General features: G+C 44.2%; 384 protein-coding genes, 1 tRNA gene, 1 CRISPR repeat array and 1 riboswitch (2 of these 387 running past the window's edge). Of the genes, 217 read left to right on the top strand and 168 right to left on the bottom strand.

The window, feature by feature from the left end:
• A protein-coding gene (gene ung / locus BFP72_RS08780; protein WP_099598780.1) for a uracil-DNA glycosylase crosses the window boundary here: on the bottom strand, window positions 1-487 show its 5' portion. It extends 176 nt beyond the left edge of the window; 487 of the gene's 663 nt are visible here — the first part of the coding sequence; its start codon is at window positions 485-487; its stop codon lies off the left edge, out of view.
• A 79-nt stretch (window positions 488-566) separates the two neighbouring features.
• On the opposite strand from ung, the gene apaG reads away from it, so the two are divergent.
• The 3 genes from apaG (at window position 567) to BFP72_RS08765 (ending at window position 2,789) form a co-directional block, all read left to right on the top strand.
• The gene (gene apaG, locus BFP72_RS08775) at window positions 567-953 is read left to right on the top strand and encodes a Co2+/Mg2+ efflux protein ApaG (RefSeq protein WP_099600734.1); all 387 of its coding nucleotides are present in this window, start codon (window positions 567-569) and stop codon (window positions 951-953) included.
• 21 nt (window positions 954-974) lie between these two features.
• Window positions 975-1,766: an O-methyltransferase gene (locus BFP72_RS08770; RefSeq protein ID WP_099598779.1), complete on the top strand. Its 792-nt coding sequence runs from the start codon at window positions 975-977 to the stop codon at window positions 1,764-1,766.
• A gap of 99 nt (window positions 1,767-1,865) precedes the next feature.
• Window positions 1,866-2,789 carry a chromosome segregation protein SMC gene (locus tag BFP72_RS08765; RefSeq protein WP_099598778.1) on the top strand — a complete coding sequence of 308 codons (924 nt, stop codon included), beginning with the start codon at window positions 1,866-1,868 and terminating at the stop codon, window positions 2,787-2,789.
• Window positions 2,790-2,793: 4 nt separating this feature from the next.
• Here BFP72_RS08765 and BFP72_RS08760 read toward each other — a convergent pair whose 3' ends face one another.
• Window positions 2,794-3,213, bottom strand: coding sequence for a DoxX-like family protein (locus BFP72_RS08760; protein ID WP_099598777.1), 420 nt, complete (start codon window positions 3,211-3,213; stop codon window positions 2,794-2,796).
• Between the two features lie 96 nt (window positions 3,214-3,309).
• Between BFP72_RS08760 and BFP72_RS08755 the strand changes: the two genes are divergently transcribed.
• The gene (locus BFP72_RS08755) at window positions 3,310-3,774 is read left to right on the top strand and encodes a MarR family winged helix-turn-helix transcriptional regulator (RefSeq protein ID WP_099598776.1); all 465 of its coding nucleotides are present in this window, start codon (window positions 3,310-3,312) and stop codon (window positions 3,772-3,774) included.
• Here BFP72_RS08755 and BFP72_RS08750 read toward each other — a convergent pair.
• The 3 genes from BFP72_RS08750 to serA form a co-directional block, all read right to left on the bottom strand.
• Window positions 3,771-4,691, bottom strand: a complete 921-nt coding sequence (locus tag BFP72_RS08750; RefSeq protein ID WP_099598775.1) for a universal stress protein — start codon at window positions 4,689-4,691, stop codon at window positions 3,771-3,773. The genes BFP72_RS08755 and BFP72_RS08750 overlap by 4 nt on opposite strands.
• A gap of 51 nt (window positions 4,692-4,742) precedes the next feature.
• Window positions 4,743-5,825, bottom strand: a complete 1,083-nt coding sequence (locus tag BFP72_RS08745) for an aminotransferase class V-fold PLP-dependent enzyme (RefSeq protein ID WP_099598774.1) — start codon at window positions 5,823-5,825, stop codon at window positions 4,743-4,745.
• A gap of 293 nt (window positions 5,826-6,118) precedes the next feature.
• Window positions 6,119-8,017 carry a phosphoglycerate dehydrogenase gene (gene serA / locus BFP72_RS08740; RefSeq protein ID WP_099598773.1) on the bottom strand — a complete coding sequence of 633 codons (1,899 nt, stop codon included), beginning with the start codon at window positions 8,015-8,017 and terminating at the stop codon, window positions 6,119-6,121.
• Between the two features lie 443 nt (window positions 8,018-8,460).
• On the opposite strand from serA, the gene BFP72_RS08735 reads away from it, so the two are divergent.
• Window positions 8,461-9,708: a sodium:proton antiporter gene (locus tag BFP72_RS08735; RefSeq protein WP_099598772.1), complete on the top strand. Its 1,248-nt coding sequence runs from the start codon at window positions 8,461-8,463 to the stop codon at window positions 9,706-9,708.
• A 51-nt stretch (window positions 9,709-9,759) separates the two neighbouring features.
• Complete coding sequence (locus BFP72_RS08730; RefSeq protein ID WP_099598771.1) at window positions 9,760-10,395, top strand: GPP34 family phosphoprotein; 636 nt, start codon at window positions 9,760-9,762, stop codon at window positions 10,393-10,395.
• A 55-nt stretch (window positions 10,396-10,450) separates the two neighbouring features.
• Here the strand turns inward: BFP72_RS08730 and BFP72_RS08725 are convergent, their stop codons facing one another.
• The 3 genes from BFP72_RS08725 to BFP72_RS08715 all read right to left on the bottom strand — a co-directional run bounded on the left by BFP72_RS08725 (window position 10,451) and on the right by BFP72_RS08715 (window position 15,016).
• On the bottom strand, window positions 10,451-10,888 hold the full coding sequence (locus tag BFP72_RS08725; RefSeq protein ID WP_143519999.1) for a hypothetical protein: 438 nt from the start codon (window positions 10,886-10,888) through the stop codon (window positions 10,451-10,453).
• Between the two features lies 1 nt (window position 10,889).
• Window positions 10,890-11,969 carry a TrkA family potassium uptake protein gene (locus BFP72_RS08720; protein ID WP_099598769.1) on the bottom strand — a complete coding sequence of 360 codons (1,080 nt, stop codon included), beginning with the start codon at window positions 11,967-11,969 and terminating at the stop codon, window positions 10,890-10,892.
• Window positions 11,970-12,103: 134 nt separating this feature from the next.
• A complete protein-coding gene (locus tag BFP72_RS08715) occupies window positions 12,104-15,016 on the bottom strand; it encodes a response regulator (RefSeq protein ID WP_099598768.1) in 2,913 nt (970 codons plus the stop codon).
• 336 nt (window positions 15,017-15,352) lie between these two features.
• On the opposite strand from BFP72_RS08715, the gene BFP72_RS08710 reads away from it, so the two are divergent.
• The 3 genes from BFP72_RS08710 to BFP72_RS08700 all read left to right on the top strand — a co-directional run bounded on the left by BFP72_RS08710 (window position 15,353) and on the right by BFP72_RS08700 (window position 17,940).
• Window positions 15,353-16,747 carry a TlpA family protein disulfide reductase gene (locus tag BFP72_RS08710; RefSeq protein ID WP_099598767.1) on the top strand — a complete coding sequence of 465 codons (1,395 nt, stop codon included), beginning with the start codon at window positions 15,353-15,355 and terminating at the stop codon, window positions 16,745-16,747.
• Window positions 16,748-16,836: 89 nt separating this feature from the next.
• On the top strand, window positions 16,837-17,310 hold the full coding sequence (locus BFP72_RS08705) for a hypothetical protein (RefSeq protein WP_099598766.1): 474 nt from the start codon (window positions 16,837-16,839) through the stop codon (window positions 17,308-17,310).
• A gap of 69 nt (window positions 17,311-17,379) precedes the next feature.
• The gene (locus tag BFP72_RS08700; RefSeq protein WP_255397180.1) at window positions 17,380-17,940 is read left to right on the top strand and encodes a rhomboid family intramembrane serine protease; all 561 of its coding nucleotides are present in this window, start codon (window positions 17,380-17,382) and stop codon (window positions 17,938-17,940) included.
• Between the two features lie 48 nt (window positions 17,941-17,988).
• Here the strand turns inward: BFP72_RS08700 and BFP72_RS08695 are convergent, their stop codons facing one another.
• The 6 genes from BFP72_RS08695 to BFP72_RS08675 all read right to left on the bottom strand — a co-directional run bounded on the left by BFP72_RS08695 (window position 17,989) and on the right by BFP72_RS08675 (window position 27,006).
• Window positions 17,989-19,197, bottom strand: a complete 1,209-nt coding sequence (locus BFP72_RS08695; protein ID WP_099598765.1) for an efflux RND transporter periplasmic adaptor subunit — start codon at window positions 19,195-19,197, stop codon at window positions 17,989-17,991.
• A gap of 11 nt (window positions 19,198-19,208) precedes the next feature.
• Window positions 19,209-20,489 (bottom strand): TolC family protein, encoded by a 1,281-nt coding sequence (locus BFP72_RS19450; RefSeq protein WP_221406495.1) that lies wholly within the window; start codon window positions 20,487-20,489, stop codon window positions 19,209-19,211.
• 19 nt (window positions 20,490-20,508) lie between these two features.
• A complete protein-coding gene (locus BFP72_RS08690) occupies window positions 20,509-23,652 on the bottom strand; it encodes an efflux RND transporter permease subunit (RefSeq protein WP_369824022.1) in 3,144 nt (1,047 codons plus the stop codon).
• A gap of 336 nt (window positions 23,653-23,988) precedes the next feature.
• Window positions 23,989-24,378 carry a hypothetical protein gene (locus BFP72_RS08685; protein ID WP_099598764.1) on the bottom strand — a complete coding sequence of 130 codons (390 nt, stop codon included), beginning with the start codon at window positions 24,376-24,378 and terminating at the stop codon, window positions 23,989-23,991.
• A 149-nt stretch (window positions 24,379-24,527) separates the two neighbouring features.
• A complete protein-coding gene (locus tag BFP72_RS08680; protein WP_099598763.1) occupies window positions 24,528-25,217 on the bottom strand; it encodes a TrkA family potassium uptake protein in 690 nt (229 codons plus the stop codon).
• Window positions 25,218-25,230: 13 nt separating this feature from the next.
• Window positions 25,231-27,006 carry a TrkH family potassium uptake protein gene (locus tag BFP72_RS08675; RefSeq protein ID WP_255397179.1) on the bottom strand — a complete coding sequence of 592 codons (1,776 nt, stop codon included), beginning with the start codon at window positions 27,004-27,006 and terminating at the stop codon, window positions 25,231-25,233.
• 205 nt (window positions 27,007-27,211) lie between these two features.
• Between BFP72_RS08675 and BFP72_RS08670 the strand changes: the two genes are divergently transcribed.
• The 3 genes from BFP72_RS08670 (at window position 27,212) to BFP72_RS08660 (ending at window position 30,593) form a co-directional block, all read left to right on the top strand.
• The gene (locus BFP72_RS08670) at window positions 27,212-28,435 is read left to right on the top strand and encodes an oxygenase MpaB family protein (RefSeq protein WP_099598762.1); all 1,224 of its coding nucleotides are present in this window, start codon (window positions 27,212-27,214) and stop codon (window positions 28,433-28,435) included.
• Window positions 28,436-28,454: 19 nt separating this feature from the next.
• Complete coding sequence (locus tag BFP72_RS08665; RefSeq protein ID WP_143519998.1) at window positions 28,455-29,162, top strand: hypothetical protein; 708 nt, start codon at window positions 28,455-28,457, stop codon at window positions 29,160-29,162.
• Between the two features lie 312 nt (window positions 29,163-29,474).
• Window positions 29,475-30,593 carry a sensor histidine kinase KdpD gene (locus BFP72_RS08660; RefSeq protein ID WP_255397178.1) on the top strand — a complete coding sequence of 373 codons (1,119 nt, stop codon included), beginning with the start codon at window positions 29,475-29,477 and terminating at the stop codon, window positions 30,591-30,593.
• 66 nt (window positions 30,594-30,659) lie between these two features.
• Here the strand turns inward: BFP72_RS08660 and BFP72_RS08655 are convergent, their stop codons facing one another.
• From BFP72_RS08655 to BFP72_RS08640, 4 genes are all read right to left on the bottom strand, one after another.
• Entirely contained in the window at window positions 30,660-32,198 is a 1,539-nt protein-coding gene (locus tag BFP72_RS08655) for a GAF domain-containing protein (protein WP_099598759.1), read from the bottom strand.
• A 432-nt stretch (window positions 32,199-32,630) separates the two neighbouring features.
• Complete coding sequence (locus BFP72_RS08650) at window positions 32,631-33,410, bottom strand: redoxin domain-containing protein (protein WP_099598758.1); 780 nt, start codon at window positions 33,408-33,410, stop codon at window positions 32,631-32,633.
• 11 nt (window positions 33,411-33,421) lie between these two features.
• The gene (locus tag BFP72_RS08645; RefSeq protein ID WP_143519997.1) at window positions 33,422-34,843 is read right to left on the bottom strand and encodes a DUF6029 family protein; all 1,422 of its coding nucleotides are present in this window, start codon (window positions 34,841-34,843) and stop codon (window positions 33,422-33,424) included.
• Window positions 34,844-34,931: 88 nt separating this feature from the next.
• Window positions 34,932-35,438 carry a TlpA disulfide reductase family protein gene (locus tag BFP72_RS08640; RefSeq protein ID WP_099598756.1) on the bottom strand — a complete coding sequence of 169 codons (507 nt, stop codon included), beginning with the start codon at window positions 35,436-35,438 and terminating at the stop codon, window positions 34,932-34,934.
• Between the two features lie 171 nt (window positions 35,439-35,609).
• Here BFP72_RS08640 and BFP72_RS08635 point away from each other — a divergent pair, with 171 nt between their 5' ends.
• Together BFP72_RS08635 and BFP72_RS08630 are read left to right on the top strand one after the other, a co-directional pair.
• Window positions 35,610-36,275 (top strand): class I SAM-dependent methyltransferase, encoded by a 666-nt coding sequence (locus BFP72_RS08635; protein ID WP_099598755.1) that lies wholly within the window; start codon window positions 35,610-35,612, stop codon window positions 36,273-36,275.
• A 463-nt stretch (window positions 36,276-36,738) separates the two neighbouring features.
• The gene (locus BFP72_RS08630; protein ID WP_099600731.1) at window positions 36,739-38,013 is read left to right on the top strand and encodes an MATE family efflux transporter; all 1,275 of its coding nucleotides are present in this window, start codon (window positions 36,739-36,741) and stop codon (window positions 38,011-38,013) included.
• Window positions 38,014-38,028: 15 nt separating this feature from the next.
• Here the strand turns inward: BFP72_RS08630 and BFP72_RS08625 are convergent, their stop codons facing one another.
• Both BFP72_RS08625 and BFP72_RS08620 read right to left on the bottom strand, forming a co-directional pair.
• Window positions 38,029-39,528 carry a S41 family peptidase gene (locus tag BFP72_RS08625; protein ID WP_158233349.1) on the bottom strand — a complete coding sequence of 500 codons (1,500 nt, stop codon included), beginning with the start codon at window positions 39,526-39,528 and terminating at the stop codon, window positions 38,029-38,031.
• Window positions 39,529-39,782: 254 nt separating this feature from the next.
• The gene (locus BFP72_RS08620) at window positions 39,783-40,484 is read right to left on the bottom strand and encodes an META domain-containing protein (RefSeq protein ID WP_099598753.1); all 702 of its coding nucleotides are present in this window, start codon (window positions 40,482-40,484) and stop codon (window positions 39,783-39,785) included.
• Between the two features lie 166 nt (window positions 40,485-40,650).
• Here BFP72_RS08620 and BFP72_RS08615 point away from each other — a divergent pair, with 166 nt between their 5' ends.
• Genes BFP72_RS08615 through BFP72_RS08595 form a run of 5 tightly spaced genes read left to right on the top strand, consistent with a single transcriptional unit; the run spans window position 40,651 to window position 48,285 of the window.
• Window positions 40,651-41,187 (top strand): hypothetical protein, encoded by a 537-nt coding sequence (locus BFP72_RS08615; RefSeq protein WP_099598752.1) that lies wholly within the window; start codon window positions 40,651-40,653, stop codon window positions 41,185-41,187.
• Between the two features lie 55 nt (window positions 41,188-41,242).
• Window positions 41,243-44,524 (top strand): SusC/RagA family TonB-linked outer membrane protein, encoded by a 3,282-nt coding sequence (locus BFP72_RS08610; RefSeq protein WP_099598751.1) that lies wholly within the window; start codon window positions 41,243-41,245, stop codon window positions 44,522-44,524.
• Window positions 44,525-46,018: a RagB/SusD family nutrient uptake outer membrane protein gene (locus BFP72_RS08605; RefSeq protein ID WP_099598750.1), complete on the top strand. Its 1,494-nt coding sequence runs from the start codon at window positions 44,525-44,527 to the stop codon at window positions 46,016-46,018.
• 2 nt (window positions 46,019-46,020) lie between these two features.
• Window positions 46,021-46,893 carry a substrate import-associated zinc metallohydrolase lipoprotein gene (locus BFP72_RS08600; RefSeq protein WP_158233347.1) on the top strand — a complete coding sequence of 291 codons (873 nt, stop codon included), beginning with the start codon at window positions 46,021-46,023 and terminating at the stop codon, window positions 46,891-46,893.
• Between the two features lie 3 nt (window positions 46,894-46,896).
• On the top strand, window positions 46,897-48,285 hold the full coding sequence (locus tag BFP72_RS08595) for a DUF4302 domain-containing protein (RefSeq protein ID WP_099598748.1): 1,389 nt from the start codon (window positions 46,897-46,899) through the stop codon (window positions 48,283-48,285).
• Between the two features lie 39 nt (window positions 48,286-48,324).
• Here the strand turns inward: BFP72_RS08595 and BFP72_RS08590 are convergent, their stop codons facing one another.
• The gene (locus tag BFP72_RS08590) at window positions 48,325-50,253 is read right to left on the bottom strand and encodes an ATP-binding protein (protein WP_099598747.1); all 1,929 of its coding nucleotides are present in this window, start codon (window positions 50,251-50,253) and stop codon (window positions 48,325-48,327) included.
• 203 nt (window positions 50,254-50,456) lie between these two features.
• Between BFP72_RS08590 and BFP72_RS08585 the strand changes: the two genes are divergently transcribed.
• From BFP72_RS08585 to BFP72_RS08560, 6 genes are all read left to right on the top strand, one after another.
• Window positions 50,457-51,875, top strand: a complete 1,419-nt coding sequence (locus BFP72_RS08585) for an aminotransferase class V-fold PLP-dependent enzyme (RefSeq protein WP_099598746.1) — start codon at window positions 50,457-50,459, stop codon at window positions 51,873-51,875.
• Between the two features lie 406 nt (window positions 51,876-52,281).
• On the top strand, window positions 52,282-53,559 hold the full coding sequence (locus BFP72_RS08580) for a BamA/TamA family outer membrane protein (RefSeq protein ID WP_143519996.1): 1,278 nt from the start codon (window positions 52,282-52,284) through the stop codon (window positions 53,557-53,559).
• 61 nt (window positions 53,560-53,620) lie between these two features.
• Entirely contained in the window at window positions 53,621-54,685 is a 1,065-nt protein-coding gene (locus tag BFP72_RS08575) for a DUF1254 domain-containing protein (protein ID WP_221406494.1), read from the top strand.
• Window positions 54,686-54,691: 6 nt separating this feature from the next.
• A complete protein-coding gene (locus BFP72_RS08570) occupies window positions 54,692-56,239 on the top strand; it encodes a DUF1254 domain-containing protein (protein ID WP_099598744.1) in 1,548 nt (515 codons plus the stop codon).
• A 122-nt stretch (window positions 56,240-56,361) separates the two neighbouring features.
• Complete coding sequence (locus BFP72_RS08565) at window positions 56,362-57,816, top strand: arylsulfatase (RefSeq protein WP_099598743.1); 1,455 nt, start codon at window positions 56,362-56,364, stop codon at window positions 57,814-57,816.
• Window positions 57,817-57,978: 162 nt separating this feature from the next.
• Window positions 57,979-58,464 carry a hypothetical protein gene (locus BFP72_RS08560; protein WP_143519995.1) on the top strand — a complete coding sequence of 162 codons (486 nt, stop codon included), beginning with the start codon at window positions 57,979-57,981 and terminating at the stop codon, window positions 58,462-58,464.
• A gap of 218 nt (window positions 58,465-58,682) precedes the next feature.
• Here the strand turns inward: BFP72_RS08560 and BFP72_RS08555 are convergent, their stop codons facing one another.
• Both BFP72_RS08555 and BFP72_RS08550 read right to left on the bottom strand, forming a co-directional pair.
• On the bottom strand, window positions 58,683-60,707 hold the full coding sequence (locus BFP72_RS08555) for a caspase family protein (protein WP_099598741.1): 2,025 nt from the start codon (window positions 60,705-60,707) through the stop codon (window positions 58,683-58,685).
• A gap of 176 nt (window positions 60,708-60,883) precedes the next feature.
• A complete protein-coding gene (locus BFP72_RS08550; RefSeq protein ID WP_099598740.1) occupies window positions 60,884-61,615 on the bottom strand; it encodes a hypothetical protein in 732 nt (243 codons plus the stop codon).
• A gap of 600 nt (window positions 61,616-62,215) precedes the next feature.
• Between BFP72_RS08550 and BFP72_RS19185 the strand changes: the two genes are divergently transcribed.
• The 16 genes from BFP72_RS19185 (at window position 62,216) to BFP72_RS08475 (ending at window position 75,337) form a co-directional block, all read left to right on the top strand.
• Window positions 62,216-62,425, top strand: a complete 210-nt coding sequence (locus tag BFP72_RS19185) for a hypothetical protein (protein ID WP_158233346.1) — start codon at window positions 62,216-62,218, stop codon at window positions 62,423-62,425.
• 3 nt (window positions 62,426-62,428) lie between these two features.
• Complete coding sequence (locus BFP72_RS19180) at window positions 62,429-62,758, top strand: hypothetical protein (RefSeq protein WP_158233345.1); 330 nt, start codon at window positions 62,429-62,431, stop codon at window positions 62,756-62,758.
• 137 nt (window positions 62,759-62,895) lie between these two features.
• Window positions 62,896-63,744, top strand: coding sequence for a hypothetical protein (locus BFP72_RS08535; protein ID WP_099598738.1), 849 nt, complete (start codon window positions 62,896-62,898; stop codon window positions 63,742-63,744).
• A 51-nt stretch (window positions 63,745-63,795) separates the two neighbouring features.
• The gene (locus BFP72_RS08530; protein ID WP_185123747.1) at window positions 63,796-64,569 is read left to right on the top strand and encodes a hypothetical protein; all 774 of its coding nucleotides are present in this window, start codon (window positions 63,796-63,798) and stop codon (window positions 64,567-64,569) included.
• A 208-nt stretch (window positions 64,570-64,777) separates the two neighbouring features.
• Entirely contained in the window at window positions 64,778-66,331 is a 1,554-nt protein-coding gene (locus tag BFP72_RS08525; RefSeq protein WP_099598736.1) for an arylsulfatase, read from the top strand.
• A gap of 156 nt (window positions 66,332-66,487) precedes the next feature.
• A complete protein-coding gene (locus BFP72_RS08520) occupies window positions 66,488-67,642 on the top strand; it encodes a glyceraldehyde-3-phosphate dehydrogenase (protein WP_099598735.1) in 1,155 nt (384 codons plus the stop codon).
• 54 nt (window positions 67,643-67,696) lie between these two features.
• The gene (locus tag BFP72_RS08515) at window positions 67,697-68,746 is read left to right on the top strand and encodes an HAD family phosphatase (protein WP_221406492.1); all 1,050 of its coding nucleotides are present in this window, start codon (window positions 67,697-67,699) and stop codon (window positions 68,744-68,746) included.
• Between the two features lie 6 nt (window positions 68,747-68,752).
• The gene (locus tag BFP72_RS08510) at window positions 68,753-69,589 is read left to right on the top strand and encodes a hypothetical protein (RefSeq protein WP_099598733.1); all 837 of its coding nucleotides are present in this window, start codon (window positions 68,753-68,755) and stop codon (window positions 69,587-69,589) included.
• Window positions 69,590-69,626: 37 nt separating this feature from the next.
• Window positions 69,627-69,998, top strand: a complete 372-nt coding sequence (locus BFP72_RS08505; RefSeq protein WP_099598732.1) for a hypothetical protein — start codon at window positions 69,627-69,629, stop codon at window positions 69,996-69,998.
• A 90-nt stretch (window positions 69,999-70,088) separates the two neighbouring features.
• Window positions 70,089-71,249 carry a BamA/TamA family outer membrane protein gene (locus BFP72_RS08500; protein WP_099598731.1) on the top strand — a complete coding sequence of 387 codons (1,161 nt, stop codon included), beginning with the start codon at window positions 70,089-70,091 and terminating at the stop codon, window positions 71,247-71,249.
• Window positions 71,250-71,300: 51 nt separating this feature from the next.
• Window positions 71,301-71,540 (top strand): DUF6515 family protein, encoded by a 240-nt coding sequence (locus BFP72_RS19330; protein ID WP_221406555.1) that lies wholly within the window; start codon window positions 71,301-71,303, stop codon window positions 71,538-71,540.
• Window positions 71,541-71,665: 125 nt separating this feature from the next.
• Window positions 71,666-72,217, top strand: coding sequence for a DUF4136 domain-containing protein (locus BFP72_RS08495; RefSeq protein ID WP_255397177.1), 552 nt, complete (start codon window positions 71,666-71,668; stop codon window positions 72,215-72,217).
• A gap of 36 nt (window positions 72,218-72,253) precedes the next feature.
• The gene (locus tag BFP72_RS08490) at window positions 72,254-72,865 is read left to right on the top strand and encodes a DUF4136 domain-containing protein (protein ID WP_099598729.1); all 612 of its coding nucleotides are present in this window, start codon (window positions 72,254-72,256) and stop codon (window positions 72,863-72,865) included.
• A gap of 10 nt (window positions 72,866-72,875) precedes the next feature.
• Window positions 72,876-73,469, top strand: a complete 594-nt coding sequence (locus tag BFP72_RS08485; protein ID WP_099598728.1) for an outer membrane beta-barrel protein — start codon at window positions 72,876-72,878, stop codon at window positions 73,467-73,469.
• Between the two features lie 131 nt (window positions 73,470-73,600).
• Window positions 73,601-74,749, top strand: coding sequence for a glyceraldehyde-3-phosphate dehydrogenase (locus BFP72_RS08480; protein ID WP_099598727.1), 1,149 nt, complete (start codon window positions 73,601-73,603; stop codon window positions 74,747-74,749).
• Window positions 74,750-74,842: 93 nt separating this feature from the next.
• Window positions 74,843-75,337 (top strand): hypothetical protein, encoded by a 495-nt coding sequence (locus BFP72_RS08475; protein WP_143519993.1) that lies wholly within the window; start codon window positions 74,843-74,845, stop codon window positions 75,335-75,337.
• Between the two features lie 101 nt (window positions 75,338-75,438).
• Here BFP72_RS08475 and BFP72_RS08470 read toward each other — a convergent pair whose 3' ends face one another.
• From BFP72_RS08470 to BFP72_RS08410, 12 genes are all read right to left on the bottom strand, one after another.
• Window positions 75,439-76,338 carry a hypothetical protein gene (locus BFP72_RS08470; RefSeq protein WP_143519992.1) on the bottom strand — a complete coding sequence of 300 codons (900 nt, stop codon included), beginning with the start codon at window positions 76,336-76,338 and terminating at the stop codon, window positions 75,439-75,441.
• Between the two features lie 9 nt (window positions 76,339-76,347).
• Complete coding sequence (locus BFP72_RS08465; RefSeq protein WP_143519991.1) at window positions 76,348-76,827, bottom strand: hypothetical protein; 480 nt, start codon at window positions 76,825-76,827, stop codon at window positions 76,348-76,350.
• Between the two features lie 170 nt (window positions 76,828-76,997).
• Window positions 76,998-77,702: a sulfite exporter TauE/SafE family protein gene (locus BFP72_RS08460; RefSeq protein WP_158233343.1), complete on the bottom strand. Its 705-nt coding sequence runs from the start codon at window positions 77,700-77,702 to the stop codon at window positions 76,998-77,000.
• Window positions 77,702-78,130: a FixH family protein gene (locus tag BFP72_RS08455; protein WP_099598722.1), complete on the bottom strand. Its 429-nt coding sequence runs from the start codon at window positions 78,128-78,130 to the stop codon at window positions 77,702-77,704. The genes BFP72_RS08460 and BFP72_RS08455 overlap by 1 nt, the downstream gene beginning before the upstream one ends.
• A gap of 3 nt (window positions 78,131-78,133) precedes the next feature.
• Window positions 78,134-79,552, bottom strand: coding sequence for a cytochrome c oxidase accessory protein CcoG (ccoG, locus tag BFP72_RS08450; RefSeq protein WP_099598721.1), 1,419 nt, complete (start codon window positions 79,550-79,552; stop codon window positions 78,134-78,136).
• Between the two features lie 4 nt (window positions 79,553-79,556).
• On the bottom strand, window positions 79,557-80,465 hold the full coding sequence (locus BFP72_RS08445) for a cbb3-type cytochrome c oxidase N-terminal domain-containing protein (protein ID WP_099598720.1): 909 nt from the start codon (window positions 80,463-80,465) through the stop codon (window positions 79,557-79,559).
• A 184-nt stretch (window positions 80,466-80,649) separates the two neighbouring features.
• Entirely contained in the window at window positions 80,650-82,767 is a 2,118-nt protein-coding gene (gene ccoN / locus BFP72_RS08435; RefSeq protein ID WP_099598718.1) for a cytochrome-c oxidase, cbb3-type subunit I, read from the bottom strand.
• 321 nt (window positions 82,768-83,088) lie between these two features.
• Entirely contained in the window at window positions 83,089-83,937 is an 849-nt protein-coding gene (locus BFP72_RS08430; RefSeq protein WP_099598717.1) for a universal stress protein, read from the bottom strand.
• A gap of 119 nt (window positions 83,938-84,056) precedes the next feature.
• The gene (gene hemN / locus BFP72_RS08425) at window positions 84,057-85,430 is read right to left on the bottom strand and encodes an oxygen-independent coproporphyrinogen III oxidase (protein WP_099598716.1); all 1,374 of its coding nucleotides are present in this window, start codon (window positions 85,428-85,430) and stop codon (window positions 84,057-84,059) included.
• Between the two features lie 66 nt (window positions 85,431-85,496).
• Window positions 85,497-85,652, bottom strand: a complete 156-nt coding sequence (gene ccoS, locus BFP72_RS08420) for a cbb3-type cytochrome oxidase assembly protein CcoS (protein WP_099598715.1) — start codon at window positions 85,650-85,652, stop codon at window positions 85,497-85,499.
• Entirely contained in the window at window positions 85,649-88,024 is a 2,376-nt protein-coding gene (locus BFP72_RS08415) for a heavy metal translocating P-type ATPase metal-binding domain-containing protein (RefSeq protein ID WP_099598714.1), read from the bottom strand. The genes ccoS and BFP72_RS08415 overlap by 4 nt, the downstream gene beginning before the upstream one ends.
• A 21-nt stretch (window positions 88,025-88,045) precedes the next feature.
• Window positions 88,046-88,681 (bottom strand): hypothetical protein, encoded by a 636-nt coding sequence (locus BFP72_RS08410; protein WP_099598713.1) that lies wholly within the window; start codon window positions 88,679-88,681, stop codon window positions 88,046-88,048.
• Between the two features lie 261 nt (window positions 88,682-88,942).
• Between BFP72_RS08410 and BFP72_RS08405 the strand changes: the two genes are divergently transcribed.
• From BFP72_RS08405 to bcp, 3 genes are read left to right on the top strand one after another with little or no spacing between them, the layout of a single operon-like run.
• A complete protein-coding gene (locus BFP72_RS08405) occupies window positions 88,943-90,211 on the top strand; it encodes a PAS domain-containing sensor histidine kinase (RefSeq protein ID WP_158233342.1) in 1,269 nt (422 codons plus the stop codon).
• A 5-nt stretch (window positions 90,212-90,216) separates the two neighbouring features.
• A complete protein-coding gene (locus BFP72_RS08400; protein WP_099598711.1) occupies window positions 90,217-91,275 on the top strand; it encodes a response regulator in 1,059 nt (352 codons plus the stop codon).
• Between the two features lie 2 nt (window positions 91,276-91,277).
• Window positions 91,278-91,730 carry a thioredoxin-dependent thiol peroxidase gene (bcp, locus tag BFP72_RS08395; protein WP_099598710.1) on the top strand — a complete coding sequence of 151 codons (453 nt, stop codon included), beginning with the start codon at window positions 91,278-91,280 and terminating at the stop codon, window positions 91,728-91,730.
• Window positions 91,731-91,792: 62 nt separating this feature from the next.
• On the opposite strand, the gene BFP72_RS08390 is transcribed toward bcp, so the two are convergent.
• Window positions 91,793-92,401, bottom strand: a complete 609-nt coding sequence (locus tag BFP72_RS08390) for a DUF4136 domain-containing protein (protein ID WP_099598709.1) — start codon at window positions 92,399-92,401, stop codon at window positions 91,793-91,795.
• A gap of 159 nt (window positions 92,402-92,560) precedes the next feature.
• Here BFP72_RS08390 and BFP72_RS08385 point away from each other — a divergent pair, with 159 nt between their 5' ends.
• Both BFP72_RS08385 and nspC read left to right on the top strand, forming a co-directional pair.
• A complete protein-coding gene (locus tag BFP72_RS08385) occupies window positions 92,561-93,766 on the top strand; it encodes a saccharopine dehydrogenase family protein (protein ID WP_099598708.1) in 1,206 nt (401 codons plus the stop codon).
• Window positions 93,767-93,768: 2 nt separating this feature from the next.
• Window positions 93,769-94,899: a carboxynorspermidine decarboxylase gene (gene nspC / locus BFP72_RS08380; RefSeq protein WP_099598707.1), complete on the top strand. Its 1,131-nt coding sequence runs from the start codon at window positions 93,769-93,771 to the stop codon at window positions 94,897-94,899.
• On the opposite strand, the gene BFP72_RS08375 is transcribed toward nspC, so the two are convergent.
• Both BFP72_RS08375 and BFP72_RS08370 read right to left on the bottom strand, forming a co-directional pair.
• The gene (locus tag BFP72_RS08375) at window positions 94,896-96,725 is read right to left on the bottom strand and encodes a T9SS type A sorting domain-containing protein (protein WP_099598706.1); all 1,830 of its coding nucleotides are present in this window, start codon (window positions 96,723-96,725) and stop codon (window positions 94,896-94,898) included. The genes nspC and BFP72_RS08375 overlap by 4 nt on opposite strands.
• 15 nt (window positions 96,726-96,740) lie before the next feature.
• On the bottom strand, window positions 96,741-97,604 hold the full coding sequence (locus BFP72_RS08370) for a PASTA domain-containing protein (RefSeq protein WP_099598705.1): 864 nt from the start codon (window positions 97,602-97,604) through the stop codon (window positions 96,741-96,743).
• Between the two features lie 116 nt (window positions 97,605-97,720).
• Here BFP72_RS08370 and ddlA point away from each other — a divergent pair, with 116 nt between their 5' ends.
• Entirely contained in the window at window positions 97,721-98,809 is a 1,089-nt protein-coding gene (gene ddlA / locus BFP72_RS08365; RefSeq protein ID WP_099598704.1) for a D-alanine--D-alanine ligase, read from the top strand.
• 4 nt (window positions 98,810-98,813) lie between these two features.
• Here the strand turns inward: ddlA and BFP72_RS08360 are convergent, their stop codons facing one another.
• The 3 genes from BFP72_RS08360 to BFP72_RS08350 all read right to left on the bottom strand — a co-directional run bounded on the left by BFP72_RS08360 (window position 98,814) and on the right by BFP72_RS08350 (window position 103,258).
• The gene (locus tag BFP72_RS08360) at window positions 98,814-101,810 is read right to left on the bottom strand and encodes a T9SS-dependent choice-of-anchor J family protein (RefSeq protein WP_143519990.1); all 2,997 of its coding nucleotides are present in this window, start codon (window positions 101,808-101,810) and stop codon (window positions 98,814-98,816) included.
• Between the two features lie 74 nt (window positions 101,811-101,884).
• The gene (locus tag BFP72_RS08355) at window positions 101,885-102,148 is read right to left on the bottom strand and encodes a NifU family protein (RefSeq protein ID WP_099598702.1); all 264 of its coding nucleotides are present in this window, start codon (window positions 102,146-102,148) and stop codon (window positions 101,885-101,887) included.
• A gap of 21 nt (window positions 102,149-102,169) precedes the next feature.
• Complete coding sequence (locus BFP72_RS08350; protein WP_099598701.1) at window positions 102,170-103,258, bottom strand: Mrp/NBP35 family ATP-binding protein; 1,089 nt, start codon at window positions 103,256-103,258, stop codon at window positions 102,170-102,172.
• A 126-nt stretch (window positions 103,259-103,384) separates the two neighbouring features.
• On the opposite strand from BFP72_RS08350, the gene dnaG reads away from it, so the two are divergent.
• The 4 genes from dnaG to BFP72_RS08330 all read left to right on the top strand — a co-directional run bounded on the left by dnaG (window position 103,385) and on the right by BFP72_RS08330 (window position 107,934).
• Complete coding sequence (gene dnaG / locus BFP72_RS08345) at window positions 103,385-105,373, top strand: DNA primase (RefSeq protein WP_099598700.1); 1,989 nt, start codon at window positions 103,385-103,387, stop codon at window positions 105,371-105,373.
• A 2-nt stretch (window positions 105,374-105,375) separates the two neighbouring features.
• Window positions 105,376-106,578 carry a bifunctional 3,4-dihydroxy-2-butanone-4-phosphate synthase/GTP cyclohydrolase II gene (locus tag BFP72_RS08340; RefSeq protein WP_099598699.1) on the top strand — a complete coding sequence of 401 codons (1,203 nt, stop codon included), beginning with the start codon at window positions 105,376-105,378 and terminating at the stop codon, window positions 106,576-106,578.
• A 5-nt stretch (window positions 106,579-106,583) separates the two neighbouring features.
• Window positions 106,584-107,186, top strand: a complete 603-nt coding sequence (locus BFP72_RS08335) for a hypothetical protein (RefSeq protein WP_143519989.1) — start codon at window positions 106,584-106,586, stop codon at window positions 107,184-107,186.
• A 136-nt stretch (window positions 107,187-107,322) separates the two neighbouring features.
• Window positions 107,323-107,934 (top strand): DUF2911 domain-containing protein, encoded by a 612-nt coding sequence (locus BFP72_RS08330; RefSeq protein WP_099598697.1) that lies wholly within the window; start codon window positions 107,323-107,325, stop codon window positions 107,932-107,934.
• 13 nt (window positions 107,935-107,947) lie between these two features.
• Here BFP72_RS08330 and mtaB read toward each other — a convergent pair whose 3' ends face one another.
• Window positions 107,948-109,261, bottom strand: a complete 1,314-nt coding sequence (gene mtaB / locus BFP72_RS08325; protein ID WP_099598696.1) for a tRNA (N(6)-L-threonylcarbamoyladenosine(37)-C(2))-methylthiotransferase MtaB — start codon at window positions 109,259-109,261, stop codon at window positions 107,948-107,950.
• Window positions 109,262-109,373: 112 nt separating this feature from the next.
• Between mtaB and BFP72_RS08320 the strand changes: the two genes are divergently transcribed.
• The 17 genes from BFP72_RS08320 (at window position 109,374) to BFP72_RS08240 (ending at window position 124,403) form a co-directional block, all read left to right on the top strand.
• Window positions 109,374-110,060: a head GIN domain-containing protein gene (locus tag BFP72_RS08320; RefSeq protein WP_099598695.1), complete on the top strand. Its 687-nt coding sequence runs from the start codon at window positions 109,374-109,376 to the stop codon at window positions 110,058-110,060.
• Window positions 110,061-110,211: 151 nt separating this feature from the next.
• Complete coding sequence (gene surE, locus BFP72_RS08315) at window positions 110,212-110,982, top strand: 5'/3'-nucleotidase SurE (protein WP_099598694.1); 771 nt, start codon at window positions 110,212-110,214, stop codon at window positions 110,980-110,982.
• A 274-nt stretch (window positions 110,983-111,256) separates the two neighbouring features.
• Window positions 111,257-112,063, top strand: coding sequence for a hypothetical protein (locus BFP72_RS08310; protein WP_143519988.1), 807 nt, complete (start codon window positions 111,257-111,259; stop codon window positions 112,061-112,063).
• A gap of 219 nt (window positions 112,064-112,282) precedes the next feature.
• Window positions 112,283-112,639 carry a 30S ribosomal protein S6 gene (gene rpsF / locus BFP72_RS08305; RefSeq protein WP_099598692.1) on the top strand — a complete coding sequence of 119 codons (357 nt, stop codon included), beginning with the start codon at window positions 112,283-112,285 and terminating at the stop codon, window positions 112,637-112,639.
• Complete coding sequence (rpsR, locus tag BFP72_RS08300; RefSeq protein ID WP_073123153.1) at window positions 112,636-112,887, top strand: 30S ribosomal protein S18; 252 nt, start codon at window positions 112,636-112,638, stop codon at window positions 112,885-112,887. Before rpsF ends, rpsR begins: the two co-directional genes overlap by 4 nt.
• Window positions 112,888-112,896: 9 nt before the next feature.
• On the top strand, window positions 112,897-113,340 hold the full coding sequence (gene rplI / locus BFP72_RS08295) for a 50S ribosomal protein L9 (protein WP_099598691.1): 444 nt from the start codon (window positions 112,897-112,899) through the stop codon (window positions 113,338-113,340).
• A 71-nt stretch (window positions 113,341-113,411) separates the two neighbouring features.
• On the top strand, window positions 113,412-114,371 hold the full coding sequence (locus tag BFP72_RS08290) for a GSCFA domain-containing protein (protein WP_099598690.1): 960 nt from the start codon (window positions 113,412-113,414) through the stop codon (window positions 114,369-114,371).
• A gap of 344 nt (window positions 114,372-114,715) precedes the next feature.
• Complete coding sequence (locus tag BFP72_RS08285; protein ID WP_099598689.1) at window positions 114,716-115,339, top strand: GNAT family N-acetyltransferase; 624 nt, start codon at window positions 114,716-114,718, stop codon at window positions 115,337-115,339.
• Window positions 115,336-116,523: an argininosuccinate synthase gene (gene argG, locus BFP72_RS08280; RefSeq protein ID WP_099598688.1), complete on the top strand. Its 1,188-nt coding sequence runs from the start codon at window positions 115,336-115,338 to the stop codon at window positions 116,521-116,523. Before BFP72_RS08285 ends, argG begins: the two co-directional genes overlap by 4 nt.
• Window positions 116,516-117,481, top strand: a complete 966-nt coding sequence (argC, locus tag BFP72_RS08275; protein ID WP_073123143.1) for an N-acetyl-gamma-glutamyl-phosphate reductase — start codon at window positions 116,516-116,518, stop codon at window positions 117,479-117,481. The genes argG and argC overlap by 8 nt, the downstream gene beginning before the upstream one ends.
• 43 nt (window positions 117,482-117,524) lie before the next feature.
• Entirely contained in the window at window positions 117,525-118,331 is an 807-nt protein-coding gene (gene proC, locus BFP72_RS08270; protein WP_099598687.1) for a pyrroline-5-carboxylate reductase, read from the top strand.
• A gap of 2 nt (window positions 118,332-118,333) precedes the next feature.
• On the top strand, window positions 118,334-119,458 hold the full coding sequence (locus tag BFP72_RS08265) for an aspartate aminotransferase family protein (protein ID WP_099598686.1): 1,125 nt from the start codon (window positions 118,334-118,336) through the stop codon (window positions 119,456-119,458).
• A complete protein-coding gene (locus tag BFP72_RS08260) occupies window positions 119,455-120,411 on the top strand; it encodes an N-acetylornithine carbamoyltransferase (protein ID WP_099598685.1) in 957 nt (318 codons plus the stop codon). Before BFP72_RS08265 ends, BFP72_RS08260 begins: the two co-directional genes overlap by 4 nt.
• An 11-nt stretch (window positions 120,412-120,422) precedes the next feature.
• Window positions 120,423-121,205: an acetylglutamate kinase gene (argB, locus tag BFP72_RS08255; protein WP_099598684.1), complete on the top strand. Its 783-nt coding sequence runs from the start codon at window positions 120,423-120,425 to the stop codon at window positions 121,203-121,205.
• Window positions 121,193-122,272: a M20 family metallo-hydrolase gene (locus tag BFP72_RS08250; RefSeq protein WP_099598683.1), complete on the top strand. Its 1,080-nt coding sequence runs from the start codon at window positions 121,193-121,195 to the stop codon at window positions 122,270-122,272. The genes argB and BFP72_RS08250 overlap by 13 nt, the downstream gene beginning before the upstream one ends.
• Window positions 122,273-122,424: 152 nt before the next feature.
• Window positions 122,425-123,759, top strand: a complete 1,335-nt coding sequence (argH, locus tag BFP72_RS08245; RefSeq protein WP_099598682.1) for an argininosuccinate lyase — start codon at window positions 122,425-122,427, stop codon at window positions 123,757-123,759.
• A gap of 176 nt (window positions 123,760-123,935) precedes the next feature.
• Window positions 123,936-124,403 (top strand): CBS domain-containing protein, encoded by a 468-nt coding sequence (locus BFP72_RS08240; protein ID WP_099598681.1) that lies wholly within the window; start codon window positions 123,936-123,938, stop codon window positions 124,401-124,403.
• Between the two features lie 10 nt (window positions 124,404-124,413).
• Here BFP72_RS08240 and BFP72_RS19175 read toward each other — a convergent pair whose 3' ends face one another.
• Window positions 124,414-124,578, bottom strand: a complete 165-nt coding sequence (locus BFP72_RS19175) for a hypothetical protein (protein ID WP_158233341.1) — start codon at window positions 124,576-124,578, stop codon at window positions 124,414-124,416.
• 170 nt (window positions 124,579-124,748) lie between these two features.
• Here BFP72_RS19175 and BFP72_RS08235 point away from each other — a divergent pair, with 170 nt between their 5' ends.
• The gene (locus tag BFP72_RS08235) at window positions 124,749-125,237 is read left to right on the top strand and encodes a hypothetical protein (protein ID WP_099598680.1); all 489 of its coding nucleotides are present in this window, start codon (window positions 124,749-124,751) and stop codon (window positions 125,235-125,237) included.
• A 100-nt stretch (window positions 125,238-125,337) separates the two neighbouring features.
• Here BFP72_RS08235 and BFP72_RS08230 read toward each other — a convergent pair whose 3' ends face one another.
• The 6 genes from BFP72_RS08230 to nirB all read right to left on the bottom strand — a co-directional run bounded on the left by BFP72_RS08230 (window position 125,338) and on the right by nirB (window position 135,629).
• Window positions 125,338-126,768, bottom strand: a complete 1,431-nt coding sequence (locus tag BFP72_RS08230) for a rubredoxin domain-containing protein (RefSeq protein WP_099598679.1) — start codon at window positions 126,766-126,768, stop codon at window positions 125,338-125,340.
• A 127-nt stretch (window positions 126,769-126,895) separates the two neighbouring features.
• Window positions 126,896-130,438, bottom strand: coding sequence for a nitrate reductase (locus BFP72_RS08225; protein WP_099598678.1), 3,543 nt, complete (start codon window positions 130,436-130,438; stop codon window positions 126,896-126,898).
• 207 nt (window positions 130,439-130,645) lie between these two features.
• A complete protein-coding gene (locus BFP72_RS08220) occupies window positions 130,646-131,320 on the bottom strand; it encodes a response regulator transcription factor (RefSeq protein ID WP_099598677.1) in 675 nt (224 codons plus the stop codon).
• 7 nt (window positions 131,321-131,327) lie between these two features.
• Window positions 131,328-132,704: a sensor histidine kinase gene (locus BFP72_RS08215; RefSeq protein ID WP_099598676.1), complete on the bottom strand. Its 1,377-nt coding sequence runs from the start codon at window positions 132,702-132,704 to the stop codon at window positions 131,328-131,330.
• A gap of 43 nt (window positions 132,705-132,747) precedes the next feature.
• Complete coding sequence (gene nirD / locus BFP72_RS08210) at window positions 132,748-133,125, bottom strand: nitrite reductase small subunit NirD (RefSeq protein WP_099600729.1); 378 nt, start codon at window positions 133,123-133,125, stop codon at window positions 132,748-132,750.
• 11 nt (window positions 133,126-133,136) lie between these two features.
• Window positions 133,137-135,629, bottom strand: coding sequence for a nitrite reductase large subunit NirB (gene nirB / locus BFP72_RS08205; protein ID WP_099598675.1), 2,493 nt, complete (start codon window positions 135,627-135,629; stop codon window positions 133,137-133,139).
• Window positions 135,630-135,966: 337 nt separating this feature from the next.
• Here nirB and BFP72_RS08200 point away from each other — a divergent pair, with 337 nt between their 5' ends.
• The 5 genes from BFP72_RS08200 to BFP72_RS08180 all read left to right on the top strand — a co-directional run bounded on the left by BFP72_RS08200 (window position 135,967) and on the right by BFP72_RS08180 (window position 139,076).
• Window positions 135,967-136,548 carry a DUF4202 domain-containing protein gene (locus BFP72_RS08200; RefSeq protein ID WP_099598674.1) on the top strand — a complete coding sequence of 194 codons (582 nt, stop codon included), beginning with the start codon at window positions 135,967-135,969 and terminating at the stop codon, window positions 136,546-136,548.
• Window positions 136,549-136,652: 104 nt separating this feature from the next.
• Window positions 136,653-137,207 carry a biopolymer transporter ExbD gene (locus BFP72_RS08195; protein ID WP_099598673.1) on the top strand — a complete coding sequence of 185 codons (555 nt, stop codon included), beginning with the start codon at window positions 136,653-136,655 and terminating at the stop codon, window positions 137,205-137,207.
• Window positions 137,208-137,233: 26 nt separating this feature from the next.
• Window positions 137,234-137,695, top strand: coding sequence for a biopolymer transporter ExbD (locus tag BFP72_RS08190; protein ID WP_099598672.1), 462 nt, complete (start codon window positions 137,234-137,236; stop codon window positions 137,693-137,695).
• A 63-nt stretch (window positions 137,696-137,758) separates the two neighbouring features.
• On the top strand, window positions 137,759-138,484 hold the full coding sequence (locus BFP72_RS08185; RefSeq protein WP_099598671.1) for a carboxypeptidase-like regulatory domain-containing protein: 726 nt from the start codon (window positions 137,759-137,761) through the stop codon (window positions 138,482-138,484).
• Between the two features lie 91 nt (window positions 138,485-138,575).
• Window positions 138,576-139,076, top strand: a complete 501-nt coding sequence (locus BFP72_RS08180) for a hypothetical protein (protein WP_099598670.1) — start codon at window positions 138,576-138,578, stop codon at window positions 139,074-139,076.
• Window positions 139,077-139,259: 183 nt separating this feature from the next.
• Here BFP72_RS08180 and BFP72_RS08175 read toward each other — a convergent pair whose 3' ends face one another.
• From BFP72_RS08175 to BFP72_RS08155, 5 genes are read right to left on the bottom strand one after another with little or no spacing between them, the layout of a single operon-like run.
• The gene (locus tag BFP72_RS08175) at window positions 139,260-139,817 is read right to left on the bottom strand and encodes a DUF4136 domain-containing protein (protein ID WP_099598669.1); all 558 of its coding nucleotides are present in this window, start codon (window positions 139,815-139,817) and stop codon (window positions 139,260-139,262) included.
• Window positions 139,814-140,635, bottom strand: coding sequence for a 1,4-dihydroxy-2-naphthoyl-CoA synthase (gene menB, locus BFP72_RS08170; RefSeq protein WP_099598668.1), 822 nt, complete (start codon window positions 140,633-140,635; stop codon window positions 139,814-139,816). The genes BFP72_RS08175 and menB overlap by 4 nt, the downstream gene beginning before the upstream one ends.
• A 25-nt stretch (window positions 140,636-140,660) precedes the next feature.
• Window positions 140,661-142,343, bottom strand: a complete 1,683-nt coding sequence (menD, locus tag BFP72_RS08165; protein ID WP_099598667.1) for a 2-succinyl-5-enolpyruvyl-6-hydroxy-3-cyclohexene-1-carboxylic-acid synthase — start codon at window positions 142,341-142,343, stop codon at window positions 140,661-140,663.
• On the bottom strand, window positions 142,340-143,560 hold the full coding sequence (locus BFP72_RS08160) for a chorismate-binding protein (protein WP_099598666.1): 1,221 nt from the start codon (window positions 143,558-143,560) through the stop codon (window positions 142,340-142,342). Before BFP72_RS08160 ends, menD begins: the two co-directional genes overlap by 4 nt.
• Window positions 143,560-143,982 carry a hotdog fold thioesterase gene (locus BFP72_RS08155; RefSeq protein ID WP_099598665.1) on the bottom strand — a complete coding sequence of 141 codons (423 nt, stop codon included), beginning with the start codon at window positions 143,980-143,982 and terminating at the stop codon, window positions 143,560-143,562. Before BFP72_RS08155 ends, BFP72_RS08160 begins: the two co-directional genes overlap by 1 nt.
• 256 nt (window positions 143,983-144,238) lie before the next feature.
• Here BFP72_RS08155 and BFP72_RS08150 point away from each other — a divergent pair, with 256 nt between their 5' ends.
• From BFP72_RS08150 to BFP72_RS08095, 12 genes are all read left to right on the top strand, one after another.
• Complete coding sequence (locus BFP72_RS08150; protein ID WP_099600728.1) at window positions 144,239-144,862, top strand: histidine phosphatase family protein; 624 nt, start codon at window positions 144,239-144,241, stop codon at window positions 144,860-144,862.
• Window positions 144,863-145,275: 413 nt separating this feature from the next.
• Window positions 145,276-147,408: an adenylate/guanylate cyclase domain-containing protein gene (locus BFP72_RS08145; RefSeq protein ID WP_099598664.1), complete on the top strand. Its 2,133-nt coding sequence runs from the start codon at window positions 145,276-145,278 to the stop codon at window positions 147,406-147,408.
• Window positions 147,408-148,856, top strand: a complete 1,449-nt coding sequence (locus tag BFP72_RS08140; RefSeq protein ID WP_099598663.1) for a mechanosensitive ion channel family protein — start codon at window positions 147,408-147,410, stop codon at window positions 148,854-148,856. The genes BFP72_RS08145 and BFP72_RS08140 overlap by 1 nt, the downstream gene beginning before the upstream one ends.
• A gap of 71 nt (window positions 148,857-148,927) precedes the next feature.
• Window positions 148,928-150,283, top strand: coding sequence for a DEAD/DEAH box helicase (locus BFP72_RS08135; protein WP_099598662.1), 1,356 nt, complete (start codon window positions 148,928-148,930; stop codon window positions 150,281-150,283).
• 10 nt (window positions 150,284-150,293) lie between these two features.
• A complete protein-coding gene (locus BFP72_RS08130; protein ID WP_099598661.1) occupies window positions 150,294-151,595 on the top strand; it encodes a DEAD/DEAH box helicase in 1,302 nt (433 codons plus the stop codon).
• A gap of 78 nt (window positions 151,596-151,673) precedes the next feature.
• The gene (locus BFP72_RS08125) at window positions 151,674-152,615 is read left to right on the top strand and encodes an App1 family protein (RefSeq protein WP_099598660.1); all 942 of its coding nucleotides are present in this window, start codon (window positions 151,674-151,676) and stop codon (window positions 152,613-152,615) included.
• Window positions 152,612-153,508 carry a diacylglycerol kinase family protein gene (locus BFP72_RS08120; RefSeq protein WP_099598659.1) on the top strand — a complete coding sequence of 299 codons (897 nt, stop codon included), beginning with the start codon at window positions 152,612-152,614 and terminating at the stop codon, window positions 153,506-153,508. The genes BFP72_RS08125 and BFP72_RS08120 overlap by 4 nt, the downstream gene beginning before the upstream one ends.
• A 26-nt stretch (window positions 153,509-153,534) precedes the next feature.
• A complete protein-coding gene (locus tag BFP72_RS08115) occupies window positions 153,535-153,957 on the top strand; it encodes a VOC family protein (protein ID WP_099598658.1) in 423 nt (140 codons plus the stop codon).
• 319 nt (window positions 153,958-154,276) lie between these two features.
• Complete coding sequence (locus BFP72_RS19325; RefSeq protein ID WP_099598657.1) at window positions 154,277-159,706, top strand: T9SS type A sorting domain-containing protein; 5,430 nt, start codon at window positions 154,277-154,279, stop codon at window positions 159,704-159,706.
• Between the two features lie 240 nt (window positions 159,707-159,946).
• The gene (locus BFP72_RS08105; protein WP_099598656.1) at window positions 159,947-160,585 is read left to right on the top strand and encodes a superoxide dismutase family protein; all 639 of its coding nucleotides are present in this window, start codon (window positions 159,947-159,949) and stop codon (window positions 160,583-160,585) included.
• 117 nt (window positions 160,586-160,702) lie between these two features.
• Window positions 160,703-161,332: a YceI family protein gene (locus tag BFP72_RS08100; protein ID WP_099598655.1), complete on the top strand. Its 630-nt coding sequence runs from the start codon at window positions 160,703-160,705 to the stop codon at window positions 161,330-161,332.
• 179 nt (window positions 161,333-161,511) lie between these two features.
• Entirely contained in the window at window positions 161,512-162,681 is a 1,170-nt protein-coding gene (locus BFP72_RS08095; protein ID WP_099598654.1) for an MFS transporter, read from the top strand.
• A gap of 545 nt (window positions 162,682-163,226) precedes the next feature.
• Window positions 163,227-165,566: direct repeats of the CRISPR family, unit length 36 nt; unit sequence GTTGTGATTGGCTAACGAATTGGTATTTTTAACAGC.
• 225 nt (window positions 165,567-165,791) lie between these two features.
• Here the strand turns inward: BFP72_RS08095 and cas2 are convergent.
• From cas2 to cas9, 5 genes are all read right to left on the bottom strand, one after another.
• Complete coding sequence (gene cas2, locus BFP72_RS08090) at window positions 165,792-166,130, bottom strand: CRISPR-associated endonuclease Cas2 (RefSeq protein ID WP_099598653.1); 339 nt, start codon at window positions 166,128-166,130, stop codon at window positions 165,792-165,794.
• On the bottom strand, window positions 166,112-167,071 hold the full coding sequence (gene cas1 / locus BFP72_RS08085; protein WP_255397175.1) for a type II CRISPR-associated endonuclease Cas1: 960 nt from the start codon (window positions 167,069-167,071) through the stop codon (window positions 166,112-166,114). The genes cas2 and cas1 overlap by 19 nt, the downstream gene beginning before the upstream one ends.
• Before the next feature lie 36 nt (window positions 167,072-167,107).
• Entirely contained in the window at window positions 167,108-167,461 is a 354-nt protein-coding gene (locus BFP72_RS19445; RefSeq protein WP_369824021.1) for a transposase, read from the bottom strand.
• A gap of 299 nt (window positions 167,462-167,760) precedes the next feature.
• Window positions 167,761-168,402, bottom strand: a complete 642-nt coding sequence (locus BFP72_RS08075) for a hypothetical protein (RefSeq protein WP_099598651.1) — start codon at window positions 168,400-168,402, stop codon at window positions 167,761-167,763.
• Window positions 168,403-168,806: 404 nt separating this feature from the next.
• Entirely contained in the window at window positions 168,807-172,928 is a 4,122-nt protein-coding gene (gene cas9 / locus BFP72_RS08070; protein ID WP_099598650.1) for a type II CRISPR RNA-guided endonuclease Cas9, read from the bottom strand.
• 325 nt (window positions 172,929-173,253) lie between these two features.
• Between cas9 and BFP72_RS08065 the strand changes: the two genes are divergently transcribed.
• The 6 genes from BFP72_RS08065 to BFP72_RS08040 all read left to right on the top strand — a co-directional run bounded on the left by BFP72_RS08065 (window position 173,254) and on the right by BFP72_RS08040 (window position 179,146).
• The gene (locus BFP72_RS08065; protein WP_099598649.1) at window positions 173,254-174,807 is read left to right on the top strand and encodes an RNA-binding domain-containing protein; all 1,554 of its coding nucleotides are present in this window, start codon (window positions 173,254-173,256) and stop codon (window positions 174,805-174,807) included.
• 70 nt (window positions 174,808-174,877) lie between these two features.
• Entirely contained in the window at window positions 174,878-175,261 is a 384-nt protein-coding gene (locus BFP72_RS08060) for a hypothetical protein (RefSeq protein WP_099598648.1), read from the top strand.
• Between the two features lie 244 nt (window positions 175,262-175,505).
• Window positions 175,506-176,360, top strand: coding sequence for an MbnP family protein (locus tag BFP72_RS08055; RefSeq protein WP_099598647.1), 855 nt, complete (start codon window positions 175,506-175,508; stop codon window positions 176,358-176,360).
• A 10-nt stretch (window positions 176,361-176,370) separates the two neighbouring features.
• The gene (locus BFP72_RS08050) at window positions 176,371-177,183 is read left to right on the top strand and encodes an MbnP family protein (protein ID WP_099598646.1); all 813 of its coding nucleotides are present in this window, start codon (window positions 176,371-176,373) and stop codon (window positions 177,181-177,183) included.
• Window positions 177,183-178,205 (top strand): cytochrome-c peroxidase, encoded by a 1,023-nt coding sequence (locus tag BFP72_RS08045; protein ID WP_099598645.1) that lies wholly within the window; start codon window positions 177,183-177,185, stop codon window positions 178,203-178,205. Before BFP72_RS08050 ends, BFP72_RS08045 begins: the two co-directional genes overlap by 1 nt.
• The gene (locus tag BFP72_RS08040; RefSeq protein WP_099598644.1) at window positions 178,202-179,146 is read left to right on the top strand and encodes a hypothetical protein; all 945 of its coding nucleotides are present in this window, start codon (window positions 178,202-178,204) and stop codon (window positions 179,144-179,146) included. The genes BFP72_RS08045 and BFP72_RS08040 overlap by 4 nt, the downstream gene beginning before the upstream one ends.
• Before the next feature lie 13 nt (window positions 179,147-179,159).
• Here BFP72_RS08040 and BFP72_RS08035 read toward each other — a convergent pair whose 3' ends face one another.
• Entirely contained in the window at window positions 179,160-179,966 is an 807-nt protein-coding gene (locus tag BFP72_RS08035) for a DUF3108 domain-containing protein (protein ID WP_099598643.1), read from the bottom strand.
• Between the two features lie 134 nt (window positions 179,967-180,100).
• On the opposite strand from BFP72_RS08035, the gene BFP72_RS08030 reads away from it, so the two are divergent.
• Complete coding sequence (locus tag BFP72_RS08030; RefSeq protein ID WP_099598642.1) at window positions 180,101-181,252, top strand: twitch domain-containing radical SAM protein; 1,152 nt, start codon at window positions 180,101-180,103, stop codon at window positions 181,250-181,252.
• Window positions 181,253-181,310: 58 nt separating this feature from the next.
• On the top strand, window positions 181,311-182,327 hold the full coding sequence (locus BFP72_RS08025) for a pirin family protein (RefSeq protein ID WP_099598641.1): 1,017 nt from the start codon (window positions 181,311-181,313) through the stop codon (window positions 182,325-182,327).
• An 83-nt stretch (window positions 182,328-182,410) separates the two neighbouring features.
• Here BFP72_RS08025 and yaaA read toward each other — a convergent pair whose 3' ends face one another.
• Entirely contained in the window at window positions 182,411-183,175 is a 765-nt protein-coding gene (gene yaaA / locus BFP72_RS08020; RefSeq protein WP_099600726.1) for a peroxide stress protein YaaA, read from the bottom strand.
• A 95-nt stretch (window positions 183,176-183,270) separates the two neighbouring features.
• Between yaaA and BFP72_RS08015 the strand changes: the two genes are divergently transcribed.
• The 6 genes from BFP72_RS08015 to BFP72_RS07990 all read left to right on the top strand — a co-directional run bounded on the left by BFP72_RS08015 (window position 183,271) and on the right by BFP72_RS07990 (window position 187,385).
• Complete coding sequence (locus BFP72_RS08015; RefSeq protein WP_369824020.1) at window positions 183,271-184,317, top strand: histone deacetylase; 1,047 nt, start codon at window positions 183,271-183,273, stop codon at window positions 184,315-184,317.
• 124 nt (window positions 184,318-184,441) lie between these two features.
• The gene (locus tag BFP72_RS08010) at window positions 184,442-184,804 is read left to right on the top strand and encodes a TerB family tellurite resistance protein (protein WP_143519987.1); all 363 of its coding nucleotides are present in this window, start codon (window positions 184,442-184,444) and stop codon (window positions 184,802-184,804) included.
• A complete protein-coding gene (locus BFP72_RS08005) occupies window positions 184,801-185,388 on the top strand; it encodes a Crp/Fnr family transcriptional regulator (RefSeq protein WP_099598639.1) in 588 nt (195 codons plus the stop codon). Before BFP72_RS08010 ends, BFP72_RS08005 begins: the two co-directional genes overlap by 4 nt.
• Window positions 185,389-185,439: 51 nt before the next feature.
• Window positions 185,440-186,012, top strand: coding sequence for an NAD(P)H-dependent oxidoreductase (locus BFP72_RS08000; RefSeq protein ID WP_099598638.1), 573 nt, complete (start codon window positions 185,440-185,442; stop codon window positions 186,010-186,012).
• Between the two features lie 146 nt (window positions 186,013-186,158).
• Window positions 186,159-186,419, top strand: coding sequence for a hypothetical protein (locus tag BFP72_RS07995; protein WP_099598637.1), 261 nt, complete (start codon window positions 186,159-186,161; stop codon window positions 186,417-186,419).
• A 150-nt stretch (window positions 186,420-186,569) separates the two neighbouring features.
• Entirely contained in the window at window positions 186,570-187,385 is an 816-nt protein-coding gene (locus BFP72_RS07990; protein WP_255397174.1) for a carcinine hydrolase/isopenicillin-N N-acyltransferase family protein, read from the top strand.
• 21 nt (window positions 187,386-187,406) lie between these two features.
• Here BFP72_RS07990 and BFP72_RS07985 read toward each other — a convergent pair whose 3' ends face one another.
• The 6 genes from BFP72_RS07985 to BFP72_RS07960 all read right to left on the bottom strand — a co-directional run bounded on the left by BFP72_RS07985 (window position 187,407) and on the right by BFP72_RS07960 (window position 192,876).
• Window positions 187,407-188,246: an alpha/beta hydrolase gene (locus BFP72_RS07985; protein WP_158233340.1), complete on the bottom strand. Its 840-nt coding sequence runs from the start codon at window positions 188,244-188,246 to the stop codon at window positions 187,407-187,409.
• Window positions 188,247-188,319: 73 nt separating this feature from the next.
• On the bottom strand, window positions 188,320-189,207 hold the full coding sequence (locus BFP72_RS07980) for a metal ABC transporter permease (protein WP_099598635.1): 888 nt from the start codon (window positions 189,205-189,207) through the stop codon (window positions 188,320-188,322).
• Window positions 189,207-190,508, bottom strand: coding sequence for an iron chelate uptake ABC transporter family permease subunit (locus BFP72_RS07975; RefSeq protein ID WP_099598634.1), 1,302 nt, complete (start codon window positions 190,506-190,508; stop codon window positions 189,207-189,209). The genes BFP72_RS07980 and BFP72_RS07975 overlap by 1 nt, the downstream gene beginning before the upstream one ends.
• Window positions 190,508-191,299, bottom strand: coding sequence for a metal ABC transporter ATP-binding protein (locus tag BFP72_RS07970; protein ID WP_099598633.1), 792 nt, complete (start codon window positions 191,297-191,299; stop codon window positions 190,508-190,510). The genes BFP72_RS07975 and BFP72_RS07970 overlap by 1 nt, the downstream gene beginning before the upstream one ends.
• Window positions 191,296-192,192, bottom strand: a complete 897-nt coding sequence (locus tag BFP72_RS07965) for a metal ABC transporter solute-binding protein, Zn/Mn family (RefSeq protein ID WP_255397173.1) — start codon at window positions 192,190-192,192, stop codon at window positions 191,296-191,298. Before BFP72_RS07965 ends, BFP72_RS07970 begins: the two co-directional genes overlap by 4 nt.
• 27 nt (window positions 192,193-192,219) lie before the next feature.
• Window positions 192,220-192,876, bottom strand: a complete 657-nt coding sequence (locus tag BFP72_RS07960) for a metal-dependent transcriptional regulator (RefSeq protein ID WP_099598631.1) — start codon at window positions 192,874-192,876, stop codon at window positions 192,220-192,222.
• A gap of 198 nt (window positions 192,877-193,074) precedes the next feature.
• Here BFP72_RS07960 and BFP72_RS07955 point away from each other — a divergent pair, with 198 nt between their 5' ends.
• The 4 genes from BFP72_RS07955 to BFP72_RS07940 all read left to right on the top strand — a co-directional run bounded on the left by BFP72_RS07955 (window position 193,075) and on the right by BFP72_RS07940 (window position 199,254).
• Entirely contained in the window at window positions 193,075-194,271 is a 1,197-nt protein-coding gene (locus tag BFP72_RS07955; protein WP_099598630.1) for a DUF4856 domain-containing protein, read from the top strand.
• A gap of 66 nt (window positions 194,272-194,337) precedes the next feature.
• On the top strand, window positions 194,338-195,441 hold the full coding sequence (locus tag BFP72_RS07950) for an imelysin family protein (protein WP_158233339.1): 1,104 nt from the start codon (window positions 194,338-194,340) through the stop codon (window positions 195,439-195,441).
• A gap of 23 nt (window positions 195,442-195,464) precedes the next feature.
• Complete coding sequence (locus BFP72_RS07945; protein WP_255397172.1) at window positions 195,465-196,808, top strand: HTTM domain-containing protein; 1,344 nt, start codon at window positions 195,465-195,467, stop codon at window positions 196,806-196,808.
• Complete coding sequence (locus BFP72_RS07940) at window positions 196,789-199,254, top strand: TonB-dependent receptor (protein WP_099598627.1); 2,466 nt, start codon at window positions 196,789-196,791, stop codon at window positions 199,252-199,254. The genes BFP72_RS07945 and BFP72_RS07940 overlap by 20 nt, the downstream gene beginning before the upstream one ends.
• Before the next feature lie 178 nt (window positions 199,255-199,432).
• On the opposite strand, the gene BFP72_RS07935 is transcribed toward BFP72_RS07940, so the two are convergent.
• Complete coding sequence (locus BFP72_RS07935) at window positions 199,433-200,272, bottom strand: mechanosensitive ion channel family protein (RefSeq protein WP_158233338.1); 840 nt, start codon at window positions 200,270-200,272, stop codon at window positions 199,433-199,435.
• Window positions 200,273-200,349: 77 nt separating this feature from the next.
• Between BFP72_RS07935 and BFP72_RS07930 the strand changes: the two genes are divergently transcribed.
• From BFP72_RS07930 to BFP72_RS07900, 7 genes are all read left to right on the top strand, one after another.
• Complete coding sequence (locus BFP72_RS07930) at window positions 200,350-201,177, top strand: DUF4197 domain-containing protein (protein ID WP_099598625.1); 828 nt, start codon at window positions 200,350-200,352, stop codon at window positions 201,175-201,177.
• A gap of 131 nt (window positions 201,178-201,308) precedes the next feature.
• On the top strand, window positions 201,309-201,695 hold the full coding sequence (locus tag BFP72_RS07925; RefSeq protein ID WP_099598624.1) for a hypothetical protein: 387 nt from the start codon (window positions 201,309-201,311) through the stop codon (window positions 201,693-201,695).
• Window positions 201,696-201,884: 189 nt separating this feature from the next.
• On the top strand, window positions 201,885-203,747 hold the full coding sequence (locus tag BFP72_RS07920; protein ID WP_099600723.1) for a DNA topoisomerase IV subunit B: 1,863 nt from the start codon (window positions 201,885-201,887) through the stop codon (window positions 203,745-203,747).
• Between the two features lie 3 nt (window positions 203,748-203,750).
• On the top strand, window positions 203,751-206,435 hold the full coding sequence (locus tag BFP72_RS07915; protein WP_099598623.1) for a DNA gyrase/topoisomerase IV subunit A: 2,685 nt from the start codon (window positions 203,751-203,753) through the stop codon (window positions 206,433-206,435).
• Window positions 206,407-207,117 (top strand): RNA methyltransferase, encoded by a 711-nt coding sequence (locus BFP72_RS07910; RefSeq protein WP_158233337.1) that lies wholly within the window; start codon window positions 206,407-206,409, stop codon window positions 207,115-207,117. Before BFP72_RS07915 ends, BFP72_RS07910 begins: the two co-directional genes overlap by 29 nt.
• The gene (locus BFP72_RS07905) at window positions 207,114-207,719 is read left to right on the top strand and encodes a vancomycin high temperature exclusion protein (RefSeq protein ID WP_099598621.1); all 606 of its coding nucleotides are present in this window, start codon (window positions 207,114-207,116) and stop codon (window positions 207,717-207,719) included. Before BFP72_RS07910 ends, BFP72_RS07905 begins: the two co-directional genes overlap by 4 nt.
• A 104-nt stretch (window positions 207,720-207,823) precedes the next feature.
• The gene (locus BFP72_RS07900; RefSeq protein ID WP_099598620.1) at window positions 207,824-209,074 is read left to right on the top strand and encodes a hypothetical protein; all 1,251 of its coding nucleotides are present in this window, start codon (window positions 207,824-207,826) and stop codon (window positions 209,072-209,074) included.
• A gap of 62 nt (window positions 209,075-209,136) precedes the next feature.
• Here BFP72_RS07900 and BFP72_RS07895 read toward each other — a convergent pair whose 3' ends face one another.
• The 9 genes from BFP72_RS07895 to BFP72_RS07855 all read right to left on the bottom strand — a co-directional run bounded on the left by BFP72_RS07895 (window position 209,137) and on the right by BFP72_RS07855 (window position 219,381).
• Window positions 209,137-209,493, bottom strand: a complete 357-nt coding sequence (locus BFP72_RS07895) for a DoxX family protein (RefSeq protein WP_099598619.1) — start codon at window positions 209,491-209,493, stop codon at window positions 209,137-209,139.
• Window positions 209,494-209,578: 85 nt separating this feature from the next.
• On the bottom strand, window positions 209,579-211,141 hold the full coding sequence (locus BFP72_RS07890; protein WP_099598618.1) for an NFACT RNA binding domain-containing protein: 1,563 nt from the start codon (window positions 211,139-211,141) through the stop codon (window positions 209,579-209,581).
• Window positions 211,141-211,902 carry an MBL fold metallo-hydrolase gene (locus BFP72_RS07885; RefSeq protein WP_099598617.1) on the bottom strand — a complete coding sequence of 254 codons (762 nt, stop codon included), beginning with the start codon at window positions 211,900-211,902 and terminating at the stop codon, window positions 211,141-211,143. The genes BFP72_RS07890 and BFP72_RS07885 overlap by 1 nt, the downstream gene beginning before the upstream one ends.
• Entirely contained in the window at window positions 211,899-212,171 is a 273-nt protein-coding gene (locus tag BFP72_RS07880) for a hypothetical protein (RefSeq protein ID WP_099598616.1), read from the bottom strand. The genes BFP72_RS07885 and BFP72_RS07880 overlap by 4 nt, the downstream gene beginning before the upstream one ends.
• A complete protein-coding gene (locus BFP72_RS07875; protein WP_099598615.1) occupies window positions 212,164-212,541 on the bottom strand; it encodes a response regulator in 378 nt (125 codons plus the stop codon). Before BFP72_RS07875 ends, BFP72_RS07880 begins: the two co-directional genes overlap by 8 nt.
• 99 nt (window positions 212,542-212,640) lie before the next feature.
• Window positions 212,641-216,990, bottom strand: coding sequence for a PAS domain S-box protein (locus tag BFP72_RS07870; protein ID WP_099598614.1), 4,350 nt, complete (start codon window positions 216,988-216,990; stop codon window positions 212,641-212,643).
• Window positions 216,991-217,080: 90 nt separating this feature from the next.
• Window positions 217,081-217,593, bottom strand: a complete 513-nt coding sequence (locus BFP72_RS07865) for a hypothetical protein (RefSeq protein WP_099598613.1) — start codon at window positions 217,591-217,593, stop codon at window positions 217,081-217,083.
• Window positions 217,594-217,597: 4 nt separating this feature from the next.
• Window positions 217,598-218,755, bottom strand: a complete 1,158-nt coding sequence (locus tag BFP72_RS07860) for a DUF3667 domain-containing protein (RefSeq protein ID WP_158233336.1) — start codon at window positions 218,753-218,755, stop codon at window positions 217,598-217,600.
• Window positions 218,756-218,766: 11 nt separating this feature from the next.
• Entirely contained in the window at window positions 218,767-219,381 is a 615-nt protein-coding gene (locus BFP72_RS07855) for a hypothetical protein (RefSeq protein ID WP_099598611.1), read from the bottom strand.
• A gap of 115 nt (window positions 219,382-219,496) precedes the next feature.
• On the opposite strand from BFP72_RS07855, the gene BFP72_RS07850 reads away from it, so the two are divergent.
• Both BFP72_RS07850 and BFP72_RS07845 read left to right on the top strand, forming a co-directional pair.
• The gene (locus tag BFP72_RS07850; RefSeq protein WP_099598610.1) at window positions 219,497-219,814 is read left to right on the top strand and encodes a co-chaperone YbbN; all 318 of its coding nucleotides are present in this window, start codon (window positions 219,497-219,499) and stop codon (window positions 219,812-219,814) included.
• Window positions 219,815-219,817: 3 nt separating this feature from the next.
• Window positions 219,818-220,063, top strand: a complete 246-nt coding sequence (locus tag BFP72_RS07845; protein WP_099598609.1) for a hypothetical protein — start codon at window positions 219,818-219,820, stop codon at window positions 220,061-220,063.
• A gap of 113 nt (window positions 220,064-220,176) precedes the next feature.
• Here the strand turns inward: BFP72_RS07845 and BFP72_RS07840 are convergent, their stop codons facing one another.
• On the bottom strand, window positions 220,177-221,562 hold the full coding sequence (locus BFP72_RS07840) for an exonuclease domain-containing protein (RefSeq protein ID WP_099598608.1): 1,386 nt from the start codon (window positions 221,560-221,562) through the stop codon (window positions 220,177-220,179).
• A 234-nt stretch (window positions 221,563-221,796) separates the two neighbouring features.
• Here BFP72_RS07840 and BFP72_RS07835 point away from each other — a divergent pair, with 234 nt between their 5' ends.
• The 3 genes from BFP72_RS07835 (at window position 221,797) to rlmF (ending at window position 224,891) form a co-directional block, all read left to right on the top strand.
• Window positions 221,797-222,183 carry an STAS/SEC14 domain-containing protein gene (locus tag BFP72_RS07835; protein WP_099598607.1) on the top strand — a complete coding sequence of 129 codons (387 nt, stop codon included), beginning with the start codon at window positions 221,797-221,799 and terminating at the stop codon, window positions 222,181-222,183.
• 170 nt (window positions 222,184-222,353) lie between these two features.
• On the top strand, window positions 222,354-223,781 hold the full coding sequence (locus tag BFP72_RS07830) for an NAD(P)/FAD-dependent oxidoreductase (RefSeq protein ID WP_099598606.1): 1,428 nt from the start codon (window positions 222,354-222,356) through the stop codon (window positions 223,779-223,781).
• 105 nt (window positions 223,782-223,886) lie between these two features.
• Window positions 223,887-224,891 carry a 23S rRNA (adenine(1618)-N(6))-methyltransferase RlmF gene (gene rlmF, locus BFP72_RS07825; protein WP_099598605.1) on the top strand — a complete coding sequence of 335 codons (1,005 nt, stop codon included), beginning with the start codon at window positions 223,887-223,889 and terminating at the stop codon, window positions 224,889-224,891.
• A gap of 10 nt (window positions 224,892-224,901) precedes the next feature.
• Here the strand turns inward: rlmF and BFP72_RS07820 are convergent, their stop codons facing one another.
• Entirely contained in the window at window positions 224,902-225,804 is a 903-nt protein-coding gene (locus BFP72_RS07820) for a prolyl oligopeptidase family serine peptidase (protein WP_158233335.1), read from the bottom strand.
• A gap of 192 nt (window positions 225,805-225,996) precedes the next feature.
• Between BFP72_RS07820 and BFP72_RS07815 the strand changes: the two genes are divergently transcribed.
• From BFP72_RS07815 to BFP72_RS07785, 7 genes are all read left to right on the top strand, one after another.
• Window positions 225,997-226,983 carry an aldo/keto reductase gene (locus BFP72_RS07815; protein WP_099598603.1) on the top strand — a complete coding sequence of 329 codons (987 nt, stop codon included), beginning with the start codon at window positions 225,997-225,999 and terminating at the stop codon, window positions 226,981-226,983.
• A 34-nt stretch (window positions 226,984-227,017) separates the two neighbouring features.
• Entirely contained in the window at window positions 227,018-227,404 is a 387-nt protein-coding gene (locus BFP72_RS07810; RefSeq protein ID WP_099598602.1) for a DUF3703 domain-containing protein, read from the top strand.
• Window positions 227,405-227,415: 11 nt separating this feature from the next.
• On the top strand, window positions 227,416-227,853 hold the full coding sequence (locus BFP72_RS07805; protein ID WP_099598601.1) for a VOC family protein: 438 nt from the start codon (window positions 227,416-227,418) through the stop codon (window positions 227,851-227,853).
• 175 nt (window positions 227,854-228,028) lie between these two features.
• Window positions 228,029-229,726: an RluA family pseudouridine synthase gene (locus BFP72_RS07800; RefSeq protein ID WP_099598600.1), complete on the top strand. Its 1,698-nt coding sequence runs from the start codon at window positions 228,029-228,031 to the stop codon at window positions 229,724-229,726.
• 106 nt (window positions 229,727-229,832) lie between these two features.
• Window positions 229,833-232,052, top strand: a complete 2,220-nt coding sequence (locus tag BFP72_RS07795) for a TonB-dependent receptor domain-containing protein (protein ID WP_099600722.1) — start codon at window positions 229,833-229,835, stop codon at window positions 232,050-232,052.
• Window positions 232,053-232,224: 172 nt separating this feature from the next.
• Window positions 232,225-233,805, top strand: a complete 1,581-nt coding sequence (locus BFP72_RS07790) for a choice-of-anchor I family protein (protein ID WP_099598599.1) — start codon at window positions 232,225-232,227, stop codon at window positions 233,803-233,805.
• Window positions 233,806-233,975: 170 nt separating this feature from the next.
• Window positions 233,976-234,236 (top strand): hypothetical protein, encoded by a 261-nt coding sequence (locus BFP72_RS07785; protein WP_099598598.1) that lies wholly within the window; start codon window positions 233,976-233,978, stop codon window positions 234,234-234,236.
• Between the two features lie 100 nt (window positions 234,237-234,336).
• Here BFP72_RS07785 and BFP72_RS07780 read toward each other — a convergent pair whose 3' ends face one another.
• From BFP72_RS07780 to BFP72_RS07760, 5 genes are all read right to left on the bottom strand, one after another.
• Window positions 234,337-235,422: a tyrosine-protein phosphatase gene (locus BFP72_RS07780; protein WP_099598597.1), complete on the bottom strand. Its 1,086-nt coding sequence runs from the start codon at window positions 235,420-235,422 to the stop codon at window positions 234,337-234,339.
• Between the two features lie 72 nt (window positions 235,423-235,494).
• A complete protein-coding gene (locus tag BFP72_RS07775; protein WP_099598596.1) occupies window positions 235,495-238,401 on the bottom strand; it encodes a TonB-dependent receptor in 2,907 nt (968 codons plus the stop codon).
• A 203-nt stretch (window positions 238,402-238,604) separates the two neighbouring features.
• Complete coding sequence (locus BFP72_RS07770; protein ID WP_099598595.1) at window positions 238,605-239,678, bottom strand: helix-turn-helix domain-containing protein; 1,074 nt, start codon at window positions 239,676-239,678, stop codon at window positions 238,605-238,607.
• 82 nt (window positions 239,679-239,760) lie between these two features.
• Window positions 239,761-240,309, bottom strand: a complete 549-nt coding sequence (locus BFP72_RS07765) for a hypothetical protein (RefSeq protein WP_099598594.1) — start codon at window positions 240,307-240,309, stop codon at window positions 239,761-239,763.
• 152 nt (window positions 240,310-240,461) lie between these two features.
• Window positions 240,462-241,475, bottom strand: a complete 1,014-nt coding sequence (locus BFP72_RS07760) for a zinc-binding alcohol dehydrogenase family protein (protein ID WP_099598593.1) — start codon at window positions 241,473-241,475, stop codon at window positions 240,462-240,464.
• 193 nt (window positions 241,476-241,668) lie between these two features.
• Here BFP72_RS07760 and BFP72_RS07755 point away from each other — a divergent pair, with 193 nt between their 5' ends.
• Together BFP72_RS07755 and BFP72_RS07750 are read left to right on the top strand one after the other, a co-directional pair.
• Window positions 241,669-243,312 carry a tetratricopeptide repeat protein gene (locus BFP72_RS07755; protein WP_099598592.1) on the top strand — a complete coding sequence of 548 codons (1,644 nt, stop codon included), beginning with the start codon at window positions 241,669-241,671 and terminating at the stop codon, window positions 243,310-243,312.
• Window positions 243,313-243,898: 586 nt separating this feature from the next.
• Entirely contained in the window at window positions 243,899-253,483 is a 9,585-nt protein-coding gene (locus tag BFP72_RS07750; protein WP_099598591.1) for a S8 family serine peptidase, read from the top strand.
• Window positions 253,484-253,598: 115 nt separating this feature from the next.
• Here BFP72_RS07750 and BFP72_RS07745 read toward each other — a convergent pair whose 3' ends face one another.
• Window positions 253,599-253,943 (bottom strand): HopJ type III effector protein, encoded by a 345-nt coding sequence (locus tag BFP72_RS07745; protein WP_099598590.1) that lies wholly within the window; start codon window positions 253,941-253,943, stop codon window positions 253,599-253,601.
• Between the two features lie 183 nt (window positions 253,944-254,126).
• On the opposite strand from BFP72_RS07745, the gene BFP72_RS07740 reads away from it, so the two are divergent.
• Both BFP72_RS07740 and BFP72_RS07735 read left to right on the top strand, forming a co-directional pair.
• The gene (locus BFP72_RS07740; protein WP_099598589.1) at window positions 254,127-254,690 is read left to right on the top strand and encodes a TetR/AcrR family transcriptional regulator; all 564 of its coding nucleotides are present in this window, start codon (window positions 254,127-254,129) and stop codon (window positions 254,688-254,690) included.
• 73 nt (window positions 254,691-254,763) lie between these two features.
• Window positions 254,764-255,321: a carboxymuconolactone decarboxylase family protein gene (locus BFP72_RS07735; protein ID WP_099598588.1), complete on the top strand. Its 558-nt coding sequence runs from the start codon at window positions 254,764-254,766 to the stop codon at window positions 255,319-255,321.
• Window positions 255,322-255,466: 145 nt separating this feature from the next.
• Here the strand turns inward: BFP72_RS07735 and BFP72_RS07730 are convergent, their stop codons facing one another.
• Genes BFP72_RS07730 through BFP72_RS07720 form a run of 3 tightly spaced genes read right to left on the bottom strand, consistent with a single transcriptional unit; the run spans window position 255,467 to window position 258,558 of the window.
• Window positions 255,467-256,231 carry a LytTR family DNA-binding domain-containing protein gene (locus tag BFP72_RS07730; protein ID WP_099598587.1) on the bottom strand — a complete coding sequence of 255 codons (765 nt, stop codon included), beginning with the start codon at window positions 256,229-256,231 and terminating at the stop codon, window positions 255,467-255,469.
• Window positions 256,228-258,024: a histidine kinase dimerization/phosphoacceptor domain -containing protein gene (locus BFP72_RS07725; RefSeq protein ID WP_099598586.1), complete on the bottom strand. Its 1,797-nt coding sequence runs from the start codon at window positions 258,022-258,024 to the stop codon at window positions 256,228-256,230. Before BFP72_RS07725 ends, BFP72_RS07730 begins: the two co-directional genes overlap by 4 nt.
• A 3-nt stretch (window positions 258,025-258,027) precedes the next feature.
• Complete coding sequence (locus BFP72_RS07720; RefSeq protein ID WP_143519984.1) at window positions 258,028-258,558, bottom strand: hypothetical protein; 531 nt, start codon at window positions 258,556-258,558, stop codon at window positions 258,028-258,030.
• A gap of 488 nt (window positions 258,559-259,046) precedes the next feature.
• On the opposite strand from BFP72_RS07720, the gene BFP72_RS07715 reads away from it, so the two are divergent.
• From BFP72_RS07715 to BFP72_RS07680, 8 genes are all read left to right on the top strand, one after another.
• Window positions 259,047-259,637, top strand: a complete 591-nt coding sequence (locus BFP72_RS07715; RefSeq protein ID WP_099600721.1) for a hypothetical protein — start codon at window positions 259,047-259,049, stop codon at window positions 259,635-259,637.
• A 28-nt stretch (window positions 259,638-259,665) separates the two neighbouring features.
• Window positions 259,666-260,382 (top strand): DUF2589 domain-containing protein, encoded by a 717-nt coding sequence (locus BFP72_RS07710; RefSeq protein WP_221406491.1) that lies wholly within the window; start codon window positions 259,666-259,668, stop codon window positions 260,380-260,382.
• A 3-nt stretch (window positions 260,383-260,385) separates the two neighbouring features.
• Window positions 260,386-260,673, top strand: a complete 288-nt coding sequence (locus tag BFP72_RS07705; RefSeq protein WP_099598584.1) for a hypothetical protein — start codon at window positions 260,386-260,388, stop codon at window positions 260,671-260,673.
• Window positions 260,674-260,683: 10 nt separating this feature from the next.
• Entirely contained in the window at window positions 260,684-261,148 is a 465-nt protein-coding gene (locus BFP72_RS07700; protein ID WP_099598583.1) for a DUF2589 domain-containing protein, read from the top strand.
• A 68-nt stretch (window positions 261,149-261,216) separates the two neighbouring features.
• The gene (locus BFP72_RS07695; protein WP_143519983.1) at window positions 261,217-261,789 is read left to right on the top strand and encodes a hypothetical protein; all 573 of its coding nucleotides are present in this window, start codon (window positions 261,217-261,219) and stop codon (window positions 261,787-261,789) included.
• 67 nt (window positions 261,790-261,856) lie between these two features.
• The gene (locus BFP72_RS07690) at window positions 261,857-262,381 is read left to right on the top strand and encodes a M35 family metallo-endopeptidase (protein ID WP_099598581.1); all 525 of its coding nucleotides are present in this window, start codon (window positions 261,857-261,859) and stop codon (window positions 262,379-262,381) included.
• 96 nt (window positions 262,382-262,477) lie between these two features.
• Entirely contained in the window at window positions 262,478-263,173 is a 696-nt protein-coding gene (locus tag BFP72_RS07685; RefSeq protein WP_099598580.1) for a hypothetical protein, read from the top strand.
• Between the two features lie 25 nt (window positions 263,174-263,198).
• A complete protein-coding gene (locus tag BFP72_RS07680; protein ID WP_099598579.1) occupies window positions 263,199-264,128 on the top strand; it encodes a hypothetical protein in 930 nt (309 codons plus the stop codon).
• 177 nt (window positions 264,129-264,305) lie between these two features.
• Here the strand turns inward: BFP72_RS07680 and BFP72_RS07675 are convergent, their stop codons facing one another.
• The 7 genes from BFP72_RS07675 to BFP72_RS07645 form a co-directional block, all read right to left on the bottom strand.
• Entirely contained in the window at window positions 264,306-268,946 is a 4,641-nt protein-coding gene (locus BFP72_RS07675) for an SMP-30/gluconolactonase/LRE family protein (RefSeq protein ID WP_099598578.1), read from the bottom strand.
• A 116-nt stretch (window positions 268,947-269,062) separates the two neighbouring features.
• Complete coding sequence (locus BFP72_RS07670) at window positions 269,063-270,454, bottom strand: LuxR C-terminal-related transcriptional regulator (protein WP_099598577.1); 1,392 nt, start codon at window positions 270,452-270,454, stop codon at window positions 269,063-269,065.
• 213 nt (window positions 270,455-270,667) lie between these two features.
• Window positions 270,668-271,099 carry a VanZ family protein gene (locus tag BFP72_RS07665; RefSeq protein WP_099598576.1) on the bottom strand — a complete coding sequence of 144 codons (432 nt, stop codon included), beginning with the start codon at window positions 271,097-271,099 and terminating at the stop codon, window positions 270,668-270,670.
• Window positions 271,096-272,436 (bottom strand): exosortase N, encoded by a 1,341-nt coding sequence (gene xrtN, locus BFP72_RS07660; protein ID WP_099598575.1) that lies wholly within the window; start codon window positions 272,434-272,436, stop codon window positions 271,096-271,098. The genes BFP72_RS07665 and xrtN overlap by 4 nt, the downstream gene beginning before the upstream one ends.
• Window positions 272,433-274,955, bottom strand: a complete 2,523-nt coding sequence (locus tag BFP72_RS07655; protein ID WP_143519982.1) for an XrtN system VIT domain-containing protein — start codon at window positions 274,953-274,955, stop codon at window positions 272,433-272,435. Before BFP72_RS07655 ends, xrtN begins: the two co-directional genes overlap by 4 nt.
• Before the next feature lie 48 nt (window positions 274,956-275,003).
• On the bottom strand, window positions 275,004-275,297 hold the full coding sequence (locus BFP72_RS07650; RefSeq protein WP_099598573.1) for a transcriptional regulator: 294 nt from the start codon (window positions 275,295-275,297) through the stop codon (window positions 275,004-275,006).
• Window positions 275,294-275,911 carry a hypothetical protein gene (locus BFP72_RS07645; protein ID WP_099598572.1) on the bottom strand — a complete coding sequence of 206 codons (618 nt, stop codon included), beginning with the start codon at window positions 275,909-275,911 and terminating at the stop codon, window positions 275,294-275,296. The genes BFP72_RS07650 and BFP72_RS07645 overlap by 4 nt, the downstream gene beginning before the upstream one ends.
• A gap of 184 nt (window positions 275,912-276,095) precedes the next feature.
• Here BFP72_RS07645 and BFP72_RS07640 point away from each other — a divergent pair, with 184 nt between their 5' ends.
• The 4 genes from BFP72_RS07640 (at window position 276,096) to BFP72_RS07625 (ending at window position 278,562) form a co-directional block, all read left to right on the top strand.
• Window positions 276,096-276,590: a GbsR/MarR family transcriptional regulator gene (locus BFP72_RS07640; RefSeq protein WP_099598571.1), complete on the top strand. Its 495-nt coding sequence runs from the start codon at window positions 276,096-276,098 to the stop codon at window positions 276,588-276,590.
• Between the two features lie 75 nt (window positions 276,591-276,665).
• Complete coding sequence (locus tag BFP72_RS07635) at window positions 276,666-277,031, top strand: hypothetical protein (RefSeq protein WP_099598570.1); 366 nt, start codon at window positions 276,666-276,668, stop codon at window positions 277,029-277,031.
• Between the two features lie 139 nt (window positions 277,032-277,170).
• On the top strand, window positions 277,171-278,079 hold the full coding sequence (locus BFP72_RS07630; protein WP_099598569.1) for a TIGR01777 family oxidoreductase: 909 nt from the start codon (window positions 277,171-277,173) through the stop codon (window positions 278,077-278,079).
• 12 nt (window positions 278,080-278,091) lie between these two features.
• Window positions 278,092-278,562, top strand: a complete 471-nt coding sequence (locus BFP72_RS07625) for an SRPBCC family protein (protein WP_099598568.1) — start codon at window positions 278,092-278,094, stop codon at window positions 278,560-278,562.
• A 42-nt stretch (window positions 278,563-278,604) separates the two neighbouring features.
• Here BFP72_RS07625 and BFP72_RS07620 read toward each other — a convergent pair whose 3' ends face one another.
• The gene (locus tag BFP72_RS07620) at window positions 278,605-279,333 is read right to left on the bottom strand and encodes a metallophosphoesterase (protein WP_099598567.1); all 729 of its coding nucleotides are present in this window, start codon (window positions 279,331-279,333) and stop codon (window positions 278,605-278,607) included.
• Between the two features lie 799 nt (window positions 279,334-280,132).
• Here BFP72_RS07620 and mnmA point away from each other — a divergent pair.
• The 4 genes from mnmA to BFP72_RS07600 are packed head-to-tail and all read left to right on the top strand — an operon-like array spanning window position 280,133 to window position 285,961.
• Entirely contained in the window at window positions 280,133-281,248 is a 1,116-nt protein-coding gene (mnmA, locus tag BFP72_RS07615) for a tRNA 2-thiouridine(34) synthase MnmA (protein WP_099598566.1), read from the top strand.
• Entirely contained in the window at window positions 281,238-281,930 is a 693-nt protein-coding gene (locus BFP72_RS07610; RefSeq protein ID WP_143519981.1) for a hypothetical protein, read from the top strand. The genes mnmA and BFP72_RS07610 overlap by 11 nt, the downstream gene beginning before the upstream one ends.
• Window positions 281,911-283,560 (top strand): S8 family peptidase, encoded by a 1,650-nt coding sequence (locus BFP72_RS07605; RefSeq protein ID WP_099598564.1) that lies wholly within the window; start codon window positions 281,911-281,913, stop codon window positions 283,558-283,560. The genes BFP72_RS07610 and BFP72_RS07605 overlap by 20 nt, the downstream gene beginning before the upstream one ends.
• A gap of 10 nt (window positions 283,561-283,570) precedes the next feature.
• Window positions 283,571-285,961 (top strand): TonB-dependent receptor, encoded by a 2,391-nt coding sequence (locus BFP72_RS07600; protein ID WP_099598563.1) that lies wholly within the window; start codon window positions 283,571-283,573, stop codon window positions 285,959-285,961.
• Here the strand turns inward: BFP72_RS07600 and BFP72_RS07595 are convergent.
• The gene (locus BFP72_RS07595; RefSeq protein WP_099598562.1) at window positions 285,958-286,314 is read right to left on the bottom strand and encodes an arsenate reductase family protein; all 357 of its coding nucleotides are present in this window, start codon (window positions 286,312-286,314) and stop codon (window positions 285,958-285,960) included. The two genes, BFP72_RS07600 and BFP72_RS07595, sit on opposite strands and share 4 nt — an antisense overlap.
• A 287-nt stretch (window positions 286,315-286,601) precedes the next feature.
• Between BFP72_RS07595 and BFP72_RS07590 the strand changes: the two genes are divergently transcribed.
• The 15 genes from BFP72_RS07590 to BFP72_RS07520 all read left to right on the top strand — a co-directional run bounded on the left by BFP72_RS07590 (window position 286,602) and on the right by BFP72_RS07520 (window position 306,698).
• On the top strand, window positions 286,602-287,084 hold the full coding sequence (locus tag BFP72_RS07590; RefSeq protein WP_099598561.1) for a DUF4168 domain-containing protein: 483 nt from the start codon (window positions 286,602-286,604) through the stop codon (window positions 287,082-287,084).
• Between the two features lie 169 nt (window positions 287,085-287,253).
• Window positions 287,254-287,865, top strand: coding sequence for a hypothetical protein (locus BFP72_RS07585; protein WP_099598560.1), 612 nt, complete (start codon window positions 287,254-287,256; stop codon window positions 287,863-287,865).
• 90 nt (window positions 287,866-287,955) lie between these two features.
• Entirely contained in the window at window positions 287,956-288,975 is a 1,020-nt protein-coding gene (locus BFP72_RS07580) for an FKBP-type peptidyl-prolyl cis-trans isomerase (RefSeq protein WP_099598559.1), read from the top strand.
• Window positions 288,972-290,048, top strand: coding sequence for a hypothetical protein (locus tag BFP72_RS07575; protein ID WP_099598558.1), 1,077 nt, complete (start codon window positions 288,972-288,974; stop codon window positions 290,046-290,048). The genes BFP72_RS07580 and BFP72_RS07575 overlap by 4 nt, the downstream gene beginning before the upstream one ends.
• 147 nt (window positions 290,049-290,195) lie before the next feature.
• On the top strand, window positions 290,196-292,769 hold the full coding sequence (gyrA, locus tag BFP72_RS07570) for a DNA gyrase subunit A (RefSeq protein ID WP_099598557.1): 2,574 nt from the start codon (window positions 290,196-290,198) through the stop codon (window positions 292,767-292,769).
• Between the two features lie 41 nt (window positions 292,770-292,810).
• Window positions 292,811-294,007 carry a tetratricopeptide repeat protein gene (locus BFP72_RS07565; protein ID WP_099598556.1) on the top strand — a complete coding sequence of 399 codons (1,197 nt, stop codon included), beginning with the start codon at window positions 292,811-292,813 and terminating at the stop codon, window positions 294,005-294,007.
• 66 nt (window positions 294,008-294,073) lie between these two features.
• Window positions 294,074-296,434 (top strand): penicillin-binding protein 1A, encoded by a 2,361-nt coding sequence (locus tag BFP72_RS07560; RefSeq protein ID WP_099598555.1) that lies wholly within the window; start codon window positions 294,074-294,076, stop codon window positions 296,432-296,434.
• 157 nt (window positions 296,435-296,591) lie between these two features.
• On the top strand, window positions 296,592-297,008 hold the full coding sequence (locus tag BFP72_RS07555; RefSeq protein ID WP_143519980.1) for a hypothetical protein: 417 nt from the start codon (window positions 296,592-296,594) through the stop codon (window positions 297,006-297,008).
• The gene (locus tag BFP72_RS07550; RefSeq protein ID WP_099598553.1) at window positions 297,005-298,177 is read left to right on the top strand and encodes a hypothetical protein; all 1,173 of its coding nucleotides are present in this window, start codon (window positions 297,005-297,007) and stop codon (window positions 298,175-298,177) included. The genes BFP72_RS07555 and BFP72_RS07550 overlap by 4 nt, the downstream gene beginning before the upstream one ends.
• 109 nt (window positions 298,178-298,286) lie before the next feature.
• Window positions 298,287-299,297, top strand: coding sequence for a hypothetical protein (locus BFP72_RS07545; RefSeq protein ID WP_099598552.1), 1,011 nt, complete (start codon window positions 298,287-298,289; stop codon window positions 299,295-299,297).
• Between the two features lie 110 nt (window positions 299,298-299,407).
• Window positions 299,408-303,850 carry a cache domain-containing protein gene (locus tag BFP72_RS07540; protein ID WP_099598551.1) on the top strand — a complete coding sequence of 1,481 codons (4,443 nt, stop codon included), beginning with the start codon at window positions 299,408-299,410 and terminating at the stop codon, window positions 303,848-303,850.
• A 57-nt stretch (window positions 303,851-303,907) separates the two neighbouring features.
• On the top strand, window positions 303,908-304,396 hold the full coding sequence (locus BFP72_RS07535; protein WP_099598550.1) for an N-acetylmuramoyl-L-alanine amidase: 489 nt from the start codon (window positions 303,908-303,910) through the stop codon (window positions 304,394-304,396).
• A 794-nt stretch (window positions 304,397-305,190) separates the two neighbouring features.
• Window positions 305,191-305,604 carry a DNA-binding protein gene (locus BFP72_RS07530; protein WP_099598549.1) on the top strand — a complete coding sequence of 138 codons (414 nt, stop codon included), beginning with the start codon at window positions 305,191-305,193 and terminating at the stop codon, window positions 305,602-305,604.
• A 174-nt stretch (window positions 305,605-305,778) separates the two neighbouring features.
• The gene (locus BFP72_RS07525) at window positions 305,779-306,147 is read left to right on the top strand and encodes a hypothetical protein (protein ID WP_099598548.1); all 369 of its coding nucleotides are present in this window, start codon (window positions 305,779-305,781) and stop codon (window positions 306,145-306,147) included.
• Window positions 306,144-306,698, top strand: a complete 555-nt coding sequence (locus BFP72_RS07520; protein WP_099598547.1) for a hypothetical protein — start codon at window positions 306,144-306,146, stop codon at window positions 306,696-306,698. The genes BFP72_RS07525 and BFP72_RS07520 overlap by 4 nt, the downstream gene beginning before the upstream one ends.
• 39 nt (window positions 306,699-306,737) lie before the next feature.
• Here the strand turns inward: BFP72_RS07520 and BFP72_RS07515 are convergent, their stop codons facing one another.
• The 3 genes from BFP72_RS07515 to BFP72_RS07505 all read right to left on the bottom strand — a co-directional run bounded on the left by BFP72_RS07515 (window position 306,738) and on the right by BFP72_RS07505 (window position 309,514).
• Window positions 306,738-307,712, bottom strand: a complete 975-nt coding sequence (locus tag BFP72_RS07515) for a GTP-binding protein (RefSeq protein ID WP_099598546.1) — start codon at window positions 307,710-307,712, stop codon at window positions 306,738-306,740.
• A gap of 161 nt (window positions 307,713-307,873) precedes the next feature.
• Entirely contained in the window at window positions 307,874-309,088 is a 1,215-nt protein-coding gene (locus tag BFP72_RS07510; protein WP_099600719.1) for a GTP-binding protein, read from the bottom strand.
• Window positions 309,089-309,130: 42 nt separating this feature from the next.
• Window positions 309,131-309,514: a MerC domain-containing protein gene (locus BFP72_RS07505; protein ID WP_099598545.1), complete on the bottom strand. Its 384-nt coding sequence runs from the start codon at window positions 309,512-309,514 to the stop codon at window positions 309,131-309,133.
• A 365-nt stretch (window positions 309,515-309,879) separates the two neighbouring features.
• Here BFP72_RS07505 and BFP72_RS07500 point away from each other — a divergent pair, with 365 nt between their 5' ends.
• On the top strand, window positions 309,880-310,098 hold the full coding sequence (locus BFP72_RS07500) for a hypothetical protein (protein ID WP_099598544.1): 219 nt from the start codon (window positions 309,880-309,882) through the stop codon (window positions 310,096-310,098).
• Window positions 310,099-310,154: 56 nt separating this feature from the next.
• Here the strand turns inward: BFP72_RS07500 and greB are convergent, their stop codons facing one another.
• Window positions 310,155-310,670 (bottom strand): transcription elongation factor GreB, encoded by a 516-nt coding sequence (gene greB, locus BFP72_RS07495; RefSeq protein WP_099598543.1) that lies wholly within the window; start codon window positions 310,668-310,670, stop codon window positions 310,155-310,157.
• Window positions 310,671-311,343: 673 nt separating this feature from the next.
• Between greB and BFP72_RS07485 the strand changes: the two genes are divergently transcribed.
• The 5 genes from BFP72_RS07485 (at window position 311,344) to BFP72_RS07465 (ending at window position 320,266) form a co-directional block, all read left to right on the top strand.
• Window positions 311,344-314,205 (top strand): ATP-binding protein, encoded by a 2,862-nt coding sequence (locus tag BFP72_RS07485; protein ID WP_099598541.1) that lies wholly within the window; start codon window positions 311,344-311,346, stop codon window positions 314,203-314,205.
• 242 nt (window positions 314,206-314,447) lie between these two features.
• Window positions 314,448-317,297: a tail fiber domain-containing protein gene (locus BFP72_RS07480; protein ID WP_099598540.1), complete on the top strand. Its 2,850-nt coding sequence runs from the start codon at window positions 314,448-314,450 to the stop codon at window positions 317,295-317,297.
• Between the two features lie 39 nt (window positions 317,298-317,336).
• A complete protein-coding gene (locus tag BFP72_RS07475; protein WP_099598539.1) occupies window positions 317,337-318,569 on the top strand; it encodes a T9SS type A sorting domain-containing protein in 1,233 nt (410 codons plus the stop codon).
• A 199-nt stretch (window positions 318,570-318,768) separates the two neighbouring features.
• Complete coding sequence (locus BFP72_RS07470; RefSeq protein WP_099598538.1) at window positions 318,769-319,584, top strand: hypothetical protein; 816 nt, start codon at window positions 318,769-318,771, stop codon at window positions 319,582-319,584.
• Window positions 319,568-320,266 carry a hypothetical protein gene (locus BFP72_RS07465; RefSeq protein WP_099598537.1) on the top strand — a complete coding sequence of 233 codons (699 nt, stop codon included), beginning with the start codon at window positions 319,568-319,570 and terminating at the stop codon, window positions 320,264-320,266. The genes BFP72_RS07470 and BFP72_RS07465 overlap by 17 nt, the downstream gene beginning before the upstream one ends.
• 152 nt (window positions 320,267-320,418) lie before the next feature.
• On the opposite strand, the gene BFP72_RS07460 is transcribed toward BFP72_RS07465, so the two are convergent.
• A complete protein-coding gene (locus BFP72_RS07460) occupies window positions 320,419-321,306 on the bottom strand; it encodes an inositol monophosphatase family protein (RefSeq protein ID WP_099598536.1) in 888 nt (295 codons plus the stop codon).
• Window positions 321,307-321,340: 34 nt separating this feature from the next.
• Window positions 321,341-322,324: an oxidoreductase family protein gene (locus BFP72_RS07455; protein WP_099598535.1), complete on the bottom strand. Its 984-nt coding sequence runs from the start codon at window positions 322,322-322,324 to the stop codon at window positions 321,341-321,343.
• A 524-nt stretch (window positions 322,325-322,848) separates the two neighbouring features.
• Here BFP72_RS07455 and BFP72_RS07450 point away from each other — a divergent pair.
• On the top strand, window positions 322,849-324,489 hold the full coding sequence (locus BFP72_RS07450) for an ABC-F family ATP-binding cassette domain-containing protein (RefSeq protein WP_099598534.1): 1,641 nt from the start codon (window positions 322,849-322,851) through the stop codon (window positions 324,487-324,489).
• Between the two features lie 98 nt (window positions 324,490-324,587).
• Here BFP72_RS07450 and BFP72_RS07445 read toward each other — a convergent pair whose 3' ends face one another.
• The 3 genes from BFP72_RS07445 to BFP72_RS07435 form a co-directional block, all read right to left on the bottom strand.
• Window positions 324,588-325,118, bottom strand: a complete 531-nt coding sequence (locus BFP72_RS07445) for a HEAT repeat domain-containing protein (protein ID WP_099598533.1) — start codon at window positions 325,116-325,118, stop codon at window positions 324,588-324,590.
• A 103-nt stretch (window positions 325,119-325,221) separates the two neighbouring features.
• Window positions 325,222-325,899 carry a hypothetical protein gene (locus tag BFP72_RS07440; RefSeq protein ID WP_143519979.1) on the bottom strand — a complete coding sequence of 226 codons (678 nt, stop codon included), beginning with the start codon at window positions 325,897-325,899 and terminating at the stop codon, window positions 325,222-325,224.
• 17 nt (window positions 325,900-325,916) lie between these two features.
• Entirely contained in the window at window positions 325,917-327,485 is a 1,569-nt protein-coding gene (locus BFP72_RS07435; RefSeq protein WP_099598531.1) for a YdiU family protein, read from the bottom strand.
• Between the two features lie 151 nt (window positions 327,486-327,636).
• On the opposite strand from BFP72_RS07435, the gene BFP72_RS07430 reads away from it, so the two are divergent.
• The gene (locus tag BFP72_RS07430; RefSeq protein WP_099598530.1) at window positions 327,637-328,287 is read left to right on the top strand and encodes a 2OG-Fe(II) oxygenase; all 651 of its coding nucleotides are present in this window, start codon (window positions 327,637-327,639) and stop codon (window positions 328,285-328,287) included.
• Between the two features lie 153 nt (window positions 328,288-328,440).
• Here the strand turns inward: BFP72_RS07430 and BFP72_RS19170 are convergent, their stop codons facing one another.
• Entirely contained in the window at window positions 328,441-328,578 is a 138-nt protein-coding gene (locus BFP72_RS19170; RefSeq protein ID WP_158233334.1) for a hypothetical protein, read from the bottom strand.
• A 274-nt stretch (window positions 328,579-328,852) separates the two neighbouring features.
• Here BFP72_RS19170 and BFP72_RS07425 point away from each other — a divergent pair, with 274 nt between their 5' ends.
• Both BFP72_RS07425 and BFP72_RS07420 read left to right on the top strand, forming a co-directional pair.
• On the top strand, window positions 328,853-329,065 hold the full coding sequence (locus BFP72_RS07425; RefSeq protein ID WP_099598529.1) for a hypothetical protein: 213 nt from the start codon (window positions 328,853-328,855) through the stop codon (window positions 329,063-329,065).
• A gap of 122 nt (window positions 329,066-329,187) precedes the next feature.
• Window positions 329,188-332,523 carry a CHAT domain-containing protein gene (locus tag BFP72_RS07420; protein WP_099598528.1) on the top strand — a complete coding sequence of 1,112 codons (3,336 nt, stop codon included), beginning with the start codon at window positions 329,188-329,190 and terminating at the stop codon, window positions 332,521-332,523.
• Window positions 332,524-332,556: 33 nt separating this feature from the next.
• On the opposite strand, the gene BFP72_RS07415 is transcribed toward BFP72_RS07420, so the two are convergent.
• From BFP72_RS07415 to BFP72_RS07395, 5 genes are all read right to left on the bottom strand, one after another.
• On the bottom strand, window positions 332,557-332,985 hold the full coding sequence (locus BFP72_RS07415) for a hypothetical protein (RefSeq protein ID WP_099598527.1): 429 nt from the start codon (window positions 332,983-332,985) through the stop codon (window positions 332,557-332,559).
• A 529-nt stretch (window positions 332,986-333,514) separates the two neighbouring features.
• A complete protein-coding gene (locus BFP72_RS07410) occupies window positions 333,515-333,772 on the bottom strand; it encodes a Txe/YoeB family addiction module toxin (RefSeq protein ID WP_099598526.1) in 258 nt (85 codons plus the stop codon).
• Between the two features lies 1 nt (window position 333,773).
• Window positions 333,774-334,025 (bottom strand): type II toxin-antitoxin system Phd/YefM family antitoxin, encoded by a 252-nt coding sequence (locus BFP72_RS07405; protein ID WP_099600718.1) that lies wholly within the window; start codon window positions 334,023-334,025, stop codon window positions 333,774-333,776.
• 67 nt (window positions 334,026-334,092) lie between these two features.
• Window positions 334,093-335,553: a carbohydrate porin gene (locus tag BFP72_RS07400; RefSeq protein WP_099598525.1), complete on the bottom strand. Its 1,461-nt coding sequence runs from the start codon at window positions 335,551-335,553 to the stop codon at window positions 334,093-334,095.
• A 41-nt stretch (window positions 335,554-335,594) separates the two neighbouring features.
• Window positions 335,595-335,978 carry a response regulator gene (locus tag BFP72_RS07395; protein WP_099598524.1) on the bottom strand — a complete coding sequence of 128 codons (384 nt, stop codon included), beginning with the start codon at window positions 335,976-335,978 and terminating at the stop codon, window positions 335,595-335,597.
• 136 nt (window positions 335,979-336,114) lie between these two features.
• On the opposite strand from BFP72_RS07395, the gene BFP72_RS07390 reads away from it, so the two are divergent.
• The 11 genes from BFP72_RS07390 to BFP72_RS07340 all read left to right on the top strand — a co-directional run bounded on the left by BFP72_RS07390 (window position 336,115) and on the right by BFP72_RS07340 (window position 345,360).
• On the top strand, window positions 336,115-336,552 hold the full coding sequence (locus tag BFP72_RS07390) for a heme-binding protein (RefSeq protein WP_099598523.1): 438 nt from the start codon (window positions 336,115-336,117) through the stop codon (window positions 336,550-336,552).
• Window positions 336,553-336,583: 31 nt separating this feature from the next.
• A complete protein-coding gene (locus tag BFP72_RS07385) occupies window positions 336,584-337,411 on the top strand; it encodes a S1 RNA-binding domain-containing protein (RefSeq protein WP_099598522.1) in 828 nt (275 codons plus the stop codon).
• Window positions 337,412-337,644: 233 nt separating this feature from the next.
• Entirely contained in the window at window positions 337,645-338,271 is a 627-nt protein-coding gene (locus BFP72_RS07380) for a response regulator transcription factor (protein WP_158233333.1), read from the top strand.
• 55 nt (window positions 338,272-338,326) lie between these two features.
• Window positions 338,327-338,425, top strand: a riboswitch (TPP riboswitch).
• Between the two features lie 29 nt (window positions 338,426-338,454).
• Window positions 338,455-338,661: a sulfur carrier protein ThiS gene (gene thiS / locus BFP72_RS07375; protein ID WP_099598520.1), complete on the top strand. Its 207-nt coding sequence runs from the start codon at window positions 338,455-338,457 to the stop codon at window positions 338,659-338,661.
• A 10-nt stretch (window positions 338,662-338,671) separates the two neighbouring features.
• Window positions 338,672-340,543, top strand: a complete 1,872-nt coding sequence (gene thiC / locus BFP72_RS07370; RefSeq protein ID WP_099598519.1) for a phosphomethylpyrimidine synthase ThiC — start codon at window positions 338,672-338,674, stop codon at window positions 340,541-340,543.
• 4 nt (window positions 340,544-340,547) lie between these two features.
• On the top strand, window positions 340,548-341,111 hold the full coding sequence (locus BFP72_RS07365) for a thiamine phosphate synthase (protein WP_099598518.1): 564 nt from the start codon (window positions 340,548-340,550) through the stop codon (window positions 341,109-341,111).
• A gap of 3 nt (window positions 341,112-341,114) precedes the next feature.
• Window positions 341,115-341,864, top strand: a complete 750-nt coding sequence (locus BFP72_RS07360; RefSeq protein WP_099598517.1) for a hydroxymethylpyrimidine/phosphomethylpyrimidine kinase — start codon at window positions 341,115-341,117, stop codon at window positions 341,862-341,864.
• A complete protein-coding gene (locus tag BFP72_RS07355; protein ID WP_099598516.1) occupies window positions 341,861-342,496 on the top strand; it encodes a thiamine phosphate synthase in 636 nt (211 codons plus the stop codon). Before BFP72_RS07360 ends, BFP72_RS07355 begins: the two co-directional genes overlap by 4 nt.
• A complete protein-coding gene (locus BFP72_RS07350) occupies window positions 342,483-343,256 on the top strand; it encodes a thiazole synthase (protein WP_099598515.1) in 774 nt (257 codons plus the stop codon). The genes BFP72_RS07355 and BFP72_RS07350 overlap by 14 nt, the downstream gene beginning before the upstream one ends.
• Window positions 343,246-344,361, top strand: coding sequence for a 2-iminoacetate synthase ThiH (gene thiH / locus BFP72_RS07345; protein ID WP_099598514.1), 1,116 nt, complete (start codon window positions 343,246-343,248; stop codon window positions 344,359-344,361). The genes BFP72_RS07350 and thiH overlap by 11 nt, the downstream gene beginning before the upstream one ends.
• A gap of 9 nt (window positions 344,362-344,370) precedes the next feature.
• On the top strand, window positions 344,371-345,360 hold the full coding sequence (locus BFP72_RS07340; RefSeq protein WP_099598513.1) for a glycosyltransferase family 2 protein: 990 nt from the start codon (window positions 344,371-344,373) through the stop codon (window positions 345,358-345,360).
• On the opposite strand, the gene BFP72_RS07335 is transcribed toward BFP72_RS07340, so the two are convergent.
• The 3 genes from BFP72_RS07335 to BFP72_RS07325 all read right to left on the bottom strand — a co-directional run bounded on the left by BFP72_RS07335 (window position 345,357) and on the right by BFP72_RS07325 (window position 350,081).
• Window positions 345,357-346,163 (bottom strand): hypothetical protein, encoded by an 807-nt coding sequence (locus BFP72_RS07335; RefSeq protein ID WP_158233332.1) that lies wholly within the window; start codon window positions 346,161-346,163, stop codon window positions 345,357-345,359. The two genes, BFP72_RS07340 and BFP72_RS07335, sit on opposite strands and share 4 nt — an antisense overlap.
• Before the next feature lie 71 nt (window positions 346,164-346,234).
• The gene (locus BFP72_RS07330) at window positions 346,235-347,377 is read right to left on the bottom strand and encodes a response regulator (protein WP_099598511.1); all 1,143 of its coding nucleotides are present in this window, start codon (window positions 347,375-347,377) and stop codon (window positions 346,235-346,237) included.
• A gap of 19 nt (window positions 347,378-347,396) precedes the next feature.
• Window positions 347,397-350,081 carry an ATP-binding protein gene (locus BFP72_RS07325; RefSeq protein WP_099598510.1) on the bottom strand — a complete coding sequence of 895 codons (2,685 nt, stop codon included), beginning with the start codon at window positions 350,079-350,081 and terminating at the stop codon, window positions 347,397-347,399.
• Between the two features lie 506 nt (window positions 350,082-350,587).
• On the opposite strand from BFP72_RS07325, the gene BFP72_RS19165 reads away from it, so the two are divergent.
• Entirely contained in the window at window positions 350,588-350,746 is a 159-nt protein-coding gene (locus tag BFP72_RS19165; RefSeq protein ID WP_158233331.1) for a hypothetical protein, read from the top strand.
• A 57-nt stretch (window positions 350,747-350,803) separates the two neighbouring features.
• Here BFP72_RS19165 and BFP72_RS07320 read toward each other — a convergent pair whose 3' ends face one another.
• Window positions 350,804-353,575: a phosphoenolpyruvate carboxylase gene (locus BFP72_RS07320; protein WP_099598509.1), complete on the bottom strand. Its 2,772-nt coding sequence runs from the start codon at window positions 353,573-353,575 to the stop codon at window positions 350,804-350,806.
• A gap of 236 nt (window positions 353,576-353,811) precedes the next feature.
• On the opposite strand from BFP72_RS07320, the gene BFP72_RS07315 reads away from it, so the two are divergent.
• Window positions 353,812-354,171 (top strand): LytTR family DNA-binding domain-containing protein, encoded by a 360-nt coding sequence (locus BFP72_RS07315; protein WP_099598508.1) that lies wholly within the window; start codon window positions 353,812-353,814, stop codon window positions 354,169-354,171.
• 63 nt (window positions 354,172-354,234) lie between these two features.
• On the opposite strand, the gene BFP72_RS07310 is transcribed toward BFP72_RS07315, so the two are convergent.
• Window positions 354,235-355,041 carry a DUF481 domain-containing protein gene (locus BFP72_RS07310; RefSeq protein ID WP_158233330.1) on the bottom strand — a complete coding sequence of 269 codons (807 nt, stop codon included), beginning with the start codon at window positions 355,039-355,041 and terminating at the stop codon, window positions 354,235-354,237.
• 114 nt (window positions 355,042-355,155) lie between these two features.
• On the opposite strand from BFP72_RS07310, the gene BFP72_RS07305 reads away from it, so the two are divergent.
• Entirely contained in the window at window positions 355,156-355,854 is a 699-nt protein-coding gene (locus BFP72_RS07305; protein ID WP_255397170.1) for a pseudouridine synthase, read from the top strand.
• 187 nt (window positions 355,855-356,041) lie between these two features.
• Window positions 356,042-357,391, top strand: a complete 1,350-nt coding sequence (locus BFP72_RS07300) for a tetratricopeptide repeat protein (RefSeq protein WP_099598506.1) — start codon at window positions 356,042-356,044, stop codon at window positions 357,389-357,391.
• A 79-nt stretch (window positions 357,392-357,470) separates the two neighbouring features.
• Here the strand turns inward: BFP72_RS07300 and BFP72_RS07295 are convergent, their stop codons facing one another.
• Window positions 357,471-358,679 (bottom strand): NAD(P)/FAD-dependent oxidoreductase, encoded by a 1,209-nt coding sequence (locus tag BFP72_RS07295; RefSeq protein WP_099598505.1) that lies wholly within the window; start codon window positions 358,677-358,679, stop codon window positions 357,471-357,473.
• A 186-nt stretch (window positions 358,680-358,865) separates the two neighbouring features.
• On the opposite strand from BFP72_RS07295, the gene BFP72_RS07290 reads away from it, so the two are divergent.
• The 5 genes from BFP72_RS07290 (at window position 358,866) to BFP72_RS07270 (ending at window position 365,974) form a co-directional block, all read left to right on the top strand.
• On the top strand, window positions 358,866-360,458 hold the full coding sequence (locus BFP72_RS07290) for an ABC-F family ATP-binding cassette domain-containing protein (RefSeq protein ID WP_099598504.1): 1,593 nt from the start codon (window positions 358,866-358,868) through the stop codon (window positions 360,456-360,458).
• 218 nt (window positions 360,459-360,676) lie between these two features.
• The gene (locus BFP72_RS07285; RefSeq protein WP_099598503.1) at window positions 360,677-362,641 is read left to right on the top strand and encodes an OmpA family protein; all 1,965 of its coding nucleotides are present in this window, start codon (window positions 360,677-360,679) and stop codon (window positions 362,639-362,641) included.
• A gap of 151 nt (window positions 362,642-362,792) precedes the next feature.
• Complete coding sequence (locus BFP72_RS07280) at window positions 362,793-363,743, top strand: DUF481 domain-containing protein (RefSeq protein ID WP_143519978.1); 951 nt, start codon at window positions 362,793-362,795, stop codon at window positions 363,741-363,743.
• A gap of 77 nt (window positions 363,744-363,820) precedes the next feature.
• Window positions 363,821-364,846 (top strand): DUF481 domain-containing protein, encoded by a 1,026-nt coding sequence (locus BFP72_RS07275; RefSeq protein ID WP_099598501.1) that lies wholly within the window; start codon window positions 363,821-363,823, stop codon window positions 364,844-364,846.
• A gap of 243 nt (window positions 364,847-365,089) precedes the next feature.
• Entirely contained in the window at window positions 365,090-365,974 is an 885-nt protein-coding gene (locus tag BFP72_RS07270) for a hypothetical protein (RefSeq protein ID WP_143519977.1), read from the top strand.
• A 117-nt stretch (window positions 365,975-366,091) separates the two neighbouring features.
• On the opposite strand, the gene BFP72_RS07265 is transcribed toward BFP72_RS07270, so the two are convergent.
• The 4 genes from BFP72_RS07265 to BFP72_RS07255 all read right to left on the bottom strand — a co-directional run bounded on the left by BFP72_RS07265 (window position 366,092) and on the right by BFP72_RS07255 (window position 372,274).
• On the bottom strand, window positions 366,092-368,245 hold the full coding sequence (locus BFP72_RS07265; RefSeq protein WP_158233329.1) for an ATP-binding protein: 2,154 nt from the start codon (window positions 368,243-368,245) through the stop codon (window positions 366,092-366,094).
• A 156-nt stretch (window positions 368,246-368,401) separates the two neighbouring features.
• Window positions 368,402-368,572: a hypothetical protein gene (locus BFP72_RS19160; RefSeq protein ID WP_158233328.1), complete on the bottom strand. Its 171-nt coding sequence runs from the start codon at window positions 368,570-368,572 to the stop codon at window positions 368,402-368,404.
• Between the two features lie 10 nt (window positions 368,573-368,582).
• On the bottom strand, window positions 368,583-370,301 hold the full coding sequence (locus BFP72_RS07260; protein ID WP_158233327.1) for an ATP-binding protein: 1,719 nt from the start codon (window positions 370,299-370,301) through the stop codon (window positions 368,583-368,585).
• Window positions 370,302-370,537: 236 nt separating this feature from the next.
• Window positions 370,538-372,274, bottom strand: coding sequence for a DEAD/DEAH box helicase (locus BFP72_RS07255; RefSeq protein WP_099598497.1), 1,737 nt, complete (start codon window positions 372,272-372,274; stop codon window positions 370,538-370,540).
• A 268-nt stretch (window positions 372,275-372,542) separates the two neighbouring features.
• Here BFP72_RS07255 and BFP72_RS07250 point away from each other — a divergent pair, with 268 nt between their 5' ends.
• Complete coding sequence (locus BFP72_RS07250; protein ID WP_143519976.1) at window positions 372,543-374,819, top strand: patatin-like phospholipase family protein; 2,277 nt, start codon at window positions 372,543-372,545, stop codon at window positions 374,817-374,819.
• A gap of 13 nt (window positions 374,820-374,832) precedes the next feature.
• Here BFP72_RS07250 and BFP72_RS07245 read toward each other — a convergent pair whose 3' ends face one another.
• The 7 genes from BFP72_RS07245 to BFP72_RS07215 all read right to left on the bottom strand — a co-directional run bounded on the left by BFP72_RS07245 (window position 374,833) and on the right by BFP72_RS07215 (window position 380,999).
• Window positions 374,833-375,354, bottom strand: a complete 522-nt coding sequence (locus BFP72_RS07245; protein WP_099598495.1) for a hypothetical protein — start codon at window positions 375,352-375,354, stop codon at window positions 374,833-374,835.
• A gap of 70 nt (window positions 375,355-375,424) precedes the next feature.
• Window positions 375,425-376,186 (bottom strand): acyl-[acyl-carrier-protein] thioesterase, encoded by a 762-nt coding sequence (locus BFP72_RS07240; protein ID WP_099598494.1) that lies wholly within the window; start codon window positions 376,184-376,186, stop codon window positions 375,425-375,427.
• Between the two features lie 293 nt (window positions 376,187-376,479).
• On the bottom strand, window positions 376,480-376,845 hold the full coding sequence (locus BFP72_RS07235) for a hypothetical protein (RefSeq protein ID WP_099598493.1): 366 nt from the start codon (window positions 376,843-376,845) through the stop codon (window positions 376,480-376,482).
• 154 nt (window positions 376,846-376,999) lie between these two features.
• Window positions 377,000-378,085 carry a chorismate mutase gene (locus tag BFP72_RS07230; RefSeq protein ID WP_369824019.1) on the bottom strand — a complete coding sequence of 362 codons (1,086 nt, stop codon included), beginning with the start codon at window positions 378,083-378,085 and terminating at the stop codon, window positions 377,000-377,002.
• A 45-nt stretch (window positions 378,086-378,130) separates the two neighbouring features.
• Window positions 378,131-379,018, bottom strand: a complete 888-nt coding sequence (locus BFP72_RS07225) for a prephenate dehydrogenase (protein ID WP_099598491.1) — start codon at window positions 379,016-379,018, stop codon at window positions 378,131-378,133.
• Entirely contained in the window at window positions 379,015-380,172 is a 1,158-nt protein-coding gene (locus tag BFP72_RS07220; protein WP_099598490.1) for a pyridoxal phosphate-dependent aminotransferase, read from the bottom strand. The genes BFP72_RS07225 and BFP72_RS07220 overlap by 4 nt, the downstream gene beginning before the upstream one ends.
• Window positions 380,173-380,174: 2 nt before the next feature.
• Window positions 380,175-380,999, bottom strand: coding sequence for a prephenate dehydratase (locus BFP72_RS07215; protein ID WP_099598489.1), 825 nt, complete (start codon window positions 380,997-380,999; stop codon window positions 380,175-380,177).
• Between the two features lie 331 nt (window positions 381,000-381,330).
• On the opposite strand from BFP72_RS07215, the gene BFP72_RS07210 reads away from it, so the two are divergent.
• Window positions 381,331-381,921 carry a tol-pal system YbgF family protein gene (locus BFP72_RS07210; protein ID WP_143519975.1) on the top strand — a complete coding sequence of 197 codons (591 nt, stop codon included), beginning with the start codon at window positions 381,331-381,333 and terminating at the stop codon, window positions 381,919-381,921.
• Window positions 381,922-381,977: 56 nt separating this feature from the next.
• Here BFP72_RS07210 and BFP72_RS07205 read toward each other — a convergent pair whose 3' ends face one another.
• A complete protein-coding gene (locus tag BFP72_RS07205; protein ID WP_143519974.1) occupies window positions 381,978-383,270 on the bottom strand; it encodes a glycosyltransferase family 2 protein in 1,293 nt (430 codons plus the stop codon).
• Complete coding sequence (pdxH, locus tag BFP72_RS07200; protein ID WP_099600716.1) at window positions 383,243-383,887, bottom strand: pyridoxamine 5'-phosphate oxidase; 645 nt, start codon at window positions 383,885-383,887, stop codon at window positions 383,243-383,245. Before pdxH ends, BFP72_RS07205 begins: the two co-directional genes overlap by 28 nt.
• Window positions 383,888-383,992: 105 nt before the next feature.
• Between pdxH and BFP72_RS07195 the strand changes: the two genes are divergently transcribed.
• From BFP72_RS07195 to BFP72_RS07180, 4 genes are all read left to right on the top strand, one after another.
• Window positions 383,993-384,577 (top strand): tRNA-(ms[2]io[6]A)-hydroxylase, encoded by a 585-nt coding sequence (locus BFP72_RS07195; RefSeq protein ID WP_099598486.1) that lies wholly within the window; start codon window positions 383,993-383,995, stop codon window positions 384,575-384,577.
• 1 nt (window position 384,578) lies between these two features.
• A complete protein-coding gene (locus BFP72_RS07190) occupies window positions 384,579-385,157 on the top strand; it encodes a YqgE/AlgH family protein (protein ID WP_099598485.1) in 579 nt (192 codons plus the stop codon).
• Between the two features lie 42 nt (window positions 385,158-385,199).
• Entirely contained in the window at window positions 385,200-387,212 is a 2,013-nt protein-coding gene (locus BFP72_RS07185; RefSeq protein ID WP_099598484.1) for a DUF349 domain-containing protein, read from the top strand.
• 144 nt (window positions 387,213-387,356) lie between these two features.
• Window positions 387,357-387,429, top strand: a tRNA-Thr gene (locus tag BFP72_RS07180).
• A gap of 632 nt (window positions 387,430-388,061) precedes the next feature.
• Here the strand turns inward: BFP72_RS07180 and BFP72_RS07170 are convergent.
• The 4 genes from BFP72_RS07170 to BFP72_RS07155 form a co-directional block, all read right to left on the bottom strand.
• Window positions 388,062-388,361 carry a transposase gene (locus BFP72_RS07170; protein WP_099598483.1) on the bottom strand — a complete coding sequence of 100 codons (300 nt, stop codon included), beginning with the start codon at window positions 388,359-388,361 and terminating at the stop codon, window positions 388,062-388,064.
• 178 nt (window positions 388,362-388,539) lie between these two features.
• On the bottom strand, window positions 388,540-388,809 hold the full coding sequence (locus BFP72_RS07165; RefSeq protein WP_099598482.1) for a hypothetical protein: 270 nt from the start codon (window positions 388,807-388,809) through the stop codon (window positions 388,540-388,542).
• Window positions 388,810-389,331: 522 nt separating this feature from the next.
• Window positions 389,332-393,054: a DUF5689 domain-containing protein gene (locus tag BFP72_RS07160; protein WP_143519973.1), complete on the bottom strand. Its 3,723-nt coding sequence runs from the start codon at window positions 393,052-393,054 to the stop codon at window positions 389,332-389,334.
• A 184-nt stretch (window positions 393,055-393,238) separates the two neighbouring features.
• Entirely contained in the window at window positions 393,239-394,414 is a 1,176-nt protein-coding gene (locus tag BFP72_RS07155; RefSeq protein WP_099598480.1) for a C40 family peptidase, read from the bottom strand.
• A gap of 117 nt (window positions 394,415-394,531) precedes the next feature.
• Here BFP72_RS07155 and hisS point away from each other — a divergent pair, with 117 nt between their 5' ends.
• From hisS to BFP72_RS07135, 4 genes are read left to right on the top strand one after another with little or no spacing between them, the layout of a single operon-like run.
• A complete protein-coding gene (hisS, locus tag BFP72_RS07150) occupies window positions 394,532-395,902 on the top strand; it encodes a histidine--tRNA ligase (RefSeq protein WP_099598479.1) in 1,371 nt (456 codons plus the stop codon).
• Between the two features lie 30 nt (window positions 395,903-395,932).
• The gene (locus BFP72_RS07145; protein WP_099598478.1) at window positions 395,933-397,870 is read left to right on the top strand and encodes a gliding motility-associated C-terminal domain-containing protein; all 1,938 of its coding nucleotides are present in this window, start codon (window positions 395,933-395,935) and stop codon (window positions 397,868-397,870) included.
• Between the two features lie 14 nt (window positions 397,871-397,884).
• A complete protein-coding gene (locus BFP72_RS07140) occupies window positions 397,885-398,223 on the top strand; it encodes a YbaB/EbfC family nucleoid-associated protein (RefSeq protein WP_099598477.1) in 339 nt (112 codons plus the stop codon).
• Window positions 398,216-399,226 (top strand): glycosyltransferase family 2 protein, encoded by a 1,011-nt coding sequence (locus BFP72_RS07135; protein WP_099598476.1) that lies wholly within the window; start codon window positions 398,216-398,218, stop codon window positions 399,224-399,226. Before BFP72_RS07140 ends, BFP72_RS07135 begins: the two co-directional genes overlap by 8 nt.
• Before the next feature lie 65 nt (window positions 399,227-399,291).
• Here BFP72_RS07135 and BFP72_RS07130 read toward each other — a convergent pair whose 3' ends face one another.
• Complete coding sequence (locus tag BFP72_RS07130) at window positions 399,292-400,350, bottom strand: hypothetical protein (protein ID WP_099598475.1); 1,059 nt, start codon at window positions 400,348-400,350, stop codon at window positions 399,292-399,294.
• 179 nt (window positions 400,351-400,529) lie between these two features.
• On the opposite strand from BFP72_RS07130, the gene fbaA reads away from it, so the two are divergent.
• The 3 genes from fbaA (at window position 400,530) to BFP72_RS07115 (ending at window position 403,689) form a co-directional block, all read left to right on the top strand.
• Window positions 400,530-401,594 carry a class II fructose-bisphosphate aldolase gene (gene fbaA, locus BFP72_RS07125; protein WP_099598474.1) on the top strand — a complete coding sequence of 355 codons (1,065 nt, stop codon included), beginning with the start codon at window positions 400,530-400,532 and terminating at the stop codon, window positions 401,592-401,594.
• A gap of 150 nt (window positions 401,595-401,744) precedes the next feature.
• Window positions 401,745-402,635 carry a 3-hydroxybutyryl-CoA dehydrogenase gene (locus BFP72_RS07120; RefSeq protein ID WP_099598473.1) on the top strand — a complete coding sequence of 297 codons (891 nt, stop codon included), beginning with the start codon at window positions 401,745-401,747 and terminating at the stop codon, window positions 402,633-402,635.
• Window position 402,636: 1 nt separating this feature from the next.
• Entirely contained in the window at window positions 402,637-403,689 is a 1,053-nt protein-coding gene (locus BFP72_RS07115; RefSeq protein WP_221406488.1) for a DNA/RNA non-specific endonuclease, read from the top strand.
• 9 nt (window positions 403,690-403,698) lie between these two features.
• On the opposite strand, the gene BFP72_RS07110 is transcribed toward BFP72_RS07115, so the two are convergent.
• Both BFP72_RS07110 and BFP72_RS07105 read right to left on the bottom strand, forming a co-directional pair.
• Window positions 403,699-404,292 carry a tetratricopeptide repeat protein gene (locus tag BFP72_RS07110; protein WP_099598472.1) on the bottom strand — a complete coding sequence of 198 codons (594 nt, stop codon included), beginning with the start codon at window positions 404,290-404,292 and terminating at the stop codon, window positions 403,699-403,701.
• 71 nt (window positions 404,293-404,363) lie between these two features.
• Window positions 404,364-405,461, bottom strand: a complete 1,098-nt coding sequence (locus BFP72_RS07105) for a DUF1573 domain-containing protein (RefSeq protein ID WP_099598471.1) — start codon at window positions 405,459-405,461, stop codon at window positions 404,364-404,366.
• A 148-nt stretch (window positions 405,462-405,609) separates the two neighbouring features.
• Here BFP72_RS07105 and trpS point away from each other — a divergent pair, with 148 nt between their 5' ends.
• From trpS to BFP72_RS07080, 5 genes are all read left to right on the top strand, one after another.
• Window positions 405,610-406,578: a tryptophan--tRNA ligase gene (gene trpS, locus BFP72_RS07100; protein WP_099598470.1), complete on the top strand. Its 969-nt coding sequence runs from the start codon at window positions 405,610-405,612 to the stop codon at window positions 406,576-406,578.
• Window positions 406,579-406,588: 10 nt separating this feature from the next.
• Entirely contained in the window at window positions 406,589-408,319 is a 1,731-nt protein-coding gene (locus tag BFP72_RS07095; protein ID WP_099598469.1) for a phospho-sugar mutase, read from the top strand.
• Window positions 408,320-408,556: 237 nt separating this feature from the next.
• Window positions 408,557-409,531, top strand: coding sequence for a calcium/sodium antiporter (locus BFP72_RS07090; protein ID WP_099598468.1), 975 nt, complete (start codon window positions 408,557-408,559; stop codon window positions 409,529-409,531).
• A 105-nt stretch (window positions 409,532-409,636) separates the two neighbouring features.
• The gene (locus BFP72_RS07085) at window positions 409,637-410,218 is read left to right on the top strand and encodes an RNA polymerase sigma factor (protein ID WP_255397169.1); all 582 of its coding nucleotides are present in this window, start codon (window positions 409,637-409,639) and stop codon (window positions 410,216-410,218) included.
• 14 nt (window positions 410,219-410,232) lie between these two features.
• Window positions 410,233-411,150, top strand: a complete 918-nt coding sequence (locus BFP72_RS07080; protein WP_099598467.1) for a hypothetical protein — start codon at window positions 410,233-410,235, stop codon at window positions 411,148-411,150.
• Here BFP72_RS07080 and trmB read toward each other — a convergent pair.
• From trmB to BFP72_RS07020, 11 genes are all read right to left on the bottom strand, one after another.
• Window positions 411,147-411,809 carry a tRNA (guanosine(46)-N7)-methyltransferase TrmB gene (gene trmB, locus BFP72_RS07075; protein WP_099598466.1) on the bottom strand — a complete coding sequence of 221 codons (663 nt, stop codon included), beginning with the start codon at window positions 411,807-411,809 and terminating at the stop codon, window positions 411,147-411,149. The genes BFP72_RS07080 and trmB overlap by 4 nt on opposite strands.
• A gap of 1 nt (window position 411,810) precedes the next feature.
• Complete coding sequence (locus BFP72_RS07070; protein WP_099598465.1) at window positions 411,811-413,085, bottom strand: folylpolyglutamate synthase/dihydrofolate synthase family protein; 1,275 nt, start codon at window positions 413,083-413,085, stop codon at window positions 411,811-411,813.
• Window positions 413,086-413,092: 7 nt separating this feature from the next.
• The gene (locus tag BFP72_RS07065) at window positions 413,093-413,914 is read right to left on the bottom strand and encodes a hypothetical protein (RefSeq protein WP_099598464.1); all 822 of its coding nucleotides are present in this window, start codon (window positions 413,912-413,914) and stop codon (window positions 413,093-413,095) included.
• A 1-nt stretch (window position 413,915) separates the two neighbouring features.
• Complete coding sequence (locus BFP72_RS07060; protein ID WP_099598463.1) at window positions 413,916-414,305, bottom strand: biopolymer transporter ExbD; 390 nt, start codon at window positions 414,303-414,305, stop codon at window positions 413,916-413,918.
• Between the two features lie 6 nt (window positions 414,306-414,311).
• Entirely contained in the window at window positions 414,312-414,983 is a 672-nt protein-coding gene (locus BFP72_RS07055) for a MotA/TolQ/ExbB proton channel family protein (protein ID WP_255397270.1), read from the bottom strand.
• Between the two features lie 86 nt (window positions 414,984-415,069).
• The gene (locus tag BFP72_RS07050) at window positions 415,070-416,365 is read right to left on the bottom strand and encodes an SPOR domain-containing protein (protein ID WP_099598461.1); all 1,296 of its coding nucleotides are present in this window, start codon (window positions 416,363-416,365) and stop codon (window positions 415,070-415,072) included.
• Window positions 416,366-417,157: 792 nt separating this feature from the next.
• Window positions 417,158-417,976 carry a DUF4249 domain-containing protein gene (locus BFP72_RS07040; protein WP_158233326.1) on the bottom strand — a complete coding sequence of 273 codons (819 nt, stop codon included), beginning with the start codon at window positions 417,974-417,976 and terminating at the stop codon, window positions 417,158-417,160.
• 45 nt (window positions 417,977-418,021) lie between these two features.
• On the bottom strand, window positions 418,022-420,490 hold the full coding sequence (locus tag BFP72_RS07035; protein WP_143519971.1) for a TonB-dependent receptor: 2,469 nt from the start codon (window positions 420,488-420,490) through the stop codon (window positions 418,022-418,024).
• Window positions 420,491-420,789: 299 nt separating this feature from the next.
• Window positions 420,790-421,752, bottom strand: coding sequence for a FecR family protein (locus tag BFP72_RS07030; protein WP_099598457.1), 963 nt, complete (start codon window positions 421,750-421,752; stop codon window positions 420,790-420,792).
• A gap of 65 nt (window positions 421,753-421,817) precedes the next feature.
• Complete coding sequence (locus BFP72_RS07025) at window positions 421,818-422,402, bottom strand: RNA polymerase sigma-70 factor (protein ID WP_158233325.1); 585 nt, start codon at window positions 422,400-422,402, stop codon at window positions 421,818-421,820.
• A gap of 51 nt (window positions 422,403-422,453) precedes the next feature.
• On the bottom strand, window positions 422,454-423,671 hold the full coding sequence (locus BFP72_RS07020; RefSeq protein ID WP_099598455.1) for an ABC transporter permease: 1,218 nt from the start codon (window positions 423,669-423,671) through the stop codon (window positions 422,454-422,456).
• A gap of 70 nt (window positions 423,672-423,741) precedes the next feature.
• Here BFP72_RS07020 and BFP72_RS07015 point away from each other — a divergent pair, with 70 nt between their 5' ends.
• Entirely contained in the window at window positions 423,742-424,908 is a 1,167-nt protein-coding gene (locus BFP72_RS07015) for an exo-beta-N-acetylmuramidase NamZ domain-containing protein (RefSeq protein WP_099598454.1), read from the top strand.
• Here the strand turns inward: BFP72_RS07015 and BFP72_RS07010 are convergent.
• The gene (locus tag BFP72_RS07010; protein ID WP_099598453.1) at window positions 424,895-425,287 is read right to left on the bottom strand and encodes a rhodanese-like domain-containing protein; all 393 of its coding nucleotides are present in this window, start codon (window positions 425,285-425,287) and stop codon (window positions 424,895-424,897) included. The two genes, BFP72_RS07015 and BFP72_RS07010, sit on opposite strands and share 14 nt — an antisense overlap.
• Window positions 425,288-425,446: 159 nt before the next feature.
• On the opposite strand from BFP72_RS07010, the gene BFP72_RS07005 reads away from it, so the two are divergent.
• The 3 genes from BFP72_RS07005 to BFP72_RS06995 all read left to right on the top strand — a co-directional run bounded on the left by BFP72_RS07005 (window position 425,447) and on the right by BFP72_RS06995 (window position 428,475).
• Window positions 425,447-426,043, top strand: a complete 597-nt coding sequence (locus tag BFP72_RS07005; protein ID WP_099598452.1) for a DUF4136 domain-containing protein — start codon at window positions 425,447-425,449, stop codon at window positions 426,041-426,043.
• Window positions 426,044-426,052: 9 nt separating this feature from the next.
• Window positions 426,053-426,643, top strand: coding sequence for a hypothetical protein (locus tag BFP72_RS07000; protein WP_099598451.1), 591 nt, complete (start codon window positions 426,053-426,055; stop codon window positions 426,641-426,643).
• Window positions 426,644-426,738: 95 nt separating this feature from the next.
• Complete coding sequence (locus BFP72_RS06995; RefSeq protein WP_099598450.1) at window positions 426,739-428,475, top strand: ABC transporter ATP-binding protein; 1,737 nt, start codon at window positions 426,739-426,741, stop codon at window positions 428,473-428,475.
• On the opposite strand, the gene BFP72_RS06990 is transcribed toward BFP72_RS06995, so the two are convergent.
• From BFP72_RS06990 to BFP72_RS06955, 8 genes are all read right to left on the bottom strand, one after another.
• Window positions 428,472-431,060, bottom strand: coding sequence for a M1 family aminopeptidase (locus BFP72_RS06990; protein WP_099598449.1), 2,589 nt, complete (start codon window positions 431,058-431,060; stop codon window positions 428,472-428,474). The two genes, BFP72_RS06995 and BFP72_RS06990, sit on opposite strands and share 4 nt — an antisense overlap.
• A 49-nt stretch (window positions 431,061-431,109) precedes the next feature.
• Window positions 431,110-431,667: a hypothetical protein gene (locus tag BFP72_RS06985; protein WP_099598448.1), complete on the bottom strand. Its 558-nt coding sequence runs from the start codon at window positions 431,665-431,667 to the stop codon at window positions 431,110-431,112.
• 115 nt (window positions 431,668-431,782) lie between these two features.
• Window positions 431,783-432,328 (bottom strand): hypothetical protein, encoded by a 546-nt coding sequence (locus tag BFP72_RS06980; protein WP_099598447.1) that lies wholly within the window; start codon window positions 432,326-432,328, stop codon window positions 431,783-431,785.
• An 87-nt stretch (window positions 432,329-432,415) separates the two neighbouring features.
• Window positions 432,416-434,062, bottom strand: a complete 1,647-nt coding sequence (locus BFP72_RS06975; protein WP_143519970.1) for a hypothetical protein — start codon at window positions 434,060-434,062, stop codon at window positions 432,416-432,418.
• Between the two features lie 7 nt (window positions 434,063-434,069).
• Window positions 434,070-437,039 (bottom strand): tetratricopeptide repeat protein, encoded by a 2,970-nt coding sequence (locus tag BFP72_RS06970; RefSeq protein WP_143519969.1) that lies wholly within the window; start codon window positions 437,037-437,039, stop codon window positions 434,070-434,072.
• Window positions 437,040-437,102: 63 nt separating this feature from the next.
• Window positions 437,103-438,122: a DNA polymerase III subunit delta gene (holA, locus tag BFP72_RS06965; RefSeq protein ID WP_185123722.1), complete on the bottom strand. Its 1,020-nt coding sequence runs from the start codon at window positions 438,120-438,122 to the stop codon at window positions 437,103-437,105.
• Window positions 438,123-438,235: 113 nt separating this feature from the next.
• Complete coding sequence (locus BFP72_RS06960) at window positions 438,236-438,661, bottom strand: DUF302 domain-containing protein (RefSeq protein ID WP_143519968.1); 426 nt, start codon at window positions 438,659-438,661, stop codon at window positions 438,236-438,238.
• A gap of 216 nt (window positions 438,662-438,877) precedes the next feature.
• Window positions 438,878-440,941 carry a carboxy terminal-processing peptidase gene (locus BFP72_RS06955; RefSeq protein WP_255397168.1) on the bottom strand — a complete coding sequence of 688 codons (2,064 nt, stop codon included), beginning with the start codon at window positions 440,939-440,941 and terminating at the stop codon, window positions 438,878-438,880.
• 120 nt (window positions 440,942-441,061) lie between these two features.
• Here BFP72_RS06955 and BFP72_RS06950 point away from each other — a divergent pair, with 120 nt between their 5' ends.
• Window positions 441,062-442,246 (top strand): aspartate aminotransferase family protein, encoded by a 1,185-nt coding sequence (locus BFP72_RS06950; protein WP_099598443.1) that lies wholly within the window; start codon window positions 441,062-441,064, stop codon window positions 442,244-442,246.
• 10 nt (window positions 442,247-442,256) lie between these two features.
• On the opposite strand, the gene BFP72_RS06945 is transcribed toward BFP72_RS06950, so the two are convergent.
• From BFP72_RS06945 to BFP72_RS06905, 9 genes are all read right to left on the bottom strand, one after another.
• Window positions 442,257-443,423: an aspartyl protease family protein gene (locus tag BFP72_RS06945; protein ID WP_099598442.1), complete on the bottom strand. Its 1,167-nt coding sequence runs from the start codon at window positions 443,421-443,423 to the stop codon at window positions 442,257-442,259.
• A 94-nt stretch (window positions 443,424-443,517) separates the two neighbouring features.
• Entirely contained in the window at window positions 443,518-445,281 is a 1,764-nt protein-coding gene (locus BFP72_RS06940; protein ID WP_099598441.1) for a M23 family metallopeptidase, read from the bottom strand.
• 115 nt (window positions 445,282-445,396) lie between these two features.
• On the bottom strand, window positions 445,397-446,005 hold the full coding sequence (locus tag BFP72_RS06935; protein WP_099598440.1) for a fumarylacetoacetate hydrolase family protein: 609 nt from the start codon (window positions 446,003-446,005) through the stop codon (window positions 445,397-445,399).
• Between the two features lie 97 nt (window positions 446,006-446,102).
• Complete coding sequence (locus BFP72_RS06930; RefSeq protein ID WP_099598439.1) at window positions 446,103-447,068, bottom strand: mechanosensitive ion channel family protein; 966 nt, start codon at window positions 447,066-447,068, stop codon at window positions 446,103-446,105.
• Window positions 447,068-450,019 (bottom strand): hypothetical protein, encoded by a 2,952-nt coding sequence (locus BFP72_RS06925; protein WP_099598438.1) that lies wholly within the window; start codon window positions 450,017-450,019, stop codon window positions 447,068-447,070. Before BFP72_RS06925 ends, BFP72_RS06930 begins: the two co-directional genes overlap by 1 nt.
• 242 nt (window positions 450,020-450,261) lie before the next feature.
• The gene (locus BFP72_RS06920; RefSeq protein ID WP_099598437.1) at window positions 450,262-450,795 is read right to left on the bottom strand and encodes a thioesterase family protein; all 534 of its coding nucleotides are present in this window, start codon (window positions 450,793-450,795) and stop codon (window positions 450,262-450,264) included.
• On the bottom strand, window positions 450,795-451,313 hold the full coding sequence (locus tag BFP72_RS06915) for a DinB family protein (RefSeq protein WP_099598436.1): 519 nt from the start codon (window positions 451,311-451,313) through the stop codon (window positions 450,795-450,797). Before BFP72_RS06915 ends, BFP72_RS06920 begins: the two co-directional genes overlap by 1 nt.
• Before the next feature lie 160 nt (window positions 451,314-451,473).
• The gene (locus BFP72_RS06910) at window positions 451,474-451,983 is read right to left on the bottom strand and encodes a gamma carbonic anhydrase family protein (RefSeq protein WP_099600712.1); all 510 of its coding nucleotides are present in this window, start codon (window positions 451,981-451,983) and stop codon (window positions 451,474-451,476) included.
• 55 nt (window positions 451,984-452,038) lie between these two features.
• The gene (locus tag BFP72_RS06905) at window positions 452,039-452,701 is read right to left on the bottom strand and encodes a pyridoxamine 5'-phosphate oxidase family protein (RefSeq protein ID WP_099598435.1); all 663 of its coding nucleotides are present in this window, start codon (window positions 452,699-452,701) and stop codon (window positions 452,039-452,041) included.
• Window positions 452,702-452,785: 84 nt separating this feature from the next.
• On the opposite strand from BFP72_RS06905, the gene BFP72_RS06900 reads away from it, so the two are divergent.
• The 3 genes from BFP72_RS06900 (at window position 452,786) to BFP72_RS06890 (ending at window position 456,316) form a co-directional block, all read left to right on the top strand.
• Window positions 452,786-454,201: a PLP-dependent aminotransferase family protein gene (locus BFP72_RS06900; RefSeq protein ID WP_099598434.1), complete on the top strand. Its 1,416-nt coding sequence runs from the start codon at window positions 452,786-452,788 to the stop codon at window positions 454,199-454,201.
• A 94-nt stretch (window positions 454,202-454,295) separates the two neighbouring features.
• Window positions 454,296-455,435: an FIST signal transduction protein gene (locus tag BFP72_RS06895; protein WP_099598433.1), complete on the top strand. Its 1,140-nt coding sequence runs from the start codon at window positions 454,296-454,298 to the stop codon at window positions 455,433-455,435.
• Window positions 455,435-456,316 carry an ATP-binding protein gene (locus BFP72_RS06890; RefSeq protein WP_099598432.1) on the top strand — a complete coding sequence of 294 codons (882 nt, stop codon included), beginning with the start codon at window positions 455,435-455,437 and terminating at the stop codon, window positions 456,314-456,316. The genes BFP72_RS06895 and BFP72_RS06890 overlap by 1 nt, the downstream gene beginning before the upstream one ends.
• Window positions 456,317-456,345: 29 nt before the next feature.
• Here the strand turns inward: BFP72_RS06890 and BFP72_RS06885 are convergent, their stop codons facing one another.
• Window positions 456,346-458,904, bottom strand: a complete 2,559-nt coding sequence (locus BFP72_RS06885) for a DUF5686 and carboxypeptidase-like regulatory domain-containing protein (protein WP_158233324.1) — start codon at window positions 458,902-458,904, stop codon at window positions 456,346-456,348.
• 333 nt (window positions 458,905-459,237) lie between these two features.
• Between BFP72_RS06885 and BFP72_RS06880 the strand changes: the two genes are divergently transcribed.
• The 3 genes in view from BFP72_RS06880 to BFP72_RS06870 are tightly spaced (at most 33 nt apart) and all read left to right on the top strand, a layout consistent with a single transcriptional unit that may run on beyond the window.
• On the top strand, window positions 459,238-459,810 hold the full coding sequence (locus tag BFP72_RS06880; protein WP_099598430.1) for an RNA polymerase sigma-70 factor: 573 nt from the start codon (window positions 459,238-459,240) through the stop codon (window positions 459,808-459,810).
• A 33-nt stretch (window positions 459,811-459,843) separates the two neighbouring features.
• Window positions 459,844-460,839, top strand: coding sequence for a FecR family protein (locus tag BFP72_RS06875; RefSeq protein WP_099598429.1), 996 nt, complete (start codon window positions 459,844-459,846; stop codon window positions 460,837-460,839).
• A protein-coding gene (locus BFP72_RS06870) for an STN and carboxypeptidase regulatory-like domain-containing protein (protein WP_099598428.1) crosses the window boundary here: on the top strand, window positions 460,826-461,373 show its beginning. 1,228 nt of this gene lie beyond the right edge of the window; 548 of the gene's 1,776 nt are visible here — the first part of the coding sequence; its start codon is at window positions 460,826-460,828; its stop codon lies beyond the right edge, outside the window. Before BFP72_RS06875 ends, BFP72_RS06870 begins: the two co-directional genes overlap by 14 nt.

Raw genomic sequence — 461,373 nt, 5'->3', positions numbered from 1 at the left:
GTAAAAATACCAGATGCTCTTTTTGGTCAGACAATTGAGAGATTACTGCGTCTGTAAATTCTTCCCACCCTTTGTTTTGATGTGATCCTGGTGTTTGGGCACGTACGGTCAAAGTAGCGTTGAGCAGCAATACGCCTTGCTCGGCCCATCGATCAAGGTTGCCAGATGAAGGGATTGGATGTCCTAAATCTTCTTTGATCTCTTTGAAGATGTTTTGAAGAGAAGGAGGAGGTTTGACCCCTTCGTTGACTGAAAAACAGAGACCATGTGCTTGTCCCTCACCATGGTAGGGATCTTGTCCGATGATGACTACACGCGTGCTGTCAAAAGGAGAGCAATCGAAGGCATGAAAGATTTCTGTACCTCTTGGGTAAATTTTGTAATGAGCATACTCTGTCTTGATGAATGAGGTAAGTGATTGAAAGTAAGGCTTTTGAAATTCTTTGTAAAGCTTGTTTTTCCAGCTTTCGTGAATTTTTACATCCATTTTTTTTGTATGTAAAATAAATTGATTTACTTGTATTCTCAAGAATTAGGCAATGCAATTACCCGATGACGATCCAATGATGGTTACTCAAAAGACAAAAGGAATAAAAGTGAGTGTCGAGACAGAATATCAACCCAAGTATTCTAGCCCGAGACAATTTCATTATGTCTTTACCTACAAAGTCATCATCACCAATGAAAGTGAGAATACCATTCAGTTGAAACGTAGACACTGGTACATTAAGGATGCAGCGTATTCGGATCGTGAGGTAGAGGGTGAAGGAGTAGTAGGGCAACAACCTACTATTGAGCCGGGAGAGGAGCATGTGTATGTATCTGGTTGTAACCTAAGAAGTGGTATTGGTAAGATGTATGGCACTTACCTTATGGAACGTATCATTGATGGCAAGATGATTGAAGTTTTGATCCCTGAATTTGTCATGGTCGTACCCGAACGAAACAATTAGTCACCTCTCAGTATTTACGTATTGGAAATCAACGTAGCGCTTTTTCGTATCAAGCGGTTTTTTATCTATTGGTTGACGAAAATGGACGAACATTCGTTGCAACCCCCCTTTGTTTTTTCCTTGTATTGTACGGTGCTCAAACCTGCCTCCAAAATGGATGATACACATCCTGCGTTGTGCTTGTGGGTTGAGCTGACTAAGGATACCAATTTGGTAGATAGTACTGCGGGAGCAGGGACATCTCTAGGCGCTTCGCAAACAATAGGTCAGATTGCTAAGTATGGGACAACTCCTATGCGGTACTCTTGGATGATCAAGCGTATGCTGGAACACATTGAAGCCAAGTCTGTCTTGGAGTTGGGGACTTCTTTGGGACTCAATGTATCGGTGTTGGCAGAGGCTCAGACAGTTCAATCAGTGGTCACTGTCGAGCGAAATGTTATGTTAGCACAGAAGGCCCAAACACATTTTTCTCTTTTGGGGGTAGATACTAAGGTTCGTTTGTTGGAGCAAGATATTGATGACGTATTGCCAAATATGTTGGATTGTGGAGAGTCTTTTGATTTGATCTACTTGGATGCCAACCATACCTATGAAGCGACCATGAGGTATTGGGGTATGCTCAGGGGGCTTGTCAATCCTCAATTGGGAGTTGTTATTTTCGATGATATCAATTGGTCCTCAGGTATGCGCCGAGCATGGGAAGAAATCTCTGGGGCATTTGGGCAGGGGATTGTTATTGAGAATTTCCAAATGGGTATTCTAGTCTTTAAGAGAGAGCTTTCTAAGAAATCTTACGTGTTGGATTTTTGACTTTGGTCTGGTCTTTGATTTGTATTTTATTCTTAAGTCATCTAGGTCTTGATTAAGAATGATATTGGCCTATTTTTACAATTTGGAATTAAAGAGAATATGGAAATTAATCAGAAACAACAGCCGAAAAAGCAAGAAGCACAAAGCAGAAAGAGGATCGTTATCGTATTAGCGAGTATCTTGATGTTGGCACTGGCTATTGGCTTTGTATACAAGTTAGTCGAATCAATAGAGTTGGAACGTCAAAATGGAATCACCCAACAACAACTTGACTTAGCCTACAATGACTTGGACTCTATGAGTAATGAACTAGACAGCAGAATTCTAAAGATTGCGCAACTGGGAGGAGAAATAGATACATTGTTGCAAATCAAGAATCAGCTGGAAGAAGAGAAGAAGGCATTTAGAAAAAGAGCATACAGACAAATAAACGATCTACAAGGAAAGGTAGATGGCTACAAACAGCTATTGTTGGCTCAAGATGAAGAGATCGAGCGACTCAAGGTACTCAATCAGGAATTACTTGAGGAGAATACTGAGTTGAAGGATGAAGCCAATGCGCTCAACGAATCTTTGCGTGATTTGAATACAGATCGTAGTGCTCTTGAGCAAAAAGTAGCAATTGCATCTCAGCTTAAAATCGAAGGAATGAAGGTCATAGCTGTCAATAGCAATGACAAGGAAAAAGAAGGTGTTTTCAAAAATAGACATATCAGCCATCTCAAGATTGAGTTTGATGTTTTGGAGAATAAAGTAGCTCCAATTGAAGGAATGGATATCTTATTGAAGATTACAGGTCCCGATGGCAAAGTGATATTTGATGTGGCTACTGGTTCGGGTACGTTTGTATTTGAAGGACGTGAAAACTTCTTTACAGTGAAAAAGGAAATTCTTTATGATAGAAACACACAATCGCTTACGTTTCTGTATGACAAGGGATCAGAGTATGACTTGGGTGAGCACAAGGTAGAAGTATATACAGATGACTACAAAATGGGAGAAGGGAGTTTTGTAGTGAAGTAAGAAGTTAGTTTAAGAAAGGGATTCGCTTTCTTTCGTCAAAGACTATTTTGATGCAACAAAGCAATACGATGGCGGCCAGCGAGACAAGCAGGCCGCCATCGTTGTTTGTAGTTAGGCCGAGCCAAAGAAGGTGTGAAGCGATCGCGCTGAGCATGACGAAGCTACCCAACAGTGCGCCCACGCCAGAGAGCGGGGTGAATAGGAGGATTGCGATGGTCAATTCCAATAAACCAGTCCCAATGCGTAGTAGTGGTTCGTACGCTTTGTCATCGAATAGCCCTTGAGATACATTCTCAAAAATCTGCTTGGATTCGTTGAGGGCTGCCTCTCCGCCAATGCCAAATTTGAACCATAGTGTTTGGATCAAAATGGCCGAAACTATGATTTTTGGCAGGTATTTGATTCGAGTAGATTGTGTTTTCATGGCTCCTTCACTTTTGTTTCAAGATAATCAACAAGCATTGTTTAATTTTAGTGCGCGAGTTATATATTTAATGTTGTAACATATTATACAAATGTCATGGGACTGAATCAAGACATAAAGCAGGAGAAGTTCAAATCCGAATTTGACAAAGTAATAGTGAACTTGATGTTTACGAGTAATTGGCTCAATCAACAAGAGTTTTATTTGTTCAAACCCTATGGGTTGACAATTCAGCAATACAATGCATTGAGGATTTTGAGAGGTCAGTATCCTAAAGTAGCTACGATCAGTTTGATTATAGACCGCATGTTGGATCGTATGTCCAATGCTTCTAGGATTATTGATAAACTAGTATCCAAAGGCTTAGCCACTCGTCAAATTAATTCCAAAGATCGCCGAGCGGTGGATGTAAAGATCAATGAAAAGGGTTTAGCACTGCTGGATGAGTTAGATACCAAGTTGGATAATTTGACCCAACGAATCAATCATTTTACCGAAGAAGAGTGTAAGCAATTCAACGATTTGTTGGACAAGTTCCGAGGAACCCAACCGGATCATTAGAGTTTGAGCAGGTAATCAATGATTCCTTTTTGTTTGCCTTTGACACGCATGACGAATAGTGGGATTTCTGAATCCATCTGAATCAATTTTTCTGCACTACTCCCTAAAAATAGTGCCGATGCGCTAGTGACCCCTTTTGCTCCGATGACAATGGCATTGGCACGGATTTTCTTGGCTGTCTTGTAGATGGTAGAAATGACATCTTCGTCTCTGTCAAGAGTAAAGATCGGTTTGATGTCCAGTTTCGTTTTTTTGATTTTAGACTCAAATGCTTTGTACTCTTTCCCACTATTTTCCTCCATGATTTGCGCAAACTCCTGATAACTCTTGCCAGCGTAGTGATACCCTGAAGGTACTTGGTATACATTCTGAGGTACAATTTTCACCTTGGGCATGTTCTTTTCAGAAATGTCAATGATGTGATTGAGTGAGTCCAACGAGTGGTTGGAGTAGTCAATAGGGACAAGGATTTTATTGACCTTCTTTTTGAAGCCTTTGGGGATGATCAAAAGTGAACAGGCAGCTCTACGGGCCACTCGGTGAATGATGACACCACCACCTGGTTTTTCATTTTTTCTTCCCATGATGATGAGGTCGATCTCTTCGCTCGCACTATTTTTCAAGATAGATTTGGTAGGTTGACCTGCTTTGATCTCTATGACCGCTTTTGTTTCTTGGTTTTCAAAGTAGCGATCTACACTCAATTGGATGTCCTCTTTACGTTCTTTTAGTGCGTCCTGCATTAAGTTTGGAAACTCTTTCTTGATATGATCTGGGACTTGAATATTTTTGATCACGTTGATAAACAAAACTTCTTCACTTTTGGCTAAAGAAGAGATGAAGGATGCTGCACGAATCAACTCCTTGTCCATATCTGTATGATCTAGGGCAACCAGTATTCTTTTGAATCTATTCATGAGTATTCGGTGGATTAAACGAGGGAATTAAAATGTAATATATCAAAAAGGTTAGAACTCAATGGTATTGATCGTGTCTACGAGTAGTTCCATTTGTTCTTTGGAATGCGTAGGGAAGTTGGCAATGCGTATATGTTTGCCTTTGAACTGGCTGTATCCACTTCCGACGAGCAAACCCTTGTCTGCCAAAGCTGACATGAGCGGCTCGGCACCTCCTTGTACTTCTGCCACACCGATGGTGGTAGATCTAAATTTCTTTTCCGTTACGAAAGCATTTAGCCTTTCATGGTTCTCAAACAAGTTGTATATCAAAGCACTCTTGTATGCCGACTCTTGTCGGATTTGGTCTATACCTTTGCTGAGCATGTCTTGCACGACTTTGCCCAATAAGTAGATGTTCATTACGTTGGGAGTGCAACTGGTTTGGTTTTTTTGAGCAAACTTGTCAATGCTCAATAGGCTGTTGTAGGTTTCGTGGTATTTACCCACTTCCTTGAGCCTACGAGCGGTCTCCAGACATCTTTCGTTGTAGATCCAGACACCTAGTCCTGATGGCAAGCCAAAGCATTTCTGAACAGAGAAATACAGAGTGTCCAATTTGCTAAAGTCGTAACGTGTCACAGGTAAGGAACTAACGGAATCAATAGCCAAAAGCTTTTCAGGGTATTTGGCACGTAGACCTTCGATGTCTGCTACAGGTAGCATGGCACCAGTGCTGGTCTCGTTTTGTGCGAGACCAATCAACTCTACTTCCTCAGGAATCTCCACATTTTTCAAATCATGGTTAGATCCATAAGCGGCTTTATTCAATATTGCATTTTTGCCTAAGTCATGGGCTGCCTGGTAGAATTTTTCGGAGAAGGATCCATTGACAAAGTGGTAGGAAGTTTGGTCGATGAGGTTTTCAGAGATTCTTTCCCAGACTTCAGTAGCCGAAGAAGTGAATCCAATGCTGTAACCTTCAGGCAAATCCAAGAGCTCTTTGAGTGCATTGACGGTCTCTTCATGAATGCTGATATATTGCTTGCTTCTGTGACTGATAGATGCCACGTTGTTTTTCAAGGCGTTTTTGATATGCTGTTCTGCAGTGAAATACAAAGCAGAAGGACCGGGGGTAAAGAATATTTTATTCATTTATATAGCTTGAGACATTTGGCGGTAATGAGCGCAAAATTATGGTAAAAGAAGTTAAAGTAGATATATTTGTACCCTCTTTGGATCTGCAAGTTTATTAAGCTTTAGATCATAACAAAAACGAGTGACTCTGGTGGCTAAATCAGGCCTCATCTCGGTTTAGATCGGGACTCTTCGGAGATAACAGTGGAAGATTGAATCATTCGGATAGCTTAAATCTTTTCTTAAGAGGTTTAACTAAACCATGAGATCCTTAGTAATAAACCCCGTCCAATTGGACGGGGTTTTTGGTTTTAGTACAATACTCTGAATCGAATAGTTCCTTCAATTTTCTTCATGACCTTGATGACTTCTTTGTCGTACTTCTTGTCAATATCAGTGATGACATACCCCATGATCTCATTGGTCTTGAGGTATTGTCCCATGACATTGATGTCGTGACTCGCTAGGATATTGTTGATCTCAGCGATGATGCCTGGTTTGTTTTTGTGAATATGAATGAACCGATGCGCATTTTCCAATTTTGGTAAGGTCAAATTGGGAAAATTGACACTGTTGGTCGTCGATCCTGTGTTGATGTAGCTGATGATTTTGTTCGGAACGAATTCAGCAATGTTTTCTTGAGCTTCGAGTGTGCTGCCACCGATGTGAGGAGTCAAGATGACATTTGGCAAACCTCTCAATTCTGAGACAAATTCGTGGTTATTGCTCAAGGGTTCTTCTGGGAATACATCCACCGCTGTTCCAACAATTTTTCCTGATTCGATCGCTTTTTTCAGCTCAGGGATATCTACGACATGACCTCTAGAGAGATTCATGAAGATCATGCCTTCTTTCATTGCATCGAATTGTTCTTTGCCGATGATGTTCTCATTGCTCTTGCGTCCATCTACATGTAGCGATACGATATCCACTTGGGCGAGCATTTCATTGAGTGTATTGCATTTGGTGATATTGCCGATAGGCAGTTTCTCATCAATGTCGTAGTAGAATACTTGGAGTCCCATCGCCTCTGCCAATACAGAGAGTTGTTTGCCGATGTTGCCATAGCCTACGATACCTAGTTTCTTACCTCTCACCTCAAAACTGTTTTTGGCAGATTTGTCCCATTTGCCTTCATGCATTTTGGCGATTTTGTCTGGTAAGTTGCGGATGAGCATGATCATCTCGCCGATGGCGAGCTCTACTACGGATCGGGTATTGCTATATGGAGCATTGAATACGGTGATGCCTCTTTTGGTACACTCAGTCAGATCGATTTGATTGGTTCCGATACAAAATGCACCAATAGACATCAAGCGCTTGGCATTGTCAAGTACTCTTTTGGTTACGATTGTTTTGGATCTAATGCCCAAAATAGATACATCTTTGATCTTTTCAACCAATTCGTCTTCTGTCAGTCCTGCGGGGTGGACTTCTACTTGATAACCTTCATTTTCTACGATTTGCACCCCTTTGCTGTGGATGTTTTCGAGTAGCAAAATTTTGATTCTGTTTTTAGGGTATGAGAGTGCTCCTTCCATATTGTTATGATATAATATTTCGTCTAATGATGGAGCGATATGGTCTGCATAGTCCATCACGTTTTGTCTTTTTACATTTTCTGTGAAGGCATAAAAGCGGTTGGCTTGTCCTTCTTTTCGTATTTCATAGTCATTGTATCCATCACCGATGACATACACTTCACCATCGAGACTGAGTGATTCGATGAGCGCAGGCTTTCCTTTGCTTCGAGAGAGGATGTTTTCTTTGTCAAATCCTGTGATGAAACCCTTGTTGTCAAACTCAAATGTGTTGGCATAAACATGGTCTGCTTTGATGCCATATTCCTCCACGATAGGACTAATGAACTCCTTGAATCCATTGGATAGAATGTAAATGTGTTCTGAGTTATTCTCTAAAAATTCTTTGTTTCTTATGAAAGAGGGAGAGACCAATGATTTTAATTCCTCAATTAATAGAGGAATATGATCCTTGTGTGCCCTCAGTATTTTCAACCTACTCTCGAGGGACTCTCTAAACGACAGGTCTCCCCCCATGGCAAGATTGGTGATTCTTTCGATTTCGGCCAATGCAACCTTCTTTTCCTCTTCGTCTTGAAAGGCCAAGGTACACAAGATGTCCAATGCTTCTACTTGTGTGAAAGTACTGTCAAAGTCTATTACAAAATTGGCGACCTTAGATTCCGTCATTCAATGATTACTTTAGTTTTTGATCGTGTGGAGTCTATTGTGTAACTGCCACAGTTAGTGCCGCAAAATTATTCTTATTGCAATAAAAGAGAGTCATAATTATTTGAATTAAATCGACTACTCATGATTATTGCAAAAATGACAATCTTTATATGATAATTTGTTATTTGAATAATTTTTATCGCGGTTATAGATTATTTCTTTGGTTTTAACGCTCCTTTTGGAAATGAGTTTTGAAAAATTGAGTCGGTATTTATACGGATAATAGGACCGATTTGAACCGAAAAAGGCTCTTGGATTTTAATCAAAAAAGTTCGGAATCACGCTTGAAATGTTCGTATCTTGGCAGCTTTAATGCTGTTTTCTGATGTAGAAAGGATTGAAGAAAACGCTTGAGAAGTATATTTATTCATACAATTGATTACATAATTTATTAAGGAACAATGGGGATACTTGATCTGATCACATTACTGATATTTTTAGCAGCCGTTTTTACACTTGTCAACATCACTGTTTTGAAATTACCGTCTACCATTGGACTGATGGCAATCGCTTTGGCTTCTTCGGTGGGGATTGTTTTGTTGGGATTTGTCATGCCGTCTATACTGAATGGTGCAGAGCATATCGTACAAGAGTTTGATTTCAAAGAGGTATTGTTGAATGTGATGCTTAACTTCTTGTTGTTTGCAGGTGCCTTGTCTGTGGACTTGAGTCGATTGCTCAATGAAAAGTTGCCTGTGGTGATCCTCGCTACGGTAGGGACATTGATGTCTACATTTATAGTGGGGTATTTGATGTTTTTTGCTTTCCCATTTATGGGGGTAGAAGTAGAGTTAATCTATTGCTTGTTGTTTGGGGCATTGATTTCTCCTACAGATCCTATTGCCGTATTGTCATTGGTGAAGAAAGTCGGCCTGGCGAAGCGTTTGGAAATCAAAATTGCGGGTGAATCCTTGTTCAACGATGGGGTAGGAGTAGTTATCTTTTTGACAATTCTTGGTATTGCACAAGGAGGTGGAGAGCATGGCGAAGTAAGTGCCATGAGTGTTGCTGGTTTGTTTGTGACGGAAGTGTTTGGGGGCTTGCTGCTAGGAGCATTGTTTGGTTTCATGGGCTTCAAATTGCTCAACTATATTGACAATGACCATGTCGAGCTGGAAGTGTTGGTCACCTTGACGCTAGTGATGGTAGGAGGACGATTGGCCGAATTGATTCATGTGTCGGCTCCATTGGGTATGGTGGTGATGGGCTTGTTTATTGGTAATCAAGGACGAAGTGAGCATCTCGCCAATGCTACCGGTGAATATGTATATAAGTTTTGGCACTTGCTTGACGAGGCTCTCAATGCTATTTTGTTCATCCTGATTGGGTTAGAATTTATTGTGATTACGCAGACATTTCAAAATCACTACCTGCTAATTATGCCTGTAGCTATTGTTGTTGTGCTGTTTGCTCGATTTTTGGGTGTTTCTATTCCAATCACCATTTTGCAAGCTTTTGGGAAAAAGTTTGAAAAAAAGACCATTATGATATTAACTTGGGGGGGCTTGAGAGGTGGTATCTCTGTGGCTTTGGCTTTGTCCTTGTCTGACAGCATTCCTGCCAAGGATGTGATAGTGACCGCTACATACGCTGTGGTTGTCTTTTCTATCTTAGTACAGGGGCTCACCATTGAAAAAATTATGAAATAATAAAAAGGTTTTATCATATTTGCACCTAGTTTAGAACAAACAAGAATTTAAATGAAGTTAAGTTTAGCAGAAGGATTAATGCTGATCGCCCTAGATGACGAAGAAGGAAGACTCTTGGCAGCAGCAGAACATTCGATAGATCACGGTTTATTAGCCATTGTTATTTTAGAGCTTTCATTGATCAAAAGAGTTTCTTTTGACAATGGTAAAATAATTATCAAAGACACGACGGGTACGGGTAATAAGGTGCTTGATAGTGTATTGAAAGCACTAGGGGGTGGTGGTGATACAGTTTCTGCTACGATCAAAAAACTTGCAGGTGGCTTTGAGCATATTCAAGATGATGTTATAGAGCTTTTGGTACAGAGAGGTATTTTGAAGGTAGAGTCTACCAAATTGCTTTGGATACCTGTATCGGAGCGAATGGATAATGCTAATTATGCTTTCGAACAAGAAATTAGAGACACGCTAAAAGCTGTTGTGCAAAAAGGTAAAAAACCTACGCCAGCGATAGTGATCTTGATGTCTATGATTCACAACTGTGGGATTCTAGAGGAGGTGTTCTCAGACCGAGATGAATTGATAGATGCTGTCAAGTCGGCCAAGGATATTGCGTCAACGGACAATATTGATGAAAACACTAAATTAGTATTGAACGATTTGAAAACGCACTTTAGTGCAAATTAAGGGAAGTACAGTTTGTTTGACAGACTATAATAATGATATACTAAAGAGCTGAGGATTATTCTTCAGCTCTTTTTTCTTTAGCATTGGAGTGAAGAGGTGTCTGGGATTTTTTTAGGTAAAAATCGAACAGCTCTTGTGCATACTTCTCCATCTCTACGTTTTCTATTTTTTGCTGCTGTGCAGCCGTGACAATTTGTAGTTCGAGAATTGTCTTGAGATAAGCTTTGATGGAGTCTTGGTTTTTTCGAATATCCACTCCGTTTAGAGCCATGAAACCAAAACCTTCGTGGGGATTGTTTCTGTCACGCTCGAGAATGTGGTACTTGACTCCATCGATAACCGTCTCATCAAAATGGTAATGTATGTCTTCGTGAATTTCACTGAAATTGGGGCCTGACCCATGGTTGACATCCCTGTTTTCACAACTCATTGTCCCAAGCACAAGTAGTAGGAGGTAAAGTAGGGCTAGAGGTATTGATTTTACTTTCATCATGTTATTTTTCTTTGAAGTACCCCTCTTGTACATTGAATGCTTTTTGGATGGTCTCAAATGAGCTTCCGTTGACTATGATGATCAAATAGTCTCCCAGTTCGATCTTGTATTCCTTTTGAGGGTTTTTGATGAGATGTCTTTTGCCTCCACCTCGTTTGACCATCCCAATTAGTACGCCATTGAATTTTGTTTTGAGGTCGCTGAACGCTTGTGTGTACGTGTGGTTCAAGTATGGATTGTCATAAGTAACCAAGAACTGTTTGATGTCATAGTCGGTCGGTGTGTGGGCAAAGGACATGATGTCCTCTGTGTACGAGGCTACATCCGGCTCAAACATATAACTCGCTAAAATTTTGGATGAAATCTCATGTGGAGAGATGGCGTTGGTGACACCCGCATTGAGAAAAGTATTTTTAAGGTTGGCATTTTCGAGTGTGACTACAAACTCTAGATTATCAAATATCTTTTTGATGTTGAGGATGAATACGAGTTTTTCTGTGTCATCTTTTAGGTTGACAAATACGACGAGTGATTTTTCTATATTGACTTTTTTGAGGGATTCGAAGTTTTCAAAATCAGCATACAAAGTGAAGACATTTTTCTTGTTGTATTTCTCATGAATGAGCTCGATATCTGATCGTTGGTTGGTGACAATAGCCACCTGCTTGCTCGCTCCGATGAGCTGTTCTGTGACCAGTTGACCAAAATCACTCCAGCCTATGATGACGACATGATCTTCAAAAACGGTTCCGTTGTAGCCTAGCATTTTATTCTGTTTAATAGTAGAAACAAGATTTGTGATTTCACCAATGAGTAACCCATAGATTCCCACACTTAATAGCACGAATATATAACCAACCACCCGTCCGTATATGGTGATAGGGGTAATATCTCCATAGCCTACAGTAGTCAATGTCACGATGGTGTACCACACGGCTTGGTGGTAATTGGTGATGGATGATTGGCTGCTGTCTTGCTCAAAACGAACCAGTAAAGTGATCAGAACTACATACAAAATAATGCCAAGCAATATGGCTAGGATGAACCTGTTGACCTTTTGTTTCTCAGACGAATTGAGCATGTATTGTAGCTATCAAGTTAGGTGATTTTTAAAGAGTCAAGTTATCAAAATTGCCGATAATTTAAAATTAACATTGGCAAAACAAACAGGGGTTTGTTCGAGAGGGGAGCGGGATGTCGAATAATAAGTTTGAATTAGGTTTCGGGCATCAAGTCTGATGGCTTTTTGCCAAAGCGCTTTTTGAATTGATTATTGAAATTACTCACATTCTTCATGCCAATCATTCGCGCGACTTCTGAAGTGCTTGTGAGTTTTTTTTCTAGAATGATTCGATTGGCATACTGTAACCTTACTTCTTTCAAATATTCGTAGGGGGTTGTTCCTGTTAGCTTCTTGATCAATCTATAGAACTTTCGTTCGCTTACGTAAACCTTTTCTGCTAGAAAATTAATACTCAAGTTTGGATCATGAATATTGGCTAAAATCAATTGCTCTACATTTTTGAGTAATGAAGATTCGACTTCATCAACTGTCTCAGCGTTGTTTATGAAGAGTGCCTCTTCGTTGTTGTTGTTCCATTCACTTCGATTGAGTAGGTTCTCAATTCTTTTGAGGAGTTCTTTGGGTTTGAAGGGTTTGCAGAGGAAATCATTGACTCCCTTGGATAGTACACGCTCTTTGTCTTCGTCAGAGGTACGGGCAGAGAGTACTAAAGCGGGTATCCGCTTGAGTCTGTCGTTTTGCTTGAGTTGTTCGAGAAGTTCAAAGCCATCAAACCAAGGCATCATCAGATCCGTAATGATCAGGTCAACTTTATCCTTTTCTAAAACTCTAAGCGCGCGTTTCCCATTGGCAGCAGTCAATACAGTATAATGCTCGGCTATGATGTCGTAGATATAGTCTCTCACCTCGGGGTGATCCTCGACGATCAATATGGTCTTTTTCTTGGTAGAATGACGGGCATCATTTTGTATGCTTTCAATATGTACAAGTGGCTTGTCTGAAGAAAGGGAATCATCAATGTCTCTAAATAAATCTCGTTTTTCGTAGCTGTACTCTAGGTTGGAGAGGTTGGCTACTTTGTTTGGACTGACGTTTTCCTGGTGTATGGAGATTTTGAACTCCGTGCCAATACCCAATTTACTATTTACTTCAATCTTAGCTTGGTGTTTGTCGATGATTTCCTTGACAAGAGCAAGACCGATACCAAAACCTTCTTGTGTTTTGAAGGTCGTATCGGGAGCCTGATAATACCGATCAAAAATATAGGGGACGTTTTGCTCAGGGATCCCTTCGCCTGTATCTACGATTGAGATGACGAGATTGCCATTGTCTTGGCTGAGGCTAACAGTCAGCGAGTCTTTCTCTTTGGTGTGTTTTAGACCATTGGTAATCAAATTAAACAATACTTTTTCGAAGTGATGTGGGTCTGCATGAATGATAGTACTGCCTTTGAAGATAGTGCGTGAGTAGGCCAAATGTACTCCTTTCATTTCAGCCATGGAGCTAAACATCTGCACAAATAGATTGAGCATCTCGTCAATGTCAATGTATCGGGGGGATATGGCCAATTTACTGTCCTCCAACTTGATGAGCTCATTGATTTCATTGGTGAGATGGAGTATTCGTTCTCCATTTTTGAGGCCTATTTTTAGCTGACGTGCGGCTTTGTCAGTAAGGAAGACATCATTGTTTTCCAGTACTTGTTCTATGCCCCCCATGATGAGTGTCATGGGAGTGCGTAGGTCATGAGAAATATTGGCAAAGAATCTCGACTTGGCAGCATCCAGTTGGATCAAGCGATCAGCTTGTTGTTGGTTTTGTTTAGAGAGTCGTTTGTTGGTGACAGAGGCTCGGTAGATTATGATGGCGATCACGATGACCAATACCAATACGAGTAGGGAAGAGATGAGTAAGGTGTTTTGTGCACGAATTGTTTGTTGATTGAGCTCGTCTTGTTTTTTGAGTAGTTCATTTTCTGTAGCCTGCTTTGCTGCTTGCGAGCGGATTTCGGCCTGTTTCATCTGATTGTAGAGTTCCAACGTACTCATAGAGTCACGTAAGTAGGTGAACTCTTCATGCAAGATGATCGCTTCTTTGTATTGGTGCGTTTCGACGTAGGCTTCATAGAGCCTCGCTTCGAGCTGAGTCAACCGGGTCTGGTAGCTTTGAATATCTCGCTGTTTGTTGATGAAGTGTTCCAAAAGAGCGATCGTTTCTGAATATCGTTTGTTTTCATTGTAGAGAAAACTCAGTGTGTTTAAAGCTTCAATGGATTGGTTGATGTTGTCTCGTTCCTCTGCTAGCTCAATCGCTTTATACAAAAACTCCTCAGCTGCCAATATGTTCTTTTTTTGTGCAAAGAGCCTGCCGTACGTTATATATAGGTTAAAGGGATTGATTTTCAAGTCAGACTGCTCCAGTAGAATGGAGGCACTATCTAGAATGGATTCTGCTTTCGTTAGTTTGTTTGCTTTGATCAGTACGTTGGCCAATTGAGCATACCAAGTCACAATTCGATTTTCTTTCTGAGGCTGTGACTTGAGCTCTTGTATGGCTTGGGAAAGGTAAGCAATCGACTTTTCGTAGTCTTTAAGGTCTGCATAGGTTTTTCCGACATTGTAATAGCTCAAAGCTACGCCAAACCTGTCTTGACTTTTTTTGTAGATCGCTAGTGCTTCCAAATAAGCATCTATTGATAACCCTAGTTCGTCAATAAAGTAGTAACTGAGACCTAAATAGACCTGTATATTAGCCTTGTCTTTTTCATTGTCCAGCTTGCTGCTATTTATAAGATCTATATAGTTTTTGGCATACTCGATCGAGTGTATGAATTGACCCACGGAGTACTTGAGGTCTGTCATGATATACAGAAACTCCAGTTGCTGTTCTGTGGTAAACTGATCATAATCTACTTTCAACAACTCTAAGATGTACTCACATGAATCTGTCTGACCTGTGCTAGAATAGGCTTTTGCTGCTAGAAAAGCTTCTTCTAGTTTGAGGCTTTGTTGAGAGTCATCGTTTTGTGCCAATACTGCCGTACAACCAATGACCATGAACAAGCAAGAAAAAAATACTGCTGCTAAATGGATTGCTTTGTTCAATTGGTGGGGATTAAATAATAATTAATTTCTCTCTAAATACTACGAATTACTATCTCTCTGGCTTCTCTTCACCGGCGCCTTTGTCATTTTCTTCACCTTCTGGTCTGCGAGTTGCCAATTGTGTCATGTTTAAAATGTTCATCTGTTTGTGTGTTTATGATTAAAAATAAATTTGGGTTCAAAATAGCGAGTTTCATCTAGATATCATAATGACACCAAGATATGCGTAGACAAAGTGTTAATTATTGTTAGGAATGAAAAGAAAGCCCATGCCAATTGAGAAAATGGTATCAAAATTACTTTTTTTGCGTTGGTCAGAAAAGAAATGAACCCACTATGAGTTATAAAAAATATCTTCTTCTATTATTGGTTTTGATGAGCTTTTATGCCCAGGCTCAGGAGCAAGGGTACAAAATTAAAGTGACAGTCAAGGGGACTCAAGACTCAGTACTCTATTTGGGGTATAATTTTGGGACAAAAAAGTACTTACAGGATACTGCTAAGGTTAAGGGGGAAACTGTGGTGTTCGAAGGGAATACCGTCCTCAAACCAGGAGTGTATTTTTTGTACAGTCCCACATACTATATGGAGCTCATAGTGGACGAACAGCGTTTTGAGATTGAGACGGATCTCATAGATACCTATGGCGATATGAGAGTCAAGGGGTCTTTGGCGAATGAACAATTTCGTGATTTTCAAAGGCTCATGATTAGGCATCAACAGCAAATCAGAGACTTGACCAAGAGCATAGATTCTACAGCAACAAAACTCGACTCGGCTACAGTACTCGCTGAAATGCATGAAATCAATGAGCTGAACGAAGCGGTACGTGATAGTTTGCAACAAGTAGATCAGGGGACTTTTGTAGGGGAGCTATTGACATTGATGAATCTAAAGGCTCAGTTTGCCTTTGAGGGAGACTCTCTAACTAGTGACGAGAAACAACGACAGTACAATGACTTCAAAGATCATTATTTTGATGCAGTGAATTTCGATTCGGAGGGTTTGCTGCGTACTCCTATATTCGAAGCGAAAATCAATGAGTACGTAGACAAAGTGACGATTCAGAATCCGGATTCGATCATTTCGTCGATCAACTATCTATTGACCAAGTCGGCGAACAATGAAGAGATGTATCGTTATTTTTTAGTTACATTTTTTCAAAAGTATCAGAACCACAAAATCATGGGAATGGATAAGGTTTTTGTGTATTTGGCCGATGAATATTACCTCAACGGAAAGGCTCCATGGGCGAATGAGGCTATGTTACAAGAATTGAGAGACGAGATGGTCTTTCATCGTGACAATCAGATCGGGGAGTTTGCCCCGCAGATTTATTTGCAAGATACCCTTGGGCGCCCAGTCAACTTATATGAGGTCAAGTATGACTATGTGATCTTATATTTTTATTCTCCTACATGTGGACATTGCAAAAAGAAAACACCTGTATTGAAAGAAGTGTATGATAGATTGGATGAAAAAGTACAAGTGGTAGCAGTAGATACTGATACGGATGAGGATAAGTGGAAGGCATTCATCAAGGAGTTGGATTTGACGTGGCTCAATTATGCGGATTTGGGTTACAAGAGCAATTTTCGTGTACAATACAACGTGAGAAGTACGCCTGTCCTCTATATCTTGGACAAGGACAAACGCATCATAGCCAAAAAACTGGATGTGGAACAGGTCGAAGGTTTTATCAATGAACAAATTAGAAGAGCGTCATTATAGCTTATTTACTGGATTCATGGATTTAATCTTTTGAATTAAAGTAAATACTCTTATTTTCGGAACTCAATTGAATACATTAAAAAAAGCAGATGGTTGAAGAATTCAAAACACTGAGAGACGATGAAATAGAGGTATTGTTGAATGCCCCAGTTCTCGTGTCAGTCATGATAGCAGGAGCTGATGACAAAATCGATAAGTCTGAAATCGCACAAGCTGTAGAGATCGCAAACAGTAAGCAAGCGAGAGCTAGAGAGCAGTTGATCGAATATTATAGAGAAGTAGGCCAGAGTTTTCAAGAGAAGTTTGAAAAGTATGTCGAGGAACTTCCAGACAATGCGGATGCTCGTACGGAGTATATCACACAGGAACTTCGAAAACTGAACCATATACTGCCTAAAATCGATCATAACTTTGCAGTGAAGTTGCATGCATCACTTAAGGAAATGGCCAAAAAGGTAGCCGAAGCTTCTGGTGGAGTGCTTGGATATATGTCCGTGAGCTATGAAGAGGCAAAATTGATGGAGTTGAGGATGATTGATGATCCAGAAAATTTCGATCACTAAGTATAATTCAATACGAAATTTTAAAGAGCGCTAACCGGACAAGGTTAGCGCTCTTTTGTTTACTGCCATATGATCTCTCAATATCGAAAAAGTGCTACCATTCCTCTTCGTTTGACTTTTGTCATGTGGTTGATGTTTTCGTGTCAGTTTTATTTGGAGATTGATTTGGGGGTATACTTTGGCGTCTACCCGAGGCATTGGGTTGGGTTGATTGGAGTGCTGTTGGCACCTTTGATCCACGGAGATATCAATCATTTACTTTCTAATACCCTGCCGTTTCTATTGTTAGGAGTTATTCTTTTCTATTTTTATTCACGCATTGCTCGTCCTGTTTTTTGCGTTTCCTATTTTCTGCCAAGTCTCTTGGTGTGGATCTTTGGCCGTGATTTTTACCACATCGGTGCGAGCGGAGTGATCTATAGCTTGGCTTTCTTTTTGATGCTGTTTGGTTTGTTTCGTAAGGATACAAAGTCACTGACCATTTCTATCCTTGTTGTATTGCTATATGGCGGACTCTTTTATGGTTTACACTCCAATGACCCTAGGGTATCTTGGGAGTCTCATGCATTCGGTGCTGGTGTCGGTACGGTGCTGGCTTTTGTATACCGCAACAAGAGGAAGGTAGATTGAGGCCTCTACCCGACAAGGTGGAGGGATGCTTGTCGGGTAGAGGTAGGCTCAATGATGATGTCCGGATTCTGTGTTTTTGGCCTTGGCCAAAAGAGTGAATGCTCCTTGCGTGACAATCTCCATTTCTTGAAGATTGAGCTGAGAGTCTACCGGTCGTATCTCCGTGTAATTGTCTTCGTTGCTTCCTTGTTCGATTTCTATCATTTGGTACTGGTGCATGGTCTGATCGTCCTCTACCTTTGTTCCGAGCGCAGCAAATACAAAGTACTTGCCTCCAAAGCGAACGATGGCGTCCTCAGCAATTGAAGGAACGGTAGATATAGCGGTTTCTATGCGCGCAGTGATGTACATGCCTGGCACGAGACCTGATTGATCCACAGAGTCTGTATCGTGATGCTGGAGATGACCGTGTACGGTCACAGATCGGTTTTCGCGTACACTCGTTCCAACCAAGAAGACCTCGGCTTCTCGCCAAATGTCGGGTTCATTGCTGAGAGCAAAACGAATACGCTGACCTTTCTTGATCTTGGGGATGTCATTTTCGTAGACGGTCAGTTCGACGTGTAGATCATCAGAATTGGTCAAGTCCATGATTACATCTTGTGGATTGATGTATTTGCCGACATTGGTGTAGACCTCACGCACAGATCCATTGACAGGTGCGTAGAGATTGACAGTAGAGGTTATGTTTCCATGTTGTACCTTTTTGGGACTGATACCAATCACACGCAGACGCGCTTCCATGGATTTGAGCCGAGCTTCATTGGCGAGGTATGTGCTCTTGGCTTGTTGGTAGTTTTTGGCAGAGGCGACTTTTTCTTCGTGCAACTGCTCTTGACGCTTGTATTCTGCATGTAGATATTCGCGGTTGGCCAGGCTCTCTAGGTACTCTTGCTGGAACTGGATGAACTCAGGGTTCTCAATCGAGACGAGAAATTGCCCTTTTTTCACCGGTGTTCCTGGTAGCATCTCTGTATACTTGACGAATCCTCCGTAGGGCATGTTGATGGAGATGTTGCTTTGTGGAGGGACATCGATGACACCATTGACTTTTAGTTCCATCCCAATATTGCGTGATTCGATCTTGGCTAGACTGATGTGTGCTCGTTGATACTGCGCATCGTTGAGTTCGACGATGCCTTCCTCGTCATGATGTTCATGGTCTTCATGGTTGGCAGAGGGATTCTCACAACTCGACCCTGATAGAACTAAAGTCAAAGAGAGAATCAGAGTTTGGATATGATGTATATATTTCATGGTGTGTCGTTTTATTGTATGCCTGTGATGTACTCAATTTGAATCAATGTCTGATTATACATGTTGAGTGTTTCGAGGTAGTTGAATTTGATATTGAGAGCCATGGTTAGCCCCAGTGTATATTCGTTGTAGTTGATACTGCCGCTATCGAATCCTTTTTGGGCTTGAGCCAAAATAAGGTCCGATTGTGGGAGTGCATTTTCGTTGTAGTATTTGAGACTCGATTGGTGTTTAGAGTATTGTTCTACCAGTGCTTTCAGTTTTCCTTGCAACTGAATAGTTGTAGCTTCCAATTGGGCCTCGGTCGTTTGTCTGCGGTATTCTGCCGCTTGAATTTGCGAAATGTGAGCTTTGGACCCAAAGAGTGGAATTGCCAAGCCGACTTGAAATCCATCGAAGCGATCACTGGAGGTGTATCGAGTTGGCGTACCCTCAGTATCCAGGCCTGTGCCATTCAAGGACTGATTAAAGTAGCCCAATGTGATGTCTGGCATCAATTGCGCTTTTTCGATTGATTTTTCTTTGTCGGCGATATGCATCATCTGTCTAAACCACTCTAGAGTAGGATTTTGACTGATGTCTAAAGAGTCTGTTTCAAGTATACCTTTTCGTTTGACCATGGGGCCTGGTTTCATCTGGACAGGTTCGTCTACATGTAGCAGTGTCATGAGTTCCGTTTGGAGGATGGAGATGTCTGCTTCGTTTTGTGCGATTGATAATTCGATCTGAGCGACTTGCGATTCAGCGGTAGCTTTTTCGAGCATGTTGCTCTCTCCGGTCTGATACCGAAGTGCCGCGGCACTTCGGTAGCGGCGGTAGATACTGTCTTGTGTGAGGAGAAGAAGGTGTTTGCTCTGAGCAAGCCAGAGTGCATACCACGTCGATTTTACTTCACGTATCAGTTCGTTTTGTGTCGCGATCCGCTGTTGCTCACTGCCTTCAATGCGGGCCTTTGCCAATTGCTTTTGATGGGAGTAGACCGTTGGGAATTCCAACCGCTGACTAATGTTGAACTGATTGTCATCGTTGCGTACACTGTTGTATTGTCCATGCACCCAAGACACTTCTGTTTTGGGTAGGTTCCAACTGCTCCCTCTGAGGGCACGCTGCTGCTCAACCTCAAGACTGGCTGCTTTGAGTGTTGGGTTGTTGGCTAGGGCAATTTCAATCACTTCATCCAATGTGCGGATTTCTCTAGAGAGGGATTGTGCCTGAGCCAAGAAGCCCATTTCCAACCACACCAATGGGAGAAGCCACAATACTTTGAAGAGATCTTTTCTTTTCCTTTTCATGTTTTCTTTATTTGTCATTTTACAATGAATCTTTTTTGGATGAGGGTCGGTCAAAGTAGTAGTATAAGATGGGGAGTATGATCAATGTGAGCAATGTCGCAGTGAACAAACCTCCAATTACTACGGTAGCAAGTGGTTTTTGTACTTCAGCCCCTGAAGAGTGAGAGAGCGCCATGGGCAAAAAGCCCAAAGAAGCCACTGCGGCTGTCATAAGCACTGGTCTTAGACGAACTTTAGTGCCTTGGTAGATTCGCTCGTAGAGGTCAGTGACTCCATCTTTTTTCAACCTGTTGAATTCTGCTATCAGTACAATTCCATTGAGTACGGCTACTCCAAAGAGGGCAATGAAGCCCACGCCAGCAGAGATGCTAAAGGGCATGCCACGCAGATGGAGGGCAAAGATGCCTCCGATCGCGGATAATGGGATGGCGGTGAAAATCAAAAGGCCTTGCTTGATGGACTGAAAGGTGAAGTAGAGCAAGACAAAGATGAGTAACAAGGCCAAAGGGACGGCTATCATGAGGCGTTGGCGTGCTTGAACTAGGTTTTCGAATTGTCCTCCATACGTGACGGAGTAGCCTGGGGCAAAGGCCACTTGCTTTTCGATCTTCTGACGGATTTCAGTGACGATGCTTTCAATGTCTCTGTTTCGGACATTGAAAGCTACGATGATTCTGCGTCGAGTATTGTCTCGTTGGATCTGATAGGGGCCGTCTTTGATGACTACATCTGCGACTTGATACAACGGGACCTGATGCCCATCGGGTCGTGTCAGATAGAGGTTTCGAATGTCTTCAATATTGCTTCTATTGGTCTTATTCAAGCGTACAACTAGGTCAAAGCGCTTTTCTCCTTCATAGACCAACCCCGCAGATACACCTGCGAAAGCAGTCTGGATGTTTCGGTTGACCTCTTGAATCGTCAAGCCGTATTTGGCCAGTTGGTTGCGCTTGTAATCAATGACAATCTGAGGGACACCAGTGATCTCTTCTAGGTACAAATCCACAGCACCTTCCACCGTGTTGGCGATTTGCCCAATTTGTAAGGCATAGTCAGAAAGCTGGTCCAAGTCTTCTCCGTATATTTTGATGGCTACATCTTGACGTACGCCAGTCATGAGTTCATTGAAGCGCATCTGAATCGGCTGCTGAAAACCAAAATTGACCCCAGGTATATCTTCCAATGCCTCGGACATTAAGTTGGCGAGATCCTCTCTGTTGTTTGCACTGACCCATTCGTCTTTGTCTTTGAGTATGATCATGAGGTCTGCTGCTTCGATAGGCATAGGATCTGTAGGGATTTCTCCTGCTCCAATTTTGGATACAACCTGCTCTACCTCTGGAAATCTCTCCAGTAGTATTTGTTCGGCTTGGGTAGTTCCTTGGATGGTGTTTTCGAGTGAACTGCCTGTGATGACACGTGTCTCTACAGCAAAATCACCTTCTTCGAGTGTGGGTATAAACTCACCCCCCATACGATTGAATACCCATAGAGAAATAAGAAACAGTCCAGTTGTACAACCGAGTATGGCCCCACGCTGATGCATCGCCCAACGTATGGTAGGGTCATAGATACGATGCACATAGGTCATGATCTTGTCAGAGATGTTGGGCTTGGTCTGTGTGTCCTTGCTCAAAAAAAGTGCAGATGCCATTGGTATGTAGGTGAGCGAGAGGATAAAGGCCCCAAGAATGGCAAAGCTCACAGTCTGCGCCATAGGACCAAACATCTTGCCTTCGGTACCAACGAGAGCTAGTATGGGTAAATAGACGATCAAGATGATGATCTCGCCAAAGGCAGCTGAGTTGCGGATTTTACTGGCGGATTGATAGACTTCTTCGTCCATTTCCTTTTGCGTCAAGCGACGACTCAATCTAAGCAGACCTAGATGGTGCATGGTCGCTTCGACGATGATCACTGCACCGTCTACAATCAGCCCGAAATCAATCGCTCCGAGACTCATCAGGTTGCCAGATACACCAAAGAAATTCATCATACCAAAAGCGAATAGTAGCGCTAAAGGAATAACTGATGCGACGATGAGGCCTGCACGGAGATTGCCTAGTAAGAGGAGTAGGACGAAAATGACAATCAGTGCTCCTTCGGTTAGGTTTTTGGAAACCGTATGGATGGCATTGTCTACGAGTTTGCTACGATCCAGGAATGGCTCGATAGTGATGCCTTCCGGTAGTGTTTTTCGGATTTGGTTGATGCGCGCTTTGATATTTTTGATAACTTCTGCAGAGTTTTCACCTTTGAGCATCATGACGATCGCACTGACTACTTCGCCTTCACCGTTTCGTGTGGTTGCACCATAGCGTACGGCATTGCCAAGTTGGACCGTACCGACATCTTTTATCAAAATTGGTATTCCTTCGCTGTTGTTGCGGATGACGATGGAGTTAATGTCGTCGATGCTACTGACGAGCCCAATACTACGAATAAAGAGTGCTCGCTTGTCTTTCTCAATGTAGGCTCCACCGGTGTTCTCGTTGTTGGACTCGAGTGCTGCGAATATCTCAGAGATCGAGACTTGCATGGCGTTGAGCTGATTGGGATCTAGGGCGATCTCGTATTGTTTGAGGTAGCCTCCGAAGCTGCTGACATCTGCTACACCAGGGGTACCAATCAATTGTCGGCGTACAATCCAATCTTGGATGCTGCGGAGTTCTCTTGCATCGTATTTGTCTTCGTATCCCTTTTCGGTACCGATGACATATTGATAGATTTCGCCGAGTCCAGTAGTGATGGGGCCTAGCCTAGGCTGTCCCACACCAGGGGGGATTTGTGCCTGGACGGTAGACATGCGCTCGTTGACCTGCTGCCGTGCCCAGTAGATGTCTATATCTTCCTTGAAGACAATGGTCACTACAGAGAGTCCAAAACGGGAGAAGGAACGGATTTCTTCTAGGTCTGGAATGGTTGCCATTGTGATTTCAATAGGGAAGGTAATGAGCCGTTCTACTTCCTCAGCGGCCAAAGATGGTGACGCTGTGATGACCTGTACTTGGTTGTTGGTAATGTCGGGAACAGCATCTATGGGTAGCTGAATCAGTGAGTAGCTACCCCATAGGATCAGACCGAGAGTCAAGAGCCCCACGATCAGTTTATTGTTGATGGAAAATCGAATGATTTTATCAAGCATATTGATTTGTTTATTCATGATAGAAGTAATTGAATAGAGTAGCTCATGAGCTTATTCTTCATTTTATGGTGATAGCCACCGATCTGAATTTGAAATGGAGGACACGGCATGAATCCGCTCATTGAAGTGCGACAGGGCACGGTGTTTTTCTTTCGATGTATCTCATGGAAGATCTATTGTGATCTCAGATACCGCACCATTCGCTGATCCTTACGAAAGGAAATGGAGGGTGGTGTGCTTTTTGAATCTGATCAAGAAAGCCATGAGTCATGTTTGAGGAAATAGTGTTGTGCAAATGATTGTGATTGATCCGTCTCATGGATCTATCTGCAATCAGAGTGCCTGTCCTGTATATTAGACTTTGGGAGGTTGGAAGGGAGCCTCGGCATAAGCAGATACCATCGAAAAGGAGTACATGCTATATTGGGAGATTTCTAAAGCATCTACTTGTGTCAGTGCAAAGTACTGCTCGACGGTACAAAACAAAGGAGCGTGTGGACATTGATGTTGCCCATGAAAGGGTAATTCACTGTCTTGAGAATCGTCATGATGTCCTTCTTCCTCGTCACTCAAATAGTCTTCTACTAGAAATTCTATGAAGGAATCACCATCGTAGGCTTTATGCTCTTCGTAGTGTTGCATGAGTGTAGGCAATTTTTCCAATTCACAGCAGATGTCCATGTTGGGAACAAGGCCCTGAATGATGAAAATCGTAGTGAGTGATATGCCAATGATGAATCTCATGAGGGGTAAAAGTAGTGAAAATTAATTCGAAAGAAGATATCTGCATTTAGGAAAGTGTCTAAATCTCATGAAATGGGAGTGACTTTTGTATCAGAGGAGTTGTACACTGATGCTTTTATGGGTGTTTTGGGAGATGTACAGTGGGAGGGCTACTCACCATTGTCGAGGAGTTTGCGGATGTCATTGATATAGCCATAGAGTACCAGTATATCGTGCTTGTGTAGTACTGTGTTTGCATTGGCGACTTTAGAGATTTTGCCAGTCTTTCGTGGGGTGCCCAGTTCGGTATCTTCTTGCTTGACTGTCATAGTAGTCATGACTACTACATCGTATTTTTCTTGCAGCCCCAGTTCTTGCAAACTTTTGCCGATATATTTGGTAGGGACATTTGCCTCGATGATGTTGTAGTCGCCTGATAGCTGAAACGAATCCACGACTCCAGTGATGTTGAGTTTGCGTGACCAACGATTGGCAGTTTCTTCTTCGGGGTGTACGATTTCGTCAACTCCCATGGCTTCTAGTACGGTTTCATGCAACATCGATACAGCTCGGCTAATCAGTCGTTTGACTTTTAGCTTCTTCATCAATGCAGTAGTCATGATGTTGGCTCCTTCGTTTTCGCCGATACATACGATGACTACATCCGTGTCTGCCAGGGGGAGGTTGGTCACGGCTTGCGGGTCGGTGCTATCAAGACATATGGTGTGAGTGATGGTCTCACGCAATGCATCTACTTTGTTCATGACATTGTCCACTCCGATCACCTCATTGCCAGATTGGGTCAGTTTTTCGGCCAGTGATGAGCCAAACACTCCGAGTCCTATGATTACGTACTTCATTTTGTTTTGTGGATTAATTGATTAAAATTTCTTCGGTTGGGTAGCGATAGTTGAGATGCTTCATTTTTCTCAACAAGGCAATCAAAATTGTGAGCATGCTGACGCGACCGACAAACATCGTGGCGATCAGGACAAACTTGCTTGCTGTAGAGAGGCTAGCGGTGATGCCAAGGCTCAGTCCGACAGTGCTGTATGCTGAGAAACACTCGAACCCTAGAGGTAATAAATGTTGGTCCTCGTCAAACCAGGCCATCAATATGATGGATATGACAATGACGACTAAGGATAGCGACATCAGCGCAAAAGCCCTTCGGACAGTGATTTCGGCTACTTCACGGTGAAATACCTCGATGCGATTTTTGCCTTTGGCAATGCTCAAGTAATTGAGTGTAGCGATGGCGATCGTACTGGTCTTGATGCCTCCACCGGTAGAGCCTGGTGATGCCCCGATCCACATCAGCATAAACGTGAAGAGAATGGTGGAGAAATGCATGGCTGACATGTCTACGGTATTGAAGCCTGCCGTACGAGGCGTGACAGCTCCAAAAAAAGCGGTAACGAGTTTGCCCATGCCTTGGTGATTGGCTAGAGTGTTGTCGTATTCAAAGACAAAGAAAAACAAGGTGCCAATGAAAATCAACAAGGCAGTAGTCACGATCACAATCCGTGTATTGACGTTGATCATCCACGGGCTGTAGATGATTTTTTCTTTGTCTCCTAGCTGCATGAGGCGATGCAGGATGGTATGTTTGATGTATTTGAAGAGGTTGAAAATAATAGGGAAGCCAATTCCGCCTAAGATGAAGAGCATGGCGATGTAAAAGTGCATGGAGTAGTTGTACCGATAGTTGACATCATACAGACTGTCAGCTAGTGTGGAGAACCCAGCGTTGCAAAAAGCAGAGATTGAGTGAAAAATGGAGAAGAAAACTTGATCTGAGAACCCAGGAATGATTTTGCTATCCAAACTTATATAAATCAATACAGCCCCTATCGATTCGATGATGATAGTGATGAGTATGATTTTTTTGAGTGTGTCGAATACTTCTGCGATTTTTTCAGAGTTGGTCATGTCTCGGAGTAGGAGTTGTGTCTCGTAGCTGGAGCTCCCTCGAAAGAAATAGCTGAAGTAACTGGTGAAGGTCATGATACCTAGCCCACCGATTTGGATGAGCCCAATAATGATCCATTGGCCAAAATGTGTAAAGTAGCTGCCAGTATCTACAACGATCAATCCTGTGACACAGACGGCACTGGTGGAAGTGAACAAGGCGTCTATGACTGAGATGCCATCGTAGGTGGCATTGGGGAGCATGAGCATGCACATGCCAAGTAGGACAATGATTATAAAACTGAAGATAAAGAGCTGCGCGGGATTGAAATACTGAATCTGAAAGTCGATTTTGAGAGCAGAGAACTCTCGGATCAACGCAAACAACACTGACAACACAAACCACTCTACAGTATCCAAACCTAGCATGCGGTGACCAAAGAGGAAGTTGAGTAGAATCAAGGAGATGAATGCTCCCAGTATCGCATCGAAGAGCCATACTTTTTGAGGTGGGCAGTCGAGCTTTGAAAAGTAGCGCCGGGACATAGATGCCAAGGTGATGATGAGTGACACGGTATAAACCCACAGTAGCTCCTTGGCTATGGTAGAGGATTGGTCAAAGCCAAAATCGAAAACCAAAAGGGCAACAGCTATCAAATTTAGAATAAAAGGTAATCGCTTGAGTATACCGATGATTCGGATTTTAGAAGATACGAATTTCTGGTTTGCAGGTCTCAATCTTGTGTTTTGAAAAATGAAATTAAATATCCATTAAAAACCGCAATACTGAAAGAACTAGGACTAAAATGATGTGGGCTAGCAGAGAATCTACCATTGCTCTCTGGGGGCTAGGGAGAGGATTTTTCTCAAACGTAATTTTAAACTTGTTTGGTAAGGGGTTTCGAGATTATCTTCACGGGTTGAGAAAAAGGAAGAATACCACATGCATACATCATTTGATTTAACTCTGTTGACAGAGGCTGATTTAGAACAATTTCGACTACAGACGGACCCCTTGGCAGATGATACCGTTCGTAAAATCATAGATTTGGGGTATGAAGCGCAGATCAATCAGGTTTTTGCGACTTTGGTTCAAAATGACAGCTTTGATCAGGATACGTTCAATGCTTTGGAGGGGGGACTGGCAGATACACTCACGCATTATTTTGAGCACAGTGGACATTTGCCCGAATGGGCTGATTCGCGTCAAATCCTGAAAGGAGAGGAGTTGTTTGCTCTTTTCGGTCCAGAGATTTTCATGTTGCTCAATGTCAGCTCACTTCCCCTCTGCTATACTTGTGCTCACGGGGCGCAGGTGCTCTATGATACGGGGCGCTTGCTGAGTCACAATGGCAAAGTAGATCCTTTGGCGCGTAGACTGATGGAGACGGCTCAGATGGTCGTCAATGTCTTGGCTCCTGGCGGACTGCAGCCCAATGGGAAGGGCCTAGTGACCATCCAAAAGGTGCGACTGATACACGCTTCGATTCGTTATTTTCTCAAAAAGCGTACAGGCGATTTGACTTGGAAGACGGAGGTGTATGGAGAACCCATCAATCAAGAAGATCTTGCAGGTACGTTGATGTCGTTTGGACCAGTGATCCTATCAGGGTTGAAGCATCTCAAGGTAGAACTGACTGATGAGCAAAGTCGCGCCTACATGCATGTATGGAAAGTCGTCGGGTATCTGATGGGGATACAAGAACCGCTGCTACCAGATACCTATGAAGAAGGATTCGGATTGGCGACTAAGATACTTAAGCATCAAGCAGCACCATCTGTAGCAGGCAAGGCTCTCAACGATTCCTGTATTCAATTTCTCAACCATATGGTTCCTGGGAGTGCATTTGACGAGGTACCTGCTTACTTGATGGAGTATTTTTTGCAAGATTTTTCGAAAGCTTCTGGTGTTGATCTCGGTGAGTGTATCGGTGTCTCCAATCAACATGATCTCAAGGATCGTTTGGTGCTGTCAATGGCCAAGTTTGTGGTGGGGCATCTGAGTGAGATAGCACATTGGGACGTGATTCAGAAGATATCCTCTCCATTCAATAGAGTATTGCTTGAGGGAATCATCAAACACTACAATGATGGGAAGAAGGTGCACTTTTTTATCCCTCCGAGTCTGAAAAAAAATTGGAACCTTGTCTCTCATAATGAAGCCTGAAGCCATTAAAAATAACACCATGACATCACCTAACTCTAAATTTGCGATGAAAAACGATCATTTTCCAGGGCTTGATCGCCCAACTACTATTGTTGTATTGTCTTCAGCTTTTCTTCTTATCCTATGGTCAATAGGTAGTTCGGTATTAGATGCTGGCCCCATTTCTGCCAGTATTATCACTTATGGCCTATACCTTTTTTATTGGATGTATGCTTTGATTCGCAAGAACCCGTTGATGCAACGTTTGATGATATTTGGAACAGTGGCAGGACTGCTTGAGTTGATCACAGACCATTATTTGGTGGATACGATACATAGTTTGGTATACCCTGAGGGGGAGTGGATGATCTGGAGTTCTCCTGCATACATGCCTTTTGCATGGTCCAATGTGCTGCTTCAATTGAGTTTTATTGGTGTGCTATTAATGAAAAAGTACAATTTATTATGGGCATCAGTCATTCTTTGTATTGCAGGCGGTATGTATATCCCGTTGTACGAGCATCTCGCGAGTGAGGCCGGATGGTGGTGGTACAATGACAATACAGCCATGATTTTCAATGCACCCATTTATGTGATTCTTTGCGAAGCTTTGATTTCACTGTCTCTTCCCTTGATTGTGAGTTTTTCAGAATACCATTCTTTGCGAAAAACCCTGTATATGGGATTGGGAGAAGGGCTCTGGATATTCATCAGTGCGGTACTAGCCTACACAGTGGCGCATGGATGACTGAGAAATGTCCGAGTGGCCAATCTTTAAAAAGTACTACATTTGAGGTATGGGTAGAATATATTGAATATATTCGAGTTGATAAATGAAAACATACTAATGACGATAGGAGCGGCCATTGACTTCTTCATCCATCCTGAACTTTTTAGCGACACAAATTTACTACGGCGTGCACGACTTTTGATTCGTGCGTGTTGGTTGACGAGCTTGTTTTCTACAAGCTATTTGGCCATGAGTTTTGTGTTTTCCTACGATAAGGGCATTTATTTGATGCTCTTTAATATCATCAGTTTTTTATTGATTCCATTTTTAATGAAGACTAAGATCCCAATCTCTTTTGTTGGGAATCTGTATGTGTTTGTGGGAGCTTTTGCCATTATTTTATTGGTGGCATTTTCGGGGGGAGTATGGTCGGCCATCTATCCCTGGATTATCTCCATTCCAGTTCTCGCTCTTTTGGTAGTCAATCGACAAGCAGGGATATTTTGGGGAGTTGTGTCGTTTTTGGGAATGAATATTTTTGGATACTTGGCACTCGAAGGCATAGAATTGCCCGAAGAGTATGATACTTCTTTGAGAGTGCAATGGTATGTGTCGGTGATTCCGGGACTCTTGCCGATGATTCTTTTCATTGCCTTTGTCTTTGAGTCGATTCAAGCCAAGGCTTTGGATATATTGGAGAAAAAGAATGAGGTGCTCAATGCTCAAAAGAAAACTATCGAGAAGCAGTCTGGTGAAATGCAGAAGTTGATCGATGAAAAGGAATATATCATACGTATCATGGCTCATGATCTCAAAAACCCTTTGTACAATATTTCTAGTTTGTCCAAGATTATTTTGGGTACTTCTGACCAAGAACAAAAGGCCAAGTTTGTGGGTATGATAGATATCTCAGCGGAGAATGCCCAAAATTTGATCAACAAAGTATTGGAAATGGAGAAGTCTGGCTTGGGTGACTTGAATATGAATTTGGAAAAGTTTGACATCACGTCAGCTCTACAGGATATGGTCAACCTCATGCATGAGACGGCTCGAAGTAAGCAGATCAAAATAGAATACGATAATCGGGCAGGGTATTGTGAGATTGAAGCGGACAAGATTTATATCTCATTGATTTTTGAGAACCTACTTTCCAACGCCATCAAGTTTTCGAAGGAGGGAACCAAAGTGGTGATCAGAACGGAAAAAGTAGAAGAGGCAGTGGTTGTTCGAATAATCGATCAAGGCCAAGGCATCAAAAAAGAAGAAGAAGCCAAGTTGTTTTTGAAATTTTCAAAACTAAGTGCTCGGCCTACGGGTGGGGAGAGTTCTGCAGGTTTAGGGTTGTCTTTGGTCAAGCGCTATGTCGAACTCCTACACGGGGAGGTATGGTATGAGTCTACTCCTGGTGGTGGGGCTACATTTGCCGTCGCTATCCGAGCACATCGGTAGCACTCGCAGTCTGAGAGTGAAATGTATGACGTAGGGGAGTACCTGATACAGATGCACTATATAGTGTTATTTGTTTTCTTTCGAGTGGAATTGTTTGTTGATTAAATAATCAATGTCCTTTCGAGTGAGTGTACTCCCATCTTCGAGTGTTGAGCTGATTTTTCTAGCAATTTTATCGAGGTTTTTGGCAGATTGTGAGAGTGCAATAGTGATATCCTTGTTGTCGGTATTACTTTGTTTGTTTTCTAATAAATTGACCAAACCAAGAATGTTGGAGATAGGAGCACGCAGCATGTGGGAGTTGACAAAAGCATACTCTTTGAGTTGTTTGTTTTGATTTTGTAGTTCTTTGGTTCGCTCTGCTACGGTAGATTCCAAAGAACCGTTGTTCTCTATCAATTTTTGGTTCAATGCGTGAAGTTCTTGATTCATGTGTGCGATTTCTTCCCCTTGTTCTAGCAGTTCGTTGTTTTGCAGCTGCAATTGATCCATCAAATCTTTGATTTTTTCATTTTTGAAGTGGGAGGCGATGTAATCCGCCATGGATTGTACTGTTAGCGCCTCTTCGGTACTCCAGTTTCTTACATATTTTTTGTTTTCGCAGCAGATGACACCCATTCGTACGTTGTCCTTGAGGATCGGACAATCCAGCATGGACCGAATATCAAATGGGGTCAGGTAGTCTTGTTGAAATTCCATCGTATCGGGATGGGTACTGGCGATGGGAGCCATGATGAATGGTTTGGTTTCCAATGCCTCAAAGTATCGAGGGTAGTCTTGTTGGGTGAGAGTGGTAGGTTCGGTGGATACTACACCATCGTCTAGCAAGTATTGTTTGGTCAATTTGCTTCGGTCCTCATTGAACATCCAAATGCTGATTCGGTTGACATTTAGCACGACACTAATGATACGACCGATGTTTTCGATCAGTTGCGACAACTCCTGAGCCTGATCATTTCGAGTGAGGTTGATCATCGCTGCATTGTATTCGTGGAGAATACTTTGTTTGCGTTCAGCGTTGTTTTTCAATGCGGTCAATTCTGCATTGCGATCCATGGATTGTTGGTATGCACTGCCGAGTAGACCATACAGCAAATACAAACAAGCAAGAAGGGCAACCATAAAGATAATACCTGCAATAAACGTGGGTTGGCGAAAGACAATCAGTGTGTAATTTTCTCCCAATGTGATTTTTACATAATAGGAGTTGATCATGTATACGAACACTACGAAAAGTGCCCACAATTGAGAAGCGCGTAATCCCTGAGTGATTAGTGCTACTGTAGGGATAAACGGCAACCAAAAGACCATGGTTTTGAAAGAGTCCGGTTGGACAAAAAAGGCATACTCGATCATGCCAAGTATGATCAAGGGCAGAAGAAATCGGCTTAATTTTGATTCGTAGTTGGTGAAGCTCTCTAGTGTGACCCCTAGACTTACCACGAAATAGGTCAAATACAACCAAAGTGGGGCGACTTTTAGATCAACAAACCATTCGGTGACCAACAGTGCTGCCGCAACGGCTAAGTTTCCAAACAACACGGCACGATAAATCCTTTTGGATTGAATTTTATAGTCCGTATTGTAAAAGCCGATTTTACTCATTGATCTTGCTAATCTAAACTTAATTGTAAATTATTCATGAAACCTGTGGGTAAAAAATGAGGCTTTTATTTACAACGGTAAATAAGATGTGAATATGGGGCGCGTCGGACAATTTATCCAAATATTGAGCTGTTTTTAGTCGATTATTGTTCAAGCTCATTTTCATGGAAACTGGTTTGTTGCCACGAGAGAAGTACTACTGTATAAGTGATTCTAGTCCATAGGCTCTCATTGAAGCGTAGATTTGGTTGTAGGTTTTTTCTTGACCTCTTAATACAATAAAGAAAATAATCCTCTCTAGCATGCGCCACCAGCGCATGCTAGAGAGGATGAGTACTTGCGAGTGTAACCCTTAGCGGCTGAATTTTATTTCGTGCAGTTGGAAGTACGTGGACGACTGGTGATTCACCGTTTGTTCATCGTTAGTGTCACTTAGTTTTTGACAAAGCGTCTTCGTACTGTGGTCTGGTCGTCATAGGTAACTTCTAGGATGTTGACTCCCTTTGGCAGGTTTACTAAAGATACTTGTTGTTTTCCTTGGGTATTTTGGCGAACGTGATACGCTGCGTATTGACGCCCTGTGAGGTCAAGTACTCGTACTGTGGCATTCATTGACATGAGCTGTTCGCTAGCAAGTGTCAATTGATTGGAGCTTGGGATAGGGTAGAGCTGTAGTCCGTTTGAAGGGAGAGAGGTGGAGGTAATTGGATCTCCGTCATTCTCACTTTTGAGGTAGGAACTGATGACATCACTGGCTTCTTGGACGACACTGCTCGTGGCATTGGCTGTGGATTTGTACCGTAGGATGCCGAGGGTATCTATTACCAGTATGCGATCATAAGTAGTGTTGTATTTGGATTCCATGTCACTGGCATTCAAGCAAAGAGGGTAGGTGATGCCTGTGTTCTTTTGGAAAACCTGCATGGCGCTGTTGTTTCCATCCCAGGTATCTACTCCCACCGCTGCAAACTTGGGGTGGTCTTTGTATTTTTGGTAGATCCCAGATTCAGTGTTGGATCCGTTTGAATTGCAGTGCGGGCACCCACTACCAAAGACGAAGACAAAGACAACTTTGCCTTGGTGATGGGAGAGGTTGAAAGTCCCTCCACCATATATATCATAACTGAAGTCAGGGGCTTTGTCGCCCACATTTTGCGCATGCAAGGGGTGCAATCCTAAAATGATAGCGAATATGAGTAAGAAGTTTTTCATAGTGATGTGGTTTAAAAACGTGTATTCAATCGTAGTTCTATTCCTTCAAAATCAAGGACGTTGTAGCAGACGCCAGAGTTGCATGCTGGTCCTCCGCGCCGTTTTCCTGCAAACAATGTGAGGATGTTTTTGGCGTTGGGACGATAGCTGCCAACGAAGGCCGGGTAGTAGTTGAATGGATCCGAATCACTGGCAAGTTGTATGGGGTCTGCCGTCCACTCGATGAGGAGGGAAGCACTGTATTTCGAAGGTTTAGCCAGAGTATAGGCTAGATAGAGGTTGGAAAATTGATCGTTGAGTCGTTCGATATATTGCCACTCAAACTCCAAGGTAGATGCCATCTTTTCGTGTGCCAAATCCAAGTTAGTACCTGCTGCATAGCGGTGATCTTCATTGTCAAATGGGTCAATCGCATAATCTACAAAGATTTTGGAGGAGAGTTGGTCTCCTACGCTGAATTGATACTCTCCAAAGTACTCTTGGAAAACCGGTTCATCGTCTGGGGAAATCTGATTTTCAGCCCTTGAGGTATTGAAGGTCCAGATGTTACCATTCTCTTGGGTGTAGTAGATCTCTAGTTGATAGCCACTTTCGTCTGTCAGTATGGGGATGTGGGTGCTTCTGTTGAGCAGGCGGTATGATTGCTCCTTGACGAGCGTAGGAGGGTCGTTGATTCCTGTGCCGAGAGAGAAGTTGTGGTAGTTTTTATACTCTAGGCTTACACCAAAATTTCCCAAATAGAAGTTGATACCTAGATACCCTGCATAGGCTGAGGATTCTGAGAAGTCGGTCATATCCGTTCCATCACCGACTTTTTTTGCCATTTCACCATAGATCGATACTTTGTCTAGCACCATGCCATCATAGTATATTGATAGATATTTGGCTGGATCAGCATCAGGATTGCTTTGACTTTCGGTATGGTGTCTCATGTAGATCAGGCCCAAATTTTGCTGCCCCATACGATAGCTAGCTTGTACTCCTTCGATCAGGTCTGGCCGTCGGTTGACATCATCTGCAATCGTCGGAGGTAAGGTCACGTCGAGTACTTCACCTCGGATGAGTTTGAGTTCAGCATTTTTGTATTTCAGCTTGACTGCCCCTCCCAATAGATCCTTGTAAAAACCATAGCGTACGCGGTACCCACGTGTCTCCCAGATTGATCCAGGAATCTCATATGTTCGCATCAATAGCCCTCGGCCAAATGAAGCGTACACATTGCCTAGTTCTACGTCTAGTATGTCAGACCGGTAAGAAAACTTGAATTGGCTCACACGTGTATAGCTGATGTCCTCCCCAAACGACGGGTAATATTGTTCTATGCGCGTGTCCAACCCAAACGACTTGTACCGATAGGATAGATCAAGCATGTCATAGAGTGAACTTTGATAAGCTGGCTTTTGCTCAGGGATGTTGCCGAGTTGGTATTCCATGAGATTGGATCCACGTATATGACCTTGCCCTTGCGCTGTCCTAGGGGTAAACCCTAAATAAGCACAAAGAGCAAATAGAAGTAGAAGTCTATTCATTGCTATGCAGGAATTCTTGAATTTTAGCTTTGAATACCTTCTCATCCCCTGTGGAGTACCCTTCATGGGTGTAGAGTACTTTTCCTTCCGAATCAAGAATGAATAACGTAGGGAGGACGGATACGAGCAATTCGCTGAATAGTTCTTGATCAGAATCAAGAAGTACTGGGTAGTCAATCTGCCTAGATTTGGCAAATGGTCGTACTTTGGAGGTGTTTCGAGGACTGTCGACGTTGATGCCAACGAAAGCCACTTCATTGCCTTCGTACTGGTGAGAGAGTTCGACGAGTTTAGGGATAGATTTGACACAGGGCTTGCACCAAGTAGCCCAAAAGTCCACTACGGTGAGTTGAGTGCCTTTCAAGTCATTGATTGTCATGTAGTCCCCATTGATTTCTTTGAGCGATATCTGAAAACTGGATTGGGCTTGAAGAGACGGGCTGAGCAACAAGAATAATGGACTCAGACAGAGTGCCAAATGGAGGTGTAGTTTAGTCATTGATTAGCGTTTTTGATGAATATACATACATCTACTTAGAGAAGCATGGTTCTACAACAAAACAAAATTCAGAATAGTTCATGGAAAACGAAATGGCTTCAAGAAATAGTTTGTCATGATATCTTAATCAAGGCTATATTAGCTCTATAGAAGAGTAAGACCACCAAACAGATGAAACAAGAATTGAGCAAGGAGCAGTTATTGGCAATCGAGCGTCAACTACATTGCCCGACGGGAGATGAAGGTGTAGAAATGGCACTCAATATGAACGTAACAAATGAGGGAATGATCGCTTCTGCAATAGAAGCGCTTGGTGTAGTAGATGATGAAGTAATACTAGAACTTGGGCATGGCAATGGAGCACATTTGTCAATGTTGTTGTCTCAGGGACAAGGCGTCAGATATCACGGGTTGGAAATCTCCCCAACGATGCAAATAGAAGCTCAACGAATACATCAAGGGGAGCAAAGGGCTGAGTTTCACTTGTACGATGGCAATACAATACCTTTTGACTCACAGACTTTCGATAAAGTCATATCTGTGAACACGCTTTATTTTTGGAACGAACCTGTACAATTGCTATCAAATATTAGCAGAGTGATGAAGCCAGGGGGCTTGCTTGTGTTGGCTTTCGCCCAAAAGGAGTTTATGAAGACGCTCCCATTTGTCAAGAGCAAGTTTAGACTCTATGATCATCAAGACTTTCGTGCCTTGGTGCATACATCTGATTTGCGATTGCAAGCACTCGTGGATCACACCGAAGAGGTCAAAAGTAAGGGAGGGGAACGGGTCGTACGGCCGTTTTCTGTGGCGATCATGGTCAAGGAGAATGAGTAAACAGGATATAGATAACCCGTGATGGATAGATTTGAGATTTTCATTATTGGGTTGCTCATTCCACATTTGGTGCTAGCCACACTTACACAGTTCAGAATTTTATGCAGCGGTGTGCTTAGTCCTCGTCAGAAAGTATGGAATTCCATTTTGAATTGGCTGATTCCATATCTTTGGGGTTTTTTGACAAGAGCTATCCTCAATTCACCCAAAACAGAAGTAATCACCAAAAAGCATCGAAAGAGAAATTCCCACGCAAACAGAGATGATTGGCAGGGGCTGACTGGGTACGGTGGGGACTTGACATAGGCGGTGGAGAGAGAGCTCGCTCGGATTGCAGCAATTTAATACTGTATTGTTGGGGGATCACGGGTGAGGGCTGTATTTTTAGCGCGTGCAAAACAACAACAAACACACCGAAGGTAGCATTCTCAAATCATTGATGCGCTTATCTTTTCCTATTATCATGGCCAATATACTCCAGACGATGTATCAGATGATTGATACATTTTGGTTGGGGAGGTTGGGAGCCAATGCCGTCGCAAGTGTTAGTTTGAGTTTTCCTATCTTATTTTTGGTGTTGTCACTGGGAGGAGGGCTGACTCTGGCTGGTACAGTGATCGTGTCTCAGTACAAAGGGGCGGGAGACCAACGTATGGTTAACTATAGTTCGTCTCAGACCGTGATGGTGATTTTTCTTATCTCTATTGTACTGGCTATCGTGGGGTATCATTTGGCAGGGCCGTTGATGCACCTGGTGGGTGCAGGGCCAGAGGTGTTTGAGGACTCGGTGACCTATTTTCAAGTTTCCTCGTGGGGGTTTATTTTCCTGTTTATGTTCTTTGTGTTTCAATCATTGATGCGAGGCATTGGGGAGGTAATTATGCCCATGTACATCGTACTAGGCACAGTTTTGCTCAACCTCTTATTGGACCCCTTATTCATCTTTGGTTATGGACCTATTCCTGCTTATGGGGTGGCAGGAGCGGCGATTGCAAGCATAGCTACTCAAGGGTTGTCGGCAGTTATTGGGCTATTGATTTTGTTTCGTGGCAGATGGGGTATTACCATTCATTTTTCTCAAATGAAATTTGATTTGGCATGGACCAAAAGGCTTTTTGGGATGGGGATTCCGTCCAGCTTGGATCAGTCGAGCCGTGCCGCGGGGATGACTGTGATGGTGATGCTAGTGACCAGTTATGGCAACAGTATCGTGGCAGCTTACGGTGTAGGCGCACGTATCCTTAGTCTTGTGATTGTTCCCGCCCTGGGGTTTTCTATTGCTACGACAAGCTTGGTGGGGCAAAATTTTGGAGCAGGTAAGGTTGATCGTGCTGAGCGGGTGGGTAATCTCAGTGCATTGATCGCTGGAGTAGGCTTGACGATTGTAGGTGTATTGTTGTTCTTGTTTGCCGAGCCACTTACAGCCTTTTTTATCCCCAATGACCCTGAGGTGATACGTGATGGAGCGGTGTTTATCAAGATCATGGCGCCAAGTTTTGGGTGTCTCGCTGTACAGCAAGTACTCAATGGTGTGTACAATGGCGTAGGTCTGACCAAAGTATCCATGTTGATTTCGGTTTTTACTTTGTGGATTGTTCGGTTTCCAGTGGCCTTTATATTGTCCCACAAGACAGATTTGAGCTACGAAGGGATATGGTGGGCTTTCCCTGTATCCAACTTGCTAGCAGCAGTCGTAGCGTGGATTTACTACAAGACTGGCGAATGGAAAAAGGGCTAGTGATTTCTTTTGGCTCTATTGGGCAAGTGTAGTTCTCGTTTCGATCATTCCTTTGAATCCGTGATTAGGGGTCAAGTGGTTGAGTTCAATATAATTCTGGTGTTGGCGAGCGATAGGAGTGTTTGATCCCGTTTGTAGCGCTATAGCCGTCGCAATACAGGATTCTTCACTGTCACCAAAATCATGAGTGACATCATCTGTTACTTCATAGTCTGGTTGGAACCCATCGAAGTAGCTTCCTTCTCCGTTGGCATTGAGCGTTTCGAAGTTAGGCATGTAGAATGTGTATTCGTCGACATCTATTCCAAAAAAACCAACGGGTTTGCCGTAGGAAGATGATCCGATCAATGTCACGTTGAGATAGGGCTTGAGTACATTGATCACGAGTTCGCTGGCAGATGCTGTCGCAGCACTGATGATTACATATACGTTTTCGATGCTTTCGATTGGGCCCGTTTTGTCAAAATCATAACTGTTGTTGTCCTCGGAATAATCAATGTCGTTGTAGTTTGCATAACGGCCCCTGTACTCGATGAGCTCTCCGTCTGTGTTCTTCAAGAGTTGATTTTCGAGGATGGTTGCTTGGCCAGATTGCATCAAATCATTGTATAGTTCTGTATACATGGGGCGTCCATCATAGCTTGAGGAGATGAGGTTGTTGATGAGGTAATCGGCCGACTCGAGGTATCCTCCACCGTTGTAGCGTAGATCCAAGATTACGGAGTTTACATTGGCATTTGCAAATGTTTCAAAAGCCTCGTCAAGTACATTCTGAGAATTGCTAAGTGACGAAAACATGTTGTAGGCCAAGTAGCCCATCGCACCTGTTGTGGTTTGAAGTACCGTGTCTTTGAATACCGGGTTGATGGCATAGTTGGATTTGTATAGTGTAGCACTCAAGGAATCTCCATTGGGTTTTCTTACCATGAGAGCAAATGCATTTTCATCGAAGGATCCATTGATAAGTTCAATATCGGCGTAAGAGTCCGCACGTACTTCCTGGCCATCTATTTGGAGCAATTGGTCTCCACGTCTGAGCCCTGCCTGATAGGCAGTAGAGCCAGTGGTCACATAGCGTACACGTATGTCATCAGCCTCTACAGAGGTGAGTCTGAAGCCATAGTCGTCATCTGTGCCATTGAGGTAGTTGACGGCTAGTGCAGCGAGGTTGGCAGTGGTAGAGGATTCTTCTACAAAAGAATACTTTGGATACGAGGCGTTGTCTGATACGAATTCATAGGATTGACCCGTGTTGGGGTTGATTGCATACTGTGTCAGTGCAAATATTTCATTTTCAAGATTACTCAAGTCTTCTGTTTCGGTTCCATAGCTGCGCGGATCAAACTCTTCATAACTAGGCAAATCTTCGTTCCAATAATAAATTTGTTCTGCATAGAGGAAAATGGAGTCTAGCGTCATTTCAAATCGAGTGCCGTCTTCCAATTCAAAATCTGATCCTCCACTGAGAGCATCATCGTCTCTACAAGAACAGAGAAGCGTAATACATAAAAACAATAAAAAAGGGAGAGTGGTATTCGTCTTTGTGTTTGTTGCAATCATTGGATTTGTCTACGGTATTTTTATCCTGTTTGGGTCAAAAATATGCTCTTTTTTTTCGCTGCTCCAATCTTTACAACCAACGAGTTGTTTTTTTCAATGAACAGGTGCCGAGGATCGATATGGATTGATGAAGTAAGTGAACTTATTTATGACCATGTGATCACCTCTGTTTGCGTTGATCAGTAGCTTTTGGAGAGGTGCTATGTAGATTATTTTATCGGGAGCAAGGTCATGAGGCTTTTGCCATTGGAGTTGCGCAAACGCAGCGTGTCACCATGGATGCTATATTCTGATACTTCGGGAAAGTTGCTAAGTATGGCGTTATCATGCGCCATATCGGGACACATCTTTCGTGTAGCGACTACTGGCCCTATTTTGATTTTATTGATATAGGTAGGTCTGAAGGTGCCGCTAAAGTTATTGCAGCCTGTGGTGCCAGATATGACATAGTCAGTAGAGTTGAATTGTAGGGTGGGAATATCTTCCTCTTGATTCATGGCGATGTTGTCGCTATCGATGGTTACAAAACGCCATTTTTGGTCCAGCCAGAGGCTGTAATCTTTGGATTTAGAGACTTCCTCCATGAGGGTGTATTTGTAGAAATTTCCGTTAGCTGCTATGGAGTCTTTGAAGTCTATTCGGACTTTGAGCAAGTAAAGGTAGCCGGGTGTGAAGTCAAAATTATTGATATCATTGTAAAACGGTCTCCATTGTTCTGAAGGAGTGTTCATCTCGGAGACTTGTGTCAAGAAGCAATCGCTTTTGCCTACACTGGCGCAAGGAATTTTGTAGCTATTGACCCATATCAAATCAGTTCTGTATTCAAAACTTTCGTTGTTTTCGTTGCGAAGTGCTGTACAGCTGCATAGATAAACTAAAGTCATGATGATGGAGCTAATCCTGCCGTTCATAGAGTTTTTCCGTTTAAAAATTGAAAAAATATTTGAATAAGTAGCTTTTGGATATATTTTACAAGACGATAAAGCTATATAATTCGAATGATTGTAGAGGAGAAACTGCGATGGAATTTTAGCGAGTCATGATTGGGTCACATTAGAAATATTTACTTGTTCGTTTATGAAAAATCAATGGAATAAATTTTTACTGCTTGGAGTGATTGCTGTATTGGTGTCGTGTAGTGAAGAAGAAAAGGAGCCAGACCCAATTATTGGGGCATGGGTACTTGATGATGTAGAATATACCAACGCCCCAGCTGGCTATCAGTACAATGAAGGCGAATCCTCTACACTGTACGGTGAGACGGAATATGCGATTAGATTTTTCGAAGATTTGACTTTTGAAAGAGAGCTAGACGGAATTGTCTTGACCAATGGCGGTGATGTAGAAGATGAAGGAGCCTATGAACTGACGGAGGATGAGTTGATCTTGGACCCAGATGATGCAATTGGTTTGGATACAGATTTCGATGTGGTGGAGCCCATCACCGAACGAGATATGATTCTCAAAACAACGGCTACCTTTAGTTCTATATCTGACGCAGAGTTGGATGCAGCATTGGATACCATTACTACACAAGCTGAATACCAAGCGATTGTGGATGAATACGGTGTTCAGATTACTTTGGATGTGACTTTGTATTTCGATAAGGAATAGTATAACTGTTGAGTGATTGAAGGGGGATAGGTTGATTTTAAAGTATGTTGGGTTCATGCTGTTTTTATTGAGCAGCATGTTTTCTTTTGCACAGACTCCAGTGACAGTTCAAGGTCAAGTACTGGATGAGAAGGGGCAGCCACTTTTGGGCGTGTCTGTTCAAGTGCAAAACTCTTCCATTGGAGCCATATCAGATTTGGAGGGTAACTTCCGCTTTCGGGCTGAGGAGGGAGATGTCATTGTCGTGCGTATGCTTGGGATGCAGACTCAGCAGTTTGTGGCGAGCAATGCGACACTTGTGATCAAGATGCTCGAAGATTCGGAGGTGCTCGACGAAGTAGTTGTCAATGGATTTCAGGTTGTGGATCGTAAGCTCTTTACTGGAGCTGCTGCACGCGTGGAGATGTCCGATATCAAAATGACTGGAGTTTCAGATGCGAGTCGAATGCTCGAGGGACGTGTTGCCGGCGTGACTGTAGACAATGTTTCGGGGACTTTTGGTACTTCTCCCAAAATTCGAATTCGTGGCAATTCATCAATCAATGGCAACAACCAGCCTCTCTATGTGGTAGATGGCGTCATTCTCGAGGACTTATCCGAGGTGAGCACCGATGATTTTATTTCTGGTAACGCCAACACGCTGATTAGTTCGTCGATAGCCAATATCAACCCCAACGATATTCAATCTTATCAGATACTCAAAGACGCCTCAGCTACAGCGATATATGGGGCTCGTGCAGCCAATGGAGTGGTAGTGATCACTACCAAAAAGGGACAAGAAGGAGCTCTGAAAGTAAATTATTCGGGTAATTTTTCAGTGAAGATTCGTCCGACCTATAGTCAGTTTAATTTGCTCAATTCTGCCGAGGAAATGTCTGTGTATCGAGAGATGCAAAACAAAGGACTAATAGATATCACTACGGCAGCCAAAGCTCAGAGCTATGGTGCAATGGGCAAGATGTATGTGCTCATCAATCAAAAGAAAATCCCCTGGGGTGATGGAGGAGGACTCAACGAAAGCTTTTTGAATCAGTATGAGAATGCAAACACAGATTGGTTTGATGAACTCTTCAATGATTTTGGGTTGCAACAGCAGCACTCTTTGAGTTTTACGACTGGGACAGATAAGTCGACCAGTTACTATTCGCTGAGTTATCTCAATGATCAAGGGCAGACAATTGCCGACAATGTCAATCGACTCACCGCAACCGCTCGCAACAATTACTATGTCACGCCAAAATTGAATATTGGGTTCAAATTCACTGGGAGTTACAGAGATCAGCACGCACCTGGGACGAGAAATCGCGAGTTTGACCCGATTACGGGTACCTATAGTCGTGACTTTGATATCAACCCGTTGAGTTTTGCACTGAACACAAGCCGGTCCATGAGACCTCACGATGAGAATGGTGATTTGGAGTATTTTCGAAGAAATTATGCCCCATTCAATATACTCGAAGAACTCAAGTACAATTATATGGACATCAATGTGATTGATGTGTCTACCCAAGCCAATTTTGACTATAAGCCTTTGGACAACCTTTCGGTCAATGGCGTGGTGCAACTCCGCTATGCCAATACGACACGAGATCATACGGTACATGAGCGGTCCAACCAAGCCGAAGCATACCGTGCAGATGGGACGCAGTTTTTTCAGGATGCCAACAATTTGCTCTACCGTGATCCTGACAACCCCGGCCTGAATCCAGTAGTTGTGTTGCCGCAGGGAGGGTTCAACTATCTTGATCAGAGTGATTTACTGAGCTTTTTTGGACGATTCAGTGCCAACTGGTCCAAGAAGATTGGTCTCGATCACAATATCAACGTCCTGACTGGAGCAGAAGTGAGGTATTCTGATCGAGTGGAACGCAGTTCGACAGCCATGGGGATCATTTATGAGAGTGGAGGAGTGGTCGTGACAGATCCCAATATTGTGGAGTTCTTTAACCTCCAAAACATAGACATGAATACCTTAGACGAATCTCATGATCGATTTGTGGGGGCATTTCTCAATGGTGGGTATTCATACAAAGGCAAGTATGTCGCTAATTTTACGGTGAGATATGATGGGTCCAATCAGCTGGGGAAGAGCCAGTCGTCACGTTATTTGCCTACATGGAATGTGAGTGGTGCTTGGAACGTAGATCAAGAGGGATTCATGCAAGGGATGGATTTTTTGAGTGAGCTCAAATTTAGAGCAACGTATGGCTTGTCAGGGAATCTTCCTCCAGATGCTAGCGCCATCCTCAATCTGCAATCGGACGTCACAATTCGACCGACAGATGTCGAACCGTACTTGTACATAGCGGATTTGACCAATGAGGATTTGACCTGGGAAAAATTGCATGAGTTCAACATAGGAATGGATATGGGTCTTTGGAATCATCGGGTTTCTATGTCTGCAGATTATTTTCATAGGGAGTCGTTTGATCTGATAGGGCAAGTGCTCACTAGTGGGATAGGAGGAGAGTCTCTCAAGTTTGGCAACTTTGCGGATATGGAGTCCAATGGTATTGAGTTTACGCTCAATACCGTAAATGTAGACTACAATAATTTCATTTGGAGTACTAACTTCAATATTGGCTATACGCGTGATCGCATCACCAATATGGACTATGGCCCTCGGTTGGCAGATGCATTGGATCAGAATGGTGCTGCAGTACTCGGAGGCCCTCGACGGGGATTGTTTTCGGCTAGATTTGCTGGGTTATCTTCTAGTGGAGTACCGACCTTCTACGGAGAGAATGACGAGATTGTCACAGAGATCGATCTACAGGAACGAGACAATTTGACAAACATTTTGCAGTACGAGGGTCCGAGTGAGCCGAGAGGTGGGGGAGGATTCTCAAATACTTTCACTTACAAAGGTCTCAGTCTAGGTATATTGGTGACCTACAAGTTTGACTATAAAATCCGTCTCAATGATGGGTTTAGGGCTTCTTACAACGACTTTGTCGCCTTGCCAGGAGAACTTAAAGATCGCTGGGTGACACCAGGAGATGAGAATGTGACCAATGTACCGACGATTTTGACCTACGCCCAAGTGCAGGTTGGATCAGATGTGCAGGCCTATTCGCTGTACAATCAGAGTGACGTACGGGTGGTCAACGGTGATTATGTGCGGTTGAAGAGTGTGAGGTTGTCCTATCGCATCCCTCAACCGTGGATTGAGAAGGTGAAATTGAGAAATGCCAGTGTCAGCATCGAAGGACAGAACTTGGCCTTGCTGTACTCTGATTCGAAACTCAATGGACAAGATCCTGAGTTTTTTAGTAGTGGAGGGGTGGCCTTGCCTCAGCCCAAAATGGTTACTTTTTCATTAAACGTAGGATTGTAGATGGAGAAGACGATGAAGAGATATGGTTGGATGGTTCTACTGGGGTTAGTGACGTTAGGCTGCAATGATTTTTTGGATGAAAATCCAGACAATCGTGTCGAACTCAATGATTTGGATAAAGCGGCTCAATTGTTGACCAATGCGTACTCGGTGGCTAGTCCAGCGTTTACAGATTGGATGACAGATGATTTTACCTATACGATAGGGACAGTCATACGCCCTGCGCACGAGCAGATGTATGCGTGGGAAGATGTGACAGCAGGTCAGGACGAGCAAGATACACCGGACTTTTACTGGTATGAGACTTACAAGGCTATTGCTCATGCCAACGAGGTGTTGGCTGTGTTGGATGACTTGCCCATGGAGTCAGAAGAAGATGAAGCCAAGCGTGATGCAGTGGAAGCAGAAGCACTGCTGACGAGAGCGTATGGTCATTTTATGTTGGTCAATCTATTTGGGCAACATTACAATGGGAGTTCGGCATCTTCAGATGAAGGGATACCTTATGTCAAGACACCAGAGACAACATTTTTGGCAGAATACTCCAGGGTGTCCGTTTCTCGCGTGTACAAGGAAGTAGAAGATGATTTGTTAGAAGGCTTGGAAAAGCTCGATGAGTCGTTTTTCAACAATTCAGGAAAATACCATTTCAATCGCAACGCTGCTTTGGCTTTTGCCAGTCGATATTACTTGTACAAGGGAGATATGATACGCTGCTTGCAGTATAGCAATGAATTGCTAGGGAGTTCGCCAGAAGCTTATGTGAGGGATTTTACTTCGGACGAGTACAGTGCTTCCAAGTCGTCGATCACAGGGTACCCGCAGTTGTATTCCTCTCCAGATGAGTCGGCAAACCTACTGCTGATGCGTAAAATTTCGTTGATGCAGCGCAACGACTATGCCTTTGGTATTGAGTCCAATTTTTACGGGAGTCTCTATGCATCTAATCCTTTTGGAGCGACAGACGAACGTGAAAATCCTGCTTTTGTGAAGGGACAAAATGCTTTGTTTCCAGTGCGTTATGAAAGTTTATTTGAGAGAAGTAGTTTGAACTCTAACACAGGGACCCCTTACCATATAGGGGTGATGTTCAAGGGGGAAGAAGTATTGTTCAATCGGATTGAAGCCAATATTTACAATGGAAAATTGGACGCTGCTTTGGCGGATTTGCAGATCTTGACTGATCGCAGGTATACTGGGGTTGCAGATGTGACGTTGACTTTGGATTTGCTGCGGCAATTCTATGGCGCAGAAAACGAACCGAGTTTTACGGATCAAGACATTCTGTTGAATTACATGCTGCTGGAGCGACGCAAGGAATTTGTCGGACTGGGCATGCGATGGTTTGACATCAAGCGCTATAGTATGACGGTCCAGCATGCCTATGGTGATTCTGGACAGGTGGCGACCCTGTCTGCTGACGATGATCGCAAAGTACTGCAGATCCCCCAGTCTGCACAAGATGTAGGAGGTTTAGAAGATAATCCACGATGAGAATGAAAAGAAATATCACCTGGTGGAGTTACTGCTTTTGTTTCTTAGGAGTGGTGTTGCTCAGTTCGTGCCTCAAGGAAGAGGAGCTCAACGAGTCAGTCAAAGAGGAAGATGTACCTGTATCTGCCTTGGACATATACATCGATGAGCAATTCACGGAAGAATATAACATGGCTGTGCGCTACAAGTATGTCGACAACTATGTGGATCCGAATCAAAACGTAACACCACCGAAGCTAGAGTTGGTGCGTCCAATGTTGGATTTTGTTGAGTACTATTGGATTGAGCCCTATTTGGCCATAGAGAATGGCGAGATTTTTTTTAGGCGTTATGTACCTGCCGAACTGATTTTTTTGGGTGGTTTGATATACAACAACGACGGAACCGTGACTTTGGGTACAGCGGATGCAGGGGCCCGTATTACCTACACCAACGTCAATGGCTATGACTTGGCAGATCCGGAGTGGCTCAAGCTGCAATTGCAAGTGACCTACCATGAGTTTGCACATATTGTGCACCAAGAGTTTAAGTTGCCGACGGGCTTTGAAAAAATCACCCCGACAGGTTATTCAAGCGCAGGCTCATGGTTTAACGTGACCGAAGAGGAAGCCTTGCAACGTGGGTTTGTTTCTCCCTATGGGACTAGCTCGGTCAACGAGGATTTTGCAGAGATTGTAGCGTTCTATGTTTTTGATGCCAATTTTTTTGAGACCTACATTCAGATGGAAGAGAATTGTGTGCTCGCAGATTGCGAAAGCAGAAATCAAGGACGTGAATGGATATTGGAAAAGTTGACAGCCATCAAAGACCATTACCTCAAAGTGACAGGGGTGGATTTGGATGACTTGCGGGCAGAATTGCAGTCGAGATTATAAAGGATGAAAAAACTAGCATACATATCGATTTGGTTGTTGCTGCTATGGGGCTGTGGCTCGGATGATGGAGGCAAACTGGACTCTGCTGATGTACGTCGGCAATCTGCTATTGATGAACTTCGGGACAAACTCATGGCGCCAGAGCACGGATGGATGTTGCAATATCAGCCTGTGCCAGGTTCGGGAGCTTATTATATTCTTTTGGATTTTGACGAGGAAGAAGTGCGTATTCAGTCTGACTTAGCTTCCGAAGAGGGGACGTTGTATGATCAAACGATTCCTTACCGTGTAGATGTCCAGTTGGCAGTGCAATTGACATTCGAAACCTACGCTGTCTTTCACTATCTCTTTGAACAAGATCAATCGACATTTGGAGCAGAGTTTGAATTTTTCTACTTAGAAGAAGACGGGGAGAATCTCATCTTGTACAGCAAGACGGATGCAGTCAATAAAACCAGTATAGTTTTGGTACCGGCACCTGCAAACGCTGAACAGGGATTTTCGCGCGAGGAAGCAGCCAATCTTGATATGTTTGAATTGTACTCTCAACCCCTAGGTACACAGACGATGCAGCAGTTGTACTTGATGGGAGATGACTTATCGGTCTACTGGTCGATAGACTTGACCAAGCGTGTGCTGACGGTCGATGGAGCGGCACCTGGGTTGGATAGTCGGGCAATTACGAGTTGGGTAGCAATAAATCAAGAGCATTCGTTTACGCTTTTCGGCGGGAGTATGGTACTGGAGGAGCCGATTACGTTTGGTCATGGAGGCAAGGAGTATAGCATCCAAGAAGTGGAATTGAATACACTCAATCACACAGGGGAGGTCTATTGTAGTGCAGAGATACAGGATGCACCAGTGTATACAGGGAGTGTTGCTGGATTAGGAGCTGTAGAACTACGACACACCCTTTTTGAATCTTCGGGGCTGGATTTTGTGACACAAAGCGACGTGCCTTATTCGATCAATATTTTCTACGTGGCAGATAGTACGGGATTTTCGATGACTGACGATGATCAGATTATTGGGCAATTGTATCCAGATGCTTCTGGTTTTATTTTCAATTATGGTCGCGATTCTATGGAGATTGACTACTCCGTAGGGATTAGCTATCTGGATGAAAATGACGTACGTCAGACACACTTGCGAGGGTTTGAAAGCGTGGCAGTGTTGGGTAACTATCTAGAAGTAGTGCTCAATGAAGAGTTCAGTTATACCAATGCCGATGAGGTGACTGCCGAAGACGAACAAAATCTACGAGATGTCACTGACGAGATATTTGGCACAGGGCAACTCTACATATCTAATTGGCCCATTGTAGAAGATCTCGTGGTGTTCAGGTTGTATAACCCGTGCAATGGCAATGAGTTTGCCTTGGTGCAGCCATAAGGATATATCAACCTACTGGTGGTTGATTAGTGCTTGGTTTCACGTCGCGCTCAAGAACTCCATGTAGAACGTGGACCCCTTGCCAATCACACTATCTACCCATACTGATCCGTCCATTTGTTCGACATATTGCTTGACGATGGACAGGCCGAGACCTGTGGATTGCTCGTCACCCGTAGGCTTGGCACTGAGCGTCTGAAATTTTTTGAAGATTTTGGTTTTGTCTTCGTCTGTCAGTCCAGGGCCTTGATCCGTAAAGGAGATTTGAACCCTACCGCTCGGTTTGGTTTTGGTGACTTTGATCTGTATTTCTGTATTTCTTTCAGAAAATTTGATGGCATTGGACAGGAGGTTTTCCATAACCTGGTGTAGGTGCATTTGATCTCCCAATATGAATAAAGGGGTAGTGCCTAGTCTAGGGACAATGCGGATGTTTTTGGCCTTGGCAGCCGAGGCATAGTTGTCGAGTACTTGTTCTGCGACGTAGTTGACGTTGACTTTGTCTGTTGTATAACTTTTGGTTTCTTCTTCAAGCGCTTCAACATTGAGGATTTTGGTAATCATCCCTAGCAAGCGATCTGATTCGCTTACGATATGGTTGAGAGTATCTACATCGTCTTCGTCAAAACTCTCCTCGTGGCTATCTAGATGTACTTGAGTCAATCCTTTGATGTTGTTGATTGGTGCCCTGAGATCATGGGATAGGATACGGATGAGGTTGTTTTTTTCGTGATTGAGATCAATGAGGTTGTTGTTGTGCTTGAATGCCTCTTCTTTTTGCTTCTCTATCTCTAGTGTCATTTTCTTTCGGTCATTGGCAGCTTTGAAGGAGATGACCGCCAAAGCGAAAAACATGATTGCAGCAATGACAGTGAGCCAGATGATGGTTTTTTGTCGGTTGATGATAATGAGATTGAGTTCAGACTGTTGCTTGAGGTAGCGGGTTTCGGCTTCCTTTTTTTCTGCAGCATATGTCGCATGTAGAGATTCGATTTTGCGTGTGTTTTCCTCGCTGAAGATAGAATCTTTGGTGATCAGGTGTTGCTGATGGTATTGGAGTGCTTTGGCGTACTGGTGAGAAGATTCATAGATAGAGGAGAGCAACTTGAGTATTTCACTAGCGACAGTTTTAATGTGGTTGCTTTGACTGATGGCAAGGCTTTGTTTGGCGTAGTGCTCTGCTTTGTTCAAATTCCCTTTTTTTAGATAGACCTTGGCGATGTTGAGGTAGTTGTAGCCTAGAGTCGTCTTGTGCCCCAAAGCTTGTACTTCGGGTAAGTTGGTCATGAGTATATCGAGTGCTTCATCCAGTCGGTCACTGAGGATGTAGAGGTTGGCCAAATCAACTCTGGAGATGACTTTTCCTTCTCGGTCTTGTTGCTGATCTCGCAAATTGATCGCAGCGAGTAAGTGATTTTCTGCTTCTTTGTAGCGGTGTAGTCCTGTATATGACCTTCCGAGATTGACGTGACAATAGGCTCTTAGATCTAAATCCTCTAGTTTTTCGGCATTGATGAGTGCTTTTTCAAAGTATTCGATGGCTCCTTCGTAGTTCGTTTGGAAGATGTAGATATTGCCAATATTGATCAATGAGTAACTGATTTGTATGAGGTTTCTGCTTTGCTCGGCATGCTTTAGTGCTTCAAAGAAGTGCTCCAATGCTCCCAAAAAGTCACTGTGGTTTCTTTTGGCAATGCCAATGAAATTCAAGCTTTTGCTCAGCCCCAAAGAGTAATCCAATTTGCGGGATAGTGTATTGGCTTTTTGGGCATAGTACAAGGATGAATCTATGGTGATGTTGCGGTAGTTCCAGCTGATGGCATTGTAGAGGTCTACTAGTGGCTCCTCCTGTACCTCGGTCAGGATGGATTTCAAGCTGTCGATGTTTTGTATCGGCGATTTTTGTTGGGCTAGCAACAAGCTGACTTGAAACAGCAGAAGGAAAGTAAAGAGTAGGTGTTTGATCAATGTTCTTCGTTTTCATGAATCACTGCAAAGAGTGATGTCCTAGAGTCGTAAAAATACCCAAGTAGAGACATATTAAAAATAATTCCATGTCAAATCCTGGTAAATAATAAAGCAGGTGGGGGATTGCTGAAATGAAAAATCAGAAATGATAGTGATCTTTTTTACAGCTTGTCCAAATTTGCAAGCAAACAACAAGACTACAAATGATATTCGATGAAGTGAGAGAAAATATCGTCGGCTGGGACCAATGTTTCGAGACGCGTTTTGGTACACAACAGATGATTTATGCAGATTGGGTTGCTGGAGGCCGCTTGTATCGACCCATTGAGCGCATCATGACTGATCAAATAGGGCCGTGGTTGGCCAATACCCATTCGTATTCCAACAAGACGGGGAGTCAGATGACGGCAGCTTACCTACAGGCCCGTGAGATTATCAAAGTACATGTGGGAGCGACCGACCAGGATGTGTTGGTCACGACAGGTAGCGGAATGACTGGAGCAATGCACCGGTTTATCGAAATACTCAATTTGCAACAATACGATGAGAAACCTGTGGTACTGCTGTCACATATGGAGCACCACTCTCATCAGGTGGCCTGGATTGACGCGGGAGCCGAAGTGATAGTCGTTCCACCAAATCAGCATGCCGAAATAGACTTGGAACAGTGGGATAGACTGCTGGCTCAGTATGCAAACCGTCAGACCCTCATAGGGGCGTTTACTTCTGGGTCCAATGTGACGGGTATACTTACGCCAGTACACGAGCTAGCCAAGATGATCCATCAATACGGGGGGAAGTGTTTCGTTGATTATGCTGCGACTGCTCCATATGTGACAATTCAGATGCACCCACAAGACATATCAAAACAGTTGGATGCGATATACTTTTCTCCGCACAAATTTCTAGGAGGACCTGGGTCAAGCGGAGTTTTGGTTTTTGACCAAAGGCTATACGGAGGACACTCCACCATCCCAGGTGGAGGCAATGTCACTTGGACTAAGCCCAAGGGAGATTATGGTATACATGCCAATATCGAGACAAAAGAAGACGGTGGTACGCCAGCTTTCTTGCAAACGATCCGTGCCGCATTGGCTATTCGCCTCAAAGAAAAAATGGGAGTCGAACAAATGGAAAAGAGGGAAAAGGTACTACTTGATCAGGCGATCCAAGGACTACAAGCCATCGATGGACTAGAGATAGTAGGAGAGTTGACGGCCGATAGGATAGGAGTGGTTTCCTTCAATATCCAAGGCATACATTACAATGCGGTAGTGCGCATGCTCAATGATCGCTTTGGAGTACAAGTACGTGGAGGATGGGCATGTGCGAGTACTTATGTGCACTATTTGTTTGGGATAGACGAGGAACAATCGCAGAGCATGACGGATCAGATTGATCAAAAAAACCTGACGCACAAACCTGGATTTGTACGTCTGTCACTGCACCCTACCATGTCTGACGAAGAGTTGAAGCGGGTATTGAAAGGAGTCGAAGAGATTGCGAAAAATAATAAGGAATGGGTCAAAGACTACCGATACAATCCTGCAACGAATGATTATGAGCTAGTTGGGAGTGAAACAGTAGCAACGGATGAAATCCAAAGCGTGTTTGAGGTATAGGGATAACCATATACTTGTTTGTTTCATTTGAATTTGTGCCGCTTTGTTAGCAACTTTGATAAGTCTACTAGTTGTATGATTCGATGTTAGAATTGAATCTTTAGGAGACTTTTATTGAAGAACCATCTAAACCATGAAGCTAACCATTGGACGGTCATATGCGGGTCTATTATTGAATGGGGGTGGACGTGTGTCTGCCTTACATGTGTCTGGAGTGTTATGCTCCTGTGACTCTAGGTTGTACGTATCCATTCGTCTTTCTTTTTCTTGGATTGAGCAGGCCATAGTTTGCGGGCTATTCAATATATGGGATATTCTATCAATGGAAAAAGTCCAACCATTGAATGAGGAGGAGTCTCATTTCCATTGTTGCCAACTTTACTGCCTGAGTCATTCTGAATAGATTATGAAAAAACTAAGCCTAAACTTTCTGTTCCTCTTTCTATGTACTTTGGTAACGGCCAACCCTGTCTGTGCGCAGCGTGTGAATAGCGCCAAGGTAGACAAGAAAGCCGAGAAACAAGCCAAGAAGAACAAGCCACCCGAAAAGGGAGATGTGTACATCACACCGGTTCCAGTCATTGGAGCCAATCCGGCGTTTGGGTTTATTTATGGCGCAGGTGCTGCGGCCAGTGCCTTTCTAGGAGAACCAGCTACGACGAAGTTGTCTTCGGCCCTTTTAGGCATAGCATTTACCACCAAAAAGCAGACCATCACTACCCTAAAGTCTACGGTATACACCAGTAATAATGAATGGATATTGATGGGGGACTGGCGATATCTGGATTCTTCACAACCCACCTGGGGCTTGGGTACAGGACCACAATCAGCAAGGTTGGCAGATAGTGGTTTTGAGTTCAATGACAAGCGCTATGACGGTACGTCGGAAGCGGATATGATGCAATTTCAGTTTTTTCGATTTTATGAAACGGCTTTGCGAAAAATCAATGACAAGGGCTTTTATGCGGGTATTGGTTTGCATCTGGATTTGTTCAGCAACATCAATGATCAACTGTTGAGTTTGGCGCCTAGCGATACGGTGATTACTCCTTACTATGCCTACAATGTAGCCAAAGGCTTTGATCAGGAGGAAAGTACGTTGGTAGGACTTTCGCTCAACGGCATGCTCGATACCCGTGACAATATCAACAACCCCTATAGTGGTCGGTATGCCTTGCTTTCATTTAAAATAAATCCAGAATTCATGGGCAGTGACCAAAGTTCGACTCAGCTATGGATGGAATACCGAGATTACTTCAGTTTCGACGGTGATAGTAACAATATCTTGGCGCTTTGGGCATTCGGGAATTTTACAACTTCAGGTAATTTGCCTTACATGAACCTCCCAGCCTCTGCATGGGATCAATATGCCAAATCCTCTGAACCCTACGCACAGGGGCGTTTCCGAGGCTATGATCTAGTCTTTGCTGGAATTGAATTCAGAAGGCACTTACTGGCGACTGCCAAAAATCCTAAATTCTTTGGTGCCGTGGCATATGCCAATATTACTACGGCCAATGGTGGAGACAATGGCATTAGCTTGTTCGAATACATCGAGCCGGGATATGGCGTAGGGCTCAGACTCAACATTAGCAAAAAGGCTCGGACCAACCTCGGGATAGATTACGGCTGGGGCAACTATGGCACCACTGGATTCTTTTTGCGACTAAATGAAAATTTTTAACACCTACCTTATCCTTACACAACAATAATATTTTCAACCTGTAATTGTTAATTTCAATATTATGAAAAACCACATCTTAAATCTATCTATGGCTGCTGCTGTGCTATTTACAGCCTGTCAGCCACAAAAAAAGAATGAAACAACAGAAACTAAGCAAGCTTCCACTGTCAGCGTGACCAAAGATAATTTTGCTTTAGCGATGGCGGATCTCGCCATGCAGAAGGAGTTTGTACAAGGTGCCAACAACACTTGGAACCATCACCGCAAGCCCATGCCCCTAGATGAGCAGCCTGCACCATTGATGAATCGCGACACGGATTATTCTTTTGCCATCTTGGACGGTGGAGGAGATGTAGCGATCACCTTGCCGGAAAACGACGGACGATACATGTCCCTGCACATAGTCAATCACAACCATATCACTGCGGATGTATTCTATGGCCCGGGTCGATATGTGATCCCTGCACCCAAAACTACGGATTTCTTTTGGGCTAATGTACGTATGCAAGTCAACCCAAATGATACTGCTGACATCAAGAAAGTAAATGAGTATCAGGATCAGTTGCAATTGGAATATCTGAATGGCTACCAACCTCAATCATTCCAGGTGACCAATTGGAACATGGCAGAGTTTAAACAAGTACTGGCCACCTATGTGGATGTAGCTAAGAAAGAAGGAGTGCAAGGTACTATGGGGACAATCGATGCGCCCGTTTCGCTCGAAGATCGCAACCGCGGCGTGTCTATCGCCACTGGACTACTGCCAGACAAAGATGCACAGTACCTGACCGCACAGTATGATCTAGAAGAAGGCAAAGTATACAAAGCCACATACAAGATTCCTGAAATGAAAGACGCCAATCTTGGCTTTTACTCCATCACCATCTATGGGGCTGATCAATACCTGAAAACGGACGAAGGCTCTACCATCAGCAACACAGAAATACAGTTGAACCCGGACGGCAAAAGCTTTGACATGTATTACGTGCCCAAAGACCAATTTGAAAAAGCAGAATACACTAATAAACTCCTTACACCATCCAAGCCCTTTTGGATTTGTTTCAGGGTGTATATGCCTGGCGAGTCCGTGATCAACGGAGATTATGTTTTACCAGATTTGAAATAAATAGACATGAAAAACCATATCTTAAACTTATCCCTGGCTGGAGCAGTGCTGTTCACTGCTTGTCAGCCACAAGAAAAGCAGCAAAGTGCTGCTACCGAGTCGAACCGCTATGAAACCCTGGCCAGTCTGCCGCTTGAGGGAGGTTACCCTACAGCTGAGGTGTCTCGTACACTGGACGAAGAACTTTATTTCCAACGCGCCACGCAGACCTATCTGTGGGCATTGCCAGCCGTGAATATGTTCGCGATGAAAGAAGGCCTCGGCAAGACCTTTGGCGAAGGCTACAACGTCATCTCGGTCTTTGAGAAAAGGCTAAAACCCCAAACCATCATCACCACGCCCAACTCGGATGTGATCTATGCACTGGGCTTTGCCGATCTGAGCAAAACAGGTCCTTTGGTGCTGGATGTACCTCCGATGCTACAGGGATTGTTGGATGACTTTTGGCACAGACCACTCGAAGGGCCAGAGCGCCCCGATGGTACCCGCTTCTTGGGCGACATTGGCTTCCCTGGACCAGATCGCGGCAAAGGAGGCAAGTACCTGATCGTACCCGAGGGGTATGACGGAGAGGTGCCTGAGGGATATTACCTATACACCAGCAAAACCAACGGCGTGTTTATCTTCCAACGTGGTTTTTTCCAATCTGTGGACAACCTACAGCCCGGCGTAGACGCAGTACAGGGGATCAAGATTTACCCGCTAGAGGGTGAGGCTAAGCCGATGGATTTTCAGCATGCCTCTGATACCCCATCAGATGCCTTGTTTGCGCATGACTTCTCTTATTTCGAAATGCTCAACCGTTTCATCCAAAGCGATCGTGTGGACAACATCGATCCATACATGCACGGCATGTTGACAGCTATCGGTATCAAAAAAGGTACAGCATTCAATCCAACAACTCGCCAAAAGGAGCTACTCGGTCAGGCTGCTGAGACGGCCTGGCGCATGGCCAAAAACATCGCGGCTAATTTTGACGGAGAGCCTGACGGCCTGTGGTGGAACGACCGCAAATGGGTCGCTCATGCACATACAGAGCTTGATGATTTTATGCATACTTTGATAGACGAGGAATTTAGAGACAGAGTGACCAAGCATACAGATGTCAATGCCAAAGCGCACATGTACATCAACCACTACTCGATCAGTACAGGTATGATGTCGTCTATCGTCGGCTTGGGAGCCAAGTATGGCAATGCTTACAAAGACAGCGAGGGCAACTACCTCATGGGTGAAAACAGCTATGAAATTACCTTCCCTGCTGATATGCCAGCCAAGCTGTTTACCTCACTCACTTTGTATGACGCAGAGACCGCAGCGGGTGTAGATGCCGAGGGGCAAGTTTATCCTTCGCTCAATACCATGAACGAGTTGGCAGCAAACGAAGACGGTTCAGTGACCTTCTTCATAGGACCGGACAATCCAGACAACAAGTCCAACTTCATCAAAACCGTACCTGGCAGAGGCTGGTTTAGCTTGTTCCGCTTCTATGGACCAGAGCAGGCTTTCTTCGACCGTACGTACAAGCCCGGTGATTTCGTGAAGGTGAAATAACATAGAACAATACCCCTCCAAGGGTTTAAAACCTTGGAGTTTTTTTTAACTTCTTTAAAGATTTTCATTTAAACCAAAAACCATGAGAACAAACAAATCAATTTGGACACTCATAGTCGCATGTGTTTTTTGCATGCCACTGGTCCACGCCCAGAAAAAAAAACAAAAAGCCCAACATCCTAGTGATCATGGGTGACGACATAGGCTGGTTCAATACCAGTGCCTACAATAATGGGATGATGGGCTATACCACCCCCAACATTGACCGCATAGCCAAAGAGGGTATGCGTTTTACCGATGCATATGCACAGCAAAGTTGCACAGCCGGAAGAGCTGCATTTATTACAGGGCAATCTCCCAAAAGAACAGGACTGCTCAAAATCGGAATGCCTGGAGATCCTATAGGATTACAAAAGGAAGACCCAACTATCGCTGAGATGCTGAAGCCACTTGGATACTCCAGTGGACAGTTTGGAAAAAACCACTTGGGTGACTTAGATAAGTTTCTTCCAACCAACCATGGCTTTGATGTTTTCTTTGGGAATTTGTACCATTTGAATGCAGAAGAAGAGCCAGAAAACCCTGATTATCCTAAAGACCCCAAGTTTAGAAAGGAATATGGCCCAAGAGGTGTGATCAAAGCAACTGCAGATGGTAAAGTTCAGGATACGGGACCTTTGACGAAGAAGCGTATGGAGACCATCGACCAGGAATTTTTGAATGGAACGATGGATTTTATAGAAGAGCAGAGCAAAGCAGACAAACCTTTCTTCTGTTGGTTCAATACTACCAGAATGCACATTTTTACGCATCTACCTGATGAGTATGAAGGAAAAACTGGTCTAGGTATCAATGCAGATGGTTATGCTCAGCATGACCAACAAGTTGGCCAGTTGCTGGATAAGCTTGAGGAACTTGGGATTGCGGACAACACTATCGTCATTTACACCACAGATAATGGAGCTGAAAAATTTTCATGGCCCGATGGTGGCACCAATCCATTTAGAGGTGAAAAAGCCACTACTTGGGAAGGTGGTCTGAGAGTGCCTTTTATGATCAAGTGGCCTGGTAAAATTGAAGCTGGAAAAGTTTCAAATGAGATCATTTCTTTAGAAGACTGTTTGCCAACATTGGTGGCTGCTGCTGGTGAGGACAATGTCAAAGGCAAATTATTGAGTGGATATCAAGGATACAAGGTGCACTTGGATGGTTACAACTTTTTGCCTTACCTCACAGGAAAAGAGGAAAATGGTCCTCGCAATGAGTTCTTTGCCTTTGTAGATGATGGCACTTTGGGAGCAGTTCGTATTGGACGTTGGAAGTTTCACTTCTCTACACAAGACCATGAAGGACTTGGCGCCTGGACTGAAATGCAAACCCCACATAAAGCACCTCTATTGGTTGATTTATATGCAGACCCATTTGAATCTGCCATGGAAAGCTCTTCTTACTATGACGACTGGTTGGTCAAGCGCATGTTTGCTTTTGAGCCATTGAAAGATGTGGTAGCGAATTTCATGGCTACTTTTAAAGAATACCCCGTAAGACAAGAGTCTGGAAGTTTTACTCCTAAATAATGATTTGGAATTCGTGAAGTAATATTAAGCTAGTAAAACCCTCCAAGGGGTTCAAACCGTTGGAGGGTTCTTCATTCACGACAGGCCTGACAGTTTTCAAAAACCTGCTAGGTCTGTATTTTCCTACTGTATGAAACTTCTACTGACCTGTATTTTTATTACTTGCCTAAGTATATCGGTTACCGCACAACTGACAGCACACCTACCATGACTGTAGAGGAAATGGCCAAAAAGCGTCAGGACCCTGTAGCAGGCCTGCGCAGTGTTTATCTGCAGGAAGTCCTTTTGCCCGTGGGTGATGGCTTGGCGCAATCCTTTTCAGTGCAGCCCGTATGGCCAGTCCGTTTGGGAAAGAACCTCAAGCTGATCACGTATACCATTATCCCTTTTCAGAGAATGCCCGCAACGGGAGGTGTGTCACATGTGCCCTTACAAACGATCTCCTCATCGGGATATCCCACACAGCGCGTCTCTGGTCTCGGCAACATCCTTTTCAACGGGTACTTTTCCTCGATCGAGAAAAAGGGCAAGGTAAGCTGGGGCGTTGGCCCAGCCGTGCAGCTACTCACGAGGACCAATGAAGCCCTTGCATGGGACCGTCTTTCTTATTCAACCACGGCGGTGACAAGTTTTCCGGTGGTTTTGTAGTGCAAAACTATTGGTCGCTCGGAGGCGAGGGAGCAAATAAGGTCAACAGCTTGAATTTGGAGACGCAAGGTTACAGTTGATTTTTACTTCTTTACAAATGGAGGCAAGTCTAAACGGGGATTCCGCTTTTAAATGAAAATGCCCCTCGTTTCCTTCGAAACTTCGAGTTAAATAAGGGCGATTTTGGAAATGGAACCCCAAATGGAGTAAACGAGCGATCACTTCGTATAAAAAATAAACTCACCACCTTCATCCCCAAGTGATTTCAGTGGGTTACCCAATGGTACCTGACGTACGTCGTTGGCCACTTTGACCTTGACATATTGGACTACCTCAGATACTGGGAAGTGGTCTTGATCAGCATTTTGATTTAGAAATTCTATAAACCGAGTAGCGAAAGGGCTATTCGCGCCATAAGCTCCGTCGGATACAGTTTCGAGTCGCCCAGAGGCCAATGCCCATCGAGATTTGTATTGCTCTGCTTTTTGGATAAATCCTTCTGATGATTTGGTAAAACCTCTTGACCCACTTGCAAACAGCGATCCTGAGAAGCATGCATCCACGACTAAGAACGTATGTTGATTTTCCATTGCGCCAAGTACCTTCATCAGATCGCCGTTAGAGACGTATTCTGATTCAGACTTCTTGGCATTGTAGGGCACCCAATAGCCTTCGTTCAATAGATCGTCATAGTGACCATGACCTGAGTAATAGACGAGTAGGTTGTCATTAGCAGTCAATTTTGGAATTAGACCCTTCAGTTGAGAGTAGATATTGTCTCTCGTCGCCTCTTCGTCGTAGATCGTGATAGTTTCGTCTGGCGTGAACTGATACTTTTCGGTCAGGATACTCACTACGTCTTTGGCATCCTTGACAGCATTGGATAGCTGTGGCCAAAAGGTATATCTGTCGATTCCGATGACGAATAGATAATTCTTAGCTTTCTCACGGCTGTAGCCATTGGCGACTAGGTCTCTTCTATTGATTACAAATCGCTTAAGTGCCGTATTACCATTGATGTCCTCAGCCTCCATGGTGAAGTAGTTTTGCCCCATCTTGAGGGCCGTGTAGTAGGCAAATTGCCCTGATGACTTCATGGGCGCATGCTCACCATTGATGAGGAGGGATTTCACACCTGCATCGTCAGTGACGATACCTTTCAGCACAATATTGTCCTGTGATAGATTGACTTGACCTTCATCTGTGCGAGGTGGATTCGAGACGAAAAGCTGAGGTGGTACCTTGTCGGTCTTATCAAGTAGGCTATAGGTAGGAGTGATGTCAAGTTCTGTGATGTCCCAGATATTGACAGTCTTGACAGTTCTATAGGTTCCTGCTATGTATTTTCCGTTAGGGTTGATGGCGATCGCACTGAGAATTTTTCCATCGTCCATATTTTCTTGTTTTTTGACGACTCTATCCTCTACGATCCAAGTGATGAGATCATTTCTGGATGAGGCAGAGATCAAATACTTCGAATCACCACTAAAAGCAATGTCTTTGATCATGCCTTTGTGCTCGTCTTTGGTGGTGCGATAAGTAGTCTCCTCTCCAAAGTCCGTAAAGAAGATCAGACCATCCTCGGTTCCTGCGGCTAGGGTTTTGCCATCCGGACTGATATCTACAGTCAGCACCCACTTTTTAGAAATATTGATGGACTCTATCAGCTCTCCCGATCCGATTTTATAGATAGCCACATCGCCTGTTGACAATGCTACTGCTAGCTCGTCTTCGTCTGGGTGAATAGCAAGATCCATGGGTACGCCTTTCGCAGAGATTTCTTTTTCCAGCGAGCCTGTTGCTACGTCATAGATATGAATTTTCTGATCTTGGGATGCGCTGATGATCTTTTGGCCTTTGCTAAATCCTTTGATACATAGGACTTGCTCCTTGTGATCACCAAACGATTTGATAGCCGACAACCTGTCAATATTCCAAACTTGGATGTCGTGCGACTTGCCTTTGTTTTCACCTGCTGTAAATAGCGTTTCATTGTCAGGGGCTAGCCAAACAGACCTGACCAGTTTGTGATTAGTCTCTATGCTACCTTTCTCAGTCTCACTCTCAGAGTACCAGATGTTGACTGTTTCATTGCCTGAGGCAATCAAGAACTTGTAATCATACGTGTACGTCAATGCCAGCCCGTCTAGTCCTGAAGTTTTGTAGGACATGTATTTGTTTTGGGCGATCATAGTTTGAGCGATCAAACTATTCACCAAAAGGAGTAATATTTTAATTTTCATATGGCGAGCGTATTCAACAATTTTAAAAAGTAATTGGGTTGATCTGATTTATCGTCTTCATGTCTTGTCTCTTGACAAGACATATATCTACATCCAATATCATCATGATATGTTATGGAACAGATCATGAGAGGGGAGATTGTGGAATTTATAAGCTTGATCTGATTTGGTAAAAATCAAATTTTGGAAGTCCCGAATCGGTACATTATCCCAAGACTCATATATCCCCACATTGGATCCATGTTTTGATTTTTATTCCAATCGACCATGTCGTAGGTGCCATTATCTACATGATCCGTGACATCTGTAATGCCATCCTGAAAATCGTAATGGGTAGGAATGTTTTTGAAAGGGTGTAAAAACATAACATCCCCTACTATAAATATCCCTTTGAATACTTTCACTCCAAAACCTACTCCAAAACCTAACGCAAACGACCCTTCTCCAGTGGGCATTTCTTCTATCCAATTTTCGATTTTCTCACGGTACGAATCATCAACGTGCTCATTTTCACCCTCGTGTAGAGAATGCTTGGTAGAAAGGTTGAAGTACCCTGGTAATAATGAAAACTTCATAAAGACGCCATCTCCAAACCTTAGATTGTATGAAACGCTCGCTGAAACACCGTATTCTTTCTTGTCGGTATCCACCTTAAAAGTCGAATAGTACGAGTCGAGAGGGGTGCCGTACGATAAAGCGTCATGACCGCCCCATCCTCTTTCAGGCATGAAATATCCAATCAATCCCACAGAGAATTTGCGGTTGAGGTTTCTCTCCATGCCAACCTTCAAACCAAACTCTGGAGTAGCTTCATTTAATGCGCCAACATAAACTTCGTACTTATGACTCTGAGAATAGGTAGATAGCCCAAGGCACAGCAATGCCCCTAGTAATAATGCTTTTTTCATTTCTTTCTTTCTTTCAATAGGAATGCTATGACTCCCAACTAGCTAACCAGCAAAACTACTCAATTGATAACATGAGTGCAACAACCCCAAAGGCCGCTAGTCTATTGCTGAAGCAATGCCATTTAGTTATTAAATAGGCGACAATTATTCGGGGTTTTATTACTTGCCAAAGCATTAATAGGCTATGTCATTCCCTGATATAGTTTGACCATTTAAAGTAAAGAAAAATGAAAAAAACGGAAAATCGCATTATTTCTCACCGAAAATCTTCAGAGAAACTTAAGCTAGTTGACGACCCTGAGAAGGGTACTTGTCTGTACCTCAAGTGGAGCGTCACTATGGGATTGGTAATCAGTTATTTATTATTGGGTTTAGTCAAGTGTTCTACCTACAATTTAAAAAAACATTAGGATCGTCGAGATGAAGATAGTCAAACAGCTCAAAGAAAAAATCAAGGATCTGGAGCGGGTAATTGGTTAAATGCAATACAGGTTGATTATCTGGAAAAGGTGATTGAGCTAGCTAAGGAGGCCTATTCGATCGATATTAAAAAAACTCCAACACCCCACACTTTGGTGGTTCCAAGACAACCGAGAAGTCATGAGCTATTCACTCAATGCGCTTTATCGAAACGAGGAAGTCAGCAAACAATCCGTACAGCAGGCCAGAAGACGTCAAGAGGATTTTTATCGTAAATTGCAGCTCGTGGGAGAATCCAAGTTTACTTTCAATATGAACTTGATTGGAGAATATGGAGCCTTGCTAAGACCTAATAGTCAACTATTTTTGGCTCAGAAGATAAATCGTTAATCAATGGCTTTATTAAGGACTTTGAAAGGAAAGGATTTAATCAATCAAACCGAAAAAATGGCTGTCAGGGAGTACAGTAAGGTACTGATGCAAGAGGCCGACAACTTGAATAAGAGCCTTGGTGTTGACATCAAACAGCCAGAGATCAAGGAGGTTGAGCTTCCAGAAAGAGAAGTTATATTCAAAAAATCCAGTAGTTTTAGCAATTATGGAAAAGGTAAAAGAGGAGCTTCCTACGATGCAGTCACTCACATACGAAGAGATGTTGGTCCAACAAGTGCGAAAAAGCAAGCCCAACTTCATCAAAACGGTACCCGGCAGAGGCTGGTTTAGTCTGTTTCGCTTCTATGGCCCGGAGAAGCCTTTCTTCGACCGCACGTACAAGCCCGGGCGATTTTGTAAAGGTGAAATAATTTTGATGATTAGCCCTTCAAGGGTTCAAAACCCTTGAAGGGCTCTTTTAACTACGAATGAAACCTCTTCAATCATACCTTTTTGTACTCTGTCTGAGTATTTCTTTCAGCACACTCGCCCAAACCGACAGCCTACAGACCCTTTCCGTAGAAGAAATGGCCAAAAAGCGACAAGACCCCGTCGCAGGTTTGCGGAGTGTTTATTTGCAGGAAGTCCTACTGCCCGTCGGTGAAGGCGTGGCACAGTCTTTCTCGGTCCAGCCTGTTTGGCCATTCAAAATCGCTAAAAATATCAAGCTGATCACCTATACCATTATTCCATTTCAGGGGATACCTGCTGTAGGGGGGGTGTCGCATGTGCCTTTAGTGTCAGTTTCTTCTTCTGGAGATGCTACGGCGAGAGCCAGTGGTCTGGGCAACATCCTTTTCAATGGCTACTTTTCTTCGATAGAGAAAAAGGGACAGGTAAGCTGGGGCATCGGCCCGGCGATACAGCTGCCCACCCGCACCAATGCAGCATTGGGTAGCAACCGCGTGAGCATGGGGCCCTCTTTCTTGTTGAATCACGGTGGCGACAAGTTTTCGGGTGGTTTTGTAGTGCAAAACTATTGGTCGCTCGGAGGTGAGGGAGTCAATCAGGTCAACAGCTTCAACTTCCAATACTTCACTTACTACAACCTGCCCAAGGGCTGGTTTATTGAGAGCAACGCCACGGTGATCAACAACTGGCGAGCCGACGAGGGCGAGCAACTGCTACTGCCGGTGGGCGGAGGAGGAGGCAAAACTTTTCAGATCGGAAAGTCCGGTCTGTTTTACTGCGCTACAGCGCAACTATTTTACAATGCAGTAAGACCTTCCATTGTTGGAAATTGGGAAGCAATTGTGCAATTTCAAGTAATATTCTAAACAGACACAAAAACATTCACCATGAAAAAGACATTATTAACTCTTTGTATCATGATCCTTTCACTTGGGATGAGTTATGCCCAAGAGGAGCAAAAGGAAGCAGCGCCAAGCGCTGCACAGGCCAACAATCCACTGGCAAACATGACAGCACTTAATTTTCACAACTACTACATGCCTAAGCTGACAGACGCACCTGACGATGCATACCTTAATACCTCGTGGGTGAGATTTGCCAAGCCGTTCTCGTCTGGCAAGCTGTTGCTGAGGGTGTCTGCACCACTCAGTACAGTTGCTATGCCAGATGGTACAGGGATCGTCAACGCTGAAAATGGCTTGGGTGATATCAATGCCTTCATGTCGTACAATTTCATCTCCAAGGCTAATGCTACGGTAGGTGTCGGCCCGATGATTTCCGCACCGACCGCTTCGGAGGATGCACTAGGCACGGGCAAGTGGCAGGCAGGCTTTGCTATTGTAGCTTTTGTGGTCAAGTCTCCACAGTTTCAACTTGGGGGATTGATTACTTGGCAGACCTCTATCGCGGGAGATGATGATCGTGCGGATACCAACAACTCCGCGATCCAGCCCTTCTATTTCTGGCAGTTGGGCAAAGGACTCTACCTGAGAGGTGCACCAATCTGGTACTTTGATTTTGAAAACGAGTCTTATGCCGTGCCTATGGCCTTAGGGATCGGCAAGGTGGTCAAAGTGGGCAATACGGTATTCAACTGTTTCATAGAACCTCAGTATTCCATGCTGCACAAAGGCACACAGCCACAGTTGCAAGTCTTCACAGGGATCAACTTGCAGTTCATCAAACCATAGTTGTTGTTGAACTTTTGTAGTTCATGAGTGCCTAATGAGACTTTGTATGTACTACGATGAGTTGTATTTGTTTGTCAGTCAAGTGATTAACTGATGTAGGGGGGTGAGGGTAGCTAATATGATCATCAAAAAAGCAAAAAAATCAAAGCTTGTTTATTGTAGCATGTACTAACTTTAGACAATTGTATATAAACTTAATGATTATCCTATGAAACGAAAATCAGCCTTACTTCTGCTGGTAGCCGCCGTGTTGTGCGCGCCCCTAGCGGAAGCTCAGAAAAAGAAAAAGCCAAATATCTTGGTGATATTTGGTGATGATATTGGGCAAACCAATATTTCGGCCTATTCTATGGGTCTGGTGGGGTACCGTACCCCCAACATTGATCAGATTGCCAAAGATGGTATGATTTTTACAGATTACTATTCGGAGCAATCTTGTACAGCGGGTCGTTCGACTTTTATCACCGGGCAGTGTACATATCGTACAGGTCTTGCCAAAGTAGGAATGCCAGGAGCTGATCTGGGTCTACAAGCCGAAGATCCGACGATAGCCGAGTTGCTCAAGCCTTTGGGATATGCGACTGGCCAGTTTGGGAAAAACCACTTGGGCGACAAAGATAAATTTTTGCCTACGGCCCATGGCTTTGATGAGTTTTTTGGGAACCTCTACCACCTCAACGCGGAAGAGGAGCCAGAAAGACACAACTACCCACAAGGAGATGATTTCAGAAAGAAGTTTGGACCAAGAGGTGTGATTCATAGTACTGCCGATGGCAAAATCGAAGATACGGGACCATTGACCAAGAAGAGAATGGAAACCATCGATGATGAGACGTCTGCTGCAGCTATGGATTTTATGGAACGTCAAGTGAACGATGATAAGCCATTTTTCGTGTGGTGGAACGCTACTAGAATGCATCTCTATACCCACGTGAAAGAAGAGAACCGTAGCCCTGCAGGACTCACTGCACCGACCGAATATGCGGACGGTATGATGGAGCACGACAGGCATGTTGGTACAATCTTGGATAAGCTCAAGGAGCTAGGAGTGGATGACAATACCATCGTGATCTATTCTACAGACAATGGTCCACACAAGAACTCTTGGCCTGATGCAGGTTTGAGCCCGTTTAGAAGTGAGAAAGTGACCAACTGGGAAGGAGCCTATCGTGTACCTGCTATGATCAGATGGCCAGGTCAGATTGAGCCAGGCAGTATCTCCAATGAGATCGTCAGTGGCTTGGATTGGTTGCCGACTTTGCTGGCAGCAGCCGGTGAACCTAAAATCAGTGACAAACTGTTGAAAGGACATAAGGCAGATGGAAAGACTTTCAAAGTGCATTTGGATGGATACAATATCTTGCCATACCTTACAGGCAAGGAAGAAAGATCTCCTCGTGAATCTTTCTTTTACTTCAATGACGATGGACAGTTGGTAGGCTTGCGTTACGAAAATTGGAAGTTGGTATTTATGGAACAGCGATCGAAAGGTACTTTGGATGTTTGGGCAGAGCCTTTCGTTCCTTTGAGGTTGCCTAAGTTGTTTGATCTCAGAGCAGATCCTTACGAGACAGCGGACTTTATTTCCAATACTTATTGGGATTGGGTGTTGTCCAATGCCTATGTGTTTGTACCTGCACAGGCTTATGTGGGGCAGTTTCTACAGACATTTGTGGATTATCCACCAAGACAAAAACCTGCTTCTTTCAATTTGGATGAGGTGATGAGAAAACTACAAGACTCGGCTCATGCCGGCCATTAGGTGCAAGTAAATCTTTGAACAAAGGCTGTTCTAGTTTGATCCGTAATCTGGAGAGACTGGGACAGCCTTTTTTATCAAATGTATGGTCTCATAAGGCGTTGTTGTTGATACTGTTTATCTTCACTTGTCTATTGTTGTGTTTTTGATTCAACCTGTATGAAATATAAGATTTTACTTTTGTTTTGGCTCACTCAAAACTTGGTGTCTGTTGCACAAGATGATCACGCTGAGACCAAAGAAAAAATGAGTTTGAAAGTGCTCAAGGATTCGCTAGATGGCAAAATAGATATGAGTGATTTCTTGATAGATTATCATGGCTTCATTCCAGTACCACAAATTATTACCGAACCAGCTCTAGGCAACATTGGAGTGATGTTTACACCGATATTTATCGCACCCAACAAACACCAAGTCGAAGGGAAATACACTCCGCCCAATATCACTGCAGCCTTTGTGGGGTATTCTGCCAACAAGTCTTGGGCTTTTGGTGGGATGAGGGTCGCTTCTTTGCCTCAGCATCATCTCAAGTACCGTGTGGGAGCGATGTACGGAGATGTCAATATGGATTTTTACCGAAACCTACCGGTATTGGGTGACAGAGAGTTCTCATTCAATATGGACATGCTCGGTGCATATGGTGCACTACTGAGACAAGTAGCAGAGACGGATCTATACATGGGAGTGGAGTATTTTTATTTGCACAATGATGTGCATCCTGAGTTTAACCAAACGCCGGATTTTATCAAAAATGCCATTGACCCCCATTCTATAAGCAACGTAGGGATTACGTTGGACTTTGACAAACGAGACAATGTCTTTACGCCAGACAAGGGGTTGTACGTGACATCGGATTACCGTGTGAGTGAGCCTTGGACAGGTAGTGATTTTAGTTTTCAAAATTTTCATATCGGTATTTTTGAATTCATCCAGCCTACAAAAAACTGGGTGAGTGGCTTTCGTTTTGAAGGTGCGATGCAGTTTGGGGACGCACCTTTTTATATGAAACCAAGTATCAATTTGCGAGGAGTACCTAAGGCACGCTACCAGGGTGATCAAACGTACGTGCTTGAAACAGAGCAACGCTATGATCTGACTTTGAGATGGAGTGTAGTCGCATTTGGCGGATTAGCCAAAGCACCCACCAAGGAAGAATCTTTTGCCGATGTGGAACTAGTGCACAATTATGGAACGGGGTTTCGTTACCTGATGGCGCGTAAATTCAAGTTGCGTGCTGGGGTAGATATCGCCAAGTCCAATGATGACATAGGCTGGTATATTGTGATAGGCTCTTTCTGGAATGATAGAAATTAGTTTGTGTCTCAAGGGACATTTGTACATATGTAAAACCAATAACTGATCATAAAAATGAATAAAATTCGCTTTATATCCCATGTAAAAACGATGCTGTATGCTTTCGTATGTATAGGTGGGTTTGCCTGCAGTTCTCTTACAGAAAAGCAAACTGAGGCTCAGTCAGAGATAACAGAATCCAAGGATCCCTTGCCTTCGTGGAACGATGGTCCAACTAAAAAGGCCATCCTCAGTTATGTCCATGAAGTGACTGATCGAAATAGTGCCAGTTTCATACCCAAAGCAGACCGTATTGCGACCTTGGACAATGACGGTACGCTGTGGACCGAAAAACCAATGTATGTACAGTTATATTTTGCACTGGATAGAGTGAAAGCTATGGCGGTGGATCACCCGGAGTGGAAAAATCAGCAGCCCTTTCAAGCAGTTCTCGAAGGCGACATGCAGGCTTTGATGGCACAAGGTGAAAAGGGGTTGGTGGAGCTTATCATGACGACTCATGCAGGGATCACTACCGATCAATTTGAGACTTTGGTAAAAGATTGGATCGCTACAGCCAAGCACCCGACTAAAAATAAGGTTTTTACAGAATTGGTGTATCAACCGATGCTGGAATTGCTCGTGTATTTGAGAGCCAACGGATTCAAAACCTTCATTGTATCAGGCGGTGGGATTGATTTCATGAGACCATGGGCAGAAGGTGTGTATGGTATCCCGCGCAATCAAGTGGTAGGGAGTAGTTTCAAGATCGAATATGATTATAATGATGGCAAACCAGTCATCAACCGACTCCCGGAGCTGGATCTCAATGACGACAAAGAAGGAAAACCTGTAGGGATTCATAGATACATCGGTAGTAAGCCAGTGTTTGCTGTGGGCAACTCTGATGGAGATTTGCAGATGCTTAGGTGGGCAGATTCTAATAAATTGAAATCGTTTCAGCTGTATATCCATCATACAGACTCGGTCAGAGAATGGGCATATGATAGAAAATCGGCGGTGGGGCATTTTGACAAAGGTCTCGATGAAGCCACAGAAAAAGGATGGACCGTGGCTAGCATGAAGGACGACTGGAAAGTAATCTATCCTTTTGAATTGAAATAGTGACTGATGAGTAGCATCATGTATCGTGGTTTTATCAAGATCAGCAGTTGTGCACTGCTGATCTTGATTTTGTTGGGCTCGTGGGAGGGTCGTGCACAAGAAGAGCAATCGGGAGACAAGACCTCAGTAGCTCTTTCTCAAGAAGTGATTAATCCTACGACGCTCGCTTGGCAGTTGCAACTCGAGGAGTTCATCATTACCCATACTGAGAACCAAAGTGGAGTGGCTCAGAATTTTCGTGTGCGGGGGATCATCCCCGTCCAAAAGGGACTCGTTTTGCCATTTTCGCAGTTGATCCGAATCATTGGGTTTGTCAATACCGCTCCAGGAGGAAAGCCCACAGGGCTTGGCGATCTGACCTTGAATCAATTTTTTATTTTGGCCAAAAAGGATTGGGGTCAGTTTGGGGCTGGATGGAATTTGACAATTCCTACGGCATCAAAAAATGAACTCGGTTCGCCACAGTGGCAAGTCGGACCTGCTTTTACAGTGACCTTTACAGATATTGGAAATTGGCAAATGTATTGGATCTGGGAAAATTTTTTTAGTGTCAGCAAAAATGATGAATATGGAGAGTCCATGTATGCTGTGCTACAACCCAACATTTTCTATACTTGGGCCAATGGAGTCTATGCTGGAATCGAACCCGAATGGCAAATTGACTATGAGACGGGCAAAGTGGCTCTCCCCATGGATTTTCGCATCGGGTATGTGTGGGCCGGCAAACTGAAGTACAACGCGTACATAGAGCCTGAGTTTATGGCTTATCGATCAAAGGGCTACTCACGAAATCTCAATAATTTTGGTGTTCGGTTGGGTTTTCGATGGTATTTGCCCATGTGATGGTTGATGATTTGCAGTGCTTTAGTTATTGAATCCTATGTCAACACTACTAGAACAGGCACAGCGGAGGGAGATGTGGGTCGTCTTGTCACAGTTGTACCTTGATACCCAGCTAGGAGAAGCTGAATTGAAATATATCGCTGGAAAGATCAAGGATAGCCCATATTCGCTGAAAGAAGTAAGGTCCATTGATCGTCTCGAGGTGTTTCCTGTTTTGCAAAAGAATTTGTATAGCATAGCAGGGGAGTGGACAGGTTTTGATGAGAAGTGGTTGGTAGATGAAATCATGAACGCTAGGACTGAGAGAACCCTCTGGAGCAACGTAGTGAATGCAGTGAGCTATTGGATGAGCGGGAAGGGCAGGGAGCAGTATTGGCCTACAATTGAGCAGTGGTACCATGTATTATGATCAAAATCACGGGATGTCAAACATGTAGATGCCTTTTATTCTAAGTATAAAATTATAACTTCATACGTATTCGTTTCAATTCTCTCTAACATGCCTGTTGTTTTGCCTTTTTTCACTCGGTTCAAATTTCTCATTGTGCGATGGATGCTGTCGCTGTGTTTAGTATTACCATGGGCAAGTACACCAGTGCAGGCTCAAGTCAAACGAGCTCCTAAGGACTCTACCAAGAAAGTTACCTTTGCAGCCATCCCAATGCCCAACTACAACCGGTCTTTTGGCTTCATGCTGGGGGTGATGGGGTCCATGTATTACAAAGTCAGCCCAAAGGATACGCTATCTCCTTCATCATCGACGATGCTCATGGGGATGTATTCGACAAGCAAAACCTACATGGCTTTGGGTGTTCAGCAATTCTATCTGAGAGAGGATCGATGGCGGCTGAAACTGGTAGGGGGGACGGGAGAGATTTTCTTTCAGTATTTTCAAGGCTTGCCCAATTTGCCTCCACCTGTTGGCGAAGTATATGACGGTGGCATATGGGTGGACTTTACTACCAATACACAGTTTTTGGTCTTGGATGCCAGGCGTAGAGTACTACCCAAACTCTATGTGGGAGGATTGTTCAATGCACAATGGGCTACTACTGTCTATGATATAGAAAATCCGCTCACAGGTGAACTGCCTTCGAAAAGTGCGAATATGATGAGTGTAGGCTACAGTATGCTCTACGACAGTAGAGACAACGTCAATTACCCCACGAATGGCTATTTTATTCAGTTCAAAAATTCCTTTATTCGAGAAGCTTTGGGAGCGACCAGTGATTACAATCAATATGAAATTGCAGCCAATAATTTTTGGGACATCAAGAAGAACAGCAATACCATCTTGGTCTCTCGTATCTATGCGAATATTGCGGATGGTGATGTGCCTTTTCAAGGGCAAAACTTCATTGGGAGGGATGATCTCCGTGGGTATTCTCAAGGGAAGTACAGAGGTGATCAAGTGTATGCCATTCAGGCAGAGTTACGTCAGCATCTTTACAAAAGGTTTGGAATGGTAGCCTTTCTTGGAGTAGGTACGGCTGTGGATCAATTGCAAGACTTGTCTGAGGCTCCGGTACTTCCTAGTGTTGGAGCAGGTCTTCGGTACAGGATGATTCCTTCGGAAAAGATCAATATCGGACTGGATGTAGGAGTAGGCAGAGAGGATTGGAGCTTGACATTTCGAATCGGAGAGACCTTTGGTAGATAAAAAGTCAAAACTGAGAGCAAATGAATTTATGTTTTCAATAACAGTGATTAAATTAGAAATGCAAAACCTAAACATATTTGCCACTATTATGCGGGAACTTTTTATACCAAATCGAGCGACGGGTTTACAGTAATCGTCGCGCCAGATGGTGCAATCGTGCAAAACATCCCTGACGGTGGAGAGGAAGTGGAAATAGAGGGACAAAAGTATGTCAAGTACAATGATACTTGCTTTCAGTCTTTGACACAGGAGGGGAAGAATGTCTACCAGGTCGTCAAATGGTGCCAATAGATGACAATGAAAGTATCTCTAACTAGTCCTTATAGGCTTGTGGATGATCAGCAGATGGGGAGCAAATTATATGAATTGAATTTTTACTTAATTAATTATAATCTATCATGAAAACACTTTTTAAAATGAATGTATTACTCATAGGACTGATGTTCGTCGTGAGTTTAGGGTATGCTCAAGTCAAGAGCGACTATGACAAGAATGCTGATTTTACAAAATACAAGACCTATTCGTTTGAGGGTTGGCAAAAAGACAGTGACAAGCAGCTCAATGATTTTGATAAAAAAAGGCTTTTGGATGCGCTCAAAGCGGAGTTTGAAAAAAGAGACATGAAACTGGTAACTGATGGGGAAGCAGATGCAGGCATAGCATTATACATCGTATTGGACAAAAAAACGAGTACAACAGCTTATACAGATTATATGGGAGGCATGGGGTATGGTCCGCGATGGGGCTGGGGCATGGGTGCTGGAGGCACCGCCACGACTACCTATAGTGAGGACGACTACATTCAAGGGACCCTTGTGGTGGACATGTATGATGGTGAGTCCAAAGCATTGGTATGGCAAGGTATCTTGACCACCGATGTACAAGAGAAACCAGAGAAACGAGACAAGACAATCCCTAAGAAGATCAAGAAACTAATGTCAAAATACCCGATTGCTGCGAAGAAGTAATACGAAGAGTAATCATTCACTGTAAAGAATTATCCTATGAAGAAGAACCTAATGGTTTTGGTAGCATTTGCCATGCTGCTTCTTGGAGGGTGCTATCCTGAAGGCCCCAATCATGCCGAGGAGTTGGATGTAGTCTACACCACCTATGACGAATCGTTTGATTTTGCATCGCAAAGTACTTATGCAATGCCTGATAAAATTGTCATTGATATTGAAATCGAAAGGAATGGAGATACAACGCTTGTCTACATGAAAGACAAGTATGCTCAAGACATATTCACGGAGATTGAGGACAATATGCAGGATTATGGCTGGACCAAAGTCGCATCAAACGAAAGTCCTGACATGATCATCATGCCAGCAGGGATGTCAAACACCAATTATTTCTACAATTATTGGTATGACTGGTGGTATCCGTATGATTGGTGGGGATGGTACTATCCTCCGTACTATAGCGTGAGCAGTTATACTGTGGGTACGTTGGTATTGGTGATGGCACACCCGGATGAGGACAGCCCCATTGGACAATCTCAAGCTCCTTGGGTATCCGTGAGCAACGGTATATTGAATTACAACTATGATGTCAGCCGTGTGACTCATGCGATTGATCAGAGTTTTGAGCAGTCCCCATATTTGAAAATCAACTAAACGATCGAAAATGATGAAGAAGATATTTTTTCTATTGACAATGATTTTTGCCATGGCGACATCCACGCAGGCACAAGAACGTGAAATAGCTTTGTCCTATTCGGTGGCAATACCTTTGGGTGATGTAGGGGACTATATTTCCAATGTCAGCCCTAGAGGGGTATATTTCAACTACAATCATTATTTCTATGACAACATCGCTGTAGGTCTGAGTGCTGGCTTGACGACTTTTTACGAAGAAAAGGCAGACGATACTTATGTAACGAGTAATGGATCTATATCAGGAAAGCAGTTTAGGTACAGCAACCATGTACCGCTAATGGTGACAGGGTCGTATTATCTGAGTACAGATGGCCAGCTGAAACCCTTTGTGCAACTGGGCTTGGGTACTATGTATACCCGTCGAGACACAGACATGGGATTGTATAGCATAGAAGAGGAGGCTTGGGCATTTGCATTGTCTCCTGAGGTAGGTTTGAAATATGAGATCCTATCTGGCAAGTCAATTCTACTCTCAGCCAAGTACTTGAATGGGTTCAAGGCTGGGGATGAGTTAGATGCTTCGCAATCCTTTTTGGCATTCAGCATAGGAATTACTCTTTGATAGATTACAGAATTTAGGGCCCATGCTACAGATGTAGTATGGGCTTTTTTTGGTACTGATAATAGGATGCTTGTATTGTGCAACTGATTATCTTTGGTATCAAGCCATTGTCAACCTATAAACACCTAAACATGCCCTTTCAGCGACTTGTCTTGGTTGTACTCTTCCTTATTGTATGCAGTACGTCAAGTTTTGCTCAGTCCAAAGAAAAGAAATTTGCACTTAAAGATTCACTGGATGGAAAACTTGATGCGAGTGATTTTCTGATAGATGCAAATGGGTTTATACCCATGCCTCAGATTATTACGGAACCCTCCCTTGGTTATTTCGGGTTGGTGTTTGCTCCTATATTCATTCATCCAAACAAATACGCCAAGAAGACTGATGGCTATGTGCCGCCCAATATTACGGTTGGTTTTGCAGGGGTGACTGCCAACAAGACTTGGATTGTCGGAGGTATGCGTATTGCTCATTTGCCTCAGTATGGATTAAAGTACCGCTTTGGGACGGCTTATACTTCTGCCAATGTTGATTTTTATCGTGATGTCCCCTTAGTAGGAGAAAAGAGCTTTTCTTTCAATTTTAAAGCTATACCGGTCTTTGGTTCGTTGACCAAGAAGATTGGCAATACCCAGTGGTATGCGGGGGTAGAGTATTTGTTTTTGGTCAATGAGGTGAGACCAGAGTTTGATATGACCGATCCACCTGATTTTTTGGAAAAATATGATCCTGAGCACATGATGAGTAGTCCTGGGATACTCGTAGAGTATGATGGGAGAGACAATATTTTTACCCCAAATACAGGGACTTTGTTTAGCAATGATTATCGAATCAATGCCAGCTGGACGGGGAGTGATTATAATTTTCAGAACTACTCGTTCAACCTGCAGCAGTATTTTCAGATGAATGACAGGTGGGTCAATGCTTTTCATCTCGATGGTAAGGTGATTTGGGGTGATGCGCCGTTTTATGTGCTTCCGATGATCAACATGAGAGGCGTGCCGCGTTCGAGATATCAGGGTAGACAGGCTTATTTATTAGAGACCGAACAGCGATACGATTTTACGATGAGATGGAGTGCTGTGGTTTTTGGAGGAGTTGCCAAGGCATTTGGTGGTACTTATTCGTTTGAAGAGGCTCCATGGGTGTATAGTTATGGTTCGGGATTCAGGTATTTGATAGCGAGGAAGTTTGGTTTGCGTATGGGGATTGACTTGGCCTTATCCAATGATGATTTTGGATACTACATTACGTTTGGCTCTGCATGGCCCAAATCATAGAGGCAGGTGTGATTGTTGAATTTATTAATTAGTGAATGATATGAACAGATAACAACGATGAGAAAAGAGATTGTAATTTTAATGTTGCTTGCGATGACTTCCGTTTTGTATGCCCAAGAGAAGGAGGAGAAACAGTCAGAGGGCGCCAAGCGTCACAAGCTGATGCTCGTGATGGGCAATGTACATGTGCCTGCAGGGATCAATATAGATGGAGACAAGGCATGGACTGTTGTGCCAAGCTGGGGGTTGGATTATGATTATGCACTGACTGAGCAGTGGGCTATTGGCATGCATACCGATATGGCCATAGAGAGCTATGAGTATGAAGAAGATATCATATACAAGCGGACACGTCCTTTCTCAATGATATTGACGGGTAGTAGAAAATTTGGAGAGCACCTTACCGTCATGGCTGGTGGAGGCGTTGAACTGGCTAAGGAAGAGGACCTGACTATCGTGCGAGTGGGCATAGACTATGGATGGGAGCTCCAAAATGATTGGGAGCTCTCTGCGAGCTTGATGTCAGATTTCAAAATTGATGCTTACAATTCTTGGATTCTGGGCTTAGGTGTTGGCAAGCGATTTTGACAACCATCAAAATCTAACCACATCAAATAAAAACACCAAGGATTACCTTGGTGTTTTTATTTGATGTTTCAGCCATGTATGAGCTGTCTGTCTTGTGTCTTCTAGAAGTAGAAATTCAGAGAGACTTGGCCTCCCATATTTCCAATGCCTGCATTGAGGTCGTACCCATTGTCCGACGCAACGGTATATTCTTCCACTTTACTTGCTTGCGCATCCCATGCTTCCTCGCTGACATACTCCGGACCTTGGTTGGTGTATGTGACGGCCCATGTGAACATGCCGCCCAATGAGATCTTTGGGAATACAAAGACTTCTACACCGATGAAACCTTGAACTCCAGCTCCCCAATTGGAAGAGTACTTCAATTCAGAGTTTCTGTATCCTTGCGAAGGAGTATTTGTGCCTGTAGAATATTGCGGCGCAGAATAGGATGGTGTTTGGTTGGTCTCCGTGATGGCATTTCCATATTCATAGCTATACTTCGTGCTTGATGCAAAAGAAAAGTATACATCCGCACCGTACACTCCTTGTACACGTCCAGACCCTTTTCTTTTTTCTATACCTACTAGGATGGTAGCTCCACCTCGTGACGCTTTCAATACATCCTCCACGTAGGCATCAGGAGACGTAGCATTGTCGTCCACTACTTGGTAGTAGTCTGTTGAGGAGTGAAAGTTCAAGTTAAGTCCCAATCGGTATGCAGTGGTTCCTGATACAAAGTACTTGCCCTGAATCACCAAAGGTGCTACAGAGCCTTTGTATTGCCACCAGGCTGAGTTGTTGTTGCTAGTACTGGTAAATATGTTACCTACATAGTTCAATGCAGTAGTTGCGTTGATTCCCACTGACCAGTCTCCGGCTTGCGGTAGTACTTCGACCCCATTTTTATTCTTGAATGACGGTTCGTCAGACGTATACGAGGACGGGCTACTCTCAGTAGTGTCCTGTGCAAAAGCACTCATAGGGAGCGCAAGTGCTAAGATTAGTAAATACTTTGTCATAGCTCTTGATTAAAAATCTGCTCCAAATCCATATTGTATAGTGATGTACTTCACTTCACCTTCGGTCATACTCACTGTTCTGTCACCTGCTGTAAAGTATCCTTGTTTGTTGGTAGTAGTTGAGCCATCGTATCCTTTATAGTCTGTCAAGTAGTCCAACGGCTTGACAGTATAGGTGACATTGTTGGAGATCGCAGGGACTTCTGCAGTGAATCTGCCATCAGCGTCTACTTCAAGATCAATTACTTTGGTGACAGAGACGCCATTGCTTCCAGTGTAGGACAGGTCATCCGATTCGTAAGTAACCTTTATTTTGGCGCCTACAGCAGGGGAGTATTCTGTTGTTCCATCTGTTTGATCTTCGTCAAATTCTACTTTTCCTTCGATAGTGGCGGTACCTGTAGTGGTTTCGAACAGGTTTTCTTCTTTGTCGCAAGCGACCATTGCACAGAGTGCAAAGCTTAAACATACGTATGTTAGCTTTTTCATAGGTGAATTATTTAATTGGTTTAAAATTGGAACAATATTATATTATTTATGATTAATAAAAGATACAGATGAATATTTTTCGACGAGTGATTGTTCTGTCTCGACTTCTTTGTTGTATTGATACGTGCGATTTTTGGACACGTGATATGGGTGCGGAGAGGAAAGAGGGGCTATTGACAGACAGGGATGCCTGCATCTATCGGGTAGAAAAAACCAATCACTGGACTGAGGTAGGGGATACTCAGTTCTAATCCTCGGACAATCAGTAGGATGCCAAGTAACATGACAAAACTGGCGGATATTTTGTGGATTTGAATAGTGATACGCTGACTGATGAGCGTACCTGTGAGAGAGACGACGAGCATGGCAGGGAACGTACCTAAGCCAAAAGCCACCATGTACCAAACTCCCTCAGGGAGTCCTCCAGTGGCTAATGCTCCTAGAAGCGCGGCGTAGACGAGTCCACAGGGTAAGCAGCCATTGATGAGTCCTGTAAGGAAACTCCTAAGCAAACCTGGGCTTTTGAGAACTGATCCGAAGAGTTTTCTTAGCCTTTGCGTCAAGCGACTCAGTATTCCTCCTAGTCTGGTAGTGTCTAGACGATTGTATAGGGCGATAGCCAAGAAGATCATGATAAGGCCCAAAAGAATGGAAAGCCCCTGCTGGTAGTTGGCTAGGAGTAGTCCTTGACCTAGAGTACCAAAAATCACTCCGAACATTGCATAGGTGGTGATTCTACCTGCATTGTAGAGAAGTCGGGATCCTACAAATCGATTGAGTGAGGATTGGCTTTTGAGAGTGAGTGCAATAGGTCCACACATGACTACACAGTGCATGCTACCCAAGAAGCCCAATATAATAGCGCTCCAGTACATCAGAGAATGATGGTCTGTTCGACGAAATAATCTTGGTTTTGATCCTGCCAACTGAGTTTGGTTTTCCATAGCCCCTTTTGGAAGTCACTTTGTACAAATGTTTGTTGATTGTGTTCGTCCAATCGAAGAAGGAATTTTTGGTCCATACCTGAATGGGAGGGGCGAAAGAATAAGATTTCCCCCTGAGTGATATTTAGTGAATCTGGGAATGTCAGAATGAGGCGTCCGTTATCCTTGACGAGACTGGGTTTGTTGGGCAATGCATTGTAATGATGCATTCGATCAATTTGATCTTGATATGCGAGTTCTTCTTCGTAATAGTCTGGTGCGACAAGATGTATTTCTTGGCGCACACTGATGGTCACCATCGTGATGATCAGGATGGCAAAAAGGATAAAGGTGATGGTTATCTTATGTCCCCAGTTCATGGTTTATTTTTTTAGTACGACAGGTCCCAAAAAACTCACCTTAAAATCAGAAATTAAATCTCCTTCAGAGTAGACTCCTAAATCTATTTTTGATTTGGTCGATGGGAGGTCACTTTTGGGTATTTTGATGAAAAAGGTTCCAGAAAATTTTTCATTCGAGTCCAATTCGATCTTATTGAACCCTACCTGTTGGATTACAGCATGGTCAAAATTCAGCACCTTGAGGTGTAGTTCTTTGGTGTCAAAGGTCTTGTTGATCAATTGGATGTTGTACAAGTTGCTGATGGTGTCTCCTTCAAGCTTTTCATAGAGTGTGCCAGGTACCTTGAGTGCATTGATATCTATGTCGGAGCGTGAGATCAGCATGAATGACAAAAAGCCCACAAGTGCCACCAGGATGACGGAATACCCTGCCACACGCGCGTTGAAGAGTTTGGACTGCCCCGTTTCTATAGCGGTATGGGAGCTGTACCGGATGAGACCTTCTGGCCGGTCTATTTTGTGCATGACCTCATCGCAGGCATCCATACATGCGGTACAGTTGACGCATTCGAGCTGCGTGCCGTTGCGGATATCTATTCCTGTGGGACATGCGTGTACGCATAGCTTGCAATCGATACAGTCACCGGCATCAGATTTTTGCTCTGTCTTTTTCTTGATTTTGTCCCGAGGTTCTCCTCTGATCCAATCATACATCACTACGATGGATTCTTTGACGAGTAAGACACTCTGCAATCGACCATAGGGGCAGACAGCTACGCATGCTTGTTCCCTGAAATAAGCGAAGACCCAATAGAAGATGCCCGTGAAAGCGAGTAGCCCTAGGAATCCAGATAGATTTTGAGTTGGTGGCTGAGTCACTATATCTAAGACCTGATCAATGCCAATGAGGTAGGCCATGACCGTGTGTGCTATCAACAAGGAGATCAGTAAGAAGATCAGTTGTTTCGATCCCTTTTTGATGATTTTTTCCTTGTTCCAAGGGGCTTGGTTGAGCTTGCGCTGCTTGTTGGCGTCTCCCTCGATTAGGTATTCGATTTTGCGAAAGACCATCTCCATGAACAACGTTTGAGGACATGCCCAGCCACACCATACCCTCCCAAAAGCAACGGTGAAGAGGATGACGAATACAAAGAAGGTGACCAATAGGATAGCCAAAAGGAAGAAGTCTTGTGGCCAAAAAGCTTGGCCAAAGACGATGAACTTCCGCTCAAATATATTGAGGAGCAAGAGCGGCTGTCCCCCGATTTTGAGGAAGGGTCCACTGAACAGCAAAGACAACAGTGCCACCGTGACGATGATTCTGTAGTTGTGATAACGACCCTTCGGTTTTTTGGGATAAACCCAAACCCGTTTGCCAGATTCATCTACGGTCGCAATGGTGTCTCGATACTCTTCTTCGTATTCGTAGTGGTTTTCCATAGTCTTATTGCATCACTGCGGTGCTATCGGTAGCTACTGGAGCTGTTGCGGTTTCTTCCTGGTACAGTTCACCCTGTTTTGCTTTAGCATTTGGAGGGTTGGTGCCTCTGAGTGTATAGATGTAGGAGTTGACGGCATTCATGTTGGCAGGAGACAGTACTTCTTTCCAAGCGATCATACCTTTCTCTACGACACCATTGGAGATTGTGTGGTAAGTGTCTTGCACTGAGCCACCATGCAACCAGTAATCATCAGTCAAGTTTGGACCAATACCACCTTCTCCACCAGCTTTATGACAAGCGACACAGTTACGTTCATAAATGGTCTTGCCAGTAGCGAGTAGTTGGGGATCATCAGAGAAGGTGATGTTGGATTCATCAATGGCCTCTTCAGTATCGTCTTGGTTCGCTGATTTCATGGCTTCTGCTCTGGCTATAGATTGGGTGTATTCCTCATGCTGTAGTGGTGTGATTTTGAGTACGTGGTAGTTGAGTAAGTAAATCACTGCAAATACAATCGTCAAATAAAACAACCATTTCCACCAAGGCGGTAGGTGATTGTCCAATTCTTTGATACCGTCGTAATCATGATCAAGCTCTATGGCATCTTCTTCCTCTAGTGGTACGGCACCTGTGAGTTGGTCATTGAGGCGCTTCCATACACTGGTTTCCTCGATGACGATACCTTTGGCTTCTAGTTCTGCATTGAGCATCATTTTGAGAAGGTTGAGAAGCACGATGGCCACTACGAGTACCAGCATCACGACGAACAACACTAGTATCATCGAGAGCAGTGTCATGTCTGTAGCACTGAGTCCCATGGAGTTGGGTTGTGCTTGAGCACTGAGTGATCCGCAGACGATGAGTAGCAGGGATAGCAATAGTTTAATATAGGTATGATTGAATAGTTTCATCTCTGTAGTTTTTCAAAGTTCGTCAATAGGTAAGTTTTTCATTTTGTCTATATAGGAGCGATCCACTTTGAATACCCACCACAAGAGTCCTATGAAGAAAACGAAAAAGATCGCAAGGGAAATTATGGGCCAAATTTCCACATTATGTATTTGTTCGAAATAATATTTAAACATGGCTTTTCCTTTATTGTGTTACAGTGATGTCAGTTCCCAATCGTTGCAAGTAGGCGATCAGCGCAATGATTTCTTCTTCACCAGTGGCATCTATTCCATCGGCTTTTAGGTTAGCAGCGATGGTTTGAGCTTGTATTTTCAGAACTGCATTGGCTGTTTCTTCGAAACCTTCCTCGTAGGGTACACCTACTGATCGGAGCGCAGCTATTTTGTCAGCGGTACTTTCCATATCTATGGCTTGTTCGAACAACCAAGGGTAGGCTGGCATGATAGACCCTGCAGATACAGCGTCTGGAGCCAAGAGGTGGTTGTAGTGCCAGGTATCAGACTTTTTGAGTTTGCCGACCCCTTCGCGTGCTAGATCTGGACCGGTACGTTTGGATCCCCACAAGAATGGGTGATCGTAGACGAACTCACCCGCCTTGGAGTACTCTCCGTAGCGCTCGGTATCAAATCGTAGCGGTCTGACCATCTGAGAGTGGCAGTTGTTGCATCCCTCACGGATGTAGATGTCACGGCCTTGCAGCTCCAATGGGGTGTAAGGTTTGACAGAAGAGATTGTAGGGATGTTGGACTTGATCAAGAATGTGGGTACCATTTCAATCACTCCACCAATCAGGATAGCAATCAAAGTCAATACAGTAAAGAAAACGGGTTTTCTTTCCCACGCAGAGTGCCAGTGTCCTCCGGTGATTTTTTTCTTGACGAGTGCAGGGGCTTCTGCTTCTTCTTCGGCGATGAATTCACCGCTGCTTGACGTTTTGATCAAATTAAAAATCATCACAAAAACTCCCGACAAGTAGAGGATGCCTCCAATGGCTCTTAACATGTAGAGAGGTACGATCTGGATGACGGTTTCTAGGAAGTTTTTGTAAACCAAGAAACCGTCTGCATCAAATTGTTGCCACATCAAGCTCTGTACAATCCCTGCGACATACATCGGTAGGGCATAGAAGATGATTCCAAGTGTCCCCAACCAAAAATGAACGTTGGCGAGTTTGACAGAGTGTAGATTGGTGTTCCACATTTTTGGCACGAGCCAATAGAACATTCCGAAGATCATGAAACCGTTCCATCCTAAAGCTCCGACGTGTACGTGTGCTACAATCCAGTCAGTGAAGTGACCAATGGCATTGACTTCTTTGAGTGAGAGCATGGGACCTTCGAAAGTTGCCATACCGTAGCAAGTGATAGCTACCACCATGAACTTCAAGATAGGGTCTTCACGCACGCGATCCCAAGCTCCTCTCAGTGTCAATAGGCCGTTGAGCATTCCACCCCAAGAGGGGGCGATGAGCATGATAGAAAAGGCGGTGCCTAGCGATTGTGCCCAGTCTGGCAATGAAGTGTAAAGCAAATGATGAGGTCCCGCCCAGATATAAATGAAAATCAGGGACCAAAAATGAATGATGGAGAGTTTGTAGGAATATACAGGTCGTTTAGCGGCTTTCGGAAGATAGTAATACATCAATCCCAAAAATGGAGTAGTCAGGAAGAATGCCACGGCATTGTGTCCATACCACCACTGTACGAGTGCATCTTGTACACCCGCGTACCATGAGTAGCTTTTGAAAAAGCTGACAGGGATGGCAAATGAATTGACAATATGCAGTACAGCTACGGTCACAAAAGTCGCAATGTAAAACCAGATCGCTACATACATGTGTCGTTCGCGGCGTTTGATGATCGTACCAATCAAGTTGATACCAAAAACTACCCAAATGAGGGTGATGGCAATGTCAATGGGCCATTCGAGCTCGGCGTACTCTTTGCTACTGGTGAAACCTAACGGTAGGGTAATCGCAGCTGCAACCAAGATGGCCTGCCAACCCCAAAAATTGATCCAAGACAAAGTGTCGTTGAACATCCGGGCTTTCAATAGTCGCTGGAGTGAGTAGTAGATGCCAGCAAACATGGCATTGCCTATGAAGCCAAAGATGACGGCATTGGTATGCAAAGGCCTGACTCGTCCAAAGGTCGTGTACTGCAAGTCAAAGTTGAATGCGGGATGAAACAATTGGATGGCTGCAGTCAGTCCTGCAAGCATGGCGATGACACCAAAGATAATAGACGCAATGGTGAAATACTTTACGACTTTGTTGTCGTAACTGAATTTTTCAAGTTCCATGTGTTAGAATAGTGTTATTGATCGGTTGCTAAATTATGTTAGTTTGGAATGGAGACCCACCTCACATGCCTGGTAATTTTCATGATTAAAATCATGCTGTATGGTCATGATCGAATCACTACAATTAGGCATTAATTTAAATATTTTTTTGCAGTAATTTCCCTCCAATCAAAGAGACCTTGTGCGAATACAGAGTGTGTACTAGACAAATGTTGGATTTTGATCGATTTAGGAAGCAGATTGCTTTATTCATAATCAGTATAAAGTAAAAGGAGAACGATCTACGCAGTATTAGCTTGGATCAATCGCTCTCCTCTGTACTTACTTCTTTTGACTCATCGTCCATACTGGGACGATACTGTGATTGACGAGGTCTTCGGCTATACTGCCTACAAACAAATGCAAAAGACCACGATGGCTATGTGTTGCCAAGGCAATCATGTCTGCATTGATGTCTTTGGTGAAATTCATGATCGCTTCGTCAGGCTGAAACCCTTTGGCGATGTGTGTGTCGTAGTTTGTCAACTCATTGTTTTCTGCAAACTTGTTGAGTGCATTGCGTGCAATCTCATCATCCATGACGCTGTGTGGTGTGTCGACATAGACGAGATGGATCTTTGCTCCAAAGAAGGCTTGATATTCTTTGAACTTGGCCAACACGTGACTAGCGTCTGTATCCAAGTCTGTGGGATAGACGATGTTTTTGATTTTGCTCATGGCCCGTGCTTCGTGTACGGTTAAGACGGGACATTTAGCTGTGCGAACCACTTTTTCGGTATTGGACCCGATAAGCAATTCTTGTAGCCCCGTAGCTCCTTTGGTCCCCATGACAATCAAGTCTGGATTGGCTGCCTCAATCTCGGCACTGATCCCTGTGTAGGTGTTGCCCATCATCGTGCGGTAGGTCAGGTTGTGTTGACTATGCTCTGGTTGGTCGAGTACTGCTTGTAGTTGCTCTTTCGTCCTATTGATCAGTTGCATGGTAAATAACTTGTCCATGGGACTGTCATAGGATATCTCTCCCGAAACGTTGAACGTCGTTGTGGTAGGGTATTCGATGATATGGAGTAGGGTGACTTCCCCTTGGGAAGCATCACTTATTTCTAAAGCGAGTGCCAGTGCAGCTTTTGCATACTCACTGAAATCATAAGGGACCAATATCTTTTTCATGGTAATAAAGTTTGTAATTGAAAGGGGACTCCACAGTTTGTGAGGTCGGATTTAAAGTTCATACTAACTTGACAAAATACGAAAGCTTTGACACAATAATTGTCGAATGCTGCTATCTGTTAAATCGTCTGGCTGTAAACAGCATGTGTATCGTTTTTTTTCCATAGTTGTTGATCAAATGCCATGCTGATGTTGCGGACAAAGGGTCTTCCGGATTCTTTGATGCGGATTTTGTACCCATCCAGATTGATCAATTCGTCACGGACAAGTTCATCAAGTTTGGGGATTGCCAATTCAAACAATTGCTGGTCAAACGTGACTTCCGCTTTTGTTTCAAATCGACACATCAGGTTGGTGATATGTTTGCGGATGCTGTGTTGCTCTGGACTAAGGAGGTGTCCTCTGTATACCGGGAGGTGGCCAGCTGCTACGGTACGCATGTAGGCTTCTACTCCTTTGATGTTTTGGCCGTAGGCTTCTCCGGTGTCCCCTATAGAAGAGGCTCCTAGGCCAAGTAGTAGGTCACTCGTATGCGTGGTGTAGCCCATGAAGTTTCGATGGAGTTTTCCTGTTTGAGCAGCGATATATAGCTCATCTGTCGCTCGTGCAAAATGGTCCATACCGATCTCGTGATATCCTAGTTCGGAAAGTCTCACTTTGCCCAGTTCATAAAGGTCGCGTTTGTCTTGTGGGGAAGGAAGGTCTGCCTCGGAGAAACTACGTTGGCCTGGTTTGACCCAAGGTACATGAGCGTAACTATAGAATGCGATCCTGTCGGGTACTAATTGGGCGACTTTTTCAAAGGTCATGCGGACAGATTCCAAGGTCTGTTTGGGTAACCCATAGATCAAGTCAAAATTGATGGAGTTATAACCGATGTTTCTTGCATTTTCAACCACTTCGGATACTGTTTCGAAGGTTTGAATTCTATGTACTATTTTTTGTACTTCTATATCAAAGTCTTGAATTCCAAGACTTATTCTACGGAACCCAAGATCATATAGGGTTTGAAGGTGTGTGGCAGTGGTATTGTTAGGGTGGGCTTCAAAACTCAAGGAAGCATGGGGGGTGAGGTCTGCTTGTGCGAGTAATCCGTCGATGAGTCTCTGAAGATTGTCTGGACTGAAAAAGGTTGGGGTACCGCCACCTAGGTGGATTTGGGCCAAGTGAGGACGTTGGTCGAATAGTGCCAAGTAGAGCTGCCATTCTTGCAACAATGCGTCTATATATGGCTCTTCGACAGCATGGTTGACTGTGATACGCGTGTTGCATCCGCAGTAGGTACACAGACTCTCGCAATAGGGCAGGTGAATATAGAGACTCAATCCATTATTTGCGTGATGCATCCGAAAGCTCTCAGCCACACGATGTGCCCAGTCAGTAGGTTGTAGCGTTTTTTCGGTCCAATCAGGTATCGGAGGGTAGCTGGTGTATCGTGGACCTGGGATGTTGTATTTTCGAATCAGTTCGGGTGGTGTCAGTGCTTTGTTCATGAAACAAAAGAACACCTGTGTAGTCACAATGTATAAGTCACAGATCAGTCAAGTATATGATTTGCATCACTTTTTCTTCTTTTTGGAGTCATCCATAAGTATACGGACGGCTGGAGAGTCCGTGTCGTCGTACTGCCCAGAGCGTACTGACCAGACGAAAAGCCAAAGGAAGATCAGTGCAACGATAAGACTGATACATATGAGTAGAAGGATGATTTTCATAGAAGACGGCTTCCGAGCCATTTGATGGTGAGTGTGACGAATGCAACGACAGTGATACTACTGATAGGCATAAGTAGTGCAGCAAAAACTGGAGTAACCCAGCCCAATACAGCAAAACTCAGACCGACGATATTGTATGCGAAAGATAGGAGAATTGCTAGGATGATGACGGTACGAGATTGTGTGATGAAGTGTAAGTAACCTGCCAATTGAGGCAGATGATTGCCTAGTAAGATCCCGTCACTTGCAGGGGTGAAGGAGGAGAGGTTGTCAGATATCGAGATTCCAACACTGCTGGCTTTGAGCGCTCCTGCATCGTTGAGCCCATCGCCGATCATCATACAAGGATGCGTGCTTTCGATAGACTTGATTTTTTCTAGTTTATCGAGCGGGTTTTGACCGAAATGTATTTGGGTACCTTTTGGAAAAAGATCTTCTAACGATTCTCGTTCCGCACTGTTGTCACCAGACAGGATGGTGAACTGGAAACTGTCTTTCAGTTGGTCTATGGCTGACTGGAGCCCTTTGCGGTATGCGCCCTGGATAGAAAAATATCCACGCAGTATGCCGTCGATACCTAGGTATACCCGAGACTGGGTGGGGATATGCTTTGTCTTGATGCCGAGAAGATCTGCAGAGCCAATCTGTATGAGATGGTTGCTGACTTTGCCTTCTAGTCCCTTGCCTTTTCGTTCAGCAAAATCCCTCACATCGTGCCTTGAGTTATCTGACAGTAGCTGACAGATACTTTGGCTCAAGGGATGAGTGGAATGTGTCACGAGGCTGAGCACCCAAGATTTTTCTTCGTGGCTTAGAGGCAAGCCCTCGAAGGAGATATTGGATTGATGGTTGTTGGTGATTGTACCTGTCTTATCAAAGACGAGGTGTTTGATATGCCATATTTTCTCCAGCGCCTGTGTGTTTTTGATGTAGAACTTATGACGGGAGAGGACGTTGAGGACGGTGCCAAGTGCAAAAGGACTAGCAAGTGCCAAAGCGCAGGGACAGGCGATGATGAGTACTGAGGAGAAGACATTGAGAGCTTTAGAACTATCGATGAACATCCAGAAGATGCCAGCGCTGATCGCTAACAGGAGTATGGCAGGTGTGAAATATCGACTGACACGGTTGATAAGTAGGCGTTCTTCTTTCACATGGGGTTTGGAGAATACATCGTTGTTCCAAAGCTGAGTGAGGTAGCTATGAGAGACGGCTTGCAAGATGTTCATTTGGACGGCTGGACCCTTGATGCGACCTCCTGCATAGATTTTTTCACCTTCCGAAACGGCAATTGGCAAGGATTCACCCGTTACAAAACTGTAGTCAATTTGTGTGCTTGCAGCGTTGAGTATGGCGTCACAGGGTACAATTTCTTCGTTTCGTATTTCGATTTTGTCTCCAGCTTGGAGTTCTTCTACAAGGACACTCTTTTTTTGGCCTTGTTCGATACGGTATACGGCGAGCGGAAAGTAGGATTTGTAGTTGCGGTCAAAGGAGAGTTGGCGGTAGGTTTGTCCTTGAAACCACCGACCAATTAATAGCAGAAGGACTAAGGCTGCCATAGAGTCGAAGTAGCCCGCTCCACTCTGACTTAAGATTTCGTAGCTACTCCGCACGAACAAGGCTAGGATACCAATGGCTATAGGTAGGTCGATGTTGAGTATTCTCTTTTGCAGACCGCGGTAGGCCGAAACGAAAAATTCCTGCGCACAGTATAGCACAGGGAGTGAGAGTAGGAGGTTGAGGTAGCCAAAGTAGTGTACGAAATCCGAACTGATAGCCATTCCGAAATATTCGGGAAAGGAGAACAACATGATGTTGCCGAAGGTAAACCCTGCAATGCCTAGTTTGATCAAGTTGTTTTTTGACGTACTTGGTTTTTTGTCCTTGTCTCGCGTCTCTAGTGTGATTTCGGGTTCGTACCCAAGTTGGCAGAGAAGTTCGACGATGGCTTTGAGTGTTGTGCCAGTAGGGTGATAGTCGATGGTGAGTTGCTTGGTACTAAATTGTATGCGAGAGTGGATGATGTGTTCATCAAATCGACGGAGGTTTTCGAGTAGCCATATACATGAGCTGCAGTGAATCGTCGGGATGTCTAGAGTGATTTTGTGGTAGTCGTTTGATTTGAAATCTAGTAGTTGGTCGACGATGATCTCGTTCTCGAGAAAATTGTATTTGTTGGCAAAGAAGTCCTTGAGTGGGTTGCCTGGATTGTGCTCGAGCTCGTAGTATTCGCAGAGATCGTTTTCTTCGAGGAGTTGGAAAACCGTCTGACATCCTAGACAGCAGAAATGCTTCTCAGCCAGGTGCAGTGTAGAATCTTTACAGTCCTCACCGCAGTGAAAGCACTTTACATTGTCAGTTATTTGCATGTACGGTTATTCTACAATTGATTAGTTAAAATTAGCCATATTTGGAGAGATAGAATCCAAAAAATCTATGAATTGTTTTGAGGCTTTGTCTTGATCGTAGACCATCGCCAAGGTGTGAGGTTTTTGTATCAATTGGACGATGAAATCCTGTGGGAAGCAATCTTGTTGGCGGAGGGGATTGATGCATTGGGTATGGGGGGCTTTTGGTGCGAAAGCCGAATCATACTCTTCATGGATCATCAAGATAGGGATGTCAGTGGAGTAGATAAGTGATTCAATAGTCTCGGTATCCCCATCGGCATGTTGCATACGGATGGGATAGAGGAGTACACTGTGTTCGCTTGAGGGTATAGTCATGTGTCCAATGATGTGTTGCAAAAAACCGGGTTCCAATTTGAGCTCCCAGGCATGTGGAATGGTAAAGTCGAGTTGAGCTTCTAGTTTTCCAAATTTTTTGAAACAGTCTGATTCAATTTGGCTTTTGATTTCCTGACCAGTAGTATGCTGTCCTTGTATGCTCGAGATCAATCGATAGGGGTGGATCATGCTCACTTGGAGTGGGTAGGCGAGGGACCACTGGTGGGCTAGGCGCAGGGCGGTAACTGTCGCGGTGCTAAAATCAATTGGGATGATAAGGTGAAGCGGTGGTGAGTCCATTGTAATTAGGAAGATGTGGTGAGTTGATGTATTGCTTTTTTGGAGTGTTGTACAATGGGGTGTAGTGGGCTATGTTCGTTGTACCGAGTTATGAAGAGGCGATCTTGTGCCCCATGTTCTTCTATAATCAAGTCTTGGTCTAGATGGTTTTAGTTTATGTTTTCAAAAGTAGCAGAGACGATGGAGGCAAGTAAGGGAGTCTGTCATCTCGAAATATGATTAAAGTCATTTCTCTGAGTAGCGTGATTGACTAGATTTGTCGTGAAAAACAAAATCATATTTGTGCAAAACTCAAATGTCTATAGAGAAATCTACTATTCCTGTGTGGAGGGGATTTTCATTGTAAAAGGTGGGGTGATTATCAAGGCCAATCCGCAGTTTGGGGAGTTGTTTGGCTATGAAGCCAATGAAATCATTGGGTTGAAAGTCGAAGAGTTGGTACCTTCAAACCTGCGGGGAAATCATGTGCATCTACGGGAAGAATACACAAGAGCTCCCGTGAGCAAGCAAATGGGAGTAGGACGTGACTTGTTGGCTTTGCGCAAAGACGGGAGTACATTTCCCATAGAGATCAGCTTGAACCCAGCCAACATCGATGGCGAAGACGTGGTGATTGCACAAGTGATTGACATCACGGTACGAAAGAAGGTCGAATTGGATCTGAAGAACAGCGAGGAGCAGTTGATTCGCTATGCTGCTGAGCTTGAGAGACGGGTAGAAGAACGCACCAAAGAGCTAGCCGATGTAGTCACGGACCTCAAGAAAACCAACATTCATCTTGAAGCAGAGATACGGGAGCGAGTCAAAGCTGAAGAAGAGGCTAAAAAGGCATTGCACAAAGAAAAGGAACTCAACGAGATGAAGAGTCGCTTTGTATCGATGGCTTCTCACGAGTTCCGTACACCTCTGAGCACAATATTGTCCTCTGCTGCTTTGATTGCCAAATATGCTACGACGGATACACAGGATAAACGCGACAAACATATCAGTAGAATCAAGTCCAATGTGTCCGAATTGACAAGTATTTTGAATGAGTTTCTCTCTTTGGAGAAAATCGATGCAGGAAAGATGCGAATTGAATTGATAGCAGTAGAAATCAATGCATTGTTGTCTGGATTGATCTCAGATTTGAGTACTGTTACCAAAGTTAATCAGACGATCGATTGGGTCGAGACTGGGGGAGAATGTATACTCAAGACCGACCCTCAAATGCTGCGGCAGGTGGTGACCAATTTGGTCTCCAATGCCATCAAATATTCTGAGGAGGATTCAATAATTCGTGTTGCTTTGACACAGGATGATACGACAGTGTGTATCACTGTGACGGATCAAGGAATGGGAATTCCCCTCAATGATCAGAAGCATTTGTTTGAAAAATTCTTTCGTGCGCACAATTCACACCACATTCAAGGGACAGGTTTAGGCCTGAATATCGTGCGCAAATATGTAGACCTCTTGGAGGGCGAGATTGCTTTTGAAAGTGTAGAGGGGGAAGGAGCCAAGTTTGAAGTAATACTGAAAAAAAACTAATACCCATGGTACGAATACTACTGATAGAAGACAATGCGAGTGTAAGAGAAAATACTGCTGAGATCTTAGAACTTGCAGATTATGAGGTGCTCACTGCTGCTGATGGCAAGGAAGGCGTGAAGATGCTGCGTGAACACTCTGTGGATCTCATTATTTGTGATATCATGATGCCTGGGTTGGATGGTTATGGAGTGTTGCACATTGTCATGCGCAACCCAGAAACTTCACATATCCCGTTTATTTTCTTGACTGCCAAAGCCGAACGGTCAGATATGCGCAAAGGAATGAATTTGGGGGCGGATGATTACCTGACCAAACCTTATGATGACGTAGAACTATTGGATGCAGTAGAGGCTAGGATAGAACGTACACGTCAGATGCAGAAGGATTATGAGACGAGTGTGTCAGGGTTGGATGATTTTTTTCATGATGTCAAAGAGGTTGAGAGCTTGAAGGAACTTTCTCGTGAAAAGAAGCTGCGTAGTTTCAAAAAAAAGACAGTACTCTATCATCAGGGTGATTACCCCAACCACTTGATCTATATCAAATCAGGAAAAATCAAAACGTACAAAACCAATTCGGATGGCAAAGAGCTCATTACAGGCATCCATGGTGCTGAAGATTTTTTGGGGTTCAATGATCTGATCACTCTCTCCGATCATAGCGAGGGAGCCATGTCGATTGAGGAGGTCGAAGCATACTTCATCCCCAAAGAGGATTTCATTCAGTTGATATACAAGGATCGAGGCGTAGCAAGTAGTTTCATCAAGATCCTATCCAAGAGTATCTTGGATATAGAGGAGAAGATGCTGCACTTGGCATACAACACTGTGCGCCAGCGGGTCGCGGAGGCCTTGTTGTCTGTACAGAAAAATTACGGTAAGGAAAGCGAAGCATTCTCGATCTCGCGCGAAGATTTGTCTAATATTGTGGGTACATCTCCTGAGTCTGTGATTCGGACATTGTCCGATTTCAAGACGGAGGGGTTGATCGCCATCGAATCCAACAAAATCAAGCTGCTGGATGTCGAGGAATTAGCTATTATTATATCTAGAGGTTATTGAATATGGAATTGAAAATAGGAGATGTCGCTCCGGCATTCGAAGGTGTGAACCAAAAAGGAGAAACGATCAGACTTGCTGACTATGCTGGTAAGAAACTCGTGCTGTATTTTTATCCCAAGGACAATACTCCTGGTTGTACTACCCAGTCATGCAATTTGAGAGACAACTACGAGAACCTGCTTGCCAAAGGATACCAAGTGCTAGGTGTGAGTACTGATAATGAAAAATCACATCAGAAGTTCATTGACAAACATGAGCTGCCGTTTGATCTACTGGCTGACACGGACAAAGCTGTACACGACCTTTTTGGTACTTGGGGAGAAAAGCAGATGTATGGTAGAAAATACATGGGGACATTTCGTACGACTTTTGTCATAGATGAGCAAGGAGTGATTGAGGAGATCATAGGCAAAGTCAAAACCAAAGAACACACCGCTCAGATTTTAGGAGAGTAGGCATACTGTGTGATTGGGTAATCCATTAAGAAAGAAACGTACGTCAAATTGGAGATGTATGGCTAGACATCCTTTTTGATGATGTAGCCATTCGCTACGATACGAAACTCCCTGAATATTTTGGCAGTGGCGATTTTGACACTACGCTCGGAGGTTTCTTTGCCTTCACTAAAAACCCCAGAGGCGTACCCCTGCCAGACTGTTTGTCGCTTTTTTCGGTCAAAAAAGGAAATAAGCATTGTGCCATCGTACATGTAGTGCTTTTGGTCGTTGTATTCGGCAGTGATATCCGAATTGGAATTTTGTACAAACTTGTCATCTACCATGAGCTTTTCTCCCCAGTTTTCTTGTACCCAGCGGTCAAAATTGGGCTGAGAGTAGCCTTTCATGGCAAAGTTTTCCGAGAAAATCTTATAGGTAATCAACAAATCAGGTTTGTCGACGGTGTACCTATATCCTTGGGCATGCATACGAGAGGAGATGGTTTTTTCTACCAATCCCTTGTGTACGAACGAGTCATTTTCTGACATCATGATGAAATCGAATGTCTTGTACTTTTTGAAGCGCCCACTATAGCTATAGTCAGACTCAATGACAAAATCCTTTTGGCTAGAACATGCCAATAGGACTATGGACAATAGCAAAAGCGAAAAGATAGTGTGTTTGTACATGAGAAGTCAGCTTAAGTAATTGGATATGAGTTATAAGTTAGCAAAATATGATGCAAGAATCAATAGTAGGCGTTGGTCTAGTGTGTAATTTTTTTTGTCCTGACCCTTTTCAAGTCTAGCTTTCTTTTACATTTACACAAAAAATTAAACAAGAATAAAATGTCCAAAGTATTAATCATCGGTGCTGGGGGAGTCGGCAGAGTAGTAGCCTATAAATGCGCCTTGAATAGCAGTGTATTTACAGAGATATGTTTAGCAAGCAGGACACAGTCTAAGTGTGATGTGATCGCAGCTGATATCCAGAAAGAGACTGGTGTGAGTATATCTACGGCTCGTGTCGATGCGGATAATGTCCCAGAATTGGTGACTTTGATCAATGAGGTCAAACCTGAAATGGTTATCAATGTTGCTTTGCCTTACCAAGATTTGACGATCATGGATGCCTGTTTAGAGACAGGGGTACATTATCTAGATACAGCCAATTACGAACCGCAAGATGAGGCCAAGTTTGAGTACAGCTGGCAGTGGGCCTATCAAGATAAGTTCAAAGAGGCGGGCTTGACGGCTGTATTGGGCTGTGGGTTTGATCCTGGGGTGACTAGTATTTATACTGCCTATGCAGCCAAGCACCATTTCGATGAGATCGAATATTTAGATATCGTGGATTGTAATGGGGGAGATCATGGCAAGGCCTTTGCAACCAACTTCAATCCAGAGATCAACATTAGAGAGGTGACCCAAAAAGGGAAGTATTGGGAAAATGGTCAATGGATCGAAACGGAACCGCATGAGATCAGACAAGAACTCAACTACCCAAACATAGGGTCAAGAGCTAGCTATGTGATCTATCATGAAGAGCTAGAGTCTTTGGTGAAAAATTTTCCATCGCTCAAGCGTGCGAGGTTTTGGATGACTTTTGGTGACGAGTACTTGACACATCTTCGTGTCATTCAAAATATAGGAATGGCAGGCATCGAGCCCATCAACTATGAAGGTAAGCAAATTGTGCCCTTGCAGTTTCTCAAGGCTGTATTGCCAGACCCGGGTAGTCTGGGGGACAACTATGTAGGAGAGACCTCTATTGGCTGTCGTATCCAAGGCAAAAAAGATGGCAAGGATAAGACCTATTATGTTTACAATAACTGTAGCCATCAAGCCGCATTTGATGAGACAGGTGCACAAGGAGTGTCATATACTACTGGGGTACCTGCCATGATCGGCGCGATGATGGTACTGACTCAGAAATGGACAGGAGCGGGAGTCTTTAACGTAGAGGAGTTCAACCCAGATCCATTCATGGAACAACTCATGACTCAAGGTTTGCCGTGGGTAGAGCAGCATGATGTGGATCTAGAGGTCAAGTAAGAATGAGTGATTACACAATTCCTTCTCCCTGTTTCGTACTGGAAGAAGATAAGTTGAGGAGCAACCTTGAATTGATACAGCGTGTAAGCCATGAGGCTGGGGTGGAGATTATCCTGGCTTTCAAGGGGTTTTCAATGTGGAGTGCTTTTCCAATAGTCAAAGAATACATTGAGGGAGCGACTGCAAGCTCCCTCAATGAAGTATTGCTTTGCAATGAACATATGCGTACGCTTTCTCATACGTATTGTGTGGCCTATAGTCCTCAGGATATCGATGAAATCATCAAGGGGTCAAGTCACTTGACTTTCAATTCTTTGTCCCAGTACAAGCAATATAAGGATAAATGCCTTGCTGCAGGGGTATCCATTGGTTTACGTATCAACCCACAGGAATCTGATGTAGAGACAGATTTGTACAACCCTGCTTCGCCTCATTCTCGTCTAGGTATCACGGAATCAGAATTGTCTACAGGCTTGCCTGACGGAGTTGAAGGCCTTCATTCGCATGTGCTTTGTGAGAGTGATTCGTATGCCTTGGAGAAAGTCTTACAAGCCATCGAAACCAAGTTTGGCCACCTTTTGGCGAATGCCAAATGGCTCAATCTGGGTGGAGGACACTTGATGACTCGTGAGGGATACGATGTAGAGCACCTTATCGAGATACTCCGAGCGTTCAAGACCAAACACCAGGTGGATATTTTGCTAGAGCCGGGCAGTGCTTTTGCTTGGGAGACGGGTTTTTTGAAAACCTCAGTGCTCGATGTGGTCGAGCGCAATGGTGTGCGGACGGCCATCATTGATGCGTCGTTTACTTGCCACATGCCGGATTGTCTGGAGATGCCTTATCGGCCTAAGCTGGTAGAGGGAGACAGAGAGGTCAAAGATGGCCAACGCGCATACCGTTTGGGCGGGGTGAGTTGTTTGGCAGGGGACTACCTAGAGGCCTATGGATTTGATCATGAATTGCAAGTAGGTGATTCGATTACTTTTTTGGATATGATCCATTATACGATGGTCAAGACATCTACGTTCAATGGCGTGGCGCACCCATCCATTGCGATAGTGTATAGTGATGGGAGATTCGAACGGGTCAAGGAGTTTGGTTATGCTGATTTCAGAGACCGCTTGTCCTAGTGTTTGATTAGTAGTTTTTCAGTCGTGATACTGCTCCCTTTTCTAATTTTAATTATATACAGTCCCTCTTGGAGTTGAGATACCTTGACCGTTTGATTGGTGCTATGGAGTACGGTCTGCCCAGACAGATTGAGTATACGTAGTTCATCGATAGGCGATTCTATAGTGATTTGATGATTTGCAGGATTGGGAAAAAAACGCAAGGGGGGCACAGCGTCTGGAGTTGCCGCCACTACGAAATCATTGTCTGCGAATATCGCTCTAATCATCAGTGTTCCCTTCAGGTTTTGTGCGTTGTTTTGAACCCAGTCCTGTCCAGTTTTGTAGTAGATTAGGTCTTGGTTTTGCGTATTTTTATCTAAGCCGACGGGGATATAATTGTTGGTGAATTGCTTCATGGAAATGAAAAAAGTGCCTTGCTTGAGTACAATAGGAGTGGGGAGCGTATAGCGTGCAAATTCATTTTGTTTGGTGGCATAGATGGCACTGAACTCTCCTGCACCGAGTGTGGAGGCATCTGCACCAGAGAGGTCTTTGTAGACATAGAGCGTGATGGTACTGATGTCCGGTGTCGGGTAAATCTGCGGGAAATGAATGTCTATGTGTGTGAGCGTGTCTTGAGAAGGGGTGCTAAACTGTACGGCCAGTTCTCCACTCGTCTGATTGATGCCTGCGGAGTATTCGGCAGAGCCATCGTCATAGGCTAAGGTCTCGTGCACCGTACTGTAGTAGCGTGCCGTATCATTGATTTGGTACTTTGGGTCATCTGAGCTGTTGAAAATGATCGTCGTACTCAGGAATAAAGAATCTTGATCACTGTATGGAGCGAAATCGGCTAATGTCAGCGGGTAGGTTTGGTATTGGTTTTGGTCATCTACCCCATTGAGTACAAGTTGGTCGGGGTCTTGTGGTTTGTTGTAGACTATGGTTTGATTCAAGGTATCTGTGACGATGAGTTCAAAAGCCACGTTGCGCCCTTGAGCGTCCTGAAAGGAAGTCAAGGTGAAGTCAATGGGAGCAAAAATACTGTCTGGGTAGTGAAACAACTGATCGAAAGGAATGCTAGAATAGCGGTTGAATAGTGACGTAGGTTGTGTGGAAATAGCATAATCATCGATTGACTCTCCAGCGATTGTTCTGTTTTTGTCCAAAAGAACATAATCTACATGCCATACGTCAAAGGGACCCGTAGGATTGCCATATGCTACAAACTTGAATTTAAACCCTGGATGTAGGTAGTCTGTTTCATTGAGGTGTATGCTGTTCTTGGTGAAAACATCGTCTGGAGTATCCGGATCACCGATGATACGACCTCCCTCAGGTGTGACCCATTCTTTGTTGATTGTCCAAAATTTGACCACCAAAGAATCTGAAGGTTCGGGAATCTCGCCATAGCCTTGTTGCTGCCAGTAATAGCTCAGGTAGACGTTGTCTGTAGAGGTCAGTCCGGCCAAATTGATGGCTTGTGATTCGAGTATATCGGTGATTGTCGAATTGTTGGAGTCAGTGCCATAAGGTGTTCCTGAGCCATCTACTCCATCAAAGCTCGCTACATTGATGCTTGGAGGTGTAATAGCCGTGGTTGCGTTGATCCATACATTCTCACCACTGTACCATAGCGTAGAATCAGCGACTTGATAAGAAGTCGAAAAATCATCCCAAAACGGAAGTGAAAGTGTGTCACTATGGATTTTGAATCGTCCTTGTGTCGCAGTGCTCTTGGAGTCCAAATAGGTGTGCCTGATAGGTTTGACGATGAGTTGTGCTTGCAACTGAGACGTCATGATCAGTAGGCCTATGAGGTATGTAAAACACTGCTTGGACATGATTGTATGTTCGGATTACTGAGCAATCTCTAAACTCGGAGTTTCTAGCGTTGTAGAGTCTACCTCTACGACCCATAGATCGATGCTTTGCCCGATTCGTGCGCTATTTTCAGCATTGGGGCTTTGTTTGAATACATGACCTCCTTTGACAGGTGTTTTTTTGTAGACGGTTTCTCCTAAGTCGTCTTTGGTTTCTTTGTTGATAAATCCCTCATTTTCATAAAAAACGTCCCCGACCTTGAGCCCATATCCGCGCAAGACGAAGATGGCTTCATCCAGACTGAGGTTTTTGAGGTTGAGCATTTGGAAATTTTGATTGCCCAAGCCATCAGCCACTTCAAAATCAATTTTGGAGCCTTTGGCTATCTCTGAGCCTGACGCGATCTTTTTACCCTGATGGTATTGCTCCAAGATGGTGTTGAGGGCAAAGTCTGGCTTGTACCGAATCTCACCTAGAGAGAGTCCGAGGCTTCTTAGTTCCAGTTGGGCATTCTTGAGAGAGCGACCCGTCAAGGAAGGCATCTTGACGACTGGAGGTTGTTTGGCATTGAGAGTGACGTAGATTTTTCGATTTTGCTTGACCTTTGAATTTGGGAGTGGAAACTGTTTCAATACCGCAAGGGCAGGGTATTTGGCCGAATAACCTGAGTCCGGTTCTACAGCATAGCGTAAATCTCGCTCTTCCAAGAATTCTTCTAGGTCTTCGATCATTATGCCTTCCAAATTGGGGACAGTCATGCTTTCGCCGTGATTGGTGACGATAGGAAAATAGATATTGAAAATAGCGTAGACCATGAAAATCAGGGTGGCAATGGCAAGTCCGAGATGGATAAGGAATTGCTTCTTGGTCGTCTTTTTCTTTGCTTCGATTTCTTCCATTGATTTGAATATTGTAAAGAGGCAAATTAATACCTATTTCCTATGGATGGGAAATATTTCTGAAATAAACATCTAGGTCTTATTTCAAATCAAACTTATTCATAGTTTTGCCAATTATGGCAAACAATAGGATCAACGTCGGAATCCTCTTTGGAGGAAAGTCAGCAGAGCATGAAATTTCATTGCGCTCTGCCAAAAATGTCATCGAAGCATTGGATACGTCACGTTTTTACCCGGTACTGATCGGGATCACCAAGCAAGGCAAATGGTTGTATGATGAAGCGTCTGAGTTGATTCTTGGCGAAGGGGAAAACCTGTCTCTGAATATAGATAGCAGCGAAGTAGCTCTCGTGCCCAATAGTGGAGGGCAGATACATTATGTAGCCAATGGAAAATGGGCGGAGAAAGTTGATGTGGTTTTTCCGATTTTGCATGGCCCGATGGGGGAGGATGGAGCGACACAGGGATTGCTAAAACTCGCAAATGTACCTTTCGTCGGGTGCGACGTATTAGGATCTGCTGTGGGTATGGACAAAGACGTGATGAAACGTATCTTGCGTGATGCAGGATTGCCGATAGGTAAATACATCGCACTGCGCTCACATGAGGTGCGGCCTACCTTTGCAGAGATTTCTACCGAGCTAGGAATCCCGTGTTTTGTCAAGCCAGCTAACCTAGGATCCTCTGTAGGGATCAATAGGGCAGATACAGAGGATGAGTACAACCGAGCTTTGGATGAAGCTTTTGCTTTTGATCGAAAGATCGTCATAGAAGAGTTTGTAGACGGTCGTGAGATCGAGTGTGCAATCCTAGGCAATGAAGAACCCAAAGCTTCGGTCCCAGGTGAGATTTCGTTTTCGGCGAACTTTTATTCCTATGAGGCCAAGTATCTCGATGACAAAGGTTATCGCATCGATATCCCTGCCAAAATCACTGAGGAGCAAATCAAAGAAGTGCAAGACATTGCCGTACGGACCTTTCAAGTATTGGAGTGTGAAGGATTCTCTCGAGTTGATGTGTTTCTGACCAAAGAGGGGCGTATCCTTGTCAATGAAATCAACACCATACCAGGATTTACCAAAATCAGTATGTACCCCAAATTATGGGAGGCCAGTGGAGTCTTGTACACAGACTTGATTTCACAACTCATCGACCTGGGCATAGCTCGTCACGAGAAGGTGTCTGGATTGAGGACGTCTATTTGAGTAATTACTGAATCAAAACTCGGCTAGAGACTTGATCGACATCTCCGAGGATTTGGAGGATGTACACCCCAGCACCTACCTGGAGGTCTTCGATAAGGTAGACTTGGTTGAGGGCGTTTTTGATTGGGTATTCCAATACTACCTCGCTGTTCATACTGATGAGACGTATCATGGCGTCTTGCTTGATGTTGAAGTTGAGTTTGATGCTAAACTGTGTCGTGGCGGGGTTGGGATATATTCGAAGTTTTTCTTCTAATGCCAGTGTGTCGGGCTGTTCTACGTCGAAAAACTCAACGTTATCGATGAAAAGGTTGTTGCCATTTTGGTTGGTAAAGGCAAAGGCCAATCGGATGTCGTTTCGCCCAGTGTAGGCACTCAAATCGATGGTTTCGGTGATCCAATCATCCTCTGTTTCTGGAAACCACTCGGAGTTTGTGTCTACTATTGCAAGACTCGATCCATTCTTGTCAAATACTACATCGTCAAAGCTCTCTCCACAGTTCGTGGAAACCAATACTTGTAAGCGATCATTTTTGCCGATGCGATAGGCATAGGAGTAGTCAAATCTTACAGAGGCTTGATCTTGCTCTCGGAGTGTCAGTATTGGGCTGACGAATAGATTGGTGAGTCCAAGGTTGATGTTGTCGTAGGCGTTGTAGTAGAGTGAGCGAACTCTAGAGTCTCGGTCATCGATGTATATTTCCCAAAACTGCAAAGCACTGGCGCTATAATAATTCCAGTTTTCCAAGGGGCTGTTGGAGAGGAAGTCGAGGCGTATTGGAATACCCTCCGTGTCATCGTCTATGATGAAATGTGTACTTAGATTATTGTTGTCTGGAGATTCGTCCTCCTGTCCATTGGGAGAGTATACGTCGATGGTGACCACATCTTCACCGACTGCCAATCCTTCGAATTCTAAAGTGACCCACATGCTTTCGCCAGGAGACAGATCGGAGTGTGTGACGGTTCCAGATTCTATTTGATCACCGATTTGTCCTCGAATTTCGAATGAGGTCAAGTTGAGATAGCCGTAGTTCTTGACTTCAGCGGAGATGTCAAAATTATCAGTACAGCTCACAACGGGTACTCCTTCTATATTTTGAATACTGATATCATAGTTGGTGGTACTCGTGGAGATCAGTTTGAGGTTGTCAAGGTAGAGATTGTTGCCATTGCCGTTGTACCCTACGAAGGCGAGTACAATTTGATCTTCGCCCGTGTACTGACTGAGGTTGAGAGAGACTGTTTCCCAGTCACCCGCACCGCTGGGCTCAAAATCACTGTTGGTGGCTGAGGTAGTGCCGAGGTTCGGAGACCAGCGCTGAAATAGCCTGTTTTCGAGAGGGAAAGTTGCGCCACAATCGGTAGAAATATAGACAGCAAGGCCGTCAGCAATGATGTCTGATTTTGCGGCATAAGCATAGTCAAACTGCAATTCAGCACTAGCGACTCCAATCATGCTCAGGGCCGGGCTGATCAAGTAGTCTTGTGTCCCAAACTCATCTGCATCACTTGCTGCATATAGTAGGGCGATAGCTTCGTTGCTGAGATCACTGGAAGGGGCGTGCTGATATTCCCATGAGGATCCAGGTTTGATTTGCCAAGTCGATGAGTAGCTCGTTGTACTGTTGGTGAAGTCTTCGCTAGTTGGGATGCTGGCGTCAGGTGCAAAATAGCTGGCGATCCATTCGCAATTGTTTTCGTCATTGCCATCGATGGTATGATTGACTTCATCGATGCGATAGGTGAAGGTTGTGAAAAGGTTGAAAGAGTTTAGCGGAGCAAAGGTTACATCTGCACTGGATAATGGGGTGAGGACTTGGGTGGATTCCAATGTTTCGATCTCTAAATCATCGATTAGCAGTGTGATTTTGAATTGGGAGATGTCGTTGGTACCGTAGTTTTTGAGGACTACTGTTGGAGTGATGTCGGCTTGGCATTCGCCAGAAAGAGGAGAGGTGATGGCGTATACTCCTAGATCATTGGCTACTTGGATGGCTGGGGTTAGTGCGGGGCTGGTCAATAGAGACTTTCTTCTTGGACTATTTTCTAGCACAGTTCTCATTCGACTCTTTTGGTCGAGGGTAAACAGGTTCATGCAGACATCGTCGGTATAGTCCATGTAGTTTTGGAACATGTCATTGGAGTCGCAGGATACTTCTTCGCCATGTATAGGGCAGCCGTAGGTATTGGTTCTTTGAGATGGAGTATCGATGCAGTAGTCGTCTGCACTACAGCTGGATGCATCCCCCCAGATATGACGCAGGCCCAACCAATGTCCCGTCTCGTGAGTCACGGTACGTCCTTTGGAGAAGTCATCTGCATTGTACCCTGTACCGAAGTAGCGGTAGTCGATGAAGATCCCGTCTGATACAGCATTGGTGTTTTGATCGATGTTCATACCTTCTAGATTGGATATAGGAAACTGGGCATACCCCAAGAAGTCATTGAGCGTACTCACCCAAATGTTAAAGTATTGGTCACTGTCCCAGTATTTTTCAGCAGCCAAGTCTGCCAATTCGTAGATGCCGTAGACATCCTTTTGTGCTTGAGTATGTGTGATGCCATTGGTAGGGAGTCCTTCGGGATCTCGCTGGGCCAATACAAACTCGATGTGGACATCAGCCGCTACGGCCAAAAATTCATTCGGAGTGTCAGTTGCGTCGGCATTGAGACGCCTAAAGTCTTCGTTGAGTGTTTCGATTTGTGAGAAAATCTGCTCGTCAGGGATATTGGATCCTGTACCAGTATTTTCTCCTTGATGTAGGATGTGTACTACGACGGGTATAGTATACACTTGATCCGCTTGTAAGTTTTGGAGACGGAGCAATGGTCTATTGTTGATTTTGCGCTGCATCCAACCTTCAAACTGTTCGCTGGATTCGGGCAGGAAAAACTTCTGCTTCTGATATGTGTTGAAAGGCACAGTGCCGCATCGGTCTTGCGCGAGAGACACAAAACTATTCAGTAAGCATAGGATATATAGGAGCGATCTTCGCACAAGTTTTGAATTCGTTGAAACCAATACGAGTTCCAACGATTCTGAAAGATAATCATTTCAAGGAGTTTTGAAAACTACTCAGCCGGCTGAGTGTTGATAGCTTTGATGCTAGTCACCTCAGGAGCTACTCTTTTGATGGCTTCTTCTATGCCCGCTTTCATGGTCATCGGTGACATAGGACACGCTTCGCAGGCTCCCAAAAGCTCAACAAATACAACGAAGTTGTCATCTATATCGACTACTCTGACGTCTCCTCCGTCCGCTTCCAAATAAGGGCGGATGTTGTCAATGGCTCCATTGATCTTTTCTAAAAGCGTTTCTTTTGTGTTGTTATCCATAATTGTATTGAATAATCAAATTTAACTCATTTGTACGATCTTTGTTTTCTCTTTGCTCGCATTTCTGATGGCAACCTGTCTTGCGACGGATTGAGCCAGTCCCATGAAGGCCTCTTCGGTGATCCCATCTTTCATGACCGCAGGGTACCCACTGTCCCCACTTTCTCGGATAGATTGTACGATAGGGATCTCTCCTAAAAACGGCACTTCTTCTTTTTCGGCTAATTCTCTCCCTCCATTTTGTCCAAAAATGTAATATTTATTGTCTGGCAACTCATCCGGGGTGAAATAAGCCATGTTCTCAACTACACCCAAAACCGGTACATTGATTTGTGGTAATTTGAACATCGCTAATCCTTTTTTTGCATCAGCGATAGCTACTTTTTGTGGAGAAGTGACAATGATCGCACCAGTGACGGGTACAGATTGCACGAGGGTAAGATGGATGTCGCTAGTCCCAGGAGGTAGATCAATCAAGAGGTAGTCGAGTTCACCCCACTTGACATCAGAAATGAATTGCTTCAAAGCTGAGCTCGCCATTGGGCCTCTCCATACGATGGCGTTGTCTTTGGGAGTTAAGAAACCAATGGATACGAGCTCCACACCGTACTGCATGATAGGGACGATGAGGTTGCGATCTCCTTCTTTGATCATTTCTGGTTGCTCGTACTCACAGTTGAACATCGTAGGGATAGATGGACCGAAGATGTCCGCATCGATGATGCCCACAGATGCACCGCTTTTGGCCAAAGCCACAGCAAGATTGGCAGTGACTGTAGATTTGCCTACTCCACCTTTGCCAGAGGACACTGCGATGATATTCTTTACTTTAGGTAGGGTGAATGACTGCTCTCTAGTTGAGGTGACTTGAGCAGACATGTCAATTTGTATTTCGAGTCCCTGAGCTATAGAGCCGACAGCCTTCAAACAATCATTTTTTATGATTTCCTTGAGTGGACAGGCAGGAGTGGTCAGCTCTACGGTAAAGCTGATTTTCTGGTCGTCCACCTTGAGGTCTTTGATCATCTTGAGGGTGACAAGGTCTTGCTTGAGGTCGGGATCTTGCACGGTTGAGAGTGCTTGGAGTACGTCTTTATCTGTGATTTTCAATGCTCTAGTGTCGCTATAGATTCAAATTTGTTGCAAGTTAAACGATATAGCGTTTTTGTATCATATACTTGACTAATTTCGTGCTAGATTTGTATTTCTAAAGACCCTAAAACGAATTTGAATTAAGTGATCAGCAATCATACCATAGAGGAGATTAAAAACCGTATGGATATCTATGAAGTGATCAGTGAGTTCGTGGATCTCAAAAAATCAGGGTCAAGTTTTAAGGCCCTAAGCCCATTTACGGACGAGAAGACTCCCTCTTTTATGGTGTCTCCCGCCAAAAACATCTTCAAGTGCTTCAGTACAGGTAAAGGAGGGGACGCGATTACCTTTCTCATGGAGTTGGATGGCCTTAGTTACATGGAGGCTTTGCGATTTTTGGCGAAGAAGTATGGCATTGAACTCGAAGAAGAGGAGCAGACAGAAGAACAGGTCAATGCACAAAATGAACGAGAGAGTTTATTCATCGCATTGAATTTTGCCAAAGATCATTTTGTCAAAAACCTCTGGGATACCGAGGAAGGGAAGAATATTGGCTTAAGTTATTTCAAAGAGCGTGATTTTACGGACGAAACCATCAAGACTTTCGAGCTTGGTTATGCGTTGGATCAATGGCAAGGTCTCATGGATGCTGCAGCTCAAAAAGGTTACAATGAGTCTTATCTCGAACGTGCCGGACTCAAAATAGTCAAAGAGGACAAGGCTTATGATCGATTCAGAGGGCGAGTAACCTTTCCGATACACAATGTATCTGGAAAAGTTATCGCGTTTGGAGCACGTACACTCAAAAGCAACGAGAAGGGCCCCAAATACCTCAATAGCCCGGAGACGGAGTTGTATACCAAGAGTAAAATTCTCTATGGTATATTTCAGGCTAAGAATGAAATAAGGAATCAAGCCAACTGCTATTTGGTAGAGGGCTATACAGATGTCACGTCGCTGTATCAAGGAGGGATCAAGAATGTCGTGGCTTCTTCAGGCACTTCTTTGACCGAAGATCAAATCAAGCTTATCAAGCGGTATTCGGAGAATGTTACGGTATTGTTTGATGGGGACAAGGCAGGGATCAAGGCGTCTATGCGTGGGATAGATATGATGCTTTCAGGAGGGCTCAATGTCAAGGCAGTGCGATTTCCTGAAGGAGAAGACCCGGATAGCTATTGCAAACAACTTGGGGGGACGGCGTTCAAAACCTACCTTGAAGAAAACAGTCTGGACTTCATCTCGTTCAAGACGGAGCTATACATTTCGGGTACAGATGATCCAATCAAACGGGCAGAGGCGATTAGGGAGATTGTACACAGCATATCGCTGATTCCTGATCCGATCAAGAGAACGGTGTACACGCAGCAGTGCAGCAACAAGCTGGGTATAGATGAGGGTACGTTGGTTACCGAACTCAATAAACTGTTGCTCAAAGAAAGCAACAAGCCTCGTACCAACTACACTTCGGGTAGTCCATCCAACCCGTCCCCGTCTATGGGGAATTTTCCTCCAGATATGTCTCCGTTCGGAATACCCATGGAGCCACCGCCAGATTTGTTTGCAGATCCTACAGATCTGGAAGAGAAGGCTACACCGTCTGACATTATCCAGCAACAAGAGCGGGAAAGTATTCGTATGTTGATCAACTATGGCGAGGAATTGGTAGAGGGCTTTGAAGGAGAAGAGACTCAATTGGCGCAATATATCCTTACGGAGTGTGAGGATATCGAATTTACCACTCCGATATACATCGAAATGATGGACATGTTTAAATCAAGTCTCGCAGCTGGCAAGGTGACCAACTTACATGATTTGATGGGAGGGAGTGAAGAAATAAAAAAGGTAGCCGTAGACTTGTCTACGGATCGCTATGAACTGAGTCCAAATTGGTCGGATAAGTTTCAAATCTCTGTAGCACATGAGAGGGACGCGTTGAAAAAATCGGCGTTTGGAAACATCCTTAGATTAAAGTTCAGAATCATCCGTAAGATGATTGCTGAAAACATTGAGAATATTAAAAATAGTACCGATGAAGCTGAAATAGATGAGCTATTGTCGATGCAAACAGGGTTGAAACAGATGGAAATGGCCATCGCAAAAGAATTAGGAAACGTTACCGTAAGATAGATATGTTAGACAAAGTATCAGATGCAATAGAAGCCATAAAGCGAGGTGAGGTCATCATAGTAGTCGATGATGAAGATAGAGAGAACGAAGGGGATTTTGTGTGTGCCGCTGAGAGCGTGACACCCGAAATCATCAATTTCATGGCTACTCATGGTAGAGGCCTGATATGCGCTCCTTTGGTCGAAGAGAAATGTGATGAATTGGAACTGGAACTGATGGTGGGTAAGAATACTGCAGCTTATGAGACACCATTCACTGTATCTATAGACTTGATTGGACATGGGTGTACTACGGGGATTTCTGCAAGTGATAGAGCCAAAACAATCAAGGCACTTGTAGACCCCACAATCAAACCCGAAGAACTGGGGAAACCAGGGCATATTTTTCCGCTGAGAGCAAAAAAAGGAGGGGTGCTTCGACGTGCTGGTCATACCGAAGCAGCCATTGACTTGGCTAGGTTGGCAGGTATGCAGCCTGCAGGTGTCTTGGTGGAAATCATGAATGAAGACGGTACTATGGCACGGCTGCCTGATCTGAGGTTAGTGGCGGAAAAGTTCAACCTGCTGCTTATCTCTATCAAGGATTTGATCAGCTACCGTATGGAGAAGGAATCGTTGATCCAAAAGGAGATTACGGTGGATATGCCTACCGAATGGGGAGATTTTAAATTGACCTCATACAAGCAGCTCAGTACAGGAGAGACCCATCTTGCCTTGGTCAAAGGAGAGTGGAAAGAGACGGATCCAGTCATGGTACGCGTGCACTCTTCTTGTGTGACGGGTGATATTTTTGGTTCATGCCGTTGCGACTGTGGGACACAACTGCACAAAGCTATGAAAATGGTAGAGGAAGAGGGGCAAGGTGTAGTGCTCTATATGAACCAGGAAGGCCGAGGTATTGGGTTGATCAACAAGCTGAAGGCATACAAGTTGCAGGAAGAAGGCCTGGATACGGTGGAGGCAAATGAAAAGTTAGGCTTCCAAGGAGATCATAGAGATTATGGTGTTGGGGCACAGATCTTGCATGATTTGGGCGTGAGCCAAATTCGATTGATTACCAATAATCCCACCAAACGTGTAGGTTTGATGGGCTATGGCTTGGAGATCGTTGAGAATATTCCTATCGAAGTATCTCCCAATCAACACAATCAGAAATATCTCGAAACCAAAAGGGACAAGATGGGGCATAGCATCTTGAAGAAATGAGAGGCATGCTAATTTGCATATCGTTGTTCCTGCTTTTGACCGAGACGAAAGCTCAAGAGTTTTCGTCTCGCGTTTGGCACAAAGGCTGGTTGGTGACCTTGGATGGGGATACACTCCGAGGTGAGCTCAAGTACGATATGGAAACCAACACTGTACAGGTGTTGGATCCAAGTCAGAAGGTGAATACCCTCAACAGCAAGAGGATTTTGTACTTTGAGTTTTTTGATAGTATACTTAAAAATTACCGCCAGTTTTATGCGATTCCGTACGAAGTAAGAACTGATTTTCGGGCACCTATTCTGTTTGAGGTGCTCTATGAGGGACCTACGACGTTGCTATGCAGGGAGAAAATCGTAATGGAAGCTGAAGCATATAGTCAGGGCTATTATTATTCAGGAGCCATGCCCATGCATGAGCAGCTGGCTTTGACGTATTATTTTGCTTTTCGTACTGGAGAGATTGTACAGTATAGTGGTAAAAAAGCGGATCTATTCATGATCCTAGATTTACATGGAGATCAAGTCAAAGAGTACATTCGAAAAAACCGACTGAGTGTTTCGGAAGTTCGTGACTTGATACGGATTGTTGCTTTCTACAATTCTTTGTAGAGAGAATTTACTCAACCACCAACCTTTATTCAATACATCTCCTCCTGTCATAGTGATAGAAGGAGGGATTGGGTGTGATTTGAAATTAGATGTTTAAACATATTTTGGTAGAACTTCGTATGAAAGTTTGAATAACATGATGAATAAGAAGATGAAGAGAGTGAAGGAAGGGTTTTTGTTGATGGCGTCCATCATGGTGATATGTTCGAGTTGTCACCGACCAGAATATTCACAAAATTACGTGTCATCTGATACGGGTAATTTCGAACAATACAAGAAGGAGGCAAGTAATCGTCCTTCTCCACCAGCTAGGGCTAGTCGCCAGGTTGGAGGTGCCGAGGTGTTTATCACCTATAGTCAACCCTCTGTCAAGGGGCGTGTGATCTGGGGTGACTTGGTGAAGTATGACAAAATATGGCGGACTGGGGCCAACGAAGCGACGGTATTTACGACTGATGCAGATATTCAAATCGCAGGACAGACCATCAAAACCGGTAACTATGCGCTCTATACTATCCCATCAGAGGGGCAATGGGAAATTATTCTCAATACCAAGTATGATGTATGGGGAGCCTACGACTATGACAAGACTCTGGATGTCTTGCGTTTTAGTGTCGTGCCCACTCGGGTAGGTAACTTGCAGGAGAAAATGCTTTTTGATATTTCGAAAGAAGGCGTCGTCTCATTTTCTTGGGAATATCTCCGATTTACATTTCCTGTCGAAAATATCCCCGTTACTGCTGAATAGATCAGGGTATCAATTAGGCAGGTGTGTCTAGAGGTACCGTGACTTGCATGGTCAAGTCATCGGTGGTTTGTTTCAAATGTATGGGAATCAACTGATTGACCAAGTTTTCATCGTGTGGAAACTCCACTTTGATGTAGTTGGCAGTGAATCCATGCATCACACCATCTTTGATATCACCTTCTAAGAGTACCTCAGCATTACGTCCCTCTTGACTCAAATAGAACGCTCGTTTCTTTTTTTCTGATAGAATACGTAGCATTTTGGAGCGGTCTTGTCTTTCTGCGTAGGGGACAGGGTTATCCATGGTGATGGCTTGAGTGTTGTCCCTTTCGGAATATGTAAATACATGCAAGTAGGAGACTTCCAGTTCGTTGATGAAATTGTAAGTGTCCAAGAAGTCTTCGTGGGATTCATTTGGAAATCCTGTAATCACATCTACCCCAATGCAACAGTCAGGCATCAGTTCTTTGATCTTTGCGACGCGTTCTACGTAGAGTTCGCGCAAATATCGGCGGTTCATCAGCCTGAGAATCTTATTGCTACCGGACTGCAGTGGGATATGAAAGTGCGGTACAAAGCGTTTGCTTTGTGCTACAAATTCAATGACTTGGTTGCTCAGAAGGTTGGGTTCGATGGATGAAATTCTAAATCGCTCAATGCCTTCTACTTCGTCTAGCGCTTTGATCAAGTCGAGAAAGTTCTCCCTGCGGCGGCCATTCTGAACACCGAAGTCTCCAATGTTGACTCCAGTGAGTACGACTTCTTTGACCCCTGATGCTGCGATCTCCTGTGCAGAGAGTAGGATGTTGGCGATGGTGTCGCTCCGGCTCTTGCCTCTTGCGAGAGGTATAGTACAAAAGGCACAGCCGTAGTTGCACCCGTCCTGTACTTTGAGGAAGGTACGTGTACGATCTGCTTTGGAGTATGCGTTGTTGAACTCCGTCGCGTTGGAAATCTCCGAAGCACATACTATGGTTTCTTTCGACTTTTCAAATTCTTTGAGATGTTCCAGTAATTTGAATTTTTCGGCAGCACCCAATACCGCATCTACACCTTTGATTTCTGAAATCTCCTTTGGTTTCAATTGTGCAAAGCAACCGATGATCACTACAAATGAATCAGGTGAAGTTTTCTTGGCACTCTTGACAATTTGCTTACACTTCTTGTCTGCATTTTCGGTGACCGAGCAGGTATTGATGACATAGATGTCAGATTTTTCTTCAAAGGCGACTTTTTCATAGCCCTCCTCTTCAAACAATCTACTTATGGTAGATGTCTCCGAAAAATTGAGTTTGCAACCGAGTGTGTAAAATGCGACCTTTTTCATTTCTGGGAAATTTTGGCAAAACTAATCAAATATCGTTTGAGATGTAATAATTGTGCGGACTATGCAACTCTTCTAAGAGAGTAGTTGTCTTATGAGAAACAAATTTTAAAACATGAAAAGAATATATACGATCATAACCGGTTTGTGTGTACTAGCTATCAGTGCATATGCTCAAACCAACGAACAAACACGGAACTTGGATAATTTTGAAGCAGTGAGTGTCGGGGAGTCCATTCAAGTGACTTTGGTTCAAGGGGAAAAAAACGAAGCAGTCGTGATGACTGATGGTGTGTCTGTTGACAAAGTACTGACAGAGATCAAAGGAAATACGCTAAATATCCATATGGATCGTGGTAGCTATGGTAGTCAATCTGTAGACGTAGTGTTGACTTATTCTGAGGATTTGCGTGAGATTCGTTGTAGTTCATCTGCGGTAGTCAAGTCAGCCTCTGAGATTGAGTCCAATGAGTTGTATGTCCAGTGCAGCAGTTCTGGGACGATGATCTTGATTTTAGATGTAGAGAGGCTCAAGTTGGAGGTGTCTAGCAGTGGCAAGGTGACATTGAGCGGTGAAGTGAGTACACAAGATATAGAAGTGAGCTCTTCGGGTAAATACCATGGAGTGAATTTGAAGTCCAAAGGAGCACGTGTCAAGGTGAGTTCGTCTGGCAAGGCTACTGTTGATGTGAGTAGAGAATTGTCAGCTACAGTCAGTAGTAGTGGCAAAGTGACTTATCATGGAGATCCAGAGACCGTAGATATAGATACATCGAGTAGCGGAAAAGTACACAAAGGATAAGTGATCAGAGCCTTGTCGTAGGTAAGCGCTACAGCCAGCAGGATGAGGTTCAGTTATGAAAGAAAAGCTCAAGTTGACTTGGGCTTTTTTTGTGAATTGCATGGACTATACCGTAGGCTTAGTTTAGTTTTAAAGCAAAAAGAAAACGACTATGGCAAAGCCCTTGATCCTTATATCAAATGATGATGGTATCACCTCCAATGGTATTAGAAAACTTGTCGAACTGATGTCAACTCTCGGTGAAGTCGTGGTGGTCGCCCCGGACAAGCCTCAATCCGGAATGGGACATGCCATCACTGTAGGAGATACGCTTCGGTTGGTCAAGTCAGACTTGTTTGGGGATATTCTCGCCTACGAATGCTCAGGTACTCCTGCGGATTGTATCAAACTCGCCAAGCGTGAGGTGCTGCGTGATCGCAAAGTAGACCTGGTTGTCAGTGGGATCAATCATGGGTCTAATACAAGTATCAGTGTGCTTTACTCAGGGACTATGTCTGCAGCTATCGAGGGTGCTATCGAAGGTGGACCCGCTATTGGTTTTTCGTTATGTGATTTTAGTGCGGATGCCGATTTTTCACATGTAGACGAGTTTGTGCTCAAAATTACGCGAAACGTACTTGATCATGGCCTTCCGACGGGGATAGCACTGAATGTCAATTTTCCTCCCAAGCAGAATGAAAAGCTCAAAGGAATCAAGATTTGTCGTCAAGCCAATGCCCGATGGGAGGAGGAGTTTGATAAACGCCTAGACCCTCATGGACGCAACTACTATTGGATGGTAGGCAATTTTGTCAATCATGACAAAGGAGAAGACAACGATGAGTGGGCTATTTCTGACAACTATGTATCCGTTGTGCCCTGTCAATTTGATTTGACGGGATACCATGCCATTGCTTCGCTCAACGAACAATGGGACATTTGAAGGTCTCATTTTTAGTGGAGACTTCTCATATTGAGAAAAAAACTCTACAGAGTTCCACAGTTTTGGGTAATCAAAGAAGTGAATTGGTTCCTGAGAGATGTTGAAGTGGTATGGGATTGGATCTTATAGTTTGCTGTATATCAGTGTATTGTTTTTTGGGAGCAGGAGTTTCTCTGTGAGTAAATATAGAACTCTTTCTTCATGGTTCTGACATGGCATGGTGTTTGGCTATTGAGTGGGTATGAATAGACATGTTAAATCAAAAACGAATAGTATGAAACGATTTATTGCAACCCTTTTGATCCCCATAGTAGTATTGAGTGCTTGTACAGAAGATGATTCTGAAAACATGAGTACTGATACAGCTCCTACTGTACCTAGCTCTTCCACAATGGCTCCTGATTTTGGTGAGTTCAATGATGCCACAGATGAAGGCGCTCGTGAGGCCATGGTCGGCAACTGGGGCTATGCAGCCATCAATGTAGGGGTATATTCAAGTATACTGTATCAGCACTTGGTGATCCCTGTGACAGCATTCAAAGCCACAGTGGGTGCCGAGGCGTACTTTGACGAGGAAACAGAGCTGTGGGTATGGGAGAGGAACTTTGATGTCCCCGCGCAAAGTGATTATCAAATCAAACTGACCGCTGATGTAGATGGTGATGATGTCGACTGGAAAGGTTATATATCTCATGGGACGGATTTGGATGAGTTTATGTGGTTTGAAGGTGAATCAACAGTCAATGGTGAATCAGGAAGTTGGATGTTGTACGAAAGCCCAGAGAACCCAAGTGTGTGGTTGACGAGTGATTGGACGAATGAAGATGATTCAGATATAGCTCATGTGACCTTTACAGTCCAAAAGGAAGGTGATAATGAAGGTAGCTCGATTGAGTACGAAGCAGATGCGAGCACTGATTTGGACCGTATGGTGACCATCTATGATGCATCAATAGACAATGAAGTAAGCATCATGTGGAGCCAAGCCTCTGGGCAGGGACGAGTGATGAGCGAAGCACACTTTCAAGATTCAGAGTACCACTGTTGGGATGCTGATTTGATGGATACCGAATGTGAGTAGAAGATTCCCTTGACAGAGAATAGATATACATCCCCATCGGGTTTTTCCGATGGGGATTTGTATTGTTAGGGATCTTGTAGACAATGGGTGGCTGTTTCCTAATTGTACGTAGGGGAGATTAGTTGATTTCCAGCTTCTCAGTATCTTGTCAATACTTTTGTATTTCAAGTAATGTTTTTCTAATTTTGCCCCTCGATTTTTAAAACTAAATATTTCATAATGAAAAATTACGAGACGGTATTCATTTTAACTCCCGTTTTGTCTGATGATCAGATGAAGGATGCTGTCGGAAAGTTTAAAAAGGTTCTTGAAGATAATGGTGCTAAGATCACCAACGAAGAGAACTGGGGCTTGAAAAAGTTAGCTTATCCGATCCAGCACAAATCAACAGGATTTTACCAATTGTTCGAATTCGAAGGTGAAACTACCATTGTTGATGCTCTAGAAACTGAGTACAGACGTGACGAGAAGATCATGCGATTTTTGACTACTGCTTTGGACAAACATGCGTTGGCTTACAACGTGAAGAGAAAAGGCGGAGCATTTAACAAAAAGAAAGAGGAGGCTGCATCATGACATTAGTTAACGAACCAATGAACAGAACTGACAGGAAGAAAAAGTACTGCAGATTCAAGAAAAACGGTATCAAGTATATCGATTACAAAGACGCTAACTTCCTATTGAAGTTCGTCAACGAGCAAGGTAAAATTTTGCCAAGAAGATTGACTGGTACGAGCCAGAAATTCCAAGGTAAAGTTTCTCAAGCTGTCAAAAGAGCGAGACACCTAGCTTTGTTACCATATGTTACGGATTCATTAAAATAATACAAGGACATGGAAATTATATTGAAAGAAGATATTAAAGGCCTTGGTTATAAAAACGATATTGTAGCTGTAAAGCCAGGATATGGTAGAAATTTCTTGATTCCTCAAGGATTTGCTATCATCGGTAGCCCATCTAACAAAAAGATGATCGCTGAAAACGTACGTCAAGCTGCTCACAAAGCAGAGAAAATCAAGCAAGATGCTGAAGAATTGGCGAAGAAGATTGGGGATAGTGCTATTGAAATTAAAACCAAAGCTGGAGAAAGTGGAAAAATATTTGGTGCAGTGACTGCACTTCAGATTTCTGACGCTTTGGCTGTGAAAGGTTTCGAAGTAGATCGTAAGAAAATCGGATTCAACACGTCAATCAAGAATGTGGGTGAGTACGTAGTGACTTTGGATTTGCACAAAGAAGTGAAGCATGATGTTACTGTAAACGTAGTAGCAGAATAATCACTCTCAATACTCAAGATAACGAAACCTCTGGCCTGTGTCAGAGGTTTTTTTGTGCCTATATTTGATTCATGCTATGCCCTCTCAAAACCGATATTGATCTCAAACCACTGAAAGAGTCCGTCCGGATTGGTCAGCAGATCGTGACGCTAGGCTCTTGTTTTGCACAGGGTATGGGTGAACGTTTGCAACAATTCAAGTTCGATGCTCTGGTCAATCCATTTGGTGTGATTTTTAACCCTGTTTCTTTGGTTAGAGTGTTGGCCCCACTCGAAGAGTCGCTTTTTGTGGAGCGTGATGGCATGTTTTGTCACTATGACTATCATTTTGATTTACGGGCAGACAGTCAAGAGCAACTGATAGAGCATATCAATAAAAAGAAGCAGGAGGTACAGCGCTATCTACGATCTGCAGATTGGTTGATAATCACATTAGGTAGTGCGACGGTATACGAGCTAAATGGCCTAGTAGTCGCAAATTGCCACAAGCAACCCCAGTCTTTGTTTGACAAGCGCATGCTGTCGCTCGAAGAAATGAAGAGTACTGTGGAGGAGCTTCTAGATATGCTGTTGCGGGATAATCCTAAATTGAAGGTGATATTGACTGTCAGCCCTGTGCGTCACCTCAAGGACGGCATGGTCCAAGACCAGTTGAGCAAGTCTATGCTTCGTGTGCTTTGCGCTCAACTGACTCATCGCAATGGAGTGTACTACTTCCCCGCATACGAAATAATGATGGATGATCTGCGGGACTACCGCTTCTACAAGTCTGATAGGCTTCATCCTACAGCGGAGGCAGAAGATTATATTTGGAGTTGCTTTGAGCAGGTTGCACTGGATGATGCAAGCCAGGAGTTTGTCAAGCAGTGGGAGTTGATTCGAAGAGCGATGGCTCACCGACCTTTCAATCCACATACTGCAGCACATCGCCAATTTTTATTGCAAACTCAAGCAAAACTTTCTGTATGGAAGGACGTAGTAGATGTTCGAGAAGAATATGCTTGGTTTACCCAGCAATTGGCCACTCTTTGATGCTACTACGGGCTAGTATGAGCCTTTTAAAATAAACGGTAAGGAGAGGGGTTAATTGTAAAAATGGTAGTTATTGACTTTAAATTTTAAGATAAATACAAATTTTATCTGTTTCGTTAAAAAATGGCTCAATGATTGACAGTGTTTTCAATAAATACCGTTTTCTTTGAGCTATAATATAATGAAAGCACTCGCTTCACATATCGATTTCACTACAGTTACTCTTAGCCTTAGGAGGAACAGGAGACCCTTTGGGGTCAGCTAATTAAGGATTACCTACGTGGTAGTCGCATATCGTATATATAAACACCAAATATTTTTTTACTTAACTAAGTTCATAAACTATGAACGTTGATGTGCATTATGCAACGCCTGAGCATGCTAAATATGCCCAAGCTATATGTGAGTTGATTGAATCCGCAGCAAAAGCGCGAGGTACTGGGATTGCTAAACGCGATCCAAAATACATCGAGAAGAAAATCAACAATGGTGAAGCGGTTATCGCTTTGAGTGACAAGGGGGACTTGGCGGGTTTCGTATACATTGAGACCTGGCAAAACAAGGAGTACCTTGCTAACTCCGGTCTCGTTGTGCATCCAGATTTTCGAAATCTAGGGTTGGCCAAGAAGATTAAACTCAAGGTTCTCAAACTTTCCAAAGAGAAATTTCCAGGAACAAAGATTTTTGGTATCACCACTAGTTTGGCGGTATTGAAAATCAACTATGAACTGGGCTACCGACCAGTGACGTTTTCAGAACTGACAACAGACACGGAATTTTGGAATGGATGTCGTAGTTGTCCCAATTATGATATACTAGAAAGAAATGAACGCAGAAATTGTCTCTGTACGGGGATGCTTCTTCACGAGGCTTCCAATAAATTTGTAATCAAAGAAAAAGGAATCATTGCCAAGCGTTTTCAGCGTCTAGCAAATTTCAAGAATCAAAGAAAACAGAAGAAGAAATGAGTAACAAAAAAGTAGTATTGGCCTTCAGTGGTGGATTGGACACCACGTATTGCGCTTTCTATTTACAAGGTTTGAATCTGGATGTATATACCGCTCTTGTCAATACGGGAGGGTTTACTGCTGAGCAAATGGCAGAGGCCGAAAGCAGGGCGAGATCATACGGTGTAGTGGAGCATGTCAATCTCGAAAAAACTCAGGACTTCTATGACGAATGCCTCAAGTATTTGATCTATGGCAATGTCTTGAAAAACAATACTTACCCCTTGTCAGTGAGTGCTGAACGAGCGTTTCAGGCTTTGGCGATTGCTAAATATGCCAAGTCTATCAATGCAGATTATATCGCGCACGGTAGCACAGGCGCAGGCAACGACCAAGTGCGTTTTGATTTGATATTCCAAATAATCTGTCCAGATGTAGAGATAATTACACCGATCAGAGATAACAAACTTTCGCGTCAGGCGGAAATAGAATATTTGAAAGAAAAGGGTGTCAATATCTCTTGGGAGAAAGCCAAATACTCGATCAACAGAGGATTGTGGGGGACTTCAGTTGGAGGTGACGAGACTTTGACGTCTAATTTGACATTGCCCGAAGAGGCCTATCCTAGCCAAGTAGAAAAGGAGGGAAGTGAAGAAGTGGTCTTGTCTTTCGATAAAGGTCAGTTGACAGGTCTCAATGGCAAGACTATGGGGGCGGTCGAGGTGATCGAAACGCTCAACGATATTGCTTCCAAGTACGGAATCGGACGTGATGTGCATGTCGGGGATACGATCATCGGAATCAAAGGTCGTGTGGGATTCGAGGCAGCAGCACCGGTCGTGATATTGAAGGCACACCACCTGTTAGAGAAGCACAACTTGACCAAGTGGCAACAACACTGGAAGGAGCAACTGGCCAACTGGTACGGAATGCTACTACACGAAGGGCAGTTTTTAGATCCAGTGATGAGAGATATTGAAGTGTTTTTAGAAAATACGCAGCGAAACGTTACAGGGACTGTTAAAGTAAAATTGGCACCTTACCGTTTCCAAGTGATAGGGATCGAATCTGACAAGGATCTGATGTCATCGGATTTTGGGCAGTATGGTGAAATGAACAACGGATGGTCGGGTGAAGATGTCAAAGGCTTTACAAAGATATTAGCAAACCAAACGAAAATTTATAGCTCGATTAACAATGATTAAAGTAGGGATAATAGGTGGAGCTGGCTATACAGCAGGTGAGTTGTTGAGAGTATTGGCAGGGCATCCGGAGACGGATGTAGCTTTCGTACACAGTACGAGCAATGCAGGTAATTCGATTGATTCGGTACACAAGGATCTCGTGGGAGATATAGAAGGAGACTTTACGGATCAGCTAAATTTTGATGTAGACGTATTATTTATCTGCTCAGGGCACGGTCACTCGCGTACGTTTGTGGAAGGGAATGATATCCCAGCAGGTGTCAAGATCATAGATTTGAGCAATGAATACCGACTCAAGGCTGATGCCGATGGTTTTGTATATGGATTGCCTGAGCTGAATTTGGGAGCGATCAAGAAGGCAACTAAAATAGCCAATCCTGGCTGTTTTGCTACGGCGATCCAATTGGGGATTCTACCACTAGCAGCCAATGGCGAGTTGAACGAGGATGTACATGTCAATGCAATTACAGGATCCACAGGAGCGGGGCAAAACCCAAGTAAAACGAGCCATTTCAGTTGGAGAAACAATAACGTATCGATCTATAAGGCATTTAGCCATCAGCACCTAGGTGAGATCAATCAGTCGATTCAGCAGTTGCAAAGTGATTACGGTCATGAGGTGAAATTTCTCCCAGTCCGTGGCAATTTCCCAAGAGGGATTTTTGCTAGCTTGTACACCAAATGTACGCTCAGTGAAGAGGAAGTGATCGAGATGTATAGGGAGTTTTATAAGGATGCTGCATTCGTCCACGTGTTGGACTATGCACCTGATATGAAACAAGTGGTCAACACCAACAAATGTTTGATCCATGTGGAGAAGCATGGAGATACCGTTTTGGTGACTTCATGTATCGATAACTTGGTCAAAGGAGCTTCTGGACAAGCTGTTCAGAATATGAATTTAATGTTTGGATTGGATCAAAAAACAGGACTACAGCTCAAGAGCGTAGGATTTTAAATAAGAATTAGGATAACACACCCATCATATAAATTATTACCCGATGAAAATTGCATTAATAGGAGTAGGAAACTTAGGATTGTCGATTGCACAAGGACTCGTAGACCAAACCAATTTTGACATAGAGCAACTGGTACTGACCAAAAGGAATGTCTCTAATCTCGATGGTTGGAAAAAGCATCCTCATGTACTGGTGACTCCATCCAATATTGATGCAGTGAGGGCTTCGGATATCATCATTCTGTGTGTGCAACCGAGTCAGATCAATACAATCCTAAATGAAATAAAGGATGAACTAGACGAGAAGAGACATGTATTGATCTCAACGATCACAGGCCGCAAGATCAGTGAGATTGCCGAAATTGTCGGCAACAAAGTGGCGATCATTCGTAGTATGCCGAACACTGCGATCTCAGTAGGAGAATCGATGACCTGCCTCTCTACCAACGGAACAGGCAAGGCTAAGATCGGTTTGGCAGAGGAGATTTTCAATGCAATGGGTGAGACACTGGTCATTGATGAGAACAAGATGCAGGCTGCTACGGTGGTGTGTGCGAGTGGGATTGCGTTTTGGATGCGACTGATCAGAGCTACGACGCAGGGAGCCATTCAACTTGGGTTTGATGCACCAGAGGCCAAGCATATGGCGACTCAAGCGTGTATGGGTGCAGCGACGCTTCTCCTCGAATCAGGTAATCATCCAGAAGAAGAAATAGATAAAGTGACGACTCCACAGGGCTGTACCATCTCAGGGTTGAACGAAATGGAGCACGAAGGACTTAGCTCTGCATTGATCAAAGGATTGATGAAATCCTACGAAAAGATATCTCAAATCATGACCGAAAAATAACAATGAAAAATTACAAGGTTTATCCTTTGTTCGATATCACCATCGAAAGAGGAGAGGGGAATTATGTGTACGATACGGATGGTGAAAAATACCTTGACTTCTATGGTGGTCATGCGGTCATCTCAATAGGGCACTCTCATCCTACTTACGTGAAAGCACTGACAGAGCAGGTGAGTAAGATTGGATTCTATTCCAACTCTGTAGTGATACCACAGCAAGAAGAATTGAGCGAAAAGCTCGGTAAGTTGAGTGGCTATGAGGATTACAATCTCTTCCTCTGCAATTCAGGTGCAGAGGCCAATGAGAATGCCTTGAAACTGGCTTCATTCCAAAACGGAAGAAGAAAGATTGTTGCCTTCAAAAATGGATTTCATGGACGTACGTCACTCGCTGTAGCAGCTACTGACAACCCCAAGATTCAAGCCGCAGTTAACTTTACAGACAATATCCAATTGTTTGAACTAGGAGACTTGGAAGGGGTCAAAGATGCTTTGGCTGCCAAGGATGTGGCTTGCGTGATCATCGAAGGCATTCAAGGAATTGGAGGAATCAATGATCCAGGGGCTGAGTTTTTAGAAGGCCTCCAAGAAGCATGCCATGCGACAGGTACTGTATTTATACTAGACGAGGTGCAGTCAGGTTATGGGCGTACGGGTAAGTTCTTTGCACACCAATATGCAAATATCCAACCAGATATTATCACCATCGCCAAAGGTATGGGAAACGGTTTTCCGATAGGTGGAGTGATCATTACTCCTGATTTTGAAGCGGCTTTTGGTCAGTTGGGTACAACGTTCGGTGGCAATCATTTGGCATGTGCGGCGGGCAATGCTGTACTGGACGTGATCAAAGATGAAGATTTGATGCGCAATAGTACAGAGATAGGGAAGTACATCCTCTCTGAACTCGAAGGAGTGAGTGCGATCAAATCGGTTCGTGGCAAAGGATTGTTACTTGGTTTGGTGTTTGATGAGCCTGTCAAGGAATTAAGAGGCGAATTGTTGAAAAAATATAAGATATTTACGGGTGCAGCTACAGACCCGAAGGTGTTGCGATTGTTGCCACCGATGACGGTGACCAAGGCTGACGCAGATATTTTAATCAATGCAATAAAAGAATTAGTATGACAAACTTTTGCTCGATCGATGATGTAGATGATCCCGTTGGGTGGATCCAAAGTGCAGTAGAGTTAAAGAAAAAAATAGAGCGAGATGGCCCGTTCGCTAAGAGTGGGAAATCAGTGTGCCTTTTGTTTTTCAATCCAAGTCTGAGGACGAGGTTGAGTATGCAAAAGGCATCTTTCAATTTGGGGATAGAGTCTTTTATCTTCAACCTCAATACCGAAGGCTGGCAATTGGAGTTCGGCGATGGAGTCGTGATGAACGGCAATACGAGCGAGCACATTATCGAGGCAGCAGGAGTGATGAGTAGTTATTTTGATGCGATTGGTATCAGAGCCTTTGCTTCTTTGACCAATAAGCAGGAAGACTATCAAGAGAAAATATTGAGTCAGTTCGTCAAGCACTGCTCGGTACCCGTGATCAACATGGAGTCAGCCACTTCTCATCCGTTGCAGTCGTTTGCAGACATGATCACGATCGAAGAATACAAGAAAGTCGATAAGCCTAGAGTCGTATTGTCATGGGCACCACACCCCAAAGCATTGCCTCAGGCTGTAGCCAATTCGTTTCTCAACTGGAGCAATCGAATGGATTATGAATTGGTCGTGACACATCCCAAAGGCTATGAGTTGGAAGCTGGAATCGTAGGGAATGCAACCGTAGAGTATGATCAAAACAAGGCCTTTGAAGGAGCCGATTTTATCTATGCGAAGAACTGGTCGGCTTTCAAGGATGAGGTCTATGGACAGGTTGTTTCTCAAGATCCTACATGGACGATCACACCCGAAAAAATGGCGTTGACCAATGCGGCTAAGTTCATGCACTGTCTGCCGATACGTCGCAATGTTATCGCGACAGACGGTGTGTTGGATCACGACAGTTCGATCGTGATTGCACAGGCTAATCATCGTATCACATCCGCACAAGCCGTGCTTCAGAAATTGCTCAATATCAAATAATCAAATACAGAATGGAGTCTTTGACAGTTGTCAAAATAGGAGGAAAAGTCATCAACGAAGAGGCTGAGTTGGATATCTTTTTGAAGAAGTTCGCAGCACTCAAGGGCAATAAAATACTGGTACATGGGGGAGGGAATATCGCCTCTGTCGTGCAAAACAAAATGGGTATACCGCCCAAAATGGTCGAAGGGAGACGCATCACTGATGCAGACGCTATCGATATCGTGACGATGGTCTTTAGTGGCCTCAACAAAAAGATTGTTGCCAAGCTACAGTCAGCTGGGATTCAGTCTCTTGGCGTGTCTGGGGCGGATGGAAACCTCATTCGGTCTCGCAAGAGAAGTGTTACCACCATTGATTATGGTTATGTAGGTGATGTAGAAGAAGTTAATGCTTCTTTTTTGAAGTCTTTGTTTGACTTGGGGATGGTTCCAGTAGTCTGTGCATTGACGCATGACAATCAAGGTCAATTGCTCAACACCAATGCGGATACAATCGCTTCTGAACTGGCTCGCGGCATAGCAGATCACTATCAAGTGGATTTAGTCTACTGTTTTGAGCAGCCAGGGGTATTGAGTGACTTTGAGAACAAAGTAGTGATTCCTGAGATTACTCCTGAGGGTTATGTCAAATACAAGGAAGAAGGTGTGGTTGTCGATGGGATGATTCCTAAACTCGACAATGCTTTTGATGCGATCAATGCGGGCGTTGATACGGTGAAAATATGTCATTTCGAAGCACTAGACAAAGTGCAATCTGTGGATTATCCTGGTACGACATTATGCTTGAAATAGACGCATCATATCACAGGTATACTCGAGAGGCAGTGGCACTATTGGCGGCTATGATAGAGACGCAGTCTTTTAGTCGCGAGGAAGAAAATGTAGCCCGAGTGGTTCGAACATTCTTGGAAGAAAAAGGAGTAGAGGTACAGCAACAGGGAAATAATATTTGGGCGCTATCCAAGTATTTTTCTGATGAGAAACCCACGATACTTTTGAACTCCCACATCGATACGGTCAAACCTGCCAAGACTTATACATTGGACCCATTCAAAGCGCAGATCATTGATGGCAAGTTGCACGGTCTAGGGAGTAATGATGCAGGCGGTCCATTGGTCTCGTTGATTTTGACCTTTCTGCATTTCCATGCACAAGAAAACTTGCCCTACAACCTGATTCTAGCAGCGACAGCCGAGGAAGAAGTGTCAGGAGCCAACGGCGTAGCATCGCTGTTGCCAGTTTTAGGCAAAATCGATTTGGCTATAGTAGGCGAACCGACACTCATGGATATGGCGATTGCCGAGAAGGGATTGATCGTCATCGACTGTGAGGCCAAAGGAGTGAGTGGTCATGCAGCACGTGATGAGGGTGTCAATGCCATCTACAAGGCGCTGACCGAAATAGAGAAATTGCAGAACTATCAGTTCGAGAAAGAATCGGACTACCTCGGACCGATCAAGAAGACTGTCACGTTGATCGAAGCAGGTACACAACACAACGTCGTGCCAGACTCATGCAAGTTCGTTCTAGATGTGCGTACTACAGACGCCTACTCCAACCAAGAGGTTGTAGAAATATTGGCGCGTGAGATCGACGTGGAGTTCAAGCCTCGGTCGCTGCGACTCAACTCATCGGGTATATCGAATACGCATCCTATTGTGCTGCGAGGGGATCACTTAGGAATGAAAAAATATGGATCACCAACCATGTCAGACCAAGCCCTAATGCCTTTTGATTCCATCAAGATTGGCCCAGGTGATTCGGCAAGGTCGCATACGGCAGATGAGTTCATCTACGTCGATGAGATCGAAAAAGGAATACAGCTTTACATCCAATTGTTGGATGGGCTGGAGATATAGTTTGAAGGGGTTAGACTAATAAAAGTGCTTTGTAAAGTCTCTGGGATTTGTTGAGAGGATGATATTTAAGCATAGTGACAAAAAATACATTTAATGAGTGTGTTTCAATATTTGATAATAGGACTCAGGTCAATAAGAAAAAGCAATACAACATGAAACTTTGGGACAAAGGCAATACAGAGGTGTCTAAGGACATAGAAAACTACACCGTCGGACGAGACAGAGAACTGGATTTGTTGTTGGCTCGCTTTGACGTATATGGCTCGATGGCGCATACGACGATGCTAGAGAGTATCGACCTGCTGACGTCAGCAGAGCTGACCGAGGTACACCGTGAACTCAAAGTGATTTTGGGCATCATCGAAGCAGGTGATTTTGTCATCGAGGATGGTATAGAAGACGTTCACTCACAAGTGGAACTGATGCTGACCCGAAAGCTAGGAGATACAGGCAAGAAGATCCACAGTGGTCGCTCGCGCAATGACCAAGTTTTGGTTGATCTCCGTTTGTTTATCCGTGATGAGATCAAAACCATTGCTGATTTGGTGACGGAACTCTTCATAACACTCAATGACCTCAGCAAACAGCACAAGGACGTGCTGATACCAGGTTATACGCATTTGCAGGTGGCTATGCCTTCATCTTTTGGGTTGTGGTTTGGCGCTTATGCCGAGAGTCTGACCGATGATATGCATCTTTTGCAGGCGGCCTACAAGGTAACCAACCAAAACCCGCTAGGTTCAGGGGCAGGCTACGGGTCTTCATTTCCACTCGATAGACAGATGACGACCGACTTACTAGGGTTTGATGATCTTAGTTACAATGTCGTCTATGCGCAGATGAGTCGTGGCAAGGTGGAGAAAACAGTGGCATTCGCCATGAACAGCATCGCGTCAACCTTGGCACGAATGAGCATGGATATCTGTCTGTATAACTCTCAGAATTTTGGATTTCTAGAGTTGCCCGCAGAGATGACGACTGGGTCTAGTATCATGCCGCACAAGAAGAACCCGGATGTCTTTGAGCTCATCCGCGCAAAAATGAACAAGCTGCAGTCGCTTAGCACTGAGATCAGTTTGATCACTACCAATCTACCTTCTGGTTATCATAGAGATATGCAGACGATCAAGGAGACTTTTTTGCCTGCTTTCTATGAACTGAAATCTACTCTAGAGATAGCCATCTTTGCGATGAAGAACATCAAGGTCAAAGACGGTATCATTCAAGATGAGAAGTACAAGGATCTATTCAGTGTAGAGGAAGTCAATCGACAAGTACTGCAAGGTGTACCATTTAGAGATGCGTATATCCAAGTGGGTCAAGCGATCCAAGAGGGGTCTGACAAGCTTTCTAAGGAAGTGAAACATACGCATCTTGGTAGTATCGGGGATCCTGCCAATGATCAAGTTGAAGCGAAGCTAAAGACTGTTTTGGCAGGATTTGGTTTTGATAAAGCAGAGGATGCCATTCACAAATTGATGAAGTAATTATGTATCAGGGGGGCATTTGAGAAGGTTGTAGTGCGCCCCGGATAGGGTTTCAGTATATGGTTTATTCTGAGGTTTTTTGTTATGATGTTTGTATTCAGGTAGTTACGCGTGTTTTTCTTTGGTTTTTAGACCGTTGTTTGTTATCTTCTACATTCACTCTAAATCCCAAAGTCATGGTAAAAAGTTATCGTGGTGTGCAAATGGAGAAACCTGTAGCCACCGAAACCCAGAGAATATCCGTCCGCGACTATATGTCGACGAGACTCATTACCTTTCATCCCGATCAGTCTATCATGGAAGTGGTGGATAAATTGTTGTCCAATCGTATATCAGGTGCACCTGTGGTCAATACCATGGGAGAATTGGTAGGTGTGATTTCCGAAGGTGATTGCCTCAAGGAAGTAGTCAAAGGAAAGTACCACAATCTACCCATACTAGGCGGCAAGGTTGCTGATCATATGGCTACTAATGTCATGCGTATACACCCGGATACCAATGTGTTTGAGGCAGCTAAGATGTTTTTGGAGCTGAAGATCAGGAGGTTTCCAGTACAAGACGATCATGGTCGGTTGATTGGACAGATCAGCCAAAAAGATGTGATGCGTGCAGTCAAGAATTTGAAAAGTGAAAATTGGCATTGATGCCAAGAATTTACTGCTCGCTGGTAGGGGGAGTGTGATCAGGCTTTTCGTCATGAGGTGACTTGATATGCCAGTGTTCTTCTTCGTCATGCAGGTGTATTTTCTTGGCTTGAAAGCCAAAAATGAATAGTGCCAGAAGTCCCCAGCCAATCGCAAATAATTCGATGTGTCCCATGATGTAGGTCCTTTGCCAATATGTATACAAAATCGTACCAAAAAGCAGGTAGTCAGTGATTTAAGCTAAAAAACATGCTAGAAGACCTTTTATAGTACAACTTATTTTGTTTTTCTTCCATGCCACTTGAGTGGTTGTTTGTATAGTCTGGATTCAACATTTTTACATGTATGGATATTGTTAGATTGTTGAAGACTGTAAGTCTTGTGTCATTGGTGTTTTCTGGTTTTTTTGTACTGGATTGGGTTTTGCCTTTGGTGACAAGTGAGGCACAGGTGATTTCTACTCATAGACCGCTCAGCTATACACCACGGTCTAGAAGTTTGTCCAAAGAGGAAGTGATTATAGATACAACGAAAGGTAGAATTAAAGTATTTCCTTACCATTTGGATGCAATTCATGCCGGCGATTCGGTGGTTATCTCCCAATCATTTTTGTGCAGAATTGGAAAGAAGATTTACTTGAAGAGGCAGGGTGTTCTGGCAGAGACGAGTAATTTCATGTACTCTTGGTTTTCATTTTTACCTGTGATACTTATCTTTTCTTCGGTCTTGACTTTACGTGCCAAGGAGGATGAAACCATTCAGAACTTTGGAGCAGCCACTTTAGTCATTGTCTTGTTTGCCTTGTACATTGTAGTCAAGGATTACTTTCGTTGATGGTTCAGTAAAGTTGGTGGGCATACTCAGGCAAAAAGGCTAGGCTTACAGAGAACCCGTTGCAACTCTCAATGTCAGTTATCGAGAGACATGCTTTCGATCATTTCTTCAGTTCGTGGTAATGGGATTTGTCATCTCCACAAGTAGGGCAGAGATAGTTGATTGGCAATTTCTCAAACGGTGTGCCTGGAGCGATGTCTTGAGACTCATCCCCATATGACTCATCATAGATTGTGAGACAGCTTTCGCATTGGAAGTTTATGGAGGTGCCAGTAGTCGCACTAGAGGTGTCGGTTGGCTTTTTGTTGTCCATTGGGATTTCTTCCAGTTGCTCGTAGTACAAGTGACTGAGCTCGATCAACAGCGCGGGCAAGATTTCTTGAGGGACATTTTCGACGTATGTCTGGTACTCACCAGAGTTCGGGTTGAAGTCTGTCGAGTATTGGATGTTGTAGGTTCTCTCTGACTTGCTGACCTTCTCATCAAACTCGATAACCACCGAAGTGAATAGGTGAATGTCGTCGTTGGGTTTGATGCTGAAAGTCAAACCAGAGGTGCTGATATCCTGCTGGTCCAACGCTCGTACGAGGTAGTTTTTGAGTTCGAGACAATCCTCGTGGAGTACGGGTAAGTGCCAGTTGAGCTCTAGTGAAGAGTGTCTCAGGTTCATGCCTGATTTTCCCATGAGTTTGTCCCAACCGATGAGGTGTTTTTCTTGTATGCCTTGTACAATGAAAGACTTCCAAGGTGTAAGGCTCACACGGCCCACATTGGTGTCGATGCATCGCTGACAAATGTCAGCCAGTATATTGATGGAAAATTTATTATTCCTCCAATAGAGACCAAGCCAATAGCTACCCCCAGGCTCTCTGTTGAGACCTTCGTAATAGGGGAAGTTGGATTTTGGATATTGTAACTCCTCAAGGGGGTTTTGTTTGGTAAGGTCGAGGCGATCAATGGCTTCAAAGATCTCTTGTGTAGAGACGTTGTCTTCGACGACATTCATCTTGTCTATGAGTGAGATGACCTTATGCAATTCATAGCCGTAGATGATTTTGGAGTAGGCGACAGGTTTGTTGTCTTGGTTCTTGAAACGCAAATATAGATACCAATAGTTGTCCTGTTTAGAAGCAATGAAATTGATGTTGCCAGTAAATAGTGGTACGATACTTTGTAGTGGATCGACGATGTTTACCCGGTATTTAGGTTTGACCTCTATACTGTCCAAGATGTGATGAAATACATGAGGAACCAGCCAAACCCGGTGTGGCATTACGTCTAGAGCTACGTATGAACTGAGAATGTTTTGGTGGGTAAACTCATTGATTTGATAATCCGTTTGAATTGCTGCAAATGTCTCATCGAGCACCGCTTTGCTTTTCTCTTTGACAGGAAAAAGTATGTCTTGTCTAGACCCTAAATGGATGTAGTCACTTCCTAACTGATGTGCTGTTTTGATGATTTTAAAAAAATCACCGGTTGACAATATCCCCCCTTTGACAAATACTCTGACAAGATCCTTTTTCTTCATTCCTATTACCTATTCAATGTTTTCTTCACAAGTATAAAGTATTTCATTATGTCATTCTGAACGAAGTGAATTCTTTTTTGAGGACACAAAACGGCATATTCACTTCGAACAGATTTTGACAATTTCTTTATGCTTCCACGCTTTCGGGTATGTTTTGATTTTGATGTGCTTTGAGCATTTGCTGAATCTCACCTTTGCAACTGCCGCATCCTAGTCCAGCACCTGTTGCTTGACATATATCGATGAGTGTGTTGCAGCCTGCATCTAGCGCATTTTGGAGGTTGCCTTGACCTACGTTGTTGCAAGAGCAGACCAATTGGCCAATCATTGGTTCCCCTGCATCACCAGAGCGGAGTAGCTCTTTGCGTTTGTCGGAGAGTTCGACGTTGTTTTCGATGAGTTCTTTGAATTCCGCAAATTCTGATTTGTCCCCCATTAAGATTGCTCCGATCAACTTGTCGTTGTGTATGATGCATTTCTTGTAGTATTTCTGAGACTTGTCAATGAAAAGTATCTCCTCGAAATCCTTCATGCTCGGTGGAGGATCGGGCATACCAATCGAGCAGAGGTCTAGATCAGGGAACTTGAGAATATTCATAGGTACAGTACCTTGATAGAGGGCAGTTAGGTTTCCCGCAATGTGTCTCGCCGAGATGTCTGCCATGTCTTCTGCTGCGGCGGTGGTACCATTGAGCATGCGTTTGAACTCTGCAATCTCTCCGATGGCATAGATCGAAGGGTCGGAGGTCTGTAAGTAGTCGTTCACCAATATACCTCTTCCACATTCTAAGCCAATCTCTCGAGCCATTTCCGAATTGGGACGTGTACCGATGGCGTATACTACCGCATTGCAGTGAAGAGTTTTACCACTTTTGAGATCGGTCTCTACTCGTTTTTCTTTTTCAAACGATCGAATGGCTTGTACCTCGTCGTTGGTGTACACGTTGATGCCCATGTCCTCCATAAGGTTACGTAGAAGGGTACTGGCCATACTGTCTAGTTGCCGCTCCATGAGACGGTTGGAAAGTTGGATGATGGATACTTCTACGTCGATTTCGCGCAAGGCAGAAGCGAGTTCTAGGCCAAGCAATCCACCGCCGACGATGACCACATGCCCTTGGTTGCCGGTGAACTCTTTGAGCGCGTCGGCACTGGTACGATCACGCATAGTGAATAAACCAGGCTTGTCCATGGGGATGTTGGGAGGTACAAAAGCACGTGATCCCGTTGCTAATATCAAAATGTCATAGTCATGCTCAGTCCCAAACTGATCCACTACGGTTTTGTCTTCTCGGTTGATTTTGTCTATGCTACATGAGATGTGCAGGTTGACGTTGAGTTCCTCGAATTCTCCATACTTGAATTTGAGCAGATCTTCCCAGTTTTTGTGTTGGTTGACATACTCTGGGAGCAACACCCGGTTGTAGAATGGGTATTTCTCTTTGGAGAAGACATGGATTTCGTCTTGCTCGTTGAAAGATCGATAAGAATTGATAAAACGATAAGCTGCAGCTCCAGCACCTACGATGACTATTTTTTGATTCGGTTTTACGTATTTCTCTACTTGTACAGCGGAGTATTTGAATCCAGGTTGTTTGGATATAGGGTCAAACGCTTTGTTGGTTAGGTTGTTGGCACGTCCAAAACTGTCATTCAATATTTTCCCCCAGTGCATTGGCAAGAATACGACACCTTCTTTGATTTTCTCCGTGAGGGTAGCAGTGACTTTGACTTCACCTCGGCTTCCTTTGACTACTACAGGAGTGCCTTCTGTTAGCCCTCTTTTCTTTGCGTCATTTGGGTGGATTTCGAGGTAAGGCTTGGCGATGTGTTTGTTGAGCTTACTGACTTTTCCTGTACGGGTCATAGTGTGCCACTGATCCCTAATACGTCCTGTCGTCAGTACGAGTGGAAAATCATCTGAGAGCATGTCTGCTTCGTTGGAGACGCCAGTGGTGAGTATCTGAGCTCTCTTGTTTGGGGTGTAAAATACCTTGTCCTCAAATAACCTTGCAGTACCAAGGTGGTTGGTAGAGGGGACAGGCCATTGTAATGTCCCTTCGTTTTTCAAGCGATCATAGCTCAAGCCTGAAATATCGATGTTGGTGCCTTTGGTCAAGGCACAGTGCTCGTTGTATATGGCTTCTAAATTTTCGAAATCAAACCCTGCATAGCCCATTTTTTTCGCAAATCGCAATAGGATTTCACTATCGGGAAGTGCTTCTCCCGGAGCATCGACTACTTTGGGTAGGTAAGAAATACGTCGCTCTGAGTTGGTCATGGTACCCTCTTTTTCTAGCCACCCCGCTGCGGGCAATACTAAATCGGCGTACTTGACTGTGTCAGATCTACTAGAGATGTCCTGTACGATGACGAACTTGGCCTTTTTCATGGCGCGATCGACGAGTGTAGCATCGGGCATACTCACCGATGGGTTGGTGCAGATAATCCATATGGCTTTGAGCTGCCCTGAATCAAGGGCGTCAAACATCTGCGTAGCGGTCAATCCTGGCTTGTCGGGGACAGATTCCACTCCCCAAAAGTCCGCTACCTCCTGTCTGTCTTCTGCACTGCCTTGCTTGCGGTGTGCTGCTAGGAGAGAGGCCATACCACCTACCTCACGGCCTCCCATGGCATTGGGTTGACCTGTCAGTGAGAATGGTCCCGACCCAGGTTTACCAATGTGTCCTGTGATGAGGTTGAGATTGATGAGTGCAAGATTGTTGTTGACACCTTGGGTGCTTTGATTGAGGCCCATGGTCCATAGCGATAGATATCCTTTAGCTTCTGCTATATATTGAGCTGCTTGTTTGATATCCTCTACGGGTACATCACATGTTTTAGAGGCGTCTTCGAGACTCGTACTTAATACTTCCTCTTTGTAGGCTTCATACCCGTCCGCGTGGTTTTGGATGAAGTCCAAGTCAATGTTGCCTGTTTCGATAAGCACTCTGCCGATCGCTTGGAGTAGCGTGATGTCTGTCCCAGGACGGAGCTGCAGGTGTAGATCTGCTAGTGCACAGGAGTCAGTGACTCGTGGGTCTATGACGATGATTTTGGTTTCAGGATTTTTTTCTTTGTGTTGCTCGATGCGTCTAAATAGGATAGGATGGCACCATGCTGGGTTGGCTCCCGCGATGAGGAAAGTGTCGGCTATCTCGATGTCTTCGTATGAGATCGGTACGGAGTCTTCTCCGAGTGTTTTGACATAGCCCATGACAGCCGAACTCATGCAGAGGCGTGAATTAGTGTCTACGTTGTTGGTGCCGATATATCCTTTGGTCAGTTTGTTGACCAGGTAGTATTCTTCGGTAAGGCATTGTCCAGAGACGTAAAATCCTACCGAATCTGGGCCGTGTTTTTCTATGAATGTCTTGAATACTGCTGCTGCACGATTGATGGCTGTGTCCCAAGTTACTTTTTGCAAAGGGTGGTTCTTGGACCATCTCATCTGAGGGTGCAGCAGTCTGTCGGTTTGATCCTGAACTACGTAGTTCAGGTTTCTTCCCTTCGAACACAGCATTCCCCTGTTGACAGGATGGTCCTCGATACCTTCGAGTTCTATTTTACCTTTCTTGTTTATACTTACTTCAATACCACAACCGACTCCACAATATGAACAAGTAGTATTCGCTTTTGTGATATTTCTGCTGTTGAAAGTAGAACTCATATGAATTTGAATAAGTAATATGCTGATACAGTAAGCAGGTTGGAATTTGACCAACCTTATACGTACAAATATAGTCTAATACATTAAATAAATAAGTATTGATACGTATAAAATATGTTAGTAACTACGTAATTAGTATGTCAAATGACATAAAAAAACCACTGTTTTTGTGCAGTGGTTTGAATGTAGTGTTTGTTGAAGCAGGGGCTACTGTGTAATGTAAGGTTCCGCGTCTATTTTTCTCAAGAGCTCCGTGATGTTGGTGACTCCTAATTTTTTCATGATATTGAATCGATGAGTCTCTACTGTACGGACACTCTTACTGAGTTTGTCCGCAATTTCTTTGTTGCTATTTCCTTCGTATACGAGCTGTAATATTTGCTTTTCACGTTTTGTGATATGGTAGTCATGTTCGATGGTGTTGCGCGAATTGGTGCTGACTGGTTTGCCGTCTTTGATGTTGAGGTAGGAGTTGACTAGTATGTTGGAGATGTCTCCACTAAAATACTTTTGTCCCTCAATCACTGCATGCAATGCTTTGGAAAACTCCTCTTTGGTTGTGTCTTTGAGTAAGTATCCTGAGGCTCCACTTTCGATGGATTTGATGATGTATTCTTCGTCATCGTGCATAGAAAGGATGAGTGCTTTGGTGTTGGGAGCAAATTCCTTCAGTTTGGCCGTAGCCTCGATCCCTGTCATGATAGGCATACGAATATCTGATATGAGAATATCAGGCTGTAGAAGTCGTGCTTTTTCCAAGGCTTCCTCTCCATTTGACGCTTCGGCTATTACTTCTACATCACCGTTGCTCTCCAACAGAATCTTGATTCCGTTTCTGACGATGATGTGATCGTCTGCTAATATTACTTTAATCTTACTCATAGGTGGCTCATGTTAAAGGCAATATGATGATGACATTTGTGCCCTTTCCAATTTTTGTATCTATTTCAAATTTTGCATTGATGTATGCAGCTCTTTCTTTCATGTTGAATATACCATGACCAGAGGCTCCAAAATGACCAATGTTTTCAAGTTTTTGCATGTCAAAGCCTTTTCCATTGTCTTTGATTTCGATGTGCAACTGATTGATTGAGTGACTCAATGAAATCTCTATTTGATTGGCTTTGGCATACTTGATGCCGTTGTTGACTGCTTCTTGTATAATACGGTAAAGGTTGGTTTCAGTGTTTCTGTCAAGTCGGTTGATGAATCCAGTTTTGTTCACGAAAGTCACTTGAGTCTCCGTCAATGATGTTGTTTCTTGACTGATTTTTTTCAGAGCAGGAACAATACCGAAATCTACCAAGCTACTAGGAGCTAGGTTGAATGAAACTCTACGTACTTCTTTGATGATGCTTTTGAGCAGATGCTTTGAATCACTCATCCGTTGTCTCATGTGTGGAGAACTGGATGGGACAATGCCTTCAAGGTTAAGTTTGAGTCCAGTGAGTAGTTGACCTATGCCGTCATGAATCTCTTGCGCGATCCTTTTTCGCTCTTCTTCTTGCCCTTCTAGAATCAGAGCAGATCGGTACTGTTGTTCTTTGACTCGCTTGTCAACTAGCTCATGATTTATCTCTCTCGAACGTTGTCTTGCTTCGTTGATTTCTGTGACGTCTCTGCCAATAGCGACCAAGCCGTAGTGTGTTTTCTCCTTGTTGAGAGGGAGAGGTTGAATCACCAAATCCAACCAAACGAAATCACCTTCTCCATTGCTGACTTTAAGTTCTCCATTCCATGGTTTTTTGGTCAAAACTAAACTGCGCAGCTGCTCGATGAAATCGTCCTTGTATGACTCCTCTGCCAACCAGTCGTACATATTCTTATGAAATGTACCTTCGTAAAGTAGGACGTCTTTGAGTCGCTCTGTGGTCTGGGTGATGTCTCCATTAAGATCTGCTTTGAACAAAATTGTAAGCTCTTCGGGGATGTGGTTGATGGCCTCCAAGTCTTGATAAGACCTACCCAATTCGTCGTACAGTTTCGATACTTGAGACGCCATGGTTTTGGCGTCTCCTTCAGACTTGATCAATTCCGAATAGGACGCGTAAATTTTTTGATAACGAGGAAATAAAATCACGAAAAATATGAACGCGATCAGGAGTATGATCAATACGATGAATACTACCTCTTGATCAATAAGTCCCCTTTTTTCTTGGCTAAAACTCAGGATATAGTACTGCCCTAACAGGATGGCCGTGACCACACCGATGAAAGAACCTAGGCCTGAATAGCCCAGCTGGCGTAATGTTTTTGTACTTCTCAATGACAAATCGTATAAAGTGCAATATTAGGTGAAATTACGCAGCTTACTGCGAAAATCCTACGTAAACGTACCCGTCTTCGATTTTGACGGGGTAGGTAGCTAAGTCGCATTCGCTTCCATTCAGATTTTTTCCGGATTTGAGCGAAAAAGTCTTTTTGTGGAAAGGGCAAGCTACCTTTGGTTCTTCGCCTTCGGACCCCAGCATGCCTCGCGACAAAATCATCTGTTGTTTGTGTGGACAGAGGTTTTGACTAGCATACCATTCTGATCTTCTAGAGAAGTTGAAGATGGCTACTTGCAAACCTTTGTATTCTATGGCCGCACCTCCGTTGTCTGGGAATGCATCCATTTCTGCGGCTTTGTACCACACTTTTACTTCACTTTCCTTTACTGTCTTGTATTCTGTTATTAATTCCGTCATGTCTATTTCGCTTAAACGTTCCATTCCACTGGTTTCTTCTGGCCTCTCATGTCTTCGAATTTCATGGTAGGATCTGGAATATTGGTATTCACAAAATGTGTAAATCTTTTTCTTAATTCAGGGTTGTTGACCACTTCCTTCCACTCGCACTTGTACGTGTCTACCATGAAATCCATTTCTCTTTCGAGATCTGCAGCTATTCCAAGTGAATCATTGACCACCACGTCGATGAGATAGTCCATTCCACCTTCTAGTTTATTGAGCCACGTGGCTGTTCGGTTGAGTGGTTCGGCAGTTTTGATGTAAAACATCAAAAATCTATCGATGTATTTGAGACACGTCTCCGAGTCGATGTCTCCTGCTAGCAGTTGTGCGTGTTGTGGGTTCGAGCCACCGTTTCCACATACGTAGAGATTCCAACCTACCTCTGTTGCTATGATGCCAAAGTCTTTGCTTTGTGCTTCGGCACATTCTCTTCTACATCCAGAGACGGCACTCTTGAGTTTGTGAGGAGAGCGTAACCCTCTATATCGCTCCTCTACTTCGATAGAGAAGGATACCGAGTCGTGCAAACCGTATCTACACCATGTAGAACCTACACAGCTTTTGACTGTACGCAGGGATTTTCCGTAGGCATGTCCACTTTCGAAACCTGCATCGATGAGTTCTTCCCAAATGTCGGGGAGTTGGTGAATCTGTGCACCGAAGAGATCAATTCGTTGACCGCCCGTGATTTTGGTATAGAGGTCATATTTTTTGGCTACTTGACCGATGACGATCAACTTGTCCGGAGTGATTTCTCCTCCAGGTATTCTTGGGACGACAGAGTACGAACCACCCTTTTGAATGTTAGCGAGGTATTTGTCATTGGTGTCTTGGATGGCGTCCTTTCCTTTGTCCAGAATCATCTCATTCCAGGTGCTGGCGAGGATAGAGGCCACCAAAGGACGACATGTTTCGCATCCATCTCCTGAACCGTGCGCATCGAGCAATTCGTCATAATCCTGTATTTTCTTGATTTTGATAATGTCCAGTAGTTCTTGTCTGGAGTAGTCAAAGTGCTCACAAATGACATTTTTGACGGTTTTCCCCATCTTCGCCAATTGCTCGTTGAAGATATCTTTGACGATCGGATTGCATGCACCACAGCCGGTACCTGCCTTGGTGCATGTTTTGACTTGCTCGACATTGTCAAATTCATTGTCAATCACGGCTTGGCATATGTCCCCTTTGGTGACGTTTTCACACGAACAGATCTGCGCCGTGTCTGGCAATTCCATTTTCGTTTCTTCACCACCACGACTTCCCAAGATGAGATCTTCTGGATTAGGAGGGAGGGCCATGCCGTTGAGTGTGACCTGGAGCAGCATGCCGTAGGCTTCTGCATCACCGACTAGGATACCACCTAGCAGAGTTTTGCCATCTGGCGAAATATTGATTCGCTTGTAGATGCCCGCGTGTTTGTCTTCGAATACGATAGGTTTATGACTTTCGTTTTCACAAAGCGCATCTCCAAAACTCGCTACATCTACTCCGATCAATTTGAGCTTGGTAGACATGTCATAGCTCTCAAAAAGCTTCTCTTCACCACGGACCAGTTGGTTGACTACTACATCAGCCATCTCATATCCTGGCGCGACGAGTCCGTATATGAAGTTTTTGTGTAAAGCACATTCACCAATCGCAAATATCTCCGTGTCGTCTGTTTGCATCAGATCGTTCACTACGATTCCTCCTCTTTGTCCTACAGCCAGGCCACATTGAGTAGCCAACTCGTCTCTCGGTTTGATACCTGCAGAGATGACGAGCATGTCAACATCGAGCTCAGAGTCATCGGCGAATTCCATTCCTTCGATTTTCCCTTCGCCAGCGATGTTGCTAGTGTTTTTGTTTAGGTGCAATTTGATCCCTAATTCTTCCATTTTAGTCATTAGGGCATCCGAACCTGCATTGTCCAATTGTCTCGGCATCAGACGTGGTGCAAATTCAATTACATGAGTTTCTTGTTTGAGGTCGATCATGGCTTTGGCTGCCTCTAGTCCCAAAAGTCCTCCACCCAGTACGGCTGACTTTTTGGTTTTTTTGCTGTATTCGATGATAGCGTCGAGATCTTCGATCGTGCGATAGACAAATACACCTTCCTTTTCTACACCTTTGATAGGAGGAACAAATGCACTGGACCCAGTGGCCAAGACAAGTTTGTCGTAGGGGAGCTCCGTGCCAGTGTGGGAAACTACTTTTTTGCTGGAGCGATCGATGGCAGTGATCATTTCTCCAGAGATGAGCCGGATGTCATTTTCTTCGTACCACGATCGAGGAGCCATCTCTAGGTGCTCTACTGATGGGTTGGTGAAGTATTCGCTCAAGTGGACTCGATCGTAGGCCGGGTGTGGCTCTTCGCCGAAGACAGTGATTTCAAACTGCTCTTTTCCTGCTTTGGCTCGTAGCTTTTCACAAAACTTATAGCCTACCATTCCATTTCCGATTACAATTATTTTCTCCATATTCTTATTTGGTTACGTAAAACTACGTATTAAATAGATGTATACGAACAAAACTACGTACTATATGTTGAAAAAACTACATAAACTACGTAATAATATTAGTAAAAAATCTGATGAATGACAGGAATGGGTATATATACGGAAGATCTATTAGACTGTCAATCGACTTCAAATAGATATGTTGACCTCAGGTAGTCCTATTTGTTCATGCTTCAGTATTTAGACAGGTAGTACTTAGTTTTGATGAGGTTTATCCTCGCCTGCCAGAAGAGTAGTGTTCCAACAATGTTGTGCTATATGTGTTTGTTCGGGAAGTATCCAAGTTTAACTTTGTGTCATGCACAGTAAACTAGAAAAAATTTTCGCGCAAATAGACGCAATCAATCGTCAAGATCCCAACAAAGAAGTGGTGGAAGGGGACGCGGTCCCGAAGGAGTGGATATATGGTCAGCGAATGACACAAATGTTGGAGGAGTTTGAGGGAGAGGCAAGTGTGGAATTGCAAATTGCGGCACGTGGACAGCATGTCAAAAGATGGCATATCCCGCGCTCTGAGTACCCAATGGATCGCAAAGGTTACCTCAAGTGGCGTACCATGCTCAAGATATATCATGGAGAGGTGTTGTCAGGAATCATGCAAAATGAAGGGTTTGAACCCGATTCGATAGATAAAGTAGTAGAGTTGGTCAACAAAAAGAAATTGAAAACAGATCAAGAGTCCAAGGATTTGGAGGATGTGGTTTGTTTGGTTTTTCTTCAATACTATTTTCATGATTTTGCGGCGAAGCATGACGAAGATAAAATCATTGATATCGTGCAAAAAACATGGGCCAAGATGACTGAGAAAGGGCACAACCGTGCATTGCAGTTGGAATATTTGCCAGAAGATCTTGCTTTGATCCAGAAGGCACTTGCTTAAAATATACCTGCGGAGTACATCGTGAGTCATGACATACTCCGCAAAAATGCAGCAAATAATTGTGACTATTCGATTGCGGCGGGATTGTACAAACAAAAAAGCCCATGAGATCGAAAAAATTACAAGCCGAAAGCATCAATACGGGTTCGATGGCAGACATTGCTTTCCTGTTACTTATTTTCTTTTTGGTCAGCACGACCATCCTTCAAGAAAAGGGATTGATGCTCAAATTGCCTCCAGATGTAGAAGATCCCACTACAGTCAAAATCAAGGACCGAAATGTGTTTAATATAAGGGTCAATTCTAAAAATCAATTTCTGATTGAAAACGAAGTACGGACTGATTTGACTGGATTACAATCCGAGTTGGTTGAATTCATTCTCAACAAAAAGCACAACGATCGGCTGTCAGAGTCCCCCAAGGATGCAGTAGTGTCTATCAAAACGGATCGGGGGACAGATTACAAGATGTTTATTGCGCTGCTCGATGAAGTCAAAGAGTCCTACTATACCATATATGGTGAGCGTGTGGGGATGAGTGCCGCTGAGTACCGCAAACTGGATCAGTCAGTCGCCGAACAGCGTATTTTGCACGAGAGAGGGAAGGCCAATATCCCGATGAATATATCCATTGCAGAGCCAGATGCGCTCAATCAATAAGACTTGTTTAATTGAAACCATGTATCATGAAAAAGTTTAAAATCAAGAATGTGTCTAAGTCGGAGATTTCTACGGCTTCATTGCCAGATATCGTTTTTTTGCTGTTGTTTTTCTTTATGGTCACAGCGACGATCAATACCAATGATGACCAATTGACTGTACAGTCACCTCAAGCCAGAGCAGTCACGAAAGTAGATCAAAGATCTTTGATTCGAGAGCTGGTAGTAGGGTTCCCAAAGTCTGATGCTCTTGGAACTGAAGCACGCATTTCTTCGGAAGGCAAGTTGTTGGATATAGAAGAGGTGTCGCAATGGGTGTTTGAACAAAAGAATAGCTTGCCCGAGTCGCAGCGTGATCAAATGATTGTCATGCTTCGTGCAGACGAATACGTCAAGATGGGACTCATCGCTGATATACAATCCAAACTCCGCAAAGCGGATGCAAGAAAAGTGCTGTTTAGAACTACGGCTGTGACACAGGTGAACTGAAATGTGCGAATTACAATTTCTCCTTAAATTACCTATAGGAATAGTTGAAAATATGGCAAAGACATGGGGAGCAAAGACAATATACATATTACAGTAAAGACGCCATGTGCTCAATCCTATCAGGATTTTGAACAAACATCAACAGGTGGTTTTTGTGACAGTTGCCAGAGGGATGTTATTGATTTTACAGGGTTTAGCAGTAGAGAACTTTCAGTTTACTTTAGTAAGTCTACTGGTAAAATTTGTGGAAGACTGAGACCACATCAACTGGGTAGATTAGAGAATTATAGGCAAACATCTATAGGACGGAAAAGAGTGTTTGCGATGACTGTAGGGGTCTTGTCTGTTTTCTTTGCGAATGGGGTGAAGGCCCAAAATCGAAGTGTTGATTCTGAGGTACATCATAAATTACTACCCTCTGAAGTTGTTAATAAAGATGCTCAGGTTATAGCAGGAGATAAGCGAGTGTTAAAGGGGATGTTGATTGATTCGCAAGATCAATTGGGACTCCCTGGAGCAAGTGTATACTTGAAAGGGAGTAACCTTGGTACGGTCACAGATTTGGAAGGGAGGTTTTGTTTAGAGCTTGATGAGGATAGAATGTCCTCAGGTGTATTAGTGTTTGCATTTATCGGTTTTGAAAGCAAGGAAATAGAGCTGTCTACTCTTCCAAAATCAGAGGCATTCACTCTAGAAATGGAACTGAATGTAGATGTGCTAGGGGAGATATGTGTTACCAAATGGAGTCCTCGCGGTTTGTGGTACAGATTCACCCGACTTATTCGTTAATTAAAAGCACTATGAACAATGATGAGTCTGTATGAAATGAGTTATTCTAACTGGCTTAAAATAATACAAGGTTCTTTCTATCAAAAGAGTTATGCGTGTATCTAGAAAAGTCATATTTCTTGTGGTAATTGCTATTCATGTTTTGGTATTGTACCTGAGTTATAATTGGCACTATCTCCCGTATTTTTATCAAGGGTATGGGCCTGATTACAATCAAACTAGGATAAAAATTGGTCAACCTGTGATCGAAGAATATTTTGTGGAAAAGAAGAAAGGAGCTATTAGAAGACAAACCTGGGTTACACCTGATTCGATCAGAGATACTCGTATTCATTTGAGCAAATACTTCAATACCAGAAAAGGGGAACTGGTTTATGAATTTGATTTTTACGCTTTAAAACACGATTCCTTTAGGAGCTTGTTGAAAAGAGAATATTTTTTTGAGAACGACTCTGTTGTGTATGAGTATAAAGTCGAAGTAGGGGGTGAAGCGGTTGCATTGGAAATTGAAAAGAATGAAGGGGATAGCATTTTAAATTGTTGGATTAAACTATACCCTACCAATAAATATGATAATGCATTGATGCAGTAAGTCAGTGGGCAATAAGCCGTTATTTGTAATGTGAGAATTGTCGGCTTTTCATTGTTTGATATTTTTTGCCCTAAACTTATACCGTGGGAAGTTTTCCACATTCCAACAGGGTCATTATAGTAGTTGAAAATCATTAGTTTTGAATGCTTAAAACTAGGGGAAGATTACAAAATGACGGCTTTGTTATTTGTCTGAATCCTCCAGCCTAGCATTGGAACCCGCACGGTAGGGGTACGTGGTGAAGATGCGGTCTACTGTCTTTTTGACGATCTGTGCGGGGGATTCTTTGCGGCTATATTTCAGGTCTAGACTGGCTTGCCAGACAAGTTTTTGCTTTTTACGATCTCGAAATTCGATCAGCAATAGCCCTTCCGTATAGCGAACCGTACGTGAGGGAGGTGAATAGTAGAAGTAGGGGTCGTAGTAGTTGTAGTTTGTTTGGGTTTCGGTCGTGACTGTAGACATGATTTCGTAGCGAACGATCAAATCTGGACTTTGGTGCTGTGCTTCAAAGCCTTTGAGTTTCATATTGAGATCGATTTCGTTTTCTATCTGCCTGAAAAAGACCATCCCTTCTTCATCAAATGACTTGTCCTCGGTGCGGAAGTTGATCAAGCGATAACTCTCATAGTCACTAAAATCCATGTCTTCGTTGACAAAATCAATCACCCTAGCAGGAGCACATCCATATGCTAGGGTGATCAACCATATTCCAATCCATAGTTTTTTCGTGAGGATCACGGAAATTTCGGGTATTTGTCAAAATCAGGGTCTCTTTTTTCCAAGAAAGCATTCTTGCCTTCCTGTGCCTCTTCCATGAGGTAATACATGAGTGTTGCGTCTCCGGCAAATTCCATGAGACCACGTTGACCGTCGAGTTCGGCATTGAGTCCGCGCTTGATCATTCGGAGAGCCATTGGGCTACGCTTCATCATCGTACGGCACCATTCTACGGTAGTGGCTTCCAGGTCTGCTAGAGGGACTACTTTGTTGACCATCCCCATGTCTTCGGCTTCTTTGGCAGTGTATTGTTCACAGAGGAACCAAATCTCACGGGCTTTCTTTTGGCCGACGTGGCGTGCAAGGTAAGATGAGCCAAAGCCAGCATCGAAGCTGCCTACCTTTGGCCCTGTTTGACCAAACTTGGCATTGTCCGAAGCGATCGTGATGTCACATACCACGTGCAAAACGTGTCCTCCACCGATTGCATATCCATTGACCATCGCGATGACGGGCTTGGGGAGTGACCGGATCGACTTGTGCAGATCGAGGACATTGAGACGCGGTACGCCATTTTCACTGATGTAGCCACCGACTCCTTTTACATTTTGATCTCCTCCCGAACAGAAGGCTTTGTCTCCGATCCCAGTGAAGACCACTACGCGAATGTCTGCACGCTCACGAGCGATTTCCATCGCGTCGAGCATTTCGAAATTGGTCTCTGGCCTGAAGGCGTTGTAGACTTCCGGGCGGTTGATGGTGATTTTAGCGATTCCTTCGAAGAAATCGAACTTGATGTCGGTGTATTCCTTTATGGTTTCCCAGTTGAATGTGCTCATGCTTTTGTTATTTAGGGTTTCAAAATTAATGGCTGAGGGCTAATTCTTTCATGTTTTTAAATAATTGTTTGTAAGCAATTTTGTTTTGCTGCGCATCACTGTGGATTTCTAGAATGGCTCGCCCTTGACTGTAGTCAAGGAAATCCGTGAGCTGATCATCCCAAGCGGTGTAGTCATCTACACCATAGTAGCGAAACCCGAATTCCCCAGCGACATGTGAGGCATTGGATTGCTGATCTGTTTCAAAAAATGGTTTGAGCTCGGGCTGTGCCGATGGCCCCTCGATCATCCGAAATATCCCCCCTCCATTGTTGTTGAATACTACGATTTTGAAATTGTCCGGAAGGTGGTTGTGCCAAAAGGCATTGCGGTCGTACAAGAAGGCAACGTCCCCTGTCAGTAGTAGGGTGTTTCTCCCTGAAGCCAAGCATGTGCCCACAGCGGTACTGTTGGAGCCATCTATGCCACTAGTTCCTCGGTTGCAGTAGACTTGGATATTCGGGTCTTGCACACCTATGACATTGGCATAGCGCACGGCCATACTATTGGCTAGATGGAGGTCCAATGGAACAGGTAGTTGAGAGAGCAGTTCGTGATAGAGGGATGTTTCCGTCCAGGTCCGGGTGGATAAGTTTTGGATCACTTGGGCAGCTTTTTGGTTCGCCGCTTGCCATTTGTTGTAAAATGCTTCCCTTTCTATGCTTGGCGATGAGTGTTTGGAGATCCAAGTTTGACAAAAATCTTCGGGAGTCGTAGGGATGGTTTGTGACAAACAATCATATGTGTCTGCCGCATCGTCGTTTGGTGTGATGTGCCAGTGTATGAGCCCTTCTATACTTTTTAGGTATAGTTTGAGATTTTTGGAGACCACCGAAAGTCCCATAGAAAGTACGAGATCTGGCCTTAATGCTGGATCATTTTGGGACAAAAATAGGTCTTGATGTTGTATGGCGTGTGTTACGCGATGAGCATTGCTGATGACATCTGCTATGATGGGGATGCGAAGCTGCTCACTCAGTGTGTTGAGAAGCGCAACAGTACGAGGATCACAAGTGCCTTGCCCTACGATGAGGATGGTCTTTTGGTAGTTTTGGATTGAGTCCAAAGCAGCTGTATCAACTGGTGGTGTCGGACAGTCAGGGGGAGCAATTGGGGTGACTTGGAGCCCTGGTGTAGCGCGATATACCTTGTTTGCCTCGGGGTAAAATGGCTCACGAAAGGGGATGTTGACATGCACAGGGCCTGGAGCTTGAGACGTAGTGGTGTGTAGTGCTGATTGGATGCATGCGTTCCCGGGAGTTTCCTCGAAAGAGGGGAAATCAAAATAGGCCTTGGCATGGGGACCAAAGAGGGCTCGCTGATAGATGGTCTGTCCATCCCGTTTGCCGATGAGTTCGGGAGGACGATCGGCTGTCAAGACGAGCAGGGGGACTTGGTTGAAATAAGCCTCTGCTACTGCAGGTGCGTAGTTGAGACCTGCTGACCCAGAAGTGCAGATGAGTACAGTGGGGTGGTGTGTGTGTAGGGATAGACCAAGTGCAATGAAAGCTGCTGAACGCTCATCCGGAATACTGTAGCATTGGATACGTGGATGTCTTGCAAAAGCAATCGTCAGTGCGGCATTGCGCGAACCCGGTGAGATGACGGCATGTACGACACCATGTTGGTGGCAGAGTTCTGGGATATCAAAGATGGGCTGGAGGTTCATGGACGAACGGCGAATACGTTGAGTAAGGTTTGGTATTTGATTTCGGTCTCGCTCCACTCAAGATCGGGGATGCTGTCTTCGGTGATACCTGCCCCTGCGAAGACCAGCCCACCATTTTTGTGCAGTTTGGCACAGCGTAGGTTGACAAATATCGCAGTTTTGTTGTCGTAATTGACGGGCCCGAGGTTGCCACTGAAGTATTCTCGATCATAGCCTTCGTGCTGTTCGAGAAACAATGCAGCGGGCTTCATGGGCATCCCGCAGATCGCTGAGGTAGGGTGGAGTAGCTCCAGCATGGTGGTCGCGAGTTCGGGAAATCGCGTCTGTTCCATGTCTACCACGAAACTTGTCTTGAGGTGGATTAAATTGCCTGCTTTGACGGTTTTGGGTCCTTGTTCGTCATATTCTCTCAGCCTAATCTGCTTGAAACAGTTGATGATGTAGCGACTCACCAAAGCCTGTTCTTCGATTTCTTTTTGTCTCCAAGCAGCCTGTGAAAGGTCAAAATCATGCGGCACCCCTTGGGTGCCTGCCAGTGAAACTGTTCTAAACTGCTTGCCTTCGGTGGCAATGAGCAATTCGGGTGTGGCACCTATCCATAAACCTCTGCCTGGCATGAAGACCAAAGATACAAATGCGTTTTCGTAGGCGGTACAGAGCTTGGCTACCTCAGTGACAGGGTGAAAATCTTCGTGGTATTTGAATTTGGATCGTCTAGAAGGAACAATCTTTTGGTAGTATCCTTCTTCGATGGCTTGTTTGCACTGTTTGACAAGGTTTACGAAGCTTTCTTTGTCTTCGTCACAGGTAGGCGCCACTTGTAGGTACTGAGTGAAACGAAAATCTTTGTTTTGTTGCACTGCGGCGTAGGTTTCAAAGAAGCGGCTTGTTTCAGACTCTAGGTTCTGCACATTGGGATGGATCTCAAACCCGTTGTTGGTTTGCGATAGTTTGATCTCCGAACGGATGAAATTGTGCTCACCGTCCGTGTTGGATTGGAAGCGATTGAATATGAAACCTTCGGGAGCCCCTTCGAGTTCACTGATGTGATGGTCAAAATCACTGATCTGACAGATGGCATGGATCTCGGTCTCCTGTGGCTTGCGCCAAATCGCCAAAGGACGATCCAAAGTCAGTGCGGTGTGAAACAGGTGCGTCAAGTTTTCGACGAAAGTCTGATGTGGGGTGTTTTTTTTGATGTCCTTCAATGCACTCATTACTTCTTCTTATCTATGATTGCCATTGTGATTCTACTCACACAGACCAGATCACCGTTTTCGTTATGGATTTTTATTTCCCAGACATGGGTTTTTTTGCCAATGTGTAGGGGGGAGGCTTTGCCTGTCACGACGCCTTCGCGGGCACTTTTGATGTGGTTGGCATTGATGTCAAGACCTACAGCATACTGGGCATCGTGATCGAGAGTCATGGTAGCAGCTACACTGCCGAGGGATTCTGCGAGTACTACTGATGCCCCACCGTGCAAGAGCCCCATCGGTTGGTGGGTACGGTGATCTACGGGCATGGTCGCTACGATGTAGTCACTCCCAATTTCGGTAAACTGGATTCCAACATGCTCTACAAGCGTGTTTTTTGAAAAATCATTGATGACGTCCAGTGTAAAGATTTCTTTGAACATAAAAAACTTCGTTTAGTACCGATTCTGGTTTACGCCAAACCGAAGGGAAGGATCGTGCGGTTCGATTGGCCAAATTTGCATCCATGTATCCAAGGAATTCTTACTTCGAGCATGAGTCCATGTATACTCTTGCATTTTCTCATCTCGTTGAAACCAAACCCATTGACTCATATCATTCCTCTATGTAGTTGCCGAATTGTATTATTCAGGTTTTACCCCTTATTTTCGTGCGTCAGCAAACAAAACCACAATTCGATTGAAAAGCAAAAATATATACATCATCCGTCATGGAGAGACGGATTTCAACAAACAGAAACGTGTACAGGGTCGAGGCATAGATTCGGATCTCAATGCACTCGGGAGACGACAAGCTGAGGCTTTTTATCAAGCCTATCGAGAGGTGTCTTTCGGACAAATATATACTTCATCGCTCAAAAGAACGGTGCAGTCTGTACAAGGCTTTATCGACCAAGGAGTTCCATATGAGCAGCTCTCGGGGTTTGATGAGATCAGTTGGGGGGATCATGAGGGCTTAGCTTATGACAAAGAGCGGCACGCCATGTACTTGGCAGGGATCGAACAATGGAGTCAAGGGAATCTTGACTACCGAGTAGGGGGAGGAGATACGCCCATCGAAGTAGCTGCACGTCAGCAAGAAGCGATGAATCATGTGCTCGAGGGAGACGAGGAGCATGTCTTGATTGCTACACATGGCAGAGCGATGCGCATACAGTTGTGCTGGATGATGGGCTTGCCATTGTCTCGTTCTGAGGATTTTCCTCATGCCAATCTCTGTCTCTACCAGCTGCACTATCATGACGGGCAGTATGAGATCATCCGTCAAGCTGATGTAGCACATCTGGCTCACCTGATCGCATGACCTATCGAAACGTGGCACTTGAGATTTCTATAAAAATGGGGGAGGTAGGAGCCAAGTGAAACAAGAGTGAGTTGTGGAGTTGTACAAGGAGAATTTTATTCATTAAATTGCTAGAATTCAGAAACTTATTTTGTAAATTTAACTCATAGGATCGGCACGGTTCGATCGACAATGGTAGAGAATTGGTCCTTGTACCTGCTCAGCCCAAAACCCGGTGAAGCCGGGTTTTGGTTTTTTTACAGCTCTACTTTTCTCATTGCTTGGATTGGAAAGAATATACTTCAATTCTAAGTGCTCAAAACCGAACTGTTCGGTATAGTTTTTCTCAGGCAGAATTAAACAATTGATCACTTTTATCTAATTTGCTTTCAATTCAAGCTAGCTTTATCCAATAATATTATAACTAGATCTAAATGTTTAAAGATTCGAGAGGATTGGTATCGATTAGTATACAATCCAAATTGACAGTCATTGTGGTGCTCGTGAGTATTGTGAGTACCCTTATTGTTTCTTTGTTTAGTTACAACCGCGCCAAGAATGCGATCGTCTCGGGTGTATACGCTCAGTTGACCTCTTTGCGAAGCAGTAGGGAGTACCATATCGATGGGTATTTTGCCAGTATCAAAGATCAAGTAGAGTACATCAGTAAGGATTCGATAGTGTCGGTTTCGTTGCGTGATTTTGGACCGGCATACGATGAACTCAATTATATGCGATTAAACCGGGCACAAAGTGATGTCTTGGACGATTTTTACAATGACTACTTATCCATACTTGAGTCAAATATTGAGATATACAACAGCAAGAAACTGTACTTGCCTAAAACACGAGTTGGTAAATATTTGCAGTATCAGTACTTGGCCAACAACCCAAATCCAATTGGAGAAAAGCAGAATCTGCTTAGGGTAGAAAGTGGTTTTCGCTATGACAAAATCGCAGAGGGGGTACACCGCCGACTCAAGAATTTCATGGAGGAAATGAAGTTTTACGATGTGCTACTTATTGACCCCAAAGGCAATGTGGTATATACTGTCAAAAAGGAGGCTGATTTTGCGACCAATCTAAAAGATGGGCCATACAGCAGCAGCAACTTGGGTCATCTGGTACAAGAAATTTTGGACAACAAAGACATACATGGGGGCAAATTTGTTGATTTTGAACTGTACCGTCCTTCATATGGCGCCCCAGCGTCGTTTGTGGCAGCTCCAGTGTACAACAACGATGATTTCGTAGGGGTTATCGCGCTACAGATGTCCATTCACCGTGTCAATCAGATCATGAGCGCGGGAGAGGACTGGGAAGACGATGGCTTAGGCAAAACTGGAGAGATCTATTTGGTTGGATCGGACAACATGATGCGAAACGACAACCGAATGGTTTTGGAGGATTTTGATGAATACATCGAAACCATCAAGGATGTCGATGACCAACAGACGCGTATACAGATGATAGAGCGCTTCAAAACATCGGTGTTTTTTCAGCATGTCGAGACAGAAGCCAGTACCGAAGCGTTAGCTGGGATCACGGGCCACAAGCGAATTGAAAACTTCCGAGGTGAAGAGGTCCTGAGTTCTTATGCTCCTTTTGAAAAATTTGGACTCAACTGGGCGATCATTGCCGAGCAGGATGCAGACGAAGGACTCAGAGAATTACATCGCTACAGACAGTTTGTGATTATCATTCTGGTAGTGGCTATCATTCTATTTACGGCGATTGGGATGTTGTCTTCATCGCTATTTACACGGCCTATTTTCAAATTGATAGAGAGTGCAAGCAAGATCAGTGAGGGTGACCTCCAAGCCAAAGTGAAGATCCAGACCTTCGACGAATACGAAGTATTGGCTAAGTCCTTCAACAAAATCGGAGATACTATATTTGAATACGATAAGAAACTGACCAAACTCACCAATCGATTTGATGAATTGGTGTCTACTCTCATGCCGGACATGTTTGGTGGAAGATGGAAAAACGGTGAACAAGACTTGATCATCCGGCAAAGCAACGTGACTGTATTGTATGCAGATATTACAGGGTTCACGGCACTCTCACGTGAGGTACCGCCCAAGGAGTCGATTCGTGTGCTCAATGACATCATCGAATCCTTCGATACGCTGGGCAAGCAATATGACATAGAAAAAGTCACAACCATAGGAGACAATTATCTCGCGGTGAGTGGTGTAGAGATGCCTAAGCTCGACCACAATACGACCATCGTCAATTTTGCACTGGAGATGAGACGAATCGTACGTCAGTATAGTGATACACATGACTTGAACTTAGGTCTAGCCGTGGCGGTCAGTTCTGGAGATGTGTTTGCAGGATTGGTAGGTAGGCACCAGGTCAAGTATGATGTGTGGGGTGAAGCAGTCAGTACAGCCAAATTTTTGTGTGATCATGCCGATCAAGGGGAGATTCTAGTCAATCAAACAATACACGAAAACTTGGTCGATATTTTCGAAATGGAAGAGAAGACAGGAATCAAGGATTTTGAAGGGGTAGATGTGTGGAATGTAAGCCATGCGATAAATAGAGAGATAGCAGAATAATGAACAAGGATAGCATTACATTTTGGGGCGTACTGATAGCTACATTGTACCCCTTATTGGCCATTCTGATCAGTGAGATCAACTACCGCCTAAAGAAGATCAATCATCCTTCAGTGGCGACTGTCTCTGTACTGAAAAACGTGTTTTTGCCTTTGGTGACGGTTTATTTGACATTGGTCAAAATCATCCCCTATGATTTTCCTGCCGTGTTTCTCAAACTCTACGAGACGACACTTTGGATTGTAGGATTGTATTTGTTTATCAATTTCGTCAATCAGATATTTTTTACAGATTCTGACGTAGGAGAGGATCGCAAAACTCGTGTCCCGAAGTTGCTACAGCAAATCATGCGTATGATCGTAATCGCTATTGGTTTTGCAGTGATCGCATCAGAGATTTGGGGCTCGGATTTGGGGAGTTTGATTACTGCTTTGGGGGTGACCTCACTGGTGCTGGGCTTGGCGCTACAAGATACCTTAGGCAATCTTTTTTCTGGGATTTCACTGCTATACGAACGTCCCTTTCACACAGGGGACTGGATCCAAATCGATAGTCACTACGGCAAGATCGTGGAGATGAATTGGCGTGCTATACGTATCGTCAACCGTCAAAACGACATGATCACCATCCCCAATTCGTACTTGGGCAAACAGGTTTTTTTGAACTATTCTCGACCCAATAAATTCCACGCCGAGAGTCTCCAGGTGTCCTTCAACAACGAGGAGCCTCCCAATCAAGTGAAATCTATCATCGAAGACATCATCCTCAGTACTGAAAACATCCGAAAAGACCCTCCTTTTGAAGTCAAAACTATAAAGTTTGATAACCACAAGGTAGACTATGAGGTGCTGTATTTCATTGATGACTTTTGGGAATCCGAATTGATCAAAGACGAATTGTATACCAAGATTTGGTATGGAGCGAAGCGACACAATCTCAGATTGCCCAACCCAGTATCCTATGGCAAGCCATGGACCAAAGAGGAGTTCAATAAGGAGAACTATTTGTTGTCCAAGAGTCAGTTGATACTAGGGTCTCCAGTATTTTCTGGTCTGAGTGTATCCTATCTCAAGGAGTTCATCAAAAAGTCGGACTTCAATATATTCGGCAAAGGAGAGGTGATTGTGCAGCAATCGGAGCGATCCAATCATGTACATCTGATCATCAAAGGCAAGGTTGATATATATGTAGAGTCGGAAGGAGAAAGTGTTTTTGTGGGAATGGCCAAAAAAGGAGAGCTCTTTGGAGAGATGGAATTGCTCAATAATACGGCCAACGAAGGTACGGTCATCGCGCATACGGACTTAGAACTCTTGTCGATTCCATACCGAGTGATCAATGATCTCATAGAAAATAACCTGTCGGTCAAACGTAAATTTGATGCATTGATCAAAATCCGAAAAAAGGAGCAGTTCAACAAGCTCCATGACGATAGGGAGCAGGAGTAGCAGGGTAGTTCTCACATGTAGTGACCAGTTGCTATCAATTATATGGCTAGCTTTGCCGAAAGATTGATTGAATGAATACTTTTGAGAATTTTAACCTCTCCAAGGCCTTACGTTTTGCAATTGCTGATTTGGGATATGAGCGTCCTACTCCTATACAGGAAGAGGCCTTTTCGGTCGTCCTCTCTGGCAAGGATGTCGTCGGAATTGCACAGACAGGTACGGGCAAGACCTTTGCATACATGTTGCCCATTTTGCAACAGCTCAAGTTTTCGAAACAAGTAACGCCGCGTGTTTTGATCCTCGTGCCTACCCGGGAGTTGGTTGATCAGTTGGTCTCCAACATCGGTGGATTCACCGAGTATATGAATGTCCGTACACTGGGAGTCTATGGAGAGTCCAACATCAATATTCAAAAACAAAAACTACTCGAGGGAGTAGACATCCTTGTCGCTACTCCTGGTAGACTCTTTGACTTGGCGGTATCCAAGGCGGTCAAACTACGTGATGTAAGCCAACTGGTGATAGACGAGGTGGATGTCATGTTGGATTTGGGTTTTCGTACTCAGCTGACCAACCTTTTTGAGTTGTTGCCACCGAGAAGACAAAATATCATGTTCTCAGCAACCATGACAGACGAGGTGGATGCATTGATGGACGAGTATTTCGTAGCTCCGGAGCGTATTTCGATTGCGGTGAGTGGGACTCCTCTCGAAAACATCTCACAGCAATGCTATGCAGTCAAAAATTTTCATACAAAAGCCAACTTAGTTGCCCACCTCCTTATGGACAAGAGCCAGTTTAGCAAAGTACTGGTGTTCGTGTCCAACAAGAAAATTGCCGATAGACTATTCGATATCTTGGAGGAGCAATTTCGCTCGGCGATTTGTATCATACACTCCAATAAATCGCAGAACTACCGGATACGCTCTGTGGAGGAATTCGAAGAAGGTAGCAAGCGTATTTTGATCGCAACCGACGTGATTTCGAGAGGCTTGGATTTGGACCGAATCTCACACGTGATCAACTTTGATGTGCCGACGTATCCCGAAAACTACATGCATCGTATCGGTCGTACAGGACGTGCAGAGCAAGAGGGGAAATCCATCCTTTTTTTTACAGAGAAAGAAGAGTCTGCCAAGATAGCCATAGAGGAGTTGATGAACTACCATATCCCAGAGGCAGATTTCCCCGAAGAGGTAGAGATAAACAATGAACTCATCCCTGAAGAACGTACGAGAGTAGCTGAGAGCAACTACAATCGCAACATGAAAATCAAGACAGAACCAGTCGGAGAACAGGAGAAAAAGGAAAAGAATCAAAAAGTAAATCTGGGCGGCTCATACAAAAGGAAGTTGGAGCAGAAGTACAAGAAAGCGAGGACTCGTGGTGATAAGAATCAAAACAAACTCAAGAAAAAACGCCGATAGGGCATAAGATATGGATAAATTTTCTACCAGTCAGGTACACCCAGAGATCATCAAGGCACTCCTCGAAAAGGGAATCGATGCTCCTAGTGAGATTCAAGCCAAGGCAATACCCATCCTATTGACACACTCCGGGGACTTCATAGGTAGATCCGCGACAGGGACTGGCAAGACCTATGCATACGGTGCTCCGCTCTTGTCCCGTATCGATACGAAGAGTGGTAAGGTACAAGCGGTGATTTTAGTGCCGACACGCGAACTCTGTGAGCAAGTAGGACAGGAGCTGATGGGGTTGGCTCAGTACATGACTGAGCTAAAAATAGAGTCCATCTACGGAGGGATGTCTCTCAAAGCCCAAATTCATGACCTCAGCAATGGGACACAGGTAGTCGTTGCTACTCCTGGGCGCCTCATGGATCTCGTCCAGCGCAAAGTCGTACATCTAGAGACATTGCACTTCGTCGTGTTTGATGAAGCAGACGAAATGTTGTTGAAAGGTTTTCGTACGGATATTGACAAGATCTTGGCAACAGCTCAGCGAAACTATGCCACGTGGCTGTTTTCGGCGACCATGCCAGATGAAATCAGTGGTATCATTCAAAAGTACTTGCACAAGGAACTGGTCAGGGTACAAGTAGGGACAATAGACCGAAGCAATCAAGGCATACGGCATCAAGCCATCATCGTCCCTGCAGAGGACAAAATGAATGTGCTCTTACATTATCTCAAATTGTATCAAGGTCAGAAGGGGATTATCTTTTGTCGAACCAAATCAGGAGTGCAGAAGTTGTACAAACAACTGTCAGCAAAGAAAATCAGTAGCGGAGCAATACACGGAGATTTGCCACAAGGCCTCAGAAACAAGGTCATGGAACAATACCGTGCAGGCTACATAGACCTACTGTTAGCAACGGATGTTGCTGCTCGTGGTGTGGACGTAGAGGATGTCGCGATCGTGATTCAGTATCACTTGCCAGATACGGCTGAAGCATATACTCATAGAAGTGGCCGTACCTCACGTGCCGGCAAAACGGGAACGAGTTTGACCTTCGTGTTTCCCGAAGAGCTCGATAAGCTCAAAATACTCGAAGGTGAACTTCATATTCAACTCAAGCAACAACCGATACCGAGTGTCAAGGATCAGTTGGTCAACAAAGCCATTCTATGGGGGGCTAAAATAGCCAAAGAGAAACCAGTTGGAGACAAATTGGACGAAGCAACCAAAAAGGAGTTTAAGGGGCAATTGATGCATCTCTCCAAGGACGAATTGTTGGAAAAATTGCTCGCTACGTATTTGAGAGAGCAGCAAGGCTAGCCTGTTGTCCGTGTAGTATATGGACTAAACAGAATTGTTTAGATTTAGGTTTGAAAACCAAAAAAACAAAAGCAAACAATGCCTATCGTTTGGCAATTTTCTGCCCTGCATCTCGTCGACAACAAGACTTTGTATGCAGGAATCGTACTGTCGCGTTCGCCTTATCAATTTGACAGAGAAGTCGGCAGATGGAACAACCTCTTGAAAATAGGTCGTTCCTATTTGACGAAAGTCTACGCCAATCGCGAACTCATCGTAGATGCCGGTAAGGAACGTATGCAAGTATGGACAGGGAGTGATGGGAGTTTTCGTTTTGTAGCGGAGGGTGTGCCTCATGATGAACCGAAAGTTTACTTGCCCGATGAACCCCACCCCTTGGAAGTGGCGCAGAGCTATCCATTGATATTTGAAAACACCACAGGCTACTATGATGTCATCTCCGATATAGATGATACGATCATTCTCTCCAATACTGCTGACCTATGGAAGCGCGTGAGTACACTGGTCTTTCGGTCTCCACATCGTAGAAAAGTCATCGGATACACGCAAAAAATGTTTGCGGCTATCGAGGCGCGTCGTGCACGCTTTTGTTATGTATCCAAGAGCGAAGGCAATCTCTTCGGGATGTTGGCGGCTTTCATTGCTCACAATCAATTGCCCAATGGCGTTTTGTTTTTGACACCTTATTTGAGGCTTGGTCAGCTTTTCAATCCCAAAAAAGGGGTGGATTTCAAATTGGACAACATCCGGTATTTGCTCGACAATACGGGGGGCAAACCCTACGTACTGTTTGGGGACGATAGCCAACGTGACATGGAGGTCTATGCCAAGGTGGTGAAGTCATACCCCAATCGCATACTCAAAGTATACATTAGACAAACCAAGGACAGGGTTTCCAGTCGACAAATAGAGATGATGCGAGTTTTGACCGATACGGCAGTTCCCGTCAAGTACTTTACTTCAGACGAGGAGTTAGACATTGATGAAGAAATGAAACAATTAATCCCTGAAAACATATGAAAGTACTTTTTGTAGTCAATCCAATTTCTGGAGGGGTCGATAAGGAACCCTTTTTGAGCGAGGCAAAATCCTACTGTCAGAAGTACGGGATAGATTGTCATGTATTCAAGACCACTGGAAACAAGGACGAAAAGCAACTGCTCGAGGTATTGGGGGAGTACGCTCCCGATCGAGTATTGTCAGTGGGAGGAGACGGCACGACGTTGTTTACTGCCAAGGCCTTGTTGGGCAAACACTACCCGATAGGCATCATACCTCTCGGGTCAGCCAACGGCATGGCGACAGAACTCTATGTGAATCCTGAACCGATGAAGGCGCTCACCGACGCACTGCTGTCTCACTTGATCACAGGCGTTGATTTGCTCAAGATCAACGACGAACACTACTGTATACATCTAGGAGATGTGGGGGTCAATGCCCAAATCGTAGCGTCGTACGAGCAAGATGCCAACAGAGGGATGGCCACATATGCCAAGTATTTTGTGGACGAACTCACGCGTATGGAGCCTTTTGGGGTCACAGTCCATGCCAATGATAGCACGTATCACGAAGAGATTTGTATGATCGGTATCTGCAATGCGCGCAAGTATGGAACCGGCGTCCCGCTCAATGTCACCGGCAACCCGATGGATGGTAAGTTTGAATTGGTCCTGATCAATCAGCTCAATGCGGGATCGCTTATCAAGGCCGGTTTGGCCAAATTCGATGAGACCTACTTTAACTTCCAAGACGGACGTATGTTGGTCACGGAGTATGCGGAGATTGAGTTCGATACACCGAGATTGTTGCAGTTGGATGGGGAGGTGATCGGCACTTTCAAACACTTGAAAGTAGAAATTCTCCCAAGTGCCGTCCAGTTGATTTCTCATCGTGGCAACTTAAATTTGCAGTAGATAGTAATTGCCCCAATTTGATAAATATGAATATATTCCATTATGCATTCAAGGTCAAGGATCTGACCTCTACACGCAAATTCTATATAGAACTGATTGGCTGTGAAGAAGGGCGATCCACGGATACGTGGGTGGATTTTAGCTTTTTTGGTCATCAACTGTCTGCTCATGTCAGTGACGACATGCCTGCTCAGGATTATTGTGGCCAGGTCGATGGTGTTCGTGTACCCATTCCACATTTCGGTTGTTTGCTCAGTGTCGATAGGTTCGAGCAAATACAGCAGCGACTGGAAGACGCCGGAGTGGAGTTTGTAGTCAAGCCACAAAAGAGGTACGCCGGTCAAACAGGAGAACAGATGACCATGTTTGTGTTTGATTATAGTGGCAACCCGCTGGAGTTCAAGTCCTTTACGGACGAGAGCGAGGTGTTTGCCAAAGATACCGAGTAATCAATATAGCAGAGACTCGGGTATTGAGGGCAATGGGCAAGTTGATACTCAGCGCATGTGCATCGACTGAGGGAGAATGTGCTTTTGCTGTGTTTGTAATCTAGTCGTAACTAATTAATATACAGAGGTATAAGGATTTTTATGGACTATTCAATGAGATTTTTGAACCCCAATAACACTCCAATTCACTCATTTTTCAACATAGTCTATTCCTAAATATTCATTGAATAGTCATATATGTCGCATCCATGCGGCTCATACTGGCATTGTGATAAATTGTTTTTCGAAAGACAAATAATTCACTAAACTAAAAACTAGTATGAAACGACTATTACTATCAGCAATAGCAATATTGCTGGGGTCTACCATGATGTGGGCCCAATCCGTCAACATCAGCCAAGCTTCGGGTTGGTTGGAATCTGCCTATATCACATGGCAGCCTGTGGCCAACGCAGAGAGTTACAACGTGTACTATAGCGGTCAAGGGGTCAATGATCAGCAGATTGATTCACAGCTTATCCGTAGCTACGGATCATATTTTCGTGCAGATGTACTTGGGCTAAAAGCCGGATCGTATACACTCAAAGTTGCCCCGGTGATCAACGGTACTGAAGGGAACCCTAGTGTCAGTACTGCGGTCACAGTCATGGCACAGGACCGAACAGGCTTTGCCTTCCACAACGGGAGAGTGCCGGGAGCGTACAAAGCGGACGGTACACCAAAGAGCGGAGCGGTCATTCTCTACATCACAGAGAATACCAAAAACACCATTTCACTGGATGTGACAGGAGCCAACGAGAATCCTTGTGTAGGTTTGCAAAACATCCTGTTGGGCTACAAGAAGGGGCAGGAGACGCGCCCATTGATTGTGCGAATGGTAGGACAAATCACGGATTTTGAGGTGATGGACAAAGGAGACATCGTCATCGAAAACAAGAACAACGCTTCGAGCTATATCACCCTCGAAGGTGTAGGAGAGGATGCTACTGCAGACGGCTGGGGGATTCGTGTCAAGAATGCCTCGAACATCGAAATTCGCAATATTGGTACCATGAATTGCGATAGCAGTGAAGGAGACAACATCGGTCTACAACAAAACAACGATTATGTGTGGGTTCACCACTGTGACTTCTTCTATGGAGGGGCAGGTGGAGACTCTGACCAAGCCAAAGGAGATGGAGCCTTGGATTGCAAGAAGTCTAACTACGTCACTTTCTCTTACAACCACTTCTGGGATTCAGGAAAATCCAACCTGTTGGGATTGAGTGAAAGTGCCTCGGATGAGCTCTTGATTACCTATCACCACAACTGGTACGACCACTCAGATTCGAGACATCCTCGGGTGAGATACTACTCGGCACACGTGTACAACAACTACTACGATGGTATTGCCAAGTATGGTGTAGGTGCTACTGAGGGTTCTTCACTATTGGTAGAGGGCAACTACTTTCGAAATTGCAAATATCCGATTTTGACCTCTATGCAGGGATCCGATGTATTTGATGAGAGTGAAAATGAGAATGACTACAGCGACATGCCAACCTTTTCTAAAGAAGATGGAGGGAGCATCAAAGCCGTCAACAACTACATGACTGGTCAGAAGAGATTTGTGGCGTATGGAGATGCCAACTATGCCAATTCAACCGTGGATTTTGATGCGTATGTGGTCAACAGTGCAACGGACAACATGCCGAGCAGTGTTCGGTCTGTCTATGGTAGCAATACGCACGACAACTTCAATACATCTTCTGTCATGTACAGTTATACCGCACAATCACCGGCGGCCGCACGCAATACCGTCATGCAATACGCGGGGCGTATGAACGGTGGTGATTTTGACTGGACCTTTGACAATTCCGTGGATGATACATCGTATGATGTCAATACAAGTCTCAAAAATGCACTGACAAGCTACAGTACTCTTTTGAACTATGTGCAAGGAGAGGGCAGTGGTCCTATCGTGGATCCCGAAGACCCCGACCCAGAGGACCCAGATCCAAATGATCCCACGGACCCTGTCGATCCAGGAGATTACGACCACAGTTTCACTGCCTCGGGTACAAGTAGTTCCTTCTACAGTATCTCTGGCAACTTGTCTACTTCGAAGGGTACGGTTTCATATGGAGGAATGACCTTGACGCAATGTCTCAAAATCGAGTCGAGCACGTCTATTTCTTTCTCTACATCGGCAGAAGGTACTTTGACTCTGGTGTTCAATGACGGATGGAGTGGCAACTTCAAAGTCGATGGAGCCAATCAGAGTGTTTCGGGTGGGCTGCTCACAGTCACCTTGGGTGCAGGGTCACACACTTTGACCAAAGGGGATTCTGGCAACTTGTACTTCATGAGTCTAGACTTAGGTGATGGAGGAGAAGAGCCTACGACCTATACATTGACGACCAATGTCAACGGACAGGGCTCGGTAGACCCGAGCAGTGGTTCATTTGGTGCGGGTACTTCTGTGACTGTGACGGCCACTCCAGCGAGCGGATGGCAGTTTGACAGTTGGAGCGGCGGGTACACGGGGTCATCTGCGACCTTCGTCATGGATGACAACAAGACCATCACCGCCAACTTCTCAGCAATCGTGTCGGGTACGACGTATACCGTTTCTACTTCTACAGTGGGACAAGGGGCTGTCTCAGGCGCAGGCACCTATGCCGAAGGTAGCTCGGTGACTTTGAGTGCGACGGCCGCTAGTGGCTATACATTCAGTGGGTGGAGTGGTGCTGCCTCTGGCAACAGCAATCCACTCGTCTTGACTGTGGACAGTCACAAGAGCATCACGGCGACTTTCGAGGCAGAAGAAGTCGTCGTAGGGGATGGCTATTTCGTAGCGACGAATGGCAGTGACTCCAATTCGGGCACGTCTGTCTCCAGTCCGTTCAAGACCTTGCAGAAGGCTATCGAAGAGGTTTCTGCAGGCGACTATATCTATGTGCGTGGCGGGACTCACGTGATGACCGTACCGTCGGTCGTGATCACCAAAAATGGAACGGCTAGCGCCAACATTCATGTATTTGCTTACGGCAATGAAGTGCCAGTATTGAGTTTTGATGACGTAGAAGTGTCATCGAGCCGTGGGATTGTTCAGGAAGGCGACTACTGGCACTGGAAAGGCATCACTATCGAAAAAGCAGGGGACAACGGGATGTTGCTATCCGGCAACAACAACACCATCGAGAAGTGTATATTCCGCAAAAACCACGATACAGGTTTGCAGTTGAGTAGATATTACACCGATGCGGATGAGATCAGCGAATGGCCATCCAACAACCTGATCGTCGATTGTGAGGCTTTTGATAACGCAGACAGTGATAGCGAAGATGCAGATGGTTTTGCCGCCAAATTGACCAGTGGGACAGGCAATATCTTCCGTAGATGTGTCGCTCATCACAACATCGATGACGGTTGGGATTTATATACTAAATCAGACACGGGCCCCATCGGTATAGTGATTTTCGAAGACTGTATAGCCCACAACAACGGCGTATTGACGGATGGAAACACCTCCGGTGGTGGTGACAAAAACGGGTTCAAACTAGGTTCATCTGCACACAACATCAATCACGAGTTGAGAAGGTGTATTGCCTACAGCAATGGCAAACATGGGTTCACCGACAATGGGAACGTGGGGAACATCAAGTTCTACAACTTGACGTCATATGACAATGGAGACTACAATTTTCACACACGTGACAATGCAAGCCATACATTCATCAACTGTATCTCTTTTGATGGGTCGAGCACGGATCGTATCGTCGGCAATGCGTCTGCGTCATGCAATGCCTTGACGGAAGACGAGATCGATTGGAACCTGACCGCTTCTGCGTCTGATTTCGTGACGATGACACCAGGTCCAGATGCTAACCCTACGTCAAATGGATTCTTGAATTTGAAAGCCACTAGCCCCTTGGTCAATGCCGGCTGTTCGGCATCAGGAGTTTCTGGTAACGGTACTTTGGATCTGGGAGCTATCGAATACGGCGACCAACCTCCTGTGAGTTATACATTGACTACCACCATCAACGGATCAGGTAGCGTGAATCCAAGCAACGGTACCTATGCGGCAGGTACTACAGTCACCATGACTGCTACCCCAGCGGCCGGATGGCAGTTCGACAACTGGAGCGGTGGATCGACAGTCAATCCTGCGACTGTCGTGATGGATGCCAACAAAAACATCACCGCCAATTTCTCCGAACTGCCTGTCACCTGTGAGGTTGTGCCATTGACCTCTTATGTGCAAATCAACGGAGGGACTTGGACCGAAACCACTGGAGTTGCCTTGACTGCAGGAGATGATGTCAAGTTCGGGCCGCAACCTTCTACAGGAGGGACCTGGAGCTGGACAGGGCCAAATGGCTTCACTGCGGATTGGAGAGAAGTGACTTTGACGGGTGTACAACCGAGCCAAGCAGGCAACTATGTAGCGGCGTTTTCTGACGCATGTGGCACCTACTATCTCACGGTCAATGTGACCGTACAACCTACTTCTGGAGGCAATGAAGTCACCATTCAAGAAGGTACATTGGGATTCTGTGGGGTAGATGGCTCTGTGGACAGCAACAATGCGGGCTACACGGGAGATGGCTTTGCCAATACGACCAACGCTTTGGGCGAAGGAGTAGACTACAAAATCAATGCTTCGGCAGGCTCAGCGACGCTATCCGTACAGTATGCCAGTGCTACCGACCGTCCAGCCAATGTCCTGGTCAACGGTACCGCTGTGGCTGTACTGAATATGCCAGCCACAGGGGCATGGACGACATGGTCATCAGTATCTACAAGCATCAACTTGTCCAACGGCATCAACGAAATCCGACTAGAAGCAACGAGCGCTAGTGGATTGGGCAACATCGACTACATCACTGTATCTGGTGACGGTGTAGCAGCTGCAGACTGCAACGCGGTGGTTGTCCCTAACTCGTACACTTTGACAACTACGGTCAATGGCTCAGGCACAGTATCAGGTGCAGGTGTGTATGCAGAAGGGACTGCTGTGACGGTCACGGCGACTCCTGCCAGTGGCTGGGTATTCGATAGCTGGAGTGGTGGATACACGGGTACCACGGCTACTGTCGTGATGGATGCCGACAAGAACGTGACGGCCACATTCGTGGAAATAGCTGTAGAGGCGCCAGGCGATGAGATTCACAACTTTACTGAGTCAGGAATGAGTAGTGATTTCTTTAGCATCACGGGCAACCTCTCCACTTCTAAGGGGACAGTGTATTATGAGGGGCTCACCCTGACGCAATGCCTCAAAATCGAGTCCAGCACGTCGATTGCTTTCGAGACCGAAGCGGCAGCTACATTGACCTTAGTTTTCAACGACAGCTTCCAAGACGAGATCAAAGTCAACGGTACCAGCCATGGAGTCACTTCTGGGGTGTTGAGTTTGGCACTACCTGCGGGTACTTACGAACTGACCAAGGACGATACGGGCAACCTCTATTACATGAGCGTATCGTATGATGTCTCGTCGGCACGTACTCTAGGGATCGATGATCTGGAGGAGCAACGCCCCACGCTTGCTGTCTATCCTAATCCTGCTGTAGAGCAACTGACGATCGCTTCTTCGGATGAGATACAGGAGGTGCAAATCTATAGTTTGACGGGAGTCTTGGTTCACCGCGTCAGTGAGCACTTCGAAGGGGTAGATGTGAGTCATTTACAACGTGGACATTATTTGGTCCGTGTGTACACCACACAAGGGACATATACTCATGCTGTGATCAAACAATAACCCCTATACCACGGCAAGTCATGCCGGCATTTTGTAAAAGGCGATCCGAAAGGGTCGCCTTTTTTTGTTGCGTACATGTCTTTTGGGGTGGTATTCGTTTTGCACAATGTGTGTATTGGTTTCTACAGTGGTGGGGCTGGTGTCACGGCCATACAGTGGATTTGAGGCGGTCAGGGAGGATTTTGTATGTTGGTATAGTTATTTCAACCCTAGAGGTAGATACATCAAAACAATCAAACCATGAAACATTTGAATCAAACGAGTAGCAGAACCAAGAGAGGGGCTTTGTGTGGGCTCATGTGCGTATCCCTAGTGGTGCTCAGCTGTCAATCCCCCAACAAAGAGCAACGCGACCTACAGAGCAAGGATCAAATAGTGACGAAAGAGCATGTGGAAGTCTTGGAGTCACCCGCGGCACCCACACAGGCCCAAGCCATCCTCTACAGTGCGAGTGGTAGCGAAGTAGAGGGGGAGGTGCTTTTTGTTCAGACGGGTGCGCGCACGGTCGAAATGCAGGTCAAGGTGAGCAACCTTAGCCCAGGCAAACACGCACTCCATCTGCACGAAAATGGGGACTGTAGCGCCACAGATGCCCAATCAGCAGGGGGGCATTGGAACCCGACAGATAGCCCTCACGGTCAGCGCGGGAGCGATGTCTTTCATCAAGGGGATGTCGCGAATCTAGTTGCCAACGCACAAGGTCAAGCGGCACTGACGCTGAGCATACAAGGCTGGACCATCGGTGGCGCAGACCGGAGCAATATCGTAGACCGAGCCGTGATCCTCCATGCAGGGGCAGATGATTTTTCCTCACAACCCTCTGGTGCAGCGGGAGAGCGGGTGGCCTGTGGTGTCGTAGTAGCCCAGCCTATGGAGTAGGTGTCTTGTGCAGGGTGGTTTTCGACTGATCGCTGTATATTTCTTCAATTGCATGTTGTGACATATATTTATTCCTGTAGTTATTTGTTAGCTTTAAAGCAAACAAAAACTATTACCATGAATACGAGAAATACATTGATGATGACTATCCTCTCGGCAGCCATTCTGACTGCTTGTGGAGGAAAGAAAAGTACGACAGAAGAAGCCACTACCGATGCGGTGGCCTCTGAGGCCAAGGCCATGACATACACCGTGGATCAAAGTGCCTCTACAGTGAATTGGTCTGGCGAAGTAGCAGGCGTATATGGCCACAACGGCTTGATCGGTATCGCTGAAGGTACAGTGAGCACTGTTGGGGATTCGATCGTAGGAGGTACAGTGGTCATCGACATGACCACCATTCAGCCTTTGGATTCGGCTTCTTATTCGGAAGAGCACCCTGCCTCTGACTTGGTGGCGCATTTGTCTACCGAGGACTTCTTCATGGTCGAAGAAAACCCGACCTCTACCTTCGTGATCAAATCGCACAGTGGCAACACCTTGACAGGTGATTTGACTGTGAGAGGGATCACCAAAGAAGAAACAGCCACCATCACTTCTTTGACAGCTACTCCAGAAGGATTGACCGCTTCGGCTGACTTGGTATTTGACCGTCAGGACTATGAGGTGAGCTGGGTACACTATATGGAAGACATGATTTTGTCAGATGACATCACGATCAAGTTGGATATCGTAGCGAAACCCTGATACAGGAAGCAAGCACACAAAAAAACCGGTCATTGGCCGGTTTTTTTGTGTGCAATAGCGTCCAGGTGGGGAAATCACACCTGAGGTAAAGCACTGTCAAATCACAGCGAATCGTATAGGGTCTGAATGGTGATTATGTGCAAGCAATCCTCTAATCTTGTACCCTGAATGGAAGAAATATGAACAAAGCATTGTTGGCCCTAGCGATAGGAGGGTTTGGGATTGGAATGACCGAATTTGTGATGATGGGGATCTTGCCAGATGTGGCCACAGCCTTGGACTTGACGATTCCCGAAGCGGGACATTTTATAGCGGCATATGCCCTCGGGGTGGTGGTAGGCGCTCCGTTGTTTTCGGCAATAGGAGGGCGCTGGCCTTCGCATGTGGTGCTGATGCTCCTCATGATTTGGTTTACGGTATTCAATACGCTGTCTGCCTTTTCGGAGAGCTACGCGGTACTGCTGGTCACGCGCTTTTTGTCAGGGATGCCTCATGGGGCCTTTTTTGGAATTGGCGCTGTGGTGGCAGGACAAGTGTGCAAGCCGGGCAAGTCTGCACGAGCCATTGCCATGATGTTTGGCGGTCTCACAGTGGCCAATGTCATCGGTGTACCCATCGGCACCTACCTCGGGCATCATTTCCATTGGAGTCTTGCTTTCATGATTACGGGAGGTGTAGGCTTGTTGGCTTTGGCCAGTATCAAAGCCTGGATGCCACCGTTGCCCAAGTCCTCTGCTGCGGGTTTTGCGCAGGATATCAAGCTGTTTCGAAACCCCGAACTATGGGCAGTGATCATGCTCACCACAGTAGGGACTGGAGGACTATTTGCCTGGTATAGCTACATCGCACCCCTGATTACCGAAGTGGCAGGTCACCCAGATCATGTAGTGAGCTATGCCATGACCTTGGCAGGTTTGGGTATGGTACTTGGCAACATACTAGGAGCCAAGATGATCGATTACCTGTCGCCGATTCACTCGGTGATCGTGAGCTTCGCCACGATGGCTCTGCTCTTGGTGATCAATACCTTCCTGGCACATGATCCTACCTGGGTACTGGTGATGACTTTTGTGATTGGTGTAGTGGCTTTCACAGTGGGGACTCCCATCCAGATGGTGATGATCAATACCGCCAAAGGTTCAGAAATCCTAGGCTCCTCGCTCAACCAAAGCGCATTCAATATGGGCAATGCCAGTGGTGCCTACTTTGCAGGCTTACCCATTGCTTTGGGCTATGGATTGACCTCTGCCGATCTCGTCGGTGCTGCGATGGCCAGTTCGGGCGTATTGATCGCATGGGGTGTGATTCTGATCCGAAACCAACGAAAGGGTCAATCGAGTATATTGTAAAATGTCGGCCTCCAGTACCAACGGATGAGTCCGTAAATAGAGGAATCCAAATCAATATTCGACATGGCGCATTGGATATTCATGCTTTCCATTGTGTATACATTGGTTCAAAGACTCATAGTAGGTGGTTGTTTAGCAAAAAAGTAATGATGAATGTCGAACCATGACTGTTGAATTTCGAAGTGATCTTGGATCAATGCCCCAGAAATACGGCGTGATCCGTAAGGGCCAATAGGATTTGTCAATAGCCTATAAAAAGAAAAGCTGCTCATCCCGTCCGGATCAGCAGCTTAAGCATGATTATGAAAGACTAAATTACTATTCTATTTCAGTGGAGCTTTTCAGCTCTGTGATTGATTACTCGCTTGTTGTTTTCATCAATTACAAGACAAGGATAGAGGCTTTTGCTCACGTCTTCAAGTGAGTTTCGGTGAACTGCAGAATTTGCTAGGTGAACTTCAGGATAAGATCGGAGAAGAGATATCTTGCGATGAACAAATGTATGGGGTGTTTTAACTGCCCTTTGTAATACTTTGTACTCATTGGTTGTGATTGGCTAACGAATTGGTATTTTTAACAGCTTATCCTATTCTCATCATTTCCCTGCCAGGGTTGTGATTGGCTAACAGATTGGTATTTTTAACAGCATGTCAGTAGTCAAACTATCATGCACTTGAGTTGTGATTGGCTAACGAATTGGTATTTTTAACAGCGCTCCGTACTATTCGGGTCCAACCACGCGGGTTGTGATTGGCTAACGAATTGGTATTTTTAACAGCTGCAAGTCGTTCCATTGTGAGGCATCTAAAGTTGTGATTGGCTAACGAATTGGTATTTTTAACAGCAGGGCTCGATTTCTAGCACTTGCTTGAGCTGTTGTGATTGGCTAACGAATTGGTATTTTTAACAGCATAGGTTCACGGATGATTTTGCACATCTGAGTTGTGATTGGCTAACGAATTGGTATTTTTAACAGCATCATGCTCAAGCTAGGAGCGTATGACCGGTTGTGATTGGCTAACGAATTGGTATTTTTAACAGCGGGCGATCAAGACGATAACATGCTGTGGCGGTTGTGATTGGCTAACGAATTGGTATTTTTAACAGCCGTTCACATTCAGTTCCAATTGCTTGACGGTTGTGATTGGCTAACGAATTGGTATTTTTAACAGCAGGTAGAAATGCTATTCTTCCACTCTTGGGTTGTGATTGGCTAACGAATTGGTATTTTTAACAGCTAAGAGAATAAGAATACATCAAGAGAGAAAGTTGTGATTGGCTAACGAATTGGTATTTTTAACAGCGCAGTGAGCAGTTTAAGGAAACCCCGTCAGTTGTGATTGGCTAACGAATTGGTATTTTTAACAGCCACGACCTTGAAGTACAACAAAGCAGCACAGTTGTGATTGGCTAACGAATTGGTATTTTTAACAGCTGTCCATTCGGCTCTTCTGTTGCTGCGACAGTTGTGATTGGCTAACGAATTGGTATTTTTAACAGCAAAAAAGAATAATGACATGATCACAGAGCAGTTGTGATTGGCTAACGAATTGGTATTTTTAACAGCCCCCGCGACTGAACTTCGTCTGCGATCGCTGTTGTGATTGGCTAACGAATTGGTATTTTTAACAGCGCAAAGACTGATCAAGGCTTATGTGATCAAGTTGTGATTGGCTAACGAATTGGTATTTTTAACAGCTGGAAAGAGTTCTTTTTGTCGTTTCTTATGGTTGTGATTGGCTAACGAATTGGTATTTTTAACAGCCTGAACCAAATATGACATCGCATTTTCATAGTTGTGATTGGCTAACGAATTGGTATTTTTAACAGCAGGTACACAGGATCACATCCAGTCTCTGGTGTTGTGATTGGCTAACGAATTGGTATTTTTAACAGCGGAGTTTCCATGTATTGATACTGTATCATTGTTGTGATTGGCTAACGAATTGGTATTTTTAACAGCTCTTATTGAGCTGCTCAGCATCTATAATGAGTTGTGATTGGCTAACGAATTGGTATTTTTAACAGCACCGTCAGACTTGGCATCTAGGGCTGGACAGTTGTGATTGGCTAACGAATTGGTATTTTTAACAGCATCATGCTCAAGCTAGGAGCGTATGACCGGTTGTGATTGGCTAACGAATTGGTATTTTTAACAGCGATCTTAGAAGCGAATGACAACTTGCATAGTTGTGATTGGCTAACGAATTGGTATTTTTAACAGCTTTTCTTCTTTCATGACTACCTGATGGTAGGTTGTGATTGGCTAACGAATTGGTATTTTTAACAGCCAAAATAGAGGTGAAAATCACTGAGAATCTGTTGTGATTGGCTAACGAATTGGTATTTTTAACAGCTTGAGATGTGGGTAAAAAACCCCGAGTGCGGTTGTGATTGGCTAACGAATTGGTATTTTTAACAGCTTTTCATACCCGAGAAATACTTAGCTATTAGTTGTGATTGGCTAACGAATTGGTATTTTTAACAGCGGAGTTGATAATTTCTTCTAGCATGGTTTCGTTGTGATTGGCTAACGAATTGGTATTTTTAACAGCTGGAATAGCCGAGGGTGCGAATGGTCAACAGTTGTGATTGGCTAACGAATTGGTATTTTTAACAGCCTGTTGCAGGGACTACTAAGACATTTCCATGTTGTGATTGGCTAACGAATTGGTATTTTTAACAGCCTGTTGCAGGGACTACTAACACGTTGCCGTGTTGTGATTGGCTAACGAATTGGTATTTTTAACAGCGATACAATTGAATCCATGGCCGCTTACCCGGTTGTGATTGGCTAACGAATTGGTATTTTTAACAGCTTCCATCTACTTCATATAGATCTTCTACCTGTTGTGATTGGCTAACGAATTGGTATTTTTAACAGCACAGGTAGTCGTAACTATCTGTGCTGTTGTGTTTTAAGGGGAGTTGGGTGGTGAAAAAATGCTATATAAACCCGACAGGTTTTCAAAAGTCTGTCGGGTTTTTTATTGATTTGTGTCCCTTGTTCTCGTTCGCAGCGAGGACAAGGGATCAATCCGTGCCGAAGTTGTCTGCCGAATTTAGGGAGGTATTGCCCTCCCTATTTGATCGATTGATTCAGGCTATGGTCAAAATAGGGACAGCTGCTGCGGTACAGCAGGCAATTCCTTTTCCTTTTTGCCAAAGTAGAGTTCCATATTACCGAATTGTTTGTCGGTGATCACCATGATGCCCACATAGCCATCGGGAGGCAGGTTCATCTTGACACGTTTGATATGTACTGCTGCGTTTTCTCTACTGGGGCAGTGGCGCAGGTAGATCGAAAACTGAAACATCCTAAATCCATCTTTCAACAACTTTTTTCGGAAGTTGGCCGCATTGCGTCTGTCCTTTTTGGTATCGGTCGGGAGATCAAAAAACACCATTACCCACATGATTCTGTATTGGTTTAGGCGATGGGTTTGCATCTCTCGGGGAGTTTGAGCTTGTCTCGTTTGCCCATCAGGCAGTCCGCCAGGCTGGCAGTCGTGTATTGCATGGCGATCATGAGTGGGCGTCTTTCTTTGCCCAGCATCACATCGATGGCGGGGAGTTGGAGCAGGTGTTTTTTGAGATCGGGAGAGAGGTCATAGATGTCTATGTCCTCCATGTCCATGATGGAGAGGACGAGTTCGTCGACGAAGGGGCGGTAGGGCTCCATGATGTCATCGGCGAGGCAGTAGGCGTTGTAGCGGTTGTGGTGGTGGATCCCAAAAGTCGGGAGCAGCCCCGAACCGACGAGGGATCGTGCGGTGATGGCGCGCAGGATGGCATAGCCGTAGTTGAGCATGTTGTTGGGCTCGTCCTCGTAGCGTCCACGCTTGAAGTCATCGGTGTGCGCGGCGAAGAGGTGCTTCCAGTAGTAGGCCGCCGCTCGTGCTTCGTAGTTGTCTGGGTCACCAGAGCGTACCTTGCCCGCCCAGCGGAGCATGTTGTCATGGTCGTAGCAGATGGCTTCTAGTAGAGCAGCTTGGTTTTTGATTTTGGAGGAGATGACCTGCTGCCAGAGACGTTTTTTGGTAGGTTCGGTGGCGGTCGTCTGTGCAGCGAAGCGTTCGGACTGGAGGGTGTGTCCGGCGAGGTTGAGATGGAGTCCAGTGGGGAGGTGGCGGTCGTCGCAGCTGATGAGTGCGACGTTGTTTTCCATCAGGCGATGCATCAGTCCCTGGGAGATCGTGATGCCATAGTGATCGAGTATCGCTACGCCGATGTCTTCGATGGGGATGGTCACGTTGTCTTTTTCCCCTTCGGGAAACCGTATGATTAGCTGCTGGTCTTTGGTGCTGAGGTAGGCGGGATTGCCAAAGTATAGGGTTCGTTTGATCATGGGTTTAGGGTGTTTTGGTTCTACTTTCTCTAACTTTTCCAAAGTTTGAAACTTTGGAAAAGTTCAAGCTGAGCTACTTCATTCAATCCCTGTGAGATGGGGAGGGTGTTTATGACAGTATTCAAAGTTTTCTAGATTATCGAAATGGGCGATGACTTCTTCTCTTAGGATACCTGTTGGGGAATTGGATACAATCGCCTGGTAAGAAGAGAATTTCCAATCTTCCATATTGATCACCAATTGCGCCTGCACTGGATTATAATGGATGTAGTGTATCAATTTTTTCAAGTAGACTTCATCATCAACTTTTTTCCTTTTGTAGTTTTTCATGAACAGGCTGCCTTTTCTATTTAGTTGTTTATTTAAAGCTTGCGTGTAAGAGCTGAATAGGTTGGAAAATTGCTTGCTTAGATGTGGAGTTAACTTTTCCAAAGTCTCAAACTTTGGAAAAGTTTGAGACAGTTCATTTTGTCCCTTAATTTTCAATAGAAAATGAAAGTGATTAGACATCAGACAATAACAAAGAGTGTCGGCAATAGGAGAGATGTGTTTTTTGTATTGCCTGAGAAAGTAACGATAGTTTTCGTCTGAGCGGAAGAGGTTTTCGCTTCCGTTGGCGTGATTGTAGACATGGTAGTAGGTTTCGGGTTGCATGGTGTTGGTTGTGGTTTTGGGGTGAACTTTTCCAAAGTTTCAAACTTTGGAAAAGTTGATGTTTAAGATTTAGTGTATCAATCATTCACCACTTTGCTCGCAGAGAGGTATCCGTTGTGAAAACTGGCGTTGGCACGTTTGTACCGCTTGAGTACTCGGTCGAGTTTTTCTATACATTCCTTGCCTTGATCAAAGAGAGACTCTAGGCTTTGGGTGGCTTGTCGACTGGCTACTTGATAGGCGCGAGGTTTGCCGCGTGAAGTGAGAAATTGATCCAAATCGAGTTTGACATCTTCTATTTGTTCGGCAGTGAGTCCATAGTCAGTCATGTCGTTTAGGTTTGATTCGAGCAGGCTAATGACCTGCTTTACCTTGGTTTCGAAGTTTTCGTAGGGGAGTGCGATATAGTCTGTTTTGGAGTTGTGGGCCTGTGAGACCAGTTCGGCATTGCCGACATCTTCTCCATAGGCCTCCAACAGGTCGTCTAGATAATCCATCTTCTCTGCGATGGTTTTTTTGAAACCCATGACCGACTTGCCGATGTACACTTGGGCATCAGCCTGATCGGCAGCCATCTGTTTGATTGCCAACAGCGTGGTGTTGAGTTGGTTTTTGTAGTTGCCAATGATAGGGATGGCGTTCCATACAGCTGCCTGTTTTTCTAGGTAGTCGTTGGTGGTTTGGAACATTTCAAGGTGATTAATTTGTCTTTGATTCATGACTTTTGTTTTAGTTAAAAAAAATGACAACCAATTTTTCTCATTTTGCCTGTATGGTCTTATCATTTTTTGGATGCAAATAGTCGTTTTTTAGAAGTCAGGAGGCCTTTTTCTCTTGCAAGGGGTTGTTTTTTGATTGAAAGCGTTCATTTTTTGGATGTAAGTGGTTGTTTGTCGATTGCACAGGGTCGTTTGTTGCTCGTCAGTACTTGTTTTTTGTCTGTAGATAGTTGTTTTCCTGTTGTCAGTACTTGTTTTTTGGGCTGTAGGGGTTGTTTTGCTTGAAACTGTTTTTTTGTTTGGTACTGATTTATCTCTTAGACCTGAGAGGTTTCTAAAACCTCTCAGGTCTGGCTTGTTCGTGGTTATTCTTATTCTCCGATTTTGATGATTTGAACAGTACATTAGAATAGGAATTCGATTTGACCATCGATTTGAATATTGAAATCAATTCCTTCTATGGCAAAATTCCAATTTCCTTTACTTATTCTATAAAGTGGAGTATAGGAGCCAAAATTCAATGCAGATGCTTCAGGGTATTGCTTTTTGGCTACCGTCAAATCACCAGCGAGTAAGTGATGTCTTAGCTTGATTCTACCATCTGCTTCAAATTCGTAGGCCGTATATAATCGTTGAGACAATTGTTTTACATTAAGTTCTTGAAGTTCTTGTTTATGATTTTTGTATAGCAAGAATTTATCTCCTGACTTAAGAATCTTTCTCAAAGGCAAAGTCCCCTTTTTGGTCTCTTTTGACTGGTATAATGGAAGGGTGTATAGCTCTTGCGAATTTGTTAAATTTAGTTTTGATAATTCTAATAGACTGATGATCTCTATGGACTTATCAATTTTTCCTTTTGATTCCCCTTCGTAGTAAAGGCAATAAGCATTCATTTTATTCTTTGAATATGTGGTATTTTTATATGATTTATTTGATGCGTAAGTGTGCTCATGAATAGGCAGAGCAGAAGTGTGTTTCAGGGCATTAAAAAAGCACCTCACATGCCTAATTTTATTTACTGGATTGCTTTGTCTATCTGTCATCCATATTCCTTTTTCGAGTGCTTCTCTGAAAGGGGTGCTACCTATTTGCTTCTTGATTTTTTCAAAAAGAACTTTGTCAACCATTACTTTACCGAGTTCGTCCAAAGTTTTAAAACCATCATCATCAGGATTGACTTTGTATTTTAAGTTGCGCTTGATGACCATTTTGATCTCATCCTCTAGCTTCATATGACCATTCTTGTCAAATTGGACTTTACCATCTTCATCCTTTAATGGTTGTTTGATGGCACCATAGAATGACTCAGAGTGTAATTGTCCTCTGATCGTGTCGCCTGTTGACCACTTCGATCGGCCCTTCTCATCTCTAACTATACGGCCTCTTTTTCTCACTCTTTTGTATGTCTGTGTGAGTGTGCGGTCATCGACTAGATTATTAGCGAGTACTTCATCTTCTATATCAATGATATATGATGCTTTGAAATTATTCCATCCAATTGGGCTTGTATGATATGTGCGGTATTCTTCTTTGGCTAGATTGTATTGTTCTAAAACCTTTTCTCTGTGGAAAGCATTAGGTATCAAGGTTAAAATAGCTGCATCTTGTGCATGGTGAGCGTGTTTATTTCGGTCTTTCTTTTCGTCTAACAGGACTTTGTATATGTATTTGAAATCATTGACAACACTACCTTTTTGTACGGTTACGTTTCTAAATACTGTTTTCAAATAGGGCAGGGCGTATTTGGTCATTGTTTGCGTATCTCTGAGCTGACTATTTCTCCACTGTGGCTTGTACTCTTCAATGGTGAACGATTCGTATTTTTTCTTCCAGTAGTCGAGATCAAATTTGATCAAGTGGCGATCCTGAATAGCCATATCCTTTTTTCCTTTGTCTACTAAGGTTTTGGTATCTCTCAGTTTATTCTTTAGGTCCCTTTCTAATTTTTCGACTTTCTCTTTCATAAATTCAATTCTTTGCAGAATGTCTTCATGGTTTTCAAGTTGAGATGGGAGCCGTTTTTTCTTCACGTTTCGGTTAAATGTGGTATTGGCAATTGTTAGGTTTTTAAGCTCAGAATCAAAGCTCATGCTAGCAGGGACTGTGTGTTCAAAGTCATATTTATTCCCGTCGAGAATATCACATAGGTGGATAGTAGCTCCTGTATAGAGACACTGTTTATTCTGTTCGTTCCAGAGCCGTATTTTATTGAGGAGTTTTTTGTCATTTGGATCAAAAGTGGTTCCGCATTCTTGGTTGATCTCTTCGATTTGTGCTGCATATTTTTTGTTCTCGCGTTCTCTCTGATTTTGATATCTCCGAATGGCAGCTCGCATATTGTTGTCGTTCAGCTCTCGCGCTATTTCGATGACTACTTTAGTGTCTTCGTCTATTTGATCTGTTTGTAGTAAATAATTGATCAGTTGTTTGAGACGATACAAGGTTTTTAATGCCATTGGGTTTTTGAATCCTTGACTGATGGGTTCTGGGTTACCCAAAAGTTTGAGTGCTATCAATTCATTTTCTGCATTTGGATTATTTGAAGTGAATTTTTCTATTTGATCCTCTTCAATAAACAGTATTTTGCCATGTAGGCTGAATTTGTGGTGCAATTTGGCATTGCTGTATTTTTCTTGTTCTGAGGGGTGCCAGAGATGTTTTATGTTTTCATCCGGTATGTCATATTTCTCTTGTAGTGCATTGAACAATTCTTGGTGAAACCGTGGAGCAGGTAGGAATATGTCTTTTTTGTCTGTGATGCGTTTTTGTAGAAAACTCTTAAAATGATCGGCAACATAGCTGCTGTATTGCTCTTTCATTTTTTTATCTAAATCTGTCCATGTCTTGACTCCAAAATTATTTGAAAGTTTGTCTTCAATTAATTGGTGTTCTTCTGGATCCAATTCGCGGTTGTTGTCGATAAAATAACGATTGTCATCGTTCATGTGTTCTTTGATTAATCCATTGACTGTTTGATTCAATGTTTTAGTATTACTTACCCTTTCATTGATAAGAGATACCTCATCAATAAAGAATTGGATAAGGTCAGCTGATACGGAGTTACTACCTAAAACTTTTGGCATATTGGCGAGATATACTGCGCTACTGTATGGGATGCCTTGCTTGAGGTATGGAAGGATTCTCTTGACAGCCGAGAGACTCAATGTGGCATGACCACCATTCAACCTGATTTCAGAGAATCGAATCGCGCTTTTTTGATCTAAGTTTAGTTTGTTGGTAGCGAATTCGATCAGTTTTTCTTTATCGTCAAATGTGTTAAGTACATGCCAAATATCTTCAATAGTATATTCAGGTTTTACTTGTTTGGTTTGCTGTGAAGGTCTATCGTGTATGCTCGTTTCGAATTTTAAGACACCCTTCCAGTCTGAACCAAATAGTTGTTCGAAATCATAGAAGTTACTAAGTGAAACTACTTTAGTCTTCTGTTGCTTGGTTGAAGCATATTTTGAGTCCATGCGTCCACCGTCTTTTTCTATCTGTTTCACAATGTGAGTGATTTCAAAATCTGATTTTCTTATGAATAGGGGATAGATGTTATTTTTGAGGTATGTAGATTGGTCTAATCCTGCTGGGGCAATTATTTTTAGATTATTTATAAGTACCCAAGTCTTAAATTCTTGGTAAAGAGGGTGACTTAAGCTGACTCTTCTTTTATTTTTCTCATAGGTACATAATCCTACCGATCCTTTTTGCGTCCTGAGAGGTCTTTGCCAAATGATGGATTTCCAGAGTTTCTTTTGGTCAGATTCATTGATCCCATGAACGCGACATATTTCCGCTAGCTCATTTTCATAATCTTTTCTAAGGTTGTAACGTTGACGAATTCGTGTGGTGACCCCTTTGTCTTTTTGGTAGTAATACAGCGCAGCACCTAGTGATTTGTGTGTATCAATGTAAGATGCGATTTCATCACGACCAGCTGTACCTGTCTTTTTAGAACCAGTCAGCATCGTTTTCGCTTCTTCTTCGTCTCTTCCTTTGAATCCTCTTCTTTGTACTAGTTGATATAGGACACGACCAAGAATGTGAGGATTTGAATCAAAAACATCCTTAAACTGCTCGTCGATGGCTAGAGCTCGAAATGCATAATAGCTGTCGTATTTGTCTTTGTTCAAAAGATGAAAATCAGGTTTACCATCTCCGTCAAAATCAAATCTGAGCCAGTTAATGAATTTGATAGACTGTGGATATTGCCTTTTCTCCCCTTTTCTGTATTTTCTCCACTGATCTAGTTCATCCATGGATAGAGGACACATATCGCGTTCGATCAAATATTGTAGGAGTTGGTGTTTACGATACTTTTCTGCTTGATAGTTTCGTCTTTTACCTCTACTTTCCGTACGTTTTTGAACTTTAGGGAATTCGTTTCCTTTGTCAGAGGCTACTCCTTTGTCGAATAGTAAAACACCTTTGTTTATGATTTGATTTTCGAGTCGTTGATTTTCTTCTCTAATAGCCCAACCTATTGAATTAGTACCCAAATCAATTCCAATTGTTCTTTTCATATATCAATTATTTACTCTACTTTAGTCAATACCAATTTGTTAACATATCACAATAAGGCTATAAGCCGAAGATTTTTCTTAGCCCTGCGTACTCCGTGGGGCTTTTTTTATACCCCAACTCTCCAAGCATTTCTGCTTGATTTGTCCAATAATTGATTTTCTCGAGATGTGCTGTGATCCGTGCTGAATGGATCGGACAGTTAAACTAATGCTAAAAGTGGTAAATCAAAAATAATAATGCATCAGCCGGAGTGCTGACCAATTTCATCGAGACTTTACTGCGGTCTGGGCTATCTTTCTATATTTGCGACTTTGACGCATTTGTATGAAACCACGCTTTAGGAAATTGTTTTTGAATCTCTCGCTACTGATCGTGGTAGTGGTGGGTTCGTTGTTGGGATTTGTGATGGTATCGGTGCAGGAGGCCCGTACAGAGCTGGCCAAGGAAGCGATCCAGCAACTTTCTGAACGTTCGTTGGAGCACTTTACGGCATTTTATACACCGATCGAGCACATCGCGGCTGTGCTCAAAGATTGGGGCAAGGAGGAGATATTGTTGATCGACGAGCCCAAGCGGCTCAGTGCACAGCTGATCCCGCTGCTGCGGGAGAATCCAGCGCTCTCCGGTCTCTCGATTGCCGACCAACACGGCTACTCCTACTATGTGTATCAGGAGCAGAATTCATGGGTGTTTCGCTACCATCTCATCGATCAAAACGAGTTCAAGTGGATACGTCTCGATAGTGCAGGGCAGGAAGTCGATACTTGGCAAGATACGCTCTCATACGATCCGCGTACACGCCTGTGGTTCGAAGAGGGACTCAAGCACTTGCATCGCAAGAAGCCGATCTGGACGGAGGCCTATTCTTTTCATCATACACAGCGGTGGGGAGTGAGTGGTGTGGTCAGTTGGACCGATAGCGAAGGAGATACAGTAGTCGCCGCGGTGGATATTCCTTTGCAGGAGTTGTTTACGACGATCTCCAAATTTGGCGAAAACCAAAAGTCCGAAGTCTTCTTGTTCAATGACCAAGAAGAGGTTTTTGATCCGGAGCGTGCTCCACAGTTTTTCGTGGCGAGCAGCGAACTGGATGAGTATTTTCAAAAGGTGTTGGGCGCATGGAATGACTCTATTGACTACCAAAGTCAGTCCTTTGATTGGTCTGGGTCCAAGTATTGGGTAGGGCTTCAGCCTTTGCACATCACACAGCATAGCATCTGGCTGGCCTCTTTTTCCAAAGAGGACAACTTCTTTTCGGTATTGGAGAGTAATTTTCCGACCGTAGGATCGGTCTCTGCTTTGATCATCTTGCTGGGTATCATGGGAGCCTATGCGCTGGTGTACCGGGCTCGTCCGAAGAATCGAACCATCGAATTGGACATGCAAAATTTCGAAGCAAGTGCCAAGGCTTTCATCGCCAAAGGGGAAGGGTCGCAAATAGAGTTTAAAAGTACAGTGCGAATGAACCTGCACTCCAATAACCCAGGCAAAGAAATCGAATTGGCTTGGCTCAAAGGCGTGGTGGCATTTCTCAATAGCCAAGGCGGAGTGTTGTTTATGGGAGTCAACGATGAGGGAGAGGTGATCGGTTTGTCAGCGGATAGATTCCCCAGTGTGGACAAATGTTTGCTGCATGTCAAGAACCTGATCAAAGAGCACATTGGACCGAGTTACTTCCAATTTATTGATTTTGGCATGAAACCTATCGATGGGCAGGAGGTGGTCTATGTGCAGGTGCGACCTGCGAGTGCAGCGGCCTATTTGAAACCCAAGGTGGGAGAAGAGGTATTTTACATTCGAAGTGGTCCTGCGAGCGAAAAACTTCCTGTCAGTAAGGTCGTGGAGTATTTGCGTCGACGCAAAATGGTGAAACTCTGATCTGACCAAATCCAAATTAAAAACCTTGTCTCACTTGCTAATTGGGGTGTACTGATTCATTTTTGCGGCAATGCAGCACGTCAAACATATATTGATCTATTTGCTGGCGCTCAATACGCTCGCCAGTACGTTGGCTGTGCCGCTGATCTATATGGATTTTGGGATGCGTCGGGACTACATCGCTGAGGTGCTGTGTATCAACAGAGACAAGCCCATGCTCCACTGTGATGGCAAATGCTACCTCGCCAAAAAACTGCAAGCAGCGCAAGAACAACAAGAGCAGGAGAACGAAACAATCAACATCAAGTCTGCACCTTTCTTCTTTAGTCAGGCGCAGGAGACGATTGCTTTTGACAAGCCTATCGATCTCATCCAAAACATGTATCAGGTGCTGCCTAGCATCTTGAATTATACGGCTTATCTACAGCAGGTTTTTACACCACCTCGGGGTTGAATTGATTATTTATTGTTTGTGGGAAGGATTGTTAGATTGATTATCACGGCTGACGGTTCTAGTTTGGTTTTTGGTCACACTGCATGGTCTGTGTGTCACAGGCGAAGGGCTTGAACTACAGTTATTGTCTAAAGTCTAACATCTAGATCTAATGTCTTGTTTCTTAAAGTCTAGGCTCTAGCATCGTCCCACCCGAGTCATTGGGCTCAATGAAATTATCAATACATTTAATCAATTCGAAATAATGAAATATTACAATATAGTGATTGCACTGGCTGCAATTGTATTTTTTAGTGCGTGTGACAATGAGGACGAAGGTAGCGAAATGGACATGCCTGGTACGGTGACGCTGATGTTTGACAATGTAGCAGGAGATGAGGATCTTAGCTTCGAAGCGGACGCCTCGACCCACTACAACTTGACCAATGCACTGGGTCAAGAATTCAATGTAGGTTTGCTCGGGTATTATATCTCAGAGATCAAGCTGACAGGCATGGAAGGTACGGAAGATTACATAGATGAAGTCGTGTATAGTGCAGAAGAGCCGCTTGGTTTTTACCTTGTAGAAGAGACGGTTGATGGTATCTCTGGCAACATGATCATGCTCAAGGATGTACCTGTAGGGCACTACACGGGGGTGACTTTTACTCTCGGTGTGAGCATGGACTACCTCTCAGAGGGTGCTCAAGGTGGTGCACTAAGTGAGGCCAATGGATACGTGTGGAGCTGGAACTCTGGCTACATCGGATACAAGCTCGAAGGTGCTGCAGCACATGGGGCAGTAAGTGAGCATCACGGCAGACAAAGTGAAGCTGCATCTCTTGCTTACCACCTAGGCGGTGAAGGGGAGGATTTTAGCAACATCAAAACCATCACGTTGGACATGGATACACACGTCATGATCAGCAGTGCGTCTGCTTCTGAAGTGACGATCACCTCTGATGTGTTGAAAGCCCTGACGGGAGAGACAGACATTGACTTCACGACCTTGTCTAGTGCTCATGCACCAGCTGCCAGCCAACCGATCGGAAACAACCTGATGAGTGCTTTTGCCGTGACTACTGTCGAGAACGACGCGGAAGCAACACACGCACACTAATCACAAAGGAATGAAAAAAGCAGTTTATACGCTTTTGGTATCCACTATCGTCCTCTTCAGCCAGTGTGCTGAAGAGGACAATGGTGCTACGACGGGTACCGTAGAGATCAAATTTGACAATGTCGTGGGAGACATACAGGCAGGACTACTGGCTAATCCAGGCAATGAGGATTACCCCTATACCAATGCGCTCGGTCAGGCTTACAATTTGACACTGGTCAAATACATCGTCAGTGAGATCGTCTTGGAAGGATCCGATGGGGCACATTATGCTGTCCCACTATCTATCTCAGGAGATGATGTCATGGGGTACTACTTGATTGATGAATCGAATCTGAGCAGTCAGACCTTGACTGTAGATCAGATCACACCAGGGGTGTACGATCAGATATCATTCAAGATAGGGATCGAAGAAGAAGGGGTAGATCAAGGGGCCAGTATCATTTTGGATGGCATGTTTTGGGCATGGAGCTCAGGATACATCGGGATGAAAATCGAAGGACAGTCCTCCGCTTCGGCAGGAGAGGCTTTTGGTGATACGATAGAAGAGACCAATCCGCATGGGTTTGGCTACCACATCGGTGGATGGAAGTCCCCCAACAACGTGAGAGAGATAACCCTAGCGATGGATGAGATACTGATCACGCCAGATTACAAACCAGAGATTCATCTGGTCATTGACATAGCGGAGTTCATCGATGGGGGCTTGGCGTTTGATTTTTCGAAGCGCAACAGTATCCATGATGCCGTGACAGGAGCAGATTATGCAGACAACATCTCCGAGATGTTTCGTTTTGATCACGTACACAACAACCCCTTGTGATGAGTAAGAAGTTGGTGTTGTTTTTGGGAGTGCTAGGGCTATTGATGGCTTGTGACGGAGATAAAGGAGAGCTTCCTTTTGGCTTTGTACAGCCGGAGCATTTTCCAGCAGCGACATATACATTGGACAACAACCCGATATCAAAGGAGGGATTCGAACTCGGTAAGTTCATCTTCAACGATCCTCTTTTGTCAAGAGACAGTACGGTATCTTGTGCTTCGTGCCACGACCAGAGAGTGGCATTCGCTGATCCTCAGCATAGACTCAGCATCGGGATCGATGCACAGGTCGGAGCACGCAATGCACCGCCTATTTTCAATTTGGCCTTCGTCAATGAGTTCTTTTGGGATGGGGGAGTGACCCATGTGGATTTCATCCCGCTCAATCCGATTGCCAATCCCGTGGAGATGGATCAGGATATAGCAGTTGTCATTGAGAAAATGCAGGCCAGTGCCTTGTATCAGCAGAAGTTTGCTACAGCATTCGGTGAGGGGACAGAGATCAACAGTGCACGCATGCTGCACGCACTCTCGCAGTTTATGGTGATGATGGTATCGGCGAACTCTAGTTATGATCGGTATCTCCTGGAAGGTGAAGTGCTCAGTGCTTCTGCGCTGCGTGGATTAGCACTTTTTGAGGACAACTGTGCGGCTTGCCACGAAGGCAATCTATTCACAGATCGCAATTTTCGCAACAACGGGCTAGACGCTGAAGTCACGGATGTCGGGCGCTACTTGATCACCCAACAAGACGAAGATTTGGCCAAATTCAAAGTGCCGAGCCTACGCAATGTTGCACTGACAGCTCCCTATATGCATGACGGACGATTCGAGACATTGGAAGCGGTACTGGAGCACTACAATAGTGGAGTGCAACCGTCTGCCACGCTGGACCCATTGCTACAATCAGCGGGCGTTTTGGGTATACCGCTCAGCGAACAGCAGCAGGCGGATATTGTAGCATTTTTGGAAACCCTGACCGATGAAGAGTTCGTGTCTAACCCTTTATTTTTTGCACCATGAGAAAGCTAAGCATTGTACTTTTCCTGTCCTTCATAGTGTCCAGCGCATGGGCGTGTGATATCTGTGGGTGCCAATTGGGCGGGTATTCGTTTGGGATTTTGGCTCAAAATCCGACACACTTTATTGGGGTTCGCTACAACCAAGCGCAGTTTAGGGCTTATATAGACAATGAGACGCTGCCTGATGAGTATTCGCATGACACATACAACATGCTGGAGCTTATGGGACGCTATGTGATTGGCAAGCGCTGGCAGGTATCCGGGATCATACCCTACAGTTTCAACGAGATGGATGGCAACAGTCAGCAAGTGAGCGTGTCTGGGATTGGTGATCCGGTTTTATTGAGTTATTTCAACGTGTTGAATACGAGTACAGAAGCCTTTAGAAACCTCAATCATTCCTTGATTCTTGGTGCAGGACTTAAATTCCCTTTGGGAAAATTCGATGAAGAAGACAATGACGAGATAATCAACCGAAATTTCCAATTGGGAACAGGTAGTTTGGATTATCTCCTGTCGGGAATATATACCATCAAATACAAGAGTTTTGGACTCAACATCGAATCAACGTACAAGATGAATACGACCAATAAGCTTGATTATCATTTTGGGAATCAATTCAATAGCGCATCCAAGTTCTATTATGCATTCATTCAGCCCAACTATAGCTTGTTGCCCTATGTAGGGGTGACCTACGAGCAGTCAGAGATGCATACCGACGAGGGGTTCAAGCAAGTCAATACGGGGGGGCATGCATGGATGGGCAATGTGGGACTCCAGGCTTTTGTAGGACCAGTGATGCTGATGGGGACATACAATTTTGTGCTGTCGCAAGCTTACAATACGGACTCAAGAAGTACGATCGAGTCACAGGATCGTTTCCAGTTGGGAGTGATCTTTAACATTCGTTCCAAAGTGGGGGGGATGGAGATGGATCTCTAGACTGTCTTTCGGATTAGAAGTGAGGTTCTTCGCCGTTCATTTCTGTGAGTTCGCAGAGGGCATTGCCAAACGCCAACTTGCATTGGATCATCAGCGGGACGTTGCGCCCATCAGCAGATAGCCACGCATTGACGGGTCTACCGTAGGTGTATTCTGTATCTGCAGGTAAGTAGATCTGGGTCAAATAGGTGTCGACTTTTTGATCGTTGTATTTGATTTTCTCTTTGCCTTTGTAGATGAGAGAGACAGGGTAGACCTTCTTCTTGTAATGAGTCATGACTGTGACCGTATCACCGATGGTGTGCTTGGTCCAGTCTACGGCCATGAAATAAACGAAAGTACTCACGATATCGTAGCTGTCTGGCGTCATGTTGACTGTCCAGTTTCTGTCTGATTTTTCACCGCGTTTGGTTCTTTTGGCCTTGACAGTGATTTCCTTTTTTTCATAATCAAAAGTGTTCCATTGATCCCAAAAACCATTTTTGATTGTCACGTGCTTTTCGGATAGGTAGGGGTGTAGGTTGCTGCTGTTGATGATAGACATGTAGTTGTCGTCCATCTCTGTAAAAAAGGCCGCCATGCCGTCTGTGTAAGCATATGCCTTGACTACATGATGGTATTGGTTGTTGATGAGCATAGTGTTTTCTTCAAAAAACATGTCTCCACCGCCCAAATTGAACCAGCCGACTTTGAATTTGTATCGGAGATTCTGAACCTTCATTTTGGTGAGCGTATCGTCCGTGCCACTAGATTGTGCCAAGGTAGAACCTCCAAAAATGAAGAGTGCCAAGAGAAGTGATGGAATGAGATTTCGTTTCATGCTGCCATTAATTATTGTCCCAAGAATAATCAAATTGTTTCGGATGGTTTAAACTTGTTTTGAATCTAAATGTTCCCAATCTATAATCCAAATTGACAGAGAAAGATCAAATATCAGACCATAAATTTTGCCCCATGCCATGGTTGCATCTCCATGTCGATACCCAAGGGCTGGTCAAAGCATGCTGTAGTACGAGTGTGACCTTTGGGGATTTGTCCAAGAATTCGATCCAGGAGATATGGCAGGGACAAGCGATGGGCAATTTTCGGCAGCAGGTACTCACCTCTGGTGTCGACCGACGCTGCACGGCTTGCCTTCATCGTGAGGTGGCTGGCAAGAGTAGCATGCGTACAGAAACGCTCTCCAAGTACCCTGTGCTCGCGCAGAAGATCCAAGACGAGCAGCTCATCGATGGTAGCATTCGTCCTATCTACTTAGATATTCGCTTTTCCAATATCTGTAATTTGAAGTGTCGTACGTGCTGGCACGGGGCGAGTTCGAGTTGGTATGAGGAAGCCAAACAACTGAAGAATACGGCGGGGGAGCAAGCCATCATCCGTGCGACGACTGACAATGCCGCATTGATTGCAGAGGTCATGGATCAGGCCGATGAGATCGAAGAAGTCTATTTTGCAGGAGGAGAGCCGCTCATGATGGAGGAGCACTACCGATTGCTGGAGCGGTTGCTGGACCAAAGACAACAACCACTGATCCGCTACAATACCAATCTGAGTGTACTCCAACTCAAGTCTCAGGAAGTGATTCCCCTATGGCAGAAATTTGATAAGGTACAATTGTCAGTGAGCATTGATGCTTTGGGACAACAGGCCGAATATATACGCAAAGGGCTGAAGTGGAACCAACTGCTTGACAACCTCCTACGTGTCCAAAACGAATGCCCACATGTGCAAGTAGAGATTGCTCCCACTGTCAGTGTGTTTAACGTGATGGAGTTGGGAGCCATACACCGCTACTTTTTCGATAAGCAATTGATACCATTGGGTGGGATCTACCTCAATCTACTCGAACGTCCTTTGGCTTATAACATCACTCATCTCAAAGATAAGGACAATGCCCAAACCAAGCTGGAGGCTCATATCGAGTGGATAGCTCAGCTTGGAGGTGGGGTAGAACTACGGGCTGAATTTCAATCCATCATTGACTACATGCATAGTCGAGCCGCCAACCCCAAGTATCAAATGCAGTTTGATCAAATGACTAGACGTTTGGACCTGATGCGCAAGGAGGATTATAGAGATATTTTCGAAAAAAAGAGTGACGGGTAGACAACCCTATCGCTTTGATTTTGTATATATGTTGTAACATACAATATACAGTACAATCATGTCAGAGAAAATTCTTAACATAGAGCCTATGCAATTCCCTTGGCGTACACAAGACCCTTTTTTGTTTTGTGCACACCATAGAGACGAATACCCCAAAGGCAATGAAAACCATGGGCCAGCAGTGAGTCTGTCTGGTCGAAACATGGGAGCAGATTTCACTATAAAAGATGGTTTCAGGATGTATCATGGTATGACAGTGCCTGGTTTTCCTTCTCACCCGCACCGTGGTTTTGAGACGGTGACTATCACCAAAGAAGGCACGGTGGATCACTCGGATTCCATGGGTGCAGCAGGTCGCTTTGGGGATGGAGACGTACAATGGATGACCGCAGGCAAAGGGGTACAGCATTCGGAGATGTTTCCACTTCTTCATCAAGATCAAGAAAACACTTTGGAGATTTTTCAGATATGGCTCAACCTGCCTGCGAAGAGCAAAATGGTAGAACCCTATTTTTCCATGTTTTGGCATGAGCGAATTCCGGTTGTAGCACAAACTGTTGACGGAGCGAAAAGCGAGTTGCGTGTGATCGCGGGAGCATTTGGCGATCAGCAGGCCTTGACACCTGCTCCAGATTCTTGGGCAGCGGATGATCAACATGAGGTGGCGATTTGGACGATCAAGCTAGAGCCGAACGCCAAGTTAGTGCTACCTGGCGCACAAAGCGCCGAAGCAAATCGTACCTTGTATTTCTACCAAGGCACAGGGCTGAAAATTGAAGGGCGGGAGATCAACGACTACCATCTGGTGGATGTGGATAGTACAACCGAACTAACACTCGAAGGAGGGAGTTCGGATTGCTATGTACTCCTGTTGCAGGGCAAGCCACTCCATGAACCGGTCGTACAGCACGGTCCATTCGTGATGAATACCCACGAACAGATACATCAAACCATGCTCGAGTATGGTCGTACGCAGTTTGGTGGATGGCCATGGCCCAAATCGGAGCAAGTACATGACCCTATGCGGGGTAGATTTGCACAGCATGCCGACGGCAGAGAAGAGATCCCTTCGTAGGAGGGCTGTACTGTGTAGACCCAAGAGTCAAGACCGTCCAAGCGCGTCTACTGAACGATGATTTTCAATTCAATGGTGTTGTCTTACCCTCTCTTGAAAGCTAGTTTGGTCTCTGTAGAGTCTTTGGGGTCGAAGTAGTAGCCGTCATAGTCGAATGCCTTGAGACTTTCTACGTCGTTGATCTGATGGTCGATGACGTAGCGAGCCATGAGCCCTCTAGCGCGTTTGGCAAAGAAGGAAATCAGTTTGTATTGCCCATCTTTGTTGTCTTTGAACTCCGTCTCTATGATAGTTGCTTTGAGGCTTTTTCGTTGGATGGATTTGAAATACTCGTTGGAGGCGAGGTTCAAGACGATGTTATCACCTTGCGCTTTGAGGTCTTTGTGCAGTAGTTTGACAATCTTATCTTCCCAGTAGTTGTATAGAGTAGTATAGTCGTCAAAAGCCAATCTCGTCCCCATCTCTAGGCGGTACGGTTGAATCAGGTCCAATGGACGCAGTAGTCCGTAGAGTCCAGACAAGACACGCAGATGCTCTTGTGCAAATTCTAAGCCTTTCGAATCTAGAGTTTCTGCCTCTAGTCCCAGATAAACGTCTCCTTTGAAGGCGTGCAAACAAGTTTTGGCGTTTTTTTCGTTGTGGGTGGCTTTGAAGCCTTTGTAACGACTGACGTTGAGGTCAGCGATGTTTTGACTGATAGCCATGAGAGATTGCAAGTCCTCGCTGGACTTTTGTTTCAAGACGGAGACCAGTTTTTTTGTTTCCTTTGGGAATCGAGGCAAGGTATGCTCGAAAGGAGTGGTTGATTCAAAATCTAAGGTCTTAGCGGGGGAAATTACTGCGATCATATGTCTATTGATTTGCTGCGAAGATAGGATACAACGATAGATTGGACGAAGTGCTACCATAGATTTGTTTGATGCACGAATCGATGCTAATGATCATGAGCGATTGGTTGCTTGATTTGCGTGTATATTCTTTCTCTCAATGGATCGTTGTCTTGGAGGAGCTGCGCAAAAGGAGTCGGATAGGCGGTGCTTTTGCCGATTCTTCTGTTGATTTGCCGTCCTGGCGAAAACCACACAATATGAAAGTTGCATTTAGCCCGATATATCGATACGATCAGTTGCCGGAAGGCCATCGTTTTCCGATGGAAAAGTACGACTTGTTGCCGCAGCAGTTGCTTTATGAGGGAACCTTGACACAAAAGGATTTTTTTCATCCCAAAAGACTCACAGAAGAACAAATCCTGAGGACACATACCTCTGACTATTGGTACAAACTCAAAACAGGAGAGTTGACCAAAAAGGAGATTCGCAATACAGGTTTCCCTTTTCATCCTCGTCTAGTTGAACGGGGTAGGTACATTGCCAGTGGGACTCTGGAGTGTGCCTACCATGCGATGAATGATGGGGTATCGCTCAATGTGGCAGGAGGAACACATCATGCATATGCGGACCGAGGAGAGGGCTTTTGTATTTTCAACGATATAGCGATTGCGTCCACTGAGCTGCTCCATGCTGGTGTAGTGGAACGAATACTTGTTGTCGATTTGGATGTGCATCAAGGCAACGGGACAGCCAAGCTCTTTGAGAATGAAGCTCGGGTATTTACGTTCAGTATGCATTGTGAGCACAACTATCCGCTCCAGAAGGAAAAGTCGGACCTGGATATAGGTTTGCCTGACCATACGGGGGACCAAGAATACCTCCGTATCTTGAGGGATACCTTGCCTGAGTTGATGGAGCAAGTACGACCACATGTGGTGTTTTATCAAAGTGGAGTGGATGTCATCTCTACCGACAAGCTCGGAAGACTGTCCATGACTCGTGAAGGTTGTAGGAGGCGGGATGAATGGGTGTTTGAAATCTGTCAATCACATGGTGTCCCTGTGGCGGTAAGCATGGGAGGTGGCTATTCACATCGTCTCTCAGATATCGTAGCTGCTCACGCCAATACTTTCAAAGCAGCGCAAGAAATCTATTTTTAGTTAAGATTCGTCAGTTTGTATTGTTTTATTCTAAGTAGTTTTTGTAGATATCGGGTGATGATCCAAATTCTAGGAGGTATGCAGTTCGGGATTTTATAATCCGATTATCTTTACTGCGTGCATTATGCGATTTACAATTATGATTGATTTAAACAAAGAACTGATTGACACTTTTGGAAAGATACTTTATGCAGTAGCAAAGGTAGATGGTAGAGTGCAGGAAGAAGAAATAGATGTGGTTCGTCGAGTAATTGATCACAATGAATGGGCACAAGAATTGGAATTGTCCTTTGAGATCGAGAGGTTTATAGATACCGAGGCAGAAGCGATATTTGAGTCGGCGATGGAGGTTTTTGATCGCTACGATGTACGCAAGCACTACGAGGAGTTTTTGGATTTGCTCGAAGAAGTCGCCGATGCACATGATGGAGTGATCACTGCCGAAAAGGATCTCATCGATCGCTTCCGAAAAAGACTGTTGAGTTGAGTTTCTCTCAGACCACAGCAGTCAAAGACTACCTTCATACTTTTGGGCTGTTGTCAGACAGAGAGCAAGATGCCTTGGTCCGTCTTTTGAAGCCTAAAACACTAAAGAAAGGAGAGTTATACATTCGAGAAGGAGAAGATTGCAGAGAAGTGGCATTTGTTCTTTCGGGAGTCCTACGTTCCTTTTACTATTCGTCTGACTCAGAAGATGTGACCTATTGCTTTCGCTTCAAAAATTCATTTGTGACGGCCTACTCGGCATTCATATCGGGAGAGAAATCTACTGAGAATATCCAAGCATTGACGCAAGTTGAGTTGCTGATCCTATCGCGGGAGCAAATTGGACTACTCGAACAGACTAGCATCAATTGGCTCAAATTTTTCAAGCAGATGGCCGAGCAAGAGTACATCTACATGGAGAGACGAGTGTTTTTGCTCCAGCGCGAAAGTGCAGAAAAGCGCTACGAAGACTTGCTCCGCAATCAACCTGAGTATCTGCAACTGGTGCCTCTCCGTTACCTCGCTTCTTACCTCGGGATTACACAGCGACATTTGAGCCGCATACGCAAGTCGATATCGATTTAGACATATGTCCTTTCTGTAGCATCGTTTCGCCTCTTTATTTGTAAAAAAAACATGAAACGAATTTTGATTGTCAACGGTCACCCGGACAAAGAAAGCTTTAATTATGCTTTGGCTGAGGCTTATCAAAAAGGGGCTGCTCATGCCACTTTGGATCAACTGAACTTGATTGATTTAGTGTTTGATCCCAACCTCAACTACGGTTATAGAAAGCGGACAGACTTGGAACCGGATTTGAAAAAAGCATGGCAGAAAATCAAAGATGCAGACCATTTGGTGTGGGTCTTTCCGATGTGGTGGTACAGTTACCCTGCGCTGATGAAGGGATTCATAGACCGGACATTCTTGCCAGGTCATGCGTTTGAATTTGAAGAAGGAAAAGTGTTGCCTAAGAAAATACTGAAAGGGAAGTCAGCACGTATCATAGTCACCGCCGATACGCCTCGATGGTATGATTATCTATGGATGAGGAGCCCGGCACTCAATCAGTTCAAAAAAGGAACCCTGCAGTTTTGTGGGATTGACCCAGTCCGTGTCACCTATATCGCACCAATCAAGCACTCCAGTGCGGCATTTCGGGACAAGTGGTTGCAACGGATAGAGCGATTGGGTCAGCGTCTGGGGTAACTCAATTGAGTGGGCTAGGAGGGACGCGTATCGATGATCCTCAAGGGATTTGATGAAATAATTGTGAGCGTCTTTCTTTTCTTGCACAAGAGGTTCTATTATTGCCTTTACAAGAACAGGTTAATCATTAGAATTATCATATAGTTATGTTTAAATCATTAGGTAAATTCATCAGAGGGCTGTTTGCGTCCGAGCCCAAAGAGTTGATCGTAAAGATTTCGAAGGAGAACCAAGAAGGGTTGTACAAAACAATAGAATTGGCTAAAAAGGTCAAGGAAGAACAAAAGAAGCAGGCGATTTTGGCAGAAAAGAAAGCCAAGAAAGAGGCTGAGTTGGCCAAAAAGGAGGCAGAAAAGAAAGCCAAACTGGAGGCGAAAAAAGCTGCTAAAAAGAAAAAATCAGCCTAGCACAATCAATCTTACTAGACCAAGGGAATGTCCCAACAGACACCCCCAACGCAAAGCCGATCCTAAACCAAAGTACATAGGCAACTCTCATGGGTTGCCTAGCATTTTAGTGTCAATGCCGTGGTTCCCAATCTAGGTTACACTAAAATCATGAAGATGCGTTTCCTCCTTATATTTTGTGTTTGTATTATCCCATGCCAATCATGGGCTTGCTCTGTTCTCTACTATATTGATCAAGTGACGGGTCAGGTTTATGTGGTGAACCACGAAGACTATTGGTATGATGTGAAGGCCGTATTGTGGGTCGAACCCTCTTCTGAGGATCAATGGGCGAGGCTATGGTATGGCTGGGATCGGTTTGCGCAGGGAGGGGTCAACGAAGCGGGCCTGTTTTTTGACGTAGCTGTCACGCCAGAGCAAGAGGCTATACCTGGTTATCATCACCCTGAGAGCAACTTAGGAGATGAATTGCTGGCTCACTGTAGTACGGTAGACGAAGCGATTGCCTATCTCGAAAGACACAAAATTGCTTTGACGCAAAGTCATTTTATGTTTGGAGACAAACACGGTCAAGCTGCTATCGTCGAATGGGTCCATGGCGAAAAGAAAATACACTGGATATCTGATGGGCATTTGGTGATGACCAATTTCTTGCTCTCGGACACCACACAAGGCAATTACCCTTGTTATAGATACGAGTCCATACACAAAAGAATAGATGCGCTCGAACAGGAGGGTGGAGAAGCCAATTTGCAACGAGTAGGCAATCTCATGGGACAGGCAGCTCAACCGCCACGAGCAGATGATCAAGGCAGAACAGGCGGTACACTGTACACGACATTTATCAATCTCACCACCATGAAATTTGCATTGTCCTACCAACTCAGCAACGAAAATGTGACAATTCTCGATTTGTCTGCCGAGTTTGCCAAACCGAAGCGTCAAAAATTCAAATTGGCCAAGTAGTTTCTTTTTGATTCAGAGTGCTTAGAGGTTGATGACGAACATGTACAACTGTCGAGCATACTCGGATTCATTGGCGGTGAAATTATCCATGTGTCCTGATTTCTCAAAAACGTACAATTCTTTTCGATCGTAGAGTGTCTTTTGGTAGAGTTCTAGGAGATCACTTTTTTGAAACAAATAATTGCCTGGGCCATGCAAATACAATATACCTCTCAGTTTGGGCTGAGCCGGTTGTGATACGCTGTGCAATGTGTTGTAGTCTAGTGCAAACAAAGCTTTTGGGACGGTCATGACAGCATGTATCTCTTCGAACCGGTGAGGTAATCTTTTCAAATCCAAAAAAGGGGCATCCGCCACGATCCCCTGTATCTCTGGTCTGCGATAGCCACGGGTGATCGAAATACCAGCACCAATCCCCCAACCGTAAGCGATGATGTCTTGTTGGTAGTTTTCTGATACGAAATCGATGATTGCATCAAAATCCGTAAAAAATTCTGGGTAGACGTATTGCAAAGGGTTGATGACAAAAGAACTGCTGTGTCCATAACCTCGATAGTCGTAGGCCATCACATGAAACCCATATTTGACAAATAGTTTGATTCTCGCCAAATAGGCTCCCATGTTTTCCACTCCGTCGTGACTCATGACGATGATTTTGTCTCCTGATTGGGCAGGGAAATACCATGCTTGCAGTGATGCCCCGTCAGTGGTGGGTATGGTCAATGCTTCGTACTTGAGGTGATGATCATGGGGTAGGGTGGTGTAAGTTTTGGATGGGGACAAGGCCCAGGTCGTGGAATAGCTACCCAAAACTAATGCAAACGAAAAAAGAAATAGTTTGTGTACAGTAGGATGATGCATGGCGGGATATTTTGAAGGCGCAGTGGCCGTTATAGAAAGATAAGGTTTATACGCTACAATGTAACCATTGGCATTATTGTTTTGTAGGGAGTGGATGGTTGCTTTTGAAGACTCTGGATAACAGCCCCCCACTTGGAGAAAACACAAAAGCAAGGGCAAAGAAGACTCCTGCCATCGTAGACATGGCCCCTGCAATAGACCCATCAAGCGCTACCGCCAAATAGTAACCCGTCACTGAGACGAGTATACCAAGGAGTGCAGTGATGAGCATCATGACTTTGAGGTTTTCGGTGAGTAGGTAGGCTGTAGCTGGCGGAGCAATCAGTAGGGATACTACCAAGATTGCACCCACAGATTCGAACGAAGCGACCGTAGTGATGGATACAGCACTCATGAGCAAGTAGTGCCACACTGCAGTGGATATGCCTATTGCTGAAGCAAAGGCCGGGTCAAAAGTCGTCAAGTACAGTTCTTTGTACCCCAGCACAACGAACAAAAGCATAACCACCAATACCGCTGCTGCCACATATAGAGGTCTTGGGCCATAGATGATGCCATCGGCTCCAATCCATAGGTCCAAGGGGACATACGCAATCTCACCATGCAGCACACAGTCTTGATCTAGGTCTACTTCACCTGCGTAGACGGAGATGAGAATCACTCCGAGAGCAAACAACCACGTGAAAGTCACACCAATGGCTGCATCGGATTGTAAGTTTCCTTTCTTGTGAAAAAACTCAATCAAAAAGGTCGTCAATACACCAATCAGTCCAGCGCCGATCAGCATGGTCACAGAGTCTCGACTACCACTCAATAAAAAAGCGAGAACGATACCCGGGAGGACCGCATGTGAGATGGCATCACCTACCATAGCCATTTTTCTCAAAATGAGAAAACAACCCAAGAGACCACAGGCAATGGCAACAAAAGATCCAGTAGCGATGATGTAGAATGCGTCCATTATTTTATGTTTGGGTCGTAGGGTATAGTCGAACTGTGCGGGTCACTGTCTGGGTAGTCAAGCAGTGCTTCCAGCCTACTTTCTAATTCGGGAGTGAGGATATGCTCGATGTTGTCTGCGTCCTCGTGTACATGGTCAGGAGCTATGCGAAGGTATTGGGTGAGGTAGACCTCCCATAGCCTGTGTAGTTTAACAATGCGCTGTCCTTTGATAAGGCCTTCACGTGTCAAGCTCCATCTTCCGTCTCTGTTGTTGAGATAGCCCTGAAAACGAAGTATCCTCAGTCCTTTGTTGAGTGTAGCGAGTGGAATAGGACGCTTGGCCTGCAATTCGGATACCGTCCGAGCTGTTTGGTGGTCCTCGTCCGATTCAGACAATTGATAAAATAGCTTGAGGATGTTTTCGTTGAGGATGCGACTCTTGATTTTATACTGACGGTAGAGACGGTAGAGTATTCCTTTGCCGGGAGCGACGAAAAACGACAACAGGGCCAGCATAGATACAACTAGGACGATCCAGGGTCCTGTCGGCATGGCAGGTGCCGTGTATGAGATGAAGGCTCCACTGATCCCAGAGATTGCACCAAAGGTCGCTGCAATGATTAGCATGGTACTCAGTTTGTCAGTCCAGAAGCGTGCAGCAGCAGCAGGAGTAATAAGCATAGCTGCCATCAAGACCACACCGACCGCTTGGATGCCTGTGACTACCGCCAATACTGTCAAAGTCGTCAGTACCAATTCCAGTCGCTTGACAGGAAAACCGATGGATTTGGCAAAGTTTTCATCAAAAGAGATCAATGCAAACTCTTTGTAAAAGAGTAAGACTGCCACGACCAGAACGATGCTGATGCTGCTGAAAACAATCAAATCTTGACCAACGAGTGCCGCTGCTTTTCCGAAAAGAAACGAATCCAACCCTGTCTGTGCGGCATTGCCGGAGTGCTGGATCATGGTGAGCAAGAGGATGCCGACTCCAAAAAACACCGATAGAATCAAACCTATAGAAGTATCTTCTTTGATTTTACTCATTCGAGTTATGAAATCTATGAGGATCAATGACAACCAACCAGTGATGAAAGCACCGATGATCAGGTAGAGCGGGTTTTTCGTACCTGAAATTAGAAAAGCCAAGCATACCCCAGGCAGTACGGCGTGGGATACAGCATCTCCGACGAGGGCTTTTTTCTTGAGAAAGGTGAAGCAACCCACTAGAGCGGAACTAATCGCTAACAGCACAGAACCTGCGGCCACATAGCGTACGTTAGGGTCTTGAAATGAAAAAAATGCAATCAAATCTTCCATCAGGTGACGTCTCGTGTAGGGAAATCTTGTTTTTTGAGTAACTGACCTACATCCGATAGGATGGTCAGCTTGCCACCATAAGTTTCTTGGAGCAGCTCTTGGGTAAATACCTGGTCGACGGGACCAGAAGCTACCAAACGTGTATTGAGCTGTACTACCCAATCGAAGTACTTGGTCACAGTTTGAAGGTCATGATGAACCACGATGACCGTTTTGCCCTGTTCAGACATCTGTTTGAGAATGTGTATGATGGCTTTTTCGGTAGCAGCATCAACCCCCGCAAATGGCTCATCCATGAAGTATAAGTCAGCATTTTGTGCCAATGCCCGAGCTAGGAATACACGTTGCTGTTGTCCACCGGAGAGCTGACTGATTTGACGGTTAGCGAATTCTTGCATTTTGACCTGTTCGATGGCATAGTCAGCGGCTTCATAGTCTGCTTTTCGTGGACGTTTGAATAAACCGACTTTGGCATAGCGTCCCATGACGACTACATCTCTGACTGAGGCAGGAAAGTCCCAATCGACCGATTCCTTTTGAGGTACATAGCTGACCTTCTTGCGCACATCATCCAAGGGTTGACCGAACAACTCGACCCATCCACTACTCAGAGGTACCAGTCCCATGGCAGCTTTGATCAGAGTGGATTTCCCTGCCCCATTGGGACCAATGATCCCTACAAGTGATCCTGCTGGTAGAGTCATGTCTACTCCCCATAGGACGGGTTTTCGACTGTATGTGACTGTGAGGTCATGAATTTCAAGTATAGGGTTTTCTACGTTGACGATCATTTCAGTGCGTTTACGATGGTTTGGACGTTGGTGTGTACCATGCCGATGTAGGTTCCTTCAAACTGACCAAATGGCCCCATGGCATCCGAATAGAGGCTACCACCTATGACCACTTGATGGCCTTTTTGATGACAACCTTCGACCACTGCATTGATGGCTTTTTTGGAGACGGATGTTTCGACGAATACCGCTTTGATTTGATCTTGAGAGATCATGTTGACTAGGTCAGCTATGTCCTTAAGACCTGGTTCGGATAAGGTCGACAAGCCCTGCAGGCCTCTCACTTCGATTCCATATGCATCTCCAAAATACCCAAAGGCATCGTGCGCTGTGATCAAAATACGTTGTTGGTCCGGGATACTATGGATGGCAGTCTTCACGGCCTGATCAAGTGAGTCCAGTTGACTCAAATAGGCTTGTGTGTTGGCTTGGTAGTAAGACGCATTGTCCTCATCGTATGTAGCGAGATAGGTGCCTACCGAAGAGATTGCTTGTGCCCATAGTGAGACGTCAAACCAAATATGAGGGTCAAAGGTGCCGGCATAGGTTTCGCTTTCACGAAGTAAACTATCAGGCAAGTGAGCAGCTATGGCCTCTACGTTCTTGATACGACTGAGTTTTTCGAAGACCTCACCCATTTTACCTTCTAAGTGTAGGCCGTTGTAGAATACAATATCTGCTGCTTGCAGTTTTTGGAGATCTCCTTGTGTGGCTTTGTAGAGATGAGGGTCTACACCAGGGCCCATGAGTGCTTGAGCGGTCACTTTATCACCACCTATCCGCAGGACCGCATCGTAAATCATACCTGTAGTCGTGACCACTCGTATGGTGTCAGAGGCCATCTTTTGTTTGGGTTGACAGGAGAGGAGTGTAGCGAGGAGCACTAGGCTCATTAGTATTCTCGTGTTGTGGATCATAGTTTATTCGGTAACTAGCAGGTTGTCTGCGACTTGTTTGGATATGAAAAGGGTTGGATGTCCTTGAATGTCTACGTGCATTGACCCATCGAAATTGTTGATGTCAAGGATTGTGATCTTGGTGCCCAGTGTAATGTTGATTTTGTCAAGATGCGATAAGAAGTCGGACTCGGAACTTTCTACACCCGTCACCATTACTTGCTTGTGGAGTGCTACATCCGTGAGCGGAACTTTTTTGCCCACGATGATTTCTCCATTTTCGTCGGGGATTGGATCACCATGTGGGTCTATCTTCGGGAACCCCAAAAAAGCATCTAGTTTTTTTACAAGTAGGGGGGATTTGATGTGCTCCAATTGTTCGGCAATGTCATGGACTTCATCCCAATTGAAATGTAGCTTGTCAACTAAAAAAACCTCCCAAAGTCTATGTTTTCTGATGACTTGCAATGCGGCCTTTTTTCCCTTGATGGCGACATTGACGCCTTTGTATTTTTTGTAGGAGACATAGCCTTTGTCACTGAGCCTTTTGATCATGTCGCTGACCGAAGCGGGTTTGGTTTTGAGTACTTCGGATATGGCGTTGGTGCCGACGGAGTGTCGGCCCGAATCGGAGAGGTGATAGATGGCTTTGAGGTAGTTTTCTTCAGCGTAGCTAAGCATGGATCTCTGAGTATAAAAGACAAAGGTAGAAAAATATATTTAGAGTAATCTAAATATATTTTAATCCTCCTATTTAACCCCGGCAATAACTCACTTAAAAGGGCTGAGGTTCAAATTATTGACCTCTTGGTTGATATATACGATTGTATGATTAGATTTGCCTTCTATTTGTATTTAGTCTGAATTAAGTAAAAGCTTATGTGTAAAGTTCTAAGAAGTGGATTATTGAGTCTAGCTATCGCAACGATGGTTTCTTGTCAAAGTGATGACGAAGGGATCGATTTTGATGTACCGACGAGTTATGTTTTCGAAAGAGAAGGTAGCAGTAGTGTTTCGTTTGACGGGCAAACAACACGAATCGCCATGTCAGAAGAGATCATCACTGCCCTGAAAGATGATGCCAACACAACGGCTAGTTTGTTGGCGATGTATGATCATCAACAAGGTGCAGATGATTTTAGCAATGCCGAACTCAATGATTCTGATAAAAATCCGAGGAGCAAAACAGCAGCATCAAGCGATTATTTTTCAGCGAATGCAACGGCTTCTGCAGCCTTCAAATCTGCCATGGATAGCTATATCACAGACCAAGTGACGGAGGTATTTCCAAATTATGGAGTACAGGCTGCAGCGGGCACTGCGGGGCAACTGGCAGATGGGGATGGTATACGCTATGTCAATGCACAGGGTCTAGAGTATAATCAGATGTTTGCCAAGTCACTCATCGGTGCCTTGATGACAGACCAAATTCTCAACAATTATCTGAGCACTACAGTGCTTGATGGTGGTACCAACGTCGCAGACAATGATGCAGGTACGGTAGAAGAGAGCAAGAGCTATACTTCAATGGAGCACAAGTGGGACGAGGCATACGGATACGTCTATGGCCAATCTCAAGATCCTGCCAATCCCAATGTGACGATTGGAGAGGACGACAGTTTCTTGAACGAGTACATTGGGAAAGTAGATCAAGACGAAGATTTTTCGGGGATTGCTGAGGAGATATTTCAAGGCTATCTGATCGGCAGAGCGGCCATCGTAGCAGGTGATTACCAAACTCGAAACGAGCAAGCAGAAATCATCCAAGAGAATATCTCGTTGGTTTTGGCGGTGAGAGGGGTATACTACCTGCAGTCTGGCAAAGAGAAACTGGACACCAACAAAGGTGGTGCTTTCCATGCTTTGTCTGAAGCCTTAGGTTTTATCAATAGTCTTCAGTTTACTCGTGTGCCAGGTACGGACCATCCTTATTTCACGCAGGAGGAAGTAGATACTATGATTGCATCATTGTTAGGGACTGAAGGATTTTGGGGCATCAGTAAGGAAACTTTGGATGATGTGTCTGATACGATAGCCGACAAGTTCAATTTCTCTGTGGCCAAAGCTGCGGACTGATGTCAGCTACGGGATGTTGAGATCTAGATGACTGTTGGTGTATTATCAGGATTTAAAAATAAAATGATGAAAAAGATTTTGTGGATGTTGGCACTGATCATGGGTGCAGCGGCATGTACTACAGATGAAGGAAACTCGAGTGATGGCTTTGATCGCCATGCGATGCTATCACATTGGGCAGATGACATCATTGTACCCAGTCTGACGGATTATGTAGGAGCTCTTGATGCCCTGTCTGCGCAGACGGAGACGTTTGTAGCGAATCCTTCTGTAGCCAATCTCGTTGCTCTACGTACTGCGTGGAAGGCTAGTTATCTGATGTGGCAGGCCGTCGGGATGTTTCAAATAGGATTGGCTGAATCGACTGATTTGCAAGGCTATACCAATACCTTTCCCGCAGATGCTGCATCGATTGATGAATTAATTCAGACTGGGGTGTATAATTTTGAATTACCCTCTCGGCGCAACCAGCAGGGTTTCCCTGCCATTGACTACTTGCTCAACGGTATCGCAAGTGATGATGACTCCATAGTCATGTTGTATACGGATGCTGGTTTAGGTGCTAATTATGCTAAGTATTTGCTTGATGTTGTTGATCGCCTTCATGATTTGAGTACTGCTGTATTGAAGGATTGGGAAGATGGGTTTCGTGATGATTTCGTTTCCAATGACGGTAGTGGAAAGGTGAGTGCGGTCGACAAGGTAGCCAATGACTATGTGTACTATTTTGAAAAATACGTAAGAGCATCTAAAGTTGGTAATCCTGCAGGTGTATTTTCAGGTCAAAAAGATGAGACTATCGTGGAGGCTTATTACCAAGAAGATTTCTCCAAAGCACTGTTTGAAGCGGGGTTGAATAGTATGCAGAATTTTTTCAATGGTAAATCAAAGTCTTCTGATCAAGATGGAGATGGTTTCGCGAGTTATTTGCTTTACCTCAGTACTTTGAAAAACAATGAACCTTTGGAGGAGCTCATCAATCTTCAGTATGATGTCGTACGTACCAAGAGTTCACAATTGTCGGATAGTTTTGTGGAACAGGTGGAGACGGACAATGTTGCCATGCTAGAGACCTATGATCTCATGCAACAAAACGTTGTCTTTTTGAAAGTAGACATGCTTTCTGCTCTCAATATAGCAGTAGACTATCAGGACGCGGATGGGGACTAATGTCTGACTTGCTAATGTCCTATATGTCACGAAAATCAGAGGCCGCTCCATTAGCGGTCTTTCGTGTTTTATTTGGATTGATGATGGTGTGGAGCGTCATTCGCTTCTGGTACAACGGATGGATCCAAAAGCTGTATCTCGCTCCAACGTTTCATTTTAACTATTATGGTTTTGAGTGGGTACAACCGATCGGTCTATGGACCTATCTTCTCTTTGTATTGTGTGGATTGTCTGCTTTGGCGGTGACGCTAGGTTATCACTACCGCATAGCTATAGTTGTCTTCTTTTTGAGCTTTACATACATCGAATTGATGGACAAGACGACTTATCTGAATCATTACTATTTCGTGAGTTTAGTCAGTTTCCTGATGATTTTTTTGCCCGCTCATGTCTATTTCTCACTTGATGCCAAACGAAATCCGGACCGTGCCTGTCAATACATTCCACAGTGGACAATAGATGTGATCAAGCTGATGCTGTGCATCGTTTATTTCTATGCTGGACTAGCCAAACTCAATTCGGATTGGTTGCTAGATGCCATGCCACTCAAAATCTGGCTTCCTTCCAAATACGATATCCCCATCATAGGTGGGCTGTTGCAATATACTTGGACTCATTATGCCTTCAGTTGGGGTGGAGCATTGTATGATTTGAGTATTCCCTTTTTGATGCTTTTTCGACGTACGCGAGGTGTGGGTTTTGCAATGATCGTAGGATTTCATCTACTTACCCGCGTTCTTTTTCCCATTGGTATGTTTCCTTACTTGATGATTGCTAGTGCTTTGATTTTCTTTGATTCCACACGATTACATTGTGCAGTGACACGTGTTTCTCATTGGTTAAGGATAGACATGTCTCAGTTTGATAACCACCGATATTACCAAGAATCGACTATTTCCATTCAAAAAGCAAAAATTGCCCTCTTTAGTGTTTTCTTTGTGCTTCAATTGCTGCTGCCGTTTCGGTATTTGATGTATCCTGGTGAACTCTTTTGGACACAGGAGGGGTTTCGATTCTCTTGGCGGGTGATGCTCGTGGAGTCTGCGGGTTCTGCCATGTTCAAGGTAGTCGATCTGCAATCCGGAAAGCGTTTTTATGTCGATAACGCTAACTTTTTGACTCCTTTTCAAGAAAAGCAAATGGCCTTTCAGCCTGATTTCATCTTGGAGTATGCGCATAGGTTGGAAGCATACTATGAGGAGATAGAAGGCAAGGAGCTAGCAGTATATGTGGATTGTTTTGTAGCCATGAATGGGAGGTTGAGCCAACGGTACATCGACCCTCAGGTAGATTTGACAAAAATTGAGGAGTCCTTTCGTCACAAAGATTGGATACTACCTATGAAGGATGAGATTGAAGGTTTATAGTATTATACTCGTTTTTATTTTGGGTACAACCCAAATCTTGCAAGCCCAATATGTACTGACTGGTACAGTCAAGGATGCTGTGAGTGGTGCCCCCATAGATGGGGCACAGATCATCGTCAAAGAGACGAGTAGTATTGAAACAACTCATACAGCTGGGCGGTTTGAGATCAAAGGGCTACTCCAAGGGCAGTATACGGTCGTCGTGTTTTCGTATCAATACGAAACTTTGACGGTTTCAGTGGATATTGATGGAGATACCGAGATGGATTTTTCGCTCAATGAACTTTCTCAAGAGCTCTCAGAAGTAGTGATTAGTCAAAAGAAAGACGAGATCTTCGGCCTTAAGCGTCTACAACCTGTCGAAGGGACTTCTATCTATGCAGGCAAAAAAACGGAAGTAATCCTACTGGACAACATGGTAGGGAACAGGGCCACCAACAATGCGCGACAAGTGTATGCGCAAGTGGTCGGGCTCAATATATACGAGAGCAACGACGGAGGGCTACAGCTCAGTATTGGTGGCCGTGGACTTGATCCAAATCGTACGTCCAATTTCAATACACGCCAAAATGGTTACGATATCAGTGCAGATGTACTGGGGTATCCTGAGAGTTATTACACACCGCCAGTTGAAGGGCTGGAGGAGATCGAAGTAATCCGTGGTGCCGCCTCCTTACAATACGGTACTCAGTTTGGAGGTTTGCTTAATTTCAAAATGAAACAACCTGTGACGGATAAGAAAATAGAACTCAATACAAGACAAACCGTCGGTTCGTATGGGTTGTTTACGAGTTTCAATAGTCTCAGTGGTACGATTGGGAAAGTCAGTTACTATACGTATGTCAACTATAAACAGGGGAATGGCTATCGTCCCAATTCTGACTTCAATTCCTTCAATTACTTTGGCGGGGTACAGTATCAAATCAGTGAACGTACAAAAGTTTCTTTTGAGTATACCTATTTGTACTACTTGGCACAACAGGCAGGAGGATTGACGGACGAACAATTCGCTAAGGATCCATTGTTTAGTAATCGTGAGCGAAATTGGTTTGGGATCAATTGGAACTTATACTCATTCAAACTGGAGCAAAAAATCGGCCAACGTACGGACTTGAGCTTTACTGTTTTTGGATTAGATGCCGATCGCAAGGCACTAGGATTTCGTGGCATTCCAGGGGCTGATGGAGCCAATCGAAACCCTGTCAGTGAGCCAGACTGGACCGATGAAAATGGAGAATACATATACACTAGAGACTTGATCATTGGAGAGTTCAATAATTGGGGTGCTGAAATCAGGCTACTCAGTCGTTACAGTTTGTGGCAAAAGGATGCAGTCTTTTTAGTAGGAGCGAAGTATTACAATGCACACAACAGTTCTCGTCAAGGTCCAGGCATAGGGGGGACAGGAGCTGATTTTTATTTTGATTTGGTAGATAATCCGGATTATTCAGGTACCTCTGATTATAGTTTTCCCAATTTGAATTTTGCAGCGTTCGGTGAAAACATCTTCTTTTTGACGGATAATTTATCCATCACACCGGGAGTCCGATTTGAATACATTCGTACAGAGAGTCATGGGGCGTATTGGGACGCGACAGCTCGTACGATGATTTCTGAAGACGAGACCCTTCAGCGTGGTTTTGTTTTGTTGGGCTTGGGGGTGAGTCAATCTTTTGATGAGGGACTTGAGTTGTATGGTAACATATCTCAAAATTATCGTTCGGTGACTTTCAGCGACATTCGTACGGTCAGCCCTTCTTTTAAGATCGATCCGAATATTTATGATGAAACAGGCTTTACAGCCGATGTAGGGTTCCGTGGCAATTGGCAAAACATTCTCTCGTATGATGCGGGGGTGTATTCTCTGCTTTACAATGATCGTATTGGAATCATTTTTGACGATCGAGCCAATCGGGTTCGGACAAATATTGGAGATGCCATCATTTATGGGGTGGAGATGTTTGTAGATGTCAATTTGGCCAAGGTGACTCATATCGATGCGATGCAGTACAAACTCAACTGGTTTGTCAACAATGCTTTCACCGACTCTAGATACATAGATGCAGTACAAGGCAACAATGGAGTAGAAGGAAACAAGGTGGAGTTCATTCCTTTTGTCAATCTCAAAACAGGGATCAACGCGGGGTACAAAAACCTACTTGCAAGTGTCCAGTTTACATATTTGACTGAACAATATACCGATGCAGAGAACTCTCCGGTGACAGAAGATACGGATGACCGGGCTGGAGTAATCGGTGAGATTCCGTCTTACCATATTTTGGATGTATCGATGTCTTACAGCCACAAGTTTCTGCGTTTTGAGACAGGCGTTACCAACTTGACCAACAATAGCTATTTTACCCGAAGAGCTACAGGTTACCCTGGACCTGGAATCATCCCGTCTGACGGTCGAGGTTTCTACTTTACTTTGGGTGTCAAGATCTAAATTAGACCTTTTAGAACAGGGGTGCTTCGTGTCCATGAGACGAATTGATCAACTTGTTTTGGAGAGAGGGGAGTTGCGTTATGCACAAAAGTGTACGAAGCGAGGGGCATTTCTATAAAGTAGATTAACCGTTAGAAGAAGGATTTTTCATGGTGGGATCGGTAGTGTGTGAAATGGCTTAAGAACCGCCACCTGATACAATATGGATGTCGCGCTGTGGAAATGGGATAGTAATGTTGTTACTATTGAATGCCTTGTAGATTTCTTTGCGGATCTCACTTTTGACGTACTCTATTTCCCACATGTTTTTGGTCCAAAAGTAAACTTCCAAGTCAAGTGACGAATTGCCAAACTCTATAAATCGAGCAAAGGGCTCTGGGTGTTTGGCTACCTGTTTGTTTTTGAGTGCCGCACTGAGAATGAGTTTTTCGGCACGATCCAAATCGGTACCATAAGCCACTCCTACCTCTACATGAAAGCGCGTCGCTTCACGGTTGTGGGACCAGTTGATGACATTGTCCCCGACCAATTTTGAGTTGGGTACGATGATCATGATGTTGTCTCGTGTCACTACGTTGGAAGTACGCATGTTGATTTCTGTGATTTTCCCCACCAAACCATCCAATTCTACAATGTCACCCACCGTCACGGTTCCTTCTATGAGCAGGACCAAGCCAGACACTAGATCATTGAAAAATTGTTGGATACCAAGACCCAAACCGACCAAAAGAGCTGCTGAACCTGCCAACAATAGAGTCAGTTTGATTCCCATCGTCTCGAGTCCTATTGCGATCGCTGCGACAATCAATATGTACTTGACGATTTGGTAAAAAGCTAAACTACGACCTTCGTCATAGTTTTTGGCTTTGATCTGTCGGAGAAAAATCCGGTAGATGATCAGTAAGATAAGCTTGGTCGCAATGAATATCCCTGCTAAGGCCAATATGTGATAGACCATGATTTGATACTTTCCAAAATGCAAAAGTTCTATTTGCAGGAAGTCTTTCATTGTTGACATATCCATGTTTTTTTTGAAAACTAAGTTATAATCTTTTGGACAATGTTACATTTGAGGACAAGCAGAATCTTACATTTATGAGAAAAATACAAGTGCTATGCCTATTGATTTGGGCAGCAGCCATGATGAGTTGCGAAGAAGCGGAGAAATTCTTTGATACCGGACTCACAGAACAGGAAATTGCGGAAGGTCTCAAGACGGCTTTGCAGCAAGGAGTAGATTCATCTACGGTCTCGGCTTCATCTGTGGATGGCTATCTCAAAAATGAAATCATCAAGATCTTGTTACCCGAAGAGGTCGCTGAACTGCAAGACTTAGTACAGCATGGCTCTGCTTCTGTGCTCGGGGTGAATGTAAAGTACAGTACGATCATGGAAGTCTATGTAGCCGCCAATGCCAATATCGATCAGGATCCCTTCGAGGAGTTGGTCACAGCGATGAATCGTGGAGCAGAATCGGCTGCTACAAAAGCTTCGCCTATTTTTATGTCTGCTCTCACCGAGATGAGTATTGCCGATGCGCTGGGTATTTTGCAGGGAGGCGAGACGGCTGCTACGGATTATTTTCTTGAACGTACGAGGGAGCAGCTGGTTGAGGCGTTTCAGCCAGACCTTACGACAGCATTGGGGCAGACCCAAGCCTTGGAACTGTATGAAAGCATTCATGGGTTTTTGAATTATGAATATGAAGTCGATCTTGTATTGACAAGTCAGACGATTGCGGTGAAGGATTATATCCAACAAGATATTCCTGAATCTATAGAAGGCTATGCCACAGAGCATGCTGTGGACGGGATTTTTTACCTGATAGGGGAGGAAGAAAAAAAGATCCGAGCCAATCCCATGGACTATGTGAGTGCGATCATCCAAAAAGTATTTGGGAGTAGTGAAGCACAGGCGGTTTGAGTTTTATAATGAATAGACTTTCGTTACTTTAGCGGTCTCAAATCAAATCCAATATGGTCAAAGCAATTAAATTCTGTTACCTCATTTCAGTTCCATTGTTTCTAGCGGTATTGTTATACTATTATGCATTGATGCCGGAGAGCGTCGGGGTGTATTTTGATGAGGATGGGTTGGTGAAGGAGAGCTTGTCCAAGAGTAATTTTTTCTATGTGTGTATTGGATTGTTTGCCCTCACCAATGGGATGATTTTCATCTACCGTAGACTGGTGAGTAGTCAAGTCAATCATGACTTGATTGATTTTCAACACATGACACGTGTGGAGAGTAACTACCACTGGTGGAACGGTCTATCTCTCATGATCAACGTGTTCTATATCCTATCCATCATCTTCATAGGCTTGTATCATAGCAAGGAGAAATTTGATATCACCGATTACACCGCTTTGGTCGTACTAGGTCCTCTTTTTATTGTCCTTTGGATTTTTTGGTTTATCTATTTACAATTTACGAAGAAATAAAAACCTGTTGTTAGTCAGTGGGTTATAATGCTGTGATTCAATAAGTCATCCAATGAGTTAGCTCGTTTACAGGTTTAAACGAGGAATTACGGCTTCCATTTTTCGCAGCAAATCGGCTATATTCACGGTTTGTTTATTACGCACGATGCTTGGTTTTGGGGCATCTCAATGATTGATCAAAAAGATATTATGGCTGAAAAAGTTGAATACACGGAAGATAGTATCAAATCCCTTGATTGGAAAGAACACATCCGTCTCCGTCCTGGTATGTATATCGGCAAGTTGGGTGACGGTTCTGCACATGACGATGGGATCTATGTACTCGTCAAAGAAGTCATGGACAACTGTATCGATGAGCACATGATGGGATATGGCAAGACTATCCAGGTCAAGGTCGGTGATCATCGCGTAGAGGTGAGAGACTATGGACGTGGTATTCCGCTGGGTAAGGTCGTGGACTGTGTTTCCAAAATCAATACGGGTGGCAAATACGACTCTTCAGCCTTTCAAAAATCGGTAGGGCTAAATGGCGTGGGTACAAAAGCGGTCAACGCTCTCTCAACCTATTTTCGCGTACAGTCCTTCCGTGATGGAGAAACCAAGATGGCAGAGTTCAATGCGGGCAACATCACGCTCGACTCGCCAGTAGAAAAGTCAGAGCAGCGCAATGGGACCAAGATAACCTTCGAGCCAGATGCGTCAGTATTCAAAAACTACCATTTTATTCCAGAATACCTCGACAATCTGATATGGAATTACGCCTTCCTCAACGCAGGATTGACGATCAACTTCAACGGGCAGAAATACCATAGCGAAAACGGTCTCAAAGACCTTTTGGCGAAGAAGACAGATGTCGAAAGCCAACGCTATCCAATCATACACCTCAAAGGTGAAGATATAGAAATTGCTCTGACACACTCCAATCAGTATGGGGAAGAGTACTATTCATTTGTCAATGGGCAAAACACGACGCAGGGAGGAACACACCTCGCAGCATTCAGAGAGGCAGTAGTCAAAGTGGTCAGGGACTTCTACAAGAAGGACTATGATGCAGCTGATATCCGAGCCAGTATCGTCGGAGCGATCGCTGTTCGGGTACAGGAGCCCGTATTTGAGTCTCAGACCAAGACCAAGCTAGGTTCGTTGACCGTGGTGCCAGAGGGAGCGACCATGCGGACTTTCGTATTGGATTTTCTCCGAAAGAGTCTCGACGACTATTTGCACAAAAACCCAGAGACAGCGGATGCTCTACTCAAGCGTATCCTTCAGTCTGAGCGTGAGCGCAAAGACATCGCTGGTATCAAAAAACTCGCCAATGAGCGTGCGAAAAAAGCCAATCTACACAACAAAAAACTAAGAGACTGTCGTCTCCATTTTGATGACAAAAAAGGAGACGAGGACAAGAAGAATGGGACGATGCTTTTCATCACAGAGGGAGACTCTGCCAGTGGATCCATCACTAAATCACGCGACGTACAGACGCAGGCGGTTTTCAGTTTGAGAGGCAAGCCGTTTAACTGCTTTGGGAGTACAAAGAAGGTCGTGTATGAAAACGAAGAGTTCAACCTACTCCAACATGCACTCAATATTGAGGACGGGATAGAGGGGTTGCGCTACCGCAAAATCGTCATTGCGACGGATGCCGATGTGGATGGGATGCACATTCGCCTGCTATTGATGACTTACTTCTTACAGTTCTTCCCAGAAGTGGTCAAAAATGGTCATTTGTTCATTCTTGAGACGCCATTGTTTCGAGTGAGAAACAAGAAAGAAACGATCTATTGCTACTCAGATGAAGAGCGTCAAAAGGCCATTGCCAAGCTAGGTAACAAGCCAGAGATCACACGGTTCAAAGGACTGGGAGAGATCTCACCGGAGGAGTTTGGAGAGTTTATCGGAGAGGACATTCGTCTCGAACCCGTCATACTCAACAAAGACACGAAAGTAGAACAGCTTCTGAAATTTTATATGGGCAAAAACACGCCTGATCGACAGAATTTTATCATCGAAAAATTAAGAGTAGAAAAGGACCTAGTAGAGGAAGTAGCGTAACAAATGGAAGAAAACGGACAAGAACCAAACGAAGAATTAAATAACGAGTCTAACGAGCCAATCCACAATGTGCTGCCCGTATCGGGCCTGTACGAAAACTGGTTTTTGGATTATGCCTCTTATGTAATCCTAGAGCGCGCGGTACCTGCCATCAATGATGGTTTGAAGCCTGTGCAGCGACGAATTCTCCATGCGATGAAGGAGATGGATGACGGGAGGTACAACAAGGTTGCCAATATCATCGGATCTACCATGCAGTATCACCCGCACGGAGACATGTCCATCGGTGACGCCATGGTCAACCTCGGGCAAAAAGAACTACTCATCGATATGCAGGGCAACTGGGGAGATGTGCGCACGGGGGATCGTGCGGCAGCATCTAGGTATATTGAAGCTCGGCCCTCCAAGCTGGCGCTGGATATCCTGTACAACCCACAGACGACAGACTGGCAGCTCTCCTATGATGGTCGTAAGAAGGAGCCCGTGACACTTCCTGTAAAATTCCCCTTGCTACTGGCTCAGGGGGTAGAAGGGATCGCGGTGGGTCTATCTACCAAAATTTTACCGCACAATTTCTGCGAGTTGATCGAGGCATCTATCAAACACCTGAGAGGCAAACCCTTCAAGCTTTATCCTGATTTTCAGACGGGTGGAGTCATCGATATAGAGGAGTACAACAAAGGGGGACGTGGTGGAAAAGTAAAGGTGCGTGCGAAAATCGAAGAGTATGACAAGAAAACACTCGTCATCAAGGACATTCCTTTTGGTACCACCACCACCAGTGTGATAGAGTCTATTATCAAAGCCAACGACAAAGGGAAAATCAAAATCAAAAAGGTAGTAGACAATACTGCCAAGGATATTGAGATTTTGGTAGAGCTGGCCAATGGTGTCTCTCCAGATATTACCATGGATGCACTGTATGCTTTCACGGATTGTCAAGTATCGATCTCGCCAAATGCCTGCGTGATCGTCGATGAGAAGCCTATATTCACCAATGTGGATGAGATCCTCCGTATCAATACAGATCAGACGGTCAAGTTGCTCAAGCAAGAGTTGGAAATCAAGAGAGGAGAATTGCTGGAGAAAATCCTGTTTTCGTCTCTCGAAAAAATATTTATAGAGAACCGCATCTATCGTGACATAGAAGAGTGCGAAACGTGGGAAGCCGTACTCGAAACGATCGATCAGGGACTGGAACCGTTCAAGGAGCAGTTTTACCGTGAGATCACGCAGGACGACATCATCCGATTGACAGAGATCAAAATCAAGCGTATCTCTAAATTTGATAAGTTCAAGGCTGATGAGCTCATGAAGCGCCTGCAAGAGGAGTTGGCGGAAGTAGAGCATCACTTGGCCAATCTGGTAGACTATGCCGTGGCTTATTTCGAAAACCTGCTCAAAAAATACGGAGAGGGCAGAGAGCGTAAGACAGAAATCTCATCCATCGAAACGATCACTGCCACGACAGTGGCGGCCAACAATGCCAAGTTGTATGCTAATTTCAAAGAAGGATTTGTAGGCTATGGTATGAAGAAGGATGAATTCATTTCGGACTGTTCGGATTTGGATGACATCATTGTATTTCACAAAAACGGAACCTTCTCAGTAGTCAAAATCCAAGACAAAGTCTTTGTAGGCAAGGATATCATCCATGCGGCGGTCTTCAACAAGAACGACGAGCGAATGGTCTACAACATGGCCTATGTGGATGGTAAGTCTGGACGATCAATGGTCAAGCGCTTCAGCGTGACCTCCATCACCAGAGACCGTATCTATAACCTGACCAAAAGCGACAAGGGATCTAAGGTACACTACTTCACTGCCAACCCAAATGGAGAAGCTGAGCTAGTGACGGTATACCTGACGGCAGGTTCTTCTGCACGCAAAAAGGTTTTTGACTTTGATTTCGCGGATATAGAAATCAAAGGACGTGCGGCAGGAGGGAATACACTGACCAAATACCCTGTACGTAAAGTTGTACTTAAATCTGAAGGAAAGTCAACACTCTCTGGGACAGATATTTGGTATGACGAAACCATTGGCCGACTGAATCGGGACGAGCGCGGCAAGTTGTTGGGTAACTTCAATGCGGATGATAAAATTATCGTTTTTTTCAAAGATGGAAACTGTGAATTGACCTCATTTGAGCTTTCTAATCACTACAACCAGAACCATATTTATAAGATCGAAAAGTTCGATCCGAATGGGATTGTCACAGCTATTCATCAAGATGGTGAGTCAAAGATTTCCTACATCAAGCGGTTTGCGATAGAAGCTACGAGTATTGACAAGACTTACAATTTGATCAATGATACTAAAAACTCGAAGTTGCTTTTCTTGACCTCTACGACCAACCCAAAAGTAGAAATAGGCTACCGCAAGAAGGGAGAACGAAGCAAGTCCGTCAAGGAGTTTGAATTGTCAGAGATCATCGATAAGAAGGGGTGGAAGGCGATAGGGAATAAATTTCCTGTACAAAATATACTGTCAGTGACAGAAATTGTCAGCGAACAGGTAGCAGCAGAACCCTCTACTGGCGATCTCGATGCACTCAAGGAAAGCATAAAAGCCGAAGTGAAAAAAGAGGAAAAAACAGGGGATGGCTATGATGTAGGTTCGTCCATTGATCTCGGTACGGACAAGAAAGATGACAAGGATGAAAAAGATCAACTCGGACTCTTTTGATCAACAAACGTATGATCAGAAACTGCTTCGTTATCTAGATGCCTACGTGACTGATCACAAGAAGGAGAAGTTTGATCAAATTCTAAATCAGCGTACGCGTGGGCTGACCTTGGTGCTGGAGGATATCTTCAAGTCACATAATGCTAGCGCGGTATTGCGTACGGCGGAGTGTCTTGGGTTACAAGATGTACATGTGGTCGAACAGCACAACCGGTTTGATTTTAACCCCTATGTGTTGCGCGGATCAGGCAAATGGCTTACGGTTCATCACCACAAAAATGCAGAACAAAACATCGAGAATTGCTTTCATGCTTTGCGTAAGCAGGGCTATCAAATATTGGCTACTGCACCTCGAGAGGCGATAGATTATCGCACAGTCGATCTCAGCAAAAAGACGGCCGTAGTATTTGGAGCGGAAGAAACAGGAATCAGTGATTATGTCAAAGAACATGCGGACCAATTGATTACCATTCCGATGGCAGGCTTTACCGAGAGCTTCAATATCTCGGTCAGTGCAGCTATCGTGTTAGAATTTTACAATCACGCAATAAGAAAGCAAGAAGGATGGCAACTTTCTTCGGAAGAAAAGTTTTCTTTGTTGCTAGAGTGGTATCAGAAAGTGGTGCCCAAAATCGATATGCATTTAAAGTATTTCGACCAAAACCAAACCAAATTTGAATGAAACTCATTCGTTATCTCTTCGGAGGATTTTTAGTGATTCTAGGCTTTCTTATCTTTTGCAATGTGTGGATCATAGGAGAAACTTCTGATCGTGTCTATGCAGACTCTAGACAAGTAATAGGGGCTGAAGTAGCTCTGGTCTTTGGGACAAGTAGCAAGTTGGTCGGTGGAGATGCCAATCCGTTTTTTGTCAACCGTATGAAAGCCGCTGTAGAGCTCTACAAATCTGGTAAAGTGGAAAAGCTTCTTTTGAGTGGTTCTAGAGACTCTATATACTACAACGAAGCACAAATGATGGAGGAGTTTCTGATAGAAGAAGGGGTGCCCCAGTCCAGCATATTGCTGGATGATCATGGAGACCGCACACTTGAGTCCATTGAGCGGTTGAGAGATGTATATGGCTATACGCAGTGTGTGATGGTCACGCAACAATACCATGCTTATCGTTGTATCTTCATTGCAGACAAGCTGGGGATACAAGCAGAGTGTTATCAGGCCCAAACTCCCGAGATATTTGAGCATAAAAAGGCCATTCTCAGAGAATTGTTTGCTCGAACCAAGGCCATCCTAGATCTATACCTGCTTTATCCCGAAAATAATTGAATAGTTAGTGTGAGGCAGTTGTTTTAATACTAAGTACAATGTCATAATTTCGCATTAAATTGCGTAATTGCTATTCAGTTAAAGATTAAATCTCCCCTGTACCTATGGAAGTACCGTTTGACACTTATCATAAAGACAAAAGTGTTTACTATTTCGCCAACGAACCGTTCAACTTTCAGAGTGAATACCTCAGTCTCTATTTGCAAAAAGGTATCGAGGAGTTGGGGAGCAAGTTGGATGTCCATGACTTATTGGTCACTACTGCACAGGAGATTGCTTTTACCGCATTTTCAAAATACTTCGAAGGCAAGGATAGACTCACTAAAATCGAACGACGCAAAAAGTGTGTAGAGGATTTTTATGCGCACTGTGGGTTTGGACGGATTGATTTGACCAGTATCCAGCCCAAAGGTGGCTATATCGAAGCATTGTCTGAGCATTATGCCATGGCGTGGAAAAGGCACTTTGGTGTAAGAGATCCCAAGCTGCCAGGTGTAAGTTATTTCACACTAGGTTTTCTGTGTGGAGCGATTGAGGCTATATTTGGTGTGAAAGCAGGTACTTTCAGAGGCAAGCAAATTCTATGTCTTTCTAAAGGACAAGGCTCTTGCAAGTTTGAGATATATAGGGGGTTCAAACGGAGTATCAATTCATCACCAGGCATCGGGAAGGTACAAAAAATTGCGGATCAAGAAGATGTATTTGTGCCCAATGGTACCAGTGTAGTCGAAGCTATCAATGGGCTGAACCTGAGCGGATTGGATAGTAAGAAAGGGTTGATTGATCAGTTTGATATGACGCTGGTCAAGCAGTTTTCCAATTACATGGCTATGATAGAGATTAAACTCTTGATGCAGGCCAAAAAACTTGGCCCTGGCGGACTCAAGGCTATCAAGACCTTTTTGGAAAAGCTGGGAGAAGGAAACGTTTATTTCACGATTGGCAAGATGATTAATTCAGACTATTGGCATGAATACATCGAGTCTTCGGTAGGCAAAAACTATGAGAGTGAATTGTACGCGTGCTTGGACGTATTCACTGCATTTGGTTGTGGAAGGTGGCAATTGACAGCTGTATCTACTGGACAATTTAGAGTCAGTATCACGCACAACCCCGAGACCAATGCTTTCCTCAAATTGGTAGGAAATACCAAGTCTCCATTGAGTTTTTATGCAGGAGGTCTGATGATGGGGCTCGCCAATATGCTGGACAAAGGAGCAAAGACTGCGGGTGATGGAATAGACATGGCTTTTGTCAATAAGCTAAAGAATGGTACCCATCACTTTGAGTATGTGCAAGCCAAATCACGAATGGTAGGTTCTGAAATCGATGCGCTTGTCGTCAGTAGAACCTAACGACAAGCCAAGACATCTGCATATTCATTGAAATATGTACTTCTTTTTTTCCTGCTTGTTACTTAGTCTCGGACATGGCCTGCGATAAACCAAGCAGCGCCACCTAGAGCGATGTCTTTGAGCAGGCTAGGCATGGATGAATCACTGCCTCCCATCACGCTGGGCAGGTGGATCATCACAGCAAATAGGATGAGCATCAATCCAAGCAATTGACTTGCTGTTTTGGCTTTTTTGCCAATGATAATACCTAATGCTGCAGCAATCAAAGCTACTCCGGTCAAATAAACCCAGAATATGCCACCAGGCAAATATGAGGGGACCATGCCTGACATGCCGTCAGCACTCATAAAATGGAATATACCAAAAATCATCATCGGGATGGCAAAGAGAAACTTGCCCATTGTCGGTAGTATGTTCATAGAATAGTTGTTTAGTTTCGTTCGATTTTCACGCCTTGATAGAGAAAGTATGAAAATTCTGACACATTGTCAACTCCGGCAAGTGCTAATCATTGATTTGTCGAGTAGGTTTCACCATTACAACCTCTTCACGGTCTACGAGGACCTGACCTGGCAGACTCCCCTTTGGTTTTCGTACATATTTTTTGAGGGTATAGATGACTGGACAGAGTGTGTCATTTTTTCGTTTGGAGTACCAAGCTGCCAGAGTCGCTGCTTGCTCAATGACGTGCTTGGGAAAGGGAAGGTGGTTGAGGTTGCGGATCACTACATGTGAGCCTGAGACATCTTTGGCATGAAGCCATAGATCGTTTTTCCTTGCATACTTCTGAGTGAGGAGATCGTTGTTTTTGGCATTTTTGCCTAGGAGCACTTCATATCCATCAATTACGAAGTGTAGAAAGGGCAATTGTGCTGCCCTTGATTGGGAATCCTTACTTTGTGACTTGTTCCAGGTCCTCAATGCTCGCAAATCGTCCATTTCATTGATCTGATCAATTTGTTCATTGAGAGACTTGAGTTGTTTTGTTTTCTTCCCTAGGTTTTTTTTCGCAGTATCTAATTCTATCCCTTGGTTTTTAGCCTTTCGGTAATAGCCCTCTGCACTCTGTTGAAGTGTTGTTTTGGGTTTGATTTTGATTTCAATCTCTTCGTTGGTATAGAAGTCGAACAACCGAATACTATTTTGTTCGCGAGTGATAGGCACATGTAGGTTGGCCATTAGGATGTTGGCTAACTCATCGTACTTGCGACTGTGCTGAATTTCGTGAATTTTATTTTGTGTGTTGGTAATGTAGTTGTGGGCTTTGGCTTTCTCTTTTTCCAGTTGTTTGAGTAGGCTTTGTTTTTCTTTGGAAAACTGGTAATTGGTAAAGAAGGCTTGCGCATAGCGGTTGCTGATCTCGATTGCCGATGCAAAAGTACTCCTTTGCTCTTTTCCTTCTATTGGAATCAAACTTAACTTCGGAATCTCTTGATTAGGTTCATAGAGGTAGAATTCGCGTTGATCCAATAACGCTAAAACATGACTGATTATGTCGTTTTTTTTGGTCGGTGAGGCTTCCTCGAAACTGAGTTCTGTCAAGTATCTGAGTATCGTCTTGTCGAATGTCGGAAATAATATGCGCAAGTTGTAGTTCTCACGTGTCCATGATTCAATACTATGATCTATAGGTCTATCCAGCGAATCCAACTGTAACTTGGCATCTTGGATCAACTCTTTCTTAAACATCGAGACAAACCGTTTTTTCTGATACAAAAGGATATTGCCCCGGCGCCCATGCAACTTGAATAGCAAGATACAGTCTTCCAGGATGATTGAGAAGCAACGTTCATTGATGTATTGCCTTACCCCTGCAACGCGTTGCTGGATGGCCGCATCAAATAGGTCTACTGAGTTTCGCTTCGCCCGAGCAAAATGCTGTGGAAAGGAGAGGAGTGAGGCTTGACCATCCAAATTAGCCTTGAGGTGGAAGATTTTCTCATCAGACTCAAACAAGAAAATCAATTCATCTTTGTTTTGACTAAAGCATGCTGTCAATTTCATGCCAGTGATACACTCTGCGATCTCCTGACTGAGATGTCTGAGGAAGTAATAATTGAACTGCATCAGCAAGTAATGGTCAATCCATCATAGGCCAAAGATACATGGTCGGGCAGGCTTTGTTCTACCTCTTGATGTAGTCCGAGGTAGTGGCTTATGTGGGTGAAATAGGCTTTTTTAGGTTGAAGTTCTTCGACAATATCTAAAGCTTCGCTGAGCGTCAAATGTGAGATGTGTTCTTTGATCTGTAACGCATTGAGCACTAAGACATCCAGGCCTTTCAGTTTTTCCTTTTCTGCAGAAGATATGGTCTTGGCATCTGTGATGTAGGCAAAGGAACCCACTTTAAATCCATAAACGGGCAATTGATAGTGCATCACCTCCACAGGCTCGATTAAGACCTGACCAATAGGAAAGGGAGAGTTGTCAATCTCATGTACTTCTAATGTCGGTACACCAGGATACTTGACCTCTGCAAAGGCATAGGAAAATTCTTCTTTGAGTCGATCAATGACGCTCGGGCGTGCATAGATCGGCATGTCCTTCTTTTGTTTGAAATTGAAACTACGAATGTCATCCAAACCAGCGACATGATCCTTGTGCTCGTGAGTAAAGACCACAGCATCCAATTTTTTGACTCGATTGATGAGCATCTGTTGACGAAAGTCTGGTCCCGTATCTACAACGATGCACGTGTGGTCTTGTTCGATCAAAACCGACGATCTTAACCTTTGATTTTTGAAGTCAACACTACTACAAACTTCGCATTCGCAGGCAATGACCGGAATGCCTTGTGAAGTACCGGTACCAAGAAATGTAATTTTCAAATTTCGAGTTGCTTATGAGTCAATTCGTGCAGAAAGCTCTTGTTTTTGTCACTTAACCCTTCTTTGGATAATGTTACTTCTTTGAGGATCTCCATGAGACAATTGATCTTGCCGTCCAAAGAATAAAACTTATTGACGATGATAACCTTGGCTTCATTGAGGACACAGTAGCCTGACTGGAAGTTTCCTTTTTCGTAACGCAAAATATAATCTGACTCAGAGAAGAGGTCTTCTAGTTTGTTCAGAAAATGTTTTGAGTATTTAATCATCTTGCTCCGTATATAATTTTACTTTGTCTACCAACAAGTCAAAATTAAGCGGTTTGGGGATGTATTCATTGATACCTACCTCCTTAAAATCATTGATGGAGTAGTTCTTGGCATTGCCTGTGATTGCTAGGATTGGTATTTTTGACTTGATGGGGTCTGTTAAGTTTCTAATTTGTTTGGCACATTCCATGCCGTCCATTTTGGGCATGTTGATATCCATCAAAATCAAGTCAAAATCTTCTTTGTTCAAGACGTCCAATACTTCTTGGCCATTTTTTACAGCTATGATACTGAAATTCTGTATCTGTAGTATTTTTTTGGTAAGGTTTTGAATAACGGAGCTGTCTTCCGCAATTATTATTTTCTTCATCTTAAACTAATTTAACCACTCTTTTCACATCGCTTGGTTAGATGGACTTCTCTCCCAAAAAGGGTATTGAAAACAAAAATTCAATTTATAAACAATCTGTCAGTTTTGCAGTAGTTTCTTGTAATTTTCCTTGAACTCAATGTAGGATTCTAATATGCTGTCGAGCTGCTCTTTGAGTTGAGTTGTGTCTTTTGTTTTGAGCTGTGTCTCGAGTTGGATGACGCGGCTTTCGAGTATTTCTATTCCAAGTGTCCCTGCACTTCCTTTGAGCGTATGGAGCTCTCTGCGGATACCTTCTATATCTTGTTGGTGATAGTTGGACAGACAGTTATCTATGATTTCTTTGGCTTCATCTTCAAAATCAAGTAGGACCGAGTTGAGCAATTCTTTTCCTCCGTATTTGGAAAGCTGGTTGAGTGTGTTTTGGTTGATAATGAGCCCTTTGTTTTCCGTGTCTTCCAAGACCTGTTTGATCACTTTGGGTTCAAAATTGACATGATCCTTTACTTTGTTGATGACGATTTGCGCTTTGATCGGTTTGGCCACATAGTCATCGAGTCCTGCGGAGATAAATTTCTTTTCATCATCTTCCATCGAATAGGCTGTCATTGCAACGATCGGAGGGAGGTCAGGTAGATTCATAGCCTTTAGGTTTTGGGTGGTTTGCACACCGTCCATATCTGGCATCTGAATATCCATGAATATCAAATCATAGGTTCGGGTTGTTACCATGTCAATGGCTATTTGACCACTTTCGGCTGTATCTACATTACATCCCGACTTGATGAGTATTTGACTCGCCACAGTACGATTTACCTTGTTGTCGTCCACGACAAGTATTTGGGGCGTTTTCAGTGCAAACTCCTTTGGGATGTTGATCTTATCCTCAGGTTCTGGTTCTTGAATGCGTTTTTCCGACTGCTCTTGGATTGCACCTGCTTCGAAGGTAAACCAAAACGTACTACCTAATCCAGGAGTAGAAGCTACACCGATTTCTCCCCCCATGGATTTGACCAGTTCTTTAGAAATGGCTAAGCCCAAGCCAGTACCACCATATGACTTGGTACTTGAGTTGTCCAACTGGTTGAAGTTGACAAATAGCTTGCTGATTTCCTCAGGCTTGATGCCAATACCTTCATCCTTGACTTGCACTTTGAACAGGTGTTTCTTGTCGGTGCTATGCTTGAGAACGAGGCTGATATTGATGGTGCCTTTGGATTCCGAAAACTTGATGGCGTTGCTTGTCAGGTTGGATAGGATTTGCAACAAACGTGTCTCGTCGATCATCACCAACTCGGGGGTTTGATCTGTGAGGTGGTAGTAGATGCAAGAGTTATTGAGTTGTGCTTGCTGTGAGAAGAGGTCGTATAGTTTCTCAAAAGTAGAAATGAGCCGAACTGGTTTTTCTCGCAGTTCCATTTTCCCAGCTTCGATTTTGGAGAGATCCAAGATATCGTTGAGAATGACCATGAGTGTCTCTGACGATTTCTTGATCGTTTTGACGTAATCAAACTGTTCACTGTCCAATTCTGTACTACCCATGAGGTCAATCATACCAATGATGCCATTCATGGGCGTACGTATTTCATGGCTCATATTGGCCAAGAAACGCTCTTTGATAGCCAGTGAATTTTCTGCCAATTCCTTGGCCAAGCGCAATTCGACGTTTGTACGTTTGATTTCTGAAATGTCCCTAGCGACTCCCTCTATACCGATCACCTCACCATCTCTATAGAGAAGGCGAATGTTACAAATAAAGTCTATGTCAGCACCATCGGGCCCCAAATACTTTGCTTCCAAGTTTTGAATGGTCTTTTTGGCGTGCAATTCATCGAGAATTTCACGTGTACTCCTTTCGGCAACAAAAAAGCTTACAATGTATTTGCCCAACACGTCCGATTCACTCAAGTTCAGTCCACTGATGGATGGGCTAATCATATTGATTTTACCGTTGAGAGCACAGCGGAAGTAAATGTCTTGAATCGATTCGAATATCTCCCTAAATTTGGATTCACTTTCGGCCAGCGCTATCTCAGAGCTTTTCTTCTCAGTGATATCGTTGGAGATGACTGAGACTTCTTCGATATCACCATTCCCTTTGATGATAGGGTTAATGAATACCTCCATCCAATTGGACTGCTTGTCTTTCCTTATATTTTGGCTTTGGAAGTTCACTGCTTGACCTTGGAAGGCTTCTTTGTATTTTTCCAACCAAAAGACTTCCAAATCATTCGTGTCCATCGGTACGGGTTTTCCGATCTCAATAGGGATGTCAAAATTTTGGCGCAGGTTATTGGCAAAATTGTCGTTGAAAGAGGTCAAATGATACTGATGATCCACAGACCAGATGTGGTGACTACTGCTTTGGAATATTGCTCGCAGACGGGCATCTTGATCTGTGATCTTCTCTTCATTTAGTTTCCTTTCTATGGCTAGGGAAATCTGACTAGACACAAAAAAGAGCAACTCAAGGTCTTTGTAGCTGTAGTCCGAACGGTCTTCATAGGAGTGAATCGTGAGAAGTCCTATATTTTGATTGCTCACTGTGATCGGTACCCCAAGCCATATTTTGGGGGATAACCCTTCAAAAGTGATTGCTTTTTCTTGCAGGTGGGTCTCGATATCTTCCTCATAGAGCATCTTGGCTTGGGTGTCCTCCATGATATATTGCCCTAGTATTTCGTTGACCCATTGTTGATCCTGTACCTCTTGCGTATCTGTAAGTGTCGTTCGAAAATAGGGGATAGATTTTTGATCTCCCGATTCGATGACAATGGACAAGTTCTGTACGACTAGAATATTATTGAGCTCATGGTAGAGGTTCTCATAGAGCTGATTGAGCTGCATGCCTTCGATGTTGTATGCGGCTATTTTGGAGTATAGTGATTGGGCTTTTTCTGTACGTACTCTCTCGGTGATGTCGTAAAAAATCCCTCTAAACTGTGCGACACCATTCAAATCAAAAGAACAGTTGACTCGACCTGATACGAATATTTTCTTGCCTTGATCGGATAAAAATACAGATTCAAAGCGCTCTACAGTTTCACCTTTGATTATTTTGTCTAAGTTTTCGACTGTTTTGTCCCATTCATCAGGACTTACGATGTCTTTGAACCGCAGCTGACTAGTGAGTTGATGGTAGCCGAGTTTTTCTTGCCAAGCCTTGTTGACGAACTGAAAAGCTCCATCTTGATCAAAGATCTGGATCAAATCGTAGCTATTGTCAAATAGTTCTGTGAGTTGGTCATTGGTCCGCTCAAGTTGTTTTTTGACACGTTGACGTTCGGTTATATTTTCTCCGATGAGATTGATACCCGATATTTCATTGAGAGCGTCCTTTAGACAGATGACATTGAAGCGAACCTGTACTTCCTCTTGGTTGCTTTTGTAGAATTTTCCTTGAATATGACTGGTATGACTCCCGTCCTGTCCGAGTTGTTTGTACTTCTTTTGATTGATTTTAGATATTGCGTCTGGGACGAATATTTCGAAAAGATTTTTGCCAACTACGACATCCATTTGCATACCTAGATAGTTCAACAACTTTTTGTTGCAAAACCGAATGGTGCCCTCTGTGTCCGTCGTGAGCGCAACTACTTCAGAGGTGTCCAGTGACTCCTGTATTTTGGACTCTGCCGAGGCAATCGCAGCATCGCGAGTTGTTTCTAACTCAAGGTTTTTGCGCTCGGTGGTGTCTACTGCAGCATATACATAGCCTAAAAATTGATTGTTTTTTGAATAGCGAGGGACGCCTGTATCCAACAACCAATGATAGTGCCCTTGATTATTCAAGAACCGAAACGAATACTCGAACTTTTTCTTTTTGCTCATCGCAAACTCAAGAGCACTCAGGTATTGGGACTGGTCCTCTGGGTGTATCATTTCTATCCAGTTGGCATATTTTTCCTCTTCGGGACCGATGAGATCGTGCCAGCCTTTGTTGAAGTAGGTCACATCCCCAGATTCGTTGGTGATCCGAATGAATACAGGGGCATTGTCAGCAATTGAGTTGGCTGTACTGGCATTGTTTTGGGCCTCTTCGATCAAGTCAAGATGTGCAAGAAATCGCTCATCTTTTATTTTACTGATTGTGCATATGGATGGAAAAGACTTGCCATTTCTGTCTACAAACTCAAACTCGAAGGGGTCACTTTTTCCAAAGCTTGCTTTCTTGCTCTGGTAGTTCCAGTTCTTTTTGCTCTGTTCGCCATCTACTTGGAATATGGGAAGAATCTCCTCAACGGTTTTGTCCTCAAAGTCACTGGGGAAAACAAATTTCTCTTCTGCTTTTGGGCTAAACTCAATGATTTGGTCTGACTCGAAGATGAAGAAGTAACTGGCTGAGGAATCAAGCAAAAGGTCATACTTGTTGCGCAACTCTTTGAGCTCATTTTTGAGCTTACTTATTTCATTGACAAGTTCTGATCTCTCTTGATTTAGGATCGCCATTTTTAAAATATATAGGATAGGTGTAGGCTTAAAACTAGCAATAAAAATCTATATGAGTCATTTACACCGAATATTGTTCGGTACAAATCACTATTTTTCAATTTGCTTCAGTACCCGCCTTCCTCGAGCACGGATGGCTGCTGATCCGAACTGCATCAAATCCTCGATGATCAATCGCAATTCGTGCTTGAGATCAGGGTAGAGCTGGCACAGGTTTGCCAAGACACTCATCGAAAAGGCCTGTACAGCGATGGCCTCTTTTTGATCTGTCAAATATTGAAAACAGTACTCCACCAATTTGCCTTGGTGACTTTCGGGAATCTCTTGGTACTCAAGAAGTCGAAGGATGTTTCTCTTGACTCCATCGATAGGAGTGCTGTCCAGATGATCAATGAATGCTCCCACATAGTGCTCTAGGAGTAAGGGTTGTTTCTCGCCGATGGTGGACAGCACCCATGCGGCATTCTGACAGGAGCGGTAGTCGTCTCCCATGAAGTATTGGACCAAAGTCGGGAGATGTCTTGGATGCTCCATGACATGATCGGCTATTTCCAAAGCTTTGGTTTTGCTGATTCGTTCGACAAAAGCATGTTGTAACTCCATGGATTTAAAGATTGAAGACGGTGATGAAAAGTTCCATCACGCCAGCGATGACAAGTAGGAATAAATACAGCAGACCAATCGACAAATACTTGAAGACCGTACGAGCCCAATGCTCTCCGTAGACTTTCTTAAATGACAGTATCCCATAAATAGTCACCAAGAAGAAGCAACATCTCCATACCACAGAATAGTGGAGCGGCAACATCTCGTGGTTGAGCACTAAAATAGCACCAATCGCGAAGATGAAATACGTGAAACTGTGCAAATGAACCAGATGGATTAAATGAGAGAAGTAATAAATGTCCTTTTTGAGGTAAAACAACTTGAAGATTAATGCCAACAAAGGCAACAAAATCATCATCATGACAGGAATGTTTTGTAGGATCCGATTCATGACCATATCCATTGACATTTGGTCCATTTTGATGACTTGATAGACGATTTTTTTCTCCAATTCTGAGAGCACCTCAGTATTGAGGGAGTCCATGATTTGATGAGGACTGAGGTTGCGATCCTCACGAAGAGACAGGTAGGTTTTTACGGTTTCTTGTGTGAGAAATTCATTCTCAGACTCAGCACTGCGACCAGTCCAAGCCCTAACCGTATCTTGCTCGTGTAGACGAGCGATCGAGTCTTCTTTGATCTGGTGTATCGAGTCTAGCTTGACCATAAAGATTTGGTTTATATCCATCGATACAGAATCTCTCAAATTTTGATTGGTTTGCTCGAGGCGATTTTGGGTCTTGACTACAAAGTCTTGACTCAGCAGACTAAATACGAAGAAGAACAACAAACTCACGATCAGGTAGAGGCGAATGGGGTTGATGAATGCTGCTCGCTTGCCCTCTGTGTAGTAATTGGTCAGTGCGCCTGGTCGCAAGAGGAATGGATGGATACTATTGCCAAATTGAGAATCCAACGAGAAATAGTTGTGCAAGAAATCTGTAGCTATCGTCCAAAAAGACAGCTGGTTATGGTTGTTTTCTTGACCACAGCGTGGACAGTAGTTGGTCTCGATATCAAACTGAAGTTGACAATTGAGACAATGCGTGGCAGGGTGTCTTTTACGTCGCAACGAGGGCAAAGACACGTTCAACTTCTGAACCTGTGTCAGCGCCGTCTTTGATTTGTCGATGAAATATTTGATTCGTTTGCCTGCCACGGTCAATCCGTTTAGTCCTCGACTTCTAAGACTTCCAAAATATCCGCTAGTTCGTCATAGTCTTTGAAACCAGGCTTTTCTTCATGACTTCCAGAAAGCGATATCCCGTGATAAAATACCGGTTTGCTGAGCACATTGTCTGCAGTGACATCATAGGCTTTGAGTGTTTGAGTCGTAAGTTCGAGCTCAGAGACAACCTGATCTATGTCCAAGTACAAGGATTCGTTCTGACAGTCGATCAACAGGTAGGCGAGAGCCTCAGGGAGATCATCGGCCTGTGATTTGAAAGTAGCCAAGTCTTCCATTGAGTCAATTTGCACCTTCAATATGACTTTTGATTCGGAGGTCAATTCCTGAGCCACGGAGATAGAGTTGACCTGTACAAAGCCCGTGTCGATATTTTGCTGCACTTCGCGAATCTGCGCAAGAGACAAATCGCCGTATTCCAGTACTAGATCTACACCGGCTACCCAGCCCATGATCTCTTTAGCCGTGTCGAGTGCGACGGGGTTGTCTTGACTTGGGTCGAGATTGAAACCAATCATGTTGACACCAAAGCCCGCACAATAGCGCGCGTCGCTGAGATTGGAGATGTTTCCTACTTTTACAAATGTTTTTAAATTCATATCAATACTGACAATTGGGCGATCAAATTATTTGATGCAAATCAAAACCATTCCTCTCAACTATGCCGTAAAATTGCAATGAAATATAGAGACAAGCATTTAAAACAAACATACAATGGAAGTAATAGAAGTAACAGATCAGGAGTTGGATGCACAACTCAGCGCAAATTCTAAAGTCGTCATCAAATACTATGCGGACTGGTGTGGCTCATGCAAATTGTTTAACCCGAAGTTTAAAAGACTGGCTAAGGATGAGCGTTTCGGTGATGTGACGTTTTTGAATATCAATGCTGAGCACAATCCAAATGCCCGTGCCAAAGGAGGTGTGTCTAACTTACCATCGTTTGCGATCGTAGAAAACGGCGAGTTCAAAGAGTCGATCTTCACAAGCAAGGAAGAAGCAGTCGTAGAACTCATCGAAAAGTTGAAGTAAGTTGTGCAGATCCCTGTAATCAAAGAGTTGGTTGAGCAATATGACGTTGCTCAACTGACTGATGCCGAGGAAGCTCTCCTTGAAGAACTGCCCCTTCCTATCAAAGTAGAGGGCAAGGATGATGGCGAAGTACTGACACATATCTTGGCAGCTATTTGGATCATCGAACGCATGGAAAGCAATGATTTGCCCTTTGCCAAGGCTCTCCGAGAGTATACGAGCAAAGTACGCGTGTCAATCAGTGGTTAATCAGTCGTGTTGCGAAGAATAGCTTGCTTCAATTTCTTGGAGGGTAGGCTTTCTAACCAAACAGCATGCATGTACACCAGAGCCTTCGCAGAGGCTCTTTTTTGGTTTTGAACTTAATTGGAGCTAGTCGTATTTTCTTCTTGTGTACGTTTCCTTTTGAGATAGCCTAGAATGATACGTTGCGCATCGGCATTGGTCGGGGTTGGAGTGATGAAATTTTCATACCCTTCATGCGTATTGTTTTGGTGAGTATCAGGGACATATCCGTAGCCTATATATTCTCCTTGTCGGATTTGTACGATTCCGATTTCGTCCTCAGTACGACCCTTTTCTACGATGAAAAAATCCTCTTGCTTGAGCAGTATGTTACCCAGGAGTTCCTCTACCCGTAGGTTGTAACTTTGTGAAGACTCTTTGCCGCAACAAACCCCCAGACACTGTTTGATATGAGAGGCAAAACAAGGGCCATTGGTCTTTTCCAATCCACAGCATTTGGGGCAGAGCTGATAGTCTTGTACGGCCTTTTCTAGAAAATTTTTGGCTTGACCCAATTTGGAAAAGGTCATCAAAGCTACAGTACCTATTTGCAACTTGCCGATATTGAGCTGAAGGATGCCTGCTTGATTTTCATAGGCGTATAGGCCATGCGTAGCACGTGTCTGTTTAAGGGCGTGGTTGAATTGCGGCTGGTGCTTTTTGATTTCGTCCGACTCATGCAAGAGAGCGATGAGTTCACTTCCAGTGATTTCATAACGGATGTTGGCTGTGAGTGCAAACATGCTGCGTTCCTTACGGCTTTTGTCGTTGAAGTGGGATAGCATCCGTTGGCGAATATTGTTGGCTTTGCCGATATAGATGAGCTCATCTTGCGAGCTGTAGATGTAGTATACCCCAGTCTGCTGAGGAAGGGAAGAGTAGATTTTGAGGTCAAGAAGTGGGGGGATTTTGGGAAGGTTGGCTAGTGTCGTCGTACTCAAATCTTCGAGTCCCATGTCATGTGACTTTTGCAAGAGAATCTCCATGAGCTTGACGGTAGCTGCAGCATCACCATATGCGCGGTGGCGTCCATTGATCGCTATACCTAGGTCTTCACAGAGTTTGCCTAAACTATATGAAGAGTGTCCGGGTAGAAGTTTTCTCGAAAGCTTGACTGTGCAAAGCTGTGGTCTGTCAAAACTGCCTCCCAAACTCTCAAATTCTGACTTTAATACGCCAAAGTCAAAAGCGACATTGTGCGCGACAAAGGTACGCCCTTCTGTCATTTCATAGACTTTGCGAGCAATCTCGTAGAACTTTGGTGAATGCATCACCATCTCATCGTAGATGCCTGTCAGTTGTGTGATGGAGTAGGGAATGGAGGTTTCGGGGTTGACCAAGGTGTCGTACTGATCGATAATCCGCTTTCCGTCATGAATGATGATGGCGATCTCTGTGACTTTCTGCCCTTTGGCACTGCGACCCGTGGTCTCGATATCGATGATGGCATACTCCTGAGGCATGGGCTCAAAGATAAGAAGGAGAAAGAGATCCCGAAGGACTCTACCCTAGAATTTGGACCGAAGAAGAAAGTATAAATAGTCCCTACTTGAACTCAATTGCTCAGGATTCTTTATTTTAAACGAGCCCTTGGCTTTGTTCTTTTGATCTGCCTCACGCTATTGTAGTATGATTCGAGTCAAAAGTGTATAATTTCGAGTGTATACAACCAACAAGCGAACCTAAACACAATACTGATGATTGAAAAAATCAAAGCCTTTGAAGGGAATGCACTTGCCATAGAAGTAATCGATGGATTTACTGAGACGGATGAAAAGCTTGCGCAACAATTCTTCAATGAGAAGGTAGAGGAAGGGAATGACTACATCCACGTACTCGTGAAACTGGACGAAATGAAAATCAGCCATAGCAGTACCAAGGCATTTATGGAGGATATGATTTGGGTGCTAAGAAACTATCATCAGATGGGGAATCTGGCCATCGTGGCACATTCCAAAGTATTGAAAGCCTTGGTGCCTATAGACAATATTTTCTTTGAAAGGCTACAGAAGGGGTTTGAAGAACGATACTTTGATGCCTCACAGTTGGACAAGGCATTGGCCTTCATTAGCCCCAATGAATAATAGTTTTCGTTTAATATTTGGTGAAAAACCTATGTCCAAAGCTGTGCATTCACCAAGTTTTCTTTAGAATTGATTGACAAATAGAATAGTGGTTTCACAATGATAGTTTCTACTAGGTATATGGCTAGTAAGAAACTCGCAGGAATCCTCAACAATACCTCGAGTAAAGAATGGATAAAGAGTATGACGTAGTGGTAATCGGCTCGGGCCCCAATGGACTGAGTGCAGGCATAGCTTTGGCAGAAAAGGGATTGCAAGTATTGATTGTAGAAGGTGCAGAAACAGTCGGTGGGGGAACGAGGACTTCCGAACTGACACTACCTGGTTTTCGTCACGATGTATGCTCGGCGGTGCATCCGATGGGTTATTTGTCTCCCTATCTCAAGACCTTGCCGCTGGAGAAGTTTGGCTTGGAATGGATCGTCCCGAATGCCTCAGCAGCACATCCGCTAGATGGAGAAGAGGCCGTACTACTGTACAAGTCCATGGAAGAAACCAGCCTCAATCTAGGTGTAGATGGAGAGCAATACAAAAAGATATTGGCTCCATTCGTGTCACGGGCCGAAGATCTCTTATCAGATAGCCTAAAACCCTTGGGCATCCCACAAAATCCATGGTTACTTGCGCGCTTTGGTTTGAAGGCCTTGCAGCCTGCGACTTTCTACGCACGGCATGCCTTCTCCGATCCACGCATGAAGGCGTTGTTTGCAGGGTGTACGGCTCACAGTGTCTTGCCTTTTGATAAGTTTTTTACCACAGCGATGGGGTTGATGTTTTTGGTGACAGGGCATGTAGAGAACTGGGTCATACCCAAAGGTGGCTCACAGCAAATTGCCAATGCTTTGGCGGGATACTTTGAAAGCCTCGGGGGTGAGATCCAGTGCTCGATGAGGATCAATGAATGGAAGGAGTTGCCAGTTGCCAAACGCTATGTATTTGATACCGATCCGGTACAGCTCGCCAACATCGCTAGAGAAAAATTGCCTCCATCGTACAAAAACCGCCTCAAGAACTATCAGTTTGGCCCAGGGGTCTTCAAGATTGACTATGCTCTGGATGGACCGATTCCATGGAGTGATCCACGATGCCTAGATGCCTCTACTGTGCATGTAGGGGGTACGTTTGCCGAAGTGGCTGCTAGTGAAAAGGATGCTTGGGAGGGCAGGGTGAGTGACAAGCCCTTTGTGATGCTTAGTCAGCAGAGTCAGTTTGATCCCACCAGAGCTCCCGAGGGCAAGCATACGGGATGGGCGTATTGCCATGTGCCTAATGGCTCAACGGTGGACATGACCGATGCGATTGAGAATCAGATTGAGCGATTTGCTCCAGGGTTCAAGGATATCATTTTAGCGAAAGCGACGATGACGACACAGGACTTTTACCAATACAACCCCAACTATCTCGGAGGAGCCATCACGGGAGGAGCAGCAGATATTTTTCAGTTGTTTACCCGTCCCGTGGCGCGGATAGATCCTTACAGTACGCCCAATCCTGACCTCTTTATTTGTTCGGCATCCTCGCCTCCAGGTGGGGGAGTACATGGGATGTGCGGTTATCATGCAGCACAGAGCGTGCTCAAATCGCTCAAAGTCACCTAAGACCGACCGCATAGTTGGAGTGGGAATGTGCCATGTTTTGGATACTATGTTCTAGATTATCAATGACGCTGCCTATCATTGCATTCGAATTCGGAAAAGCCTCACATGAAACACTCGTCAAGCACCTCTTCTCCCAAAAGGGTGGAAGTAAAAACAAGACTACATCCTCGCAACAAAAACCGAGATCGCTACGATCTGCAGGCTTTGATTGGGGTTGTGCCAGACTTAGCCAATCATGTAAAACCCAATAAGTACGGAGATGATTCTGTGGATTTTGCAGAGCCTAGAGCAGTCAAACTACTCAATCAGGCATTGATGTACCATTATTATGGAGTGAAGCAATGGGAGTTTCCTGATGAAAACTTGTGTCCTCCTATCCCAGGGAGAGCAGATTATATTCACTACATGGCAGACTTGTTGATGGAAAGCAATTTTGGGACATTTCCCGAAGGGGAGAAGATCACCTGTCTGGACATAGGAGTGGGAGCCAACTGTATCTACCCCATACTCGGCACCATCGAGTATGGCTGGCAGTTCATCGGTTCGGATATTGACCCCCAGTCTATCGAATCAGCACAGCGCATCGTAGCAGCCAATCCCATGTTGCAGGACAAAGTAGATTGTAGACTTCAAGTGACTTCCAAAGATGTGTTTTATGGCATCATCACCAAGGAGGATAAGGTAGACTTATCGATCTGTAATCCCCCATTTCATGCATCTGCAGCAGATGCAGCAAAAGGATCCAAAAGAAAGGTCAACAATCTCTCCTCGAAGAAAATTAAAAACCCTCGGCTTAATTTTGCAGGTGTCAGCAACGAACTGATCTGCGAGGGTGGAGAGTCTAAGTTTATCCAAAACATGGTCCGTGAGAGCAAGAAATTTGCAAGCAATTGCTACTGGTTTTCCACTCTTGTCTCCAAGCAATCCAATGTCAAAGGCGTACAGAAGGCATTGGAGGAGCATGGAGCGAGTCAAGTCAAAATCATTCCTATCGGTACAGGCAACAAGTCTAGTCGTATCGTCGCTTGGTCCTTCTTGTCAAAGACCGAGCAGAAAGAATGGAGGCAGACTCGGTGGATTCCTGCCAAACCTATTGACACAGAAAAATGATTCTAGTCGTTTATTGTTGTTGACTATAGATCCAAGGAATCAGCTCTTCGTTTTGCCAGGCTCTCTGGAAGGTGTCTCCGTGGGTAGTGCTGTCGTACTCTGTGTAGAGGACTTCTGCACCCGCTTCGGTTAGAAGTTGGTACATATGTCGTGACCCTGCCACGGGGTTGTACTGATCGATGTTGCTATGAAAAACCCAGATCGGAATGGATTGTATGCGATCCACGGTTCGTGGGTCAGAATAGCCCGCCATAGGTACTGCCGCAGCGAACAACTCTGGTCGTCTCCCGATAAACTCCCATGTACCAAACCCTCCCATGGATAGTCCCGTCAAGTACACTCGACTCTTGTCAATGTGGTATCGATCGATGGTGTAGTCGATCAGCTCCAGTGCTGCTGCGCCCGAAGAAGACGGCGTGTCATTCATGAGATAACTACCATCCTCGCCGAGTCCCTCAAAGGGTGTTTCTGGCGTGTTGCCTACCCATTTGGCCCATTCTTCGTTGATAGTGGTGTCAGAGCACTGTGGCACGAGTACGATACTGCGGTAGCGTTGCTGCATGTTGGGGGAGACAATGGATCGAGGGCCGTTGAACAGCGGAATATTGTTGTATATCTTTGGGTTGTTGTCTGTGCCGCGCTCACCACGTCCATGCAGATGGATCAGCAACGGGAGGGATTCGTCGGGTCGGTAGTCATCGGGAATAAAAATACGATAGGGCATTTGGTGTCCATTTTTCGCTACGAAGACGCTGGCCTGCATGACCTGATCGAGATGCTCATTTACCCAAGCTTGGTTTTGTGCAGTGGTGAGCTGTGCGGCTATGGTCAAGGTGCTGTCCTGCTTTTGTGATTTGGTTTGGCACTGTGGCAGTGCCAGTATGAGTATCAAATAGATTGGAAATCGTCTCATGAGGTTTTGGTCGAAGATTGTTGTCGTCAAGTTAGAGGACATTTTGTGGATGAAAAAGCCTAGGGAAATACACCTATCTGGAATGGTACAAATGCCTTCTATATCTTTCGTCATAGGAAAGCTACTTTTGATTTTTCTAAAGCACGAAGCTTCATTATCTTCGACATACAAACTACAACAGAGCAATTAACCATGGAATACAGAAAATTAGGAGAATCAGATTTAGAAGTATCAGCGATCACATTTGGAGCTTGGGCAGCTGGCGGATGGATGTGGGGACAGACTGAACGCTCCGAAGCAGTGGCAGCCATTCGTGCGGCTTATGATCACGGCATGACCTCCATCGATACTGCGCCTATCTATGGACAGGGCAGGAGTGAAGAGATCGTGGGTGAGGCCATCAAAGACCTCCCGCGTGACAAAGTACAAGTCTTGACAAAGTTTGGCTTGAGGTGGGATCTCGCCAAGGGAGAGCACTACTTTGATAGCCAAGACAACAGTGGTCAAGACATTCAGATCTTTCGCTATGCGAGCAAAGACAGTATCATCACCGAGTGCGAAAATAGTTTGAAACGTCTCGGTACCGATTATATAGATCTTTATCAGATTCATTGGGCGGACAGTACGACCCCCATCGAGGAGACCTTTGAGGCGGTCGCTCAGCTCATCAAGGAGGGGAAAGTACGTCAAGCAGGCGTGTGCAATTATGATGCGTCTCAAATGTCCACTGCGGAGAAAGCTGTCAAACTAGTGTCCAATCAGATACCTTTTAGTATGGTCAACCGTGGAGTAGAAGAGGAGACCGTGCCCTACTGCATCCAGCAGAAGAAATCGGTATTGGCCTATAGTCCAATGGAGCGTGGGTTGCTGACAGGTAAGATCACTCCTGGGTATGTATTCCAAGACGGGGATCATCGAGCAGGACATCCACATTTTCAGCCGGATTTCATCCAAAAGACCAACGATTTCTTACAACAGATCAAGCCAATCGCAGACGAGCAAGGAGCCACTTTGGGCCAGTTGGTCCTGCGTTGGACGATCGAGCGTGCAGGGATCACCATCGCACTCGCGGGTGCACGGAATGCCGAACAGGCCACTCAAAATGCAAGAGCCATGGACGTGAAGTTGACTGCTGAACAAATAGCTTTCATCAGCACTGAAGTGGAGAAACTGACATAGATTTTATACCCTACAAAAACCAATCTCCAATCCTATGACACTCAACACTTATATGCCGGATGCACTTCGGCCGTTTTATCAATCCGAGTTGACGCAGTACAGGGCACAGTTTGCACAGGGGCACTGGGCACATGCATGGACACACCTTGAGCGGGCTCATGTGATCGGTCAGGCCTATCCTGTGACGCACAGTCAGGTGCACTGGCTGATGCTGGTGTTTGGGGTGAAGATCAAGAGTCTTCGTGAGGTCATCGGTCAAATCCCACGCTTGCTTGTGGGGGGAGTCAAGTCCTTCGTCGGGCACATACCTGTCGGTAATACCGGAGGGGCCAATGTACCGCCTCTACGTCCTTTGCCAATTGCAGCGGACATACAGGACATGTTTGCACAAGCTGGAATACATCGCAATCACAACACCTAAATTTTATAACTATGGCAAGAGTTAATACTTACCTCAATTTCAAAGACAAGACCGAAGAGGTCTTTTTGTACTACCAATCGATCTTTGGCGGAGAGTTCGCAGGAGATGGATTTTCTCGATTTGGAGAGGTGCCTCCATCCGAAGAGATGCCGCCACTCCCGGAGTCTGACAAAAATCTGGTGATGCACGTGGAGCTACCAATCATGGGAGGACACAGTCTGATGGGGTCAGATGCCCCAGAATCGATGGGCTTCACTGTGAACGTTGGCAACAACGTGCATATCAGCATAAATACAGACACGCGCGAAGAGACAGACGAATTGTTCGCAAAGCTGTCCAAGGATGGTGTGATCACCATGGCGCTGGACGAGATGTTTTGGGGAGATTACTTTGGTAGCTGTACCGACAAGTACGGGACACAGTGGATGTTCAACTGCCCAGCGAAGTAAAGCTTGGACACTGGCAAGGGGCTAGTGCATCGATCCAAAGTCCTGATTGGGACTTGTAGATGGTTTTATATTCAACTCCCATCCACTAGAGTGTTTATACCCTAGTGGATGGGAGTTATTATTTCCCTTTCCTCTGACTAGCTTTGCACTTTAATCATTCGGATCAGAAGAGGGTATGAGTCAGCAGACAGAGATAGAGAAGAGTTGTTTCAAGCGGTTTCAGCAGCCAATCGAGGCATATGCCTTGCCAGAGCGCTTTACCTTTCCCTTTTATTATGAGCCACATCCACTGTGCCTCGTGGCAGTGGACGAACTGCAAACACACCTCAAAGAACAGAATGAATGGAAACATGACTTTGGATTTGATGCCTATGTGGATGCCCCCAATGTTGGCAAAATGTTCGGTGTACTCCTCGTCAGAAATGCGAATGGAGAAGTGGGGTATTTGTCGGCCTTTTCGGGCAAATTGGCTGGGTCCAATCTCCACAAGGGATTTGTTCCTCCCGTTGTAGATATTTTGGAAATCGACAGTTTTTACAGAAAGGGAGAAGAGGAAATCATGGCTATCAATCGACAGGTATGGGCACTCGAGCAAGCGGAAGACTATCTGCGCTGCAAATCCCTATTGGCTAGCGAAGAAAAGCAGTCCGCGGAAGAAATTGCAGAGATGAAGGCTCAAGTGAAGGCTGCTAAACAAGCCCGTAAGACACATCGATGGGAAGCCGAACAGCAGCTCTCCCCCGAAGAGTACGTGCAACTCACTGCGCGCCTCAACCACGAAAGTAGCCAAATGCATTTTGCTCAAAAAGATTTGTCACGTGAATGGAAGCAACGCCTTGACGCTCGACGCACTGAATTGGCGCGCTACGAGACGGAAATCAAAGCGCTGAAGGTGGCACGTAAACAGCGCTCTTATGACCTACAGCAAGAGATTTTTGATCAATATCAGTTTCTCAATATCGATGGAGAGACGAAAGGACTCATGGATATTTTTGAGAATACACCGCTGAAGGTGCCCCCCTCTGGAGCAGGGGAGTGTGCACTACCCAAGATGCTGCAGTATGCTTTCAAGCACGGGATGGAGCCACTCGGCATGGCGGAGTTTTGGTGGGGGCAGTCGCCGAGTTCGGAGATACGCAAGCACGGCTATTTCTACCCGTCATGCAAAGGCAAATGTGAACCGATACTCTCACACATGTTGCTGGGTATGGAGCTTGATGAGAGTCCGATACAATACCTGTCTACAGAGGACAAAGAGGTGAAAATCATCTATGAAGATGACGTGATGGCAGTGATCCACAAACCTGCTGATCTGCTCTCGGTACCAGGGCGCAACAGTTCGGACTCAGTATCCGAACGCATGCATGCCAAGTATCCAGACATGACGGGCCCAGTCATGGTGCATCGTCTGGATCGAGCTACTTCGGGATTGATGCTGATTGCAAAGACTAAAGATGCGCACAAAGCGTTGCAAGAGCAGTTTTTGACCCATACGATCAAGAAACGCTATGTTGCTCTCCTGGAGGGGATCATCGAAGAGGATTACGGGCAAATTGACTTGCCTCTACGGGTGGATCTCGAGGATAGACCAAGACAACTCGTGTGTCATGAGTACGGCAAGCCTGCACGTACTGACTGGAAAGTCATCGACCGTGTCAATGGACAAACACGGGTGCATTTTCACCCAATCACGGGACGTACGCATCAGTTGCGTGTACATGCAGCACATGCTGAGGGACTCAATACACCGATGGTGGGAGATGACCTCTATGGCAAACGCGCCGATCGCTTGCATCTTCATGCCGAGTCGATTGAGTTTTTGCATCCCGTGACCCGTGAAAAGATGTCTTTTCAGGTAGACGCGGACTTTTAGTTCCGTCTAATGGGGGTTGGCTTGGAGGTTAACCTCTTATATAAAATCTAACCCTTTGGTCAAAAAGGATAAAAGTCTATGTGGGCGATACTTCAACTTCGCAGCGATGATGAGAACACCACTATTGATAGCACTGATGCTATGCGCAGGAGAGATGATGGCACAGACGGTACGAGGCAAAGTCCTCAATAACCAGCGAAAAGCCGTAGATGGCGCCTATGTTGTAGATGTTAAATCTGGAAAGCACGCCCATGTCAATCACAACGGGCAGTTCAATCTGACTGATATGGCAGTGGGTGATTCGGTACGCGTCAGTCATATTGGCTACCAGACGCATACGGTAGCAGTCGATGACTTGGATGAGCAGATGGTCATCACCATGACAGAAAATATCCTCGCGCTCAACGAAGTACTCATCTCACCGGAGTTTGATGCAATCAATCTACTCGTAGATATAGATATTCACACGAGCCCAGTGCAGACCTCACAGGAGTTGCTGCGGCAGGTCCCGGGTTTGGTGATTGGGCAGCATGCAGGTGGTGGCAAAGCAGAACAGATTTTTCTGAGGGGCTTTGATGTGGACCATGGCACAGATGTAGCCATATCGGTAGACGGTATGCCTGTCAACATGGTGTCACACGCACATGGACAAGGCTATGGAGATTTGCATTTTGTGATTCCTGAGACAGTAGACAACATCCACTTTGGTAAAGGAACGTATGATGCGAGTGAAGGGAATTTTGCTACGGCAGGTTATGTGGGTTTTCATACCAAGGAGTCTTTGGATGATAGTCAAATCAAACTCGAGCTGGGACAGTTCAATACACAGCGCCTGCTCGCTATGCTGGATGTAGTCGATACTGACAAACATGACGTCTATGTCGCGTCGGAGTTTAACCTGTCTGATGGGCCATTTGATAGCCCCCAAAACTTCAGTCGCTTCAACATCCTTGGGAAATATACAGGTAGACTCTCTGCGACCGATAAACTGTCGGTCAGTATCTCACACTTGACAAGCAAATGGGATGCGTCTGGTCAAATTCCACAGCGAGCCGTGGACAGTGGAGATATCACACGTTTTGGAGCCATCGACGATACAGAAGGGGGCAATACAAGTCGCAGCAATATCATCTTGAATTACATCAAGTCGGTCAGTGAGGATGCCTTTGTGAAAAACACTGTGTACTATACTCACTATGATTTTGAGCTGTTTTCTAATTTTACCTTCTACCTCTTTGATCCAGTCAATGGCGATCAAATACGTCAGTACGAAGACCGACAACTTTATGGGGTGACGAGCGAATACAATCAGAGTTTGGATTTTGGTGCTCACGAAGGACTCTTGCAAGTCGGCATTGGCTACCGCAATGATCAGAGTCGCAACAACGAGTTGTCGCATACAGCCAACCGCGTCACGACACTGGACACCCTACAGCTGGGCAACATCGATGAGAGCAATCTCTACGGTTATGTCAATTTGGAAATGGATATCGGTAGATGGGTAATCAATCCAGGGTTGAGAGTAGATCATTTCAAGTTCAATTACTATGACCAATTGCTGACAACCTACGATACTCAAGCAGAACAAAAGGGAATCCTAAGTCCAAAGCTGAACATTCTATTCAACCCGTCGACTAATCTGCAACTCTACCTCAAGACAGGCAAAGGATTTCATTCCAACGATACGCGTGTGGTTGTTGCACAAAATGGACGAGAGATTTTGCCCTCAGCGTATGGTGGAGATTTGGGATATATGTGGAAACCCGTCTCGAATATCGTACTCAACATGGCTTACTGGGCGCTCTATTTAGAACAGGAGTTTGTCTATGTAGGGGATGCCGGAATCGTAGAACCAAGTGGGGAGACTATGCGGACTGGTTTAGATTTTAGTCTACGCTATCAGCCGCTGCAATGGCTGTATTGGAATGTCGATGTAAATTATGCATTGGCACGGGCTCTGGGAGAACCTCGTGGCGAAGACTATATCCCATTGGCACCTGACCTGACATTGACTAGCAGCGTGAGTGTGGTGCATCCTTCGGGAGTTTACGGAAGTGTTAACTTTCGCTATGTCAAAGACCGTCCAGCCAACGAAGACAATAGTATTGTGGCAGAAGGATATCAAGTCGTAGACCTCAATGCAGGGTACCAATGGGGAAGCTTGGATTTTGGAATCAACATACAGAATGTATTCAATACCGAATGGAATGAGACTCAGTTCGCTACCGAATCACAACTGCTCAATGAAACCGCTCCTGTGGAGGAGATCAACTTCACGCCGGGGACACCCTTTTTCGCAAAAGCGTCTGTAGCATACCGTTTTTAGTTGCTTATAAGTTAAGACTTAGACCTGTGCCATCGATTGTATTTTGAGTTATTTGTTTGTTATCGCTGTAGGATGCGGAGTAGGGATTGCTAGTGTTTAAATAAAACTGGCGTAATCCTGAGTCAACGCTGTGCCTCTAGTTTTGTTTTTCAATTTAAATCGAACAAAACAAATGAAACACCTATTTACAGCAGCAAGTTTACTTGGCCTTGCGGCAGCTTTCTCGTCATGTGATGAAGACAACGGATTTGATGCTCCAAACGAAAACGCATCGACTTTTTCTGAAGTGAGCCATATCTCCATCGGTGGTGAGACTGCTGCAGAGATCTCCGCTTATGATCCCTCTACCCAACAATTGTTTGTCGTCAACAATGATGGTGAGAGCCGTATCGACGTGATCGACCTATCCAACCCAGCAGCCATGTCCAAAACAGGCACCGTTAGCATCACTGCCTATGGAGCAGGAGTCAACAGTGTCGCGGTAGGGGGGAAATATCTGGCAGCAGCGATAGAGGCTAACAACAAACAGGAGAACGGGAGTATCGTCGTGTTCAATCTCTCTGACCTCTCAGAAGCAGCAGTGATCACTGCAGGTGCTTTGCCCGACATGGTGACTTTCTCACCAGATCACAAGTACATCCTCTCTGCCAACGAAGGAGAGCCTAGCGGTGACTACCAAACCGATCCTATCGGTTCTGTTACGATCGTGACCGTCGACGGTTTTTCTGCTACGACGCTTGATTTTACCGGTTTCAACGACCAAGAAGCGACTTTGGAAGCAGAGGGGTTCAGAGTGTCTGGGCCCAATGCAGACCTAGCCCATGACGTAGAGCCTGAATACATCGCAGTATCACCTGATTCGAAGACAGCCTATGTCGCTTTGCAAGAAAATAACGGGTTGGCGATTATTGACTTGGAAAGCCAAACCATCACTGATCTTAAAGCTTTGGGCCTAAAAGACTATGCCTCCGATGGCGTACAAGTGGATCCTAGCGATGAAGTAGAGGATGAAATCGAATTTGTAGACGTGCCTGCCAACATCTTCGGTATATACATGCCTGACGGTATCGCTGCATTCGAGGTGAATGGAGAAACGTATGTGATCTCTGCCAACGAAGGAGACGGTAGAGAATACTTCTATGATGCAGATGAGGTGACTTGTGAAGCAAACAATGGAGACTATGATGAGGATGACGGGTGCTTGTCATACTTGGACGAAGAAAGACTGAAGAAATTGGATCTAGATCCAAGTGTATTTACCAATGCCGACGACATCCAAGAGGATGAGGCATTTGGTAGATGGAAAGTGATGGTAACTGATGGAGATGCTGACGGTGACGGATTGTATGAAAAACTGTATACTTACGGTGCGCGCTCTTTTTCTATCTGGGATGCTCAAGGCAACTTGGTAGCTGATTCTGGTGATGAACTGGAGAAAGCAGTAGTTGCTGCAGGTCTATATGATGACAGCCGCAGCGACGACAAGGGTGTAGAGCCAGAAGGTGTCGTAGTGGGAGAAGTCAATGGGAAGACCGTGGCGTTCATCGGCTTGGAGAGAGTAGATGCAGTCGCAGTATACGATGTATCCACTCCGTCTAGCCCTGAACTACTTTCCATCCTCAAGACTGGTGATGCTCCAGAAGGACTGGTGTTCATCTCTGCAGAGGATAGCCCGACAGGACAAAGCTTGTTGATCGTGTCTTGTGAAGACGATGGTACGATCTGGGCTTATGCTCCTGAGTTGTTTATGTAATAGTAATTAGTTTATAATAGTAAGAAAGGCACCTGTATGGGTGCCTTTTTTTATCTCAAATTTGATGTTTAGTCATCTCGTACTGAGCATATGGAGAGTATGGGCTAGCTTTGTTTTGGCAATGGCTTCATGTCTATTGCCCAATTTTCTGATTGCACAAACCCATCACTATGTTTGATAGTTCGTATTACCCCAAAGCCCTCGATGAGTCTCTGTTTGAATCCTGGTTGGAGAAAGGGCGAGAAAGTAAAATTCCTTACAGCTACCTCTTGGTCGTGTGGGATGAGCGGGAGGCGAATTATCAGCCAGTCTATGTCGAACAACGTGAATCAATCCTTCATTACGAAGTTTATGAGCACTCGACAGGCAATGAATCTCTGGTAGCAGTCTACGATTTATACTCTGAATCTAGAATCCATTTGGAGCATTAGGATGGTTGGCAAAGAGGAAACCATCAAAAACACTTATTGTTCTTGATGGTTTTAGGGTTGAAAGGAAAATCAATTGTCCGACAATACGAGGCTCTTCTTGTTACTGCAAGTACATGCTTTTCAGCTGATTGATGTTGTCAGTAGTGAGTCCGACTTCATCAGAGAGGTATCTATTCACGTCACCGTATTCTGTTTCTATCTTTACAAAAGCAGCTTCTAGGTATTGTGCTTTGACGCCCATGAGCTGCCTCAGTACCTCTTGGTTGATCCCAAAATACTTTGCGGCCTTTTCAACAGTCGCTTCGTTGTGCTCATGGCGGTAGTAGTTGCTTAGCAGGTATTCTTGCATGATGACGTCTTTTTCTACCCCTAGTGCAGACAATATCATTGCACTGGTGAAGCCCGTACGGTCTTTGCCAGCTGTACAATGAAAGAGCAGGGGACCTTCATTTTGCAATAGGATATCAAATATACTCTTGATCTCTGCTGATGAGTCTACAAACCCACGGTTAGCGTCTTCCATGAAGCTGTCTCCGTTGAAGTTTTCGGGCGTAGCATCTTTCATGATCTGTTTCAAGGAATCCATTTGTTTGTCATCTAGCGAACTACCTAAGCCCAAATGCTTCCATTGGATGTCTACATCTTGAGGGTAGGTGTCAGGAGCATTTTCTATTTCTCCGTTTGTACGAAGGTCCACGATGGTTTTGAGTTGTATCTCACGAATTTGTTGCAAATCATCTGTGGACAAGTCCTTGAGCTCAGCCGAGCGGTAGATTTTCCCCCATTGGGTGAGTTGTCCTGTCTTGGTAGGAATGCCGCCTAAATCACGGAAATTTACTGCTTCGTCAAGGATCAATTCGCGGTTGCTAGCCAGGATGGTGTCCTGCTCCGTATTGATCAGAGCGAAGAAACTTCTGTTGGGTTGTTTGGGAATGAAGTAGGTCTTTTGTTTGTGACTATCGATCGTCGTGATAGGAGATTGCCAATTGATTAGCTGTGGACTTGTGCCGTGATAGAGCGTCCATTGTCCGGGTTGATGGATTTGGACTATGTACTCAGCAGAGTTTTGGTCAGTTTGGATGGTGACAGGCTCGGTCAGTTCATAGGCAGGCTTTTGTTCTGCATCGTATTTCCCACAAGCGGTCATCATACCGCATAGGAGTGTTGTTATTGCTATGTTTTTCATGTTGTAATCTTTGGAATGACATCTCGGGCCACTGTTGTAAAGTGGCCCGAGATGAATAAAATAAAAGAGGTATTAGAAGAGGTTGAACCGTAACCCAGCCTGACCTCTGACGGAATAATATTCGACCTGCTCTGGTCGCTCACTTACCCCGTGGTAGTATCTTAGTGGAGCATTGGTCAAGTTGTTGAGCTCTAAGAAAAATCGGAGGGACTTGGTGATACTATAAGCCGCAGACAAATCGACTGTTAGGTTTTTGTCATACCATCTGTAGTTTTCTGGTCCCGCCTCTTGACGAATGATGTCGATGTATTTGCCCTTGAAGTTGGCTGCTACACGCACCATCAATCCATATTTCTCATAGTACACCGACGCATTGAAGATGTTCTTTGGCTGACGAGGCAAGCTCTGTTTGTCCATCAACGTGACCACCTGTCCGCCTTGCTCTTCGTAGCGAGGTACTTCAAGTTCTGATCGAGTGTATGTATAGTTTGCTTCCACTCCAAAGCCATTCAATGCGCCAGGCAAAAAGCTCATACGCTTGGAGATTCCTACTTCGAACCCTGCCAACCACGCAGATTCTAGGTTCTTTGGCTCGATGACCTGATAGTTTTGTCCACTGATGTTGAGGATGGATTGATCCTTGAAAATTACATCGGTGATCTGCTTGTAAAACACTCCACCAGAGAGCAATCCTACATCTTGAAAAAAGTACTCAGCCATCAGGTCTAGGTTGTTGGAGTAGGTAGGGTTGAGGTCCACATTTCCTTTGGTGATTGTTCTTGTTTGATCGTTTCTTACTTCACCTGGATTCAAATCACTGAAGTTGGGCCTTGCAAAAGTTCTCGTATAGGCCGCACGGATGTTGAGATTTTCCTGTGGTGAGTACTTGATGTGGAGCATTGGGAGTAGTGCATTGGTCGTCTTGTGGTTTTCGACATCTTGGATGATCGATACCTCGTCACCATTCGCGTCTAATGTGGTGGTGACTTGCTTTCCTTTGTAGTCCACCGTTGTACTCTCATTTCGTACCCCTCCGATGAGCATCAGTTGGTCTGAGATACTGTACTCTCCCATGATATAGGCAGCTACGACACTTTCTTTGCCTGTGTAGAATCCTGTCGCTGCATCTGGGCTATCTTCTCCGCGTGAGATCTTATACATGCCGTATTGGTTGAGTACATCGTCTGTATAGAGTTCTCTGAGCTGTTTGGTCGTGATTTGATCGATCAGTATGTCTTCATAGGGCGAACCTATTTCTTGCAAGAAGCCTCCATTTTCTGGAAACGACTCAGTTTGTAGGTCGGCCAATGTTGCAGGAGCAGGCGAATTCGGTATACCTAGAAAGGCGCCGGGAATCCAAATAGTTAAAGGAGTTCCTCCTTCTCTGGTTTTGTGTTTGTATTTCCCTCCAGCTGTGAGGGTCAACTTTTCGTTGATTTTCTTACCTATATCCAATTGTCCAGAGACATCTTGCTCTCTACTGCCGATTCCATAGGAGAGCAATTGGCTCAATACTAGTTGCTGTGGGTCCAGACTTCCTTGCATATCAGGTTGAATGTCATCTTCTGGATCGCCGGACGGATCATCTACTTGGAGGTATTTGTAGCCATCGACCAAATCGTCGAATACCACGCCTCTTTGCTGAAAGAATGCCATAGGGTATCCTCGCTCGTCCTTGGGGAGAGACTTGGGGTCATCAGTACTCATGTCGTTGAGGTATGTGGATGCTTTCCAGTCGAGTGACCAGCCATTGCCAAGGTTGTGTTCTCCACCTACCTCTCCGCCACTCAGTTGGATAGTGAACTTGCCGTTTCGGGTCATGACTTCTGCCATGTTTTCTAGGAAATAGAAGTTGTGCTGTCTAGCGATTTCGTTGTCTGTGAAGTCACTGTATACACCTCGAGCGAAGATTCTGTGATTGGTGTTAAACTCATATTCCAATCCTACATTCAAACCAAGAGTGGTTCGTTGTCCCATATAGTCTCTCAACTGTAAGTTGTCTACTGCAAATTGCTCTTTTGGGTCAGGAGAGGAGAAGTTGTATTCTACCTCGTAGTTGTCAGATCCCCAGTTTCTGTTCCAGTAGGCAGCAGATACCATGAAACCAAACTTGCCGATGCGGTCTCCGTAGAGCATGGATGCGCTGTACATGGGTTTTTCGGCTTGACCGTTGTACCCACCCCCCAAGCTCACGTTGAACGTTTTATTTTGCGGTGCAGTGCGGGTAATGAAATTGATTGATCCGCCGATGGCATCTCCTTCCATGTCGGGTGTGATGGCTTTGGAGAGCTGTACATACTCGATCATGTCACTAGGGAAGATATCCAAAGGAACACTACGCGTACCCATAGAGTTGTCAGATGTACCGTCTGAGGCAGGTAGACGGTCACCGTTGATGAGGGTGGAGTTCCACTCCGCAGGCGTACCACGTACGAGCGCATAGCGTCCTTCACCTTGATCTCTCTCGATAGATACTCCTTGGATACGCTGTACGGCTTCTGCGGCGTTTCTATCTGGTAGCTTGCCGATCGCATCGGCGGCCATTACTTCCATGATACCTGGAGATTGTTTTTTGATATTGAGTGCTCGTTGCTGTGACGGGAAGTAGGTGCCTTTGACGACTACATCGTCTAGCTCAGTGACAAGTACTTTCATATTCACTTCACCGAGGTCCTTGGTTTCTCCAGCTGTGAGGTCAACTTCTACTTCATGATTTTCATAACCAATGAAGGAGAGTACCAAGGTGCTTTTGCCTGTAGGGAGGTTGGTCAATCTAAACTTGCCAGCTAGATCAGTAATGGCACCTTTGGAATTTTGGTCCTTCACTCTGACATTGACACCTGGCAAACCACTGAGCTCATCTTGTACCACGCCGACTAGCGAGGCATTCTGTTGAGCATGTACGGGACGAAGGCTGATACATAGCAGTACCAGTGCGATCACGGACGCGAGTTTAATTGTAAAATTTCTTTGATTCATTATTCAGTTATTTTTGATTTTGGGCAAATCAAAGTGAACTGAAAGTCCAAAAGGTCTTTCCCGTTTGGCAACAACTTTTGAATGTACATCTCGCACGGCACGGTCAAGAAAGAATTCATAAATTGCTAACAATGTGTAGTTTAACGAATTTATGGTTGCTTTTAACGATTGGTTAAGCTTATGTTAAGTTCCCGTTCTTGTGCTCAGTTGGTAGGGATTAGGTTCTTTCGGTACTGAGAGGGGGTGGTACCTGTGACTTTCTTAAAGTAAGTATTGAAGGTTGATTTAGAATGAAAACCAACTTCATAGGCCAGACTTAGCAAGTTGCCTTTGGATTGATTGTTTTCGAGTAGGCGGATTGCCTCGGTGATGCGGTGCTCGTTGATGAAGTGGTAGAAGTTGCGCTGGTAGTAGCTATTGAGCAACTGTGTGAGGTGGTGCCGTGGTATATCGAGCTGACTGGAGAGGTCGAGTAGGGTGAGTTCTGAGTTGAGGTAGGGCTTTTGATGTAGAATGTAGTAGTCGAGTTTCTCTTGATAGAGTTTCAAATCAGTTTCCTGGAGGCCTGATTTTTCGTATTTCTCCTTGGTTTCATTCGTAGTTTGTGTACGTACACTTGCACTTCGAAGTTTGTATTGGAGGATCAAAAAGGCGATCATGACAAATAGTGTATAAGGAATGAGTCGAATGTTGAGTTGATTATCTACATCGTGTAGTGAGCTGAAATAGTACAATGGGAAGCCTAGTACTACTACCAGTATCAATAGAATATTGATCATTTGCAGCAGATTCTTTTGCATTTTCATCAGGCGATCGCTAGTCTGGAATGAAGACAGCAGATAGAGGCTGTAGCCGTTGTAAAGAATGAAGGAGGGCAGCTCGAGGTAAGCGATGTATTGTTTGTAGTACATCACCAACGCGCCACTACCTATCAGCCCCATAGAACCTACCACTGCTAGTAGGTAGAGAAGTGAGATGACACAAAATGGAGTAAAATGAATCAAGGCTTCATACCTTCGGATTTTTCTATTCGTCAATAGTTTGGTAGCTAGTAGGAGGAAAGGACCGTAAGCAAAACCAAAACTACTTGCCAGTTGGTCGAATACATATTCGTTTTGTAGAATGAGGAGTATGAAAAACTTGGTAGCCAAATGGAAGCCCATCAGGACAAGAAAATAGATAAGTATCCGGTCAAAGGAGTTTTTATTGTCGTGAAAGACAAGTAATAAAATGGATATGACTACTTGAAAAACGGCGATAGAAGTTAAAATTTCCATTTTACAAAGATGTCCTTTAGCCGTTATTCGCCTTTTATCCTATTGTTATCAAATGAAGTATTACGACTCATTCTCATGTAGACTATTCAGGTCTACTTGGATAATCCGGGCTGGTCACTTGAGAAACCTGAAGACCAAAGTAGTCTACCACTTGGTCATAATCGCTGTAGTCTACTCTCGAACGTGCATTGACGAACTGTGCAGGTAGGACCACTACTCGCGCGATCCAGTTGTCGGTCAGGTTTGCTCCGAGATTGTCCAAATTGACCGTGCCGTCGAGGAACAACTCTGCATCGTACTTGGTATAGTCATAGTTGTAGCTTAGGATACCATCGTCGAAGTACAAAGTCTGTGGAAGGGCGCGCCAGATTTCCGTACCATCATTTGTCACTTCCCAAAGTAAGTATACCACCATTACATCCGAATCCAGCATTGTGAAGTCATTCGGCAGCTCTAGCAACGCGCTGTACTCTGGAGCAGAAAAACTCAAATCATATTCAAAGACATAGCCTTCATCACCATTTAACCCGTTTTCGCCATCTTGTCCGGCTGGTCCTTCAGGGCCTTCACAGCCAAAGCAGAAAATGACTAACAAGGCAGAGGCGAGTGACAGTAAGTTTGATTTTTTCATGATAGTATTTCTTTGGTTTGAATACGATAATAAGTAAAAATGATGCCAATTGTATGGCAGGTTAGCCTTAGGGTATATTGAAAAACTGTTTGTGTTTCAATATTGATATTTTGTAACCTAGTTAATAGCACTGAAGTCGATGGTGTTAGTCGCTAATACTCAATCACCGTCTTGCCAATTGTTTTACCAGATTCTTGCATTTGGTGGGCCTTCTTTAGATTTTCTACAGAAAAGCCTTTGAGCGTAGTAGTCAGTGTGGTCCTGAGGGTACCGTCATCATACAGATTGCTGATGTGATTGAGGATGTCATGCTGTCTCTCAATATCGTCAGTCGTGTACATCGATCGTGTGTACATGAGTTCCCACGAGAAGCTTACGCTTTTGGTTTTGAGGACGTTTAGATTGAGTGGCTCGCTACTTCCTGTAATCGATACAATATGGCCTTGAGGTTTGATAAGCTCCGCAATTGTTTCCCAATAGCCCCGTAGATCTACGAAATCTAAGATGTAGTGGACTTGGCTATGACCGATTTTCTCTAAATCTTCTTTGAGATGATGGTGATTGACTACATGGTCTGCCCCCATATCCTTGCACCACTGCACCGAATCGGGTCTCGATGCAGTAGCGATCACCGTGAGTCCCGCTATTTTCTTGGCGAGTTGGATAGCGATAGAACCTACTCCACCTGCACCTGCGAGGATCAGTACCGTCTTGCCTTTGTCAGTTGTGGGATTGATCTTGATGCGGTCAAAGAGCGATTCGTATGCTGTCAGTCCAGTCAGGGGGATGGCAGCCGCCTCGGCTATGCTCAGACTCTTTGGTTTGTAGCCTACGATCCTCTCGTCCACCAACTGATATTCGGCATTGCTGCCGCTACGTGTCAAGTCCCCCGCATAGTATACCTCGTCACCTATATTGAAGTTTGAGGTAGCTTCACCCACTGCTTCCACCGTCCCGACAGCATCCCACCCGATGATTTTGGGGATATCTAGGGTTTTGTCCTTGGCAGCACTCGTTCTGATTTTGAAATCTACCGGGTTGACAGAGATCGCCTTTATCTTGACCAGCAGATCGTGTCCAGTAGGAGAAGGTTTGTCCGTTTCAAAGGCTATGAAACTGTCTTGTGCTGTGATAGGTAGTGATTGTTTGAATCCAATGGCTTTCATGTGTTGTTTTTCGTTTACTGAGTTAGTCTTTACGCAAAATAAATGACTAGGATTGGTCGAGCTTGAAAAGAAAAACTAGACCTACCATTTCTATCTCATACAGGAAGGTCAATAGACCGACGAAGACAATCAATCCTCAAGCATTTTGAAGAAGAGCTGCGCATCAGATGACCATAGAGCTTATATTTGAGCGATGAATAAATTTAAGGGCTTTTCAATTGTTTTTGTTTGCGTATTGGTGTGGTGGGGGATTCCACATGTGCAAGGTCAATCTTCGTACGGTTACATCGATAGTTTGAAAAATCGACTGGCCACCACCTTAGATTCGGAACAACGGGTAGAGGTGTTAGTTTCATTGGCCAATCGGTACCAAACCAAAAGCCTTGATTCAGCCTTGTTTTATGCCAAAACAGCCTTGGCTTTGGCAAACCAAGAAAATTGTAGAGACAGTGTTTTCGTCCAAATCCACAATGTACTCGGCAGAACTTATGTCAGTATGGGAGTATTTGATGAGGCTACTTCTCATTATTTGGAGGGGTTGAAATTGGCAGAAAACAATCAACAAACCGTCCTGTATATCAAATTGCTGATCAATATGGGAGTCATGGATTTGAGACAAGGCAACTATGCCAAGGCAGAAGAGAAGTATTTGAGAGTGATTGAGCTAATCAAGAAGTATTCGGAAGTGCACTCTTTTCCCAAAAAGTCATTGTATCTGGCTTCAGTATACAACAATATCGCCCTAATCTATGAACATCGACATGATACTGCCATGATTATGAACTATTATGACACGGCACTCATGTATTCTACAGCGATCGATGATCATCGCAATATTTCGCTAATACTCAACAATATTGGCAACATTCAACTCCATCAACGGAATTTTGAAGAGGCGCATGAGCACATCGTCACCGCCATCGAGATAAGGAAAAAAAGCGATAATAGACTGGGTTTGGCACAGTGCTATCATACTATGGGCTTTTACTTTTTGGAGCAGTCTCAGTGGGATTCTTCTTTGTATTATTTTGAGAGGAGCATCACTCTGTTGGATGAGTTGGGTAGTCTTACCGATATGGTGACTTCACAAAAAGGTTTGGCCTTGGCTTATGAAAAAATGGGGAAGTATAAAGAGGCACTATTCGTTCAAAAACACTACAAGCAATTGTATGACAGTTTGTTCAACATCCAGCGTGTGTCAGAGATCGCAGACATCGAGGCATGGTATGAGTTTGAAAACCGACAAGCCGTGTACGAATTGGAAGAGAAGAAAAGAAGCTTTAGGTTTTATCTTATCCTCAGTATCATTTTCTGTACGACGCTGGTTGCTGGAGTATGGATTATTTTTCATTTGAAACTGCAAAAAAGAGCCCTTGAAAGCAAACATCAAAACCTAAATCTAACACTCGAACATAAGAACAAGGAGATGACCACCAAAGCGCTGTATCAATTCCAGAAAAACGAATTGATTGAAGGGGTTGTCCTTCAGCTCAGGGAATTGATTGACAAAGTAGATGCAGACCAAAAAGCTAAGGTACAAGGGGTGATCAAGAATCTTGGAGAAAGTGCCAAGGATGACACTTGGGCCGAGTTTGAATTGCACTTTAACCAAACGCATCAAAATTTTTACAAGGCACTTGAGCACGATTACCCCGAACTCACTCCAAACGAACGGAGGTTGTGCGCCTTTCTCAAATTGCAGATGACCTCCAAGGAAATATCAAGTCTCACGGGGCAAAGTGTACGAAGTATTGATGTGGCTCGTACACGCCTACGAAAGAAGTTTAACCTAACCAATACAGAAATCAACCTGGTAGATTTCTTGTCCGCCATTTAAGAGGTATACGAGAATCGTGACGAAAAAGCATCGATTCTTATGATGTAGGTATTCGTTTATGATTATCCGATTGACTCTCCAGTTGTACTCTTTCTTATAAGTGTTTTTCTGATTTTTTTAGTTTTCATTCATGTTTTATCGCAGGCAAATCCTCTTTGTGCAGTCATTGTGCAGTAGGGTAGGGTGTCCTGTAGTAGGTATATGCAGTGTTTACTTCGGCATTTATATGTAGTGACCTATACATTTGAGTTCATTAATCTCTCGGACAAGTAGGGAGTGTAACTCATGGATCGCCATCATAAGACATATCGCAGAAGTGCCATCAGTACCAAACTGAGAAAAGACCTGCAGGTGACTTTCTTGAAGCGACCTTTCATGGCAGAGGGTTACACATTTGGATACATGAATATCATCTGTCCCTATTTTTAATCTTCCCCCCTAAAAGCGATTAGAGAGAAATAGACGTAACTCAATTCGTCACGAAACCATCCCAACCACCCCAACCTAAAACTGGTTCTATGCTAGACATGTATGGAGCCAGACAGAAGAATATTTTATTAAACATACTATTTTAATTTAAATCAATATGAGAAAAAGAGTACCGATAAGGCCCATACTCTTGGTTGTAATGATGCTGTTTTCGACATTGTATGTCAGTGGACAGTCTAGCTATGACCAATCTGTATTTCGGGTGAAATTTGAAAAATCAAGCGAGTCCTACCTGAGAGGGATGAACGTGAGATTGAACGCCAATGGTGTGATTCAGACCGGTTTGAACAAAGTCGATTTGATGAATGAAAAACACCAAGTGGTAAGTATGAAAAGAGTTTTTCCCTATGCGGGAAAATTTGAAGCCAAACACCGCAAATATGGGCTGGATCTTTGGTACGAAATTGAAATTAAAAAGGGTGCGGACATAGATGATGCTCGGCAGGATTTCTTTGCACTGAATGAAATCTCGACGAGTGAATTTATCCACGCCAAGACGAGCCGAGCGGTTGAGGCGGCTAGCTTCAACTCTACCTTGGCGATGGCGACTTTGCCAGATGGAGTGGACGACCCTCGCTACGCAGAGCAGTGGCACTATGAAAACACGGGTCAAACAGGTGGTAAGGTCGATGCTGATATTGATCTAGACAATGCGTGGTTGTTGGAAACGGGTAGTACAGATGTCATCGTGTCTATCCATGACGAAGGTGTAGACTATGATCACGAAGATTTGGTCGGCAACATGTGGGTCAATACTGGTGAAATTGCCAACAATGGGATCGACGATGACAATAACGGATTCGTGGATGACGTCTATGGCTACAATTTCGCCCAAGTGCAGGGGGAGATCACCCCAGGAAACCACGGTACACACGTGGCAGGTACTGTAGCTGCCGAGTCCAACAATGGTATCGGTGGGTCCGGCGTAGCAGGAGGAACAGGGTCAGATGATGGAGTTAGGCTCATGTCATGTCAGGTGTTCTCAGGGACAGGAAGTAGAGGGTTCTCTTCTTCGTATGTATATGCAGCGGACAATGGTGCGGTGATTTCTCAAAACAGCTGGGGATATACTGTCCCGGGTTCTTACGAGCAGTCAGTGCTTGATGCCATTCGTTATTTCATCGCTGAGGCGGGATATGACGAAAGTGGAACCCAAGTTGGCCCTATGGCTGGTGGTATTGTGATTTTCGCCGCAGGAAATGACGCGGACAATGATGCATATTATCCAGGATACATGGAGGAAGTAATTGCTGTAGGAGGAACGAACCATACGGATTACAAATTTTATGCCTCCAACTATGGTCCTTGGGTAGATATCGCGGCTCCCGGCGAAGATATATTTAGCTCCTTGATCAACGATGGCTATACCGGAACGTACTCTGGTACTTCTATGGCTTGTCCTCATGTATCAGGTGTAGCGGCATTGATCGTATCTAGATTCAAGGAAGAAGGGATTACTCCTGACTTGGTTAGGAGCAGACTACTCAATACCACGGATCCGTTGACCTTTGATGGAGCGGAAAACTGGGGTACTGGTCGAGTGAATGCCTACAAGGCACTAGCCGATGATGACGGTGCTGCACCGGTAGCGATCACAGATTTTCAAATGGATGCAATCACGGACCTCACAGCGAGTTTCTCGTGGACAGCTCCTGCAGATATGCCGAATTCTACTCAGGTCACCTATTATGACTTGCGTTATTCTACTCAGCCTATCAATGCTTCCAATTTTGGAGAGGCGACCCCAGCGAATGTCAAAAAGCCATCTAGTCCTGGCACAACCGAGGAGATAATCTTGGAGGGGCTGTTGCCTGCGACTACTTATTACTTTGCGATCGTATCGTCTGATTATTTTGGCAATACCTCATCTTTGTCTACTGTATTATCTGGTACGACTGAGGATGCACCTACGATTGCTATAGCTGGAGATCCTAGCGTGACCATCGATCTATCGACTGATACAAAAACGGCCTTGGGTAGTTTCACGATTACCAACGAAGGAGCATACCCACTTTACTTTGATATATTGCCAACCTATGGAGGTATAGCAGAATATGAAGTCGAGACAAGTTTATTATATGGAGGAGTAGGAGTGAGCCCAGGTCTTCCTCTTGTACACTACGCAGGAGATTATCAATCCTTTCAAAATCAATCGATCAATACGGGTAGTTCTATAGGAGCGCAATTGAATTTTGCAAATCAAGAGCAAGATGTACTAGCTTATGACGATGGAGATGATGAAGTAGCGGGTGCGTTGAAAGTCACCAATCAAAGTGGTGAATACAACAGTTGGATTTCTGCCACGAATTTTGAAGTGCCTGAGCAAGAGGGGCATTTCCTCTTGTCACAAGTGACCACCTATATGCAGGTGAGCTACGAGGCAGCAGGTATGGAGACAACCTTGATGATCATCGAAGGAGGAGAGACTCCCGCAGATGGTACGGTGCGACTTTCACAAGTGTTTGAACACAAAGAAAGCAGCCAGTTTTTGAATATCCCGCTAGAAATACCATTGCCTTTTGAGAGTGGTGATGAGTTTTGGGTAGTTTTCTTGCTGCCCGAAGAGAGAGTGGAGTTTGGTTATGATATCGTAGAAGGAGGCAATCGGCCCAATACGCACATGGCATTCATGAACAATCAATGGACGGATATTCAGTCGTTTGAAGGGTATGAAAATTATGTGTGGACTGTCAGAGCCATAGAAAAGTCAGTGGATGGACTAAGTCTCGACGTGGTACAAGGTGAAATAGCCCCATTGAGTTCGCAGCATATCGAAGTGAGTTATGATGGCGCTGAGGTCGTCAGAAACGCGACTTATGATTTTGAACTTAAAATCATAAGCAATGATCCAGTCAATCCAGTGACAGTGGTCGATGCGCAAGCTACGATAATTGGCCTGCTGGAACCAGAGATGGAAGTAACGCCAGCGAATATCGAAACCATCATCGATGCGTCTGTTAGTACGACGGCTGTAGAGACAATCACTATTACCAACACGGGAGATGGTGACCTGATTTTTGATTTTGAAAATCAGGTAGAAGTACCAGAAGTGTCCATCGCAGCAGTGACCTCATATACTTCACTATTGGATGTGCCGGTATCTGCTGGTGTCGCACCACATGTGAGTACTACACTTGATACGACAGTTCCAGTGGCTAAGTATGGAGAAGGATCGTTGGCGTATGGACATCAAATACATCCCGACGAGTTCTTTGTTACTTTTTCTACAGATGCACCTGGAGAGTATGCTACACAAGGTGAAGGCATAGGGTACAACGTTATCGCGGCGGACTTCACACGAGGAGATGTGACCAATATGTATATCATCAATGATGAGTCAGAAACGCTCATGAAAATGAACCTTGAAACAGGTGAGCGTTCTGTGATTGGTGCTACGGCTCCTTTCAACGACATTGCGACAGATAAATTTGAAAATGTAGTTTATGGTACCTACTTCAACGGATACACTTCTGATCTATATACCATGGATGTCTCTACTGGGGCAGTGGAACTGGTAGGATCTATGGGAGACGGTATCATGGTCGCGATTGCTTGTGACGGAGAAGGTCAAATGTGGGGCTATAAGCTCGATGATGGCAACATATATAGCATCGATAAAGCGTCAGGTGCTGCTACAGCCATTGGTCATGTAGGTTTTACCGGCAACTACAACCAGAGTTTGGCTTGGGATCCTAAGACCGACATGATCTATCTCGCAGCATACAACTATATCGAAGAGCGTGGAGAGTTTAGAGTGGTCGATACGCAAACTGGAGCTACCGAGTTGATAGGTGTATTCCCAAACAACTCTCAGGTATCCGCACTAGCGTTTGCTGGTGGAGGGTATGTTGATTTTGCAAGTGTATCACCGACGAATGGTACAGTCGCTCCAGGCGCGTCCATGGATGTTCAGGTCACGATAGATGCCATGGAGTTACCCAATGGAGACTACTACACGCCTCTATCTATTAGCACCAATGATTACGATCATTTGACACAAGTAGTGCCGGTGGCCTTAGAAGTAACTGGACAAATCGGTGAACTTTCGGTAGATCATCAGGTATTGGATTTTGGTTCTGTATTGCTAGGAGCAGACAAAGAGTTGGAAATCAAAATGTCTAACCGTGGAATTGGAACTTTGGATATCGAGAGCATCACTTCTACGAGTGATTTGTTTACTACAAATCTCGACGGCCCAGTAGTCATTGATATGAATGGAGACCATACGGTAAAGATTAATTTCAAACCGGACGAAATTGGTCAATTCAATAGTTCTATGTCTATTCAAAGCAACGACCCCAACAGCCCAGTGACCAAAATAACGTTGACTGGATCTGCGATCTTGCCTCCGGAAGTGGTAATTGCTCCAGATACTATTATGTTGTCTTTGAACTCTGGTGAAATCGTCACGAGACAGTTTACGATCAAAAACGAAGGAGCATACCCTCTTCAATACTCTATTCCTGAAAACCAAAGCGGAATATTGAGTGAAGAGCAAGTGGCGTTGAACTCATTGGGTGGTCCAGATGATGCAGGCTACCGATGGATCGATAGCAACGACAGCAATGGACCCGAGTTCGTTTGGAATGATATCTCTACCTCCGGAACGGAGATCATGTCAGGGGCTTATACAGGTTCGGAGTTTGTTGAATTGCCCTTTGACTTCCCATTTTATGGTGAGACCAAGACGAGCATGTATATCAGTGCAGAAGGTTTTGTGACTTTCGCGAGTACTGGGTCTACGACCAATTACAACAGAGCGATACCTAATGCATATACTCCGAATGACCTTGTGGCTGGGTATTGGGACAACTTACGATTCCCAAATACGGTAGGCAACATGTACTACGAGGCTTTTGAGGACAGAATCATCGTCCAGTGGGAAAAAGTTGGTAACAGCAACAATAACGATGGTACCATTTCATTTCAGATTGTACTCTTCGATGATGGACGCATCATGTATTATTATGAGCAAGCTTCTCTGGGTATCAAAAATTCTGCAACCATTGGTATCGAGAATGCCGACGGTACTCAAGGATTGCAAATCAACTACAATGAGACCTTTGTCGAAGATGAACTGGCTATTTTAGTATTCCCTGGTTATCAAGGGTTTGACAATGTAAGTATAAACAAGTACAACGGGATCATCCCAGCCGGAGAAGAAGAGACGATCGAAGCAACGATCGATGCTACGGGGCTATTGGAAGGGGTGTATAGTCATGAGATATACATCTACAACAACGATCCTCTCGTACCTAAGGCTCAGTTTACCGCTGTACTAGACGTGATTGGACATCCTGAAATCACCGCTAATACAGAGTCGTTGACTTTTGCTCCAATTATCGATGGGACGAGTGTCATTCAGAGTTTATCTCTCAAAAACACCGGTTCTAAAGATTTGGTTGTAAGTAGTATAGCGTCTAGTGATGAGGCATTTACGACGTCTTTTGTTGAAGAATTGACCTTGGCTGCTGGACAGCAAGTTTTTGTAGAAGTGACCTTTGCACCAGTTGATGTGGGAGTGTTTACGGGTGATTTGACTGTCACGAGTGACGATGATTTTGGAAACAGTAGTTTGGTCATTCCAGTATCTGGGTCGACTATTGCTAGTCCAGAGTTGCGTGTGACTACAGACATTGATCCAGTAGAAGTCTCTTTGGCATCTAGTGAATCAGACAAGGTATCTGTGACTGTGGAAAATATCTCAGGGTCAGTACTTAACTACGTCGTGCACGCACCATCATTTATGACCCTAGATGGAGTCACAACTCCATCTGTAGTACAAGGTGGTGACAATTTTGGATACACATGGGCTGATAGTGACAGCAGTGATGCCGTGATCTATGACTGGGTGGATATCGCCGAATCAGGCAATAGATTGGCTTTGGGTGAAGGAGATGGAATATTTGTTTCTCTACCATTTACTTTCCCATACTATGGCAATACCTACGACGAGGTACAAATTGCCTCCAATGGTTTTCTGACTTTCAATACGACACTTGGGGCATCCGGTGGACAGAGCAACCGAAGTTTCCCATCGACGATTGACCCAGACAATCACATTGCTATTTTCTGGGACGACCTTGATCCTGAAGAGATGGGAGATGTATACTATCTAGCTACTCCAGATTCACTGGTCGTACAGTACACCAATGTCTCTAGAGACAACAGTGCTTACGGAGCGACATTCCAAGGGATCCTCTATGCAAATGGAGATATCAAGATGCAGTACAAAGATTTGGAGGCCTATACTGCCATCAATAGTGTGTCTGTCGGAATGGAAAACGAAGACGGTACTGATGGATTGACGGTAGTCTACAATAAGTTAGATTATCTGAAAAGTGAGTTTGCAGTCATGATCACAAGTCCATACTACAAAGGAGTCTTGGAAGCAGGATTGTCTGAATCGTTTGACTTGTTGATAGATACGGATTCAATCTACCATGGAGTTTATATGGAGCCTATTCGAATCGTGAGCAACGATACAGACGATCAGATCACCGAAATCACAGCAACTCTCAATGTATCGGGTGTTCAAGAGATCAGTTTGAGTACAAATGAGATTCTTTTTGATCCTCTGCATTATGTAGAGGGTGAGAACTTCAACCAGATCAAGGAGTTTACGGTATACAACGAAGGGACCAAGGACCTCATGATCTCATCGTTGACTTTCAGTGATGAAATGGCAGGGTTTGGAATTGATAAAACAAGTAGCTACACGGTGGCTCCTAAGGATTCACTGGTTGTGAAAGTGACTTTTGCACCGGATCAAGCGACTGATTTTGTCAACACACTCACTATCAACAGTGATGACGCAAGCAATCCAGTGCTGACAGTAAGTATGAGCGGAGTAGCTGTATTGCCTCCAGCCGCTGTGGTGAATCCATTGGAGACCTTGGTGTTGGACTTATTGAGTACCGAAGTAGCATCTGATGCGATTACTCTGACCAATGAGGGCATGAGTGATCTAGAGTATACAACCGAAATCAGATTCTTTCCTTACGGATTCTCTGATGTGAGCTCATCGGTGGTGCCTTCATTTGAAGACAGTATCTACTACGACAAGCATACCGATCCGGACGGTTACTATGGTCAAAACGGAGGCTCTGTAGCGCCTAAAGTGGCGGTCAAATTTACGCTAGAGAAGGAGAGGTTCTACTTGACACATGTGAGCAATTACTACAACAGCAACGGTGCTTATGAGCCCTCTTTGTTGCAAGTGTACAAAGGAGGAACACGTCCTGAAAATGGAGAATTGGTGACGAGTCAACAGTTTTCTCATCCAGAGGCAGAAAATGGCTACAACGCGATCATTGCCTTGGAAGAACCACAGTTGTTTTATGAAGAAGAAGAACATTTCTGGGTGGTCATAACTTACCCGACTTCTATGCTACAACCTGCTGCGTACAACGATAGATTAACGTCGGACCCACGTGCGTCTTGGTATTTCCCAGGTCATTCTTGGCTCAGTGATGCAGCCCATAATTTCAAAATCAGAGCACTAGAACAAGTAGGTGGGTATGGTGATTGGCTGACTGTAGATCCAGCAGCCGGAACTGTGGCTCCTGATGCAAATACGGATTTGACATTCTATCTCGATGCTTCCGAAACGGATCGTGGAGGTTCGCACTATGCCATGGTGACTTACAACTTCAATGACCCACTGACTCCTTCGTTGGAAAGAGCAGTAGAAGTCTATGTCAATCACTTACCAGAAATCGATGTACTCGAAAATATCAACGTACAGGAAGGTTCAGAAGTGAGTTTCGTAGCGGAAGTTTCGGACTTGGATGGAACCATAACTGAGATCGCTTTGGCTGAAGAGTATGCGTTTACTTCGCTGGCTCTCTCTGGCAATACAGCGACTATTGTTTATAGTCCTGACTATGACCAAGCTGGTGTACATGTGATTGAGTTGGTGGCAACAGATGACAAAGGAGAGACAGTGGTCAAACCGATACATCTGACAGTAGCCAATGTCAATAGAAATCCCGTCGCTAGTCAAGTAAGTGACATGCAACGCTACCTTCATGAGGGAGTATTGACTCTAGAAGGCAATACTATTTTTAGTGATGCAGACATGGATGCTTTGACTTTCAGAGCGATCAATGAGAGCGATGAAGTTGCTACGGTATTGACTACTTCGACAGGTTTTGAGATCACTCCCGTCCAGGCAGGCACGACATTCGTTGGGCTATTTGCCTCAGATGGAACGGTCGAGGTGTTGACTTCATTCAACTTGACGGTGGTAGAAAACCAAGCGCCAGTAGCTGTGTCTCTTGAGAATATATCGAGATATGTAAGTGATGGAGTGTATTCGTTGGTTGCTTCGGAGATATTCTCTGATGGAGACCATATTTTGACTTTTACTGCTACAGTAGCTGATGCGACTGTTGCTACAGCAGCAGTGACTGCCTCAGGGTTTGACATCACGCCGCTTTCGGCTGGAGCAACTCTAGTGACTTTGACTGCAACAGATGGTATAGTGGAGGTATCTACTTCATTCACTGTTACGGTGGCTGTTCGAAATTCAGCACCAGTAGCTGTGACTGTAGAAGACGCGACGCTTCAAGCAGGAGGAACGAGCTTGACCTTTGCGGCAAGCAGTGTGTTTACCGATGCAGACAGTGATGTGATGTACTTTGATGCCTCAGCAGCAGATGCTACGGTAGTCGGTGTTTCCATTTCGTCCGGCAACTTCATCATCGAGCCCTTGGCAGAAGGAAGTACAACGGTGACTTTGACTGCTACAGATACTTACAACGATGAAGTAACTGTTTCATTCACGGTCAGTGTAGAAGAAGAGGAAGAAGACGAGGAGGAAGAGTCCACCGAGACCAACGCTGCACCAGTAGCTGTGACTGTAGAAGACGCGACGCTTCAAGCAGGAGGAATGAGCTTGACCTTTGCGGCAAGCAGTGTGTTCACTGATGCAGACAGTGATGTGATGTACTTTGATGCCTCAGCAACAGATGCTGCGGTAGTGGGAGTGTCTATTTCGTCTGGCAACTTCATCATCGAGCCCTTGGCAGAAGGAAGTACAACGGTGACTTTGACTGCTACAGATACCTACAACGATGTGGTGACTGTTTCATTCACGGTCAGTGTAGAAGAAGAGGAAGAGTCCACTGAAACCAACACTGCACCAGTAGCGATGACTGTAGAAGACGCGACGCTCCATGTAGGCGGAACGAACTTGACCTTTGCGGCAAGCAGTGTGTTCACTGATGCAGACGGTGATGTGATGTACTTTGATGCCTCAGCAGCAGATGCTGCGGTAGTCGGAGTTTCCATTTCGTCCGGCAGCTTCATCATCGAGCCCTTGGCAGAGGGAAGTACAACGGTGACTTTGACTGCTACAGATACCTACAACGATGAAGTAACTGTTTCTTTCACAGTAAGTGTAGAAAGCAACATATTGTCATCCATCGAAGTAGAGCGTTTGGAGATGGATTTGTACCCGAACCCTGTCAAAAACCAAGTGAATGTAAAATGGGAGCCAGGAGTAGAGGCGACTATGATACGTTTGTTTGACAATGCAGGAATCATGATTCAGCTGATCCAAGTGCCAGCAAACAGCAGTAACTATACGTTGGATATGGCTACTCTGCAAAGTGGTGTGTATCACATGCAGTTGATCACCAACGAACAAGTATATACGAGAAGGGTAATTAAAGAATAGTCTGCAACAACAGTGGTTGGTCACACGAAGAGTGTGATCAACCTTATCATACATTACTCTAAAAGGCCACCGTATTCGGTGGCCTTTTTGCTTTATAGTGCTATTGAAGGAATATTTAGCCTTTTGCTATAGCTTGACTCTCAAAACGTATCCCTTCCCAGCCATACTGCATGAAGTTTCGAATGTTTTGGTGTCCAGTCCCGTTGGGGTCATTGAGGACATCTATCCTATAATAGTCCCCAAAGCACTGCAGCGTCTCATCGACCGTGTATCCTTGATCCTGAGCAAAGGCAAACAATTTGCATGAACCTGAGTTTTGTCCTGCTTCATTGTATAGGTCTCCATTTTGGAAAGCCGTAGGAGTGAAGGTGTATTCAGCTTCGATGACCTGCATGGTCTCTTCAAAGGTGATTTGTTCTGGTGTCTCTTTGAGTTTGTTAGTAAATGTGCTAGCGTTCATAGTTGATGTGTGATCCATAAATTAATAGGACAAATTTAGAGGCTTTGAGTCATATAGTTCTTCATTTCGTCTGTCTTTCATGTGCTATGTCAGGGTGCATGGGGGATGCATGGAACAAATAATATGAAAATAGTTCTATATTTCTAAACCATCGTTTAGATTGGTCGTATAACAGTATCAACTATGGCTAGACAAAAGACATACAAAGAAGAAGAAGTAATTGACAAAGCCATGAATCTATTTTGGCGTCATGGATATGAAACCACATCCATGGCTATGCTGGAGAAGGAGATGGGTATCAATAAGTTTTCTATCTACGCCAGCTTTGGTAGCAAGGATGGTGTTTTCTTGGAGAGTATCAAGCTATATAAGACTAAACTCAACGTCATTCTAGACAAGTTGAAAAACTCGTCAGAAGGTGTCGCAGCGATCAAACAATATTTTCATGACTTTCTGGCCTTTTCGAAGGATACTAAATGTGGTAAAGGATGTTTGATTTCTAACACGGCCAATGAATTTGGTCCAGATGCAGACCCAGTATTGCAAGTACAGATGACCAAATTTACAATGGAGGTGAGGCAATTGTTCGCGGATATTCTGGGGCAGGATCTGCGAAAGGATGCTGCGACTATAGATGAACAAGCGGACTATCTCATTGTTTCAATGTTTGGCTTGTCGTCGGCTTCACGGATGTTCAACCCTTCCCAAATAGGCCATTATATAGACAATATTTTCAAAAGCATATAATTTTTACCCAATAACTAAACGATAGTTTAGTTTCACCGTTGAACTAATAAATTAACAATAAACAAACACAATTATGAGTACATTGAAAATTCACACCGTAGAATCAGCCCCCGAAAACAGTAAACCTTTGTTGGAAAAATCACAAAGTGCCTATGGGTACGTACCCAATCTACACGGAGCATTGGCAGAATCTCCTCAGTTGCTAGAAGCTTACCAGACGCTGCATGGCCTGTTTACCAATACATCATTTGACAAAGAGGAGTTGACTGTAGTCTGGCAAACCATCAACGTGGAACACGAGTGTCACTACTGTGTGCCTGCACATACAGCCATCGCACACAGCATGAATGTAGACGAGGCGATCATTGAGGCCCTTAGAAACAAGACAGAATTGCCTACTGCCAAGTTGCAAGCCTTGCATGAAGCGACACTTACGATTGTTCGCAATCGAGGACGAATTAGCGAAGATGAATTGAGCGCATTTTATGCAGCAGGCTATGCACAACAGCACGTATTGGAAATCATCCTTGGCTTGTCTCAAAAAGTGATCAGCAACTATACGAATCATATTGCTGAGACACCTTTGGACGAAGGGTTCAAGCAGTTCGCTTGGGAAACGGAAACAGTATAACTTGAGCCACCCAGACACTGGGTTTTAGACCAAATATGTATGTTCATCCGGGTGATATCCTTTGGTTGAACTCTAAAGCCTAGTGTCTAGGTTCTGTTACTTACATCATGTACCAAGGCAAATCGTGTAACCATGAAGTGATGGCTTAGAATGAGTTGAATAATTCAAAAAGTGCCTTTCTGTATTGCTTGCCTACAGGTATTTTTCTATCAAGCACTTGGAGTAAATTCCCTTCATATCCTCGTATAGCCTGTATATTGATGACGTAGCTACGATGAATTCTCAAAAACAGATGTCGCGGTAGTTTCTCTTCCATCTTTTTTAGTACGGTTGAGTAGACGTACTTATCTGAATGAGTGTACACCGTAGTATAGTTGTTGTCCGCTTCCAACAAGGAGATATCAGCCAATGCAACCCGTTCGTAGTAGTTTTTCTTTTTTAGAAATAGAGAATCGTTAAGATTAATGACCTGTGAGTCATGCTCAATCGTGTCCTTTGACTTATTCGAATCACTTATCGCTTTTTGTTCGGCACAATTGCACAGCGCTAGTTCAATAGCGATGGCAATTTCTCTATCGTTGTAAGGTTTGAGTAGATAGGCATAAGGCTTGACATACTTAGCTCGATTGATTGTTTTTTGATCAGAATGGGAAGAAAGGAAGATAAATGGTAGGTGAAACTTATCATTGATGCACTTTGCTAAATCGATACCATCTTGCTCTCCTTTTAGCTCAATATCAATTAGGATAAGGTCTATTGTATGTTTTTCCAATTCGATAAGTGCCTCCCGAACATTGGTATATGGACCGATGATATTGTATGCCGGTGAAAGCCTTATGGCAAGATCCTGAGCTAGGACGATCTCGTCTTCTACGATGAGTATGTTTAACTTATTATTTTTATGCGTCATGATAGAGGGTCTATTTTGATATGGAGTGTCCAGATTGAGCCGTTTTGGTTTGTGTATCTTAAATCCCCATCGAGTTGTGCCACTAATGTGCGAGTGAGTACGAGTCCAAAACCTTCTTTTTGCTGGCTAGGATCAAAGCCACTCCCATTATCCCTTACCAATAGCGAAGCACAACATGGTTTTGTCTGGAACTCAAAGTGAATATTTGGTTCAGAGGTTTCTTCGAAGGCATATTTCAATGCATTGGTGACGAGCTCATTCGTTATTAGGGCCAATGGAATAAGAATGTCGATGAGTAGAGGAGTGTCAGATATATCGAAAGTACACTTCACCTCTCGTCCGTAGCTGTAGACCAAATTTAGAATGAGATCTGTAAAATATTCCTTGACGGAGATTTTGGTTTGAGTGTCTTGTTGATAGAGGCGTTGATGGATGAGCGACAGAGCATCTATTCGATGCTTGCTTTCGTGGATGGCTTGTTCGGCGGGATGCCCCACTAGCTCATGTTTTTGCATATTGAGCAAACTAGAGATCATCTGAAGATTATTCTTTACGCGATGATTGAGTTCATGTAGAAGCACTGCTTTTTCTTTCTCTCGATGAGCTAGTGTCTCCTTTTGTTCCGAGAGTATGTCATTAGCCGTCTTGGCTTGTTCATTCTTTCGATGGAGCAAAAGACTGAGACATACCAATAAAACAACCCCTAGGGCTAAACCATACGCAGCGTAGGTGCGCTGTAGATTGATCTGGTCTAGCAGTTGAATTTCAGAGTTCTTTTTGTCTATTTCGTATTCTGCTTTGATTCGTTCGACCAGTTGGATATTTGTTTTATTGACAAGACTGTCTTGGTATATTTGAAACAATCTTTGGTATTGAAGACTGCTTCGGTAGTCGTGAAGTTCGGCATAGTAAAACGACAACTGCTGACTAAAATCACGTATTTGTTCTTTAAGGTTGGCATCCTGTGCCATTTTTATTGCCTTGAGTAAGTGTTTTTCAGCTTGATCTTTTAATCCCTGTTGCTGATAGACGCGTCCTAGTTCGGCGAGATAGACAGATGTCGAGTAGGGGTCTTTCAACTTTTCTACGATCGCAATACCATCTATCAAATACTCTTTGGCATTTTTCAACTCGATCGACTCATGATACACCATGCCTAGATTGCCAAGGGCATAGCCTCTGATGAGCGAATCCTCTGTATAGTTACAAGTCAGAGCATGGTATAGATAGTGTTTGGCACTATCATAGTGTTGGGTCAATCGAAAAGCTTCTCCTAGGTTGATACATGTCAGTGCATACTTTTTATTGTCTCCACTTTTTTTATAGTTCTGTTTAGCACTCTCTAACAGGCGGATAGCTTGATCATACCGTTGATCCTTTAGCAGGTAATTGGCCGTTTGAGCGTATAGGGCAGCTGCCAAATGATATTCATTTTCGTTTTCATATATTCTGAGTGCACGTGTAGTTGCATGTCGCGATTGGACTTCATTGCCTAATACTCTATGAGCCTCAGCCAATTCTTCATAGGCGCGAGCAATGAGCAGAGGTCTATTCAGTGTTTGGGCGAGTTGCAAGGACTGCTGACCATACTGCAAGGCCATCATGGGGTCATGATGATGATAGGCGATCTGACAGAGTAGCTCTACTTTCTGACTATCTTCTAGCGAATACGTATTCAGCGAATCAATGAGTTGATCGATTCGTAAGCCAGAGCTGATCTGCCCCGTCAAAATCAAAGGCGATAGAAAAACATGGAGGATAAATATCGCCCATGCAACCCTACTGCTTTTCATCAATCAGGCTGAGTTGGTGATTTTGATCAAAGGATCGATGATGCCATATACCTTGCGGCCGGGGACTAAAAAGCTAATGACAATCCCAAATCGAAAAACACAGTTTTCGGATTTCTTTAGGATCGTAACATCCCCCGTTTTTACTCCTTGATTGTTTACCGTACCTACATACAATGTCCCATTTGCTGCCGCCAAGATATTATCCGATTCATTGTATTTGAGTAAATCTCTCCATTCATCAGGGGTCATGTAGCCATTCTCTCGAGTATCCAAATGACTACAATTGTTGATGTATATATATTCCAACTTTAGATTATCATCACTGGAGGCTACATCTATATGCACCGTGTCGTTGTATGCCAAGCTTAGCAGTGAACCAGATTGGATTTTCACAAAAGGGTCTAGTTTCATCGGGAATTCTCTGGAAGACTCAGTGAGTACATTGGTATTCATCAGCACAGTATTCAAATCGTCCTGATTCAGTTCGATGACGTACGGGCTTGGAGTATTCTTTACATGGATTAGTATTTTCATAGTAGTTGTATGGTTTAGTTTAGTGGGTACCGCTTTTGACAAGACGAGATATATTTATTCCCGGTGTTGATCCATTTCTGCATGAGCTCAGCGAGTAGGGCAATGTACGAGAAGTCTGATCTGTTGTTTTTGGGTGAGTACAGTCAAACTCAGATTACTCTCTCCTATAAGTGATACCACAGGTAATGCAGCCCCTAGACAAGGCATCAGCCTTATGCTCAAAAGAATGGATGAACGATGACTATTCTATGAATGTGCCTGATTAGGCCTATAGAACTCGTCCGTTGCTTTAAGTTTCATGGTAAGTACATAGCTTGGTTTTCCTGCAATATCCTTTCAAATAATTGTATTTAAAAGGCTCTACTCAAAAAAAGACAGCATTCACTAATGATTGGATACCGTCCACTCATTCATTTTTTACTTGCAGACGGGTTTCGTCAAGTTTGAATCAAGAAAACAAATTCTTGATCCCTCAAACCAAAAGACCTATGAAGTTCACAAGAGACGCCTTAGTCCAAGTACTCGAGAAAAAACAGTATCGGTTTTTCGACAACCAAAAGCCGTATAACCTCAATATCATTGGCATTAGGAGCAATAACCCCATTGCCAATAGTTTTGATGATTGGTTGTACTTGATATACAGAGATGAGCACTTGGAATGGAAGATTTTTGAATTTGCCATCACTACAGATCCAGGCAACTACTGGCTACAAAATCCCTCAAATGTCAATGGGACAGCCATCTTGGTCCCTGGGCAGTACAGGCAGTCACATGCCATAGGCCTACATCAAGGCAGATACGAAGCACTCAAACAACAGCGGCCCGTAACGGTCTGGCGAGACAATGACCGAGACACAAGCCTTGATATGAACGGCCCGACAGATACTGGCATCTTTGGCATCAATATCCACAGAAGCAATGCCAATGGTGAGTCGACTGTAGTCGAAAAGTGGTCTGCGGGATGCCAAGTTTTTAAAAAAGTAAATGACTTCAATTTTTTCATGGATACCTGTAGAGAGGCCGCCCGGAGATTTGGCAATTCATTTACCTACACACTCTTAGAAGAGTCTGAATTTTAACATCGTAACCAAATTAATTTATTGTTATATGGAAATTGCAAATCAATTCAAGGGTTTGCCTATGGAGACACTCATAGGCGGCCCACTCAAAGCGGCATGTGATGCCAATGTGCTGATGGCGCAAGCCACTTCATCATTTATCAATGATGTGGGGTTCTTGCCAGAGCAAAAAGGGGCTGACGGCAAAATGGTGCCTGGAGCACCGCGTATGGTCGATTTTACCTACGAAAAACCAGGTACCGACCAAGATGGAAAGCCTGCTATTGAGCTTGTAAAGGTAAAGGTTCCAATCCTAGCGATCGTGCCTATACCCAACCTGCAAGTCAATACGGTCAACGTCACATTTGACATGGAAGTGAAAAGCTCAAGCTCATCAAGAAGTCAAACAGATGCTTCTGCATCTTTGACAGCTTCTGCCAAGTTTGGTTTTGGACCTGTATCGGGTAGTGTATCTATCAGTGGTTCGGTATCTACCTCCAAGGAAAATACCCGATCTAGTGATCAATCTGCCAAGTATCATGTAGATGTCAATGCGCAGAACTTTGGCATGCCCGAAGGTCTGGCGAGGGTTCTCGACATGATGAATCAAGCTGCTGCGCCTAGACAGATAGAGCAATACAAGGCGAAAGACGGAGAAATCGAAAGAGATAAGGATGGCAAGATTATAGGCAAGCCAACCTTAGTTGACTCTACGAGCAAACCGATCGAGGATGACGCTACGTCTAGCTCAACTACTACTAAGTAAGCCATGAATTTGCCAGGATCGCCTCCGTCTCATTTTGCTCTAGATGACATACGCTATGTCGCCAAAGTCATCGTCGGCTCAGTGAATCCTCAATCACCCTTTAGTGACAATGAGCACGATAGTCAATTCGATAAACTCAACCAATACTTATCGGGCTATCCCAAAGGGAAGATCATAGGAAGAGATGTCATGATTGCTACTTTCCAGATGGGAGAGCATCAGATGAACATGCAAAAAACCACTTATCACATAGGCTTTAAGAGAAAGCCCGAATGGATAGACAAATCATAACTATATCAACATGTCGCAACAAAGATTCGATCATTTATTGCAGGCCATACACAATGCGGTCTTGCGTGCTCAGGAACTAACAGAAGAGCAGCACATTCATCAAATAGGTAAGTATTTTGATGAAGAAGGAAAACCAATCATTCAGGAACTACAGGTGCCCTCGTTGGACCCTGATGATGATCCTGACAACATGGTGACCCTTCGTGTGCCCCTTATGAGTTTGCTCCCTCCATCAGCTATCAAGATCAAGGAAATGAAAGTCAACTTTGAAGTTGCCCTTGGTAAAATCAAAATAGCGGATGCCAACAAGGAGAAAGAAGGCATGCAAGCCACACTAGATATAGATATGGGTGGGAGCGGAGGCGTCTTCGGCAAAGAACAATCCAAAGCCAACATAGAGATCACATTCGAGTCAGGAGATCCATCGGAGTCTTTCCTCAGGATCAACGACTGTCTGGTCAAAAGTGTGGTGTAACAATGCGCATAACGGCGATACCCGAAAAGCCGAAGATAGAGTAGGGACAAAACTTAAACTATAATAAGATGAAAGAATGGTTCACACTTCCAAGAAGGAGGGAGGATAGCCACAATGGCTTGAGGTTCTCCTCCTTCTATCTATGGAATGAAATTGACAAAAGATTTGTCAGAATACGTTTGGAACTTCGCAGATCTGGAAATGAAAACGACAATGGAGACACATTAGTCTCGTATAAATCAGTTCGTTATGTAGGTTTTAGCGAACAACGCCTTACTGCAAATTACGACACCAGCCAATGGCGAGTAATTGAAAACACACTGCAGCATGATAATGTAGAACTCCAGTATGAGCCTGCAGTTAGTCTACAGGTGTACGACACATCCAATGTCAATCATTTTGTACACCGGGGTAGTCCTATCATTGACAATGCCCAGCTACCACAGAATGTGACGGTAGATCATCTGAAGCTGATAGCGTTAGATGCGATGGTTACTAACAATTCATGCCGACTCACTGGCAATAGTGTAAGTGAACAAGAGTTGTCCACAGCCATCCTCAATATGGTAGAAGCTATTTTGGACAGACTGGAGTCAAATGATTTGCACAGCGCAATCATAGAGCTAACGAATCAATTGTAAGCGAAGTACAAACAACAGGGAAGCCGAAAACTGAATAGAGTAGGTAAATAATTAAAAATTTAATAAAATGAGACCATTATCAAATAATGAATGGGATGTAACAAGGCAAGCTAGGGATAATGCCGTGAGTATCGTACGGACAGCCTCAAATGCATTACGCAATAATGAAGAAGTAATTGTAGGCTTAATTGGTACATATATGAATGTTAGAATGGTTGATTCTCGACGCGAATCATATGCAAATATGTTTACTCGCATTGGAGATACAATTCAGAATTTGCAAAGAGATAATTTTCGTTTTGACACGCATGGTGTAGACGAACAAGGTCGCCCATATTATGCTGAAGTGGATCCGAATGATGCAAATCATCGTGTAGTTCTCACGACTACATTTATGAATGCCTCTCCAATAGGTGTTGATTCGCAAGCAGGTACATTAATACATGAAGCCACACATTGGAATGATGTTAGAGGTACTGATGATCATGGTTATGGTGATGATATTCATGTTCTATCTAGTCTTTTGAATCGCAATAATGCAGAGACCTGGGAGCGTATTTTAGAGCTATATGGTGATCATTTGAATTCATAATAACTCAAATATTATGGTCCCCTTATCCTAAGGCTTAAGGGGATCAAATTTTCACTCACTGACGTACACAATTTTTCTTTAATCAATCGTACACCCATGAATGCTGAAGAAACCTTATATCAGTATGGAACCGAATTTATGCTAGCTGGTGCTTTGTTTATTCTCTTTGTCGGATACCATTTGATCTCTAGACTAGAGGCAGAGCAAGATCGAAAATTGGAGTTACTCATTGGTATACCTACCGCTATCTCTGTGATATTGGTAGCTTATAACTTGATCCTCTCCACACATTCTAACAAACGGATTGAAGAAAACAGAGCGGCCAATACTACCTTAGAAAACATCCAGAGGAACTGGCTGTCGCCACAAATAGAGCTATCAAAATTTTATCCTGAGAGTCATTTTTTGTACCGGTCGATGACTCCTGAATCGCACTATGTAGATGTATGGCCACAGTCGTATGACCCTAGCAAGCGAGCACAGATAGAAGTAGTGTATTCCTTTCGTGTTTTCCAAGCGATGGAGGACTACCTGACCATAGGTGCACATGATCTCACAGGACAATATGTCTATATCAACAATTACCTGATGTGGATGCAGTCAGATATTCTACGACGCAATTGGTCTGAGATCTCGTTCAACTTCTCTAGCGATACCCGAGAAATGATCGACCGACTGATCACTCAAAGTGATCGGCTAATAGCCAAGAGAAAGCGCGTAGGTAAGCTCTCCGCGGACGACTATGATTCTATATCCAAAAATTTTGAAGTGCATTACCGTACCAAATTATAATTAAGCCATACTTACTACCAAAACCATGAATATCCTAGACAAAATCAAAGATCGTAGAGTATATCAGGATCATGATACGCAAGTAGATGACCCAGAAGAAGCACAAATTCCCAGCAACAAAGAGGAGTCCATCGCCGAGGTGTCGTCTATACCGTCTACGAGAGTGGATGAGGTTGACTTGGACCTGGGACCAGAAAGCACTCTCGCCGATCAAGAGTCAGTCAGTGTTGATGACAAACCACTAGAAAACGTTTCTACTCCTAGGAGGAATCAAGACGAAACCACTATGTACGATAAGGTGCGCACTGATGTCAATTGCATAGCAACCCACATCATGAACAAAGGTAAATCTATCCCCAAGGAGGCTGCTAGGCTCCTCAATAGCAACAGTTTGGATGAGCTCATCCTGGCTCATGGGATAATGTGCGAAGCGATTCACCCTTCCATGCCTGAATCCATACTATATTTGGACCAATGCAGTTCTAAAAGTAGAGGACTGTTTAGTCCTATTCCTTTGGTTCGCAACTTTATTTTTATTGCCATACTGGCTATAGGGTCCCTATTGGGAATCGGTTTGTCAGCCGATGTAAGTTCAGAAGTGTTATCCAAAGGCATCTTGGACAATTCGGGGTGGCCATTGCTCAAAAACCTCATTTTCATTTGTTCAGGTGCTTGTGTGGGTACTATTTTCTTCTTGTTGTCCAAATTAACCAAAGAAGTAAAAGAAGCTACTTTGGTAAGGGGAGATGCCACCTACTATTGGATCATGCTGATCATGGGAATGTTGAGCGGGTTGATCATGTCAGAGGTGATCGTCATCAACAAAACGGGACTAGAAGGTGATGTAGAAATGAATCGATTGATTTTTGCATTGTTGGGAGGCTTTTCTTCTGAAGTAGTATATGGTATACTGCAGACAGTGATGAACAAGATTAGTTCTATTTTCACATCGTGACTTCCATATTAGATACTATCGGAGCATACGACACCTGACTATTTTTAAAAATCCTTCGCTTTCATCATAAACGACTCAGTCTTCTTAACTAGCCCGTGAGCTGAGATCAAGTATAGAGTGAGAAAAAGGGGAGCTTGAATTATTCAAGCTCCCCTTTTTCTCAACAGTGGCAGACGATTATGGCGCAATAATCACACGCTTTGTCACCATATGATTAGCCGTTTGTAGTATGACTAAGTAAACGCCCGAAGGATACTTCTCTACATTGACGAGCAAGCGTTGCGTAGCGATGTTTTCTCTGAGAAAGTATTGTGCACCCGATACATTCGTGATACGTACCGAGAGGTTGCTATTTTGATAGTTGGACAAGTCTATGTTTAGCTGATCATGAGTAGGGTTAGGGTACAAACTAATATCGTTGAGTGCGTGTTCGTAGCTGTCCGTTGCTGTAATTACATCATCCACATCAGTGACAGTGATGGTCACGTTTTGGTTTACGGTATTCACTCCATCACTCGCAATCACGTTGATGACATAGTCATTGTCCGCATCCGTATCCGCAGGGCTCTCAAAGTTAGGAGCAGTCTTAAAGGTTACAACTCCCGTGCTACCTACTATATCGAATAGTGCTTCGTCATTGCCAGAACCGAGGCTATAGGTAATCGTGTTCGCATCAGTGGCAGTCACGGTGTAGGCTGTACCTGTTTCGTTCTCTATGAAACTGGCTGTAGTTGCAGAGGTGAATACAGGATCGGTATCATCCACATCAGTGACAGTGATGGTCACGTTCTGGTTTACGGTATTCCCTCCATCACTCGCAATAACGTTGATGACATAGTCATTGTCTTCATCCGTATCCGCAGGGCTCTCAAAGTCAGGAGCAGTCTTGAAAGTGACTACCCCTGAAGTTGAAATTATATTAAATATGGATTCGTCATTACCCGAGCCAAGGCTATAGGTAATCGTGTTCGCATCAGTGGCAGTCACGGTGTAAGCGGTACCTGTTTCATTCTCTATGAAACTGGCTGTAGTTACAGAGGTGAATACAGGATTGGTATCATCCACATCGGTGACAGTAATGGTTACGTTTTGGTTTACGGTATTCACTCCATCACTCGCAATTACATTGATGACATAAGCATTGTCCTCATCTGTATCCGCAGGGCTCTCAAAGTCAGGAGCAGCCTTGAAAGTGACTACCCCTGAAGTTGAAATTATATTAAATATGGATTCGTCATTGCCAGAACCGAGGCAATAGGTAATCGTGTTTGCATCAGTAGCAGTCACTGTGTAGGCTGTACCTGTTTCATTCTCCGCAAAGTTGACAGCAGTGGTTGAACTGAATACAGGCTCGGTATCATCCACATCAGTGACAGTAATGGTCACGTTCTGGTTTACTGTATTCACTCCATCACTCGCAATCACGTTGATGAGATAGGCATTGTCCTCATCCGCATCCGCAGGGTTCTCAAAGTCAGGAGCAGTCTTAAAGGTTACAACTCCGGTGCTACCTACTATATCGAATAGTGCTTCGTCATTACCAGAACCGAGGCTATAGGTAACCGTGTTTGCATCAGTAGCAGTCACGGTGTAGGCTGTACCTGTTTCATTCTCTGCAAAGTTGACAGCAGTAACTGAAGTGAATACAGGATCGGTATCATCCACATCAGTGACAGTGATGGTCACGTTTTGGTTTACGGTATTCACTCCATCACTCGCAATTACATTGATGACATAAGCATTGTCCTCATCTGTATCCGCAGGGCTCTCAAAGTCAGGAGCAGTCTTAAAGGTTACAACTCCCGTGCTACTTACTATATCGAATAGTGCTTCGTCATTACCTGAGCCAAGGCTATAGGTAACCGTGTTTGCATCAGTGGCAGTCACGGTGTAGGCTGTACCTGTTTCATTCTCTGCAAAGTTGACAGCAGTAGCTGAAGTGAATTCAGGATCGGTATCATCCACATCAGTGACAGTGATGGTTACGTTTTGGTTTGCGGCATTCACTCCATCACTCGCAATCACGTTGATGAGATAAGCATTGTCCTCATCTGCATCCGCAGGGCTCTCAAAGTCAGGAGCAGCCTTGAAGGTTACAACTCCCGTGCTACCTACTATATCGAATAGTGCTTCGTCATTGCCAGAACCGAGACTATAGGTAATCGTGTTTGCATCAGTAGCAGTCACGGTGTAGGCTGTACCTGTTTCGTTCTCTATGAAACTGGCTGTAGTTGTAGAGGTGAAGACAGGGTCGATGTTGTCGAGGTATTCATAAGCTCCCATATCAATGATATCTGTACTAGGTATGCCATCATAGAGACGTGCGTTTCCTGCTATGTCCACATCATTGGCTAAGTCCCCACCAGCGTCGGTGTATAAGGTATTGCTTCCTGAGTTTACGGCTATACTGGTGCTTTTAAGACTATAGTCCCCGTTGGCAGGATCAGTAAAGATGTCCGTATCAGTCAAGTCAGTAGCATCTAGGTTACCATTAGAGGTATCGCTAGTTCCTTTGATTAGGCTGTTCTGAGCTGTGTAATCTCCAGTGACCACATCCCAAATGATGCAGTTGTTTAGCGTGAGAGAGGAGTTTTGAGATACACAACTGGGTACTTCCTCACTGCTAACAGAAGCCTCATTGCCTACAATAGAAACATTGGTAAGCGTAGGTTCAGATTCATCTACATTGTACATTCCGCTACCATTTTCACTCGCATTGTTGCTTTGAATGGAGACATTCAAAAGCGTAGGAGAAGAACTCTCTTGGTTTGTTATTCCCCCGCCATCTTTGGCTTGGTTGTTTTTTAGAATAACCAATTGAAGAGCTGGTGAAGACATGTAACTAAACATCCCTCCACCAGATTCTGTACAGCTGTTGTTGTGTAGTGTTACATGTTTATAAGTGGGTGAAGAGACCGAGTTGTAGACTCCTGCACCAGAGCATTTGAATATCTGCTTACCATTGACATAAATGTCAGAGTAATCATTGGCATATCCATCCGTGATGCTAAACCCATCTAGGCTAGCGGTACCTACATCTCCGGCACTCACGAGTACGTTGTAGGTGTTGTCGGTAGCATCATCTGCAGTCCCAATATCACCACTCAATATTGTCCCTACTGCTTCGTCAGAGGAGGGGAGGATACGTGTGTCAGTTAAGTCTTCAATTCCGTTTGCTGGATCAAAACCGCCATACAACTGGACATTTTTGACCATAGAGAAGCTATTGTTACGCCCTTGGTCGGTACCGAAGTTGTCTCCATCCTCAGGACTGTACAGGGGCTTATAAGTACCTTTGGCCACATATATTTTTAATGGGGTAGTAGCCCAAGTATCATCGTAGTTGTCTTTGGCCCATACGAGCGCATCGGCCAATTCAGGAACGGCATTGATCCACGAACTACCTCTTTCATCACCACCACTTACGTTTTTGTCGACGTACAGAATATTGCCCGTACCGATAGCTCTACCTTTAGCCACTTTTAGTACAAAAGACTGTGTCGCTGTTCCTCCCTTACCGTCACTAGCAGTAAGTGTTACATTGTGATCACCTAGTTGATCTGTTGCAGAACCAGAAAGTTCATAATACTTAGATATCTTCCGTATTTTATGATTGACTTGATCAGCCACATACACAGAGCCAGCAGCATCTACGGCTACTCCAATAGGATTATTAAAACTAGCACTCGTGCCATTCTCATCCGTACTGCCGGGGTTTCCTGAGCCTGCCAAGGTCGTTACATCACCATCGGTGCTGATCTTGCGTATTTTATGGTTTCTGTTGTCAGCCACATATAAATTACCCGAACCGTCCACAGCAATTCCTGCTGGCTCATTAAAGCTTGCACTGGTTCCATTGTCATCTGTATTGCCTGCAGTTCCTGATCCTGCTAGTGTAGTCACGTCACGATCGGGCGTTATCTTACGCACCGCATGACCATAAAAACTTGTTACATATAGGTTGCCAGCAGCGTCTATGGTCAATCCACGGGGACTTATAAAACTAGCATTCAGTCCATTGCCATCAACATTTTCATTGTCTCCAGAGCCTGCAAAAGTCGTTACCTCTCCGTCTGGGGTGATCTTACGTATTTTTTGACTACCACCATCCGCTACGTACACATTGCCTGTAGCGTCTACAGCTAATGCAAATGGATAATTGAAACTAGCATTGGCTCCATTACCGTCAATACTCGCCACATTTCCTGATCCTGCTAATGTAGTTACGTCTCCACTAGTGCTTATTTTTCTGATTTTGAAACTATATGTGTCTGCTACATATACATTACCTGCGGCATCTATGGCTAGCCCCTTTGGAAGGTTAAACGTAGCGTTTACACCATTGCCATCGGTATCTCCAGCAACTGCTGAGCCTGCTAGTGTGGTGACATCACCGCTGGGGCTTATTTTTCTTATTGTATTGGCATTAGCGACGTAAATATTTCCTGATGCGTCTATTGCTATTCCAGAAGGGTTATTAAAACTGGCGCTAGTGCCGTGACCATCTTCGCTTCCTGAACTACCTGAGCCTGCAAAGGTGGTGACCTCAGCATCAATATTGGTTAAGGTTAACCAACTGGGTTTAGTTGTAGCAGTTACTGTTACCCTATCACGGTCAGAATCAGAAGTATAGGCAGTGTATGAATATGCTACATTGTCATCTACCGTAACCACAGGCGTGGAGGTGAATACTGGTGCTTGATTTTGGGCATAGGATACTGAGACCATCGACAGGATGGCGAGCATCAAGAGAAAACGACGTAGGTAATCAAAGAACTTAATTTTACACAGGGTGGAGTGTTTGTACATTGTGACCATTGAAATTTGCTGTTTGTTTAACTGTGCAGCAAGCTATCGCAATGGCTAGGTCAACGACAAAAAAGGAGGGGGTGGTTTTTCCCACCCATTCGGGTAATTGTCTTATTATGAGAGGGTTAAATTTGAGTCGTTGTTGAGGGTTCATCAGCGGGATGCATGAGTTTGTTTCCGGCTTCTTTGCGGTTGTTTACATTCAGTTTTTCGAAGATGTGCCTGATGTGGTACTTGACTGTATTCTGACTGATGAAGTGTTTGTCCGCGATTTCTTTGTTGGTGCACCCATCTGCTATATCCTGGAGAACTTCTACCTCTTTGAGCGTGAACCGGTAGCGCTTGATGAGTTCTAAGGTTTGCGCTTCCTTTTCATTGGGCTTGTCATGTAGCTTGTTGAGCTGATGGGTATAGTCCACGATCGTTTGTCTCATCTCTTGGTTTTTCAAGGCTATCTTTTTGGATTGAAACATAATGGCGTAGGTGAAAATCGCCATTTCGAATACAGACCCGACCTTGTACCACATAAATGATATATTCATAAAGTCTAAGCCGAAGTAGGGACTCAGATAGTATCCATGCGCTACAAAGAGCGGTATGCCATACGCCACGGAAAACCAGCCAGACTCTATGGTTTTCGTTTTCCTCCAAAGCAAAAAGCCTGATAGCCAGAATGTGTCTAATGCCAACAGAATAGCCAAGTCGGTGGAGACATAGAGGGAGAAAGCCCCATGTGTCAGGAGCACGCCAATATTGAGCAACTGTGACAGGACGACAAAAGCAATGCCGATTCGATACAATCGGGGATAGTGTCGGTTGATACTGAGGTAGCTCTCAATACAAAAGACACAAGTGATCGCCAAAATACTGTTGAGGGTAGGTTCGATGTATTCATTGAGACCTATAGAACCAAACAGAAGCGCAAAAATGCCGTCTTTGTACACAGAATTGATGGACATACCGATGGGCATGAATAGGTATTGAATATAACCTTTGTTTCCGAAGATAATGAAGGAGATGAGATTGATAAAGACCACACAAATGACCACTCCGTAATAGATCCCCATGCTTAGGAATTCATATTGTTCGGATCTATGATAGCGCATTGATGGCTCTATTTGTAGCGGGATTCTGGCTTCCAATCGACAGTTGACCCTCAGGTAGTAAGTGGTTGCGCTAGGAGAGGGGGCGATCGAGAAGCTCCTATAGCGTGTGTCAGCTAAGGGCAGAATCTCGTCTTTCCCCTGATAGAGTGATGCTCTAGTGATATGGGATTCGGGAATGGTGACTATATGAGATTCCGTTGATGCGGGAATTTCTATCCTAAACCAGTAAATGCCATTGGCAGTTCCTTCATAGACAGGCTCTGTATAATCTATCCACTGGTCTTCATGTAGTTGTTTGATCTCATGCAGAGAAGCGTCCTTCTTGAGGTACTGTATCGTATGCGGGTTTGCAAATAATTGGGTAGACAGGAGGATTAAAAACAGCACTAAATGCGATGATTTTAATGGCATTATTTATAGGGTTAATTATGTCTCGCAAGTATAGTTTCTAAGTAGTAGGAATGAAACACCAAGACTCAAAAATGTCATGGAAAACCTTTGATATCACAGCACGATTTATAGGGGTGAAAAATCAGAGATAAGCTTTTGGGTTGACCTCTGACTCAACCCTGAACAAAACCTGCTTTGAATGGGTTCTGTTCAGGGTCAAATTAAAATACTGTGTTAGTCTACATGCAGTTTTCGGGCGAGATAGTGAGTCAAAGTTTGAAATTGATGAACCAAGAATCTTCTGAATGAAATAGAAGAGAGTAGGCCAATTCCAAACAGGTCAAAAAGCATGTCTACCCAATCGAACGTTCTCGTCTGAAAGGCCAGCTGTGTAAACTCCTCGCAGATCGCAAAGGCAAAGACCAGCAATGAGCCCATATGAAACTTGCGACTAGCAAGAGAAGTCCTTCTAAACTTCAGAGCCATATTGGTCAGCAACGCGAGGATTCCAAAAAGAAGAAAATGCCCCACCTTGTCCCCATGAGGTACACTATGTCCTATGTCCATGATGAGATTCTGGTGATCTAGATCTGCCGACAGAATCATCCATAGGATGAACATGAAGAATAAAGCAGGAGGGATGTAAGAGGTGATTTTGGATTTCATGAGGTACTGTTTTTTTTAGGTGATATTATATTTTGACCCAGGAGGGTGCGTAACTGTTTGTTTAATTCCTCTTTGGTGTTGCATGTGAGATTGATCAAATAGAAGTCTTCATTATGGAGTATCCCATATTTTCGCCATTCCAGTTGATCCCCTGTTTTGTGTTCTAGGCTTTCAAACCACCATGCCGTATAAATCTTGTCTTCTCCTTTGATCAGTTCTGCGTGGTTGATTTGAATATCTTGAATGAACCATTTTTCTATTCTTTTGAACGAATAGCCACTGCCTTGCCAACAGATTATGGGATTGTGATCTGCACGATAGGCAGGTACAGGGGGTTTGATATAGATCAGTCCTTGTGTGTTTTGAAGCTTGATTATCTGGTTGCCAAGGTCGATGGATTGATAGCCAGGTAGATTGATGCTTTGCCCAGCTGGTTTGTAGCCTGCAGTTTTTTGTTGCTGTCTAGCTGTGAGTACTCCCATCAACAGACATAACATAGCGTATTGCCATTTGGGGAACAGAGGGACGTGCTCCTGACGACTAGCAGCCATATTTTGTACGGGGAGCTTGTTCGTTCCCCATTGTACAATCCCATAAAATGGAATCAATATCTGACAGACATACAAAAGCAGACCCAGTCCCTCATGAAACCAATGATCTGACTCGATTTGAAACAAAATAAGTAATGTGATTCTAACGACATTGCCTAAAAAGATCAAGGCAAGTAGTATTACATAGTAGGTAAGTAATGCTTTCAAACTAAGGATCTTATTTTTGGTGAAAACCGAAAGAATGATCGTGCCAAACAATAGTCCATAGCCAAGCATGTGCATGCCTGCGCATGCCTCGTCTACCAAGAATGAATGGCTACCTAGTTGTACCATGTTACCTTCGATTCGAACATCTGCTCCAATACTTTGAAGCATATAGGATACGATTTTGGACAATTGTAGGCGTATCGGAAAGCTAATCAAACTACTAAAATAACTGAACAGCGGAGAAGCCAGTAGAGCGTGTATCAATAGGGTATAGTTTAGTCGACCAACGATAGACTCCATCAGCAATATAAGTATGAGACACATCAGTACATACACTCCAATGGTGGTAGGAAGAACCATAGATACAACAGTGACTCCTAAGCCCATCCAAAAAATGTAACGCCCACGTCCTATCGCCCGAGATTGCATAGACAAAGGCAAGGTGAGTAGACAGATCCAAAAGAACGTGCCGCTGCGGAGATACTGAGGATAAAACCCTAAGAATAGTGCCAGAGGAACTATCGCTGCGATAGTCCAAGGCCAATATGTTTTTATGCGATTGGCAAGTGTGAATGTCATGACTGAACAGAGGCTTTTTTTGAACTCCAATACCAGAAAAACAATACGCCAATCCCAGCGATGATCAAGGCCCACTCGTGTGGTTCGGGTACTGCGCCTGCATTACTGATATTGGCATTGCCCAAAGAGTCCTTTTTCTTTTGGATGTCAAATCGATCATAGTCTTGTTGAGTTTCCAAGACAATCAAACTTGATAGGGGAGTCACGATATTGGCTCTAGCAGCTTGATCTACGATATGCTCTTCGATGTACTCATTGCCGTCTTCGGTGAAGTATTGGTTTCCAATTTTGCTCATGATCTCTTGGTAGTAGAATAAACGCATGAGATGATCGGATGCTTGCTTACCGTTTGCTTTAGCAGAATCAAGACGCCGAATCGAAAGCCCATTTTGAGGGATTACCGTTAGATTAGGGTCATGGTTTGCGATGGGAAAATGATGCTGATCGAAGCATTGGATCAACTCCGTCATGCTCAGCAGGTGATGATCGATGACTCCAAATTCCTTGAGGGACTTCATGTAGTCTGACGGTTCGTTACCAATATCCAAAACCAAAGGAGCACTACTTTGTTCCTTGATATGTTTGAACAGATCGTCTTTGAATGGTGTGTTTTTGAGATCAGCTAGATTAGGCGTTGCTTTTCCTCCCTTGGTGATGATGATCGCTTGATCTGCTTGGACTTGGTGAAAGGGGAATAAGGTAAAGGTTGGTAGATTGGTGTCCGCTATTCTTGCGATCGACTTGGGAGACGTTATTTTCTTCATGTGAGTTGTGAACGTATAAATTTCTTGTTCTTGTAACAGCACAGATACTTCTTCTAATTCCTGTGTAGTCCAAGCATTGGATACATCCATATATACGACCGTAGGCGTCAGATCTCTTTGGAGCAGAGTGGTTTTCTCTACAGCAAAATGCTCATCATGAAATGAGAAACTGCCTTTGGGTAGGCGGGTGTCGTCAATAGACAGGCTCCAATCCCGTACGTAGCTCCCTTGCCATGTGCGATACATTGGGCTTTCGTCAAAATCGAGCGTAGACTGTACGAGATCTGCACCATGGGTGACGACATGTATGGCACCATCGGCTTTGGAGTAATCAGGCCCTTTGAAGCCAACAGATTGATAGTTCAACTGCTGTCCGGTCAGTACCAAAGGAGCGGTTATGCCTATTTTGAACTTCCGATCTTCCTCAGGCGTACAGGGAAATACACGTACACGGACTTTGTTTCCTTCCATCCAAAAGGCGACCGAAGGGTCGCGTCGTTCACGACCTACTATCGTGTTGTATGCTTTTTGTGCCTTGCTCTTAGAGGTCAAAATAGCCTTGGCTTCTTGCCCTTCGATCCACAGAGACAAGGAAGTGACTACACCGCCTTCGGGCATATCAAACGTAAATAGAGCTTCCTGTTGACTCCTCCACCTGCCTCTACTCATACGATCATTGGAGATGGTGATGATTTGTTCGGTAAAACTCAGTCTCTCTTCGGGAAACAGCTCGACATTCGTGACTATCTGCTTACTTTTTAGGTTTTCTCCACTCCAAAACCGATCCGTAGTTTGATGCCTCGCATCATAGAGATAATTGAGAACTTTGATTTTAGTCATTTCGTCCAACGTGCTTTTCTTCATGAAAATAGAAGCAATAGAAACCAACGGGTCGTGTACGAATTTTTGATCTAGAGAAGATCTCCATATAGACGAGAAACCTGAGTTTCGGTAGTTTGCAAACCTTTGGTAAACAAGCCCAGTTTTGAGATACTTTTCTGTGAAGGGGCCATCGTCAATCGACTGAGCAATAGAAACCCAATCTGGTAGCCCTTGGTCATCTGAGAAGGGAGCGTCTTGGACCAATTTGGATTTCAATACCGTATTCTCTATGGCCTGCCATTGTGTACAGAAACTAGCCATTATACCCACAGATAGTACGACGGCAGTTCCCGCAGCGATTTGATGACCGTGATGCCATTTTAAAGTGCTCAGTAGTGTGGTGATACTTGCTATATAGAACATAGGAATGAATAGGAGTAAGGATATTCCGAAAAATGGAGACGCTATTATTCCGATAAATGAAATGGGTAAAATCATGAGGGTTTGATACACATTGAAAAACAATGCGATAACCAAGAAAAAGCACAGCGTGTACTCAAAGTACTTGGACGGTTTGTTGACCAAGGCGTAGCTTATCAGCAGACCATTCTCGATGACCAAAAATACCGTGAGCCAATCGGTAGACTCATTGAACACAGGAAGGTTTCGGTTTAGGGAATATGCACTGATATTGAATAAGACCAAAAGGAGGGTATGGGGAGCGAAATTTTCCTTCTGAAAGAACCGCCAAAAATGTTTGTCTTCATACTTGACAAAGAACATATACAACAGGGCAGGAGTATAGTGTAAAAAAAAGAGTGCTCCAAAAGGTTCTCCCTCGGTATCTGTGTTAAAATAAATTTCTAGCCCATAGACGATAGACGACAAAATGACCAAAACAAGGCCTAGTGTGATATGTTTCTGATTCTTCATGGTTTGATTGGAAAGTACTTTGAAATACAAAGTGATTAGATAAAATTTTTAGTTCCTTAATAATTGTTCGATGGCTTTGATATGCTTGATGAAAGCGGCTCTGCCCAATTCGGTGGCAGAGTATTGAGTATGTGGTTTGTTGTTGACGAACTGCTTCTCTGTATGTACATAACTGCTTTTGGTCAAAGACTTGATATGGGATGCCAAGTTGCCATCCGTCACGCCGAGTAGGTCCTTGAGACTGTTGAAATCCAAGGTGTCATTGACCACTAGGGCAGACATAATCCCGAGACGCACCTTATTCTCAAAGGCCTTATTTAAATCCTGCAGAATGTCCTTCACGACTCGTACTTTTTGTACATGACGATTCCGTAGATGATATGCAATACCCCGAATCCTAAAGCCCAAAGAATCAACCCAAACCCCACGAACTGACATCCAATCAGTCCTAATGCAATCTCTATCAAGCCCAAACTTCTGATTTCCGACAAAGTATATTTACTGGCGTTGACCAGTCCCAATCCGTAGAAAATCAACGTAAAGGGAGCAATAATGCCTACGAAACCTTTGGAGAGGAGTATGAGACAAACCAAACCTCCCACTGCCAATGGAATCAAAAGATTAATGATCAATCTTTTGGACTGATTGTCCCATAGTTTTTGGTTGGATTTCTTGGCTTTGATTTGCGTGAAATACAACCCTCCCGCCAAAGAAAGGATTAACACACCACAAGCAATTCCCATCAACAGCAAGACGTTTTCGCTGGTCATGTCGGCACGTCGATAGCTGAGGTAGTTTTGACCCGTGTAGACAGTCTCATACGCTAAGTATGCTCCCAACAGAGCCACGATACCTGCTACTACACCTGACATACCACTCAGCGAGATGAATCTGGACGAACGATCCATTATCGTCTTGATGTCTTGTAAGTCTTCAATATATTTTTGCTTCTCCATAAAAAGTACTTTGAATCACAAAGTAGTGTAATTTTTGTTTGATGTGCAATAAGGGGGGTGAAAATTATCTTCATAGCGCATATTTAGAACGGATGCAGATCTATTGCGTAGTAACCGCACCGACAGATAAATAAGTTTCAAACATAATTGAAACTTTAATAATTATAACTACGTTTGTGACATCATGGATTACAAAGAAGCGCGAGACAAATACATACAAGCATGGGGTACTCTAGGATCTAGTTGGGGAATCAACCGAGCCATGGCTCAGATTCATGCCTTGCTACTGGTGTCTACGGCATCACTGTCAGCCGAAGAGATGATGAGTGAGCTCCAGATGTCGCGGGGCAATGTCAACATGAATCTACGTGCCTTGATGGATTGGGGCATCGTAGAAAAGGAACACAAAGCAGGAGAGAGAAAGGAGTTTTTCTATGCAAATAAGGACGTGTGGGAACTCGCTAGACAAGTGTCTAAAGAGCGACGAAGACGAGAAATTGAACCTATATTGAAGGTTCTCAATCAGGTACAGTCTGTTTCTGGAGATTCTAAGGAAATACGGGAATTCAAGAAAGTTACGCGTGAGCTGAATGACTTTTCGTTGAAAGTAGATGGGGTACTGGACAAATTCACCAAATCAGATCAGAACTGGTTTGTCAAACTGCTCATGAAGCTGTAATATTTTTTTACTCATAACTTTCATTAATTACTGAAAGTTATGAAATATATGAAACAAACTTAAACAAACAAAATTATGAACTATCACATTCTTTCTTACGCCATCTACACCGCGATGACCCTTGCTCTCACAGTGTGGGTTGCCAAGACTCTTTTCAACAACGGACGCATTTTTTTGGTGGATATTTTTCACGGCAGTGAGCAACTAGCCGACAGTGTCAACAAGCTCCTGATCGTAGGATTCTACTTGATCAACATCGGCTATGCCATCTACACACTCAAAATCATAGGCGATGTACAAAATATACAAGCAGTGATAGAGACACTCAGTATCAAACTTGGAGGCATCATTCTGATCCTCGGTAGCATGCACTTCTTCAATCTGTTTGTATTCTTTCGCTTGAGAATCCGTGCAAAAAATGACGCTGTAGTGCGTGGCTAAATATGAAAAATGCACCTTTCTATATTCAGGCTTGCATGCTCATTGTCGCACTCGGCATGGCTGTTCAGATACCTGTTTATCCGATCTACTTGTTTTATGTCGCTGTGATTGAGTTGGAAAGAAAAAAATACTATCGATTATGAAGAAAATAGTTATCGCTGGCGGTTCGGGGTTCCTAGGGAATATCCTCGTACAGCACTTTGCTCAAAAGAACTACCAAGTAGTAGTCTTGACGAGAAGTCACCAACTGGATCAAAGACATGTGCGCTACGTCAAGTGGGATGCCAAGACCACAGGCGCATGGACTGCTGAACTAGAGCATACTGAGGTACTGATCAACTTGACAGGTAAGTCTGTAGATTGTAGATACACCGCACAGAACAAACAGCAGATTTATAATTCACGGCTTGATGCTACCTATGTCTTGGGACAGGTGGTCGATACACTGACAACCCCTCCCAAATTATGGATCAACGCAGCCTCGGCTACCATCTATCGTCATGCACTCGATCGAGAGATGGACGAAGAGACAGGTGAAATCGGCGAAGGGTTTTCTGTCGATGTGTGTCAAAAATGGGAGAGGGCTTTTCATCAAACAAAGGCAATTCATACCAGAAAAGTGGCTTTGCGTATTGGTATCGTATTGGGCAGAACAGGCGGAGCATTGATTCCTTTGAAGAATCTGTCGCGGATAGGTATAGGTGGCAAACAGGGGCAAGGAAACCAGTTTTTTAGCTGGATACACGAGAAGGACTTTGTTGGGATAGTAGACCATGTGATCTATCATGAACGGTTAGTCGGGACTTACAATGTAACAAGTCCCAGCCCTGTACCCAACTACGAAGTGATGAGCGCATTGCGACGCGTCCTCAAGGTGCCGTTTGGGCTGCCCATGCCCACGTGGCTGTTGACTCTGGGAGCGGTTATCATCCGTACAGAGCCCGAACTGATCCTAAAGAGTAGAAGGGTCGTACCCAAGAAGCTCTTGGCATCTGGCTACTCGTTTCACTTTGATAGAATAGAATTAGCGCTGACGGATTTGATTTAAACCTCCATAGATATGCCCAAAATAGAATTACATACACTAATTGAGGCACCGATAGAGCGGTGTTTTGATCTGTCCCGAAGCATTGATTTACACAAAGTATCTACCCAGCATACGCAAGAAAAAGCCGTAGCAGGAATCACCACGGGCTTGATAAATACAGGTGAGACAGTCACATGGGAGGCCAGACACTTTGGGGTCGTCCAGCGAATGACAACTCTCATTCCTGAGTTGGAGCGACCGGCATACTTTGTGAGTTTGATGCAGGAGGGAGCTTTCCAATTTTTCCGACACGTGCACTCCTTTGAGATACAAGATCGTAGCACACTCATGACGGATCATATCGAATTCAAAAGTCCCTATGGAGTCATAGGTCGACTAGTCGATCGATTGATCCTACGTCGATACCTGGTCCACCTACTCAGCCGTCGCAACGCAACCATCAAGCGTTGCGCGGAATCTGACGAATGGAAGTTCTACTTGTAATTAAATGTTGTATCTACACTCTACGAGTCACTAGGACTGATATTATCTGGCTAACCTCAGTGCTTCAGCAAATTGGTTGTCAAACTTACTTGCTTCCACAGCTCTTGCAGCTTTCTCAACGTCATATGCCACTCTTCTAAAACTGACTTGTACAGCCTCTGCATCGTTGGTGTTCGGAGATTGGGATAGCTCAACCAAGGCATAGCAACCTCGTGTGTCTCCATCTTTCGGTTTGCCTATTGAACCTATATTGATCACATGCTTGATTTGCCCATTGTTCTCAATCCTACGATGAAAGGGTTTGTGGGTATGGCCACAAAGCAAGACATCCGTTTGGTTTCGGTTCATCATGGCCAACACATCTTGTTCGGGATAGTCTACGACCATGTAGTCATTGATAGAGTTCACACTGCCATGGACCAATAAACAATTGAAGAACACATCATCACTTGCAAAGGAAAGTGACAGATGCCTAGGCAAATTGATCAAATAGTTTCGGTTGTTCTCTGATATCATAGCACGGGTCAACCCTCGATTCGAGGATTGGTCTTCAAGTACAATAGGGTTCAATAGTGCCTCGTCATGATTGCCCATGATCACTGGGATACGTCTTTTACGTATCTCAGCGACGACTTCATTGGGCCAGATATTATACCCTACCAAATCACCCAAACAATATATTGCATCTGGGTTGACAATCTCTATGTCTTCAAAAAAGGCCTCCAGAGCCGGAAGGTTGGCATGTATATCAGAAAAAAAAGCAATTTTCATAATGAAGCAGTTTGGTGTGATTTAGTATATATATTTACGTGAGAGCCCTGCCAACAAGTATCAATTCGCACTTTCGATGGAGACGATGATTTAACTTTTGACCTAGTGTGTTAGGTAGAGCATTTCCCTACCAATCAACTCAACCTTCTCATCATATTTCAAATCCTGAGAAGGTGTATTGTCATGGTGTCAAGCATCGTCATAGGGGAGAGCGAAGCAGCCTGTAGCCCCACTCACTAGCGGGCAAGACTGACCTGCATCCAAACAAACCATGAGAGCTACAAAATTTGATTTCCTGGCTTATCGCTTGATAATTCGTCAAAGTAAGTACTAATAAAGCAAGAGAGAGTGATTGTGTTTTCATTTTGTCTTTATTAATTGATTATAGCAATATTACGATTAATGCAATAACCCTGCAATGCTCTCAGCATTTTTTGTGTTAGCTCCGAACGTAACGTTTGTGCTCTCTCTGATTCTACGAGAGTTTGACAATGAACCGTTTTTATTCGCCCTCGCAGATAGCTTCAAAATCCTGTAGGGTAGGTAGTATTGATGATGTGGCTTGCGTTCACCATTGGAACAATGAACATCGAATACTCAGTGTAAATATTGATCTTTTCTCAACCAGACTGATCCTTCGATTAGGAAGTTTCTTGTAAAAGAGTACCTACTTCCATTAACCTCATTACTTACGACACAATAACTACCCAAACCCAACAATCAAATCAACTCTTTACGTTAATTTTGTGGCTTAAATAAGTGTGAACACCAGGCTGTGAACCTGGCAATTAAACATTAGATGAGTAAAAAAGGAAGAGTATTAGTAGCGATGAGTGGTGGTATAGACAGCTCAGTCGCAGCAGTGATGCTTCATGAGCAAGGCTATGAAGTCATCGGAATGACCATGAAAACCTGGGATTACAATTCCTCAGGTAGTAGCAAAAAAGAGACAGGCTGCTGTAGCCTTGACTCCATCAATGATGCGAGAAACATCGCGGTTGATCTCGGTTTTCCCCATTACATATTGGACATCAGAGAGGAGTTTGGCGATTATGTGATCAATCATTTCACCGACGAGTATCTCAAAGGCCGCACGCCGAACCCCTGTGTATTGTGCAATACACACATCAAGTGGGATGCGCTGCTGCGTAGGGCGGACAAGCTCGGTTGTGATTTCATCGCTACAGGCCACTATGCCAATGTACGCGAGGAAGACGGTCGGTACGTTATCTCCAAAGGTGCAGACGAAATGAAAGACCAATCCTACGCGCTGTGGGGCGTCTCACAACAAAGCCTCTCTCGTACCATCCTTCCTCTAGGACACCTGAAGAAAACGCAGATCCGAGAGATGGCTATCGAACGAGGGTTTACCGATCTGGTCAATAAGTCTGAGTCTTATGAAATCTGCTTCGTACCCGACAATGACTACCGAGGCTTTCTCAAAAGGAGAGTAGATGGTCTAGAGGAGCAAGTAGCAGGAGGAGAGTTCGTACTAGAGGACGGTACAGTGGTCGGTACCCACGAAGGTTACCCATTCTACACCGTGGGTCAACGAAAGGGACTGGGAATTGCTTTAGGATTTCCTGTGTATGTTATTGAAATACAGAAAGAAAAGAACAGAGTTGTTCTCGGTACATTCGATGAACTATCACGAGATGGCATGTACGTCGACCAACTCATCATGGGCAAATATGCTCAACTCGGTGAGCGTCTAGATACAGTCACCAAAGTACGGTACAATGATCTCGGTACACCGGCGGTCATCGAACAAGTAGGAGACAACATGAAAGTCTACTTCGGCAAAGGAGTAAGCGCCATAGCCCCAGGACAAGCGGCGGTGTTTTATGAAGGCAATGACGTCATCGGAGGTGGATGGATCAAGTCGAGTTTCAACCAGGCCCGAAATGCGGTATAGTCTAGTTGCCATATCACTGGTACTACTATTACTAGGCTGTCAATCGGCAATCGATGCAGACCTGACGCGAATCGGTAGGCAATATTATCCGATGGAGGTAGGGCTCTATCGGATATATGATGTGCACGACATCAATTACTATCTCATCGATCCGGTCGAAGAATTCTATCAACTCAAAGAGGAGATCGTGGACTCCACAATCCTCTCCAATGGAAGTATAGATTACAAACTCTACCGATCCAAACGCACCAATGCGTCGGCAACATGGAAGTTGGATTCAATATGGACTACTGAGGTCAGTACCAGTCGTATCGTAGCAGATGAAAACAACCGCTCTTTAGTAAAAATGGTTTTTCCGATTCAAAATGACTCCTCCTGGGATGCTAATGTATACAACAATCTCGCGTCGGAGTATTATCGCTACGACACAGACCGATTGGATACGACTCTGTTTGACCAAGACTATATGGAAGCCGTCAGAATCATTCAAAGTGATTTGGGACAGATAACCGTGGGAAGAGATGATCGCTACGAAATCTATGCTCCCTATATCGGATTGATTGTAAAAAGCTACATCGTATGGGAGTATTTCCAAGAAAATGGCGAGATTGATCCCTCGAAGATTGTAGGTGGGAGAGAGCTGACGCAGACGTTGATAGAGTATGGCAAAACAAAAGAGTAAGTTACTATTGCTTGTGGGGGTATTGTTGCTAGGATTTCAGTTGCATGCTGAAAAAAACCGCTATGTTGTGTTCTTTGCCGACAAGGCCGAAACAAAATATCGCATAGACTCTCCGCTTGAGTATTTGTCTCAAAAAGCCCTCGATCGCCGGGCCAAAAACAACCAAGAGATCACCGTGGATGACTTTCCTGTCAATACCAATTATTTGGACTCCTTGGTCAAATACAACGTAACGCCGTATTTTACCTCTCGCTGGTTCAATGCAGCACTGGTAGAGGCTGAATTGAGTGACTTGGAGACCTTGGCCTTGACGGATTACATCACTGGGTATGAGTATGTAGCACCAGGGACTCGTCTGAACCCGATCCGCGAGACTTTTGAGGTAACCTTCGAAGGCAGAGAACCTTCTATTGTTTCGTCCAATTCGTCCAACCAACTCCGAATGATGGGGGTGAGTACGATGCACGAGGCTGGCTATACAGGTGAAGGCGTACATGTGGCTGTGCTAGACGGAGGATTTGAATCTGTGGATCAATCTGCGGTCTTTGCACAGGTATTTGGGAACAATCGCCTGATGGACCACTTGGACTTTACTACCAACAGCGAAAATGTATTTGTTTTTGCAGATCATGGCACCAATGCACTCAGCTGCATGATGGGGTATTACAAAGAGGTATTGGTCGGTCCAGGCTATGATATGGACCTCAGCCTTTATATCACAGAGGATGTCAGCAATAGCGGCAATTTCGAGTACCGAATCGAGGAATACAATTGGCTCTTCGCTGCAGAACGTGCCGACAGTACAGGAGTTGATATCATCTCTACTTCGCTGGGGTACAACCACTTCGAGGATGCCAATATGAACTACAGCTACGAAGACACCGATGGCAAAACTTCGGTCATCTCCAGAGCTGCTGCATTGGCGAGCGAAAAGGGAATACTCGTGGTCTGTAGTGCAGGAAACGAAGGCAATGGATCATGGAAATACATCACCATGCCAGCAGACGTAGCATCTGTATTGACTGTCGGAGCGGTCAATAGTCAAAATCAGAAATCAAGTTTCAGTTCGATTGGTGCGACGGCAGCAGGCGTTATCAAACCAGACGTCGTAGCGCTAGGGCAGGGGGTATCGGTTTTTCATTCGGACAATTCGATTGGTACCAATTCAGGAACGAGCTTTTCTGCGCCATTGATTGCTGGACTAGCAGGTGGTCTTTGGCAACAGTTTCCCGAGTTGACCAACCACGAGATCAAGCAACTGATCTTATCCATCAGTGACCACTACAGCGACCCCAACAATGAAGTGGGCTATGGTTTACCGAATTACAAAGTACTCACTGGAGAATCTATCCTATCGATAGACGAAGTGTTCGCGGATAGCTTCACTATTTTTCCCAATCCATTTGGTGGCGACAATGTCTCGATTCGAATCGAAAAAGGCTATGCCCGTCAGGACCTCAATCTCAAACTCTATGCGCCAGATGGACAACTGATCACGAGTGAGCAGCACACCAAAGTACGCAAAGGGGATGTGATCGAACTCAAAGTATCAGGACAAGCCCGAGGCATGTACATACTGAGTTTGCAATCTGGAGATCAGTTGAAAAATGTAAAATTGCTTAGGTACTGATTGTGGATTCATGATATATTGCGCAAGCACCCTGACACGTTTTATGTTCAAATCTTTCGTAGCGAACCTCATTCTTCTCTTTGTTCTATGTGGTGCTACTCAAGCACAATCCTCCTACATGCTGCATGGCACTCTCGTAGATAGTCTTGATCAAGCGGTAGCCAATGCGCAAATCATTGTGCTGCCTGATTCTATATCATTGATCAGTGATGATCAGGGATTATTTCAGACAAGCCTACCTAAAGGCGCACATAGTTTGACGGTTCTCCACCTGCAGTTTCAACCCAAAGTACAATCTTTCACCTTGCGTGGGGACTTGGAGTTACGCATAGCGATGGAGTACAAGACCGAAGTACTTCAAGATGTGAGTGTAACTAGCAACTACTACCGTGAGGACATCAGTACCATTCGTATTGAGCCCAAAAACATCTATCACCTGCCTTCTGCGACAGGTGATTTCACGAAAGTGCTCGCTACGCTACCAGGAGTCAGTAGCAACAACGAATTGTCATCAGTCTATTCGGTACGTGGAGGCAATTATGACGAAAACCTGATATATGTCAATGGCATCAAGGTGTATCGCCCACAAATCATCAGTGCAGGACGTCAAGAAGGACTTAGTTTCATCAACACCGACTTGGTCGGAGAGGTAGAATTTTCGGCAGGGGGGTGGGAAGCTGCCTATGGAGACAAGCTCTCATCAGTACTCAGTGTCCGCTACAAAGAACCTGTACGGCACGAGGCAACACTCAACATGAGTTTGCTCGGAGGCAGTATCTATGTCGGAGGCAGGGACAACAAGCACGACATCTCCTACACCGCCAGCGTGCGGCACAAAAACACCAAATACCTCCTAGGTACTCTAGAAACCAAGGGGCAGTACCTGCCCAAATTCACAGACTTCCAATCCTTCATCACCAAGCGCGTCAACGACAAAACGAAGATCGGTCTGTTGCTCTCCTCAGCGATCAACAATTACGAAACGATCCCAGAAACGCAACAAACTGATTTTGGTAATTTTCAAGCCTCATACCGTTTGAATGTAGCGTTTGATGGTAGAGAAAGGATGGACTATTATACCAACCAAGCCGCGCTGATCGTCACTCATGCCTTTCGTGATTCGTTCATTTCTACGTTGTCCGTATCTGGTGTTTTGTCTTCAGAGCGAGAAAATTACGAGATCGAAGCAGCCTACTTGTTGTGTGATGTCAATACAAACCTAGCATCCAACCGGTTCAACGAATGTGTCAATATACTCGGAGTAGGCACCAACTATGGCTATGGTCGCAACAGGCTAGAGTCCAAAATCGTCTCTGTCGCGCAAAACAACGAAGTAAAAATAGGAGAGCACCTGTTGCAGTTCGGATTGGATTGGGATCATGAAATCATCGAAGACCGCTTGGACGAATATGCATTCATAGATTCGGCGGATTACGTGACCATCACCGAGTCGGTGGACAATGTCGCAGAGATCACTTCGGAGAAGTTGGGAGCATTTGCGCAAATACAGTTTGCTACGCCCAACGAGTCGCACCGATTCAATGTTGGGCTAAGAGCCAGCTATTGGAGCTACAGTCAGCAGGTACTCATCAGCCCTCGTCTACAATACAAGTATGCCTTTGGGACGCAGCATCGCAATCAACTACGCGCATCCTGGGGTCTCTACGGACAGCATCCGTTTTACAGGGAGCTTCGTGACCGCACTGGAGTCATCAACCCTGACGTCAGAGCCCAGCAATCGATGCACGCTGTCCTCGGTTGGGACCGCCATTTTATGCTTTGGGGGCGCCCGTTTATGTTTACCACAGAGGGCTACTACAAGTACCTGTGGGATGTCAATCCCTATGATGTAGAAAATGTCAAGATCCGATATTTTGCCAACAACAACGGCAAGGCATATGCTTATGGTTTTGACTTTCGTGTCAATGGAGAATTCATCGAGGGGACTGAGTCTTGGTTTAGCTTGGGAATATTGAAGACCGAAGAGGACATCGGCGAAGGATATGGCTATGTACGCAGACCCACTGACCAACGGCTCAATTTGGGCATCTTCTTTCAAGATCACCTCCCCAACGACCCTAGTATCAAAGTCAACCTCAACTTGCAGTTTGGTAGTGGGTTGCCTTTTGGTCCCCCCAACGACGATGCAAACCGCAGTGCCTTCTCTGGAGATGCCTACACCCGGGTGGATATAGGATTCTCCAAGAGTTTTGTTTTTGATACGCCCCACTTTTGGTTGCCCAAGTCACTCTGGCTAGGAGCGGAAGTGCTCAATCTACTCGGCACGGACAATGTACTGACTTACAATTGGGTACAAGATGTCAACAACAATCAATTTGCAGTACCCAATGCCCTTTCGGCACGCTTTCTCAATGTCCGACTCATTGCCAAATTTCACTAGGATTTTAGCGCAACACCCGCAGCTTCGATGACTTTCTTGCTGTTGCCCACGAAGATCTGACCGTCGATCAAGAGTACAGGGCGCTTCAAAAATGTATACTCCTCAAGGATGTACTTTTTGTAATCGTCTTCCCCTAGTTCTTTATCTGCTAGCCCCCATGCTTTGTACTTCATCGATCGACGACTAAACAAGCTTTCGTAGCTTCCAGTCAACGCTTTCATCTCATCCACCTGCGCAGCAGTCATCGCTTCGGTTTTGATGTCTTGCATGATGATGTTGTCCGGGGTCAAGCCCAATTCTTTGATGATACGACTGCACGTGCTGCAGCTCGAGAGGTAATATATTTTTCTCATTTGTCTGATTGTAATCTTTTGTAGTACGAATCTAAGGGATGTCGACTATCCATCTTGTCTTTCCTTGAATATTCCACCTAAAAAGTGTTGCTTCGCTGTTTACCTGAATCAGAAAAGCTGATTTGGACATTATCAATTAAGGTTGATCGCTTGGCTACTTTGCACCGTTTGACTGGTGACGAGATTTCCTCGACCGAGGCTCCGGGCTAGGTGTCATGACCGATGCAATCTATTATTTTTCACCCTGGGACAGATCGTTCCAGATTATATATTTTAATCATTGATTTATGAATTTTAAGACCATTTTAGTCGCTACAGTTTTGTTTGCCAGTGTATTTGTAGCGCAAGCACAAGAAGAAATTACAACAGAAGAATTAACCCAATACGCCAAAGTCATGGTAGCCATTGACTCCATGAAGGCAGAGTTGAAGGACAAGACCAACGAAATGGTCAAAAATGATCCTCTCATGGATGGCGGTCGTCGCTTCAACGCCATCAAAAAAGCAGGAGATGATGTAGACCAATTGGCAGCACTCAAGGTCACTGACGAAGAAATGACGGCTTACAACGATATTCAAGCCAAGATTGAAGCACTCAAAGTGGGGTTCAAGACTGCCTACACAGCTGCCATCAAAGATGATCTTGGTGCTGGACAATACAACAAAATCAAAAAGGCACTCAAAGAAGATGAAACACTGTCAGCAAACTATGCGGCCATCGTGACCTCCCTCAAAACAGAAGCAGCAGCCACCGAAACACAAGAAGGATAATTATCTTTTTGATAGTGAAATAGATATGGGGCTTCTTTGTCTGTTGAACTGCTATTTTTTTATATATTGAAGGTAATGTTTGGAATACCCGACAGGGGAAGAACCAAAAGAGTCTGCCGTATGCGTGCAGACGTGAATCATACTTCAATCCAACAATAAAAACTAGTTCATGTTTACAGAATTCGAAATTGAAACGCTGATTGAAATAGAAGAAGTCAAGCAAGCGACCGTGACCCTCCGAGAGGAGTTTGTCAAAAAAGAAGCCCCTTATTTAGAAATTTCTACCTTGGATTTTTTCTCTCTGGTGATGATGACACCTACCGTGGGGATCGCTCTGGCCAATGGGAGTGTGAGTTTGTGGGAAGAGATGTCTCTCAATCGCAAAGCGCGAAAGCTTTCTCAAGGCGGTGGTTTTTTGAAGAAAGACCCAGTATCTTTTGCACTTAAATTTCTCATCAAAAAGTACGACTTTTGGGAACTGAAATTCCTTGCTGTGATTCGCCTCGCCATGGAGGCCTCATTCGATATTGGTCATCTAGAGCAAGCATACGATCAAGACAGCAAAGTGACGCTGTCCCAATACCGTCGTGAGGTGTTACATGCTCCTTATATATTTATCCGATTTTTATCCTCATTTTTTTTAGAAGACGATGAACGCATCATCAGCCCTAGAGATACAAACGCCGTAGATCATGCCCGTTTGCAGGAGATAGGCAAGAAACTGGGGCTACACAAGATCCCTTTGTTCCATTATTTTTGTGCCACATTCGAAGTGGAATAAATGGATCATCAAGACACAACTATATTTTTCCAGTAATTAATTTCATTTTACGGCGTTATTGCATCAATTTGTGGCTCTAATCTAGGTGATTTGAATAAAAGAAAAGTTTACGCATATATACTGAGTGTTGGCCTGTGCATCTTTGGGTGTGGGGGAGACGAAGAAGAGTCTAGCACCGATCAGGCGTATCTGGACGAGGTAGCCATCCAAACCTATTTGGAAGAGAATGGCTTGACCGATGTGACAGAACGTGACGACTCAGGCATCTATTATCAAATCACTACAGCCAACCCGAGTGGTCAAGGTCCTCGCACCAGTGATGTCCTGTCTATCTATTACATCGCCAATGCTCTCAACGAACAGCCCTTTGATGCAGTGATCAATGATGGGACCAATGCTCCCGTCAAACTACAACATTATAGCAATTCAGTTTACCCAATAGGATTGGACAGATGTTTGGACTTGATCAAAGAAGGAGAGACAGCCATCTTCTACATTCCTTCGGAGCTAGCGTATGGAGACATGGAGGATTTGTCATCCATTATTCCTCCCAATTCGGTCATCGTGATGGAGGTAGAACTCTCCGACATCCAGTCCGAAGACGAGGTACTTGCAGCACAGACCTTGGATATTGAGCAATTCATTACCTTCAACAACCTCAACGACACTGCAGCTTCTCCTGTTGACTCGGTCGTCTTGCTGTCTTCTGGCGTATATTATAAACGGACCCAAAGAGGCATTGCAGACAGTGTATTGACTCAGGGAGAAGAGACAGATATCAAATATTTGGCCTACTCATTGGCCAATTACCCCAACGGTACACCATTGGATGGTACAGCTTCCAACGAGGTGTTCACGTTCGCTTTTAACGAAGGAGAAGTGATCGCAGGATTGGACGCTGGACTGGTAGAGATGGAGCGAGGAGAGCACGCATTGCTCATCATGCCCTCTCGCAATGCCTATGGTCAAAGTGCTTTTGTCATTCCGCGCAACCGCAAGACTTTCTTGGTAGAACAAGATGTCATTCCCGAATACGCGAGCAAGGTTTCTCCTTACCAAGTCTTGGTGTTTGATCTCGAGCTGTTACAACCTCAAAACGCTACCAATTGAAGAAGCTATTCGTCATATTGCTCCTACTGGGGACTTGGGGTGTGCAAGCACAAGAATATGAATATTCGGAAGAAGACATTTACCGTTCGCCCGTTCGAGCGATACTTAATAAATTTTCTTTCACCGTGAGTACTGGTTACAATGCCGTCAGTTACAAGCATGACTTGAGTGGTTTCTACTTGATACAGTCACCTACACAGCAGCTCATCGCTGTAGATGATGATCAGCCTTTAGGACTTGATTATCCGGCTTATTCCAACTGGCTCAACAATCCACAGCTAGAGGAACCGATCTTGCTGGAGAACCCGTACGACGTGCCTTATCCGAGCTTGGATGATCCCGTACTCAATCCCAACTTAGTCCTAAATACATTCGCCTACAACGGCGACTCTCTCGATTTGGGATTCAAGCGCACAAGCTGGGCTATACCACTCAACCTTCGTATACGATACAACTATCAGAATTTAAGAGTGGGGGTGGGTATCTCTTTGCTCTATCACAAGGTCAACTCCCTCAAACCAACAGTCGATGGCCTAGGAATTCGAAACTACGAGCCAGACTTTAGTTCGGTGTTTCAGTTCAAATACTACGGTATGGTCGGGTACAAATTCCTGGACTTTTGGGATTATTCTTTTGCGGGCGAACTGGAATTTGGAAAAACGAACCTGGGGAGTAAGTTCAACAAGGCATACATCGACCAAGGAATGTACTTTAATCTAGGTCTGTCCGTTGAGAAAAACCTGTCGGAGTATTTCCGCATCATTGTCAAGCCCTCTTATGACTTCAGATCCTTCAACATGTCAATCCCCGGCAGTACAGGAGGGATCAAAAACGCTAACCCATCTTTCAATCTCAACTTTGGGGTGAGTATCACCATACCCGAAATCCCACGATCCCCCATGAAGAGTGACCATGTTCAACTCAAGCATGTGATCGTCGATCCACAGACGGGGAGATACATCGAAGTGAGGGGTCAACCGATATGGAAAGTACAAAACCCAAAGGTTGGACAGAACCATCGCAAACTCGAACGGTATAAATTTAAAAACAGACGGAAAATGAATCCGTATTAATACGCTGCAAATCAGTAATTTACAACATGTTTTTTCTATCAATATTTTTAGTTCCAAACCCCTCTGTTCTTTATTCATAAATCTTGTATTTTAAGCCCTGTTTTTGTTAAATTGCAGGCTTGAAAATGCGTGTTCAATTAAGAATTTATGGCAGAAGATAACGAAGATTTACCGCTAGGTGATCAGAATATTATTCCTATCAATATAGAGGATGAGATGCGTGGCGCATACATCGATTATTCGATGTCCGTCATCATATCCAGAGCATTACCAGATGTCAGAGATGGCTTGAAACCTGTGCACCGTAGAGTGCTTTATGGGATGCTTGATCTGGGCGTTTTGCACAATAGAGCATACAAAAAGTCAGCAAGAATCGTCGGGGAAGTACTTGGTAAGTACCACCCGCATGGTGATTCGTCAGTATACGACACCATGGTACGTATGGCCCAAGAGTGGTCTTTGAGATATCCACTTGTGGATGGTCAAGGAAACTTCGGGTCTGTAGACGGTGACTCTCCCGCAGCGATGCGTTACACAGAGGCACGTCTCAAGCGCATGGCCGAGGAGCTCCTCACCGACATCAACAAAAAAACAGTAGACTTCCAGCCCAACTTTGACGACTCCTTGTCTGAGCCGTCAGTGTTGCCTGCAAAGTTTCCAAACTTGCTCGTCAACGGTACGTCCGGTATCGCAGTAGGGATGGCGACCAACATGGCACCTCACAACTTGACTGAGGTAGTCAACGGTATCGTCGCATATATAGACAACAAAGATATTGAGATCCCGGAGCTCATGCAGCATATCACTGCCCCTGACTTCCCAACGGGAGCAACCATATACGGCTATCAAGGAGTCCGGTCTGGCTATGAGACAGGCAGAGGTCGCGTGGTATTGAGAGCGAGAGCTACTTTCGAAGTGACCAAAACGGGCAAGGAGCAAATCATCGTCTCTGAAATCCCATACCAGGTCAACAAGGCGAGCATGATTGAGAAAACGGCCGCATTGATCAACGAAAAGAAACTGGAGGGAATCAGTGACCTGCGTGACGAGTCGGATAGAGACGGGATGCGTATCGTGTACGATTTGAAAAAGGATGCCATTCCTAATATCGTACTCAACAACCTCTACAAGTATACGCAGCTACAATCCTCGTTTGGTATCAACAACGTGGCGTTGGTCAACGGACGACCTCATACGCTCAACCTCAAAGAGCTCATACAACACTTTGTAGACCACCGACACGAAGTAGTCGTGAGACGTACTGAGTACGAACTAGAGGAAGCAGAAAAGCGAGCCCATATCCTAGAAGGCTATTTGATTGCACTAGACAACTTGGATGAGGTGATCGCCCTGATTCGAAGCTCTAGAGATCCTGAAATAGCCAAAACAGGCTTGATGGAGAAATTTGGTTTGTCCGAAATCCAAGCCAAGGCCATCCTAGAGATGAGATTGCAGCGTCTGACCGGTCTAGAAAGAGACAAGATCCAAAAAGAATATGCTGAAATCAAAGAACTCATCGATCACTTGAAAGCCATTTTGGCGAGCGAAGAGATGAGAATGGACATCATCAAAACCGAATTGTTGGAAATCAAGGACAAGTACGGTGATGAGAGACGTTCGGATATAGAGCATGCTGCCGATGACTTCACCGCCGAGGATATGATCCCTGACGAGGAGATGGTGATCACTATCTCACACGAAGGATACATCAAACGTACAGCACTCACCGAATACAAAACACAAGGTAGGGGAGGCGTAGGTTCCAAAGGCGCCGCGACCAAGACAGATGATTTTACAGAGCACCTGTTTGTCGCGACCAACCACAACTACTTGCTGATCTTTACTGAATTTGGCAAAGTCTTTTGGAAGAAAGTCTGGGAAATCCCTGAAGGAGGTAAAGCAACCAAGGGCCGTGCCATCCAAAACTTGATCAACATCGAGGCAGAGGATCGCGTACGATCGGTGATCAATGTCAAGACTTTGAGTGATGAAGATTACATCAACAACAACTTCATCGTCATGTGTACCAAAAATGGTACGATCAAGAAAACCGCACTGGAAGCTTACTCAAGACCCCGACAAAATGGAATCAATGCGATCACCATTCATGAGGGAGACAAGCTGCTCAATGTCAGCCTGACCAACGGAGACAATCACATCGTCATCGCCAAAAAATCAGGCCGAGCGATACGCTTCCATGAGTCGGATGTTCGATCGATGGGACGTACAGCATCTGGAGTGAGAGGTGTAGCACTTGAAGGAGAAGGGGACTATGTCATCGGCATGGTCTGTATCGCTAGAGAAGATGCCAACCTACTCGTCGTCTCTGAAAAAGGCTATGGCAAACGATCAGAGATAGAAGCCTACCGTATCACCAAACGTGGGGGCAAGGGAGTCAAAGCCATGAATGTCACTGACAAAACTGGCTCGCTAGTTGCTATCAAGGAGGTCGTCGATACCGATGACTTGATGATCATCAACAAATCGGGAATCACCATCCGTATGGCCGTGGATACGCTGCGTGTCATGGGTAGAGCTACTCAGGGAGTTCGATTGATCAAACTTGGTGATAGTGATGAAATCTCTTCTGTAGAAAAAATCGAAAGAATTGAGAATGAAGAAGAGGAGTTGGTCGATGGTGTAGCTACCGACGAGAATGCCTCGTCCGAGACTCCTACAGAAGGAGATGGTACTGATAACGAAACAGATAATAAAGAATAAAAACAGGGTTATACATCCCAATTAAGCAAACTATTAGAATTATGAACACAAAAAGAATACTCGTATTTGTAATTGCTATCATGATGAGTGCTGCTTCTTTCGCACAGAAAGGATCCGTATCAAAGGCTGATTCATACTTAGCAAAGAATGAGTTAGTTTCTGCCAAGGCAGAAATTGACGTGGCTATTACTATTGAGAAAAACGCTTCTAAATCAAGAACTTGGTTTAGCCGTGGGAAGATCTACCAAGCCATCGCTACCAGCGAAGATGAGTCTACCAAAGCCATCGATCCAGATGCCTTGGAAAAAGCCGTCATTGCATACAATAAAGTATTGACCATGGAGAAAGAAAATAGCTCGTACTATTTGATCTCTACAACTAATCTAGACCAAATGTGGGGAGCTTACCTCAATGCAGGTGGGACTGCATACGGCGAAGAGGATTACGAAATGGCTTTGGCTCAGTTTGAGAAAGCCTTGATGGTCAAAGAAAAAGATTCTACATCATTGTTCTATGCAGGTGTAGCCGCTCAGCAAGCGGGCAACGTGGACAAGACCTTGGAATTCTACTACCAGATGATTGACATGGACATTGCCAACGAGGACATCTACTCATCTGTCATCTACTATGAGAGACAAAAGGACAATTCGGAGAAAGCATTGGAAGTAACAAGAGCTGCTAAAGCCAAGTTTCCAAATGACAGCAGATTCGGACAAGAGGAAATCAGCTTGTTGCTGGCCATGGACAAATTGGACGAAGCAGAGAGCCAATTGAAGAAAAGCATCGAAGCAGATCCAAACAATGTCAACCTCTATTTGAACCTTGGTGTGTTGTACGACAACTTAGGGTCAGCATTGATGAGTGAAGACAAAAATGACGAAGCAAGAGAAAGCTTTGACAAAGCAAAAGACAGCTACATACAAGCAATCGCCATAGAGCCAGACAACTACATCGCCAACTTCAACGCAGGTGTGATCTACGTCAACCTTGCGAAAGAGTACTATGACGAAGTAAGAGACATGGACTACAAAAGCTACCAAAAATATGGCGAAGCGAAAACAAAGAAAGCAGATGCGATCTTGAAGCAAGGCTTGCCTTACATGGAAAAAGCGATCAGCATCAAACCTGACGACATTGACGGTTTGAAAGCTTTGCAACAAATGTACACGCAATTGAAAATGAATGACAAAGCAGTCGAAATACTCGATAGAGTAGACGCTTTGGAAGCAGGACAATAAGCAAAGACAACTGAAAGAAAACCCTGGCGATTCTTAGGACCGTCAGGGTTTTTTATTTCCCACGCTATGGTCACCAAGAAAAAGAAAAAACCAGCACATAAAACCAGACTTTTTCAACTGCTTGTAAAGCTAGCTGTCCTTGGCGTGCTATTGGTCGCTGCATTTGTCGGCAGCATATACCTCGGCGTATGGGGAGCTTTGCCTACGCGCCAAGCGTTGCAGGATATCTCCAATAGTCAATCGACCATCGTCTATGATACCAACCAACGGGTCGTTGGCAAGTACTACCTCTTTGATCGTACCTCCATACAATACGACGATTTGCCTCAGCATTTGGTCGATGCGTTGGTCGCCACGGAAGATTACAGATTTTATGAGCACGGAGGGATAGATTACATGAGTTTGATGCGTGTACTCATCAAAACCTTGATCCTAGGTGATCGATCTGCTGGAGGTGGCAGTACGATATCCCAACAACTCATCAAAAACCTCTACCCACGAGAGGACCCAAGCAAACTGGGACTTGCTATTGCCAAAATTAAAGAGGGGTTCACTGCTAGACGCATCGAAAAGGTATATTCTAAGGAAGAAATCATTACACTCTATTTCAATACCGTTTCCTTTCCTGACAATGTCTACGGCATAGAGAGTGCTTCCCAAAAATTCTACAACAAACCTGTCAGTGCGTTGACTTTAGGTGAAGCCGCTACCCTGGTCGGATCCCTCAAAGCCAACAGTACCTATAACCCTAGGCTCAACCCAGAGAAGAGCCACCATCGGCGCAACGTCGTACTCTCACAAATGGTCAAATACGACTACTTGTCTGCTCAGGACTATGATGCGCTCAAGGAGAAAATCACTCCCTTGGATTACGACAAGCGATACACGGCAGAGGCCCCAGCTCCTTACTTCATAGAGCAGGTGCGTCTACGCGCCAAAGCACTGCTCTCGAAGTACAAAAAGAAAGACGGGACTCCTTACAACCTCTATACAGATGGTCTCAAAATCCATACAACACTTGATTTGCCCATGCAGCGCATGGCCGAAAAGGCGGTCCAGAAGCACATGCCTTCGATCCAAAAGAGTTTTGAAAACAACTGGGGCAAACAAGCGCCTTGGATTCAAGACCAAGCTTTCGTCCGTGAGCTCATCGTCCAAAGCAGTGCCTACCAAGCCCTTACAGCCCAGAGGTTGACACACGAACAAGCCATGGATTCGCTGACCGCCAAAAAGAACATGACCTGGTTTGATTGGGGGGATCCTGAGCATCTGGTGAAAGCCAGTACACGAGACAGCCTGTTGCACTACATTCAATTGCTGAACACCGGTTTCTTGTCCCTGGATCCACACACAGGAGCCATCAAGACATGGATCGGCGGCATCAACTACGACTACTTCAAGTACGATCACGTCAACTTGAGCAAGCGACAAGTAGGTTCTACGTTCAAACCCTTCGTCTATGCTGCCGCACTGGAGAGTGGGGTAGAGCCTTGCGATTACATCTCAGGCAAGCGTATCACCTACACCAATTTTGACAATTGGACACCTAGCAACGGAGAAAGCGAGTATGAGGACAAATACCTGTCCATGCAAGCGGCACTGACCAAATCCATCAATACGGTAGCAGTCAAAGTCATGGAAAAAGCAGGGGTCAACCGTGTCGTAGACCTTGCCCAACGTGCGGGCATCCAGAGCAAACTGGAAAAACTACCCTCACTGGCACTAGGTACTGCAGAACTAAGCCTCATCGAACTGGCTGAGGCGTACACCATTTTTTTGAACGACGGTTACCCAAGCGAGCCCTACATGATCGAATCGATCGTAGATGCTGACGGTGAAGAAATCTACGTCCACGAAGCGTCAGCTCGCAGAGAGCGTGTCATCAGCGACTATACGTATGAAGTCATGCAGCAGCTGTTGCGGGCGGTGACCCTGCCTGGTGGGACAGGCAGTCGCTTGCGTTGGAAGTATGGCCTGACCAATGACCTAGCCGGTAAGACCGGGACCACCCAGTCCAACCGTGACGGCTGGTTTGTAGGCATGGCTCCTGATCTGCTCACGGTGACATGGGTAGGGGCAGACAACCATAGCATACACTTCAAGGACACACGCTATGGGCAGGGAGCCAATTCGGCACTGCCGATCTTTGCGCTCTTTTATCAACAGCTCAACGGAAATGCCAACTACCGCGGACTGACACAGGCTAGGTTTGATTCGGCCAGCATCGAGGTACAAAGTGACTTGGACTGCCCAGGTATCAAGGAAGAGAATTTCTTCCAAGGCTTGTTTAGGTCAGATGAAAAACCCAAAGAAAAGTCATTCGAAGAAAGCGAAGCAAGTGAAAGTGAGGAAAGTGAAAGTGAAGAATCCGAAGAGGAAAAAGGCGTATTCAAAAAGATCAAAAAGCTATTCAAACGAGGGAAATAGGCTCTAACAAACCAAACGAAAGCTGCAAGACACTCGCCCCGAGCACGAATAACACGAGACTTGCCGCTATTCTTTGAGTGAATACCTAGTTCTCGGGATTGCCATTGCCAAAATCTATGTGTTACTTAGACCATCCAAATACCTAAGCACAAAAACAATGGCACAAACCATCCCTTTTGATCCGAATCAGGGTCGATTGCATGTCAACATAGAAGCTCATGGACTGGTCATCGTCTCCTATACACTGCGACTATGGGGCGCTAGAGCCAACGAAGACAAAATAGTCCTCCATGAGATCGGCAACAACAAACAACCTCACGACGATATCTTTTGGTTGAAAGATAGCTCCAAAGAAGACGAGCCAGTCGAGCAAAACGACGACCGCTTTGTCGAGCTGATCTGCACTGTACACACAGACCGTGATGCAGTACCCTACCGTATCGTGATGGAGTTTTCCCAGGGAGACGATATCGAAGAGCAAACTACCATCGGAGAAGTGACCTACGAGCACACAATTGATCTCAACGACGGGGGACATCACCCCACCTTGTCCGCCTTACTACGACTAGCATGAAACACCACCTCATCACCCTCATACTCCTCGTGACGATGACGAGCCTCCTGCACGCCCAAGACGTCTCCAATTCATGGGGCAACTACGACGTAGACTCATTGCTATTGGATTTTGCTGTACCGGATCTGCCCGCCTTCAAAGCCCTGGGAACAGACCCTAGCAACCTTATGCGTCCATCGGATGTACAAAAATTTGCCTTGGCTTTTGATCCTTTTGTCGACGGGAGCGAGGCAGTGATCCCAGCCAATTTCGCAGTGGATTTTGCTCCATGGAAGCTCCTTTCCAAAGACTGGACTGTCTCCGAATACCGGCAAGACCCCTTCAAAAGACTGGCCTACAATTCCAGCTTCAGTGTCGGATCGGCACGTGACAATGACACAGGGTTCACGCAGGTCGCTCTGGGTTATCGAGTCAAGATCGCGGGCAAAAATGCCGACCTACTCAACTCGGACTACTTGGACATGATCTATGATCAACAGCGCTTGGAAAACGACCTACAAGTCTTCGCATTTGATGAGTGGAATGCTTGGAAAGGAGTCTCTCCACGGAACATTACAGAAGACCAACAGAAGCAACGAGCAGCCTACTTCAAAGAGAACCTGCTGCTATTTGCTTTTCTACAAAAAAAGAGTGCCGCACTCAAAACATATCTAGAGGATGATACGCTCCAAAAAGAGTTTGAGAAGTTCAAAACCTACTCGCACACCACGACACAAGGCTTGATCGTAGCATTCAACCAAAACGCTTGGAATGCCACACGTACCGATCTGGCATTTGCCGTAGTAGGGGAGTCCATCGACTCACTGGCCCAAAACATCCAATATGGAGGTATCCAGCTTTGGCTCACACAGTCTCTACCTGTCGGCAAATCGGGGCAGCTGCTCTTGGGAGGCAACCTACAGATGCACCAAGAGACCGATCCGATCGTCTCGCTCAACAGCCGGCTCTATTTCGGTAACGACACCTTTAGGGTATATGGCGAGTACCAGTACCAAAGCAGTGACGTGATCACCGAACAAGCTACTGGTTTGCTCAACCTCGGGACGGAATTCAAATTGCTCAAAGATTTTTGGGTGCAGTTTTATGCAGGGATCGAAGATGTATACGGGGAGGATGACTCTTCCAAGTTCAAGTCTTCCCTCAGCTTGAAGTATTCCTTCAACCAATAGAGATGCAAATAGAACCCAAAGTAGTTGCAGCCAAGGCATTGATCGTGTTACTTTTATGTCCGAATCAACACTCAATTTTTAGTACACCCACCCACCTCAACAAACGAAGATGATTGGATTTGAAACCCTAGAAATAGTAATCAGCTTGGTCTTTGTCTACCTGCTCTTCAGTACACTGGTCACGCTACTGGTCGAATACGTGTCGTCGATATTTGCCATCCGTGCCAAAAACCTCAAAAAGGTCATACAGCGGGCATTGGATGACGAGGACAACACTGCCTTTTCGGAGCGGTTTTACAAGCACCCGATGATCAAGTACCTCGCCAAGACCAAGAAAAAATTGCCCTCATACATCGGCAGTGACAAATTTGCCAAAGTGGTGTTGGACTTGATTCGTACCGAAGGTGAGGTCGACAAAGTGGGCAAATTTTCCAGCCTCAACCAAAAGAATCTTTCGCAAGCCATCGAGGATATTCCCATCTTGGGAGAGGAGACCAAAGGACTCCTTCAATCCTTTGCCAAGGAGGCCAACGAAGACATCAACGATTTTGGTCGTCGTATCGAAGCGTGGTTCAACGAGACGGTCGAGCGGGGACAGGGGTGGTTCAACCGCTACATCAAGGCGCTCACCTTTGGCATCAGTATCGTCATTGCTATCGGACTCAATGTCAATACACTACGCATCTACAAAACCCTGTCCGAAAACTCCGACCTACGCACACAGGTCGCAGGGAGTGCCGCGACATACCTCAAGGATACTGCCGCAGATACGGCCACACAGACCGCTCTGCCAGACTCTACCGTCCTAGCGATGCAGCAGGCGCAGGACAAATTGGCGAAGTTTTACGAAAAGCAGTTGGTAGTCAATACCAATGCACTCGCCCTGGGATGGGACAGGCAATCCGAAAGTTACCCCTTTGAGAGTGCGGGCAATTTCTTTCGGGCATTGCTGGGCTGGATCATCACCGCCTTGGCCATATCGCTAGGGGCGCCGTTTTGGTTTGGGCTGCTCAACAACCTGATGGCACTGCGTGGTGCAGGACGTGCGCAATCCTCCGAGGAGTCTTCCAAACGGACCTCCTTTCAAGTGAAACTCGACGATTCGAACAGAGAGCATTAGGTCATCATCGAGCACTACAATATACCAAATTCAAGGTATTGATAACCATGTGTTTAAATCGTACTTTGGCACAAACCTAACCGCAACAAAGCAAACCAATCTAATGGCCCATGGGAGCTACGAACAACAAGTGGTGGATCATCTCCTTCACGATGATCTTTATTGGACTCGTTTTTTTCTATTACTTCTTTGTCTATGTCCAAAATCAGGAGAAAGAGGTCATCGCCAACGACATGCGGATCGTTTCTCAGATGAACAAAAACGTGTACTCAAGTCTCGAAAATCACTACAAGATATTTCAGACCAAGTTTCTGACTATAGAAAAGAGCACGCCTAAGCCCACGCCGTCCCCAAAAAAGACCCGAACCCCCAACTATCAAATCGGTCAAAAGCAGGTCTCGTTTCATTACCAAAACGGCTGGATGTCACTGGAAGAGTCCCTGAGGAGTGACTATCACCCGACCCAAAGCAGTGCCCCAACCCCCTCCAAACCGTCCCCAGCGGAGCAACCTGCTCCAGCCCCCTCTGATACCCCATCTGCTGCAAAAACAACCGTACCCAAACCCACGACACAGAAGTACAGCGTATCTGAAAAGCAAATTGCTTTTTACTACAGCCATGGAGACTCCGTCGCAGTATTCAACATGGACAATTCTGCCTTTTTTAGCAACCCACTCATCACCCGCAAGGATGTTTTTGATTTTGTGCTCGTCACCAATCCACAGCACCCCGACGGGCCCAAAACCCTATACACCAACAACCCCCATGGCAACATCAACCTCACGACAGATTCTATCGCCTACCGGATCACCTCCATGGGCTATTTTGAACTGGACTTGGGGTATGAGCAGTACATCGCCTTCAGTACAGCACTCAAGGGCACAAACGGACTTTACCTGACCGGGTGTGTCAACATCTCCGCATTCAACAATCAGAAGCGTGAGGTATCGGTGTTTATGATCACGATCGTGGCGATTTTGATCATACTCATGATCCTGGGGCTCCCCATCCTCAAACTCAAAATCATGAGCAACGTCGAACGCCTCTACATTTCGGATGTGTTTTTTGCAGGGACGTCGATCATCATCGGTAGTGCTGTCTGGATCTTGTTGTTTCTCTTTTTTACCTCCAACCTCAGCTATGAGCATAGCAATCAGAAAGAAAAGCTCAGGCGGCTCAACCGCCGCGTACACAAGGGGATCCACGGCGAACTCAGCGCCATCATCGAGCAAATGAACTCCATCAAGAATGTGACACATGCCGATGTAGCACACATGCAGGGCGCTGACACCGTCAAGGTCAGAGAACAGATCCGCAAACACCCCTTCTTTGGGCAATTTGAGGCACCACACCTCAACCGTGACATCACGGGCTTTGCCAACATCAGTCAGCAGGGAGGGGGGCTGCTGGATCGCTTTCCCTATTCCAACGGCTTTTTTTGGACCGACACCAAAGGCAAAATGCGGGTCTCTCTTTCCAATTTTACCGAGCCAGAGAAAGCCAGCCTCGACCTGAAGCACCGCCAATACATCACCGACATCATCAAAGGCGAAGGGATGATCTACGGAGAGGATTCGCTCATGATCGCCATCGAGTCCATCCGATCCATCACGGACGGGACCTATGAGGTCGGTGTAGGGATGTACAGTGGCAACCCCGCGCTACCGGTCTTTGCCCAGCACAGCACGACCGTCACACTGATGGACCCCATCATGGAGGTAGGCTATGGCTTTTGCGTCTTTGATGACAAGGGAAACACGCTGTTTCACTCGGACAAGACCCGCAACCTCAACGAGAACTTCCTCGACGAGACACAAAATGAGTTTGACAGATACCTCCCCAGTCATGTCGAGCGTTTTGCTTCGGTCAAGTATGCTGGCAACCGCCACTACATGTACATCCGACCCTTTGAGCAATTTCCGGGCTATCACCTGGCGACTTTCGTGGACCACCAGTACGTGCGCTCTCCCAACGCCATCGCGCTCAACGTGACCATTGAGATGCTCTTCGCCTTTTACCTGCTGCTCTCGGTCTGTTTCGTGGTGATCTATCTGGTCACCAACAAGCGCGTCAAACTCAAGCAGAGCATCTTTCCCTTCAACTGGATGCGACCCTACTACGACAGTCAGGGCAGCTACGAGCGCATCTACTTTCGCCTGCTCCTCACCAATGCCCTCGGGATGCTCTACCTCGTACTGACCTGGTATTGGTTTAGGACCTACATGGACTTGCTCATCCACTCGGTCCTGTTTGTCGCGATCGTACTCATGTGCACCCACTACTATGTGCTCTCCACTCATTTGCCATATGCCAAGCGGGTATACACACACTTTGCGGACACCAGCCGTCCCAAGACCCTGTTTGCTATTGTCTTGTTTTTGGTGGCCTTGTCCTATGCGGGACGCATCTACATCTATGATTTTGTACGGATGACGGGTGGGGGCATCCTGCTCAACGAAGCACTCGTTTTGGTGTTTTTGGGGAGCGTGATTGGGATCATTTATTCCCTATTCGGGAAAAACCAAGCCAAGCCATGGGGAGAGCATTTGCGCACCATGCAAAACGCCTGGTTCAAGATCAAGAAGTTTACCGTCTACAAGTACTACTGTTTTTCGTGGGTGATGGTATTGTCCATTTTTCCGACGATGATCTTCTTTGCCATCAATTTCCATACGGAAAAAGAAGTCCTCTACAAGCACAACATCCTATCGGTCAAGCAGAAAAGTGATGGCTGGGTAGCGACCAAAATGCTGGATTACTACAACACCAAAGAAGCAGAGGAGAAGTTCAAGATCAAAGACCCCCAAGGGTTCATGCGGAATATGAACCAGCTCGCCTGGCCCAACCCCTGCAACCGCGTCCGTGTCAATGGCGATTACATTCAGATCGACCCAAAGGACACAGTCCAAAACGCCAAGTTTGTGATCCCCAAGGGGTACAACCATGTCACCCGAAATGTCACCACCACGCCCCAACTCCGCGCCAGCCTCTTTCACAGCTACTACGACCATATACGGGTTCACTTTGATGACTATGGAGAGGCAAGCCAAGGCTACCTGACCGATGCAGCGGTCGATAGTTCGTGGATGTATGCCTACGAGCATACCGACAGCATCACCTACAGCAGTGTTTTTTTTGAATCGGGCAAGGATCACCTCAAAATCTCTACTCCCGCACAATCTCTGATGTCCATCGTCCAATCCAACTGGGTGGTGCATGTGCTGTTTGTGATGATCCTCATGGTAGTGATCTATCGTATCCTCGAGTACTGTGTACACCGCATTTTTGGGTTGGATTTCAAGGACTATTCGGATGAGTTGATCAGCCAACGCTCGCTCTCTTCCTATGCCGAACAGATCATCAAGATCAGCGACTTCTACGACGGCAAGAGCAGTTCGTTCAACAACAGCCTCGTGGTAGGGGTCAATGCCGCCCATATTTTCGTGATTCGCGAAAAGCTCCGTGAGATGAAGAAGGCCTATTTCATCTCGATTGACCTCTTTGATCTCAACGAAAAATCCCTCGAGATGGGAGGAGAGGTGGGAGACAGCAGCATCGACCACACCATCACGCAGCTGTATCTACTCAGCAAAAAAGGTGACAAGCAAAACAAAGAGCTCCTGCAACGTGCCCTCAAGGAGGAGCTGAGCGAAGAGACCCCGATGATGGTATTCATCGAGCACTTCGAATATGCCTACAACGACCTGGCCTACAACCGCAAGAAAATGCTCATCCTACAGCGCCTCGTGGACAACCCCGTCATCCGTGTCGTGATCTCCTCTGATATCAATCCGCGCAAGATGTACAACTACTACGAGGATGCCATCGAGCAACTCCAGCAAGACCTACACAAAAACGACAACACGCTCCTCAGCAAGCGAATCATCCTTGATCAGATCAATGTAGACTACCAAAAATGGATGCATCTCTTGGGGGGATTTTACCGCATCACGGTACCTTTTGAAAGTCTGGACATCTCAGAGAGAGAAGCCCCCCAAACCTATCCAGAGGTGATCGAATCTGAGCTCAACAACGGCATGTTCTTGCAGCGACTCAAAAAGCACTACGTCCTACACCAAAACAAAGGCGTCATCAACGAGGACTATACCCTCAACATCCAAGAGTATGCCTCATCCTACTACTTCTCGATATGGAATTCGCTTTCGCGCGAAGAGCGCTTCATCGTCTACGACATAGCCCGGGACAAGTTCGTCAATACCAACAACACCGACGGAATCATCGATCTGCTCCACAAGGGCATCCTCCAGTACGACCATTCGCTGCGCCTGATGAACGAGAGCTTTACCAACTTCATCCTCTCACAAGTCAACAGCAACGAGAGCTTGGAGCGCGAACTCGAGTCACGTAAAAAAGGCAAATGGGGGACCGCCTCTGCAGTCATAGCCCTGCTCATCCTTAGCTTGATCATCTTCTTGTCCTACGGCAAGATCAGTGCGATGAACGACATCAGTACCTTGCTGGGATCCCTCGGCGCAGTGATCACCTTATTTTTGCGCGTCAGCGGCATATTCTCCTTTGGCAAGGGGTCCTAGCCACTGACAATCACTCCAACCCTCACACGAAACCTAACTACCTAATCCATATACACTATGCTCAACGTAATCAAAAAATACTCAAACTTCGGCGGTGGAGCCCAAAACCCCAACCGCCTCGTCATCCACGCCATGGCCGAGATCATCGACACAGAAGACCGGGACTATCCTGCCGACCAATGGCTCGAACACCTCGGGCTATCGGCGCACTTCTTGATCCAGCCCAACGGCGACATACTCAAACTCCGACACACCAAGACGATGGCCTGGCACGCCAAAGGATACAACAGCCACTCGGTGGGAATCGAATACCTCGTGCCCGGCCTCCATACCTACGAGACCTTCTTGGAAGCCATCAAGACGCCCTGGGTGTCGCCCGCACAATGGGACGCAGGACTCGAACTCTCCCAAGGCATCGTGGACTACTTTGGCATCACCCAGGACCGGGTCAACCGCCATTCGGATCTCAGCCCAGGGCGCAAAGTTGACCCAGGCGCAGGCTTTGCCTGGGAGCCATTCGTACAGGCCCTTTTCCCTCAGCGCTAGACACAGACTCTCTCATCCTCAACTCCCAAATAAAACCGCTCAATCCATACCATAAAACAGTCAATATCAATAAATTACCGTTTGATGCAGGGCCTGATATGAATACGAAGGGTCTTTTAAAGTCTCTCTGCTAGACTAGAGGGATACTCACGTCATCCGTCAGCTTGCCAACAGACTGATTCCTCAGTATGACGCAGTTAATCAAACTGCCCATTGCCAGTGGGGTAGTCATGGTCTTAGTGACTAGCATACGAACCATCCCTACGAGACTAGTTCGCACCAACTCGAATAGCAACAAACATCAGTCCTTCTCCTGCAAAGAAAATCCACCTCAAAAAGTGCCTTCAAGGGCGTTTAAATGGGGTGGTTTGGACCACACGTGCATGGTGCATCAACCACACGTGATTGACGCCTGGACCACACGTGGTTGAAGCTTGAACCACACGTGGTTGGCGGCCGAACCACACGTGCAATATCTTAACGATTTTTAACATCGTACATTCCATTATTGGAACAAGTTTTGTTATGAAATAGTTATCCATTGGATACATCGAAAAGGCCACTCGATACCCTCGCTTTTTACAGCCCATGCCCAGCCAAGTCGCGCACCGAACTGCCCACGACCCAGCAAAGCAAATCATTTTAAGTGATCCCAATATCAATAGGATCGAAGCTTCAGACAAGCATTGTCCGCTTTCTCTGAGGTCTCCGAAAGAGAAGTCACTGTCCAAACTGTGCAAGTGTTAACAAAGCGAATCTTGAATTTTTGTTTAACCCTTTAACATGTAAAAATCATGTCTGTAAAATTCAAACCCGTTCCCAAAGGTCAGCCGGGAGTAGCTGGCGGAGGAGCTATCAAGTACTATGCTACCATCGTAAGAGGCACCAAAATTGATTTTCGTGATCTGCTTACAGAAATCGAAGAATTGAATATCGTTCATCCGGGTGTATTCCTGGCTGTAATGGAGGCATTCCTTCGTAAAATCAACTATCACCTGATCAATGGTCGTGCCGTGGATTTGGGACAGTTAGGAACTTTCTATCCTTCCATCAGCAGTTCGCCTGCAGACAATGAGGATGAGATCACTAGCAAATCCATTCGTAGGTTCAAAGTGATCTTTCGTCCCAGTATGTTGCTTCAGGCACGTTTGGAGCTTGTGAAATTTGATAAAGTATCATATGGCACCAGAGTTGAACCTGCTGAATAAGCAATTGCTGCGCACACCAGCCAGAGGCCTCTCAGGGTAGTACTCGTACCGTTTTGTACAATGGTAGTTGATTGTTGCTACACGGAGGTCTCTTTTTTAATAGAATAGATACGAGTAAGTAGACTTTAGTAAATAGACAAAAATCTAATGTCACACATCTAAAAAAAGGAAATCATGAAAACTACCCATATATACACCCTTATACTCTTGGTACTTGTCGGGCTGGTCCTATACCAAAGCCTCGTCAACCAAGACAGCTTTCGTCAGGCAGAGAGCCTCAACCAGTCCATGGAGGCACAGCTCGACACCTTGCAATCCATCGCAGCACAGTACGAGCGCATCCATCAAAACTACGAAGCACTCCATGCGCAGTTGCTCTTGTCTCAGCACCGCATCAGCGACATGCACCAAGACCTCATGCGCCTCTCGGGTGCGCAGCAGCAGGACGTGATCCAGATCCGGGATAGCCTGCGACAAATCCTCCAAACCTACGATGCGGTTTCACCCAATGTGATGTCTCACCACCAAATATCCTCGCCATGAAAGCGCTGCATTGCTTACTATGGATCCTTGCGACACTGCCCGTCAGTGCAGCGCAGGTGGTGGACTTCACGCAAGCGGACGACAGCCTCCAAGTCTATCAGGGGCAGACCGTCCATGTACAGGCCGACGGTGCTTGGGTGATCAGCATGCAGCGGGCTGCCTTGCTCAATCAGAAGCTGCAAGAGCTGCAGACCGTCTCAGCTGCCCATGCAGAACTGATGCAGACCAATCAAGAGATCCTAGACAAGGTACGGGAGATCGAGCGACTCACGGCGCAGCTCGTCCACAAGATCGAGCGTGACCAGCGCGATATCGCACTCAACATGAGCCTGATCATCGCCGAGCTAGATCGCAGCATCGTCGTGCTCCAAACCACCAACACCGAGCTCCAATCCACCAATGAGCAGCTCAACCAGCAACTGGCAGAAATGGAGCGCACCGTCAAACATCTCAAGAAGCAGATTCGCCGCATCTGGTGGAAATCCACCGCCGACAAGATCATCATAGGCCTGGCAGCCTTTGGGGTTGGGTGGGCCATAGGGAATTGGTGATGCAGACAGAGAGACGATCGCCCAGAGCATCGGGCAGGATCAATCCGTGACCATGTATCTGTTAAACATCCTCTCAAAAACCTGCTTGTTCAGGTCCCTACCGATAAACACCAGTTTGCCCGTGCGCTCGCTGCTTGACTCCCAAGGGCTCCCGTCCGTCGCGACAAACGTACTCCTGGCAGATTGCAGAATGACGCGGTTGGGGTAGTTGGGAATGGCGATATACCCTTTGACACGATAGACTTGGTCGTGGTACAGGTTGACGATCCGGTTGAGTTCCAACGAGAGGTTGTTGAGATCCAGAGGGTAGGGGAAGGTCAGGGTAAATGTAGTGATCCTGTGGCTGTTGTGTTGTTGCCCTTCATGCTGATGATGATGGTGGGACGACACCTGTGGAGACTCGACGGTCTTGGGCTTGGTAGTCCCTGTATCCAAAATCTCATCAATGGGAAAGTTGCCGTTGTGGCCTGCGAAAACCCGCGCATGGGGGTTGATCCCTCGGACGATCGATTCCACCTCTGCTCGGGTGCTGTCCGATACCCTGTCTGTTTTATTGATGAGCACACTGTCTGCCAGGGCGATTTGCCGCAGGGCTTCTTCCGCCTCATCGAGCCAGGTATGCAGTTGACTCGCATCAGCGAGGCAGATGACTTGCTGTAGGTCAAATACTTTTTCGACGCGTGGATCTTGCAAAAACACCTGAATGATCGAACTAGGGTCAGCGATACCGGTGGTTTCAATCACCAATCGATCATACTGCTCTTTCCTTTTGCTGGCCTCATAGAGTATGTCGAGCAAACCGTCGGAGAGCGAGCAGCACAGACAGCCCGCACTCAGCTCTATGATTTCTTCTACACCGTCCATCACCAAAGCACCGTCGACATTGGTTTGGCCACATTCGTTCTCTATGACGAGTATTCTTTCGGGCAGTCGCTCCTTGATGAAGCGATTGAGGAAAGTCGTTTTGCCACTACCGAGGAAGCCTGTGATGAGGTGTACGGGTATTCTATTCATATATCTAAACTACAAAACTTCGTGTGATTCTAAGGTTTAGGTTGTAGTCTTCAGACCAAGATTGACCTTGCATTTGTTCTCCTTTACTACATGCATAGCTGAGAGACAAGCCGCGAGTCTCTTGCCTAAGGTTGCATAGGTTTGCATAGGAGTTGCGTCCATTAGATGGGCCATGAGTCGTCAAAATCCCAACCGTCCTCCCAAGCTGCTTGTTCGGACTCGGTCAACAGGCAGTTGTCCAAATCGGATCGAATGGCTGCCTCATCCATGTCCTGACCGATGAATACCAGTTCGTTCAACCGATCGCCCCAGCGTTTGTCCCATTTGGCTTGGATGTGCTCCTGGTTGTCCATGTAAGCCTGACTCACTGCGCGCTGACTCAGGGGTACACTCACCCACCAGCGTCCATAGATTTCGGCCTTCAGAGAACCGCCCGCCTGACTCCATAGGATGGCATGATCGGACCTGGAGGCGATCCAGAAGATGCCTTTGCTACGAACGATACTTGTCGGAAATCGCTGGCTCACATAGTCCAAAAAGCGCTCGGGATGAAACGGGCGCGCATTGCTATAGACAAAGGAGCCAATCCCATATGCCTCTGTTTCGGGGCTGTGACCGATGCCTCTCTGCGCCAACTCCAGTTCCTTTTGCCAACCTGCCGACTGCTCAGCCTCTGCATAGTCAAATAGCCGTGTGTTGAGTATTCGCTTGGGGTCGACTTTTCCTTCGTGCGCCCTGATTATTTGCGCGGTGGGGTTGAGCTTATTCAACAGCCGCTCCAGCATACCCAGTTGTGTGTCATCCACCAGGTCGGTTTTGTTCAGCACGATGACGTTGGCAAACTCCACCTGATCCGTCAGCAAATTGACAATCGACCGATCGTCCTGCGCATCGTCGGTCATGTCACGGGCCAGCAAGGTATCGGCACTGCCAAAGTCCGTGAAGAAGTTGAACGCATCGACGACAGTCACCATCGTATCCAGGCGGCTAAACTGCGTGAGATCATACAGTTCATCGCCCGTCGCAAACGAAAAGGTCTGAGCGACCGGAATCGGCTCGGATATGCCCGTGCTCTCCACCAGTAGGTAGTCAAACTTCTTCATCTTCGCCAGTTTTTCGACCTCTACCATCAGGTCTTCTCTCAGGGTACAGCAGATGCAACCGTTGCTCATCTCTACGAGTTTTTCATCCGTTCGTGAGAGTTGGGTCCCATTGGCGATGAGCTTCTCATCGATATTGATCTCGCTCATGTCATTGACGATGACAGCCACTTTGAGCCCTTGACGGTTGTTGAGTAGGTGGTTGAGCAACGTCGTTTTGCCAGCACCCAAAAAACCGCTCAACACAGTGACGGGTAGCTTTCTTGTTTTGGTCATGAAATTCATAGGGGAGAGTTAAGAGTTATAGGATAAGTTCAACTACGGTCGATTCCAGGCGTGCAGCATTTTCCAATTGACCACATGCGCCGCGGCTAGGAGCAATGCCCCGCTAGAAGTCATCCACACCTCGACGTGCCCCTCATCCGAAAAGCTCCCCGTCGCGATCAGTACAAACGCAATCAGTAGCATCACCAAGGGCAGCACACACCTGTGACGGTAGTACCCAGTACCTGTCGCATAGCTGGCAATCAGCCCACTGATGACAACCATCGCAGACTCTAGAGCAGGGTGACTCATGTATCCCTCAAGCCACAAAGGGACGAGGCTAAACATAAGAGGCATCAACAGACAATGCAGTGCGCATACAAAAGAAGCGACTAAGCCTATCCCGTCGGCATGGACACCTATCAAGTATTGTTTCATAATTAGAAGTATTTGTGCAACCAAGTTGCAATACTAGCAGTTGCAAACATTATACGCAACTATGTTGCATATAATGTTTGGTGACACCAAGCAGAGACTTGATTGGAAATGGTGTCACCAGGAGATTGAGCATCCTAGCTACAATTCTCCGCTGATGCATACTCGGAGCACCCAACCAGACAGAAAATCAAGGAGGGGGAGAGCCCTGTTGGCCGAAGCATATTCTGTCTCGAAAGATTCTCACGCCATCTTTCCAGCTTACCAGCTGAAAGGTCCTCAGTATGACTAAGCATTTGAATCTAAGGACTGGTCAGGTTTAGACCAAAAACGAGATATATTTGTTTTCATCTAACCAATTAGATTTCATGCAGGTAGAGACTGGCCTATTAATAATTCTATCGATTATCTTCTCATTCAACATTTCACAGGCCAGTTCGGACGGTAACGATCACAAGGATGGGAGCGAAGGAGTCATATCTTACGATGGTGAAGAAACCTTGTCATTGAATGGTGAGTGGCGGTTGTTCTGGAATCAGCTGTACAGTGAAGACAGTGATCTCCTGACAAATGGAACGGTACACTAGTCAACGAGCTAGAAATTTCAACTTCTGAAAATCACGGTCAAAATGGACTAAGTACACTACTTGTCATACTCAATCTTAAGAATCTCCCACACAAAATCACCCATTTTGGTTTTAACTATCGCTTCATCTCCAACAGTTTTATCAAGAAGCGCTTTGGCCATTGGGGAGTCCATAGAGATATAATCTTTGTTACTTTTTAACTCTTCATAACCAACAAGACGAAAACGTTTTTGGAGACCTTTCTCTTCGTTTTTAATTTCTACCCAAGCACCAAATTTTACTATTCCTTCTTGGTTGGGGTGGTAGTTGATGACTTTAAAGTCATCAATGCACTTACGCAAATAACGTAGGCGACTATCAATTTCTCGAAGACGCTTTTTGTTGTAATGATAATCGGCATTTTCTGAACGATCTCCCAAACTTGCGGCCCATGTCACCTTAGCAGTGACGTCTGGGCGTTCCACTCGCCACAAGTGATCGTGCTCTTCCCTCAGTTTTTGTAAGCCTTCGGAAGTAATCATTTGTGAGCGATTGAGTTTTGGTAGCGTTGATTCTGGAATTTTTCGCCTCATATTCAATGATCTTGTTTTGAAAACTTTCGCAAGATAATATAACGATAGATAGTTTGCTTGTGTAGAACTATCAATAGATGTGCAATAATGTAATCGTATTATGACCAGACGTCCCTGTTAAATCAGCTTTAGGGTATGGGTTGGCATTGTTATATAATGTCCCGTGTTATGTTAATATAGCTTGGGAGCTTTTTGAAGGGTTATCCCGAACGCTTTCGGGACCCGAGAAAAGCCGAGGGCTGGTAATAAAGTTTTGGGAAGGATTTTTCTACACAACAAGAGGGCAGGAGCTTACATACTCTTTTGACATTTTCGCCTGTGTGTTTGGATTGAGCGAATGACAAATGTGTATGGAAGGTAGCGTTGATTATTTCCTTTTTCTTCTCGTGGTGTATTTGACTTGTTTATCCTTGAACTCTGATATTTCATCACTTAGTTTCTTATTCGCATTATCCAGTAGTTCATTCTGAACTTTCATAATATGCAATAAATCGTGCATAGCATTCAAATTTTCCAATTGATGGTGATTAAGGAAAACGAAGTGTCTGATTTGAAGCGACTTATCCTCTGTATTGATTTTTTAAATGATAATTTTGGGTTTAACTAAATCATTCTGAATTGATTTAGCTTAGTTTGTTGCTTGATTTAAAAATTAAACTGGCTGTCATTCTAAATGGAAGCGTTGAACAGAAAAGTGTACATGCTACCATTCAGATACCATTTTTGCCTAGCAGTCATCATTTGTTTACTTGGGCATTCCTCTTGTCAGGCTCAGCAAAATTCTGCTCAAAATTTAATGGAAGAAACCTTTCTGTATCAGGGAGAGGATGAGATAACTTTAAGAGGGAATTGGCGATTTTATTATGGTCAATTATTAGAGTCATGCCCCAATGATTCGCCTTATTATACCATTCAACATGTACCTGATTTGTGGACTAACTATGAAATAGGTGGATCACAACCATCCGCTTTTGGACATGCCACTTATCAAGTCCCCATATTTTCCAAAGATGCATACGATGCGTCTGCCATTGAGGTCAAGGGGTGCTATAGTGCCTTTCGCCTATATCTCAATGGCGAGTTGATTCGATCGAGTGGTAAAGTGGGCACCTCTGCGATCACATCAGCACATAGCGTTCTTCCTTCAGTCAGTGAAGTGGCATTGGCACAAGGGGAAAACATACTGCAGCTTGAGATCAGTAATTATCAGCATAACAAAGGAGGGTTTTATGCAGACGTCATCCTTGGTACCAAATCATATTTAACTAACAAAAGGAACAAGCAAGCCCTGGTAGACATGTTTGTCATCGGGAGTTTGACCATGATAGGCTTGTTCTTTTTAGGCATGTATGCTTTTTGGAAAAGAGATTTAATGCTTTTGTATAATGCACTGTTCTGTATTTTTCAAGGCTTAAGAATTGGGTTCTTTGGGCGCCATGTATTGGCCATTGACGAGGAATCTTTTTGGGTGCTCAATGTGCACATGGAATATTTGACCTTTTATTTGGCTAATATGTTCTTGCTGCTCTTCTTTTCTCAGTCCTATAAAGATCAAATCGCGAACATTGTGAGAAAGTTGTGGGTAGTAGTGTCCTTGATCTTTGTGGCTAGCACTGTCCTATTTCCGTTGCACATTTATTCGATGTTCCTTCCAGTGTACTTAGTGTTGGCCACACTCATGAGCCTTTATGCCACTCTAATCCTCACACTATCAGTTGTCAATAGGGTAAGTGGTTCTCTGATCGCTGCGGTAAGTTGGTTGCTATTAATAATAGGCGTAGGTTCTACAGGATTGGTATATTTCAATATAGCCAGTGAAGTACTTTATCTGGGTTTTTGGAATCTATTATCGTATTTGGTGATGACTTTCGTTACCGCCCAAGGGTTTGGTAGGTCCTTCAAAAAACTCGAGAGGCTTCAAAAGGTCACTAGCGCACAAAGAGATGAAATAGAAACAGATAAGTCCATCATTGAAAAGCAAGCAGAAAAACTGAAAGAAATCAGTGCCATGCAAACCAGATGGTTTACCAACATGGCTCATGAGCTGCGAACACCTCTGACATTGATCCTTGGACCGATCAGGCAATTTTTGAATGCACCTTCAAGCCGATCATCCACGGGTATTGAAAATATTCAGTTGGCCGAAAAAAACAGTGTCGGCTTGCTAAGGTTGGTCAATGAAATATTGGATGTATCCAGGTTGGAATCCAATAGACTATCCCTTAACAAGAAACCTACTCACCTCACCCGTCTGATCAGGGAAACAGCTGCACAATTTGATTCGATTGCCAAACAAAAAGGAGTAATCCTGTCCATGCATATACTGGCTGATGTGGAATTAATGATAGACAAGGATCGAATTCAAAACGTTTTGATCAACTTGATTTCAAATGCCATGAAGTTTACCCATAAAGGTGAACAAGTGAAAATTTCGATAAGGCATAGTCAAGAGAAGAGCATAGAAATATCAGTAGCAGATACGGGGGATGGTATTCCAGAAAAAGACCTTCCTTTCATTTTTGAACGATTCTATCAAGCAGATGACCCCAATCGTTTGAATCAGGGAGGAACCGGTATAGGGCTGGCACTATGCCAGGAACTGGCCAGATTGCATGAAGGGAAACTTTCTGTAAGCAGTGAGCCGGGGAAAGGAAGTGTTTTCACTTTGATCTTGCCTGAAACACTGATCATAAACATTGATAATGCTTCTTGTTTACAACCTGTCACTTTGCTTTCGCCTGATTTTTCAATGGGTGAACTGATCCATCCCAATCCCATTATGCTAGATAAGGGGAGCCACAAGCCCACTGTTTTGCTGGTAGAGGACAATGCGGATATGAGGCAATATATAAGGAGTTTTATGTCAGAGATCTATCAGATAATAGAAGCCTCTGACGGCATAGAAGCCCTACGATGTTTAGATGAAACCATTCCAGACTTGATCATTTCAGACGTGATGATGCCGAGAATGGATGGCATAGAATTAGCCATGAAAGTAAAGGGGGATGACAAGTTAAAAAACATTCCTTTTATCACACTCACTGCCAAAGCCACAGAATCAGATAAAATTGAAACGCTGCGAATAGGTATCGATGATTATCTCATCAAACCATTTAACGCCCAGGAGCTAGCCGTCAGAGCAGCCAACTTGATCAATAATGGTAAAGAGCGAATGGCTAGTAATCCTATTGGTTCTGAAGAGGAAGTGACACCCAGTTTTAATGACAAATTGCTCTCAGAGATGAAAGAAGTGGTGTTGGATCAGTTGGGAAATAGCGCTTTTATAATCGATGATTTGGCCAACGCGCTAAACATGAGTGTTAGCTCTCTTAAACGGGTGATCAAAAAGGCTTCTGGTTTAAGCCCAGGAAAGTTCATTCGTGAAATCAGGTTGTTCCAAGCCAAAAATCTGCTACAAACCAAAAAGTACGCCACCGTACAGGAAGTCGTTTTTGCGGTAGGATTTGAGAATGCATCTCATTTTTCAAAACTATATTTTGAGCGATTTGGCAAACGCCCCTCTGAATATTTGTGAGCCATTACCCTTCCTAACGCATACCATAGTGTAGTCTGCATGCTTAACATCGGCTGCTTGACTTACTGATAGCCAACATCCAATTGAAATCCCTTAATTGGCCTAATTACGGCACTATATGACCTTTTTCGAGTAGTCAAATAGCAGCGCTAATCCTGAACTTTGTATCTGAAGTTTGGAGCCCATCCATAGACTACTTTTCTATGGAGGAGTTCATCATGTATTATCTGTAAACCAACTTTATGAAGAACGTACTATTCATATTATGCCTGTTGGCATTTAATAGGATGCAAGCACAAAACATCGGCATTAACGAGACCGGCGCTAGCCCAGATGCTTCTGCTATACTCGATGTGACATCCAGCGACAAAGGATTACTCATACCCAGAATGACCGAAACACAACGTGAGGGCATCTCTACCCCGGCGACAGGGCTACTGGTATATCAAACTGACAACCTATCTGGCTTTTGGTACTATACTGGCTCAGTATGGCAATATTTAAATGGTGGAGGAGAGTTTGAAAGCATTGATCATGTGATTCAAAGCACAACTGACCCAGATTATGATGATTTTGTTATAGGCAGTGCGAGTTTAGATAATGCCTCTAGCACTGGCGAAAGACGTATGTTTTTCGACAAAAGCAAAGCTGCCTTTAGGGTAGGAAGAGTAGAGGATGATTCATGGGATGAAGAAAATATCGGAAATTATTCCTTTGCAACTGGTTCTGGAACTAAAGCATCATCGTCATATTCAGTGGCCATGGGCAGGTCTACTTGGGCATCAGGAGATCAATCCACCGCCTTAGGTGCGTTTACTTATGCAGAAGCAGACTATTCTACAGCAATAGGAAGAGCAACCACCGCTTCAGGCAATGTTTCGATGGCCATGGGAAGTCAAAGTTCTGCCTCTGGGTATATCGCTACCGCCATGGGCAGATCTACCATCGCCTCAGGAGATGAATCTACTTCCATGGGTACCCATACAGAAGCACACTCGTATGGTGAAACAGCCATGGGGATATATTCTACTATATACACCCCCAATAGCGAGTCTACCTATGAAGCAGAAGACCGTCTATTAACCATTGGAAATGGAATAGATGATGAAAATAGGAGTGATGCATTGGTGATTTTGAAAAATGGCAGTACAGGACTTGGTATTTCTACTCCAGATGCTTCTGCCGTTTTGGATATGACAGCCACAGACAAGGGCATGCTCATTCCACGAATGACAGAAACGCAGCGTACAGCCATTTCATCAGCAGCTACTGGGCTACTTGTCTACCAAATCAACAATGAGCATGGTTTTTGGTTTTACAATGGAACCGAATGGGAGATGCTGAATGATGGGAGTTCTAGTGCTTCAGGGGAGTTTGAACGTGTAGGAGGCGTTGTTCGAAACGCAACAAATTATACAACAGACGATTTTGTGTTTGGCTCACCGCAACTAGAATATAGTGGAAATAGCGATCATACGAGTAGAATGTTTTTCGACAAAAGCGAAGGTTCTTTTAGAGCTGGTGAAGTTGAAGATGATCAATGGGATGGCATTAATCGCGGAGAAAATTCAGTGGCAATGGGATTTAATACAATCGCGTCAGGAGAAAGATCAACTGCCATGGGATATCACACAATAGCCTCTGGCAATTCATCTACTGCTATGGGTTATCTTACTATTGCTTCAGGTACTTCTTCACTGGCAATAGGAAATAGAACAGAAGCCTCCGGACTTTCAGCAATATCTACAGGATACGGTACTCGTGCCACAGGATGGGGTTCGGCCAGTATAGGACTTAGATCAACTGCATCAGGAACGGCATCAATGACTATTGGGGAAAATGCCATAGCGTCAGGAGAATATTCTTTTGCTCAAGGATACCGTTCTGAGTCACCTTCATATGCTGAAACGACCATCGGAGCGTGGGCGACTGAATATACAGCAAATAGTGCAACGGATTTTGATGCAAATGACCGCTTATTCACAATTGGCAATGGTAATGAATTTATTAGAAGCAATGCCCTAACCATTTTAAAGAATGGCAACATGACAGTAGGTGGAGAGCTTAGCGTTGAAGATGATATGACTGTGGATGGAGAGGTGAGCGTTGAGGATAACGGGGGTGCATTAAACATGATCGGTACCGACCATGTCTATATGCAATGGTATCCGGATGGTTTGGCTGCTGGCAGAAAAGGATATATAGGGTGGACCTCTGCTTCCAGTCAAAACTTTAGTATCGTTAGTGAAGCAGCCAATGCCCACATTGTATTAAGTACAGCAAGTGGTGGAAATGTAGGGATCGGCACTGCAGCACCTACACAAGCCAAATTGGTGGTCAATGGTAGTGTAGACAACCCATTAAGTTCCTATGGTTTCCTCAATAGCGCTGGTAATACTGGTACATCAACTGGAGCAGGATCTTATTCGATCTATGCGACCAGTCGTATCGCCACCTCAGAGATCAACGTGTTTTCAGATCAACGAATTAAAAACATCCAGGGACTATCCAATGCTACCAAAGACTTGGCACTTCTAACTAAAATAGAAGTAACGGATTACACGCTAAAAGATACCATCGCCAATGGAAATGGCTCGATCAAAAAAGTCATTGCCCAGCAAGTGAAGGAGGTCTATCCACAGGCTGTTTCAAATGCACTTACATCTGTAATTCCGGATATTTATCAACTTGCTGAAATAAAGAATGGCTGGATAGCATTGCCCACAGATTTGGCAAAAGGAAATAAAGTAAGGCTAATATTTGCCGAAAAAGAAGTGCTTACTGAAGTACTTGAAACGAATGGAAGTGGTTTTCGGGTTAACCTAGCGCACACCGGAAAAGTCTTTGTCTATGGCAAAGAGGTACATGACTTCCATACAGTCGACTATGAAGCCATCTCCATGCTCAACGTAAGTGCTACACAGGAGCTAGCCAAACGGATCATCAGGTTGGAAAAAGAAAAAGAATATACCTCGGAAGTGATTTCAAGATTAGAACAGCAGCTCAATGCCTTGGTGGATAAGGTGACCGCTATGGAGGATAGCCAAGATCACTTCACTACTGCCGCAAAGCAAAACGATAACGGTTTTTAGAGGGTAACTCACTTTCTAGTTTAAACTAAAACAGATAGCATGAAATACTTTGTGAGTTTCTTGATTGTATGTTTGCCATTAATAGGGGTAAGCCAGGCCAGATTGGTGATGAACGATGATATTTCCATGGTCATGGAAAACGAAGTAAAGTTGATCATTGACAATGGTAATGCCAATGCAATAACAGTTATTGGTGCAGGTGGTCATATTTTGCTCGCGTCAGAAAACGACGGGCTACAGTGGAAAATTGGAGACCATACCGGCACTTACAGCCTACCATTATCCACTCATTCCATGCAAAAAATACCCTTGGGGGTGACGATCACTGAAGCCGGCTCTGCGGATGGCACTTTATTTATCAGCTCTTATGAAACATCGGACGATCAAAACACGCCTTTGCCAGCGAGCGTGACGAGCATGAATAGCTCCATTGCGGGAGGAGAGGATGGTGGACTCTATGCCATCGATCGATTTTGGGTTATCAATGCGGACAGCTATACTTTTAAGCCCAATATGACCCTATCCTTTGGCTATGATGATAATGACAATGAAATGGGAATCGAAAATACCATCGATGAACCTAGCCTAGTCGCTCAATATTTCAATACCATGACCGACCAGTGGGAGGGGAATGAAGGAATAGTAGATTTCACAGAAAACTCGGTCTCAAATGTTGATGTTTTAGGATCAGCATTTCATGGAATATGGGCATTGGTAGGATATAGTAATCCGTTGCCCATCGAACTGTTAAGCTTTACAGGTAGGTATGTCAATCATTCCGTAGAATTGAAATGGTCCACTGCCAGCGAAGTGGATAACGACTATTTCACCATAGAGCGAGCCACAGCTGAATTCTCCTGGAAAGAAATTAAAAAAATAGATGGAGCTGGTCAGAGTACTACTATCCTTAACTACCAAGAGGTAGATTATCATGTCCCAAATGAGCAGTTGTACTACCGACTGAAACAAACGGACTATGATGGCTCTTTTGAGTATTCTGAAATGATTACAATTAATCAAGGCCTAAGTGATCAAATCCTTGCAATTTACCCCAATCCAGTTGGAGGGATGCTTAGTATTGAAATGTCAAATTTAGAGCATGCCGAACTGAAATTATTCAATAATTATGGACAACAAGTCGCCGCTACGTATAGCGTGAACAGCATGACAGGCAGAATTGACGTTTCTCAATTACCTAATGGTTTGTATTTCTTGGAATGCACTACATCCTCTCAAAAGTCGATCAAGAAAATATTGGTTAAGCACCAATAATCGGATTTACTACAATTGTCAAACTGGCGATAATCGTCATACAGCCGCACAGCAATAAACCATAGATATCTTATATGATGTCCTGCGTTATGTTAATATAGTTTTGGGGCAGGGGAGAGACTAATCATTTTTCTTTTTTGGGGAGGGTTAGGCCATATATAATCAACTTGCTCAATTTTCATTGGCTAACTTTAACTCCATGATTGATGAACAATTGAAATACGATTCGTTAATAATAAGCTTTGCCGAACATCAAAACCTTACTGAAAGTGAAAGGTACAGTCTGTTGACTTTGCATAATACTGTTGAAAGACCAGACGAGGATTCACTTTTTGAAATCATTAAGTGGATAAGAATTGAAAAAAGTGAAAACTACTTTTTTGATGTTTTGACAAGGAGTGAGAGACTAACTATTCGTGATATTTTAGAGAAAAGACGGAATAGTCCAGAAAAACTTAATAGGCATGAATATAACTATTTATGCTTTGTTTACTGGAAGTACTCAATTAATAGTCCCATTGCATATCCTGAGTTCCCTGATATCAAAAGAGTCACTCAAAATTCCTTCGAACAGGAATTTGTAAATACCAACGAAAGAAAAAAAATCTATTCCATGGTCATACAAGCCGCTCTGAGTTTTGTTGAGCAGATTAAATCGAATCAGTTAGAAATTGTGATCGGTGGTAGTTTTCTGAATAAGGGTGTAGATGCTCCTAACGATATAGATTTTATTCTATTAATACCATCTTCTTGCTTCGAGCATTTTCCAGTCATCAGCATAATGCAAAAATTGTTGGATCAATATCCAAAGGGTTCATCACAATCAGATAAAAGTTATCTTGATGGAGAAGTGTTACCTATTCAATATGACAAAAACAAATACCTGGTTTATAAATTATTTACCTTACTAGGTAATATCCCAGATGACAGGAAGCAGGATGGAATTGATTCTTTATCTTTTAAGAAAAGAAATCTTGTTCAATTAACAATCAAGGCAAATGACAATAGCAACTAACATCAGAAAAGCATTATTTATTTTAGGTGTGGTTTTTCACACTACTTGTTTTTCTCAATGTTCTCAACAAACATCTGGTGAATCGGTTGGAATCAAAAATTTTAAACTTGGTTGCAACGTCAGCGATTTCGAAATATTTGATGTTTTTGACTCATTGAAATACAACTATACAGTTAATCAAACATCTACCAAAATATTTGAATCAGCATGTTACTTTAAGAGAAATGAAGACACAGATGTATATGATTATTGCTTTAAAAAGGCAGTGGATGGAGATGAAGGAAGTATTTCTTTAGAGATTCAGAATAAATGCTGTCCGTTGAATAATGTTGACAAAACAACTCAAATAATTAAGAAATCCGATTTAGATCAAATTGGTGGCCATGACTGGCTTTTTATTGATTTCAGAGTTTTTAATGGCAAAATTTATGGGATTTCAGTTTTTCTTTTTTCCGATCAAGTAACAGACCAATTATTCGAAAGATATGGGGAAGTCAATGTTTCAAAACCTAATTCAGCATCAACAATATGGAATGTGGGATTATACCAAGTGAAATCCACGGAATATGATAACTACAACGGTGGTCATAAAGGAACTTTGGTTATTTATAATGATCTAAGTATAGAAAAGGAAATAATGTTAATCAGGAAGGAACAAAGAAAATCAAAAAGTGATTTTTAATAAAGGGTTGGCCAGCCAAAATACTGGGCGTTGGTAGGCATGTGTTGCGATAACTGATCTTATATTAACCATGCCTGGCGGCCTGGGCGTAAAATACCACAAGTGTTATATAATTTATATTATGTTAAATAGTTTATTTAAAACATCACCCCTCAATGGATTGATTCGAAGAAAGCAATCAAATGATCCGTGATCTGCTGTTCACTGCTATACAGCACGCCACAGTGATTCATGAAGGGTGTGTCTGGATTGTTGAGATGCAAGGGAGCTCCTGATAGATCGCTGACTGGGCGAGCCAGTTCACCAAAGAAACAGGCCGTGGCAGCATAGTCCCAGATACAGCCTCCACCCAATTGGGTTTTAGGAATTTTGAAAAACACCGCATGCTCATGCAGCGCCACATGACACGCTTGGAGTACCGCGCCCGACCCAGACACATAGACGACTCCTGACAAGTGCATTTCTTGCGCCACCGTATCGAGCATGGTACGCAGCGCTTCGTATCGTGGATGCACGGCCATCTGCTGATCCAAAAAGCAAACCAATTGGTCTGAGGTGTCGCTCATTTCTGTAGGTGCTTGCAGCGTCGAACGGACACCCTGTCCCTGTACAGCCACCATGTACTGTCGGGTGATCGGCTCGTGTACCACGCCGATGACGGGCACACCTGCTCGATCAATGAGTGCAATACTCACCGCATAGCCAGGCTTACGTGCTGTGAATGCCAAGGTCCCATCCAAGGGATCCACACACCAGAAATACTCCCTCGTCAAGCGTGAACCATCGTCTGGCAGTTCCTCTGTGAGCAGACCAATATCGTACCTCTCCCTGCTCTCCTGCAATCGCTCTAGGATCAGGGCTTGGCACTGCAAGTCTACCCATGTGACGACCGACGAAGCTTCACTGGACATCCCTTTTTTTCGGTCCACGACGATATCTCCCTCATTGTGTTGGCGAATGAACGCCGCAGCATCAGCTGCCGCACGCTCCGCGATGATGGACAAGGCCTTGAGTTCCGAAGGTTTCATTGGTTTGCTCATGGGACTATGGAAATTGGATTCATCTTATTCATCGTTACACTTCATGCTTTAGCTCGTCCAAGACCTCGTTTGTGAGGCGCTGACTGTAGCTATTCATCTTGTAGTGGCCGGGACTCCACCCATCCAGAAACCGATAGAAATCTGCCCAAGCGTACTTGTACAGTACCCTCCACTCTCCTACGAGTGACGGGATATTGATCCTCACGTCATACCGTCGGCAAGCGGATGTCAAGGTGTCAAAATAATGGTTCAGAAGTTCGGTTTCGTGAGAAGCACACGCCTGCTCACTCAGGCAACTACTCAGGAAGTATGCCACGTCTTTCATGCCACAGCCCCTACCGATGTATTGAAAATCTACGGCCGCTACTTCTGGCCCATTTTCGGAGAAACAAAAATTGGCAAGCTTGGCATCACCATGCACGAGTGTTTGGTACTGGGCTTGATTGAGTCGGGTATCGATGTCTTTCGCAGCGGATTGAAGCGCTTGGTTTGTCATGGCTTGCCACTCATCGGGTCGCGTATCGAGATGCCAGTAGCTGCCAATTTCCCAGAGCCCTGCAGGATCAGACTGCAAGTATCGAGCATGAAAATGCGCAAGCCATGACAAACAGGATTTGATTTGATCTTGCGTCAAATCGGTTGGGCGACTGGGGTAGCCCGATGCATTGAGATCTTCTAAAATCAAGAGCATCTCCCTCTCTCCTTGCCAGCCATCGATCCACTGTGGGACGCGACTGTATTCGTCAGTTAGCCGCGCCAATCCTTGGTACCAGTTCATCTCGACCTGATAGGATTTGAGTTTGCGCTGGTGTCCGATGAGGGTGTCCCACCCGCGAGGGTGATGGCTCTCATCGGGTAGTTGGATATGCTTCACCACGACAGACTTCCCTCCTGTCAGTTCGCAACGAAAGATCTCCCCATACCCACTCCATAGTGTCTGAATAGGTACTGTTCGAAGGATGTGGGCACGGTGATCAGTAGCCTCTAAGATGCGGCGGTGTAGTTCTGCAGTCGTCAAAAGAAAACGTTTGTTGATTGTAGTCGCAAGGTATACATAGCTTGCAAAAGGTCACAGAAGCACGGGGCAGCATTTGTGTACAATCCTGATTTTACACACGAGTGGGTACACAAAACAACCTGATCACGAACCCAACAGCCACGAAAGGGGCCCACCCTACTCGCATATCGACGGCCTTACTTCCAGTTTTCCCTGATAGATTTTGACTATATACTCTGCAATACACCTACTTAAAGTTATACTTTAAGTAGGTGTATAACTTGTTGATTTAGTGATTTTTATAATTTGTTGCGTAAACCATACTCTCGTCGTGGAACAGTCTATTTGAGGTTTGATGGACCTTCTACTTGGATCACTCTTAGGTTAGACCGTCCCTGGCTTAGGGTCTATATCACTTCTTGGTTCATATGTGGCAAGGGCTCGGATTGCTCCTCTACGAATCACGAAAACTATGACACTTTCACTCTGCAGCAGTTTAGTTTTGAATAGACTAATCCCTAACTTCGCGACTTAATCAGAGACTTATGATTTCAGTAGACGCAGTGGGAGTCGAGTTTAGCGGCACTACCTTATTCAACAACATCAATTTCAACATCAACCCTGAAGATCGCATCGCCCTCATGGGCAAAAATGGAGCAGGCAAATCCACGCTACTCAAGATCATCGCAGGCAAGGACAAACCCACTCACGGCAAAATCTCTGCTCCCAAAGAAGCGGTCATTGCCTATCTACCCCAACACCTCTTGGTCAATGACGATTGTAGTGTATTCGAAGAAGCATCCAAGGCATTTGATGAAGTACTCCAAATGAAAGCCGAACTGGATGGCTACAACCAACAACTCGAGACACGCACGGATTACGAGTCTGATGAGTATAGCAAAATCATCGAGAAAGTCTCAGAACTCAGTGAGAAGTACTACAGTATGGAAGAGGTCAATGTCGATGCAGAAGTCGAACTGACTTTGCTGGGATTGGGCTTTGAACGTACAGACTTTGTACGTCCAGCCGGTGAGTTTAGCGGTGGATGGCGTATGCGTATCGAACTGGCCAAAATCTTACTCAAGAAACCCGACCTGATTCTACTCGATGAACCGACCAATCATCTTGATATCGAATCAGTACAGTGGCTAGAGGACTTTCTCAAGAATGGCTCGAATGCCGTCATGGTCATCAGTCACGACAAGACCTTCGTCGACAACTTAACCAACCGCACCATCGAACTGACCGGTGGACGAATCTACGACTACAAAACCAACTACACACACTACCTGGAGCTGCGCAAAGAGCGCCGCGAGCAGCAGCAAAAGCAGTTTGACGATCAAGCCAAACAAATCGCGGACATCCAGCAGTTTATCGATCGTTTCAAAGGGACCTACTCCAAGACACTCTCTGTCCAGTCTCGAGTCAAAATGCTAGAGAAAATGGAGATTGTAGAAGTCGACGAAGTAGATACCTCTGCGCTCAACCTGAAATTCCCTCCTGCTCCGCGCTCCGGCAACTACCCCGTAATCGTGGACGGCCTGAGCAAAAGTTATGGAGAGCACACGGTTTTCAAAGACGTATCTTTGACAATCGCTCGTGGAGAGAAAGTTGCCTTTGTCGGCAAAAATGGTCAAGGTAAATCAACCCTCATCAAAGCTATCATGGGTGAGATCGAGCACGAAGGAGAAATGCAGCTCGGGCACAACAGCATGGTAGGGTACTTTGCCCAAAACCAAGCAGCTCTGCTGGATGAGAACTTGTCGGTATTTGAAACCATCGATGAGATCGCCAAGGGAGACATCCGCACGAAGGTGAAAGATCTCCTCGGAGCATTCATGTTCAGTGGAGAGGCAATCGACAAGAAGGTCAAAGTCCTCTCTGGCGGAGAGCGCACACGCTTGGCGATGATCAAGCTGCTCTTGCAACCGGTCAACTTACTGATCTTGGATGAGCCTACCAACCATCTTGACATCAAAACCAAGGACATCCTCAAGGATGCCCTCAAGGCTTTCGAAGGAACTATCATTCTCGTGTCTCACGACCGAGATTTTCTCGATGGTCTAGCCAGCAAAGTGTTTGAGTTTGGCAACCAGCGTGTCAAGGAACACTTCGAGGACATCAACGGCTTTTTGCGCAACAAGAAAATGGAGAATCTCCGTGAGATCGAACGCACTAGCAAATAGCTTCTCCAGACTGTACGTACGGTAGTACACTTCCAAATTACAGACCTAAGAGGAAGCATTCGAGACATGGTAGAGCTTTGCCAGTGCAAACGCACATTTTACAAGGGCATCTGATCATCCAGGAAGGCCGTGAGATCTTCGAATATCTCATCCACTTCTGCTTTTTTGAGGACGAATAAATCATCCTGTTTGACATTGTTGGAATAGTGATTCCAATGTTTGGTAGCTTTTTTGAGCACACGCGGGGTGATGTCAAAATCCTTGTGATCCAGTAGGTCCTTGGCAATCATCGACACTTTGAAATTACCAAAGAGGTAGAGTTTAAACAACTCCACATATACCCCGCTCACATCAAAGCCCTCGAGAACCGACAGCAATTCCCCTACTTGCCCTTCGTTTTGTTTGTCTTTGATAGCATCCAAGAGAGGCTCGAGACCTGCGGCGTTGTCTTTCATCAGTCCCAAGGTACGAGCAGCCATGTAGCGGGATTCGGCATGAGGGTGTTGGAGTAGTGTGAGCATAGCTTGTAAGACCTCTTCTGAGCCGATTCTTGCCAAGGCATCCGAAACTTCATACGCCTTGTCTCCCAGATCCCCCGAAAGCTCATTCACCATTGCTGCTATATCCATGCTTTATTCGTTGTAGTTTTCCCCAAAAGTAGTGCAATTCGCAGAGCTGACAAGCATGTCGGTTAGGGTTGAATCTCAATTTTTTGACTGCTGCTGTGGCCACTCACGAACTACCGAGTAGTAGTTCGGCCCAATGTGCTTGGTTTTCTTCATACAACAGTACAGGGTCCTTGAGCTGACGAATGGCTCCTTCTAGATGAGTATAGTTGGATTGAGAGATATGCAGGGGAATCTTGTAGAGACGGGGATCTTTCTTAGCAAAAGGGCAAGGAACCTTAGACTGGTAGAGGTATGGAATGAGCGTCGTGGTACAATCCAAGGCGATGCGATCAATCTCATAGATCTCTAGCAGATCAGTAAGTGACTCATTGATGCTCTCGAAGAAGTCTATAGTGGACGCCAAACGAACCCGAGAGCCTGCTCGTGACTTCCCCTTTTTATTGAGGTATTTGATTTGACTAAAGCCCTGTTTTTTGCGGGTCATGTAAGCAGAAAATGTCGTATGGTACACGATGTGCTCCCCCTGTACGATGCATAGTGCCGCACTCCCTGATTCTATACTCAAGTAGAGTGCATGAGCATGATCCTCAAGGAGGATGAGCGACTCATCTATCATCAGATGCAGCGGTAGTCTGAGTATACCAATCTGTTCGCGATTCTCGTCATACAGTAGGATATGGTGCTTCTGGTAGTCATAGTGACAATGAGGTATTTCATCGCTTACGAGTTCAAGCAATTCGTCGATGGGTAAGTCACGGAGACGGAGCTTATATTGAGTCATGGCCCTACGTAAGTATATTAAGAACTACATGACAACATGGAGCACCCTACCCTATTTCGCGCCCATTCGGAGCGCTTGGTATACCACTTCTCATACTGTGGCTGTTCGTCGTAGGGCCGACGTAGCATCTGGTAGAGTTCGTCAATGAGACCATAGTCTCCTTGCTCTGCCGCATCGATGGCAAGTTGAGCCATGTAGTTGCGTAAAACATACTTAGGATTCACTGCATTCATGCTGTCACGACGCACTTTTGGCTCTTGGTCTTCGGCCAAGAGTAGGTCACAGTATGTCGTATGCCAAGACTCCCACTGCGTGTGCAAAGGACTCATCTCGTGGGCTTTCATGTAGCTGGTTTTCCCAAGCATCTGCCAAAAGGCTTCCCAGTCACTCGAACCCACAATTGATAACTCCCTAAAAAACAACGTCATATCCTGCTCTGACTGCCCCAGCAATTGCGTCAAGCGAGTGACGAAAGTCTCCTCTACGTGCTCACTCTGATGCAAGCCAAGTTTGCTACACATCATCCTGTGATAATCCTTCAAGTAAGCGTCTTTGTATCCGTCCAAAATGGCTTGTAGTGGCTCTGCCTCACCGATCAAGGGATAGAGCGCATTGGCGAGCTGCATGAGATTCCATACAGCGATGTTGGGCTGATTGCCAAATCGATAGCGGCTATGCTGAGCATCTGTCGTATTGGGTGTCCAGCCAGGGTTGTAATCTTCGAGCCACCCGTAAGGACCATAGTCAATCGTGAGGCCTAGAATCGACAAGTTGTCGGTATTCATGACTCCATGCACGAACCCGACTCTCTGCCAATGTACCATCAAGTCCTTGGTACGAGTCACTACTTCTTGAAAGAACGCCAAGTAGGTGTCTTTTGAAGGTTGACCCAAATAGGAAAAGTGATGACGAATTGTATGATCCACCAACTGACGCAATTGATCCGTCTCGCCCCGAGAAGCAAAAATTTGAAAATGCCCAAAACGAATGAACGAAGGGGCCGTACGGCATACCACAGCCCCAGGTTCATCCTGGGGGTTTCCATTGTAAAGCATGTCTCGTTTCACTAGGTCTCCCGTCGTGACAAGAGACAATGCACGGGTGGTCGGAACACCCAAGTGATGCATAGATTCACTGCATAAATACTCCCGGATCGATGAGCGCAGCACGGCCAAGCCATCGGCTGTGCGCGAATATGGTGTAGGTCCAGCTCCCTTGAGCTGCAGTTGCATTGGTTGATCTAGAATCATCAGATCGGCAATATTGATCGCTCGACCATCACCCAGCTGCCCAGCCCAGTGCCCAAACTGATGTCCACCGTAGCACATTGCATACGGTTGGAAATTTTGAAAACGCTTCGCTCCACTAATCACAGCCAACCACTCTACTTTATCCCCAATTGATACATCCCATTCGTCCAGTAGCTCCTGCGACTCATGGATCAGGGTCGGGCGAGACGGCACTCTCGTATCTACACAAGAATAGCTCGCACGCTGAACCTGACGAGGGTAGTTCTCCATATTGGGGTCAGCTGGCAATTCTTCCTTGTAGGGCGACTGAAGGGGTAATTTGAGTAAATCATTCATCTGTAAATCCTTTCTTCTCCATGGAGAGTTGGTACATAGTTGCGAAGGTAGAAGGAATTGTCCTTCCAAAAACTAAAACAGCACCAACTTCTCTATCGTCCAATGACTTGTCTTATGCTTCTTTGCACTACATTCGCGAAATTTTTGTTCATTGAATTCCTTTTTTAGCGAGGACAATTGGATCAACTGGGTTGATGCATTGTCAGAAAATCACTATGTCGTCATAGACAACATACTACCGACTGAGGTATTGCATGACCTCAAATCGAGCTTTGACGAAAGAGTACAGGAAGAACAGCTGCGCAAAGCAGCCATCGGTACTCTCAATCAGAAGCATGTCGACCGCAGCATTCGCGGTGACGAAATCCTATGGTTGGATCAAAACATAGCGGATCGACGTATCCGTACTTTTTTCGATCTCGCTGATGAAATCAAACAAAATCTTAACCGCTACTGTTATCTCAGCCTATCGGGCTATGAATTTCATTTTGCACATTACCCAGTGGGTACATTTTACAAGCGACATTTGGATCAATTTCAAGGACGAAACAACCGTCTCATATCCATGATCCTCTATCTCAACGAAGACTGGAAACCAGAATATGGTGGACAATTGCATTTATTTCTAGAAGACGGTCGAGAAGAGACCATACTACCTACCTTTGGACGCATGGTGATGTTTAAGAGTGATGTACTGGAACATGAGGTAATGCTCACGGCTCATGACCGGTACAGCATCACAGGATGGATGCTATATCAACCCGTCGGGTTGGGCTTTTTAGAGGCCGCTCCGGTTCATTAAATAGCACTAGCCCAAGAGCTCTACAGGCACTGATGCTTGTATGGAATCACCCTCACGCCAATTGGAACCCGCCGTGATATTAATTCACAAGGCAACAAAAAAAGGCTACCAGAAATGGTAGCCTTTTTTTGTTGCCTTTGTTGGGTTGAGATCTTAACGCTTGGTCACTCGTGTAGTCACTTCGTTTTCCAATTCATTGCTTCGCTCGATGAGTCGGGTAGACTCTGCGTTCAACTTCTCGATCAATCTCATCATGTCTTCGATTTGGTTCAATTGCTGTACTCTGTTCATAGCGGTTCCTGTTTATTGTTTGTGTTTTTTTTAATCTCATAGCAAACATAAGTAATAAACTTTATAAATAAGTACTTATAAATAAAGTTTTTAATTCTTTAACACAAAAACAACTTAATAGATTAGTTCCAAAACATGTAGTACATTTGTCTCAGACGTTTTCTTCAGGGACAAAATCACCTTGTACCGTGTGTATTGGACTATTTCCAAAAGCCATACTCACTTCATTTTGGTGTGCGTTTTCCTTGAAAAAAAAATGAAATAGAACTAAGACATGAGCGCTCCTAAGCACATATTCACGGTCATCAAAGACGATGATCTCAAAACTCACTCGACACTCAAAGGAGCAGCAGACTATGCGGGAGTATCCTACCAGCACCTGCTTCAGACCAAAGCCAAAGGCCTTCAAGTAGGTGAGTCTTTCGAAATAAAAGGCTGGACGTTCTACAAAACCGAGCTATTGCGCGCCGAACGCTCAAAATCGTAACTACCTGTAAAACTGAGTAATAGCCCCTCTCCTTGCCTCCCCTATCATGGATAATGAGCCTTTGAGAGGGGTCTTTCTGTAATTCAAATCACCGACATCAAACACACTTTCACAACCCTAGCATGCATCAAACATTCAAGCATTTCTTCACCTTACTAATTGTTACTTTCTCCTCTTCGACCTACCTGTTTGCCCAAAGCGACCCTCTCACTATTGCCCAAGAATACTTCGGCGCACTACAGTATGAGCAGGCGGTAGATGCTTTCGAAAAAGCCTATGCGGTAAACGGTCAATCCGAAGCATTGATAGGTATGATCCAATCCCATTGGGAGATGGGCATGCGGTATCAACTCAACGACCAAATGACCGCCAGTCAACAACAATACAACCGTGGTCTCCAACTCGCCCAACAACTGGTAGCTAGTGACGCTTCCAATGTAGAATACCGATTGCTCCGAGGATTACTCTACCTATACAACGGTAGGACTGATCAAGCTCGTGTTGACTATGAGTACGCCAGAATCAATGACCCAAACAACGGAAGAGCCTACTACTACCTGTGGACATTGGAACCTCTCCAGGGTATGGCCAAGATCAATCACCCCTACGCAACACAGGCCCTCCAGCTAGACCCTACACTCTACGAGCTACATCAAGAGTTGGGAGCCTACTATTCGGGACTCGGCATGACTGAACAGGCCATCGAGCAATACAACCTAGCCCTTGGCATAGAGCCTAAGAGTTACAAAGCACACCTCTCACTCGGGCAAGTCTATTGGAATCTTGGCGACTTGGATCGGATGCGCACTCACTTTGAGCAGTCGTTGGTTTACTTCCCTGACTTTGGCTATGCACAGATGTTGTTGGCAGGTGTAGAGCTCATGTCCAATCAAACTACTACAGCGGTATCTCTCATCAAGCAAGCCTTGAAGACTAACCCAAAAATGGAAATGTATCTCTCTATGTATAAGGAGAATTACCCCATTTTGAACAATTACAACTTTAAGTATAAGACACATGCTAACGAGAAGCCAATCGACGCAAATGGTTACCCGAGATACTACCAAGAGGCAATCACCTATGCACAAGAGAAACGGTATGTTGAGGCTCTCAATCTACTGCACCAGTGTCATGACAGCTACCAAAACTACGCACAGAATCAACCAGCCTGGTCAATGTCCATCCTGTCCTGGATGTCATTTTGCTACCGCGAATTGGGTTATTCTGCCAATGCCATCCAAATGAGTAAGGAAGCTCTAGCCCTATCCAAGACTTACAATATCACAACAGATCAGGCTAGTCTAGCAGCCAATATCGGCACGATCTACTATGGATGGGGAGATTATCCCAATGCCATCAACTACGCCAATGAATCACTGAACTATCTACAACAGTATAAACAAAGCGAGCAACTATATGACGCATACACCAACCTAGGGGTCTACTACCGCAAATGGGGAAAGACAGACAGTGCCGTGTACTACCATCAGCTCGCACTCAAGCTCTCTCACAAGCAAGAAAAATACAATCAAGCACTCGCCTACAAAGAATTGGCGCTGAGCTACAGCACCAACGATGAGATGAAAAAAGCACAGCAAAACATCGACTCGATGTTTGGGATCTACAATCAACTGGACTCTCAAGGTTATGACCCTGCTATCTATATGGGTGCTGTCTTGGTCTACTACAAACTTGGAGAATACCGAAAAGCCAATGAGGCCATACTCAAAGTAGCCGACCACTTCCTCACCATACAGCAGGAGTCTCCTATGCACCCCACACTCATTGAGTTTGCAGCCACATATACCGGCATCTCAGCCAATCTCAATGAGATTCAGCTAGCACACACCAACCTCGAAAGCCTCAATTACACCTTGATCCAGCAGATCAAGTACAACTTCCCCGTAATGAGTGAGCAAGGCAAACTCATTTTCTATCGAGATGCCAGTGAATACTTCGAGCGTTTCAACTCATTCTCACTCACTCATACCCAAGTCAATCAAGTCGTATTGAACCACATGTTGGAAAATCAATTGTTAAAAAGAGGCTTGCTGTTCAACGATGCCTCTCGATTTAACCAAATGATGGCTCAAACAGACAACCATGAGGCAAACCAACTATATGAAAAGCTGATTGCACACAAAAACCTCATGGCACGCTCCATCACTCTCAATGCCACCGATCTCGCTGAACGTGATATCAACACCACTCACTTGCAACAACAGATCGACAGTCTACAAGTCGCAATCAACCAATTGGGTATCGCTTCACAGCAAACCAAAACCTATGAAGAGGGCTTGGTCAAGCGTATTCAATCACAACTAGAACCCAACGAAGCGGCCATAGAGATGATTCGCCTGAGGAGCTATGATTTTAGGCTGGGCGGTCATTTCACCGATCAAGTGTACTATGTGGCTTTGATCCAAAAAGGAAACTCCAAGGATATAGAATACGTCGTACTAGACAATGGCCAATACATGGAAGGCAATGCCTACACAGCTTACACCAATTCCATTGTACATGAGATCACAGACACTAAGTCTTACATGACATACTGGCAACCTATTCAGCAAAAACTACAAGGAATCGACAAGGTTTACTTCGCTGGAGATGGCGTATATCACAAGCTCAACTTAAACACCTTGTATCACACAGAAACAGAGCAATATGTAATCGATGAATTAGATCTTCGATTGATCACCAGTACGCGAGACATACTCAAAAAAACACCGAAACTACCTCGATCAGGCAATGTATTCTTGGTAGGATACCCAACCTACGACACCTCTACGGCAGACAATCAATCCACCAACACAGAGTCAGAATTCATCACTACGCGAGCATTCACCACACTCAACTACCTCACGCCACTACCAGGCACATTGACAGAGGTCAAAGCCATCGAAAACATACTCGACAAAAGTAAATGGAGCACTACCGTCCACACAGGACCAGAAGCGAATGAGGCAAACATCAAAAGCGTGTCAAGCCCAACCATCTTGCACATCGCCACACATGGCTACTTCGAAGAATCTCAAAAGTACGACAATGCCCTACTCTACTCCGGGTTATTCTTGACAGGAGCTGTCACCAACTTCAAGAACAAAAACCATGTCGGAGAAGACGGTATCTTGACAGCTTACGAAGCGATGCATCTCGACTTGCAAAAGACACACATGGTCGTACTATCCGCCTGTGAGACAGGCATGGGACGCATCGAAAACGGCGAAGGAGTCTATGGACTGCAGCGTGCCTTCCTCATCGCTGGAGCGCGCGCTGTAGTCATGAGTATGTGGAGCGTCAACGACCAAACAACGATGGAACTCATGAGTAACTTCTACCGTCTATTGGAAGACGCCAAAGACAAACACACCGCCTTTAGACAAGCTCAACTTGACCTCAAGTCTCAGTATGCCAATCCCAAATATTGGGGAGCATTTAATACTGTAGGAAAGTAAGGCTTGATATTCTCTCTTTTTCGATAGAAGATGCTACGCTTCTTGTGGTACTTCTTTCTCTTTCTTGAAATACAGCCTAGAGGATTTGCGCAGCATAATGAACAAGATCACCAAACCAAAAACAGGAAAACCGATCGAAGAAATCTCCATCAATAACTCCCAAACAAAAAAGAGCCAAAAACCAACACGCTTTTTTTTGTGAATACAGAGTATCATCAATCCGCATCTGAGCACGACAAAGAGAAAACGAGTCGCTGTATAGGACATGACATAGGCAGGTGTCTTAGTATAGGCATCCTCTAGGTTGATGTACCCAAATATTGCATTGCCAATAGCTCTCAATAGTGACCAGTCAAGTTTGAGATACAGCAACAGATACAAAACCAAAGGAATCAAAGCAATGCTGATGATCTTGCAAATCAAAATACCTATGGCAAAATAAATGGCAGCTGGTTTATTCATGAGAGTGAGTTGAGTGAATCTTTGGTAGCATGCAAGATCGCTAAATTCAAGAAACCACACAAGCCCCACTTTTCTCTCCTACCTAATAATAAAGTTCACCTAGATAATACTGAAGTTCACCGATATCACCTTGAGCAGGTGATCAAAAGCCTCTATCCTTGCCTTGTAGTTGATGAAAACAACAAGCGAGTAATCAATCACAGAGCTGAAAAGCTCCACTGAAATAGAATAGTAATTTAGTCTTTCATAATCATGCTTAAGCTGCTGATCCGGACGGGATAAGCAGCTTTTCTTTTTATAGGCTATTGACAAATCCTATTGGCCCTTACGGATCACGCCGTATTTCTGGGGCATTGATCCAAGATCACTTCGAAATTCAACAGTCATGGTTCGACATTCATCATTACTTTTTTGCTAAACAACCACCTACTATCAGTCTTTGAACCAATGTGTACACAATGGAAAGCATGAATATCCAATGCGCCATGTCGAATATTGATTTAGATTCCTCTATTTACGGACTGCCCCCTCAATAATGCAGTCTACACTGCAATATCTCTATCCAGCCCTTGTGTATACGGTAGATGAGTCGGTGCTCCATATTGATGCGACGGCACCAGATATTTTGGAGATCATAGGCCAACGGTTGTGGATACCCTTCTCCCTCATAGGGAGTCTCTACGATGGATAGACACAGCTTATCTATCTCTATTTTGATGCGCAGATCATTCTTTTGCCAATGGTTGTAATCCAACCAAGCATGTGACGAAAATTTCAGAATTGCCATACTACTTCTCGATCCGTTTCTCAAATCCTCCACCGTCTTCGAGCTCTACCAAAGACTCAAAGATACGCTGGGCATTTCGAGGGTTTTTGAGCAAATAAAAAGTCTCATGTATACTATCATAGTCAGCCTTGGACAATACGACGACATCTTGTCCGTGTGCTCTAGTCACGAGCAACGGCATGCGGTTGCCCATGACACGATCCATATAAGACTTTAGGTTTTGACGAAATTTCGTATAGGTAGTATGCTCCATTTTCTTGGTTTTGACCAAAGATAATCAAGCTGTACAATATTCAGTACCTAAAGAGCTAAAAACCTGACTACCAAGTCCACCACTCAGCCTTGACACCTATATACTGCCCCCATCGCTCAGGTCCTGACAGAGCCAAATATGGAGAGTAGGCAGCATCACGCGCAGCATTGTTGTACCTCGCCACCGAATACACCAATCGCAGATGTGGTCTGGCCCATACGGAGCGATTGCCAGTGACCGCTAGTGTCGGTACCAAACTCAATTTGGTCATGGCATACCAAGGCTGATCTCCATCGCGTCGCTCAGCGTGGTGCAACTCGCTTTGAAAATGAAATTGATCCGTGATGTAGTTGACGACCTTTACTCCTAAAGCCCATTCTGTCTTGAGATTGTAGACCTCCCGTCCTAGATAGGTATCGGCTAGCCCATCGGTATCGGCAGCCCCTTTGCTCTTGTTGAACAAGCCATACCCATTGACGCTCATTCGATCACCCATGTTGAGCAAGAAATGATCGACAAAATGCCACGCGTATGCATTGGCAAACGAATAAGTATCTAAGTTGGCTGCTCCAAAAGTATTCCAAGTGCGGGAATTGCCTCCATCTCCTCCATTGGCAATCCCATGTCCATAACGCAATGCAACATGGTTGAAAGAACCCTGAGAGAATCCCGGGATACGGTTCCATTGCAGTTTGGCCCCCAACACCCACCCATCCTCTCCAGGAAATGAATACAAAGCACTCGAATCACCGGGATTGATTTCCTTGTCAGAAGGATCTCCCATGTGATGGTATTCTCCTATCAGTGTGATGAAACTCTCCTTACTCAAAGGAATGTCTTGCTCCACTACAGTCACGAGACGCTGTCTGAGTTCTAAACTAGGTGTACCGGATTTGATATTCAAATAAAAATAAGGAGGTACTGAAGCGGTAGTATCTGTGCTGGAAACAAAATTCATGCTCATCCGTGTCCCCTTGTACTCCACACCGAAGCCCTGACCTGAGTGGTCATTGAAATAGAAGTAATCAGCCATATGCACGTCCGGGCCACGATAGAGTCGAGACCCCACCCACACGTTAAGGTACTTGGTCAAGACATCTCGCGCCTCGACGAAGATCTCAGGAAATGCCAAAGTCAAACTACTAAACGCATCTCCTGTACTAGAATTACCAAAATACTCTAGATTATTGGAGTACAAAGACGATCGGATTTGCACGGTGATTTGCGTCGAATCCTTGGGAAAATTATCCGGCTTGATATGAAAGGCAACCCCCAACTCCATATAATCCTGCTCTTCCATCCTTCCTCCAATGCTACCCATATTGTTAAGATTCAGCCGTCGACCATCCGAAGACTGTATCGTCGGCAGCCACCCTACACCGATCCGGCCGTAGCTTCCAAAACCGAAGCCCAAACGTTCTGTTTCAAAAAACGGCTGGTACTGAATACTAGATTGTGCCCAGAGACACGAAGACGTCAACAACAGTAGACCGATACATACAACAGTTCGTAGGCAGGATATATTCATAGTCAGGTGCTGGTTTGGCTGACAGGCCTATGGCCATACAGTTACTTCAATTCTAATTCACAGATTTCAATCAACCGTTCCTTTCTCAAGGGCTTTACAAGATAATCTTTGATCAAATCAATGCCCTTTGCACGATCTATGTCTCGGTAATCGATCGAAGAGGACAATATATAAATCACAACCTTAGGAATGTTCAGTAGCTCATAAGCCTCAATAAAATCCCAAGCATCCATGATTGGCATGTTGATATCCAAAAAAATCAAGTCAGGAAGAACCGTATCTGCTTTCAACTGTCTGATGGCTTCCTCACCGTGCAAAAACAAAGCTACCTCAATCTCAGGGTTATAATTGAACAACATCTTCTTCATGATTTTCTGAAGAATCGGATCATCATCGATCACATATACTTTTTTTTGATTTGGCATGTATCCATCTATTGGGTTAGAATCAACCAAGATACGACATTCGAATAATTTGATGAATACCGGCGCATGTATTTTATATGAAATTAGTTAGTTGTACGCTTAATCAAGATATTTGCCGTACACAAACAAACACAGCATGGAGCTCAAACAAGGCATCAAAGCAATCAACACCGTCATACATGCGTGCATTCGCGAAAACAAGGAAGCAATCGTAGCGGTCGTAGATCCTCACGGTGAATTGGTCACATTTGCCCGTACAGACAAGGCAGCTTTGAGTGATATACAAGTAGCCATCAACAAAGGCTATACTGCAGCACGTACCCAACAGGACACCCAGGCTTTCGCCCAAAAACTCCAAGCCAACAACCCTGAGCATATTCGCTACTATGATGATCCTCGCATCGTCTCATGGCCAGGAGGTATCCCTGTAATGGACCCAGACCGACAACTCATCGGTGCGATAGGCGTCAGTGGCTTAAGTGACGAGGACAATCACACTCTCGCGCAACTAGCTGTCCAATCTCTGCAGCCCGAACCAGCCCAAACAGACAAAAAAATCCAACTGTACTCCTAATCAATAACACCACATACATCAAATCAACACCATGGAAATAGGCGAATACAATCAGCTCAAAGTAAATCGATTTACTGACAACGGTGCATACCTCATCGACGAGTCTGCAGAAGAGGTCCTCCTGCCCAACAAGTATGTAGCAGAAGGTCTTGCCATAGGTGACACCATCGAAGTATTCGTCTACACTGATTCGCAGGATCGCAATGTCGCCACGACACTCCAACCACACGCCAAGCGAAACGAGTTTGCATGCATGCGCGTCAAAGACGTCAACCAGTACGGGGCATTTTTGGATTGGGGTCTGGAAAAAGACCTCTTTTTACCTTTTAGCGAACAAGAAAAAAAACTAAAACCTGGACAATGGGTGACAGTGTACACCTATCTCGACTCCATCACCAAGCGTGTCGCAGCAAGTGCACGCATACATTTGTTTGTCGAGCGAGACCTCTCTCAACTCAGCGAAGGACAAGAAGTAAACCTTATCATTGGAGAGACCTCGATCAACGGCATCCAAACGATCATCGATCAGAAGTACCGTGGATTGATCTATGAAAACGAAACCTTCGAAGAGTTACTCAAAGGATCACACAAAACGGGATTCATCAAGCAAATACGACCCGATGGCAAGATAGATGTGACCTTAAGAAAAGCGGGGATAGAAAACCTCGAAGAAGGAGCCGAAAGGATCATGAAATATCTATCATCAAACAATGGACAACTTTCGTTGCACGACAAAAGTAGCCCCGAAGAAATACAAAGTATCTTGTCCATGAGCAAAAAGAATTTCAAGCGATCGGTTGGTATCCTGTACAAAAAGAAGCTCATCTTATTGGGCGAGGAGGAAATCACTCTTGCGTAAACTACGACACAAAGACTTTCCTCTATCTTATTAGTCTTCCAATAACTTTAGATTTTGTCCCTACCATACCCCTCCTGATGTGTATACATCTTGTCCTGTGATGGCATCCCACTGGGTTAGGACTACTACATTGACATACGTAGATAATTTTATTTAGAATTAATTTAAATAATGCTTGGCAAACTCATTGGTCTCTTTATTTTTGCTTAGAATTAGTCTAAATAAATAAACCAGTGTCCAAAACACAGTCCGTATCAATCACTGACACCAACTACTTGAGCAGGCAAGGATTGCAAGCGATCGTGGCTTCACATCCCGAACTGAGTTTAACCCAAACTTTTTCGGAGACTCCACAAGTAGTGACTGGTGCATTGCGCGAGCTAGATATCTGGATCATCAACCTCTGTGACAATACGGAACAGCATTTGGCTCTCGCCACCAAAGTCATCAAAACCAGCAAAGTCCTGATCATTGCTGACCCCAAACAAGAAAAGGAAATCAAACACCTCTGGGGCAAAGGCATCCAAAGTATAGTAACCGACCGCTGTAGCCAAGAGGAAATCTCCTTGGCACTTGGACACCTCTCCTCAAACAAGAAATTCTACTGCAATACCATCTTAGAGGTCGTACACAAAGAGGGCAGTCCTACCAAAGCGTATGACCTCTCCAAGCGTGAACTGCAAGTCATTGAACTTATCGTCAAAGGCCATAGTTCCAAAGACATCTCCAAACTTTTATACCTAAGTCCTCACACTGTCAACTCACACCGCAAAAACATCCTCAAGAAGTTGGATCTTAAATCACCTGCCGAGTTGATCATTTTTGCGCTAGACAAGAGATTGGCAAAAATCGACGACTAATCCACACATTCTAAAATCAATTGTTTTTTCCTTCCAATAAATCACTGTACTTTTGGTCACACTTTAGGGGTGCCCATCGTAGGTGATGGCTGAGAAAATACCCTCAATACCTGATACTGGTAATGCAGTCGAAGGGAAAAGTAAGGCACATCTCGTGGCTCCTAAAGGTAAAACTGATTCAATATGAAAATCAAATTGAACAACGAGGAGCTCATTCTACAAGAAAGCAACCCTGCATTGATTCCTGTATTAAAGAAAAAAAATCTTTATCTTGATAGGGGAATAGCAGTAGCAATCAACGATGAGATACTACCCAAGTCCAACTGGGAAGACTACCTCATACAAGAAAATGACAATATTCTAATCATCACTGCCACGCAAGGCGGATAATTGAAACATTATGGCGAAAGAAGACCAAATCCCAAGAGAAGAAAAGATCACTAGAGACCCCTTCCCTGCTTCCAAAAAAATATACGTCAAAGGAGAAATCCATGACATCAATGTGGCCATGCGTGAAATCACGCTCAACGACACAGTGCTGAAGTTCAACCCCTCGGCTCCTAAAGAGAAGAATCCAGCAGTCACTGTATATGATACGAGTGGTCCATACACCGATCCAAACATCGATATTGATGTACGAAAGGGTATACCTAAACTCAGAGAGCAGTGGATCTTGGACAGAGGAGATGTAGAACAACTCGACAGTATTTCTTCGAAATACGGACAAGAACGCATGGACGATCAGAGTTTGGATGATTTGAGATTTGAGTATATCGCCAAGCCTCTCAAAGCAAAAAAGGGCAAAAATGTTTCTCAGCTGCATTACGCAAAAAAGGGCATCATCACCCCTGAGATGGAGTACATAGCCATCCGTGAAAACCAAAGAATAGACGAATGGAACCACCTCAATGTCCAACACCCTGGAGAAAGTTTTGGTGCCAATACGCCCAAAGGCAAAATCACTCCTGAGTTTGTCAGAGACGAAATCGCCGCTGGACGCGCTATCATACCCAACAACATCAACCACCCCGAATCAGAGCCAATGATCATCGGTCGCAACTTCCTAGTGAAGATCAACGCCAACATAGGAAACTCTGCTGTATCTTCCTCCATTGAAGAAGAAGTAGAAAAAGCGGTGTGGGCATGTCACTGGGGTGCTGACACCATCATGGACCTCTCTACCGGAAAAAACATTCACGAAACCAGAGAATGGATCTTGAGAAATTCCCCTGTACCGATCGGTACAGTGCCGATTTACCAGGCTTTGGAAAAAGTAAACGGAAAAGCCGAAGACCTCACTTGGGAGATTTTTAGGGACACCTTGATCGAGCAAGCAGAGCAAGGTGTTGATTATTTCACGATTCATGCAGGTGTACTGCTCCGCTACATCCCGCTGACGGCCAAGCGAGTCACAGGTATCGTATCACGTGGCGGATCTATCATGGCCAAATGGTGTCTCGCCCACCACAAGGAAAGTTTCCTCTACACACATTTCGAAGAAATCTGCGAAATCATGAAGGCCTACGATGTAGCGTTCTCGCTTGGAGATGGGTTGAGACCAGGTTCATTGGCTGATGCCAACGATGAGGCCCAATTTGGCGAACTAGAGACTCTGGGGGAATTGACAAAAATTGCGTGGAAGCATGACATACAAGTGATGATCGAAGGCCCTGGTCACGTACCAATGCACATGATCAAAGAAAATATGGAGAAACAACTCGAGGCATGTGACGAGGCTCCTTTTTACACTCTCGGGCCCTTGACAACTGATATCGCGCCTGGTTATGATCATATAACTTCGGGGATAGGAGCTGCGATGATTGGCTGGTACGGATGTGCCATGCTTTGCTATGTGACCCCCAAGGAGCATTTGGGACTTCCCAACAAGAAAGATGTAAAGGACGGTGTGATCACCTACAAAATCGCAGCACATGCTGCAGATTTGGCCAAAGGGCACCCAGGAGCACAATACAGAGACAATGCCTTGTCTAAGGCACGTTTCGAATTTAGATGGGAAGATCAGTTTAATCTATCTCTCGATCCTGATACCGCACGTGAGTTTCATGATGAGACTCTACCTGCAGAAGGAGCCAAGGTCGCTCACTTTTGCTCAATGTGTGGGCCCAATTTCTGCTCAATGAAAATCACGCAGGATGTAAGAGAGTTTGCCGCTGCGAATGAGATGACCGAAGAGGATGCTCTCAGCAAAGGCATGAAAGAAAAGGCGAAGGAATTCGCAGAGAAGGGTAACGAAATATACCTAGAACAATAAGCCATTGAATATCGTCATCATCACACCGGAGACGCTGGTGGATCATGAGATTGCCACCTGCAACGAACTTCTCCATAGGGACGTTCGGTTACATGTACGCAAACCCACATGGTCATTTGATGAAGTCAAGAAATACATAGAACAGATTGATTCTAAGCACTACCAAAAGATCAGCTTGCATCAAGCTCATCCATTGGTGGATGAAATGAACCTTGGAGGGATACATCAAAAATCGCAAGACGATGGCCCAATCAACCCCTCCAAGGTCTATTCTAAATCTTTTCATTCGCTGAGAGACATCAGCCGTACACGTGCGGATCTCAACTATGGATTTCTAAGCCCGATATACGACAGCATCAGCAAACAAAACTACCTGTCTCATTTTGATTTGGATAAACTCCAAAGCGAACTGAGACGAATCAAATCGTTTCCTTTGTACGCTCTCGGTGGAGTCATGATCGATCACCATACTGAGCTCGAAGACATTGGATTTGACGGCATGGTTTTGTTAGGATCCTTTTGGAAACATCATGACATTGAAAGTCGCTTACATTACTTAAACAAATAACTCATGTCTACCAACAAAGAAAATCTAGCACTAAGTATCGCAGGGTTTGACCCATGCGGCGGTGCAGGCATCCTTGCCGACATACAGACCATGCATCAACTCAAAGTCCAAGGCATGGCAGTAGTCACTGCCCTCACCTATCAAAACGAAGATGACCTCTGGGGAATCGAATGGAAGGATTTTGAGCCCATCAAATCCCAAATTGATGCCTTGCTAGCAGACTACAAATTCAGTGTAGTCAAAATCGGCATCATCAACGGCCTAGACCTACTCAACAAACTATTGCAGTATCTCGAAAAGAGAATCCCTGAAGCCAAAATCATTTGGGACCCTGTATTGAAGTCCTCATCTGGTTTTGATTTTGTCAAAAAAGTAGAATCTGACGAGTTTCAAGACATCTTGAAACGTGTACACCTGATCACCCCAAACCGCTGGGAGTTTGACAAAATCACCAATGCTCTAGGCTCTGAAATCTGGCCCACAAATGTCCTCAAAAAAGGAGGCCACAGCGACACCAATGACACAAGCGACATCCTCATATTGACGGATGGCACTGAGATTGTCATTGAAGGCAAACGAATAGAAGGCAAAGATAAGCATGGTACGGGCTGCGTTCTTTCTTCGGCAATCGCTGCTGGCATCAACAAAGGCCAATCATTGCAAGAAGCTTGCGCTTCGGCCAAACAATACACAGAAAAGTACTTACAAAGTGGTACTGCCAAATTAGGAAGACATTTTGAAATTGACGCATGATCAGTAGGTTACATTATATCTCCCAGGAGACTCCTGGCAAAACACACCTTCAAAATATAGAAGAGGCTTGTAAAGCAGGCGTAGACTGGGTTCAGCTCCGCTTGAAAAACAAGTCCGAAGAAGAAGTATTAGATATCGCCACACAAGCCAAAGCTATTTGCAAAGAACACAAGGCCAAGTTGATCATCAACGATTATGTAGCGATTGCCAAAAAGGTGAAAGCAAACGGAGTACATCTTGGACAAGGAGACATGGACCCAATAGAAGCACGAAAGCTACTTGGAGACAGACCCTACATCGGCGGGACAGCCAACACCTGGGATCAAGTCGAAGCGCTCGCTATGGCTCAAGTTGACTACATAGGTTTGGGACCTTTTCGTGACACCACGACCAAAGAAAATCTCAGTCCTATTTTGGGCATAAAGGGGATTTCAGCTATTCTTAATCACATGATCATTGAAGACGTACATATCCCTATCATTGCTATAGGAGGTATTCGTGTAGAGGATATTTTCGACTTGCAGCTCTCAGGGTGTCATGGCATAGCAATCGCCTCTCTGATCAACTCTTCTGAGAACAAAACAGACACAATTAACGACATTAAATACTGCTTACCTGATGGAGAATTTTAAAATAGCAGACAAAGAATTCAGTTCACGGTTGTTCACTGGGACGGGAAAATTCAAAAACAATCAGCTGATGAAGGAAGCCTTGGAAGCATCCGAATCAGAACTAGCGACCGTTGCACTCAAACGTGTCGATGTAGGAGATGCTGACGATCAAATCCTCACACATCTCAACCATCAACGAATCAATCTACTCCCAAATACATCAGGTGTACGTACAGCCAAGGAAGCGGTATTTGCCGCACAACTTGCCAGAGAAGCACTAGAAACGAACTGGATCAAGCTTGAGATACACCCAGATCCAAAATACCTGATGCCGGACCCTATCGAAACCCTCAAAGCCACCGAAGAATTGGCCAAATTGGGATTCATTGTATTGCCCTATATTCATGCAGACCCAGTATTGTGCAAGCGACTAGAGCAAGTAGGTACGGCAGCCGTCATGCCGTTGGGCTCGCCGATAGGCAGTAACAAAGGCCTCAAAACAATCGATTTCTTAGAAATCATCATCGATCAAGCCAACGTACCTGTCATCGTAGATGCAGGTATAGGTGCGCCATCAGATGCAGCTAAGGCCATGGAAATCGGAGCAGATGCATGCTTAGTCAACACAGCCATCGCTGTATCTGACCACCCCATACAAATGGCTATTGCCTTCAAAATGGCCATCCAAGCAGGCCGTATGGCCTATGAGGCCAAATTAGCTTCCCCTGTAACGCATGCCACAGCAAGTAGCCCACTAACCGCTTTTTTGGATGAGCTTTAAAGAAGTATTTGACCGATACAGTTGGGATGAAGTCAAAGCATCCATTTATAACAAGACAGCATCAGATGTCATCCATGCACTCACCAAACGTGAACGAAATCTAGAAGACTTCAAAGCACTGATCTCCCCTGCCGCCATGCCTTTTTTAGAAGATATGGCCAAGATGAGTCATGCCCTGACTCTACAGCGATTTGGCAATACCATGCAGCTATACACCCCGATGTATCTCTCCAACGAATGTCAAAACATTTGCACTTACTGCGGCTTCAGCTTAGACAATAAGATCCGTCGAAAGACACTCAGTGAAGCAGAAATTGAGAAGGAAGTAGCTGCCATCAAAAAGCTTGGCTTTCAACACATCTTGTTGGTGACCGGGGAAGCCAATCAGACCGTAGGTGTAGACTACATCGAGCGAGCCATTCGTCAAGTGAGGCCTCATTTTGCTAACTTAAGCATGGAAGTACAGCCTCTAGATCAAGAAGATTATGAACGTCTAATCCCGCAAGGCTTACATTCAGTCTTGGTATACCAAGAGACTTACCACAAAGAGGATTATAAAAAGCATCACCCTAAAGGCAAAAAATCGAATTTCGACTATAGATTAGATACTCCCGATCGTCTCGGCAGAGCGGGTGTTCACAAGATGGGATTGGGTGCACTGATAGGCTTAGAGGACTGGCGCGTTGACAGCTTTTTTGTAGCACTCCATCTCAATTATCTTGAAAAGCAATACTGGCAAACCAAATACAGTATTTCATTTCCTAGGTTGAGGCCATTTTCAGGAGGCTTAGAACCCAAAGTAGAAATGGTGGACCGAGAATTGGTTCAACTCATCTGCGCCTATCGCATCTTCAACCAAGAAATAGAACTTTCCCTGTCTACCCGTGAAATGGAACGGTTCAGAGACCATGCCATCAAACTGGGGATCACCACCATGAGTGCGGGATCAAAAACCAACCCTGGAGGATATGCTGTAGAACCACAATCTCTCGAACAATTTGAGATCTCCGACGAGAGAAGCCCTGCGGCAATCCAAGAGATGCTCGAAAAGAATGGATACGAACCAGTTTGGAAAGATTGGGACATTGCACTTGAAAACGTTTGATTTGCACAAATGGTAACAGTTGTACTCCCCTACTTCAATGCAGAAAAAACCATTGAACAGGCTGTACAAAGCATCATCAATCAGACCTATGACAAGCTAGAGATTTTGCTCATAGACAACAATTCTACCGACCTAGGTCCTGAAATCTGTACAAAAATCGCCAAATCGGATAATCGTATCCAGTTGCTCAATGAGTCTCGACAAGGTGTAGTATACGCAGCAAATCAAGGGATCAGTAAAGCAAAAGGGGCCTATATTGCTCGCATGGATGCCGATGACATTGCACACCCAGAACGCATACAGATTCAAAGAGAACAATTCAGATCGGATCCTAAACTAGACATCTCCGCTACCCAAGTAGCGTACATGAGTCAGACCTCTTCTAGTGCGTTTGAGCATTTCGTAGCATGGAGCAACCAGATACTAAGTCACCGTGACTTTCTTTTCAATCAATTTGTCGAACTCCCATTCGTCAATCCTACCCTCATGGTCTCACGTACTACTTACGAATTGGTCGGCCTTCATCGTGACGGAAATTTTCCAGAGGATTACGAGTGGTTCTTGCGAGCCATGTACTATGACTGCAAAGTAGCCAAAGTCAACCGTAAATTGTTGGATTGGGTTGATCATTCACATCGCTTGACACGTACTGATATGCGCTATCATGCCGATGCTTTTTTTCAAATCAAGACCGAATATCTCGCCAAATATCTCTTGAGACAAAACATAAACTCTGTTTGGATATGGGGAGCAGGAAAACTCGCAATAAAACGAAGCAAATGGCTTCTTGATTATGGGATCGCTATATCAGGCTATATTGACATCAAAGCAGGAAAAAAAGTTAGCGGAGCAAAATGTGTGCATTACGAAACCCTCTCTCGAAAAGATCAACCATTCATACTCAGCTATGTCACCAATCGCGGGCGTCGGGACGACATCCGGTCATTTCTCGACCAACGAGGATACTCAGAAGGACTGAACTACATCATAGCAGGCTAATCCTTTTCCACAAAGTGGTGCCTCTGAAATATATTGGATGGTGTAATCTTGACGGTATAATTTCCTCGCTTATTATGACAGGCAACTTCCAAATCATTGAAACCGAAAACGTAAATATTGAATTCAACATTGAGATCTACCACGTGCGTAAAGGCCTTTTTCAACAAGCCCCAACTGCTTCGCACTTGATCTTTCTCTCCCCGTTCCAAATGTGATATATGTTCTTGTATCGTACTAGAAGAAATGTAAGACTCAGTTAAGTCAATGTCTACTTTTCCAATATCCACATTACTCTGCTGCAATGCCTGCGAATACAAATGATGGGCCAGCAATTCATGGTTTTTCATAGAAAGTAATGCAGACTTGACTGAATCTATCTCCGTATGCTCATAAGGAAACTCGCGTGCGATCCAAGCATCACTCACTTCTATCACAGAAAAAAGCAACGTATCATAGATAGCCAAGTTGTAAATACTGATTGGTACCAGAATAAGTGTAAATGTCTGATGCTCCGTGATATGGTGCACTGACACATCTATATCCTCTCCAATCTTTATATCCTTTCTTTTGACCGAACTCACATTGACATCATGAGTACTCTCTTCATGAAGAAATTGATCAATAAAGGGCTTGGAAGAAGCTAACTTATGAAGCATAGCTTCAATTTCTTCAATGTGATTTTCTACGATATAGGCTTCCATTGTTTCCCCTACCTCTATCTCTTGATCAGTACGACCTTGGGCGAGACAGAAGAGACAAGAAAAAATGAAAATCACTACTAAGCTGGTTGAGCGAAGAATCATTACTCTTTAAAATTTATGTCACCAAGCAGGTGACTTTATACCCTAATTACGCCTTACAGGTGGGTATATTGTCATACATGAATACCGATCATACATTTTGATCGATCACCTATGAGTTGTTTGGCGATATCTTCAGATTGCTCCTTCATGGTCTTGCCTCTCATTCCTCGCATATACTGCAGGAATGACACCCCTTCCGTCGATGAATTACTTGATGGAATGATTTGATTCACCATGCTCTTAGAAATAAAATATGCATCCGTCACTTGACTGGCAGTCACATTTTGCAAATTAGGAGAGGCATTCTCTTTGATATGAAAAGCTTCACTTGCTCCTGTGAGCATTTTTAGCTTTTCGTTCTCGTCAAAATAATAAATATTCTGATTTGACCCGCTGAATGTCAATTCCTTGGTCTCTGTATCGATCACTGTTATTGAGATATCCAATGGTTCCAACAAGTCTTGTGCATCAGCATACTTTTGTTTGACCTTCACAAACAATTGCTCCAATATCTCAGAAGGATTTGCCCCCTCCTTCTTATACACTATCTCTGATAGAGACAAATTGATATAGGATTTGAGCGCGATAGAAGAAGTCTTGTTGTCTGCCGTGTTCAGAAACGACACCACAACTTTCCCATCCTTTTCTCCAAACCAATACGAATAGCTATTCTCCACATGACGATCATAAAGAATAAAACTGTCCGAAATTAAACTGGTCAAATCAGATTCCAAAGAAAGAATAGACTCATTTAGTCTCAACACAGAATCGCTCATGTTGTCATTAGACACTTCTTGTTCTTTCTTGTCTTTCTTGTCTAGCGCTTTGTCAAACTCAACTTTGAGTTGGTCTCTATCCCATGGTTTGACCAAGTATTTGTCCAAACCAAACTCATTGACAGCTCGAATAATTGCCCCTATATCACTAAACCCTGTCATAATCATCCTGACGATGTTGGGGTATTTGGGAACAATCTTAGCCAACAAATCGACACCGGACATACGCGGCATCTGCTGATCTGTAATGATCAAATCGATTTTCTCTACGTTCAACAACTCCAATGCATCAAAGCCATTCGACGCTGTAAATACATTGTAATCACGTTTGAATGCATGTTGAAATATCCTAAGGTTGACAGGCTCGTCATCCACGTATAGCACACTATACTTCTTGACAGATTCCTTTTTTTGTGGACGCGATAAAACTAATTCCATAATCTCTACTTCTAACCCTCTATGATAACTGGTTTTCTAAGACTTTCTCGTCTAATTCTAATTTTTTCGGCAATTTAATAATAAAGGTTGTTCCAACCCCTAATTCACTTTCTACTTGTATGCTTCCGTTGTGTTTTTCTATGATCCCATGAGAAATAGATAACCCCAGTCCAGTCCCTTTCCCAATATCCTTTGTTGTAAAAAACGGGTCAAATATTTTCTCCTTGACCTCTTCTGGCATTCCTGTCCCTGTATCTTGTATCCGTACCTCTACCCAATCCTTGTCCAAATCCTTGGTGGTAATTGTAACAGTCCCTTTGTCCTCCATGGCGTCTAGGGCATTATTGACCAAGTTTACAAATACCTGATTCAACTGACCTGGAAAGCACTGAATTTGAGGAATACTCTCATCCATGTCCAATACAATTTCAGCCTTATTCTTATACTTGTTTTTCAAAATTAGCAATGCAGAGGCAAAGCTCTCATTGATGTCCGCATCTTTGACTTCTGCTTCGTCATGCCGAGAAAAGGTCCGCAAACCATTGACGATCTCGGTAATACGTGAAATCCCATACGTCACATCCGCCAACAATTCTTCGCTACCTGTCTGCAATTCATTGAGTGTTTCCTCATCCTCTTGCAGAATGGCTCTATATTTTTTGATTTGTTCGATATCGTCGAGTGCTATTACTTTTTGGTAATTTTCTATGTAGGTCTTTACCTCTGTAAAATTTTGAAGGAGAGATTGCGCTCCACTGGAGACAAAGTTGATTGGGTTGTTGATTTCATGAGCAATACCTGCAGTCAACAAGCCCAATGAAGACATTTTCTCTGCTTGTACCAAGTGTACTTGGGTATTCTTGATTTCCATATTGGCTTTTTCCAACTCCTCACGAGTCGATTGCTCTTTCTTCAATAGTACTTTTAAATTGACATGGGCCTTTTTCAACTTATTGTTCATCGCAAGCATAGCTTCAGAACTTTTCTTCAACTGGATATTTCTATTGAGAATAGTCTTCTGTTGCTCAGCTAGATTTTGGTTCTGTTCCTTGATGGTCTTGCCTGTATTGTAGGTACGATAGAATGCAATCGCCAATATCGACAAAATGATCAAAGACGCCGAAATAATAATGTACTGTAGCACCTTGGCCTGCTTGGCCTGTTTGGTCTCAAAATCCTTTTGTTGCTGCAATATTTGACTCTCTTTCTGAAGAATATCCAACTCTTTTTGGCGCTCTGCTTCTGCCAAACGCGTCATCTCGGCTTGCAACTGCAACCGGTCCAACTGCTCTTGGTTCAACTTTGCCTTGGCTTGCTGCTCGACAATCAAAATCTCTTGCTTAGCCTTTTGAGCCTCTAATTCTATGTGTTGCATTTCTGCTTCTTGCAATTTACTGCGTTGTTCCAATATCTCTAATTCCTTAATTTTCTGTTCCGAACGCAACTTTTCTCTTTCCTTGGCTAATTTTTGATTCTCCAATGTAGATATCTGTGCACGAGCCTCCTGTTCGTAACTCTCCGCCAGATTTTCTTTGGATACCGTGACCTTGGACCGAATGGCATCAGCGTCACCAACTTGTAATTTGACAGCCTCATACATTTTTCTATACTCATCATACTGAGTCTGACTCCCTCTCTTCTTGTACATCGCCGAATAAATACGGTATGTCTCAAGCATGATCACCTTGGAATTGTTGCTCACGGCTATTTGTTCCGCCTTTTCTAGCGAATTCGTCGCAGTCTTATACTCTTCCTTACTCGAAGCAACTTCTGCCTTTAAATTATACAACTCAGCTACATCATTGGATTTTCTTAGTTTCTCACTTCGATTGATTGCCTCATCGAAAGTGGACATAGATTTGGCCACATCATCATTCATAGCCAACGCCACGGCTTGATTCTTGAGATAAGCGATTTTGTTTTTGTTTTTTTGCACTGCGATATTGGCATATTTCAGTGCGTTCTTGCTGTCACCTGACAAAATATATTGGCCAGACAATAGATCTGAAACTTCGGCAATCTTGGGACTATTTCCTCGGTCTTTGATCCGCTCATAATTCAATATCCCATACTTGATAGCTTCTTTATTGTTTCCCATCAATAGATACTGGTGAAACAACTCCTCCTGAGCTCTACCCACATAAGAATATAATTTATCAGAAATCGCGATTTTCAACAAGCGCTCGTAGGTATCTATTGCTTTTTCGTTTTGATTAGAGTTGACATAATTGATACCGAGAGACTCAATTGCGTTGGCCTTCCCTTGTTTGAACCCTGTTTTGTCATAGATCACCGAAACCTGATAGTAGTAGTCGCTTGCCTTGTTGTAGGCTCCCATACTCGAATAGGTCTCAGCCAAATTGTAATAGCCTTTGGCCAACTGGTCTTGGTTACCAATACGCTTGGCATGCAAGACTATACTAAGGAAGTAATGTATAGATTTTTTAAAGTCCTTTTTAGAAAGGTAAATATCTCCAAGTACACTTCTAAACTCGAAAATAAGATCTTCACTATCCAATGATTCTGCTTGATCCAAGCCTAATAAACCATATCCAAGTGCTCCTTCTAAATTTCCTCGTTTCTTATTGTAATTCGTTTTTTCGAGCAAAGACCTAGCTTCAGTCTCAGACACCGCCTGCCCATAACTCGCAGAAAATGAAAGCATAAGAATCACCAATAGAAATATTGATCGCACTTTTCTCATATGTATTAATATAGTCAGGTTACCAAGCCTACAAACCGAGCCACGAAAATACAAACATTAGTCAACTTGAATTTAGTAAATTTCTAATATTTTGATTGTCATTAAGCCACCAACAATATGCTTATAAACTAGTCTCTAACAAAAAAATCATAGACCTAATTTTGGTTTTTTTCGATTAACACCCCTTTTTCTTCTACGGATCAAATCATTGACATTTACGGAGGTTACTTTTCCAAAATTGCACTTACTCAACATTTTGTTGTTATAGCGAAAGACTCTTGTAGTCATTACTACTTCTCAAGGAACGTGGTGGAACAATTTGGCTATTGAGGATCACACACAGGCCCTACCCACGCACAGAATAAGCCCTCAAATAAATATTGTACTTAACTCAGATTTACCTAGAGTATTCCGTAAGTATTTTGCATTAATTGCATATTTCCAATATTATATTTGATTATTCAGATTTTACTTCTACATTTACATATCTGTAAACACCAAAAGTTATGTTAAAATCACTTTTTTCTAAGAACAGCAATAAAGAGCAAACACTCAAATTGAAATTCAGTAAAGAAGACAATTCTTGGTTGGTATTGAAAGGGCACAGCATCATGTTCATTGGACAACAAGAACAATGCAAGCTCTACATGAGCAACTTTAGCTAATAAAAAAGGGAAGCCTTTTGGCTCCCCTTTGATATCGCTACGTGTCAACCCTCTAGATCAACCCGTGTTTCTCATTGCACTTGCGATGGCATTTATTGTTAGCATCAATTGTATTTGAGTTTCAGCACTTCCTAAACCATCTTCCTCTGACTTCTGCTTTCTCCACAATTTCAACAATTGTATCTGCTTTTCATGTAGATGCTTCATGAGTGGGGCACGCAGAAAGTTAGAATAGTAGTGATTTCTCCTTCTATCTTCAATTTCCTCTCCTAAGAGATCAAATAGCACTTCTCTCGCCAAGGACAACTCGGTCAAAAACAAATTGAGGAATTTCTCTCTCAAAGTAACATCTCCAACCAATTCACTGTACGCCTTCATGATATCTTCATCCGTAGCAGCGAGTGATGTATCCACATTGGTCAGTACATACCGTATGAATGTATCATCCTTGATAGCTGTCTTGAAGGCATCATAGTCTTTAGGAGACTTCTTCTTTAAGTTCGTGAAGGCGGTACCTACTCCATACCAACTCGTCATATGATACCTTGATTGACTCCATGAAAACACCCAAGGAATCGCTCTCAAATCTTCCAACGTATTGGCACCAGTTCTTTTAGCAGGTCTTGACCCTATCTTACTTGTCTCAATCGCATCAATCGGTGTTGCTTCTCTAAAATAGGTCACAAAACCTTCTTCATGCGTCAAATTCTCATAGTGTGTCTTACTTTCAGCTGCCAATACATCCAAAATAGATGCAAGTGGATGAAACACTCTATCGGTTTGATTATCTGTCAAGCTCTTTGACAAGGAGTTTGCAACGAGCAGTTCAAGGTTGTACTCTGCATTGACCTTATTTTCATACTTTTGAGCGATAGTCTCCCCTTGCTCTGTAAGACGTATGTTGTTCTTGACAGATTGGTAAGGAAGTGCTTTGATGAAATAATGAGTTGGCCCAGAACCACGGCTAATCGATCCGCCCTTGCCATGAAAGAATACCAAATCGACTTTTTGCTTTTCAGCCAATTCGGCCAAGAGGTATTGTGATTTATACAAATTCCACTGACTGGCTATGATCCCTCCATCCTTGTTGCTGTCACTATATCCAACCATCACCTGCTGGCTCGCTTTTTTCAAGCCTCGCTCTTTGCGCAAGTACTCCAAGCTTCTTTTGGTAAACGGGTGTTCTAAGAAACCAGTCAATATCTCAGGTCCGTTTTGCAGGTCTTCAATTGTTTCGAGGAGAGGCACTACGGGTAACTTACACACCAAGCCCTCTTCAATCTGCACAAGCAATCCAGCTTCCCGAGCCAACAAATATACCGAAAGCAAATCCGACAAGGAGCGGGTCATACTTACGATGAACGAACCGATACCTTCCGTACCATACTTGGTCACGTGCGCTTCGATCACTCTATAACAAGAAATCACCGCTGAAGCATTAGGGCCTAGTTTAGCATTTTGATGAGTAAATGGACGACTTGACTGAAGCTCTTTAGTCAAAAATGCCACTCGTTTATCTTCACTCCAATTGGAAAAATCTCTATCACTAATTTGTGCAGCTTCGAGCAGCTGTTCGATTGCTTTGTCATGAAACGCACTATTTTGACGAACATCAAGTTTTGCCAAATGAAAACCGAAAGTTTCTAAACTTCTGATAGCCAAATTGACATCATCATATGCTATAGATTCAGCACCAAATTTGAGCAATTCATTCTTGAGCAGGTTCAGGTCATTGAGCATATCCAAGGCATACACGTATCGCCCTTCTTCCTCAATCAACTCGATGGCATGACCTCTCTCTAAGTTGATAGGCATTTTAGCAATGATCAAGTTAGCATATTGTCTAAATGCCTCCCCCTTGTTTCTATCGTATGCTTCTGTACCTCTCTCTCCCAACTCGGATTTGATTTGATCCACAGCACCTATAAATTCATCACTACACTGTGTTACTTCATGTGTAAAACTGAGGTGTCGAACCAAATTGGTCAATTTTCTATTCATCACTACAAACGCATTGAGTCTCAATGCCTCCAACGTGTCTGCAGTGACTTCTTCGGTCACCAACGGGTGACCGTCTCTATCTCCTCCTACCCAGTTGCCAAAATTAATCTTTGGAAAGCTATGGTTCTCCAATAAAGTGCGTTTGTCCAGCCCGCAAGACGACCAAGCTTGAATCAACCTCCTATCCAATACAGGAATCACGTCTGGGAATACGTTGACAAGATAGTGCAGTATATTTCTCAGTTCAGACTTGACATCAGGCTTTTCCAGATAAATCTCTCCCGTCTTCCATATTCTATACAGAGAGAGTTTGATATTATGTCTAATATTGCGCAGTTCATTGTTAGAAAACATCTTGTTTTCTCGATTGACCAAAAGCAAGTACAAATCCCTGTGGTGCTCCAATACTGTCGCTCTTTTGGCTTCTGTCGGATGGGCAGTCAATACAGGCTCCACGACTGTATCTGGCAATTGGTCCAAAATCGCTTGTTCTGACACATTATTGGCCAATAAGTGGTGGATATTGTTGGCAAACAAACCATGTACAGCATGATAATCCAACTCATTCTCGGTATGCCTTCTATTTTGCACCGCCCCATTGACTTCTACCATATTCACTAGTTGAAATACCAATGAGTACAACTGAACATGCTTGGCGGTCATTTCCTCTCCGGTCTTAAACGGAAAATCGTTGATAAACGGAATATCCTTGGCAATATCTGCTTCTCCGTTTTGGGTCAAAATATCCTTCAAGCATTCGAGCAAAAACTCAAAATCGTGATACGGTTTACCTAATCTCTCCTTTACTTCTGATAGAATCTTATTCATGGGATCACTTATTAGAAATTTTATATTAAAACGGGTTATTTGTTGTCAATCAATCCCGCAATTTAGGGATTTATCCGCTTCAATCATATTATTATTGGGTTATATTGTAATGGCATTTTCATCTCACTCCCCCAGCATTTTTTCAGTGTTTTTGGGGAAGGCTGTTTCATTACTAGATATTTTTGGTTAAGATTGGCATTACTTTAGGACAATTACAGAGATCAATTAATTATTAGATGGAAAAATACAAGTGTATTGCAATAGATGATGACTTGGTTTATTTAGAGATATTCAAGAAACTGGCAGAAAGAGTAGACTCGATAGACTTGGTAGGCACATTTAGCAGCGCAATAGATGGTGCGGTCGGCGTATCAAAGTTAAAGCCAGACATTCTCTTCCTTGATATAGAGATGCCCTATTTGGATGGGTACGAAACCATCTCGACACTTGAAAGCAAACCAAAAATCATCATCGTCTCCTCTCATCTCGAATATGAGACAGACGAATTGAAGATAGATGTAAAGAAATACATTAGAAAGCCCCTTGAAGGCCCTGAGCAATTGGCACAAATTGTCAAAGAAGTGATGGAATCATAAGGCTCATTAACAAATAAAAGAACAGCCACTTCATCTCGAAGTGGCTGTTCTTTTATCCCCCTATCAAAACTCATATCGAATACCGTTGCTGATTCCGTATACGGTTTTATTGATATCGATGACAGGTTTGTCCTCGTAGTGAATCGAACCCTGTACAACAAACGAAAAATGCTCCGTCAGTGTAAAGTCTATTTGTAAATCCCCGCTGATTCGGTTTCTAAAACCTTCTATATCAGAATCATACCCTACTTGATAAAAGGTAATAAAGCCTAAATTGGCATTCTCACTCAATACCAAATTGGTTTTGACATAGTTAGATGACTTGATCAAATTCTTTTCTACTACTTCACTTACTGTATCAAAAGTCTCCCATTTTTCATGCTCATAGAAAAAACCCGTTCCTACATCCAGCTCAAATACCTCAGTCTTATGGATACGATACTTGATACCTCCCCCTCCTAAGCCTCGAAAATCCAATCTCCGGCTCGCGTCGAAAGAGGCTTGAGTGTACAACTCATAAGACAGCCTCTTTTTGCGTTGAAAATTGGTCCGAAAGTGAATATAGCCCGTACTGATCACTGGATCCCCAGTCGCTTCATAGTAATTGAGCTCTCCATTAAGAAAATAAGCGTTCTTTTCGGAGACATGAATCACCTCTAAGGCTGACTCGACAGTCAACAACTGAGCAGATTCGTCAGGTGTTGGGCTCCGATTGTCCGCCTCGAAAAAGAACTCTACACCTCCGTAAGTATAGCCCGATGAATCCGTAGTGACATCCAATTGATTTAGATTGAGGATCTGCGCTCGAACATTCATTTGACACAACATCAACAGAATCAAACCGATCCAAGTCTTTTTAAGTATTCTCATTCCTGCAAGTATATTTAAGGTTAGGTGGCAAATTATGCATTTGAAATTAAGTTCAAAAGCCATCTAGTTTAAGAATCCAATAATGCCTTACTTTACGCTCCATTAGAAGGAAATTTGGAGGAGCCATTAGAAATAATCTATCAAGACGAACACTATGTAGCCATCAACAAGCCGCATGGGTTGATGGTACATCGGTCAAAAATCAGTAGAAACACAGATCAGTTTGCGCTCCAGCAATTACGCAACCAAATCGACCAACGTGTCTACCCTGCCCATCGTTTGGACCGCAAAACCAGCGGTGTGCTACTCTTCGCCTTGCATGAAGAAGCGCTCAAAAAAGTCCGAAAAATATTTGACGAACAACAAATTCATAAAACCTATTGGGCGATAGTACGAGGACATACGGTAGAGTCAGAGACGATCAATTACGCCCTCACCAACGACAATGGCAAAGTACAACCTGCTGTCACACACTACCGCACAGTTGATCGTGTAGAATTGGAGGTGCCGCATGGCAAATTTAGTACTTCAAGGTACGCTTGGGTAGAAGCCTACCCTGAGACTGGCCGTATGCATCAGCTGCGCAAACACTTTGCACATATCTACCACCCCATCATCGGAGATCGGCCTCATGGCTGCAACAAGCAAAACAAACTCTTCTTAGAGAAATGGAAAATGAACACCATGCTACTTCATGCTCGGTCCATGGAGTTCGTACATCCCTTCACTTTTAAAAAACTGGTGTTACAAGCACATCTCCATCCTGAATTCGAACGAATGATGCTACTCATGGGCTTTATCCATCAAGACTAACTCACGTGCCTACAACAACTCTCAGCGATCCATTGCTTCAAAATCCCTTCTAATCAGAAAGAACTTTGGAAATACCACGTCGGTATATCGATATAAAATCGACTTGATGTGAAATAGTATCCTTGAATTTTCTTATTCTTGGTGAGATCAAACCACAACCGTCTCACATTAAGGAGCACCTAGAATCATGAAATTCACTATTATCAGCACCCTACTACTTGGACTTACTCACTTGACTTTTGGCCAAGATGTAATACACACAATCTCCGACGAAGTCTGTGTATGCCTGACAAAAGAAGTCAACAAAGGCAATACAGACATGACAGCTATTCTCACAAAATGCATGGAAAATGGACTGGGTGATCATAGCAAAAAGCTTGAAAAAAAATATGGCAAAAACAGCCTTGAAGAAAAAGGGAATATCATAGGTATGGACATTGCAAAAGTGCTCGCCAAAGAATGCGGTGCATTCATTGATATGGTCATAGCAAATGAACAAAACAAGGATAAAAATGCGTCAGAGCTGGTGAGACAGGCCGAATCAGCCAAAGAGCAAGGCAACTACGATGAGGCCATCGTTTATTACGGACAAGCGATTGCTCTGGATCCTGACGACCCAGAAGAGATCCTCAACGATCGTGGAATCACTTACTATACACTAGGACAATACTACCGGGCTATCAGTGATTTTTACCGAGCGATGGAAATAGAACCTGAAAACCAAGTATATTATTACAATATCGCTTACGCGCTATACAACCTCGAGGATTATTCAGAGTCGATCAAATACCTCGATCTTACCCTTGACAGGAAAAGCAATTATTGCAAAGCTTACAATCTCAAGGGATTGATCTATGACAGTCAGGGCAACAACGATTCCAGCTTGGTTTACTTCCAAAAAGCCTATGCCTGTGACAACAGTGATAAAGTCAAAGCATATAATATTGGTTATTCTTACTATCAATTGTATCAGTATGACTCGGCGTTGATGTGGCTCAAAAAATCAGAATCTATGGGCTATGAAGACGAAGATCTATACAACTATATTGGCAATAGCTACTATGGGAAAGAAGATTACGAAACAGCGTTACCTTACCATCAAAAACACTTGGCCTATGATAGCGGAAATTTCATAGCGTATTACAACATGGGAACGTGCTACTACTGGATGGGACAATACGATCTAGCCATTGAGCATTTGGAAAAGGCATATAAGAAACAACCCAACGACAGTGACATCACCAACTATCTGGCGCTATGCTACAAGAAAAAAAATCACCCCTCCGAAGCGCTAGCTTTTGCCTCACTATCTATCGAAAACGAATCCGCACGAGCAGACTACTATGATCTACGTGCGGAAATACTTGTATCCCAAGGAGACTATGACAAGGCCATACTTGATTATGCAACATCTATCCGACTCTACCCTTCTGATTGCAGTGTCTATCAATTAATGGGCGAAACCTATACAAAACTGAAGGAGTTGGATAAAGCGAAAGCCGCTTTCAACACTTATTCTGAGCTAGAATGTGAATAAGCAGCTAGGGGTAAAACCCATGAAACAAAATTGACTACACCGCGCTCAGTCAACATTTCAAATCACTATACAAAGGGTTTCATCCCAGCTGGCCAGCCACGTACCCCGTACTCCAAGCTGCTTGAAAATTGAACCCTCCTGTAATGCCGTCAATATTCAAAACTTCTCCAGCAAAATAGAGTTTCTCAACCTTTCTACTTGCCATTGTGTCAAAATTCACCTCTGCATTGTCTACTCCCCCACAGGTCACAAACTCTTCTTTGAAAGTCGTCTTACCACTCACCTCATACGTATCATTGCAGATCACATTGACCAATCTATTTTTGTCCTTCTTCCCCAATTCGTTCCAACGTATGTATGGATCTACTCCTACTCGATCTAACAAATACAGCCAAAGCCTCTTTGGCAAATCAAAAGGATTAATGTTCTGTATCAACTTTTTGTCCATATGATGAAGCTCACGCTGCAACTGTTCCCTGACCTCATTTTCATTGGCATAGGATGACCAATTGATCAATGTACTAAACTGATAATTCATTTCCTGCAACTGACGTGCACCCCAGGCAGAGAGTTTCAATATGGCTGGACCACTCATCCCCCAATGCGTGATCAAAAGTGGCCCTTGCTCCATTAGTTTACTTCCTTGTATTTTGACAGTAGCAGACGGTACAGCTGTCCCTGACAGAGCGACTAGCTTTTTCTCTGTAGGTATATTGAACGTAAACAACGACGGTACCGGATCAATGATCGAATGCCCCATGTCGGACAACCAGTCATACGCCGAGCGCTTAGGACTGCCACCTGTTGCAACGATCAGATAATCATAAGCTCGCTGAGTCCCTTTGCTACTCAACTCAAATCCCGCGGTAGTTGCCTTTACTGATTCCACTTTATAGCTCTGAATCACCTCTACCCCTTGTTTAGAAGCTTCATCGCGCAAACAATCTACCACAGTCTGAGAGTCATTCGTCACCGGAAACATCCTACCATCTACCTCTGTTTTGAGCTCCACTCCGCGCGCAGCAAACCATTGCAGAGTATCCTTTCGGGCAAAATGCACAAAGGTCTTTTTCAATTGTTTTCCCCCACGAGGGTAATGCTTCAAAAACTCAGCATTAGACTCACAACCGTTGGTCACGTTGCACCGTCCACCACCTGACACTTTGACTTTGGAGAGTGTTTTACCAGACCCCTCCAAGATATGCACCTCTGCCTCAGGGTGACTTTCTTTACAAGACAAGGCTGCAAAAAAACCCGCTGCCCCCCCTCCTATTACTGCTACCTTCATGGGCCAAAGAAAACAAGATATCGTGGATTTATTGCGTTTCATCTACATACAAAATCACCAAGCTGTCTTTCACTCATCTCATCACAAGTCCTCAAAGAAACCCTGATCAAACCTAGAACTAATGCAGTGAATATTTCGATTGGCTAATGATTCTTCTATCTTTGCGCCTTCAAACTATTAGTCTCTATGATCGCAGCAAACAACGTCTCCTTACAATACGGCAAAAGAATTCTTTTTGATGAAGTCAACATCAAGTTCACTGAAGGCAACTGCTACGGCGTAATTGGCGCCAATGGAGCAGGGAAATCCACTTTTTTGAAAATTCTATCTGGTGACATCCAACCCAATACAGGATCTGTGACGATGGATTCTGGCAAAAGAATGGCAGTTTTAAGACAAAATCACTTTGAGTTTGACGAAGAGACAGTCATCAACACGGTCATGAGAGGTCATACTGAGCTATGGGACATCATGCAGGAAAAAGATGCCCTCTATGCCAAGCCGGACTTTAGTGAAGCCGACGGCATCCGTACGTCGGAGCTCGAAGAGAAATTTGCTGAAATGGACGGATGGAATGCTGAACCTGATGCTGCAAGTCTATTGAGTGGTCTTGGCATCAAAGAAGACACTCATTATCAACTGCTCAAAGAACTCAACGGTAGTCAAAAAGTACGAGTACTCTTGGCACAAGCACTCTTTGGCAACCCCGACCTTCTCATACTTGATGAGCCTACCAACGACCTGGACCTTCATACTGTCTCTTGGCTTGAGGACTTTTTGTTGGACTTCAAAAACACCGTCATTGTTGTCTCTCACGATAGACATTTTTTGGACACGGTATGTACACATATTGCTGACATTGATTTTAGCGCCATCAAGATTTTCACGGGCAACTACTCGTTTTGGTATCAATCCAGTCAATTGGCACTAGCGCAACGTAGCTCCGTCAACAAGAAAGCTGAAGAAAAGAAAAAAGAACTCCAAGATTTCATTGCACGATTCAGTGCCAATGCGGCCAAGTCCAAACAAGCCACTTCGCGTAAAAAACTATTGGACAAAATCAATGTGGAGGACATTCAACCATCATCTCGACGATATCCTGCTGTGATATTCAATCAAAGCAGAACGGCCGGAGATCAAATACTCGAAGTGAAAGGTCTAAGCAAATCACTCCAAACTAAACCATTGTTTACCAACTTGGACTTCTTTGTCAACAAAGGAGACAAAATAGCATTCCTTGCCGACGATAGTTTGTCTATCACATATTTGTTCAAAACTTTGATGGAAGAAGAACAAGCAGACAGTGGTACATTCAAATTTGGACAGACCATCACCACCTCCTATTTACCCAATGACAATGAGGCCTTTTTTCAATCTGACGAAAACTTGATCGATTGGTTGAGACAGTATTCTGAAGGCGAAAAAGACGAAGTATTTATCCGTGGTTTTTTGGGTAAGATGTTGTTTTCAGGAGAGGAAACTTTCAAAAAATGCAGCGTACTCTCCGGAGGAGAAAAGGTACGCTGTATGCTATCCAAAATGATGCTCAATGAAGGAAATGTACTCATCCTCGATGAACCCACCAACCACTTGGATCTCGAGTCAATCCAAGCACTCAACAATGCACTTAGAGACTTTCCAGGGACTGTATTGTTCACCTCACATGACCATGAATTTGTACAGACAGTAGCCAATCGCATCATTGATTTACAGGATGGCAAATCTCATCAAGACAAACTCAGTACGTTCGACGATTACCTCACTTCGATAAAAGAATAATAAAACCCTATAGCACAGAGGGTTATCGATTTGATCTCAAATAATTGATTAAAGAATTGACAACTCTCCATGTTTCTAGGTATTTTCACTCATTCGGGAATACAAATTCATTACAAAGCGCCTAGTGTTTTCACTTAAAATTCAAACATGATGATGAATTCAAGTGCATACAATATGAAGGTTTCTTAATTTTGGATTTGAACTAAACTGTATTTTCAATGAAACATGTATTTTGGGTTCTGATATGTATCACTACAGTAGCGTTTGGTCAAAATGACAAAGTAGAAAAAAAGCTTAGCAAAAAGAAGCTCATCGAACGTGCGGATTATTACTTTTTCAAAGAGGACTTCCCAAAGGCCTTGGAATTGTATGACGAAATCCTAAACAACTACCCCAAGAACCACTATGTACAGTACCATCGCTATGTAGCGTACCAACTTACGGACGGCAGAGGCGAGAGTCTAGACGCACTCAAAGAATATGAAGCCAACGAAGGAAAAACAGACAAGTTTTACAACTACTGGCTAGGACGCATTCACTACAACCGCTATGAATTTGACATATCGGCCAAACATTTTCAGGCTTTCTTGGATCTGGATATTTACAAAACACGTGAAATCACCAAAGAAACAGAAGACCGTCTGAAGCAAGCCAAAGAAGCTGAAAAATTTTATTTGAACACAACCGACTTTGAAATTGTCAACATGGGTACACCTATCAATTCGCCTTTGGATGACGTCTCTCCCGCTTTCTTCTCCGACCATAGCGAACTTCTCTTTGCTTCGTCAAGGTCCAATGCACCATCGTTCAATATCTACCACGCTACCAAGAGTTCCGTAGGATGGAATGCCCCAACAGAGCTGAAACAACTCGGAGAATTCACCTTGGACAATGCTAAAATCGAAGTGGTCAACAATGATGGCCGTCTATTCATGTACAAAGACGATGAATCTGCCAAAGGGCTTTTCTTCAGTCAACCTTCTGGAGATCAGTGGGGATCTCCGGTAGAATTCGACACAAAACTAGGTACACAGGCGCGAATCGAATCTCATTTCTTCATTGATGATGCTGAAACCACCGTTTATTTTTCATCCAAATCCGAAAAGGGCAATTTGGATCTCTATCAATCCATCTATAACCCCAAGTCAGGACAGTGGTCAGCACCAGTAGCAGTTCCAGGCTTGGTCAATTCCAACTACGACGAAGACAGTCCGTTCCTATCCCATGACGGGCAGACACTATATTTTAGTTCCAACAACCCAGCATCCATTGGTGGCTATGATGTCTTCAAGTCCGAATGGGATGCTCAATCCTACCAGTGGAAAAAGCCAGTCAATATGGGTTTCCCTATCAATTCAACGGATGACGAAATCAACTTTCAACTCAACGAAGACAATATTTCAGGCTTTTTCAGTTCGAATAGACTCAGAGGCATCGGTGGCTTTGACATCTACTACTTCCACAAACAAGGAAAAGTCCTAGTTGAAGGGTTCATTTATGACAATGCCACAGCCAGTACATTAGCGAATGTCCGCATTGACTTTCATCCTATCAATTACGACGATGAGATCTTCCGTACTTACAGTAAAAGTGACGGCTCATTCGAAATGGAAATCTTTACAGAAGAGGAGTTCAATGTCAAGCTATTTATGAACAACCAGTTGGCACATACAGCACGGATCTTGTCAGACCACCCTGAGCACAACAAGTCCTTTGAACGAGACTTTCACATCGATATACCTGAGCATGTAGAAGAGACGGACTTCAAGACGCTCTACGACAAGAATTCTGAACAGAAGTATGAAAAAATGGATATGCTTGGCAGCAAATTCAGAGCAGGAGAAAAAGCAATGCTCAACAACATCTACTTTGACATTCACTCAGCACATCTCACAAGTGACTCCTATGAGGTATTGGGTGAGCTCCATGACATGCTCGAAGACACCCCAACCCTTGATATTGAAATCGGTGGACACACTGACAATACAGGGACACTAGAGGGCAACATGAAACTCTCATTGGCTCGAGCCAATGCTGTACGTGACTATCTGATCCAAAAAGGTATCGATCCAAAACGAATGGTCTGCAAAGGGTACGGACCAACTCAACCCCTAGCTTCTAATGATGATGAAGTGAATGGAAGAGAACTCAACAGAAGAATAGAAATCCGAGTTCTCAACTAAACACGATACAGAGCTAAATATTATAAATATATTTGCCTCAATCTTACGCTTCATACAACCAACGCATTACGATTTGAGAGCAGGCCTTATTATTTTCCTTTTATTGACCCTATCCTATCAAGGCTTTGGACACAACAGAGACACAGTTGTGATGAACAATAACCAAGTTTTAATTGGAGAGATCAAAAGTATGGAATATGGCATTCTCACTGTAGAAACGGACTACAGTGACAGTGACTTCACTGTAGAATGGGACAAGGTCAAAGGTTTGAAAACCTCTTCGAGTTTCATCATCATCCTGACGACCAAGTACCGTCTCAAAGGAACCATCTCACACGACATGTACAACTCGGAGTATCTCATCATCACCCCGGTCGAAGGGTCCAAGCTCTTTGCTCGAATCAAGGATATTGTATACCTCAAATCCAGTGAAAATCGGTTTTGGGACCGAATATCCGCCTCTGTCGATGGCGGGTACACGATCACCAAGTCTAGCAATACCAACCAACTGACAATCAATGGCAATGCATCCTATGTCAGCACAAAGTTGCAATGTGAATTCTACTTGAGTTTTCTTGACAGCCGCGTCTCAGACAGTACCAGTTCCATCATCACAGTCAGAAACAACCACGGTACAAACTGGCGCGTATTTTTCAACAAAAGTTGGTTTGTTCTCGGTGCAACTGACTTTTTGCAAAGTGATGAGCAGAATCTAAAAATAAGAACAACGCTACAGTTAGGAATGGGAAAGATTCTATTGAGAAATCACCAAATGTATCTCAATACGGCCATTGGACTAGCGTCCAACACAGAAAAGTTTCAAACAGACCAAGAGGATGACGAATCCTTAGAGTCCTTCCTTCAAATCGACTTCAATGGATTTGGGTTCAAAGACGTAGATATCTCTTCTAAGTTCCAGTTATTTCCCAGTTTATCCAAAAGCAAACGACTCAGGTACAATTATACATTCAACATCAAGTATGATCTGCCCTTGGATCTCTACTTGGGTGTAAACCTCACTCTCAACTACGACAACCAACCAGGCGAAGACATATCTAAGTATGACTATGTCTTCCAATCCGTATTTGGGTGGAGTTTCTAGCCAATTATTACATTATTGGCTTTACATTCTACGCTATCCTTTTAATTTTGTCTACTCATAACCAAATAGACAAAACCATGACAAAAGGCCTACTTAGCTTCGCTTTACTTTTCACTCTATTTACCAGTCAAGCACAAGACAAAGTTGTTCTCACCAATGGGGACCAAATGATTGGGAGTATCAAATCTTTCGACAATGGTGTGCTCGAATTTGAAACAGACTATAGCGAAAGCAACTTCCTCATCGACTGGGACATGATCAAAGATTTGACCAGTACAGACACATTCATTATCAACATGTCTAGCGGAGAAAAATACAATGGCTCCATCAACATCACCGATCAAACTGCAACAATCAACAAAATAGACGGAGAGACGATTTCAGTCCCTTTCTTAGAGGTAGTATACCTCAATTCCGTCAGTAGTGGGTTTTGGGATCGAATGAGTATCTCTTTGGACGGTGGCTTCACCCATTCCAAGTCTTCTAACAACAATCAACTGACCGTACGAGGTACCGCGTCATACCTTACCACCAAAATCAACCCTGACTTGTACGGCAACTTCCTCTACAATGGTGTAGATGCCAATGACTCTGTGCGTGTAGTAAACCGAAGAAACAACTATGGGGGTAACTTTAGACTGTTCATTGGTAAGTCATGGTTTGGTGTTACATCTGCGGATTTCTTGACCTCAGATGAGATCGAAATGGAACTACGCTCTACTTATTCATTGGGTCTTGGCTACTACCCTATCCGAAACCACAAGCTATACCTCAACATAGCAACAGGAATGGCCCTAAACAATGAAATCTACAACGATGCGGCCAGTACGCCTAGCAATTCTAGCGCAGAAGCATACCTATCTGCAGATTTTAATGCTTTCGATTTAGAAAATGTAACAATCACTTCAAATTGTCAATACTACAAGAGTCTAAATCAAGCTAGTCGAAACAGGGTAAACTTTACCCTCGATGTAAAATTTGATTTACCAAAGGATTTTTACGTCGGAGCAGGCTACACCATCAACTATGACAGTTCTCCTGGAGCAGAAGGTGTAAGTGACACAGATTACATATTCCAAACCTCTATCGGTTGGAGCTTATAATCGAAGAATTCAACCATCTGAGGTAAACTCACACGAAACCCCTTTCAGTTATATTAAAATAATCACATTTAATATCAATAAGTGAATACACCTATCACATAGGTAAATTACCTACGTGATAGGTGATTACATGATTTTATATGCGTTTTCACAGCTTGTCTTTGCTTTTGTTTTCATATTATAACATATTGTTAACAAGAAAGACACAACTCCTAGATAATCAGGAGTATAAACGAAAGCAGCATGAAAGATCTAACAAAATGGAGCCTAGCTACCGTCCTAGCTATTGGTTCATTGTTCCCGCCTTCACTAAGCGCTCAGAGTGACAATTTCGAACAAGGCGAGCTAGCCTACTCAGAAGGAAAATACAGAGAGGCACTCAGCTTCCTCAACCAAGCCATTCACAACGATATCTATACCATGAAGGGGAAAGACATCCCCAAAGCTTATGCGTATATCGCTCTGATCAAAAATGAGCACCTATCTAAAAAACTCCAAAATGGAAATATAGAAACGATCAAACAAAACCCTGGTATACTGAACTCAACAATAACTGATGTGATCAATGCGACCAAATTCCAAGACAATGGCTCCAAACTACTGATCACAAAAGCTACCAACCAGCTGCTAGAGAATGCCATGATTGTAGGACATATAGTCACAGATTCTCTTTTGAATTTGGATTTTGACACACAACCCGAAGAAGCCAAATCTCTCGCTTTGCTTCTCAATTTTGAATTAAAGGATCTTTCCTCCTTGGACAAGGACAACTGGGAAATATTGGACATGATTGGACTTTCTCAATACATATTGGGGGAAGAAGACTTGGCCATGCTCGAATTCAAAAGAGCTAGAGACATATACAATGATCAGCAAGAAACGAAAATATCGGATCTACACATGTACAACTGCATATACAGCTCAAAATACAACTACAAAGTAGCAAAAAACTATACAGAAGCATACAATGCCTCAGTTGACGGACAGAAACTCATTTCTCAACTCATGAATGAAGCGCATGCCGACAGTATCTCCCACCTCAAAAAGCTGGCGACCATTTCAAGCACATTCATTAGTATCCAAAGCAGGGTAGAAAACATGAATATCATCTCCTCGAGCAAGGAGTGATTTCACCCAGAGTTTGTCATAAGAAATCATCCTTCACAGACTTAGCGTCAATTACATCACACAGAAAAGCCCCAATACCTAGACATCGGGGCTTTTCTGTGGATTGCTAGAACAAAGTCAAGCCTCAGGAAATTTCACTACAAAAGTACTCCCCTGACCCAATACACTTTGGCAAGTCACATCACCTCCCATTGCATCGACAAATTTCTTTACAATAAACAAGCCCAAACCAGTGGACTCTTCATTGCCGGTAGGTCGAGCACTCAATTTTTGATACTTGACAAAAAGCTTGGTTTGATCCAATTCACTGATTCCTTGCCCCTCATCCCTAAAACTCACACAAACCCCACCCCCATTTCTTATTTGTATGGATAGCTCGATCTGAGACCGGGGATTACTGTATTTGATTGCATTTGACATGAGGTTGTCAAACACCTGCAAGGCATACTTCGTATCAATCCGTGCAAAGTACATCTTTGACTCAAAGTCTCTTTTGATCGAAATCTCTTTTTTAGAGGCAATAAACTCATAATTATCAGCCACCCTCTCCAGCAACTGTCCCACATCGCTGCGTTCCATTTTGAGATTAAGCCTCATTTCCTCTATAGCACTGATATCCATGACTCGATCAATCATCTCCCGCATGTTGTCCACACTGTCATCCAATATCTGAGCATAGTCTTCACCATGCTCCCCTTTTATGGCATTGTCCAACCTCACCAGTGACATGATACTTTTAATATTATTGAGAGGACTTCTCAGATCATGAGCGACTACCCCCATGAGTGTATTCTTTTCGTCATTGATTATTTTCAACCTCTTGTTTTGGTTTTGAACCAAAAAATAGGCTCTATACAACGAAACCGCTAAAATCAACGTCAGTGCAATCACCGCATAGAGGCCCAATTTATCCGTTTCTTGCTTACTCACTTCTGCTTGCAGTTTCAATGATTCTGACTTCCGCTTGTATTCTAGGTTTTGTAGTTTCTTTCTAAACTCATACTCAGACGTCACTTTAGCTATTTCATTCATTTCCACCTCGTCGAGCAACGAATCTCTGACTTGCTGGTACTTTTCAAAACAAAAAAGTGCGTTTACCACATCTTTCTTCTTTTTATAAGCCTGATAAAGTTCCAAAAACGTTTTCTTCTGTTCTTCCAGCAGGTTGACTTGACGCCCCACATCCAAGCTCTTCTTGAGGTTACTTATTCCAGAGTTGTACTTCCCCTGATTGATACATAAGACCCCCAAACTACGATATGCACTGGCTAGTAACGGTGAATTCTGACATTCATTTGCCAACGCTACTGACTGCTCATAGTACCACTGAGCGGAATCAAAATTAGTCTTCAACAGATATAAATCTCCTAATCCGACCATAGGGTATGCAATCTCACATTTGTCGTTTAAATCACGCATCATGGACAGGGATTTCTGAAGTGAAGACATGGCACGAAGCGTATCTTTCTCATCAATATAGATCGCTGCTATATTGCTGAGCAAATACGCTTCATCTTCCTTCAGTCCAACCACATGGGCTTTTTGGATGGCGGCCCACAAAAACTCCTTCGCTTCAGTTAGCTTTCCTACCAACTCATACAGGATAGCCAAATTGTTGGACACGATCACCTCTGCATTTCGATCCTGACTCTCCTTGGCCATGTCCAAAGCATCAAAATAGTACTCAAACGCTCGACTTTGGTTTGCTGATTCTTCAAATATAATCCCTAACAAATTGAGCACATGCCAGCAATCCTTGCCTTTACCCACTCCCTCATAATATGCTTCAGCTTCGAGTATATGTTGGAGTGCCTTGTCATTCTGCCCGATATGATTGGACAAACCACTGATAGAATAATGGATTTCTGCCAACCGATATGGGTAATCAATCGAATCAGCCAAACGCAGGGCTTCATGGTAATACCAAAAAGCTGAATCGATGTGATTCTGGCGATCTTTGTTATTCCCATAAGCATGAAGAACATCAACCATCAAGCTTTTATCCCCTATCGCTTTGGCATTTTTCAAAGCAATCATGAGGTTCTTGTAACTTGTCTTGTAGTCCAGCTTCTCGCGTAGCATTACCCCGAGATGATAGGCACTTTTGGCAATACCAATGCTATAATCCAAGGAATGAGAAAGGTAATAAGCTTGCTTAGCCAATTCAACATGGCTCTCCCTGAATGGGGAGGCTTGTAAGATATCAAAAATAGCTTCTACCTTAGAGGTGTCTTCAGGCAAGACAGATAGGTTAGAATATAACTCTCCCATGACTTGATCTTGAGACCAAACCGGTATGTTTATACAACCAAAAAGTAGAGTTATTATACAGTATCTCTTCAAAACTGTTGAACTAACCATTCGCTATCATTTTTCTATCTTTCTCAATAAAAATGATCTTTCCCTAGTTCAAATGCTGCTTGTACTTTATTCTTTCTTTTTCCCTCTACTCTTCACCCAGTCCACCTCCAAATCATCGAGCTCGATAATCTGAACATCGTGATCCATACCTCCCATATCAGTAGGGTCAATTTTTTCAATATCACTGTCGAGTCCCTCAATTCTTAGCTCGTCCTCGCTTTTCTCGTTTTCTTCCATTGACTTAACGCTATTTAGTTGAAATTGGCAAAATGATGATGGTTTTCGTTCCTTCATCCAGCACACTCTTCAATTGTATATCTCCTTCCAGCTTGTCTACTGCTGACTTCAATATATACAACCCTAATCCTGAGCCTTCTACCTTGTCATTGGCACGATAAAACATGTCAAACACTTTTTCCTGAAATACTGGATCTATACCGACACCATTGTCTTCTACAATCAAGGCAAAATAATCTTCGGCCATGCTTTGTACAGATATCTTAACGTACGGCTGCTCATGATCAGTTTTTGAATACTTTATACTATTCTCTAAAAGATTTTGTACAACGGTATTAATCAGTCGTTTATCCGATTGCACCTCGACACGTGGATCAATAGACACCTGAAAATCAATGAGGTTAAAGTTCGCATAGTAATGAAATGAATCCAAACATTCGCGAATGATTTCTTGAAAATTAATCGGAGCATATTCCAATTCCAACGACTTAAGCTTAGACAACTCAAGCAAATCCAAAATTGTGGCATTGAGTCTTTTCAACCCCTTGTTGTACAATTCAAAATAATACAGCGACTGCTTGTCCTCTATTTCGCGCTCGACTACTTTGTGTAGCTCTATCATGGAAGCCAATGGTCCTTTCAAGTCATGCGACACACGTGACACAAAGCGATTGAGCTCTTCATTTTTCCTTTCGGTAAATTCCGCTTTCTCTGTTTGTGTACGCGCCTCTAGCTCCAAACTCTCCATTTTCCAGGCAGACTCGAGCGATTTGAGATGGCTTTTCGTTCCGCTATTGACCACATTGGACTTGCACTCATGATACTTGACGTGATAGTCCAATGCCTGTCTCATGTCACCTTCTCGTTCGGATATCAAGTACAGATAATAATAGGCATTGTACAGCACTTCTTGGTTCCCTATCTCTTCTCCTAACGCTATGGTATTCAAAAAATGAGCTTTACTGGTATCCAAGTCTCCCAATTTAAACTCCAAAACACCCAGTCTCGTATAGCACATTCCTATCCCCATCTTATCTCCGACCTTCAAGTGTTTTTTCAACCCCTTGAAGAAATACTCGCGTGCATTATCAAATTCATCTTGGTGCAAATAAACCTTCCCTTTGCCATAATACGCATAGGCCAACCCTCTCTTATCCCCCGATTCCTTTTTGAGATCAATACTCCTATTGATCACTTCCAAGGCTCGATCCACGTCATTTTTCTTGAGATACAGCCCCGACAAAGGGTTACACGCGTTAGATTCACCATTTTTATCTCCTATGGATGAACTCAGCGCAGTACACTTGAGATATGTCTCTTCGGCCTTCTCTACTTCATCAAATGCCTCATAGATATAACCAATAGCCTTGAGTGACCGTGATTGCCCTTGAATATCCTTGAGTTCCTCTTGTATGCGTAAGCTTTGATACAAATAATCTAGCCCCACATGATGCTTGGCTGACTTGTAGTGAATACTCCCCAATACATACAGTGCCTCTGCCTCCCCGTTTCTATTTCCTTGTTCAACGAACATTTTCTCAGCGTGATGGGTATAGCTAGATGCCAACGCATGATTTCCTAATATCATATGCAACAAGCCAAGTTGACAACTCCCTTCTGCCACTCCCTGTGGATACCCAATACGTTCGGCACTTTCAATGGCACTATTGACTATCTCAATAGCTCTATCTACACTACTTACTCGTGCTTCTTTAGCATATTTGAGCATCGAATCAATCTCCTTTTGAGATCTTTCGGGTAAGGTGGATGCGTTTTTATGGGGGTCAGAATGCATTACTATCACACGTATACTTGTACACTATTATGGCAATAAATAACACAGGTGGATTCTTAAAGATAAGCTGAATCAGCTGTAAACAAAAAAAGAATCCATGTATTACAACATGGATTCTTCAATATACCTATAATGTGGTAGTAATATCTAACGGTTCTACTCCTTCAAGTCTACCTTCTACGTGGCTTATCTCTACGACGGTTGTGATCTGAGCCAGATCTACGACCGCCACCTCCACCATAGGATTTCTTACCTCCGAATCTTCCTTTGCCTCTAGACGCTGGTGCTTCTGTATACACTCCGCCATCACTCACCTTGATCTCTCTGTCATCAAACATAAAGCCCGTAAACTTACCTGCAAAACTTGGCGATGACTTCTTATTGATCTCTACGATAGCTTTCTTTTGTTGGATTTCAACCCTTCCTATATCTGCACTATCTATCCCTGACACTTCCTGTATGATATTGAGGACGTCCGTTTTGGATACAGAATCGATTTTACCGATATTGATGGAGAAATTTTTGAAATGCGAAGTACTCCGAGAGCTACCACGGCCGTCCTCTGACCGATCACTTCTTGTATGGCTCGCATTTTCATTGATATCTCTAGAGTCGGACATGTTCAGTTGTTTGCACTCCATCGCCAGCAGCTTGTCAACCAATTCTTCCTTGCTCAGCACTGCCAAGCTCTCTTGTACCTTGTCTCGAAACTCCTGGGGCAAATTAACCACCTCTTGGTTCAACACCTTCTCAGACCAAGCTTCAACTCTTCGAGCAGCTATCTCCTCACCCGTAGGTACCATTTTCTTTTCGAACTCAATACCAAGGATTCGCTCGATTTGATCTAATCTTCTACGTTCTCCTTTGGTGATGAGTGCTATCGAAAGGCCTTTCTTTCCTGCACGAGCGGTTCTACCACTACGATGCGTGTAGAATTCCAACTCATCTGGGAGTTTATGATGGATCACGTGGGTAATATCACTCACATCAATCCCTCGTGCTGCTACATCTGTAGCAACTAGCACATTGATGGCTCGATCTTTGAATTTCCGCATCACCAAATCCCGTTGATTTTGACTCAAATCACCATGCAAAGCCTCTGCAGCATATCCCGCTCTTGAAAGTTCGTCTGCGATATTTTGCGTATCGATTTTCGTGCGACAAAACAGTACTCCAAACAAATCAGTCTCTACATCCATCAATCTCTTGATGGCTTCTGCTTTGTCACTCATTTTCACCACCATGTATTGGTGAGAAATATTCTTATTCACTTCTACCCCACTCTTTACAGAGATTTCATGAGGGTTGTGCATGTATTCATCCACCATTTTTCGGATGATCTTAGGCATAGTTGCCGAAAACAACCAAGTAGATTTATCATCAGGAGTCGAAGACAAAATAACATTCAATTCTTCTTTAAAGCCCATATTGAGCATCTCGTCTGCCTCATCTAAGACCAGATATCTCAGATGCTGGATATCAATTGCTTTGCGTTTGATCAAATCCACCAAACGACCAGGAGTCGCTACCACTACCTGTGGTTTGGATTTCAATTTCTTCATTTGGTTCATGATAGGAGCTCCACCATAAACACACTCAACTTTTAATTTTCTCTCATATTTGGCGAAAGACTTGAGTCCTTCTGCTATCTGCTGAGCCAGTTCACGCGTCGGTGACAACACGATCGCTTGACAGGTAGTATTGTCGTGCTCGATCAATTGGAGCAGCGGCAAGCCAAAGGCTGCAGTTTTACCTGTCCCCGTTTGTGCCAGACCTATAAAATCTTGGTCCGATTTTAGTAAAAATGGAATTGCTTCTTGCTGGATTTCAGTAGGCTTGCTTATTCCTAAGTCGTTCAGAGCTTGAAGTATTTTTTCGTCAAGTCCTAATTCCTGAAAAGTATTCAATATGTATTATTTAAATGAAAAGCAAAGTTAGCGATTATCAACCTAGCAATCTAACTATGTGAAGGTTACTAACTCGCTCCATCTAAAAAAAACCTGAATCCCTCACCTCCATTTAAAGCCCATTTACGTGCAAGGTGGGCGGGTACAATCACAACAAAATCTTCAATATCTCTTCCTCAATGTGTAGAATCGCTGAAGTATCGATAAATTAATAAAAAAGTAAACTAAAACCACTGGATACAGTCTAGAGGATAACTATTATACATTCGTGAAAATCAGAAAAATAGACCACATATTGTTCTCATTTCCAATTCAGCTGTTGGCCCAGTACTTCAAGTCACATCAGTTGTTACTGGTCAGTTGGGTGATCACCCTACTCTTTGTGACGGGCAGTTATGGCAATGTGTCTGGCATTCCTTTTCTTTTTTTGGATCCTGAGTATCTGTATAAAGTCAACTTTTGGAGTTTCTTGTGGGTAGGGATTTCCTTTGGAACACTGACAGTATCCTTTCACATCACAGGATATATACTCCACGCCGGCAAGTATCGATTTATCGGTCTATTGACCAAACCGTTCAGCAAATTCTCTATCAACAACAGCATCATCCCTTTCTTCACCTTGATATGCTATCTCACTTGTGTTGTAATATTCCAAGCGAGCAATGAGGCGACCAGCACTGCTCAAATCTTCGGACACATAGCAGGGTTCTTGAGTGGTACAACGATCACCATTGCGCTTTTATACGGCTATTTTCGCATCACCAACAAAGATATCTACGAGTTCATCACCAACAAACTCAACAACAGGCTCAAACAAATAGCCCTCAGCCGTCTCAATATCCTAGACCGACTCTCTTACAAGAAGAAAAGAAAGGTCACGTCCTTCATAGACCTAGACCTCAAGTTCAAATCCACACATGAACTCTATCACTTCCCCAACAAAAAAATCATCACTAAGGTATTTGATCAAAACCACATGAACTCGGTCATCCTGGTGGCAATCCTCACGGGACTCATTCTATTGATGGGGCTAGGGATAGACTATGCGGCTTTTCAATTGCCTGCAGCAGCCAGTTTATTTTTCTTCATGGCCATGATCACCATGGCTATCGGCGCACTCTCCTATTGGGCCAAGGAATGGATCGTATCAGCAGCATTGGTACTTTACCTTGTTTTCAATATTCTATTTACCAAAGGTGTCATACTTGACTATCATGAGGCCTTTGGTCTCAACTATCACACGACGAAAGCCCCTTACACCCTACCCAATCTCAATGCGATGACCAAAGACAGCATCTTAGCGAATGACAAACAAGAGATTTTAGCCATCTTAGAGCATTGGAAACGTAAGCAAAGTGACTCCCTTCCCAAGGCAGTATTTGTATGTGTGAGCGGTGGAGGCTCCCGGTCGGCGCTGTGGGCATATTCGAGTCTAGCACAAATTGATCAACAACTCAGTCATTCATTGATGGATCAGACTGTTTTGATCACTGGAGCCTCTGGTGGTATGGTCGGTGCTTCTTACTTTCGTGAAATGTCCTACCAAAGAGACCAAGGGATAACCCACGACCTCAACAGTCCCGAGTACTTTGCCAAAATTTCTCAAGACAACCTCAACCCAGTGGTATTCAACATGGTGGTCAATGATCTTTTCTTACGCAACCCTCGCTTTGACTATGCAGACAAGCAATACACCAAAGACAGAGGCTATGCCTTCGAAAAACAACTAAACATCAACACTGATTTTGTGATGGACAAAAAACTATCAGACTATGAACCACTAGAAGCCCGTGCAGAGATTCCTATGGTACTCTTTGGACCATCCATAATGAACGACGGTCGAAAACTCTATATTTCTACACAACACACCTCATACATGAATATCATGCCCAGAAACAATTACGGCGTTAGTGAAACGGTGGTTGACGGTGTAGATTTCAACAGGCTGTTTGCGGATCAAGATGCTAAGGACCTCAAATACACCAGTGCCTTGCGGATGAATGCCTCCTTTCCATACATCACCCCCAACATCACCCTACCTAGTTCTCCTGCCATCAAGGTCATGGACGCTGGAGTCACGGACAACTTCGGTATAACCGACGCAGTACGTTTCGTCTATGCATTCAAGGATTGGCTGGCAAAAAACACTTCGTCGATTGTCATACTATCCATTCGTGACACCAAGAGAGTACAAGTCATCGAACCACAAAACTACCAATCGATCTTTGACAAGATATCCAACCCCATCAGTAGTGTTTACAATAACCTGACGAATTTTCAAGACATCAACAACGAATACAAAATAGCCTATATGAAATCTTGGTACCCCAAGGAAATACAGTTCTTCACCGTAGAATACGACATGTATGTGGATTACAAAGAAGTCAATCTCCTCAAGGGAATTTCCACCAAAGACTCCACAAAAGCTCGAAGGCCCTCTCTCAATTGGCATCTCACTGCCAACGAAAAAAAATCCCTATTGAGAAATATTCACTCCAAAAGCAACAGTGCTACTATTTCCAAACTCGTGGAGAGCATTCAATAATCATTCTTCCTCATCACAAATTCTCCAAGTGATGTATGTGCTCGTCTACAATATCTATTTGACTTGTGATCTGTTCGACATACTTCACCAGTTTTTTCTCCATACTGGCCACTTCCTTTTTATACTGCTTGCTATTCGCTTTGCTATAATTCTTTTCAATAGAGTTAAATTCTGAGCACTCCTCATGGATGAATGTCAAAAAACTCTTCGTCGTATAGTCTTTCTCCAACTTCTCGATATCCTTAAGGGTAGCTTTGGCTTCTTCGTCCTCACTTGCATCATATTTGTCCACTACGGTCTTGTACAACATGGAGTCATAGTGATGAATTACCTTTACCAGTTCAATGGTGTTTCGTCGATATTGTCCGTTGCGACAGTACTCTTCCATCCCTTTGTATGTCTCTAATATCACAGCCTCTTTGTCCCACACGATTCTCAAGCTATCCACTGTCTTGACTAGAGCCGTCTGTCCCTGTCCTTGAACCCAAAAGTTCACAAACAACAGTACGAAAGAAATAAAGTAAGTCTTTTTCATAGGTAGTATAATATGATTTGGTTGTGACAATTTTAACTGGATTTGGCGAAAGAAACAACACACCATAAGGCTAATCAAAACCAGACACAGCTACTGCATGTAAGACACGTGTCTCACAGTGAATCAAAGCATGACACCACATGTCCTGCTGCTCATCCCAGTAGCTCTCTGACCTCAGGCGGTCTCCCAACTTAATCTCATGTTTGAATAACACATCCATGCTTTGAATATTGTGTTGATCGAGATAATCATCATCTAAAGCATCCAACAACCACTGATATATCTTGGTATTGTTGACATGATCATTGATATCTAAATCAAACCAACTGACCTGAATTTCGCGTACCTTTTGGACTCTTTCTGTATCAAAAAGCAATTTACCTGAAGGTTCTGGCAAATTGTCTCGATCCACTACAAAATCAGCATCTACAATAAACGACGGTATGGGAATCAACTTTCGCGCATCAACATCCATCACCAACCAATTTGAACTTGCTTCGACCAGAACTTCCTCACCCTCCGTAAGGCGAAAATCTCTTTTCGTATAGAACTTATTCATTGATGCTGGCCAAGTCTCTATATCGATTGTTTCGTTGTGTCCTGGCAAACGATGGATATTCAAAACCATACGATTCATCACCCAGGTCACCCCATGACTCATCAAATCAATCGTAGAAAACCCCAGTTGCGTAGCGTTATACCACGCAGCTTCCTGCATATAGTCAAGAAGAATGGGCAGCTTGATCGCACGTCTATTCGAACAATCCTTGGAGGACACTTGCACTGTCCAATGATAATCAGAATCTACCGGGCAAAAAGGTACTGGCTTCATGAGATAATGGTTGTTGAAACTGTAAACTAAAGCACTATAAACCTAAAACACCACAGAACTGAAGGAGAAAATCACACACCCTATCCTAGTTAAGATTGGGCATACTAGCCACTAAAATATCACCTAACTTATTGCAACATGCTTCATTATTTGAATATAGAAGAATAATTCTTATCCCCAACCTTACGGATTGATACCTAGTCAAGACTTGACTACTCCAAGAAAACAAGGCAAAAAAAAGCCCTGACATGTAATGCCAAGGCTCCTTTTTGAGTGATAAGCTGAACGCTATCTTATTTTTCTTCTTCTTTAGACTCTTCTGTCTTTTTAGCCGCAGCTTTCTTCGCTGGAGCTTTTTTCTTTGCAGCTGGCTTTTCTTTCGCGTCTTCTGCTTTTTCCGATTTCTTAGCGGCTGGCTTTTTTGCAGCGGCCTTCTTTGGCTTCTCTTCTACTGCTGCTTCAGTAGCTACTGCTTTCACCTCTTCGGCTTTTTCAGCTTTCTTAGCCTTTGGTTTAGGTGCTGCAAACTCAGCTTTGATAGCCTCTACATCTACTTGCTTGATGACAGGCGTACTGCTCAATCTTTGGATGCGTGCTACTTTTTGTTTTGCAACAACTTTATTTCTTCTTCCTTTTCTTTTTAATCTAGTTACAGCCATTTTTCCGCTATGAATTATTTTTGGAGGTGCAAATGTATGATATCACCCCCTCTTTTCAAAAGTATTTATAGAAATGATCCTATTTTTTTATAAAGAAAAAGTCCTGGCTATGCTCAACCAGGACTTTTTTCTATTGTGTTGTCAAATTTAAGTCTTAAGCCTTCTCCGCTTTGGACTCATCGGTATTCATGATGGCGGTCTGACGTTTGATAGAATTGTTGTGTATCATCTCATATAGATCATGTACAAACTGCTCCTGCAGCAACAAGTCCTTGCCTTTTTTGACACGATTTTCCATGATCTCTTCGTATCTACCTACTTGTAGGATAGTGATATTGTGCTCTTTCTTGTGCAAAGCAATCTCTTCAGCTACCTGCATTCTTTGAGCCAATACTTCAAGCAACTCATTGTCAATCTTATCGATTTTCTCTCTGAGGTTTTTCAATCTAATTTCGAAATCTACATCTTCCGAATTGGCATCTCTGATGATCAATCTATCCAAGATATCTCCCAAGGTCTTGGGTGTGATCTGCTGCTTAGCGTCGCTAAGTGCATTGTCAGGATCAATATGTGACTCGATCATCACACCATCCATCTGAAGGTCAAATGCCTTCTGTGATACAGGCTCAATCAAAGCTCTGTTGCCCGCAATATGACTAGGATCACAGATGATTGGCAAGTTTGGCACCAATCTCTTCAACTCGATCGGAATCTCCCAAGTCGGATCGTTTCTGTATTGAGACCCACTTTTGGCAGAGAACCCTCTATGGATACCTCCTAATTTGGTGATCCCAGCTTGGTTGATACGCTCCAAAGCTCCAATCCACAACTGTAGATCTGGATTGATTGGGTTCTTGACCAATACAGGCACATCATGTCCCTTCAACGCATCTGCTACTTCCTGTACTGAGAATGGGTTCACCGTCGTTCTGGCTCCTACCCAAAGGATGTCTACGTTGAATTTCAACGCCAACTCTACGTGCTCTGCGTTGGCAACTTCTACGGCCGTCAACAAACCTGTCTCTGCTTTCGCTTTTTCCAACCATTTGAGCCCTACTACACCGATCCCTTCAAAGGCTCCCGGTCTAGTTCTTGGCTTCCAAATACCTGCTCTCAACACTTGAATATTGGTATTTGCTTTGATCTGACGAGCTGTTTCCAATACTTGCTCTTCACTTTCTGCGCTACATGGCCCACCGATGATCAAAGGGGTGTTCATCCCCTCAATCCAGTTCTCCATGGGTGATAAAGTCAAATTAATTTTCATGTCCTTAATTATAATGAGTTATACTACTTCTTCTTTAATACTTTGTACTTTCTTACTATCGATACCTTTCAAAACCCTACGGATTTCGTTGGCGTTATCCATGCATGCAATCATGGCATCCTCTTCTCCCTGATCCAGCAGTGCCTTGAACGCCGCTAGATTATCTATATACGCGCCCAGCGCGTCACTAATATGCTTCTTATTTTGCTTAAAAATCGGCGCCCACATCTGAGGTGAACTCTTCGCTAGTCTAACCGTGGAAGCAAAACCACTACCTGCCAAGTTGAAAATATTCGCCTCGTTCTTTTCAATCTCCAAGACCGTCTGACCGAGTATAAAAGAACTAATGTGCGAGATATGAGATACATACGCAATATGCAAATCATGGGATTTGCTCTCCATCTCAATGATGTGCATTCCCAAGTTCTCCAAGCACGACTTTGCCAACACATACGAAGAACCCTGTGATTCCTCTGCATCACAGATAATCCCAGTTTTGCCTTCAAACAGTGTCGAAAATGCTGCCTCTGGCCCAGAATTCTCAGTACCTGCAATAGGGTGAGCTGCGACAAAACTCTTACGATTGTTATGCCCTTGTACTACTGCACAGATTTGCTCTTTGGTCGACCCCAAATCCATCACCGTAGTCCCTTCTCCGATCTGATCCAGCAAGGCAGGCAACAGCTTGGTCATACCGTCCACGGGGATAGCCAAGATGATCAAATCTGATACACTTACGGCTTGTTGAAAAATCACCGTCTCATCGACCAGCCCCAGTTCAACCGCTTTTTTACAGTGATCATCACTTAGGTCTACGCCCAAAATTTGGTCTGCAAAACCTACTTCCTTGAGTCGCTTGCCTACCGATCCTCCAATCAATCCTAAACCTATAATTGATACAATCATGCCTTTATTGATTCTAGTCTTTGCAAGACTGTTTTGAGGACTTCTTGTGTGGAGCACAAAGAAATCCGGATATACCCCTCTCCATTGGAACCAAAAATAGTCCCCGGAGTAATAAATACGTGCTTTTCTTGCAAAATTTCCTCTATAAACTCCTCGCTTTGCCTGCCTCTTGGGATTTTCGCCCACAAAAACATACCCGATTGTTCTTCGTCATGAGCACACCCAAGTACATCCAGTAGCTTTTCCGCCAAGGACCTTCTCTTGGCATACTCTTCGTTGATGCTTGCAAACCACTCCTTGGGCAAGCTCAATGCCTTGACTGCCGCATCTTGGACAGGTCTAAACATCCCCGAGTCCACGTTGGACTTCACACGCAGAATCGCATCGATGTATTCTGACCGTCCACTCACCATACCTACTCTCCAGCCAGCCATATTGAAAGCCTTGCTCATCGAGTTGAGTTCCAAGCAATTCTCCTTGCTCCCCTCTACAGACAACAAACTGAGCGGATTATCATTCAAGATAAAACTATAAGGGTTGTCGTTAACCACCAATATATCATTGTCGTTGGCAAAATCTACCAGCCCACTCAAAATCGCCTTGTTGGCTTTCTTGCCTGTAGGCATATTGGGATAATTGACCCACATCAATTTGGCCGCTTTGACGGCTTCACGATCAATAGAGCTAAACTTAGGTACCCAATTGTTTTCTTCTTTCAAATCGTAGTACACCACTTTGGCTCCCATCATCTCTGCTGCGGTCTTGTAGGCAGGGTACCCTGGATTGGGAATCAAGACGGTATCTCCAGCGTTCAAAAATGCCATAGAAATGTACATCACCCCTTCTTTGGAGCCTAGCAAAGGCAAAATCTCCGAAACTGGGTCTAGCCGAACGCCATAGTGTGCATCATAAAATGAGGCTATCGCCTCTCTCAATTCGGGTATCGAACGATACGATTGATAGGCATGATTGGACGTATTGCTTGCACTCGCAATCAACGCCTCTGCGACTTCTGGAGCCGGTGGCAAATCAGGGCTACCAATCCCTAAATTGATGACATCTTTGCCAGAGGCAATCATCCCTCTGATTTCGTCCAACTTCTTGGAGAAATAGTACTCTTTTACATCTGCTATTCTATCTGCTACCTTTATCATAATCAGGGCATTACGCCTTTTTCATATTCACCATGTATTTTTATCAATTCAGCACTTTGGGCAATGGCCTTGAGAGCCGATTGATAGTTTTGATAGTCCTCCCAAGCCACGTCGATATTGAACGCATAACGATACGGCTGTCCCACTACGGGCATAGACTGTATTTTGGTCATATTGATCTTATGCTCCTTGAACACTACCAACACATCCGAGAGACGTCCTGGCTCGTGCTTGGTCATAATTCGCAAAGAGGCCTTCTTGGGCACAGATGTCTGACCGTTCATACGACTCTTCATGATCAAAAACCGCGTATAATTCAATTTATTGGTTTCGATGTTTTCAGCCAATATCTCCATACCAAACAGCTCAGCGGCTTTTTTGCTCGCAATTGCTCCCGCCTGCAGCATTTTTTCATCTTTGATCAGTCGTACACTATCTGCGGTATCATCAAACTCTGTCAATTTGATCCGCGGATACTCTGCCAAAAAATCTGCACATTGAAGAAGGGCCATTGGGTGTGAGTATACTTGATTGAGCGACTCTGGTTTCACTCCAGCGTGCCCTATCAAATTCATCTCTATCCTAATATAAACCTCGCCGGTAACCTCCAAGTCATACTCATTCATCAGCGCATAATTGGGTAATATGCTACCCGCAATCGTGTTTTCGATAGCCATCACACCATAATCCAACTCTCTGGCATGGATGGCTTTGGCCAATGACCGAAAATCATGAAAAGGCTTCAAGTCCAATTCCTTACCCTCAAAGTAAGTCGTGGCAGCTTGATCATGAAACGACCCTAAAACACCCTGAATTCCAACTTCCATTTATTCACGTTTATATCAAAAAAAAACCCCGAGACAGTTCGGGGTTTTTCATATTTCTTGTTTACACAAAAGAACTATTCTTTCACCCCTGATGCCTTTGCATAGAAATAAAAATAAAAGTAGTTCCAATATGCTCTTGATTCCATCATAAGTATATCTTGATGCTCAAAGTTGAAAATTGATTGAATAATATCAAAGCAAATACCTGAAAATATTTAAACATTTTCAAGATTCTAATTATCCACTATCAAATTTTGCAAAAATTTCATCTTTTAGCGTATCAATATCTAGGTTTGCAACCCTAACACACTCTTTTACATTAAAGAACATAGTGAATAGATTACGCATATTACTTCTTCTCATCGTGATGGGATGGTCATCAGGGGCCTATAGTCAAGGAATCGTACAACGAGACGGTCTCACCAATATGGACAAAGGAGCACAGGCCATGTACGATGGCAACTATATCCTCGCTGATCAATTGTTTAGAGAAGCGCTCGGTCAACTCAGCAAGCTCCCTAGCGAAATGGCCTACTACTTTGGCCGCAACTCTTATCATCTCGACAAATACAAACAGGCCATCAACTGGCTGACTAAGTATGTCGAACTCAAAGGAACCTCTGGGCAATATTACGATCAAGCCGTACTCTACCTCAACATGTCCAATGCTGCGTACAAAAAAGTAAAAGAACAAGAAATACAAGAGACACACCATCAGCTCATGGTCAGTGACTACTACGACTGTCCGGGAGAGTATGTCATGTGTCCGATCTGTCACGGTGGGGGTGTCTTGATCCAAAAAGGAAAGTTTGGTGCTGTATACCAAACCTGCCCCTACTCTGGCCTCTCTGGCAAACTCACTTGCGAACAATACAATCAATACCTTCAAGGCGAGCTAGGCATGGAAATGATGGATGAGTGAGGCAATTTAGAGACATGCGTCTCTAAAAACAGGTAGACCCTCTTAGCACCAATTCGTTAAATACTCGGTCCAGACCATTGTTTATCCCACTGCCGCAATGCTACCAGCTTATCCTCTAGGCTCCACAAGTCGGATTTTACTCCCTGAGTTGTAAACAACCAATTGGTGGCTTCATCTACCGTGACATTTGGATAACAGGTATCCCGAGCATGGTGGACATACTTCAATACTTTGAACCCATCAAACCATTGATAAAACCGCTTAACAAATAATTCTCCAGTAGTAGACTGGGATTTAATCTCTTTTAGCTTTTTCAAAAATAACTCCTTGGAAACAAACGATCGCACGACCGCTGGAAACCCCTCATAAACCACCTCTTCTGTACCTTGCTCATACAAAATCTCCACCTGGTCTAAAAACAGCTTGAGGTCTGTAAACACAGTGGGATGATAGGTCATGTACGGTTTCTCCCCTCCTTCCAACCAATCTCCTATGGCTTTGCCCGTCCCAAATGGCACTCGATCAGATCGTCGTGCCGAAGGGTAAATACAAGTAGCTGACAGGTTCTTGAAATTCCCCAAAGGAATAATACGATGCAAAAAATAAAAATCTTCCCCAGCCTTGCGACGGTTCATCCCTCCCTGTTTCATATAGGCAGAAGCCCTAGTAGCCATGCTCGACCCTATGGTCTGGTAGGCATAGGGAAACCCTGCATACTGCAAAGCGTCAATGTAGTAACGTAGGTGCAATTCGTACCCTATAATACCCGTGTAATGCCCTCCTGGAAGGTCTCCGGACATCGGGTGTTCATAATGAATCGAACACCCTGGTATCGTAGGATCCGAATCAAAGAGTTGCTCTACGGCCTGCAACAGGTTGGGCTCGCAACTACTGTCCGCATCATAGCACAAAATAACCCCATCACGTCCAATCTGATCAAAAGCACGCACAGCCTCATCCATGCCTATCTTTCGCGCCAAACCCACTCCGGCATGCTTGGCGGGCAGTTCATTCTCTAAAATAAAGTGATAGTCGTAGCGCTTCCCTACTGCCCACTCCTGACAATGCCGATAGGTCTCGACATGAAAAGCCTTGAGAGCATCCGAAGCATTTTGTGAAGCATTGATCACCACGACAATACTCACAGCTCCTTGGGGCAATAAACAGGCCTCAATAGACTCTAGAGAGGAAATCAGATCTGGTTCGTTGTGCGAAGGCAGGACAACAATCAACGTAGGGCTCTGTTCGCTCCAGTCTATCGATAAGTATTGTTTGGCATACGCATAGCGCTCCAAATAGATGTTTCGACTCTCCAACATTCTTAAGGAGCCAATCGCTTGGTCTCCCATACTTCTCCCTCTCTCGTATAGACGATGCGGTCGTGCAGTCGACTTGGCCTACCCTGCCAAAACTCCACCTCTATGGGCTGCAATATATACCCTCCCCAAAATTCTGGTCTTGTCAGTTCCTCATGTGCAAACCTCTGCTTAGTCTCTGCAACGCGCTCTTGCAAAAAAGCACGATCAGGAATCTCCTGACTCTGAGGAGATGCCCATGCTCCAATCTGACTACCTTCGGGTCTCTCTTTGAAATACACATCCGATATCTCTGCAGGCACCTTCTCTATACGTCCCTTCACACGAACCTGACGCTCTCTGCTCCGCCAATAAAACGTCATAGACGCCATCGGATGCCTCGCTAGTTGGACAGCCTTCTTGCTTTGATAGTTAGTATAAAACGTAAACCCGTCTTCTGCATAAAATTTGAGCAAGACGACCCTCCCCTCTGGACATTGGTTTTCGTCCAGCGTGGATAGTACACAGGCATTGACCTCACACCCTTCGGACTTCATCGCGTCTTTGAACCATAGCTCGAACTGGTCGATGGGATTGTCCAATACACTGGCCTTAGACAGTTCTTCGATCCCGTAATCTTTTCTTATATCTTGAATGTTTCCTTCACCCATTGTTTCTTTTTCAATGTTGTGCAAATATCAATTAAATCAGTAACTATGTGCAGACAATCATGGCAATAGTTGTGCCGACATATATAGTTTTTAAACCCAAACCTCATGCAACTACGACTCCCTTTAGTCCACCAAAGCTCCCCCGAATGGATCCAAGCTGTACTTGAAAATTTCGACGAATTCTTGCAGGATCATGCTGATTGTGAGCGCAAAGCCTCCTCCATGGCAATGAGTTTTGTCGCCAAATTTCCCGACCGAATCGAGATCATCCCGGCACTCATTGATACAGCCGTTGAAGAGTTGGAGCATTTTCGATCCGTATACCAAATCATGGAAAAGCGAGGCATCCAACTGCGACATGAAATTCGCGAAGACCTCTACATGAAGCAACTCATTCAAGCCTGCCGCAGTGGACGAGAAGAACGTTTCCTAGACAGACTACTCCTCGCCTCAGTCGTCGAAAACCGAGGCGCTGAGCGCTTTAAAATCGTCTACGAAAACCTAGAAACAGGTGAGCTCAAGCGCTTCTACCAAGACCTCTGGGCTTCTGAAGCTAAACACGGCGAAGTGTTCGTGCACTTGGCGCTCCATTACTTCAAAGAGGATGAAGTATTTGATCGTCTAACAGAAATTAATGAAATTGAAGGAAAAATCATGGCAAAAATGCCTTTTACACCCGCATTGCATTGATATGGATTACTTTCACTCCAAACAAAACTTTAGCCCAGCCAAAGGGGACCTATTGATCTCTGAGCCCTATCTGCCTGACCCCAATTTTGAACGAACCGTCATACTCCTATGCGCACACGACGACAATGGTTCCTTCGGATTTGTACTCAACAAACCCGCCAACATGCGATTCAATGATGCAATCGATGAAGCAGGAGGATTCGACGAGCCTTTATTCTTGGGAGGGCCCGTCCAACAAGACACCTTGCACTTCATCCATCGATGCGACGATCCAGAACTAGGAGGACAAGTCCTAGGCGATGGTCTGTTTTGGGGCGGCAACTATGATCGCCTCATTCAGCTTATCCAATTGGGTATACTTGACCCGAGAGACTTCCGATTCTTTGTCGGGTACTCGGGTTGGAGCCATGGACAACTGACCGAAGAGCTGGAAGCCAAATCCTGGGTCGTACACAAAAAAGCCACGCCATCACAGGTATTTGATACCCAAGTAGATGAGCTCTGGAAAGAAGTCTTGGAGCAGCTAGGAGGCAAGTTCAAAATGTTCTCCAAATACCCAGCTGACCCACGGATGAACTAAAATGGAATTTTTGCTAAATTGCAACAAGAGAAAATCACACTTATGAGCGATAACAAAGAAAATGCTGACCACACTGCCGAAAACGCAAAGCAGTCAGATGCTGTTCGGACACAAGCCGAATCAAACGAGAGCACAACAGATCCGAAAGAGGAAGAGCAAGCAATAGCACCTGCGTCTCCCGAGGCTCAAGTGCAACAGGAGCCCATCACCCCTTCCAGCCCCACAGTGAGTGAAGAGCCCAAGGCAGATAGTAGCAGCACGGCAAGCGAAAATGAAGAACCCGAAGACACCAAAGACGAACACAAAGATCATGACGAACTCCACGAGGACGAACATGAAGATGAGGTAGACTACAGCAAAATGTCCAAGGCCGAGTTGCTCGAACACCTAGCCGCTATCGCTCAAACAGAAGATGGGTTCAAGAAGGGGAAGAAAATCCATGCGATCCGCAATGCCTACGACGACATCTTCGACAAAGAAAAAGAAAAAGCCTTATCCAAATTCATACAAGAAGGTGGTCAAGAAGACGATTTTGATTATAAACTCGATGACATCAGCGAAAACTTCGAAGCGTACCACAAGCTCCTTCGCGAAAAACGCCAGCAAAATGCCAAAGAGCTAGAAAAGCAAAAAGAAACCAACCTCAAACTCAAAAACGACCTACTCGAACGCCTACGTGTCTTTGTAGACAATGACGAAAACACGACGAGTATCACAGATTTGCGTGCACTGCAAGACGAATGGAAATCCATCGGACCCGTACACCCCCAACACAACAAAACTCTCTGGGCCAATTTCAACGCGCTGCTTGACTTATATTATGATCATCGCAGCATCTATTTTGAGCTCAAAGAACTTGACAAAAAGAAAAACCTCGAAAAGAAAGAAGAACTCTGTGTACAAGCCGAAGAACTCGACAAACTAGAAAACCTCAACGAGGCAATCAAGAAGCTCAATGACCTGCACGAAGAATACAAACACATAGGCCCTGTCCCAAAAGAAAAACAAGAAGAGACATGGCAAAGGTTCAAATCTGCTTCGGACATAATCTATCACCGGCGCAAAAAATACTACAATCAGCTCAAAGAAGAATTTAAAGCCAATTTCGAAAAGAAATCTGCCCTAGCAGATAAGATTGCGGAGTTTGCTGAATTTGCTTCTGAAAAAATAGGTGAATGGAACGCCAAGAGCAAAGAACTCCAGGCCATCCAAAAAGAGTGGGAAGCTATAGGCAGCATGCCCAAAGAACAAGCCAAGGAGATCAACAAGAAGTTTTGGGGTGCATTCAAGGGTTTTTTCCACAACAAATCTGCATTTTTTAAATCATTGGATTCCAAGCGAGAAGGCAACTTGGAACTCAAACAAAAGCTAGTAGCACGAGCCAAAGAACTGAGTGAAAGTGACGCGTGGGCCGAAACAGCCAACAAACTCAAAGACCTCCAACGCGAATGGAAAGACGTAGGTCCAGTACCTGAGAAGTTTAGAGAGTCTATATACAAGGAGTTTAAATCTCATTGTGACGAGTTTTTCAACAGAAAACGAGGACACAACAAAGAAATGGAGTCATCCTACGACGACAACCTTCTCAAGAAAGAGGAAATATGCAAGCAAATCGAAGACCTCGCCAAAGTAGATGACTTGGACCCAGAGCAAGTCTATGAACTACAAGACCAATTCAATGCGCTCGGTTTCGTCCCTAAGCGAGCTATAAAGAGTATTCAGAATCGCTACCAAGCTGCATTGAAAGCAGTGATTAAGAATACCGACAACTTCGAAAAAGACGAACTCGACGAATTGAAGTCTCTGATCAGCATACACAAAATCAAAGCAGGACCGCATGGTGATCAAAAACTGCAACGAAAGGAATATTCGCTCAAGCGAAAAATCCAAACTTTGGAGAATGACATCTCTACTTGGAAAAATAATTTAGGATTTTTTGCGAACTCAAAAAGTGCTGAAAAAATGCTCCAAGAATTCGAACAAAAAATACAATCTGCTGAAAATCAACTAGAAGAATTGAAGGAAGAATTGAAGCTCATCACCTACGCAGGGTGATGAGCAACAGCTCTTTTTACCACTGTTCGATTTTTTTTTCAGAGATACTTGCACGGTAAAAATTCTACGTTAATTTTGCACTCGCAATTGACCAAAAGAGGTCATGAAAACAGAACCAAGGTTCTAATTTCAAGCGAATTTATTGCCTCCTTAGCTCAGTTGGTAGAGCACCTCACTTGTAATGAGGCGGTCGTTGGTTCGAGTCCGACAGGGGGCTCTTTGATAATCAGGTAGTTACGTTTTCGTGACTACCTTTTTTTATACCCTTTGTTAAGTACCTTTGTTAAGTTGGAGGCCTAATCGTGCTCGTTGCGCAAGCTTGTAGCTCGTACCCATTCCTAGACACAATCAATATCCAAACCTTTGCTGCCCGCGTAATCAGCAACACTGCTATATTTCCAATACTGAGACTCTAGCACAAAACCAGATTCCACAGGATTGTTGTGAATGTAATCAATCTTCTGATCTCGTTTGGCACAAGCTACAAGCTTGCGCCAGCTGGGGAAAAAAGAGGTAATTTATCGCATAGACACTTAGTCGCTAGCAGGCAGCTAATCTACGTATCTAAAGTCCTGCTTTCCGTCTTGGATTTGAATGTATCACCAGTCCCGATGGGAAAAATAACGCCAAGGAGATTACTACAAACGTTAAATGTAGATTGCATCTACACTTCATTATCTATACCACCAATCAATTCCACTTCACAACCCGCATTTGAAAAATGCTAAGCTCTGCTCCTTACAAAATACAAAGGCGTAGAAAACTCTACGCCTAGTGATCTATTCTATTTTTACTATTTCATCCTACGCCCAGTTGGGGAAAACATACTTCGACCGTGCAGGGCACAAGCTACAAGCTTTCCTGCTTATTCTCAGATGCTGCCTTCAAGATTTGCTTGCTGGTGTATTTCTTAAAATCTCTGACCAAGCCTGACAGATCGTTTGCAGTACTGGCTATGATCGTATGAACATGATTGGTCATGATTACATAAGCATATAGCTTCATGCCCTTGTTCAGCTGGCAATATTTGAAACTGTCTATCACTATGTCTCTGTAGATTTGACGTGAAAATACATCTGCCCAGCCAACTACCTGAAAAGTAAAATAGTATGGCAATTCCTGATCTCTGATTTGATAGGCTGATCCCATATCGTAAAGGTTATAATACTGCACCTCAAGATACTGTCTTTGATCAATACCGCATTTACAAAATGCTGCTTTCTGCTTCCCAATGATAATAAGGTGAAGTTGCAAACTTCACCTAGTCATTGCTTTTGAGTGCATACTACGCCGAGTGGGGGTGTTTTCATTTTTTAACGTATATATTTCAAAAAAATCTAGTATAAACACCGACGTATATTAAATATAATACGCAAGCGTAAAGCACATACATCAAAACCCTTTCTCTTTTTAAGACAAAGGTGATAAGCATAAAAATACATAACACTACTGCTCCGTTAATTAAAGGCCAATAGAGCTGAACAACCCCATACAATCCAGGATCCTCTGATTCTGGAAGATTGGCTATAATTTCAGCAATGACTGTTGCCCCCAAAATAGCTAATAATCCAATCTTTCTTATTCTAATAACGCTCATATTACTCTGTAATTAACCCAGCATCTAACAACCACTGATATGCTTCGGGATCATTTTCTTTCAACTCACTAATGCTATAATATTTAACACCATGATTACCTCGGTTATCATCATCCCTTCTAGGTGTAGTATTTACTACACCTTTATATCATTTCTATAGCTAATAGTCCTTGCTGTCCGGCATAATTTCTTGCACTACTGTAAAGATAATCGGAAGGGCATTCAACACATCCTGCTCTTACTGGATTGTCATGAATATAATCAATTCGACTGTTCCATTTGTCATTGCTATTCATCTCTATGGCATGAGAGACTCTTGAGAAACAATGTGTAAGGATCAATCCTTTTTTACGATATAATATTGAGCTTATCTAGCTGTCCCTAATCTCATACACCAGATCAACACACTATGTAAAAACATCAATGTACAACCCTTTTTCAATACAGTACAAAAAATAAAAGCTGTCTCGACACATGGTATCAAGACAGCTTTTACACTAATGACTTACTTACCAGTAAGAATTATCTCCACTTGTAAAGCCTTTCAGATTTTTCTACTTCACCAGTGGCTTCATTGATCAATTCGATGAAATACATCCCTCTTGGTGCGTAAGAAAGACTAAATGGGTGACAAGAATACCCACTAGGCACGTCCAACTTTTCATTTTTGATGATTTCCCCAGATTGATTCCTCAACACTACGTTCATGACAAAAGGTTTGTTGGCCTCCATAAATATGGAGAAGTATCTCAAGAAAGGGTTGGGCCCTATGAATACCTTGTCGACATAGGGCAAATCCTCTACATCGCACGCACCTAGAGACGCCCCCTTTTCCAAGAGATACGTCACGGCATGCTCCGACACACAAAGACTACGTCCTCTCCAGCAAAGTTCGACTTTCTCATCGTACCTTCCACAAGCGACGTCCGTCACTAGTACCTCTACACTGTCCGAGACTACTTGCCCCCTACCGTCTGTCACTGACACCCAATAGGTCATAGACTCTTGTGGAGCAATCGAAAGTTCCTCAACGGTCTCTCCTGTATTCCACAGGTAGGTATAGGGTGCCATACCCCCTTCTACAGCTACAGTCATCCTACTCTGTGATAGGGGCTCATACCCATAGTATAGATCTATCGCTGAGGTCTCCAGTGTCAACTGCATGGGCTCGACAAAATCAAAACGTACAGAGACTGGCAAGTGATCAGAAGTCGTATTGGCATAATTCTCAACCAATTGAAAAGGAATGAAAGTATTTTCTGATCCTGAAATCACATCTCCAAACAACCCGTCCGAGAGGGTGATATGATCGATCATGTTGTCTGCAAACAAGTAAGACCTCAACCCAGCTGTACTCAAACTACTCGTCGCTACAGCATAGGTCGTATCATTGACTAATGCAGCATAAGTCGACGGCCCTCCCCCGATGGACTCGTCCACATCATCGTTGTAGTCTCCTAGCAAGATGACATTTTGGTCTGCGTACGCGGCATCCAATGTATCCTTGAGCACTCCAAGATCATATGTTTTTCTTGCTTGATCATTGGCTGATGCCCCAGATTTCGCATGAATATTGACTAGGGTCACCTCTTTGGTCACTCCTGACACCGTCACTTCGGCAGTCATCATGTACGGCAATCGACCACTTGACCAAAAGGACTGTGCTCCACTCGACCCTGGATGATCATCCAAGTCTGTGATCTGTCCCGTGCGTGCGGCAGTATAAAAATCCTCAAAAACTACACGCTCGGACAACAGCCTAACACTCGTCGTATCGTAGATGAAGCACAATTTCTGAACAGGAAAGGGGTCGCTAGGATTCGGTGCTTCGAACGAATACGAATACACTTGAGAACATACAAATGCATGATGAGGCAATACCGACACCACCGAGTCCAACAGAGCTTCTTCGGACACTTCCTGCACTGCAACGATATCCGCATGGAGATTTTCCAGTACGGCGATAGCATTTTCTTTTTGCAACGAAACATCTGACGGACCATATCCTGTGATCTCCGTCCCGAAAAACTCCATGTTCCAAGTAGTGACGTCAAAGGTGTTTTCGAATGGAACTTCTGAGCCTCCAGGGGTGAACTCCATAGCACCTGGCATATCCGCTACATATCTTGGCAAAAGCTGCAACACCGTCTGATAGCGTCCCAACACGCCCGTCACAGTGCCTGTATCTCCTGGCACCAACCGTCCTACCAAATCCACGTCTGCATCGATGCGCAATTCGGCAGTAGCCGTACCATCCGAGATAGCATAGTTAGAATTGGGATACAACAACCCTGTCGGCGAATCAAAGGAAACTCCCTCGATGGTAATCAACTGCCCTTCGACAGTCGACAAATCCGCCAAGGACACTACTGTGGGGTCAACCTCTTCATGCCCTACCCATACGACGGTATCGACATTTACCAACTGAATCTGGTTGCTAAACGATCCTAGCTCCGCAGTGATCCAAAGTTGATCTCCTATAGTATACAATCCATCGTCATGCACCTGATAATCAAAGATGGCAATACCTGCTGTAGAATCCTGTGCATAGGCTGGTCCTCCCAATTGGTCCGTAGCTGTCAAGGTCACCTTCACTACAACCTCCGTCCCAACACTCAAGCCTCTGGCTTGTGCCACAGTCACTGTATCAGACAGCACCGGTGGCTCGACGATCACACCGCCAAAACTCTGCCCTGCATTGACTGCACCTTGGGTCTGAGCGACGGGCGTTGACCATTCAAAATCAGCACTTTCGCTCCCGGCTCCTATCAATTGCAACGAAAACCCAACAGGTGTACTGCTAGTCTCCGTGACTCCTATATCCGTACTCATCATGCCATCTGCTGGACCGCCTACGGCTACAAATGCCCCCTCGTAGCTCAAAAACTCCCATACGTGACCTTCATCGTCCACCAATGCCACTCCATCAGGTGATCCATTTTGTATACCGCCAATCGCAAAACCCAAAGTTCCATATCCATTGTCTTGGTTGGGCAACACTCCAGAAAGTGCAGCCGTATGGTAGACTGCTCCACCATTGCCATTGTACAGCACCAGTGACCAGCCACTCAGGTCCGTTCCCGCGGTGCCTGCCACTTCGATTGCCTCGTCCACATCGCTACTCGCATTGTCATAGTGGATTTCGTTGACAAACACGATTGGATCAGGAGAGACAAAAGTTTGCCCTGTATTGACCGTATCGTAGGTCGCTGCAGCTGCTTCGGCCCATACAAAGTCTGAAGACACAGACCCCACTCCAGTCAATTGCAACGAGAACCCCTCTGGTGTACTGCTAGTCTCTGCGACGACCACATCGGTACTTAGGATACCATCTGCTGCACCGCCTACAGCAGTGAATGCTCCTTCGTAGCTCAAAAACTCCAGCACATTGCCCTCTGGATCAATCAAGGCTACTCCATCGGGAGATCCATTTTGCAATCCTGCAACTGGGAAAAATAATGTACCATACCCCGCTTGCTGATCGGCAAATACACCTGAAAGGTTTTGTGAGCCGTAGCTCGACCCTCCATTCCCATTGTAGAGCGTAAGGATATAACCTGTCAAATCCAGCCCAGCTGTCCCGGCCAGTTCTACTCCTTCACCTGAATCTGCCCCCGCATTGTCATAGTGTATTTCATTGATAAATACCGTCCCAGAAGTCACTACGACGACAGTATCTACTGGCTCTTGACCTGTCGTGTCGGTCACTCCGCCAAAACTTTGCCCCACATTGATCTGGTCGTACGAACGGTCACCAGCGACCCAAGTAAAATCCGTATAAAGAGCACCCTCACCCGTCAACTGCAAAGAAACCCCCACAGGAGTCGTACTCGTCTGGCTCACACCGATATCGGTACTCGTCATACCATCAGCCACTCCACCCACTGCGGAGAAAGTCCCTTCATAGCTCAAAAACTGAAGTACCGTGCTACCGTCATATAGTGCGACTCCATCGGGTGCCCCGTTCTGTAAGCCAGTCATGGCAAAAAAGGCCGTCCCCATGCCGTTGGACTGATCCGACAATACTCCAGTAAGATTGACTGTAGCATATGGAGTTCCTCCATTTCCATTGTAAGCGATCAAGGAATAACCTGTCAGGTTGGTCCCTGCTGGTCCGACGATTTCTACGCCTTCATCCGCATCTGCTCCGGTATTGTCGTAGTGAATCTCGTTGATGAATACCTGCTGACTCCATGCAGCCACGGATAACATCAAGGATAAATAAGTAAGGATAAGTTTTTTCATGTTGTAATTAGATGGTTATGAATTCATTGAAGCATAAAGATAAACCGCTATCTCCTAACTATCCATGACCCCTATATTACCATATGGTAAACTTGAGAAAACACACCAATTCACCCCGCCTTTCGATGGGTGAAACAATGCTCTTATACCATTTTGATTGATTAAAAGTATTTTGCTCCGAGTATCAATACCAATGACTAATCCCTACCATAGTACCGAGATAGCGCCTACTACCGAGGTATCGGTTTTTATTGAACTCATCGTACTGTAGCGCATTGGAGTCGACCGAGCTGATACGGACTTGTTGCGAAGAGTGGATAAATGTACTATCCCCCATCCACAATCCCACATGCGTGACGCGCTGACGCGTACTATCTGTTGCTGCTCTACCAAAGAAGAGCAAGTCTCCCTTTTCCAACCCTTCGAAAGTCAAGTTAGGATCTACAACTGTCCCTGCGTGCACTTGCTGTGAAGCATCTCTCGGTATGATATAGCCATTCATCAAGTAAGCCATCTTGGTGAATCCCGAGCAATCCATTCCTTTTGTAGAAGTCCCTCCCCACAGATAGGGAGAACCGAGCAGACTCTGAGCGTATGCTACGACCAGTTCCCCCGAAGGCACTACGGACTCACGCCACGTCCTAAAGTCCGCCACCTCATCTATCGGCACATAGCCTATGCGTCGATCTGGAAACTGCACTTCAACCATGCCATCCACAGTACCTCGTCGGACCAAACAATCTCCCAGAACCAAATCTGACAAGACTGTAGTCCCTTGAGTGTCTCCGTAAGCATTGCCATAGTTGCGCAGGTAGACCACTTTTGGGCTCTTACTCCACTTGAGTTGCTCCGATCCAGTCATGAGTTGTACACCACCATGATCTACCCACGAGATATAGCCGTCGGGAGATTGCACGAGATACCATTCCTCTAGTCTTTGTAGGACTTTGAGTGTCATACCGAGCAGTGCCTGTGTAGCTAGCTCTGCAGAATGCCGATGCTCCGAACGGATGTTGCAGACGGAGTTATTGACTACTGCATACCTCATATCTCCTACGCTACTATCTGGCAGAACCGTCACCTGATTGACTACCGTCTCGCCCGCATCGTGGAGCTTGGATAGCAGTACTTGCAGAGCCTCCTGTTGATCAGTCACCCCACTTAGTAGGAGCTGTTTTCCGTCTTGTTTCAGTTCTACATCAAACCATGCCACACGCTTGTCAGGGGCATAGATAGCTTGGATACTGTCTTTGACTTGCGTCCAATGAATCATCGATTCAGGTGGCTCTACACAGCCATCTAGCAGTCCAACAGTCAAGATAATGAGCACACATATCGCTCCGAGAGATTGTAATTTCATAGTCGCTAATCTAATGAATAAGGTGAAACTTTCCTCTCATCTGAATATCTAGACAAAACATTGGTTTCGACACGGCAGGTTCTTAGTTTTGCCCAAATTTTTAAAACACAGAGAACCGTGCAAAAACCATCAATCCCGAGAGGTACCCGAGATTTCGGACCAGAGCAAATGGTCAAAAGAAATTACATATTCAACACCATTAAATCGGTGTATCAAAAATATGGTTTCGCCCAACTGGAAACCCCTACTATGGAAAACCTATCGGTGTTGACGGGCAAGTACGGGGATGAAGGAGACCAATTGCTCTTCAAAGTACTCAACTCAGGAGACTACCTTTCCAAAACCTCCGAGGAAGACTATGCTGCAGGCAGCAAGATTTTCTTGCCCAAAGTATCCGAAAAGGGTCTACGCTACGACCTCACTGTACCATTTGCTCGATATGTCGTGATGCATCGCAACGAGATCTCGTTTCCCTTCAAACGCTTTCAGATCCAACCCGTCTGGCGTGCAGACCGACCGCAGAAAGGGCGCTACCGTGAGTTCTACCAGTGTGATGCTGATGTAGTAGGCACGGACTCTTTGCTTTGCGAAGCGGAGATTATCTTGATGATCAATGACGTGTTCCAAGCTTTACAGCTGGAAGACTTTACAATAAAATTCAACAACCGAAAAGTACTCACAGGGATCACAGAGGTAATTGGTGCTCCTGGACAGGAAACGACATTTTGTGTGGCCATTGACAAACTTGATAAAATCGGAAAGGAAAAAGTAATCGAAGAACTGGTCAACAATGGTTTTTCAAAAGAGAACCTGCAACAGCTCGACCCCATATTTGACGAAAACAAGAGCATCACTGCAGCCCTAGACTTCCTGAAGACATTTTTCGCACAATGCGAGATAGGTCAAAAAGGAATCGAAGAGATCGAGCAGATCCTCGCCTACCTCCAAGCTTATCAAATTGAAAACGATCATTTAGAACTCGACTTGACCTTAGCGAGAGGACTCTCTTATTATACTGGTGCAATCTTCGAAGTGAAGGCCAATGGTGTCAAAATCGGTAGCATCTGTGGTGGTGGCCGCTACGACAATCTCACGGGTGTATTTGGCCTTCCAGATGTATCTGGAGTAGGCATATCTTTCGGCGTGGACCGAATCTACGACGTGCTCGACGAACTCAACCTCTATCCAGAAGCCAACGCCTCGGCGCTCCAAGTCATGATTACCAATTTTGGACCGGACGAAATGGTCGTAGGTATCCAACTCATGCAGGCTCTCCGAGAGGCGGGTATCAATAGCGAACTTTATCCTGATGCAGCCAAGATGAAGAAGCAAATGAGCTACGCCAACAACAACAAGGTGCCTTATGTAGTCGTCATTGGCGAAGACGAAATCAAATCGAAAAGCTTCACTCTCAAAAACATGGAAAGTGGCGAACAAGAGACCCTCAAAATAGATGAAGTTATTTCTAAAATCAAGAATAGTCACTAGATTGACGCTTGATCAAACAAGTCCAATCGCTTGAATCATTTGCAGCACTTCAAATCGCCACTACTATTGACCCTACTCTGCAGCTTGCCTCTATGGACAAGTGCTCAATACAGCAGTGTGCAAGGGCGTTTTGAAGTCGATTATATCAAAGGATGTACTGGCTGGCAAGTCAATGTCACACTCAACGACCCCAGTGGAGAATTCGAAGAACCTCGGTTTTGGTACACGGGATTTGACGCGGGCCTACTACCCGAGTCAGACCTATTTCACACCTACGACACTCCAGGACAGTATTACATAGCACTGCTGATCAACAACGACGATGGCATCTATGAGAACAATCAGCTTGACTCTGTACGGGTAGAGGTCGTCGAGCCTCACGAACCGAGTTTCATCATACGCAACTGTGACAACCATGTCGTGCGTGTCGAAATCAACGACGACTACTACGACCAATACGAGGTACACTTCACGTCTACCGATTCAGAAATCGTAGCACCCAACACTACGAGTAGCGAGTACGACTATGGAGTACAAGGCGACTACCGCATCGATGTGCAAGGTCAGTTTACAGATGCAGCACCCAACTGCACCATCATCAATCGAGGATTCACTACCATAGACGAGATTGTCCCCCCTGTGATCACTTCGGTAGAAACGACGCTGAATTCCCCTCAAAATGGCCATATCCAAATGGGGCACACATTGGGAGACAACTCTATCTATCAGCTCCTCTCTTCTGAGAAAAACACCAACGACTTTGATAGCATGAGGAGCGTGTCTGGAGCCGACACCTTCATCGAGCAACTCAACACCTACAGCAGCTACAGCTGCTACCGGATTGATACCTATGACGCCTGCAACAGTATCATCATTCCTTCCAACACGATGTGTTCGGTACAATTCAGCGTCGAGTCCAGCGACAGTGGCAACCTACTGACTTGGGACACTGACTCGACACAAGCCAGCAGCTACAATGTAATCAGAAACAATAGCCTACTCACCAAAATCACAGATACAACTGTCAAAAACTACGTTGACACTGCGGTCATATGTAAAAACGAATACATCTACAACATCCAAGCGGTCTATTCCCAAGGGTCCGCTTTGGCATTGGATACAGCTGTTATTGCTTCGCAATCCGGTGCGCTTCCTGCCATTCTTAGCTACCCTTCATCGAGTATTGACCTCAACGATGAAGTCCTACTCAACTGGTCAGCTCCAGACCCTGGGGAGATCCCGTTTCGACGCTACATCATAGAAAAAAACATCAACAACCGTTCGTGGCATCATGTAGACGCTACCGAAGACACCACTTATACAGACACGGACTTGGACACCTACACGGTGCCCTCCTACCGTATCTCATATGACGATGATTGTGGCAACAAAGCCTCCCCTTCCCCCTTGACTACTCCCATCATTTTGACGCAAGTCTCTTCTAGAGGAAAAATAGTCACCTATCGGTGGAACAAGTACGAAACCTGGACCGAAGGCATTCGCAATTACACACTGGAGAGAGTAGACTCAGCAGGCAACGTGATCGATGAATATCCCGTACTGAGTGGTCGTGAAAAGGACGTAGAGTTTGAGATCAATGATCTAGATGATAAATACATCCGAGTACGCGCCGAGTCATTGGACGAAGAGGCGCAAATCAGCTACTCCAACTTGGTAATAACACGACTCCAGACGGTTATGTTTCTACCCAATGCTTTCACACCAGACGGAGACAACCGCAATGACCTATTCATTGCGAAGGGACCTGCGGTGTTCAACTTCAAAATGGAAATTTACAACCGCTGGGGAGACCGTATTTTCCAAACGGACGACCTGATCAACGGATGGGATGGACAATACAGAGGTGAAAAAGCTCCAGAAGCCACCTATATTTACAAGATTTTTTTCGAGGATGGTGCTGGTAAAAAATACGACCAATCGGGCACCTTTCTTCTGATGAGACACTAAAAAACACTGTGCTTATGTTTGACATGATGAAAATGATGGGAAAGGTCAAAGAAATGCAAGCCAAAATGAAAGAGGCTCAAGCTGAACTGGCCCAAATTGAAATAGAAGGAGAATCTGGAGCTGGACTAGTCAAAGCACTCGTCAATGGTCAAAAGAAACTACTCAAAATGGATATTGATGAATCACTCGTCAATACAGCAGACAAGGAAGTCTTGCAAGATCTCATCGTCGCTGCAGTCAACAAAGCCACCGAAGAAGCAGACATACAAGCCAAAGAGTACATGCAAAAACATACCGAAGGTTTGATGCCTAACATCCCTGGGTTTGACCTTGGCAATATGTTCAATGCCTAAAACGGCAGTCGTCATACTCAACTACAATGGGGTAGGATTTCTCAAGCAGTTTCTCCCAGGAGTCATCGCCCTCAGTCCGGACGCAGATGTCATCGTCGCTGACAATGGCTCGACGGATGGCTCTCTTGATTATCTTCGACGGGCACACCCAGAGCTGCGACTCATTGTATTTGATCAAAACTACGGCTTCACGGGAGGTTACAACAGAGCCATTGATCAAATCGATCACGAATACACCGTACTGCTCAACTCCGACATAGAAGTCACTCCACACTGGATTACACCTATTGTGGAATTTTTAGACGAACATCCAGAGGTAGCCGCCTGCCAACCTAAAATCAAAGCCTACTATGAGAAAGACAAGTTTGAATATGCCGGAGCTGCAGGAGGGTTTATTGATGCACTGGCCTACCCTTATTGTCGCGGCAGGATCTTCGATACACTGGAATCAGATACCGGCCAATACGACACAATACAGCCTATTTTCTGGGCTACTGGCGCCTGCTTGTTTATCCGAACTGCAGACTACCAAGCAGTAGGAGGACTAGACGAAGACTTCTTTGCGCACATGGAAGAAATAGATCTTTGCTGGAGGCTGCAACTGCAAGACAAGCTAGTCTACTGCCTACCCGAGAGTACCGTATACCATGTTGGCGGAGGAACCCTCTCCAAAATCAATCCTCAAAAGACCTACCTCAACTTCCGTAATAATCTCTCGATGATTTTCAAAAATGAAAGCCGGATCAACCTGATCTGGAAGCTCCCTCTTCGCATGAGCTTGGACTGGATATCCGCATTGAAATTCTGGAAAGATGAGTCATTTGCCCATTGCTTGGCTATACTACGTGCGCACAAGGATTTTGTCCTATTGCTACCTCAAAACACCAAGAAACGCAGAAAACCCACTCACAGAGCTAACCCCAAAATGACACAAAACACCGTCAAGAGCATCCTCTTTCACTACTTCATCAAAAAGCAAAAACACTTCTCGGACCTGCCCTAAAAGGCACAAAAAAAGGTGAGACATTCATCTCACCTTCATGATTTTTATACTCAGCTTACATGCGACTACACTCCTTCGGCTTCAATCAAAACATCTTCGAGTTCGTCAATAGCAGGCTCAAGGAACTCAACTAAAGAATCTGAAGTCCCGTCACTATAAACTACAAATACATCTACTTCACCGCCAGTAGTAATGACCAATTCCAAATCACCAACCAATCCACCATCATAGTACAGCTGTACATCGATGTAGTCGTTGATGTCTTCGTCTGTTGAGGCATTGATCCCTTCGGTATCCACAGTTCCCGTTATTTCCATATCGCCATAGCCTACTCCTCCTGACACCTTAGTAGCGACAAATTTTGACTCAGTTTCGTAATCCACCGTCAAATCCACATAAGTTAACACATCACTGTCCTTCTTGATACGGATGGCTACACTCGACTGCTTAGCTTTCGAATCATCCAGCGAAATCACATACGTAAATGGCTTGAGGTATAAGTCCAAATCCAATTTTGACGCCTCACCATCAGCAGTATAAGTTGCAGAAAATTTCACCGTTGCGATAGTTTCACTATCCACCTTGAGTGCTGCATCAACTTCAGTCAAACCCATCTCCACTTCTTGCCAATCGTAAAGAAAGAAGCTCGCATTGTTGGTCGTTGCTCCTTTGGCAGGGAATCTCAACTCTACATACTCTACCTCTTCTTCAGAAAGTACAAAATCACCGATCTGCTCGTTCCACTCATATACTCCATAATTCTCGGCCAAAACAAAATCATCTTCATCAGCATCTTCAGTCAATAATCTAGCTTTTGGAGAAAAAGCACCTGCAACACGTCGCATGTCACGCCCCAACTTCCTCACCTGAACGGCTTGTTCTCCATCGACCATCAGGCTCATACCATCCAATTCTACAAAATCGAGCATTTCCAACACGCCTTGTACGCCTTCCGACTCCACCATCTCTACCAAGTCTGTCTCGATATCCTGAGACATATTTCTTACAGCTTCCTTCCCCTCTTCTGGTGACCATTCTCCTACTGTTTCTTCCTCTTTACAAGAAGCCAATCCTATACAGACAGCTAACATTGATAGCAAAAATTTCTTCATCGTTTTTTTCATAATTAAAGGTTGATTAGTAATTCTACATTTTTAACAAACACTCCATACAGAGCGCTATTTTTCATACCTATTATTAACTACCTATCCATTTTGATATTGCCCTCTATTCGGTAATTATTTATAGGACAAATGCATATATTTGCCCAGCATTACCCAAATCAAACACTAATATTATACATATGAAATTTAAACCAGGGGTACTCACAGGAGACGAAGTTACCGAATTATTAAAGTATGCAAATGAGAACAAATTTGCATTACCAGCTGCCAATGTAATTGGTAGCAGTTCAATCAATGCAGTATTGGAAACCGCTAGAGACCTAGAGTCTCCAGTGATGGTACAGTTCTCAAATGGAGGCGCTGCCTTCAACGCAGGAAAAGGATTGTCAAACGACGGCCAAAAAGCAGCTATCGCAGGTGCTGTAGCCGGTGCTCACCACGTCCACATGATGGCTGAAGCATACGGTGTGACTGTCATTTTGAATACCGATCACTGTGCAAAAAAATTATTGCCATGGATCGATGGTATGTTGGACGCAGGTGAAGCTTTTTATGAAAGAACAGGAAAGTCACTTTTCAGTTCTCACATGATCGATTTGTCTGAAGAATCTATTGAAGAGAACATCGAGACCTGTAAGAAATACCTAGAGAGAATGTCTAAAATGGGCATGACACTAGAAATCGAACTAGGCATCACTGGTGGTGAAGAAGATGGAGTGGACAACTCCGACGTAGATGAGTCAAAGCTCTACACTCAACCTGAAGAAGTCGCATACGCATACGAAGAATTGAGTAAAGTAAGTGACAAATTCACCATAGCGGCTGCATTTGGTAATGTCCATGGTGTATACAAACCAGGCAATGTAAAGTTGACTCCTAAAATCTTGAAAAACTCTCAAGACTTCATTCAAAAGAAATACGGAACAGGTGAAAACCCTGTAAACTTCGTATTCCATGGTGGATCAGGTTCTTCAAGAGAAGAAATCAGAGAAGCGATCTCTTACGGTGCAATCAAAATGAACATCGACACAGATCTACAGTGGGCTTATTGGGATGGTATTAGAAAATACTACGAAAACAAGAAAGACTACTTGCAAGGACAAATTGGCAACCCTGAAGGTGCTGACGCTCCTAACAAGAAGGCGTACGACCCAAGAGTATGGACTAGGGCTGCTGAACAGTCATTGGTAGCTAGACTCAAGGATGCTTTCGAAGACTTGAACAATGTAGGTACGAACAAATAAATCAACCTACTCAAATCATACTAAAGGGACTATCTGTGTCCCTTTTTTTATGCCCTGTTTTTTTTGCAAATACTGTTGCATCGCATTTTTTGATCAGCTCATTTTTCACTAACATTGATCTCTCTAAACACACTCCCAAAATCAGCTGACATGAAAAACATTACAGTAATCGGAGCAGGCACAATGGGCAATGGAATAGCTCATGTATTTGCCCAAAACGGATTCAAAGTCACACTAGTAGACCTATCTACGGAGGCCATTCAAAAAGGACTTTCTACCATCGAGAAGAATTTGGATCGACTACTGACCAAAGAAAAAATCACAGAAGCCACCAAGGACACTACACTTACAAACATAAGCACATCGACAGACCTCATCACTGGTATAAAAGAAGCAGATCTCATCGTAGAGGCTGCTACAGAACATGAGGCTGTTAAGCTTGAACTGTTCAAAAAAATCGATGCAGCAGCTCCAAGCTCGGCCATACTCGCTACCAACACCTCGTCCATATCAATCACCAAGATTGCCGCAGCTACCCATAGACCCGCACAAGTCATTGGGATGCACTTCATGAACCCCGTGCCCATCATGCAGCTCATAGAGGTCATCCGTGGATACAATACTTCCAACGAAACCACAGCGACCATCATGACGCTCTCACGACAAATCGGAAAATCCCCAGTAGAGGTCAACGACTATCCTGGTTTTGTCGCCAATCGTATCTTGATGCCAATGATCAACGAAGCGATCATTTCCCTGCACGAAGGAGTAGCTGGGGTGACAGAGATCGATACAGTCATGAAACTCGGCATGGCTCATCCCATGGGGCCACTTCAATTGGCGGACTTCATTGGTCTTGACGTATGCCTATCTATCTTACAAGTACTACATCATGGTTTTGGTCAACCCAAATATGCTCCCTGCCCGTTGCTCATCAATATGGTGACGGCTGGTAGACTCGGCGCAAAAACAGGAGAAGGGTTCTACACGTATGTTCCTGGCTCAAAAGAATTGAACGTATCTCCAAGATTTACTAAATAACATGGCGCAGGCAAAAAAGAAAAGTACGGCAAAATCTAAAAAAGGTGGTTCGCAAGGTAACCAACCATTGACTATATTGATCATACTCACGGTAGTAGGTGGAGGGATCTTTGGACTCAAATACGTATCTGACACTGCCGATTTCGAACCGATCACATTCCAGTGGGAAACGAGCGACTCCTACTTTAAGAATGAAGAAAACAACAAACCTGTAGCAACTTCCCCTAAGGCAACATCACCCGAATCTATCCCTAAGACTCCCTCTACGCCCCCTCCTATCTCCAATCCTACCAACGAGGAGCGTATGATAGAAACCGTCGAAACCAATGAGGACCTACCCACTTATACAAACGACGACCAATACTACTTCTCCAAGAGTTTTGATTTCGCATGGCCCAAATACGACCAAGGAGATCAAATCATCGAACACGAATACTACACCCTCAAATACAATGAAAAGACGGAGCAAGCGGACTGGGTAGCCTACTCGCTGACAGCCGATCATCTCAAAAACGCTAAATTCAAGCGCAAAGATGACTTCAGAGCAGATCCTGCAGTACAAAGCAAATCTGCTCACCCCAACGACTACAAAGGCAGTGGATACGACCGAGGACATCTCGCTCCTGCAGCAGATTTCACTTGGGACGAACAGGCACTTAGCGAAACCTTTTTCATGAGCAACATGAGTCCACAAGCACCGGGATTTAATCGGGGCATATGGAAAAAACTAGAAGAAAAAGTGCGGGATTGGGCCATGGACAACAACCAAGTATTCGTCGTAACAGGACCTATATACACCCATTACAATCAGAAGATAGGAAGTAACAAAGTAGTCATCCCTCAAGGGTACTACAAAGTCATCCTAGAACTCGACGGTGATGAAGTAAAAGCCATTGCTTTTGCACTAAGCAACGAAAAATCAAACATGGAACTATATGAGTTTGCCAAATCAGTTGATGAGCTTGAGCGAGAAACCGGAATGGATTTCTTCCCAGCTATGCCTGACGATTTAGAAAACAAGATTGAGAGCTATTATAACTACTCCGATTGGTAAGTACTGCGATCAATTGCAGTACTTTTTGATCGCAGCTTCTGCTTCCTTGATCCCCAAGTTTTTCGCTTGTTTGAAATCCTGACAAGCACCTGTCTTTTTATCCTCTTGCATCTTGAGAGCCCCTCGGTACAAATATGCTTCTCCATACTGCTTGTTGAGATTGATCGCGTTGTTATAAGCCGCTTTGGCCTTAGGGAAATCACCCATGTGGTGACTCGCACGGGCTACCCAAAAGAACCCCTCAGCCATATCATCTTTGACCTTGATCGCTGACTCTGCATAAAACAACGATTGGTCGAATTTTTCTGCTCGATAATAGTACTTAGACAAACTCAACATCGCCGAAGTATTCTTCTTGTCCAGTTCCAGTACTTGATTAAAGTCAGCCAAAGCTTTATCATACTCCTTCAACTCTTCGTAAGATCTACCTCTGTTGTACAGTGACTTGACATGTGTTGGGTGCAGTTCCAAATATTCGTCATAAGCCTTTACAGCACTTTTATATTCTTTCGACGCATATAGCGAGTCGCCTTTTGTTCTATCCTCAGTCTCACAAGCCAGCATACTTACTGCCGCGAGTACTACCCATAATATATTCTTCATTGTATAAATTTTGCGGCAAAACTAAGTGCTTTTGCCATAGTTTCCCCATTACTTGTCGATGATCTACTTATTTAGTTGACAATGGTGGCTCGGATTGTGACCACCTGTGTAGAATTGACCGGATCATTGGTATAGAGATAAACAGTTTTGTTTTGCGTACCTCTACGGTTTGACGTGTCAAAAGTCATCTTTAGCGTAGTTGTCTTCCCCGGCTTCAAATCATAATCTGCCAGCTCAGCGACCAAACAGGCACAGTTCGATTCCACTTTTCTAAAATTGAGTTTTGAATTTCCGCTATTCATCAAGGCGAACTCTGCTGTGACCGTTTGTCCTTGCGTGATACGCCCTACATTTTGCAGTTTGTCACTAATCAATAGTGCCGGAGCTTGGCCTTTTTCTTCATCTGTCAGTGGAGCAAAATACTCACGCACCGAAGCACGTACATCTAAATTTTTCCTCTCCATTTCCGTTTCATCCGTATAGATTGTTATTCCATAATTGATTGAGCCCAAATCGTTCTTCGCAGGCGTGTAGGTAACTGTCATTTCCCCCTTCTGCTTTGGGGCCAATTGCTTGGGATCGACGCTTACGACGATCGATGTAGGCCCATCATACTCATCAGTAAAAGTCAAGCTATCCTCTCCAGCGTTGTAAACCTCCATCGTCATAGATTTAGCTTTCTCATTAGTCATTCGACCAAAACTCACACTTTTGCTCTTGATACGGAGTGCTCCAATCTGTAGTGGGAGTTCTTCCTCAACTGTTTTGACACGAGGGATCACCGTCCCTTTGATGTAAGCATATGCCACCCCTCCTTCACCATTATTCATGATACGCAGCGACTTACTAAATGAGCCTGGACGATTTCTTGGGTTATACTGTGCACGTATATACCCTGTCTCACCAGGCAATACGGGAATCTTTGTCCAATCAGGGGTCGTACAGCCACATGAAGCCTTGACAGTCGATATCAACAAGGGGGCATCTCCGATATTGGTAAAAATGAATTCGTGCAAAATGGGCCCATCTTCTTCCTGAACTGTACCAAAATCATGGGTAGTCTCTTGGAGTTCCATCTTGGCTTGAGCCAATAGCTGATTTGGGACAATACACCCTAGAATAAAGCCTATAATTAATGTACTATTCTTGAATCGATTTGATAATTCCATGGTCAAAACTAAGGATATTTTTTCTTTCCTCTAATTCAACGGATTTTTTTGAATGTGTTTTCATGATAAGCATTATTGCGTTTATTTTACACTTACTTAAACGCTTCATAAATTATCATAGGCTATTTCGGCCGACCAATTAAAATAGATGGCAAGAGTACTCACAGGAATACAAAGTTCAGGTCGTCCACACTTGGGCAATATATTGGGAGCCATATTACCGGCGATCCAACTGACAGAAAAAGAAAATCAAGAATCACTACTTTTCATTGCGGATTTGCACTCTTTGACGACCATCAAAGATGGAACGGTTCGAAAAGAAAACACACGTGCTGTAGCTGCAGCATGGCTAGCTTTCGGACTTGACACAAGCAAATCCATATTTTATAGACAATCGAAGGTCCCTGAAGTATGTGAGCTCTCTTGGTACTTGAGTTGTCTCACGCCATTTCCTATGCTAGCCAATGCGCACTCTTTCAAAGACAAGTCCGACAAATTATCAGATGTAAATGCCGGACTCTTCACCTATCCAGTATTGATGACTGCCGACATCCTCATATATGACGCAGAAATCGTACCTGTAGGCAAAGATCAAAAGCAACACTTAGAAATGGCGCGCGATATTGCCAATAGTTTTAATAGACAGTATGGTGAAACCTTCGTAGTACCTGAGTCACGAATTGACGAAAATCTCAAGACCATCCCAGGGACAGACGGTCAGAAAATGAGCAAATCCTACGGCAACACGATTGACATCTTTTTGCCTACCAAGCAACTCAAAAAGAGTGTCATGTCGATAGTCACAGACAGCTTGCCACTAGAGTCACCCAAAGACCCTGAGACTTGCAATGTATTCAAGCTTTACGAAATCATCGCCAGCCCAGAACAAACAGAAGCACTTAGAGCCCATTACCTCGCAGGCAACTTTGGCTATGGTCATGCCAAAACAGCACTACTTGATCTCATATTGGAAAAATACCAAAAAGAACGAGAACTGTTTAACTACTATATGGAAAATGACGCTGAACTTGAGCAAAAGCTCAAAGAAGGTGAAGATAAGGCACGAGCAATCGCCTCAAAAGTATTGCAGAGAACTAAAGAAAAAATGGGATTTTGATCCAATACACATGGAAGCATACATACAAGAATCAATCGACAAGTGGCTCAACGGTAGCATAGATCAAGCAGACAAACAAACCATTGAAAACATGATCTCCTCTGGTGAGGAAACTGAACTCATCGACTCGTTCTACAAAGAACTAGAGTTTGGTACGGGAGGACTCAGAGGCATCATGGGATTAGGTAGCAACCGCATGAACAAATACACCATCGGTGTAGCTACACAAGGTCTTGCCAATTATCTCAAAAAGGAGTTTTCAGGTGAAGATATCTCTGTAGCCATTGCTCATGACAGCAGAAACAACAGTGACTTTTTTGCTCAAACAACCGCTTCCGTATTTTCGGCAAACGGTATCAAAGTATATTTATTTGAAAGTCTCAGACCTACTCCTGAACTCTCTTTTGCGATACGTGAGCTCGGGTGCAAAAGCGGTGTAGTCTTGACTGCTTCACACAACCCCAAAGAATACAACGGATACAAAGCATATTGGGAAGATGGTGCGCAAATGATCGCTCCACACGACACCAACGTAATCGATGAAGTGCGCAAAATCAAAGGGTTTGATGAGGTAAACTTCCAAGAAAACCCTGCACTCATTGAGACCATCGGTCAAGAAATAGACAACAAGTACCTCGACATGTTGGAAGCACTAAGTCTATCCCCTGATGCGATCCGAAATCAATCTGATCTCTCCATCGTATTTTCTCCCATACATGGTACAGGAATCACCCTTGTCCCCAATATATTGGAAAGACTTGGCTTCAAAAATGTAACCATTGTCAAGGAACAAGCAGAGCCTAATGGCAATTTCCCAACAGTCGTTTACCCCAATCCCGAAGAACAAGAAGCCATGAGTATCGCCCTCAGCACTGCAGAGTCTATCGATGCAGATCTCGTCATGGCCACCGACCCAGATGCTGACCGTGTAGGCATAGCAGTCAAAAACAAGCAAGGTAAATTCGAACTTCTCAATGGCAACCAAACAGGTTCATTGTTGATCTACTACTTATGCACCAAGTGGAAAGAAAACAAAAAACTCAACGGCAAACAATTCATTGTCAAAACGATCGTCACCACAGAGCTCATCAAAGACATCGCTACTCACTTTGACATAGAGAGTTATGACACACTGACTGGCTTCAAATTCATTGCTGGTTTGATCCGTGAGTTCGAAGGAAAAAAAGAATTCATAGGAGGAGGAGAAGAGAGCTACGGCTACCTCATAGGCGACAAGGTTAGAGACAAAGATGCCATCGCTTCGTGTGCGATGATTGCTGAGATGGCAGCTTGGGCCAAGGACCAGGGCAAGAGCGTCATGGAACTTCTAGAAGAAATTTACAGTGAGTTTGGCATGTACTGGGAATCTCTATCTTCTTTGACCAAAAAAGGAAAGTCAGGAGCTGAGGAAATCCAAAAAATGATGAGTGATGCTAGAACCAATGCCCCATCACAACTGGGTGGCTCGAAGGTAACCACTCTACTCGACTACCAAAGTGGAGAGGCAACCGACTTGACGACAGGTTCTAAAACTACCATGAATTATCCAAAATCAAACGTTTTGCAATTCTTGACAGAAGATGGCACCAAAGTCTCCCTACGACCATCAGGTACCGAACCAAAAATCAAATTTTACTTCAGTGTAAAATCGGATGCAGGATCATCTGACAAGATTGAAACGCAAAAAGAAATCTTGAATAAAAAAATCGCTGTAATCAAAACAGAGCTGGGCTTAGCATAGCCCAATTCTGTTTTTAACAACATACACAAACCTGTTAACAATCATATTTACTCACCAAACGTAGGCATGTCATAGAACATTAAATATATTTAATTGAACTATAACAATAATTACATTTCAAGCTCTATGGTCCCTCACAAAATCTCTCAATAATTCATATTATTGCAAAAAAGTATTCTAAATATATTTATATTTCGAGTCTGATTAGGGAACCATCCAAACACTAAATAGCATTAAATGATCTGGGAATCAATACTAATAATCATCGGTTTTGTCATTCTTATTAAAGGCGCCGATTTCTTAGTTAATGGAGCCTCTTCTCTCGCCAAAAGATACAACGTTTCGGATATTGCCATCGGTCTCACCGTCGTAGCGATGGGAACGTCAGCTCCAGAATTGGTAGTCAATATCATTTCAGGTTCGGGAGGTCACAACGACGTAGTATTTGGCAATATTATCGGATCCAACATATTCAATATGTTTTTGATTCTGGGAATTTCCAGCGTCATCTACCCGCTTACAGTTCAAAAAAATGCCCTGTGGAAAGAAGTCCCATATTCGCTTTTGGCTACTGTGGTGTTTTTTGTTTTGGTCAATGATCAGCTGTTCTGGGGCAAAGAAACCAATGAAGCTAGCCTGTTTGATGGATTGATTTTACTTGGGATGTTTTGCATCTTTCTTTACTATGTTTTTATCAACATGCAAAGAACTGGAGATACAAATGGTGACATGGAAGAAGTCGAGATGCATGGTACGCTCAAGACTGCTTTGATGATTATCGGTGGTATTGCAGGCCTAGTTTTTGGTGGTAAGTTCATTGTAGAAAATTCTATCCTCATCGCTCAAGAATTCGGCATCAGTGAAAAAGTAATTGGCCTAACAATCCTAGCTGCGGGCACCTCTCTTCCTGAACTAGCTACTACAGCTGTCGCAGCTTTTCACAAGAAATCGGACCTGGCTGTAGGCAACATTGTCGGTTCTAACATCTTTAACTTACTGCTTGTCCTAGGAGCAACTGCGGCATTGAACTCCCCTCTACAGTTCGATACTGATCTCAACATTGACTTGTATGTCATCATGATTGGTACATTTATGCTGTTCCTTTTCATGTTTACCCTCAAAAAATACAAACTCGACCGTGCAGAGGGGGCTATTTATTTGTTAGGATTTGTAGCCTACATGGTCTTTTTGTACTTCACAAGAATGTCCTAAGTTAACATAGCTTAACAACTTTTAACACCTCATTAACAACATAGCGTTGGTTTATGCTCTACTTTGCTTGGAGGATTTAAATACTCACAGGCAACGATCACTACATTGGAAGCATTAGACTATCAAAATCATGACTATAAACATTCAACGCAATTGGATGAGGCAGAACTTGTAACCAGATGCAAGGCATTTGATGCCACAGCTCAAAAGCTACTTTATGAAAAGTATGCAGAAAAAATGTATGGGCTATGTTTCAGATATCTTGCTACAGAAGACGAAGCTGAAGACACTGTCACAGAAGGGTTTGTTAAGATTTTTGCCAAATTTAATTCATTTGAATACCGAGGAAAAGGAAGCCTCGAAGGTTGGATGAAAAGAATCATGGTCAATGAATCTTTGATGCTACTCAGAAAGAGAAGACAGAGTTTTGTAGAAATTAGTCAAAGCGATGCTAAGATGAAATTTTCTAATAATGTAGATCAGAAACTGATCGAAGAAGATATCATTGAGGAAATAAAGAAATTACCGAAAGGATACAGAACAGTTTTCAACCTGTATGCGATTGAGGGCTACAGTCACAAGGAAATCGGAGAAAAATTGGGAATCAGTGAAAACACATCGAAATCTCAACTCAGCAAAGCGAGAGCATCCTTGATCAAGTCACTCGTACGCATTGGTGCTATTTAAACCAGCAACACACCATGAAACAACGTAACAAGAACAGCAAAAACATCAACCTAATAGACCGGGTTTGCCTGAGTGCAAGCCAAGTTGCTGATCAGCTATCGTTGAATCCAACAAAAAAAGGTCAACTTTGGGAGAGTATTTCCTCCAAGCTAGGAGAAATGGACAAACGAATCATGACATGGCTGTTCGCCATGGCAACTTCAGTTTCACTACTTATAGCTGGTAGCATGAATTTCATTCAAATAGAAATCCCATTTCAAAACAAACACGATATGGTGATGGAAGGCAAGATCGCGCATACCCACACTATCACCCCTCCCCAACCAAAGGCTCCAATGAAAGTAGTCGTATTGGAAAAAATTACTCCTAAGGAAATCGAAACCATTCAAGCTACAGCTTGGGAAGATGAGTCTCTCACCATACAACGACAAATACCAAATACCCCAGGACAAGCAAAAAGCAGTGAAGAAACCACTGGGAATCCCCCTTTCTTTCCTTCAAAACCTGAATTATTTGGTTCCCTCCTGTTCAATCAAAATGGATTGTCTCCAGAGCTAGGTATCAGCTTACCAATTTTGAAGATTGACCAAATAGACAGAGTACATACTTTCAAAGCAGGCATATCTACTCAAATCACCTATACCAACTCTTCGTCCAATGAAGTAGAGCAAATTGGGTCTGGATATATAACTCCTGTACCTAGTGTATTTGCTAATTTGGAGTATGAAAGCCAAAAGAAGTCTGGAGGGTACGGCTGGAATGCTAGAATAGGCTACAAGCTAAATCAAGATAGCAGTGGGGTATATCAAGCCAACACGATGAAAGCAACCATACAGAAGAGTATCAACCCTCACATTAAAATTGGTCCTGAGGTTATCTTTACTCACAATTTCCGGAAAATTTATCCTGGGATTGCCCTCGTTGTAAGCTAGGCAAATTGAAACTTGAGATACTTAATATCTTCTCCTTTGTCATAAAAGAGTTGTTCATACTTGGTCTTGACACCAAAGTGCTCATCCATAAACTCTGATTCATACAAATTGTGCGTATGGCTTAAATTTTTCACTTTGATTTGTCCTGTCTCAATCAATTCTAGGGTATAATCAAACAAGGGCGTATTGTCTGTTTTGAACTTTAACCAACCATCCTTGGCAATCAGTTTTTTGTACATCTCCATGAATCTCGGTGCTGTCAAACGACGCTTTTCGTCTTTATCCTTAGGGCGAGGGTCAGGAAAAGTAATCCAAAGTTCACTCACTTCGTCTTCACCAAAGTGAGCATCTATTTGTTCTATTTGAGTACGCAAAAAAGCAATATTATCCAAATTATGAGCAATAGCATAACTACTCCCCACCCAAATACGAGAACCTTTTATATCTACTCCCACAAAGTTCTTGTCGGGAAATTTCTCTCCAAGCCCTGTCGTATACTCTCCTCTCCCACAGCCTAACTCCACTACCAAATCATGCTCGTTTTGAAAATGCTCTGACCGCCATTTTCCAGCCATTTTCCCAAATTTCTCTTTGCCATTTTCTACGATATTGAATCGCACAGCATTGTCAGCAAACCGCTCTAATTTCTTTCTTCCCAATTTATAAATCCTTTATTTCTGCAACTACGAAAGTACTTCCCCCTACAAACACCACATCATTCTCCCTTGCTTCGTCCAAGGCAGCAGCGTACGCGTCACTCACCGAAGCATACTTACCTCCTCTTAATCCATATTTATCCGCGATTGTTTTCAATCCATCTACAGACAATGCCCTAGGGATTTGTGCTGCGCAAAAGTAATACCTAGCATCCTTTAATAACAACTGGAAGACACTATCTACGGATTTATCTGCAGCCATCCCCCAAACAATGTGTACTTTCTTCCCTATTCGAGCCAATCGCTGCATCAACTCGGAAACAGCCTCTTCATTGTGTCCAATATCACAAATAACCTCCGGAGACTCTCTCAACGTCTGCCACCGACCTTTCAGGCCTGTATTCGTCACGACGCGATTGATCCCTTGTACCAGTTGTTCTTTCGAAACCTGAAAGCCTTTTTCTTTCAATGATCGAACACCACGTATGACCACAGGGACATTTTTCACCAATGAATTTCCTCCCAATTCTGATTCAATAGAATATTGCTCATTGGAATCTAAATCTATCAAACTCAATACGCCATCCTCAAATTTTGCTTCTGAAAAAGCATGCGACAGAACCAAAGGAGCTCCTAGTTCCTCCGCTCTAGCCTGCATTACTGAAAACGCCTCAGGAGAAAGTTTACCCAAAACCACCGGTGTATCACTCTTAATGATTCCGGCCTTCTCCCTGGCTATGTTTTCAATACCATGCCCCAAAATGTCCTCATGATCCAAAGCAATCGAAGTAATCACCGACAATACACTATCGACAATATTGGTAGAGTCCAACCTCCCCCCAAGCCCTGTCTCTATCACCGCCACATCTACTTGTTGCATTCGAAAATACTCGAACGCCATGATCACTGTTATTTCAAAGAAGGATGGTTGAACATCCAGCATCAATTGTTTAGTACGCTCAACAAAAGGAACTAGAAAATCTGAATCCATTAGTTCTCCATTTACTCGAATCCTCTCTCTAAAATCCTTGAGATGTGGAGAAGTGTACAAGCCCACCTTATATCCAGCCTCTTGCAACACGGATGCATACATATGCGCTGTAGAACCTTTGCCATTGGTCCCTGCGATATGAATCGATTTGAACGAACGTTCTGGATTGGAAAGTGCCTTTGCCAAAGCAATGGTATTTGACAAGTCTGCTTTCATAGCGGCCTTTCCAATACGCTGAAAAATAGGCAACTGCGAATACAGAAAGTCCAATGCTTCCTGATATGTCATAAACTAACTACTTGGAGGTAATGATGAATGTAATACGCCCCGTCGATGTAGAGGCCGTTGATCGATTGTCAGAAGTCTTACTAAAAGTCAACTCCATAACCGCATCCCTGTACACACGCTCGACCACAGGGGACACTGTTTTTTCTACCGTACGAATATTGATAATCTCTCCTTCTCCATCTACTTTGATCTCAAATACGATGTATCCCTCTTCTGTGGAATTGTCATCGGGCTGCGGCTTAAAGTCCCACGCCCAACCACTCAAGTCTAGGCTAGCCCCTTTATTGCCACTACCACTACCTGCATCTGTTTTTTTGAATATCGCACGGTTATCAATCTTTGGTTCACTAGCAGTCGTCTTGGTCTCAGTTTCCTTTGCTTCCGTCTCCTTGTTTTCGTTGACTTCTGGTTTCTCTACTTTTTTGATTTCCTTCTTCTCAACTACTTTCTCTTCCACTTTTTCAACCACATCAGGGCTATTGACATCTTCTGTGGTTACCGTCTCCTCTACGACTTCACTTTGGCTAGTCACCTCGGGTTCAACAGGAGTTTCTTGGGTAGGAGCTTCACTTGCCTCAGTCACCTCCTCTGCTTCTTCCACCTCTTTCACTTCCTCTACGTCTGCTAATTCCTCAGCTTTCACAGGGTCTTCTGACTTAGCATCACTGATGATTTCATTGCCCATATTGAACTCAATCCCATACTCAGGTATCGGCGGATCTGGTTCGGTCCAGGCCATCATGAAAAAGAACATCAAGAACAACACTGCGTGAATACCCACACTGATGTAGACCCCCGTAATCCTATTTTTCTTTTCCTTCAGCTCCATACTAATCTGGCTTAGTCGCCAACGAAATTTTTGCTTCCAACTTTGTAGCAATACTTGCTACATTGACCAAATGCTCAACTGGCACTGATTTGTCACAGTGCAGCACGACTACTCCTTCCTCTTCCGTCAATTCACTCTTGAGTGACTGTTCGAGGTTCTCGAGACTCACTTTGTTGTCATTGACATAGTATTGCAAATCTGGCGTAATCGTCACGCTGACCTTCTGCATTACGATATTCGAACTCTTGCTCGTAGGCAAGTTGACCGGAAGACCAGATGGAGTAATAAACGAAGAGGTCAACATGAAGAATATCAACAACAAGAATATAACATCCGTCATCGACGACATTGAAAAGGACGCCTCTACCTTGTGCTTGCTTTTAATATCCATAGTTTTTTACTTCTGTGGTTCTTGGAGTAAATCAATAAAGTTGATAGATGTATACTCCATCTTGTGAATCAATTTACCCACTTTGGTAATCAGGTAGTTGTAGGCCAAGTAACTGATAATCCCAACGAAAAGACCAGCAGCAGTCGTAATCATCGCTTCGTATATTCCACTAGAGAGCAACTTTGGGCTAACAGCGCCTTCTTCTTGAGCAATCGACATAAACGCTTGTATCATCCCTGTAACCGTACCCAAAAAACCAATCATAGGTGCTGCACCCGATATGGTTGCCAACAAGGTCAAATTCTTTTCCAACTTATAGACCTCTATCTTACCTACGTTTTCTATAGATGCTTCGATGCTTTTCAACGGGTTACCAATACGAGACAATCCCTTCTCAAGCATCTTGGCAATTGGCGTTGAATTGCGGGCACACAACTGCTGTGCTTCTGAGACACGACCCGACACCACCATTTGCTTCACTTCATCCATCAAACTCTCAGGCGTCTGATCCGCCGCTTTGATAGTCATCAGTCTCTCCACCAAAATATAGGTGCCGACTAACGATAATAATACAATAGGTAAAATCATGTACCCCCCTTTGAACAACAAATCCAAAACGGATACTTCCTTAACAGTCTCTTCAACAGGGACTTCCTGTAGAACGGAGACCAAGATCATGCTGAGTATTTCCATGTGATTGTTTTAAACAAAAAAAAGGCCAAAACTGACCTTTCATTTAATATGTGATAATTCTTAAAATCCTTTTAATATTTCAGAGCCCAAACTTGCTGGCCATATTCATCTTGATAGCTACCTAACTGGCTTGCAGCATCACCATAAGTAGAGAAGTCTGCAACAGACACTCGGTATCTCTTGGATTTGCCATATGGATGAATCACTTTGACGCCTCTCCCCTCTTCACTCAATTCTTGTGCATAATCCATCGCCAAGTCTTGATCAATGAAACTACCAATGATCACGTAAGAAAGCCCTGTCTTAGCAGTCACTTGCTCTATCTCTCCCGCTGGTGCTGAATTTGAAACAGCCAATGCAGGCTTGGCTTTCTCTTCTTGGACTGGGGACGATTGTTCTTCCTCTTGCGTAGCACTTTCTTGTACTTCCTCTACAGGTTTAGCTACTTCCTTTTTTGGAGCAGGCTTCGGCTTGGCCTTTTCTGTCTGCGCTACTTGTTTCTTTGGTGATTCAGGATCGCCAGACAGCCACAGCATCCCTGCTGCAATCACTGCAATGACCACCACACCGATGACTATTATTTTTGTAAATCCTCCAGATGACTCATTGTAAGTGTAAGCCTTGTAGTTATCCGGCAATTTTTTATCTTCTTCATACGCCTTGAATTCATCCTGTACTTCCTCTTCAGGAGTAGCGCTCATCGCAATACTATCCGAATCAAACAACGAATCCATATCATCATCACTAGAGCTACCTATATCTGCTGCAAACAAAGAGTCCGTAGAATCATCCTCTTCATCTGCCATACCAAGTGCTGCCAAATCATCAGGACTATCAATACTCGCAAACAGATCATCACTGGACAACAACGGATCCTCTTCTGCCTCATCACTAACAGGGCTATCGCTCTCAAAAAGTGAGTCCGAACCAGAATCTGAACTATCAACATCCCCCATCAAATCATCATAATTCATGGTACTACCGCCATCAAAATCACCATCAGTAGATGGCTCTTCTTCGTCATCATCTCCCAAACGATCAGAAATCAACTGTGCGCTATCCAAAACGTCTTCAACTTCTTCAATTCCTTCATCCAAAATAGACAGGTCATCATCTGAGCCTCCGAGTACGTCTATGTCATCCAAGACACTCATATCTATTTCTTCAACTCCTCCACCAAATGGAGATTCAGAAGCTGGAGTAGGTTCTTCTATAATAGGTTCTTCGTCTTCATCGTCTTCACTCGACAAATCCAATTCTTGCAATTCATCAAACTCTAAATCAGGCAACCCGAAATCATCATCAGAAAGGTCATTTGATGATTTTTTTTCTTCCTCTGAACCCTCGTTTAGCTTGTCATCAGCCATAGTCAATCTAATTGTTGATATAGTAAAATATTCTAGTATTAATTCTTGTCAGTAAATGTAGAGAATTAATTTGACTTTACAACTTAATCCTAAGCTTTGTAAAATCCAATAATAATACTGCTATTATTGCGCAAGAAATGAGGGCAAAACATTTTACCTCATTTGCTATTGTTCACATTTTACGCGGATTAACCAAGTATAATCACATGTATTTAAGCCATCGATTTATTGTTTTCTTCATATTTTTCATCGCACTGCAATCCTGTACAAAGTCCAAGAAAACACAAATAGAAAACATAGATTCTACCTTATGGAAAAAGGATCTAGAAAATTGCGGTAGTTATCGCGCACTCATCGTAGGCGATCTGGACTCCCTGAATAGTAGCTTGTTATCTCTAACTGAGGAGCAAACGATCGATGTACTGGGTGCACCAAATCAAACCCTACTCTATGAACGTGGGCAAAAATTCTACGAGTATAAAATCAATTGTGACTTACACAAAAATATAAATCAATATTTGAGATTGAGAATCAACTCACTGGGATACGTGAGTGAAGTTGTCTTGATAGAACGAAGCTAGCGTCCCATAGCTGGTAAGGCAGTCAATTGCTCTTTTCCTTCTGTTTTATTGTCTACAGTTACTTTCTTGATTACTAGCAAACTGACTAAAAGCAACATGATCATTACAAACTTTCTATTCTTCATTGATGTAAGGCTGTATTTGTTGCAAAGTTGGTGCACCTGACTTTCAAATACATTCGTAATTGTATTGCTTTTTCTTTTTAAGAATTTTACCTAATTCCCCAATACACATCGGCTACAATTTGAACATCCGAGGCTCCAAAGTAGCCATGAACCTGTTCATTAGGAGATGATACATTGATGACATTGCCCAACACTGTGCCTGGCTTGGCTGTGGGCTCCAAGGCATCATTATTGGTCTGACTCTGAACACTGAGGTAATAGTTGTAGGCTGCTTCAGTTAGTGACATATGCTCAAAACTAACTGAGTCACCTTTTTTGAACAGGACGTTGCTCGCATCTACTCTCAAAGTACCATTGATTGTCAAGATATCATCAAACAACACTAGTTCTGACGGAAGATTTCTCAACTCCCCGTTGACATAAACCTTCCATCTATAATAGTTCCTCTTGCTAGGGTCATCATCAACCAACCCTGAAATGTAATAATTGTCCTGCTCCTCTTTGACTTGGTATGCATTGGGATCAACCACAAAACTCACAAATGAGGAATCCACCGTTGATAAAGCATCCATTTTTTCCGTTTGTGAAAACAAAGTATCTCCTTCGGTCATTACCATGAGTCGATAACTATACCCTACCCCTGCACGAAAAGTTGTATCTGTCATGTAATACATGCCTGTCCCCTCTCTTTCTACATATGCATACCGGTGTCCTGCTGAATAGACATACACTTCCGCATCATGAATAAGAGGGTAACTCTGGTTGTCATTGAAGCCATTACTCCAAGACAACTTCACATATGGAACCGAGTCCAAAGACGTCACCCAACCAAAGACTACTCGTCTAGGGTTTCCTTCTGGCAAATCCAAATGCACAGTCTCCACACAAGAAATCAACCCCAACATGGTTACTAGAAAAATTATATTACGGTACAATTGGGCTCGTGTCATTTAAAATCTAAAATTGTAAGTAACCGTTGGGATTGGGAAAGATAAAACAGAAAGTTGCTGAACACTAGATTGTCCCGGATTTCCATCCTTCTCGGTAAAGAAATAAGCCTGAGCATTTTTCCTTCCATAAACATTGTAGACCGAAAACACTACATTGGATTCATAGTTTCGTTTTTCTCCATTCTTTTTATAGGGACTGATTTCATAGGTAGCAGACACATCCAATCGATGGTAATTGCTTAACCGATCTAAGTTCCGATCTGGAAAATTCGGGACCAACAAGCCGTCAACTTCATACTTGGAGTCAGGAAAGGAATAGGGCACACCGGTATAAAAGACAAAATTACTTGACAATGTCAACCTCTCGGTGGCTTCAAACGCTACCGTGAGCGCAAAATCGTGTGTTCTATCAAAATCTGAGGGATAATACTGTCCCTGATTGATACTCTCTCCCTCAAGTGTACTGTCAAACTTTCGTTCGACTTTGGACAAAGTATACCCAATCCAACCTGTCCATCTCCCGAGTGTTTTTTTTATAAAAAATTCAATACCATAAGCTCGCTCTACGCCATAGATTAGTTCGGTCTCAACGTTCTGATTCAAGATCAAGTTTGCACCATTCTTGTAGTCGATGACATGATTTAAACTTCTGTGATACACTTCGGTCGACGCATTCAAATCCAATAATGGAAAGTATTTGTATACACCCAGTGTAATTTGATTCATCGTAGTAGGCAGTATGTTGTACCCACTCATCACCCAAGCGTCTGATGATGAGGGAGAGGTAGTATTGGAGAGTAAATGCATGTACTGTACAGAGCTACTGTAACTGGCCTTCACCGATGAGTTTTCTCCCAATTGAAATTTGACTGACACACGAGGCAATAGATTCCAATAACTGACCTTACTCTCGTCTGAACCAGCCTTTATTGTATCCGATATCGATTGGATGGATTTACTAGCTTGGCTATTGTAGACATATACATCGGATTCACCTGTATTTCTAAAATGTGCCAGACGCAACCCCAGTGAAGTAGTCAACCGGCCACCAAATTGGTTTTCACTAGACAAATAGACCGCAGATTCAAAACTCCGCTCATCTGGTAATGAAGATAAGGTCTCATTGCCATACAACTCACCCGTGGACACTTCTCCTGGTGAAAGGTGATGATGAATCGTGGAAATTCCCCAGTCCAATATAAAGCCAGGCACCAAATAGCTCGTTGCGTCTAGTTTGAAAGCCAAATCATTGATGAGGGCACGACCTCTTACCTCTTTGAACTCTACATCCTCTATCACACTGTATCTGTATCCTGTATAGTAGCTCGTCAGGTTAAAAAAATGCTTGTTATTCAAGATATGATTCCACCTCAAGGACAATACCGAATTGCCCCATTTCTGAAGTGCCTCTGTTCCAAACTTGGTAGCATCACCTCCCCAATATCCAGAAAAATACACTTTATTATTCGAGTTGATATTGTATTTGAACTTACCATTCAAATCTTGAAAATTGGCTCGAACATCATTGAAATCTGGATCACTCAAGTTTCTCAAAATCAAGTCCCAAAATGTACTACGAGCAGAAAACAGGAATGTAGCCTTTTGGCCCAAAACAGGACCATCCACCATCAATCGACTAGTAATCAACCCCAGACCTCCAGATACTTTTACTTTCTTCTCATTCCCTTCCTTTTGTCGAACATGCATCACTGAAGATGTTCTACCCCCATACTTAGCTGGAAAATCGCCTTTGAGGATTTCAACATCATTGATTGCATCAGGGTTAAAAATGGATATCAAACCAAAGAAATGATTGGCATTGTAAAGAACAGCCTCGTCCATCAGTACGAGGTTTTGGTCTGAACTTGCTCCTCGTACATTCACTCCCGATACTCCCTCTCCAATATTGGTAATCCCAGGCAACAACAATGAACTTTGAAACACATCTACCTCTCCTAAGTATGGAATACTCTCAGCCATATCCATGTCTATCCGGTTGGTACTAGACAGGATACTGTGTGCCTGCACGTCCATGCTTTGAGACTCATCCACCAACAAGTCTTCCAGCTGATAGGGCATAGGTTCGAGTTCGAAATCTCGTTGAAAATCCTTGTTGACCTCTACTTCAGTTTCGACCAACCGGTATCCAATGTATCGCACTTGCAGTTTGTACTTACCCGTGGGGATCGAGAAAGAATAAAACCCATAAGCATTGGTGGAAACCCCCACTTCTAAATTGGCAAGATAAACCGTAGCACCAATCAATACTTCGCCATTTTCAGCGTCTTTGACTTTCCCACTGATTGTATACCTATATTCATTCTCTGGGCGATCATAGTACTGCAACAATATTTGCCCTCCCTTCAGCTCATACTTCAGGTTTTCGTTTTCACAAACCTTCTCTAGTATTCTTTGAACTGCATATGACTTTGGGGCCTCCCCAAAAACAATAACTTTTTTAAGCGGCACAATGTTGTCGTGATATGATAGTGGAATTTCATTCTCGGGAAAAACCTTTTCGAGCAGTGTACTGACTTTATATCTCTGCTTAGCAATGAAAACCTCTTGGGTAAGCGGATTTGACTGAGACTTTGCCGAATGGCGTAGTGTCAGAATTGTAAGCAATAAAACGATAAGGTGTAAATGTCGAACTTTCAACCTTTCTCTGATAGATCCGATTCAAAAAATCAAATTTATAAAGAGAATAATTAGAAAATAGGGAATGCCCTACGAATGTAAATAAAATGACCTAGATGAACATGTCTCGACTAACAGCTCGGACCAGTCAAAGCAATACTATCGTCGGCAGACTTGGTATATTTGATGTTGGCAATTTTCCCTAAAATCTCCAACACTTCTTCAATACTCTTATTTTTAAATTTCGATGTGATCAAACAATTTTCGATCGATTGGTCCAGTTCAAACTCTATCTGATAGTGTTTGGACAAGACTTTCACCACTTCAGTCATGGGGGTACTTTGAAAATTCAACTCACCAAACCTCCACGCAATCGTCTTGGTATTGAGTTGAGAAGTCATTGTCGCTTCCTTTCCTTCTAGTACTACGCGTTGATTTTTGGCTGCTACGATGATTTCTTTTCCTTCTTGCGGTCTGATAGCCACTCTTCCCGTCATTACATTCAGTTCATTTCTAGTTCTTTTGGCTAGCAAGTCAAATGATGTACCCAATACTTCGGTCACGGCAGATTTGCCAATCACTTTGAATGGACGAGTTTGGTCATGCGCCACTTCAAAGTATGCTTGCCCGTACAAGTACACCTTTCTTGATTTGTTTAAAGCAAATTTCTCTGGATATTTCAAAGATGAATTGCTATTGAGCCAGATATGTGTCCCATCATCTAAGATTACTTCACGCACCTCTCCTTTGTTTGTTTTGATGGACAAGAGATTGTCGTGAATCAAATACGGAAGTCCAACCCATGCCAAACCTACCGTCAATACCACTGCTGCTGCGATCTTGAACAAAGGGTGGTTCATGAAGATTTGCTTGGTAGGTCTAAAAAGCTTGTGTTCAACACACTGCCACGCACGATCTACGTTAGGGCAAAACTTCTCCGCATCCAGCGATGATAGCTCATAGACCTTTTTTAGCTCGTCCATAGTCTTCTGATTTTCATCGGAAGTTTTGACCCAACTCTCCAACTCCTGCTTTCCCTCTTCGCTCAGAAAACCACCATAGTAGGCTTGTATTTTTTCTTCTATGTTGTCCATTCTATATTTCTTTCACTTGTAGGTCAATGCTTTGACTCTCCCCCCCTATACAATACCCTGTTTTTTCATAAAAAATATAACACAAACAGGAACACAATCTTGTCCCAAACCGGGTTCAATCTTTCACGAAGTTTACGAAGAGCTACTCCGACTTGATTTTCAACCGTCTTGACGGACAAATCCAGCTCTTCGGCAATTTCCTTGTAGCTCATTCCAGCGTTTCGACTCAAATTGAAAATCACCTTGCATTTCGGAGGCAATGCATCTATTGCATCTTGGACATAGCGCTTTATTTCTTCATAAACCATTTCGTCTTCACGGTTCTCCGCACCATCTCCCAAATCAACTACACCTTCTACGTCGACTTTTTTTTGCTCTTTTGGAACTTGTAGTTTGAGATAATTGAAGGATCGATTGCGTACCGCAGTATACAGGTATGCCTTGACCGAAGTAGTGATGGTCAACACTTCTCTACGTTCCCAAATATTGATAAAAATCTCTTGAACTAGCTCCTCTGCAACATGCTCATCCCTGACATATTTCAAACAGAACCTACTCAAATCAACATAATAGGTCTTAAAAACCTGTTCGAACGCAGTGCGGTCTCCCTTACCAATTTTATCGAGTATGTCTTCTTCAGAAAATCGCACGTAATTCAGTCGTTGTTTGGTGAATGTATTGAATGAAAAATGGATTTGCGATCAATCAAATTTCAATGCCGTGACAGGCTTTACTTTGGCAATCACTCCCAGTGGTATCCTCAAGGCTAACAATACGATACAAAAGGTAAGAATGTTGAGATAAATCAATGCTTTAAAATTCCAATCAATGGGCACAAAATGCATATAGTAATTGACTGGATCCAATGGAATCAATTTGAATTCTGACTGAACATAAGCGATACCCAATGCCACGAAGTTACCCAAAAGCATCCCCTTAGTCACCAACCACATACCGTTTAGCATAAAAACCTTCTTAATTTGCCTCTTGGTAGCCCCCAAAGATTGAAATACACCGATCATATATGTACGCTCCATAATCAGTATTAGTAAGATCGAGATCATGTTGAAACAAGCTACAATTAGTATAAGCATCAAAAAGACGGACACATTCTGATTGAGCAACTCCAGCCAGTCAAATATTTGCACATATTTATCACTAACCTTATCCACATAGAGATGTGCATCTACTCCTTCAAACAGCGTATCCTCCGCTTGATCTATATCAACTCCCTCCTTGACAAACACTTCTACTCCTGCCACTACTGTATCTGCCCAATTGTTTAGGCGTTGCACCATTCTAAGATCTCCTAGTATCATGGTCTTGTCTATCTCTTCGAGACCTGTCTCATACAGCCCAACAATCTCTAATCTCCTAAACTTAGGTGGTGACTGTACAAAATAAATTGTCACATAATCCCCCACTTCTAATAGCAACTTATTGGCAATACGCCTACTCAAAACCACTTCTTTGGAATACAAAGAATCGTAAAACGAGACAAAACGCCCTTCTACTATATTGCTTTGAAAACTCAGCGTATCAAAGTTTTCTGCAATCCCTTTGAACATGACACCTTCTACCTCTTCTTGAGTACGCAACATCCCTGCTTTGTAAGCATAAGGCTGCAATCGTTCAATAAAATCGTATTGCCCTAAATCCTCATAAAACTGAGGCCCCGTACTTATGTGATGGTCGTCAAAAGAACTACCCAAAGTATACTTGGTAATCTCCAAATGCCCCTTGAAATTGTATATCTTGTCCTTGACGGTTTGTTGAAAACCTCCCAATATAAAATAAGACAAAATCATCGCTGAAAGCCCCAAGGCAATACTTACTACTGCTAACCTAGAAATGACACTCGTAAATGAAGACTCTACTCCTTCGGATATTCTACGCGATATAAAATAGGGGAAATTCAATTTTGTAATAACTTGCTGTCGGATGTTTTGATGTAAAATAAGCCAATTTTAAACGAACGTACCTTACAATATGAAGAAATACTATTTGATATCTATGATACTCATTTTCGGTCTTCACCTATATGCTTGTACCTCTCCAAGACCTGCTCAAAATGAACTCATCACAGGGGCAGAAAACCTACCGGCATACCTTCCCTTGCTTCAAGATAAAAAAGTGGGTCTGCTCGTCAATCACACCTCATACATCCATCAAACCCACCTCCTCGATACTCTGCTTGCTTTAGGGGTAAATGTACAAACCATCTTTGCCCCTGAGCATGGATTTCGGGGGGATATGGCCAATGGAGAAACTGTCGTTGATGGACGAGATGAAAAAACAGGTATCCCTGTTGTCTCTCTCTACGGGGAACACAAAAAACCTACAAAAGCTCAGCTAAAAACTCTGGATGTAATCGTATATGACATTCAAGATGTGGGTGCTCGATTCTATACTTACATCAGCAGCATGCATTACATGATGGAAGCTTGTGCAGAACACTCCGTGTCATTTGTCCTACTGGATAGGCCCAATCCAAACGGACACTATGTAGATGGACCAGTCCTAAAGCCAGGGTTCGAGTCCTTTGTAGGAATGCACCCAATACCTATTGTATACGGCATGACTGCCGGAGAATTGGCGCAAATGATTTTAGGAGAAGGCTGGCTCAAAACTAGCCAACAACTGCAAATTGATATCATTGCGGTACAAAATTGGGACCATGAGCAAATCTACCCAATCCCTATCGCTCCATCTCCCAACCTACCCAACGATCATGCTATCAACCTCTACCCTAGTTTGTGTCTATTTGAGGGAACCAAAGTCAGCGTAGGCAGAGGTACAGACTATCCCTTTCAGGTTTATGGTTACCCAGGAGATTCGAGTATAGGTAGTTTCCAGTTTGAGCCGGTCAGCAAGCCAGGTTACTCCAAGTACCCCAAACATGAAGGTCAAACATGCTACGGAAAAGATTTGAGAGCACTACCTCGGCTATCCCAATTGGACTTGGTCTTTTTGCTTGAGATGTATCAGTCCTCTCCAGACGATTTTTTCAATAGCTTCTTCAGTAAACTAGCTGGTACAGATGTACTACAACGACAAATTGAATCAGGCATGACCGCCTCTGAGATCCGCCGTACTTGGCAAGCAGATTTGAACCAATTCAATACAATGCGGTCCCAGTATCTTATTTATCCGTAGGGAGCACTACAGGAAAACCTTGCGCTTGCCATGCCGTAATCCCACCTTCTAGGTCATATACCTCTTTGAAACCATTCTCCTTCATGAGCTCTGCAGTACGATTGCTTCTGCCTCCACTTTTGCAATAGAGATAATAGGTTTTATTTTTATCCAAAGCCATCAGTTGGGTATTGAACTCTGGATCATGAAAGTTCATATTAACCGCGCCCTCTATGACGCCTGTAGCTACCTCTTCTTCTGTCCGTACATCAATCAGTACCGTCTCGGTACTTACTTGATTGTATGTATTTTTAAAATCAGCCGTAGAAATCACCTCTACTTTAGGCTTAGAACATGAAACAGTAAGAAGAACAAGAAAAGCAAAAATATAACGATGCATTTGTTTTGTTTTTGGTTGAATATTCCAAAACTAGACAAATAAAAATTATAAGAAAATGAAGAATGATTTATCCTTTGCCTGGCACAACTAATTTATAGAAGTAAATGACTCAAGGCCTCTTTTTACCTATTTTAGCAGTCTAATCAATTCCACATAGATATGAAAAACATTCTTTTGGCTCTTCTACTGTCTTCTATGATAGCAGGCTGCTACCCTGATCAAATCACCGAAGCAGACGAGTTTGACATAGTAGTCACCACATATGACGAAGAGCTCTTCCAGCCCAACCAATACAAAACCTACGCTATGCCAGATTCTGTTTTGTATCAAAACGACGATCACAGTACCTATCACAAATTCAATGGCACGATCTTGAGTAGCATCAAAACAAATATGACCAACTATGGTTATACACGTGTAGATCCAAACACAACAGACCCCGATATACTCATCTTACCAGAAGTAATCACTACAGAAAACTATGCTGCTGGTGGATGCTGGGACTGCTGGTGGTGGTACGATCCTTGGTATCCAGGTTGGGGCTACTATCCTCCCGCCTATGTTTATTCCTATCGTACAGGCAGTATCATCATATCCATGGTAACCTTCACTCCTACATTGCCAGCTGACGCAGACGCTACATCCGCATGGACTGGCTTGGTCAATGGACTACTCCGCGATGAATTGACCAAAAGCAACATAGAAGAATTCATCGATCAAGCCTACAGCCAATCTCCCTACCTACAGACCCAATAATCTATCTACATGAAAAAACTCATTTTACTACTCGCAATTGTTGGTTGTTTTGGTTCAGCCAAAGCACAAGAATCGATGTTCAATATCAACTGGGGAATCTCCGTACCTGTCTATGATCTAGACGACTATGTCGGAGGCACCAGTGCTAGTGGTCTTAACATCAGTGGCCGAAAATTCATCTACGACTTTTTCTCTGTAGGGGGCTATGCTGGATGGCAAATGTACTATGACAAACAAGATGGGCTCGTACAGAGTCAACCAGGTGTCGACATCTGGGGCACACAGCTACGTCATATCAATGTTTACCCGCTTATGGTCAACACACACTTCTATCTAGGGAGTGATGGAGGGGTAAGACCCTACGCAGGCGTCAACGTGGGAGTATCCTTCGTAAACCAGCGTGTACAAGTGGGACTATATGAAGTCACAGACACCTCAGCGCACTTTACGATTTCTCCAGAAATCGGTATCTACCTGCCTGTCGGGTTGGCTGGTGGTGGATTCCATATCAGTGGACGCTATGAGCAAGCTTTCCAATCTAGCAACGACTTCCACGTCCAAAGTGTATCCCTCAACCTTGGTTTTGCTATCGCCTACTGATACAACCCTAAATCTGAGTACATCTTTTCTTTATAATCTTAATCTATTTGAGGACACTCCCGTTATAGGTTAAGATTATTTTTTTATCCTTGACTATGCAAAAAAACAAAGCTTCCCTTCGCCAAGTTTTCAAAACCATCATCCTGCCTCGAAAGAATCTATTACTTCTTGGGTTATTACTAATCATCATTAGCCGTCTTGCAAGTTTAGTCCTGCCCTACGCTAGTAAATACCTAATGGATGATGTCATTGGCAAGGGCAACTACCCTTTGCTGAAAACGATCTTGATCGTAGTATCAATAGCCATTGTCGTGCAAGCAGCCACTAGCTTCGCACTCACTCGATTGCTCAGCGTAGAAGCCCAACACCTCATCGCTCAACTGCGCGTCAAGGTTCAAAAGAAAATCATCCAACTCCCCATTCATTTCTTCGACAACAACAAAAGCGGTGCACTAGTCTCTCGTATCATGAGTGATGTGGAAGGTGTTCGAAATCTGGTTGGCACAGGGCTGGTGCAACTCTTTGGTGGTGTCCTGACCGCTATCATTTCATTGGTCTTGCTCATCAATATCAGTCCCATGATGACCCTATACGTGCTGATCCCTATTGCTATCTTTGGAGTCATCTCTTTGAAAGCGTTTGGCTACATACGGCCGATCTTTCGCAAGCGCGGACAGATCAATGCAGAAGTAACAGGAAGACTCACCGAAACACTCAACGGTATTCGAGTCATCAAAGGGTTCAACGCTGAAGAACAAGAAATCAAATCTTTCGAAACTGGAGCACTTCGTCTTTTTGACAATGTCAAAAAGAGCCTAACTTCCACAGCGCTCGTCACTAGTTCAGCAACGTTTTTGCTCGGACTAGCCTCTACAGGAATAATGGGTATAGGTGGATACATGATCATTCACGATCAACTCACACTTGGGGACTTCATTTCCTTTACTCTATTGTTAGGCTTTATGATCGCACCCATCGTGCAAATGAGCAACATTGGCAGTCAGCTCACAGAAGCATTTGCAGGACTCGATCGAACAGAAGAAATCATGACAATGGATACCGAAGTAGACCTCTTAGATAGACACATCGAGTTAGAACAAGTAGAAGGAGATATCCGATTTGATCACGTCTCCTTTGCCTACGAAGAAGACAAAAATGTCATTAAAGAGATTTCGTTTGATGCACCCAAAGGTAGCGTCACTGCACTCGTTGGGACCTCAGGCTCAGGCAAATCCACAATCGCTGGTTTGGTCGCATCCTTCATTACTCCTGCTTCTGGACAAATCAAAATAGACGGCCATGACCTCTCTCAAGTGACACTCAACAGCTACCGAAAAAACATAGGAGTGGTCCTTCAAGACGACTTCTTATTTGAGGGGACCATCCAAGAAAACATCCTATTCCCTAGACCTAACTCCACAACAGAAGAGCTACTCCATGCTGTCAAAGCAGCACATGTCGACGAATTTACTGATCGATTTGACGAAGGGCTAAAGACGGTAATTGGAGAACGTGGGGTCAAGCTATCTGGGGGGCAAAGGCAACGCATTGCCATCGCTAGAGCAATCCTAGCAGACCCTAAAATTCTCATCTTAGATGAGGCTACATCAAACCTAGATACCGAGAGTGAATCCTACATCCAAGAGAGTTTAAAATCTCTGATGGCAGGACGTACCACATTTGTGATTGCTCATAGGCTAAGTACAATCAAGCAAGCAGATCAAATCCTTGTCATCGAGGGGGGACAAATCTACGAGTCCGGTTCGCATGATGAACTTATTGCCAAAGAAGGGCGCTATTTTGAACTCTATACATACCAGGCCAAAATCTAATCCGCTTGATAATCAATCAAGTTTGCTTCTGCACGAAACAACAAATCTGACGCTTGCAGCAATTTGTTTTGCAAGTGAATTGACGTGTTATTTTGATTGAGGCATTGACGAACCACGTCTGCCGATGCGGTCGAATTAAACCCGTATAGCGTATGATCCAGCCAGCCTTTGACAAAAAAGATATCCCCCGTGCGCTGGAGCTCGGGGATCATATCGAGAGAGGGTTTCAGATAGTCAATTGAAGCCTCCCCTCGCACAGGGTGATGCAGATACGAAAGAGCAGTCAGTACCCAAGATTCATGCGTTCGATTTTCGGGGCGACGCAATAGCTCAAAAAACTCATCACGCATCGCTGCATCATGTGATGTAGCTGGTGCGATAAACTGCAAACGCCGAACTCTGTCATCATCATCCATTTTTTCCATCTGCCATGTCAAATAGTCTTCATCCTCCACAGATCCCTTGAGAGCAATATGCAGTGCCAAATTCTCCTCTTGCCGCTGAGATACTGTCACCCCTGACGGCAAAGAATCCCCCTCCCAAAAATACTTCAAACGACGAATTGCCTCGGGACTGACAGACAATTCTACATAGGCATTGAACAAGCTCGTTTTGAGAGACTGACTTTCTACCTCTTCAATTTTATTGAGCAGCAAGTTTTCAATATTTTCCGCATTCTCACTCCTCATTCTTTGATCAAAAAATCGAAAGTACACCTGCTTAGTCAATGACAAGAGATACTCTACAATTTGTTCGTTTTTTTCCTCCCTAAGGTAGTTTTGCAAAAAGAAAAAGTACATCTGCGGATGAAAGCCCTCTTGCAGCAAATACTCGTGCAAGTTAAGATAAGTCGCTCCACGAATCAGGTCATCCTCATACCTCGATATATCCACCCTCGCTTGCTCAAACAGAAACTCTTCCTTGACATATCCCAAACCATATGAAAAAACACCATAACCCTGACCATGAGTATTCATCGCCACGAAATTGGACACGTCGGCACCTCTTCTACTTGGCAAAATATAATGATGATCGTCCAGATAGAGACTATTGTTGAAGTAACCCAAGTCATCCTCAAAACGAATATCCGTATACTGTGGCCATACGCGCCCCTTTCCTTTGGGATCATGCTGTATAATGTCATACTCATACAATACATCCGTGTCTTGAAAAGTCAGTTCAAAGAATGGCATGCCTTCTTGGTATATCCATGACTTGTTGAATACGGACAGGTCCCGGCCAGACACGCGTTGCATGATAGTAACCAAATCCTCCCAATCAGCATGACCATAAGCATGACTATCCAAGTAGTCTTTGAGTGAAGACTGAAGCACCTTTTCGCCAAGTAATATCTCCAATTGCCTCATCATAATCGGGGCTTTGTGATAGATAATATTGCCATACATATTGGCTGCCTCATCCAGATTTACAAGTTCTTGACGAATAGGCACCGTCCCTTGTGTACGATCCACTTCGTATGCACTCGGATAGTGATCATACAAAAAGGCCAACTCATGATTGACCTCTGGATAGAGTTCTGCCACAATTTTATCCGCCATGAAATTGGCAAAGACTTCTTTCATCCATACATCGTCAAACCAAGTCATCGTCACATAATTACCAAACCACATATGCGCCGTCTCATGTGCTATCAATCCAGCACGCTTCAGTTGATCCTCTAACGTAGCTGTTTCATCCAGCATCAACAGTGATGCTCGGTAGTCAATCACTCCAGGGTGTTCCATTCCTCCAAATGGAAAACTCGGCAATACTGCAACACCAAATTTATCAAATGGAAAAGCAATCCCTGTATACTCCTCCATCCATGCCACCGATCGCATGTGCAAATTGTAAATTTCCTCGAGATTCTCCTCTAGCCTCTCTTCATCATGGACCCGATAAATCATTTCAAAATCAAACACTTCCCCGGTGAAGCTTCTCTTCTCAAATATACCCGCGGTAAATGCAAACAAATAACTACTGATAAGCTCAGTTTTTTCAAACATGACGCTTTTACGTTCACCCTCAAGTGCAACCTTCGCAACCGCAGCGTTGGACATGCACTCCCACATAGAAGGAACATTCAAGGTCAACGAATAGGTAGCTTTGATGTCAGGCTGATCAAAACAGGGATATACTTCGGAAGCTTTGTTGGGTACAAACAAACTATACATATAATCCTCACTGCGGTGTAAAGCGTCACACATGGATTGGAAACTAACCCTCACTTCATTGTAGCCCTTCTCAATAAAACGAGCAGGTACAATCAAATGCCCTTGTGACAAGATGGCGGACACTTTTTCCTCGTTGACCCATACACTTTGTACCGTAGATTCACTAGGAGTATAATCCAATACGAGATCTTGATCTGCTGCAATGGTTTTGAATGAAAGCAGCAGAGTTCCCACCACAGGCTCACTTCTATCTCCGGGTAGGTGAAAGGTCAAATCGTAGTGCACCGACGAAAACCGATCACTACGCTCTACCGCAAGAGTGCGAGTCACGCCCTGCTCTACAGAAGCTACCTGCTCACAAGAAAACAACAGACAAAGTACAACAAGAGCTAGTAAACAACGTGATATCATGAAATCAAGGATTAATGAACTGCTAATCTAGCGAGGCAAAAGCAAAGTACTATTTAGACTTCTTGAATTCTTTGATCCTTGTCTTGAGCTCTTCATTTTTACATGGCAAATAACAATTATTGTTGAGCTCGTAGTAGGGTACTATCTCACTACGCGTCACTTTGAGTGCAAAATAATCTGTACGTTGTCCTGTCTCCTCTCCTAGATCTCCTGTCCAAACAAAAGGCTCGGCATAGCCTTGTTCGGCATACAACTGCAATTCGCCAGATGACAAGGTCTGAATCAACTGGTTTTCATAGTCATAAAATTGGAGCTCCAAATTGACTATCGCACCCAACTCTTCACCTATTACAGAAAAATCACTGGTAATCAAATACTTGCCATTGCTCTTCAGGGCTACTTCCACGTTGTTCATGGCCCATTGGACGCTACTATCCTCAGGATACTGAATCGCTCCAGGGATAGCCGCATACAGACACTGTGGCAAAGAACATACGCCTTCTAAGTTGAGACCATTGTTCTCAGGTAGAGACGGCTGATGGGTTTGACTAAATGAACTAAAATGGAAACAGGTAAGAATGGATAGGCCTATAAGAATTTCCTTCATTTGTTTGCTGCATTGAAATTTTCCTTGAAATAATAGAATAAATCCTACATATCAAACAAGTATGACCCATTCCTTCATTATTTCTCCATAGAGTCTTTCTTTGAGTCATTAAGCCTTACTTGGCCTTCTTAAATTCTTTTATGCCGACATTGAGTTCGTGCACCTTGCATGGTCCATAACAGTCCGAATCCAACTCATAGTATGGCACCACCTCACTCGATACCACCAAAAAATCCATAAAATCTACTCGCTCTGCAATAGCAGGGTCCAACTCGCCACTGATCACGATGGGCTCAGCTCGATCAAATTCGGTATGAAACTCGAATACTCCTGACTCCTTGGAAAAAATCAACTGATTGTTGGCATCATAAAATTCGATCTCAAAATTGAGGCGAGCTCCCATATCTTCTCCATGGATTGCCAAGTCACCTGTAATCAGGTAACTCCCCGAACGTTTGACAGCAAATTCACCATTTTCCATCACCCAATCTTTCTGCTCGGCAGCCATAGGGTACTCCATCGCGTTGGTAAATTTGAAATACAAACAACTTGCTGGATCACAATATTCTTTGAGGTTATACCCGTTGTTTTGTGGACTTGTCTGACAAAACGCAGACACAGAAATGCCAAAAGTGGCGAATAATACAATAATTCTTCTCATGTGCTGATTTCATTTAACAAAAATCAAATTAGAAAAATTATTCAAATAGTCAAGTGTCTAAATATCTGTTTATTCGCAGCAAAAAACCTAAAACCTATACGTTATTCCTCCTTTGATTTGAATGCCACGTTGCGGATAATACAGGTATCGAGAATAGGACTTTCCAATGGTATTGTCTGAGGAGATAAAGGCTCCTAGTCGTTCTTTGACCTGGTAGTGAAGAGTCAAATCCAATCTCGATATAGCTGACAGATCCACATCTGCGTCGGTCACAGCATCGTAGGCAGTGATCCCTGCCATCAAGCCATATTGCCACTGCAAAGTCAACTTCTCGACAAACAAGTGCTCCCCACTCAAAGTCATCTCCGTCGTGGGCAAATGATACGCTGTCTCATACTGCCCTCCCGAATAGCTATTGTATAGGAAAGCCAACTCTATACTGTGGTTCTTATTCAAGAAATACTGTGAATTCAATCCTACAGAAAACACATTCGTCAACTCGGTATCATAGATCACATCGATATGGCTTTGATCCGTGAGATCATTGATATACATAGGCAGATACTTCAACCCTTGATAGGCCACATTTATACCGGCATACCACTTGTCTGTCACGTCACCACGCACTCCCAAATCAACATCCACCACACGATCCGTATTGATGGCACTTGTCAACGGGTTGAGGTATGGTACTTTGTCAGAAAAATCATACAGAGTGTTAAAATCATAACCCCCATCCAAACTCATGTACACTTCATAGTCCTCTGTGAGATCATAACTCGCCATGAGATAGGGAAACACTTTGATCTGTCCCAAGTCAGGAGCATCATCACTCTGTATACTAAGACTCACTCCTCCTTTTATTTTCACTCCATTCAACGCGAAATTATAATAGGGCTGAACCCGAAACAAACTACGCGCTGACGGCTGAGCTTGTTCATAATTAGAAGTATGGAGGCTCGCCTCTAGCATCAAGTCGTCCGAAAACCCAATCGTACCTTCTACATCCAAAGTGCTTTCTGCATTGTCATAGTTGTCATAAAACCCTCTGAATCCTGCAATCAAACTGTAGTCCCACTGGTCTTTTAGATTATTGTCCTCCACTCCTACTTGCGCACTAATGAAGCGATTGGCCTTCTTGATGTCTTGGCGATCGACCACCGTGCCTTCAGGGTATCCATAGTAGTAATTCACATCTGACTTGAACGATACGATCCCTGTAGTCTTGACCCTCTCCCATACCTTGGCACCATAGACACTGATTTCATTGAGGGACGATGCACTATTTTCCGCATCTACGTCTCCAGTTTTGTAGGACAAATGCTTGTAATTGAGTCCTACGGTTTGGTTTGGGTCACCAGGTGACACCAATGACAAATCCACCAAAGGAGACCAATAGTTACCTGCACCTACCTTGAGGTACTGATGGTAGGCAGACTCTTTCTTTTGTACCTCGGTCTTGGCGGATTTGAAAGTTTGCGGTTCGTCCGCCAGATCGTACTCAAACACCTGAAACTCTCCCGGATTGACCGGCTCATAAGTTTGGGTTTCAGGCTTCCATTTGATAAACTCATAGAGCTTTACTTCCTTTTGCAATTCGATCTGACGGTCCTTCTCGATGACAATCTCCGCATCTTGCACATCGCCTTGATCGTCAAACTGACCTTGAGCCATCACAGCCGATGTAGTCAGGACACAAACCAACCCTAGCGTATATTTCAATTTTGTTCTCATGCCTCTATCAGTTGTTTTCCTCATTGCTCTCACTTATCTTATTTAGACGTTCCTCTGCTTTGATTTTGATCTCGTCGATGGTAGAATTTTTGATCAATGAATTGAGAGTCGCCTTGGCCTGAAAAATCTCGTCCGTATTGACATAAATATCGGACATCAGTAGAAAAGCTTCCCCTTGCCAATATTCGTAATTCTTGAAGTTGTTGGTCAAAATAAAAAGACTCTCAAGAGACTTTTCATACTCTCCTTGCACAAAATAAATCTTACTGATGTACAGATAAGCCTCTGCTCCGCGCTCATCTGGCGAATTGCCCACCAAAGGCAAAAAATAAACCAACGCCTCTTGGTAATTCATCTTATAGTACTCCGACTTGCCAATGATCAAATTGGCATTGGCCTCTACCAGCACGCCTGCACGCGAATTGCCCAACAATGAAGTACCATAATGTATCGCAGAATCATATTGCTCGGTCGCGTAGTAATTTTCCATGAGCCCTGTCTCTAGAAAGATCCTATTTCTTGCCGAACTCGTCACCGAACTCATTCGGTAGTAATATTTATTGGACAAGTCAAAATGTCCTTGAGCTGCCTCAATCGTCGCGATACGGTAGAGCACCTTGTCATGTTTAGAAAAGTCCTTGTCGTTTTCGATCTCTTTAAATACTTCTAGAGACTTTTGTTCTTGTTCCAACCGAAAGTATGAATCCGCTATAAAATACTTGGCAGTGACCACCAATGAGCTCTTGCGATAGCTTCGTACAAATTCTTGAAAACCTTCGATCGCCACAGTATATTTTTGGTTATAATAGTTCGCCTGCGCCGTCTCAAACTCGATATTCTCCAATGCCTCGCTGTTTGGGTTGGCATGCTTGTACATCGCTAAGTAATTGTCAAAATCCTGAAAACTGCCCTGATTACTCTTCTGTTGAAGACCCAGCAAGGCACTGTTGGCTGTCTCATGCCGTGGAAACCGCTCCAGAATCTGCTTGTAGTTAGCTATGCTTTCATTGATCTTCCCTTTGTTGTCATAGGCAACTGCTTGCTCCAATAAGGCAAACGGAATCAAAGAACTCGACGGGTATTTTTCCATAAATCGGCCATACGAAGCGATCGCTTTATCTCCTTCCCCGTTTTCGTATTCGATCTTGGCAATCTGATAGTATGCATCATCCACATCTGGCGAGCTTGGCACTTCTTGAATCAATTTATTGAAGTAAACCTTTGCTTCCTTATCATTATCCAAATAGCGATTGAGCAAGCCAATTTGAAAGTAGATTTCCCCAAGTTTTTTACTCCCTGCCTTTTGTGCCTTTTTGTAATTTGTAATCCCTTGACTGTACTCTTTCAGCGCAAAATAACAATCGCCTAACCTCATGTACGTGTCAGACAAATATTTACCATTGATATCTTCCCTGTACCATTTCACAAACGCGAGAAATGCATCTCGTGCATCATCGTATTGTTTCAAATTGAAATAAGCATATCCCTTGCCATACAGCGACTTCAAGTACACTTCCGAGCCATCATTGGTGACACTGCGATAGTAAAACAACGACTCATCCTCCCAGTTGAGCAGTGACAAACTCTCACCGATCCAGTAATAGGCATTTTGTGTGATATCACTATCTACATTATGTATCAATGCCTTTTGAAACACCTCCACTGCCAGCTCAAATTTCTTGTCATTGAACAATGACATCCCTTTCAAAAACGAAACACGCTGATAGGTTTGCTTCATCTGTGGAGTCAATTTATCCAGACTCTCTATATAGTTGATCGCCAAATCATAATTATCAGTAAGCGCATAAGAGACACTAAGCATATCTCCTGTTGAGTCTTTGTACTTCCCTTTAGGGAATTCCTTATTGTATTCATTCAGTACAGCAATCACTCGCTCATAATTAGGGATGAGCATCAGTGTCTTGGCCAACTGGTAGATCGCATCTTCCTTGAGCCTAGTATTGTACTTGGCAGTATTCTCAAACGACGTACTTGCAAAGGGCAAGTTTTGGTCCCGGTAGTAGAGCACACCCAAATAATAAGATGCATAAGCTCCCACAGTATCATCTGATACCGCCGAACGTTTGAGCTGATCTTCGGCTGTCTCATGATTTTGCAGTTTGAAATTAGAATACCCCGCTTTGAAATAGTTCACGACATTTCGCGAACGGTGATATTTCGCAAACAACTCGTCGTACTTCCCAGCAGCCTCTTTGTAATGTCCTAGCGCATAGTGCGCATCCGCATAAAAATTAACAATCGTCTGACTAGTCATTTCTGCGTTCTGTTCATCCAAGAAATCAATCAAAGTTTTGTACTTCTTGGCACTATACAGAGCACTCACATAGAGCTCCAACGACGAAATCCCAAACTGCTCAGACTCAAACCCCGTCTCTAAGTAGGGAAACGAATCTTCGATTTTCCCCTCATGGTAAAGAATATACCCTTGAAAATATGCAGCATCCTTTTCATACGAAGTAAACGACCCCTCTAGCTTGGCAAAAGACTTCATCGCCTCTTGGTTGCGCTTCAAACTAAATAGAGCATACCCTTTTCTAAAAAACAACTCAGGAGAATAGGCATCCTTGTTTTTCTCATAGTTTTGCAAGGCAGACTCATAATCTCCTCGATCAAAAAAGTAATTGCCCAAGTCAATATAGGCGCTCTTTGCATAGTGATTGTATGGGTAGTCTTCGACAAACTTTTGTATCAAGTACTCCCCATCATCTTGCCCTGCACGTACAGCACATGAGGCAATGAAATAGCTAACCTCTTCTTTGTATTTGAGATCCTTGATATTGGTAAATTCCAACCGAGCAGCCACATAGGCATTCTTTTGGTAGAGCAACTTGGCATGTCTCAGCCGAGCGTCTTGATCGAGTTCTTGTGCTTGTCCATTACCCACTACTAGCAGCATAAAGCAGAGCAATAGTGTTCCCTGAAAGAAAAGTTGAGTAGAGCGTTTGATGTTTTCCAAGTGTAGAATAGTATTTAGATGAGTAGATATAGGATTCACTCAATAAATTTAACAATAAGCATATCAATGAAGAAGCGTGAATACCAATTCCTTCATGATTTCACCTTCAGATTGTGGGGGATAATCTATCCCTTTGGATTTCATGTCAGCGATTTTGATGTATCTGATGTTGTCTATGACTTTGGACAATGGGTAGTTCTTTGCTGCCATGATGTATTCCTTGACGAAAAATGGATGAACTCCCAATAAAGATGCCAAATATTGATCCGATTTATTTTTCGAATGATGGATCAATAGTATTTTATTGTAGAAGGCAAAAATATTGGCAATGATGGGAATCAAGGGGTTTGACTTTGGGTCTGACTTAAAGTAATGAATGATTTCATTCGCTTTCATCACGTTGCGATAGGACAAAGCCTTTTGCAATTCAAATACATTGTACTCCTTGCTGATTCCGATATTCTTGTACACATGATCGGACGTGATCAAGTCTACCCCGGAGATATTGATCAACATCTTATCTATCTCGTTAGAGATCCTTGTCAGGTTGTTTCCAATATTTTCAGTAATCAAAAACAAAGCCTTCTGATCAATTTTCTTTCCCTTATCCTTGACGTAGCCCTCGATCCATGTCGGCAGTTGATTGTCATACATCTTGGCAGAGCTCATTACCACGGCATGCTTGACAAAGAGTTTAGACAGTTTTTTACGCTTATCCAAAGACTTATACTTGTAGGCAAAAACCAAAATCGTGGAAGGTTGAGGGTTTTCGAGGTAGTTGGTAAAATACTTCTCCCCTAATTCCTTGTCGAAACCCGCCAATTCCTGTGCTTCTTTGATGATTACGACTTTTCTATCTGACATCATCGGAAACCCCTTGGCGTGATTGATGATTGTAGGGATATCAGCATCCTTGCCATAGACAATTACTTGATTGAATCCCTTCATGCTTTCTTCTACAGCATGTTCCTCAATATAGTCCACGATTTGGTCTATAAAGTAAGTTTCCTCACCCTGCAAAAAATAAACGGGAGCATATTGCCCAGCTTTCAGATTGCTTAAAATTTCTTGATATTGTGCCACGCTAATCTATTGGATGGATGTCACTACAAATAAATGCATTTGTCAAAGGATAACTAAACAAAGCTTCCGATTTCTACCTGACATATACTACGCTAAAGCATTGCCACTCTCTGTCAATTCGTCCGAATCGCATCATTGACAATACGAATCATGGCCTTGTTGACTTGATCTAGTAGCTCGTCACATCCTTTGATAAAATACCTTCTTTTGAAAACAAAAGGATTGACATACGACAAATATACGTCGCCCTGTTCCTCCCAGATCATGATCTTGAGTGGCAAATCAAAGGCCACTGTAGGTTCACAGGATACGAGATCCTCGATATGATCCATCGAGAACTCTACCACGTAGACACTTCCGACAAACTCCCCTATACCTGTCGAATCTGCTTGATAATATAACGTATTGATATATTTGTGTGAGTTACGATCAATACCTACATAGACATTGGACAAAGTCTGATCTATGTTGTGAGGACTCACATAAATAGTCGGATCTTGCCCTACAGACCGATGCGTACTCAATCCTAGTACACACACAATAAGACAGGAAACGAAACGGGTAGTAGGTAGGTAGGTTCTAAAGAAGGTATAGTTCAACACGTTTACTCAAGTATCTCGTTGATAGATTCGTAACAAACATCAAATCTATCCAAAATATTGAGTACGACTATAGCAATAGGGATAATTTTCTTAGAAACACTCCTTTGAAAAAACGCCTCTACAAAAAACCATCCCTATTACCCTTTTCGTTACTTATTTCGCTTCTACCTTGACCACCTCTGACAACAGCCTCAGCCCTTCTTTCAAATAAGGGTCTTCTGACAATTTAGTCTCTTCGTCTTTGTCATCAGTCACTTCTTCGCCTACAGTACCCGCAGATTCAACGAGATTTTTGCGATCAGCAATACGCTTGTCTTCTTGATCTGCTTCTTTCTTTCTTTCTTCATAGTTGAGAGACAAGCTACGCTTCTCCTTCTCTTCTTTCATATGATCTATATCTTCTTGTAGATATTTCAAGTCCACATCCTCATTCATATCTGTATTGTATAGCGTTTGCAAGTGTTGGATCAGTTGCGGAGACACGTCATTGGTTGGTCGATAGTAGGACGAAGCGATTTGATCCCACGGCAAGGCATTGGGTCTAGAACTTTCACCAAACTCTGCGGCATCAAACCCTGATGGAAAACTGATATCTGGCGTCACACCGATGTTTTGAGTGCTACTACCTGTCACACGGTAAAATTTTGCCAGAGTCAATTTCAGCTGCCCCATGCGCGCATCGTCCGTAGGCAGCATTCTATTGAGACCAATCAAATTTTGGACAGTCCCCTTACCAAAAGAAGTCTCTCCTACGATGATACCCCGCTTGTAATCCTGAATTGCTCCACTAAAAATCTCAGAAGCAGAAGCCGAAAATCGATTGATCAAAACAGCTACTGGCCCATCGTATTGCACCCTGCTGTCTTCGTCCCTATTGATATCTATGCTACCGTCTGATCCACGCACCTGCACTACAGGTCCCTCATCGATGAAAAGTCCCGTCAAATCGATGGCCTCTTTGAGCGACCCTCCACCGTTGTAGCGCAAATCAATCAATATCCCATCCACATCATTGGCCTGTAGCTCTTCGATGATCTTCTTGACATCACGTGTGGTACTTTTGTAGTCCTTTACACCTTGTCTTGCTTCTTCAAAATTGATGTAAAAACTCGGAAGTGTGATCACCCCTAAGTTGTAAGTCTCTTTGCCGTTGTAGATTGGTATGATTTCAGACTTAGCCGATTGCTCTTCTAACTTGATTTTGTCTCTGACCAAACGAATTTCTTTGGGCAAAGCCCCCGTTCCTTCATCAAACTTCAAGACCTGGAGTCTCACCACGGTCCCTTTTTTGCCTCGAATCAGCTGCACTACGTCCTGCAATCGCCATCCAATTACATCCACAAACGCTTCGTCATCACCTTGTGCTACTGCTATGATTTTATCATCTTTGTGCAGTAACTTGCTCTTGTATGCAGGACCGCCTGCCACCACTTCGTTGACTACAGTATAATCCATGCTTTGTGTCAATCGAGCACCAATTCCCTCTAGGGACAAACTCATAGATATGTTGAAATTGTCAGAAGACACGGGTGAAAAATAGCTTGTATGCGGATCATACGCACTCGTATAAGCATTCATGTAAAACTGAAACACATCATCCGAGTTGTATTGGTTGATCCCCTTGCGGTAACGCTCATAGCGCTTGGTCAACGACTCCTTAATTTCTTCATCCGTTTTGCCTGCTAGCTTGTAACTCAATGCCTGATTTTTGATGATTTTTCTCCAGCGCTCATCGATCTCTGCATTGCTCTTGGCCCACGGTTGTTTCTCCTCATCCAAATCGAGAGATTCATCTTTCGAAAAATCAAAACCACGCTCGACGAGTTCATCCACATAATCTATTCGTGTATTGGCACGTTCTCTGAATATTCTAAAAATCTGAAAAGCCACGTCCACATTCCCTTTTCGGATGTAGTCATCAAGCTCGTACTCATACTTCGAGAAGTAATCAACATCTGATGCTAAAAAATAGGACTTGTTGTAATCCAAAGATTCGAAGTAGTTGTGAAAAATAACCGACGACAATGAATCATTCAACTCTTGTTTGCGGTAATGGTTTTTCTTGAGCAAATTATTGATCAAATAAGTCTCCTTCCAATGCTTGTCAGCGGGCACTAATTCAGGTAGTGTATCTCCAACGACAAAGCCCTGAGAAGCAAAAGTTTGAAAAATCAACAACCACAATACCACGCTAATTTTATTAATCTTCAATTTCATTCTTTCTGCTTTTTTTGGAATTCTTATTAGGTAAATATGAATAGTAACAACGTAAAATACCTTGATTTAGGTTTAAATTGTAACTTTTTTAGTGCCTCACCGCAGGATAACCCAAGATATATGAACAATCGACAGCTTTTTTCTGAGCACCTCGGACAGACTTCTGAGTTTCCACTTGCACTCGAAATAGAACGTGCCGAAGGACTCTACATGTACGATCGCCAAGACAAGCCTTACATGGACTTGATCTCTGGCATTGGGGTTAGCAGTGTAGGTCACCGACACCCAAACATAATTCGTGCCATCCACGAGCAAACCAACAAGTACCTACATTTGATGGTCTATGGCGAATTCGTCGAAGCACCTCAAGTCCAGCTGGCCAAAGCACTATCTGACACACTACCCGCTCACCTCAACAATGTATTTCTAGTCAACTCAGGGAGTGAAGCGACAGAGGGTGCTCTCAAACTCGCCAAACGACACACTGGCAAAAGAAAAATCATCTCCTGTATCGATGCGTACCACGGTTCCACTTCTGGGGCACTCTCCGTGTGTGGTAGCGAAGATTTAAAGAACCCCTTCAGGCCATTGATCCCCGAAACCTTCCGCATAGGTTTTGGAGTCACAGCAGACCTAGACACCATAGACGAACATACCGCTGCGGTCATCATCGAACCCATCCAAGGTGAGGCTGGTATCCGTATGGCTCCTAAAACTTACTTTGAGACACTGAGGAAACGTTGCGACGAAGTAGGAGCACTCCTCATCTACGACGAAGTACAATGCGGTGTTGGTCGTACAGGCAAATTCTGGGCATTTGAACACTTCGGAGTAGCCCCTGACATTGTACTCTGTGCCAAAGGAATCGGTGGCGGCATGCCGATAGGTGCCTTCATTGCCTCTAAAGAAATCATGCACTCGCTCACACACAACCCTATACTTGGACACATCTCCACATTCGGAGGGCATCCCGTAAGTGCCGCAGCTGCACTCGCCACAGTCAATCTACTGACACAGTCTGATCTCATCTCTCAATCTCCTGCCAAAGGTGAGCTATTCAAAAAGCTACTGAAGCATGACAAAATTCAGGAAGTGCGTGGAATAGGTTTGATGCTCGCCGTGACATTCGAGTCCTTTGATTTTCTCAAAGCACTGATCGACCAGTTGTTGAAGGATGGTTATTTGACAGACTGGTTCTTATTTTGTGACAACTCCATGCGCATTGCTCCCCCACTAACTATCCAAGAAGAAGACATAAAAAAAGCTTGCAGTGCTATACTGCAAGCCATTCATACCGTTTCTTAGCAGAGCGAAGCTACAGCATAGGACTCAGCTGTAGGTTTACGGCCTCTCCGTCGATGACCAACTCTATCGTACCCGTTTGTGAGAACATCTCTCTCAATTTGGCCAAACCAAGCGTGGTAGCCATAGTACCATTGACTGACTCGATCACTGCGTCCGTTGCTATGTTTGCCTCAGCTGCTGGACTGTCTTCAAAGACCTTGTGTACCAACACTTGACTCTTGTCTTTACTCAACTGGAGCTCAATCCCTGAGCAGTTGACCGGGAATTCCTCGTCATAGCTTTCATTCTTTTCCCAGTACATTTTCTTGCTGTGGTAGTCGTATACGATATTGAACTTACTCAACAATCCGCCACCCATGATTCCTGCGATCTTCTTATGATTCTGGATTCCACTCGTCGCGTGGCTCAAGCCTACAGGCATTTCATCAAACGAAAAGCTTGCAAACGTAAACTTCTTCACCCGTCCTCTGTGATGCTCATACTCCTGCTCACCCAGACCGGCCACCAAATAGATGTAGCTATCACCTACCTTAGATGCTAGCTGATTGGCTTCTACAAAAGGAGTATTGAAATCTACCGTGGCTTTTGCTCCAGTATCTACAAAAAATTCTCCCTCGACAGTCTCTCCATTTTCCAAAACTACCTGACCCGCGATGTGAGGAATATATGAAGTCAGTTTGATATCAAACGATTTTCCCAAGCCCTGATAGGTGTATCCTGATGGTTTAAACAATTTGATTTCCTTCTGATCGTAGTTCATCGACACCACATAGTTTTTCAGCACATCATAACCGATGATACCATCGATATCTTTTCCAATGCTGATTTCGAGATGATCCAATGACGTCTCATACACTTGGATGTTGTGAATCGGTGCCCCTCCTACTGTCAGTTCATTGTGTTTGACAAGCTTTCCACTGATGGTCCCTTCAGCACTGGTCGTCGTAGCATTGGAACCAGAAGTCATCCCTAGTTCTTTGGCTACTTCCAAATCCAACACCGTCAATCCGTCACCTGTATCAAATATGAAGTCCAATTCATCAGAGCCATTTACTTTTACTTTGATAAAAACGTGATCGCCATACTGGTCAAAAGGTATCGTTGCAATCGGTACTTGCCCCCATGCCACTCCTGCGTACATCAATGCAGCAACTATAAATCCTAATTTTGTTTTCATGGTATATCTTATTTCAGAAACTTGAAATTAGCTGCAATTCACTAGATTTCAAAATGGGCATTTACAATTTATCCTTCTCGGGAAATCTCAAAAATCAATAGTGCTTCTCATAGTCGGTTTGGTTGCCTGCAAAATCAGTCACCACCAATCGGAAATCACCTTGAATGATCGCTTTGTCGTCAGACCAAAGCAGCTTTCGCTTGTAATCGTAGTTCATCAGGAGCCACTGCCCATCAAGTACAGCTCTAAACTCTCTGATCCCAGACATCTCATCTTCAATCCGAAACCTTATCGATCCACCACTCGGTCTCAGCGCTACGATTTGTGGCGCAACACTATCCGTCGCGATAGTATAGGTAGTCAACTCCCGTGACTTGAATGTCACACTATGATGATCCCATTCACCTCCTGCATAGGACAAAGCTCCTCGAGCACTTACCGCATATACAGCAGCTCTATCTGGGTCATAGTTTTCAAGGGGGTACAGAGTCAAGGCAATGTATTTATTGAGTGGCACTTCATTGTTGTCCAAAGCAAAGATCTCCGAAGACGTTGCTTCATCATAACTATAATTGTATCGTAGGTAAGTCGTATCAAACAGTGCTTTTTTCCCAAAGGACACCTGTATATTTTCTCCATCAAAAACAAAATCGTGACCACTCGGTATCATGGCCCGGTAGTCATAGTACTGGGACTGGTTGCATATCACTATCGAATCTGGAATCCCCTGACGCATATCCCAGAGATAGTACCCATCCTCGAGGACATCGTACGCCAGCTGACAAGCCGTCACTATCGAATCATGATACACCATCGCTTCACAATAGCTGTATCCCTCCAAATCTCCCTTGACCTCCAGTAGTGGTCCAAAACGTTCTGATTCTTTCTTCTTGCTGCTCTCTTCGATCTGGTATGATTTTAGGTCATAATCCATCGCATTGATAACAAAGCGGTACTGACTGATATTGCCATAACTATCCTCCAGACGGATATCCAGATCATGCTTGGCTACATCCATCACACGTAGGACACCATCTAGCTCATTGGTTTCGTAGAGAGGAAGCTCATTGCCTTCGTCGACATAGAGCTTATTGAACCTTCGTCCTCCCTCACTAGAACGCTTGTAATTGGTATGGATCAGAATATTACGCTGCAGCGAAAAATCCATCCAGGAGATATCCTGTCTAAAAATCAACTTGTTGTCAAGCGTCAAGGTCTGACGAGGCACGCCATTTTTGTTGCGTGCGCCATTGAGTTGATCATAGGCATAGACCTCTACTCCGATATTTCCAAAAAGAGACAACGGTGCATCAATCCGCGAATTGCCCTTTGCATCCTGCACTACATCAAACTCAAAACGGCCAAACATGCCATTGATTCTTGCCCGTGAGTCCATCGTCACAAAGGCTATTTTTGACACCACTGGTGGTATATCGTCTACGATCTCTTCAAACCCAAATTCTAATGGATCCAATATCAAATGATCTTGGTCACGGATTTCAAAATGCAAATGAGGACCAGAAGACGAACCCGAATTACCTGATTGGGCGATCACGTCTCCTTGCTTGAATACAAATTCCTTTTCTCCAGGGAATAGGTTGACCTCAAAGGCCTCCCTCTCGTACTGCTCGTCACGTACATAGGCTGCTATCTCTGGCGAAAAACTCTCCAAATGGGCATACACCGTCACGCTATTGTTGTGTGGATGCACCATATAGAGCGCATTGCCATAGCCTGTAGTCGACACGCGGATCCGTTGTATGTAGCCATCTGCTGATGCATAGATTGGCAGCCCAGTGATACCGCTTGTTTTGATGTCTATACCCGAATGAAAATGTGTCGAACGCAATTCACCCATTGTGCCCGACAGATAATTTTCCTGATGAGGGCGTACTGGAAAAAGAAAATCTCCTTTTTGGGGAGACTGTCCCCATCCTGTGCTACTAATGCCAATAAATAATAGAAAGAATAAACTACTTAATTTCAAAATCCATCACTTTTTCATCTTCCAAATATGCCTCCAAACGATTGCCAATTTGAATGGGGCCCACGCCTTTGGGTGTCCCGGTGAAGATAAGATCCCCCTTCTTCAAAGTAAAGTATTGGGAAACATAAGAGATGATAAAATCCACATCAAACATCATATGACTGGTATTGCCATTCTGTACTTCCTGTCCATCGATTTTCAAACTAAAATTCAAATCTCGGAGATTGTACCCCTCCGTAGATCGAAACTCTGAAATAGGCGCCGAACCATTGAAACCTTTGGCTAAATCCCAAGGCAAGCCCTTGGCCTTGAGCTTGGATTGAAGGTCTCTGGCCGTAAAATCAATACCAATCGCGAATTGGTCGTAGTATTTGTGTGCGTACTTTTCCTCGATGTTTTTACCCACCTTACAGATCCGAATCACCAACTCTACCTCATGATGAATATCCTGTGTAAAATCAGGGTAATAGAATGCGTCATTGTTGCGAAGCAACGCAGTATCTGGCTTGGAAAACACAACAGGCTCATCTGGCCGCTCATTATTTAGCTCCTTGATGTGCTCCACATAATTCCTCCCTATGGCCAATATTTTCATTTTCCGAATTCGTTTGATGAATGATATGATTGCGAAGTTCAAAAACTCAGGGAAAACCAAAAAACAAATGGTGTAAAATGTCTTCCCAAGAGCCCTTTTATTTTTGAGATCGATGGATTACATCTGCTTCGATCAATTTGCGAATGACGATTTCGGTCATCTCACTTTTGAACTTGAATTCATCTCGTATATCCAATACGTAAGCCTTGAGGCGCATTTTGAGAACCGACTGCTTTTCTTTGATCTCGTTGAGAAATATCACTACGATGGGCTTGTTTATATACACGTATTTGGAGACTTGTGCCGCTTGCGTAGCAATCTCTCGTACCCTCACCGTATCTGCCTCGATCGGCAAATAGATCTCCGCAACTACCTGACAGTTGGGCTCACCAGAGTTGGCATTGGAGACCGCTTTGTTCATGATCTCACCATTGGGGATGGAGACGATACTATCGTCTGGAGTCAAAATTCGCGTCGAGCGCAAACCAATCTCCACCACTTCGCCGTAGTGCTCTCCTACTTCGATCTTGTCTCCAGAGTTGAAGGGTCTATCAAACAAAATCATCACCCCACCAAAGATATTTTTGAGAATGTCTTGCGAAGCAAAACCCACAGCTACCCCTATAGAAGCCGAAAACGCCAATATCGTAGCAGCAGGTGGCTCAAAAACCCCCATGATAATGATCGTAATCACCAATATCCAGCTGACAATTTTGATCACCGGAATCAAGCTCTTGATCGTGATCCGGTAGCGTGTGCTCTTCTCTGCAAACAACTCCAAAATTCGCGAAGTAAAGCGAATAAAGAGATAACCCATGGCAAAAATCACCAATGTCCAAAATACCTCAGCGAAAGACACAAAGTCTTCCACATTGGGGCGACTTTTTACGATCTTTTCGGCCTCATTCTCTACGCTCTCCATGCTCGAGAGAGTATCCACAGCGACTTTCGAAAGGTGACTCCCAGTGTCCAACACGACCACTACGGTATCTCTGCCTTGCCCCCACGCTAAGCTCACACTTAGCATACAACACGTCATCAATAAGCCTATACGCTTCATCATTAATGAATTAAATTTTTAGATACCAACAAACTAATCATTCCACGGTACACGATCGGGTTGATCATATAAACAGACTCCTCACAAAACACCACCCCATCCTCGAGTAAGGCAAACAAGATCAACTGACACGGTGCAGCAGGAATATGCAAGATTTGACACACTTGTTCGACAGTCAGTCCATCGTGCAGAATCAAAGCATGCAAAACGTGAATTTTGTCCATAGACAACACTTTCAAAAAATCCAAATTGGGTTTTTGAAATGTCCCTATGGTGATCTGATTCCCCTCTACGTTTTGAGTAGACAACAGCCAAAAAATCAATGCCATGCTCACGTTGCTTTTCGCAAAGTCATTGAGATCATCGAAAAACTCATCTTTCAATTTTTTCTGTTGGACTTCTGCATCCAGCTTAGCAAATTTCTTGTCAGCAGCACGCTCGTCATCCAGTTCGAATACAATTTTATACCCACTGATACGATTTCGTTTCCACACAATATTGACAATTTGATCTCTAGACAACTCTTTCATTTCGATGCTATAACTAAAGAACTCATCGATTCGAATCGTCTTGCGCAGGTAGGTCCAGGTGTAGACTGTGCATGTCGCCAGCCAAAACACTTGATGTCCAGTACGACTGATGAGCTCCGCCAGCGTCTCCAAAGCCTCGAACCCATTCACCTTGCGCAGGTAAAGGTTCTGCAAATCTTCAATCACAATGACCTGCTTAGGCCCTTGATGAAAGTACTCCACCAGTTGATCCATGTGCTCCACGGGTTCCTCGTCTAGCAGTTCGCCCATTACCACAAAAAAACCTTCTTTGCTACACACGTTATTGGAAAAAGCATACCGCGTGATGCGGTACGAAAACCCCACTTCTTTGACAGCATGATTGACGAAGGAGGTCAAGCCACCCCATTTCTCCCCTAGCACGACGGTTGCTCCATATCGACCCAATCGCCAGTTCTCAAAAGCTTGAGTAATGCTATCCAGCTCCTTCTCTCTCCCCTCAAAGAGCTCCATATCCGTAAGTGGTTCGATTTGATACAAGCGCTGATAGATCAAAGGCAACTTGTCCAATGCCTGCTGCGATTCCAACAAAAAATCCGAGACCTGCTTAGTCAATATTGGTTTCCCTGCGGTCAAGATGAATTTACCACTCAACTGGTTCAACAAGTCTTGGGCGAGCTTGTATTTCTCTTTGATCACTACAAACACCTCTTGACTCTTGATACGCAAACGATCCTGCAGCTCGGTACGCACTTGCTTTGCTTGGTTTTTGGCCTTTGCCTTGGTGATCCTAATCTTCAACTCTCTCGAGTTTTCGTTGAGACTCAATGCGATCAAGCTTTCGCAAAATTGAGTGACCACCCCGTCCAACGCTTCACTACTTTTCTTGAGAGAAATCTCAAGTTTGTCTCTTACTTCGGTCAATCTCGACGAAGCTCTTTTGAATCCATCTTTGGCAATCGCGATTACCTCTTCATCGGTCTTCTCCTCATCCAATGCTGCTATCGCAGACGACAAACTGAAAGTCACCACATGATCCAAGTCTTTGGTCTGATCGGAAGCCTCTTCCAAATCTGCAAACAACTGTGATTTGAGCACATTGATTTCCTTTTGAAACACCCGAAGGGTCTCGAAGGTAATCAACTCATGAATTGACACGTGACTAAAGTCATCGGATTTCAACGGGCGGTCGTATGTTCCTGACTTGAGTACAATATGCTCATCAGACAAGGCTTCTACATTCTGACACACAGTCACTTCCAACCTATTGATGAGATTGACGATGTTTTGATTGGAGAGTTTTTCGCTAAGTTTTGGGACGAGATCTTGATCCAGCTGCCTCACCGCTTGGTAGTTGATTCGTTTGAGTTCCTTTTGGATCGATTCATGCGACCCGTCCAATGTGGCCAAAGAGTCCAAAATAAAAGCCTGTATCTTCTCGATCTCTGGATCGATATTCTCTACGAGTTTCTTGACCTGAGCGACCTTGAGCACACTAAACTCCGCCACCGTGCGGTGCTTGAGCACATAGATATCCAGGTCTGCACGCCAATCCTCACAGAGTGCATATATGGTGTTTTTCCATTGGTAGTTGTGAGTCTTCCATTGGGTCTTTGCCTCCTCCTGGCACTTCAGCACTCGAGACGTAGACAACTTGCGAGTAGGCAACTCAAAAGTACCCACACGCTCATACTCCCGCGCAAAACATTCTTGCTGCTCAGCGGCAATCCTATCCATCTGGACTCGTACATCGGTCATCCATTGTTCTTTGAACGAACGAATATTCTCGGCCATCACTCCGGCATGAACACGGGGTTGTGTCCCATGGATGGATGCCTCTTCGAGCCATTCTTTGATGTCAAGATATTGATGAATCAAACTGCCAAAAAACTGATCCGTCACTGTTCGCAACGACGTAAGTACATCTCCAAAATAATGCTTTCGCGCTAGGTTCTGCAACGGCACCTTGTGTGACCAATTGGTCAATGGTTTTTTGGTCTTCCGAAAGACGTTCGCAAAACGTCTCGGCAAATGACCGAAACCCAACAGAGAAGATTTAAAAGTTTTGACCAAACGAATACTCCAAGTGTCTCCGCTCACAGGGAAAAAGCGCTCATCGTCTTGCGCAATAACAAGCTCCTGCTCCAGCCCCTCCAACATCGCCTCCATCGCTTCGACCAGCGATACATAGACCTCTGAGATATCCTTCTCGACAGGTGTGTGCCACGCTTCGTCTATGATATCATGCAGCCGAGCATTGAGTGCTGCACTCTGCTCACTCTGCGCCTTCAGATCATTGGACTTAGGTTCAAAAGCCTCTGTCGTACGAATCAACGCCAGCAAATGCTCACACTCACGAGTCAAATGCTCCTCAATCTCTCCTAAATAATGCTCTGCATAAATCTCTTTTACTTTCGCAAAAAGATCCTCGTTCGTTTGGTTCATTTCATTGGTCTATCAAAAACGGCACCTGTCTACATGAGCGTGCGCCATGTAAAATACGAGAATCTACAGGCATCTCAAAAGTACGAGGTGATCAATGAACGAAATGTATAGAATAAGGGTGTGATCTTTACGATAAAATCCCATCTATTTTTATAGAAAAAACCGAAGACAACGTGAGTTGATACAGCGGCATGAACTCCTATCATGGCGGGGCAGGTTCAGACAAGATGAACTACGCCCGATCAATAGTAGCGAATTGCTTGGTTTTTAATCTCCTCCTTGACTTCCTTCAAGCGCTGATCAAAATCCAACGACTTGCCTGAAGCATAGTCATCAAACGAAACAGTAGACAGAAACTCCATCAACTTAGGAGGGTGCTCTGTCGACTTCCCCGCATTGTCTACAAAACGTAGCTTACTCCACAGGATATTTTTGAGATGCGTCTCCTCGTCATCCGTCATGAAGTACTCCACAAGCACCGAACGTTCGTCGTACCACATGACACGAGAGTGTAGTTTGACCCACTCTCCCATCCCAGCAGGGCGCAGATACGAAATCTGATGATTGTACACCACCCATACGGCATCAAAAGCCTGGTAAATCTCTGAGTTTTGCAAACCATAGAGCTTAGGTACCTGATCCTCTCTACCGTTGAAATAATAGTCGAAGTACTTCGCATTGTTGAGGTGACGCAATGGGTCACAATCTTGAAACCGAATCACAGAGCGAGTCTTCGTTGTCTTCTCGTAGCGTTTATTGGGGTCAAATTCGAACATTACAGATATCTCTCTTTTAGTATAGTCAAGTGATGTGCCAAATGTCCCCCTAATATATACACGATAGCACGAACAGAGGTAGGACTCTCGTTGGAATTGCCGACAGTTGCCAACATCTCTTTGGAGAAATTAAGAATCATACTCATGTTGGCATTGCGCACTTGGATAAACTCCGTGAGCATGTCTTGTCTCGTATTCCTGCTATCGTCGGACTGATCCACATAGTCATTTTCATCAAACCCAGGCAAATCCGTACGATCTCCTCGCGCGATGCACATCGCTCGATAGCCAAACACCCGTTCTGTATCTATGATATGCCGCAGCAACTGCTCGACGGTCCATTTCCCCTCGGCATACGCATGATCCAGTTTTTCTTCGGGCAAGGACTCATAGAGGCTCATCACCTCGTCTCGCTGTGCTTTGAGATACCCCAGGATATCACTTTCGTGAAAGGTATAATCTACATACCCTTGGTAAAATTCGTTGTACTCTGACTTTTCAGGTTTAGCTATTTTCATGGTTTTGTTGTATTTCGTATTCCTTCTATTTGAGAACCTAATCAAGTTACTATCCTTGAAGTTACATCCAGCAACCTGTGCCTACCAAAGCAGTTCAAGACAAAACATATAATCTACTGTCCAGCACATGAAGGCATGCAGAGCAGGACAAGCCATCGTGCTACTTGTACCAACCAGAATACTTAAGGTAATTACCCGCAATACGTTGAATCTCTGCAGTTCCCTTGTCTCCTATGTCTTTGACTTTTCGAGCGGGGTTGCCGACATAGACTGAGCCTGGTTCTATGATGGTGTTTTCGAGTACCACAGCTCCTGCACCAATGATAGACCCTGTGCCTACGACGACATGGTCCATCACAATCGCCCCCATACCTACCAACACATTGTCCTCAAGCGTACATCCATGTACGATGGCATTGTGACCAATCGAGACATGATTGCCAATCACCGTAGGTGCTTTGAGGTAGGTGCAGTGAATCATGGCATTGTCTTGCACGTTGGAGTTGTTGCCAATCTTGATTGAATTGACGTCTCCACGCAATACAGCATTGTACCATATACTGCAGTTGTCCCCCATCGTCACATCGCCAATCACTACTGCAGTCTCTGCAAACCAACAACCTTCCCCTTGCGTCGGGGTCTTCCCCAACAATTCTCTAATCAATGCCATGTCTATCATTTATTTGTCCAAGAGCACGCCTCTGTCTCTTCTGATTGGAACAAATCTATTCTTTTGCTCTCTCCCATGCAAGCCTAACCGATGGACTCGTATCTATGTCTTCTCTCAATTGTTCGTCCGCAACTGGCTGACCATAACATGACTTCATCGGCAACTCTCCCGCCCAGATATCCAACGCATAATCCTCCTTATCGTCTACTGGTGCCCCAGACCGAATTTTCGCAGATGCGGTATCAATCGTGATTTCCAACACCGCCGTGACCTCCAGTTCTTTGGCGTTGGGCTGACGCACTTCGTCCCATCGTCCAGGCAAGAAGTTTTCGGTAATCAACCGAAGCGCTTCGTTTTTATTTTCCTCCCCGATGACCTCTTTGGCATGTCCATAGATGATCGCTGATCGATAGTTGACTGAGTGATGAAAGGCAGAGCGTGCCAGTACGAGCCCGTCCATGTGTGTCACACAAAGACATATAGGCGTGCCATCCTTCGTTTCGTTGAGCGTTCTACTTTTGACCGAACCATGGATGTAAAGTTTGTCTCCCTTGCGAGCATACGCCGTAGGAATCATGAAAGGTTGGCCCTGCATGACGAAACTAACATGGCAAAGAAAGCCCGCATCCAATATGCGATAGATTGTCTCTTGATCATAGCTTGCTCGTTTGGCCCCTCGGACAATTTTATTTCTTGTATCTTTTGGATAGTGTGACATAATATTTTGGTTTTATTCCAACAAAAATACGATATCCGTGGACTATCATTGTAGACCAGTTTTCAATTAAACAATGGTCCAGTTATGCTTCCATGGAAATCCATCATACGTATCCAATCTGACTCCAAGCGAGCCATTTATCTCCAGTTGGCCGATGCATTGGTCCAAGAGGTAATGAGTCAACGCATCCTAAGTGGCACCAAACTCCCGAGTAGCAGACAGCTCGCAGATCTGCTGCAACTCAACCGCAAGACCATCCTACTCGCCTATGACGAGCTGCTGGCTCAAGGATGGACTGAGGTGATACCCTACAAAGGCACCTTCATCAAAAGAAATCTCCCCATCACCTCCCCCAAAGCACTCGGTTCGTCCCCCAAGAAGCTTGGTTCTCGTCCAGTGAACTATGCCACTCAGCCCCACCAAATCAACGATGGTACACCAGACTACCGCATCGCTCCGATCGAGCAGCTCTACCGTACGGCTAAGTCTCTGACCAAGGGTCCCCTGAGCAAATCCGTCCTGACCGGAGCACACTTCGCCGGAGAGCTGAGCCTGCGTCGCTCACTCAGCAGCTACCTCCATGATACCCGTGCCCTCACCGCGAGCACAGAGGAATTGCTCATCACTCGCGGCAGTCAAATGTCTATCTACCTAGCGCTATCAGCTCTATTGACTCCTGGAGATGCTGTCATTGTCGGCAGCCTCAATTACGAAACTGCCAACGAAACCATTCGCTACCTCGGCGGCATCCTACACACGGTAGACGTCAGTACCACAGGCCTAGACATGGGTCAAATCGAAGCACTCCTGCACAAACAGCCTATCAAAGCCATCTATATCAGTCCACACCATCACTACCCTACGACCGTAACCATGCCCATCGAACAGCGTCTCAAGCTACTTGAGCTTTCGCAAAAGCACGACTTCTACATCTTAGAGGATGATTACGACTTTGATTACCACTACAGTGGCTCTCCCATCCTCCCTATTGCCAGCATCGATCAGGGTCAACGTGTACTCTACATCGGGTCGTTTAGCAAGATCCTCGCACCGTCCATTCGTATCGGATACATGTACGCCCACAGCAGTATCATCGAACGATGCACGACCATTCGCAAACTCATCGACAGACGAGGAGACCCCATCCTCGAAAAAGCACTGTCTCTACTCATAGAAGAAAACGAAATCCAAAGAAGCATCAAAAAAGCCGTCAAAACATACGGCCAGCGTAGGGACATTTTTTGCGACTTGCTTGCGCAAAAATTTGGTGAGAAAATTTCCTTTAGTAAACCTGACGGTGGCATGGCTATTTGGGCTCATTTTCAAGGGATTGACATCAAAAACCTCATCCAATCCTCCAAACAAATCCATCTCGACCTCAATGTAGACACCTACTCGCAGAGCGAACATTGCCGGCTAGGGTTTGCCTCCATGACCGAAGCAGAAATGACTCAAAACATCGATCTCCTATATCGTGCTGCAATCCCTCTTTATAAATAAAATCTAATCTTTTGAAAGTCAAAAAATGCAGATTCACTATATTGACCGCTAGTACAACAACCAAGAAACCCAAAAACAGCAAGCGTCATCACACATGCAGGCAGAGCAACTCACATGGTCTTCTCAACACAAATGGCAAGCCATATCCAACCATAATCTTGGGCAGACAGCCAATCTTGTTTTCGCCTTTGGTACACCCGAGCTCATCCAAGTACCCGAGCGCTACCACGAACTGCGAGAGAAGTATCCCAATGCCGACATCATCACTGCCAGTACTGCCGAAGAAATAATCAACGGTCAAGTACTCCAAAACCACATCGTAGTATCTGCGCTCTATTTCGAAAAAACCACCATCGAATCCATCCGTGTAGACATTGCGAATGTTCAAGATAGTTTCGATGCAGGTACACACTTGTCTGCCGATCTCAACAAAGATTTCATATCAAACCTCCTACTATTCGCCGACGGCAAGACGATCAATGGTGACGATCTCATCACTGGCATCCATATCAACCTCTCGGAATCAATCCCTATTTTGGGAGGAATGACAGGCACCAACTCTTTGGACACCCTCTCTCTGGTGGGACTAAACGAACCCCCAAAGGAAGGACAAGTCGTCGGAGTTGGGTTCAGTGGCGAGCACCTCAAAATAGGCTATGGTTTGGACACCTCATGGAGTTCGTTTGGCGCTGAGAAAACTGTCACGAGAGCCTACAATACACGACTCTATGAAATTGACGGCAAGAGCCCGCTACACTTCTACAAACAATACCTCGAAGGACTTGTCGATGACGTCACCACAGAATGCTCAACCTACCCTCTCGGCATCAAAAGAAACAACGGGACAGGCAAACGGGTGATTCGCACAGTAGTCACCGTCCACGATGACGAATCCATTTCCTTTGCAGGCAACTTTAGCAAAGGGGACTTGATTCGAATGATGAAATCCAACCCGCATACGATGATCGAATCAGCCCAACAAACTACCTCACAAACCCTAGCCTCCTTTGGCATCCCAAAACCCGACTTTGTTCTCTTGATCAATTGTGTTGGCAGGAGAAAAGTTTTGAAGGATTGGTCGAGCCATGAAGTAGAATATGTAAATTCGGAGTTTGAAGAAGGTACACCAGTGATGGGGTTTTACTCTTATGGAGAGATTGTCCCTAATGCACCCCGGTCCAAAAGTGAATTGCACAACAAAAGCATTGTGATTACAGCATTTAGAGAAGATTGATGAAGGAAAAGAAACAAAACCATATCCTACAACAGCAGCTCCAAAAATATATGGGTGACAAGCCCATTCCCGCAGAAATGGAGACGCTATTTGACAACATCAGCGAGACCTACGATCACTTCGAGCAAGAGCAAGAACTCATCGAGCGGGTCATGAATGTGAGTTCTGAAGAACTCCTAGATGCCAACCAGGAATTGAAAAAGATCAACGAAGAAATGGATCGCTTCGTCTATAGCACCTCACATGATCTACGTGCTCCACTCCTATCCATACTCGGATTGCTCAACATCATAGAAAAAGAAAACAAACAATACGACATCCAAGGATACCTCAAACTCCTCAGAGACAGTACTGTCAACCTGGACAAGTTCATCAGTGACATCATCGACTACTCTCGAAACTCCAGACTAGACGTAGAGAAAAAAGAAGTAGACATAGCCGCCATCATCAACGAATCCTTTAAGCACCTCAATTACCTCCCAGGTTGCTCTACGGTTCTCAAGTTGATCAACATAGACGCCAAAGAAAAATTCTACTGTGACGAACGCAGACTCACTATCATTTTCAACAACGTGATCTCCAATGCCATCAAATATCAAAACCCAGACATCCACGACAGCTACATCAATATCGAAGCAGTCATCGATGAGAAGAAAATGACGGTAGAAATAGAAGACAACGGAATTGGAATCGAGGAGAGTTACCTCCAAAAGATTTTTGACATGTTTTATCGGGCTAGCCCAGACTCCAAAGGTTCGGGGCTCGGGCTATATATCGTCAAAGAAACCATCCAAAAATTAAATGGTCAAATCACTGTCAAATCCACTCTCGGTATGGGCACCAAGTTTAGCCTCCTCATTCCCAATATCGATAGACATTAGACCAAACAGGGACCAATAACGTGACGAAATTAAAACTCAAATTGAACTCTAGCACGTACCGCCCAATTCTGCGGCACTCCCTCGCGATCTAGATATGTGAGTCGCTTGACCAAATCTACCCGCAGAAAACTAAAGATATTGGAAATCCCAAAACTCGCTTCCATATACGGTTTATCTGACAAAGCATAAGTGGCCTGTGTCCCATCAGCATTGCGGGGATACGGAGGCAAATCACTGTGCAAATCGGGGTTGTTTTCATCTGTCAAGGTACCAAACAGCATCTTGAATGTCACCACAGAGCGCAACTTCAGTCTATCTACCAGTGGGATTTTGTTCATGATGAATCCATTGAAGTAATGCGACAGTTGCAAATTGACTTGTCGATCACTGACAAACTCCAAATAGTTCATCATGTTGAATGCACGAGCAGAATACGAATACGTCTGATTACCACGAGGAATCGTCAACAGTGGGTACGGCACATTACCCCAAAGCTGTGTATAGGCAACATCCACATCGGTATAGCCAAAAGGAGACACATAGAAACGCTTGGACACACTCAGTTGGACGCGATCGTATGCATAATCCGAACCCAATGCCCCATTGAATCCATGCCAGTATTTAAGTTGAAAAATCGGATACTTGTTGGGGATAGAGACTGTACCTGTACGGCCTTGGTAGAACTTCTCATTGGGTGCGAAACGCAGCCCTGCTGTAGCTTCGGTCACTTCTATCTCTTCGGCCTCTCGCTGTGCTTTGTCTTTGAAATCCGTATCAATCACACCTGGCTGAAAACTCAACACCCCGCCCGGTTGCATATCCTGCATATTTGCTCCCACGGTGAAAGAAAAGCCGTACTTGAGTCGACGACCATAATCAAATCCCACTTTGTCCATATAGATTCGCTTATCGTTGACACTCCCTGGTCGACGAAACGAACTGAACAAGTTGGCTTCCATAGCATATTGCAAATTTTCCCCAGGATTCACCAAATCCTTGGAATAAAACAAGATGATGTGGTCCAGTCTGTTGTCGCTCAAATAATGAGACACACGTCCAGCATACTTCCATTCCTCGTCCGAGAGTCCATAGGCGGCATACGCTTCGATCTGCCAGTACCGACTAAACTTCTCAGTCGTCATCCCTCCAAAACGCAAGCGCGTTCCCTCGATGGGGTTCCAAGACGCAAAAGTCCCCACCGGGCCAATGGCTATTTTGTTGATATCTACATAACCGATCGTCATCAAGGTCATCAAGTTCATGAACCGGTTGAAAGCAGGTAGCTCTTTGATCTCTTCGTTCATACTGTACACCCCTTGCTCTGATTTGGACAGCTCCATGTGTCTGGCCTCTTCCCAAAACTCCTCCGATTGAGCATCTACCCTCGTGACGTCTTTGATGTATTGGTTGCCCTCATAGATCGTATCTGCTCGCATTTGATTGTAGACCAAGTCATCATAGGACACGGTCCTTCGGCCAAATATCCCCATATTGTTGCCGTCCACAATGTTGAAATCCATGCTGATCTTATCCGTCTTGAGAGAATAGGTATCATATTGGTTCTTGACAAACTCTTGCACGACAAACATATCCTGGACATAGTTCAAATTGGTCTGTTTTGAGATGCGCATGTCCACTTTTTTGACAGCATAGGCAGAATCTGTTGTGATAAACATACTCCCTATGAACGCCAAATCACTCGGATTACGGGGCTGAAAAGACAGTTTGAACAGCTTCTCATCATCCACCACTAGGGTATCTGCGATAAAAAACTTGTATGTGGCTGGAGCCAAAATAGAGATTGGACTCACAAAGAGCTGAGACAGGATATTGATATTGTTGTCATAAATGTCAATATCTTGGTAGAGTTTGTCCACCACATAAGAGATCCCTTGATTATCAAAATAATCCTCAAATCCCGTCATCTTGGTCCCCATGCGGTACTCGACGGTACGCTCGGGACTGCGTCGGTAATACACCTGTGAACTCGTCTCTCTCAAGAAAATGGGCAAATATGTCTTGCCGTTGATATCGGAGGTATCCATGTAGTCAAAGACCATTTGAAAATCGCGCATGATCCGCTTCTCTTTGAACTTCTCTGAGACATTGTTGACATCAAACTCTACTTTCTCGTACTTGTTGTACTCATAGTAGTCGAGGCTTGTCATCTTATTGGATTCCTTGTGGTCAATGACCTTCTTGATGATAGTCACGGCAGGGTTGTCTTTGTTTCGGTAGCGGAGTTTTTTGCTACTGATAGTGACCGTCTCCAACTCCAAACTCGTCTCCTCCAATTGAAAATCAATGAGCTGTGTAGCCCCTATCCTGACAGGCTTGACGACCGGCTTGTACCCAATATAGGATGCTTTGAGTGAAGCAGTAGCGTCTTCTGTCTGTATGTAGTACACCCCATCCATGTCCGAAGTAGTACCACGTGTCGTCCCCTCAAAAGAAAGGTTTACAAACGGTAGCCGCTCCCCAGTCACTTTATCCGTGACGACTCCACTGATTCGAGTCGTCTCTTGAGCATTTGCTCTTTCAGAGGCCCACAAGCCCACTACTACAAAGAAAATATAGGTCAGTTTCAATATTATTCTGTTATACACACCATAGCCTTATCCCTATTTCATCGATAGTCCCACCAGCATGCTTTGACATGGAGATTGTCTCCATTCGTTTGGTGTGACAAAGCTATACTACGAATAGTTATAGAGCAAAGACATGACAAACAAGAAAATGTTTCCTTTGGTCCACTATTTTTTAAAACACTCACACGCTTAACCTGACCACTTGTAACGTAAAACCAGAGCCAACTGAAGCATGTTTTCGAGACGGCATCCATCGGTTCATATCAGATTAGACGAATTTTCAAGGCGGAAGAACTAAAAATTCTTTTTAGCTTCGCTTTCTGACCTACAAACTTGACGACACACACCGAGCTACATATCACCGACTTGAGCGACGAACGAAGTTTTGAACGCGTATTCAAAGCACTGTATCAGCCGCTGATCCGATTTGCTTACCAATACCTCTCGGATGAAGATTTGGCAGAAGAAATCGTCCAAGAAACCTTCACCAGCCTTTGGCAAAAAGCCAAAGACATAGAAATCAAAACTTCCATCAAGTCCTACCTCTATGGTGCAGTGCGCAACGCATGCCTCAATAATCTCAAACATCAAAAAGTCGTACGGGCACACGAAGAAACAGTCAAGCATCAATCAGATGCAATGGAAGAGGATTTTTTGGAGTTGGACGAACTACAAGACAAGATAGACCGAGCACTAGATCAGCTACCGGAGAAGTGTCGTGAAATCTTCGAAATGAGCCGGTTCGAAGAAATGAAATACAAGGAGATCGCAGAGCAGCTACAAATCTCCATCAAAACCGTAGAGACACAAATGAGTCGCGCACTCAAAGTCATGCGAACTGCGTTGGGACAGTACTTAGTCAGCTTCCTGTTGGGGCTGTTTTATTGGATCGAAAATAATTTGTAAGGGTAAAATGAAAGCCAGTTGTCAAGCATATAGATGAGCAAAGAGAAGGGACATATCGTGAGTGAAGAGATGCTCTACCGCTATTGGGCGGGAGAGTTGAGTGAATCAGAACGCCTGCAGATCACGAAGTGGGCACAGGAATCTACGGATCACCAGCGCCAATTGGACGAAGCGCAGATTTTCCACTTGGACCTCAAGGCCCTAGCCAACCTCAATCAGCAAAACACGCACAGCACAGACCAAGCGTGGGAACAATTCAGAACCAAAAACAATATCCAAAGTAGCACAAACAAAACTACTCCACTGCCTACGCTCATCCTGCGCTATGCCGCAGCGGTACTCATCCTCCTCACTGTCGGATGGTGGCTCTACGACCAGCCGGCAGATCAAATCCAAACTGCTACCACGCTCGACACCCAAGAACTACAGCTCTCAGATGGCTCCAACATCACCCTCAATCACCATTCTCAACTTTCCTATCCAGAAAGTTTTGATTCGAAAGAGCGCCAGGTAGCCCTCCAAGGAGAAGCTTATTTTGAAGTCACAGCCAGCAAAGAACAGCCCTTCGTCATCGATCTGCTCTATGGGCAAGTCAAAGTCGTCGGTACGGCGTTCAACATAGACGCCAGCCACTCAGACCGCATTGAGGTGAGTGTAGACGAAGGTATCGTAGAGGTCTACACGACTGACCAATCCCTCACTCTGCATGCAGGTCAACATGCGATCCTCAATGCCCACAACAAGAGTTTGACCGAAGAACCATCCCCTTCGACAACTACACACAATTTTTGGCGAACCAAGCAACTGAGCTTTCAAAATACACGACTCAGCGACGTGATCATCGCGCTACAGGACAGCTATGCTGTTCGAATCGTACTAGACAATCCACAGCTCTCAAACTGCAGCATCACCGTGCGCTTCGAGGACGAATCTCTGGACAACATCCTAGAGGTGATCACGACCACTTTAGGTTTGAGTGTGACGACCGACCAAGAAACCTACACTCTATCTGGCGATGGATGCAATTAAATATTTGACCACTGTCTGGCTATTGATTCTCGGCTTGTCTGGTGCTCAAGCGCAAAACGAACCGATGATTACCCTCCAGTTTGACCACCAACCCTTGAGTGAAGTATTGAAAACCATCGATGCTCTACCTCAAGTCAAACTCTCCTACAATCCGGCTAGCCTACCTTCTGACGTGATAGTCACCAAAAACTACGTCAACGCCACCGTCGATGAGGTCTTGCAGGACCTACTCGGCAAGCCATACGAGTACAAACGCGTCGGAGATTACATCATCATTCAAAAAGCCACTCCCAAAAAAAACAAAGAGAAGGAGAAGCAGACCTACAAGTTTTCGGGAGACATCAAAGACGCCAGCACTGGCGAGACGCTGACTGACGTGACAGTCTATGAAGTCAACACACTAGATGCGACACTCTCCGACGAAAAGGGAGAATTTGAGTTGGAGGTCAGTTCCAGAGCAGACCTAGCTACCATAGCCGTCAGCCGCAAAAACTACCAAGACACCATCATCCGACTCAGCGACCTACAGTCGTT

It is taken from the genome of Reichenbachiella sp. 5M10, from assembly GCF_002742335.1.
Lineage (GTDB): Bacteria > Bacteroidota > Bacteroidia > Cytophagales > Cyclobacteriaceae > Reichenbachiella.
Note: the sequence above shows the minus strand (reverse complement) of the source record. Positions and strands in the feature narration are given on the sequence as shown.

Excerpts from the sequence above, each read along its gene's own strand:
- BFP72_RS08340 (WP_099598699.1), top strand. The coding sequence starts at position 105,376 with ATGTTAGACAAAGTATCAGATGCAATAGAAGCCATAAAGCGAGGTGAG.
- BFP72_RS07700 (WP_099598583.1), top strand. The coding sequence starts at position 260,684 with ATGTCGCAACAAAGATTCGATCATTTATTGCAGGCCATACACAATGCG.
- BFP72_RS07745 (WP_099598590.1), bottom strand. The coding sequence starts at position 253,943 with ATGAACGCTAGCACATTTACTAACAAACTCAAAGAGACACCAGAACAA.
- BFP72_RS07625 (WP_099598568.1), top strand. The coding sequence starts at position 278,092 with ATGCCCAAAATAGAATTACATACACTAATTGAGGCACCGATAGAGCGG.
- BFP72_RS08710 (WP_099598767.1), top strand. The coding sequence starts at position 15,353 with ATGAGTTATAAAAAATATCTTCTTCTATTATTGGTTTTGATGAGCTTT.
- BFP72_RS07550 (WP_099598553.1), top strand. The coding sequence starts at position 297,005 with ATGAAACACCACCTCATCACCCTCATACTCCTCGTGACGATGACGAGC.
- BFP72_RS07800 (WP_099598600.1), top strand. The coding sequence starts at position 228,029 with ATGAGTCAGCAGACAGAGATAGAGAAGAGTTGTTTCAAGCGGTTTCAG.
- thiS (WP_099598520.1), top strand. The coding sequence starts at position 338,455 with ATGAAAATCAAATTGAACAACGAGGAGCTCATTCTACAAGAAAGCAAC.
- BFP72_RS19165 (WP_158233331.1), top strand. The coding sequence starts at position 350,588 with ATGTTAAAATCACTTTTTTCTAAGAACAGCAATAAAGAGCAAACACTC.
- BFP72_RS07420 (WP_099598528.1), top strand. The coding sequence starts at position 329,188 with ATGCATCAAACATTCAAGCATTTCTTCACCTTACTAATTGTTACTTTC.
- BFP72_RS08615 (WP_099598752.1), top strand. The coding sequence starts at position 40,651 with ATGAAAAATCAATGGAATAAATTTTTACTGCTTGGAGTGATTGCTGTA.
- BFP72_RS08515 (WP_221406492.1), top strand. The coding sequence starts at position 67,697 with ATGAATAAAATTCGCTTTATATCCCATGTAAAAACGATGCTGTATGCT.
- BFP72_RS07635 (WP_099598570.1), top strand. The coding sequence starts at position 276,666 with ATGAACTATCACATTCTTTCTTACGCCATCTACACCGCGATGACCCTT.
- BFP72_RS07115 (WP_221406488.1), top strand. The coding sequence starts at position 402,637 with ATGGCGCAGGCAAAAAAGAAAAGTACGGCAAAATCTAAAAAAGGTGGT.
- BFP72_RS08455 (WP_099598722.1), bottom strand. The coding sequence starts at position 78,130 with ATGAACTGGGGACATAAGATAACCATCACCTTTATCCTTTTTGCCATC.
- BFP72_RS08115 (WP_099598658.1), top strand. The coding sequence starts at position 153,535 with ATGAATATATTCCATTATGCATTCAAGGTCAAGGATCTGACCTCTACA.
- BFP72_RS08670 (WP_099598762.1), top strand. The coding sequence starts at position 27,212 with ATGCATACATCATTTGATTTAACTCTGTTGACAGAGGCTGATTTAGAA.
- BFP72_RS08480 (WP_099598727.1), top strand. The coding sequence starts at position 73,601 with ATGCCCTTTCAGCGACTTGTCTTGGTTGTACTCTTCCTTATTGTATGC.
- BFP72_RS08230 (WP_099598679.1), bottom strand. The coding sequence starts at position 126,768 with ATGAAGAAAAAGGATCTTGTCAGAGTATTTGTCAAAGGGGGGATATTG.
- BFP72_RS07975 (WP_099598634.1), bottom strand. The coding sequence starts at position 190,508 with ATGGAAGATTTGATTGCATTTTTTTCATTTCAAGACCCTAACGTACGC.
- BFP72_RS07750 (WP_099598591.1), top strand. The coding sequence starts at position 243,899 with ATGAGAAAAAGAGTACCGATAAGGCCCATACTCTTGGTTGTAATGATG.
- BFP72_RS08130 (WP_099598661.1), top strand. The coding sequence starts at position 150,294 with ATGGATAAATTTTCTACCAGTCAGGTACACCCAGAGATCATCAAGGCA.
- BFP72_RS08060 (WP_099598648.1), top strand. The coding sequence starts at position 174,878 with ATGCAGCACGTCAAACATATATTGATCTATTTGCTGGCGCTCAATACG.
- argC (WP_073123143.1), top strand. The coding sequence starts at position 116,516 with ATGATTAAAGTAGGGATAATAGGTGGAGCTGGCTATACAGCAGGTGAG.
- BFP72_RS07940 (WP_099598627.1), top strand. The coding sequence starts at position 196,789 with ATGAGATTGAAGGTTTATAGTATTATACTCGTTTTTATTTTGGGTACA.
- BFP72_RS08015 (WP_369824020.1), top strand. The coding sequence starts at position 183,271 with ATGAGCGATTGGTTGCTTGATTTGCGTGTATATTCTTTCTCTCAATGG.
- BFP72_RS07925 (WP_099598624.1), top strand. The coding sequence starts at position 201,309 with ATGCCGGAGAGCGTCGGGGTGTATTTTGATGAGGATGGGTTGGTGAAG.
- BFP72_RS08745 (WP_099598774.1), bottom strand. The coding sequence starts at position 5,825 with ATGAATAAAATATTCTTTACCCCCGGTCCTTCTGCTTTGTATTTCACT.
- BFP72_RS07030 (WP_099598457.1), bottom strand. The coding sequence starts at position 421,752 with ATGGACAACATAGAAGAAAAAATACAAGCCTACTATGGTGGTTTTCTG.
- BFP72_RS06995 (WP_099598450.1), top strand. The coding sequence starts at position 426,739 with ATGCAAAAAAACAAAGCTTCCCTTCGCCAAGTTTTCAAAACCATCATC.
- BFP72_RS06920 (WP_099598437.1), bottom strand. The coding sequence starts at position 450,795 with ATGTTCGAATTTGACCCCAATAAACGCTACGAGAAGACAACGAAGACT.
- BFP72_RS07385 (WP_099598522.1), top strand. The coding sequence starts at position 336,584 with ATGGAAATAGGCGAATACAATCAGCTCAAAGTAAATCGATTTACTGAC.
- BFP72_RS06890 (WP_099598432.1), top strand. The coding sequence starts at position 455,435 with ATGAAGGAAAAGAAACAAAACCATATCCTACAACAGCAGCTCCAAAAA.
- BFP72_RS08025 (WP_099598641.1), top strand. The coding sequence starts at position 181,311 with ATGTCAGAGAAAATTCTTAACATAGAGCCTATGCAATTCCCTTGGCGT.
- BFP72_RS07515 (WP_099598546.1), bottom strand. The coding sequence starts at position 307,712 with ATGAATAGAATACCCGTACACCTCATCACAGGCTTCCTCGGTAGTGGC.
- BFP72_RS08240 (WP_099598681.1), top strand. The coding sequence starts at position 123,936 with ATGGTAAAAAGTTATCGTGGTGTGCAAATGGAGAAACCTGTAGCCACC.
- BFP72_RS08225 (WP_099598678.1), bottom strand. The coding sequence starts at position 130,438 with ATGAGTTCTACTTTCAACAGCAGAAATATCACAAAAGCGAATACTACT.
- BFP72_RS08190 (WP_099598672.1), top strand. The coding sequence starts at position 137,234 with ATGAAAAAGTTTAAAATCAAGAATGTGTCTAAGTCGGAGATTTCTACG.
- BFP72_RS07900 (WP_099598620.1), top strand. The coding sequence starts at position 207,824 with ATGGAAGTACCGTTTGACACTTATCATAAAGACAAAAGTGTTTACTAT.
- BFP72_RS07960 (WP_099598631.1), bottom strand. The coding sequence starts at position 192,876 with ATGCTTAGCTACGCTGAAGAAAACTACCTCAAAGCCATCTATCACCTC.
- BFP72_RS07790 (WP_099598599.1), top strand. The coding sequence starts at position 232,225 with ATGAAACACCTATTTACAGCAGCAAGTTTACTTGGCCTTGCGGCAGCT.
- BFP72_RS07820 (WP_158233335.1), bottom strand. The coding sequence starts at position 225,804 with ATGAGACGATTTCCAATCTATTTGATACTCATACTGGCACTGCCACAG.
- BFP72_RS08535 (WP_099598738.1), top strand. The coding sequence starts at position 62,896 with ATGAAACCTCTTCAATCATACCTTTTTGTACTCTGTCTGAGTATTTCT.
- BFP72_RS08700 (WP_255397180.1), top strand. The coding sequence starts at position 17,380 with ATGATCTCTCAATATCGAAAAAGTGCTACCATTCCTCTTCGTTTGACT.
- BFP72_RS07230 (WP_369824019.1), bottom strand. The coding sequence starts at position 378,085 with ATGGAGAACTGGATTGAGGGGATGAACACCCCTTTGATCATCGGTGGG.
- BFP72_RS08645 (WP_143519997.1), bottom strand. The coding sequence starts at position 34,843 with ATGGAATACCAACTCGGCAACATCCCTGAGCAAAAGCCAGCTTATCAA.
- BFP72_RS07215 (WP_099598489.1), bottom strand. The coding sequence starts at position 380,999 with ATGGAAGTTGGAATTCAGGGTGTTTTAGGGTCGTTTCATGATCAAGCT.
- BFP72_RS07130 (WP_099598475.1), bottom strand. The coding sequence starts at position 400,350 with ATGAAAAAAACGATGAAGAAATTTTTGCTATCAATGTTAGCTGTCTGT.
- BFP72_RS07595 (WP_099598562.1), bottom strand. The coding sequence starts at position 286,314 with ATGAGAAAAATATATTACCTCTCGAGCTGCAGCACGTGCAGTCGTATC.
- ccoG (WP_099598721.1), bottom strand. The coding sequence starts at position 79,552 with ATGGAAAACCACTACGAATACGAAGAAGAGTATCGAGACACCATTGCG.
- yaaA (WP_099600726.1), bottom strand. The coding sequence starts at position 183,175 with ATGATCGCAGTAATTTCCCCCGCTAAGACCTTAGATTTTGAATCAACC.
- argG (WP_099598688.1), top strand. The coding sequence starts at position 115,336 with ATGAGTAACAAAAAAGTAGTATTGGCCTTCAGTGGTGGATTGGACACC.
- BFP72_RS08105 (WP_099598656.1), top strand. The coding sequence starts at position 159,947 with ATGAAACATTTGAATCAAACGAGTAGCAGAACCAAGAGAGGGGCTTTG.
- apaG (WP_099600734.1), top strand. The coding sequence starts at position 567 with ATGGTTACTCAAAAGACAAAAGGAATAAAAGTGAGTGTCGAGACAGAA.
- nirD (WP_099600729.1), bottom strand. The coding sequence starts at position 133,125 with ATGACGGAATTAATAACAGAATACAAGACAGTAAAGGAAAGTGAAGTA.
- BFP72_RS07350 (WP_099598515.1), top strand. The coding sequence starts at position 342,483 with ATGGAGAATTTTAAAATAGCAGACAAAGAATTCAGTTCACGGTTGTTC.
- BFP72_RS07105 (WP_099598471.1), bottom strand. The coding sequence starts at position 405,461 with ATGGAATTATCAAATCGATTCAAGAATAGTACATTAATTATAGGCTTT.
- BFP72_RS07285 (WP_099598503.1), top strand. The coding sequence starts at position 360,677 with ATGAAACATGTATTTTGGGTTCTGATATGTATCACTACAGTAGCGTTT.
- BFP72_RS08220 (WP_099598677.1), bottom strand. The coding sequence starts at position 131,320 with ATGAGTAAGATTAAAGTAATATTAGCAGACGATCACATCATCGTCAGA.
- BFP72_RS08035 (WP_099598643.1), bottom strand. The coding sequence starts at position 179,966 with ATGAAACGAAATCTCATTCCATCACTTCTCTTGGCACTCTTCATTTTT.
- BFP72_RS07010 (WP_099598453.1), bottom strand. The coding sequence starts at position 425,287 with ATGCATCGTTATATTTTTGCTTTTCTTGTTCTTCTTACTGTTTCATGT.
- argB (WP_099598684.1), top strand. The coding sequence starts at position 120,423 with ATGGAGTCTTTGACAGTTGTCAAAATAGGAGGAAAAGTCATCAACGAA.
- BFP72_RS08530 (WP_185123747.1), top strand. The coding sequence starts at position 63,796 with ATGATCCTTTCACTTGGGATGAGTTATGCCCAAGAGGAGCAAAAGGAA.
- BFP72_RS07530 (WP_099598549.1), top strand. The coding sequence starts at position 305,191 with ATGTCTGTAAAATTCAAACCCGTTCCCAAAGGTCAGCCGGGAGTAGCT.
- BFP72_RS08265 (WP_099598686.1), top strand. The coding sequence starts at position 118,334 with ATGAAAAATTACAAGGTTTATCCTTTGTTCGATATCACCATCGAAAGA.
- BFP72_RS07275 (WP_099598501.1), top strand. The coding sequence starts at position 363,821 with ATGACAAAAGGCCTACTTAGCTTCGCTTTACTTTTCACTCTATTTACC.
- BFP72_RS08430 (WP_099598717.1), bottom strand. The coding sequence starts at position 83,937 with ATGAAAAAGATATTGGTCCCTTATGATTTCAGTGAGTATGCAAAAGCT.
- BFP72_RS08725 (WP_143519999.1), bottom strand. The coding sequence starts at position 10,888 with ATGATGAAAGTAAAATCAATACCTCTAGCCCTACTTTACCTCCTACTA.
- BFP72_RS07315 (WP_099598508.1), top strand. The coding sequence starts at position 353,812 with ATGGAAAAATACAAGTGTATTGCAATAGATGATGACTTGGTTTATTTA.
- BFP72_RS08585 (WP_099598746.1), top strand. The coding sequence starts at position 50,457 with ATGATATTCGATGAAGTGAGAGAAAATATCGTCGGCTGGGACCAATGT.
- BFP72_RS08095 (WP_099598654.1), top strand. The coding sequence starts at position 161,512 with ATGAACAAAGCATTGTTGGCCCTAGCGATAGGAGGGTTTGGGATTGGA.
- BFP72_RS06915 (WP_099598436.1), bottom strand. The coding sequence starts at position 451,313 with ATGAAAATAGCTAAACCTGAAAAGTCAGAGTACAACGAATTTTACCAA.
- BFP72_RS08750 (WP_099598775.1), bottom strand. The coding sequence starts at position 4,691 with ATGAATAGATTCAAAAGAATACTGGTTGCCCTAGATCATACAGATATG.
- BFP72_RS07510 (WP_099600719.1), bottom strand. The coding sequence starts at position 309,088 with ATGACCAAAACAAGAAAGCTACCCGTCACTGTGTTGAGCGGTTTTTTG.
- BFP72_RS19175 (WP_158233341.1), bottom strand. The coding sequence starts at position 124,578 with ATGGGACACATCGAATTATTTGCGATTGGCTGGGGACTTCTGGCACTA.
- BFP72_RS07360 (WP_099598517.1), top strand. The coding sequence starts at position 341,115 with ATGTCTACCAACAAAGAAAATCTAGCACTAAGTATCGCAGGGTTTGAC.
- BFP72_RS07425 (WP_099598529.1), top strand. The coding sequence starts at position 328,853 with ATGAGCGCTCCTAAGCACATATTCACGGTCATCAAAGACGATGATCTC.
- BFP72_RS08200 (WP_099598674.1), top strand. The coding sequence starts at position 135,967 with ATGCACAGTAAACTAGAAAAAATTTTCGCGCAAATAGACGCAATCAAT.
- BFP72_RS08575 (WP_221406494.1), top strand. The coding sequence starts at position 53,621 with ATGAAAAACCACATCTTAAATCTATCTATGGCTGCTGCTGTGCTATTT.
- BFP72_RS07415 (WP_099598527.1), bottom strand. The coding sequence starts at position 332,985 with ATGAATAAACCAGCTGCCATTTATTTTGCCATAGGTATTTTGATTTGC.
- BFP72_RS08635 (WP_099598755.1), top strand. The coding sequence starts at position 35,610 with ATGAAACAAGAATTGAGCAAGGAGCAGTTATTGGCAATCGAGCGTCAA.
- BFP72_RS07945 (WP_255397172.1), top strand. The coding sequence starts at position 195,465 with ATGTCACGAAAATCAGAGGCCGCTCCATTAGCGGTCTTTCGTGTTTTA.
- BFP72_RS07240 (WP_099598494.1), bottom strand. The coding sequence starts at position 376,186 with ATGAAGCCAGTACCTTTTTGCCCGGTAGATTCTGATTATCATTGGACA.
- BFP72_RS08375 (WP_099598706.1), bottom strand. The coding sequence starts at position 96,725 with ATGTCCAAGCAGTGTTTTACATACCTCATAGGCCTACTGATCATGACG.
- BFP72_RS08620 (WP_099598753.1), bottom strand. The coding sequence starts at position 40,484 with ATGAACGGCAGGATTAGCTCCATCATCATGACTTTAGTTTATCTATGC.
- BFP72_RS07110 (WP_099598472.1), bottom strand. The coding sequence starts at position 404,292 with ATGAAGAATATATTATGGGTAGTACTCGCGGCAGTAAGTATGCTGGCT.
- BFP72_RS07830 (WP_099598606.1), top strand. The coding sequence starts at position 222,354 with ATGGATAAAGAGTATGACGTAGTGGTAATCGGCTCGGGCCCCAATGGA.
- BFP72_RS08370 (WP_099598705.1), bottom strand. The coding sequence starts at position 97,604 with ATGGAAGAAATCGAAGCAAAGAAAAAGACGACCAAGAAGCAATTCCTT.
- BFP72_RS08460 (WP_158233343.1), bottom strand. The coding sequence starts at position 77,702 with ATGTACTGGAGCGCTATTATATTGGGCTTCTTGGGTAGCATGCACTGT.
- BFP72_RS06955 (WP_255397168.1), bottom strand. The coding sequence starts at position 440,941 with ATGAAATTGAAGATTAATAAAATTAGCGTGGTATTGTGGTTGTTGATT.
- BFP72_RS08390 (WP_099598709.1), bottom strand. The coding sequence starts at position 92,401 with ATGTACAAACACACTATCTTTTCGCTTTTGCTATTGTCCATAGTCCTA.
- BFP72_RS08520 (WP_099598735.1), top strand. The coding sequence starts at position 66,488 with ATGAAATATAAGATTTTACTTTTGTTTTGGCTCACTCAAAACTTGGTG.
- BFP72_RS07400 (WP_099598525.1), bottom strand. The coding sequence starts at position 335,553 with ATGAATATATCCTGCCTACGAACTGTTGTATGTATCGGTCTACTGTTG.
- BFP72_RS07135 (WP_099598476.1), top strand. The coding sequence starts at position 398,216 with ATGCCTAAAACGGCAGTCGTCATACTCAACTACAATGGGGTAGGATTT.
- BFP72_RS06990 (WP_099598449.1), bottom strand. The coding sequence starts at position 431,060 with ATGATATCACGTTGTTTACTAGCTCTTGTTGTACTTTGTCTGTTGTTT.
- BFP72_RS07330 (WP_099598511.1), bottom strand. The coding sequence starts at position 347,377 with ATGGAATTAGTTTTATCGCGTCCACAAAAAAAGGAATCTGTCAAGAAG.
- BFP72_RS07640 (WP_099598571.1), top strand. The coding sequence starts at position 276,096 with ATGGATTACAAAGAAGCGCGAGACAAATACATACAAGCATGGGGTACT.
- BFP72_RS06975 (WP_143519970.1), bottom strand. The coding sequence starts at position 434,062 with ATGAGAACAAAATTGAAATATACGCTAGGGTTGGTTTGTGTCCTGACT.
- BFP72_RS07645 (WP_099598572.1), bottom strand. The coding sequence starts at position 275,911 with ATGGAGAAGCAAAAATATATTGAAGACTTACAAGACATCAAGACGATA.
- BFP72_RS08040 (WP_099598644.1), top strand. The coding sequence starts at position 178,202 with ATGAGAAAGCTAAGCATTGTACTTTTCCTGTCCTTCATAGTGTCCAGC.
- BFP72_RS07950 (WP_158233339.1), top strand. The coding sequence starts at position 194,338 with ATGAAAAAGATTTTGTGGATGTTGGCACTGATCATGGGTGCAGCGGCA.
- BFP72_RS07520 (WP_099598547.1), top strand. The coding sequence starts at position 306,144 with ATGAAAGCGCTGCATTGCTTACTATGGATCCTTGCGACACTGCCCGTC.
- BFP72_RS07535 (WP_099598550.1), top strand. The coding sequence starts at position 303,908 with ATGCTCAACGTAATCAAAAAATACTCAAACTTCGGCGGTGGAGCCCAA.
- BFP72_RS19160 (WP_158233328.1), bottom strand. The coding sequence starts at position 368,572 with ATGGAAGAAAACGAGAAAAGCGAGGACGAGCTAAGAATTGAGGGACTC.
- BFP72_RS07985 (WP_158233340.1), bottom strand. The coding sequence starts at position 188,246 with ATGCATCATCCTACTGTACACAAACTATTTCTTTTTTCGTTTGCATTA.
- BFP72_RS07770 (WP_099598595.1), bottom strand. The coding sequence starts at position 239,678 with ATGGAAATTTTAACTTCTATCGCCGTTTTTCAAGTAGTCATATCCATT.
- BFP72_RS06925 (WP_099598438.1), bottom strand. The coding sequence starts at position 450,019 with ATGAACCAAACGAACGAGGATCTTTTTGCGAAAGTAAAAGAGATTTAT.
- BFP72_RS07070 (WP_099598465.1), bottom strand. The coding sequence starts at position 413,085 with ATGACATATCAGGAAGCATTGGACTTTCTGTATTCGCAGTTGCCTATT.
- BFP72_RS08180 (WP_099598670.1), top strand. The coding sequence starts at position 138,576 with ATGCGTGTATCTAGAAAAGTCATATTTCTTGTGGTAATTGCTATTCAT.
- rplI (WP_099598691.1), top strand. The coding sequence starts at position 112,897 with ATGGAAATTATATTGAAAGAAGATATTAAAGGCCTTGGTTATAAAAAC.
- gyrA (WP_099598557.1), top strand. The coding sequence starts at position 290,196 with ATGGCAGAAGATAACGAAGATTTACCGCTAGGTGATCAGAATATTATT.
- BFP72_RS07760 (WP_099598593.1), bottom strand. The coding sequence starts at position 241,475 with ATGAAAGCCATTGGATTCAAACAATCACTACCTATCACAGCACAAGAC.
- BFP72_RS07170 (WP_099598483.1), bottom strand. The coding sequence starts at position 388,361 with ATGGGATCAGCCTATCAAATCAGAGATCAGGAATTGCCATACTATTTT.
- cas9 (WP_099598650.1), bottom strand. The coding sequence starts at position 172,928 with ATGAAAAGAACAATTGGAATTGATTTGGGTACTAATTCAATAGGTTGG.
- BFP72_RS07655 (WP_143519982.1), bottom strand. The coding sequence starts at position 274,955 with ATGAAGAATCAGAAACATATCACACTAGGCCTTGTTTTGGTCATTTTG.
- BFP72_RS07620 (WP_099598567.1), bottom strand. The coding sequence starts at position 279,333 with ATGAAAATTGCTTTTTTTTCTGATATACATGCCAACCTTCCGGCTCTG.
- BFP72_RS08135 (WP_099598662.1), top strand. The coding sequence starts at position 148,928 with ATGAATACTTTTGAGAATTTTAACCTCTCCAAGGCCTTACGTTTTGCA.
- BFP72_RS07480 (WP_099598540.1), top strand. The coding sequence starts at position 314,448 with ATGAAGAACGTACTATTCATATTATGCCTGTTGGCATTTAATAGGATG.
- BFP72_RS08445 (WP_099598720.1), bottom strand. The coding sequence starts at position 80,465 with ATGAAACTATTCAATCATACCTATATTAAACTATTGCTATCCCTGCTA.
- BFP72_RS07890 (WP_099598618.1), bottom strand. The coding sequence starts at position 211,141 with ATGCAGTTCAATTATTACTTCCTCAGACATCTCAGTCAGGAGATCGCA.
- BFP72_RS07555 (WP_143519980.1), top strand. The coding sequence starts at position 296,592 with ATGGCACAAACCATCCCTTTTGATCCGAATCAGGGTCGATTGCATGTC.
- BFP72_RS08000 (WP_099598638.1), top strand. The coding sequence starts at position 185,440 with ATGAAACGAATTTTGATTGTCAACGGTCACCCGGACAAAGAAAGCTTT.
- BFP72_RS07785 (WP_099598598.1), top strand. The coding sequence starts at position 233,976 with ATGTTTGATAGTTCGTATTACCCCAAAGCCCTCGATGAGTCTCTGTTT.
- BFP72_RS07335 (WP_158233332.1), bottom strand. The coding sequence starts at position 346,163 with ATGATTCTTCGCTCAACCAGCTTAGTAGTGATTTTCATTTTTTCTTGT.
- BFP72_RS07395 (WP_099598524.1), bottom strand. The coding sequence starts at position 335,978 with ATGCCAAATCAAAAAAAAGTATATGTGATCGATGATGATCCGATTCTT.
- BFP72_RS07630 (WP_099598569.1), top strand. The coding sequence starts at position 277,171 with ATGAAGAAAATAGTTATCGCTGGCGGTTCGGGGTTCCTAGGGAATATC.
- BFP72_RS08685 (WP_099598764.1), bottom strand. The coding sequence starts at position 24,378 with ATGAGATTCATCATTGGCATATCACTCACTACGATTTTCATCATTCAG.
- BFP72_RS07165 (WP_099598482.1), bottom strand. The coding sequence starts at position 388,809 with ATGAGCGTTATTAGAATAAGAAAGATTGGATTATTAGCTATTTTGGGG.
- fbaA (WP_099598474.1), top strand. The coding sequence starts at position 400,530 with ATGAAATTTAAACCAGGGGTACTCACAGGAGACGAAGTTACCGAATTA.
- BFP72_RS07205 (WP_143519974.1), bottom strand. The coding sequence starts at position 383,270 with ATGGGAGACCAAGCGATTGGCTCCTTAAGAATGTTGGAGAGTCGAAAC.
- BFP72_RS07590 (WP_099598561.1), top strand. The coding sequence starts at position 286,602 with ATGAATTTTAAGACCATTTTAGTCGCTACAGTTTTGTTTGCCAGTGTA.
- BFP72_RS06930 (WP_099598439.1), bottom strand. The coding sequence starts at position 447,068 with ATGATGAAGCGTATAGGCTTATTGATGACGTGTTGTATGCTAAGTGTG.
- rpsF (WP_099598692.1), top strand. The coding sequence starts at position 112,283 with ATGAAAAATTACGAGACGGTATTCATTTTAACTCCCGTTTTGTCTGAT.
- BFP72_RS07875 (WP_099598615.1), bottom strand. The coding sequence starts at position 212,541 with ATGAAGAAAATAATAATTGCGGAAGACAGCTCCGTTATTCAAAACCTT.
- BFP72_RS07600 (WP_099598563.1), top strand. The coding sequence starts at position 283,571 with ATGATATATTGCGCAAGCACCCTGACACGTTTTATGTTCAAATCTTTC.
- BFP72_RS08050 (WP_099598646.1), top strand. The coding sequence starts at position 176,371 with ATGAAAAAAGCAGTTTATACGCTTTTGGTATCCACTATCGTCCTCTTC.
- BFP72_RS07780 (WP_099598597.1), bottom strand. The coding sequence starts at position 235,422 with ATGAAAAACATAGCAATAACAACACTCCTATGCGGTATGATGACCGCT.
- BFP72_RS07440 (WP_143519979.1), bottom strand. The coding sequence starts at position 325,899 with ATGACTCAATATAAGCTCCGTCTCCGTGACTTACCCATCGACGAATTG.
- BFP72_RS07725 (WP_099598586.1), bottom strand. The coding sequence starts at position 258,024 with ATGAAAAGCAGTAGGGTTGCATGGGCGATATTTATCCTCCATGTTTTT.
- BFP72_RS08760 (WP_099598777.1), bottom strand. The coding sequence starts at position 3,213 with ATGAAAACACAATCTACTCGAATCAAATACCTGCCAAAAATCATAGTT.
- BFP72_RS07460 (WP_099598536.1), bottom strand. The coding sequence starts at position 321,306 with ATGAGCAAACCAATGAAACCTTCGGAACTCAAGGCCTTGTCCATCATC.
- BFP72_RS07260 (WP_158233327.1), bottom strand. The coding sequence starts at position 370,301 with ATGCTCAAATATGCTAAAGAAGCACGAGTAAGTAGTGTAGATAGAGCT.
- BFP72_RS08385 (WP_099598708.1), top strand. The coding sequence starts at position 92,561 with ATGTCCAAAGTATTAATCATCGGTGCTGGGGGAGTCGGCAGAGTAGTA.
- BFP72_RS19170 (WP_158233334.1), bottom strand. The coding sequence starts at position 328,578 with ATGAACAGAGTACAGCAATTGAACCAAATCGAAGACATGATGAGATTG.
- BFP72_RS07955 (WP_099598630.1), top strand. The coding sequence starts at position 193,075 with ATGTGTAAAGTTCTAAGAAGTGGATTATTGAGTCTAGCTATCGCAACG.
- BFP72_RS07850 (WP_099598610.1), top strand. The coding sequence starts at position 219,497 with ATGGAAGTAATAGAAGTAACAGATCAGGAGTTGGATGCACAACTCAGC.
- ccoS (WP_099598715.1), bottom strand. The coding sequence starts at position 85,652 with ATGAAAATCATCCTTCTACTCATATGTATCAGTCTTATCGTTGCACTG.
- BFP72_RS07920 (WP_099600723.1), top strand. The coding sequence starts at position 201,885 with ATGGCTGAAAAAGTTGAATACACGGAAGATAGTATCAAATCCCTTGAT.
- BFP72_RS07690 (WP_099598581.1), top strand. The coding sequence starts at position 261,857 with ATGAGACCATTATCAAATAATGAATGGGATGTAACAAGGCAAGCTAGG.
- BFP72_RS07775 (WP_099598596.1), bottom strand. The coding sequence starts at position 238,401 with ATGAATCAAAGAAATTTTACAATTAAACTCGCGTCCGTGATCGCACTG.
- BFP72_RS08285 (WP_099598689.1), top strand. The coding sequence starts at position 114,716 with ATGAACGTTGATGTGCATTATGCAACGCCTGAGCATGCTAAATATGCC.
- BFP72_RS08690 (WP_369824022.1), bottom strand. The coding sequence starts at position 23,652 with ATGAATAAACAAATCAATATGCTTGATAAAATCATTCGATTTTCCATC.
- BFP72_RS08605 (WP_099598750.1), top strand. The coding sequence starts at position 44,525 with ATGGAGAAGACGATGAAGAGATATGGTTGGATGGTTCTACTGGGGTTA.
- BFP72_RS07525 (WP_099598548.1), top strand. The coding sequence starts at position 305,779 with ATGAAAACTACCCATATATACACCCTTATACTCTTGGTACTTGTCGGG.
- BFP72_RS07705 (WP_099598584.1), top strand. The coding sequence starts at position 260,386 with ATGAATTTGCCAGGATCGCCTCCGTCTCATTTTGCTCTAGATGACATA.
- nspC (WP_099598707.1), top strand. The coding sequence starts at position 93,769 with ATGAGTGATTACACAATTCCTTCTCCCTGTTTCGTACTGGAAGAAGAT.
- BFP72_RS08640 (WP_099598756.1), bottom strand. The coding sequence starts at position 35,438 with ATGACTAAACTACACCTCCATTTGGCACTCTGTCTGAGTCCATTATTC.
- BFP72_RS07895 (WP_099598619.1), bottom strand. The coding sequence starts at position 209,493 with ATGAACATACTACCGACAATGGGCAAGTTTCTCTTTGCCATCCCGATG.
- pdxH (WP_099600716.1), bottom strand. The coding sequence starts at position 383,887 with ATGGGTGAAGGAAACATTCAAGATATAAGAAAAGATTACGGGATCGAA.
- BFP72_RS07445 (WP_099598533.1), bottom strand. The coding sequence starts at position 325,118 with ATGGATATAGCAGCAATGGTGAATGAGCTTTCGGGGGATCTGGGAGAC.
- BFP72_RS08125 (WP_099598660.1), top strand. The coding sequence starts at position 151,674 with ATGCCTATCGTTTGGCAATTTTCTGCCCTGCATCTCGTCGACAACAAG.
- BFP72_RS07870 (WP_099598614.1), bottom strand. The coding sequence starts at position 216,990 with ATGGCGATCCTAAATCAAGAGAGATCAGAACTTGTCAATGAAATAAGT.
- BFP72_RS08720 (WP_099598769.1), bottom strand. The coding sequence starts at position 11,969 with ATGCTCAATTCGTCTGAGAAACAAAAGGTCAACAGGTTCATCCTAGCC.
- BFP72_RS07015 (WP_099598454.1), top strand. The coding sequence starts at position 423,742 with ATGAAGAAATACTATTTGATATCTATGATACTCATTTTCGGTCTTCAC.
- thiH (WP_099598514.1), top strand. The coding sequence starts at position 343,246 with ATGAGCTTTAAAGAAGTATTTGACCGATACAGTTGGGATGAAGTCAAA.
- BFP72_RS06875 (WP_099598429.1), top strand. The coding sequence starts at position 459,844 with ATGAGCAAAGAGAAGGGACATATCGTGAGTGAAGAGATGCTCTACCGC.
- BFP72_RS07235 (WP_099598493.1), bottom strand. The coding sequence starts at position 376,845 with ATGGCTGTAACTAGATTAAAAAGAAAAGGAAGAAGAAATAAAGTTGTT.
- BFP72_RS08010 (WP_143519987.1), top strand. The coding sequence starts at position 184,442 with ATGCGATTTACAATTATGATTGATTTAAACAAAGAACTGATTGACACT.
- BFP72_RS08510 (WP_099598733.1), top strand. The coding sequence starts at position 68,753 with ATGAGTAGCATCATGTATCGTGGTTTTATCAAGATCAGCAGTTGTGCA.
- BFP72_RS07310 (WP_158233330.1), bottom strand. The coding sequence starts at position 355,041 with ATGAGAATACTTAAAAAGACTTGGATCGGTTTGATTCTGTTGATGTTG.
- BFP72_RS07695 (WP_143519983.1), top strand. The coding sequence starts at position 261,217 with ATGAAAGAATGGTTCACACTTCCAAGAAGGAGGGAGGATAGCCACAAT.
- BFP72_RS07470 (WP_099598538.1), top strand. The coding sequence starts at position 318,769 with ATGATTGATGAACAATTGAAATACGATTCGTTAATAATAAGCTTTGCC.
- BFP72_RS07565 (WP_099598556.1), top strand. The coding sequence starts at position 292,811 with ATGAACACAAAAAGAATACTCGTATTTGTAATTGCTATCATGATGAGT.
- BFP72_RS07970 (WP_099598633.1), bottom strand. The coding sequence starts at position 191,299 with ATGATCGTCAACGTAGAAAACCCTATACTTGAAATTCATGACCTCACA.
- BFP72_RS07905 (WP_099598621.1), top strand. The coding sequence starts at position 207,114 with ATGAAACTCATTCGTTATCTCTTCGGAGGATTTTTAGTGATTCTAGGC.
- BFP72_RS08495 (WP_255397177.1), top strand. The coding sequence starts at position 71,666 with ATGAATGTATTACTCATAGGACTGATGTTCGTCGTGAGTTTAGGGTAT.
- BFP72_RS07670 (WP_099598577.1), bottom strand. The coding sequence starts at position 270,454 with ATGCCATTAAAATCATCGCATTTAGTGCTGTTTTTAATCCTCCTGTCT.
- BFP72_RS08030 (WP_099598642.1), top strand. The coding sequence starts at position 180,101 with ATGCCATGGTTGCATCTCCATGTCGATACCCAAGGGCTGGTCAAAGCA.
- BFP72_RS08235 (WP_099598680.1), top strand. The coding sequence starts at position 124,749 with ATGGATATTGTTAGATTGTTGAAGACTGTAAGTCTTGTGTCATTGGTG.
- BFP72_RS08705 (WP_099598766.1), top strand. The coding sequence starts at position 16,837 with ATGGTTGAAGAATTCAAAACACTGAGAGACGATGAAATAGAGGTATTG.
- rpsR (WP_073123153.1), top strand. The coding sequence starts at position 112,636 with ATGACATTAGTTAACGAACCAATGAACAGAACTGACAGGAAGAAAAAG.
- BFP72_RS07545 (WP_099598552.1), top strand. The coding sequence starts at position 298,287 with ATGATTGGATTTGAAACCCTAGAAATAGTAATCAGCTTGGTCTTTGTC.
- BFP72_RS07265 (WP_158233329.1), bottom strand. The coding sequence starts at position 368,245 with ATGGGAGAGTTATATTCTAACCTATCTGTCTTGCCTGAAGACACCTCT.
- BFP72_RS06950 (WP_099598443.1), top strand. The coding sequence starts at position 441,062 with ATGAACAATCGACAGCTTTTTTCTGAGCACCTCGGACAGACTTCTGAG.
- BFP72_RS07185 (WP_099598484.1), top strand. The coding sequence starts at position 385,200 with ATGAGCGATAACAAAGAAAATGCTGACCACACTGCCGAAAACGCAAAG.
- BFP72_RS06905 (WP_099598435.1), bottom strand. The coding sequence starts at position 452,701 with ATGTCACACTATCCAAAAGATACAAGAAATAAAATTGTCCGAGGGGCC.
- BFP72_RS07190 (WP_099598485.1), top strand. The coding sequence starts at position 384,579 with ATGGATTACTTTCACTCCAAACAAAACTTTAGCCCAGCCAAAGGGGAC.
- BFP72_RS07090 (WP_099598468.1), top strand. The coding sequence starts at position 408,557 with ATGATCTGGGAATCAATACTAATAATCATCGGTTTTGTCATTCTTATT.
- BFP72_RS08580 (WP_143519996.1), top strand. The coding sequence starts at position 52,282 with ATGAAAAAACTAAGCCTAAACTTTCTGTTCCTCTTTCTATGTACTTTG.
- BFP72_RS08610 (WP_099598751.1), top strand. The coding sequence starts at position 41,243 with ATGCTGTTTTTATTGAGCAGCATGTTTTCTTTTGCACAGACTCCAGTG.
- proC (WP_099598687.1), top strand. The coding sequence starts at position 117,525 with ATGAAAATTGCATTAATAGGAGTAGGAAACTTAGGATTGTCGATTGCA.
- BFP72_RS08550 (WP_099598740.1), bottom strand. The coding sequence starts at position 61,615 with ATGAAAAAAGCATTATTACTAGGGGCATTGCTGTGCCTTGGGCTATCT.
- BFP72_RS07755 (WP_099598592.1), top strand. The coding sequence starts at position 241,669 with ATGAATAAATTTAAGGGCTTTTCAATTGTTTTTGTTTGCGTATTGGTG.
- BFP72_RS08470 (WP_143519992.1), bottom strand. The coding sequence starts at position 76,338 with ATGACAAAGTATTTACTAATCTTAGCACTTGCGCTCCCTATGAGTGCT.
- BFP72_RS07675 (WP_099598578.1), bottom strand. The coding sequence starts at position 268,946 with ATGGTCACAATGTACAAACACTCCACCCTGTGTAAAATTAAGTTCTTT.
- BFP72_RS07585 (WP_099598560.1), top strand. The coding sequence starts at position 287,254 with ATGTTTACAGAATTCGAAATTGAAACGCTGATTGAAATAGAAGAAGTC.
- BFP72_RS07155 (WP_099598480.1), bottom strand. The coding sequence starts at position 394,414 with ATGAAATTACAATCTCTCGGAGCGATATGTGTGCTCATTATCTTGACT.
- thiC (WP_099598519.1), top strand. The coding sequence starts at position 338,672 with ATGGCGAAAGAAGACCAAATCCCAAGAGAAGAAAAGATCACTAGAGAC.
- BFP72_RS08045 (WP_099598645.1), top strand. The coding sequence starts at position 177,183 with ATGAGTAAGAAGTTGGTGTTGTTTTTGGGAGTGCTAGGGCTATTGATG.
- serA (WP_099598773.1), bottom strand. The coding sequence starts at position 8,017 with ATGACGGAATCTAAGGTCGCCAATTTTGTAATAGACTTTGACAGTACT.
- BFP72_RS08730 (WP_099598771.1), top strand. The coding sequence starts at position 9,760 with ATGAAGTTAAGTTTAGCAGAAGGATTAATGCTGATCGCCCTAGATGAC.
- BFP72_RS08570 (WP_099598744.1), top strand. The coding sequence starts at position 54,692 with ATGAAAAACCATATCTTAAACTTATCCCTGGCTGGAGCAGTGCTGTTC.
- BFP72_RS07980 (WP_099598635.1), bottom strand. The coding sequence starts at position 189,207 with ATGGACGCATTCTACATCATCGCTACTGGATCTTTTGTTGCCATTGCC.
- BFP72_RS08065 (WP_099598649.1), top strand. The coding sequence starts at position 173,254 with ATGAAACCACGCTTTAGGAAATTGTTTTTGAATCTCTCGCTACTGATC.
- BFP72_RS07300 (WP_099598506.1), top strand. The coding sequence starts at position 356,042 with ATGAAATTCACTATTATCAGCACCCTACTACTTGGACTTACTCACTTG.
- ddlA (WP_099598704.1), top strand. The coding sequence starts at position 97,721 with ATGGCAAACAATAGGATCAACGTCGGAATCCTCTTTGGAGGAAAGTCA.
- menB (WP_099598668.1), bottom strand. The coding sequence starts at position 140,635 with ATGAGCACATTCAACTGGGAAACCATAAAGGAATACACCGACATCAAG.
- BFP72_RS08335 (WP_143519989.1), top strand. The coding sequence starts at position 106,584 with ATGCTAATTTGCATATCGTTGTTCCTGCTTTTGACCGAGACGAAAGCT.
- BFP72_RS08650 (WP_099598758.1), bottom strand. The coding sequence starts at position 33,410 with ATGAAAAACTTCTTACTCATATTCGCTATCATTTTAGGATTGCACCCC.
- BFP72_RS07500 (WP_099598544.1), top strand. The coding sequence starts at position 309,880 with ATGCAGGTAGAGACTGGCCTATTAATAATTCTATCGATTATCTTCTCA.
- BFP72_RS08465 (WP_143519991.1), bottom strand. The coding sequence starts at position 76,827 with ATGAAAAAGCTAACATACGTATGTTTAAGCTTTGCACTCTGTGCAATG.
- BFP72_RS07340 (WP_099598513.1), top strand. The coding sequence starts at position 344,371 with ATGGTAACAGTTGTACTCCCCTACTTCAATGCAGAAAAAACCATTGAA.
- BFP72_RS06985 (WP_099598448.1), bottom strand. The coding sequence starts at position 431,667 with ATGAAGGAAATTCTTATAGGCCTATCCATTCTTACCTGTTTCCATTTT.
- BFP72_RS07405 (WP_099600718.1), bottom strand. The coding sequence starts at position 334,025 with ATGGAGCATACTACCTATACGAAATTTCGTCAAAACCTAAAGTCTTAT.
- BFP72_RS08595 (WP_099598748.1), top strand. The coding sequence starts at position 46,897 with ATGAAAAAACTAGCATACATATCGATTTGGTTGTTGCTGCTATGGGGC.
- BFP72_RS07065 (WP_099598464.1), bottom strand. The coding sequence starts at position 413,914 with ATGGAGCTGAAGGAAAAGAAAAATAGGATTACGGGGGTCTACATCAGT.
- BFP72_RS08505 (WP_099598732.1), top strand. The coding sequence starts at position 69,627 with ATGTCAACACTACTAGAACAGGCACAGCGGAGGGAGATGTGGGTCGTC.
- BFP72_RS07280 (WP_143519978.1), top strand. The coding sequence starts at position 362,793 with ATGAACAATAACCAAGTTTTAATTGGAGAGATCAAAAGTATGGAATAT.
- BFP72_RS08330 (WP_099598697.1), top strand. The coding sequence starts at position 107,323 with ATGATGAATAAGAAGATGAAGAGAGTGAAGGAAGGGTTTTTGTTGATG.
- BFP72_RS07910 (WP_158233337.1), top strand. The coding sequence starts at position 206,407 with ATGAAAAAGATCAACTCGGACTCTTTTGATCAACAAACGTATGATCAG.
- BFP72_RS19325 (WP_099598657.1), top strand. The coding sequence starts at position 154,277 with ATGAAACGACTATTACTATCAGCAATAGCAATATTGCTGGGGTCTACC.
- BFP72_RS07610 (WP_143519981.1), top strand. The coding sequence starts at position 281,238 with ATGCGGTATAGTCTAGTTGCCATATCACTGGTACTACTATTACTAGGC.
- BFP72_RS08555 (WP_099598741.1), bottom strand. The coding sequence starts at position 60,707 with ATGAAAATTAAAATATTACTCCTTTTGGTGAATAGTTTGATCGCTCAA.
- BFP72_RS08665 (WP_143519998.1), top strand. The coding sequence starts at position 28,455 with ATGACATCACCTAACTCTAAATTTGCGATGAAAAACGATCATTTTCCA.
- BFP72_RS07710 (WP_221406491.1), top strand. The coding sequence starts at position 259,666 with ATGGAAATTGCAAATCAATTCAAGGGTTTGCCTATGGAGACACTCATA.
- BFP72_RS07245 (WP_099598495.1), bottom strand. The coding sequence starts at position 375,354 with ATGAAAAAGACTTACTTTATTTCTTTCGTACTGTTGTTTGTGAACTTT.
- BFP72_RS07195 (WP_099598486.1), top strand. The coding sequence starts at position 383,993 with ATGCAACTACGACTCCCTTTAGTCCACCAAAGCTCCCCCGAATGGATC.
- BFP72_RS06900 (WP_099598434.1), top strand. The coding sequence starts at position 452,786 with ATGCTTCCATGGAAATCCATCATACGTATCCAATCTGACTCCAAGCGA.
- BFP72_RS08630 (WP_099600731.1), top strand. The coding sequence starts at position 36,739 with ATGGCCAATATACTCCAGACGATGTATCAGATGATTGATACATTTTGG.
- BFP72_RS07990 (WP_255397174.1), top strand. The coding sequence starts at position 186,570 with ATGAAGATGCGTTTCCTCCTTATATTTTGTGTTTGTATTATCCCATGC.
- BFP72_RS07715 (WP_099600721.1), top strand. The coding sequence starts at position 259,047 with ATGAAGTTCACAAGAGACGCCTTAGTCCAAGTACTCGAGAAAAAACAG.
- BFP72_RS08410 (WP_099598713.1), bottom strand. The coding sequence starts at position 88,681 with ATGGACTCACCACCGCTTCACCTTATCATCCCAATTGATTTTAGCACC.
- BFP72_RS06910 (WP_099600712.1), bottom strand. The coding sequence starts at position 451,983 with ATGGCATTGATTAGAGAATTGTTGGGGAAGACCCCGACGCAAGGGGAA.
- BFP72_RS08680 (WP_099598763.1), bottom strand. The coding sequence starts at position 25,217 with ATGAAGTACGTAATCATAGGACTCGGAGTGTTTGGCTCATCACTGGCC.
- BFP72_RS08500 (WP_099598731.1), top strand. The coding sequence starts at position 70,089 with ATGCCTGTTGTTTTGCCTTTTTTCACTCGGTTCAAATTTCTCATTGTG.
- BFP72_RS07665 (WP_099598576.1), bottom strand. The coding sequence starts at position 271,099 with ATGAAATCCAAAATCACCTCTTACATCCCTCCTGCTTTATTCTTCATG.
- BFP72_RS08660 (WP_255397178.1), top strand. The coding sequence starts at position 29,475 with ATGAAGACTAAGATCCCAATCTCTTTTGTTGGGAATCTGTATGTGTTT.
- BFP72_RS07225 (WP_099598491.1), bottom strand. The coding sequence starts at position 379,018 with ATGATTGTATCAATTATAGGTTTAGGATTGATTGGAGGATCGGTAGGC.
- BFP72_RS07835 (WP_099598607.1), top strand. The coding sequence starts at position 221,797 with ATGATTGAAAAAATCAAAGCCTTTGAAGGGAATGCACTTGCCATAGAA.
- BFP72_RS19450 (WP_221406495.1), bottom strand. The coding sequence starts at position 20,489 with ATGAAAAGGAAAAGAAAAGATCTCTTCAAAGTATTGTGGCTTCTCCCA.
- cas2 (WP_099598653.1), bottom strand. The coding sequence starts at position 166,130 with ATGCAAACCCATCGCCTAAACCAATACAGAATCATGTGGGTAATGGTG.
- BFP72_RS08655 (WP_099598759.1), bottom strand. The coding sequence starts at position 32,198 with ATGAGTAAAATCGGCTTTTACAATACGGACTATAAAATTCAATCCAAA.
- BFP72_RS08320 (WP_099598695.1), top strand. The coding sequence starts at position 109,374 with ATGAAAAGAATATATACGATCATAACCGGTTTGTGTGTACTAGCTATC.
- BFP72_RS07290 (WP_099598504.1), top strand. The coding sequence starts at position 358,866 with ATGATCGCAGCAAACAACGTCTCCTTACAATACGGCAAAAGAATTCTT.
- BFP72_RS07560 (WP_099598555.1), top strand. The coding sequence starts at position 294,074 with ATGGTCACCAAGAAAAAGAAAAAACCAGCACATAAAACCAGACTTTTT.
- BFP72_RS07965 (WP_255397173.1), bottom strand. The coding sequence starts at position 192,192 with ATGAGCCTAGTGCTCCTCGCTACACTCCTCTCCTGTCAACCCAAACAA.
- BFP72_RS07410 (WP_099598526.1), bottom strand. The coding sequence starts at position 333,772 with ATGGCAATTCTGAAATTTTCGTCACATGCTTGGTTGGATTACAACCAT.
- BFP72_RS07865 (WP_099598613.1), bottom strand. The coding sequence starts at position 217,593 with ATGGAGTTACAACATGCTTTTGTCGAACGAATCAGCAAAACCAAAGCT.
- hemN (WP_099598716.1), bottom strand. The coding sequence starts at position 85,430 with ATGAACAAAGCACTGACACCACCCGAACTGATTCGAAAATACAACATC.
- nirB (WP_099598675.1), bottom strand. The coding sequence starts at position 135,629 with ATGGAGAAAATAATTGTAATCGGAAATGGAATGGTAGGCTATAAGTTT.
- BFP72_RS08120 (WP_099598659.1), top strand. The coding sequence starts at position 152,612 with ATGAAAGTACTTTTTGTAGTCAATCCAATTTCTGGAGGGGTCGATAAG.
- BFP72_RS07855 (WP_099598611.1), bottom strand. The coding sequence starts at position 219,381 with ATGAATTTAAAAACATTTGTAAAAGTAGGAAACATCTCCAATCTCAGC.
- surE (WP_099598694.1), top strand. The coding sequence starts at position 110,212 with ATGGCAAAGCCCTTGATCCTTATATCAAATGATGATGGTATCACCTCC.
- BFP72_RS07295 (WP_099598505.1), bottom strand. The coding sequence starts at position 358,679 with ATGAAGGTAGCAGTAATAGGAGGGGGGGCAGCGGGTTTTTTTGCAGCC.
- BFP72_RS07915 (WP_099598623.1), top strand. The coding sequence starts at position 203,751 with ATGGAAGAAAACGGACAAGAACCAAACGAAGAATTAAATAACGAGTCT.
- BFP72_RS07995 (WP_099598637.1), top strand. The coding sequence starts at position 186,159 with ATGTTTAAATCATTAGGTAAATTCATCAGAGGGCTGTTTGCGTCCGAG.
- BFP72_RS07740 (WP_099598589.1), top strand. The coding sequence starts at position 254,127 with ATGGCTAGACAAAAGACATACAAAGAAGAAGAAGTAATTGACAAAGCC.
- greB (WP_099598543.1), bottom strand. The coding sequence starts at position 310,670 with ATGAGGCGAAAAATTCCAGAATCAACGCTACCAAAACTCAATCGCTCA.
- BFP72_RS07060 (WP_099598463.1), bottom strand. The coding sequence starts at position 414,305 with ATGGATATTAAAAGCAAGCACAAGGTAGAGGCGTCCTTTTCAATGTCG.
- BFP72_RS07320 (WP_099598509.1), bottom strand. The coding sequence starts at position 353,575 with ATGAATAAGATTCTATCAGAAGTAAAGGAGAGATTAGGTAAACCGTAT.
- BFP72_RS07840 (WP_099598608.1), bottom strand. The coding sequence starts at position 221,562 with ATGCCTCAGGAGTATGCCATCATCGATATCGAGACCACGGGTCGCAGT.
- BFP72_RS08260 (WP_099598685.1), top strand. The coding sequence starts at position 119,455 with ATGACAAACTTTTGCTCGATCGATGATGTAGATGATCCCGTTGGGTGG.
- BFP72_RS06980 (WP_099598447.1), bottom strand. The coding sequence starts at position 432,328 with ATGAGAAGAATTATTGTATTATTCGCCACTTTTGGCATTTCTGTGTCT.
- BFP72_RS06895 (WP_099598433.1), top strand. The coding sequence starts at position 454,296 with ATGCAGGCAGAGCAACTCACATGGTCTTCTCAACACAAATGGCAAGCC.
- BFP72_RS08185 (WP_099598671.1), top strand. The coding sequence starts at position 137,759 with ATGGGGAGCAAAGACAATATACATATTACAGTAAAGACGCCATGTGCT.
- rlmF (WP_099598605.1), top strand. The coding sequence starts at position 223,887 with ATGAAACACTCGTCAAGCACCTCTTCTCCCAAAAGGGTGGAAGTAAAA.
- BFP72_RS07005 (WP_099598452.1), top strand. The coding sequence starts at position 425,447 with ATGAAAAACATTCTTTTGGCTCTTCTACTGTCTTCTATGATAGCAGGC.
- BFP72_RS07935 (WP_158233338.1), bottom strand. The coding sequence starts at position 200,272 with ATGTCAACAATGAAAGACTTCCTGCAAATAGAACTTTTGCATTTTGGA.
- BFP72_RS08055 (WP_099598647.1), top strand. The coding sequence starts at position 175,506 with ATGAAATATTACAATATAGTGATTGCACTGGCTGCAATTGTATTTTTT.
- BFP72_RS08140 (WP_099598663.1), top strand. The coding sequence starts at position 147,408 with ATGAACAAGGATAGCATTACATTTTGGGGCGTACTGATAGCTACATTG.
- BFP72_RS07270 (WP_143519977.1), top strand. The coding sequence starts at position 365,090 with ATGAAAGATCTAACAAAATGGAGCCTAGCTACCGTCCTAGCTATTGGT.
- BFP72_RS19185 (WP_158233346.1), top strand. The coding sequence starts at position 62,216 with ATGAGCTATTCACTCAATGCGCTTTATCGAAACGAGGAAGTCAGCAAA.
- BFP72_RS07880 (WP_099598616.1), bottom strand. The coding sequence starts at position 212,171 with ATGATTAAATACTCAAAACATTTTCTGAACAAACTAGAAGACCTCTTC.
- BFP72_RS07680 (WP_099598579.1), top strand. The coding sequence starts at position 263,199 with ATGAATATCCTAGACAAAATCAAAGATCGTAGAGTATATCAGGATCAT.
- BFP72_RS07605 (WP_099598564.1), top strand. The coding sequence starts at position 281,911 with ATGGCAAAACAAAAGAGTAAGTTACTATTGCTTGTGGGGGTATTGTTG.
- BFP72_RS07120 (WP_099598473.1), top strand. The coding sequence starts at position 401,745 with ATGAAAAACATTACAGTAATCGGAGCAGGCACAATGGGCAATGGAATA.
- BFP72_RS08155 (WP_099598665.1), bottom strand. The coding sequence starts at position 143,982 with ATGTTCAAAGAAATCTTTACACTGGACGTCATCAATGATTTTTCAAAA.
- BFP72_RS08490 (WP_099598729.1), top strand. The coding sequence starts at position 72,254 with ATGAAGAAGAACCTAATGGTTTTGGTAGCATTTGCCATGCTGCTTCTT.
- BFP72_RS07140 (WP_099598477.1), top strand. The coding sequence starts at position 397,885 with ATGTTTGACATGATGAAAATGATGGGAAAGGTCAAAGAAATGCAAGCC.
- BFP72_RS08310 (WP_143519988.1), top strand. The coding sequence starts at position 111,257 with ATGAAACGATTTATTGCAACCCTTTTGATCCCCATAGTAGTATTGAGT.
- BFP72_RS08765 (WP_099598778.1), top strand. The coding sequence starts at position 1,866 with ATGGAAATTAATCAGAAACAACAGCCGAAAAAGCAAGAAGCACAAAGC.
- BFP72_RS07040 (WP_158233326.1), bottom strand. The coding sequence starts at position 417,976 with ATGTTGGGGTTGATTTCTTGTGTGGAGACTGTGCATTTGGATTTGCCA.
- BFP72_RS07730 (WP_099598587.1), bottom strand. The coding sequence starts at position 256,231 with ATGACGCATAAAAATAATAAGTTAAACATACTCATCGTAGAAGACGAG.
- BFP72_RS08145 (WP_099598664.1), top strand. The coding sequence starts at position 145,276 with ATGTTTAAAGATTCGAGAGGATTGGTATCGATTAGTATACAATCCAAA.
- BFP72_RS08735 (WP_099598772.1), top strand. The coding sequence starts at position 8,461 with ATGGGGATACTTGATCTGATCACATTACTGATATTTTTAGCAGCCGTT.
- BFP72_RS07390 (WP_099598523.1), top strand. The coding sequence starts at position 336,115 with ATGGAGCTCAAACAAGGCATCAAAGCAATCAACACCGTCATACATGCG.
- BFP72_RS07450 (WP_099598534.1), top strand. The coding sequence starts at position 322,849 with ATGATTTCAGTAGACGCAGTGGGAGTCGAGTTTAGCGGCACTACCTTA.
- BFP72_RS07160 (WP_143519973.1), bottom strand. The coding sequence starts at position 393,054 with ATGAAAAAACTTATCCTTACTTATTTATCCTTGATGTTATCCGTGGCT.
- BFP72_RS08290 (WP_099598690.1), top strand. The coding sequence starts at position 113,412 with ATGCTATGCCCTCTCAAAACCGATATTGATCTCAAACCACTGAAAGAG.
- BFP72_RS06935 (WP_099598440.1), bottom strand. The coding sequence starts at position 446,005 with ATGAAAATATTGGCCATAGGGAGGAATTATGTGGAGCACATCAAGGAG.
- BFP72_RS07930 (WP_099598625.1), top strand. The coding sequence starts at position 200,350 with ATGAGAAAAATACAAGTGCTATGCCTATTGATTTGGGCAGCAGCCATG.
- ccoN (WP_099598718.1), bottom strand. The coding sequence starts at position 82,767 with ATGGAACTTGAAAAATTCAGTTACGACAACAAAGTCGTAAAGTATTTC.
- BFP72_RS07465 (WP_099598537.1), top strand. The coding sequence starts at position 319,568 with ATGACAATAGCAACTAACATCAGAAAAGCATTATTTATTTTAGGTGTG.
- BFP72_RS07765 (WP_099598594.1), bottom strand. The coding sequence starts at position 240,309 with ATGAAAAAATCAAACTTACTGTCACTCGCCTCTGCCTTGTTAGTCATT.
- BFP72_RS19180 (WP_158233345.1), top strand. The coding sequence starts at position 62,429 with ATGGCTTTATTAAGGACTTTGAAAGGAAAGGATTTAATCAATCAAACC.
- BFP72_RS07095 (WP_099598469.1), top strand. The coding sequence starts at position 406,589 with ATGGAAGCATACATACAAGAATCAATCGACAAGTGGCTCAACGGTAGC.
- BFP72_RS07805 (WP_099598601.1), top strand. The coding sequence starts at position 227,416 with ATGGCAAGAGTTAATACTTACCTCAATTTCAAAGACAAGACCGAAGAG.
- BFP72_RS07050 (WP_099598461.1), bottom strand. The coding sequence starts at position 416,365 with ATGGCTGATGACAAGCTAAACGAGGGTTCAGAGGAAGAAAAAAAATCA.
- BFP72_RS07435 (WP_099598531.1), bottom strand. The coding sequence starts at position 327,485 with ATGAATGATTTACTCAAATTACCCCTTCAGTCGCCCTACAAGGAAGAA.
- BFP72_RS08075 (WP_099598651.1), bottom strand. The coding sequence starts at position 168,402 with ATGAATCAAAGACAAATTAATCACCTTGAAATGTTCCAAACCACCAAC.
- BFP72_RS07080 (WP_099598467.1), top strand. The coding sequence starts at position 410,233 with ATGAAACAACGTAACAAGAACAGCAAAAACATCAACCTAATAGACCGG.
- argH (WP_099598682.1), top strand. The coding sequence starts at position 122,425 with ATGAAACTTTGGGACAAAGGCAATACAGAGGTGTCTAAGGACATAGAA.
- BFP72_RS08695 (WP_099598765.1), bottom strand. The coding sequence starts at position 19,197 with ATGAAATATATACATCATATCCAAACTCTGATTCTCTCTTTGACTTTA.
- bcp (WP_099598710.1), top strand. The coding sequence starts at position 91,278 with ATGGAATTGAAAATAGGAGATGTCGCTCCGGCATTCGAAGGTGTGAAC.
- BFP72_RS07685 (WP_099598580.1), top strand. The coding sequence starts at position 262,478 with ATGAATGCTGAAGAAACCTTATATCAGTATGGAACCGAATTTATGCTA.
- BFP72_RS07720 (WP_143519984.1), bottom strand. The coding sequence starts at position 258,558 with ATGAAAATACTAATCCATGTAAAGAATACTCCAAGCCCGTACGTCATC.
- BFP72_RS07815 (WP_099598603.1), top strand. The coding sequence starts at position 225,997 with ATGGAATACAGAAAATTAGGAGAATCAGATTTAGAAGTATCAGCGATC.
- BFP72_RS08755 (WP_099598776.1), top strand. The coding sequence starts at position 3,310 with ATGGGACTGAATCAAGACATAAAGCAGGAGAAGTTCAAATCCGAATTT.
- BFP72_RS07735 (WP_099598588.1), top strand. The coding sequence starts at position 254,764 with ATGAGTACATTGAAAATTCACACCGTAGAATCAGCCCCCGAAAACAGT.
- xrtN (WP_099598575.1), bottom strand. The coding sequence starts at position 272,436 with ATGACATTCACACTTGCCAATCGCATAAAAACATATTGGCCTTGGACT.
- BFP72_RS07355 (WP_099598516.1), top strand. The coding sequence starts at position 341,861 with ATGATCAGTAGGTTACATTATATCTCCCAGGAGACTCCTGGCAAAACA.
- BFP72_RS07000 (WP_099598451.1), top strand. The coding sequence starts at position 426,053 with ATGAAAAAACTCATTTTACTACTCGCAATTGTTGGTTGTTTTGGTTCA.
- BFP72_RS07810 (WP_099598602.1), top strand. The coding sequence starts at position 227,018 with ATGACACTCAACACTTATATGCCGGATGCACTTCGGCCGTTTTATCAA.
- trpS (WP_099598470.1), top strand. The coding sequence starts at position 405,610 with ATGGCAAGAGTACTCACAGGAATACAAAGTTCAGGTCGTCCACACTTG.
- BFP72_RS07505 (WP_099598545.1), bottom strand. The coding sequence starts at position 309,514 with ATGAAACAATACTTGATAGGTGTCCATGCCGACGGGATAGGCTTAGTC.
- BFP72_RS07795 (WP_099600722.1), top strand. The coding sequence starts at position 229,833 with ATGATGAGAACACCACTATTGATAGCACTGATGCTATGCGCAGGAGAG.
- BFP72_RS07220 (WP_099598490.1), bottom strand. The coding sequence starts at position 380,172 with ATGATAAAGGTAGCAGATAGAATAGCAGATGTAAAAGAGTACTATTTC.
- BFP72_RS06945 (WP_099598442.1), bottom strand. The coding sequence starts at position 443,423 with ATGAAAACAAAATTAGGATTTATAGTTGCTGCATTGATGTACGCAGGA.
- BFP72_RS06940 (WP_099598441.1), bottom strand. The coding sequence starts at position 445,281 with ATGGGTGAATTGCGTTCGACACATTTTCATTCGGGTATAGACATCAAA.
- BFP72_RS08415 (WP_099598714.1), bottom strand. The coding sequence starts at position 88,024 with ATGCAAATAACTGACAATGTAAAGTGCTTTCACTGCGGTGAGGACTGT.
- BFP72_RS08195 (WP_099598673.1), top strand. The coding sequence starts at position 136,653 with ATGAGATCGAAAAAATTACAAGCCGAAAGCATCAATACGGGTTCGATG.
- BFP72_RS08100 (WP_099598655.1), top strand. The coding sequence starts at position 160,703 with ATGAATACGAGAAATACATTGATGATGACTATCCTCTCGGCAGCCATT.
- BFP72_RS08400 (WP_099598711.1), top strand. The coding sequence starts at position 90,217 with ATGGTACGAATACTACTGATAGAAGACAATGCGAGTGTAAGAGAAAAT.
- BFP72_RS08485 (WP_099598728.1), top strand. The coding sequence starts at position 72,876 with ATGATGAAGAAGATATTTTTTCTATTGACAATGATTTTTGCCATGGCG.
- BFP72_RS08250 (WP_099598683.1), top strand. The coding sequence starts at position 121,193 with ATGCTTGAAATAGACGCATCATATCACAGGTATACTCGAGAGGCAGTG.
- BFP72_RS07055 (WP_255397270.1), bottom strand. The coding sequence starts at position 414,983 with ATGATCTTGGTCTCCGTTCTACAGGAAGTCCCTGTTGAAGAGACTGTT.
- BFP72_RS08160 (WP_099598666.1), bottom strand. The coding sequence starts at position 143,560 with ATGAGTGCATTGAAGGACATCAAAAAAAACACCCCACATCAGACTTTC.
- menD (WP_099598667.1), bottom strand. The coding sequence starts at position 142,343 with ATGAACCTCCAGCCCATCTTTGATATCCCAGAACTCTGCCACCAACAT.
- BFP72_RS08475 (WP_143519993.1), top strand. The coding sequence starts at position 74,843 with ATGACTTCCGTTTTGTATGCCCAAGAGAAGGAGGAGAAACAGTCAGAG.
- BFP72_RS07475 (WP_099598539.1), top strand. The coding sequence starts at position 317,337 with ATGAAATACTTTGTGAGTTTCTTGATTGTATGTTTGCCATTAATAGGG.
- BFP72_RS08355 (WP_099598702.1), bottom strand. The coding sequence starts at position 102,148 with ATGGATAACAACACAAAAGAAACGCTTTTAGAAAAGATCAATGGAGCC.
- mtaB (WP_099598696.1), bottom strand. The coding sequence starts at position 109,261 with ATGAAAAAGGTCGCATTTTACACACTCGGTTGCAAACTCAATTTTTCG.
- BFP72_RS08600 (WP_158233347.1), top strand. The coding sequence starts at position 46,021 with ATGAAAAGAAATATCACCTGGTGGAGTTACTGCTTTTGTTTCTTAGGA.
- BFP72_RS07540 (WP_099598551.1), top strand. The coding sequence starts at position 299,408 with ATGGGAGCTACGAACAACAAGTGGTGGATCATCTCCTTCACGATGATC.
- mnmA (WP_099598566.1), top strand. The coding sequence starts at position 280,133 with ATGAGTAAAAAAGGAAGAGTATTAGTAGCGATGAGTGGTGGTATAGAC.
- BFP72_RS08525 (WP_099598736.1), top strand. The coding sequence starts at position 64,778 with ATGAAACGAAAATCAGCCTTACTTCTGCTGGTAGCCGCCGTGTTGTGC.
- BFP72_RS07325 (WP_099598510.1), bottom strand. The coding sequence starts at position 350,081 with ATGAGAAAAGTGCGATCAATATTTCTATTGGTGATTCTTATGCTTTCA.
- BFP72_RS07485 (WP_099598541.1), top strand. The coding sequence starts at position 311,344 with ATGGAAGCGTTGAACAGAAAAGTGTACATGCTACCATTCAGATACCAT.